Source organism: Tenacibaculum sp. SDUM215027, from assembly GCF_050566205.1.
GTDB lineage: Bacteria > Bacteroidota > Bacteroidia > Flavobacteriales > Flavobacteriaceae > Polaribacter.
The window spans coordinates 1-461373 of sequence record NZ_JBNXUE010000001.1 but is presented as its reverse complement, the minus strand read 5'-3'; the positions used below and the strand labels follow the sequence as shown (position 1 = coordinate 461373).

418 protein-coding genes, 9 tRNA genes and 5 pseudogenes (1 of these 432 only partly in view) are annotated in these 461373 nt (G+C 31.9%); 231 read left to right on the top strand and 201 right to left on the bottom strand.

All coding sequences use genetic code 11. The features are described from left to right. Positions 1 to 86, bottom strand: partial view of a 1-deoxy-D-xylulose-5-phosphate synthase gene (locus tag ACQYZ7_RS02160; protein ID WP_430728157.1) — the 5' portion only. It extends 1684 nt beyond the left edge of the window; the window shows 86 of its 1770 coding nt (coding positions 1-86); the start codon lies at positions 84 to 86; its stop codon lies off the left edge, out of view. 66 nt (positions 87 to 152) lie between these two features. On the opposite strand from ACQYZ7_RS02160, the gene rsmI reads away from it, so the two are divergent. Then, on the top strand, positions 153 to 824 hold the full coding sequence (gene rsmI, locus ACQYZ7_RS02155; RefSeq protein ID WP_430728156.1) for a 16S rRNA (cytidine(1402)-2'-O)-methyltransferase: 672 nt from the start codon (positions 153 to 155) through the stop codon (positions 822 to 824). Between the two features lie 42 nt (positions 825 to 866). Here the strand turns inward: rsmI and ACQYZ7_RS02150 are convergent, their stop codons facing one another. From ACQYZ7_RS02150 to ACQYZ7_RS02135, 4 genes are read right to left on the bottom strand one after another with little or no spacing between them, the layout of a single operon-like run. After that, entirely contained in the window at positions 867 to 1565 is a 699-nt protein-coding gene (locus ACQYZ7_RS02150) for a hypothetical protein (protein WP_430728155.1), read from the bottom strand. Between the two features lie 5 nt (positions 1566 to 1570). Continuing rightward, a complete protein-coding gene (locus tag ACQYZ7_RS02145; RefSeq protein WP_430728154.1) occupies positions 1571 to 2233 on the bottom strand; it encodes a hypothetical protein in 663 nt (220 codons plus the stop codon). A gap of 3 nt (positions 2234 to 2236) precedes the next feature. After that, a complete protein-coding gene (locus ACQYZ7_RS02140) occupies positions 2237 to 2932 on the bottom strand; it encodes a hypothetical protein (RefSeq protein WP_430728153.1) in 696 nt (231 codons plus the stop codon). 12 nt (positions 2933 to 2944) lie between these two features. Then, the gene (locus ACQYZ7_RS02135; protein WP_430728152.1) at positions 2945 to 3283 is read right to left on the bottom strand and encodes a PadR family transcriptional regulator; all 339 of its coding nucleotides are present in this window, start codon (positions 3281 to 3283) and stop codon (positions 2945 to 2947) included. A 149-nt stretch (positions 3284 to 3432) separates the two neighbouring features. On the opposite strand from ACQYZ7_RS02135, the gene ACQYZ7_RS02130 reads away from it, so the two are divergent. Further along, positions 3433 to 4482: a 2Fe-2S iron-sulfur cluster-binding protein gene (locus ACQYZ7_RS02130; RefSeq protein ID WP_430728151.1), complete on the top strand. Its 1050-nt coding sequence runs from the start codon at positions 3433 to 3435 to the stop codon at positions 4480 to 4482. Positions 4483 to 4503: 21 nt separating this feature from the next. After that, entirely contained in the window at positions 4504 to 5181 is a 678-nt protein-coding gene (locus ACQYZ7_RS02125; RefSeq protein WP_430728150.1) for a LysE family translocator, read from the top strand. Here ACQYZ7_RS02125 and mgtE read toward each other — a convergent pair. From mgtE to ACQYZ7_RS02100, 5 genes are all read right to left on the bottom strand, one after another. Next, complete coding sequence (gene mgtE / locus ACQYZ7_RS02120; RefSeq protein ID WP_430728149.1) at positions 5178 to 6527, bottom strand: magnesium transporter; 1350 nt, start codon at positions 6525 to 6527, stop codon at positions 5178 to 5180. The genes ACQYZ7_RS02125 and mgtE overlap by 4 nt on opposite strands. Before the next feature lie 85 nt (positions 6528 to 6612). After that, on the bottom strand, positions 6613 to 7416 hold the full coding sequence (gene rsmA, locus ACQYZ7_RS02115; protein ID WP_430728148.1) for a 16S rRNA (adenine(1518)-N(6)/adenine(1519)-N(6))-dimethyltransferase RsmA: 804 nt from the start codon (positions 7414 to 7416) through the stop codon (positions 6613 to 6615). Between the two features lie 5 nt (positions 7417 to 7421). Continuing rightward, entirely contained in the window at positions 7422 to 8147 is a 726-nt protein-coding gene (gene bla / locus ACQYZ7_RS02110; protein ID WP_430728147.1) for a subclass B1 metallo-beta-lactamase, read from the bottom strand. Positions 8148 to 8149: 2 nt separating this feature from the next. Continuing rightward, the gene (locus tag ACQYZ7_RS02105) at positions 8150 to 8479 is read right to left on the bottom strand and encodes a DUF4286 family protein (protein WP_430728146.1); all 330 of its coding nucleotides are present in this window, start codon (positions 8477 to 8479) and stop codon (positions 8150 to 8152) included. A 76-nt stretch (positions 8480 to 8555) separates the two neighbouring features. Next, positions 8556 to 10334: a tetratricopeptide repeat protein gene (locus ACQYZ7_RS02100; protein WP_430728145.1), complete on the bottom strand. Its 1779-nt coding sequence runs from the start codon at positions 10332 to 10334 to the stop codon at positions 8556 to 8558. Positions 10335 to 10511: 177 nt separating this feature from the next. Here ACQYZ7_RS02100 and ACQYZ7_RS02095 point away from each other — a divergent pair, with 177 nt between their 5' ends. Continuing rightward, positions 10512 to 10655: a hypothetical protein gene (locus tag ACQYZ7_RS02095; RefSeq protein ID WP_164506679.1), complete on the top strand. Its 144-nt coding sequence runs from the start codon at positions 10512 to 10514 to the stop codon at positions 10653 to 10655. A 91-nt stretch (positions 10656 to 10746) separates the two neighbouring features. On the opposite strand, the gene serS is transcribed toward ACQYZ7_RS02095, so the two are convergent. The 3 genes from serS to ACQYZ7_RS02080 form a co-directional block, all read right to left on the bottom strand. Next, positions 10747 to 12021: a serine--tRNA ligase gene (serS, locus tag ACQYZ7_RS02090; RefSeq protein ID WP_430728144.1), complete on the bottom strand. Its 1275-nt coding sequence runs from the start codon at positions 12019 to 12021 to the stop codon at positions 10747 to 10749. Between the two features lie 66 nt (positions 12022 to 12087). Beyond that, on the bottom strand, positions 12088 to 12315 hold the full coding sequence (locus tag ACQYZ7_RS02085; RefSeq protein ID WP_430728143.1) for a helix-turn-helix domain-containing protein: 228 nt from the start codon (positions 12313 to 12315) through the stop codon (positions 12088 to 12090). A 160-nt stretch (positions 12316 to 12475) separates the two neighbouring features. After that, positions 12476 to 13414 carry a bifunctional riboflavin kinase/FAD synthetase gene (locus tag ACQYZ7_RS02080; protein ID WP_430728142.1) on the bottom strand — a complete coding sequence of 313 codons (939 nt, stop codon included), beginning with the start codon at positions 13412 to 13414 and terminating at the stop codon, positions 12476 to 12478. A 193-nt stretch (positions 13415 to 13607) separates the two neighbouring features. On the opposite strand from ACQYZ7_RS02080, the gene ACQYZ7_RS02075 reads away from it, so the two are divergent. Together ACQYZ7_RS02075 and ACQYZ7_RS02070 are read left to right on the top strand one after the other, a co-directional pair. Then, positions 13608 to 16328 (top strand): TonB-dependent receptor, encoded by a 2721-nt coding sequence (locus ACQYZ7_RS02075; RefSeq protein ID WP_430728141.1) that lies wholly within the window; start codon positions 13608 to 13610, stop codon positions 16326 to 16328. Between the two features lie 11 nt (positions 16329 to 16339). Then, positions 16340 to 17971 carry an SGNH/GDSL hydrolase family protein gene (locus tag ACQYZ7_RS02070; RefSeq protein WP_430728140.1) on the top strand — a complete coding sequence of 544 codons (1632 nt, stop codon included), beginning with the start codon at positions 16340 to 16342 and terminating at the stop codon, positions 17969 to 17971. Positions 17972 to 17998: 27 nt separating this feature from the next. Here the strand turns inward: ACQYZ7_RS02070 and ACQYZ7_RS02065 are convergent, their stop codons facing one another. The 5 genes from ACQYZ7_RS02065 to ACQYZ7_RS02045 form a co-directional block, all read right to left on the bottom strand. Beyond that, entirely contained in the window at positions 17999 to 18226 is a 228-nt protein-coding gene (locus ACQYZ7_RS02065; protein WP_430728139.1) for a hypothetical protein, read from the bottom strand. Positions 18227 to 18376: 150 nt separating this feature from the next. Then, complete coding sequence (locus ACQYZ7_RS02060; protein WP_430728138.1) at positions 18377 to 19924, bottom strand: glycine--tRNA ligase; 1548 nt, start codon at positions 19922 to 19924, stop codon at positions 18377 to 18379. A gap of 109 nt (positions 19925 to 20033) precedes the next feature. Next, positions 20034 to 20912, bottom strand: coding sequence for a hypothetical protein (locus ACQYZ7_RS02055; RefSeq protein ID WP_430728137.1), 879 nt, complete (start codon positions 20910 to 20912; stop codon positions 20034 to 20036). Between the two features lie 44 nt (positions 20913 to 20956). Then, on the bottom strand, positions 20957 to 21856 hold the full coding sequence (locus ACQYZ7_RS02050) for a hypothetical protein (RefSeq protein ID WP_430728136.1): 900 nt from the start codon (positions 21854 to 21856) through the stop codon (positions 20957 to 20959). 48 nt (positions 21857 to 21904) lie between these two features. Then, the gene (locus tag ACQYZ7_RS02045; RefSeq protein WP_430728135.1) at positions 21905 to 22465 is read right to left on the bottom strand and encodes a class I SAM-dependent methyltransferase; all 561 of its coding nucleotides are present in this window, start codon (positions 22463 to 22465) and stop codon (positions 21905 to 21907) included. Between the two features lie 53 nt (positions 22466 to 22518). Here ACQYZ7_RS02045 and ACQYZ7_RS02040 point away from each other — a divergent pair, with 53 nt between their 5' ends. Beyond that, complete coding sequence (locus tag ACQYZ7_RS02040; RefSeq protein WP_430728134.1) at positions 22519 to 23211, top strand: ComF family protein; 693 nt, start codon at positions 22519 to 22521, stop codon at positions 23209 to 23211. Positions 23212 to 23265: 54 nt separating this feature from the next. Then, complete coding sequence (locus ACQYZ7_RS02035) at positions 23266 to 24861, top strand: Ig-like domain-containing protein (protein WP_430728133.1); 1596 nt, start codon at positions 23266 to 23268, stop codon at positions 24859 to 24861. 88 nt (positions 24862 to 24949) lie between these two features. Here the strand turns inward: ACQYZ7_RS02035 and ACQYZ7_RS02030 are convergent, their stop codons facing one another. Together ACQYZ7_RS02030 and ACQYZ7_RS02025 are read right to left on the bottom strand one after the other, a co-directional pair. After that, the gene (locus ACQYZ7_RS02030) at positions 24950 to 25168 is read right to left on the bottom strand and encodes a hypothetical protein (RefSeq protein ID WP_430728132.1); all 219 of its coding nucleotides are present in this window, start codon (positions 25166 to 25168) and stop codon (positions 24950 to 24952) included. A gap of 16 nt (positions 25169 to 25184) precedes the next feature. Further along, positions 25185 to 25676 (bottom strand): DinB family protein, encoded by a 492-nt coding sequence (locus tag ACQYZ7_RS02025; RefSeq protein ID WP_430728131.1) that lies wholly within the window; start codon positions 25674 to 25676, stop codon positions 25185 to 25187. A gap of 219 nt (positions 25677 to 25895) precedes the next feature. Here ACQYZ7_RS02025 and ACQYZ7_RS02020 point away from each other — a divergent pair, with 219 nt between their 5' ends. Beyond that, positions 25896 to 26852 carry a helix-turn-helix transcriptional regulator gene (locus tag ACQYZ7_RS02020; protein WP_430728130.1) on the top strand — a complete coding sequence of 319 codons (957 nt, stop codon included), beginning with the start codon at positions 25896 to 25898 and terminating at the stop codon, positions 26850 to 26852. Here ACQYZ7_RS02020 and polA read toward each other — a convergent pair. Next, positions 26849 to 29671 (bottom strand): DNA polymerase I, encoded by a 2823-nt coding sequence (gene polA / locus ACQYZ7_RS02015; RefSeq protein WP_430728129.1) that lies wholly within the window; start codon positions 29669 to 29671, stop codon positions 26849 to 26851. The two genes, ACQYZ7_RS02020 and polA, sit on opposite strands and share 4 nt — an antisense overlap. 172 nt (positions 29672 to 29843) lie before the next feature. Between polA and ACQYZ7_RS02010 the strand changes: the two genes are divergently transcribed. Together ACQYZ7_RS02010 and ACQYZ7_RS02005 are read left to right on the top strand one after the other, a co-directional pair. Continuing rightward, a complete protein-coding gene (locus ACQYZ7_RS02010; protein ID WP_430728128.1) occupies positions 29844 to 31067 on the top strand; it encodes a metallophosphoesterase in 1224 nt (407 codons plus the stop codon). Positions 31068 to 31154: 87 nt separating this feature from the next. Next, entirely contained in the window at positions 31155 to 31448 is a 294-nt protein-coding gene (locus ACQYZ7_RS02005) for a thioredoxin family protein (RefSeq protein WP_099215056.1), read from the top strand. Here the strand turns inward: ACQYZ7_RS02005 and ACQYZ7_RS02000 are convergent. Then, a complete protein-coding gene (locus ACQYZ7_RS02000; protein WP_430728127.1) occupies positions 31445 to 32074 on the bottom strand; it encodes a polysaccharide deacetylase family protein in 630 nt (209 codons plus the stop codon). The genes ACQYZ7_RS02005 and ACQYZ7_RS02000 overlap by 4 nt on opposite strands. 3 nt (positions 32075 to 32077) lie before the next feature. Further along, a complete protein-coding gene (locus tag ACQYZ7_RS01995; protein WP_430728126.1) occupies positions 32078 to 35188 on the bottom strand; it encodes a DUF2723 domain-containing protein in 3111 nt (1036 codons plus the stop codon). A gap of 216 nt (positions 35189 to 35404) precedes the next feature. On the opposite strand from ACQYZ7_RS01995, the gene ACQYZ7_RS01990 reads away from it, so the two are divergent. The 3 genes from ACQYZ7_RS01990 (at position 35405) to ACQYZ7_RS01980 (ending at position 36381) form a co-directional block, all read left to right on the top strand. Further along, positions 35405 to 35475, top strand: a tRNA-Gln gene (locus ACQYZ7_RS01990). A 95-nt stretch (positions 35476 to 35570) separates the two neighbouring features. Beyond that, a tRNA-Gln gene (locus ACQYZ7_RS01985) sits at positions 35571 to 35641 on the top strand. A gap of 257 nt (positions 35642 to 35898) precedes the next feature. After that, positions 35899 to 36381 (top strand): DUF4252 domain-containing protein, encoded by a 483-nt coding sequence (locus ACQYZ7_RS01980; protein WP_430728125.1) that lies wholly within the window; start codon positions 35899 to 35901, stop codon positions 36379 to 36381. A gap of 96 nt (positions 36382 to 36477) precedes the next feature. Here the strand turns inward: ACQYZ7_RS01980 and ACQYZ7_RS01975 are convergent, their stop codons facing one another. Beyond that, positions 36478 to 36825: an arsenate reductase family protein gene (locus tag ACQYZ7_RS01975; RefSeq protein WP_430728124.1), complete on the bottom strand. Its 348-nt coding sequence runs from the start codon at positions 36823 to 36825 to the stop codon at positions 36478 to 36480. A gap of 116 nt (positions 36826 to 36941) precedes the next feature. On the opposite strand from ACQYZ7_RS01975, the gene ACQYZ7_RS01970 reads away from it, so the two are divergent. From ACQYZ7_RS01970 to ACQYZ7_RS01955, 4 genes are all read left to right on the top strand, one after another. After that, entirely contained in the window at positions 36942 to 37397 is a 456-nt protein-coding gene (locus ACQYZ7_RS01970; protein ID WP_430728123.1) for a DinB family protein, read from the top strand. A gap of 56 nt (positions 37398 to 37453) precedes the next feature. Next, complete coding sequence (locus ACQYZ7_RS01965) at positions 37454 to 38602, top strand: cystathionine gamma-synthase (RefSeq protein WP_430728122.1); 1149 nt, start codon at positions 37454 to 37456, stop codon at positions 38600 to 38602. A 125-nt stretch (positions 38603 to 38727) separates the two neighbouring features. Next, positions 38728 to 39321, top strand: coding sequence for a TetR/AcrR family transcriptional regulator (locus tag ACQYZ7_RS01960; RefSeq protein ID WP_430728121.1), 594 nt, complete (start codon positions 38728 to 38730; stop codon positions 39319 to 39321). 51 nt (positions 39322 to 39372) lie between these two features. Further along, a complete protein-coding gene (locus tag ACQYZ7_RS01955; RefSeq protein ID WP_430728120.1) occupies positions 39373 to 39858 on the top strand; it encodes an acyl-CoA thioesterase in 486 nt (161 codons plus the stop codon). A 52-nt stretch (positions 39859 to 39910) separates the two neighbouring features. Here ACQYZ7_RS01955 and ACQYZ7_RS01950 read toward each other — a convergent pair whose 3' ends face one another. Further along, the gene (locus ACQYZ7_RS01950) at positions 39911 to 40519 is read right to left on the bottom strand and encodes a superoxide dismutase (protein WP_430728119.1); all 609 of its coding nucleotides are present in this window, start codon (positions 40517 to 40519) and stop codon (positions 39911 to 39913) included. 124 nt (positions 40520 to 40643) lie between these two features. Then, entirely contained in the window at positions 40644 to 41678 is a 1035-nt protein-coding gene (fbp, locus tag ACQYZ7_RS01945; RefSeq protein ID WP_430728118.1) for a class 1 fructose-bisphosphatase, read from the bottom strand. A 146-nt stretch (positions 41679 to 41824) separates the two neighbouring features. Here fbp and ACQYZ7_RS01940 point away from each other — a divergent pair, with 146 nt between their 5' ends. The 3 genes from ACQYZ7_RS01940 to ACQYZ7_RS01930 are packed head-to-tail and all read left to right on the top strand — an operon-like array spanning position 41825 to position 45407. After that, positions 41825 to 42307 carry an N-acetyltransferase family protein gene (locus ACQYZ7_RS01940; RefSeq protein WP_430728117.1) on the top strand — a complete coding sequence of 161 codons (483 nt, stop codon included), beginning with the start codon at positions 41825 to 41827 and terminating at the stop codon, positions 42305 to 42307. After that, a complete protein-coding gene (locus ACQYZ7_RS01935) occupies positions 42294 to 43547 on the top strand; it encodes an aspartate kinase (RefSeq protein WP_430728116.1) in 1254 nt (417 codons plus the stop codon). Before ACQYZ7_RS01940 ends, ACQYZ7_RS01935 begins: the two co-directional genes overlap by 14 nt. Before the next feature lie 51 nt (positions 43548 to 43598). Then, the gene (locus ACQYZ7_RS01930) at positions 43599 to 45407 is read left to right on the top strand and encodes a GNAT family N-acyltransferase (protein WP_430728115.1); all 1809 of its coding nucleotides are present in this window, start codon (positions 43599 to 43601) and stop codon (positions 45405 to 45407) included. Positions 45408 to 45483: 76 nt separating this feature from the next. On the opposite strand, the gene rseP is transcribed toward ACQYZ7_RS01930, so the two are convergent. After that, on the bottom strand, positions 45484 to 46830 hold the full coding sequence (gene rseP / locus ACQYZ7_RS01925; protein ID WP_430728114.1) for an RIP metalloprotease RseP: 1347 nt from the start codon (positions 46828 to 46830) through the stop codon (positions 45484 to 45486). A gap of 159 nt (positions 46831 to 46989) precedes the next feature. On the opposite strand from rseP, the gene ACQYZ7_RS01920 reads away from it, so the two are divergent. After that, the gene (locus ACQYZ7_RS01920; protein ID WP_430728113.1) at positions 46990 to 47667 is read left to right on the top strand and encodes an SCO family protein; all 678 of its coding nucleotides are present in this window, start codon (positions 46990 to 46992) and stop codon (positions 47665 to 47667) included. On the opposite strand, the gene ACQYZ7_RS01915 is transcribed toward ACQYZ7_RS01920, so the two are convergent. Both ACQYZ7_RS01915 and ACQYZ7_RS01910 read right to left on the bottom strand, forming a co-directional pair. Continuing rightward, a complete protein-coding gene (locus ACQYZ7_RS01915; protein ID WP_430728112.1) occupies positions 47668 to 48012 on the bottom strand; it encodes an SdpI family protein in 345 nt (114 codons plus the stop codon). Positions 48013 to 48015: 3 nt separating this feature from the next. Continuing rightward, on the bottom strand, positions 48016 to 49341 hold the full coding sequence (locus tag ACQYZ7_RS01910; RefSeq protein ID WP_430728111.1) for a serine hydrolase domain-containing protein: 1326 nt from the start codon (positions 49339 to 49341) through the stop codon (positions 48016 to 48018). 92 nt (positions 49342 to 49433) lie between these two features. Here ACQYZ7_RS01910 and ACQYZ7_RS01905 point away from each other — a divergent pair, with 92 nt between their 5' ends. The 6 genes from ACQYZ7_RS01905 to ACQYZ7_RS01880 are packed head-to-tail and all read left to right on the top strand — an operon-like array spanning position 49434 to position 54655. Next, on the top strand, positions 49434 to 50645 hold the full coding sequence (locus tag ACQYZ7_RS01905; RefSeq protein ID WP_430728110.1) for an aminotransferase class V-fold PLP-dependent enzyme: 1212 nt from the start codon (positions 49434 to 49436) through the stop codon (positions 50643 to 50645). A 55-nt stretch (positions 50646 to 50700) separates the two neighbouring features. After that, the gene (gene speD, locus ACQYZ7_RS01900) at positions 50701 to 51063 is read left to right on the top strand and encodes an adenosylmethionine decarboxylase (protein WP_115899479.1); all 363 of its coding nucleotides are present in this window, start codon (positions 50701 to 50703) and stop codon (positions 51061 to 51063) included. Continuing rightward, positions 51063 to 51863, top strand: coding sequence for an ion transporter (locus ACQYZ7_RS01895; protein ID WP_430728109.1), 801 nt, complete (start codon positions 51063 to 51065; stop codon positions 51861 to 51863). Before speD ends, ACQYZ7_RS01895 begins: the two co-directional genes overlap by 1 nt. Next, positions 51844 to 52350, top strand: a complete 507-nt coding sequence (locus ACQYZ7_RS01890) for a DUF4178 domain-containing protein (protein ID WP_430728108.1) — start codon at positions 51844 to 51846, stop codon at positions 52348 to 52350. Before ACQYZ7_RS01895 ends, ACQYZ7_RS01890 begins: the two co-directional genes overlap by 20 nt. Before the next feature lie 2 nt (positions 52351 to 52352). After that, positions 52353 to 53111, top strand: a complete 759-nt coding sequence (locus ACQYZ7_RS01885) for a hypothetical protein (RefSeq protein ID WP_430728107.1) — start codon at positions 52353 to 52355, stop codon at positions 53109 to 53111. A gap of 5 nt (positions 53112 to 53116) precedes the next feature. Then, positions 53117 to 54655 (top strand): polyamine aminopropyltransferase, encoded by a 1539-nt coding sequence (locus ACQYZ7_RS01880; protein WP_430728106.1) that lies wholly within the window; start codon positions 53117 to 53119, stop codon positions 54653 to 54655. A gap of 51 nt (positions 54656 to 54706) precedes the next feature. On the opposite strand, the gene ACQYZ7_RS01875 is transcribed toward ACQYZ7_RS01880, so the two are convergent. Further along, the gene (locus ACQYZ7_RS01875; RefSeq protein ID WP_430728105.1) at positions 54707 to 55408 is read right to left on the bottom strand and encodes a Bax inhibitor-1/YccA family protein; all 702 of its coding nucleotides are present in this window, start codon (positions 55406 to 55408) and stop codon (positions 54707 to 54709) included. Between the two features lie 408 nt (positions 55409 to 55816). On the opposite strand from ACQYZ7_RS01875, the gene ACQYZ7_RS01870 reads away from it, so the two are divergent. From ACQYZ7_RS01870 to glpQ, 4 genes are all read left to right on the top strand, one after another. Continuing rightward, on the top strand, positions 55817 to 56848 hold the full coding sequence (locus tag ACQYZ7_RS01870; protein ID WP_430728104.1) for a zinc metalloprotease: 1032 nt from the start codon (positions 55817 to 55819) through the stop codon (positions 56846 to 56848). Positions 56849 to 57135: 287 nt separating this feature from the next. Beyond that, positions 57136 to 58194: a zinc metalloprotease gene (locus ACQYZ7_RS01865; protein ID WP_430728103.1), complete on the top strand. Its 1059-nt coding sequence runs from the start codon at positions 57136 to 57138 to the stop codon at positions 58192 to 58194. Between the two features lie 105 nt (positions 58195 to 58299). Continuing rightward, on the top strand, positions 58300 to 59793 hold the full coding sequence (locus ACQYZ7_RS01860) for a YfcC family protein (RefSeq protein WP_430728102.1): 1494 nt from the start codon (positions 58300 to 58302) through the stop codon (positions 59791 to 59793). A gap of 3 nt (positions 59794 to 59796) precedes the next feature. Further along, entirely contained in the window at positions 59797 to 60774 is a 978-nt protein-coding gene (gene glpQ / locus ACQYZ7_RS01855) for a glycerophosphodiester phosphodiesterase (RefSeq protein WP_430728101.1), read from the top strand. On the opposite strand, the gene ACQYZ7_RS01850 is transcribed toward glpQ, so the two are convergent. The 3 genes from ACQYZ7_RS01850 to aspS form a co-directional block, all read right to left on the bottom strand. Then, a complete protein-coding gene (locus tag ACQYZ7_RS01850) occupies positions 60764 to 62536 on the bottom strand; it encodes a chloride channel protein (RefSeq protein WP_430728100.1) in 1773 nt (590 codons plus the stop codon). The genes glpQ and ACQYZ7_RS01850 overlap by 11 nt on opposite strands. A gap of 97 nt (positions 62537 to 62633) precedes the next feature. Next, on the bottom strand, positions 62634 to 64397 hold the full coding sequence (locus ACQYZ7_RS01845; RefSeq protein WP_430728099.1) for an APC family permease: 1764 nt from the start codon (positions 64395 to 64397) through the stop codon (positions 62634 to 62636). A 98-nt stretch (positions 64398 to 64495) separates the two neighbouring features. Next, positions 64496 to 66250 carry an aspartate--tRNA ligase gene (gene aspS / locus ACQYZ7_RS01840; protein WP_430728098.1) on the bottom strand — a complete coding sequence of 585 codons (1755 nt, stop codon included), beginning with the start codon at positions 66248 to 66250 and terminating at the stop codon, positions 64496 to 64498. Between the two features lie 115 nt (positions 66251 to 66365). Here aspS and ACQYZ7_RS01835 point away from each other — a divergent pair, with 115 nt between their 5' ends. The 3 genes from ACQYZ7_RS01835 to ACQYZ7_RS01825 all read left to right on the top strand — a co-directional run bounded on the left by ACQYZ7_RS01835 (position 66366) and on the right by ACQYZ7_RS01825 (position 68949). Further along, positions 66366 to 66710 carry a HopJ type III effector protein gene (locus ACQYZ7_RS01835; protein WP_430728097.1) on the top strand — a complete coding sequence of 115 codons (345 nt, stop codon included), beginning with the start codon at positions 66366 to 66368 and terminating at the stop codon, positions 66708 to 66710. 144 nt (positions 66711 to 66854) lie between these two features. Continuing rightward, positions 66855 to 67076: a hypothetical protein gene (locus ACQYZ7_RS01830; protein ID WP_430728096.1), complete on the top strand. Its 222-nt coding sequence runs from the start codon at positions 66855 to 66857 to the stop codon at positions 67074 to 67076. Between the two features lie 112 nt (positions 67077 to 67188). Further along, on the top strand, positions 67189 to 68949 hold the full coding sequence (locus ACQYZ7_RS01825; RefSeq protein WP_430728095.1) for a M28 family peptidase: 1761 nt from the start codon (positions 67189 to 67191) through the stop codon (positions 68947 to 68949). Here ACQYZ7_RS01825 and ACQYZ7_RS01820 read toward each other — a convergent pair. The 3 genes from ACQYZ7_RS01820 to pheS form a co-directional block, all read right to left on the bottom strand. After that, positions 68909 to 70273, bottom strand: a complete 1365-nt coding sequence (locus tag ACQYZ7_RS01820) for an alanine/glycine:cation symporter family protein (RefSeq protein ID WP_430728094.1) — start codon at positions 70271 to 70273, stop codon at positions 68909 to 68911. The genes ACQYZ7_RS01825 and ACQYZ7_RS01820 overlap by 41 nt on opposite strands. A gap of 104 nt (positions 70274 to 70377) precedes the next feature. After that, positions 70378 to 70773, bottom strand: coding sequence for a hypothetical protein (locus ACQYZ7_RS01815; RefSeq protein WP_425656626.1), 396 nt, complete (start codon positions 70771 to 70773; stop codon positions 70378 to 70380). A 169-nt stretch (positions 70774 to 70942) separates the two neighbouring features. Further along, the gene (gene pheS, locus ACQYZ7_RS01810; protein ID WP_099215093.1) at positions 70943 to 71962 is read right to left on the bottom strand and encodes a phenylalanine--tRNA ligase subunit alpha; all 1020 of its coding nucleotides are present in this window, start codon (positions 71960 to 71962) and stop codon (positions 70943 to 70945) included. Between the two features lie 191 nt (positions 71963 to 72153). On the opposite strand from pheS, the gene gdhA reads away from it, so the two are divergent. Then, positions 72154 to 73497 carry an NADP-specific glutamate dehydrogenase gene (gene gdhA / locus ACQYZ7_RS01805; protein ID WP_430728093.1) on the top strand — a complete coding sequence of 448 codons (1344 nt, stop codon included), beginning with the start codon at positions 72154 to 72156 and terminating at the stop codon, positions 73495 to 73497. A gap of 75 nt (positions 73498 to 73572) precedes the next feature. Here the strand turns inward: gdhA and ACQYZ7_RS01800 are convergent, their stop codons facing one another. After that, positions 73573 to 73905, bottom strand: a complete 333-nt coding sequence (locus tag ACQYZ7_RS01800; RefSeq protein WP_430728092.1) for a hypothetical protein — start codon at positions 73903 to 73905, stop codon at positions 73573 to 73575. Between the two features lie 334 nt (positions 73906 to 74239). On the opposite strand from ACQYZ7_RS01800, the gene ACQYZ7_RS01795 reads away from it, so the two are divergent. Further along, positions 74240 to 75199: an endonuclease/exonuclease/phosphatase family protein gene (locus ACQYZ7_RS01795; protein WP_430728091.1), complete on the top strand. Its 960-nt coding sequence runs from the start codon at positions 74240 to 74242 to the stop codon at positions 75197 to 75199. Positions 75200 to 75248: 49 nt separating this feature from the next. On the opposite strand, the gene glmS is transcribed toward ACQYZ7_RS01795, so the two are convergent. The 3 genes from glmS to ACQYZ7_RS01780 are packed head-to-tail and all read right to left on the bottom strand — an operon-like array spanning position 75249 to position 79594. After that, entirely contained in the window at positions 75249 to 77105 is a 1857-nt protein-coding gene (gene glmS, locus ACQYZ7_RS01790) for a glutamine--fructose-6-phosphate transaminase (isomerizing) (RefSeq protein ID WP_430728090.1), read from the bottom strand. Between the two features lie 6 nt (positions 77106 to 77111). Next, positions 77112 to 78779 carry a DUF4270 family protein gene (locus ACQYZ7_RS01785; RefSeq protein ID WP_430728089.1) on the bottom strand — a complete coding sequence of 556 codons (1668 nt, stop codon included), beginning with the start codon at positions 78777 to 78779 and terminating at the stop codon, positions 77112 to 77114. Then, entirely contained in the window at positions 78779 to 79594 is an 816-nt protein-coding gene (locus ACQYZ7_RS01780; RefSeq protein WP_430728088.1) for a glycogen/starch synthase, read from the bottom strand. The genes ACQYZ7_RS01785 and ACQYZ7_RS01780 overlap by 1 nt, the downstream gene beginning before the upstream one ends. 96 nt (positions 79595 to 79690) lie before the next feature. On the opposite strand from ACQYZ7_RS01780, the gene panC reads away from it, so the two are divergent. From panC to radA, 4 genes are all read left to right on the top strand, one after another. Next, complete coding sequence (panC, locus tag ACQYZ7_RS01775; protein WP_430728087.1) at positions 79691 to 80542, top strand: pantoate--beta-alanine ligase; 852 nt, start codon at positions 79691 to 79693, stop codon at positions 80540 to 80542. 96 nt (positions 80543 to 80638) lie between these two features. Beyond that, entirely contained in the window at positions 80639 to 80989 is a 351-nt protein-coding gene (panD, locus tag ACQYZ7_RS01770; RefSeq protein WP_028891458.1) for an aspartate 1-decarboxylase, read from the top strand. Between the two features lies 1 nt (position 80990). Then, complete coding sequence (locus ACQYZ7_RS01765) at positions 80991 to 81941, top strand: lysylphosphatidylglycerol synthase transmembrane domain-containing protein (protein WP_430728086.1); 951 nt, start codon at positions 80991 to 80993, stop codon at positions 81939 to 81941. A 35-nt stretch (positions 81942 to 81976) separates the two neighbouring features. Beyond that, positions 81977 to 83338, top strand: a complete 1362-nt coding sequence (gene radA / locus ACQYZ7_RS01760; RefSeq protein ID WP_430728085.1) for a DNA repair protein RadA — start codon at positions 81977 to 81979, stop codon at positions 83336 to 83338. 146 nt (positions 83339 to 83484) lie between these two features. On the opposite strand, the gene ACQYZ7_RS01755 is transcribed toward radA, so the two are convergent. The 12 genes from ACQYZ7_RS01755 to ACQYZ7_RS01700 form a co-directional block, all read right to left on the bottom strand. Continuing rightward, entirely contained in the window at positions 83485 to 85671 is a 2187-nt protein-coding gene (locus ACQYZ7_RS01755; protein ID WP_430728084.1) for a transglycosylase domain-containing protein, read from the bottom strand. Positions 85672 to 85753: 82 nt separating this feature from the next. Beyond that, positions 85754 to 86527, bottom strand: coding sequence for a hypothetical protein (locus tag ACQYZ7_RS01750; RefSeq protein WP_430728083.1), 774 nt, complete (start codon positions 86525 to 86527; stop codon positions 85754 to 85756). A 156-nt stretch (positions 86528 to 86683) separates the two neighbouring features. After that, complete coding sequence (gene arsM / locus ACQYZ7_RS01745; RefSeq protein WP_430728082.1) at positions 86684 to 87652, bottom strand: arsenosugar biosynthesis arsenite methyltransferase ArsM; 969 nt, start codon at positions 87650 to 87652, stop codon at positions 86684 to 86686. A gap of 213 nt (positions 87653 to 87865) precedes the next feature. Further along, positions 87866 to 88684: a purine-nucleoside phosphorylase gene (locus tag ACQYZ7_RS01740; protein ID WP_430728081.1), complete on the bottom strand. Its 819-nt coding sequence runs from the start codon at positions 88682 to 88684 to the stop codon at positions 87866 to 87868. Between the two features lie 86 nt (positions 88685 to 88770). Beyond that, positions 88771 to 89406: a TIGR04282 family arsenosugar biosynthesis glycosyltransferase gene (locus ACQYZ7_RS01735; protein ID WP_430728080.1), complete on the bottom strand. Its 636-nt coding sequence runs from the start codon at positions 89404 to 89406 to the stop codon at positions 88771 to 88773. Continuing rightward, a complete protein-coding gene (locus ACQYZ7_RS01730; RefSeq protein WP_430728079.1) occupies positions 89399 to 89914 on the bottom strand; it encodes a rhodanese-like domain-containing protein in 516 nt (171 codons plus the stop codon). Before ACQYZ7_RS01730 ends, ACQYZ7_RS01735 begins: the two co-directional genes overlap by 8 nt. Before the next feature lie 144 nt (positions 89915 to 90058). Continuing rightward, entirely contained in the window at positions 90059 to 91114 is a 1056-nt protein-coding gene (arsS, locus tag ACQYZ7_RS01725; RefSeq protein ID WP_430728078.1) for an arsenosugar biosynthesis radical SAM (seleno)protein ArsS, read from the bottom strand. 120 nt (positions 91115 to 91234) lie between these two features. Further along, the gene (locus tag ACQYZ7_RS01720) at positions 91235 to 91570 is read right to left on the bottom strand and encodes an arsenosugar biosynthesis-associated peroxidase-like protein (RefSeq protein WP_099215110.1); all 336 of its coding nucleotides are present in this window, start codon (positions 91568 to 91570) and stop codon (positions 91235 to 91237) included. 142 nt (positions 91571 to 91712) lie between these two features. Next, the gene (locus tag ACQYZ7_RS01715) at positions 91713 to 92420 is read right to left on the bottom strand and encodes a DUF547 domain-containing protein (protein ID WP_430728077.1); all 708 of its coding nucleotides are present in this window, start codon (positions 92418 to 92420) and stop codon (positions 91713 to 91715) included. Between the two features lie 108 nt (positions 92421 to 92528). After that, positions 92529 to 92614 (bottom strand) — tRNA-Leu (locus tag ACQYZ7_RS01710). A 60-nt stretch (positions 92615 to 92674) separates the two neighbouring features. Beyond that, a tRNA-Leu gene (locus tag ACQYZ7_RS01705) sits at positions 92675 to 92763 on the bottom strand. Between the two features lie 22 nt (positions 92764 to 92785). After that, a tRNA-Gly gene (locus ACQYZ7_RS01700) sits at positions 92786 to 92857 on the bottom strand. 172 nt (positions 92858 to 93029) lie between these two features. Between ACQYZ7_RS01700 and cyoE the strand changes: the two genes are divergently transcribed. The 10 genes from cyoE to tsaB all read left to right on the top strand — a co-directional run bounded on the left by cyoE (position 93030) and on the right by tsaB (position 100323). Then, the gene (gene cyoE, locus ACQYZ7_RS01695) at positions 93030 to 93932 is read left to right on the top strand and encodes a heme o synthase (RefSeq protein ID WP_430728863.1); all 903 of its coding nucleotides are present in this window, start codon (positions 93030 to 93032) and stop codon (positions 93930 to 93932) included. Further along, complete coding sequence (locus tag ACQYZ7_RS01690; protein ID WP_430728076.1) at positions 93932 to 94516, top strand: cytochrome c oxidase subunit 3; 585 nt, start codon at positions 93932 to 93934, stop codon at positions 94514 to 94516. The genes cyoE and ACQYZ7_RS01690 overlap by 1 nt, the downstream gene beginning before the upstream one ends. Positions 94517 to 94572: 56 nt before the next feature. Then, entirely contained in the window at positions 94573 to 95556 is a 984-nt protein-coding gene (locus ACQYZ7_RS01685) for a cytochrome c oxidase subunit 3 (RefSeq protein ID WP_430728075.1), read from the top strand. 18 nt (positions 95557 to 95574) lie between these two features. After that, positions 95575 to 95913 carry a cytochrome C oxidase subunit IV family protein gene (locus ACQYZ7_RS01680; RefSeq protein ID WP_115899439.1) on the top strand — a complete coding sequence of 113 codons (339 nt, stop codon included), beginning with the start codon at positions 95575 to 95577 and terminating at the stop codon, positions 95911 to 95913. 64 nt (positions 95914 to 95977) lie between these two features. Beyond that, entirely contained in the window at positions 95978 to 96625 is a 648-nt protein-coding gene (locus tag ACQYZ7_RS01675; RefSeq protein WP_430728074.1) for a hypothetical protein, read from the top strand. Positions 96626 to 96636: 11 nt separating this feature from the next. Further along, the gene (locus ACQYZ7_RS01670; protein WP_430728073.1) at positions 96637 to 97284 is read left to right on the top strand and encodes an SCO family protein; all 648 of its coding nucleotides are present in this window, start codon (positions 96637 to 96639) and stop codon (positions 97282 to 97284) included. Between the two features lies 1 nt (position 97285). Then, positions 97286 to 97810, top strand: a complete 525-nt coding sequence (locus tag ACQYZ7_RS01665; RefSeq protein WP_430728072.1) for a DUF420 domain-containing protein — start codon at positions 97286 to 97288, stop codon at positions 97808 to 97810. 16 nt (positions 97811 to 97826) lie between these two features. Then, entirely contained in the window at positions 97827 to 98015 is a 189-nt protein-coding gene (locus ACQYZ7_RS01660; RefSeq protein ID WP_303505767.1) for a hypothetical protein, read from the top strand. Positions 98016 to 98211: 196 nt separating this feature from the next. Further along, the gene (locus ACQYZ7_RS01655) at positions 98212 to 99543 is read left to right on the top strand and encodes a TolC family protein (RefSeq protein ID WP_430728071.1); all 1332 of its coding nucleotides are present in this window, start codon (positions 98212 to 98214) and stop codon (positions 99541 to 99543) included. Between the two features lie 102 nt (positions 99544 to 99645). Further along, the gene (gene tsaB / locus ACQYZ7_RS01650; RefSeq protein WP_430728070.1) at positions 99646 to 100323 is read left to right on the top strand and encodes a tRNA (adenosine(37)-N6)-threonylcarbamoyltransferase complex dimerization subunit type 1 TsaB; all 678 of its coding nucleotides are present in this window, start codon (positions 99646 to 99648) and stop codon (positions 100321 to 100323) included. On the opposite strand, the gene ACQYZ7_RS01645 is transcribed toward tsaB, so the two are convergent. Beyond that, positions 100318 to 101001, bottom strand: coding sequence for a hypothetical protein (locus tag ACQYZ7_RS01645; protein ID WP_430728069.1), 684 nt, complete (start codon positions 100999 to 101001; stop codon positions 100318 to 100320). The two genes, tsaB and ACQYZ7_RS01645, sit on opposite strands and share 6 nt — an antisense overlap. Positions 101002 to 101412: 411 nt before the next feature. On the opposite strand from ACQYZ7_RS01645, the gene ACQYZ7_RS01640 reads away from it, so the two are divergent. Next, on the top strand, positions 101413 to 101589 hold the full coding sequence (locus tag ACQYZ7_RS01640) for a hypothetical protein (protein WP_430728068.1): 177 nt from the start codon (positions 101413 to 101415) through the stop codon (positions 101587 to 101589). 50 nt (positions 101590 to 101639) lie between these two features. Here ACQYZ7_RS01640 and ACQYZ7_RS01635 read toward each other — a convergent pair whose 3' ends face one another. The 3 genes from ACQYZ7_RS01635 to ACQYZ7_RS01625 form a co-directional block, all read right to left on the bottom strand. Further along, on the bottom strand, positions 101640 to 102446 hold the full coding sequence (locus tag ACQYZ7_RS01635; protein WP_430728067.1) for a mechanosensitive ion channel family protein: 807 nt from the start codon (positions 102444 to 102446) through the stop codon (positions 101640 to 101642). A gap of 57 nt (positions 102447 to 102503) precedes the next feature. Beyond that, complete coding sequence (locus ACQYZ7_RS01630; RefSeq protein WP_430728066.1) at positions 102504 to 102857, bottom strand: DUF1304 domain-containing protein; 354 nt, start codon at positions 102855 to 102857, stop codon at positions 102504 to 102506. Between the two features lie 72 nt (positions 102858 to 102929). Further along, entirely contained in the window at positions 102930 to 103130 is a 201-nt protein-coding gene (locus tag ACQYZ7_RS01625) for a dodecin family protein (protein ID WP_430728065.1), read from the bottom strand. A gap of 173 nt (positions 103131 to 103303) precedes the next feature. Between ACQYZ7_RS01625 and ACQYZ7_RS01620 the strand changes: the two genes are divergently transcribed. Next, positions 103304 to 103651 carry a toxin-antitoxin system YwqK family antitoxin gene (locus ACQYZ7_RS01620; RefSeq protein ID WP_430728064.1) on the top strand — a complete coding sequence of 116 codons (348 nt, stop codon included), beginning with the start codon at positions 103304 to 103306 and terminating at the stop codon, positions 103649 to 103651. A gap of 55 nt (positions 103652 to 103706) precedes the next feature. Here the strand turns inward: ACQYZ7_RS01620 and ACQYZ7_RS01615 are convergent, their stop codons facing one another. Both ACQYZ7_RS01615 and ACQYZ7_RS01610 read right to left on the bottom strand, forming a co-directional pair. Beyond that, positions 103707 to 104345, bottom strand: a complete 639-nt coding sequence (locus ACQYZ7_RS01615; RefSeq protein ID WP_430728063.1) for a viroplasmin family protein — start codon at positions 104343 to 104345, stop codon at positions 103707 to 103709. Continuing rightward, on the bottom strand, positions 104338 to 104907 hold the full coding sequence (locus tag ACQYZ7_RS01610; protein WP_430728062.1) for a phosphoribosylglycinamide formyltransferase: 570 nt from the start codon (positions 104905 to 104907) through the stop codon (positions 104338 to 104340). Before ACQYZ7_RS01610 ends, ACQYZ7_RS01615 begins: the two co-directional genes overlap by 8 nt. A gap of 180 nt (positions 104908 to 105087) precedes the next feature. On the opposite strand from ACQYZ7_RS01610, the gene ACQYZ7_RS01605 reads away from it, so the two are divergent. From ACQYZ7_RS01605 to pyk, 5 genes are all read left to right on the top strand, one after another. Beyond that, positions 105088 to 105324 carry an acyl carrier protein gene (locus ACQYZ7_RS01605; protein ID WP_093871978.1) on the top strand — a complete coding sequence of 79 codons (237 nt, stop codon included), beginning with the start codon at positions 105088 to 105090 and terminating at the stop codon, positions 105322 to 105324. A 6-nt stretch (positions 105325 to 105330) separates the two neighbouring features. Then, complete coding sequence (fabF, locus tag ACQYZ7_RS01600; protein WP_430728061.1) at positions 105331 to 106581, top strand: beta-ketoacyl-ACP synthase II; 1251 nt, start codon at positions 105331 to 105333, stop codon at positions 106579 to 106581. Between the two features lie 6 nt (positions 106582 to 106587). After that, entirely contained in the window at positions 106588 to 107325 is a 738-nt protein-coding gene (rnc, locus tag ACQYZ7_RS01595) for a ribonuclease III (RefSeq protein ID WP_115899425.1), read from the top strand. 84 nt (positions 107326 to 107409) lie between these two features. Continuing rightward, complete coding sequence (locus ACQYZ7_RS01590) at positions 107410 to 107880, top strand: IPExxxVDY family protein (RefSeq protein WP_115899424.1); 471 nt, start codon at positions 107410 to 107412, stop codon at positions 107878 to 107880. Positions 107881 to 107884: 4 nt separating this feature from the next. Continuing rightward, entirely contained in the window at positions 107885 to 109312 is a 1428-nt protein-coding gene (gene pyk / locus ACQYZ7_RS01585; RefSeq protein WP_430728060.1) for a pyruvate kinase, read from the top strand. A gap of 55 nt (positions 109313 to 109367) precedes the next feature. Here pyk and ACQYZ7_RS01580 read toward each other — a convergent pair whose 3' ends face one another. Continuing rightward, positions 109368 to 111668 carry a M20/M25/M40 family metallo-hydrolase gene (locus tag ACQYZ7_RS01580; RefSeq protein WP_430728059.1) on the bottom strand — a complete coding sequence of 767 codons (2301 nt, stop codon included), beginning with the start codon at positions 111666 to 111668 and terminating at the stop codon, positions 109368 to 109370. Positions 111669 to 111768: 100 nt separating this feature from the next. Between ACQYZ7_RS01580 and ACQYZ7_RS01575 the strand changes: the two genes are divergently transcribed. Then, positions 111769 to 112236, top strand: coding sequence for a CBS domain-containing protein (locus ACQYZ7_RS01575; protein WP_430728058.1), 468 nt, complete (start codon positions 111769 to 111771; stop codon positions 112234 to 112236). Here the strand turns inward: ACQYZ7_RS01575 and ACQYZ7_RS01570 are convergent, their stop codons facing one another. Beyond that, positions 112237 to 112587 carry a hypothetical protein gene (locus ACQYZ7_RS01570; protein ID WP_430728057.1) on the bottom strand — a complete coding sequence of 117 codons (351 nt, stop codon included), beginning with the start codon at positions 112585 to 112587 and terminating at the stop codon, positions 112237 to 112239. Further along, positions 112577 to 113119, bottom strand: coding sequence for a GNAT family N-acetyltransferase (locus tag ACQYZ7_RS01565; RefSeq protein WP_430728056.1), 543 nt, complete (start codon positions 113117 to 113119; stop codon positions 112577 to 112579). The genes ACQYZ7_RS01570 and ACQYZ7_RS01565 overlap by 11 nt, the downstream gene beginning before the upstream one ends. Positions 113120 to 113289: 170 nt before the next feature. Here ACQYZ7_RS01565 and ACQYZ7_RS01560 point away from each other — a divergent pair, with 170 nt between their 5' ends. The 3 genes from ACQYZ7_RS01560 to ACQYZ7_RS01550 all read left to right on the top strand — a co-directional run bounded on the left by ACQYZ7_RS01560 (position 113290) and on the right by ACQYZ7_RS01550 (position 117499). Beyond that, a complete protein-coding gene (locus ACQYZ7_RS01560; RefSeq protein WP_430728055.1) occupies positions 113290 to 113625 on the top strand; it encodes a single-stranded DNA-binding protein in 336 nt (111 codons plus the stop codon). Between the two features lie 175 nt (positions 113626 to 113800). Continuing rightward, the gene (locus tag ACQYZ7_RS01555) at positions 113801 to 114544 is read left to right on the top strand and encodes an energy transducer TonB (protein ID WP_430728054.1); all 744 of its coding nucleotides are present in this window, start codon (positions 113801 to 113803) and stop codon (positions 114542 to 114544) included. An 18-nt stretch (positions 114545 to 114562) separates the two neighbouring features. After that, on the top strand, positions 114563 to 117499 hold the full coding sequence (locus ACQYZ7_RS01550; protein ID WP_430728053.1) for a TonB-dependent receptor plug domain-containing protein: 2937 nt from the start codon (positions 114563 to 114565) through the stop codon (positions 117497 to 117499). 59 nt (positions 117500 to 117558) lie between these two features. On the opposite strand, the gene ACQYZ7_RS01545 is transcribed toward ACQYZ7_RS01550, so the two are convergent. The 3 genes from ACQYZ7_RS01545 to metG all read right to left on the bottom strand — a co-directional run bounded on the left by ACQYZ7_RS01545 (position 117559) and on the right by metG (position 123420). Further along, positions 117559 to 119682 (bottom strand): Tex family protein, encoded by a 2124-nt coding sequence (locus ACQYZ7_RS01545; RefSeq protein WP_430728052.1) that lies wholly within the window; start codon positions 119680 to 119682, stop codon positions 117559 to 117561. 16 nt (positions 119683 to 119698) lie between these two features. Further along, the gene (locus ACQYZ7_RS01540) at positions 119699 to 121297 is read right to left on the bottom strand and encodes a hypothetical protein (RefSeq protein WP_430728051.1); all 1599 of its coding nucleotides are present in this window, start codon (positions 121295 to 121297) and stop codon (positions 119699 to 119701) included. 68 nt (positions 121298 to 121365) lie between these two features. Then, positions 121366 to 123420, bottom strand: a complete 2055-nt coding sequence (metG, locus tag ACQYZ7_RS01535; RefSeq protein WP_430728050.1) for a methionine--tRNA ligase — start codon at positions 123418 to 123420, stop codon at positions 121366 to 121368. 184 nt (positions 123421 to 123604) lie between these two features. On the opposite strand from metG, the gene ACQYZ7_RS01530 reads away from it, so the two are divergent. Continuing rightward, entirely contained in the window at positions 123605 to 124522 is a 918-nt protein-coding gene (locus ACQYZ7_RS01530) for a S66 peptidase family protein (protein ID WP_430728049.1), read from the top strand. Here ACQYZ7_RS01530 and ACQYZ7_RS01525 read toward each other — a convergent pair. After that, positions 124519 to 124725, bottom strand: a complete 207-nt coding sequence (locus ACQYZ7_RS01525) for a YgaP family membrane protein (RefSeq protein WP_430728048.1) — start codon at positions 124723 to 124725, stop codon at positions 124519 to 124521. The genes ACQYZ7_RS01530 and ACQYZ7_RS01525 overlap by 4 nt on opposite strands. 39 nt (positions 124726 to 124764) lie before the next feature. Here ACQYZ7_RS01525 and ACQYZ7_RS01520 point away from each other — a divergent pair, with 39 nt between their 5' ends. Then, a complete protein-coding gene (locus ACQYZ7_RS01520; RefSeq protein WP_430728047.1) occupies positions 124765 to 125124 on the top strand; it encodes a YraN family protein in 360 nt (119 codons plus the stop codon). Positions 125125 to 125179: 55 nt separating this feature from the next. Here ACQYZ7_RS01520 and ACQYZ7_RS01515 read toward each other — a convergent pair whose 3' ends face one another. Then, a complete protein-coding gene (locus tag ACQYZ7_RS01515) occupies positions 125180 to 126556 on the bottom strand; it encodes a TlpA family protein disulfide reductase (protein ID WP_430728046.1) in 1377 nt (458 codons plus the stop codon). A 126-nt stretch (positions 126557 to 126682) separates the two neighbouring features. Between ACQYZ7_RS01515 and ACQYZ7_RS01510 the strand changes: the two genes are divergently transcribed. Continuing rightward, positions 126683 to 127477: an SDR family oxidoreductase gene (locus ACQYZ7_RS01510; RefSeq protein WP_430728045.1), complete on the top strand. Its 795-nt coding sequence runs from the start codon at positions 126683 to 126685 to the stop codon at positions 127475 to 127477. Here ACQYZ7_RS01510 and ACQYZ7_RS01505 read toward each other — a convergent pair. Continuing rightward, on the bottom strand, positions 127474 to 127830 hold the full coding sequence (locus tag ACQYZ7_RS01505) for a hypothetical protein (RefSeq protein ID WP_115900100.1): 357 nt from the start codon (positions 127828 to 127830) through the stop codon (positions 127474 to 127476). The two genes, ACQYZ7_RS01510 and ACQYZ7_RS01505, sit on opposite strands and share 4 nt — an antisense overlap. A gap of 126 nt (positions 127831 to 127956) precedes the next feature. Between ACQYZ7_RS01505 and ACQYZ7_RS01500 the strand changes: the two genes are divergently transcribed. Then, the gene (locus ACQYZ7_RS01500) at positions 127957 to 128484 is read left to right on the top strand and encodes a CvpA family protein (RefSeq protein ID WP_115899409.1); all 528 of its coding nucleotides are present in this window, start codon (positions 127957 to 127959) and stop codon (positions 128482 to 128484) included. A gap of 33 nt (positions 128485 to 128517) precedes the next feature. Here ACQYZ7_RS01500 and ACQYZ7_RS01495 read toward each other — a convergent pair whose 3' ends face one another. The 12 genes from ACQYZ7_RS01495 to ACQYZ7_RS01440 form a co-directional block, all read right to left on the bottom strand. Continuing rightward, positions 128518 to 129144 (bottom strand): carbonic anhydrase, encoded by a 627-nt coding sequence (locus ACQYZ7_RS01495; RefSeq protein ID WP_430728044.1) that lies wholly within the window; start codon positions 129142 to 129144, stop codon positions 128518 to 128520. Between the two features lie 139 nt (positions 129145 to 129283). Next, complete coding sequence (locus tag ACQYZ7_RS01490) at positions 129284 to 129913, bottom strand: carbonic anhydrase family protein (protein ID WP_430728043.1); 630 nt, start codon at positions 129911 to 129913, stop codon at positions 129284 to 129286. A gap of 98 nt (positions 129914 to 130011) precedes the next feature. Next, entirely contained in the window at positions 130012 to 131592 is a 1581-nt protein-coding gene (locus ACQYZ7_RS01485; protein ID WP_430728042.1) for a SulP family inorganic anion transporter, read from the bottom strand. 178 nt (positions 131593 to 131770) lie between these two features. Further along, positions 131771 to 132070 carry a hypothetical protein gene (locus ACQYZ7_RS01480; RefSeq protein WP_430728041.1) on the bottom strand — a complete coding sequence of 100 codons (300 nt, stop codon included), beginning with the start codon at positions 132068 to 132070 and terminating at the stop codon, positions 131771 to 131773. A 55-nt stretch (positions 132071 to 132125) separates the two neighbouring features. Continuing rightward, positions 132126 to 132878, bottom strand: a complete 753-nt coding sequence (locus ACQYZ7_RS01475; protein WP_430728040.1) for an SH3 domain-containing protein — start codon at positions 132876 to 132878, stop codon at positions 132126 to 132128. After that, positions 132878 to 134641: a BatD family protein gene (locus ACQYZ7_RS01470; protein WP_430728039.1), complete on the bottom strand. Its 1764-nt coding sequence runs from the start codon at positions 134639 to 134641 to the stop codon at positions 132878 to 132880. The genes ACQYZ7_RS01475 and ACQYZ7_RS01470 overlap by 1 nt, the downstream gene beginning before the upstream one ends. A 51-nt stretch (positions 134642 to 134692) precedes the next feature. Then, positions 134693 to 135517: a tetratricopeptide repeat protein gene (locus tag ACQYZ7_RS01465; RefSeq protein WP_430728038.1), complete on the bottom strand. Its 825-nt coding sequence runs from the start codon at positions 135515 to 135517 to the stop codon at positions 134693 to 134695. 8 nt (positions 135518 to 135525) lie between these two features. Further along, a complete protein-coding gene (locus ACQYZ7_RS01460) occupies positions 135526 to 136563 on the bottom strand; it encodes a VWA domain-containing protein (RefSeq protein WP_430728037.1) in 1038 nt (345 codons plus the stop codon). Positions 136564 to 136568: 5 nt separating this feature from the next. Further along, positions 136569 to 137576, bottom strand: coding sequence for a vWA domain-containing protein (locus tag ACQYZ7_RS01455; protein WP_430728036.1), 1008 nt, complete (start codon positions 137574 to 137576; stop codon positions 136569 to 136571). Then, positions 137563 to 138480: a hypothetical protein gene (locus ACQYZ7_RS01450; RefSeq protein WP_430728035.1), complete on the bottom strand. Its 918-nt coding sequence runs from the start codon at positions 138478 to 138480 to the stop codon at positions 137563 to 137565. The genes ACQYZ7_RS01455 and ACQYZ7_RS01450 overlap by 14 nt, the downstream gene beginning before the upstream one ends. Before the next feature lie 9 nt (positions 138481 to 138489). Then, complete coding sequence (locus tag ACQYZ7_RS01445) at positions 138490 to 139356, bottom strand: DUF58 domain-containing protein (RefSeq protein ID WP_430728034.1); 867 nt, start codon at positions 139354 to 139356, stop codon at positions 138490 to 138492. A gap of 76 nt (positions 139357 to 139432) precedes the next feature. Further along, on the bottom strand, positions 139433 to 140422 hold the full coding sequence (locus ACQYZ7_RS01440; protein WP_430728033.1) for an AAA family ATPase: 990 nt from the start codon (positions 140420 to 140422) through the stop codon (positions 139433 to 139435). A gap of 228 nt (positions 140423 to 140650) precedes the next feature. On the opposite strand from ACQYZ7_RS01440, the gene ACQYZ7_RS01435 reads away from it, so the two are divergent. Further along, on the top strand, positions 140651 to 143614 hold the full coding sequence (locus tag ACQYZ7_RS01435; RefSeq protein WP_430728032.1) for a TonB-dependent receptor plug domain-containing protein: 2964 nt from the start codon (positions 140651 to 140653) through the stop codon (positions 143612 to 143614). Positions 143615 to 143634: 20 nt separating this feature from the next. Then, the gene (locus ACQYZ7_RS01430; RefSeq protein WP_430728031.1) at positions 143635 to 144963 is read left to right on the top strand and encodes a RagB/SusD family nutrient uptake outer membrane protein; all 1329 of its coding nucleotides are present in this window, start codon (positions 143635 to 143637) and stop codon (positions 144961 to 144963) included. Between the two features lie 68 nt (positions 144964 to 145031). On the opposite strand, the gene ACQYZ7_RS01425 is transcribed toward ACQYZ7_RS01430, so the two are convergent. After that, positions 145032 to 145799 (bottom strand): UDP-2,3-diacylglucosamine diphosphatase, encoded by a 768-nt coding sequence (locus ACQYZ7_RS01425; RefSeq protein WP_430728030.1) that lies wholly within the window; start codon positions 145797 to 145799, stop codon positions 145032 to 145034. 94 nt (positions 145800 to 145893) lie between these two features. Between ACQYZ7_RS01425 and ACQYZ7_RS01420 the strand changes: the two genes are divergently transcribed. Beyond that, a complete protein-coding gene (locus ACQYZ7_RS01420) occupies positions 145894 to 146340 on the top strand; it encodes a nucleoside deaminase (RefSeq protein WP_430728029.1) in 447 nt (148 codons plus the stop codon). A 30-nt stretch (positions 146341 to 146370) separates the two neighbouring features. On the opposite strand, the gene ACQYZ7_RS01415 is transcribed toward ACQYZ7_RS01420, so the two are convergent. Continuing rightward, positions 146371 to 146844 carry a methylated-DNA--[protein]-cysteine S-methyltransferase gene (locus tag ACQYZ7_RS01415; RefSeq protein ID WP_430728862.1) on the bottom strand — a complete coding sequence of 158 codons (474 nt, stop codon included), beginning with the start codon at positions 146842 to 146844 and terminating at the stop codon, positions 146371 to 146373. 1 nt (position 146845) lies between these two features. Further along, positions 146846 to 147610, bottom strand: a complete 765-nt coding sequence (locus ACQYZ7_RS01410; RefSeq protein WP_430728028.1) for a TatD family hydrolase — start codon at positions 147608 to 147610, stop codon at positions 146846 to 146848. Positions 147611 to 147646: 36 nt separating this feature from the next. Between ACQYZ7_RS01410 and ACQYZ7_RS01405 the strand changes: the two genes are divergently transcribed. Next, complete coding sequence (locus ACQYZ7_RS01405; RefSeq protein ID WP_430728027.1) at positions 147647 to 148126, top strand: retropepsin-like aspartic protease; 480 nt, start codon at positions 147647 to 147649, stop codon at positions 148124 to 148126. Positions 148127 to 148241: 115 nt separating this feature from the next. On the opposite strand, the gene ACQYZ7_RS01400 is transcribed toward ACQYZ7_RS01405, so the two are convergent. The 4 genes from ACQYZ7_RS01400 to ACQYZ7_RS01385 all read right to left on the bottom strand — a co-directional run bounded on the left by ACQYZ7_RS01400 (position 148242) and on the right by ACQYZ7_RS01385 (position 152511). Continuing rightward, the gene (locus ACQYZ7_RS01400; RefSeq protein WP_430728026.1) at positions 148242 to 149300 is read right to left on the bottom strand and encodes a bifunctional transcriptional activator/DNA repair enzyme AdaA; all 1059 of its coding nucleotides are present in this window, start codon (positions 149298 to 149300) and stop codon (positions 148242 to 148244) included. Continuing rightward, positions 149300 to 150055: an isocitrate lyase/PEP mutase family protein gene (locus tag ACQYZ7_RS01395; RefSeq protein WP_430728025.1), complete on the bottom strand. Its 756-nt coding sequence runs from the start codon at positions 150053 to 150055 to the stop codon at positions 149300 to 149302. The genes ACQYZ7_RS01400 and ACQYZ7_RS01395 overlap by 1 nt, the downstream gene beginning before the upstream one ends. Before the next feature lie 152 nt (positions 150056 to 150207). After that, positions 150208 to 151395: a pyridoxal phosphate-dependent aminotransferase gene (locus ACQYZ7_RS01390; RefSeq protein WP_430728024.1), complete on the bottom strand. Its 1188-nt coding sequence runs from the start codon at positions 151393 to 151395 to the stop codon at positions 150208 to 150210. Positions 151396 to 151419: 24 nt separating this feature from the next. Next, a complete protein-coding gene (locus ACQYZ7_RS01385; RefSeq protein ID WP_430728023.1) occupies positions 151420 to 152511 on the bottom strand; it encodes a fatty acid desaturase family protein in 1092 nt (363 codons plus the stop codon). A gap of 145 nt (positions 152512 to 152656) precedes the next feature. On the opposite strand from ACQYZ7_RS01385, the gene rsmG reads away from it, so the two are divergent. Beyond that, entirely contained in the window at positions 152657 to 153286 is a 630-nt protein-coding gene (gene rsmG, locus ACQYZ7_RS01380; protein ID WP_430728022.1) for a 16S rRNA (guanine(527)-N(7))-methyltransferase RsmG, read from the top strand. Here rsmG and ACQYZ7_RS01375 read toward each other — a convergent pair. From ACQYZ7_RS01375 to chrA, 5 genes are all read right to left on the bottom strand, one after another. Continuing rightward, positions 153283 to 153909 (bottom strand): low molecular weight phosphatase family protein, encoded by a 627-nt coding sequence (locus ACQYZ7_RS01375; RefSeq protein WP_430728861.1) that lies wholly within the window; start codon positions 153907 to 153909, stop codon positions 153283 to 153285. The genes rsmG and ACQYZ7_RS01375 overlap by 4 nt on opposite strands. 1 nt (position 153910) lies before the next feature. Beyond that, positions 153911 to 154378, bottom strand: a complete 468-nt coding sequence (locus tag ACQYZ7_RS01370; protein WP_430728021.1) for a DUF6428 family protein — start codon at positions 154376 to 154378, stop codon at positions 153911 to 153913. 48 nt (positions 154379 to 154426) lie between these two features. After that, entirely contained in the window at positions 154427 to 154756 is a 330-nt protein-coding gene (locus tag ACQYZ7_RS01365; RefSeq protein WP_430728020.1) for an ArsR/SmtB family transcription factor, read from the bottom strand. An 80-nt stretch (positions 154757 to 154836) separates the two neighbouring features. Then, positions 154837 to 156069, bottom strand: a complete 1233-nt coding sequence (locus ACQYZ7_RS01360) for a DEAD/DEAH box helicase (protein ID WP_430728019.1) — start codon at positions 156067 to 156069, stop codon at positions 154837 to 154839. A gap of 48 nt (positions 156070 to 156117) precedes the next feature. Beyond that, the gene (chrA, locus tag ACQYZ7_RS01355; RefSeq protein WP_430728018.1) at positions 156118 to 157239 is read right to left on the bottom strand and encodes a chromate efflux transporter; all 1122 of its coding nucleotides are present in this window, start codon (positions 157237 to 157239) and stop codon (positions 156118 to 156120) included. Between the two features lie 155 nt (positions 157240 to 157394). On the opposite strand from chrA, the gene ACQYZ7_RS01350 reads away from it, so the two are divergent. Next, the gene (locus tag ACQYZ7_RS01350) at positions 157395 to 158030 is read left to right on the top strand and encodes a YceI family protein (protein ID WP_430728017.1); all 636 of its coding nucleotides are present in this window, start codon (positions 157395 to 157397) and stop codon (positions 158028 to 158030) included. 60 nt (positions 158031 to 158090) lie between these two features. Here ACQYZ7_RS01350 and ACQYZ7_RS01345 read toward each other — a convergent pair whose 3' ends face one another. The 4 genes from ACQYZ7_RS01345 to pruA all read right to left on the bottom strand — a co-directional run bounded on the left by ACQYZ7_RS01345 (position 158091) and on the right by pruA (position 161787). Beyond that, positions 158091 to 158453: a hypothetical protein gene (locus ACQYZ7_RS01345; protein WP_430728016.1), complete on the bottom strand. Its 363-nt coding sequence runs from the start codon at positions 158451 to 158453 to the stop codon at positions 158091 to 158093. Positions 158454 to 158499: 46 nt separating this feature from the next. Beyond that, the gene (locus tag ACQYZ7_RS01340) at positions 158500 to 159411 is read right to left on the bottom strand and encodes a glutaminase (RefSeq protein WP_430728015.1); all 912 of its coding nucleotides are present in this window, start codon (positions 159409 to 159411) and stop codon (positions 158500 to 158502) included. 106 nt (positions 159412 to 159517) lie between these two features. After that, complete coding sequence (locus tag ACQYZ7_RS01335; protein ID WP_430728014.1) at positions 159518 to 160036, bottom strand: hypothetical protein; 519 nt, start codon at positions 160034 to 160036, stop codon at positions 159518 to 159520. A gap of 125 nt (positions 160037 to 160161) precedes the next feature. Next, positions 160162 to 161787, bottom strand: coding sequence for an L-glutamate gamma-semialdehyde dehydrogenase (pruA, locus tag ACQYZ7_RS01330; protein ID WP_430728013.1), 1626 nt, complete (start codon positions 161785 to 161787; stop codon positions 160162 to 160164). Between the two features lie 140 nt (positions 161788 to 161927). Between pruA and ACQYZ7_RS01325 the strand changes: the two genes are divergently transcribed. From ACQYZ7_RS01325 to ACQYZ7_RS01310, 4 genes are read left to right on the top strand one after another with little or no spacing between them, the layout of a single operon-like run. Beyond that, complete coding sequence (locus ACQYZ7_RS01325; RefSeq protein WP_430728012.1) at positions 161928 to 162644, top strand: NRDE family protein; 717 nt, start codon at positions 161928 to 161930, stop codon at positions 162642 to 162644. Positions 162645 to 162679: 35 nt separating this feature from the next. Continuing rightward, positions 162680 to 163351, top strand: a complete 672-nt coding sequence (locus ACQYZ7_RS01320) for a hypothetical protein (RefSeq protein WP_430728011.1) — start codon at positions 162680 to 162682, stop codon at positions 163349 to 163351. A 7-nt stretch (positions 163352 to 163358) separates the two neighbouring features. Next, positions 163359 to 165146, top strand: a complete 1788-nt coding sequence (locus tag ACQYZ7_RS01315; RefSeq protein ID WP_430728010.1) for a hypothetical protein — start codon at positions 163359 to 163361, stop codon at positions 165144 to 165146. A gap of 5 nt (positions 165147 to 165151) precedes the next feature. After that, positions 165152 to 166480, top strand: coding sequence for a hypothetical protein (locus ACQYZ7_RS01310; protein WP_430728009.1), 1329 nt, complete (start codon positions 165152 to 165154; stop codon positions 166478 to 166480). On the opposite strand, the gene ACQYZ7_RS01305 is transcribed toward ACQYZ7_RS01310, so the two are convergent. Genes ACQYZ7_RS01305 through ACQYZ7_RS01295 form a run of 3 tightly spaced genes read right to left on the bottom strand, consistent with a single transcriptional unit; the run spans position 166477 to position 169247 of the window. Further along, positions 166477 to 167577, bottom strand: coding sequence for a DUF3667 domain-containing protein (locus ACQYZ7_RS01305; RefSeq protein WP_430728008.1), 1101 nt, complete (start codon positions 167575 to 167577; stop codon positions 166477 to 166479). The genes ACQYZ7_RS01310 and ACQYZ7_RS01305 overlap by 4 nt on opposite strands. Then, positions 167577 to 167963, bottom strand: coding sequence for a Co2+/Mg2+ efflux protein ApaG (gene apaG / locus ACQYZ7_RS01300; RefSeq protein ID WP_430728007.1), 387 nt, complete (start codon positions 167961 to 167963; stop codon positions 167577 to 167579). The genes ACQYZ7_RS01305 and apaG overlap by 1 nt, the downstream gene beginning before the upstream one ends. A gap of 51 nt (positions 167964 to 168014) precedes the next feature. Further along, a complete protein-coding gene (locus tag ACQYZ7_RS01295; protein WP_430728006.1) occupies positions 168015 to 169247 on the bottom strand; it encodes a DUF5103 domain-containing protein in 1233 nt (410 codons plus the stop codon). 161 nt (positions 169248 to 169408) lie between these two features. On the opposite strand from ACQYZ7_RS01295, the gene ACQYZ7_RS01290 reads away from it, so the two are divergent. From ACQYZ7_RS01290 to nqrF, 6 genes are read left to right on the top strand one after another with little or no spacing between them, the layout of a single operon-like run. After that, entirely contained in the window at positions 169409 to 170761 is a 1353-nt protein-coding gene (locus tag ACQYZ7_RS01290; protein ID WP_430728005.1) for a Na(+)-translocating NADH-quinone reductase subunit A, read from the top strand. 3 nt (positions 170762 to 170764) lie between these two features. After that, on the top strand, positions 170765 to 171970 hold the full coding sequence (locus ACQYZ7_RS01285) for an NADH:ubiquinone reductase (Na(+)-transporting) subunit B (protein ID WP_430728004.1): 1206 nt from the start codon (positions 170765 to 170767) through the stop codon (positions 171968 to 171970). A gap of 2 nt (positions 171971 to 171972) precedes the next feature. After that, entirely contained in the window at positions 171973 to 172713 is a 741-nt protein-coding gene (locus ACQYZ7_RS01280) for a Na(+)-translocating NADH-quinone reductase subunit C (RefSeq protein WP_430728003.1), read from the top strand. Between the two features lie 2 nt (positions 172714 to 172715). Next, positions 172716 to 173360, top strand: coding sequence for an NADH:ubiquinone reductase (Na(+)-transporting) subunit D (locus ACQYZ7_RS01275; protein WP_430728002.1), 645 nt, complete (start codon positions 172716 to 172718; stop codon positions 173358 to 173360). A gap of 30 nt (positions 173361 to 173390) precedes the next feature. Beyond that, positions 173391 to 174140, top strand: coding sequence for an NADH:ubiquinone reductase (Na(+)-transporting) subunit E (nqrE, locus tag ACQYZ7_RS01270; protein ID WP_430728001.1), 750 nt, complete (start codon positions 173391 to 173393; stop codon positions 174138 to 174140). Beyond that, positions 174140 to 175450: an NADH:ubiquinone reductase (Na(+)-transporting) subunit F gene (gene nqrF / locus ACQYZ7_RS01265; RefSeq protein WP_430728000.1), complete on the top strand. Its 1311-nt coding sequence runs from the start codon at positions 174140 to 174142 to the stop codon at positions 175448 to 175450. The genes nqrE and nqrF overlap by 1 nt, the downstream gene beginning before the upstream one ends. A gap of 302 nt (positions 175451 to 175752) precedes the next feature. On the opposite strand, the gene ACQYZ7_RS01260 is transcribed toward nqrF, so the two are convergent. Beyond that, on the bottom strand, positions 175753 to 176214 hold the full coding sequence (locus ACQYZ7_RS01260) for a Na(+)-translocating NADH-quinone reductase subunit F (RefSeq protein WP_430727999.1): 462 nt from the start codon (positions 176212 to 176214) through the stop codon (positions 175753 to 175755). A 68-nt stretch (positions 176215 to 176282) separates the two neighbouring features. Here ACQYZ7_RS01260 and ACQYZ7_RS01255 point away from each other — a divergent pair, with 68 nt between their 5' ends. The 7 genes from ACQYZ7_RS01255 to ACQYZ7_RS01225 all read left to right on the top strand — a co-directional run bounded on the left by ACQYZ7_RS01255 (position 176283) and on the right by ACQYZ7_RS01225 (position 184919). Further along, a complete protein-coding gene (locus ACQYZ7_RS01255; RefSeq protein ID WP_430727998.1) occupies positions 176283 to 177638 on the top strand; it encodes a DEAD/DEAH box helicase in 1356 nt (451 codons plus the stop codon). After that, on the top strand, positions 177638 to 177997 hold the full coding sequence (locus ACQYZ7_RS01250) for a Na(+)-translocating NADH-quinone reductase subunit F (protein ID WP_430727997.1): 360 nt from the start codon (positions 177638 to 177640) through the stop codon (positions 177995 to 177997). The genes ACQYZ7_RS01255 and ACQYZ7_RS01250 overlap by 1 nt, the downstream gene beginning before the upstream one ends. Positions 177998 to 178423: 426 nt before the next feature. Further along, complete coding sequence (locus ACQYZ7_RS01245) at positions 178424 to 178987, top strand: uracil-DNA glycosylase family protein (protein ID WP_430727996.1); 564 nt, start codon at positions 178424 to 178426, stop codon at positions 178985 to 178987. Positions 178988 to 179049: 62 nt separating this feature from the next. Further along, positions 179050 to 180249 (top strand): GTPase HflX, encoded by a 1200-nt coding sequence (gene hflX / locus ACQYZ7_RS01240; RefSeq protein WP_430727995.1) that lies wholly within the window; start codon positions 179050 to 179052, stop codon positions 180247 to 180249. 367 nt (positions 180250 to 180616) lie between these two features. Continuing rightward, on the top strand, positions 180617 to 181321 hold the full coding sequence (locus ACQYZ7_RS01235) for an energy transducer TonB (RefSeq protein ID WP_430727994.1): 705 nt from the start codon (positions 180617 to 180619) through the stop codon (positions 181319 to 181321). A 110-nt stretch (positions 181322 to 181431) separates the two neighbouring features. Beyond that, a complete protein-coding gene (locus ACQYZ7_RS01230) occupies positions 181432 to 182166 on the top strand; it encodes an energy transducer TonB (RefSeq protein WP_430727993.1) in 735 nt (244 codons plus the stop codon). A gap of 44 nt (positions 182167 to 182210) precedes the next feature. Beyond that, a complete protein-coding gene (locus ACQYZ7_RS01225) occupies positions 182211 to 184919 on the top strand; it encodes a TonB-dependent receptor (protein WP_430727992.1) in 2709 nt (902 codons plus the stop codon). Positions 184920 to 185000: 81 nt separating this feature from the next. Here the strand turns inward: ACQYZ7_RS01225 and ACQYZ7_RS01220 are convergent, their stop codons facing one another. The 7 genes from ACQYZ7_RS01220 to ACQYZ7_RS01190 form a co-directional block, all read right to left on the bottom strand. Next, positions 185001 to 186074, bottom strand: a complete 1074-nt coding sequence (locus tag ACQYZ7_RS01220) for a CNNM domain-containing protein (RefSeq protein ID WP_430727991.1) — start codon at positions 186072 to 186074, stop codon at positions 185001 to 185003. An 83-nt stretch (positions 186075 to 186157) separates the two neighbouring features. Beyond that, positions 186158 to 186997: a DUF3078 domain-containing protein gene (locus tag ACQYZ7_RS01215; RefSeq protein ID WP_430727990.1), complete on the bottom strand. Its 840-nt coding sequence runs from the start codon at positions 186995 to 186997 to the stop codon at positions 186158 to 186160. Between the two features lie 80 nt (positions 186998 to 187077). Further along, positions 187078 to 188028 (bottom strand): DUF3078 domain-containing protein, encoded by a 951-nt coding sequence (locus ACQYZ7_RS01210; protein ID WP_430727989.1) that lies wholly within the window; start codon positions 188026 to 188028, stop codon positions 187078 to 187080. Positions 188029 to 188058: 30 nt separating this feature from the next. Continuing rightward, positions 188059 to 188571, bottom strand: coding sequence for a DUF2480 family protein (locus ACQYZ7_RS01205; RefSeq protein ID WP_430728860.1), 513 nt, complete (start codon positions 188569 to 188571; stop codon positions 188059 to 188061). Positions 188572 to 188660: 89 nt separating this feature from the next. Beyond that, a complete protein-coding gene (locus tag ACQYZ7_RS01200) occupies positions 188661 to 189443 on the bottom strand; it encodes a hypothetical protein (protein ID WP_430727988.1) in 783 nt (260 codons plus the stop codon). 53 nt (positions 189444 to 189496) lie between these two features. Further along, positions 189497 to 189817, bottom strand: coding sequence for a DUF59 domain-containing protein (locus ACQYZ7_RS01195; RefSeq protein ID WP_115899355.1), 321 nt, complete (start codon positions 189815 to 189817; stop codon positions 189497 to 189499). A 13-nt stretch (positions 189818 to 189830) separates the two neighbouring features. Further along, entirely contained in the window at positions 189831 to 190256 is a 426-nt protein-coding gene (locus tag ACQYZ7_RS01190) for a SufE family protein (RefSeq protein WP_430727987.1), read from the bottom strand. A gap of 192 nt (positions 190257 to 190448) precedes the next feature. On the opposite strand from ACQYZ7_RS01190, the gene ACQYZ7_RS01185 reads away from it, so the two are divergent. Both ACQYZ7_RS01185 and ACQYZ7_RS01180 read left to right on the top strand, forming a co-directional pair. Then, entirely contained in the window at positions 190449 to 191375 is a 927-nt protein-coding gene (locus ACQYZ7_RS01185; protein ID WP_430727986.1) for a PfkB family carbohydrate kinase, read from the top strand. 79 nt (positions 191376 to 191454) lie between these two features. Continuing rightward, a complete protein-coding gene (locus ACQYZ7_RS01180; protein ID WP_430727985.1) occupies positions 191455 to 193353 on the top strand; it encodes an amidophosphoribosyltransferase in 1899 nt (632 codons plus the stop codon). A gap of 77 nt (positions 193354 to 193430) precedes the next feature. On the opposite strand, the gene ACQYZ7_RS01175 is transcribed toward ACQYZ7_RS01180, so the two are convergent. After that, positions 193431 to 193793: an SPOR domain-containing protein gene (locus tag ACQYZ7_RS01175; protein ID WP_430727984.1), complete on the bottom strand. Its 363-nt coding sequence runs from the start codon at positions 193791 to 193793 to the stop codon at positions 193431 to 193433. Between the two features lie 216 nt (positions 193794 to 194009). Here ACQYZ7_RS01175 and ACQYZ7_RS01170 point away from each other — a divergent pair, with 216 nt between their 5' ends. The 8 genes from ACQYZ7_RS01170 to ACQYZ7_RS01135 are packed head-to-tail and all read left to right on the top strand — an operon-like array spanning position 194010 to position 205492. Next, positions 194010 to 195302, top strand: a complete 1293-nt coding sequence (locus tag ACQYZ7_RS01170) for a c-type cytochrome (protein ID WP_430727983.1) — start codon at positions 194010 to 194012, stop codon at positions 195300 to 195302. 32 nt (positions 195303 to 195334) lie between these two features. Beyond that, positions 195335 to 198499, top strand: a complete 3165-nt coding sequence (locus ACQYZ7_RS01165; protein ID WP_430727982.1) for a TAT-variant-translocated molybdopterin oxidoreductase — start codon at positions 195335 to 195337, stop codon at positions 198497 to 198499. A gap of 27 nt (positions 198500 to 198526) precedes the next feature. Then, positions 198527 to 199927 carry an NrfD/PsrC family molybdoenzyme membrane anchor subunit gene (nrfD, locus tag ACQYZ7_RS01160; protein ID WP_303505579.1) on the top strand — a complete coding sequence of 467 codons (1401 nt, stop codon included), beginning with the start codon at positions 198527 to 198529 and terminating at the stop codon, positions 199925 to 199927. Continuing rightward, positions 199917 to 200444 (top strand): DUF3341 domain-containing protein, encoded by a 528-nt coding sequence (locus ACQYZ7_RS01155; protein WP_115899347.1) that lies wholly within the window; start codon positions 199917 to 199919, stop codon positions 200442 to 200444. The genes nrfD and ACQYZ7_RS01155 overlap by 11 nt, the downstream gene beginning before the upstream one ends. 9 nt (positions 200445 to 200453) lie before the next feature. Further along, a complete protein-coding gene (locus ACQYZ7_RS01150; protein ID WP_430727981.1) occupies positions 200454 to 201002 on the top strand; it encodes a c-type cytochrome in 549 nt (182 codons plus the stop codon). Positions 201003 to 201024: 22 nt separating this feature from the next. Beyond that, positions 201025 to 202653 (top strand): quinol:cytochrome C oxidoreductase, encoded by a 1629-nt coding sequence (locus ACQYZ7_RS01145; protein ID WP_430727980.1) that lies wholly within the window; start codon positions 201025 to 201027, stop codon positions 202651 to 202653. 34 nt (positions 202654 to 202687) lie between these two features. Continuing rightward, positions 202688 to 203695: a cytochrome c oxidase subunit II gene (locus ACQYZ7_RS01140; RefSeq protein ID WP_430727979.1), complete on the top strand. Its 1008-nt coding sequence runs from the start codon at positions 202688 to 202690 to the stop codon at positions 203693 to 203695. A gap of 27 nt (positions 203696 to 203722) precedes the next feature. Then, complete coding sequence (locus ACQYZ7_RS01135) at positions 203723 to 205492, top strand: cytochrome c oxidase subunit I (protein WP_430727978.1); 1770 nt, start codon at positions 203723 to 203725, stop codon at positions 205490 to 205492. A 70-nt stretch (positions 205493 to 205562) separates the two neighbouring features. Here ACQYZ7_RS01135 and ACQYZ7_RS01130 read toward each other — a convergent pair whose 3' ends face one another. Next, a complete protein-coding gene (locus ACQYZ7_RS01130) occupies positions 205563 to 205760 on the bottom strand; it encodes a hypothetical protein (RefSeq protein ID WP_430727977.1) in 198 nt (65 codons plus the stop codon). A gap of 247 nt (positions 205761 to 206007) precedes the next feature. Between ACQYZ7_RS01130 and ruvB the strand changes: the two genes are divergently transcribed. The 4 genes from ruvB to ACQYZ7_RS01110 are packed head-to-tail and all read left to right on the top strand — an operon-like array spanning position 206008 to position 210572. Beyond that, positions 206008 to 207030: a Holliday junction branch migration DNA helicase RuvB gene (gene ruvB, locus ACQYZ7_RS01125; protein WP_115899343.1), complete on the top strand. Its 1023-nt coding sequence runs from the start codon at positions 206008 to 206010 to the stop codon at positions 207028 to 207030. Positions 207031 to 207035: 5 nt separating this feature from the next. Then, a complete protein-coding gene (locus ACQYZ7_RS01120) occupies positions 207036 to 208766 on the top strand; it encodes a SulP family inorganic anion transporter (protein ID WP_430727976.1) in 1731 nt (576 codons plus the stop codon). Positions 208767 to 208776: 10 nt separating this feature from the next. Then, on the top strand, positions 208777 to 210186 hold the full coding sequence (locus ACQYZ7_RS01115) for an MBL fold metallo-hydrolase (protein WP_430727975.1): 1410 nt from the start codon (positions 208777 to 208779) through the stop codon (positions 210184 to 210186). 5 nt (positions 210187 to 210191) lie between these two features. Then, entirely contained in the window at positions 210192 to 210572 is a 381-nt protein-coding gene (locus ACQYZ7_RS01110) for a rhodanese-like domain-containing protein (protein ID WP_430727974.1), read from the top strand. A gap of 44 nt (positions 210573 to 210616) precedes the next feature. Here the strand turns inward: ACQYZ7_RS01110 and ACQYZ7_RS01105 are convergent, their stop codons facing one another. Both ACQYZ7_RS01105 and ACQYZ7_RS01100 read right to left on the bottom strand, forming a co-directional pair. Next, complete coding sequence (locus ACQYZ7_RS01105) at positions 210617 to 211123, bottom strand: hypothetical protein (protein ID WP_430727973.1); 507 nt, start codon at positions 211121 to 211123, stop codon at positions 210617 to 210619. A 106-nt stretch (positions 211124 to 211229) separates the two neighbouring features. Further along, positions 211230 to 213611: a TonB-dependent receptor gene (locus ACQYZ7_RS01100; RefSeq protein ID WP_430727972.1), complete on the bottom strand. Its 2382-nt coding sequence runs from the start codon at positions 213609 to 213611 to the stop codon at positions 211230 to 211232. Between the two features lie 466 nt (positions 213612 to 214077). Between ACQYZ7_RS01100 and ACQYZ7_RS01095 the strand changes: the two genes are divergently transcribed. The 8 genes from ACQYZ7_RS01095 to ACQYZ7_RS01060 all read left to right on the top strand — a co-directional run bounded on the left by ACQYZ7_RS01095 (position 214078) and on the right by ACQYZ7_RS01060 (position 223054). After that, entirely contained in the window at positions 214078 to 214563 is a 486-nt protein-coding gene (locus ACQYZ7_RS01095; protein WP_430727971.1) for a biotin/lipoyl-containing protein, read from the top strand. A 1-nt stretch (position 214564) separates the two neighbouring features. After that, complete coding sequence (gene accC, locus ACQYZ7_RS01090) at positions 214565 to 216001, top strand: acetyl-CoA carboxylase biotin carboxylase subunit (RefSeq protein ID WP_430727970.1); 1437 nt, start codon at positions 214565 to 214567, stop codon at positions 215999 to 216001. 132 nt (positions 216002 to 216133) lie between these two features. Next, complete coding sequence (locus ACQYZ7_RS01085; protein ID WP_430727969.1) at positions 216134 to 217675, top strand: acyl-CoA carboxylase subunit beta; 1542 nt, start codon at positions 216134 to 216136, stop codon at positions 217673 to 217675. Positions 217676 to 218094: 419 nt separating this feature from the next. Further along, positions 218095 to 218508, top strand: coding sequence for an amino acid-binding ACT domain-containing protein (locus ACQYZ7_RS01080; RefSeq protein ID WP_430727968.1), 414 nt, complete (start codon positions 218095 to 218097; stop codon positions 218506 to 218508). Next, the gene (locus ACQYZ7_RS01075; RefSeq protein WP_430727967.1) at positions 218505 to 218972 is read left to right on the top strand and encodes an OsmC family protein; all 468 of its coding nucleotides are present in this window, start codon (positions 218505 to 218507) and stop codon (positions 218970 to 218972) included. Before ACQYZ7_RS01080 ends, ACQYZ7_RS01075 begins: the two co-directional genes overlap by 4 nt. A gap of 161 nt (positions 218973 to 219133) precedes the next feature. Beyond that, a complete protein-coding gene (locus tag ACQYZ7_RS01070; protein ID WP_430727966.1) occupies positions 219134 to 219562 on the top strand; it encodes a VOC family protein in 429 nt (142 codons plus the stop codon). Between the two features lie 866 nt (positions 219563 to 220428). Further along, positions 220429 to 222099 carry an AAA family ATPase gene (locus tag ACQYZ7_RS01065; protein WP_430727965.1) on the top strand — a complete coding sequence of 557 codons (1671 nt, stop codon included), beginning with the start codon at positions 220429 to 220431 and terminating at the stop codon, positions 222097 to 222099. Beyond that, positions 222080 to 223054: an HNH endonuclease gene (locus ACQYZ7_RS01060; protein WP_430727964.1), complete on the top strand. Its 975-nt coding sequence runs from the start codon at positions 222080 to 222082 to the stop codon at positions 223052 to 223054. The genes ACQYZ7_RS01065 and ACQYZ7_RS01060 overlap by 20 nt, the downstream gene beginning before the upstream one ends. Positions 223055 to 223229: 175 nt before the next feature. On the opposite strand, the gene arfB is transcribed toward ACQYZ7_RS01060, so the two are convergent. From arfB to ACQYZ7_RS01035, 5 genes are all read right to left on the bottom strand, one after another. After that, complete coding sequence (gene arfB / locus ACQYZ7_RS01055) at positions 223230 to 223631, bottom strand: alternative ribosome rescue aminoacyl-tRNA hydrolase ArfB (protein WP_430727963.1); 402 nt, start codon at positions 223629 to 223631, stop codon at positions 223230 to 223232. Between the two features lie 1018 nt (positions 223632 to 224649). Continuing rightward, positions 224650 to 225303 (bottom strand): AAA family ATPase, encoded by a 654-nt coding sequence (locus ACQYZ7_RS01050; RefSeq protein WP_430727962.1) that lies wholly within the window; start codon positions 225301 to 225303, stop codon positions 224650 to 224652. Continuing rightward, positions 225264 to 225896, bottom strand: coding sequence for a nicotinamide riboside transporter PnuC (gene pnuC, locus ACQYZ7_RS01045; RefSeq protein ID WP_124590375.1), 633 nt, complete (start codon positions 225894 to 225896; stop codon positions 225264 to 225266). The genes ACQYZ7_RS01050 and pnuC overlap by 40 nt, the downstream gene beginning before the upstream one ends. Then, the gene (locus ACQYZ7_RS01040; protein WP_430727961.1) at positions 225880 to 226140 is read right to left on the bottom strand and encodes a hypothetical protein; all 261 of its coding nucleotides are present in this window, start codon (positions 226138 to 226140) and stop codon (positions 225880 to 225882) included. The genes pnuC and ACQYZ7_RS01040 overlap by 17 nt, the downstream gene beginning before the upstream one ends. Positions 226141 to 226281: 141 nt before the next feature. Continuing rightward, positions 226282 to 226908, bottom strand: a complete 627-nt coding sequence (locus ACQYZ7_RS01035) for a 4'-phosphopantetheinyl transferase family protein (protein ID WP_430727960.1) — start codon at positions 226906 to 226908, stop codon at positions 226282 to 226284. Positions 226909 to 226970: 62 nt separating this feature from the next. On the opposite strand from ACQYZ7_RS01035, the gene ahcY reads away from it, so the two are divergent. Then, positions 226971 to 228287 (top strand): adenosylhomocysteinase, encoded by a 1317-nt coding sequence (ahcY, locus tag ACQYZ7_RS01030; RefSeq protein ID WP_430727959.1) that lies wholly within the window; start codon positions 226971 to 226973, stop codon positions 228285 to 228287. A gap of 97 nt (positions 228288 to 228384) precedes the next feature. On the opposite strand, the gene ACQYZ7_RS01025 is transcribed toward ahcY, so the two are convergent. The 4 genes and pseudogenes from ACQYZ7_RS01025 to ACQYZ7_RS01010 form a co-directional block, all read right to left on the bottom strand. Continuing rightward, a complete protein-coding gene (locus ACQYZ7_RS01025) occupies positions 228385 to 228891 on the bottom strand; it encodes a ferritin (RefSeq protein WP_430727958.1) in 507 nt (168 codons plus the stop codon). A gap of 97 nt (positions 228892 to 228988) precedes the next feature. Further along, positions 228989 to 229267: a hypothetical protein gene (locus ACQYZ7_RS01020; RefSeq protein ID WP_303507803.1), complete on the bottom strand. Its 279-nt coding sequence runs from the start codon at positions 229265 to 229267 to the stop codon at positions 228989 to 228991. Between the two features lie 103 nt (positions 229268 to 229370). Then, positions 229371 to 230378, bottom strand: coding sequence for a TlpA family protein disulfide reductase (locus ACQYZ7_RS01015; protein WP_430727957.1), 1008 nt, complete (start codon positions 230376 to 230378; stop codon positions 229371 to 229373). Positions 230379 to 230529: 151 nt separating this feature from the next. Then, positions 230530 to 230646: pseudogene (locus ACQYZ7_RS01010) on the bottom strand (ATP-binding protein); the annotation flags it as partial. Positions 230647 to 230701: 55 nt separating this feature from the next. On the opposite strand from ACQYZ7_RS01010, the gene ACQYZ7_RS01005 reads away from it, so the two are divergent. From ACQYZ7_RS01005 to ACQYZ7_RS00995, 3 genes are all read left to right on the top strand, one after another. Next, the gene (locus tag ACQYZ7_RS01005; RefSeq protein ID WP_430727956.1) at positions 230702 to 232198 is read left to right on the top strand and encodes a recombinase family protein; all 1497 of its coding nucleotides are present in this window, start codon (positions 230702 to 230704) and stop codon (positions 232196 to 232198) included. Between the two features lie 317 nt (positions 232199 to 232515). After that, positions 232516 to 233031 (top strand): hypothetical protein, encoded by a 516-nt coding sequence (locus ACQYZ7_RS01000; RefSeq protein WP_430727955.1) that lies wholly within the window; start codon positions 232516 to 232518, stop codon positions 233029 to 233031. A 295-nt stretch (positions 233032 to 233326) separates the two neighbouring features. Further along, positions 233327 to 234688, top strand: a complete 1362-nt coding sequence (locus ACQYZ7_RS00995; protein WP_430727954.1) for a hypothetical protein — start codon at positions 233327 to 233329, stop codon at positions 234686 to 234688. 117 nt (positions 234689 to 234805) lie between these two features. On the opposite strand, the gene ACQYZ7_RS00990 is transcribed toward ACQYZ7_RS00995, so the two are convergent. Continuing rightward, positions 234806 to 235435, bottom strand: coding sequence for a recombinase family protein (locus tag ACQYZ7_RS00990; RefSeq protein ID WP_430727953.1), 630 nt, complete (start codon positions 235433 to 235435; stop codon positions 234806 to 234808). Positions 235436 to 235575: 140 nt separating this feature from the next. After that, positions 235576 to 236148 (bottom strand): annotated as a pseudogene (locus ACQYZ7_RS00985) (ATP-binding protein); the annotation flags it as partial. A 120-nt stretch (positions 236149 to 236268) separates the two neighbouring features. Between ACQYZ7_RS00985 and ACQYZ7_RS00980 the strand changes: the two are divergent. The 3 genes from ACQYZ7_RS00980 to ACQYZ7_RS00970 are packed head-to-tail and all read left to right on the top strand — an operon-like array spanning position 236269 to position 239631. Next, entirely contained in the window at positions 236269 to 236922 is a 654-nt protein-coding gene (locus ACQYZ7_RS00980) for a TnsA endonuclease N-terminal domain-containing protein (RefSeq protein WP_430727952.1), read from the top strand. Beyond that, positions 236910 to 238763 carry a Mu transposase C-terminal domain-containing protein gene (locus ACQYZ7_RS00975; protein WP_430727951.1) on the top strand — a complete coding sequence of 618 codons (1854 nt, stop codon included), beginning with the start codon at positions 236910 to 236912 and terminating at the stop codon, positions 238761 to 238763. The genes ACQYZ7_RS00980 and ACQYZ7_RS00975 overlap by 13 nt, the downstream gene beginning before the upstream one ends. Beyond that, the gene (locus ACQYZ7_RS00970) at positions 238744 to 239631 is read left to right on the top strand and encodes a TniB family NTP-binding protein (RefSeq protein ID WP_430727950.1); all 888 of its coding nucleotides are present in this window, start codon (positions 238744 to 238746) and stop codon (positions 239629 to 239631) included. The genes ACQYZ7_RS00975 and ACQYZ7_RS00970 overlap by 20 nt, the downstream gene beginning before the upstream one ends. Here the strand turns inward: ACQYZ7_RS00970 and qatD are convergent. Genes qatD through ACQYZ7_RS00950 form a run of 4 tightly spaced genes read right to left on the bottom strand, consistent with a single transcriptional unit; the run spans position 239619 to position 244380 of the window. After that, positions 239619 to 240359 carry a Qat anti-phage system TatD family nuclease QatD gene (gene qatD, locus ACQYZ7_RS00965; RefSeq protein ID WP_430727949.1) on the bottom strand — a complete coding sequence of 247 codons (741 nt, stop codon included), beginning with the start codon at positions 240357 to 240359 and terminating at the stop codon, positions 239619 to 239621. The genes ACQYZ7_RS00970 and qatD overlap by 13 nt on opposite strands. After that, complete coding sequence (qatC, locus tag ACQYZ7_RS00960; protein ID WP_430727948.1) at positions 240356 to 241690, bottom strand: Qat anti-phage system QueC-like protein QatC; 1335 nt, start codon at positions 241688 to 241690, stop codon at positions 240356 to 240358. The genes qatD and qatC overlap by 4 nt, the downstream gene beginning before the upstream one ends. After that, complete coding sequence (gene qatB / locus ACQYZ7_RS00955) at positions 241687 to 242505, bottom strand: Qat anti-phage system associated protein QatB (RefSeq protein ID WP_430727947.1); 819 nt, start codon at positions 242503 to 242505, stop codon at positions 241687 to 241689. The genes qatC and qatB overlap by 4 nt, the downstream gene beginning before the upstream one ends. Positions 242506 to 242508: 3 nt before the next feature. Further along, positions 242509 to 244380: a KAP family P-loop NTPase fold protein gene (locus ACQYZ7_RS00950; RefSeq protein ID WP_430727946.1), complete on the bottom strand. Its 1872-nt coding sequence runs from the start codon at positions 244378 to 244380 to the stop codon at positions 242509 to 242511. A 220-nt stretch (positions 244381 to 244600) separates the two neighbouring features. On the opposite strand from ACQYZ7_RS00950, the gene ACQYZ7_RS00945 reads away from it, so the two are divergent. Then, on the top strand, positions 244601 to 245593 hold the full coding sequence (locus tag ACQYZ7_RS00945) for a TniQ family protein (protein WP_430727945.1): 993 nt from the start codon (positions 244601 to 244603) through the stop codon (positions 245591 to 245593). Here the strand turns inward: ACQYZ7_RS00945 and ACQYZ7_RS00940 are convergent. The 13 genes and pseudogenes from ACQYZ7_RS00940 to ACQYZ7_RS00880 form a co-directional block, all read right to left on the bottom strand. Further along, positions 245577 to 247310, bottom strand: a complete 1734-nt coding sequence (locus ACQYZ7_RS00940) for a hypothetical protein (RefSeq protein WP_430727944.1) — start codon at positions 247308 to 247310, stop codon at positions 245577 to 245579. The two genes, ACQYZ7_RS00945 and ACQYZ7_RS00940, sit on opposite strands and share 17 nt — an antisense overlap. A gap of 88 nt (positions 247311 to 247398) precedes the next feature. Next, positions 247399 to 248178, bottom strand: a pseudogene (locus ACQYZ7_RS00935) (YifB family Mg chelatase-like AAA ATPase); the annotation flags it as partial. Positions 248179 to 248218: 40 nt separating this feature from the next. Then, positions 248219 to 248581 carry a hypothetical protein gene (locus tag ACQYZ7_RS00930; RefSeq protein ID WP_430727943.1) on the bottom strand — a complete coding sequence of 121 codons (363 nt, stop codon included), beginning with the start codon at positions 248579 to 248581 and terminating at the stop codon, positions 248219 to 248221. A 33-nt stretch (positions 248582 to 248614) separates the two neighbouring features. Next, positions 248615 to 249187 (bottom strand): DUF4126 domain-containing protein, encoded by a 573-nt coding sequence (locus ACQYZ7_RS00925; RefSeq protein ID WP_430727942.1) that lies wholly within the window; start codon positions 249185 to 249187, stop codon positions 248615 to 248617. 79 nt (positions 249188 to 249266) lie between these two features. Beyond that, positions 249267 to 251228, bottom strand: a complete 1962-nt coding sequence (locus ACQYZ7_RS00920) for a cytochrome c biogenesis protein CcdA (RefSeq protein ID WP_430727941.1) — start codon at positions 251226 to 251228, stop codon at positions 249267 to 249269. A gap of 24 nt (positions 251229 to 251252) precedes the next feature. Beyond that, complete coding sequence (tilS, locus tag ACQYZ7_RS00915; protein WP_430727940.1) at positions 251253 to 252566, bottom strand: tRNA lysidine(34) synthetase TilS; 1314 nt, start codon at positions 252564 to 252566, stop codon at positions 251253 to 251255. A gap of 12 nt (positions 252567 to 252578) precedes the next feature. Continuing rightward, a complete protein-coding gene (locus ACQYZ7_RS00910; protein WP_430727939.1) occupies positions 252579 to 253403 on the bottom strand; it encodes a lysophospholipase in 825 nt (274 codons plus the stop codon). Further along, positions 253404 to 253916 carry a hypothetical protein gene (locus ACQYZ7_RS00905; RefSeq protein ID WP_430727938.1) on the bottom strand — a complete coding sequence of 171 codons (513 nt, stop codon included), beginning with the start codon at positions 253914 to 253916 and terminating at the stop codon, positions 253404 to 253406. 68 nt (positions 253917 to 253984) lie between these two features. Next, on the bottom strand, positions 253985 to 255301 hold the full coding sequence (gene pabB, locus ACQYZ7_RS00900) for an aminodeoxychorismate synthase component I (protein ID WP_430727937.1): 1317 nt from the start codon (positions 255299 to 255301) through the stop codon (positions 253985 to 253987). 67 nt (positions 255302 to 255368) lie between these two features. Continuing rightward, positions 255369 to 257807, bottom strand: coding sequence for a sodium-translocating pyrophosphatase (locus ACQYZ7_RS00895; RefSeq protein WP_430727936.1), 2439 nt, complete (start codon positions 257805 to 257807; stop codon positions 255369 to 255371). A gap of 120 nt (positions 257808 to 257927) precedes the next feature. Then, positions 257928 to 258455, bottom strand: coding sequence for an inorganic diphosphatase (locus tag ACQYZ7_RS00890; RefSeq protein WP_430727935.1), 528 nt, complete (start codon positions 258453 to 258455; stop codon positions 257928 to 257930). Positions 258456 to 258558: 103 nt separating this feature from the next. After that, complete coding sequence (locus tag ACQYZ7_RS00885) at positions 258559 to 261087, bottom strand: DUF5686 family protein (protein WP_430727934.1); 2529 nt, start codon at positions 261085 to 261087, stop codon at positions 258559 to 258561. A gap of 76 nt (positions 261088 to 261163) precedes the next feature. Further along, on the bottom strand, positions 261164 to 262144 hold the full coding sequence (locus ACQYZ7_RS00880) for a pyruvate dehydrogenase complex E1 component subunit beta (RefSeq protein WP_430727933.1): 981 nt from the start codon (positions 262142 to 262144) through the stop codon (positions 261164 to 261166). 213 nt (positions 262145 to 262357) lie between these two features. Here ACQYZ7_RS00880 and ACQYZ7_RS00875 point away from each other — a divergent pair, with 213 nt between their 5' ends. From ACQYZ7_RS00875 to ACQYZ7_RS00740, 28 genes are all read left to right on the top strand, one after another. After that, the gene (locus ACQYZ7_RS00875) at positions 262358 to 263098 is read left to right on the top strand and encodes an electron transfer flavoprotein subunit beta/FixA family protein (protein WP_430727932.1); all 741 of its coding nucleotides are present in this window, start codon (positions 262358 to 262360) and stop codon (positions 263096 to 263098) included. 102 nt (positions 263099 to 263200) lie between these two features. Beyond that, a complete protein-coding gene (locus tag ACQYZ7_RS00870; RefSeq protein WP_430727931.1) occupies positions 263201 to 264154 on the top strand; it encodes an electron transfer flavoprotein subunit alpha/FixB family protein in 954 nt (317 codons plus the stop codon). Between the two features lie 148 nt (positions 264155 to 264302). Beyond that, complete coding sequence (locus tag ACQYZ7_RS00865) at positions 264303 to 264920, top strand: bifunctional nuclease domain-containing protein (RefSeq protein ID WP_430727930.1); 618 nt, start codon at positions 264303 to 264305, stop codon at positions 264918 to 264920. A gap of 15 nt (positions 264921 to 264935) precedes the next feature. Continuing rightward, positions 264936 to 266681, top strand: a complete 1746-nt coding sequence (locus ACQYZ7_RS00860; protein ID WP_430727929.1) for a NupC/NupG family nucleoside CNT transporter — start codon at positions 264936 to 264938, stop codon at positions 266679 to 266681. Between the two features lie 116 nt (positions 266682 to 266797). Next, positions 266798 to 266980 carry a hypothetical protein gene (locus ACQYZ7_RS00855; protein WP_115901835.1) on the top strand — a complete coding sequence of 61 codons (183 nt, stop codon included), beginning with the start codon at positions 266798 to 266800 and terminating at the stop codon, positions 266978 to 266980. A 114-nt stretch (positions 266981 to 267094) separates the two neighbouring features. Next, a complete protein-coding gene (locus tag ACQYZ7_RS00850; protein WP_430727928.1) occupies positions 267095 to 267919 on the top strand; it encodes a thymidylate synthase in 825 nt (274 codons plus the stop codon). A 63-nt stretch (positions 267920 to 267982) separates the two neighbouring features. Then, complete coding sequence (locus ACQYZ7_RS00845) at positions 267983 to 268168, top strand: hypothetical protein (RefSeq protein WP_115901840.1); 186 nt, start codon at positions 267983 to 267985, stop codon at positions 268166 to 268168. Positions 268169 to 268186: 18 nt separating this feature from the next. Further along, positions 268187 to 268672, top strand: coding sequence for a dihydrofolate reductase (locus ACQYZ7_RS00840; protein ID WP_430727927.1), 486 nt, complete (start codon positions 268187 to 268189; stop codon positions 268670 to 268672). A gap of 57 nt (positions 268673 to 268729) precedes the next feature. Further along, on the top strand, positions 268730 to 269623 hold the full coding sequence (gene gldA, locus ACQYZ7_RS00835) for a gliding motility-associated ABC transporter ATP-binding subunit GldA (RefSeq protein WP_430727926.1): 894 nt from the start codon (positions 268730 to 268732) through the stop codon (positions 269621 to 269623). A gap of 317 nt (positions 269624 to 269940) precedes the next feature. Continuing rightward, a complete protein-coding gene (locus ACQYZ7_RS00830) occupies positions 269941 to 270516 on the top strand; it encodes a DUF4255 domain-containing protein (protein ID WP_430727925.1) in 576 nt (191 codons plus the stop codon). Between the two features lie 6 nt (positions 270517 to 270522). Beyond that, positions 270523 to 271593 carry a hypothetical protein gene (locus tag ACQYZ7_RS00825; protein WP_430727924.1) on the top strand — a complete coding sequence of 357 codons (1071 nt, stop codon included), beginning with the start codon at positions 270523 to 270525 and terminating at the stop codon, positions 271591 to 271593. Positions 271594 to 271622: 29 nt separating this feature from the next. Next, positions 271623 to 273587 (top strand): phage tail sheath family protein, encoded by a 1965-nt coding sequence (locus ACQYZ7_RS00820; RefSeq protein ID WP_430727923.1) that lies wholly within the window; start codon positions 271623 to 271625, stop codon positions 273585 to 273587. A gap of 44 nt (positions 273588 to 273631) precedes the next feature. Further along, positions 273632 to 274078, top strand: a complete 447-nt coding sequence (locus tag ACQYZ7_RS00815) for a phage tail protein (RefSeq protein ID WP_115901846.1) — start codon at positions 273632 to 273634, stop codon at positions 274076 to 274078. Next, the gene (locus ACQYZ7_RS00810; protein WP_430727922.1) at positions 274078 to 274515 is read left to right on the top strand and encodes a phage tail protein; all 438 of its coding nucleotides are present in this window, start codon (positions 274078 to 274080) and stop codon (positions 274513 to 274515) included. The genes ACQYZ7_RS00815 and ACQYZ7_RS00810 overlap by 1 nt, the downstream gene beginning before the upstream one ends. A gap of 1 nt (position 274516) precedes the next feature. Further along, positions 274517 to 274678 (top strand): DUF5908 family protein, encoded by a 162-nt coding sequence (locus ACQYZ7_RS00805; RefSeq protein WP_430727921.1) that lies wholly within the window; start codon positions 274517 to 274519, stop codon positions 274676 to 274678. Beyond that, positions 274678 to 275364 carry a CIS tube protein gene (locus tag ACQYZ7_RS00800; RefSeq protein ID WP_430727920.1) on the top strand — a complete coding sequence of 229 codons (687 nt, stop codon included), beginning with the start codon at positions 274678 to 274680 and terminating at the stop codon, positions 275362 to 275364. The genes ACQYZ7_RS00805 and ACQYZ7_RS00800 overlap by 1 nt, the downstream gene beginning before the upstream one ends. Further along, the gene (vgrG, locus tag ACQYZ7_RS00795; protein ID WP_430727919.1) at positions 275365 to 277110 is read left to right on the top strand and encodes a type VI secretion system tip protein VgrG; all 1746 of its coding nucleotides are present in this window, start codon (positions 275365 to 275367) and stop codon (positions 277108 to 277110) included. Between the two features lie 115 nt (positions 277111 to 277225). After that, complete coding sequence (locus ACQYZ7_RS00790; RefSeq protein WP_430727918.1) at positions 277226 to 277516, top strand: PAAR domain-containing protein; 291 nt, start codon at positions 277226 to 277228, stop codon at positions 277514 to 277516. Positions 277517 to 277518: 2 nt separating this feature from the next. Then, positions 277519 to 277932, top strand: a complete 414-nt coding sequence (locus tag ACQYZ7_RS00785; RefSeq protein WP_430727917.1) for a GPW/gp25 family protein — start codon at positions 277519 to 277521, stop codon at positions 277930 to 277932. An 8-nt stretch (positions 277933 to 277940) separates the two neighbouring features. After that, positions 277941 to 281117 carry a baseplate J/gp47 family protein gene (locus ACQYZ7_RS00780; protein WP_430727916.1) on the top strand — a complete coding sequence of 1059 codons (3177 nt, stop codon included), beginning with the start codon at positions 277941 to 277943 and terminating at the stop codon, positions 281115 to 281117. Continuing rightward, positions 281105 to 283837 carry a hypothetical protein gene (locus tag ACQYZ7_RS00775; RefSeq protein ID WP_430727915.1) on the top strand — a complete coding sequence of 911 codons (2733 nt, stop codon included), beginning with the start codon at positions 281105 to 281107 and terminating at the stop codon, positions 283835 to 283837. The genes ACQYZ7_RS00780 and ACQYZ7_RS00775 overlap by 13 nt, the downstream gene beginning before the upstream one ends. A 45-nt stretch (positions 283838 to 283882) precedes the next feature. Then, positions 283883 to 288988: a PKD domain-containing protein gene (locus tag ACQYZ7_RS00770; RefSeq protein ID WP_430727914.1), complete on the top strand. Its 5106-nt coding sequence runs from the start codon at positions 283883 to 283885 to the stop codon at positions 288986 to 288988. Further along, positions 288988 to 290763 (top strand): contractile injection system tape measure protein, encoded by a 1776-nt coding sequence (locus tag ACQYZ7_RS00765; protein WP_430727913.1) that lies wholly within the window; start codon positions 288988 to 288990, stop codon positions 290761 to 290763. Before ACQYZ7_RS00770 ends, ACQYZ7_RS00765 begins: the two co-directional genes overlap by 1 nt. 24 nt (positions 290764 to 290787) lie before the next feature. Then, positions 290788 to 291900, top strand: coding sequence for a DUF4157 domain-containing protein (locus ACQYZ7_RS00760; RefSeq protein WP_430727912.1), 1113 nt, complete (start codon positions 290788 to 290790; stop codon positions 291898 to 291900). Positions 291901 to 291917: 17 nt separating this feature from the next. Next, positions 291918 to 296339, top strand: coding sequence for a DUF4157 domain-containing protein (locus tag ACQYZ7_RS00755; RefSeq protein ID WP_430727911.1), 4422 nt, complete (start codon positions 291918 to 291920; stop codon positions 296337 to 296339). A gap of 57 nt (positions 296340 to 296396) precedes the next feature. Then, entirely contained in the window at positions 296397 to 297623 is a 1227-nt protein-coding gene (locus tag ACQYZ7_RS00750) for a hypothetical protein (RefSeq protein ID WP_430727910.1), read from the top strand. A gap of 26 nt (positions 297624 to 297649) precedes the next feature. Then, on the top strand, positions 297650 to 299002 hold the full coding sequence (locus ACQYZ7_RS00745) for an ATP-binding protein (protein ID WP_430727909.1): 1353 nt from the start codon (positions 297650 to 297652) through the stop codon (positions 299000 to 299002). Between the two features lie 11 nt (positions 299003 to 299013). Next, positions 299014 to 299835: a hypothetical protein gene (locus tag ACQYZ7_RS00740; RefSeq protein ID WP_430727908.1), complete on the top strand. Its 822-nt coding sequence runs from the start codon at positions 299014 to 299016 to the stop codon at positions 299833 to 299835. 6 nt (positions 299836 to 299841) lie between these two features. On the opposite strand, the gene ACQYZ7_RS00735 is transcribed toward ACQYZ7_RS00740, so the two are convergent. Together ACQYZ7_RS00735 and dnaE are read right to left on the bottom strand one after the other, a co-directional pair. Beyond that, on the bottom strand, positions 299842 to 300198 hold the full coding sequence (locus tag ACQYZ7_RS00735) for a hypothetical protein (RefSeq protein ID WP_430727907.1): 357 nt from the start codon (positions 300196 to 300198) through the stop codon (positions 299842 to 299844). Between the two features lie 9 nt (positions 300199 to 300207). Further along, positions 300208 to 304581: a DNA polymerase III subunit alpha gene (gene dnaE, locus ACQYZ7_RS00730; RefSeq protein ID WP_430727906.1), complete on the bottom strand. Its 4374-nt coding sequence runs from the start codon at positions 304579 to 304581 to the stop codon at positions 300208 to 300210. A gap of 238 nt (positions 304582 to 304819) precedes the next feature. On the opposite strand from dnaE, the gene ACQYZ7_RS00725 reads away from it, so the two are divergent. The 3 genes from ACQYZ7_RS00725 to rimM all read left to right on the top strand — a co-directional run bounded on the left by ACQYZ7_RS00725 (position 304820) and on the right by rimM (position 306231). Then, positions 304820 to 305011 carry a cold-shock protein gene (locus ACQYZ7_RS00725; protein WP_028891302.1) on the top strand — a complete coding sequence of 64 codons (192 nt, stop codon included), beginning with the start codon at positions 304820 to 304822 and terminating at the stop codon, positions 305009 to 305011. Positions 305012 to 305182: 171 nt separating this feature from the next. After that, positions 305183 to 305686 (top strand): 30S ribosomal protein S16, encoded by a 504-nt coding sequence (locus tag ACQYZ7_RS00720; RefSeq protein ID WP_115901862.1) that lies wholly within the window; start codon positions 305183 to 305185, stop codon positions 305684 to 305686. Positions 305687 to 305703: 17 nt separating this feature from the next. Continuing rightward, entirely contained in the window at positions 305704 to 306231 is a 528-nt protein-coding gene (rimM, locus tag ACQYZ7_RS00715) for a ribosome maturation factor RimM (protein WP_430728859.1), read from the top strand. Here the strand turns inward: rimM and ACQYZ7_RS00710 are convergent. Continuing rightward, entirely contained in the window at positions 306228 to 306731 is a 504-nt protein-coding gene (locus tag ACQYZ7_RS00710) for a GNAT family N-acetyltransferase (RefSeq protein WP_430727905.1), read from the bottom strand. The genes rimM and ACQYZ7_RS00710 overlap by 4 nt on opposite strands. A 51-nt stretch (positions 306732 to 306782) precedes the next feature. On the opposite strand from ACQYZ7_RS00710, the gene ACQYZ7_RS00705 reads away from it, so the two are divergent. Beyond that, a complete protein-coding gene (locus ACQYZ7_RS00705) occupies positions 306783 to 307373 on the top strand; it encodes a PhnA domain-containing protein (RefSeq protein WP_430727904.1) in 591 nt (196 codons plus the stop codon). A gap of 72 nt (positions 307374 to 307445) precedes the next feature. On the opposite strand, the gene ACQYZ7_RS00700 is transcribed toward ACQYZ7_RS00705, so the two are convergent. Both ACQYZ7_RS00700 and ACQYZ7_RS00695 read right to left on the bottom strand, forming a co-directional pair. Continuing rightward, positions 307446 to 308501: a nucleoid-associated protein gene (locus tag ACQYZ7_RS00700; protein ID WP_430727903.1), complete on the bottom strand. Its 1056-nt coding sequence runs from the start codon at positions 308499 to 308501 to the stop codon at positions 307446 to 307448. 33 nt (positions 308502 to 308534) lie between these two features. Then, positions 308535 to 309134 (bottom strand): ribonuclease HII, encoded by a 600-nt coding sequence (locus ACQYZ7_RS00695; protein WP_430727902.1) that lies wholly within the window; start codon positions 309132 to 309134, stop codon positions 308535 to 308537. 70 nt (positions 309135 to 309204) lie between these two features. Between ACQYZ7_RS00695 and ACQYZ7_RS00690 the strand changes: the two genes are divergently transcribed. Beyond that, the gene (locus ACQYZ7_RS00690; RefSeq protein ID WP_430727901.1) at positions 309205 to 311163 is read left to right on the top strand and encodes a putative porin; all 1959 of its coding nucleotides are present in this window, start codon (positions 309205 to 309207) and stop codon (positions 311161 to 311163) included. Position 311164: 1 nt separating this feature from the next. Then, positions 311165 to 311401, top strand: coding sequence for a hypothetical protein (locus ACQYZ7_RS00685; RefSeq protein ID WP_430727900.1), 237 nt, complete (start codon positions 311165 to 311167; stop codon positions 311399 to 311401). Here the strand turns inward: ACQYZ7_RS00685 and ACQYZ7_RS00680 are convergent. The 3 genes from ACQYZ7_RS00680 to ACQYZ7_RS00670 form a co-directional block, all read right to left on the bottom strand. Beyond that, a complete protein-coding gene (locus ACQYZ7_RS00680; protein ID WP_430727899.1) occupies positions 311378 to 311836 on the bottom strand; it encodes a GNAT family N-acetyltransferase in 459 nt (152 codons plus the stop codon). The two genes, ACQYZ7_RS00685 and ACQYZ7_RS00680, sit on opposite strands and share 24 nt — an antisense overlap. A 41-nt stretch (positions 311837 to 311877) precedes the next feature. Continuing rightward, positions 311878 to 313362, bottom strand: coding sequence for a Na+/H+ antiporter NhaC (nhaC, locus tag ACQYZ7_RS00675; RefSeq protein ID WP_430727898.1), 1485 nt, complete (start codon positions 313360 to 313362; stop codon positions 311878 to 311880). A gap of 183 nt (positions 313363 to 313545) precedes the next feature. Further along, positions 313546 to 314745, bottom strand: a complete 1200-nt coding sequence (locus tag ACQYZ7_RS00670; protein WP_430727897.1) for an aminotransferase class I/II-fold pyridoxal phosphate-dependent enzyme — start codon at positions 314743 to 314745, stop codon at positions 313546 to 313548. Positions 314746 to 314910: 165 nt separating this feature from the next. On the opposite strand from ACQYZ7_RS00670, the gene ACQYZ7_RS00665 reads away from it, so the two are divergent. Then, positions 314911 to 315369 (top strand): Lrp/AsnC family transcriptional regulator, encoded by a 459-nt coding sequence (locus ACQYZ7_RS00665; RefSeq protein WP_430727896.1) that lies wholly within the window; start codon positions 314911 to 314913, stop codon positions 315367 to 315369. A 61-nt stretch (positions 315370 to 315430) separates the two neighbouring features. Here ACQYZ7_RS00665 and ACQYZ7_RS00660 read toward each other — a convergent pair whose 3' ends face one another. The 6 genes from ACQYZ7_RS00660 to ACQYZ7_RS00635 form a co-directional block, all read right to left on the bottom strand. Further along, on the bottom strand, positions 315431 to 317443 hold the full coding sequence (locus ACQYZ7_RS00660; RefSeq protein WP_430727895.1) for a DUF3857 domain-containing protein: 2013 nt from the start codon (positions 317441 to 317443) through the stop codon (positions 315431 to 315433). Positions 317444 to 317448: 5 nt separating this feature from the next. After that, positions 317449 to 319365 (bottom strand): DUF3857 domain-containing protein, encoded by a 1917-nt coding sequence (locus ACQYZ7_RS00655; RefSeq protein ID WP_430727894.1) that lies wholly within the window; start codon positions 319363 to 319365, stop codon positions 317449 to 317451. A 65-nt stretch (positions 319366 to 319430) separates the two neighbouring features. Further along, a complete protein-coding gene (locus tag ACQYZ7_RS00650) occupies positions 319431 to 320531 on the bottom strand; it encodes a DUF4407 domain-containing protein (protein WP_430727893.1) in 1101 nt (366 codons plus the stop codon). Positions 320532 to 320611: 80 nt separating this feature from the next. Beyond that, a complete protein-coding gene (locus ACQYZ7_RS00645) occupies positions 320612 to 321979 on the bottom strand; it encodes a M56 family metallopeptidase (protein WP_430727892.1) in 1368 nt (455 codons plus the stop codon). Beyond that, the gene (locus ACQYZ7_RS00640; protein WP_430727891.1) at positions 321979 to 322347 is read right to left on the bottom strand and encodes a BlaI/MecI/CopY family transcriptional regulator; all 369 of its coding nucleotides are present in this window, start codon (positions 322345 to 322347) and stop codon (positions 321979 to 321981) included. Before ACQYZ7_RS00640 ends, ACQYZ7_RS00645 begins: the two co-directional genes overlap by 1 nt. Before the next feature lie 134 nt (positions 322348 to 322481). Beyond that, positions 322482 to 323870 carry a dipeptidase gene (locus ACQYZ7_RS00635; protein WP_430727890.1) on the bottom strand — a complete coding sequence of 463 codons (1389 nt, stop codon included), beginning with the start codon at positions 323868 to 323870 and terminating at the stop codon, positions 322482 to 322484. Between the two features lie 101 nt (positions 323871 to 323971). Between ACQYZ7_RS00635 and ACQYZ7_RS00630 the strand changes: the two genes are divergently transcribed. Both ACQYZ7_RS00630 and cls read left to right on the top strand, forming a co-directional pair. Then, positions 323972 to 324053, top strand: a tRNA-Leu gene (locus tag ACQYZ7_RS00630). A 147-nt stretch (positions 324054 to 324200) separates the two neighbouring features. Next, positions 324201 to 325643: a cardiolipin synthase gene (cls, locus tag ACQYZ7_RS00625; protein ID WP_430727889.1), complete on the top strand. Its 1443-nt coding sequence runs from the start codon at positions 324201 to 324203 to the stop codon at positions 325641 to 325643. Positions 325644 to 325732: 89 nt separating this feature from the next. Here the strand turns inward: cls and ACQYZ7_RS00620 are convergent, their stop codons facing one another. From ACQYZ7_RS00620 to ACQYZ7_RS00610, 3 genes are read right to left on the bottom strand one after another with little or no spacing between them, the layout of a single operon-like run. Then, the gene (locus ACQYZ7_RS00620) at positions 325733 to 327682 is read right to left on the bottom strand and encodes an OmpA family protein (protein WP_430727888.1); all 1950 of its coding nucleotides are present in this window, start codon (positions 327680 to 327682) and stop codon (positions 325733 to 325735) included. Positions 327683 to 327694: 12 nt separating this feature from the next. Then, positions 327695 to 328630 (bottom strand): PorP/SprF family type IX secretion system membrane protein, encoded by a 936-nt coding sequence (locus tag ACQYZ7_RS00615; protein WP_430727887.1) that lies wholly within the window; start codon positions 328628 to 328630, stop codon positions 327695 to 327697. A gap of 15 nt (positions 328631 to 328645) precedes the next feature. Continuing rightward, entirely contained in the window at positions 328646 to 335596 is a 6951-nt protein-coding gene (locus ACQYZ7_RS00610) for a DUF7507 domain-containing protein (RefSeq protein WP_430727886.1), read from the bottom strand. 802 nt (positions 335597 to 336398) lie between these two features. Here ACQYZ7_RS00610 and ACQYZ7_RS00605 point away from each other — a divergent pair. The 8 genes from ACQYZ7_RS00605 (at position 336399) to ACQYZ7_RS00570 (ending at position 353158) form a co-directional block, all read left to right on the top strand. Continuing rightward, complete coding sequence (locus ACQYZ7_RS00605) at positions 336399 to 336893, top strand: GbsR/MarR family transcriptional regulator (RefSeq protein ID WP_430727885.1); 495 nt, start codon at positions 336399 to 336401, stop codon at positions 336891 to 336893. A gap of 16 nt (positions 336894 to 336909) precedes the next feature. Further along, positions 336910 to 338034: an efflux RND transporter periplasmic adaptor subunit gene (locus tag ACQYZ7_RS00600; RefSeq protein ID WP_430727884.1), complete on the top strand. Its 1125-nt coding sequence runs from the start codon at positions 336910 to 336912 to the stop codon at positions 338032 to 338034. Between the two features lie 14 nt (positions 338035 to 338048). Next, on the top strand, positions 338049 to 341186 hold the full coding sequence (locus ACQYZ7_RS00595) for an efflux RND transporter permease subunit (RefSeq protein ID WP_430727883.1): 3138 nt from the start codon (positions 338049 to 338051) through the stop codon (positions 341184 to 341186). 2 nt (positions 341187 to 341188) lie between these two features. Beyond that, the gene (locus tag ACQYZ7_RS00590) at positions 341189 to 342589 is read left to right on the top strand and encodes an efflux transporter outer membrane subunit (RefSeq protein WP_430727882.1); all 1401 of its coding nucleotides are present in this window, start codon (positions 341189 to 341191) and stop codon (positions 342587 to 342589) included. Positions 342590 to 342599: 10 nt separating this feature from the next. Then, the gene (locus tag ACQYZ7_RS00585; RefSeq protein WP_430727881.1) at positions 342600 to 343169 is read left to right on the top strand and encodes a TetR/AcrR family transcriptional regulator; all 570 of its coding nucleotides are present in this window, start codon (positions 342600 to 342602) and stop codon (positions 343167 to 343169) included. Between the two features lie 145 nt (positions 343170 to 343314). Continuing rightward, positions 343315 to 344865, top strand: a complete 1551-nt coding sequence (locus ACQYZ7_RS00580; protein ID WP_430727880.1) for a tetratricopeptide repeat protein — start codon at positions 343315 to 343317, stop codon at positions 344863 to 344865. Positions 344866 to 345135: 270 nt separating this feature from the next. Further along, the gene (locus ACQYZ7_RS00575) at positions 345136 to 352239 is read left to right on the top strand and encodes a BspA family leucine-rich repeat surface protein (RefSeq protein ID WP_430727879.1); all 7104 of its coding nucleotides are present in this window, start codon (positions 345136 to 345138) and stop codon (positions 352237 to 352239) included. Between the two features lies 1 nt (position 352240). Next, positions 352241 to 353158, top strand: a complete 918-nt coding sequence (locus ACQYZ7_RS00570) for a PorP/SprF family type IX secretion system membrane protein (protein ID WP_430727878.1) — start codon at positions 352241 to 352243, stop codon at positions 353156 to 353158. Positions 353159 to 353171: 13 nt separating this feature from the next. On the opposite strand, the gene ACQYZ7_RS00565 is transcribed toward ACQYZ7_RS00570, so the two are convergent. Genes ACQYZ7_RS00565 through ACQYZ7_RS00545 form a run of 5 tightly spaced genes read right to left on the bottom strand, consistent with a single transcriptional unit; the run spans position 353172 to position 357486 of the window. Then, complete coding sequence (locus ACQYZ7_RS00565) at positions 353172 to 353981, bottom strand: DNA/RNA non-specific endonuclease (RefSeq protein ID WP_430727877.1); 810 nt, start codon at positions 353979 to 353981, stop codon at positions 353172 to 353174. Continuing rightward, positions 353982 to 354425: an acyl-CoA thioesterase gene (locus ACQYZ7_RS00560; protein WP_430727876.1), complete on the bottom strand. Its 444-nt coding sequence runs from the start codon at positions 354423 to 354425 to the stop codon at positions 353982 to 353984. A gap of 33 nt (positions 354426 to 354458) precedes the next feature. After that, positions 354459 to 355526 carry an ABC transporter permease gene (locus tag ACQYZ7_RS00555; RefSeq protein WP_430727875.1) on the bottom strand — a complete coding sequence of 356 codons (1068 nt, stop codon included), beginning with the start codon at positions 355524 to 355526 and terminating at the stop codon, positions 354459 to 354461. After that, a complete protein-coding gene (locus ACQYZ7_RS00550) occupies positions 355516 to 356784 on the bottom strand; it encodes a mechanosensitive ion channel family protein (RefSeq protein WP_430727874.1) in 1269 nt (422 codons plus the stop codon). Before ACQYZ7_RS00550 ends, ACQYZ7_RS00555 begins: the two co-directional genes overlap by 11 nt. Before the next feature lie 12 nt (positions 356785 to 356796). Further along, positions 356797 to 357486: a queuosine precursor transporter gene (locus ACQYZ7_RS00545; RefSeq protein WP_430727873.1), complete on the bottom strand. Its 690-nt coding sequence runs from the start codon at positions 357484 to 357486 to the stop codon at positions 356797 to 356799. Between the two features lie 65 nt (positions 357487 to 357551). On the opposite strand from ACQYZ7_RS00545, the gene fabD reads away from it, so the two are divergent. Next, on the top strand, positions 357552 to 358436 hold the full coding sequence (fabD, locus tag ACQYZ7_RS00540) for an ACP S-malonyltransferase (protein ID WP_430727872.1): 885 nt from the start codon (positions 357552 to 357554) through the stop codon (positions 358434 to 358436). Positions 358437 to 358515: 79 nt separating this feature from the next. On the opposite strand, the gene ACQYZ7_RS00535 is transcribed toward fabD, so the two are convergent. From ACQYZ7_RS00535 to ACQYZ7_RS00515, 5 genes are all read right to left on the bottom strand, one after another. Further along, on the bottom strand, positions 358516 to 358710 hold the full coding sequence (locus ACQYZ7_RS00535) for a hypothetical protein (protein ID WP_430727871.1): 195 nt from the start codon (positions 358708 to 358710) through the stop codon (positions 358516 to 358518). 272 nt (positions 358711 to 358982) lie between these two features. Continuing rightward, positions 358983 to 359384: an MFS transporter gene (locus ACQYZ7_RS00530; protein ID WP_430727870.1), complete on the bottom strand. Its 402-nt coding sequence runs from the start codon at positions 359382 to 359384 to the stop codon at positions 358983 to 358985. A gap of 8 nt (positions 359385 to 359392) precedes the next feature. Continuing rightward, entirely contained in the window at positions 359393 to 359611 is a 219-nt protein-coding gene (locus ACQYZ7_RS00525) for a hypothetical protein (protein ID WP_147300540.1), read from the bottom strand. 74 nt (positions 359612 to 359685) lie between these two features. Continuing rightward, positions 359686 to 360333, bottom strand: coding sequence for a hypothetical protein (locus tag ACQYZ7_RS00520; protein ID WP_430727869.1), 648 nt, complete (start codon positions 360331 to 360333; stop codon positions 359686 to 359688). 16 nt (positions 360334 to 360349) lie between these two features. Further along, positions 360350 to 361474, bottom strand: a complete 1125-nt coding sequence (locus ACQYZ7_RS00515) for a DegT/DnrJ/EryC1/StrS family aminotransferase (RefSeq protein WP_430727868.1) — start codon at positions 361472 to 361474, stop codon at positions 360350 to 360352. A gap of 194 nt (positions 361475 to 361668) precedes the next feature. Here ACQYZ7_RS00515 and ACQYZ7_RS00510 point away from each other — a divergent pair, with 194 nt between their 5' ends. Continuing rightward, entirely contained in the window at positions 361669 to 364092 is a 2424-nt protein-coding gene (locus tag ACQYZ7_RS00510) for an ATP-binding protein (protein WP_430727867.1), read from the top strand. Here the strand turns inward: ACQYZ7_RS00510 and ACQYZ7_RS00505 are convergent. The 3 genes from ACQYZ7_RS00505 to ACQYZ7_RS00495 all read right to left on the bottom strand — a co-directional run bounded on the left by ACQYZ7_RS00505 (position 364085) and on the right by ACQYZ7_RS00495 (position 366228). Then, complete coding sequence (locus ACQYZ7_RS00505) at positions 364085 to 365422, bottom strand: sigma-54-dependent transcriptional regulator (protein WP_430727866.1); 1338 nt, start codon at positions 365420 to 365422, stop codon at positions 364085 to 364087. The two genes, ACQYZ7_RS00510 and ACQYZ7_RS00505, sit on opposite strands and share 8 nt — an antisense overlap. A 113-nt stretch (positions 365423 to 365535) precedes the next feature. Beyond that, positions 365536 to 365856 carry a hypothetical protein gene (locus tag ACQYZ7_RS00500; RefSeq protein ID WP_430727865.1) on the bottom strand — a complete coding sequence of 107 codons (321 nt, stop codon included), beginning with the start codon at positions 365854 to 365856 and terminating at the stop codon, positions 365536 to 365538. 63 nt (positions 365857 to 365919) lie between these two features. Beyond that, positions 365920 to 366228 (bottom strand): hypothetical protein, encoded by a 309-nt coding sequence (locus tag ACQYZ7_RS00495; RefSeq protein ID WP_430727864.1) that lies wholly within the window; start codon positions 366226 to 366228, stop codon positions 365920 to 365922. A gap of 260 nt (positions 366229 to 366488) precedes the next feature. Between ACQYZ7_RS00495 and ACQYZ7_RS00490 the strand changes: the two genes are divergently transcribed. After that, positions 366489 to 368876 carry a penicillin acylase family protein gene (locus ACQYZ7_RS00490; RefSeq protein WP_430727863.1) on the top strand — a complete coding sequence of 796 codons (2388 nt, stop codon included), beginning with the start codon at positions 366489 to 366491 and terminating at the stop codon, positions 368874 to 368876. A 168-nt stretch (positions 368877 to 369044) separates the two neighbouring features. Here the strand turns inward: ACQYZ7_RS00490 and ACQYZ7_RS00485 are convergent, their stop codons facing one another. The 7 genes from ACQYZ7_RS00485 to ACQYZ7_RS00455 are packed head-to-tail and all read right to left on the bottom strand — an operon-like array spanning position 369045 to position 374719. Next, positions 369045 to 369374, bottom strand: coding sequence for a hypothetical protein (locus tag ACQYZ7_RS00485; protein ID WP_430727862.1), 330 nt, complete (start codon positions 369372 to 369374; stop codon positions 369045 to 369047). A 3-nt stretch (positions 369375 to 369377) separates the two neighbouring features. Further along, positions 369378 to 370112 (bottom strand): nitroreductase family protein, encoded by a 735-nt coding sequence (locus ACQYZ7_RS00480; protein WP_430727861.1) that lies wholly within the window; start codon positions 370110 to 370112, stop codon positions 369378 to 369380. A 51-nt stretch (positions 370113 to 370163) separates the two neighbouring features. Continuing rightward, entirely contained in the window at positions 370164 to 371537 is a 1374-nt protein-coding gene (locus ACQYZ7_RS00475) for an aldehyde dehydrogenase (protein ID WP_430727860.1), read from the bottom strand. Positions 371538 to 371540: 3 nt separating this feature from the next. Continuing rightward, a complete protein-coding gene (locus ACQYZ7_RS00470; protein ID WP_430727859.1) occupies positions 371541 to 372572 on the bottom strand; it encodes an alkane 1-monooxygenase in 1032 nt (343 codons plus the stop codon). Positions 372573 to 372601: 29 nt separating this feature from the next. Next, a complete protein-coding gene (locus tag ACQYZ7_RS00465) occupies positions 372602 to 373288 on the bottom strand; it encodes an RluA family pseudouridine synthase (RefSeq protein WP_430727858.1) in 687 nt (228 codons plus the stop codon). Between the two features lie 32 nt (positions 373289 to 373320). Then, positions 373321 to 373932, bottom strand: coding sequence for a ribosome biogenesis GTP-binding protein YihA/YsxC (gene yihA / locus ACQYZ7_RS00460; protein ID WP_430727857.1), 612 nt, complete (start codon positions 373930 to 373932; stop codon positions 373321 to 373323). 22 nt (positions 373933 to 373954) lie between these two features. Next, a complete protein-coding gene (locus ACQYZ7_RS00455) occupies positions 373955 to 374719 on the bottom strand; it encodes an alpha/beta fold hydrolase (RefSeq protein ID WP_430727856.1) in 765 nt (254 codons plus the stop codon). 203 nt (positions 374720 to 374922) lie between these two features. Here ACQYZ7_RS00455 and mraZ point away from each other — a divergent pair, with 203 nt between their 5' ends. The 15 genes from mraZ (at position 374923) to ACQYZ7_RS00380 (ending at position 390897) form a co-directional block, all read left to right on the top strand. After that, positions 374923 to 375390, top strand: coding sequence for a division/cell wall cluster transcriptional repressor MraZ (mraZ, locus tag ACQYZ7_RS00450; RefSeq protein WP_430727855.1), 468 nt, complete (start codon positions 374923 to 374925; stop codon positions 375388 to 375390). Continuing rightward, positions 375377 to 376273 (top strand): 16S rRNA (cytosine(1402)-N(4))-methyltransferase RsmH, encoded by an 897-nt coding sequence (rsmH, locus tag ACQYZ7_RS00445; protein ID WP_430727854.1) that lies wholly within the window; start codon positions 375377 to 375379, stop codon positions 376271 to 376273. The genes mraZ and rsmH overlap by 14 nt, the downstream gene beginning before the upstream one ends. Next, positions 376273 to 376602 (top strand): FtsL-like putative cell division protein, encoded by a 330-nt coding sequence (locus tag ACQYZ7_RS00440; protein WP_430727853.1) that lies wholly within the window; start codon positions 376273 to 376275, stop codon positions 376600 to 376602. Before rsmH ends, ACQYZ7_RS00440 begins: the two co-directional genes overlap by 1 nt. Positions 376603 to 376608: 6 nt before the next feature. Next, positions 376609 to 378621 (top strand): penicillin-binding protein, encoded by a 2013-nt coding sequence (locus ACQYZ7_RS00435; protein WP_430727852.1) that lies wholly within the window; start codon positions 376609 to 376611, stop codon positions 378619 to 378621. After that, positions 378622 to 380088, top strand: a complete 1467-nt coding sequence (locus ACQYZ7_RS00430) for a UDP-N-acetylmuramoyl-L-alanyl-D-glutamate--2,6-diaminopimelate ligase (protein WP_430727851.1) — start codon at positions 378622 to 378624, stop codon at positions 380086 to 380088. A 3-nt stretch (positions 380089 to 380091) separates the two neighbouring features. Further along, positions 380092 to 381318, top strand: coding sequence for a phospho-N-acetylmuramoyl-pentapeptide-transferase (mraY, locus tag ACQYZ7_RS00425; RefSeq protein WP_430727850.1), 1227 nt, complete (start codon positions 380092 to 380094; stop codon positions 381316 to 381318). After that, positions 381319 to 382653 carry a UDP-N-acetylmuramoyl-L-alanine--D-glutamate ligase gene (murD, locus tag ACQYZ7_RS00420; RefSeq protein WP_430727849.1) on the top strand — a complete coding sequence of 445 codons (1335 nt, stop codon included), beginning with the start codon at positions 381319 to 381321 and terminating at the stop codon, positions 382651 to 382653. Positions 382654 to 382669: 16 nt separating this feature from the next. Beyond that, positions 382670 to 383860 carry an FtsW/RodA/SpoVE family cell cycle protein gene (locus ACQYZ7_RS00415; protein ID WP_430727848.1) on the top strand — a complete coding sequence of 397 codons (1191 nt, stop codon included), beginning with the start codon at positions 382670 to 382672 and terminating at the stop codon, positions 383858 to 383860. Beyond that, the gene (murG, locus tag ACQYZ7_RS00410) at positions 383844 to 384935 is read left to right on the top strand and encodes an undecaprenyldiphospho-muramoylpentapeptide beta-N-acetylglucosaminyltransferase (RefSeq protein WP_430727847.1); all 1092 of its coding nucleotides are present in this window, start codon (positions 383844 to 383846) and stop codon (positions 384933 to 384935) included. Before ACQYZ7_RS00415 ends, murG begins: the two co-directional genes overlap by 17 nt. Further along, a complete protein-coding gene (gene murC / locus ACQYZ7_RS00405) occupies positions 384935 to 386281 on the top strand; it encodes a UDP-N-acetylmuramate--L-alanine ligase (protein ID WP_430727846.1) in 1347 nt (448 codons plus the stop codon). The genes murG and murC overlap by 1 nt, the downstream gene beginning before the upstream one ends. A 1-nt stretch (position 386282) precedes the next feature. Continuing rightward, positions 386283 to 387023, top strand: a complete 741-nt coding sequence (locus ACQYZ7_RS00400) for a cell division protein FtsQ/DivIB (protein ID WP_430727845.1) — start codon at positions 386283 to 386285, stop codon at positions 387021 to 387023. Beyond that, the gene (gene ftsA, locus ACQYZ7_RS00395) at positions 387010 to 388350 is read left to right on the top strand and encodes a cell division protein FtsA (protein ID WP_430727844.1); all 1341 of its coding nucleotides are present in this window, start codon (positions 387010 to 387012) and stop codon (positions 388348 to 388350) included. Before ACQYZ7_RS00400 ends, ftsA begins: the two co-directional genes overlap by 14 nt. 84 nt (positions 388351 to 388434) lie before the next feature. After that, on the top strand, positions 388435 to 390297 hold the full coding sequence (ftsZ, locus tag ACQYZ7_RS00390) for a cell division protein FtsZ (protein ID WP_430727843.1): 1863 nt from the start codon (positions 388435 to 388437) through the stop codon (positions 390295 to 390297). Positions 390298 to 390365: 68 nt separating this feature from the next. Next, positions 390366 to 390812, top strand: coding sequence for a GatB/YqeY domain-containing protein (locus tag ACQYZ7_RS00385; protein ID WP_430727842.1), 447 nt, complete (start codon positions 390366 to 390368; stop codon positions 390810 to 390812). A gap of 11 nt (positions 390813 to 390823) precedes the next feature. Continuing rightward, positions 390824 to 390897: transfer RNA gene (locus ACQYZ7_RS00380), tRNA-Arg, on the top strand. Positions 390898 to 391196: 299 nt separating this feature from the next. Here the strand turns inward: ACQYZ7_RS00380 and ACQYZ7_RS00375 are convergent. Continuing rightward, positions 391197 to 392318: a LytTR family transcriptional regulator DNA-binding domain-containing protein gene (locus tag ACQYZ7_RS00375; protein ID WP_430727841.1), complete on the bottom strand. Its 1122-nt coding sequence runs from the start codon at positions 392316 to 392318 to the stop codon at positions 391197 to 391199. 224 nt (positions 392319 to 392542) lie between these two features. Here ACQYZ7_RS00375 and ACQYZ7_RS00370 point away from each other — a divergent pair, with 224 nt between their 5' ends. The 6 genes from ACQYZ7_RS00370 (at position 392543) to ACQYZ7_RS00345 (ending at position 396737) form a co-directional block, all read left to right on the top strand. Continuing rightward, on the top strand, positions 392543 to 393406 hold the full coding sequence (locus ACQYZ7_RS00370) for a COG4315 family predicted lipoprotein (protein ID WP_430727840.1): 864 nt from the start codon (positions 392543 to 392545) through the stop codon (positions 393404 to 393406). A 75-nt stretch (positions 393407 to 393481) separates the two neighbouring features. Further along, positions 393482 to 393826, top strand: a complete 345-nt coding sequence (locus ACQYZ7_RS00365; protein WP_430727839.1) for a c-type cytochrome — start codon at positions 393482 to 393484, stop codon at positions 393824 to 393826. 15 nt (positions 393827 to 393841) lie between these two features. After that, complete coding sequence (locus ACQYZ7_RS00360; protein WP_430727838.1) at positions 393842 to 394267, top strand: OB-fold protein; 426 nt, start codon at positions 393842 to 393844, stop codon at positions 394265 to 394267. A 2-nt stretch (positions 394268 to 394269) separates the two neighbouring features. Further along, positions 394270 to 394821 carry a YceI family protein gene (locus ACQYZ7_RS00355; RefSeq protein ID WP_430727837.1) on the top strand — a complete coding sequence of 184 codons (552 nt, stop codon included), beginning with the start codon at positions 394270 to 394272 and terminating at the stop codon, positions 394819 to 394821. Between the two features lie 52 nt (positions 394822 to 394873). Then, positions 394874 to 395776 (top strand): DUF5777 family beta-barrel protein, encoded by a 903-nt coding sequence (locus ACQYZ7_RS00350; protein WP_430727836.1) that lies wholly within the window; start codon positions 394874 to 394876, stop codon positions 395774 to 395776. 157 nt (positions 395777 to 395933) lie between these two features. Then, positions 395934 to 396737, top strand: coding sequence for a zinc-dependent peptidase (locus ACQYZ7_RS00345; protein ID WP_430727835.1), 804 nt, complete (start codon positions 395934 to 395936; stop codon positions 396735 to 396737). Between the two features lie 4 nt (positions 396738 to 396741). On the opposite strand, the gene ACQYZ7_RS00340 is transcribed toward ACQYZ7_RS00345, so the two are convergent. The 8 genes and pseudogenes from ACQYZ7_RS00340 to ACQYZ7_RS00305 all read right to left on the bottom strand — a co-directional run bounded on the left by ACQYZ7_RS00340 (position 396742) and on the right by ACQYZ7_RS00305 (position 406222). Beyond that, positions 396742 to 396930, bottom strand: a complete 189-nt coding sequence (locus tag ACQYZ7_RS00340; protein WP_028891241.1) for a YgaP family membrane protein — start codon at positions 396928 to 396930, stop codon at positions 396742 to 396744. Position 396931: 1 nt separating this feature from the next. Beyond that, entirely contained in the window at positions 396932 to 400138 is a 3207-nt protein-coding gene (locus ACQYZ7_RS00335) for an efflux RND transporter permease subunit (RefSeq protein WP_430727834.1), read from the bottom strand. An 80-nt stretch (positions 400139 to 400218) separates the two neighbouring features. Further along, positions 400219 to 401292 carry an efflux RND transporter periplasmic adaptor subunit gene (locus tag ACQYZ7_RS00330; protein ID WP_430727833.1) on the bottom strand — a complete coding sequence of 358 codons (1074 nt, stop codon included), beginning with the start codon at positions 401290 to 401292 and terminating at the stop codon, positions 400219 to 400221. A 20-nt stretch (positions 401293 to 401312) separates the two neighbouring features. Continuing rightward, a complete protein-coding gene (locus tag ACQYZ7_RS00325) occupies positions 401313 to 402626 on the bottom strand; it encodes a TolC family protein (RefSeq protein WP_430727832.1) in 1314 nt (437 codons plus the stop codon). 116 nt (positions 402627 to 402742) lie between these two features. Then, positions 402743 to 403819 carry a cytochrome d ubiquinol oxidase subunit II gene (gene cydB / locus ACQYZ7_RS00320; protein ID WP_430727831.1) on the bottom strand — a complete coding sequence of 359 codons (1077 nt, stop codon included), beginning with the start codon at positions 403817 to 403819 and terminating at the stop codon, positions 402743 to 402745. 2 nt (positions 403820 to 403821) lie between these two features. Beyond that, positions 403822 to 405150, bottom strand: a complete 1329-nt coding sequence (locus tag ACQYZ7_RS00315) for a cytochrome ubiquinol oxidase subunit I (protein ID WP_430727830.1) — start codon at positions 405148 to 405150, stop codon at positions 403822 to 403824. Positions 405151 to 405225: 75 nt separating this feature from the next. Then, positions 405226 to 405542 (bottom strand): annotated as a pseudogene (trxA, locus tag ACQYZ7_RS00310) (thioredoxin). Positions 405543 to 405589: 47 nt separating this feature from the next. Further along, positions 405590 to 406222 (bottom strand): Crp/Fnr family transcriptional regulator, encoded by a 633-nt coding sequence (locus ACQYZ7_RS00305; protein ID WP_430727829.1) that lies wholly within the window; start codon positions 406220 to 406222, stop codon positions 405590 to 405592. Positions 406223 to 406364: 142 nt separating this feature from the next. Between ACQYZ7_RS00305 and ACQYZ7_RS00300 the strand changes: the two genes are divergently transcribed. Both ACQYZ7_RS00300 and ACQYZ7_RS00295 read left to right on the top strand, forming a co-directional pair. Next, a complete protein-coding gene (locus ACQYZ7_RS00300) occupies positions 406365 to 406784 on the top strand; it encodes a CBS domain-containing protein (protein ID WP_430727828.1) in 420 nt (139 codons plus the stop codon). A gap of 125 nt (positions 406785 to 406909) precedes the next feature. Next, a complete protein-coding gene (locus ACQYZ7_RS00295) occupies positions 406910 to 407062 on the top strand; it encodes a hypothetical protein (RefSeq protein WP_430727827.1) in 153 nt (50 codons plus the stop codon). 120 nt (positions 407063 to 407182) lie between these two features. Here the strand turns inward: ACQYZ7_RS00295 and rpe are convergent, their stop codons facing one another. Then, positions 407183 to 407839 carry a ribulose-phosphate 3-epimerase gene (gene rpe / locus ACQYZ7_RS00290; RefSeq protein WP_430727826.1) on the bottom strand — a complete coding sequence of 219 codons (657 nt, stop codon included), beginning with the start codon at positions 407837 to 407839 and terminating at the stop codon, positions 407183 to 407185. A 150-nt stretch (positions 407840 to 407989) separates the two neighbouring features. Continuing rightward, a complete protein-coding gene (locus tag ACQYZ7_RS00285) occupies positions 407990 to 408853 on the bottom strand; it encodes a sigma-70 family RNA polymerase sigma factor (protein ID WP_028891227.1) in 864 nt (287 codons plus the stop codon). A gap of 217 nt (positions 408854 to 409070) precedes the next feature. Here ACQYZ7_RS00285 and ACQYZ7_RS00280 point away from each other — a divergent pair, with 217 nt between their 5' ends. The 3 genes from ACQYZ7_RS00280 to ACQYZ7_RS00270 are packed head-to-tail and all read left to right on the top strand — an operon-like array spanning position 409071 to position 410694. Further along, complete coding sequence (locus ACQYZ7_RS00280) at positions 409071 to 409640, top strand: RNA polymerase sigma factor (RefSeq protein WP_430727825.1); 570 nt, start codon at positions 409071 to 409073, stop codon at positions 409638 to 409640. Between the two features lie 6 nt (positions 409641 to 409646). Further along, positions 409647 to 409832, top strand: a complete 186-nt coding sequence (locus tag ACQYZ7_RS00275) for a hypothetical protein (protein ID WP_430727824.1) — start codon at positions 409647 to 409649, stop codon at positions 409830 to 409832. 43 nt (positions 409833 to 409875) lie between these two features. Continuing rightward, positions 409876 to 410694, top strand: coding sequence for a mechanosensitive ion channel family protein (locus ACQYZ7_RS00270; RefSeq protein ID WP_430727823.1), 819 nt, complete (start codon positions 409876 to 409878; stop codon positions 410692 to 410694). Between the two features lie 285 nt (positions 410695 to 410979). Here ACQYZ7_RS00270 and ACQYZ7_RS00265 read toward each other — a convergent pair whose 3' ends face one another. The 5 genes from ACQYZ7_RS00265 to ACQYZ7_RS00245 form a co-directional block, all read right to left on the bottom strand. After that, on the bottom strand, positions 410980 to 411675 hold the full coding sequence (locus ACQYZ7_RS00265; protein ID WP_430727822.1) for a porin family protein: 696 nt from the start codon (positions 411673 to 411675) through the stop codon (positions 410980 to 410982). Position 411676: 1 nt separating this feature from the next. Then, positions 411677 to 412405 carry a bifunctional demethylmenaquinone methyltransferase/2-methoxy-6-polyprenyl-1,4-benzoquinol methylase UbiE gene (gene ubiE, locus ACQYZ7_RS00260; RefSeq protein WP_430727821.1) on the bottom strand — a complete coding sequence of 243 codons (729 nt, stop codon included), beginning with the start codon at positions 412403 to 412405 and terminating at the stop codon, positions 411677 to 411679. A 24-nt stretch (positions 412406 to 412429) separates the two neighbouring features. Beyond that, positions 412430 to 413323, bottom strand: coding sequence for a NifU family protein (locus ACQYZ7_RS00255; RefSeq protein WP_430727820.1), 894 nt, complete (start codon positions 413321 to 413323; stop codon positions 412430 to 412432). Between the two features lie 100 nt (positions 413324 to 413423). Next, positions 413424 to 414776 (bottom strand): OmpP1/FadL family transporter, encoded by a 1353-nt coding sequence (locus ACQYZ7_RS00250; protein WP_430727819.1) that lies wholly within the window; start codon positions 414774 to 414776, stop codon positions 413424 to 413426. Between the two features lie 46 nt (positions 414777 to 414822). Next, positions 414823 to 416127, bottom strand: coding sequence for a hypothetical protein (locus tag ACQYZ7_RS00245; RefSeq protein WP_430727818.1), 1305 nt, complete (start codon positions 416125 to 416127; stop codon positions 414823 to 414825). Positions 416128 to 416273: 146 nt separating this feature from the next. On the opposite strand from ACQYZ7_RS00245, the gene proS reads away from it, so the two are divergent. The 4 genes from proS to rpsT all read left to right on the top strand — a co-directional run bounded on the left by proS (position 416274) and on the right by rpsT (position 418370). Beyond that, positions 416274 to 417752, top strand: coding sequence for a proline--tRNA ligase (proS, locus tag ACQYZ7_RS00240; protein ID WP_430727817.1), 1479 nt, complete (start codon positions 416274 to 416276; stop codon positions 417750 to 417752). 75 nt (positions 417753 to 417827) lie between these two features. Next, positions 417828 to 417899, top strand: a tRNA-Glu gene (locus tag ACQYZ7_RS00235). A 113-nt stretch (positions 417900 to 418012) separates the two neighbouring features. Next, positions 418013 to 418084: transfer RNA gene (locus ACQYZ7_RS00230), tRNA-Glu, on the top strand. Positions 418085 to 418118: 34 nt separating this feature from the next. Beyond that, positions 418119 to 418370 (top strand): 30S ribosomal protein S20, encoded by a 252-nt coding sequence (gene rpsT, locus ACQYZ7_RS00225; RefSeq protein ID WP_028891217.1) that lies wholly within the window; start codon positions 418119 to 418121, stop codon positions 418368 to 418370. Positions 418371 to 418740: 370 nt separating this feature from the next. Here the strand turns inward: rpsT and rodA are convergent, their stop codons facing one another. The 10 genes from rodA to ACQYZ7_RS00175 all read right to left on the bottom strand — a co-directional run bounded on the left by rodA (position 418741) and on the right by ACQYZ7_RS00175 (position 428792). Continuing rightward, on the bottom strand, positions 418741 to 420018 hold the full coding sequence (gene rodA, locus ACQYZ7_RS00220; protein ID WP_430727816.1) for a rod shape-determining protein RodA: 1278 nt from the start codon (positions 420016 to 420018) through the stop codon (positions 418741 to 418743). Next, on the bottom strand, positions 419999 to 421885 hold the full coding sequence (gene mrdA, locus ACQYZ7_RS00215) for a penicillin-binding protein 2 (RefSeq protein ID WP_430727815.1): 1887 nt from the start codon (positions 421883 to 421885) through the stop codon (positions 419999 to 420001). The genes rodA and mrdA overlap by 20 nt, the downstream gene beginning before the upstream one ends. Next, positions 421882 to 422388, bottom strand: coding sequence for a rod shape-determining protein MreD (gene mreD / locus ACQYZ7_RS00210; RefSeq protein WP_430727814.1), 507 nt, complete (start codon positions 422386 to 422388; stop codon positions 421882 to 421884). The genes mrdA and mreD overlap by 4 nt, the downstream gene beginning before the upstream one ends. Continuing rightward, a complete protein-coding gene (mreC, locus tag ACQYZ7_RS00205; protein ID WP_430727813.1) occupies positions 422381 to 423208 on the bottom strand; it encodes a rod shape-determining protein MreC in 828 nt (275 codons plus the stop codon). The genes mreD and mreC overlap by 8 nt, the downstream gene beginning before the upstream one ends. Before the next feature lie 16 nt (positions 423209 to 423224). Continuing rightward, complete coding sequence (locus ACQYZ7_RS00200) at positions 423225 to 424253, bottom strand: rod shape-determining protein (protein ID WP_099215508.1); 1029 nt, start codon at positions 424251 to 424253, stop codon at positions 423225 to 423227. A gap of 82 nt (positions 424254 to 424335) precedes the next feature. After that, positions 424336 to 425862 carry a bifunctional phosphoribosylaminoimidazolecarboxamide formyltransferase/IMP cyclohydrolase gene (purH, locus tag ACQYZ7_RS00195; RefSeq protein WP_430727812.1) on the bottom strand — a complete coding sequence of 509 codons (1527 nt, stop codon included), beginning with the start codon at positions 425860 to 425862 and terminating at the stop codon, positions 424336 to 424338. Between the two features lie 142 nt (positions 425863 to 426004). Then, positions 426005 to 426130 carry a hypothetical protein gene (locus tag ACQYZ7_RS00190; protein WP_430727811.1) on the bottom strand — a complete coding sequence of 42 codons (126 nt, stop codon included), beginning with the start codon at positions 426128 to 426130 and terminating at the stop codon, positions 426005 to 426007. Positions 426131 to 426212: 82 nt separating this feature from the next. After that, a complete protein-coding gene (locus ACQYZ7_RS00185) occupies positions 426213 to 426665 on the bottom strand; it encodes a GAF domain-containing protein (RefSeq protein ID WP_430727810.1) in 453 nt (150 codons plus the stop codon). A 284-nt stretch (positions 426666 to 426949) separates the two neighbouring features. Beyond that, positions 426950 to 428314: a DUF5458 family protein gene (locus ACQYZ7_RS00180; RefSeq protein ID WP_430727809.1), complete on the bottom strand. Its 1365-nt coding sequence runs from the start codon at positions 428312 to 428314 to the stop codon at positions 426950 to 426952. Between the two features lie 22 nt (positions 428315 to 428336). Next, complete coding sequence (locus ACQYZ7_RS00175; protein ID WP_430727808.1) at positions 428337 to 428792, bottom strand: hypothetical protein; 456 nt, start codon at positions 428790 to 428792, stop codon at positions 428337 to 428339. Between the two features lie 81 nt (positions 428793 to 428873). On the opposite strand from ACQYZ7_RS00175, the gene ACQYZ7_RS00170 reads away from it, so the two are divergent. From ACQYZ7_RS00170 to ACQYZ7_RS00005, 34 genes and pseudogenes are all read left to right on the top strand, one after another. Beyond that, entirely contained in the window at positions 428874 to 429308 is a 435-nt protein-coding gene (locus tag ACQYZ7_RS00170) for a GPW/gp25 family protein (protein WP_430727807.1), read from the top strand. Between the two features lie 19 nt (positions 429309 to 429327). Further along, a complete protein-coding gene (locus ACQYZ7_RS00165) occupies positions 429328 to 431109 on the top strand; it encodes a hypothetical protein (protein ID WP_430727806.1) in 1782 nt (593 codons plus the stop codon). A 5-nt stretch (positions 431110 to 431114) separates the two neighbouring features. Beyond that, a complete protein-coding gene (locus tag ACQYZ7_RS00160; protein WP_430727805.1) occupies positions 431115 to 433553 on the top strand; it encodes an AAA family ATPase in 2439 nt (812 codons plus the stop codon). Further along, the gene (locus ACQYZ7_RS00155; RefSeq protein WP_430727804.1) at positions 433538 to 434482 is read left to right on the top strand and encodes a hypothetical protein; all 945 of its coding nucleotides are present in this window, start codon (positions 433538 to 433540) and stop codon (positions 434480 to 434482) included. The genes ACQYZ7_RS00160 and ACQYZ7_RS00155 overlap by 16 nt, the downstream gene beginning before the upstream one ends. 14 nt (positions 434483 to 434496) lie before the next feature. Continuing rightward, on the top strand, positions 434497 to 435375 hold the full coding sequence (locus tag ACQYZ7_RS00150) for a TssN family type VI secretion system protein (protein ID WP_430727803.1): 879 nt from the start codon (positions 434497 to 434499) through the stop codon (positions 435373 to 435375). Continuing rightward, a complete protein-coding gene (locus ACQYZ7_RS00145; RefSeq protein ID WP_430727802.1) occupies positions 435365 to 436534 on the top strand; it encodes a hypothetical protein in 1170 nt (389 codons plus the stop codon). Before ACQYZ7_RS00150 ends, ACQYZ7_RS00145 begins: the two co-directional genes overlap by 11 nt. 12 nt (positions 436535 to 436546) lie before the next feature. Beyond that, on the top strand, positions 436547 to 437038 hold the full coding sequence (tssO, locus tag ACQYZ7_RS00140; RefSeq protein WP_430727801.1) for a type VI secretion system TssO: 492 nt from the start codon (positions 436547 to 436549) through the stop codon (positions 437036 to 437038). Positions 437039 to 437041: 3 nt separating this feature from the next. Further along, positions 437042 to 437488: a type VI secretion system TssO gene (gene tssO / locus ACQYZ7_RS00135; RefSeq protein ID WP_430727800.1), complete on the top strand. Its 447-nt coding sequence runs from the start codon at positions 437042 to 437044 to the stop codon at positions 437486 to 437488. A gap of 10 nt (positions 437489 to 437498) precedes the next feature. Then, the gene (locus tag ACQYZ7_RS00130) at positions 437499 to 438431 is read left to right on the top strand and encodes a PKD domain-containing protein (protein WP_430727799.1); all 933 of its coding nucleotides are present in this window, start codon (positions 437499 to 437501) and stop codon (positions 438429 to 438431) included. A 2-nt stretch (positions 438432 to 438433) separates the two neighbouring features. Next, positions 438434 to 440758, top strand: coding sequence for a type VI secretion system protein TssR domain-containing protein (tssR, locus tag ACQYZ7_RS00125; protein WP_430727798.1), 2325 nt, complete (start codon positions 438434 to 438436; stop codon positions 440756 to 440758). A 39-nt stretch (positions 440759 to 440797) separates the two neighbouring features. Beyond that, positions 440798 to 442432, top strand: a complete 1635-nt coding sequence (gene tssD, locus ACQYZ7_RS00120; RefSeq protein ID WP_430727797.1) for a type VI secretion system tube protein TssD — start codon at positions 440798 to 440800, stop codon at positions 442430 to 442432. 6 nt (positions 442433 to 442438) lie between these two features. After that, positions 442439 to 442915, top strand: coding sequence for a hypothetical protein (locus ACQYZ7_RS00115; protein ID WP_430727796.1), 477 nt, complete (start codon positions 442439 to 442441; stop codon positions 442913 to 442915). A gap of 495 nt (positions 442916 to 443410) precedes the next feature. Continuing rightward, entirely contained in the window at positions 443411 to 443602 is a 192-nt protein-coding gene (locus tag ACQYZ7_RS00110) for a hypothetical protein (protein WP_430727795.1), read from the top strand. A 391-nt stretch (positions 443603 to 443993) separates the two neighbouring features. After that, positions 443994 to 445001 carry a hypothetical protein gene (locus ACQYZ7_RS00105; RefSeq protein ID WP_430727794.1) on the top strand — a complete coding sequence of 336 codons (1008 nt, stop codon included), beginning with the start codon at positions 443994 to 443996 and terminating at the stop codon, positions 444999 to 445001. 3 nt (positions 445002 to 445004) lie between these two features. Beyond that, a complete protein-coding gene (locus tag ACQYZ7_RS00100) occupies positions 445005 to 445649 on the top strand; it encodes a hypothetical protein (RefSeq protein WP_430727793.1) in 645 nt (214 codons plus the stop codon). Between the two features lie 85 nt (positions 445650 to 445734). Then, positions 445735 to 445935: a hypothetical protein gene (locus tag ACQYZ7_RS00095; RefSeq protein ID WP_430727792.1), complete on the top strand. Its 201-nt coding sequence runs from the start codon at positions 445735 to 445737 to the stop codon at positions 445933 to 445935. Next, positions 445922 to 446509 carry a hypothetical protein gene (locus tag ACQYZ7_RS00090; RefSeq protein ID WP_430727791.1) on the top strand — a complete coding sequence of 196 codons (588 nt, stop codon included), beginning with the start codon at positions 445922 to 445924 and terminating at the stop codon, positions 446507 to 446509. Before ACQYZ7_RS00095 ends, ACQYZ7_RS00090 begins: the two co-directional genes overlap by 14 nt. An 81-nt stretch (positions 446510 to 446590) precedes the next feature. Next, the gene (locus ACQYZ7_RS00085) at positions 446591 to 447124 is read left to right on the top strand and encodes a hypothetical protein (protein ID WP_430727790.1); all 534 of its coding nucleotides are present in this window, start codon (positions 446591 to 446593) and stop codon (positions 447122 to 447124) included. 12 nt (positions 447125 to 447136) lie between these two features. Next, positions 447137 to 447709 (top strand): hypothetical protein, encoded by a 573-nt coding sequence (locus ACQYZ7_RS00080; protein ID WP_430727789.1) that lies wholly within the window; start codon positions 447137 to 447139, stop codon positions 447707 to 447709. Between the two features lie 362 nt (positions 447710 to 448071). Continuing rightward, complete coding sequence (locus ACQYZ7_RS00075) at positions 448072 to 448314, top strand: hypothetical protein (protein WP_430727788.1); 243 nt, start codon at positions 448072 to 448074, stop codon at positions 448312 to 448314. 257 nt (positions 448315 to 448571) lie between these two features. Then, entirely contained in the window at positions 448572 to 449570 is a 999-nt protein-coding gene (locus ACQYZ7_RS00070; protein ID WP_430727787.1) for a glycoside hydrolase family 19 protein, read from the top strand. Next, positions 449560 to 450261, top strand: coding sequence for a tetratricopeptide repeat protein (locus ACQYZ7_RS00065; protein WP_430727786.1), 702 nt, complete (start codon positions 449560 to 449562; stop codon positions 450259 to 450261). Before ACQYZ7_RS00070 ends, ACQYZ7_RS00065 begins: the two co-directional genes overlap by 11 nt. A gap of 77 nt (positions 450262 to 450338) precedes the next feature. Beyond that, positions 450339 to 450968: a hypothetical protein gene (locus ACQYZ7_RS00060; protein WP_430727785.1), complete on the top strand. Its 630-nt coding sequence runs from the start codon at positions 450339 to 450341 to the stop codon at positions 450966 to 450968. A gap of 39 nt (positions 450969 to 451007) precedes the next feature. Next, positions 451008 to 451835, top strand: a complete 828-nt coding sequence (locus ACQYZ7_RS00055; protein ID WP_430727784.1) for a hypothetical protein — start codon at positions 451008 to 451010, stop codon at positions 451833 to 451835. Between the two features lie 138 nt (positions 451836 to 451973). Continuing rightward, positions 451974 to 452159, top strand: coding sequence for a hypothetical protein (locus ACQYZ7_RS00050; RefSeq protein WP_430727783.1), 186 nt, complete (start codon positions 451974 to 451976; stop codon positions 452157 to 452159). 30 nt (positions 452160 to 452189) lie between these two features. Continuing rightward, positions 452190 to 452642, top strand: a pseudogene (locus ACQYZ7_RS00045) (DUF5675 family protein); the annotation flags it as partial. After that, a complete protein-coding gene (locus ACQYZ7_RS00040; protein WP_430727782.1) occupies positions 452629 to 453561 on the top strand; it encodes an SH3 domain-containing protein in 933 nt (310 codons plus the stop codon). The pseudogene ACQYZ7_RS00045 and the gene ACQYZ7_RS00040, both read left to right, overlap by 14 nt. Positions 453562 to 453806: 245 nt before the next feature. Next, positions 453807 to 454730, top strand: coding sequence for a tetratricopeptide repeat protein (locus ACQYZ7_RS00035; protein WP_430727781.1), 924 nt, complete (start codon positions 453807 to 453809; stop codon positions 454728 to 454730). Next, positions 454730 to 455338, top strand: coding sequence for a hypothetical protein (locus ACQYZ7_RS00030; protein ID WP_430727780.1), 609 nt, complete (start codon positions 454730 to 454732; stop codon positions 455336 to 455338). Before ACQYZ7_RS00035 ends, ACQYZ7_RS00030 begins: the two co-directional genes overlap by 1 nt. Further along, the gene (locus tag ACQYZ7_RS00025; RefSeq protein WP_430727779.1) at positions 455325 to 455972 is read left to right on the top strand and encodes a hypothetical protein; all 648 of its coding nucleotides are present in this window, start codon (positions 455325 to 455327) and stop codon (positions 455970 to 455972) included. The genes ACQYZ7_RS00030 and ACQYZ7_RS00025 overlap by 14 nt, the downstream gene beginning before the upstream one ends. A 615-nt stretch (positions 455973 to 456587) precedes the next feature. Beyond that, on the top strand, positions 456588 to 457082 hold the full coding sequence (locus ACQYZ7_RS00020; protein ID WP_430727778.1) for a hypothetical protein: 495 nt from the start codon (positions 456588 to 456590) through the stop codon (positions 457080 to 457082). A gap of 419 nt (positions 457083 to 457501) precedes the next feature. After that, positions 457502 to 458386 (top strand): hypothetical protein, encoded by an 885-nt coding sequence (locus tag ACQYZ7_RS00015; RefSeq protein WP_430727777.1) that lies wholly within the window; start codon positions 457502 to 457504, stop codon positions 458384 to 458386. Between the two features lie 392 nt (positions 458387 to 458778). Next, complete coding sequence (locus tag ACQYZ7_RS00010; RefSeq protein ID WP_430727776.1) at positions 458779 to 459177, top strand: hypothetical protein; 399 nt, start codon at positions 458779 to 458781, stop codon at positions 459175 to 459177. Positions 459178 to 459255: 78 nt separating this feature from the next. Beyond that, positions 459256 to 460125 (top strand): hypothetical protein, encoded by an 870-nt coding sequence (locus ACQYZ7_RS00005; protein WP_430727775.1) that lies wholly within the window; start codon positions 459256 to 459258, stop codon positions 460123 to 460125. The last annotated feature ends 1248 nt before the right edge of the window (positions 460126 to 461373 follow it).

Genomic DNA, 461373 nt, shown 5'->3' with positions numbered 1-461373 from the left:
TCTTGGGCGAGCTGTGGTAATTCTTCTGATGTTAGCTTGCGCAAATCAGCAGGAATTTGAATGTTTTTCAAAAGGTCGTTCGACATATAGCAAAAGTACAAAAAGGTAGAGATTCCTAACTTTTTAGACCAAAAACTTTGTAGTTTTGTTGTATGAGCAAATTGTACTTGGTACCCACACCAATTGGGAATTTAGAAGACATTACGTTAAGAGCGCTTAAAGTCTTACAGGAAGTAGATTATATTTTGGCAGAAGACACGCGTACAAGCGGAAAACTACTGAAGCATTTTGATATTGCTACACCTATGCAATCGCATCATATGCACAACGAACACAAAACAGTGGATACTATTGTAAAACGTATACAAAGCGGTGAAACGTTTGCATTAATTTCCGATGCTGGAACTCCTGCAATTTCCGATCCTGGGTTTTTATTAACAAGAGCGTGCGTACAGCATGGTGTTGATGTAGAGTGTTTACCAGGAGCTACAGCTTTTGTGCCAGCTTTGGTGAATTCTGGGTTGCCGAATGACAAATTTGTTTTTGAAGGTTTTTTACCTGTAAAAAAGGGACGTCAAACACGATTAAAATTCTTGGCAGAAGAAACTCGTACGATGATTTTTTATGAGAGTCCACACAAGTTATTGAAAACACTCGCAAATTTTGCAGAGTATTTTGGAGAGGATAGACAAATATCGGTTTCTAGAGAACTGACAAAATTGTTTGAAGAAACCAAACGAGGAAGTGTAAAAGAAGTGCTAGCATATTATACTGAAAAACCAGCTAAAGGTGAAATCGTGGTTGTAGTTGATGGGAAAAAGTAGTTTTATGCACGTTGATTTGTTGAAGGGTTTAAATGTTTGTTTTTAAGAGTTAACCAGTTTGTATTCTGAATAGTGTTTTTCTAATAGTTTTTCTGCCTTTTTAGGAACGACTACTAAACTTACATATCCAATAATAAAAGCCAATGTTGTTGCTACTGCAATAATTATACTGGTTAATGTACTTAAGTTTTCATATGAGTTTGGGATTAAAAACTGAAACACATAGAATAATACAAGCACAATATTCCCATGGCCTTGTGTTTCAATGATATCCTCTAGCATCCATTTTTTTCCTGTTTTTTTAAATTTAGCGTTTAGCATTTTTCTTTTTTTAAATATTACAATAAATTCAATTATTAAAATGGTAAAGAAAAATCCAGGGAATAAATATTGTGCAAAAGGAAATTGTAAAAGAAGATAAAAACAATAAAGCATTGTTATTGTTAATACTATTTTAGGAACAGAAAACCATTCTTTTACGAAACCTAAAATGATTTTAAAGTACTTTTTATTCATTTGACCTTGCTTTTGTTTTACAACATCCATGAAACCAAATACGCCAAATTTTTTAAACGATTTATCACGTGCTTGCTCAAAAGTAAGTGTTGGGTTTTCTTTCCAAATTTGTTCTATATAGTTAGCCAGATGGTCTACTAATTCGGTTTGTACATCGTAATGCTCTACATAATGTTGACGCGTAAACTTGTATAATTTTTTTATATGTTGGTCGGTTAATTTCATAGTGTTTAAGCTAAATTTTTAAAGCGTTTTTCAATCTTTGCTTTTTCATTCAGATAACACATAAAGACTAAAAAATTAATAATTAGAGCTGTAAAGCATTTATATAGAAGAAAAGGTGAATAATTACCTTCACTAAAAATAGGAGTAATTCCAGGAAAGTGAAAAGAGATAATGTAGTTAAACATTAAAATAGATGTATAAGAATGAATAATCTTAACGTCTCCAAACTTCTTTTTAAACTGATTAAATTTTATTGTAAAGTAAAAGAAAGTAAGAAAAAATGAAATAAAAACAACTTCACTTGTATATTTTAGACTGAACTTTTCTAGGAGGTTAATAGCAAATAAAAAGAGTAAAATAGATATAAAGTTAATAGGTTTTATAGACTCTTTGAAAACAGTAACTAGTGTTTTTTTGATATTCACCCAAAGAGACCTTCTTTTTTGCTTTTTATAGCTTTCGAAGTATTCCTTTTTTCTGCTAAACATATATTTTATGAAAGGAGTTTGAAAGCCATTATACTCAAAAAAAGTAGTAGTATCGTCAATGTTATTTTCAATTTCAGTAGCAATATGATCTACCATTTCAAAACGAATATCTATATATTCAATTCCTATTCCTTCTAAAAAAAGGTCTATTTTTTTAATTTGTTCTTTTGTTAATTCCATAGCTTATATTAAAACGTTTGGATATTGTCTTTTAACAGTTTGTTTATTTTGATAAAACACATATTCACTTGACCAGTAAAAAAGTAGTAATAAAACAAATACTCCTAAATGAATTAAATTATAATTATTATTAGTAAAACTTTGTTCGTTTCTGAAAGTAACACTACTATTAAAAAAGATAAAAATTAGGTTAATAAACTGTAAAAAAATATCAGATTTATTGAGTACTAAAAAATGTTCCTTTCGATTAAAGAGTTCCCTTTGATTACCAAATTCAATAGAAATACGAATTAACAACTGTGTAATAATTAAAAGACCAATACCAGAAAGTAAATCAAAGAAGTGCTCTTTGTTTTCAAAAAGACTCATTAGTTCTTTGAATATAAAAAAAAGAGCTATTGTAATTAATATTTTAGGTAGTTTTAAGAATGATTGAAGATGTAAAAAGGTAAGTTTATAAAAGCGCTTATGAACAGCCTTTGTTTTTGTTTTTAATAATTTTTTAAAACCTTGATCACCAAATTTTTTATGTTCTTCTATAATCGTTTTTTTAATGTCTAAATTTGGTTCATCAATTAGACGCTTTTCTAAAATTGAGGCAAAATGATCAATTAATTCTGTTTTTACATCATAAAACTTAATACCACATAAAGAAATGTAGTTATCAATCTCCTGTATTTGTTCTTTTGTTAATTCCATAGCGATATATTTTTATTCCAAATTTAACTTAGGGTTTACCAATTGTTGCATGGTGTTTAAAAATTCTTGCATTTCTGAGAGTCGGTTTACAGTTTCTTTGGAGCCATTTTCAGTAAGCTTATAATATTTACGTAAGCGATTTCCAACCTTAGCAACTTCAACATCTAACAGTCCTTCCGCTTCTAGTTTATGTAGAGCAGGATACAAAGCACCTTCTGTGATTTTTAACTCTCCTTTGGTAAGTTCTTTTACTTTTTGAGTAATTTCATATCCGTACATTTTATCATTTTGAGCTAATAGTTTCAAAATAATAGTTTGTAGTGACCCTTTGTATAGTTTTTGGTTTCCCATGATTATGAGTTTTCTTATGCCTAAGAATTTTAGGTATACAAATATACATAATTTCCTTATGTATAAAACTCTTATGTATATTTTTTATAAAAACCCTAACTTTTCTTCTTCTTGAGTTTCTTATTTTTGTAGCTCTTTAAAAAGAATAGATGTCTACATTTCATAAACTACGCATAGAAAAAATAATAAAAGAAACTGCTGATGCTGTTTCTATTTTATTTGCTATTCCAGCAGAATTAAAAGAAGCCTATACTTTTATTGCTGGACAATATATTACCATAAAAGCTACTCTAGATGATAGGGAAATAAGAAGAGCATATTCTATATGTGCTTCACCTAATAGTAATCAGATTAAGGTTGCGGTAAAAGCCGTTGATCATGGAACATTTTCAACCTATGCAACAACGAAACTAAAAGAAGATACTTTTTTAGAGGTTTCTGAACCAGAAGGAAAGTTTATTTTAGAGCCACAGGCAGATAAAAATTATATTGCATTTGCTGCAGGAAGCGGGATTACACCTGTTTTATCAATGGTAAAAACGGTACTAGAAAACGAATCGACTTCAACAATAACACTAGTTTTTGGAAATAAAAAAGCTGAGAGCACGATTTTTTATGAAGAATTAAATGAGCTAGTAGAACAATATCCTACTCGATTTAACTTGCACTATGTGTTCAGTCAAGAGGTTAGAACAAACAGTAAATTAGGTAGAATTGATAAAGGACATGTAAATTATTTTGTAAAGAATATTCATAAAGATGTTTCTTTTAACTCAGCATACTTGTGTGGACCTGAAGGAATGATTCAAACGATTTCTGACACACTTCAAGAGAATGGATTTGACGAAGAAAAGATTTATTTTGAATTATTTACTGCAAGTATTTCAGAAGAAGAGGCGCAATTACATATTCCAGATGGAAAATCGGAAGTAAAAGTATTGTTAGATGATGAAGAGCATACTTTTATGATGGAAAAAACCGATACTATTTTGGCAGCTTCTTTACGTAATAAACTCGACGCTCCATACTCATGTCAAGGAGGAGTTTGCAGCAGTTGTATAGGAAAAGTGACGGAAGGAAAAGCGGTGATGACTAAAAATTCTATTTTAACGGATGATGAATTAGAAGAAGGTTTGGTGCTTACTTGTCAAGCACATCCAACAACACAGAAAATAGTGATAGACTTTGATGATGTTTAGGTAAAAGTGTAACTTTATAGGATGGATTTTTACGACTTTAAAAACGCATTTTTTGTAGGTGTTTTCATGGCCTTTATGATTGGGCCTGTATTTTTTATGCTAATTAAAACCAGTATTTTAAAAGGTGCTCGAGCAGCTATTGCTTTTGATATAGGGGTGATTTTAGGAGATATTTCTTTTATGTTAATAGCCTATTTTGGGAGTAGAAGTCTACTAGAAAAAATAAAAGATGATCCGCGTTTGTTTCTTATTGGCGGGCTGGTACTTATTGTTTATGGGTTAATTACTTACTTAGATAAAAACAATAAAAAAGAAGCAAAAGCCCCTGATGTGACGTTGCCAGAAAGTAATAATTATTTAAAACTACTATTTAAAGGTTTTTTCTTAAACTTTATAAATATAGGAGTATTAGCTTTTTGGTTAGGTTTAATTGTGGTTATAGGACCTACGTATGATATGAACCCGAAGTATTTAGTTTGGTATTTTGGAACTGTAATAGCTGGTTATGCTATTACTGATTTAGGGAAAATATTACTTGCTAAACAGCTAAAAAGTAAGTTGACACCATTAGTTATTTACCGAATAAAACGAGGAATGGGGGTGTTATTAATCGTTTTTGGAGCTGTGTTAATGCTAAAAGGATTTATTCCTGAAAGTAAGATTGATAATCTGATTGAGAAAGTAGAATCAATCGATTAGAATCCAATGATCATTTTTGCTATCCAAAAGTAGATTAAAATTCCAAAAATATCGTTACTCGTTGTAATGAAAGGACCAGTTGCAATTGCAGGATCAATACCTCTCTTATCTAAAAACAAAGGAATAAAAGTACCTACCAAACCAGCTACTATAATAACAGCAAATAAAGAGATTGAGATAGCAGAAGCTATAATCATATCTGACTTCCAAGCCCAAATAAAGAAGAACAAAATAATAGCTAAAACAAGCCCGTTAACAGCCGCTAGAGACATTTCTTTAAGTAAGCGATTGGAAACACTCCCTTTTACATCATCATTCGCTAACCCTTGTACAATAATTGCTGATGATTGTACTCCAACGTTACCTGCCATAGCGGCAATAAGAGGAGTAAACATAAAAAGAATAGCATTTTCTTCTAAAGCACCTTCAAAAAAGCCCATAATTCTTGCTGCCCCAATACCTCCAATTAAACCTAAGAACAACCATGGTAACCGTGCTCTAGTTAATTGTAAGATGCTATCTTCAGAGTCAACGTCTTGGGTAATACCCGCTGCTAATTGGTAATCTTTCTCAGCCTCTTCTTTAATTACATCAACAATATCATCAATGGTAATTCTACCTACCAAAACGCCTAATTCATCTACCACAGGAATGGCTTCTAAATCGTATTTGCGCATGATATTAGCTACATCTTCTGCTTCATCATTTACATGTACAAAATCTACTTGTGGAATATAAACGTCTGAAATTTTAGCACGGGTAGACGCCATTAATAAATCTTTTAAAGACAAACGTCCTTTTAATTTACCTTCATCATCTACTACATAAATAGAATGAACTCTAGTAACTTCTTCTGCCTGCTGACGCATTTTTTTTACACAGGTAAGTACATTCCAGTTTTCATTTACTTTCACAAGCTCTTTTGCCATTAAACCACCAGCAGAATCTTCATCATAACGTAGTAATTCTACAATTTCTTTGGCATGTTCACGGTCTTCAATTTTCCGAATAACGTCTTGTTTTCGTTCTTCAGGAAGTTCTGCAATAACATCGGCAGCATCATCGGTATCAAGCTCATTAACTTCTTCGGCAATTTCTTTGGCAGACAGCTGTTCAAAAACTTTTTCACGAACTTCTTCATCAACTTCCATTAATACATCCGAAGTTGTTTCACTATCTAATAAGCGGATAATATATACAGCTTCTTCAAAAGCCAGTTCATCTAAAACTTCAGCAATATCGGCGTAGTGAATGTCTGAAAAAACCTCAGAAAGAGCTGTGTCTTTTTGATTTTTAATCAGTTCTTGTACGTTTTCTAATAAGTCTTTAGTGATTTCTAATGCCATCGTTTGCAATTTTGCTCGATAATCGAGATTTGAATATTCCGAAATCTAATTCAAAAAGAAGACTTATTTTAAATAAAATAAGCTCTTAACTATTGATTTGAGCTATTTTTTGTGTCAACTCAATGAATTTTTGTACCGATAATTGTTCGGGACGCATCGCAAATATAGGGTCTTCTTTTAAGGTATCCGAAAGATTAAAAGATTTTAAACTTGAACGCAACATTTTTCTTCGTTGATTGAAAGCAGTCTTTACCACTCTAAAGAATAATTTTTCATCAACAGGAAGGGTGTAGTTTTCTTTTCTGATAAGTCTAATAACCCCAGAATCAACTTTTGGCGGTGGATTGAAGACCGAAGGAGGTACAGTAAATAAGTATTCAGCATCGTAAAAAGCTTGTGTTAATACTGATAAAATTCCGTAGGTTTTACTCCCTTCTTTTTCGGCAATTCGTTGGGCAACTTCCTTTTGAAACATTCCTGAAAATTCAGGAACAAATTCACGATTTTCAATTGCTTTAAAAACAATTTGAGAAGAGATATTGTATGGGAAATTCCCAATGATAGCAACTTGTTGTTTGTCAAATATTTCAGTAAAGTTCTTTTTTAAAAAATCACCTTCAATAATGGTAAACTTCTCTTTTGAAGTATTTAATTTAAAATGTTCAACAGGAAAGGTTTCTTGTAAATAGGTTACTGACTCAGAATCTAACTCCATCACCGTAACTTTTGGTTTTTTCTCTAACAAATACTTTGTTAAAACTCCCATACCAGGACCAATTTCCAATACGTTATCATATCCGTTTTCGGTTAACGAATCAGCTATTTTTTTCGCGATGTTTTCATCGTTTAAAAAATGTTGTCCTAAGTGTTTTTTTGCTCTTACGGTCATGTTATTTAATTTTCAAATAAATTAATGGTGTAATCTAAAAGTTTTACGTCGCCACTATTTCCATGCCCAGGGATAACAGTTTTTATATTAGGGTAACTTTGTTTAATTTTTCTTACAGTTGATGACCAATCGTTGGTGTTAGCATCATTTAAATTTCCTTTTGAAGCATTTAGGGTTTTGATTAAACACCCCCCAAAAAGAACATTGTCATTAGGAAAGTAAGCAACAATATTGTCTTTAGTATGTCCCTCACCAAAAAAACGAGCAATCACCTTTTTATCACCTACAAAAAAATCTTTTTCTTTATCAAAGGAGTTTTGTGGTAAACTATAATTAGTCTTATCGATTAACTCTGTCGTTAGTAAATTAGCATATGAGGAAATATCTTTTTTGTGAAACTCAGGTAAACCACCAATACAATCTACATGAAAATGAGTAGGAACAATTGCTTTGATATTGCATTTTAAGGAATCTTTCACCCATTTAATAAGTTCTTCAGATGCTTTCGTCGTCGTTGGTGTATCAAAAATGATAGCTTCACCTTTATCAACCACAATCATTCCGTTACAAGGAACATTCCCAAACTCTTCTGTTTTTAAAAATGAAGTATGTCTGTATGAGTTAGGTGACACTTTTACAATTTCAATAGCTATCGAATTCTCTTTCTTTGTTCCATTCTTGCAATTGAAAAGGATTAAAGATAAAAATGAGAAAATAAGTATTTTTTTCATCGTTAATTGCTGTTTACTACAGGAAAAAATTCATTTACAACTTTTAACTCAGTACGGAAGGCTAACATTTTATCAGCAAATTTTTTCATACCGTCATTACGTAGTTTTTCTGCACTATACTTATAGTAATTATCTAAATCTTCACGTGTTTTTGCAGTATATTGAATAGAGTAGGTAATTCCACCCATTTCTTCTTCAACCAATACCTGTGTCATTTTAGCACTTAAAAAATGTCCTGTTGCTAACACTTCTGGTATATGGCTTTCTATCCAAGTTAGCCACTCGGCCTGTATACTCTCGTCTATATTTATTGTTACGTTGTATATGTACATAGTTTTAATGATTTAATGAGTCTATGAAAATGTAGCTATGTATCAATTATTTCATTACTACAGTAGTTTAGGAAAATCAATTAATATCGTCTCCTCTGAGTATTCTAAACTTTTTTCGAGCTTCTACTAAATAGATACTCGATGGGTGGTCAAAAATAATCTTTTGATAGTATTCTTTAGCCTTTTCTGGGGTATTTAATTTATTGTTGTATAATTCAGCCATATGATAATATACATCATCAACATAAATACCTTTTTTATCTAAGGCTATTATCTTAGTGTAATTTAAAATAGCTTCGTCATATTGTTTCTTTTTAACAAATAATTGAGCTTGTTTAAATAAAGCTTCATCTTCAATAGATTGACCTTTGTAATTAGCAATTACATTGTTTAAAATGGCAATTGCTTCGTCGTTTTTATTTTGATAAGCTAACAAATCAGCTTTAGCATATTCTCTTAAACCTGTATCAATACTGTCTTTAGGTTCGTTACCTGAAATTGTTAAAAACAAATCGGCAGCATCGTTAGCAATGAGTTGTGTTGCGGATCCTTTTAAAATTTTTAACTGAGCCTTTGCCCAAGTAAAATCATTTTTAAAATAAGATGCTTGTGCTACTTTAAAACGGGCTTCTTGACCTATGTAATGATTTTTGAATAGCGTTTGAACTTGAGAAAAGTAAATTAACCCTTTGTTAAACTTCCCCATATAAACAAAAACGTCACCGAGTTTAAGCTTTATAGTGGCTTTTATAAATTTAGAGTTGGTAAAGTTTAAAGCATTTTTTAAAATAACAGATGCTTCTTCTGGGTTGCTCTTTGTAAAGGTTAAGTAATTAGCATATTCTACCTGTGTGAAAAGAGTTTTAGAATTTATTCCATACTCTTTGAAGATGGAATTAAAACGCTCATCTACATCAGGTTGTTTTGTGTCGATAGCTATTTTTAAGTTGTTGTTTATTGCTTTAAACTTGTCTCTAGGGTAATTAGTTTTTTCAATAATAAGATTAAAACACTCTTTAGCAGTTTCATAGTCTTTATTTTCTAGAGCTATTTTACCTAAGTCATTAATTTTACCCAAATTATCTGAGTCTCTTGTAAGTAATGCCTTGTTTTGAATAAGAGCTTTGCTGTATTGTTTTTGCCTAATGAATAACCAAGAAAGTAAATCGTTCCAGATATCTTTGGGGTTACTTATTGACTTTCGTAATAGTGCTTTTTTAAATAAAATGTTGTTTTCATCTTCGCTATCATCCGTTAAATATTTACCTGCATAACGTTTAACATTGTTGAGGTAGCCTTCGTTTTTATCAACCAAATCAATATATGATTTGAACATTTGTTCAAAATCTCCTTTTTCACCATAAATCTGTGCTAATTGAAATCCATAGTTAGCTTTTGGATTAACTACCATTATTTTATTAAAAGCTTCAATGGCCAAATCTAATTTGCTATAGTTTTTAAACAGTCCAGCTATTAAAGAACCATAATTAGTTTTTTTATTAATGGATTCAATTGCTTTTTGGTAGTAGTTATTAGCCTCTTCAATTTTTTCTTGGCGCTCAAAATTATGACCAAGAATAACATATAGATAAGATAAGTTAGGTTTTTCTTTTAATTTTTGGGTGAGTAAATTTTCAGCAGCTGTAAATTGTTCTGTTTCTTGATAACAAGTAATTAATTTTTTTAAGTAGGTTGTATTATACGGGCTTTGATCGTATAATTTTTTATACAACTGAATTGCTTTTTCATATTCATTATTTCTAAAATAATTTTCAGCAATAATAAATTCGTTTTGTTGTGCGTGACAAAACAAGCTTAAAATCAGTAAATTAAATAGGATAATGATTTTCTTCATTTTGGAAAAGTTTAAGCGTTGTGCTTTATGCCTAATTCCGCTAAGAGCGGTTTCATCTATCAAAAGTACAGAACAAAATTGTTAAAATACTATTAAAAGAGGTGCTTTTTTAAATAGTAGTGTAACATTTTGGCACGAACTTTGTCTTATTAGTAAAACAACTAAACAATGTAAACTATGAGAAATTTTACAACACAATATGAAATAGCAAAGCAGAATGCAAATGAGTTTATGAGAAAGGGTCAAATACCTCAATATTTTGAAGCTTTGTTAGAAATGAATAAATATAAGAGATTAATGGTAGCAGTAGTTGCCAACTAAACATATTTTTTTCAATGGGGATTGATTAATTAAAAATCCCAAGCATCGTAATTGAGGCTTGGGATTTTTTCATTTTTATATGGAAGGTTGATTAATCAATCATATCAAAACCACAGTAAGGAACTAATACTTCAGGAATTTTAATTCCGTTTTCAGTTTGGTAGTTTTCTAAAATACCTGCTAATACACGAGGTAAGGCTAATGAACTTCCGTTTAGTGTATGTACTAATTGACTTTTACCTTCTTTATTCTTAAAACGTAACTTTAAGCGGTTTGCCTGAAACGTTTCAAAATTTGAAGCAGAACTAATTTCTAGCCAACGCTCTTGAGCTGTAGAATACAACTCAAAATCAAATGTTAAGGCAGAAGTAAAACCAGTGTCTCCACCACATAAACGTAAAATACGATACGGTAACTTTAATTCACGTAAAATTTCTTTAATGTGTTCTACCATTCCGTTCAATGCATTGTAAGAATTATCAGGATGCTCAACACGAACAATCTCAACCTTATCAAATTGGTGTAAACGATTTAATCCACGAACATGGGCTCCGTAACTACCCGCTTCACGACGAAAGCAAGGTGTATACCCCGTTACAGTAATTGGTAAATCAGCTTCTTTTACTAAATCACCTCTGAACATATTAGTTATAGGAACTTCAGCTGTTGGAATTAAATACAAATCATCACCAGTTACATGGTACATCTGTCCTTCTTTGTCTGGTAACTGCCCCGTACCAAAACCAGAAGCTTCATTTACTAGATGAGGAACCTGAACTTCATTATAACCAGCAGCAGTGTTTTTATCTAAGAAATAATTGATTAAAGCACGTTGTAAACGAGCTCCTTTTCCTTTGTATACAGGAAAACCGGCCCCCGTAATTTTTGCGCCTAAATCAAAATCGATGATATCATACTTCTTTGCTAATTCCCAATGAGGTAAAGCTTTTTCTCCTAACTCTGGAATAATTCCTTCTTTAAAAACTTCTTCATTGTCTTCTTCGTTTTTCCCTTTTTTTACTGAAGGATGAGGAACATTAGGTATTTGATATAACAATTCGTTTAGCCTATCAGCAGCAGTGTTTAACTCTTCTGTTAATTGCTTAGATTGTTCTTTTAATTCACCTGTTTTTGCTTTTAACTGATTAGCTTCTTCAATTTTACCAGATTTAAAAAGACCTCCAATTTCTTTGGATATTTTGTTAGATTCAGCTAAAACATTATCTAAAGAAACTTGTGTAGTTCTACGCGTTTCATCAGCAGTTAATACTTCTTCAATAATTGTTTCGGCATTAGCAAAATTACGTTTTGCCAACCCGTCTAAAACAGTTTGTTTGTTTTCTCTAATAAACTGAACCTGTAACATCTTTTTAATTTTTTAAGAAAAGCAAAGATAAAAGAAGCTATAGACTTAAGCAATGTGTTTTGTGTACTAAATTTCTTCAAGCATCATAAAGAAGTCTGATAAAGTAATATTGAAATAATCACATATTTTTTGAAGAGTAGTAATAGTGACATTTGTTTTTCCTTGTTCTATTCTTGCTAAATGTATTCCAGTATCAATATAAAACTCACTAGAAGTAATATGATACTCCTCCCTTAATATTTTTACACAAAGGGCTACCTTTTTTAAGGTTATCTCCTTTTTTGACAGCATCATTCTTTTTTTGAGACAAATTCTTAAAAACATATGAATTACATAATGACATACTTGTCATTATATAGGTTTTAAAAAAACAACAACTTTGTGTGCAGTTACGTCAATAATACTAATTCTAAAGATATTTGAAACCGTGGGGGCTTTAAGTACGATTTTAAGGTTAGGGTTTGGCGTAACTTTTTAAAAAGAGTATTGAATTTTGCTGGTCTTTTTTTAATTGAGAAATTAAGTCAGAAACAGAATCAAACTTTTGCTCGTCTCTTAAGTAGTAAAGCAGCTCAATAGTTAACTCTTTACCATACAAGTTTTGGTTAAAATTGAAATAATGTACTTCAATTGTTTGGTGTTCACCATCAACCGTTGGTCGGTTACCAATATTCATCATTCCATAAACAGTCGTATTGTCTATATCAGATTTCACTACATAAACACCTGTTTTAGGAATTAATTTGTAATTTTCATGTACATCAATGTTTGCCGTAGGAAACCCTATTTTTCCACCTAATTGTTTTCCATTTACAACTTTTCCGGTAAGTGAAAAATTATATCCTAAATAATTATTAGCAGTTTTTAAATGTCCGTTGGCAAGAGCTTTCCTAATTTTGGTAGAACTAACTGATACTTCATCAATATCTTGAGCAGGAATTTCTTCAACTATAAAATCATACAAGTGAGAGTATTCAGTTAATTGCTCAATATTACCTTCTCTATTTTTCCCAAAATGATGATCGTAACCAATAATAAGTTTAGAAATATTTAATTGGTTTACTAAAATATCACGAACAAAATCTAAAGCGGTGAGTCTTGAAAACTCTCTACTAAAAGGATGAATGATTAAATAATCTAATCCTAATTTTTCAAGGTGTTGCGCTCTTTCATTTATAGTGTTTATTAGTTTTATGGAAACATCCTTTTGTAGCACCATTCTTGGGTGAGGGAAAAATGTTAGCAAGACGGATTTTTTATTGCCAGCCTTTGCTTCACTAACCAGTTTCTCAATAATTTTTTGATGCCCAATATGTACTCCATCAAACGTACCAATGGTTACCATTGTTTTTTGAGAAGGAGTAAGGTCAAAAATAGAATGTATAATTTCCAAGGCTACTAATAAATTTAGGCAAAAATACAATTTGTATAAGATGATAAATAATAAATTAATAAATAAAACCTAAAATTAGTTTTTGGTAAGTTTTTCTCTTTATAATTAGTATAATTATAAAAAAATGGGGTAAATATTTCGCAAATGAAAAAAAATTGTATTTTGCACTACAGTTAACAAATTATTTTACATTATGATGAAAAAACTATTACTTGTTGCATTTGTGCTATTTGGTACAGCAATGATGGTTGCTCAAACTACCTTTACAGGTACGGTTAATGATGCTTCCCTTGGAGGGCCATTACCAGGAGCAAACATTAAAGTTTCGAGAAAAGCAGTAGGAACATCTACTGATTTTGATGGTAAGTTTACAATGACGGTAACAGATATCCCTCCGTTCACCATTGAAATATCTTCTTTAGGGTATCAAACAAAAAAAGTTGAGATAACAAAAAACAACCAAGTTGTTGAGGTTAGCTTAATTGAAAATGCAACATCTTTAGATGAAGTAGTTGTATCAGCTTCGAGAACTCCAGAACGTGTTATGGAATCACCTGTAACAATTGAGCGTTTTGACTCTAGAGCGATTAAGAATACAGCTTCTGCTTCATATTACGATGGATTAGAAAATTTAAAAGGAGTTGATATCAACTCAGGAGGATTAACATTTAAAACGGTAAACACACGTGGTTTTGCTACGTTTGGTAATGAACGTTTTGTACAGTTAGTTGATGGGATGGATAACGCTTCTCCGGCTTTAAACTTTGCTATTGGAAATTTATTAGGAATTTCTGAAGTAGATGTAAAAAGTGTTGAAATTTTACCAGGAGCAGCTTCGGCTTTATATGGAGCTAATGCATTTAATGGTATTATGTTAATGCGTAGTGAGAACCCATTTAATGAGCAAGGTATTAGCGTTGGTTTAAAAACAGGCTTAACAAGTCAAGAAGCAGCAGGTGATAATGGTTATTATGATGCTACGATTAAAATGGCACATGCTTTTGATGATTACTTTGCTGTTAAAGCTAGTTTCTCTTACTTAAAAGGTGAAGAGTGGCATGCAACTGATTATAGAAATACAACAGGTATTGGAGGTACATATATTCCAGGAATGAGTCATTCAGATGATCCAAACTATGATGGAGCTAATACTTATGGAGATGAGGTTTCTGTTGATTTAGGTGGAGCAGTAGGAAAAGTAAGTAGAACAGGGTATAGAGAAGTAGACTTAATGTCTAATGAAGCTAAAAGTGTAAAATTCAATGGAGCTATTCATTACCGTCCTTTAGGTAATGACCGTGTTGAAATTATTTGGAATTCTAAATACGGTAGAGGTAATACTATTTATCAAGGACAAAACCGTTACAATTTAGCTAACTTCTTTATGGAGCAACATAAATTAGAAGTAAGAGGTAAAAACTTCTTTGTTAGAGGATATTACGCAGGTGAAGATGCAGGAGACTCTTATGATACTCGTTTTGCTGCAATAAATATGAATGGTAAATGGAAATCTAACAGTGTTTGGTTTCAAGAATATGCAGGAGCTTACTTAATGCATGGTTCTCATGCAATCGCTAGACAAGTAGCTGATATAGGAAGACCAGAACCAGGTTCAGCAGAGTTTACAAGATTATTTAATGAAGTAACAGCTGATCCAGATTTATTAACAGGATCAAAGTTTAGAGATAATACAAGCTACTATCATGCAGATGCAAACTTAAACTTACGCGATTATATTGATTGGGCCGAAGTACAAGTAGGGGGGTCTTACAGACAGTATAGATTAAATTCTTATGGAACTATTTATACTGATAATGATGGCCCTATTAAATACGGAGAATATGGTGTGTACACACAAATTCAAAAGAAAATGATGGATGATCGTTTAAAGTTTACAGGGTCTTTACGTTATGACAAGTCAGATAATTTTGATGGTAATGTTACGCCTAGGGTTTCATTAGCTTATGCAGCGGGAGGAAACAAAAACCATAACTTTAGAGCATCATTCCAAACAGGTTTCCGTAACCCAACAACACAAGATCAATATATTGGTTTAGCGACAGGAGCAGGATTTATTTTAGGAACGGCTCCAGATAATATTGGGCGTTTTTCTGCACCAGCAATAACAACAACAGGAACATTTACACTAACAGGTCAAGATGTAATTAATAGAGGGTATTCAGCTGCATCTATTAATAAAAAAGCAGAGGCACTAAATGATCCAAGTGTTCCAGAACCTACACTAGTTAAAACAGCTTTAGTAGAGCCAGAAAAAGTAAAATCTTTTGAAGTTGGTTATCGTGCAGCAGTTCCTTTAGGAGAAAATAAGTTGTCTATTGATTTTAGTACATATTATAATATGTATTCTGACTTTATTTCTAATAAAGATGTAGTTGTATTAGTAGATCCAAACACACCAGTTACCGTGAATAACTTAACTAATAGAGATTTAGTAAGAACATTTAGTGTAAAAACGAACTCAACAGTTGATGTAGATTCTTATGGAGTAGGTTTAGGGTTAAATACTAAGGTATTTAATGGATTTGATGTTGGATTAAATTATACATGGTCTAAGTTTGATTTTGATCAAGCAGCTGATCCAGATTTTGAAGCAGGGTTTAATACTCCAGAACATAAAGTGAAAATGCAATTTGGTCATCCAAACTTATTTGAAAACTTTGGATTTAATGTGAGTGCTCGTTGGCAAAATGAGTTCTATTGGCAGTCTACTTTCTTAGAAGGAAATGTAGAGGAAAGAACAGTTCTTGATGCTCAAGTTAATTATTCTGTTCCTTCAATTAAGTCAGTGTTTAAAGTAGGAGGGTCTAACTTAACAGGTGAAGAATACATAAGTGCACCTGGAGTAGGAGCAGTAGGTTCTCAATACTACATTTCTTGGACTATCAATAACTAAAAAAAGAAACAATGAAAAATACAATTAAATATACTTTTCTGTCTGCGTTATTTTTAGGTTTTGCCGCCTGTGATGTAGACAATACATTACCAGAAATTAAAGGAGAAGCGGAGAATACAATTTCATTACAAGCAGGGAGTGCAGATTTTTCTAAATATGTGTCAGTAGGAGCTTCTTTTACAGCAGGGTTCTCAGATGGAGCATTGTTTAATGTTGGACAGCAATATTCTTTTCCAAACACTTTAGCCAGTAAGTTTGCTATGGTTGGAGGTGGAGAATTTAATCAACCCTTAATGGAAGATAACATTGGAGGAATGATTAATCCTATATCTGGTGAAGTTACTTTAGATCCAAGGCTTTATTTTAATGCTTTAACAGGAAAACCTACAGGATTGGATGAAATACCCTCAACTAAGATCGGTGTTCCAGCTACTAACGCCACAAGTTTTAATAACTATGGAATTCCTGGGGCAAAAAGCTTTCATTTCTTAGCGCCTGGTTATGGTAATCCAGCTGGTTTGCAGGTTGAACCGGCCACAGCAAATCCGTATTTTGTTAGAATGAGTCCTACTCAATCTACCTTGTTAGCAGAAATAGCATCTAAACAACCAACTTTTTTTACATTGTCTGAAATTGGAGGGAATGATGTGTTAGACTACGCTATTGCTGGAGGAGCAGCGGGAGAAATTACTGAGCAAGCTGTTTTTGAACAAGTGTTTGGAGCTATTATTAATACTCTAGCGCCAACTTCAGATGCTAAAGGAGTAGTAGCAAACTTACCTTATATCACAAGTTTACCACATTTTACTACTGTGCCTTATGCACCATTAGATCCTAGTAACCCTGACTTTGGAGCTCAAATACCTACATTAAACAATGTTTTTGGAGCTATTAATGGTGTTTTTGAAGCTATTGGTGTTCCAGAAAGATCAATAGTTTTTGCCACAGACGCTGCAAGTGCTGTTGTAATTAAAGATGAATCTTTAGAAGATAAAACTGCTCAAATTGTTGGTGCTTTATTAGCAAGTCCTACGTTTCCTCCTTTTGTGGCAAGCTTTGGGTTACCTACTGATGCCACTACATTACAAAAAGTAGCAGGTTTATTAGGTACTTATTACGGTCAAGCTAGACAAGCAACAGAGGACGATTTATTAGTGTTGCCAAGTAGTACTATAATAGGAGAAGTTAACACTGATTCAGTAGCATTTTTAATGTTGCAAGGTTTACCACAACAGTTAGCAGGAATGTTTTCTGTAGAAGGTGTTTCATTACCTCTTGAAGATAAATGGGTATTAACTCCAGAAGAACAAGCTGAAATAAAAACGGCTACTGATGGATATAATGCTACAATAAAAGCAGCTGCTGAAGCAAAAGGATTAGCCTTTGTTGATTTTAAAGCTCTTTTAGAAAAAGCTTCTACAACAGGTTTAGAGTTTGGAGACTATAATATGAATGCTAGTTTGGTAACTGGCGGTTTAGTTAGTTTAGATGGAATTCATTTAACAGCAAGAGGATATGCATTAATGGCTAATAAAATGTTAGAAGCTATTGATAAAACTTATGGTTCTAATTTTACAGAAGGTAAAGACGGTTTAGCAAAACCAGATAATTATCCAACAAATTACTCGCCTACTTTACAATAGTGAGCAAAATAAAGTAAAAGCTGAAGATTAATCTTCAGCTTTTTTTTTGTCTTTATCAGAATTTATAACATATTTTTTATACTTACCATCTTTATATCTGTAGTAGATAAATAAGGGCATTAATATGAAAGACATAAATAAAACGCCTAACCCCATTACTATTTGGGCTTTAGGATGTTCTGTGTTTAAAAGGTAAGCTCCTGCTATCATCCAAAGTAAAAAGGTGATAAATAATATTTTAAGTGCAGTTTTCATCCATTTTTATTTTATAGGTAAGTTGTAATAAGTCAGTAAGAATTAAAAAAATGTAATGACTTATTTCGTACAAAGTTATTAACTATTGCAAAAATAAAAATCCTAAACAGTTACGTTTAGGATTCTTGCTTTATTTTGTTATTTTAAGATTTATGCTTCCATTTTTTGTAACCAAGAACGTACATCTACCTCTTGTTTAATAATGTTGCTTAATTCTTCTATTTTAACACGTTTTTGTTCCATGGTGTCTCTATGACGAATGGTAACAGTATTGTCTTCTAAAGTGTCATGATCTACAGTGATACAGAAAGGTGTACCAACAGCATCTTGACGACGATATCTTCTACCAACAGCATCTTTTTCGTCATACACCACATTAAAGTCCCACTTTAAATCATCAACTATTTTACGAGCTATTTCTGGTAAACCATCTTTTTTAACTAATGGTAAAATAGCTGCTTTAGTTGGTGCTAAAACTGCAGGTAGTTTTAAAACTGTTCTTGTTGAACCATTTTCAAGCTTTTCTTCTTTAAGAGAGTTAGAGAAAACGGCTAAGAACATTCTGTCTAAACCAATTGAAGTTTCAACTACATAAGGTACATAACTAGTGTTATCTTCGTGATCGAAGTATTGTAGTTTTTTGCCAGAAAACTTTTCATGCTGACTTAAATCGAAATCAGTACGAGAATGAATTCCTTCTAATTCTTTAAATCCAAAAGGAAACTTAAATTCAATATCAGCAGCTGCATCAGCATAGTGGGCTAATTTATCATGATCGTGGAAACGGTAGTTTTCTTCTCCCATTTCTAAAGACATATGCCATTTTAAACGAGTTTCTTTCCATTTTTCGTACCATTCCATTTGAGTCCCTGGTTTTACAAAAAATTGCATTTCCATTTGCTCAAATTCACGCATTCTAAAAATAAACTGACGTGCTACAATTTCGTTACGAAAAGCTTTACCTGTTTGCGCAATTCCGAAAGGAATTTTCATGCGTCCAGTTTTTTGCACGTTAAGGAAGTTTACAAAAATTCCTTGTGCTGTTTCTGGGCGTAAATATACTTGTGTTGAACTGTCGGCTGAAGCTCCTAGTTGCGTTCCAAACATTAAGTTAAATTGCTTAACCTCTGTCCAGTTTTTTGAGCCAGATGCAGGGCATGTAATGCCTAAGTCTATAATTAAATTTCTAAACCCTTCTAAATCGTTTTCTTCTTGAACTCTTGTTAACTCAACTGTTATTTCGTCAATTTGTTTTTGACGTCTTAAAACGTTTGGATTTGTGCTTCTAAACTCATTTTCATCAAAAGCTTCACCAAAACGCTTTTTAGCTTTAGTTATGTCCTTTTGAATTTTTTCGTTGATTTTTTCTCTATAATCTTCAACTAAAACATCAGCTCTGTAACGTTTTTTTGAATCTTTGTTGTCAATTAAAGGGTCGTTGAAAGCATCAACGTGGCCTGAGGCTTTCCAAGTAGTTGGGTGCATTAGTATTGACGCATCAATACCTACAATGTTTTCATGCATTTGCACCATTGCTTTCCACCAATAATCACGAATATTTTTCTTTAATTCTGCTCCATTTTGAGCATAATCATACACCGCACTTAAACCATCATAAATTTCAGATGATTGGAACACATAACCGTATTCTTTTGCGTGTGATAATACTTTTTTAAATTGATCTTCTTGTTTTGCCATGTTGCAAAAATAAAATAAGGATTTAAACTATGGGTATGGAAAAAGAAAAAAGTGAAGAATTAATTAAACTCTTCACTTTTTTTTTACATTTAATATCTATTAGTGCTGCTTATCTTAGTTTTATTGTTGTGTTTCCTGAGTAAACACCATCAACAAAAGCACTGATAACATAGTTTCCTTTTTTAATATCATCTCTATTAACTAAGACTAAAGATACAAGACTTAAGCGGTTGTTACTATAGTTAACCTCAAGTGAGTCTGTATATTGAACTTTTTGTCCATTTTTTAGGTCGGTTTTTCCTTTAGGAGCGACTACGTTTTTGCTTTCATCAGTAATTTGAATATATACGCGTTTTTCACCTGCTGTAGTTATTGGGTTTTCTAACAAGTCGAAATTAATTCTAAAAGCATCAGTTCTGCTAGATCTACTTGTAGATGTTAGTTTTCCGCTACTACGCTCTTTCATCGCAACTACTTTTACAGGACTTGTTTTGATAACTCCTCCAATAGCCACTTTAGCTTCTAATTCTTTGTTTTTTTCCGTTAAAGTCTCATTAACACTATCTTTTTGCTGTAAAATTTCATTCGCTATAACATTTTCTTGTGTTAAAGCATCATTAGCGCTATTTAAAGAGTCTATTTGAATGAAAAGCTTTTTGTTTTCACGCTCTAAGCTTGCAATTCTACTTCGATACTTTCTTATAAGCCCAAAGTTATCAGATTTTAAGTCTTTTATTGAGTCTCTCAAGCTTTTCATTTTTATTAACTCTACTTCTAATCTGTCAGCTAAACGTTTTTTACCAACAACAACATCTGTATAGTCTTTAATCATTTCGTCGAGATCTTGCTGTAATTCAGCTTTTTCTTCTAAGAAAATGTTTTGAAGGTTTTCGTTTTCACTTGATTTTTGAAAAGAGTAATAAAAAAGTATAAGGGATAAAATAATTAGTACTAAAATTAAAACATTCTTTGTTTTTTGTTGATTCATGGTTTAGGGGGATTGATTAGTTTTTATTAATTTAAGATTGATTTTTATTTTAATGCAAGGGATTTGTTGCCAGCATAAATACCATTTATAAATGTGTTAATATGATATGTGCCTGCTCTTATTTTACTATTTACATTCACAAAAGAAATCATAGATAGCTGCTTGTTATTATACTCAGCAATTAAAACATCACTACACCATATTTTTTTATTGTTTTGCAAACTTACTTCTTTAACTGGAGTAATAACATTTTTGTTTGTATCGATTACTTGAATATAAACCTCTTTAGGGCCAGAGGATGTAACTTTGTTTTCTAGTAAATCAAATTCTATTTTAAAGGCATTTACTTTATTAGACCTTGTTGTTGAGGTAAATTTTCCATTTCTTTTCTTTTTCATAGCCTCTGCCTTTATAGTAGATATTTCAATTACTTCAGCAGTAGCTATCTTTTTCCTTAAGTCGTGTTTTTCCTTGCTTAAGAAACGGTTTATGTTAGCAAGTTTAGTGTTTTGTTTTTCTTTTACTAATAAAGCTTCTTTAACACTATCATTTTTTGAAATTAGCTCATTGTTAATTGTGTTAAGGCGATTTATTTGAGTGAAAAGTTTTTCATTTTCTTCAATAAGTATTCCTGTTCTTTTTCTATAGTATCTAATAAACTTATAGTCTACTTCTTTTAAGTTTTTAACAGAATCTCTAAGTTGAATTACTTTATGAATCTCATCTTTTAATTTTAAAGAATATTTACTTTTCGTATAATTTACCTCTTCATAATCTTCAATTATGTTTGTTAATTCACTTTCTAGCTCCTTTTTTTCAAGCTCAAAAACAGCCTTAAGTTCAGAGTAGTCCTTAGCGTTTTCATAGGATAAAAATCCAATAACAAGTATTAGTAAAATTAAAAAGGCAATGAAGCCGTTGTTTTTTATTTTTGAGGCAGGCATCATTTTTGGGGTTATAATGAACGATTGTGCTCCGTGCTAATATACTATTTATTTTTTAACACATTTATAAATGAAAGCAGGAGGGAAGTTTAAAGGTTCGAAGCTTAAATTGATGGCATTACCAAATACTTCTTTTAGTTTTTTGTAGTAAGTTAAGCTATACTGATATTGGATAAATAGTCCAGTAGCTGTTAAAAAACTATGACTTTTTGTTAAGATAGAATGTGATATTTCTTTTGGAATAATAGTTAAAGGCAAACTAGAAACTATATAGTCTGCTTTTGAATACCCTAATTTTTCTATTTCAAATTTAATATCTTCGGCAGAAGCTTTTAAAATAATTAATTGTGGATGTTTTATTTTTTTTAATTCATTATAAAAAGCCTCATTTATTTCAAAACATATTAAGACAGTATTGGGCTGAAGCTTTTTTAAAATATGATGTGTTATAGCTCCATTTCCAGGGCCTAGTTCAACAATAACTTCTGCTGTTTTAAAATCAATTTCTTTTAGCATCTTATTTGCCAAGTATTTAGAACTTGGCACAACTGTACCTGATGTTTTATAGTTTTTTACAGCTTCTTTAAAAAAATTAAACTTTTTACTCAAAATATGACTTCTGTTGTTTTTTGTATCTTTCTGTTAAAAACAGGCTCGTAAAGATGCGATTTTTAAAAGATATATTCTATTTATTTTACCCCAATTTATGTGTAAACTGTGAAATAACGTTGCTACAAAATGAAAAATTCTTGTGTACTACTTGTAAAAACGACTTACCAATTATAGACGATAATAAGCATACAAATGTTACATTAATGTCAAATTTTTATGGAAAAGTACCCATAGAAGGCGTACGTTCTTTTCTGTTTTATAAAAAGGAGGGAGTTACCCAAAAACTTATTCATCAATTAAAATATAAGAATCAACCAGAAATAGGAATATTTATAGCTGATTGGTTTGGAGAGCAGTTAAGATTATCAACTACTTTTGTTGATGTGGATTATATAATTCCAGTTCCGCTACATTCAAAAAAATTTAAAAAGAGAGGTTATAATCAAGTAACAGAGTTTGGTGAAAGACTAAGTTATATTTTAGATGTTGAGTATAAACCGAATATTCTCATCAGAACTTCTATAGCTAAAACACAAACGTTAAAACAACGATTTGAAAGGTTCTCTAATAGTAAAACAAAATTTAAAATTCTTGATACTACATTTTTTGAACATAAGCATGTTTTACTTATTGATGATGTCATTACCACAGGGGCAACATTAGAAGCTTGTGCAAATGAACTTTTAAAAACAAAAAACATAACAATAAGTGTTGCTACAATGGCGTATACACAAAAAGACTAATATCATTCCATCTTAATTTACTACTTTTGAAAATGGATTTAAAACCATCAATTTGTGAAAAATAAACACCTTATTTTAGTAACTCTTTTCGCTTTTATAATAAGTAGTTGTGCGCGTAAAGGACGACCAGAAGGAGGACCAAAGGATGAAACTGCACCGATAATGGTTACTGCAACTCCTCCTTATGAAACTATTCATTTTGATGATGATAACATTCGTATTTATTTTGATGAATATATTGTTTTAAAAGACTTACAAAAACAGTTGGTAGTTTCTCCACCAATGAAAAACCCACCATTAATTACACCGCAAGGAACACCAAGTAAGTATATTAATATTAAGATATTAGATACACTACAACCAAACACAACTTATACTTTCAATTTTGGAAATGCAGTACAAGACAATAATGAAAACAACAAGTTAGAGAGTTTTAAATATGTGTTTTCAACAGGAGATTATATCGATTCTTTAAAAATTAAAGGAGCTGTAGCTGATGCTTTTGATAAAAAAGAGGTGAAAGAAGTAAGTGTTTTACTATATAAACTTGATAGTACATACAACGACACTATTATTTTTAAACAAAAACCAAATTATGTAACAAGTACGTTAGATTCCACAAATTTTGAGTTTAGTAATTTGCGTGAAGGGAAATATTTAATGCTAGCTTTAAAAGAACCTTCGAACGATTATATTTTTAACAGTAGAACAGATAAAATAGGTTTTGTAGTAGATACAATTACGTTGCCTCAAGATACTATAATTAACAAACCTATTCGCTTTTTTAAAGAAGTTCAACCGTATGAATTTAAGAGAGGAAAAGAGGTAACAAAAGGAAGAATCCAATTTGGATTTGAAGGGAGGCAGGAAGATATGAATATTGAACTGTTATCTGAAGTTCCGGAAGACTTCAAATCATTTACTCAGTTTGAAAAAGATAAAGACACACTTAATTATTGGCATACACCTATAGAAAGAGATTCATTGAATTTTATAGTAAATAATCAAAACTTTAAAGACACTATAACGGTACGCTTGCGAAAAAAGCAGATTGACTCTTTATCCGTATCATCGAGTGTAAGTGGAGATTTAAATTTAAAAGACACAATGTTTATTCAAACAAACAACCCAATCGTTTCCTTTGATAAATCTAAATTCTCATTAATTGATAAAGATACAGTTGATGTACCTTTTGAATTGAAAAAACAATCTATTAATAAACTAGCAGTATTATTTGAAAAGAAACCCAAATACGGTTATATTTTTAAAGGGTTACCAGAAGGGATAACTGATATTTATGAAACTACAAACGATACATTAGATTATAAGTTTTCAACACGAACAATAGAAGACTATGGAAGTATAGTATTAGATGTTAAAAACGAAACAGAATCTCCGGTTATTATTGAGTTGTTAAGTCAAGATAAAGTTGTAGAAAAACGATATATCACTTCTTCTAAGAGGATAGAATTTAACCTGTTAGAACCCAAAGAGTACAGCGTTAGAGCTATAGTTGATGAAAATAAGAACCGTATGTGGGATACAGGTGATTTCTTATTAAGAAAACAACCAGAGCAAATCGTCTATTTTGGAACAGTATTTAAATTAAGGGCTAACTGGGTGCAAAATGAAACATTTGTGATAAAGTAGATAATGTCTCTTGAAAGAATAAAGAAACCGAATACAGAAACTAATTGCTTCTCTATTCGGTTTCTTGTTACATTATACTTTATTGTTTTTACAACAATTCTTCACAATAAAAGCCATGATATTGTAACGCTTTTAAAACAGCATCAGCTTTAATCATTTGAGTTTCTACTCGAAGGATATTATCACAATCTTCTAAGTCAAAATTCCAGCGGTCATTTTTGGTAATTAAACGATTTAATGTTGGTTGAACAATTTTAATCTCCTTGTTTTTTGTAATTGATGTTTTAAATACTAAAACTGTTTTCATTTTAAATGAATTTTGATTAACGCTCATAAAAAAATGGGGGTTCAATACCTAAAGCGCGTAAATAAACATACCCTTGTCCTCGGTGGTGGATTTCATTATCAATAAAATAGAATATTGAAGACCAAACTGTGCCCTCATATTGACCAAATATTTTAACCTTCTGCTGAAATTGCTCTGGTTTAATTTGTGCCCAATAGGTATTTATTTCATCGGTAGCTTTATCCCAAAGTTCAAGAATTTTTGCTTTTTTGTTACCGTGGTCTACTTCTTCAATCAACTCTTGGATTTTCCCAGTAGCAATTTCTTTGATGCCAGGGCCAGCTATACCTAAAAGTTCCATAACCATATCAGCAAAAGTACGCATGCCTCCTATAGAATAGTTAAAAAAGGCTTCTTCAGGAAAAGCTTCAATAGTTCTACGAGTCAAACCTCGGTGTCCTTGCCAATGTGTTAATAATTCAGAAGGTGTAATTACTTGTTGTAACGCGATGTTTGTTGTGGTTTCCATAATTGTAATTTTTATTATTTGAAACCAAAATTAATATGGGGTAGTGACAGCTTTATGTCAGCAGGAAAAAATAAATTTTAAAAATGTCTATTGACAAGCGGTTGTCACTTACTGTATGTTTATTTGTATATCATAAGAAGTAGAGTCATTATGTTGAAGCTAAAATTTAAAAAATACTTCAGCCTGAAATCCTATCTTTGGGAAATATGTTATAGCATTATGAGTTTAGATACGGTAAAACGTTTTGATAGAATTGTAGCCATCCTTATTCAGTTACAATCCAAACGTATTGTAAAAGCACAAGAATTAGCTGATAGATTTCAAGTAAGTTTACGTACTATTTATCGTGATATACGAACGCTTGAAGCATCGGGTGTACCCATTATAAGTGAGGCAGGTGTTGGTTATTCTATTATGGAAGGGTACCGATTGCCGCCCGTTATGTTTACGAGAGAAGAAGTAGGGAGTTTTGTGGCTGCCGAAAAATTGATGCAGAAGTTTGTAGATAGGTCGTTAGGGAATTACTACGAATCTGCAATGATGAAACTAAAATCAGTTTTACGTGGCCGTGAAAAAGATTGGATTTCTGCTTTAGAATCACAAATATTGGTTGACCCTACAAATAAACTATTTAGCGATAGTTTACCAAATGCACTTGAAACGTTGTTTGAAAGTATTGGTGAAAAAAGACAGGTGTTTTTAAAATATCAAGCGTTAAATAGAGAAACTCCTTCAGAACGTTTTGTTGAACCCGTTGGTATTTATCACGAATCAGGATTTTGGTATGTGTTAGCTTTTTGTCATTTAAGAAGTGATTATAGACAGTTTAGAACCGATAGAATGCTGGCTATTAAATCAACTCAAAATAATTTTACTAGAGAACATATTACGTTAGATGAATATCGCAGTCAATATGAAAATACACCAAAAACAAAAGTTGTTATTTCTGTTGATAAAAGTGTAGTACGATATATAAACAACAGCAAAATGCACCATGGTTTTGTCTCTGAAAAAATAAAAGGAAACCAAGTAGAAATGACATTCATGACATCGTATCTTGAACATGGTTTCTCAAGATGGTACATTGTATTTTCAGATTATGCCAAAATAATTGAACCCGAAAGCTTAAAACTTCAGGTAAAAGAGATTTTAGAAAAGGCAATTACTAAACTTTAATGTGCCTCTAACCAGTTTGCTCCTGTATCAATTTCAACATCTAACGGAACGCTCATTTTAAAAGCATTTTCCATTTCTTGTTTAATGATAGGTTTTATAATGTCAAGTTCATCTTTATGTGCATCAAATACCAATTCATCATGTACTTGCAATAACATTTTTGATTTGAAGTTTTCTTGCTCAAATCGGTTGTAAATGTTAATCATGGCAAGTTTGATAATATCCGCAGCAGAACCTTGAATAGGAGCGTTTACGGCATTTCTTTCGGCAGCACCACGAACAATAGCATTACGAGAATTAATGTCTTTTAAATAACGGCGACGACTTAAAACAGTTTCTACATAACCATGATCACGAGCAAAATCAACTTGCTTAGACATATAATTCCTGAGCTTAGGATAGGTTTCATAATAGGTGTCAATTAACTCTTTGGCCTCTTTACGAGATAAATCGGTTTGATTGCTTAATCCGAAAGCAGAAACCCCATAAATAATTCCGAAATTTACTGTTTTAGCGTTGCTACGCTGCTCACGAGTTACTTCGTTAATAGGAACATTAAATACTTTTGCAGCGGTAGAAGCATGAATATCTTCACCATCTTGAAAAGCTTTAATCATGGTTTCTTCTTCGCTTAAAGCAGCAATAATCCGTAATTCAATCTGACTGTAATCCGCAGCCAATAACACATAGTTTTCGTCTCTTGGAATAAATGCTTTACGTACTTCTTGTCCACGTTTAGTACGAATAGGAATGTTTTGTAAGTTCGGGTTGTTAGAACTCAAACGCCCTGTAGCAGCAACTGCTTGTGCATAAACGGTATGCACTCTTCCTGTTTTTGGATTGATTTCATTCGGAAGCGCATCAACGTAGGTGCTTTGAAGCTTTTTATACTGACGATATTCTAAAATATCGGCAATGATTTGATGATCTTTCGCTAAATAAGAAAGTACATCTTCTGCTGTAGAGTATTGACCTGTTTTAGTTTTTTTAGGTTTATCAACTAATTTTAATTTATCAAATAAGATAGGACCTAATTGCTTTGGTGATGCAATATTAAATTCTTCACCAGCTTGTTCGTATATGTTTTGCTCAAGTTGAGAAATGTCTTTAGACAATGCTCCTGAAAGAATCTTTAAGAAGTCAACATCTAAATTAATACCTTCAATTTCCATAGCGGTTAATACCGATACTAGTGGAGTTTCTACTTCATTGAATAATTTAGTAACATTACCGCTTTCAAGCTCCTTAGAAAAGTGCTTTTTTAGCTGATAAGTAATATCGGCATCCTCAACTGCATATTCGGTTTGTTTTGGTAACTCAACTTGTCGCATAGAAAGTTGATTTTTACCTTTTTTACCAATGAGTTCTGTAATAGAAACAGGTTGGTAGTTTAAATAGGTTTCAGAAAGAATATCCATGTTATGACGCATATCTGGATTGATAAGATAATGCGCAATCATGGTGTCAAACAATATCCCTTTTACAGGCATATCATAGTTTGAAAGTACTTTAATATCATATTTTAAATTATGACCAATTTTTTCGATATGTTCAGCTTCAAAAAACGTACGAAATTCTTCTAAAATAGCTTTAGTTTCTTCTTGGTCTTCAGGAAATGGTACATAATAACCTTTTCCAGTTCCCCAAGAAAAAGCAACTCCAATCAATTCAATCTCTAAAGCTTTTAACCCAGTAGTTTCGGTATCAAAACATACGGAACTTTGTTGCATTAGTTTATCTAATAACAATTTTCTTGAAAGAGGTGTATTTACTAATTGATAGAAATGAGTAGTGTTTTCAATGGTTTTATACCCGTTAATATTATTTTCTTCCGAAGTATTTCCACCACCAGGAGCTGCAAATAAATCAAACTGACCAGCTGTACTAGCTTTCGTAGCTTTTGGTTTTTCAACAGGAGTAGTATTTTCTTCAGAAGGAGCGAATGTTTTTAAGAAGTTTTCTGTTAAACGACGGAACTCTAACTCAGTAAAAATCTCCTTGGTAGCATCAATGTTAGGTTGCTCAAAAATTAATTTATCCAGCTCTAATTTAACAGGAACATCTAGCATAATAGTTGCTAGTTTTTTAGAAAGCAACCCTAATTCTTGGTTAGCTTCTACCTTTTCTTTCATTTTTCCTTTTAACTCATGAATATTTTCAAACAAGCCTTCCATACTTCCGTATGCAGCAAGGAATTTTTTAGCTGTTTTTTCACCAACACCAGGTAACCCAGGGATATTATCAACAGCATCTCCCATCATTCCTAAAAAGTCAATTACTTGTAAAGGATCTTTTACACCAAACTTAGCTTTTACTTCTTCAACACCCCATTTTTCATATCCATTTCCCATGCGAGGTGGGCGATACATAAAAATATGATCAGAAACTAGTTGGGCAAAATCTTTATCGGGCGTTACCATGTAGGTGTGTAATCCTTCTTTCTCGGCTTTTTTAGCCAGCGTACCAATAATATCATCGGCTTCATACCCTTCTTTTACAATAGCAGGAATGTTCATGGCTCCTAATATTTTTTCAATATAAGGCACTGCTAAACGAATGGCTTCAGGAGTTTCTTGTCGGTTTGCTTTGTAATCTTCAAAAGCTTCAACACGATCAACACTTCCGCCTTTATCAAAGCACACAGCTAAATAATCTGGCTTTTCTCGCTTTATTACATCTAGTAAAGAGTTAGTAAACCCCATAATTGCTGAGGTATCTAATCCTTTGGAGTTGATACGTGGGTTTTTAATAAAGGCATAATAACCTCTAAAAATTAAAGCGTATGCATCGAGTAAAAAAAGTCGTTTTTGATTTGCCATGTTGTCTCTTAAGCCTATTGAAATAAAATGTTGATACCGATTTGTTTACAGAAAAAAGTAGAAAACAAATGTTTCTATCAACTCTGGAGGTAAAGCTACAAAACTTTAACAAGATGTTAAAAATCAATTTTAAGAATCGCAGTATCTTTGTTTCTCCTTAAAAATGAAATAGATGTCTCGTTGGTTAGTAACAGTTATTATAATATCAGCAATAATTATTGTGTTTGAAGCATATGCTTTTCAGGCAATAAAAACACTTACTAAAATTAAAATCATCCGTTATGGATGGTTGTTAATAGGGTTGCTAGCATATGTAAACTTTTTTTATGTGATATTTACTTATGATAGAAGTTCTGGTCAAACAAGAGAATTTCAGTGGGCAATGGGAATGCTTTTACTCGTTTTAGTTCCTAAAGTGGTAATTTTTATAATGATGTTTGGAGAAGATGTAGTAAGATGGATTCAAAAAGGAATCTCATTTTTATCTAAAGAAGGAACCAAAGATTTAGTCGGTAGAAGAGCTTTTGTTTCAAAGCTCGCTTTAGGGTTGGCAGCATTACCGTTTGCAAGTTTACTATATGGTATTTTTAAAGGGAAGTACAATTACAAAGTACTGAAGTATCAATTAAGTTTTAAAGACTTACCTGAGGCTTTTGATGGTTTTACAATATCTCATATTACCGATATTCATTCAGGGAGTTTTGATAATAAAGAAAAAATCAAGTATGGAGTAGATTTAATTAATGAACAAGAGTCTGATATGATACTATTTACAGGAGATATCGTTAATAATTTTGCTCATGAAATGAATGACTGGGTATCAATGTTTTCGGAATTAAAAGCTCCTATGGGAAAATATTCGATACTAGGAAACCATGATTATGGAGATTATTCTGATTGGAAAACACCAGAAGATAAAACAGCAAATTTTCAGGCAGTAAAAGATATTCATCCAAAAATAGGATTTGAGTTATTGTTGAATGAAAATCGCTATATAGAAAAAGGTGGAGAAAGAATTGCTTTAGTAGGTGTAGAAAATTGGGGTAAAGGATTTAATAAAGCAGGAGATTTACAATTAGCCTCTAAAGGAGTGCTACAAGATGATTTTAAAATTTTATTATCTCACGACCCAAGTCACTGGGAATATAAAGTAAAGCAAGATGATTTTAATTATCAACTTACCTTAAGTGGGCATACACATGGTTTACAGTTTGGAATTGAAATTCCTGGTTGGATTAAATGGAGTCCTTCAAAGTATGTATATAAACAATGGGCAGGATTGTATAAAGAGTTTGATAGATACATTAACGTAAATAGAGGTTTTGGGTATCATGCTTTCCCCGGTAGAGTAGGAATTTGGCCAGAAATTACTGTAATTGAGTTAAAAAAAGCTTGATTTTCAGTATTTTTAAGATTTTCATAATAATTACCTAACAAAAAATTAGTAATTTTAGGCTCTTTAGTGATTAAACGTATGCAAAAGATGACAAAGTTTGGTGAAATTATAAGCATTAACAAACCTGTGTTAATCGATTTTTATGCAGATTGGAGTGAACTTGAACCTAGTTTAGATACATTACGTGATGTAGCTGCTGCATTAGGTGACAAAGCCAAAGTAATTAAAATAGATATTAAAAAGAATGAGATTCTTGCTGATGCTCTACGAGTTAAGGGAAATCCGACTTTTATGATTTATAAAAACGGTGAGATGAAGTGGCGTCAAACAGGTGAGCAAGATGCTAATACGTTAATAGGGTTAGTTCAGCAGTTTGTTTAAGAAATTGCTTTAAACTCATAACCTTGTTGCGAAAATTCTTTTAAAACTTTTGGAAGCGCATAATACAATTTGTCGCTAGCTTTTATACTATCGTGAAAAACGATAATACTTCCGTTTTCTACATTTCTAAGTACGTTTTGCAAACATTTTTCTTTAGTAATAGTCGAGTCAAAATCGGCTGATAATACATCCCACATAATAATTTTATAGCCGATCGCAAGAAGTTGTTTGGCTTGTTTTCTTTTTATCTTTCCGTACGGAGGACGAAATAATTTTGTTTTTTGATGGGTTAATAAGCTTTCACATTTACTTACATTTTCAATATAAGCCGTATTGCTGTTTTTACAGCCGTTTAAGTGATTAAAAGTGTGGTTTCCTACCGAATGTCCTTCGTTAATAATTCTTGAAAAAACAGCAGGGTGTTTTCGAATATTATCACCAATACAAAAAAAGGTAGCTTTTGCGTTAAACCTTTTCAATTGATTAAGTACAAATTCAGTAACCTCTGGAATAGGGCCATCATCAAAAGTGAGATAGATTTCTTTTCTGTCAGAAAAAAAAGACCACGTATACTTAGCGAATAAACTTTTAAATATACGTGGTGTCTTTGTAAAATATAACCTCATGTATTAAGGCTTAATAGTGTCTAGTTGAGGTGATTCAGGTTCGTCTTCAGGCATTAAACGCTCAAATAAACGTGCATGAGTTAGGTAGTCTTCAAAAAACTTTTTACCGAAGTCTTCATCTTTGTCGTATCGAGTGATTTGCTGAACCAAATTTTGATACATGTATAAAGCCGTTTCTAAATTATCAATAATTAAACCAATATCCTCAGTTTTAAAGGTATCGTAATAGACGAGTTTTTGTTGAAAAATATCAGCCAAAGTTTCAGCCGTTTCACGAGCTTTTTCAATATCACCTATACGATAATACAATTCTGGATACCCTAAAGAGAAGTTGTAATGGTCAAAATCTTTAATAGGCATTTTGTGTAACGATAAATCTAATACATCTTTCGCTTTTACAGAATCTCCTTTCTGTAAAAACTCTTCTGATAAACGAATTAAATTATTACGTAATGAAATAGCGTTACGCTTACTTTGTTCATCCAAGTAAATTTCACCACTGTTAATCGTTTTCCAATCCCATTTTTTAACATTAGCATACATTTTTCCTGGGTCGATACGTCCCATGTCAAAAATTGTTCGTCCTTTATTAGATGTTTTAATAGGTACTAGTTTATAAGCCATTCCATCTAACTGTAGGTAATCTTTTAACCAAATGTATTCTTCATCTGCATTTGCACCGCCAGTAAAGTAAATAGGTCGCTTCCAATCAAAATTATTTAAGATATCTAGCATTAAAAGTCTTGCTTTTGATAAACCACGATTATCCACTGTAATATCAATATGGTCTACTATTTTATCAGCATCTTTTTGTGCCACTAAACCAGATTTTAAAGCATTTTCTTTGTTAACAGGAATACGAATTTTGTTAGTTGGATAAAATTTTTCCTTAGCTCCATCACCAGCGTCTAAATAAGTAGCATCGTTATCACTGTCAATCCAACGCATAAAATCTTTTATAGTAAGTAGAGAATCTTTTAACTGAGGAAGAGCATAGTAATACGCCATGTCCAAGGTTCCATACTTATATTGATCGTGTGTCAACTGTGACGGAATAGGATCGGCATCATACGTTTTCTTTTTCATTTGGTCGATGTACCAATCTGTTTGAAAAAGACTTGTATTTACTATTTTAATATCTCTACGTACACCTTCTACTTGTTGCATATACCAAAGAGGAAAAGTATCGTTATCTCCAATAGTAAATATAATAGCGTTGGGGTCACAACTTTCTAAATATGTTTGTGCATTCAATTGCGCTAAATAACGGTCAGCTCTATCGTGATCATCCCAGTTTTGGAAGCCCATTAAAGTAGGAACAGCTAGTAATGAAACTACTGAAACAGCAATGGCAACTACTTTTTCACTGGCATATTTTTTAAAGTAATCGTATAAAGCAAATACTCCAAAACCAATCCAAATAGCAAAGACGTAAAACGAACCAACTACAGCGTAATCACGTTCACGAGGTTCAAATGGTTTAGGGTTAGTGTAAAATATAATCGCTAACCCTGTAAATAAAAAGAACAGTGTTAATACAAAAAAGCTCTTTTTATCTCTATTTAATTGATATAACAAACCTATAAGACCTAAAATGAAAGGTAAAAAGAAATAGGTGTTACGACCTTTGTTGTTTTTAACATCGTCAGGTAACTTTTGTTGAGAGCCTAAGCGAGCTTCATCAATAAAATCAATACCACTTAACCAGTTTCCGTTTTCAACATCTAGGTGTCCTTGGATATCGTTTTGACGTCCCACAAAGTTCCACATAAAATAACGTCCGTACATATATCCAAATTGAAAGTCAACCATGAATTTTATGTTCTCTAAAAATGTTGGGCGTCTTTTGCTTCGAGCAGGAATACCAGCAATACTTTTGTATTGTTGTTCGGAAGCAGGATTTACCATACGAGGAATAAATCCTTTATGTTTACTAGAAAAATTAGGAAGTACATTTTTGTATTTGTTTACAATAACGTATTTACCGTCTTTCTTTTCGTATTTAGGTTTGTCGTCCTTATAAGGTTTTTCTACATCTTGTTCTCTATCGTGTGCAAAAGAATAGTAGTTGTCATAAAAAACATTGGAATCACCATATTGTTCACGATTATAGTAAGCCAATAATTCACGAGCACTTGATGGGTTGTTCTCATTGATAATTGTATCGGCATTCGCACGAATTGGCAACATTAACCAAGAAGAGAATCCAACCATGATGAATAACACAGAAAGGACTAAGGTATTAGCTGTAACCAAGTTCTTTTTACGCGTGTATTTTAAACCGTAAAAGAACAAACCGATTAAAACTATCCCTGCAATAATAGTCCCTGAGTTATAAGGTAATCCTACTTGGTTGATAAAGAATAACTCAGCAGCACTAAAGAATTTTAAAGTAAAAGGGAATAAAAATTTAAAGACAAAAGCTAAAACTAGTATAGCAACTAGGGTAGCAATTGCAGTTGTTTTTATGTTGATGTCTTTATATGTTTTGAAAAAGTATACTAAAACAATTGATGGAATTACTAATAAAGAAAGTATATGAACCCCAAAAGATAGTCCAACTACAAAACTGATTAATACCAACCATTTATTTCCTCTAGGAGTATTTAACTCACTTTCCCAACGTAATCCTAACCAAAATAGTAGCGCCATTAAGAAAGATGACATGGCATATACTTCTCCTTCTACAGCACTAAACCAAAAACTATCAGAAAAAGTATAAGCTAAAGCACCTACTAATCCGCTTCCTAACACAGCAATAGCTTCATTGTTACCTAACTTTCCGTTTTTTATAGCCATTTTTCTGGCTAAATTGGTAATCGTCCAAAACATGAAAAGGATGGTAAAAGCACTTGCAAGTCCTGACATAAAGTTGACCATTTTTGCCAACTGACTAGGGTCGCTAGTAAACATAGCGAAAAAAGCACCTAACATTTGAAATAAAGGAGCACCAGGAGGGTGTCCAACTTCTAAATTTACAGCAGTTGCAATGTATTCTCCACAATCCCACGAACTCACAGTAGGTTCAAGAGTTAAGGTATAAGTGATTAACGCTACTGCAAACGAAACCCACCCTAAAATGATGTTCCACTTTTTATAGTTAAACTCAGTCATAGTTTTTTATCTAGATATAAAGTACGAATGTATTAATTACTAATGATTTTTTCGTTGAAAACAAAAATATAATTTTGATAGTTTTTCTAATATAACCCTTCATTTAAAGTTCTGTTAAATGAGTTTTTAAAGGTTTAAAAAGTAGTAAACGAAAAAAAGCATAAAAAATTTGCTGAAATAAAACTTTGTTTTATATTTGCACCCGCAATAAGCAATTGGCCTATGGTGTAATGGTAACACACCGGTTTTTGGTACCGATATTCAAGGTTCGAGTCCTTGTAGGCCAACAAAATCCTTACGAACTTCGTAAGGATTTTTTTATAAAAGTTGTTTAATGATTTCTAAATATAAAACTTTGTTTTTATATTTGCATTGTAAACATTGGCCCATGGTGTAATGGTAACACACTGGTTTTTGGTACCAATATTCAAGGTTCGAGTCCTTGTGGGCCAACTAAAAAGTCTTAACTGAAGAAGTTAAGGCTTTTTTTTGTTTGTAGTAAACTATTACAGTGAGCAATTAACAGTTTTATAATTAAAGTATTTGAAAGAATTACCTTACAGTAATAATAATAAACGTCATAGCGAGGAGTGATAACGACGTGGCTATCTGTTGATAGAGAATAAATTGCTTTACTACGTTCGCAGTAACGATAGTTTTATTTGTAACAAACGCCTAAGAAGATCGTCTTCAATTAAAACACTATTATTATGAAACGAATTGCAACTATCTTTTTCTGTTTTTTTGTACTAAGTTCTTTTGCGCAAAAAGAAAATTTTAAAGCCTTTTATCAATCTAATAAAGACAAAGCTGAAGTATCTTTAAACATACCAAGTTTTTTTGCTAACATGTTTATCTCTGATGAAGATACTGATGAGTTTGGGGTCTTCTTAAAGAAATCTAAAAACTATAAAATCATGGTGTTCAATAACAACATGGCTTCAGTACAAAAAGATTTTCAAAAGTTTGCTCGAAGAAATAATTTAAAAACTTTAGTAAGAGTAAAGGATGGTAAGGAAAGAGTTACAGTGTATTTTAGAAAGACAAAAGACCGTATCAAAGAAATTATTGTAAACGTTCACGATAAAAGTGATGAAATGGTATTATTAGGAATTAAAACCAACCTTACCATGGATGAATTATCCGCTATGGTAGAAGCATCTACAAAAAACAAAAGTATAGCTTCAAATTAAAAGACTTCTATGTTCCCTGAGCGTAGTCGAAGGGAAGTATATAAATTTAGCATTATAGAAAACTCCGACATTTTACAGTCGGAGTTTTGTAGTTATTTAACCCACAAGTTCTTTTAAGCTCTCTACTACCTTTTTACTGTTTCCAATAAAAATTTGGTTGTCAACAATAAAAACAGGACGTTTTAAAAACGTGTACTCATCTAAAATATATTGTTTGTAATCAGTTTCTGTTAAATTCTGATTTTTCAAATCCATTTCACGGTACAGTTTTGCGCGCTTGTTAAATAAGCTTTCGTAGCTATCTGTCAATTTGCGCATTTCTTCTAATTGAGCAACAGTAACCGGATTTGCCTTTATTTCTTGTTTTTCAAATCCGTCAAGATTTACTTCTTTTAAAATTCGTCGGCAAGTATCACAGGTTTGTAAAAAATAAACTTTCTTCATTATATAAGTTTTTATCGTATTAGTTATAGATTAGTTTTAACCATTAAATAACAAATACTCATTATAGGTTTTCATGGCTAAATAGTATCTTTGATGTAGCTAAAATAAGTAGAAAAATGAACAAACAGTTTGAAGTTTTAAAAAGATCAAGAGACTTAGTTTTAAAAAGAATAGAAGGGTTATCATTAGAACAATTGCACATAATCCCTGAAGGATTTAACAATAACATTGCATGGAATGTAGCACATTTAGTAGTTACACAACAATTATTACATTACAAGTTATCAGGATTAAATTGTTTAGCACCGGATGAGTTAATTGAAGGTTATAGAAAAGGAACTTTTCCAACGAAAGATTTTACCGAAGAAGAATTTGAAGAGGTAAAAGAACTATTAATCGGTTTACCAGAAACCTTAGAAGAAGATTTTGAAGCAGGGATTTTTACAGAATATCAAGAATATGAAACCAGTACAGGTTTTGTGATTGATTCTTTTGAAAGTGCTGTAGCTTTTAATAATTTACATGAAGGAATGCATTTGGGGATTATTATGAACTTGAGTAAATTGGTTTAAATCTCTAAGAGCTTGATCTTGATGTTTATTCTGAAAAAAATAATAAATGTTAGCAGATGAAATTCAATACAAAAACAATACACGGAGGTCAACAACCTGAAGAAGCTACAGGAGCAGTAATACCTCCAATTTTTCAAACGTCAACCTATGCACAGTCAAGTCCGGGTGTGAATAAGGGATATGCGTATTCACGTTCAGCAAATCCCACACGTACTGCCTTAGAAAACGCGTTCGCGTCTCTTGAAAACGGAACACACGGATTTGCTTTTTCTTCTGGTTTATCAGCGATTGATTGTGTGTTACGTACATTAAATCCGGGTGATGAGGTCATTGCAGGGGATGATATTTATGGCGGTACCTATCGTATGTTTACCAATATGTTTGAAAAATTTGGATTGAAATTTCAGTATGTTGACATGGATGAGGTTACGAATGTAGTCAATGCAATTTCAAAAAAAACAAAACTAATTTGGATTGAAACACCTACCAATCCGTTAATGAAAATTGCGGATATAGAGGGAATTACCAAGGCTGTAAAAACAAAAAGGGCAGACATTGTAATAGCGGTTGACAATACCTTTGCAACACCGTATTTACAACGTCCGTTAGATTTAGGCGTTGATATCGTAATGCATTCAGCAACTAAATATTTAGGAGGGCATTCCGATTTGGTCATGGGGGCTTTAATGACTAAAAACGCTGAGTTAGCAGAACAATTACACTTTATTCAGTTTGCTGCGGGGGCTATCGCAGGACCAATGGATTCGTTTTTAGCGCTTCGAGGAGTAAAAACCTTGCATTTACGTATGCAACGTCATTGTGAAAATGGAAAAGCAGTAGCTAAATACTTATCAGCACATCCAAAAGTAGGAGAAGTGTTTTATCCAGGATTAGAAAATCATCCAAATCATGAAATCGCCAAAAAACAAATGAATGATTTTGGAGGAATGGTTTCTTTTAGATTGAAAGATGAAAGTAAACAAGCGGCTTTAACTTTTTTAGAAAACACTAAAATATTTACGTTAGCAGAATCACTAGGAGGTGTAGAAAGCTTGGTAAGTCATCCAGTAACAATGACACATGCTTCCATTCCTGAAGCTGATCGTTTAAAAATAGGAATTACAGATTCTTTAATTCGTTTGAGTGTTGGGGTAGAAGATATAGACGATTTATTGTTTGATTTAGAACAAGCGCTTTCAAAGTAGAAAGACTATTAAAAATAAAAATGAAAAAATCCGAAGTATGTAAGCTTCGGATTTTTATTATATAAAAACAAAATATACCGTTCAGTATATTTTTTATATATTTGTATCTCTAATATTTTTGAAAAGTGTCTAAATCAGAAAGAACAAAGGCTTTTATAATTGAAACTGTAGCTCCTATTTTTAATAAGAATGGGTATGCTGCCATGAGCTTATCAAAAATAACAGAAGCTACTGGTTTAACCAAAGGGGCTATTTATGGACATTTTGAAAACAAAGAAGAGCTAGCTATAGAATCCTTTAAGTTTTCAGTAAGAAAAGTGTTAAAAGACTTAAATAAAACTGTAAACAAAGGAGAAACACCTTTAGCAATGTTGAAAAAAATAGCTGTTTTTTATGAAGACTATTATGAGTACAATAAACAATTTGGTGGATGCCCAATTTTAAATATCGGAGTAGACTCTAACAATCAAAATAAGGTGATTGCGCAATTAGTGCAATCGTATAATCATAGAATCTTAGATCAATTTTCTAAACTGATTGAGATGGCAAAAGAAGCTAATGAAGTTAAGGAGTCTATCGACAGTATGTTGTACGCCAAACGTTTTTTTTACATGATTGAAGGAGCTGTGTATATGACTCATATTATGAAAGATGATAGTTATCTAACAGATGTGTCCGTACTATTACAGCAAATTATAAAACAAGAATTACAGAAATAACTATTTTTTTAATCATAAATATACCGATTGGTATATTTTAAATTTAATACCATGGAAATACCAAAAATTTTAGAAAGTAAAACAAAAATCAGATTTCAAGATTGCGACCCTTTCAATCATTTAAACAATGCTTCTTATTTTAATTACCTTATCAACGCTAGAGAAGACCAGTTGATTGCTAATTACAATTTAGATATTTACCAACATGGAAAAGAGCGAGGAAAGAGTTGGGTAGTAGGTTCGCATCAAATAGCCTATTTAAAACCAGCAACCTTAATGGAAACGGTAACGATAGATTCGCAGTTAATTCATTATGGAGATAGAAATTTGTTAGTAGAAATACGTATGTGGAATGAAGAGAAGACAGCCTTAAAAGCGATACTTTGGAGTTCTTTCGTGTATTTTGATTTATTAAAATTATCGTCAGCAAAACATACTGAGGATTTACTAGAGCTATTCGAAAACGCTGTTTTACCAGTAGAACAAACTAGTTTTGAAGAAAGAGCACAAAGCTTTCGATATCAAAAAGTATCATAAAAAAAAGACCTGCACTTCTGCAGGTCTTTTTTTTTATTACAAAAGCTATTAATTATTTAGCTGCAGCATATCTTCTTTCTACTTCGTTCCAGTTGATTACTTTGAAGAAAGCTTCAATATAATCTGGACGACGGTTTTGGTAGTTTAAGTAATAAGCGTGTTCCCAAACGTCTAATCCTAAAATAGGAGTTCCGTCACAAGTAACACCTGGCATTAATGGATTGTCTTGGTTAGGGGTAGAGCAAACTTCTACTTTTCCTCCTTTGTGTACACATAACCAAGCCCATCCTGAACCAAACTGAGTAGCAGCTGCTTTAGAAAAAGCATCGATAAAAGCTTCTTTTGAACCAAATTCAGCTTCAATAGCATCTTTTAATTCTCCAGATAAATAACCTCTATCCTCTGGGTTCATTACTGTCCAAAATAAAGAGTGATTGTAAAAACCACCACCGTTATTACGAACACCAGCATTGTTCATATCTAAGTTAGTTAAAATGTCTTCGATAGATTTTCCTTCTAAATCAGTACCTTCAATAGCAGCATTTAATTTAGTAGTATATCCGTTGTGGTGCTTGCTATGGTGAATTTCCATAGTTCTAGCATCTATATTTGGTTCTAAAGCGTCGTAAGCATATCCTAATTCTGGTAAGTTAAAAGCCATAATTATTTGTTTTTTAATAGATTAATTTTTTCGTTTTTCCGAATGTAAATTTAATTCAAAAAAATAAGGCAAACAACTGTTTGCCTTATGGATAATTTATTTGAGTATAAATAATAACTATTCTTTAATAGACTGGCTTTTCATCAGCAGAAAATTTAGTCATAAATTCTTCGGCTTTTTCAACGAGTTGATTACTTCCACAGTAAAAAGGTACACGTTGGTGTAGTTCTGTTGGTTTAATATCTAAAATACGAGTAAACCCATCAGAAGCTGTACCACCTGCTTGCTCACAAATAAACGCCATAGGGTTACATTCGTATAATAAACGTAATTTTCCTTTAGGAGTTATGGCAGTAGCAGGATAAATATAAACTCCTCCTTTTATCATGTTTCTATGGAAGTCTGAAACTAACGATCCAATATAACGAGCTGTGTAAGGGCGATTGTCTGCTTCGTTTAACTCTTTACAATGTATCAAGAAACGCTTCATTCCTTCTTGGAAATGCGTAAAATATCCTTCACTTACTGAGTAAATTCTACCAATCTCAGGGTATTGCATATTTGGATGCGATAAGTAAAAAGTACCAATAGCTGGATTTAAAGTAAATCCGTTAACACCATTTCCCGTAGTAAATACTAGCATGGTTGAGGTACCGTATGCAACATAACCTGCAGCTACTTGTTCGCTGCCTTTTTGTAAAAAATCTTCTTTGGTAACAGGAGTTCCTACAGGAGAAATTCTTCTGTAAATAGAAAAAATAGTTCCTACAGAAACGTTTACATCAATGTTAGACGATCCATCTAAAGGATCCATCAACAATACATATTTGTTTTCGTTGGCTTTGTTTTGACCTTCAACAACTACAAAATCGTCTTCCTCTTCACTAGCAATACCGCAAACAATTTCACGATTAATTAATGTTTGTTTAAATAAATCGTTCGCTAAAACATCTAATTTTTGTTGTGCTTCACCTTGTACATTAATATCACCAGCAGCTCCGGTAATATCAACCAATCCTGCTTTTCTAATTTCGTGATTTACTACTTTGGCAGCTAAACGAATAGAATTTATTAGACGAGATAATTCACCAGAAGAATATTTAAAGTCTTTTTGTTTGCTGATGATGAACTCACCCAGCGTCATATGCTTGTTACTCATGTCAAATTTTTGTGTTGTGCGTACAAAGATGCCAACTTTTATTTAGTATTTTAAATTTTCAACAAAAAAATATGATGTGTTTTAATTTTTTATTTGTTTTATCAGAAAGTTTTAAGAGAGGTATCTTTACCAAAAAAAATTAAGAAATGAGTTTTATTATCAGATCAGGAGAGCAAAAAGATGCTCAAGCTATATTAGATTTAATCGTTGAATTAGCTGTTTTTGAAAAGGAACCCGATGCGGTTAAAATTACGGTTGAAGACATCGTTAAAGATGGTTTTTCTGAAAATCCAAAATTTAAAACCTTTGTGGCTGAAGAAGATAATAAGATTATAGGAATGGCGTTGTTTTATGAACGTTACTCCACATGGAAAGGGAAAGCAATTCATTTAGAAGACTTGATGGTAACCCAATCAAAAAGAGGTATTGGTGCAGGAAAAGCATTGTACAGTGCTGTAATGGACCACGCACATAAAAATAATTGTAAAAGAGTCGCTTGGGAAGTATTAGATTGGAATACAGGAGCTGTCGATTTTTACAAAAGTACTGGAGCCACTGTATACGATGAGTGGAGAGTTTGCCATATGAATGAACAAAGCTTACAACAATTTTGTAATGAGAATATTTAAGTTTGGAGGGGCATCGGTAAAAGATGCGAGTGGAGTAAAAAATGTAGCAAAAGTATTGCAGCATGAAGGAACAGAAAATACGCTAGTAGTAATTTCTGCCATGGGAAAAATGACCAATGCTTTTGAGCAAGTGGTAAACGATTATTTCTACAAAAAAGAAAACCTTAAAGATTCCTTGAGATTTGTAGATGACTTCCATCAAAATATGTTGAACGATTTATTTAGTCCAAACCATGAGATATATAATAAAGTAAATCATTTATTTGGTGAATTGAGCGGTTTCATGGCTCGAAATACATCCAAAGATTATAACTATGTGTACGATCAAATGGTTGGTTTTGGAGAATTACTTTCTACTACTATTGTAAGCACCTATCTATCTGAAATAGGAGTAGGCAATCAATGGTTAGATGTAAGAGAATACATTAAAACCGATGGTGATTATCGTGATGCAAAAATTGATTGGGAGTTAACCCAACAGCAAATTCAAGAAAAAGTAGATGTATCTAAGCTAAATATTACGCAAGGTTTTTTAGGAGGGTTTGGAACAGAAACAACAACCTTAGGAAGAGAAGGTTCTGATTATACGGCAGGTATTTTTGCGTATTGTTTGGATGCCGATAGTGTTACTATTTGGAAAGATGTGCAAGGAGTATTAAACGCTGACCCTAGAGTATTTTCTGAAACAGCTTTGCTACAGGAAATTTCGTATACAGAGGCTATTGAGATGGCATTTTATGGAGCATCTGTAATTCACCCAAAAACAATTCAACCGTTAGAACAAAAAAATATTCCGTTGTATGTACGTTCGTTTGAAGATGTTACAAAATCTGGAACGTGTGTGGGTAGAGGAAAGAAAATAACGCCAGAGGTTCCATGTTTTATCGTAAAGAAGAATCAAATTTTAGTAGCTATTTCAGCAAAAGACTTTTCTTTTATGGTTGAAAATAATATTAGCGATGTTTTTAAGAAATTACACGATTATAACTTAAAAGTGAATCTAATTCAGAATTCAGCGATTAGTTTTTCTGTTTGTATAGAAGATAAGTACCATAATTTTGAAGATTTTTATAACGATTTGAAAGGAGCTTATAAAATAAGAGCATACAAAGGAGCTACTTTATACACAATTCGTCACTTTAATGATGAAGCAATAAAAACGATAAGAAAACGAGGGAAATCTATTATTCGTCAAATAAATACTGAAACTGCACAGTTAGTGATTCAAGAAAACATGTAAAGCTTGCAAAAAATCGATTATATTTGCAGTTATGTCAATTGATAACTATGTATGGGATTAGTAACACCTAAAGAAGTTGCAAAAGCAATAGGAGCCGATAAGTTCGGCGTTTTCGGGACGTTTTCAGGTTGGTTGCTGATGAAAGTTTTGCGAATTTCTACCGCCAATGAAGTTTATAATAAGCATAAGCACAAAAAAGATTTACCTTTTTTAAATGGTTTGCTTGATGAGTTTCAGATTGAATTTGAAATTCCAGAAGAAGATTTAAAGCGTATTCCTAAAGAAGGACCGTTTATAACAATTTCTAACCATCCGTTAGGAGGGATAGATGGTATTTTATTATTAAAACTCTTATTAGAGCACAGAGCCGATTATAAGATTATAGCAAACTTCTTATTACATAGAATAGAGCCTTTGAAGCCCTATGTAATGCCAGTGAATCCTTTTGAAAATCATAAGGATGCACAGTCGAGTGTTGCTGGAGTAAAAAATGCATTATTACACTTACAAGAAGGAAGGCCTTTAGGACTTTTTCCTGCAGGAGAAGTATCTACGTATCGTGATGGGAAGTTAATGGTAGATAAAGAATGGGAGCAAGGAGCAGTACGTTTGATTAAAAAAGCAAAAGTACCTGTAATCCCTATTTATTTTCACGCAAAAAATAGTCAACTGTTTTACACACTATCTAAAATTAGTGATACCCTTAGAACAGCAAAACTTCCGTCTGAGTTATTATCTCAAAAAAATAGAATTATCAAAGTAAGAATAGGTAAGCCAATTTCAGTAAAAGACCAAGATGCGTTTACTAAAATACCAGATTTCTACCAGTTCTTACGTAGAAAAACATACATGTTGGCTAATCCGTATGAGAAAGCATCTCCAAAGATATTGTCAACACACAATTTAAAAATCCCTAAGAAAGCTAAAAAAATCACCTCTCAAAAGTCGCCAGATTTATTTGTAAAAGAAGTTGATGCTTTACGAGACAAGGGAAGTAGATTATTACAAAGTAAGAACTATGAGGTGTTTTTTGCAAGTGCAAAAGAAATACCAAATATTTTACATGAAATAGGGAGATTACGTGAAATCACGTTTAGAGAAGTAGGAGAAGGAACGAATAAAACTATTGATTTAGACAGATTTGATAAATATTATCACCATTTATTTTTATGGGATGACCAACAAAACAGATTGGTAGGTGCCTATAGAATGGGGTTAGGAAAAGATATTTATAAAAAGCACGGAGTAAATGGCTTTTATATTCAAACCTTATTTAGAATAGAACCAGAGTTGTACCCAATGATGGAGCAAACCATTGAAATGGGACGTGCTTTTATTATTAAAGAGTATCAACAAAAACCAATGCCTCTTTTCTTATTATGGAAAGGAATTGTGCATGTTACATTGCGTCACCCAGAATATAAGTACTTAATGGGTGGAGTAAGTATTAGTAATCAGTTTTCTGAATTCTCAAAATCGTTGATGATTGAGTTTATGAAGTCACATTATTACGATCCGTATGTGGCACAATACATTCGTCCGAAGAAAGAATTCAAGGTAAAATTAAAAGATGCTGATAAAGACTTTGTATTTGATGCTACAGAGGCAGATATGCAAAAGTTTGATAAGATTATCGACGAGCTTGAACCAGGAGAATTACGTATTCCAGTATTAATTAAAAAGTATGTGAAGCAAAATGCACGTTTGGTTGCGTTTAATGTAGATCCTAAGTTTAATAACGCAATTGATGGGTTAATGTATATCAAGGTGGCAGATATACCTGAAAGTACTGTAAAACCTGTTATGGAAGAATTTCAAGCAGAATTAGAGCGTCGTGCAGCAGAAAACTTGAATAAGTAAAAGGTAATTAAAATAGAATACAAAATAAAAAAGCATCGTACTCAGTACGATGCTTTTTTGTTTATGTCTTAAAAGGTTATTTAAACAACCTAAATATATCGTTTCCGTTTGCAAATAGTAGCAAAGCTATCAATAAGATAAACCCTGTAACTTGAGCGTATTCTAAGAACTTATCACCAGGTTTTTTACCTGTAATCATTTCCCATAAGGTAAACACAACGTGACCACCATCTAAAGCAGGAATTGGTAATAAATTCATAAACCCTAACATTATTGATAAGAATGCTGTAATATTCCAGAATGTTTCCCAGCTAAACTCTGAAGGGAATATACTTCCGATAGAAATAAATCCACCTAAACCTTTATAAGCACCTGTACTAGGATTTAAAATCTTTTTCATTTGCTTAATATAGTTGGTTAATGTTGTCCATGCTTTGTTGGTTCCAGCAGGAATAGCTTCTCCAAAAGTATATGTTTTTTCCGCTAAGTTATAGTAACCTAGTTTTTCTAAATCTGTTAAAGGTAAGTTTGTAGCATAAATTCCTAATTTTCCTTCATCAGAAACCTTAGCAGGAATAGTTATGTTTTGGTTACCTCGTTTAACAGTAACATTTATTTCTTGACCTTTTTTACTTTCTAAAACTACTTGAACCTGATCAAAATAAGGAGTAGAAACACCATTAATAGCAGTTATAATATCTTTCTTTTGTAATTCACTTTTTCTATTTGGAGAATCTTCAGAGATTTGTCCAATAACAAAAGGTTGCCTGTACATTATAAAAGCTCCAGCATCTTTGCCTCTATCAACTAATTTTGAAATAAAATCGGTTGGTATTTCTTTTTTAAGAACAGTTCCGTTTCTTTCAACAGTGTAATTAGTACCATTGATAAACTCAAGAGGAAGCTCTCCGAACTTCTCAACTTTTTCTCCATCAATTGTTAAGATTTTATCTCCAGTTTCTAAACCTAAATCTTTTCCTAGTTGATCTTGAACCCAAACACCATCTTTTAAACTTTCATTAGGTAGGTATTTTTCTCCATATGCCCACATTAAGCAGATGTAAATTAAAATACCTAATACAAAATTAACAATAACTCCACCTAACATAATAATTAAACGTTGCCATGCTGGTTTAGAACGGAATTCCCATGGTTGAGCAGGTTTTTGCATTTGTTCGGTATCCATGCTCTCATCAATCATTCCTGCAATCTTTACATAACCACCTAACGGAATCCAACCAATACCGTAAACCGTTTCCCCAACTTTCTTTTTAAATAAAGAGAATTTATAATCGAAAAACAGGTAGAATTTTTCTACTCGGGTTTTGAATAATTTGGCGGGAATAAAGTGTCCTAATTCGTGCAAAACGATTAAGAGCGATAAGCTTAAAATAAACTGTGATGCTTTTATTAAAATCTCCATAAATGGTGTTCGTCTAAATTTAAAATCTGACAAATGTACGTTTTTCAGTACAGTTCTAAAAGTTTGTGTTACAGTTGGGCATTTGTTTTAACAAAGTTTTTAGTATAGTGGTTTATAAACGCTGTTTTTAGTCGTATTTTTGTAGAAAATTTTAGTACTGTGGATTTTAAATTCTTTAAAAAATCAAAAAGCACCTTAATTTTTATTTTAGTTTTTTGTGCTATTGGTGTGCCTGTTTTCTATCACTTAGTAAAGGTTGATAAAAAGTTACCTATTTATAACCCTGCTGATATTAATCCTAAACTTGTGGATGCTTCTGTAAGAAATAGGACAAAGAATCATAGAGTAGGAGATTTTACCTTAATTAACCAGAATGGAGATACGATTACGAATGCTGATTATAAAGGAAAGATTTATATAGCCGATTTCTTTTTTACGCGTTGTCAAACTATTTGTATTGCCATGGCGTATAATATGAGTGAGTTGCAAGAGCATTACAAAAATGATGATGATATCATGTTTTTATCACACTCCGTAACCCCAGTAATGGATAGTGTACCACAATTACGAAAATATGCTGATGAAAAGGGTGTGATTGATGGGAAATGGAATGTGGCCACAGGAGAAAAGAAACATATTTACAACTTAGCACGTAAGCATTATTTTGCTGTATTAGATGAAGGAGATGGTGGCGAAAGCGATTGGGTTCACACCGAAAATTTTGTATTAATAGACAAAGAAGGACGTATTCGAGGTTCGTATGATGGAACCAAAAAAGAAAATATGCAAAAAATTATTGACGACATTACAGTATTAAAAGAAGAATACGCAAACTAATTATTTGCGTTTCTTTCCTTCTTCATCAAAATTCTTATTTATTTCTTGTTCAGTTTTAATAACCGATACAGCAAGCGACAATAACATGATTGCCATGGGTTGCCATGTTAATTCTTTTGAAATATACGCCAATATCAAAGCAGCTACTAGTGAAACTGCTGAATATTTGATAAACTGCTTGGTAAAAAAAGTGTTAGCAAACTGCCATATGGTATCATTTTTCATGGTTTTGTTAGTACGATAACCATATATAGAATTGATTTTCTTTGGTGGGAAGAAATGAAAAATAAGGCTAAATAAAAAAAGTAATCCGTTTACTGAAAGTACATAATAAAATGGGTTCATGGTTTAGTTTTTAATAGAATTGATAATTCCTTTTAACAAGGTATTTACGTCTACGTTTTTAGTAAGCCCTGTACGAACCACTACCAAATCTTGACTAGGCAAAATAAATACATTTTGACCTTTATATCCATTAAAAGAAAACATATTTTTTGGAGCATCAGGATATCTACCACCAGCATTTAACCAAATTTGAGCACCATACCAACCATTAGAAGTCGGGGTGGGTGTTGTAGCGTAGTTTACCCAATCTTTATCAAACAAATGTTCTCCGTTCCACTCACCATTATGAAGGTACAGTAACCCCAATTTAGCCCAGTCTCTTGCAGTAGCCCATGCATATGACGACCCAACAAAGTGATTACTCATATCAGTTTCAACAATCATAGAGTTCATTCCAATTTTGTCAATCAAAGAGCTATACCAAAAATCAAGATATTCTAGGTGTGTGTCGAATTTTGTTCGTAAAATACCAGATAACAAATTAGAAGTTCCCGAAGAATAATTCCACGTTTCGTTAGGTTTTCCTACCTGAGGTTTGTTCACTTGTACCTTGGTCATGTCTTTTTCTAAAAACAACATTTTAGTAACGTCAGAAATAGTGTTGTAATCTTCATTCCATTCCAAACCAGAATTCATTTGTAGCAAATTATGAATTGTAATATTTTTACGGTCGTCATTTTCCCATTCAGAAAATAAGTTGTCTTCTTGAACATTAATTTTTCCTTGACATTTTAAAATCCCGAACAACGTTCCTGTAATACTTTTGGTCATTGACCAACCCAACTGTTTTGATTCTTTGGTAAAACCAGTATCATATTTTTCAAAAACAATCTTGTTTTTATATACGACTACTACTGAACGTGTTTGGTTTTTATCATTAAAAATAGTATCAATGGTTTCATTTAGTTTTGTATAATCAATGTTAGCAAAAACAGTGTCTTTATGATCTGCATTTCCGTATGGAAATGGAGTGACGTTATCAGGTTTTGAACGTTTTGGAGTGAGTTGAGGTTTGGTGATGTCAAAATCATCGGTAACTAAAACAGCACCCAATCCTACTCTGTATACAGCCTTTCTTTTTAGCAATCCGTATACTGAACCTGTAGCTGATTTTTCTTCCATATTAATTTCATCAGAAGTAATATTTATAGGAGAAAAATTATTGTCATTTGTATCGGTAAAAGCTAAACTTCTTTCCGCAAGAAACACAGATGAAGCGGTGTTTTTAGCAGAGTATCCAGCAAGAATATTTAACTTCGGATAGTTGTAAAAAATAGTAATTGCGAGGGCAATTAAAATGAGAAGAAGGATTCTTTTTAAAATTTTCATGTGACAGGTTTATAGCAAATGTAAGAATTTAATTGTTTGATGTTTGTATTTGAAACGCAAGCCCTACCTTTGTGCTAAATTTGATATTTTACATGTTTAGTATAGATAAAATTCGAGCTGATTTTCCTATTTTAAATAGAGAAGTACATGGGAAAAAATTAGTGTATTTAGATAACGGAGCAACTTCGCAAACACCACAAGTAGTAATTGATGCAATTGTTGATTATTATTCTAACTATAACGCTAATATTCACAGAGGAGTACATACATTAAGCCAAGAGGCTACTGATAAATACGAAGAAGCACGCATAAAAATTCAACAGCATTTTAATGCAAAACATTCCTATGAAATTATTTTAACTTCAGGAACTACTCATGGTGTTAATATTGTAGCTTCTGGTTTTGCATCAATTTTACAAGAAGGAGATGAAATTATTGTTTCTGCCTTAGAGCACCATTCTAATATAGTGCCTTGGCAAATGTTATGTGAAAAAACAGGAGCTATTTTAAAGGTAATTCCGATGAATGAAGATGGTTCTTTACGAATGGATATCTATCATGAATTGTTAAACTCAAAAACGAAGTTGGTTTTTTGTAATCATGTGTCTAATGCATTAGGAACAATTAACCCTATAAAAGAAATTATTCACGCTGCTCATAAATTCGGAGCTTATGTGTTAATTGATGGAGCACAAGCAGTACCTCATGTAAAACCTGATGTACAAGCCCTAGATGTTGATTTTTATGTAGCTTCAGCACATAAAATGTGTGGGCCAACAGGTGTTGGAATGTTATATGGTAAAGAAGAATTACTGAAATTGTTGCCGCCATATCAAGGAGGAGGAGAGATGATTGAAACCGTAACTTTTGAAAAAACAACCTACGCAGGGTTACCTCATAAGTTTGAAGCTGGGACACCTAATATTTGTGGAGGAATAGCTTTTGGAGTTGCTATTGATTATATGAATTCAGTTGGTTTTGATACTATTGAAAAACAAGAAAACGAATTGTTATCGTATGCAACGCAAGAGTTAGAAAAAATAGAGGGATTAAAAATCTACGGAACAACAAATAAAACATCAGTAATATCTTTTAATTTAGAAGGAATCCATCCGTACGATGTTGGAGCAATTTTAGATAAGTTAGGTGTTGCTGTTCGTACAGGACACCATTGTGCGCAACCTATTATGGATTTTTATTGTATTCCAGGAACAGTAAGAGCTTCCTTCTCTTTTTACAATACCAAAGAAGAAGCTGATGTACTGGTAAGCGCGGTTAAGAAAGCACAGATGATGTTATCATAAAAGCGGGTTTTTAAATTTGTTTTTTACATAAGTATACAAAATGTATATTTGAGGAATGAAAAAGAGCTTAGGGTATCAAACTACTGTAGATTTTTATGATTGTGATGCTACAATTATAGATTCAGTAACCTCCATAAAACATATTTTAGAAAAAGCAGCAACGATTATGGACTTGTCAGTAGTCAATACTACAATCCATGAGTTTTCGCCTATTGGTATAAGCGGGGTAATTGTAATAAAGGAAAGTCATATTGCAATTCACACTTGGCCAGAACACAATTATGTTGCATTAGATTTTTTTACCTGTAATAAATCGTTTGATCTTAATGAAGGAATTCTTTGGATTCAAAAACAGTTTAGAGCTAAGAAAATAGATAAAAACTCTAGTCAAAGAGGCTTTTTAGATAAAATAAGATAATGATGATTAAACAAAAAGTAACATTATTATTTGACGATGAAAAAGGTAATTTAAAAGGAGATAAACTTGTAGAGTATTTTATTTCATGGTTAATCATTATAAATATGGTTGCCATTGTGTTAGAGTCATATCCTGAAATTAATACAGCTTATGCATATTACTTCAACATTCTTGAGGTCTTTTCAATTATAATTTTTACACTAGAATACTTTATAAGAGTTTGGATTGCAGATATAATTCACCCCAATTTAAAACCTGCAAAAGCAAGACTCAAATATATTACGTCGTTTATGGGGCTGGTAGACTTGATTTCTATCCTTCCATTTTTCTTACCATACATTGTAAAAATTGATTTAAGAATTCTTAGAACTCTTCGTTTGTTTAGGCTATTACGCTTATTAAAATTAAAAAGATACTTTAAATCCTTGAGTATTATTAAGAGTGTATTAGTAAAGACTAAAAATGAAATATTAGTTACTATATTTTTAGTTTTTATACTATTAGTTTTGGCATCTACACTAATGTATAATATCGAAAAAACAGCACAACCAGAAGCTTTTCAAAATATAGGTCAAGCCATGTGGTGGGCAGTTGCTACATTAACGACAGTAGGGTATGGTGATATTTATCCTATAACAGGAATAGGGAAAATTTTAAGTGCTTTCATTGCTCTTTTAGGTATAGGAATAGTAGCCTTACCTACAGGAATCATAAGTTCAGCTTATATTGAAGAAGTGAGAAAATTAAGAGTTAAAACTGAACAATGTAATTGCCCACATTGTGGAAAAGAAATCAAGTAATATGTTTTGGAAACCTTCGAAAAAATACCATTTAGATAAGTTAAAAGTAGGATATACTTTTACTCTTCATGGAACAAACTGGAAAATAACTGAAGTAGCTCAGTACGATTGGCGTATGGATAACTCTAGTATTGAGTATACTATTGTTTCTTCAAGTAAAGAAGCTTTTTTAGAGGTTGAACTCTATAAAGGAGACTATGAACTAACTTATAGTGAAGCTATTTCTATAGAAGAAGCTTATTTAATTGATGCAATTCATACTAAAGAAATAATTTTTCAAAATAAAATGTATGTACTCGATGAAGTGTATACAGGAGATTATAAGAATCTAACAACGTATTCTTCTAGAGAAAACCTTGAATGTTCCCTTTTTTATGCAGAAGATGAAGAGCAGTTAACAATTGAAAAATGGGAAGATGGAAGCTATGAGGTGTTCTTAGGAAATGAATTAAAAGCTAAAAAAATTAAAAATATAAAAGAAAATTAAGCATGAATAAATTACTATGTTATTTCCTAATAGGGAGTTTTTTCCTAATAGGGTGCTCTAAAAGTTATAAGCAAGCAAAAACGGTTTTAATAGAACCTACAGAAGCGATTATCAAAAAAAATAAAGACAAAGATTTTTCTGTAGTTTTAGATGATATGAAAATAGAGGAAGAACCCGACTATATGGTGTATCAGCAGAAATATAACATATTAACATTAGTAAAAGATTCGTTACATACTAAAAAAACCCCATGGCAAACTGTAAGTAAGAAATACTTTAAAAAGCATGAAAATGATTTAGGTATGGAAATAGTATCTAGTCATAATGGAAGGTTATCACGAGTAGCACAACCTGTAGGGTTTGGTTGGGCAATTGGAGATAAAAAGCATGGGAAATGGGAAGGAACTTCTAAAGATTCTACAAAAACAAATAACAGTCAAAGAAGATGGAGAACACATGGTACCAGTCCTTTTTTTTGGTATTGGTTAGGAACCAGAAGAAATACTTACAGAAGTGATTATAATGGGTATAGAACTTATAATAATAATGGAAACCCGTATTATGGTAATCAATCCTCAAGAGGAAATTATACCTACGGAACGAGAAGTACTTATGAAAGAACCAATAGAAGTTCTTTTTTCTCAAGAAAAGCACAAAATGTAAAGAAATGGAGTAGCTTAAATAGAAGATCATCAAGAAGTTCTTCAAGGTATTCAAACGGTTCTTCAACTAGGTCTCGTTCTGGTGGCTACGGAAAATAATAGATTTGGCATATACAAAAAAACAAAAATCCCTAGCGCTTAAAATAGCACTATTTGCCACTGGAATTAGTGGTATTGTAGCGGAATATATTTTATCTACCCTAGCTTCTTACTTTATTGGAAATGCTATTTTACAATTTACTTTAATAGTATCAATAATGTTGTTTGCTATGGGGTTGGGAAGTAGGTTTAGTAAGTTTTTTACTAAGCAAGTAATTGTTTATTTCATTTTAACAGAATTGATTTTGTCAATTCTAGTATCATTTTCAGCCTTGGTATCCTATGTTGTTTATGGTGTAACTGACGTTTCATGGTTGGTAATTTACTTCCTGTCTATTTTAATAGGTTTATTAATAGGGTTAGAAATTCCTTTTGCTACAAGAATTAATGATGAGTTTGAAGAATTACGTCTAAACATTTCGAATATTTTAGAAAAAGATTATTTCGGAAGTTTAATTGGAGGTTTATTTTTTGCTTTTGTAGGATTACCTTATTTGGGGCTAACGTATACTCCTTTTTTATTAGGCTTCTTAAACCTAGGAGTTTCTTATTATTTATTTAGAGTATTAAAAGAGCATGTGTCTTTAAAAGCAAGGAAAAGACTTGAAATAACGTATGTTTTGGTAACTATTCTTATTCTCTTAGGTTTGTATTTTTCAAAACCAATAGTTCAATACGGTGAACAAGTAAAGTATAAAGACAAAATAGTATACTCTAAACAAACAAAATACCAAAAAATAGTAGTTACCAAATGGAAAAATTGGTATTCGTTATACATAAACGGAAATCAACAACTCTCTTCTTTTGATGAGTTTATGTATCATGAACCTATGGTACATCTTCCAATGAACTTAACAAAGTCACATGCAAATATATTAGTATTAGGAGGAGGTGATGGTTGCTTGGTTAGAGAGGTTTTTAAATATGAAGATGTACAAAAGGTAACACTGGTAGATTTAGACCCTAATATGGTTGATTTAGGTAAGAATTATTCAGTTTTTAAAACATTAAATGATAATTCGATGAATGATCCTAGATTAGAAACAATAACACAGGACGCATTCAATTTTTTAGAAGAAACTAAAGAAAAATATGATGTAATTTATGTTGATTTACCAGACCCTAATAATGTCGATTTAAACAAATTATACACAAAAGAGTTTTATAAATTATGTAAATTAAAATTAAAAAAAGATGGTGTTTTTATAACACAAGCTGGTAGTCCTTATTATGCAACCAAAGCTTTTTACTGTATTGATAAAACTTTAAGAGCAGCAGGATTGAAAACTATACCGATGCATAATCAAATTTTAACTTTAGGAGAATGGGGATGGGTTATGGCAAAACATAATAGTGTTTCTAAGAAAGAAATTATAGAAGTAAACGTATCTGAGTTAAATTTAAAATGGCTAAATAATAATGTTATACCTCAACTAATAGCATTTGGAAAACCATTAACAGACACTACAGGAATAAAAGTTAACACAATTTTTTCACCTAAATTATATACCTATTATAGAGAAGGAAATTGGGATTTATACTAAAAAAAAGCCTCCAAAAGGAGGCTTTTTTTAGTATAGTTTATAAACTTAGTCTTAATCTCTCGACATAAATATTTGTAATACATACCAGAATAATAACATTAAAGAAGCAAACAAACCTAATGCTGCAGGAATGTAATCATCTGTAGAGAATTTGTTAACTAAGTTAGATGTTTGATATAAAATAGAACCAGCGGCTAATACACACATTCCAACTGAGAACCATAACCCTAAATTAAATCCAAATAAAGCACCAGCAATAATCAGTCCAATAGCGATAAAGAATCCAACAGATAATCCCGCTCTAATAAAAGAAAAATCCTTTTTTGTGATAAAAACGATTGATGAAATTCCAACAAATAATGCTAGTGTAACAATACCTGCTTGTTTTATAACATCCAAATTATTAGCGTAGGATATGGCAATGTAAATTAAAGGGATAAAAATAAATGCTTCCGCAAAAATATACCCTGAATATGCTAAATATTGTAAGTTTTTATCAGAGGTTTTTAAAGCAGTACTTTCTGCATAGTTTGTAATTAACATAAAACCACCTAGTAACAATAGCCATTTATAACCTTGCGTCATTGATAAGGCAAATTCAACAATAGTAGCGCTTTGTAAAAATAAATATTCAAACAAAACAAACAGTAATACACCACCAGCAACGTGCGCATAGGTTTTTTTGTAAAAAGCAATTCTATCAGTTTCTGATACTTGTGCCACAAGCACTTTTGGCTCAAATGAGTTTTCCATAATTAATTTTTTAATAGGATGTAAAGATATGTTTTTTAGGTGATTTTAACTTCGTCGACTTGTATTGCAAAAAACGTAGTTTAAATGATTGAAAAATATCGTATTGACAACTTGTTTTGTTTAAAATTGACGTTTTTTACATCATTCTTGTTAAATTTTAACATTTTGATTTTGTTAATAAAATAGGGGTCCCAAGTGATGAACTCTAATAAATTAACTTTTTTTTAACTTTTTTTTAGCATTAAAAAAAAATTATATATTGCACATCGTTAAAAAACCCTTCAAATAATTACCAAAGTGTTAGTTATTTAACATATTAATTAATGAAACTTCCGCTTTTGAGTTTTTTAACAAATTTATTGCCCTATGGGCAGTTTTTCAATAACTAATTTTTTAATTATTCACAACATGAAAAGAATTTTTTTAACACTAGCTGTAGCAGCCTCAGTTTTAGTAGGGTGTCAGGAAAACGCTAAAGATGAAGCGTTACCAACTCAAGAAGCAATTGACATGAGCGATTTTTATGTAGAAACTGAAGAAGTTTCTCATAAAGGAGGATCGGAGCAATGTCACTCGATGAGAGTTTTAAACAGACAAGTAAAAGAAAACCCAGGATTATACAAGAAAATGTATAATATTGAGTATGCTACAAGAAAGTTAACAACAGCGAAAGGTAAACCAGGAGGAGGAGACACTGGTGGTGGAGATGTAGATGTAGCTCCAATCGAAGATGGTTTAGGAACTATTAATATTCCTGTATATGTACACGTTGTTTTACCTAACTCTAACAGTGTTACAAATTCTCAAATTCAAGCACAAATGAATGTGTTGAATGATGATTTTAGCAATCCAAATACAAATCAACTTCCTTCAGGAGCATCTGATTTTATCAATGATGCAACTGATACAGGAATCCAATTTACATTAGCAGGTACTTTTAGACATGATGATTCTAGGTCTTCTTGGGGAACTAACGATGCTGTAAAGGCCGCTTACCCTCCAGTAACACCAGAAACTCACTTAAATGTTTGGGTATGTGAAATAGGAGGAGGTATTTTAGGATATGCTCAATTCCCAGGAGGTTCTTTATCTACAGATGGTGTTGTGTTATTAGCAGGAAGCTTACCAGGGGGTTCATCTGCTCCATATAACATGGGTAGAACTGCAACTCACGAAGTAGGTCACTACTTAAACTTACGTCACATTTGGGGTGATGGAAGATGTCGTCAAGACGATTTCGTAGCTGATACTCCATCTTCTGATGCTTCAAACTATGGATGCCCAACTTTCCCAGATGTTAGCTGTAAGTCAGCTGATATGACTATGAATTACATGGATTATACAAATGATGCTTGTATGTATATGTTTACTGATGGTCAACGTAACAGAATGAGAGCTTTATTTGCTTCTGGAGGAGCAAGAGACTCTATGTTAAACTAAGAAACCAAAGTCTTTTTTAAAAGACGTTCTCAATAATTATTTATAATTATTATAAAGCCAAGAGATTTAAATCTCTTGGCTTTTTTCTTTTGAAAAGAATTGAATTTCAGGAACAATGTCTTGTGCTCTAAGGATAAGATTGTTTTAAGGTTTTACTATAATTTCTATATAAAAGGCGTTTAATGTGTTGTTTATCAGGTGTTTTTCCTGTTTTTGTTTGTTTTTGTTCTTTGTAAATTGGATAGCTATAAAATGAAAACTTTAACTAACTTTTAAAACTTTAACAAATGAGAAAAATTTTTCTAGGATTTGTAGTAGTAACAAGTCTGTTAATTGGCTGTCAGGATGAAACAAATAATAAAGAAGAAATAGCCCAAGAAGTAGCTGTTGATATGAGTGATTTTTATATTGAAACAGATGAGGTTGCCTCAAAAGGAACAATACCTAACAAATGTTATTCCATGAAGGTTTTAAATCGGCAAGTAAAAGAAGTCCCAGGGTTATACAAGAAAATGTACGACATCGAATATGCTACAAGGAAGTTTCTAAATAGTAAAAAACCAGATGGAACACCAGGAGGTGGAAATGGAAATGGAGGAAATAATGGAGGTGGAGATGTTGATGTTGAACCGATAGATGATGGTTTAAGCATTGATATTCCTGTGTATTTTCATATAGTATTACCAAATGCAAACGCGGTTACAAATTTACAAGTTCAATCACAAATGAATGTGATCAATAGTGATTTTACAAGCCCCAATAAAAATCAGTTACCTTCGGGCGCTACCGATTTTATTAATGATGCTACTAATACCGAAATAACGTTTACACTAGCAGGTACTTTTAGATATGATGACTCTAAGTCTTCATGGGGAACTAATAATGCAGTAAAGCAAGCTTATCCACCAATTACACCCGAAACTCATTTAAATATTTGGGTGTGTAATATTGGAGGAGGAATTTTAGGGTATGCTCAATTTCCTGGAGGAAACTCAGCTACCGATGGAGTAGTTCTATTATATTCTAGTTTACCAGGAGGTTCTGCAGCACCTTATAATGAAGGTAGAACTTTAACTCATGAAATAGGACATTATTTAAACCTTCGCCATATTTGGGGAGATGGGAGATGTCGTCAAGACGATTTTGTAGAAGACACACCTGCTTCTGATGGGCCTAATTATGGGTGTCCTTCATATCCAACAGTTAACTGTAAGTCACCAGATATGACAATGAACTATATGGATTATGTTGATGATGCTTGCATGTATATGTTTACAGATGGTCAACGTAATAGAATGAGAGCAATCTTTCAGCCAGGAGGTGCTAGAGCGTCTATATTAAATTAGAAAACTTAAGTCTTTTCTCAATAATCATTGTAATTATTACCTAACCAAGAGATGTACATCTCTTGGTTTTTTTTACTTTTATGCGGATAAATAATAACTTTTGTCTTGAAGAACATTAAATTCCCAACTCCGCATACGATCTTATTGCTTATAGCAGGATTGGTAGCTGTTTTAACATGGTTTGTACCAGCAGGTAAGTTTGATACGTTACAGTATCAGAAAAATAATAATTCATTTACGTATTTACACCTAGAAGAAGAGAAAACAATACAAGCAAGTCAAGAAACATTAGAAAACTTGGGAATTAAAATCCCATTAGAAAAGTTTACCAATGGAGATATCGCAAAACCAATCAGTGTACCAGGAACCTACTCGCAGTTAGCTCCAAAACCACAAGGGTTTTTAGATTTTTTCAAATCTCCTATAAAAGGAATCATTCAATCGTCTGATATAATTTTATTTGTCCTAATTTTAGGTGGAATTATAGGAATAATGAACTTCACAGGAGCTTTTGACGCAGGAATAGCTTGGTTAGCAAAAGCATTAAAAGGAAAAGAATATTGGCTCATATTTGTTGTAACTACCTTAATAGCTGTAGGAGGAACAACCTTTGGATTGGCAGAAGAAACTATTGCTTTTTATCCGATTCTTATTCCGATATTTTTAGCAGCAAAATACGATGCCATAGTAGCTTTAGCTTGTGTGTATATTGGGTCATCTATTGGTACAATGTGCTCAACAGTAAATCCGTTTAGTGTTATTATTGCTTCAGATGCCGCAGGAATTAATTGGACAACTGGTTTTACAGGAAGATTGTTAATGTTAATTGGTGGGATTATTATTTGTGTGATTTACATTTTACGTTATGCCAATAAAGTTCAAAAGAACCCAACGAAATCGATTATTTATGATCAAAAAGAAATGATAGAAGGGCTGTTTGGTAGCACAACTTCAAATACGCATACTTTAACAGGTAGACTACGAATTATATTAACCATTTTTGCTATGTGTTTTGTAATTATGATTTATGGAGTTTCTCGTTTAGGGTGGTGGTTTGAAGAAATGACTGTAGTATTTTTAATAGGTGCTATTTTAATTGGTTTTTTAGCCAGAATGAAAGAAGAAAACTTTGTAAACACTTTTATTAAAGGAGCAGGAGATTTATTAGGAGTTGCTTTTATTATTGGTATCGCACGAGGAGTTTCAGTATTAATGGAACAAGGATTGATAAGTGATACTATTTTACAACATGCAAGTGAGTTTACTACAGGAATGTCTAAAGGTATTTTTACCAACGTAATGCTTTTTATTTATTCAGGATTATCATTTTTCATTCCTAGTTCATCAGGAATGGCAGTATTAACTATGCCAATTATGTCTCCATTAGCAGATACAGTAGGAGTAGGTAGAGAAGTAATTGTAAATACTTATCAATATGGAATGGGACTATTTGCTTTTATCAACCCAACAGGTTTAATTTTAGCTTCATTAGCTATTGTGAAAGTAGGGTATGATAAATGGTTAAAGTTTGTAATTCCGTTAGTAATTATCTTAACGGTTTTTACAATGATTATTTTAACCGCTCAAGTATATTTGTAAAGAATGAAACAAATTTATGCATTGTTTTTCTTGTTTCTTTTCTTCGGATGTAAGCCAGAAACTAAATTGACCAATATGAAAAATAAAATTGTAATTGCTCATCGGGGTGCCTCAGGATATTTACCAGAACATACTATGGAAGCTAAAGTCATGGCACATGCTATGAATCCTGATTATATAGAACAAGATTTAGTATTGAGTAAAGACGATGTCCCCGTAGTAATTCATGATATTTATTTGGATGATGTTACAGATGTAACTGAAAAATTCCCAGAAAGACAACGAGAAGACAAACGTTTTTATGTGATTGATTTTACGTTTGATGAATTGCAGCGGCTGAATGTTACCGAAAGATTTGATCCAAAAACTGGAAAACAAATATATCCGAATCGATTTCCGAAGGGAAAAGGAAGTTTTAAGTTACACTCATTTCAACAAGAAATAGAATTGATTCAAGGTCTGAATGCTTCCACAGGAAAAAATATCGGAATTTATCCAGAAATTAAAAACCCTGAGTTTCATCATCAAAATGAAAAAGACATTGCTAAAATTACATTGAACATTCTTTCTGAATACGGTTATAAAACTAAGAATGATAAATGCATGTTTCAATGCTTCGATGCGAAAGAGCTGGAGAGAGCCCGAAAAGAACTAAAATCAAACTTGTTTTTGGTACAATTGATTGAGTTTCCAGAAGAAACGAAGCAGCTTAAACATTTTGCGACTTATGCAGATGGGTTAGGTCCGTGGTACAAACAAATTTTAGATAAGAAAGAAGGAACTAGATGGCAGTTTACAACATTGGTTGAAGAAGCTCATAAACTAGGTTTAAAAGTACATCCATATACCTTTAGATCAGATCAACTAGATGAGTTTTATTCTTTTGAAGAAATGATGCAAGTATTACTTTTTGAAGCAGATGTTGATGGCGGTTTTACTGATTTTCCAGATAAAATGGTACAGTATTTAACTAAACAGTAACTTCTATTAACTTATTTCGATACACTGATAGTAGTTTTGATTTAGATATAAAACCAACATAAACACCGTTTTTAACTACAGGTAAGTTCCATGCACCACTTTCTTTAAATTTTAGCATTACCTTTTCTGTATTATCATCATAAAAAATAATGGCGGGCGGTATCTTCATAATATCTCTAACGGTAGTCGTTTCATAAAGTTCTTGATTAAACATCATAGGGCGGATATCATCCAACAAAACAATTCCTCTAAATTTATTATCACTATCAACTACAGGAAAAATATTTCGTTTCGATTTAGAAACGGCTTGCTTTAGCATTTCTCCAAGAGTCATGTCTGGATGAATTTTAATAAAATTCTTTTCAATAACTTTACTAATCTTCATCATCATCATTACATTTTTGTCTTTGTTGTGAGTAATGAGTTCACCGCGTTTTGCTAGTTCTATAGTGTAAATGGAATTAGACACAAAGTATTTAGTGATGGCATAAGAAACTGCAGAAACAAGCATCAGTGGAACAAACAGATCATATCCTCCAGTAATTTCGGCAATTAAGAAAATTGCGGTTAGCGGAGCGTGTAAAACACCAGCCATTAGCCCTGTCATACCAATCAACGTAAAATTAGTTTCTGAGACATCAAACCCGAATTGGTTGATAATTTTAGCCGTAACATTTCCTAAGGAACTTCCCATAACGAGTGTAGGAATAAAAATACCACCAACTCCACCAGCAGCAAAAGTAGTAGTCATGGCAATTACTTTAAAAACTCCAATGATTAACAGAAAAATAATAACCATCCAAACATTATCAAAATCAATGTTATAATGAATGCTTTTAAGAGCAGCACTAGCATTCTCAGATAATAAGTTATTGATAATTCCGTATCCTTCACCAAATAGCGGCGGAATTAGAAAGAGCATTATACCAATGGCAATTCCACCAAAAATTAGTCGCTTAAAAGGATTATATTTTTTGAAGAAATTAATGATTCTAAAATATATTTTAGAAAAATATACAGAAGAGAACCCTGTAAAAATGGCTAAAGCAATGTAAAAAATAAGGTCGTTAATTTCAAAAGCATCTTGTAGTTGCACACTAAACAGTACATCTTTTCCTAAAAAGAAATATGAAGTAATTACCGCAGAAACAGATGCTAATAATAACGGAACTAACGATGCAAAGGCAAGGTCTAAGCTGAAAATTTCCACTGCAAAAATAATAGCGGCAATGGGGGCTTTGAACATTGACGACATCGCGCCGGCGGTAGCACAACCAATTAATAACATACGAGTTCTCATATTCATATGAAATAACTGTGCTACTCCTGATCCTAAGGCGGCACCTGTACTAACAGCAGGACCTTGTAACCCTACCGAACCACCAAAACCAACAGTTATTGGTGCAGTAATTAAAGAAGCATAGATTTTATAGCGTTCTATAATTCCGTTTTTTTTAGAAATGGATTGTAGGGTGGTAGAAATACCATGACCAATATCTTTTTTGATGAGGTATTTTTTAATGTAATAAACTAAAAATAATCCTAAAATAGGGAAGATGAAGTATAAAGAATGATGGTAGTCCTTGATAAGACCATCTTCTAAAATCCGGTGAAAGTAGAAAGTAAGATTTTTAAGGATTAAGGTACCAATACCCGCTAAAAATCCGACTAAAACGCTTAAAACATATACAAACTGTCGTTCAGAGATATGTTTGTATCTCCAGATTAATATTTTTTTATAAGCTTCTTTAGATGATGGCATTGTTTTCTAGACTCTTAGTTAATTTTTGAAAAGCTAGTTAAGAATATTTAAAGATACTATCCTCTTTTTAATTTATTAAATAAGATGAAAAATTTTATTATACAATTAATCGAACTCCACCTAACTCTTCAACCTTGTAGGGAAACTTATCGCTTGGAGCACCTATAAACATAAAATTAATAGGAATTCTCCACTTTTTAGATAACTCTTTAATTAGCTCGGGGCTAAACTTCCCCTGAACAACTTGAAAGTTGACTTTAATTTTTGGGTATTCTCTATCTAAAAAGGTAATTTCGTTAGGTAGGTTCTCAGGAATTGTATCTCCTTCATCAAGAGCCAATACAATTTTTATTTTTTTAGTATGCTCATTTTTAATAATGTATAACATAACCTTATTGAGAGTAGCAATGTTATCACCTTTTGTAAAAAAGACAAATTCTTGGTCGTTTATTTTATTAATGGTTTGTGTAATTTTTTTATCCGTACTTGAAACTAGTCGTCTTAGAGGGTTAAAAATGGCATAAATTACTTGTAGTACTAGTTTTAATAAAACAGTACGGTTTAGCATTATTATAATGAAAATTATGGTTGGAATAAAGTAGTTTAAAAATACTGAAGTATTACTAGGTAAACCATCTTTTGGTTCCATTAAAATATTACCTACTAAAGCACATGATACAGCAATTATAGCTAATAAAACGGAAGCCCAGGTTGCTTTTTCAGGTCTAGGTAATTGATTCCTTCTTATTTTTAATAAGATGTTTCCTATAGCAAACAACGCCATTACCGATAAAAAAGAAATGGTATACACACCAGCCAATAAGGCAACGTTTCCATTAGTTATTAGTAATACAGAAACAGCTAGGATAAAGAATAAAATAATGATTCGGTAAGAGCTACCTCTTTTATTCTTTTTTAAAAAGAATTGTGGCATTATTCGGTCTAAAGTCATACGCTCTAACAAACCTGTAACACCTACAAAGCTTGTTAAAACAGCTCCGCTTAATACTAAAAAAGCATCTATAGCAATAACTGCAGCAACCCATTCGCCACCAACAAAATCTCCCATCTGAACTAACAAGGTGTTTTGATAGTCTGAGCTCTGTAAAACAGGGATAGCGAAAAGAGATAAAGCAAATACAGCCATCAAAGGATTAATAATACTTACAATTACCCACATGTTCTTTAATGTTTTAGGAAACACTCCTTTTTGTTGTTCTTCAACAAAATTTGCAGAACTTTCGAAACCAGAAACTCCTAACATCGAAGCGGCAAAACCAAAAAAGATAGCATACCAAATACTGTTTTCGGATTGATGATTCCAGTTGTTAAAAAGTATATCAATTCCGTTTTGAGACAAATAAAAGAGAATAAAAAAAGCAAGTACAAGTAACGATAGTAGGTGAAATAAAAAAATTCCGACAGCCACTTTAGCCGATTCTGTTATGCCTCCAATAGTTAATAAAGCAAAAAAAAATAAAAGCCCAACAGTTGTTATAATTATAGGCATTGAAGGAATTAGATGATGTAAGTAGTGAATTGCTTCATTTGCAGAAATTACTGCAGTTGCCATATAAGAAAGTATGGTAAGTGTAGCAGCAAAGGAGGCCATTAACTTACTAGTAGTGTTTAATAAAGCATTATAAGCACCACCGTTTAAGGGCATTGCGCCAACTACTTCACCATAAATTTTCCGAAATAAAAACAGAACAACCGATACGATTAAAAGGGTTATCCATGCATATTGACCTGCAAAGGCAATAGCTAATGCTGATACATACAAAACAGAAGAGCTAATGTCGTTACCACAAATAGCAGTTGACTCTAATTCATTTAGCTTTTTAGAAACAGATTGTTTCATGATATGTTATTGATTTGTTTTCGTGAAGTTTAACCTTTCTCATGACGTACATTAAAGGTAATAAAAAACCCTGCAAATTTTGCAGGGTTTTTATTTTTTTAAGATTTAACATCTAGTTTGATGCTTAGTTCTTGTAGTTGATCATCGTCTATGGTTGCAGGTGCATCGATCATTACATCGCGTCCTGAATTGTTTTTTGGGAAGGCAATAAAATCTCGAATAGTTTCTTGTCCTCCTAAAATAGCTACCAATCTATCCAACCCGAAAGCTAAACCTCCGTGTGGTGGTGCTCCGTATTCGAAAGCATCCATTAAGAACCCGAATTGAGCTTTCGCTTCTTCTTCGGTAAATCCTAAATGCTTAAACATGATAGTTTGTGTTTCTTTATCGTGAATTCTAATAGAACCTCCACCAATTTCGTTTCCATTTAACACTAAATCGTAGGCATTCGCTTTCACGGCTCCTGGGTCGGTGTCTAATAAGGCTAACTGACCTGGTTTTGGAGAGGTAAATGGATGGTGCATTGCGTGGTAATGACCTGTTTCTTCATCTAATTCTAATAATGGAAAATCAATTACCCATAATGGAGCAAACTCGTTTGATTTACGTAAACCTAAACGTTCTGCCATTTCCATACGTAAAGCGCTTAATTGTGCGCGAACTTTGTTAGTATTTCCTGAAAGCACACAAATTAAATCTCCTGCCTTCGCTCCTGTAGCTTCAGCCCATTTAGCTAAATCTTCTTGATCGTAGAATTTATCTACTGAAGATTTAAAGCTTCCGTCTTCGTTACACTTTACATATACCATTCCTAAAGCTCCTACTTGCGGACGCTTTACCCAATCAATTAACTTGTCAATTTCTTTACGAGTATATGAAGCTCCTCCTGGTACAGCAATACCTACCACTAATTCTGCTGAATTGAATACTTTGAAATCTTTATGTTGTGCAACTTCGTTTAATTCACCAAACTCCATTCCGAAACGAATGTCAGGTTTATCGTTACCGTACTTACGCATTGCTTCATCAAACGTAATTCTTGGGAATTTCTCTACGTCAATGTTGTTGATTTCTTTTAATAAATGACGTGTCATTCCTTCAAAAATCTCTAAAATATCTTCTTGTTCAACAAACGCCATTTCACAGTCTATCTGTGTAAATTCTGGTTGACGGTCGGCACGTAAATCTTCGTCTCTAAAACACTTTACAATCTGGAAGTATTTATCCATTCCACCTACCATTAATAACTGTTTAAAGGTTTGTGGTGATTGCGGTAAGGCGTAAAACTGTCCCGCGTTCATACGTGATGGAACTAAGAAATCACGTGCTCCTTCTGGAGTAGATTTAATTAAATATGGAGTTTCAACATCTATAAATCCTTTGTCAGATAAATATTTGCGAACTTCCATCGATACTTTATGACGGAAAACCAAGCTGTTTTTTACTGGGTTACGACGAATATCTAAATAACGATATTTCATACGAATATCTTCACCACCGTCGGTTTCATCTTCAATGGTAAAAGGAGGTAATTTAGCTTCGTTTAAAATTTCCAAGTTTGATACTAAAACTTCTACATCACCTGTTGGGATATTGGCATTTTTAGATTGACGCTCAATAACTTTACCAGTTACTTGTACTACAAACTCACGTCCTAAGGTCTTCGCTTTTTCCATTAAATCTTTAGAAGTGCGCTCTTCGTCAAAAATTAATTGTGTAATTCCGTAACGATCACGTAAATCTACCCAAATCATAAAACCTTTATCACGTGATTTTTGTACCCATCCAGAAAGGGTAACTTCAGTATTGATGTGCGATGCTCTTAATTCACCACAAGTATGCGTTCTGTACATTTCTTGAAATTTTTGCTGTGCAAATTTAACTATAAATGTTAGTTTGTAAAAAATTACTACTAGTTAGTTTTTATGAGTTTTAATCTTTTGTTTTGTAGCGTAAAACCTTTTTAAAATGACACTAGATAGATTTAAAGAAACGATACAAAATACACCAGAAAAAGTTGAGTTTTCTGATACTATGTCAGTGATTGAAAATTTATATAATTTTACACCCACTGCCTTTAAAAATGGAGATTTATACAATGAAGCTGAAAAAAATCAAGGTTCATGTAAAGTGTTTTCGTTTGCTATACAACAGGGGTTTAGTAAAGAAGAAACCTTGGCTTGTTTTGGACAGCATTATTTTGAGGATGTTTTAAAAAATCCTGAAGGAACAGATCACCAAAACATTAGAAATTTTATAAAAACTGGTTTTGAAGGCCTATTTTTTGAAGGAGAGGCGCTAAAAAAACGTTAAGGATTTTTTAGAGAATTAGTCTACTTCTTCTATCTTAAATAAATACTCCACAGTAATATTAAAAACCTAAGGTTACTTTTTATAAAGTAATAAGGGCTTTATTATTTATTGATTTTTTTGTAAATTATAGGGTAATGTGTGATTATGAAGAATTCGGCGATGTTTTGGGTGTTGTTTGTCACTATTTTTTTATTAGTGCTTACTGCTTTGGTCTATACTGATATAGGCTTTAGCTGGGTGTTTATACTTACAGTTATTGGTCAATTACTAGTAGTGTTAATGGTTTACAAAGTATTACGAGATCAATATACGACGGATAAAACCTTTGAAGATTTTTATGAAGATTATCCGATAGGGAGAGAGTAAAACAGTTTACAGTTTTTGTAACACATTAAATGAATTATCGTCATTAAGAAAGTAAAATTGACAAGCACAAGAAGACATAAAAAGTGTACATTTAAAGCCATAAAATCCCGTTATGCAAAAAAAACTTTATCTATTACCTTTCCTTTTATTATTTATAAGTTGTAAGAATGAAAAAGCAGTTCCCGTTTTAAATACCTCTAATTATTTTGATGTTTTAAATGAAGAATTTACGGGTGACTTGGCCTATGAAACAACTTCTTTTGTAGAAAAATATTGGCGTGTTGTTGGTAATCTTGGCTTTAATAAAAGTGTATATAAAATTGCTAAAGAATTAGAAAAGTCAGGATTTGTTAAAGAAGATAGTGCTACGAGTAATGATATTTTAACCTACAGGATAGAAAAAAGACCCTTAAAAAATCCTACTTGGGAATCTGTAAATGCTTCTGTAAATATAATTGGGGAAGATGTTCTCCTTTTACAGCACAGTACAAATAGAAATATGATTGCTTTAAATTCTTACAGTACTCCTAAAGAAGGAATTAGTGCAGAGGTCGTTTACATTAAAGACTTAAAAAAGTTAAAAGATATAGATGTTAAAGGAAAGATTGTTTTTGCAGAAACAAGTCCTCATAGAATCTTTAACCAAGCTATTGTAAAAGGAGGAGCTCTGGGACTTATTACGTATAGCAATCCAAAATATTTACAACCTCAAAAGAACACTACTTCTATTCAATTTAGATCTATCCCGTTAAATGAAGAAGTAAAGTCTTGGGCAATTGCGATGTCTTATAAGGCTAAAGAGAAATTAAAAGCAGAATTCTCAAAAGGAAAAGTATCCTTAAAAGTAACTATTGAAACAAATATTTATCCATCAGAAGAATTGACAATTGTTGCTGATATAAAAGGGAATAAGGAACCTAAAGAACGTTTGGTTTTTAGTGCTCATATACAAGAACCTGGTGCAAATGACAATGCTACAGGTGTTGGTGTTGCTTTAGAAATGGCTACACTTACAGCTGAGCTTATCAAAAACAACATATTTGTACCCAATAGAACCTTAACTTTTTTATGGGGTGATGAAATTGTTTCAACAAATAGATATGTGAAAGAAGATAGTATAAGGGCAAAAGATATTAAATGGGGGATCTCATTAGATATGGTTGGAGAAGATACTGAAAAAACTGGCGGTACTTTTTTAATTGAAAAAATGCCTGATCCTAGTGCTATTTGGACAAGAGGTAATGATAAACATACCGAATGGGGTGGAAGCAAAATGAAGTTAGAAGAAATGAAACCTCATTATTTAAATGATTTTTTAATTGATAAATTCAAGGAGCAAGGAAAGAGAACAAATTGGGTAGTTAATACAAATCCGTTTGAAGGAGGTAGTGATCATGTACCTTTTTTAAAGAGAAATATTCCTAGCGTTCTATTCTGGCATTTTACCGACCAATTTTATCATACAGATAACGATCGAATCGATAAAGTGTCTCAAAAAACGCTTAAAAATGTAGGAGTATCTTCGTTAGCTTCTGCCTATACTTTGTTAAATGCAAATAATACTACAGCTAAATCAATATTATTAAATATTGAGAAATCAGCTATGTCAAGGCTTCAAGAAGAACAAAGACAAAGTGAAATAGCATTAAAAAAAGGAGATTCTTTATCAACTCAATTATCAATTATTTCAGCATGGAAAGACTGGTATATCAATTCGACTAAAACAACTTTAGATATTGTAAAGGATTCAACAAAGCATCAAGAATATATAAAAGAGACATCAAAAAAAATAGATTCTTTATCCTCTAAGATAATTGAAAAGCTTAAACGTGTTAAAAAGCATTCGCTTTTAACTTCTGAAAATACTTTTTAGCTTCTTTTTTAACTTTAGGAGCTAAGATTAATGTTGAAATTACTGTAGGAATTGCCATCAAAGCATAGGCGCTATCAATTAAGTTAATTACAAAGTCTAATTTGATGATAGAGGCAACTGCAATTGTAAAAATATAAATGTAGTTATAATTCTTTCCAATTTTAGTATTGGTTAAAAAGCTTAAACAGCTCAATCCGTAAAAAGAGTAGGTAAACAACGTTGAAAAAGCGAAAATTAATACACAAATAGTTAAAATAACGCTTCCGATATTGTGAGGAAGTACAGCATCAAATGCAGCTAATGTCATTGAAATTCCATTACCTTCAAACCCTTTCCAAACACCTGAAGCTAAAATAGCTAATGCGGTTAGGGAACAAACTAACAAAGTGTCAATAGCAGGCCCTAACATGGCAACCAATCCTTCACGAATAGGCTCTTTTGTTTTCGCTGTTCCGTGCATCATTGGTGCAGTACCCAAACCTGCTTCGTTAGAAAAAGCAGCTCGCTTCACTCCTGTAATTATCAAAGCACCTAAGGCACCACCTAAAACAGATTTTCCTGAAAAAGCATCTTCAAAAATTAAAGAAAAAATCGCAGGAACTTGTTCTAACCTTAAAAACAAAATGGTTAAGACTGTAAGAAGGTACACCACAACCATTACAGGAACTAATTTTCCAGCGACACTACCAATTCGTTTAATTCCCCCAAAAATTACCATCGATACAATAATTGCAGTGGTGATACCTAATAATAATTTAGCTGTAAAATGGTTGGTTTCGTGTACTTGAAAAACATCTACTAAGGTTTGCGTTAGCTGGTTTGCTTGAAATGCAGGTAGCGTTCCTATTAATCCTGCCGCAGAGAAGAATAGTGCCAAAGGTTTCCATTTTTTTCCTAATCCTTCTGTAATCACATACATCGGACCACCTTTTACATTTCCGTTTTCATCTGTTCCGCGGTACATTACTGATAAACTACAGGTAAAAAACTTGGTGGCCATACCTACAAAAGCACTCACCCACATCCAAAAAATAGCACCAGGACCTCCTGTTGCAATAGCAATGGCAACTCCACTAATGTTTCCCATTCCTACTGTAGCTGCAATAGCAGATGATAAAGCTTCATAGTGAGATAAATCTCCTGGAGAATCAGCTTTGTCATATTTTCCTCTTAAAATAGCAATAGCATGACCAATATATCTAAATGGAATTAATCCTGAGTAAATAAAGAGGTATAAACCACCAACAATAAGTAATATTAATAAAGGAATTCCCCATACCCAAGAAGAAAATTGAGATACTAAGTCTTGAATGCTTGCAAACATAAAGTGATATTTTAAGCGAAAGTACTAAAAGTGAATACAAAAGAAAGAACGATAGCTGTGAATTAACAACTATCGTTCTTTTGTGAATTTTATATGTATCATATTTATTTACAAACAATACCTTTTTTTCCTAAAAATTCGATGTCTCTTAAAAAGCCTTCTTGGATTGTTTCTGCTTGAAAAATAAAAGTTTTATCGTGTAGTCTGTTATTTTCAAAAAAAGTAACCTGAAAACGATTGTCTAAATCAAATAACTCAGGTTGCATTAGTTCAAACTTTTGATAACTATTTGCAGGAAGTTTGTCTATTTTTCTTCTGAAAACAGAAGTGGTTTTAGTGTCGGAGAAGCCTTGAGAAACAATGACTACCATTTCCAAATCGACATCTTTTTTGTTTAGAATATATACATTCCAATCTTCTTTATTGTCAATTTCATTGGTTTCTAAAACTACTGCGATTTCAACGCCAGTTACCTTAGGAATTTCAATATCTTTTTTCATCGAGTACTTCTTTAAAAGGAAAGACGAAAGTTTAGTGCTTTCGTCTTTTATTTTGTTTGAATTTATTTAAAAATCAACTACATTGGGGCAAGCCTACGAGGTATTCAAATGATACTAGTTTTAGCATTTAAGTCAAACCTCGATTAAACCCTTGGCTATCGCCCTGCGATTAAATTACAGATTTAAACTGCTCTAAGAAACGTTTGTCATTTTCATAGAACATACGAATATCTGGAATTTGGTATAATAACATAGCAATACGTTCTATACCCATTCCGAAAGCGTACCCGCTATATTTTGTAGGATCAATGTTACAGTTCTTTAAAACATTCGGGTCTACCATACCACACCCCATAATTTCTAACCAACCTGTTCCTTTAGTAATTCTGTAATCCGTTTCGGTTTCTAATCCCCAGTAAATATCTACTTCAGCACTTGGCTCAGTAAATGGGAAATAAGATGGACGTAAACGTATTTTAGATTTACCAAACATTTCTTTGGTAAAGTATAATAAGGTTTGTTTTAAATCAGCAAAAGACACATCGGTATCAATGTATAATCCTTCTACTTGATGGAAAATACAGTGTGCACGAGCAGATATATCTTCATTTCTAAACACACGCCCAGGAGATATTGTACGAATTGGAGGTTCGTTATTTTCCATATAGCGTACTTGTACCGATGAGGTATGTGTTCTTAACAACGTATCAGGATTCTTTTCAATAAAGAAAGTATCCTGCATATCACGTGCTGGGTGATATTCTGGTAAGTTTAAAGCGGTAAAGTTATGCCAATCATCTTCAATTTCTGGTCCTTCAGAAACGGTAAAACCAATACGGTTAAAAACTTCGATGATTTGGTTTTTTACTAAAGAAATTGGGTGACGAGAACCTAAATTAATAGGCTCAGAAGGACGTGTTAAGTCTCCATAAACACCTTTTTCTTCAACAGCATTTTCAATAGCTTCTTTTAAAGTGTTTACTTTTTCTTCAGCAGAATTTTTAAGTAAATTGATGGTTTGTCCAAACTCTTTCTTTTGGTCGTTAGGTACATTTTTAAACTCAGCAAATAAATCTTTTAAAATCCCCTTGCTTCCTAAGTACTTAATTCTGAATGTTTCAATTTCTTCTTTTGAAGTGGTATTAAAAGCATTTACCTCTCCAATCAATTCTTTTACCTTGTCTAACATAATCTTTCCAAAAGTTAAGGTGCAAATTTACATTTTTTTGTGTAAAAAAAAGGACTTTTGATTGTGTTTGCAAAAACACCAATAAAATAAGGGAAATAAACAGAAAAATAGAAATTAAGGAATAGTAAAATAATTATATTTGCATAGTAAAATTGTTAATATTATAAAATAACAGAACAACAACTAAGTTTATGGAATCTAAGATACAAGCATTTATGGATTACGTAAAAGTACGTAATACATATGAACCAGAGTTTTTGCAAGCTGTACATGAAGTAGCAGAAACAGTAATTCCGTTTATAGAAAATAATCCAAAATATCAAGGTAAGAAATTACTAGAGCGCATGGTTGAACCTGAACGTACTATTATGTTTAGAGTGCCTTGGGTTGACGATAGCGGAGAAACTCAAGTAAACAGAGGGTATAGAGTTGAGTTTAATTCAGCAATTGGTCCTTACAAAGGAGGGTTACGTTTTCACCCTTCAGTAAACTTATCAATCTTAAAATTTTTAGGATTTGAGCAAGTTTTCAAAAATTCATTAACAACTTTACCAATGGGTGGAGGTAAAGGAGGGTCTGACTTCAACCCTAAAGGAAAATCTGACCGTGAGGTAATGGCATTTTGTCAATCATTTATGACTGAGTTAGCTCGTCATATTGGTCCTGATACTGATGTACCTGCAGGAGATATTGGTGTAGGAGGTCGTGAAATAGGTTATATGTTTGGTCAGTACAAACGTTTACGTAACGAGTTTACAGGAGTATTAACTGGTAAAGGAGCTTCTTGGGGAGGTTCATTAATTCGTCCAGAAGCTACTGGTTATGGAGATGTTTACTTTGCTGAGAATATGTTAAAAACCAAAGGAGATTCTTTTGAAGGAAAAACTGTAGTTGTTTCTGGTTCTGGTAACGTAGCGCAATATGCTACTGAGAAAGCGACTCAATTAGGAGGTAAGGTTGTAACATTATCTGATTCTTCAGGATACATTTATGATGAAGCTGGTATAGATGCCGAAAAATTAGCTTTTATACAAGAGTTAAAGAACGTAAAACGTGGAAGAATTCACGAGTATGTTGAGCAGTATCCATCAGCAAAATTCTTTAAAGGAGAAAGACCTTGGGGAATTAAGTGTGATGTAGCTTTACCATGTGCAACTCAAAATGAGTTAAACGGAGAAGAAGCAAAAATATTAGTTGATAATGGATGTATTTGTGTTGCTGAAGGAGCAAACATGCCATCTACTCCAGAAGCTATTGAAGTATTCCACAACGCAAAGATTTTATTTGCACCAGGAAAAGCTTCAAATGCAGGAGGTGTAGCAACATCTGGTTTAGAAATGTCTCAAAACTCTTTACGTTTGTCTTGGACTCGTGAAGAAGTAGATACTAAATTACATTCTATCATGAATAATATTCACGAAGCTTGTGTAAAATATGGTACAGAAGAAGATGGATATGTTGATTATGTAAAAGGAGCAAACGTTGCTGGTTTTGTTAAGGTTGCTGATGCAATGCTTGATCAAGGAGCGGTGTAATATATACAGAATAACAACATTAAAGCCTCATAGAAATTCTATGAGGCTTTTTTATTAGGGGATGATTGATAATAATTACTTACTACTACTTTTTTGTATGGTTAAAGGCATTTTATAAATATGGTTCTTTAACTTTAATTCATTATTTATAAACTTATAATTTAATCTACTTTTTACGTAGTGACAAATTTGTTCAGTCTCACAGTTAACGTTCAAAATAACGATTTCTCCGTTTTTGTTTATTAAAAACTCTACGGTAGTTTTTACTTCTTTATCAAGAACAAAATTAGGGTTACCTAATAATTCAACGATTTTTGTTCTGATATGTTCCTTAGTAGGATTTTCGTTTGTTGAAAATACTGAAGTGCTCATTAAGGTTACGAATACTAGTACAAATAACTTTTTCATTTTTTAGAGGTTTAGGGTTTGTTTTAAGTTTTTTGTTAAAATTTAACGATGTAAAAATATTGTAAATGAGTTTTTTAAATGGTTTTTATTGATTAATAAAGTATTGTTTTAAAGTAAACTAAGTTTTAGTTTTATATTCTTTTACACCTTGTTAATATTGATAATATTTCTCTTTTTCACCTTTCTTTTTTGATGAGTTTTAAATAATTCAATAATTTTTATTAATATCAATAAACTTGTTTTTAGTTTTTATGTAATTCGTTAATTATTAAGGTTAGCTTTATGTTATTAGCTTCTTGCATTTTTGTATTTTCGGTACGCAAACAATTTTTAAATGACATCAAATAGGAGAAGAAATAGGTACACAGTTGCTTTTTATAATGTTGAAAATTTATTTGACACTGTTGATAATCCCAATACTTATGATAATGATTTTACACCAAATGGTAAATTAAAATGGGGAAAGAAAAAGTATCACCATAAATTGAGAAAAATAACATCTGTTATTAGTCAATTAGGTAATAATCAATCTGCATATCCACCAGTTATTATTGGATTGGTTGAGGTTGAAAATGCTATGGTCGTAAACGATTTAGTGAAGCATAAAAACCTGTCAAAATTTAATTATGATTACGTTCATTATGATTCACCAGATGAAAGAGGTATTGATGTTGCTTTGATGTATAATCAAGATTTTTTTGAGGTAATATCTTCCGAAACATATCCGCTTTTGTTAACCGATGATAGAGGAGAAGTAGATTATACTCGCGATTTATTAGTGGTTAAAGGTATGTTTAATGATGAGTTAGTACACGTTTTAGTTAACCATTGGCCTTCACGTAGAGAAGGGGAGACTGAAAGTGAAAAAAATAGAATAAAAGCCGCGCAATTAACTCGAAGTATCATAGATAAGATTAAAAAGGAAGAAAAAGCTCCGAAATTTATTGTTATGGGAGATTTTAATGATGATCCAACTAATAAAAGCATTAAAGAGTATTTAATATCAGATGATTTGTACAATCCTATGAAGCCGTTATATGAAAGAGGGCTAGGAACTACAACTCATTATAAAAAATGGCACTTGTTTGATCAAATAATGTTTTCAAAAGCTTTTTTTAATGTTAATGAGAGCAAACATAGTTTTTTAAACGCGAAAATTTATAATAAAGATTGGCTTAAAATATACAAAGGAAAGTATAAAGGAAGTCCGTTTAGAACTTTCATAGGGCCCTTTTATAAAGGAGGTTTTTCAGATCATTTTCCTATATATGTAACTTTTGAAAAAGAGATATAAAAAATCCTGAGAAGACTCTCAGGATTTGTATTTTGAATAAAATCGATTGTTACTCTACAGTAACTGATTTTGCTAAGTTTCTTGGTTGATCAACATTTTTACCTAACATTACTGCTATGTGGTATGATAATAATTGAAACGGTATTGTTGTTAGTAAAGGAGAAAAAGCTTCTTCTGTATCTGGAATTTCAATGACATGATCAGCTATTTCTTTAACTGTTTCATCACCTTCTGTAACGATTGCTACTATTTTTCCACTACGAGACTTAATCTCTTGAATGTTACTTACCACCTTCTCATAATGCCCTCTGCTTGTTGCAATAACAAAAACAGGCATGTTTTCATCAATCAAGGCAATAGGTCCGTGTTTCATTTCTGCAGCAGGATAACCCTCAGCGTGGATATAAGAGATTTCTTTTAATTTTAAAGCACCTTCTAAAGCCACAGGAAAATTAAACCCTCTACCTAAATATAAGCAGTTTTTAGCGTCTTTATAAACGGCCGCTATTTCTTTAACTTGGGCATCAATTTTTAATAAACTTTCTACCTGAGCAGGAATTTGTTGCATCGTTTGTAAATAAGTATTCACAGCAGATGTAGATAAAGTTCCTTTAGCTTGAGCTAGTTTTAAAGCAATTAATGAAAGTACTGTTATTTGTGTTGTAAATGCCTTAGTTGATGCTACACCAATTTCAGGTCCAGCATGTGTATAAGCACCAGCATGTGTTTCTCTAGCGATAGAAGAACCTACTACATTACATATACCAAAAACAAAAGCCCCTTTAGATTTAGCAAGTTTAATAGCAGCTAAAGTATCAGCAGTTTCTCCAGACTGAGAAATAGCAATAACTACATCTTTTGGAGTAATAATAGGGTTACGATATCTAAACTCAGAGGCATATTCAACTTCAACAGGAATACGAGCCATATCTTCAAAAAGATATTCTCCAACCAAGCCTGCATGCCATGAAGTACCACAAGCTACAACAATAACTCTGTCTGCATTTAAGAATTTAGACATATTATCATCAACACCTGCCATTTTTATAATGCCTTCGTTGGCTAGCATCCTACCTCTATAGGTATCTATAATAGCTTTAGGTTGTTCGTATATTTCTTTTAACATAAAGTGGTCGTAACCACCTTTTTCTATCTGTTCAAGGCTTAACTGTAGTTTTTGAATGTTCGCATCAATTTCTTTGTCGTTATCTATTTTACGAACTTTAATCCCTTTGTCTTTTTTTATAATGGCTAACTCACCATCTTCAAGGTAAATTGCATCTTTTGTATATTCAATAAAAGGAGAGGCATCAGAAGCAACAAAAAATTCTTCATTGTTTTTTCCAACCCCGATAGCAATAGGGCTTCCTAATCTAGCAACAACTAATTCATTGGGTTTTGTTTTGTCAAAAACAGCAATTGCATAAGCACCAATTACGTTAGTTAAGGCTAATTGAACAGCTTTACCTAATTTACAACCTTCACTTTTCTTTATTTCTTCAATAAGGTTTACTAAAACCTCAGTATCGGTGTCACTTTTAAATTCGTAACCTCTAGAAAGTAATTCTTTTTTAATGGTGTCATAGTTTTCTATAATGCCATTATGAACGATTACAAGGTTTCCAGATTGAGAAAAATGAGGGTGAGAATTTACATCATTAGGAACGCCATGGGTTGCCCAACGAGTATGTCCAATACCTATTTTACCTTTTTTTCTTTCCTCTTCTTTGTTTGTAATCAGTTCTAAGTCGGAAACCTTTCCTTTGGTTTTTGATAAGTGCATTGTCTCACCATCATACATCATGATTCCAGCACTATCATAACCTCTATACTCTAAACGCTTTAATCCATTAATTACAATTGGATAAGCTTCTCTATGTCCAATGTATCCAGTAATTCCACACATAACAGCTTACTTTTCTTTTGAATATGATATTTTTAAAACAGCTCTTTTAGTTCCGTTAGCAGACTCATTCCCGTTGAATAATGTCACTGATCTAGGATTCCAATTATAAGATTTAACAGAAGTTGTTAAAACATTATTGTTTACAGGAGAATCTGTAGGATTGTAGACTTTTAAAATTAAAGGATCAGTAGTTGTGTTTTCTTCTCCAGATAATAGTTTAGAAATGTAATCTGTAATTCTAAAAGTATATTTTTCAGGGTTATCATCAGTTTTCTTTAAAGTTCCACCAAATGAAGTCGGATCAACGTAAGCATCTGTTAACTGTGTTGGTGAAATACCTCCTGTTTCATTTTCTTTATTTTGATATAAAAATAACTGCTGAGGAATAATGTTAGAATCGTTGTTGATTGCTTGATTTATATAAAAAGTAAGAGATGCATCATTCATTAATAAATAAGAATTACTTTTTAAAATATTCTTTCTGTAGTTAAATAGTTTTTGAAGCTCATCTAAGCTCAAGAAACCATTGTCATCAATATCGTAATCGTTTAAATTATCATTAAAGTCGCCTTTAAATTGCTGAGTTAGTTCTGACTTACTTAGGTCTAAACCTAAAATTTTTACTTTAGCCATTTTACCAGCAGTTCCTTGAACAACAAAGTTATTGGCAGGAGCTGAATTTGTAGCCGGAGTCATTTTATAATGACTATTCCTTACACCAGCCAGAGGAAAAGAGTACTTTTTTTGAAGAGTATCTTTTACTGTAGTACCATCCACTTCAGATATAGTGTAGTGAAAATCTACAGATGGAGCAGGTGAAGAAGCTAGGTTTAATGGAATTAATAATCCATCACTTCCTGTTGCAACTATTTTAATTCCTCTAAAATAATCATCAAAAGCTTCTTTAGATAAAAATTCTCCACTATGAAACTTATCCCAAAATAAAGTTTTCATTTTTGTGATATCCAAAGGAATTGCTAAAAAAGGAACTTTAAGTTTCTGAGAGTTTATAGCTCTAATAGTATCTTTATATGTAGTTGTGCCTGTTAATGAAGAAGACCTGTCAACTCTATCAAAAATAAATGTCGTATCTGTAGCTTTAGGTTTTAACTGGTAGATGCCACCTTCGCTTAATACATTATCCCCTAAATATTCATCATCAGAAAAGAATGTATTTCTTTTTGAAGGATCACTAGGGTTTAGTGTGTTTAAATAAGTCTCATTTTCCAGTACCTGAATAGAGGTAGCAACATCAGGGTTTCCTAAAATTGAATCTAATTTAAATCTTGTCACGCCATCAGTGGTGCCTGTAGAGGTTGCCTGATATGGAATTTTTAAGATAACCTTGTCAAGGTTAAATACAGTAGTGTCTGTATCTTTATTGTTTAAGTTTGAAATATATCCAAGTTGAGAAATTATTGAAGCCTCAATTTTTTCTGCGTTTGGATTATTATATACTCCAAGCCAATAATCACTAATACTAGCGTTAATATTGTCAGCTTGTACACTCTCAATATTTTTAGGAGTTATTTCAACATCCAATAAGATTTCTCCTGTTTCAAACTTATCGTTGTTAACAACGTTTGTGCCAACTTCACTAAAGTCTTTTTCACACGATGTAATAGCTGCTAAACATAGCAAGCTAATACTAAGTACACCAATTTTTCTAATCATTATTCGCTTAATTCTAAAACGTTTCCTTTATAAAATTCTAAATATGCTTCAGTTAAAGTTTCCTCTGATTGAAAGTCTAATACTTTTACATTGCTTTCATCAATGAAAGTTTCAATTTCTTCAGGCAAAACCTCGCTACCTTTTATAATAGCATCTGAATTTTCAATAGCGCTTTTTAAAATATTAATATGACTTGGTGTTTCAATTGTAGCTACTTTAGAGTTTTCAATTTTGTCAAAGCGAACTTTGTTAGCTAATTCTTTGCTCAAATCTTCAATATTACTATTGTAAAGCGAAGTTACAATCTTGCTTTCAGCAAACAATGGTTCTTCTTTATAAAATTCTCTTAAATATAGAGGTAGTAATGAAGCCATCCATCCGTGAACATGAATAATATCTGGAGCCCAGTTTAGCTTCTTAACCGTTTCAACAACACCTTTGGCGAAGAAAATCATACGCTCATCGTTGTCGTCAAATAGCTTATCATCTTCATCAGAGTACACAGCTTTACGCTTAAAGTATTCATCATTGTCAATAAAATATACTTGCATTCTTTCTTTAGGTATAGAAGCAACTTTAATTATTAAAGGCATATCCATGTCGTTAATAATTAAGTTCATACCCGATAAACGAATAACTTCATGTAATTGATGCCTTCGTTCATTGATTACCCCAAATCGAGGCATGAATATACGGGTTTGAATTCCTTTAGAATGTGCATTTTTAGCAACGTTAAATGCGGTAGACGATAATTCTGTTTCTGGTAAATATGGTGTTACCTCTGATGAAACATATAAAACTCTCTTATCCTTCATTAAATCGGTCTCTTTTATTGAATGTGCAAAAATACGAAATTTAATGCAAAAATCGTGTTAAATTGCTAATTTTGCATGCATTTCAATAAAATAACAATGAAAATTTTCAAAAGAAAATCCGAAATAAAAGAGTTTTTATCTACTCTAAAAAAGAATAAGAAATCTATCGGATTTGTCCCAACTATGGGAGCTCTACATCAGGGGCATTTATCGCTCATTAAAAAGGCGAAAAAAAAGAATGATATTGCTGTAGTTAGCATTTTTGTAAATCCTACACAGTTTGATAATAAAGAAGATTTAGATAAATACCCTAAGACTTACGAGAGTGATGTAGCGTTGTTAGAGTCTGTTGATTGTGATGTGTTGTTTTTTCCTACAGTAGAAGAAATCTATGCTGAAAATATAGCTTCAGAGAACTTTGATTTTGACGGATTAGAACACCAAATGGAAGGGAAGTTTAGGGATGGTCATTTTGATGGAGTTGGAACGATTGTAAAAGCTTTTTTTGAAATTATTGAGCCAAATACCGCTTATTTTGGAAAAAAGGACTTTCAGCAGTTGCAAATCATTAAGAAGTTAGTTGAGAAATACAAACTCCAAGTAAAAATTAAAGGAAGACCTATTTTTAGAGAAGAAGATGGGCTTGCAATGAGTTCTCGAAATACTCGTTTAAGCAAAAAATATAGAGAAGCAGCTCCTTTTATTTATAAAACGTTAAAAAAAGCAAAAAATAAATTTGGTGTAAAAAATCCAGAAGAATTAACTAAATGGGTTGAAAAACAGTTCAAAAAACACCCGTTATTGGAGTTGGAGTATTTCACCATTGCAGAAGAAAAAACATTACAAACAGTAACAGAGGTTAAAGGAAATAAAAAATATCGTGCCTTTATAGCTGTTTTTGCAGGAGACATTCGTCTAATTGATAATATTCGTTTAAAGAACAATTAATTAGTTGCTATTTAGGCTTAAATGTAGGGTCTGTAGTTATGTTAAAATCATCTAAAAACAATTTAGTATTCATTAAAAAACAACTATTTTTGCAGCATGTTAGTACAAGTAGTAAAATCTAAAATACACCGTGTTAAAGTAACTAATGCGGATTTAAATTATATAGGAAGCATTACCATTGACGAAGATTTAATGGATGCTGCTGGAATTATTGAAGGAGAACGTGTTCAAATTGTGAATAACAATAACGGAGAACGTTTAGAAACGTATGCTATTCCAGGTCCAAGGAAAAGTGGGGAAATCACATTAAATGGAGCTGCAGCGCGTAGAGTTCAAAAAGGAGATGTACTTATTTTAATTGTGTATGCTTTTATGGAATTAGAAGAGGCTAAAAAGTTTAAACCACAATTAGTATTTCCTAACGAAGAAAATAACTTGCTAGAATAGTTTGAGTTTATCAGTCAAAAAAATCACAAAAATACTATTACCTCTCATTTTGGGAGGTTTTTTAGTTTGGTATTCATTGTCAAAAATTTCAATTGAAACATTAGTTCAATACTTTAGAGATGCTAATTATGGATGGATAGCTTTAGGACTGTTCTTTGGGGTTTTAAGTCATCTATCTCGTGCCTATCGCTGGAAGTTTTTGTTAGAACCAATGGGGTACAAGCCAAATTTTGGTAATAGCACCATGGCGGTTTTGGTAGCGTATTTAGTGAATTATGCAGTGCCAAGAGCAGGAGAAGTGTCTCGTGCAGCGGTGATGACAAATTATGAAAACATCCCATTTGAAAAAGGATTTGGAACCATCGTTGCCGAACGAATGGCAGATCTGATTATGATGCTTAGTATTATTGTAATTACACTCTTTGTACAATTTGATTTTATTTATGAGTTACTAATCAAAAACTTCGATCCGATTAAAATTGGAATCCTTTTAGGAGGCTTAGCATTGGTGTTTGTGGTTTTTACACGTTTTGTAAAGAAAGCACAATCAGGAATCGGACTAAAAATCAAAAACTTTGTAGTTGGATTGGTTGAAGGGGTTACCAGTATTTTTAAAATGAAACACAAATGGGCGTTTATCTTCCATACTGTGTTTATCTGGTTGATGTATGTATTGATGTTTTGGGCAACCATTCCAGCAATTGATGGGTTACACGTTCCGTTAGGAGGTGTTTTAATCGGATTTATTGCAGGGGGATTTAGTATTGCGGCTACTAATGGAGGTGTCGGTTTATACCCAATTGCAGTAGCTGGAGCCTTAGCATTATTCGGAATAGCAGAAGAACCAGCAACCGCTTTTGGATGGATTATGTGGACCGCTCAAACAGCTATGATTATTGTGTTTGGAGGATTGGCGTTTTTGTTCTTACCTATCTACAATAAAAACAAATAGTTTTCTTTTCTTTGTAAGTAAATCTTACAAATCGAATGGCAAAAACCAAAACAACTTTTTTCTGTCAAAACTGTGGAGCGCAACATGCGCAATGGGTAGGGCAATGTGGCTCTTGTAAACAATGGAACACTATTGTTGAGGAAGTGATTCAAAAAGAAGAAAAAAGAAATTGGAAATCGCCTGAAAATAAACAAAAAAGAGTTGCAAAACCTTTACGAGTTGAAGATATTCAACTGAATCCAGAAGAGCGTTTTGGAACGAAGAATCAAGAGCTAGACACTGTTTTGGGTGGCGGATTGGTAAAAGGAGCTGTGGTGCTACTGGGAGGAGAGCCAGGAATTGGTAAGTCTACTTTACTACTACAAATTGCCTTACAAATTCCGCAAAAAGTACTCTATGTTTCTGGAGAAGAAAGTCAGTCGCAAATTAAAATGCGAGCAGAACGTGTAGAAGGAAAAAATCCTAACTGTTTAATTCTTACAGAAACCAATACCCAACAGATTTTTAAAAACATAGAAGAAGTTCAGCCCGATGTATTGGTAATCGATTCTATTCAAACTTTGCATACCAATTCTATTGAAGCTTCACCAGGAAGCATTTCACAAATACGAGAAACTTCAGCAGAACTTATCAAATTCGCTAAGGAAACAGCAACTCCGGTATTGTTAATTGGACATATTAACAAAGAAGGACATATTGCAGGGCCAAAGATTTTAGAACATATGGTAGATGTGGTTTTACAGTTTGAAGGAGATAGAAATCACACCTACCGAATTTTACGCTCGCAAAAAAACCGTTTTGGTTCTACTGCTGAATTAGGAATTTACGAAATGTTATCAGATGGATTACGTGAAGTATCCAATCCTTCAGAAATTTTAATTTCAAAAAAAGATGACGATTTAAGCGGAACAGCTATTGCATCAACATTAGAAGGAATTCGTCCGTTAATGATAGAAATTCAAGCTCTGGTTTCAACAGCAGTTTACGGAACTCCACAACGAACCACGACAGGCTATAATTTGAAACGTTTGCACATGATTTTAGCGGTGTTAGAAAAACGTGCGGGTTTCAAATTAGGAGCAAAAGATGTTTTTTTAAATGTTACGGGTGGAATTCATGTAGATGATCCTGCGATAGATTTGGCGGTGGTTGCTGCGATTTTATCGTCTAACCAAGATTTGGCAATTAACCCAGACGTATGTTTTGCAGCCGAAGTTGGTTTAGCAGGTGAAATTCGCCCTGTTTCCAAGATAGATCAGCGTATTACCGAAGCTGAAAAATTAGGGTATAAAACCTTTGTAACCTCAAAATACAACAAGATTACCAGTAAAAATCATTCGATAAAACTGATTTTAGTGAGTAAGATTGAAGAAGCTTTTGCAACCTTGTTTGCATAAATTAATTTAAATGTGAGTTAGATTGTTAAAATGTCACGTCGAGTGATTCCGATATTGTATCGGAATTGTATCGAGACGTCATTAGTTGGTTCTAGATACATCTTCCTTTGGTCGATACTCGAACTGATAGCATTTCTTACATTAAATTACTCTTTTTCTTTCTTCCCAAATAGCCTATTGAAAAAACCTTTAATTCCTTTTTCTCTAAATGGAGGACATTCGATTGAGGAAGAAACTTCTTTTGGTATGTCAAATGAAGTTAAATATTTTTCTCTTAATTCAGAATTATTTTCTATTTCCTTCAAAATATTGGCAACGATGGGTAATGCTAATGAAGAACCTGAACCATTTCCGCTAGTAAAATGTATGTCGTTTTTAGAAGTTCCTACCCAAGTTCCGAGAACAATATTCGGTGTATATGCCATAAACCAAGCGTTGGTATAGTTTTGAGCGGTACCTGTTTTACTGGCTAACGGACTTTTAATTTTATACCTGTTTCTTATGCTAGCTCCCGTTCCTTGTTCTACTGCTTGTTGCAAAATAGTGGTTAAGGTTTGCGTGCTTTCTTCTGTGAATACTCTTTCGGTTTTTTGTGCTGCGTTTTCGTAAATGATATTTCCTTCCTTATCGGTAATTTTATGAATCATGTACAAATCATTCATTTCACCATTATTGGCAAAAGCACCATAAGCTCTTGTAGCTTCAAATAGGGATAAATCTAGCGTTCCTAAAGCAATAGAAGGAGCGTCGTCAGTAATTTCGGGGAATAGTAACTTTTCACAAGTGTCAATCAACCATTCTTTTTTTAGTTTAAAATAAAGGTTAACACTAGGGATGTTCATCGATTTAATTAAGGCATACCACATGGCAACTTTTTTATCAGGAGTAGTGCTATGGTCAGCATTTTGTGGTTTCCAGTTATCGTATTCTGGATAGGTTTTTTCTTCGTTTTCAAAATAATCACACGGAGAAATTCCATTTTCTAACGCTGTAGCATACAAAAATGGTTTAAAAGCTGAAGCTATTTGACGATGTGATAACACCATATCAAAAGGAAGTGTGTTAAAGTTATTTCCGCCAACCCAACTGATTACTGCGCCATTCTTCGGATTCGTAACTAATACAGATGCATTCAACATTTTATCATAATACCAAAGACTGTCAATTTTGTTACCAGTAATTGTTTTTGTACTGTCCCAATCAAAAAGTTGAATAGTTCTCTTTTGTTTATCTTTTTCTATGAATTGTTGCTTTTGTAGCCATCTATTTTTTAACCTGTTTGAAGCTAATTCTTTGTCTAATTGTTGTTGTTTGACAATGAGTTGCTCCTTAGCAGATTTTTCTGCAATCTTTTGAATATCGTAATTCAACGTTGTATGAATTTTTAACCCGTCGGTTTCTAAGTTATAGTTGCTGTTAGAAGCTTCGTTACTCTTTTTTATGAGTTCAGCAGCTTTTTTCTTTACTTGATAAGTAAAATAACCCGCTGTTGTATTTATATCAAGGTTATGATAGTTGAGTGTAATAGGTAGCTTTTGTAAGCTATCGGTAACTTCATTGCTTAAATACGCTTCGTTGTTCATTAATTGAAGTACCGTATTACGACGTTTTTTAGCATTTTCTGGATTTAATCTCGGATTGTAATAAGTGTTGGCTTTTAACATACCCACAAGTACAGCTGATTCTTCAATGTTTAATTCGTTAACAGATTTATTAAAAAATCGATTAGCAGCCGATTCTACTCCGAAATTATTTTCTCCAAAAGGAACCGAGTTTAAATACAACAACAATATTTCATCTTTGCTATATAAATTTTCCATTCGACTAGCGATGATAAGCTCCTTTATTTTATTGATTGGCATGCTTAAAAAACCATGATATTGTCTTCCGTAGAGGTTTTTAATTAATTGTTGTGTAATAGTACTACCACCACCACCTGAGGCATCTTGTAGTAAAATACTTCTAAAGAAAACGCGGGCATAACTTTGACCATCGTATCCGTTGTGTGAATAGAATCGTTTATCTTCTGTAGCTATTAAAGCTTCTTTTAAATGATTAGGAATTTGCTCTAGTTGAACATTAGTTCTGTTCTCAGCAAATATTTTCCCGATAATAACATCGTCTGATGAATAGATTAAAGAAGCTTCTTCGTTTATGACAGATGTTAACTCTTTTTTGTTGGGTAATTTACCAAACACCTCAAAATACACTAAGGAGAATAATAGTACTACTAAAAGAATTCCAAACAGTATGAATCCTGTAGCATATTTTAACAAAAGAGTTAATTTCTTGTTTTCTCTAAGTTGAAATTGTATTTCTTTCAATGTTTTCATTGTACTAAAAACGAAGATTCGTTGGTGAAATTGTGAAGGTTTAAAAGAGAATGTTAAACATTTTAAACTTTTTAAAATAAAATTATTGTTTAATTAACTCCATAGAATCATGGTTAAAATCAGTTACTTTATAAGTTCCATTTATTTCAGGTAAGTCAGTTTGAAAATATAATAATTGATTGTCTTGTTTCCATTTTCCTTGTGAGTAAACAGTGTCGTATTTTGTTTTTTCACTTGTGATAGAATCACCATAAACCAATACTCGTTGAATTTTTAAAATCGTATCTGTTAAATCTAATTCAATATACCTTTCAAAAACATTTTTAGGAAGATTATTTATTCCTAAATAATAGTATCCTTTGGAATAAGTATCATAATTTCTTGAAATAAAATCTATTTTCATTTCATCATATTCTAAATTTTTTTTGGTCATAAAAACAGTATCTAATTTCTTAGTCATGCTCGCTAGCCAATAATCATTTAAATCTATTTTTGAAAAATTGTTGATTTTTTTTCTTAAAAAAATAGTATCCATATTCCAAATGCTTCCTTTTCTGACACTACCATAACGATTTCTGGCAATTAAATCCTTAGGTTCGTAGCCTTCTTTTCTAATTTGTTCTGAGATAAAAACAGAGGAAGTCCCAAAAATGCTAAAAAACTCTCTAGTTGTTATTTCTGATAACTCAAACTTTCCATTTTTGTCAGTATATGTTTCTCCAACTATACAGCTATCTATGGGTTTCCCTTGTTCATTGACTATTACTCCTATCAGTTTAGGTCTCACAACTTTGGAAACGCAAGAAGTAGTTATTATAAAAATAATAAGTAGTGAAATTAATGATTGTATTTTCAATTTTCGCATTTGAGAGAAGAAAAAAATTAGAAGCAAAGATATCCATCATTATTAATAATGAATATTATACGGTAGTAATTTATCAAAAAGAGAATCAGAATCAAATAAAAAAGCAATCTCATTTGAGATTGCTTCTACTAATTTTAATTTTTGTTTCTAACAACATCCACCACCATCATAATGATAGGTAGATTCTGAGAAAAATATATCGTCTCTTCCCAACGCTTTTAAAGCGGCTGCTGTTTTATCGCAAATAGCCAACGGTTGGTTTTTCAATAAGGTATGTCCTGCGCCATCATCAAAATAGTCTTCATCACCAAAGTAAATCGCTGCTTTTCCTGTAAAAATACAAGGTCCGTCAGCAGGCATTGGGTCTTTAATCGCTGCTACTTCAATCGATTCAATATAAATCAATTCATCGGTAGGGTAATTTTTAGGATCTAGAATTCGATACGGTTTACGAGCTCTTATTTCAATGGTTCCAAAACCAGCGTCGGTTAACATCTTTACATATTCCACAATCGGTAAACTTCCACTTAAACATAAAGCACGCAAACGCTCGTCGTTACGTAACGTTTCATTCATAGGTTGCTCACAGGTAGGGTCGCTCATTACCAAACGTCCGTGAGGTTTTAATACGCGGTACATTTCAGCAATGGCTTTCTTTAATTCTTCTGCTTTAAAAATGTTGAACAAACAGTTTTGAGCAGCCACATCAATCGAATTATCTTCTACAGGTAAGTGTAAAGCATCACCTTTGTGTAAATCTACAAACTCACTTTTAAACCAAGGGTTTTGAGCTTCTGCTTCCACAAAATTATTTTGAGAAGCTTCTAACATTTCATCTACCACATCAATTCCAATTACACCACTTTTTTGACGTGAGAAATATGCAAATTGTAATAATTCCATTCCGCCACCAACACCTACGTATAATATTTTAGGATTGTTGGTTAAATCGCGAGCATGCACTGTAGAACCACATCCGTAGTTCATTTCTTGCATAATTTTCGGAATTTTTAATCCCGGTAATTCCCAAATAGGGTTTGTTGTACAGCATAAACCAACATCTGGAGTTAAGGCTGCTTCTTTATATACATCTTTGGTGGTTTCTAAGTAACTCATATTTTTTAAGATTAAAGACCGCTACGCTGTTAGATAAAAGAATAAAGACTTGTATTGTTTGTCTTAGTTCTTGAGTCTAATAGTCTTGTTTTATAATTTGTTTGTTGTCATTGCGAGCCTTTCGACTGCCGCTCAAGACAGGCTAAAGCGAGAAATCTCAAGGTTGGATGTTTTTCCCATTCATAAGATTCCTTCACTACGTTCGGAATGACGTTATAAATTTTTAATCAGTTCTTTAAACAGCGTAATCATTTTAGGTTCAGCTTTTCCAGCAACTTCAATAATTTCGGTAATATCTACAGGTTGTAAATTTTTAGGATCACATTCATCGGTTAATACCGAAACGGCTGCACACGGAATGTTGAGTTGTTTTGCTACGATTACTTCAGGAACGGTACTCATTCCTACCGCATCTATTTCTAAAATTTGTAACATTCTATATTCAGCTCTGGTTTCCAATTGCGGACCTACAACACTTGCATATACTCCTTCTTTCAGGTCTATGTCGTTAGTTTTAGCAATAGCTTTCATTTGAGTGTTCAATTTTTTTGAATACGGTTCTAACATATCGGCAAAAATATTCCCAAACTCGTTTGCTCCTTTAAAGGCTAAGGGAGAACCTCCTTGTAAATTCAAGTGATCTTCCAATAGCATTAGATCCCCTTTTTTATAAGAAAGGTTGATAGCACCTGCAGCATTAGAAACTAACAAAGTTCTAATACCTAATGCGTGCATGGTTCTAATACCGTAGGTTACTTCCCATAAATTATATCCTTCATACATATGAAAACGACCCGACATTACCACCACTTTTTTACCCGATAGGGTTCCGTAAATTAACTTTCCGGAGTGAAATTCTACAGTTGCTTGTGGAAAGTGTGGAATATCAGCATACGGTACTTCGTGTTCAATGGTTATCTCATCTACTAATTTACCTAAACCTGTTCCTAAAACAATTCCTATTTCTGGGTTGGTAATTCCTTTATGTTTAAGAAATTCTTGTGTTTCTTGAAGTTGTTGTTTTTTAAGCATTTTTTGTATTGTGTTTGTCATTGCTAAGAATGAAGTGAGGTGGTAATCTTATTGAGGAGATTCCTTCACTTTGTTCAGAATGACGGTTAGTTTAAAAATTGATTGAATATTGGGTTGTTTTTGATGTCGTCAAAAACATCTACATCATTTAAGGTTTCCAACAAATGTACAGTAACTTTTTTTAAATCGTTTAGCGTGTCTTGCCTTACTGAAGCTGTTCCCCAGTCTTTATTTTTAAAGATGTTTGGATGTGGTTTTTTCATTCCAAGTAAGTAATAGCCTCCGTCTTCTGCAGGACCGATAACTACATCGTTTGAATTGAGTTTTTCAAAAGCTTCATTGATGTGTTCGGAAGTTAAATCGGGTAAATCACTACCAATAATGATCACTTTTTCATATCCTTCAGAAAAAGAATCTTGAAATGCATTGTGCATTCTTTCGCCTAAATCATCTCCTTTTTGAGGGTGTTTTTGATAGAATTCTTCACTCCAAATATCATTTTCACGAACTTTTACGGAATAATAAACGGCTTTGTCACAAGATAAATTTTGGGTGACTTGTTTTGTGTGTTCTAATAAGAATTTATAAATATCTAACGCAGCTTCGTCTCCGATTGTTTTAGCTAAACGTGTTTTTACTTTACCTAATTCAGGGTTTCGAGTAAATATTAGGAGAAGATTTCTCGACTGCGCTCGAAATGACACTTCATTTTGATTATTCATATATTTTTTCTCCTTTATGTAACCATTTGCTCCACTCTTTGTTGAAAGCATGGATTTTTTCGGTGGGTTTGTTTTGTTTGTTTACTACGGTATTATTTTGGTTTTTCCATTCAAAAATACCACCATATAGGTTAAAAATATTGGTAAAACCTTCTTTTTGTAGCTTTTCGGCAATGTCTTCTGAACGAATTCCTAATGAACAATATACTACAATTTTAGTGTTTTTGTCTTTAGGAAGTTTTGATAAGGTGTTTTCTAAATTGAAAAAATCATAACCAACACACATCGCGTTTTTAAGATGACTGATTTCAAATTCTTTAGGTTCACGAGCGTCTAGTATAATTATGCCGTCACCTTGAGCGAAGTCGAAAGGCTTTTCTTTTTGTAGTTCACTAATAGAAATATACGGAATACTTTCGGTATTGTGTTTTTTCAATAACTGTTGTAGGTTCTTTTGAGAAAAAGAATTTACAGACACTAAAAATATGAGAAAGATGAGGTTTTTCATGTTTAAAGATATTCAATGGTGTTTGATAAAATCTATAGAGGATTAAAGTGATTACATCTCGATACAATTTTTCTTCCAAAATATCAGAAAAACCACTCGATGTGACATTACTACATTACTACATTGTTTCATTAATTCATTGAACTATGCTACTGTTCCTTGACAGCTACTTCCTGCACCAGCAGTACAACCATAACAGTGTTGATTGATAATTATATTCCTGTTTTGTAACAATGCTTCGTTATATTCAGAAATATGTTGCGACTTACTGGCTACTTTTAGGTTCAGCATTTGATTGAAATCACAATCGTATAAATATCCGTCCCAACTTACCGATAGTGTATTGGTGCACATTACATTTTCTACTGCCATCGGATTGTAGGCTTCAACTAAAGCATACATATAGTCTTCATAATTTTCAGAAGCAATTAAATAATCTAAAAATCGGCTGATGGGTAAATTGGTAATGGCAAAAAGATTATTGAATGTAATATCGAAATCTTCTTGTAGTGCTTTCTTAAAATCTCTTTCGAGCCCTGTTTGATCTCCTGGTAAAAATGCTCCTGACGGGTTATAGACTAAATCTAATTGTAAGCTTGTCCCTTCAATTCCATAACCCACAGCATTTAACATTTTTAAAGCTTCTATTGATTTATCGAAAACTCCATCACCACGTTGTTTATCGGTTTTTCCACGTGTCCAATGTGGCATTGACGACACCACATGTACATTGTGTTTTTTGAAAAATTTTGGTAAATCGTGGTACTTTTTATTGGCTAAAATGATGGTTAAGTTCGAACGGACAATAAAATCTTTAATCCCTGCTTTGGATGCTTCTTCAACAAACCATCGAAAATTCGGATTCATTTCTGGTGCTCCACCAGTTAAATCTAACGTGTGTGCTCCCGTTTTTTTAATAACTTCCAAGCACTGCACCATAGTTTCTTTGGTCATGATTTCCTTTCGATCGGGACCTGCATCTACATGACAATGTGCACAAACTTGATTGCACATGTATCCTAAATTAATTTGAAGAATTTCTAATTTTTTAGGGCGTAATGGAAACTGATTGGTTTCTTTTATTTTTTTTGCAAACGTAGGCAATTCACCGTCAGCAAAAATTCCGTTTGATAAAATTTCAAGCTGGCGTTGCGTGTTTGCTAAATCGTTGTTTCTAGATTTTAAAGATTTTTTCATCATCCTTCCTAATAAAGCTGAAATAAGTTCAGCTTCTCATCATTTTTAGTATTTGATATCCTTCGACTTCGCTCAGGATAAGCGACCTCTAAAATTTTGCTAGAAGCAAAATTAAGAGTCTGCTTACATTTCTAATTTATTGACTTTGTTCATCATTTGAACTCCGTGTACTAAGGTTGCTCCGCTTTTAATAGCAGCACCCACATGGATTGCTTCCATCATTTCGTCTTTGGTAATTCCGCGTTGTAATCCGTCTTTAGTATACGCATCAATACAATAAGGGCATTGTTCAGTATGTGCAACAGCTAAGGCGATTAAACTTTTTTCACGTGCAGTTAAAGCTCCTTCTTCAAAGACTTTTCCGTAATAATCAAAAAACTTGTTTCCAAGTTCTTCACTCCATTCTGTTATTTTACCAAACTTACGTAAGTCGGCAGGGTCGTAATATGTTTTAGACATGTTTTTTTATTTTTAGTAAACTACCTCGGAGCAAGCACACGAGGCATTTATTGATACTGACTTTAATTTCGATATAAGCCTCTGGTGTGTTTTACCCTTTAGCGGTGCCAATAAAAAGTAAAAATACCAAATTGTAGAGATACTACCTTCCATTTAAAGACCAGTTATATTCTAAATAGCCAATGGTAGCTTTTTTATTGATTTTTACATCTGAATATTGATTCAGGAAGTCGATTAAATCTCCTTTTTTCGTAAAATCTCCTTGAAACCATTCGAATATTTTAGATAGTTGTAATCTGTTTTCTGAAATTTTATTTCTTGAGGCATCATTAATAAAGTTCTTCATCAATATTTTAGTTTTTGCTTCATAATTTCCTTCTGTAAAAGCATAGTTAGCTAATTTTGGGCAAGAGCCTGAAGCACAATTTACTGCTACATGAATTTTAGGGTCATTGTATTTTTTACGTAGTATTTCGTGTTCTATTTGATTTAAGGTATAGGTTTTTCCGCCAACCTTAGCAAAAGGAATGCTCCATGCATCTTTACCTTTCTTTTTAATGTTCATAATGCTTTTTAAAGGGTAGTTATCTAAAATTAATTTAATAGTATAGGCATTGTATGTATTTGTCCAAAAAGCTTTGATTTTAGCAGTTGACCAAGATTTTTGAGGTTTTGTTACTGCTAAATAATTTAAATAGGTTTGAAGTTGTGCTTCGTCTGCTTTAAAATCTTTATAATTTACATTTCCATTGGAGTCTACATGTTTTTTTAAAAGTGTATCAAAAACACTAGTTTGTGCAGAGGTATGTAAGAAAAAAGTAAGACTAAAAAGTAAAAATATCTTTCGCATGATTTCGATTTTGAAGTTTAGACGTGCGTTTGAAAGATACATTACAAAGAATGTTTCGAAAAATTTAGATACAAAAAAAGCCTTAACAAATAAATGTTAAGGCTTTTGTACTGAAGGCGGGACTTGAACCCGCACGGGCATTACGGCCCATTGGATTTTAAGTCCAACGTGTCTACCAATTCCACCACTTCAGCGTATACGCTTTTTTTTGACTACTGTTAAAATGAAACCTCACTCATACAAGTGAGGTTTCTTGGTACTGAAGGCGGGACTTGAACCCGCACGAGCATTACGGCTCATTGGATTTTAAGTCCAACGTGTCTACCAATTCCACCACTTCAGCATATTCTCTTTAAAAAGGATTGAGCGAAAGACGGGATTTGAACCCGCGACCCTCACCTTGGCAAGGTGATGCTCTACCCCTGAGCTACTTTCGCGTAGTCAAAAATTATTTTAATGAACGTGCATTACTGCGAATGCGGGTGCAAATATAACACCATTTTTTTAATTACAAAACAGTTTTCATTTTTTTTCAATTTTAATTCCAAAAAAAATATATGGTGGTTCAATAAGAATGGAATATCTTTGCAGAAATTTTTAAAATTAGAAGTGGATTCTGTTTCATCTGTACATACTAAAACTTCCGTAAAATCAATAGTTAAAGACTTTAAACAGTTAACGAAAGTTGGGTTGTCAATTAGTGTGGTCTTTACATCTATCACTGGATATTTATTAGGAGCAGAATCGATTAACTACACTACAATAGTTTTATTAGCTTTAGGAGGGTATTTAATGGTTGGGGCATCTAATGCTTTTAATCAAGTAATAGAAAAGGATATTGATGCCGTAATGCAGCGCACTAAAAACCGTCCGTTACCTTCAGGAAGAATGTCTACAACTACAGCATTAATCATTGCAACTATTTTTACGATTGCTGGTATAGCCATTTTGTATGCTATAAATCCTAAATGTGCCTTGTTTGGTGCAATTTCTATCTTTTTATATACGAGTGCTTACACACCTTTAAAGGCTGTTACCCCTTTAGCGGTATTTGTAGGAGCCATTCCAGGAGCCATTCCTTTTATGTTAGGTTGGGTTGCTGCAACAGGTAAATTTGGTATAGAAGCAGGATTTTTGTTTATGATTCAGTTTTTTTGGCAGTTTCCACATTTTTGGGCAATAGGATGGTTGCAGTTTGAAGAGTATAATAAGGCAGGTTTACACATGCTTCCAATGGATAAAAAAGACAAGGGAGCGGTAGTACAAATTATATTTTATACCTGTATTATGATTTTAATGTCGATAGCACCGGTGTTAAAAGTAACAGGTAATTTCTATATATATCCAATAACAGCTGTAATTATACTCCTGTTAGGAGTGTTGATGTTGTACTACGGCATACAACTGTATAAAACACAAAAAAATACTGATGCACGTAAATTAATGCTTGCCAGTGTTTTTTATATTACAATAGTACCCATAATATATGTGGTAGATAAATTTTTACACTAATGAGTGAACAAACGTTACAAGAAGAATTAAAAGTAGCCAAGCGTAAATCAGCAAAACCAATGTTGTGGATTTCCATGATTAGTATGGTGATGTTTTTTGCAGGATTAACAAGTGCTTATGTAGTTAGTATGAATCGTGAAGACTGGGTAACGTTCGACTTACCACAAGCGTTTTATATTAGTACAGTACTAATAGTGTTAAGTAGTATTACGTTGTTTTTTTCTCAAAAGCTATTAAAAAAGGAAAACATACAAGCTTCATTTACTTTGTTGTTAGTTACATTAGTACTTGGTTTAGGTTTTGTATGGTATCAATATGTAGGGTTTAATGAATTAAAGGCTGTAGGGCTTTATTTTACAGGGCCTGAGAGTACGGTGTCTACATCGTTTATTATAGGAATAACATTTATGCATGTTTTACACTTGTTAGCAGGTGTAATAGTGCTTTTAGTTGTTATTTATAATCATTTTAAAAAGAAGTATTCTTCAACCGATATGCTTGGGTTTGAACTCGGTGCAATCTTTTGGCATTTCGTTGATGTACTGTGGATTTATCTATTTTTCTTTTTCTATTTTATTAGATGATGAAAAATGCGTAATTTTGGCGCACTGATTTAACAAAAATTAACAATAAGAGATTTATGGGAGCAAATATTGCTGTAAATTCTGACAACAAAGAAACCTGGGGCGGAGGTGGTGTAAAACCATTTGGAGCTAGTTATGGTAAAATGATGATGTGGTTTTTCATCGTATCAGATGCATTAACTTTTTCGGGCTTTTTAGCAGCGTATGGTTTAACACGTTTTAAGTTTATTGATTCTTGGCCTATTGCTGATGAAGTATTTACACACTTTCCAGGATTACATGGTGTACACGCACCAATGTACTACGTAGCATTAATGACGTTTATTCTGATTGTGTCATCGGTAACTATGGTGTTAGCGGTAGATGCGGGTCATAAAATGCAAAAGAAAAAAGTAGCTTGGTATATGTTTGCTACTATCGTTTTTGGTATTATTTTCGTTGGGTCACAAGCTTGGGAATGGAAAAACTTTATTAACGGTTCTTACGGAGCTGTTAAGACTACAGATAATCATATTTTACAATTTGTAAAAGACGGTCATCAAATTGCGTTAGCAGACTTTGTTCATGCCGATAGAAAAGATGAAAGAGTTCAACATCAAAGAGAAAATGGATTGTGGTTTGAAAAAGAAGCAACAATTTCTCAGTATTCAGTAGCTCAGGTACAGGAAGCTTTTAAAGCAGATCCATCTTTATTAATTAGAATTGAAAAAGTTAATCCTGAAACCAAACAAAAAATAATCTTATCTAGAGAAGAGAGTTTAGCTCATTTAGGAAAAGCTCAAATGGTAGTAGAAGGAGCCAACTTACATGTAAATGAGTATGGTAACCCAATTTTTGCCGATTTCTTTTTCTTTATTACAGGTTTCCACGGTTTCCACGTATTTTCAGGTATAGTTCTTAATATCATTATCTTTTTTAATGTAGTGTTAGGTACGTATGAACGTAGAGGGCATTATGAGATGGTTGAAAAAGTAGGTTTATATTGGCACTTTGTAGATTTAGTTTGGGTATTTGTATTTACCTTCTTCTACTTAGTATAATCAAAAAGTAATAGTAAAATGGGTCACGCACACGAATCAAATACAAAAAGAATTTGGATTGTTTTAGCAATCTTAACAATAGTAACAACAGTAGAGGTAGCTTTAGGTATTGTAAAACCAGCAGGGTTACACTTACATGGATGGGGTACTAGTTGGTTAAACTGGATATTCATTATCTTAACAATTGTAAAGGCATATTACATTGCTTGGGCTTTTATGCACTTAGAAGGTGAAAAACCATGGCTTAGAAGAGCAATTGTTTGGACAGCTGTTTTCTTAATATGCTATTTAGTAACGTTAGTATTAATAGAAGGTGGTTACTTATACGATACACTAGCACCATTAGTAAAATGGTAATCATATAAAACAAAATAAAAGGTGGTGTTAACCACCTTTTTTTATACTTAAAATTTATAATAAAATGGATAAAACAAAAAGAAACATAGTATTGTTTACGCTATTTATTGTGCCGTTATTGTTTTATATATTTTTATCATTAGGAATCAATAACTTTGCTAAGTTACCTGTGCTTACAGAAAATGTAATTGATATTTCTTCAATTAGTAAAAAGCATCAGTTTGATAAAAGAATATCAATAGTTACCTTTTTAGGAAGTAATATAGAAGAAGCTAAAGGAGAATTGTTCAATCTGAATGAAAAGATATACAAACCATTTTATGGTTTTAAAGACTTCCAGTTAATTGTTATTGCTTCAGAAAAATCTAAAGAAGATGTAGAAAAACTTCAAAAAGAAATAGGGGCTTTCACAAACATGATAAAATGGAACTTTATTTTTGCTAATGATGCAGAAATTGAAGTATTGTATGATAGTTTTAAAACAAATCAATCGTTGGATAGAGAATTACACTCATCAAAAGCTTTTATAATTGATAAAGATGGAGGTTTAAGAGGAAGAACAGATGATGAGGATAGTGCAGAAGGTAAGTTGTTTGGTTACAATATGAAATCTGTAGCAGAACTTAACAACAAGATGAAAGATGATGTTAAGGTGGTGTTAGCAGAATATCGTTTAGCATTAAAAAAGAATAACGCAGATAGAGAAATTTAAGAAGGACTCACATGAAAAAACAAAACTATTCATACATAGGTATTTCATTAATAGTATTACTTTTTGGTATTTATGCAATTCCTAAAATTGTAGCACACTTCCAAACAGCCAATTTACATAAGTTTAATAAAGTACCGGATTTTGAGTTTATCAATCAAGACGGTGAAACAATTACTAATGAGGACTATGAAGGAAAAGTATATGTGGTTGAGTTCTTTTTTGCTACTTGTCCAACTATCTGTCCTTTAATGAATGCACAAATGGTAGAAATTCAAAATGAATTTATGGGGAATCCTAACTTCGGTATAGCATCATTTTCAATCACTCCAGAAATTGATACCCCACACCAATTAAAAGAATATGCTAAGAATAATGGAATAAATCATAAAAACTGGCATTTACTAACAGGAAAGCCAGAGGATGTTGTATATGATTTATCAAATGAAGGTTTCAAGTTGTATGCTGGAAAAGGAGAAGCAAGCCATGGAGGATTTGAACATTCTGGGTTATTTGCATTAGTAGATAAAGACGGGTATATTCGTTCACGTTATGATGAACACGGGAATCCAGTTATGTATTACCGTGCTTTAGATGAGCATAATTTTGGAAACCAAATTAGTGAGTTAAAAGAAGATATTAAGTTATTACTTAAAGAATAACATGAGTACAGCAGAAGAAAAAAAATATAAAAAGTTTATTACTATAGTTTCTATTGTAATACCTATTGCAGTGGCCGCTTTATTTGGTGTAAAAATACCTAACGTAGAACCGTTATCTTTTTTACCACCTATTTATGCGAGTATAAATGGTTTTACAGCAGTATTACTGGTGGCGTCGGTAGTAGCTATTAAAAAGGGAGAAAGAAAGCTGCATGAGCAGCTAAATACGACGGCTATAATTTGCTCTGCATTATTCTTAGTGATGTATGTAGCATATCATATGACTTCGGACTCTACTAAGTTTGGAGGAGAGGGAATGATTAAATATGTGTATTTTTTCATTTTAATAACTCATATATTGTTATCAATAGTAATTATACCGTTTGTGCTAATTACATTTATGAGAGCTCGTTTAGGTAATTTTCCTGAACATAAAAAAATTGCAAAAATTACATTTCCGTTATGGTTATATGTAGCGGTTACAGGAGTAGTTGTTTATTTAATGATATCACCTTATTATGTTTAAAAAGATTATACTTTTAATGTTTGTTGCATTTTCGATTGATGCTTCTGCACAATGTGCAATGTGTAAGGCAGTGATTGAAGGTGGTAATGAAACTATTGCTGAAGGAGTAAATAATGGAATTACTTATTTAATGGTGTTTCCGTACATATTAGTAGGGCTATTATTTTACTTTATTTATCGCCATAAAAAGAAAGCAAAAAACTAGTATTCTTAAATCAGGAATATTTTTTGTAACATTTCTCAGTTTTAATCGTCATATAGACGCAGTAAAAATAATTTATCGTTTTTATACGTTAGAGTGTAAAATTGTTTGCTAGTTTTTCTATAATTAACAGAAAAGCAATATATTTCTACTTTTAGAAATATAAACTAACTGAGTTTAAATAAAAAATATTGATCTTTTGAAAACTAAAATTGCATTATTTGCAGCTATTTTTACTTCTATAGCTGTTTTTTCACAAAAACAATGGACACTTAAAGAGTGTGTAGATTACGCCTTAAAAAATAATATAACAGTTAAGCAAAATCGCTTAAACGTTCAATTGGCTGAAAAAGATGTTGAAATATCTAAAGGAAACTTTTTGCCTGATTTAAACGCTTCATCTAGCGCTGGTTTTAGTTCTGGTTTATCACCAGACCAAACTGGGGTTTTAAAGAATACTCAGAATTTCAATTCTTCATTTGGACTATCAAGTAGAGGGACTATTTTTAATGGATTTAGAAACTTAAATCAAAAAAAGCAGGCACAATTAAGTGTAAAAGGAAGTGAGCTGGACTTAGCTAAAATCGAAAATGATATTTCTTTAAATGTAGTGAATGAATACTTAAATGTGTTGTTTGCAAAAGAAAACTTATCGGTTGCAACAGTTCAAGCAGAGATTAGTAAAAAACAAATAGAAAGAGCAAGAGCTCAGTTTGAAGGTGGAGTAATTCCAAAAGGAGATTTATTAAATGTTGAGTCAACAGCTGCAAGTGATGTTCAAAATGTTGTAGTGCAAGAAAATACATTAAGCATAGCATTATTAAGATTAAGCCAACTATTACAGATTTCATCAGAAGACTTTGATGTAGCTGATATTGAAGTGGGAACTCCTTCGGCAGCATTGCTATATGAAAATTCTAACGTAGTATATGAAAAAGCTTTATCTGCTTGGCCAGATATAGAAAGAGCAAAATTGGATGTAAGTAATGCTGATTTAAATATAAAATTAGAAAAAGGAGCTTATCTCCCTAACTTATCTTATTCAATAGGAGCTAGTAGTTCTTACTTTCATCAGTTCAATAACTTGTTCCCGGGTCAAACAAATGACTATTTTTTTAAACAAACAAAAGATAGAATTAGATATAACTTGGGTTTGTCACTTAACATTCCAATCTTTAACCGTTTTCAAACAAAAAACAGAGTTAAAAAATCTGTTATAAATAAAGAAGTTTCTCAACTTGCTCTTGAAAATCAAAAATTACAACTACAACAAGAAATAGAAAGCGCTTTTTTAGATGCAAAAGCTGCAGCTAAAACTTATGAAGCAGCACAAGTATCATTAGAAGCCCAAAAGGAAGCCTTTAAAAATGCTCAAGTTAGCTATGACTATGGATCAATGACTCAATTTGATTTCGATCAAGTACGTAATCGATTGGTAAATGCAGAAGGAGCAATGATTAGAGCTAAATACGATTATGTATTTAAAACGAAAGTATTGAAATTTTACTATGGAGAGTCAATCGTTGACTAACTAAAACTAAGAAAGATATATTTATTGTTGGAAGAGCCTTGTTAGAATTTTACTAATGAGGTTTTTCTTTATAATGTATCTTTGCCAAAAATAATTTCAGATTTGGCAACAATCTTACATATAGAAACAGCAACTAAAAACTGTTCGGTTAGCGTAGCAAAAAAAGGAGAACTCTTAGCAATGCAAGAATTAAATGATGGCAACTATTCACATGCCGAAAAGTTACATCCATTTATTCAGCAGGTAATGCAAGAAACAAAACTTTCCTTTAGTGATATTGATGCTGTTGCAGTAAGTAAAGGTCCAGGTTCTTACACAGGATTACGTATTGGAGTTTCGGCTGCAAAAGGATTGTGTTTTGCATTTGATAAACCTTTAATATCTATAGAAACATTACAATCTTTGGCTTATAAAGTTTCTATAGAGGAGGGAGTAATTATTCCGATGTTAGATGCTCGCCGTATGGAAGTATATGCAGCTGTATATAATTCTAAACGCGAACAAATAAGAGATATAAAAGCTGAAATTATAGATAAAAATTCTTTTCAAGAGTATTTGTCAATAGGAAAAGTATATTTTTTAGGTGATGGAGCAGAAAAATGTAAAGAAGTTATTACGCACGAAAATGCAACTTTTATTGACGGAGAGTTTCCTTCAGCAAAAGAAATGGTAAAGTTAAGTTTTGATAAATACAAAAAAAACGACATCGAAGATGTCGCTTATTTTGAACCTTTTTATCTAAAAGATTTTGTAGTTACACTCGAAAAAAGAAAACTATAAGTTGCTATAAAAGATAAGAACCTTCTTTATGTTTTCTTTTTTACGAATATTTATCTTTTTAGATTTTATGAACTTTTTAATATTTTGAGAGTTCTTACCAAATAGATTTATAAACTTTTTCTTATTGGTAGGCAGTTTAATTGCTAAATTATTAGAGTTTTTAAAATGAATGTAAAAAACATCTTTTTCTTTGTGAAAAGCTGCTGGTTTATATTTATCATAGCCAGTTGTAGGTTTTTGAGCTTTTTTAAAAGAAATTTGTTCCTTTGTTAATAATGTTGCTTTTTTACTGTTAAAAGTAATAACGAAGAAACCAATATTATTGTCATCATAATAAAAGGCTCTGTATACTTTATTACTCTTTAAAAAGACATCCTTACCTAAAGAATATTTGTCAGGTATAAATGATTTTATTTCGTTGTTTAATTTTATTTCAAAATAATCTTGATGAGCATTATATTTACCTACTAGTAAATCATTTTTGAAACTAGATATTTTAAGTGGGGTATGTTGATCTTGAATAAAAGGAGATCCTTTTATACTTTTGCTTGTTTTAGAAAAAGTAGAGAGTGTGTACGAGCCATCATTGTATTGAGCAAAATCATTCTCTTGAGCTTTTAATACGGCAACTGTAATTAGGTAAGAAAAAAGAAATAATATTTTTTTTTTGAAATTCATAATAATTTATTTATTGGAAATATACAACTTTTTTTTCTAATTGAACTTCGGATATAAAACTTGACTTAGTAGAAGTTTTGAATTGATTAGTTAATATTCTCTTAACTTTTTTATATCTCAACTTAGGGTTAAAACCTCTTATAGTTTAATAGCAGTGTTCTTAGTTATTTTAAAAATTACTATCTTTTGGTATGGAAGAATGTACATGTAAAGGTTCTGATACAGTTAGTAGGTTAACCCACAATTTAGTTAGAGTTACAAAATATCGCTACCAGATATTAAAAGGAGTAGTTAGTTCTGATCATATGCATATAGAATATGCTTACAAGTATAAGCTATTTAGTAAAATAACTCAAGGGGAGAAGCCCTAATAAGTTTCAATAAAAATTTCCAAAGTTAAGTGATTTTAACTTGAGAAAACATTTTTGGGGAGTTGATCATGGAGTTAGGAGTACAGGTAATATAACAGATGAAATGGTTAACGAATATTTAGAGAGCCATAGGAGTGCAAATTCAGACAATTCTAATTTTATATTAGAACACAAAAAGGGGCTTTTAGCCCCGTATAATAAACTTATGCGTTTTTAGTGCAGAGTGATTTATCTAAAAGATTTTGTAGTTACGCCTGAAAAAAAACGTTAAGCCTCTTTGTGAATTTCAACAGAGTGTGGGTAAGGAATTTCAATTCCAGCGTTGTCTAAGGCAATTTTAGTGCTTTCAGTTATGTCGAAGTAAACAGACCAGTAATCTTCTGTTTTAGACCAAGGTCTAACAGCAAAATTCACAGAACTATCTGCCAATTCAGATACATTTACAGTAGGAGCAGGATCTTTCAATACTTTAGGGTGTGAAGTAATAACACCCATTAATAGTTCTTTAGTTTGTTTAATATCTGCATCGTAAGAAACACCAAAAGTTAAATCTACTCTACGAGTACCTTCTGTAGAGTAATTAACAATATTCCCGTTAGATAAAGAACCATTAGGTATAATTATTTCTTTATTAGATAAGCCTGTAAGTTTAGTAGTGAAAATTTCTATTTCTTTTACAATACCTATTTCTCCTTGAGCCTCTATCAAATCACCAATTTTAAAAGGTTTAAAAAGCATAATTAAAACACCTCCAGCAAAATTACCCAAAGAACCTTGTAAAGCTAAACCAACAGCTAAACCAGCTGAGGCTAAGATAGCAGCAAATGAGGTAGTTTCAACCCCTAGTTTTGCTATTACTGTGATTATTAAAAGAATTTTTAATGTCCAATGTAGTAAATTAACTAGGAATTTTTGTAGTGTAACATCTACTTCTCTTTTAACCATTATTTTTTTGGTAGCTCTAAGTAGAAGGCTAATAATATAAGAACCTACGATGTAAATAATAATAGCCATAATCGCTTTTGGAGCGTAGGTGATTATTAAATCTTGAAATTTTTCTAAATACTTTTCCATTTCTTATGGTAAATTTTAGTTGTTAATAAATGATTTTAGTAAGTAGTAGTTGGCTTTTTATAGCATAAGACTGGCTAGCCCTAATAAAGCAGGTATAGATTGAATGGCAAAAATACGAGGTTTTTTTGTAGAAAAAGAACCATAAGCACCAGCAATAAAAACACAAATCATAAAAAAAATAGCGACATCAATTTTTTGTGATAAAATAGACCAAATTAAGCCAGCAGCAAGGAAACCATTATATAGACCTTGGTTGGCGGCTAATACTTTTGTTTCTTCTGCAAAAACCTTGGATTTTAAACCAAAAGTTTTTATTCCTTTTGGGGTGGTCCATAATAGCATTTCTAATATTAGAATGTATAAGTGGATGAAAGCAACTATTGATAAAAGAATATATTGTGTAATGTTCATAATAAGATAAAGATAAAATATGCGGTTTAGATAGTTATCAAAACCGCATGTAGTAGTTAGTATGTATTAAGGTTATTTTACTTCAAAAGTTACTTTTAGGTTTACTCTAAATTCGGTTACTTCATCATCATTTACAACTACACTTTGTGATTGTACAAAAGCGGATTTAATTCCTTTTACTGATTTAGAAGCTTGTTTAATGGCTTTTCTAGTGGCATCTTCCCAGTTTTTCTCAGAATTTGCTAAAATTTCAATAACTTTCATTACTGCCATAATAATTTTTTTAAAGATTAATACATGTAAATATAAGCTTTTAAAAACTTTTTTTAAGAGATGAGTAATTATTAAAAACCTTCAATGTTAATTTAACGTTACGTAAATGTTTCAAATATGTAAATTTTTTGTATATTTGTGTTAACAGGTATTAACTTTAAAAGATTTAGATTATGAAAAAATTAATAATAGTAGCTTGTATGTTATCTGTAGCATTTTTACAAGCTCAGGACATAGAACCAAAATATGAAGTTGAGGGTAATTTAGTAAAAGCCACTTATTTTTATGAGGATGGAGCTATTAAAGAGCAAGGTTTTTTCAAAGATAAAAAGTTAACAGGTACTTGGACTTCTTTTGATAAGAAAGGAAATAAAGTGGCTATTGGTCATTATGAAGCAGGAAAAAAAGTAGGTAAATGGTTTATGTGGAAAGAAGATGGATTGAAAGAAATCGATTTTAAAGATAATGCCATAGCAAGCGTACAAACTTGGAAGGAAGAGACCAAAATGGCAGTGAAATAAGTCAATATTTTGCAGAATAAGAGAATTAGACCGAGTATTTTATATACTCGGTTTTTTATTTTCTACCAAAATCAGCAGGAATTTCGCCCCAAGCTTTAGTTTCCCACTTTAACAATGGGTTTTTAAATGAGTTTTGTTGTAACCAGGTTTCAGCACGTTTAATTAAGTCTAAAATTTCTTTATTAGAACTATCAAATGTAATATTGGTTCTACATTGTTTCTTTCTAACCCAACTCATAGCTATTTTAGAGTCCGAATAAATTGGGAGAGAATCCATGTTTTTACTTTTTAACAAAGCAATTCCATGCACAAGAGCTAAGAACTCACCAATATTATTAGTGCCGTTCTTAAATGGTCCCATTTTAAATATTTCTTTCTTATTATGAGTTAAAACACCTCTGTATTCCATCAAACCAGGGTTTCCTGCACAAGCAGCATCAACAGATATACTTTCTAAAATAGGAGAACCATATTTGGCTTTTTCCTCCAGAGAAAGCGTTGTTTTTTTAGTGTCTTTTCCTTTATACTCGTTATAGCTTTTCTTTAACGCTAATTCGGCTTCTTTTTTATCAGCAAAAGCTTTGTATTGTGCACCAGTAAATCCGTCAATTTGCTTTTTACAAGCATCCCAAGACGAAAAAACACCTGTTTTTTTGCCTTTCCAGACTACATAGTACTTTTTTTTCTTACCCATTCTGTAAAATTATCTCTTCAATAACCTTTGGGAAATGTTCATATTCTAACTCGTGAACTTTTTGAGCTATGGTCTCAGGAGTATCTTCAGAAGAAATAGAGGTTTTAACTTGAGAAATAATAGCTCCCTCATCATAATTTTCATTTACATAATGAATGGTGACACCTGTTTCAGTTTCATTATTTTCTTTTACAGCATTATGTACGTTCATTCCGTACATTCCTTTCCCTCCATATTTAGGTAATAATGCAGGGTGTATATTGATTATTTTATTAGGAAAAGCTTCTACGATTTTAGAAGGAATACGCCATAAAAACCCCGCTAATACTATAATATCTGCTTCTGCTTGTAAAAAATTTAATACGGTATCATCTTTTGTAAAGCTTTCTTTGTCAAATAAAGAAGCGTCAATATTTAACCTTTCACAACGGTCAAAAACTTTGGCACGCTGGTTGTTAGAAAGCACATGAGTAACAATCGCAGTTTTAGTTGAATTAAAGTATTTAATGATGTTTTCGGCATTAGAACCAGAACCAGAAGCAAAAATAACGATGCGTTTCATGTTAAAATTTAGTTGTTTTGTTACTACAAAAAAAAGAATAATTATTAACAATGGTGGTGTTTGTAGCAAAATATTCAGGTATTTTTTTTATTTTAGACATCACATTTTTGAGCAAAAGTTAGAATTAATAACTAAGATTTGTATTTTTGCCTCGATTTTAAATTTTAAAACAAACAAATTATGTCAGACATTGCATCAAGAGTAAAAGCAATTATCGTAGACAAATTAGGAGTAGACGATAACGAAGTAACTAACGAAGCAAGCTTCACAAACGATTTAGGAGCAGATTCTTTAGATACGGTTGAGTTAATCATGGAATTCGAAAAAGAATTTGATATTCAAATTCCAGATGATCAAGCAGAAAATATTGGTACTGTTGGTCAAGCGGTTAGCTATATTGAAGACGCAAAAAAATAAGATTATATGCAATTAAAACGAGTTGTAGTAACTGGACTTGGCGCATTAACGCCAATAGGAAACAATAAAGAAGAGTATTGGAATAGCTTGGTTAACGGAGTTAGCGGAGCAGCACCTATAACGTATTTTGATGCTGCCAAGTTCAAAACTCGTTTCGCATGTGAGCTTAAGGATTTCAACGCGACCGATTTTATTAATAGAAAAGAGGCGCGTAAAATGGATAGATTTACACAGTATGCTATGGTTGCTTCTGATGAAGCAATTGCTGATGCTAATTTAAATCTAGACGAAGTCAACAAATTAAGAGTTGGCGTTATTTGGGGAGCAGGTATTGGAGGGTTAGAAACATTTCAAAATGAGATGTTAAATTATGCTGAAGGAGATGGTTCTCCTCGTTTCAATCCGTTCTTTATCCCAAAAATGATTGCAGATATTGCGCCTGGAAATATTTCTATTAAGAATGGATTTATGGGGCCAAATTATACAACGGTATCTGCTTGTGCATCATCGGCTAATGCTATGATTGATGCTTTAAATTATATTCGACTAGGTCATTGTGATGTAGTTGTAACTGGTGGTAGTGAAGCTGCTGTTACGATTGCAGGTATGGGTGGTTTTAATGCTATGCATGCCTTATCTACTAGAAATGAAAGTCCAGAAACAGCCTCAAGACCTTTTGATGCTGAGCGTGATGGGTTTGTTTTAGGAGAAGGAGCAGGTGCAATAGTCTTAGAAGAGTACGAACATGCCAAAGCTCGTGGAGCTAAAATTTATGCAGAAGTTATAGGTGGAGGAATGTCTTCTGATGCTTACCATATGACAGCACCACATCCTGAAGGAATAGGTGTTATTGCAGTAATGAAAAACTGTCTTGAAAATGCTGGAATAAAACCAGAAGACGTAGACCATATCAACACTCACGGTACTTCAACCCCCCTAGGAGATGTTGCAGAATTAAAAGCAATCTCTGAGGTCTTTGGAGATCATGCTAAGAACATTAATATCAACTCAACAAAGTCTATGACAGGACATTTGTTAGGTGCTGCTGGTGCTATTGAAGCAATTGCTTCGTTATTAGCAATGGAGCACGGTGTTGTTCCCCCAACAATTAATCATACTAACGTTGATGAAAACATCAACCCAGAGTTAAACTTAACGTTAAACAAAGCTCAAAAAAGAGAGATTAAAGTTGCAATGAGTAATACATTTGGTTTTGGTGGTCATAATGCTTGTGTAGCCTTTAGAAAACTAGATTAATCTTTTATGAACTTCCTTCGTAGAATTGTTAAACCCCAAAATAAAGAGGACGAAAACTTCTACTACGAATTAAAAGAACTGCTTAATTTTAAACCAATTAAGTTATCGTATTATAAAAAAGCATTTACGCACAGATCTTTAAAATTAGTAGATAGTAAAGGACACCCTGTTAACTACGAACGTTTAGAGTTTTTAGGAGATGCCATTTTAGGTACAGTTATAGCTTCTTACCTGTTTAAAAAAGTACCTGAAGGAGATGAAGGGTATTTAACGCAAATGCGTTCTAAGATTGTAAGTAGAGAGCACTTAAATAGTTTAGGTAAAGACCTTGAGCTAATTAGGTTTATAAAAAGTAACATTTCCAAAGAACATGTTAGTAATAACATTCATGGAAATATTTTTGAAGCTCTAGTAGGTGCAATATATTTAGATAGAGGATACAATTATTGTCATCAGTTTATTTATGAACAAGTAATAATGCCTTACGTAGATATTGAACGATTGGAAGGAAAAATATCTAGTTATAAAGGTTTTGTTATAGAGTGGTGTCAAAAGCAAAAGAAAAAGTATAAATTTGAATCATACGAAGATTCAGGTAACCAAAGTAAGAAACACTTCAGTGTTCGGGTTAGTATAGATGGTAACATCATAGCTAAGGGTAGAGCAACGTCTAAGAAAAAAGCAGAGGAAATTGCAGCAAAAAGAGTATATTTTGCTATGCAAAAGCAAATGCTAAATTCTTAACACGTAAACAAAAAACGTTTTCGTAAATTTTACATAGTATTTTCTATACATTCATTAATTTAGCAAAAACAAATAATTGTTTTTATGCCAATTTATGAGGTGAATATAAATGAATTTTCTAACGATGATTATACATTGATAGGTATTCATACTACTTTAGGTGAGTATAAATTAGCATATTTATTGAACCAATATTTACAAATTAAGTTTAATAGGGCAAATTATGACTTAGACTTTATTAAAAAAGGTAGTCAATCATCTTATACAGTATATGAATATACCAATGCAAAACTATGTCAAGATTGGTTTTTAATTGCAAATGTATATAAGTCAATTCTTGAATCAGAATCAATAAGTCTTTTTAATCAAAGTGATTCAATTACGCGTTTGATACCAGAAAAGAAAAAGGTTGATTTTTTTTTAAAACTAGAAGGAGATTTTGATTATGACTCAATTCTAAAAATTATAGAAGTAATTAAACAAATTCCTCAAATTATAACCTCTTATCAAATAGAGGTAAACTCATTAAAATCGAAAGATTTTTTAATTTTTTAATTATATGCCACACAACAAGAAAACAAAAATTGTAGCAACATTAGGTCCAGCAACAAACACAAAAGAAATTTTGGCTAATATGGCAGCAGCTGGTGTAAATGTTTTTAGAATTAATTTTTCACATGCCGATTATGAAGTAGTAAAAGAACGTGTACGTCAAATACGAGAGATAAATGATGAAAGAGGCTATAACGTAGCAATATTAGCAGATTTACAGGGACCAAAGCTTAGAGTTGGTGTAATGCAAAATGGAGTAGAATTAAAAGCAGGAGACACCTTTATTTTTACTACAGAAAAATGTGAAGGAACACAAGAGAAAGCTTTTATGACCTATCAGCGTTTTCCTAAAGATGTAAAGGTAGGAGAGAAGATTTTAGTTGATGATGGTAAGTTGATGTTTGAAGTAACAGCAACAGATAAAGAAAGTGAAGTTGTTACTAAAGTAATAGTTGGAGGAGCGTTAAAATCGAAAAAAGGAGTTAACCTTCCAAATACTAAAATTTCATTACCAGCTTTAACAGAAAAAGATAAAAAAGATGTAGTTTTTGCATTAGAGCAAGAAGTAGACTGGATTGCACTTTCGTTTGTAAGAACGCCAGAAGACTTACGTATTTTACGTGATATAATTAAACAGAAATCACGTTATAGAGTTCCTGTAATAGCAAAAATAGAAAAACCAGAAGCTGTTGAAAACATAGATGCCTTAATTCCATATTGTGACGGATTAATGGTAGCTCGTGGTGACTTAGGGGTTGAAGTACCAATGCAAGATGTACCTTTGATACAAAAAATGTTAGTTCGTAGAGCTAAGCAAGCAAGGATTCCGGTAATTATAGCTACTCAGATGATGGAAACCATGATTGAAAACTCTGTGCCAACAAGAGCAGAGGTAAATGATGTAGCAAATTCTATTATGGATGGAGCAGATGCTGTAATGCTTTCAGGAGAAACTTCAGTAGGAAAACACCCAATAAGAGTTATTCAAAAAATGACTGAAATTATTGGAAGCGTAGAATTTTCAGATTTAATAGAAGTTCCGCAAGAGCCACCTCACATTCGTACTAAAAGATTTATAACTAAATCAGTATGTCATCATGCAGCATTGATGGCTGATGATATTGATGCAGCAGCAATATCAACTTTAACTAATAGTGGATATACAGCTTTTCAAATTTCTGCTTGGAGACCAAAATCACACGTATTAGCATTTTCATCAGAAAAGAGAATCTTAGGAAAGTTAAATCTTTTATGGGGTGTTAGGGCTTATTTTTACGATAGAGAATTAAGTACCGATGATACGATTGAAGATATTAACGAAATAGCTAAAGAAAAAGGCTATGTAAAAACAGGAGATTTTATGATAAACTTATCATCAATGCCTGTAAAAGCAAAAGGTATGGTAAACACGTTACGTGTTTCTCATATTGACTAAATAAAGACAATAAAATATAGAAAAAGCTCAACTTTAAAAGTTGAGCTTTTTGGTTTTATAATTCAAGCTTTCGTGTACAAATAATAGCATCATTAACCACAAAAGGCATCGGCATCATTATTTCACTTCTAGGTCGTATAGTAAACTTAGGGTGAGATAATAAATCGTTTGATATCTCATTAATTACAATATCAGGCTTGGTATTTTTATCAATAGTAAAAGAAATAGTCAAGTCTTTATCAGTATTTGCCATTTGATAAATTAACAAGGTTCCTTTATCAGCAACAAAAGCCTTTCCTTTATCGTACAAAGTTCCGTTAACAGTAAAATTAGTTAATTCTATTTGAGTGTTGGTGTATAACTCGTATTTGTCAATGTTACGAGTAGGAGTGATTGTTAACGAAATACTTCGCTGGTTATTAATAATTGTATCTTGATTAATTTTGATGTTAGAAATACGGATATCTTTATTTTCTGTTTTTTGGTAATAGTTAAAAGAAGTGTTGTATTTACTTTTTCCTGAAATTAAATCAGCACCACCTTGTTTAGATTCATCGTTAAAATATTGTTTGGTATATCCATCTAAGGTTTTATTATGACTTGCCCAATATGAAGTGTTAGTGTCAGAGTTTTGAATAAAAACTAAGCTGTTAGGCTTTTTCTTTTCAATTGAAAAACCGCTATTAAATGTAGCATACCCAAAGAATAATAACGCCAGAAAACCAGTTAATGTTTGCCATCCATTTTTAGTTTTTTCCTGATAAAAAACAGGAAGCATCAACCCGAAAAGAAACACTAAAAGTATGGCTGAAATAAATAATGTTTTTAAACCTAGCGCTACAGGAAATAACTGAATCATAGGAGCAATCATATAAATTGTAGGAATAGATATAATTGCAAAAAGTGTAGCTCTAGATGCCTTATTTATATTCATAAACAGTAAGATTGCTAAAAGCAATAAAGAAGCAAAAACGGGAATAATAAAGAAGCCAGCTCCTGGTAAATTCATGTAAATTATAACATTTATAACCAATCCAAAAATTATAGGAGCGACTAGTAAATCTATGGTTTTAGCTTCTTTTAATTTATTGTATACTTTGAAAATAATCCAAAGATTTAAAAGAACAAAAGCAATAATATATTGATATCCATTGTATGTAAAACCATGAAGCATGTCGGTATATTGTGGATGGATAATCAATAATAATTGCCATAATCCGTAGGAAATACCTATGCATAACACTAAAGACAGTATGTAAGGAATAAAACCTTTTAATACACCCATTACTGTCATCTTCTTCTTATATATGCCTACTGCAACCAGCACTATAAATAACAAAAAGGCAATGATAAGCATTGGTAACACCCAAGAAAACGGATAGGTTAAAAGCTTTATAAAAGGGAAATTTACATATATATAGTCAGTATCGCTATTCAGGTTGGTTAAATCAGCATTTGCAAAATAGTTTAATGAAGTTGTAAAGTAATCGGCCTGATGTAACAGTGTTTCTCTATTTAACCTTTCGTATGAATCTTGTTCAGTGTGATAATCAAAATGATCATCAATAAAGGCAAAATTAAATCCGTTAATATTTCCTTTTTCTCTAAAAACAGTTAAATCGGTATCATTAGGAAGCTTTTTATATACACCGTACATTAAAGAGTTGGCAGCAGGGTAATTTGGGTTTGCATTTAAAAATTCAGTTAACAATGTTTTGTTTTTACCATTTGTTTCCATTAACATATAACTAGAACCACCGCTACCACGAGCTTCAAAATTTAGCACCAACCCAACATCTTGTGCCCATGGATGATTTTCAACAAAAGCTTGTGCTCCTAAAAGCCCTAACTCTTCAGCGTCAGAAAAGAGAATGATAATATCGTTTTTAGGAGTTTTATTTGCTGATAAGTAAGCTCTTATACCTTCTAAAATAGTTACAACACCAGAGCCAGCATCACTTGCACCTAATGATGAATGCGGATTAGAGTCGTAGTGTGTTAAAAGCAATAAAGCTTTTCCTTTTTCGGTTCCTTTAATTCTAGCAATGATATTTTCTGTAGTAGTTGCTGCTCTCCATTTTTTATTAACAGCAGTTTGATATTGAATTTCAGGTTCTAAATTCAATTTTTTCAACTCTTGTACTAGATAATCTTGTACTTTTTTGTGTTCTTCTGATCCAGTATGATGTGCCTTTTTAGAAATATTTTTCAGATGGTATAGTGCATTATCAATCGAAAATTCTGTAGGGCTAATTTCTTTTTTAGCAGATGTAGCGCTTGGTATTATGTCATTAAAGCTCCAATAAACAGTTAAAATAATGATGATAACTGCAAGGTAATTTCTTGATGATTTCATAGTTGGATTTTAGTACTTATAAAAGTAAGTAATTTATTTTTTAACAAGGAAAATTATAATCGATTAAAAATCAGTATATTTAATAGCAAATTTTATTATTATGGCTATTAAAAGTTTTCAAGGAAAGAGGTCTAATCCACCTCAAGAAGAGAAGGTGCCAATCTTGGTATCAGATTATATGACCAAAAAACTAATTACATTTAAAGAAGAACAACCTATTGAAGATGCAATAGATATACTTATCAAGCAAAAAATATCAGGAGGACCTGTTGTTAATGAAAAAAATGAATTGGTAGGAATTATTTCAGAAGGTGATTGTATAAAACAAATATCGGAGAGCAGGTATTATAACTCCCAAATTGGTAAGAGTAATACGGTTGGGAAAGCCATGGTGAAAGAAGTTGAAACGATTGATGGCAATATGAATATTTTAGATGCTGCTAATAAATTTTTAGAATCACGTAGAAGACGCTTTCCTATTGTTGAAAATGGAAAATTAGTAGGGCAAATTAGTCAAAAAGATGTACTAATAGCTGCCATGAAGTTAAAAGGAAATACGTGGAAATAATTAATCTTGCTTAACTAATAAGTACAGCTCATTTTCCAATACTAAATATCCTTGGTCATATACATAAAAATAGGTGTTGCCTGTTTTTGTGATATAAAGAGATGTGATAAATTTAAAATCAAATCCTCTATCAAATAATTTACGTCGCGTTACTTTTGTTTTACCAGAAGTGTTTAGTTCAGAAAGAATTTTATAGTTTTTTCGCAAGCGGTTGTTGGTGTTTCTAATTAGGTTTTTACTTTCTTTATTAATTTTATTGTTATAGGCATTTCGACAGTAATCGGAACAAAACTTCTTGTCAACCCTACCAATTACTTTTTCTCCACACTCCAAACATTTCTTACTGTTCATAATCCGATTTTTTCAATTCGTACCAGTTCACATCAATTCCTTTATAATCAAATTCATTTACAAATTGCAAGCCTATTTTTTGTAGAATTTTGTTTGAGCCAATATTCCCTGTTTCTGCAGCTCCGTATATTATATCGTAATTCATTTGTTTAAAACCATAATCTAAAGAAGCAAAAGCAGATTCTGAAGCATAACCTTTTCCCCAAAAACGTGGAATTAAACGATAGCCGATATCAATAAAATTAGTAAAACCGTTTAAGGTTTCTTTTTCTCCCTGATTAAGCTTTAATCCAGACCATCCAATAAAGTCACCAGAAGACTTTTCTATACAAGCAAACCTACCAATGCCTCTTTCTTTGTGTTGTTCTTGTATAAAGGTTATATTATCTTCAGCTTGTTTGTAACTAGTAATAGGTTTGTTGCCAAGATATTTATGCACTTCAGGGTTAGAGTCTAACTCAAAAATCCCTTCGATATCGTTTTTTTGAAATTCTCGTAAAATTAAACGTTCGGTTTCTAAATAAAAATTCATGCTTTAGGTGCTAGGAAACAAAGGTATTAAAAATAATTAAACGATTACATTCATTTACAAACGAAAACAAATGATTACTAACCGGTTTTAATTTGTTTGCTGTTTCATCTTTGCAGTGTCAATTCGTTTGAATGGCAAATTCTTAACTGTTTAACATTAAAACAAATATTATGAACGCACTAAAAAACAGAGTACAGTTAATTGGGAATTTAGGAAACACTCCAGAAATCATTACTCTTGAAAGTGGAAAGAAACTAGCAAAATTTACTATTGCCACTAATGAAATTTATAAAAACGGGCAAGGGGAAAAGATAACCGACACACAATGGCATAATGTCGTAGCTTGGAATAAAACAGCAGAGATTATAGAGAAATATTTAGAAAAAGGAAAAGAAGTTATGATAGAAGGGAGACTTACCTCTCGTTCTTTTGAAGATAAAGAAGGTAATAAACGTTATATAACAGAAGTAGTTTGTAATGAATTGTTGATGTTAGGAAATAAATAAGTGGGTAAGTTGTTGAAAAAGAGATAAAAAAGAGAGCCTTGAAAATAGGTTCTCTTTTTTTGTAAAAAAAAATGAAATGGTATATAAAAAACACTTAATTTTGCCGGCCATTCCCCCAACCATATCTAATTCGTAAGAATACTCTATACCTTTTATTAATTATATAATTATTTATATGAGAAAGTATTTTTTAGTAGTTTTTTTATTGTCGTTTTTCAATTTTTACGCTCAACAAGAAGTGTGTGAATCTCCTGATGAATCTTTACTAGATGTTAATAGTATAACAAAATGTACTATTGAACCTGTAAAAAACTCAAAGAAAAAAGCAGATAGACAAATTAAAGTTAAAATATCTGCAAGTAAAAGGTATTTAAAAAAAAGAGATGTTAAGAAAAAAAGGGCTCAAGCTATAAGTTCTGTTAATACCTTAAATGTTAATGATGTTTCAGCTTCTGAAGGTGTGAAGATAAAAAATGAAGAGATTGCTAAGAAAACATCGGGTTATAAAAATAATCTAACAAGGATAACAGAAATGTTATCAAAAGAAGAGTTGTCTGAAGCAAAAAAGCTTTATCATACAGAAAAAATACCATCTTTTGGTAAATGTAAAAAAGCAAAGAAAAATGACAGAATTGATTGTTTTAACTTAGAGATGGTTAATCACATTAATAAACACTTTCGCTATCCAGGAGAAGCAGTAAGAAACCAAATTCAAGGAGAAGTTTGGATTCGATTTGTTATAGATAGAGATGGTTATGTAACAAATATTAAAACTTTAGGCCCTGATGGAGGAGAAATCCTTAATGAAGAAGCAAAACGAGTTGTATCTATGCTACCTCGCTTCGAACCAGGAAAAAACAGAGGAAAACGAGTGCCTGTAAAATATGGTTTTCCAATAAACTTTTCATTAGAAGAATAAAAATCAATTAAATTTAAAATGTTAAAAAAACAATTAGTAATGATTGTTTTTACCTTAGCTGCTATAACAAGTTATGCTCAGGTAAAAATATCAGGTTCGGTGTATGATGAATATTTAGAGCCGTTTTACAATGCGAAAATTTCAAGTGGTGAAACTTTTGCAGTTTCAGATGAAGAAGGGAACTTTTCAATCGTTTTATCAAGTAATACGTTACCTCAAACATTAACAATTTCTGCTTTTGGATTTAAAACAGAAGAGGTTTCAATAATTTCTTTTGAGAAAAAGGTAAACGTAGTTTTAAAAGAAAACCTCTTATTAGATCAAGTAATTATATCAGCATCTAGAACTCCAGAAAAGATTATTGAATCTCCAGTTACCATAGAAAGGTTAGGGTTAACTGATATTAAAAAGAATAGCTCAAATTCTTTTTATGACGGATTAGCTAATTTAAAAGGAGTTGAAGCTAGAGAAGTTAGTTATGGTTACAAATCTATAAACACTAGAGGGTTTGCTGATTTTAATAACTCAAGATTTGTTCAGTTGGTAGATGGTATGGATACAGCAGCACCAGCTTTAAATACAAGTGTTGGTAACTTATCAGGTGTATCTGAGTTAGATATTTTAAGTGTTGAGATATTACCAGGAGCATCTTCGGCTTTATATGGAGCTAATGCTTATAATGGTATTATGATAATGGATACTAAAAACCCATTTAATCATACAGGAATAAGTGTTTTAGTAAAAGGAGGAATGACTAGTCAAGAAGCGGCAGGAAATAATCCTTTTTATGATGTTAGTACTCGAATGGCATATAAGTTTAGTGATGCTTTTGCAGCAAAAGTAAATTTCTCTTATTTTGAGGCAGAAGAGTGGCATGCTACCGATAATAGAAACAAAAGAATTGACACTAATGAGATTATTGACGGAAGTTTCGATGCTTCTCAAAGTTTAGATTATGATGGTGTAAACATGTATGGAGATGAAGATTTTGCAGATTTAACTAGCTCAACTCCTGTACTTGTATATTTAAGGTATTTAGAGGCATCATCACTAGATGAAGATTCTAAATTAAAATTCCCGATAGGAACGCATATTAGTAGAAAAGGATATACAGAAAGAGAATTGGTTAGAGATTATAAATCTAAAAACTTAAAGTTCTCTACCTCATTACATTACCGACCTTTTAAAGATGAATCGTTAGAAATTCAGTTAGCTACAAGAATAGCAATGGGTGATAACATGTTTCAAGGAGCTGCATCAAGATTTGCACAACGTAACTATTATATAGGGCAGTCTAAGTTAGAGGTAAAAGGAGATAACTTCTTTGTAAGAGGATATTATACACGTAATGATGCAGGAGATAGTTACGATTTAACAAGCACAGCTCAAAGATTAAACTCATTAGCAGATGCTAAAATTCCTGTTTTATCTGGTATAACTTATAGACCAACTTGGGGAGATTATTATGCAATACAATACATGGATCTTATAAATAATGATCCGTCTCTTATAGGGGCTTCTGGAAATGCTTTTAACGTTAACGATGTTGATCCAAGAGTTATAGCAATGTCTAGAGAATTTGCAGACCAATACAGGTTAAATCCAGGTACTACTGAATTTACTAACGGATTTAACTCAATTACATCAACATTAATAACTGAAGGAGGTAGTAAAATTTACGATAAAAGTGCTTATGCACATGTAGATGCAAACTATAACTTTAGAAGCTTACTTAATGATTGGGCAGATATTCAAGTTGGAGGTTCTTATAGAAACTATAATCCAGAATCAAAAGGAACAATATTTAATGATGCTAACGAAGAAATAAATATTGAAGAGTACGGTTTCTATACACAACTTCAAAAGAAATTTTTAAATGAAAGATTAAAGTTTACAGGCTCTATTCGTTACGATAAATCTGAAAACTTTTCAGCAAACTATTCACCAAGGTTAGCGCTTAACTATGCTTTAGGAGAAGAAAAATTGCATATAATTAGAGCATCGTATCAAACAGGATTTAGAAATCCAACAATTCAAGAGCAGTATATGTTCGCTTTTTCAGCCAGGAAAATTACCGTAGGTTCTACAGATGATAACCTAAGAAGAATAGGAATACCTACTGTTAGTAGATATGAAGATCCTACAACAGGTGATACTGTAACAGAAAATTCTATTACAACAGGAGATGATATAATTAATAATGCTTTATTAACAAGGTCTGTATATGATTTAGGTTTTATTGATGAGAGAGGACAAAATATTAAATCTGAATATAAAGAAATACAAGCAGAAGAAGTTAGAACGTTTGAGTTAGGGTATAGAAGTCTTTTAAATATAAATAATACTAACTTAGATATAGACTTTAACGCATTTTATAGTGTACACAACGATTTTGTATTTTTCCAAGATGTGGTGGTGCCAAATATTGGGAAAGTTGTAGCAACAGGTCAATTAGACCCTTTAGCTGCTGAAGCAATTAGAACAGCAAGTGTAACAGAGTTTAATTTAATTACCAATGCTAAATCTAAGATTAACTCTTACGGTATTGGTATTGGTTTCAATACAAAGTTATTTAGGAATTTCAATATAGGTGCAAACTATAATTTCACAGATTTTGAAATGAAAGAAGATTTAGATTTTGGATCTTTTGAACCTAACTTTAATACACCAAAACATAGTGCTAAAATTCAGTTTGGTAATGAAAAGCTTTTCAAAAATTTTGGATTTAATATAAATGCAAGATGGACAGACAAGTATAGATGGGTTTCAACTTTTGTAAAAGGTAATGTTGATGCAAGAACGGTTATAGATGCACAATTAAATTACCGTATTCCTAGTTTAAAATCTAAGTTTAAAGTTGGAGGTACGAATTTATTTGGTAAAGAATACCAACATGCTCCAGGTTTAGGAAACATAGGTAGACTATATTACCTTTCTTGGATAATTAATAACTAAGAAGTTATTCATTCATATAATAAAAAAACGAGCTAATTTAATTAGCTCGTTTTTTTATATTAAAAATTCATGCTTAATTGAATACGTTTTCTTGCAATGTCCACTTCCAACACCTTAACTTGAACGTGTTGATGTAAGCTTACATGCTCATTTACATCCTTCACAAAAGTATCAGAAAGGTTAGAAACATGTACTAAGCCACTTTCTTTAATACCGATATCTACAAAACAACCAAAGTTGGTAATGTTATTTACAATTCCAGGAAGTATCATGCCTGTTTGCACATCATCAATAGTTTTAATGTGTTCATTAAAGCTGAAAGCTTTTGCCTTTTCACGAGGATCTAACCCTGGTTTTTCCAACTCTTTTACTATATCCTGTAATGTTGGTAATCCGTAAGAATCTGTTACATATTGTTGTAATTTAATTTGCTTTAAGACAGAAGAATTATCTATCAAGTCATCTACTTTTTTGCCCAAATCTTTTGCGATTTGTTTTACCAAAGAATAACGTTCAGGATGTACTGCAGAATCATCCAGTGGATTATCACCATTTTTAATACGTAAAAAACCAGCCGATTGCTCAAATGCTTTTCCACCTAAACGAGAGACTTTTTTAATAGCAGCTCTATTGATGAAAGCTCCATTTTCATTTCTGTAATTCACAATGTTTTCAGCCAATTTAGGTCCAATTCCAGAAACATAACTTAGTAGTGAAGCACTAGCAGTATTAATATTAACACCTACTTTGTTTACGCAATGTTCTACAACGGTGTCTAACGATTTTTTTAACTGTGTTTGATCTACATCGTGTTGATATTGTCCCACACCAATCGATTTTGCTTCAATTTTTACTAATTCAGCTAATGGGTCTGCTAATCTTCGTCCAATAGAAATTGCCCCACGAACGGTAACGTCGTAATTCGGAAACTCATCACGCGCAATCTTTGATGCGGAATAAATAGAAGCTCCAGCCTCACTTACTACAAATACCTCTACATCATTTTTAAAGTGGATACGTTTTACTAATTGTTCGGTTTCTCTCGAGGCAGTTCCGTTACCTATAGCAATGGCTTCAATTTTATATGCATCGGCTAAAGAACTAATTTTATTCATTGCTTCCTTCGATTGATGTTGTGGCGCATGAGGAAAGATAGTTTCGTTATGCAGTAAATCACCTTGGGTACCTAAACAAACAAGTTTACAACCTGTTCTAAAACCGGGGTCTATCGCTAATATGCGCTTTTCACCCAATGGAGAACCTAATAATAATTGTTGTAGGTTTTTAGCAAATACCTTTATAGCGTTTTCGTCTGCCTTTTCTTTGGCAATCGATAAAGCTTCGTTTGACAATGCAGGAAACAATAAACGTTTGTAGGCATCGGCAATGGCTAATTCTATTTGTTCTGCACATTCGTTATGCGAACGAATAATCCTTTCTTCCGTTTTTTGAAGCGCTCGTTCGTCATCAATACTAATTTTTATGCGGATAAAACCTTCTTTTTCGGCACGTAGAATAGCTAACAATCGGTGAGAAGGAATTCGACTTAAATTTTCTTCCCAATCAAAGTAATCTTTAAACTTTTGAGCGGCATCCTCATCTTTTTTAGTCTTGACAACTTTGGCAGCAATCATAGCAAAACGTTCCAATTGGTAGCGGATATTATTACGAATATCAGCTCGTTCGTTAATCCATTCAGCAATAATATGGCGAGCACCTTCTAAAGCTTTTTCAGGAGTTTCTACTTCGTCAGAAGTATATTTAGAAGCGGTAAATTTTAAATCGTTTACCCGCTGACTCATAATCATTTTAGCCAAGGGTTCCAACCCGTTTTTACGAGCCGTTTCAGCTTTGGTCTTTCGTTTCTTTTTATATGGAAGATAGATGTCTTCTAAAGTGATTAAATCTTCTGTTTTCTCAATTTTGGCTTTCAGTTCATCAGTTAAAGAATTTTGTTCTTCAATAGCTTTTAAAATGGCTAATTTTCGTTTCTCTAAAGCTTCAAATTGTTCTTTAAGTTGTACAATTTGTCCAATTTCAACTTCATCTAAATTCCCTGTTTTTTCTTTACGGTAACGCGCTATAAAAGGAATGGTGCAATCTTCATTTAATAGTTCAATAGTACTTTGAATTGATTTTTGTGAGATTTGCGTACGAGAGGTTATATAGGAGATAAGTTGCATTTTCGAATATTATAAGTTAGTCAAATTTATAAAAAGTATACTTTTTAGCTTTGGGTAAATATGCTCCTAAAATAGTTCTGTTTTCTATTTTAAATATGTTAATTACCTTAGGATTTTTAAAATCGATGTCATGGTTATGGTAAATTCCATCGGTATTTTTATCTTTTGTTGATTTTATAAAATCAGCTATTTGATCATAAACGTTTCTTTTAACTGATCCTTTTTTATGATTGAAATTTTCATCAAACAAACAGTGTATTTTTATCGATTTGGTTGCTAGATAATTAAAAAAAAAGGAATTAGAGTTTGGTGAGATAAAACTCTCAGTGTTTATCATATTTGAAGAAAAGCCCATGAATCCCATTTGAAGGAATATCAAAGCAGTTGAAGTTCCTTTCATAGCTTGTTTTTCCGCTCCGATGACGATTTCATAAGTATTATTATATTTTGTTACCCCAATACCTATGTTGCTTTCAGAAATTTTTCGTAGAAATTTATTTGTTTCTTCAAAGTTTCTATGCTTATTAAAAGCGCCTCCTTCTTGAACTATTGAAGAATTTTTAAAACTGATAGGTTCATTTTTGTTTGCTTCGATTTGTTTAATTTTTTGTTTGTCTTTTAAATTATAAATAGTGCAAACTAGTTTGTTTTTTGAAGTAGCAATGAGAAATATATTGTTGTCATAGATAAAAGAATTTGATCTTTTATACATGTTTTGCTCTTCGAATAAAGGTTTTTTAATTTTTTCAAAAGTATGGGAACCGTTGGTTAGGTTTAACGTTAAAATCTGAGTGTAAAATTGATTTTTATCAAGGGTAATAATAACATCGTTGTTGTTAATATATAGCTTATTATATCTTGATGTTAGCTCTACTGAGGTAGGAGATAATTGAGCTCTTTTAGTAGAATACACAGCTCCTTCAAAAAATGTGTTTTCAATGATGTTGGTTTTGTAAGGGGTCTCTTTAATTTTTGTAAGCTCATATTCTATATTTTTAATTTCTCTGTGATTGGCTTTTTTATAATCGGGTAATAATTTTTTTAGAGATATTTCTCTATCATTATTAATTAAGAATTGCTCGTTTTTAAGAAGAAAGGTTGTAGTTGTTATTTTGTCATTAATTGTAAAGTTTTTGGAGATAATATTAGATTCTTTTTCATCTAAAAAAAGTAGATGAGAAGTCGCTCCTTTATTAACACTCTGAAGAAATATCATTTTTTTTACCTTTAGAGCATCTTCTATAAATTCAACTTTATTTGAATCAAAGTTAAATTTAATCAAGGCAAACTTATCTTTTTCTTTGTTAGAAAGTATTAAAGTGTAGGTGTTTTGGTTACTGTACAATTTACCAACAATAACATTGTATTTTTTCTTTAAATCTTTTAAAACTAACCTTTTTTGAATGCTGAGGTTTTTGTTTAAGACATAGCCATGAATTGTCTTTTTTTCTAATAAAAAAGAGGCAATACTATTATTGTAGTTGTTAAAAATTGAAAATGACTTTTTAATAGCATATTTTGATCTGCTTTTTTCAAGATAAAACTCTCCAATTTTTTCTTGAGAATTGGCGTATGTAAACCAAGATAAAACGAAGATTATTACAAATTTGTTCATAGGAATTTAATTAAAAAAACCTCGCAAAATTTGCGAGGTTGCGAATATAATAAATGCTATTATTTTGTTTAAGCAATAAACTCACCGTTATTAACCTTTTCAGAAGGCTGTACAAAAGCTAATTTACCATCAGGAGTATCTGTCATTAAAATCATTCCTTGGCTTTCTACACCACGTAATTTTCTTGGTGCTAAATTGCATAGTACAGATACTTGCTGACCAACAATGTCTTCTGGTTTAAAACTTTCAGCAATTCCAGAAACAATCGTACGTGTGTCGATACCAACATCTACGGTAAGCTTCAGTAGCTTTTTTGTTTTAGCTACTTTTTCAGCCGCAACAATAGTTCCTATTCGGATGTCCATTTTTGTAAAATCGTCAAATTCAATAGTGTCCTTTTGAGGCTCTACTACTTTGTTAGCCGCTTCATTTGCTTTTTTAGTAGCTTCTAATTTGTCTAACTGCGTTTGAATTGTAGCATCTTCAATTTTAGAAAACAATAATTCCGCTTTGTTAATTTGATGGTTTTCGGATAAGAGAATGTCTTTTTCAGCAACATCATTCCAAGAAAGATTATTATCAATATTTAAAATTGACTTTAATTTTGTTGAAGTGAATGGTAAAAACGGTTCAGACAACACCGCTAAACCAGCTGCAATTTGCAAGGCAACATTCATAATGGTTTTAGTGCGTTCCTCATCAACTTTAATCACCTTCCAAGGCTCTTCATCAGCTAAGTATTTATTACCTAAACGAGCTAAATTCATCAATTCTTGAGAAGCTTCTCTGAAACGATAACGCTCAATAGATTTTGCAATAATGTTTGGGAATTCTTTTAATTGCTCCAAGGTGTCTTTATCAACTTCTGATAAATCACCAGCAGCAGGAATCACCCCATTGTAGTATTTGTTTGTTAATACTACCACACGGTTGATGAAATTTCCAAAAATAGCAACCAACTCATTGTTGTTTTTAGCTTGAAAATCTTTCCAAGTAAAGTCATTGTCTTTATTTTCAGGTGCGTTGGCTGTTAAAGTATAACGTAACACATCTTGCTGATTTGGAAAATCTTCCAAATACTCGTGTAACCAAACCGCCCAGTTTTTAGAGGTTGATAATTTATTGCCTTCTAAATTTAAAAACTCATTAGCAGGTACATTTTCAGGTAAAATAAAATCTCCGTGTGCTTTTAACATTGCAGGAAAAATAATACAGTGAAACACAATATTATCTTTACCAATAAAGTGTACTAGTTTAGTATCGTCTTTTTTCCAATAGTCTTCCCAGTTTTTTCCTTCGCGTTCCGCCCATTCTTTAGTAGATGAGATGTACCCGATAGGTGCGTCAAACCAAACATATAACACTTTTCCGTCAGCACCTTCTACAGGAACAGGAATTCCCCAATCTAAATCACGTGTTACAGCACGAGGGCGTAATCCGTCATCAATCCAAGATTTACATTGCCCTAATACATTTGGTTTCCAATCATTTTTATGTCCTTCTAAAATCCACTCACGTAAAAATGCTTCGTGTTTATCTAAGGGTAAAAACCAGTGCTTTGTTTCTTTTAAGGTAGGAACATTACCAGTAATAGCTGATTTAGGATTGATTAAATCGGTTGCATTATGGCTAGTACCACATTTTTCACACTGATCGCCGTAACTTTCTTCATTGCCACACTTAGGACAGGTACCTATTACGAAGCGATCAGCTAAAAATTGATTGGCTTCTTTATCGTATAATTGTTGCGTAACTTCTTCAATAAATTCACCATCGTTATACAATTTCGTAAAGAAATCAGAAGCAGTTTTATGATGTATTTCTGCTGAAGTACGTGAATAATTATCAAATGAAATTCCGAAGTCTTCAAACGATTTTTTGATAATTCCGTTGTACTTATCAATAATATCCTGTGGAGTAACACCTTCTTTTTTAGCACGCATTGGTATTGCAACTCCATGTTCATCAGAACCACAAATATAGGCTACATCTTTTCCTTTTTGACGCAGATAACGCGCATAAATATCTCCAGGAACATAAACCCCTGCTAAATGTCCAATATGGATTGGGCCATTTGTATAAGGTAATGCTGCTGTAATTGTATATCTTTTTGGTGTACTCATGTTTTTCTGCTAAAATTAAAGCGCAAAAGTACGAAAAAGCAATTTTTTATACTGTTATAAATTAGGTACATTTGATGGATTTTAAACTTTTAGGATCAAGAAAAGAGACTTGTTTATGGAAAAAAGAATTTTCACTTTATTTTTTTTACTGATAATTACATCAGTCTATGCGCAAAATAACACTATGAAGTTAACTACACCTCCATATTTACAAAAAGGAGATACAATTGCAATTGTAGCTCCTGCAGGAATTTTAAAGAACCGTAAGCATACAATTGATAAAGCTAAAAGATTGGTAGAAAGTTGGGGGTTAAAAGTAGTGTATGGAAAACATATGTTTAATCAGAATGATCATTTTGCAGGTACTGATGAAGAGCGTTGTCAAGACTTTCAAGATGCATTAGATAATCCGAGTATTAAAGCGATTTGGAGTGCACGTGGAGGGTATGGTTCTGTGAGGGTTTTAGATAAATTAGATTTTACTGAGTTTAAAAAACATCCAAAGTGGATTGTTGGATATTCTGATATTACAGCGTTTCATAATCACATTCATAATTTAGGTGTTGAAACTTTACATGCCATGATGGGTACGAGTATAGAAGAAAAACCAGAAGAAATAATACAAACAATTGCTACTTTTAAGAAAGCATTATTTGGAGAGAAATTACGCTATGAGGTTCCTGCTTCAAAGAAGAATAGAGTAGGAGAGGTTTCAGGCGAGTTAGTGGGAGGTAATATTGCTATTTTAGCTTCTATGTTAGGGTCAGATAGTCAACTTTCCACAGAAGGAAAAATTTTGTTTATTGAAGAGATAGGTGAATATAAATACTCAATTGATAGAATGTTGCAAAGCTTAAAACGTGCAGGGTATTTTACAAAAGTTAAAGCTATTGTTGTTGGTGATATGACTAAGATAAAAAGAAATACAACGCCATGGGGAAGCTCGATAGAACAATTAATTTTAGAGGTTATTCCTAAAGAGACCCCAGTGTTATTTAACTTCCCTGCAGGTCACGAACCAGATAATAGAGCGTTGATAATGGGTAGAGAAGTTAAGTTATCGATAAGTAAAAGTAAGGAGTGTTTGGTAGAATTTAATTAGTTTTTTGTTTTACAAGTATTTATTCCTAACAACTTATATAGCGGACAAAAATTAATTAAGCTTGTAATTAAAAGTATAATTGCTAATACGAGTAAAACATTACCAAGAATTCCTGTAATAAACTCAAAGTAAGATAGAGCTGCTATTATTAGAGCGATTAAAGTTCTAATAGCCTTGTCGGTATTTCCCATGTTTTTTTTCATGATAAAAAGATTTAAGGTTACTCAAATATAAGTTTTTAAATGGCACAACACAATGAACTTGGTAAGAAAGGAGAACAATTAGCGATAGATTTTCTTGTTAAAAAAGGATATACTATTGTTGAAAAAAACTACCGATTTCAAAAAGCCGAGGTTGATATTATTGCTCAAAAAGAACAGTTACTTTCTGTTGTAGAGGTTAAAACAAGGTCGACAGCTTACTTTGGAAACCCGCAAGGTTTTGTAAACCCAAAGAAAATAAAACTATTAGTTACAGCTATAGATAATTATGTAACAGAAAATGACTTAGATGTAGAAATACGGTTTGATATTATTGCTGTTGTTAAACAGCGAAATGAATTTACAATTGAGCATATTGAAGATGCTTTCTTATACTTTTAAAAAGAAAAAGCTCAACAAATTTGTTGAGCTTTTTTTATATTATTTATACTAGTAGTTAGTTGTCACTATTAAAGTATTTTTCTACATCTTCTTCGTGATCAGGCATTGCAATAATATTCTTGTCTTTATCTAATACAAAATAAGAAGGTGTACCAAGTAGGTTATACTTTTTTACCGTTTCGTTATCAAATTTATATTCAGGATGAGTTCCTATTGCATTATGCCACCCAGGTAAGTTTTTAACAAAATCATCCCATTCGTTTTCTTCATTTTCAATACCAAAAGAAACCACAGATACTTCTTTATGATTTTGCATAAACTTATAAAGTTCTGGGATTTCCTTTACACAGTGAGGACAACCAGTACTCCAAAATACTAATAAATACTTATTACCATCATTTAATGTAGATAACTTATATTCTTTATCTTTTTCTTTCCAAGAAAAGTCAGGAGCTACTCTACCTACAGTTGCAAGTAATATGTCCAATTTTTCCTTTTTAAAATTAGCGTCTTGATCTTTAGCAGGGAGCTTATCATAATATTCAGCAAACATCCAATCTACAATTGGTCCGTTACGCTTATCAGTAAGTGCACTAATTAAATAATCAGTAACTGCCTTTTCTAATTTGCCAGAAGAAATTTTCTTCATAACTTTAGTAATAGACTCTTTAATTAGTTTTTGTTGAACACTTTTGTCTTCAGAATAGTTTAAATAGAAAACGTAGTCGTTAATTCTATCAATTAAAAAAGAAGAATTATATAACTTATCACTTTTAAAATCGATATGTTCAAAAAAGTTTTCACTAGTAGCAGATAAATAATCTTGTACATTATCGTGAGGATTGGATGAGTTGTAACGATGAGAAGCTGTTATAAAGCTATTTACCAACATTCCTTCAGACTTATTTTCATAAGTTTCTTGTACGTCTTCTAGTTTCTTAAGCTCTTTTTTATAAGCCTTTTTTGTGTCTTTTGATTTAGTTTCGATATAAGAAGCTTGTAATGAATCTATCTTTTTTTGCACAGCATTGTATGCTTGTAAGTATTCACTGTATAGCTTATTTTCTCTAGAGCTAGTGAAAAGAACTGATTGATCAGGATACCTTGGATTGAAAACAAATTCAACATTTTCTTTATTGAAGAAAAAATCAACAAAACCAGCACCGGTATTTCTATAAGTAGCTCTGTAAGCACCAGATGTAGCTGTGTTAGGTAGTTCAAAACTGAACTTTCCTAAAACTTGTTGTTCACCACTTATCGCAACAGTATCAAACTTAATTGTAGTATTTGCAAGAAACTTTTGTTTTGCTCCTTCAATTTTATATAAAATAACCCAGTCTCCTTTGTCGGGAGGGGTCATAGTACCTTTGACGGTGTACTGTGCATTTACAAGTGATGTGGTGAATATTAATAGAGCCAGTAATTTTTTCATCATAATATTTTAAAGGGTTATTAATAAGGTTTTAAAACTAGTCATTTGCGAACTTCTATCCAAGAAGTGTACCATTTTTATTTTTTCTTATGTATTTTAGAAACGTTTTTTTAATTATTTGAAAACATGAACTTTAAAGAACAAATATTTTGGGTAACTGGAGCTTCTTCAGGAATTGGTAAATCTCTAGTGGTTGAGTTATCTAATTATGGAGCAAAGTTAATTATATCTTCAAGAAATGAAAGCTTTTTAAGAGAAGTGAAAAAACTTTGTAAATATCCAGAAAAAGTTATGGTTTTACCTTTGGATTTAGAAGATTATGAAAACCTTATGGATAAGGTAACCAAAGCGGTTTCGTTTTTTGGTAGCATTGATGTTTTAGTAAATAATGGAGGAATAAGTCAACGATCGTTGGTGAAAGATACTTCGATAAAAGTTGATAAACGTTTGATGGATATTAATTATTTAGGAACTGTAGCTTTAACAAAAGCTTTATTGCCTCATTTTATTGAAAATAAATCGGGACATTTTGTTGTAACTACAAGTATTGTTGGAAAAATAGGAACTCCACTGCGTTCTACCTATGCAGCAACTAAACATGCTTTGCATGGTTTTTTTGACAGTCTGCGAGCAGAACATTATAATGATAATGTTGCTGTTACTTTGGTTTGCCCCGGGTTTGTAACTACTAATGTGTCAAGAAATGCATTAACAGGAAATGGAACTCCTCAAAATAAAATGGACTCAGCTACGGCAAATGGTATACATCCAGATAGGTTTGCCGAATTGATGCTAAAAGCGATAAGAAATAAAAAAGAAGAAGTTTATATAGCTGGAGCAAAGGAAAAATTAGGTGTATATACCAAACGCTTTTTTCCTAAGCTGTTGTCAAAAATGATTCGGAAGTTAAGCGTTACTTAATCAAAAAAGTTAATTATCTCAAAATAATTAATGATGGCTTCTTTCATTAAAACTGACTGTTCACCTGGCTTTAGGTTAGGTAATTCAGTTAGAGTTTTATAATGTGGCCATCCTTCATCATCAAAAAAATCAAATTCATAGTATCCGTAAGGCTCCAATAACTTACAAATAGCAATATGCATAAGATTGACTTTCTCATCTTTCTTAAACTTACGGTGTCCTTGTCCTAATTCTTGAACACCAATTAAGTAGATAACTCCGTCGATATTAAGATCGTCACCATCTGCGAATTGTTCTGATAACTGAGTTATTAGAAAATCCCATTTTTCTTTTAAGTTGGTTTCTTTTGTCATTTGTGCTTTTTGAAAAAAGCAAAGATAGGAATGAGTTATGTATATTTGTATAGTATCTGCACACATAATTAATTTTGCTGTGTTTTTCTATAAAGTCTCGTTAATTTAGAATTTCAGAAAACAACAATGAATACATTTGATATAATAATAGCTGCGTTATTACTTTTTGGTTTTGTTCGTGGTTTAATGAAAGGTTTGTTTGTAGAAATAGCCTCTTTGGTAGCACTTGTAGCTGGGGTTTATGGTGCTATACACTTTTCTTATTTTATAGGAGATTGGTTAAAAGACAGTGTTACTTGGGATGAAAAGTATATTTCTTTAGCAGCTTTTGCAGGAACTTTTGTAGTGATAATTGTAGTAATAGCTTTATTAGGAAAAATTTTAACCAAAATAGCGGATTTTGCAGCTCTAGGGATTTTAAATAAAATTTTAGGAGGTGTTTTTGGAGCTTTAAAAATCGGATTAATTTTAAGCGTAATTTTTATTTTTTTCGGGAAAATGAATGATACTATTCCGTTTGTGAAAGAAGAGAGCTTAGAAGAATCTATCTTATTTAAGCCTGTGAAAAAAATTGCTCCAACAATTTTTCCTTCAATTATAAAAGAAGAAGAGGAGGAAAGCGATAATAGTGAGGAGATAAAAATAACAATATAAAAAAACGGATAACTTTTATCCGTTTTTACTAATTTAATCTAAGTGGTAAATTTCCATGATGTCTTCCAAGATATGTTCAAAATCAATGTTTAAATCGATGAGATTTCCTGTTTTAATATCAAAAACCCAACCATGTACTTTTAACCCTCTATCTCTATAAGCTTTTTGTACAGCAGCAGTTTTAATTAGGTTAACACATTGTTCTTGCACATTTAAATCAACCAAGCGATCGTAACGAGCATTCTCATCTTTAATTTTATTCAATTCATCTTTGTGTAAGCGATATACATCTCTGATATAACGTAACCAAGGATTTAACAATCCTAAATCGGCAGATTGCATAGCCGCTTTTACTCCTCCGCAAGAGTAGTGACCACAAACGACAATATGATTTACTTTTAAATGTTCAACAGCATATTCAATTACTGAAGCGGAATTTAAGTCAATTGCGGGTACCATATTAGCAATGTTTCTGTGTACAAAAACTTCACCAGGACTTGAACCCATCAAATCTTCTGCTGAAACTCTACTATCAGAACAACCTATATACAACAATTCAGGACTTTGTCCTTCATTTAATTTTTTAAAGTAATCTTTATTGGTAGATAGTTTGTTTTTTACCCACTCTTTATTGTTTTTAAAAATTTTAGATAGATTCATTAGTATAAAAATTGTTTGTTGGAAGAATCTTTTATACTTGCTTTTGAGTTAAGCAATATAATTACCGAAGTTAATAAAAAAAGAGAACCTAAAACTAAGTTTAGATTCTCTTTATAATAATAATTATAGGAGATATTTTTTATTCATAAAAAGTAACAGAACCATCTTTAATATTATACATAGCTCCAACAATCATAATTTCACCATTTTTATGCATTTCAGCTAGTACATCACTTTCGTTTAAAATTCTATCGATAGTTAATTGTACATTCTTTTCTGCAACGTTGTTTACAAATTCTAAATTAGAAGAGTTCCTCAAACTTTCATCCTTAGGTTCAGTCACAGCTTCTACAGCAGGTTTAATTTTACCTAACATGTTGGTTAAGTTACCTAGCTCAGCATTATCACAAGCTCCTTTAATTGCTCCACAACTTGTATGTCCTAATACTACAACCAATTTAGTACCAGCTAGTTTACAAGCAAACTCCATGCTGCCTAAAATATCTTCGTTTACAAAGTTACCAGCAATTCTTGCGCTAAAGATATCTCCTAGTCCTTGATCGAAAACTAATTCAGCAGAAACTCTAGAATCTATACAACTTAAAATAGTAGCAAAAGGAAATTGCCCTTCTCTAGTATCGTTAACTTGCTCTAATAAGTTACGATTAGCTTTTAAGTTGTTTTGAAATCTTTGATTTCCTTCTTTTAAGTATTGTAATGACTTTTCAGGTGTCATTGTAGCTTGTGTTTCTTTAGTGTGTGCTTTCATGATATATATTTTTATAAAATTATTTATGTCGTTTTTATGAATACTAACAATACTTAATTAAGTATTGTTAGTAAAGTATTTTGGTGTGCAACTTATGGTTAAGCTGCTTTTGGTCTAAGCTTAAAGAACTTAATAAAGCTTTCAGGGTTTTCTACAACACCACGTTCTGAAATAAGTTTAATGTTGATGTTTCTTTCTTTAGCTTTAAATGCAAAATCCTCTAAAATTTCAACAATGTCATTATCTAAGTATCTAGTTTTTCTTACGTCTAGCTCTAAATGAGTGTCTTGAGGTAAGCTGTCTAACTCTTTTAAGATTGCTCCTTTGTTAAAGAAAGTCACTTCTTCAGCAAGTGTCATTTTTATTTTGTGTACTCCATTACTTTTATCTTCAATGTGTAAGAAGTGAGAATTTTGGTAACTTTTTATTAAGATAACGAAAACTCCTACTGCTAATCCTAATGAAATTCCTGTAAGTAAATCGGTGAAAACAATACCTAAAACTGTTACAATAAAAGGCACAAATTGTTTCCATCCTAATGCAAACATTTGTTTAAATAAGCTAGGTTTTGCTAGTTTATAACCAACAACTAATAAAATTGCCGCTAATACAGATAAAGGTATTTTATTTAATAAGGTTGGAATTAAAATAACTGATAGTAACAATAATAATCCGTGAATAATTGCAGACATTTTAGATCTACCTCCTGATTGGATGTTGGCAGAACTTCTTACAATTACCTGAGTAATAGGTAAACCTCCAATTAAACCAGATAAAATATTACCTGTTCCTTGCGCTAATAATTCTCTGTTGGTTGGAGTTACATTTTTTTCTGGGTCTAATTTATCTGTAGCCTCAACACAAAGTAAAGTTTCTAAACTTGCTACTAACGCAATAGTAAATGCAGTTACCCAAACTTCGTAGTTTGTAATAGCATTAAAGTTAGGGAATGTGAATTGTGTTAAGAAAGAATCAAAGCTTTCAGGAATTGGCACACTTACTAAATGTGAAGCTTGTATTGCTAATGTTTCATTTCCTTGCATTAAGGTGAAAAATATAATTCCTGTTACAACAGCTACTAATGGCCCTTGAATTAAATGAAAGATTCTTCCTTTTTTACTTAAAACTTTATCCCAAAGAATTAAAATTGCTAATCCAATAAAACCAATAACCATTGATCCCATGGTAATATTATCAGTAATACTTAATATAGCTGAAAAAGTGTTTTCTCCTGAAGCTTCTATAAAGCTATCAGCACCTTCAGGTTCAGTATCATATCCGAAGAAATGAGGGATTTGTTTTAAAATAATAATAATACCAATACCAGTAAGCATTCCTTTAATAACTGATGAAGGGAAGTAATAACCGATAACACCAGCTTTAAGAACACCAAAAAGTATTTGAATAACACCTCCTAATACAACAGCTACTAAAAAGTTTTCATAACCACCTAAAGATCCTATGGCGGTTAAAACAATAGCAGCTAAACCAGCTGCGGGACCACTAACTCCAATTTTTGAGCCACTTAAGGCTCCAACAACAGTACCTCCTATAATTCCTGCAATTACACCTGAAAAAAGAGGGGCTCCACTTGCTAAAGCAATACCTAAACATAAAGGTAAAGCAACAAAGAATACGACAATACTTGCGGGCAAGTCACTTTTAATAGTTTTAAACATAATATATGCGTATATTTTATACTCTAAACAAAAATTTAGAGTGTATTTTTTATTTAAATAATTGATTTTTTACTCACTAAGAGAAACTTAAAACACTTCAATGATAATTGTTTAATTCACCGAAATATTTCCCCATACTTAGCTTAACATCTTATATAAGAAGTAGCTTACTCAGGTACTATGTAGTAAAAAGTTCGGGAGGTGGAGTGAGAATTTTAGGATACTGTGAAACGTAGTTTTTAGATTGAAAACGTACGTTTTTCTTTTTTTGAATTTTTCTATATAAAAAAGAAGTGTAATCTTCATTAGGGTGAGCCTTTAATTCAGCTACCTTAACATGTTTAGTGTTTTCTTCCTCTTCACTTAGACTTAAGAAAATAGTAATATCTTGATCTTCATCTACCAACGTAATTATCGAAGGCGTAACAACAATGCCTGCGAACAAAACGATAAAAAAGATGGCGATTTTAGATTTCAAAATAATTTTCTATTTATTTAGAGGCAAAAGTAATTAATTTTTTACATCTAAAATGTTATAGTTCTTTTAAAATTTCAGTTTTCACCCATCCAATTTTTCCGTCAGCAAGCTTTATTTTTTTCCAATTATCTACAGAATCTAACACATTAACTTTTGTCCCTTCGTGTAATGTGAAAATATCATTTGAGTTATCAGTAGGCTCATTGTTAACAGGAACTTCTTCGATAAAAATAATAGCTTCAATGTTTTTTTTAGCTTGATTGTATTGTGTATATGTAATAATCAAAGAGGTTGTTAAAAGTAAAAAAGAAATAATACTAGTTGTAAAATAAGTTCTTTTTTTATTTGGAGTATAGGCAAAATAAAACAGCAAAAATAAAATAGAAGCAATAAAAGAAAGCACAATGGTAATTATAGCCCAAGTGTTATAAGTAAATTTTTGCAAATAGTTTTTATTAAATTTTTGCAAAACTGATTTTGGTAATGCTTCAATTCTATCAAGAGTTAAGCGTCTTGCTATAATTAGGTTGTTTTTAGCATCTTCATTTAAAGGATCTAACTGTAATGCTTTTTCATAATTATAAATAGTTGGAGCTATTTTATTAAGTTTATAGTAAGAGTTAGCCAAATTATAATACACTTCTGATGATATTAGGTTTTCATCTTCTATTTGTTCATATAGTTTAATTGCTTCTTCATACTTTCCTTCTTTATATAAAGAATTAGCGCTTAAAAATAACTCATTGGCATTTTGTGCTAACGTAACTGTTGACACAAATAAGAATAAATATATAACTAACTTTCTCATTATAACTGTCTGTCTAATTGCGTTATTACTTGTTTTGCTTTTTCGTACTCCTCTTTCATTTGTACATTGGTAATTGGAGTATATCTAGCAAAATCACAATTGTTAAATACTTTAATAAAACTATTAATAGTTTCTTTATTAACGTTTTTATTAGCTAATAAATCAGTGATTTTTTCACGACTTATATCAGAAGTTTCTACACCTAGTTTTGCTTTTAAATAATTATGTAGGGCTCTTTCTAAGGCTTCATAAAAAGCTTCTTTATTACCTAATTGTTTTTGTGCTCTTGATAAATATTTCTTAGCAAGTTTGTCTGCTTTTCGTAGTTTATTTCCTAATACATCACTATCTCGTTCGTCTTTCTTTTTTTGAATAAAGATTCCAACAGGAATTGCTAAAATAGGAAGCAATAAAAGAACATAAAACAAGGTAGATTTAAAGAAATCATCTATTTTTATAGGTTGTAAATCGGTAGATGTTTGAATGTATCTAAAATCGCTGCCTGTAACTTTTACATCTTGTTTTGCTACTGTATTAGCATCTGAATTTGTAGGAACATTTTTTCCTTCTAAAACATCAACATATAAATCATCAGTAGTAATGGTTTGGTATACTTTTTCTTTTGGGTTAAAGTAAGAAAAGCTAGTTTTAGGAATTCTATATTTTCCTTTAAATTCAGGAACAACTGTATAGCTATCGGTAACTGAACCTGATAATCCAGTTCCTGTAATACGAACATTTTCTTTTCTTTCTGGTTGATAAACTTCTAATTCTTTAGGAGTTTCAATCTTTGGAAGTTCAAAAAGCTTTAAATTTCCTTTACCGTTAACAGTTACCTTAATCTGTGAAGACTCATTTGCTTTTAAAGTATTTTTGCTTAAAGAAACATCGAATGAAAATTCACCTACAGCACCGGTAAAGCCTTCTGGTTTGTTTTGAAGAGGTAATGCTTTGGTATTAATCACTTTCTTGGCAGAAGAAAATTCTTTGCGAACTTGACGCGTGATAACATTTCCAAAAAAATCGGCTCTTCCAGTAGGTACTGCCACAACGATATCCATTTTCATGGGATCTATCGTTAGCTTACCGGAAGTGGTTGGTATTAATAATGCCTTGTGTAAAACTGCATAACGATAATTTTCTCCGTTATATGTACCAGTTTTAACTCCCATTCCGTTACGCTTAATTTCCTGATTCCAAAATCCATTGTATTGTGGAGCTTCTGTAATTGCATTGTCGTAAATACCAACATTGTCGCTAAAATATAAACGATATTCCACATAAATTCCTTCACCAACATAAGGTTGAGATTTAGAAATTTCAGCAACTAAGTGAATATTTTGTTCTGCAATATAACTAGGGTCATTTGGGTTTTTAGGAATGTCTACAGCATCTAAAACAATAATTTTTACAGGACTCGACTTTATTGTTTTTCCCTCAATTTCAATACTTGCTGAAGGAATGTTAAATTCTCCTTTTCTTTTGGGTTGCAGTATATAAGTGTATGATTGATTAAAAGATACTTTACCATTAATCCAAGATTGACTTACAGACTGACTAGGGCCACCAACGATTTTAAAATTGATGAAATTAGGAGCTTTAAAATTATCAGCTCCTTGTTTATTGATTGAAAACTCAATACGTAATCGTTGATTTTTGCCCAATTTATTCTTACTAACTTTAGCCGTTAACGCAGCGTCTTGTGCATTAATGGTAAATGTTATAAAACTAACTAATAACGATATGTATACTTTCAACTTCATGTTAATTTTCAAAAATGTATAAAAATAATTAAGATTTTAAAAACTGTAAAATTACCAGTCTTTTTCTTGTTTTACTTTTCTTCCTTTTGATTTTTTCGCATTCATTTTTTTCTGCGTTTTGTTTTCCTCATTATTTAAACTCTCTAACAATTGTTTCATTTGTTCAGGAGTCATTTTACCTTGTTGAGGTTTAGGCTTTTGATTCTGTTTGTCTTTTTGGTCTTGATTAGGTTTTTGTTGATTTTTTTGATCGTCATTTTTCTGATCTTGCTTATCATCTTTTTTGTCCTTATCGTCGCCTTTTTGATCTTTATTCTTGTCGTTCTTTTTGTCTTTGTCGTTTTGCTTTTGTGGATCTTTCTGATCCTTGTTCTTTTGGTCTTTATTTTTATCCTTGTTATCCTTCTGGTTTTGTTGTTGCTTTTTAACTTCTTTTTGGGCAACGGCTAAATTATAACGTGTTTCATCATCATTCGGATTTCTGCGTAGAGAGTTTTTAAAGGCTTCTACAGCTTGCTCATATTGTTTTTGTTCCATCATAGCATTACCAATGTTATGATAAGCTTCAGCCTGAGCCATTTTATCTTTTGAAGTCTCAGTAGTTACTTTAAACTGTTCTACAGCTTCTTTGTATTTCTTTTCTTGGTATAAAGTATTACCAAAGTTATAGCTTGCTTTTTCATACTTACTATTTTTACCCAAAGCTTTTCGGTAGGCAATAGCAGCATCACCAAACTTTTGTTTATTGTATAGTTTGTTTCCTTCTCGTAACAAAGCACGTGCTTCACGTTGTAGTTTAAGTGTGTCTTGTTGCGCATTTGCCATTGCAGAAATTGCAAAAACTAGAATAAACATTAAATTTTGTAAACTTTTCATACTACACTTTAAGATTCTTCGTTAAACAAATCTACTTTCTTCAACCATTTGGTTTTCTTATCAAATAAAAACATATCTAAAATTAAAAACAACAGTCCAATTCCTACAAACCATTGAAATTGGTCTTTATAATCAGAAAATTGTTTTGTTTCAAATTCATTTTTTTGTGCATTTCCAATAATCTTCTCAATGGCTTCTACTGGATTTTCAGTTTTATTACCATCAAAATATTGTCCGTCAGAAGCATCAGCAACTCCTTGTAAAACATCAGGTTTTCTTTGGGTAATTACCGTTTCTCCCATTCTATCTTTTTTATAACCAATAAGTGCGCCATTTAATTTAATAGGAATTGGGCCTCCTTTTTCAGTTCCTACACCTACGGTATATACTTTAACGCCTTCGTTGGCGATGTTTTGAGCAACTTGTTTAGTTTCTTCTTGATGATCTTCACCATCTGAAATAATGATTAAAAAACGATTAGTTTGCTCATCGTTATCATAATAAGTGTTTGCTAGATTTAAAGCTTCATTGATAGCTGTACCTTGACTTGAAACCATATCTGGATTTGCGTTTTGCAAAAACATTTTTGCAGCAGCATGATCTGTGGTAATAGGAAGTAGAGGATAAGCATTACCTGCATAAATAATAATACCAACTCTATCACTTCCTAATTTATCGATAGTTTTAGATATAATTTGTTTCGCTTTTTCTAGTCTGTTAGGAGCGATATCTTCTGCCAACATACTTTTAGAAACATCTAAAGCAAATACTACATCAACACCTTCTCTTTTTACAGTTTTTAGCTTAGTTCCCATTTTAGGGTTTACTAATGATAGAATTAGAAAAGATAATCCAATTAAAAAGAAAACAAGTTTTAATACTGATTTAAAGGTTGATGTGTTTGGTGCTATTTTAGATAAAAGCGCTGGATTCGCAAACTTTTTTTGAGTTCGTTTTTTCCACCATAAAACGAATAGGAAAACCACAATTATTACAGGAATAATTGCAAAAAGATAAAAATATATTGGTTCTTCTAGTTTGTACATCTTGCTTAAATAAAACTTTTAAATACTGTGTTTTTTAGGGTGAATTCTAAGAGTAAAAAGATTCCTGCTAGGAGTACTAAAAAACGATATTTTTCTGAGTAATTATAATATTTAAACTCCTCTATTTTAGTTTTTTCTAGCTTGTCGATTTCGTCGTAAATTTCTTTTAATTTGGTGTTGTTAGTTGCTCTAAAATATTTACCACCAGTTTCGTTGGCAATATGCTTTAGCAAATCTTCGTCAATTTCAACTGGTTTGTTTTTAAAAGAAATTTTACCAGTTCTTGGATCTTTAGCCCATGGGAAAGGAGCCATTCCGTTTGTTCCTATTCCAATAGTATAAACCTTAATTTCATTCCCTTTAGCTAATTCAGTAGCTGTCTTAGGATCAACAAAACCAGCGTTATTTACACCATCTGTCAACAAGATAATAACTTTACTTTTGGCTTTGCTATCTTTTAGTCTGTTAACAGCAGAACCTAAGCCCATTCCGATTGCTGTTCCTCCTTCTAGTTGTCCCCATTTAATTTCTGAAATAGTTCTTTTCACAATAGATTTATCACTAGTAATTGGAGTTTGTGTAAAGCTTTCTCCTGCATATACTACAATACCAATACGATCATTTGGACGTCGATTTATAAAATCGATTGCGACTCTTTTTAGAGCTTCCAATCGGTTTGGTTTAAGGTCTTTTGCTAACATACTAGCTGACACATCAACAGCCATAACAATATCAATTCCTCTATTTGTTTTTGTTTTTTTACTAACAGCTACATTTCTAGGACGTGCTAAAGCAACTATTAGGCAAGCTAAAGCTAGTAATCTCAATAGGTGTAGTAGAGGTTTTAATTTAGGTAAAATAGAACCTTGTACTTTAAAACCTTTAGTACTTGGCATTCTAAGCTGTGCACTATCTTTCTTTCTGCTATAAAAACTCCAAAAAGCTAATAAAGGGATTAATAGTAGCAACCATAAAAACTCAGGACTATGAAATTCGAAATTATTCCACTTCATCTTCTTCTACTTGTTTTTTAGGTTTTAAATTATCTATAATAAGTTTTGCATCTTTTCTGTCCTTTTCTATTTCATGAGATAAAGGCTTTGATTTTGCAAACTTAACTAAATCAGATTCTTGTAACAGCCCCTTTAATTTGCTAATAATTTCCTTGGAAGTTTCTATTGATTTAGTGTCGTTAAAATCTTTTAAAACATCAACTAACTCATCAGTAGTACTTTCTAAGGCAGGAACATGTAACTCTCGTTCAATATAAGCTCTAATAATGTCCGTTAATTCACTGTAATATTTTTTAACTTGATTGTTTTGCCATAATAGTTTTTTATCCAGCTCTTCCAACTTTTGCATTGCTTCTTCATAAGGAGCTAATAAAGGAACAACAACAACTTCTTTTTGTTCTTTTTTCTTTTTGAAAACAAAGAAATAGAGTAGTGTCAAAATAACAACTAAAGCTATTATAACCCACCAAATATATTGTTTGAAATCATCAAGTTGATATGGTTCTCCTTTAATTCCTTTAATTGGAAATTTTTTAATTTTAGTAGTGTCGATAGGAACCGTAACTATGTTAACTAATAAACTATCGGTCAGATAAGCTTGATTTCTAATAAAAATTTGTTGCTGTGGAATGTAAAAAGCACCGCTATCAAAACCTGTTAAAATATATTTTTGAATTAGTTTGTTTTCAATGGTATCAATTTTTAATGTATCAATAACCTCTAATCCTTTTAAATTTTCTAACTTAGGAATGATAACATTTTTGGTTTCGTCAACAGATATTTTATATTGAAACTGTTCACCAATTCTGATGTTTGTTGTGTCGACTTCTACTTTTACCTGAGGTTGTTGAGCAAAGGCAAAAGAAGTTAAAAACAAGCATATGTAAAGTAGTTTGTGTTTCATTGTTTGTTCTTATCCTTTTCGTTTAAAATAACCTAACAGTTTTCGTACATAACTCTCATCAACTCTGCTACTAATTGTTCCTGCACCACTTTTTGTAAAAGTAGTTTCAAAATAATCAGACAAACGTAAAGCATTTGCTTTATAATGAGTTCTAACTAATTTTGAACTAGTGTTAACTAGCTGTGTTTTTCCCGTTTCTGCATCCATTATAGGAACCATCCCTAGGTTTGGAATTTCTTCGTCGTGTTTATCATATATACGTATACCAGTTACGTCATGTTTGTTACCAACAATCTTCAGTGTACGCTCATAATCATCATCCATAAAATCAGAAAGTATAAAAACAATAGCTTTCTTTTTCATAATGTTGGATAAAAATTTTAGAGCTTCACTAATACTAGTTTGCCTACTTTTTGGTTGAAACTCTATAAGTTCTCGAATAATTCTCAGCACATGACTTTTTCCTTTTTTAGGAGGAATGTAGAGTTCAATTTGATCTGAGAATAAAATTAAACCAACTTTATCGTTGTTTTGAATAGCAGAAAATGCCAATGTTGCTGCAATTTCTGTAACGGTATCTTTTTTAAATTGTTCAGAAGTACCAAAAAATTCTGAGCCTGAAACATCAACAACCAACATCATAGTTAGTTCACGTTCTTCTTCAAAAACTTTTACATAGGGTTCGTTATAACGAGCAGTAACGTTCCAGTCAATTGCTCTAATGTCGTCTCCGAATTGATATTGACGAACTTCAGAAAAAGTCATACCTCTACCTTTAAAGGTTGAATGATACTCTCCTCCAAAAATATGATTAGACAACCTACGTGTCTTTATCTCTATCTTTCGAACTTTTTTTAGTAACTCTTTTGTATCCATATTTTCAATTGTCAGTTAACAGTTATCAATTAATCAGTAAAATATTTTAAGCTGATAATTGCTTATTGATAATTGATTAAGGTACTTGCACTTCGTTAATAATAGAATTGATAATATCTATAGATGTAATATTCTCAGCTTCGGCTTCGTAAGTAATACCAATTCTATGACGTAAAACATCGTTTACTATTGCTCGAACATCTTCAGGAATTACATACCCTCTTCGTTTAATAAAAGCATAGCATTTTGCAGCTTTTGCTAATGCAATACTACCACGAGGAGAAGAACCAAAACTGATAAGTGGTTGTAGTTTTTCTAGATTGTATTTTTCAGGATAACGAGTAGCAAAAACAATATCTAAGATATATTTTTCGATTTTTTCATCCATATAAACCTCATTAACTACGTTACGAGCTTTAATTATTTGTTCTATTGAAATTACAGGATTTATTTTTTGAAAACTTCCATTTAAGTTTTGACGCATAATGAGTTGCTCGTCTTGTAATTTTGGATAGTCAATTACTGTTTTTAACATAAAACGATCTACTTGTGCCTCAGGCAGAGGGTAAGTTCCCTCCTGTTCAACTGGGTTTTGAGTAGCCATTACTAAGAAAGGCTCATCTAACTTAAAAGTTTCGTCACCAATAGTAATTTGACGCTCTTGCATGGCTTCTAATAAAGCAGATTGAACTTTAGCAGGAGCACGGTTAATCTCATCGGCTAATACAAAGTTGGCGAAAATAGGTCCCTTCTTAATAGAGAAGTCATTTTCTTTTACATTGTATATCATTGTCCCCACCACATCAGCAGGTAATAAATCCGGAGTAAACTGAATACGACTAAAGCTTCCGTCAACAGCTTTTGAAAGTGTGTTAATCGCTAAGGTTTTTGCAAGCCCAGGTACACCTTCTAATAAGATATGTCCATTTCCTAAAAGTCCAATTAGTAATCGTTCAATCATGTGTTTTTGACCTACAATTACTTTATTCATTTCTGTAGTTAATAAGTCTACAAAAGAACTTTCTCTTTCTATTTTTTCATTGATGGCTCTTACATCTATATCCATAGTAATTGAAATAAATTAGAATTGTTTATGAAACAAAGCTACAATAATAGTGTTTTTTTAGTTGTTAAAAGTTGGTTAAACCTTGTATTTACAAGCTGAAAGGTGTTGCTTTTTAAAGTTAAGTTTCTGGTTGATTGATTTATTTAGTTGAAAATAAGTTATTTATAATTTGCTTTTGTGGATAAAAAAAATGAAATTTAGCTTCTACTAACTTTAAACTTAAATTTTATGAAGAAAATGTCTTTTAGCAAAACGCTGCTAATTAACGCACTTATTTTTCTGTTTTCTAGTTTTATTTACGGGCAAACAATAAAAGGAAAAATAGTGGGTGTAAATGGAGAAAGTATTCCTTTTGCAAACATTATAGAGAAAGGAACGACAAATGGTACCACTTCTAATGAGAATGGTGAATTTAGTTTAAATGTAAAAAAGCTTCCGGCGGTAGTTACAATATCTTCTTTAGGGTTTGTTACAGTAGAAAAGAACGTAGCGAATACGGATACTTTTTTGCAAGTAACATTACGAGAAGATTCTGATGTTTTAGAAGAAGTAGTGATTTCGGGACTAGCAACGACAACAAAAAGGTCTAATTTAGCTAACACAGTTTCGACCATTTCAGCTGCTGAATTAACACAGGTTACATCACAATCAGGGTTTGATAGTGCATTGTCAGGAAAGTTTACAGGAGCAGAGATTAAAGCAAATTCTGGAGCTCCAGGAGGAGGGATTTCAATGAGGTTAAGAGGAGTTACTTCCATTTTTGGAGATCAGCAACCATTATTTGTGGTTGATGGTGTATATGTAGATAATTCATCAATTTCTTCTGGAAATAATATTGTAAGTGAAGCAGCAGGAGGAGGTAATCCATCATCAAATCAGGATGATGCTTCTAACAGAATTGCAGATATTGATCCTGAAGATATAGAAACTGTAGAAATACTGAAAGGAGCCTCGGCGGCAGCTCTTTATGGATCAAGAGCAGCTGGAGGAGTTGTAATTATTACAACAAAAAGGGGTAAAGAAGGGAAACCAAGAGTGTCTTTTTCACAAACAGTTGGTTTAAGAAGCCCAACCAGATTATTGGGATTAAGAGATTGGGATGATTCAGAAGTTATTGCTTTAGGAGGTCCTGCTAATGCTAAATTAAGGGATTACGAAGCTGAATTATTTGATCATACTAGGATTTCTACAACTACTCGATTTACAACTTCTGGTGGATCTGAGAGGAGTGATTATTTTTTTGGTGTTACTTATAAAGATGAGCCTGGGTTAGTTGAAAACACAGGCTATGAAAAAGCAGCAGTTCGTTTAAATATAGGTCAAAAATTTACAGATTGGTTAGATTTGTATGTAACTTCAAATTATATAAGCTCTCAAGCAGATAGAGGTTTTTTTAATAATGGTAATGCTAATAGAACTATAGGGTACGCCCTGGCTTTTACTTATCCATGGGAAAACCTATCACCTGTTGATGGAGTCTATCCTTTTGGAGGGGCAGGTTCAAATGTGTTAGAGACAATAGCGCTTACTACTAATAGAGAAAATGTAAATAGGTTTATAGGAAGTGCTAAATCTAATATCAAAATTCTTAACGGAGATAAAAACAGACTTAAATTAGTGCTTGAAGCAGGTTTTGATCAGTATACACTTCGTACAACAAGTATTTTCCCTAGAGAGTTAACTTATTTCAGAGATCGATCTACTTTAAAGGGAGCTTCAATATCTGGAACGACGAGGAATACTAACTACAACTTGTCTGCTTTCTTAGTTCACAACTTAAGTTTAAACAATGGATTACAGTTCACAACTCAAACAGGAACTTTTTTTCAAGACTTTAATCGTAATACTGTTATAACTGTAGGTACGGGTTTCAATACTTCTTTAACAAGTTTATCATTAGCAGAGAATTTATCATCACAGCAAGTTTTTAGACTTCAAAGAGATACAGGTTTTTTTGTGCAAGAGGAAATAAATTACGATGATAAAATAATAGGTACTATTGGGGTTAGAGGTGACAAGTCAACCAATAATGGAGTTTCGGATAAAATGTATTATTATCCTAAGGCAAATTTAGCAATTAATTTACATAAGTTTGATTTTTGGAATATAAAAGAAATTACTAGTTTAAAGCCTAGGATTGCGTATGGAGAAGCCGGAAGGTTTCCAAACTTTAATGATCAGTTTACCTTGGCTGCACCGCAATTTATTGGTGGGGTTTCTGGTTTTGCCCCTGGAACCTTTAAAGGAGATCCTACCATAGGTCCAGAACGTCAAAAAGAATTAGAGTATGGGTTAGATTTAGGGTTGTTTGATGGCAGGTTTACATTAGAGGCTACGGTATATAACAAAAAAATAAGCGATTTACTTATTCAGGAAAATTTTCCAACATCATCTGGTTTTACTAGAAAAATTAAAAATGGAGGAGAGCTTGAAAATACAGGTATAGAATTAGGTTTAAATGCAAACTTTATTGAAAAAGAAGATTTTTCTTGGAATGCAAATTTTAAATGGTGGAAAAACAAATCTAAAATTAATAAATTAGATGTTCCAGCATTCACAGAAGGAGGTTTTGCAGCTTTTTTAGGAACCTTTTTAATACAAGAAGGTAAGAGTGCTACACAAATTGTAGGAACTTATCCTAGCGGACTTACTCCAGAAGAAATAGCTGTAATTGATCCTGATGGAGATGGATTTGCTGTTTATGGTAATGCAGAGCCAGACTTTCAAATGTCATGGCAAAACAACATACGTTATAAAAACTTCGATTTATCATTTTTATGGCACTGGAAAAAAGGAGGAGATGGTATTAACTTAACAACTTTTTTATATGATAATGCTGGAACTACATGGGATTTTGATGATACAGGTTTAGACCCAACAGGCACGCTTACTAATGGGCCTTATAGGTTGGCGCAAGCAAATATTAGAAATACTAAGCCTCTAATAGAGGACGCAGGATATCTTCGATTAAGGGAAGTAGGCCTTTTTTATACATTTAATGACGAGGTTTTTAAAGGGGCAGAAAAAGTAAAAGTGGGGATATCAGGTAGAAACTTAATCAACATTTTTGATTATAATAGTTATGATCCAGAAGCATCGAATTTTGGAAATAATGTATTAGCTAATAATGTAGAAGTAACTCCTTACCCTGCATCTAAGTTTGTTAATTTTCATTTAAAAGTTAATTTTTAATCTTCTAAAGTAAATAAATTATGAAAAATATATTTTACAAATTAATACTAATTGTTTTTGTCTTTTTTATACAGGGTTGTGAGTTAGATGAATTACCTAATCAAAATGCACCGACATTGGATTCATATACGGATGGTGCCTCCGCAGCTGATGTCGAAGCTTTAGCAGTTGGTTTAGAGGCTGTAATGAGAAATGATTTAGATTTTCATTATGAAACGGTAAGCTATTTAGCAAGAGAGTATTATGATTTATCAACAGCAGATCCAAGATATACAGGAGAAATTTTAAAAGGTCCTTTAGATAATAATGGATTTTTAACAACTCGTTCTTTTGCGGCCTGGTATAGAATAGTTAAAGCAGCTAATGTTTTAATTACAGCTGTAGAGAATTCAAATGCTGGTTTTTCTGAAGCAGAAAAAAAATCTTACTACGGATACGCTAAGACAATAAAGGCATATGCTCTTTTAATGGTAGCAAATAGGCAATATACGAACGGAATAAGATTAGATGTAGAAGATCCAGATAACTTAGGTCCTTTTGTAGGTTATGATGAAGCTTTAGTCGCAATCAAAAATTTATTAAATGAAGCTAAAAGTGATTTAGAAGTATCCTCGAGTAATTTTCTATTTCTTTTTAGTCCTGGATATAATGATTTAAAGCCGACAGATCAGCCTCTCTTATCAAGCGGTTTTTTAAAGTTTAATAGAGCAATTGCTGCACGGGTTGCATTATATCAAAACAACATGACAGAAGTGTTAACTTTTTTAAATGAGTCTTTCTTTGACTTAAATAAATCTATGTCGTTCGGTGTATCACATGTTTTTGGATTAACAGGTAATGATATTAAAAACGATTTGTTTTATGTAAAACAAAAAGGAAATGAATTTGTTGTTCATAATTCATGGATAGCTGATGGAGAGGCAGGTGATCTTCGTGTGTCTAGTAAATCTTCATTGTTAGATAGCTCAGGCTCTCATGACGGTCTTGCAGGTACTCATCAAATCTCCGTGTATAAAAGTAATACATCCCCTGTTTATCTTATTAGGAATGAGGAGCTAATTTTAATGTATGCAGAAGCGAATATTGGAACGGATAATACAGAGGCTGTAATTGCAATTAATGTTGTAAGGAATGAAGCGAGTTTACCTGATTACTCTGGAGGAACTTCTGATAATGAGTTGGTAGAAGAAGTTTTAAAACAAAGAAGATACTCTTTACTAGGGGAAGGACATCGATGGATTGATTTAAGGCGTTTAAATAGATTGAATCCGACCTATATTCCACTAGATAGATCAGGGGATAATATTATTGATGCTTTTCCAACACCATTTAGTGAAAATGCTAATTAATAACATAATGGTTTGTTTTTAATTGTGATATTTGATAACGAAAAAGCACCTTATTTAAGGTGCTTTTTTTATGAATTATATTCTTTTAAGGATAATTTATCGTTTTCAAAAACCGCATAGGTGTAATACTGAATCCAATCACCAGTATTGAGGTAAACACTATTTTCTTTAAGTTGAATCTCTAAAGGAAGATGGCGATGCCCAAAAATGAAATAATCGTAGTGTTTGGTTTCCAATTTACGTTTGCAATATTGCACTAACCACTCATTATCTTCTCCTAAAAACTTAGCATCTTCATCACCAGAAATCAATTTGTTTTTAACAGACATATATTGTCCTAATCGAACTCCTAAATCTGGGTGTAGCCAACGAAACATCCATTTAAATAAAGGGAAGGTAAATACTTTTTTCATGCGTTTATAGCCTTTGTCTCCAGGGCCTAACCCGTCACCATGACCAATTAAAAACAATTTATCGTCGATTTTAAACTCTTGAGGGGAGTGATACACGGGAATATTAAGTTCCTTTTCAAAATAATCACGCATCCATAAGTCATGATTACCAACAAAAAAGTAAATCGGAATGCCACTGTCTTTTAGTTCGGCAAGTTTCCCTAGAACACGTACAAAGCCTTTAGGAACAACGGTTTTATACTCAAACCAAAAATCGAATAAATCACCTAGAATAAAAATAGCTTCAGCGTCTTTTTTAATTTCATTTAACCACTGAACAAACTTTTGCTCACGAGGAAAACTAGCTTCAGAAGTTGGAGCTCCTAAATGTTGGTCAGAAGCAAAATAGATTTTTTTATTCTCAGAAGTATTGATTGAAATCAAATCGTAATTTTTGGTAAAAATAAGTATTTTAAGCAGAGTTTACACAAACAAAATTTGGCTACATTTGTTTTTTTACTGATAAAAACTCACATGTATGAATCCGTTTGATGACACTTACTTCATGAAAAAAGCTTTACAAGAAGCAGAGATAGCTTTTGATAAAGGCGAAGTTCCTGTGGGGGCGGTCATTGTTTTTAACAATCAGATTATAGCGAGAGCACACAACTTAACGGAATTGCTAAATGATGTTACCGCCCATGCAGAAATGCAGGCATTTACAGCGGCAGCTGATTTTTTAGGAGGAAAATATTTGAAAGATTGCACATTGTACGTTACGTTAGAGCCTTGCCAAATGTGTGCAGGAGCAAGTTATTGGGCACAAATAGGTAAAATTGTATATGGAGCAAGTGAACCTAAATTGGGATTTTCTGTTCTACAAACAAAACTACATCCAAAAACCAAGGTAGTATCAGGTGTTTTAGAAGAAGAATGTGGCCTTTTACTGAAGAAATTTTTTATTGAAAAACGTAATTTGAATTAAGCGTTACCTCATTATTTACTCTTCTAAAAATTAGAATAATGTTTGCTGTTTAATGCCGCTTTCGTGTTCTAACAACCACTTTTTACGCCAAATACCGCCGGCATATCCTGTTAGTGAGCCATTAGAGCCAATAACTCTATGACATGGGATGATAATCCAAATAGGATTTTTACTATTGGCAGAAGCTACCGCACGAATTGCCTTTACATCTCCCAATTGTTTGGTTTGCTCTAAATAAGATCTAGTTCTTCCGAAAGGAATGTTTAACAGCTCATCCCAAACGGATTGTTGAAAAACTGTTCCTTGTGGATTCATTTTTAGATCAAACTCTTTTCTTGTTCCAGCAAAATATTCATCTAGTTGGGTAACGCATTCTTGCAAACAAGTTGGAACTTCTGTTAGAGTTTCAATGTCATCATCTATTACAGAAATTGATTGAATTCCGTTTTGATCACCTTTAATCTTTGCAATTCCTATTGGAGTTTTATAATATGTGGTTTGTATGTTAGACACCAAAAACGTCTTTAGAGTTCTGCGTTGTAATTTCTGAAATTTTTTCGAAAGACAATCCGTAAATATCTACTAACTTATCCACAACTTGGGTAATGTAACTGCTCTCATTACGTTTTCCGCGATATGGAGTAGGGGCTAAGTAGGGAGAATCAGTTTCTAACACAATGTGTTTAATGTCTATTTGATTTAGAAACTTGTCAATTTTTCCATTTTTAAACGTTGCAACACCACCAATTCCTAATTTCATATTGTAAGAAATTGCTTTTTCAGCTTGTTCAAACGTTCCTGTAAAACAATGAAAAATTCCGAATAAACCATCTCCTTTTTCAGTTTCTAAGACTTCAAAAATTTCATCAAAGGCATCACGACAATGAATTACAATCGGTAACTTTTTTTCTTTTGCCCACTGAATTTGTGTGCGAAAAGCTTCTTGTTGTTGAGGTAAAAAAGTTTTATCCCAATATAAATCGATACCAATTTCACCAATTGCATAAAAATTACGTTTGTCTAACCACTCTTTTACATGCGCTAATTCTTCTTGGTAATTTTCTTTCACAGAAGTTGGGTGTAAGCCCATCATTAAAAACACATCGTTCGGGTAGTTTTTCTCTAAATCAAGCATACGTTGCGTATACGAACTATCAATTGCAGGAATAAAAAAACGAGATATACCTGCGTCTTTAGCACGTTGTATCATTTCGTCTCTATCTTCATCAAACTGACTAGAATATAAGTGGGTGTGTGTATCTGTAATCATTTATTGCTGTATCTTTACGGGACAAAAGTACGAGAAATGGCAAGTTTGAAAAAAGTATTACGAAAAAAGAAATACATCAAGATAAAACTTAAAAAAATGGTGACTAATCATTTAGAGTTGGACGCAGAGATAAATGGTATTAAAGGAAGGTTTATTTTAGATACAGGTGCTTCTAATTCGTGTGTTGGATTAGATTTAATAGAACGTTTTAAACTTGTTTCTGAAGAAAGTGAAGTAAAAGCTGCAGGAGCAGGAGCGACGGATATGGAAACACATAAGTCAGGAAATAATTCTCTTAAAATAGGAAAGTGGAAAGCGAATGAGTGTGATTTAGTATTGTTTGATTTAATGCATGTAAATACGGCTTTAAAACAGCATGATGCTGATGAGGTAGATGGGATTATAGGCGCAGATATTTTAGAGTTGGGAAAAGCCTTTATTGATTATAACAAGAAAGCATTGTATCTAAAGAAGCTTAAAAAGAAAAAAGTTAGAAAATTAAAAGTTCCATTTTAATCGCAGGGCGATAGCCAAGGGGTTAATTCCCCCGAGGCTTGCCTCGAAATTCTTAAATATTTTTTTGAATACTTAGTATGTTTGTATTGGAGTGGTTTATTACAGTCTTCAACAATTATTCATCAATATTTTTCAGTTCGTGTTCTAAGAGCCATCTTTTACGTTCCAAACCTCCTCCGTAACCAGTCAGTTTTCCATCTTTTCCAATGACTCTATGGCAAGGAATAATAATTGATATTCGATTAAATCCATTTGCTGAAGCAACGGCTCTTACAGCTTTTGGATTATTGATGTTTTTAGCCTGTTGTTGGTATGTTGATGTTGTACCATACTCTATTTTTTGTAAATAGCTCCAAACTAAATTTTGAAAGTCCGTTCCAGGAGTTTCAAGTTTTACGTTAAATATTTTTCTAGTTCCATCAAAATATTCGGTAATTTCTCTTTTCGCTTGTTTTGTGTGCTCATTTTCTCCAACAATAATGGTAGACTTCAATTTTTTTTGCAAATCTTTAAATTCTGTTTCAAGCATTTTTCGATCAACAAATTCCAATAAGCAGACTCCATTTTCGGTGGTGCAAACAAACATTGGTCCTAAAGGAGTTGTTAGTCGACTTATTAAAATAACATTTTCGGTAGTACTCTTTGTGGGTGGATTACCCATTAGTTTTTTAAAAGTATAGCCAAAGCCACTCAAAGATTCGTAGCCAGCATCGAATGCAGTTGCTGTAGTTCTTTTTCCATTTTTTAGTTCTTGAAATGCCACATTTATTCGATACATTCTTTGATAGGCTTGAAAAGTGATGCCATAATTTTTATTAAACCATCTTCTTATAACTTCGGGACTAATATTCATTTGTCTTAGTTGCGAATCTGTAACCTTTGATTTTGGGTTTTCCTTAATCAATTGAATAGCTGTTTGTACTTGTTCGGGTGCTTCGTTGGCATTTTCGGTAGGTTTACAAACCTTGCAAGGTCGGTAACCATTATCTAAAGCATCTTTAAAAGTTGTAAAGAATTCAACATTCTCTTTTTTTGGTTTTCTAGCTCTACAAGTAGCAATACAAAAAACAGAGGTTGTTTTTACACCAACAAAAAAGATGCCTACGAAATTTTGTTTTCTTTCCAACAAAGCTTCGTAGTATTTATCTATGGTTTTATGTTCGGTAATTCGCATTAAAAGATAGGGTTAAAGGATTTTTGATTTAGAATTTCTTTGATTTTGGATTTGAATTGACTGTACATAGTGTCAAAGATAAAATTCCCCATACTTATTCGTTTTATACCTAAGTTGTTTAATGTGTCAAAATCAGGTAAATTGGGCATGCACATTACATTGATTGGCAATGTAGTACAATTTACAATTTCCTTAATGTCTGAAACTCGTTCCATACAAGGAACAAAAATTCCGTCTGCTCCAGCATTTTCATAAAGTTTGACTCTTTTCTTGGTTTCTTCAATCGTATTTGGAATGCCTAATAAAAAAGTGTCGGTTCGAACGTTTATGAAAATGTTTATATTCTTTTTTTGAAGGTTTTCAATAACTACAGAAAGTGTTTGAGCAAATTTTGTCGCATCTAATAGTGTTCTGTTTTTATCTATGATACTGTCTTCGATGTTGATTCCAATAACGCCTAAACTTGCTAGCTTTTTAATGTGATTCGTAATCTCTTTTGGGTTTCTGCTATAACCTGCTTCCAAATCAACAGATAAAGGCAAGTTAGAATTTGTAGTAATTCGTTTTACCATATATTCTAATTCTGAAAAGGCCATTTCTTCTCCATCTTGGTATCCAAGAAGCGAAGCAATTGCTGAACTGGATGTTCCAACAGTTTTAAAGTTTAATTCTTTAGCAATTTTGGCACTTGGGACGTCCCAAACATTTGCGATTAATAAAGGTTTGTCTTGACTGTGTAAGTTTTTAAATTCCATCTTTAAATAATTTGATACAAATTACTGATGGTATAATTTATTGAGCAACCGAAAAATGGACAAGTATTTTTTCTTTTACATTATGAGGTATAAAAACAAAAATCCGTAAGACATTTCTCACGGATTTTTTATGAAATAATATTCTAAGTTAATTAACTTAAAACCTCTTTAATTCTTTTAATTGCTTCGCGTAATTGTAATTCAGAAGCAGCGTATGATAAACGAATACAGTTTGGCGCACCAAAAGCTTCACCCGTTACAGTAGCTACATTTGCATCTTCTAACAATAACATAGAAAAGTCGTTTGCATTTTTAATTTCTTTTCCTTGGATGGTTTTGCCGAAGAAATCAGAAATATCAGGAAATACATAAAAAGCTCCTTCAGGTACATTTAATTTGAATCCTTCAATTTCTCCTAATAAATCAAGAACTAAATCTCTACGCTTTTTAAATTCATCCACCATATATTGTACTTTTTCTGGAGATGCTTTTACAGCTGTAATTGCAGCACGTTGAGCAATACAGTTAGTTCCTGAAGTAATTTGACCTTGCATTTTAGTACATGCTTTAGCAATCCATTGAGGAGCGCCAATATAACCTATTCTCCATCCAGTCATCGCAAAAGCTTTCGCTAATCCGTTAACGGTAATAGTACGGTCATACATGCTTTCAATAGCTGCAAAACTAAATGGCTTAGCTCCGTAGTTAATATGCTCATATATTTCGTCTGATAATATGTATATATGAGGATGCTTTTCTAATACTTTAGCCAAAGCTCTGTATTCTTCCTCGCTATAAATTGTTCCACTTGGGTTGTTTGGCGAGTTAAAGAAGATCATCTTTGTTTTTGGCGAAATAGCAGCTTCTAATTGTTCTGGAGTGATTTTGAAATCATTTTCAATAGAAGAAGGGATTTCTGTAAATTTAGCTTCACACAAAATTGCAATCGCAGAATAACTTACCCAATATGGTGCTGGTAATAACACTTCATCACCAGGGTTTAATAATACCTGAGCTACATTAGCAATTGATTGTTTTGCTCCTGTAGAAACTACTACTTGATTTGGAGCGTATGTTAGGTTATTATCACGCTTAAACTTTTCGCAAATAGCTTCTTTTAACTCTACATACCCATCAACTGGAGTGTATGAGTTATAATCTTGGTTGATGGCTTCAATAGCAGCATCTTTAATAAAATCAGGTGTGTTGAAGTCAGGTTCCCCTAAGCTTAAACTAATGATGTCTTTACCTTCAGCTTTTAATTCTCTTGCTTTAGCAGCCATAGCTAAAGTTTGCGATACTGGTAAACTGTTAATTCTGTTTGATAATGCGTTTGACATTGTGTTGTTATGTTGTATGTTGATTTATGCTAATTGAGGTTTTCTTCCTAACTCAGCTAAATGTCTAAAGTGCTCAATAATTGCTTTACGAGTAGTTTTATATTCGTTGTAAGGAAGATTGAATTCTTTTGCAGTTTCTTTCACTATTTTAGCTAGTTTATCGTAGTGAATGTGCGATATGTGTGGAAAAATATGGTGTTCAACTTGATGGTTTAAACCACCAGTATAAAAATTAACTAACCAGTTTTTAGGAGCAAAATTTGATGTAGTGTATAATTGGTGTATAGCCCATGTGTTTTTCATGTTACCATCTTCATCAGGCAAAGGCATTTCTGTTTTAGGAACAACATGTGCTAATTGAAATACAACACTTAAAATAATACCTGCAGTATAGTGCATTACAAAAAACCCAATTAACACCTTCCACCAAGTTACATCCATCACTGCGATAGGTAATATTACCCAAAGTGAATAATAGATTACTTTAGAAACTACTAATTTAGTCCATTCTTTAGCTGGGTTAGGAAATTCACCGTATGATAGTTTACGTTTTAAATAATTGCGCATTTGTTTAAAATCGGTAGTAATTGCCCAGTTTATAGTTAGCAACCCGTATAAGAATACAGAATAGTATTTTTGAAATTTGTGAATCCATAACCACTGTGCGTGTTTAGAAAAACGAATTATTCTACCAGCATCAATGTCTTCATCATGATCTTGTATATTGGTATAAGTGTGGTGTAATACATTATGTTGTACTTTCCAATTGTATACATTCCCCGCTAAAATGTATATACTACTTCCAAAAAGTTTGTTTACCCATTTTTTACTTGAAAAAGATTCGTGGTTGGCATCGTGCATTACATTCATTCCAACTCCTGCCATTCCAAAGCCCATTAAAACGGTAAGGGCTAATTTTATCCATTGAGACATATCAATAGTTAAAATCAGTATAAACGGAACAATAAACATAGCTAGCATAATAATAGCTTTTGAATATAGTTTCCAGTTACCTGTACGCTTAATGTTATTTTCTTTAAAGTAAGTGTTAACTCTTTTATTTAGAGTTCTAAAAAACTTAGCGTTATCTATTCTTGAGAAGTTTACTGTCTTCATTTGTTGTTTATTTGTACCGCAAAAATAAACGTTTTTGGTTCACAGTTATTGCTAAAGGCTAACTTTTTAACTAGATTAATATCTTTTATATAAAAATTAACAATACCAATTAGTTTTTTATTTTTGCAACGGAAAAAATGACTTCATGGAACTTATAAAAAAATACTTTGACAATTTATCAGAAACGCAGTTAGAACAATTTTCTAAGTTGCAAGAATTGTATCAAGATTGGAACTTAAAAATTAATGTTGTTTCTCGTAAAGATATTGATGAATTGTACTTACGTCATGTATTACATTCGTTAGGAATAGCAAAAGTGATGGAGTTTAAGTCTCGCGCTAAAGTAATGGATGTAGGAACAGGTGGTGGATTTCCAGGAATTCCGTTAGCAATTTTGTTTCCTGAAACACAATTTCATTTGGTAGATTCTATTGGGAAAAAGATAAAAGTGGTAAATGAGGTTGTAGAAGGTTTAGGGTTGAAAAACGTGAAAACTACTCATGGCCGTGTTGAAGAGGTAAATGATACGTACGACTTTATTGTAAGTAGGGCGGTGGCACAAATGGAAACGTTTCAGCGTTGGGTGAAAAACAAAGTGCATAAAAAACAAAATCACGCACTTAAAAATGGGATTTTATACCTAAAAGGAGGTGACCTTACCGAAGAACTTGCGAACTTCCCTAAAGCCACCATTTATGATTTACCAGACTTTTTTGAAGAAGATTTCTTCGAAACCAAAAAAGTGGTGCATTTACCTATGAAATATAAAGGTTAAGCTTTTACAGTAGAAAAAACATAGTGCATTTCAGCTGCAATTTGTAAACTGCGCTCTAAGTATTTTTCTTTTTCTAAAGATGTTTCGTCATATAATTTAGGGTCTTCATAAGTAACAGGTACTCTTTTATCTGCACCAGCAATAAAAGGACATCCTTCATCAGCTTGTGAACAAGTCATTATGGCACCAAAAGCTGAGGTTGGATTAAAGTCATCGTCATACTTTTTAGAAAAACCTATGACAGAAGGCGTGTTTTTAGCGTATTTTATCGCGTAAATAGGATTTGTTTCATCAGATAATTGTTGAATTTTAAATCCGTTATCAACTAATGTTTTTACCACTGTTGAATTCATAGCGGTAGCTTCTGTACCACCAGAATAAGTGTTTACATTTGGTATTTGATAGTGATACGCCATGGTTTGTGCCCATACTTGCGACAAATGACTTCTTCTGGAGTTGTGTGTGCAAATAAAATTTAGGCTTATCATCTCCTTATTCTCCAGTTTTTCCTGAATGTAATTTACAAGCGGTTGTAAAACTTCTTTTCGTTCTTCCGAAACAGTTGGTATACTAGAGATAGTTTTCTGTAGTTCAGAAAACAGAGTTGAGGTTCTTGCTTTCATATTAACAACATCCTGAGTTAGGTTCACATGCAGTTTGTTTTTGTAAATCAGATAATTTTACTCTTGGTTTTTCTTGTGGAATCCCACAGTTATCTTTTGCTAAACAGTCGGTTTGTTTGGTCGTTAATAAAAAGTTTGTTCCGTCAAAGTCTAATCCATATTTACCAATAGTACTTCCTTGGTACTCTACTTCAATTTCTAAATCAGGAATGTTTAATACCTTTTCTGATAATTCTATAATGTGAACTAGTTTCTCAGGGTGCAATCTGTGGTCATAGTCATTGGCATTCCATAATTGAAAATTTACGACTTCCTCATTTCTAATGGTTCCACCACAGTCAATAAAGTTTTTAGTAATTTTACCTACTTCTGTTACGTGAAAATGATTAGGAACTAAGCTTCCATCAGGTAATTCAAAAGCGATCGTTTTTAACGAAGCTAAATGTTGTTTAATTTCTGATAATTTCATGTTGTTTAATTTTTATTGTAATATTACGATTAATAAAGTCAAATTTTTTTAACAGCACTTAGGGTTATCTACATCAAGGTTTAGAAAAGAAGAAAGTAATATTTTAATTTCTTTCCATGCTGAAGGGTTAATGCAATAACAAACGCTTGTTCCTTCAATAGTACCTTTGATAATACCAAGGTTTTTAAGCTCTTTTAGGTGTTGTGAAATGGTGGGTTGTGCCAAGCCAATTTCATTTACCAAATCACCACAAACACAAGAGTTTATTTTGAAGAGGTGTTGCAGGATTGCAATACGAGCAGGGTGTCCTAAGACCTTTGCTGTATTAGCAAGCTGATTTTGCTCTTCTGTAAAAATTTCTGATTTTGTAATCCCCATACCTTTATCTTTATATTGCAATATTACGATTAATAAGTAAAAGAGACAAAATTTTTAGTGTTATTTTTTTTATAAAAGATTTAATACCAGCGTTTTTTCTTCTTTTTAGAAGCTTCTGATTTTCTTCCTTTTTTGTGTTTGCTAACGGTGTTTGGTTGTTTTTTATGCTTAGGTTTAGCAAGTGGAAACGGATGATCTTCCACAATTTTGATAGATCGATCCATGAATTCTTGAATGGCTTTGACGTACGAAGTTTCATCAGCACTACATAAAGAAAAAGCAATTCCAGATTTTCCAGCTCTACCCGTTCTACCAATTCTGTGTACGTAAGTTTCAGGTATATTAGGTAAGTCTACATTAATCACAGCATCTACTTTGCTAATGTCAATACCACGAGCAGCAACATCAGTAGCAATTAAAATATTGACTTTGTTGTTTTTAAAATCTTCAATAGCTTGATTTCGTAAAACTTGCGATTTATCGCCATGTACGCTGGTTGCTTTGTATCCGTTCTTTTGAAGTGTTTGTTCTAATTTATCAACTCCAAACTTGGTACGACGGAATATAATAATGCGCCCTTTTATGGTGTTGCGTAGTAGGTGTAAACACAAATCTACTTTGTTTTTTTTAGGCGTATAATACAGTAATTGACCTATGTTTGAAGAGGTCGTTTCTGCGGGAGTAATATCTATCTTTTCAGGGTTATGCAACATAGATTTAGCTAAATCACTCAAATTATCAGGTATCGTTGCTGAAAAAAGTAAAGTCTGTTTTTTGCGCGGACATAGTTCTTCAATTTTTCGAACATCATCAATAAAGCCCATATCTAACATTAAATCGGCCTCATCTAAAACAAAAGTTGTTAACTGACGTACATCAATACTTCCCTGTTTATGTAAATCGATAAAACGCCCAGGGGTAGCAATTAAAATGTCTACACCTTTTGCTAAAATATCTTTTTGAGGTTGGGTAGCAACACCCCCGTAAATAACGGTAGTCCTTAAATTGGTGTATTTGCTATAGGTTTCACAGTTTTCTTGAATTTGAATAGCCAATTCACGAGTAGGACTTATAATAAGCGCTTTTATTTTTTTAGCTCTTTTTTCTACATCTGCTTCCTTAGAAAGTTCATGAATAATAGGCAATGCAAAAGCAGCAGTTTTACCTGTTCCTGTTTGAGCAGCAACAATTACATCTTTCTTAGCTAATACTAACGGAATTACTTCTTGTTGTACCAAGGTTGGTTTGTGGTGTCTTTCTTCGGTAAGTGCTTTTAAGATAGACTTGCTAAGGTGTAGGTCTGAAAACTGCATCAAATATTTTTTTGCAAAGGTAGGTTAAAACGAATGATATTACAGGGTTTAGCAATAAGTTAAGATATAACCTAAAAATGCACCTCCTAAAACGATAAATGCGCTGTTTACTTTTTTTAAATAAAAAACAGCAAGTAGACTTATGATGGCAATAACAATAGTGCGCCAATCTGTAATAGTATCTTTAGCCATTGTTATACAAACAGCAATAATTAACGCAACGGCAGCTACATTTACAGCATCTAAAATACTACCAATAAGCTTCGATTTTCTCATTTTAGGAATCAACGGATTTAAAACTAAAACAAAAAAGAAAGAAGGTAAAAAGATTCCAACAGTTGCTACAAGTGCACCAGTTATTCCATTCATTTGCCAACCAATAAAAGTAGCGGTAGATAAAACAGGACCTGGGGTTATTTGTCCTACAGCCACTGCGTCTATTAGTACCTGTCTAGAAAGCCATCCGTTAGCGACCAACTCTGCATCTAAAAAAGCAAATAATACATAACCACTTCCGTATAAAATTGCACCAACTTTTAAAAAGGTCAATAAAATTTTCAGGTTGTTGGCTTGAAGCGTTTCGCTTGCTTGAAATAGAAAAAATGGAAGTATGCTGGTTAAATTATTACGGTTTTGGTTGAAAAAATAGAGTAAGGCACCTAATAAGCCACAGCCAAATAAAGCTGCTATTTCATTAACGCCTAAAAGGCAAGCAACTAAAGTTATTAACCCTAAAATAGCTAATGATGCATTTTTTACAGCTTTTTTACCTAATCGATAAGCTGCCATAAGAATAATAGCAATCACTGCAGGTTTTATTCCGTAAATGAAGGGTTCAGCTTTAGGAAGCTGACCATATTCTTGGTATAACCACGCTACTATTGATGTAATTACTACGGCAGGAAAAATAAAACAAAAACCAGCTACAATTAACCCTTTCCAACCCGCTCTTTCATGTCCGCAGTGCATGGTCATTTCAGTAGAGTTGGGGCCTGGTATTAAATTAGTAGCTCCCATTAAATCTAGAAAATGTTGTTGAGTCATCCATTTTCTTTTTTTAACAACTTCGTCTTCCATCATGGCAATATGTGCGGCAGGTCCACCAAAAGAGATACAACCTAGTTTAAAAAATAATTTGGCGACTTCTTTAAGTTGGGTTTTTTGTGACATTTTAAAGCGTTAGAAAAATAGATTTTAGTGGTTTTTGGAGGTAAATTTAAATAAAAGTACACTGGTTAAAGCTTTTTTACACTTTTTTGACAATTGATTTACACTTTTAACGGAAGGTTGCGATAGTTTTGATGAAAACTTTAAATACGAATATTATGAAAACCATTAAAAATAGAATTTTGTTAGTTGGGGCATTGTTAGCCATAGTGCTTGTAAGCGGATTTGCTAAAAGTACTTCAACAGTTACACCAAAAGAAATAAAAGAGGTAACCGAAGTTGTAAAAAACAAGACGATTAATATGTTTGTAACACACGGTCATTGTAGTACACCCTTTGGAGGTATTGTAGATGATTTAAAGGTAGATATTCCTGTACGAATGGATGCTGGAAATCCGTTAGAAAACATGCGTATTTCGTTTGAGGTTGATCCAAACTCATTTAGAGTATGTAGAGGTGATGAGGCTGATTTAACTGCGAGAATTAAAACAAAAGGGGTTTTTATTAATGATAAGAACGACAACATAACCTTTAGAACTACGAATGTTTTTGTGATGGGAGTAGATTGGTATCAAATTAACGGAATGATGTCTATTAAAGGAGTTGAAAGAGAGGTGAAGTTTTTTGCAACAGGAATTAGAGATTCATACAAAAGCATGTCTAGCGAACTGGTATTACAAGGGCAAGTAAATTTATTGGATTGGGGTATTGATTATGATAAATTAGTAAACGGACAATCGTCAAACGTTCCAACAAAATGGTTGTACTTGAATATGAAAATTGAGTTGAGTTAAAGATTTAAAACTTAAAAGCGTGCAATGTTTCTATTAAATATTGTACGCTTGTGTTAACTTTTAATTTCTCTCGATAAATATTTCTATTGAATTTGTTTCAATATTTTTTCCAAACAAATAACCAATCATAAGACTTTGTTTTCTTAAGATTAATGAATTTTGTCCTTTAAATTCTATTTTATAATTACCTCCTCTGTTAACGGAAAAAGAAAATATTTTTTTAGCTCTTTTTCTTTTATAGTAAGATTGAGATTTCAATGTTGCTTCTTCAGGTTTAATTACCTCTTCGCCATTGATCTTAGATAACAAAAAATTAAAACTTAATAAATCAATATACCACCCACCTATAAGGTAAACATCATAAACCCCCATAGGTAAATTTATAATTTTTTCTTTTTCATAAATATTAATTGGTCCAATCAACTTTCTTCTTTTTAGTGAAATTAATTCAAAAGGGATAAATATAAACCTAAAAAATAGATTGCTCAGAAAGCGTGGTAAACTCCTCTAAAAAGCGCATACCTCTATACGAGTTTCCTTTTTTATTCAATTTAGGGCTCCATACTGCAATCGCATACTGGTTAGGGTGTATGGCAATAATACCACCACCAACGCCACTTTTACCTGCGAGTCCAACTTTAAAAGCAAACTCCCCAGATTCGTCATAAAAACCACAGGTTTGCATCAACGCATTAATTCTTTTCGATTGACTTTTGGTCAATATTTGTTCTCCTTGTCGTGTTTGTCCGTTATTGGCTAAGAAGAAAAACAATTCAGAAAGTTGTTCGCAAGTCAGTTCCAACGAACATAAATCGAAATAAAAACCTAATACCACTTCAGGGTCGTTGTATATGTTTCCGTAGGATTTAATAAAATTACATAAGGCTACATTTCTATATCCTACCGATTTTTCAGAAGCCGCAATTTTTGCAGAGTAGTTAATATCTTGATTTACCGAAAGACTTTTAATGAAATTCAATAAATCTTCCTTAGGATTTACCAAGCTACTAATTAAAATATCAGCAATTACGATGGCACCTGCGTTGATAAACGGATTTCTAGGAATACCATTATCCGTTTCCAGTTGTATCAATGAATTAAAACTATTTCCAGAAGGTTCTACACCTAATCTGTCCCAAATAGATTCACCAAGATGCTTATACGCCAAACAAAGTGATAATACTTTGGCAATACTTTGAATGGAGAACTTTTCTTGAAAGTTTCCTAAACCAAAATTGGTGTTAGCAACGGTTGAAATATGTACACCAAATTTATCAGCATCAATCGTAGCTAATTCGGGAATATAGGTAGCTAACTCTCCAATATTTTCAATAGGAGCTATTTTTTGATACACGTTCTCAAGTATTTCTTTGTAATTCATTGCTTGTTAAAATAAAACGAATTGATGCTAAACGAAATTAGTTGAATTCTGTTTGATAACAAATAAAAACCTCATAGAAAGTAATGAGTTTAAGATTAAGCCGGTTTTATATAGCTTTAATTGATTTGACTAATTTCTTAAAGTGCTTTTGTGTTTTAAGAGATGTGTCAAAAGTATATTTCATTTCAATTAAATAGTTGTAACCATTTAAATTAATTAATCGATAATGATATAGATATCTGTTTTTATTTTCAACAACAAACCCAAATAAATACCCATAATCATCTTTGTCTGTTCTCATGTAATTGAGTATTTCAAAGTGTTGATTTAAATACGTGTGAAGTACGTTAGCTAGTTGTTCGTGATCAGGATTTTTTTCTTTAAGAAATTTATTATAAATCTTAAATTCAGGTTGAAAATCAATGTCTTCAACTCGACAATAAGTTTTGGGTAATTTAAATAATAAAAAATCTGAGTTTAGAGTTTTGTTATTTCTAATCTTTGAATCAAAGATAATTTTAGAGTTTGATAAATCGATTTTTGTATTCCATTCTTTATTGATGTATACTCTTTTGCTACAACTTAAAAAAAATAAAGTAAGGATGAAAAAAGAAAGTGATTTCATTTTTAAAAGCAATTTTATTGGCGAAAGATATTTAAAAGTGGAAAAAGATTCAAAAAAAATAAAAAAGCAACCTCATTGAGGTTGCTTTTAATGTATATAAGATTCCTTGTTTGGAATTTCTTTTCTTATCCTAAGAAAGGGTAACGATAATCAGTTGGAGAAACAAATGTTTCTTTAATTAAACGAGGAGACACCCAACGTAATAAGTTTTGAGCAGATCCTGCTTTATCGTTGGTTCCTGAAGCTCTTGCTCCACCAAATGGTTGTTGTCCTACAACAGCACCCGTTGGCTTATCGTTTACGTAGAAGTTACCAGCACAGTTTTCTAAAGCTTTGGTAGCTTCAACAACAGCATAACGATCAGTAGAGAATACAGCACCTGTTAAAGCGTATTCAGAAGTTTCGTCAACTAACTTTAAGGTATCAGCCCAATCAGCATCTTCGTACACGTAAATAGTCATTACAGGACCGAATAATTCAGTTTCCATCGTAGTGTATTTAGGATTGGTAGTTAAGATAACTGTTGGTTCAATAAAGTATCCTTTTGATTTATCGTAGTTACCACCAGCGATAATTTCAGCATCAGTATCAGCTTTTGCTTGGTCAATATACTTCGCTAATTTATCAAAAGAACCTTCGTGAATTACTGCTGTAATAAAGTTGCTCATGTCTTCTGGAGAACCCATTTTAAAAGAAGCGATATCTTCTTTTACATAGTTTAGGGTTTCTTCAGCTAATGATTTTGGTAAATATGCTCTTGAAGCCGCAGAACATTTTTGTCCTTGGAATTCAAATGCACCACGAGAAATACCAGTAGCTACTTGTTTAGCATTTGCTGATGGATGTGCGATGATAAAATCTTTACCACCAGTTTCTCCTACAATTTTTGGGTATGTTTTATAGGTGTGAATGTTTTCTCCAATCTTTTTCCATAATTCTTTAAATACGTACGTAGAACCTGTAAAGTGGATTCCAGCAAAATCAGGAGATGCTAACACTACCTCAGTAATTTCAACAGGGTCACCGTAAATTACGTTGATAACACCGTCTGGTACACCTGCTTCTTTAAATACATCAACAATTACTTTTGCTGAGAAAATTTGGCTATCAGATGGTTTCCACACTACAACGTTCCCCATCATTGCTGCTGATGCCGGTAAGTTTGCAGCAATTGCAGTAAAGTTAAATGGAGTAATAGCATATACGAATCCTTCTAACGGACGATATTCAACACGGTTCCAAATTCCGTCATCAGAGTTTGGTTGCTCGTTGTAAATTTCCGTCATATACTCTACGTTAAAACGTAAAAAGTCGATTAACTCACAAGCAGCATCAATCTCAGCTTGGTGAACAGTTTTTGACTGTGCAATCATAGTTGCAGCGTTAATCTTTGCACGGTAAGGACCAGCGATTAATTCCGCAGCACGTAAAAAGATAGCGGCTCTTTGTTCCCAAGGCATTTGCGCCCATTCAGTACGAGCTTCTAAAGCATTAGCAATAGCTTTTGCTGCATGTGTTTTGTCTCCAATATGGTATTGTCCCACAACGTGTTGATGATCGTGTGGAGGAGTCATATTACGAGTGTTTCCTGTTCTAACTTCTTCGTTACCGATGTACATTGGTACATCTACAGATCCGTTAAAATATTCTTTGTATTGTTTCGCAACCGCTTCGCGTTCAGAAGATCCTGGAGCGTAGCTTTTTACGGTTTCGTTAATGGCAGTTGGTACGTGAAAAAATCCTTTTCCCATTTTGTATGTTGTTTGTTGAATTAAATTTCTTTCTTTGTTTCTGAAAAAATCTAAGGAGATTTTTAAGACGTACAAAGTTACGGTTATTTTAGGAATATTTAAAAGGCCAAAAGGCTTGAATTTATTAAAAGAAAAACAATATGTGTACGGTAACCTATTTACCTTTAGGGAATAATAATTTTATATTAACCTCAAATAGAGATGAGGATCCGAAACGAAAAACAATTCCACCTAAAACTTATAATGAAGAAGGAGTGGAGCTAACCTATCCTAAAGATGAACTCGCAGGAGGAACATGGATTGGTTTGAGTAAAAAAAACAGGTTGATTTGTTTATTAAACGGAGGATTTACAAAACATCAAAGAGCGGAGTCGTATCGGATGAGCAGAGGTGTTATTGTAAAACAGTTGTTAACTATTGATAATCCTGTTGAAATAATTAATCATTTCGATTTTGAAGGAATTGAGCCTTTTACTATTGTTTTGGTTGATTGGAGTAATAATTTAAGAGCTTATGAATTGGTTTGGGATGGAACTAAAAAGTATTTTAAAGAGCTAGATAATGCTCCTAAAATTTGGTCGTCATCTACATTGTATAATGATGAAATGAAGCAGTTGAGAAAAGAATGGTTTGCCGATTGGTTAGGTAATAACAAAGATTTTAATCAAGAAGACATTATTGCTTTTCATCAAGATGAAAGGAAAGGTAACAAAGAGGTCTCTATAAAAATGAAACGTCAAAATGTAGAAACAGTGAGTGTAACGTCGGTTATAAAAAATGAAAAGGAGCTTACTATGAGTTACTATGATTTACATTCAAATATTAACAAAATAGGAGTAGAAATCATTCGCCTGTAATAAAACCTATTTAATATCTTTGCAAAAAAGATTTTATGAATAAAAGATTACTACTACTATTCTCTGTAATTTCTGTTTTCTTATTTACGAGTTGCTTCGAGTTTGTTGAAGAGGTTACTTTTAATAAAGATGGTTCAGGGAGTGCTGTGTTAACCATAAATTTAAGTAAAAGTAAAACGAAGCTAGCTTCTATAATGCTACTTGATAGTATAAATGGTTATAAAGTACCTTCAAAAGTAACAATAAGAAAAAAAGTACAAGAAATAGTTTCTAAGATTAAAGGAACCAAAGGAGTTCATAATGTAGAAAATACGTTAGACTTTAATGAGTTCATCGTAACAGTTTCATGTGATTTTGATAATGTGGAAGCTTTGAATGAAGTAATAGCTAATTTTAGCTCTAAAAAACATATAGAAGCTATCAAAAAGAACAGACATTTTACCTTTAATGAAAAGAGTAAAACATTTACACGTAGCCATCATTTTGATTTAGGGAAGGAGTTCAGAAAAACAAAAAATCAAGATCGTAAGGTATTTGAAACTGCTACTTACACAAGTGTTTATAGGTTTGAAACGCCTATAAAGTCAACGGAGAATAACCAAGCAAGAATATCACAAAGTAAAAAAGCTATTATGTTGCATTTACAAGCACAAGACATTATAGCAAACAAACAATCAATCAAGAATAAAATACAATTAGAGAATTAAAATTAGGATGAAAAAAATTATTGCTACACTACTGTTTTTAAACACATTTACAGCTATACAAGCTCAAAGGTTAGAATCTAAGATACCTAACAATGTAGACGTGTTGATTTCTGCAAACGCAGAAAATTTATTTAAGTTGATAAAAGTATCAGATATTGACGAAAATGCTATTGGAAAAGAAATTTTAAAAGATTTAAATAGAAACAAGAAAACTCCATTAGTTGATTCTGTGGTAGAGGATGTTGAGTCGAGTGAAAAAAAAGAGAGCCAAAAAGAAGAAGTTGAGGAGAGAATAAATATATCTTCTGTAGCTAATGCAGGTGTGAATATAAAGTCGAATGCGTACTACTTTTTTAGTAAAGGTGATAGTATTTCGTATCATAACTTTTATGTAGAGTTAAATGACAGAGAAGTGTTCGAATCACTATTATACAAAAGAGAAAAGGAAAAAATTAAAAGAGCAGATGGGTATAGCTATATTGTAGGGCGTAATTCTATTAAGGTTTGGAATGATAATTCTCTTTTAATGATAAACGGAAGTGTATCTAGAGGATATTTTTCTGAGCATAGAAAACGATTAGAAAAATTAAAAAAAGAAGGAGAGTATAATTATTCGTTCAAAAAAAGACTTGCTAGTGAGTGGACAAAAGAACACGCTTTAAACATTTTTAACAAAAGCTTCTCAAACTCTATCGCTTCTAACACGAAGTTTCAAAAAAGTAAAAAGAAAAATGCATCAGCAACACTTTGGGTTCGTAACTATGGAATGTTAATGACCGATTTATTCAAATCTTTTGGTAACTCGCTTTATCCTTTATATGCTGAAGTTGGAGATCAAAATATTTATGGAATTGAAGAAGTAACTGCTAGTTTATTTTTCGGTGAAAACGACGCTAGAGTTTTATTAGATATGTCGGTTAGTTCAGATATGAAAAAATCTTTCAAAAAGATTTATAATAAAAGAATGAATCGTAACCTAGTAAATAGTTTTGATCATGACAAAGCATTGGCTTTTTGGAGTATTTCTTTAAGTACAGAAGAAATGTTAAAACAATACCCTGAGTTAGTGAACAAAATGTATGGAGGTATTTTACCTAAATTTCAAGAAGAAATGGAAATTGTAGGTGACTTATTTTCATTAGTTATTGATGAAAAAGCTGTAGGAGAATTAATTACAGGTGATGCTCTTTTAGTGTTAAATGATTTTTCTAAAGAAGAAGTAGAATATACTACTTATAAGTATGATAAAGATTATAAGCGTAAAGAAGTAACGAAAACTAAAGAAGAGTTTGTCCCTGATTTTACGTTAATGATTGGTTCAAAAGAGGAAGACTTATTGAACAAGTTTTTTAAGATAGGAGAAAAACACAAAGCGTTAGAGATTGAAAATAACGTGGTAGAGTTTAAAACTAAAAAGTCTGATATACCATTTAACTTATATTCAGTAGTTAAAAATGACATATTGTACTTAACTACATCAAAAACTAGTGCGTTAAGTATTGCTAGAGGAAATAATAGTTTTAATACTAAAAAACATAGCAAGTTGGTTAGAAATAACTCAACAGTATTTTTTGTTGACGCAAAGGCTATTTTAAATAAGATACCTAATAAATGGATGAGTAAGTCTGAAAAAGAAGCAATGCGTTTTTCAACAGAGAATTTAAATGACGGTGTGTTTAGAGTTTCTAGAATGAAAGGAAATACAATTTCTTCTGAATTAAAAATTTCTACACAAGGAACAGAAGAGAATACCTTAAAATTATTGTTAGAATTTATCAATACAGTAGCGAAGTAAGCTAAATGATAAAAAGAATAGTATATATACTTGTAATAGTATGCTGTATTATTGTTACGGTTGGGTTTTTTAGATATAATCCAACCGTAACTTATACAGAAAAAGTACCCACTTCAGCAGAAACTGTGATTTATGTTAATCTTCGAGAAATAGAATATAACATACTTCTTAGCTTTTTAAAGCATCCACTTTCACAGTTTGATTCAAAAAAAAACTCAACGACAAAAGAGGAAGAAAAAATAACGCTATTAGATCAAGTTGAAGTACCTAACAGTGTGTTCTTTTATACCAATCAACAAGAATTTAAAGACTTTTTTATAAGTAATCAAATACCTGTAAAAGCTAAATTTACAGAAGCATTAAAAGAAGAAGGATTTACAGGGCAAAAGGTTAAAAATACTATAGTTTATACAAAAGGAAGAGTGAGCTGTGTAGTGCAAAATAATTCACTACAAGTTCTGTTTAAAAAGTATAAAAAAGCTATTGTATCTTCTGAATTATTATCTGCTTTAAATCATGATGATTATTTTTCTGAAGAAGATTTAATTTTCGAACAAATAAAAAACAGTGAAACATCTATAGCTATAAATACTTTACAGGGAGATTTTTTTAAGCTTATTATTGATGAAGGAGTTTTAAGAATCCAAGGTGAGTTAAGTGAAGAAAATAATCTGTTTCAGTCTTTTCAGGCAAGATCAGTAATTGGTTCAATAGTAAATATATCTGGTAAGCTAAATACTGAAATATTAGCGGACAAATTAGATAGAAGTTTTAAGGAAAAGTTTAGAAAACTTACAACATTATCGTTAGATTCTGTTACTAATAAATGGAATGGGGTAATAGACTGTAACCTTACTTCTTTTATAGAAAAATCAGATACGATTGTAACTTATGAATATGATGATGATTTTAATAAGGTTGAAAAGAAGGAAATTCAAAAAACAATAACACCTAAGGTTACTTTTGAGTTGCAAGGAAACGATCTTTGTGATTACTTGAAAGAAAAAGAAGTGATTAAGAGAGTTGAGAATGAGGATCTATTAACATTGATGCCTTTGTTTACTACTTACAGTTTTTGTAAAGGAAATGGCTTAAAATTTACATCTGAAAAAAATCAAAAGCTAACTAAAGATATCGAGGGAAACAATAAGTTTTATTTCTTGTTTAATGTCGCCAATTATCAAGAAAAAGACAGAGGTATTTACTCTTTAAAAAATAAATACCTAGATAAGGTAAAAACAATACAGTTGTTAGTAACTAATAACAATCAGTTAGAAGCAACTGTAGAATTAAAAAACACTTCAAAAAACTTTTTTTTACAAGTATTAAATTAATACAAAGCAAACGCAGCAAACGATATAGCAACAGATCCAAGCATGGCTAGGATAAAAAACATTGTATTGGCTAGCATGTACTTTACAAACGTCTTAAAATACCCTTGATTGTAAAACCTTTTCATGGCTATAAATAAGTAAATCATAAAGAGTAGTAAGAAAATAGGTAAAAAACTGTTAGAATGCTTAAAAAAGTCTATGATATAGAAAATAGAAAAGAGAAGAAAGAGTACGGTTTGTACATGGAAGACAAAGACTAGGTGTTCTACGTAAGTATACTTCTTTCTAATGTAAATAAATTTTAAAAATAAGGTGAACAGCGGAAGTAGTATGAAAAGTGCAATAGAAGAGTACGATAAGACTTGACGGAAAAACTTTTTCGCTTCATCTCTGTCTAAAAAAATTGAATTAAAAACTTTAGCACGGGAATACCAAAAACGATTGCTAAAGTTTCTAGTTACTTGTAAGCTGTCTAAAGCGGCATCAATAGAGACTTTAGGATGCTCTTTTTGAAACTTCATAAACTTTACGATATCAAAAGAACTACCGAGGTCAGATTTAACTGTTTCTAGTTCTGTGTCATATGAGACTTTGGTAGAGTCAGTTTTAGTTTGTGTTTGCTCTGCCTTAACAGAGTCTTGTTCTTCAAGTTGCTTAAAAACAACATCTTGAATAGAGTCTAAGTCTACTTGAATAGCTTCAGCGTCGTTGTTGTTTAGTTTGATTTTTGATGATCTACCAATCCTTAACTCTTCGAACTTTTTATAACTATCGGTTAAGCTGATAATTAAGAAAAAAATAATAGAAGTAGCTAAATAGAATCGAAAAGGGTTTGTGTATTTAATTCTTTTTCCTTCAATATAATCCTTTGAAACTTTACCTGGACTTATTAGTAGAGGGATAAGTGTTCGCCAAAATTTAGTATCTAAAGAGAAAAAACCAGCAAAAAGTTCACGAAGAAAAATACTCAAGGTAATTTTTTTTCCCCTGTTTTTTTGTCCACATTCAGGGCAAAATTTTTCGCTATTAGTAAAAGGGCATCCGCAATTTAAACAGTTGGCATCTCTAACAACTGGAACTTTATTTTTTTTAATCATTAGTTTAAAATAGAAGTAGTGGTTAATTGAAAGGTTGGAATAATTACAAGGAATTCTTCAAGTGTTTCTGTGTTAATCATTTTGTAATTGCCTCCCATAGCACCAGTAGTAGAAAGTAAAAAACAATTAGATCTGTAATTATAAATATCGTTAGGTTTTAAGGTTGGGGTTTCGCCAACAACACCTTCTCCTTCTACATATTCGGTGCTGTTAAGAGCGTCAAAAATAACCCAAAAACGCTCTAGTAATTTTACGGTTTCCTTCGACTTGTTTTCTATAGAAACATAATAACTAAAAGCATAGTATTGCCGATGACCTCTGTAAACAGAGCCTCTAAAAGATGTTTTTACAGAGATCTTAATGCCTTTTGTAACTTGCTGAAACATATGATAAAGATAGTTCTTTTTCAGTTTTTAGTCAACGTTTCTGTAGATACCTTACCTGTTTTGATTAAAAAAACCATAACCAACACCAATTACTCTGTCATAAATTTCACCAAAAGGTTTGTAGTAAACAATCACGGTGTACTCATTTTCGGTTTGGTAAAAAGAACCATCAATCTCGTGTAAGTCAATGTTTTTGTTGCTGTCTAAGGTTACATATGTATAGTTGTAAAACCCTTGCTTAAAAGGTAGTGTAGCCTTGTAAACTTTCTCAGAGGTATTATAAGACATTTTGTTTTCTTCAGACAATTCGTAATTATTAAAAGCACCATAAATAAAAACCTCTTTGTTTTTGTAAGGCTCAAAAGCATCCAAAGAAAAATGAACTAAAGAATAATCAGCCTCAGTGTTGTCTTTATTGTCAATAACATCACGTTCAGTGGTTCTTACAACAAACTGTCCGTTAATATCGGGGTTGTAAGTGTATATTTTATCAGCCCTTGGTTCATCTGTGTAAAGATAGCTGTGGTATAGGTTTTTACGTTCTACTCTGGCAACATTTAAACTAGAGTTTCGTATAAATTTAGTATCAAAGTTTAAAAACTCGTTTCCTCCCCAAAAATTAGTTTTGACAGTATGGTTGTATAAGAGTTGTTGAGGTTTGATAAAAATAGGTTGAAGATTGGTGAGAGCAGTGTTCCAATTATGATTCTGAAATAATGTAACATTAATTTCTTGAGATGGAGTGTTTATTTGTAAGCTAGGGTGATTTACAGTAAATTGAACTGTTTGCTGTTGGTTAGTTGTTGTAGCGTTCCTACTTCTAAATGCGGCGATGCCTACTGTGGTGATATCCTCGTAAAATACACAACGCCTTGTGAAAACAACTTCGTAGTCTTCATCAATAATAGAAATTAAATAATTACCACTTTTGGTGATAATTGTATTTTGATTTGGAATTTCTACTGAATAATGAGTGTAGGGTTGTAGAGTGTTAAAAGAATTGGTGAAATTTATGATTTCATTTTGCTCAAAACCTTCAATGTATTGGTTGCTTGTCATTGAACTAGGTTTCCAGTCATGAGTCATATGTTCAATCTTGTATTGGTACTGTTTACTGTCGGCATCTAAATCATCAAAAGATAATTTTAGAACATCCCCTAAGCGAACAATTGGAGCGTAAAAGTTAGGGTTGTTTTTAGGGCGTAATTGTACAGTTTTTACATTTTGAGCAAAGACTGAAACAACTAGTAAAAAGGCAATTATAGATAGTTCTTTTTTTATCATGATGTAACAAAAGTATCAAAATATAAGCCAAAGACAAGATTTTTATTTAGAATAAATATAAATAATGTTGTTTTTTAAAGATAAGAATGGTTTTGTTCTACAAAGGGGGGCAAAATTTTTAAATTTGCGTGTTTTTAAGAAAATCAAATTAATCAGTTCCTATGTCAAAAGACATCCGTATTAAGAAAGGCTTGGACATCAAGCTAGTTGGCGAGGCAGAACAGAAAACTACCGAACTTCAATTAGGTAGTGTGTTTGCAGTAAAGCCAGATGATTTTCACGGCGTTATTCCTAAAATTTTAGCAAAAGAAGGTACAGAAGTAAAAGCAGGTGAAGCACTTTTTTATTCAAAAAGTGATGAGCGTATTTTATTTCCAAGTCCTGTTAGTGGTAAAGTTACAGAAATCGTTCGTGGAGCACGAAGAAAAGTTTTAGCAATTAAAATCACTGCTGATGCACAGCAGGAATACAAAGATTTTGGTAAAAAAGATGTAGACGCAATGTCTGGAGAAGAGGTTAAAAACCACTTGTTTGCTTCAGGTTGTTGGCCGTTTGTAAAACAACGTCCGTACGACGTGGTTGCAAACCCTAATCAAGCACCAAAAGCAATTTTTGTATCAGCCTACGCAAGTGCACCTTTAGCAGCAGATTATGATTATGCGTTAAAAGGCAAAGAAGCAGAGCTACAAGCTGCTTTAACAGCGTTAACCAAATTAACAGCAGGTAAAGTACATGTTTCTGTAGCTAAAAACTCAACACTATCACCATTTAAAGATGTGAAGGGAGTTGAATTACATAAGGTTTCAGGACCACACCCTGTAGGGAATGTGAGTACTCAAATAGCACAAATTAACCCTATTAACAAAGGAGAAGTTGTATGGGTGGTTACACCTCAAGACTTAGTTGTTATGGGGGAGTTGTTATTAACAGGTAAGTTTAATATTACTCGTACGGTTGCTTTAGCAGGATCTAAATTTAACAAACCACAGTATGTAACTGCAAAAGCAGGAGCTCACATTGCTGATGTTGTTAAAGGGAATTTAGATGCTAAAAACGCTCGTGTAATTAGCGGAAACGTGTTAAGCGGTTCAGAAGTTGGTGAAGATGGTTTCTTAGGATACTATGATAACTTGATTACTGCCATTCCTGAAGGAGATGATTATGAATTATTTGGATGGAACAAACCAGTTTTTAATAAGATATCTACTTCTAGAGCATTAACATTTTCTTGGTTAAATCCAAAAAAATCATACGATTTAAATACCAATACTAACGGAGAGCATAGAGCATTTGTAGTAACTGGTTCGTATGAAGAGATTTTTCCATTAGATATCTATCCGATGCAATTATTAAAAGCTTGTATGTATAAAGATCTTGACGAAATGGAAGGATTAGGAGCTTACGAAATTGCACCAGAAGATTTTGCGTTAACAGAATTTATTTGTGTATCGAAACAACCTCACCAAAAAATAATTCGTGAAGGATTAGATTTAATGAGAGAAGAATTAGGATAAGATATGGGCTTAAAACAAAACTTACATAATTTAAAAAAGAAATATGAAGGAACTAAAATGGCTCCGCTATTTAATGGTTTTCATACGTTCTTATATATGCCGAATGAGACCACTCACGGAGGGACTCACATTAAGTCGGCAGATGATCTTAAACGTACAATGAATACAGTAATCATGGCATTAGTGCCATGTTTAATATTCGGTATGTTTAATGCAGGATATCAGCATAACCTTCAAATAGAAGCTGTTTCAAACGCAACAGGCTTCTTTTCTGGAGAATTTTGGAATATGAGTAACTTCCTAATAGGTTTAGTTAAAATATTACCATTAGTAATTGTTTCATATGCCGTTGGTTTAGCAATAGAATTTGTTTTTTGTATAATCAAAGGACATGAGATAGAAGAAGGGTACTTAGTAACAGGAATGTTAGTTCCGTTAATTGTACCTGTAGACTTACCTTTATGGATGTTAGCAGTAGCAGTAGCTTTTGGTGTTGTAATAGGTAAGGAAGTATTTGGAGGAACTGGGATGAATATCTTAAACCCAGCCTTAACAATTCGTGCATTCTTATTCTTCGCATATCCAACTTGGATGTCTGGAGATAAAGTATGGGTACAAGGAGCTGTAGATGCTGCTGGAACAGCAGATGCAATTTCAGGAGAAACTATTTTAGGTAGTTTGGCACAATCACAACCGTTAAATCATTCAGTTTCTGATATGTTCTTCGGATTCATTCCAGGTTCAGTAGGAGAAACATCAACATTATTAATTTTATTAGGAGCTTTATTCTTAATCTTTACAAAGATTGGAAGCTGGAGAATTATGTTATCTGCAGTTATTGGGGCTTTAGTAATGGGATTCATCTTTAATCAAGTAGTTGATATGGGATGGATTGGTGAAACAAGTAAGTTTTACGGATTAATGAGTTTAGATTTCTGGAAGCATTTATTAATTGGAGGTTTTGCATTTGGAGCTGTATACATGGCTACTGATCCAGTAACAGCATCACAAACCAATAAAGGGAAATGGATTTACGGATTCTTAATTGGATTTATTTCAATTATGATTCGTGTATTTAACCCAGCATATCCAGAAGGAGTAATGTTAGCAATCTTATTAATGAACGTTTTTGCTCCAACAATTGATCACTATGTGGTTCAAGGAAATGTAAAGAGAAGATTAAAACGTGTAAAAGTTAAAACTGCCTAATTATGAGTAAGAAGACAGATACTAATGTATATACAGTACTTTTCGCCATAGGAATGGTGTTAGTAGTAGGTGCGTTGTTAGCTTTTACAGCGTCATCACTTCGCCCAACAATCGATGCTAATAAACGTATCGAGAAGCAACAAAACATTTTGTATGCTATGGGGGTAAACAGTAATGATGAAACAAGTATTGAATTTGTTTCTAAAGATAAAGTAGCAGAAGAGTTTGGTAAATACATCAAAAAACAATTAGTAATTGAAGGAGATAATGTTTCTGAAGATGCTAAAGCGTATTTAATTGATGTAAAGAAACAACAAACAGCAGCCAAAGAAGGTAAAACAAGAAAATTACCATTATTTGTGGGAGAGAAAGAAGGTAAAACTTTCTATATCGCACCAATTAGAGGTAAAGGTCTTTGGGATGCTATTTGGGGATACGTTGCAATGGATAAAAATATGGTAGTTCAAGGAGTTTTCTTTGATCATAAAGGGGAAACACCAGGTTTAGGAGCTAACATTAAGCAACGTTACTTTATGGACGATTTTATTGGAGAAGATTTAATGAGTAACGGTTCTTTTAAAGGAATTGCAGTTTCTAAATCTAACAATGATCCAAAGAATGAAGATAAAAATGATAATGAGGTAGATGCAATTGCAGGAGCAACAATTACTGGTGACGGAGTAGCTGCAATGATTAAATCTGAATTAGGTTTATACGTACCTTACTTTAAAACATTAAAATAAATATGGGACTTTTATCAAAAAAAGACGCAGCATTAATTACTGATCCATTAGCAGATAATAACCCAATTACAATTCAGGTATTAGGTATTTGTTCTGCATTAGCAATTACAGCAGAGTTAAAAGCTTCTATTGTAATGTCTATATCGGTATTATTTGTATTAGGAGTAGGGAATGTAGTAATCTCGTTAATGAGAAATATTATTCCATCAAAAATTAGAATTATTGTACAGTTAATCGTAGTAGCTACATTAGTAATTATTGTAGACCAAGTGTTAAAAGCATTTGCATACGATTTAAGTAAAACCTTATCAGTATTTATTGGTTTAATTATTACGAACTGTATTATTATGGGACGTTTTGAAGCTTTTGCTTTAGGTAATGGACCATGGAAATCGTTTTTAGACGGAATAGGAAATGCTTTAGGATACGCAGTAATCTTAATTATTGTAGGATTCTTTAGAGAATTATTCGGTTCAGGTACTTTATTAGGGTTTAAAGTATTAGGAGATCCTATTGAAAAAACAGGATTGTATGCTTTAGGATACGAAAACAACGGGTTTATGTTATTATCACCAATGGCATTAATAGTTGTGGGTATTATTATTTGGGTACAACGTACAAGAAATAAAGCATTAGTAGAAGACTAACCTAGTTAGTGTTCATTAAAAATATAGAAAATGGAACATATAGAATTATTTTTCAAATCGATATTTATAGATAACATGGTATTTGCTACCTTCTTAGGAATGTGTTCATACCTTGCTGTATCTAAAAAAGTATCAACAGCCGTAGGTTTAGGAGCTGCAGTAATCTTTGTATTAGCAGTTACAGTACCTATAAACTGGTTGTTAGATCAATATTTATTACAACCTGGAGCTTTAAAGTGGTTAGGAGAAGAGTATGTAGATTATGACTTAAGTTTCTTATCATTCATCATGTTTATTGCAACTATTGCAACCATGGTACAATTGGTAGAAATTATTGTTGAAAAATTTGCACCAGCATTATATAACTCTTTAGGTATTTTCTTACCGTTAATTGCTGTAAACTGTGCAATTTTAGGAGGGTCTTTATTCATGCAATCTCGTGAAATCCCAACACTAGGTTTATCGTTAACTTATGGAGTTGGTTCTGGTATCGGATGGTTTTTAGCAATTTTAGCAATCGCAGCTATTCGTGAAAAAATCAGATACTCATCTGTACCACCAGCATTAAGAGGATTAGGAATTACATTCATTATTACAGGTTTAATGGCTATCGGATTTATGAGTTTCGGTGGAATGTTAACAGGAGGTGATGATGCAGGTAAAAAAGAAGAAACTGCTGAAGTTAAGGTTGAAAAGAAAGAGGTAGAAGAGAAGGCAATTGATAAGACTGAAGAGAAAGCAGAAGAATTAGCTAATAACACTAAAGAAATTACAGAATAATGGTATTTTTAGAAGTAAGCACAGGAGGAACAGTTGCTATTACAGTATTAGCGTTTTTAGCGGTAATCTTAGTTTTAGTAGCCTTATTATTATTTGTAAAACAAAAGTTAGCACCATCTGGACCTGTAAAAATTACAATCAATGGTGAAAAAATAATAGAAGTAGCATCAGGAGGAACTTTGTTATCTACATTAGGTGATGAAAAAATCTTTTTACCATCAGCTTGTGGTGGTGGAGGTTCTTGTGTTCAATGTGAGTGTCATGTAAACTCTGGTGGAGGTGAAGCTTTACCAACAGAAACACCACATTTTACACGTAAAGAATTACAACACGGAGTTCGTTTAGCTTGTCAGGTTAAAGTAAAACAAGACATGGATATTTCTATTCCTGAAGAAATTTTCGGAATTAAGAAATGGGAGGCTACCGTGGTACGTAACTATAACGTAGCATCATTTATTAAAGAATTCGTAGTAGAGATTCCAGAAGACATGAACTACAAAGCAGGAGGGTATATTCAAATTGAAATTCCACCATGTGAGGTAAAGTTCTCAGATATGGATATTACAGCGCATCCTGAAGAGCATGATACACCAGACAAGTTCCAAGAAGAATGGGATAAGTTTAAGTTATGGCCTTTAGTAATGAAGAACCCAGAAACAGTAGAGAGAGCTTATTCAATGGCTTCTTATCCAGCAGAAGGGCGTGAAATCATGTTAAACGTTCGTATTGCTACTCCACCGTTCGATAGAGCTAAAGGAGGATGGATGGATGTAAATCCAGGGATTGCATCATCGTATGTATTTTCAAGAAAAGTAGGAGATAAAGTAACTATTTCTGGACCTTATGGAGAATTCTTCATTAACGAGTCTGATGCAGAGATGTTATATGTAGGTGGTGGAGCAGGTATGGCACCAATGCGTTCTCACTTATATCACTTATTCAAAACTTTAAAGACAGGAAGAAAAGTATCTTACTGGTACGGTGGTCGTTCTAAGCGTGAATTATTCTACTTAGATCACTTCTATGACTTAGAGAAAAACTTCCCGAACTTTAAGTTCCATATTGCATTATCTGAACCTTTACCAGAAGATAACTGGAAAGTAAAGAATAGTATGGAAGATGAAGGTGATGGTTTCGTTGGGTTTGTTCATAACTGTGTAATCGATAATTACTTAAGTAAGCACGATGCACCAGAAGATATTGAATTATACTTCTGTGGACCACCATTAATGAACAAGGCAGTGCAAAAAATGGGTGAAGATTTTGGTATTCCAGATGAGAACATTCGTTTTGACGATTTTGGAGGATAATCACTTAGTGACTCTAGATATAAAACCGATACAGTACTGTATCGGTTTTTTTATACAATAAAAACAACCACTTATAATTAATAATCAACCAATTATAGTTTTTTTAACTTTTAGTTAAACTGAATGGTTTTCTTTTGTAGCTACCTACTAAATATTTAAACCAAACTAACCTATGAACTGTCCAAATTGTAAATCTACATTTGTAAGAAGAAGGAGAAGAAGTCTATTTCAAAAGATAATATTTTTTAATAAGAGAAGGTTTAAGTGTCATGAATGTAAAACAATGTTTTTAGCTAAATAGCTTACTTATAAATTACATCAAACTTATAAATAGGACTATCTTTTTCATATTCAAAAACTTTAGCATAGTCCATAACGTTAGGTATATCTTCAAGTTTACATAAATGTGCAACAACAGCACATAAGCTATTAAAAAGCCTCTCCTTGTTAGTAGGATTCTTAGGTTTTGGATTGTAGTGACATAGTGGAACAGTGAATCCACATGTTTCTAAAAATACTTTTTCAATGTGTAGTAATTCAAGCGGAGTATAACCATTAAACTTTCTACCCAAATTTTGATGTACCCTACCCACGTAACTTAACCTCAATGAACCATGATCATTTGTTAAATGTTTCCAGCTATCTTGGTTATCTAAAATATTACCAACTGCACAAGCCGAACAACATTCAGGATTCAATTCATCGTTATGAAAAGCATTATAAAGCTTAATAAGCGCCTGTTCTAGTCGTTTAGGTATTTCCATAATCAAAAAGAATTAACTCCTTTAAATATACAAAATATTGGTTGTACCTTTGCATCAAATTATTGTTAATGACAACTTTTCAAGATTTAGACTTATCAAATCCACTACGAAATTCAATTGAAGAATTAGGTTTTGTACATCCAACACCTATTCAAGAACAAGCATTTCCTGTAATCCGATCAGGAAAAGATGTGGTTGGAATTGCGCAAACAGGTACTGGTAAAACTTTCGGATACTTATTGCCAATATTACGTGATTTAAAGTTTTCTAAACAACAACACCCAAGAGTGTTAATTTTAGTACCTACCCGTGAGTTGGTAGTGCAAGTTGTTGAAGAAATTGAAAAGCTATCAAAATATATAACATTACGTGCTATTGGAGTTTATGGAGGTGTGAATTTAAACCGTCATAAAGAAGCAGTAATGCAAGGTTCAGATATTATTGTTGCTACCCCAGGACGTTTATATGACTTAGCATTAAGCAAAGTGTTGAAACTAAAATCTATTCAGAAGCTAGTAATTGATGAAGTAGATGTAATGCTCGATTTAGGATTTCGTTTTCAGTTATTAAACATTTTCGATTTATTGCCTCAACGACGTCAAAACATTATGTTTTCTGCAACTATGACAGAGGATGTTGAAGTGTTAATTGATGATTTTTTTATTGCGCCACATAAAATAGCTATTGCAGTTAGCGGAACACCATTAGATAACATTCAGCAAACAAGTTATGATGTTCCAAATTTTTATACAAAAGTTAACCTATTAAACTATTTATTATTTGATAAATCAGAGTTTAGTAAGGTATTGGTATTTGCGCCAAATAAACGGAATGCAGATAGGTTGTTTGATTGCGTTGCAGAAGAATATCCGTCTCAATCTTGTGTGATTCACTCAAACAAAACGCAGAACTATCGTTTACGCTCTATTGAACAATTCAATAAAGGAGAAAAACGAATTTTAATTGCTACTGATGTTATAGCACGTGGATTGGATTTGGAAGAAGTTACACATGTAATAAATTTTAATGCACCACATTTTCCTGAGAATTATATGCATAGAATAGGTCGTACTGGTCGTGCAGAACGCGAAGGAAAAACTATTTTATTTGCTACAGAAAAAGAACAGGAAGCTAAACAAAGAATTGAGGAGTTGATGGATTATGAGATTCCTAAATTAGAGATTCCAGAGCAGGTTGAAATTTCAAAAGAATTAACAGAAGAAGAGCGTCCAAAAGAAGATGGAGAGGTTAATAAGAACAGAACGTCTCAAGAATTTATTCCAGGACCCGCTTTTCACGAGAAAAAGGAAAAGAATAAAAAAACAAATCAAGGAGGTTCGTACAGAAGAGAGATTGCAAAGAAGTATAAAAAGCCTAAAACAAGAGGTGATAAAAACTATAACAAACGCAATAAGAAAAAATAATGCAAGCACTTACAGAACAAGAACTTCATAATTTAGGGATGAATATTGTAGGTACAAAACTACAAGAAATGGGGTATGAGTTTATTGCTGTTAATAGTGAGTTGAAAAAGCATCCACAGTTCGTATTGTATAAAAAAGAAGAACCTACCATTTTTGTATTGGTAAAAACAACTAATAATATACAATCACCACAAGAGTACGATGTATTGTGGATGGAAACGTTTAAAAAACACGCCGAAAAACAAAACGCAAATGTTTGGTATGCTGGTATAGGAATAGCAAATGCAGAAAGCGTAGATTTACCTGTCTTTAAAGATAAGCCTTATTATGTCGCTTTTGAAGACTTTATAAAGTTTTAAAAAACACATTCTATATTCCTGATTTAGGAATAAACTTACTTAGATTTTCTTCGAAATTAAAACACCTTTTATAGTAGTAGTAAGGTGGTTTTTATATAATTCCTGAATTTTGACTACCCTTTTCACTGATTGAAAAATAGTGGTTTAAATAGACTGAAAAGGGTAAAAACCCTTTTAGCTATCAGGTAGTTGTGTATTAATTTTACCACACGGAAATTAATAAAATAACTAGAAGAATGAAAAAACAACTACTAATCAAAAAGGAAAAAAAATTAATGAAATCTTTTTTAATGTTTTTATCAGATTTGGGCAATGCCGCAAGCTATGCAATCAATAATTAAGATTTACAATAATTAAAGTTAAAAAAAACACTCGTTTTACAATGTAATCGAGTGTTTTTTTATACATAAATAGTAACTTTACGGTGTGGAGAATCTTTTACGAAAAATAAAGGAATGTAAAATTTGTGAGGAACACATAGAGCCCAACCCTGTAGTTTTTGCTAGTAAAAAGTCAAAAATTATTATTGTAGGTCAAGCACCAGGAACCAAAGTGCATCAATCAGGAATCCCTTGGGATGATGCCAGCGGTAAGCAGCTTAGAAAATGGTTAAATGTTACTGATGAGGAGTTCTATAATACAAATAATTTTGGAATAATTCCAATGGGTTTTTGTTACCCAGGAAAAGGGAAAACAGGAGACTTACCGCCAAGAAAAGAGTGTGCACCACAATGGCATCAGCCTCTATTAAAAGAAATATCAGAAGTTAAATTGATTATTTTAATAGGAATGTATGCACAAAACTATTACTTAAAAGAAAAAACAAAAAGAACACTCACAGAAACAGTGAACACTTTTGAAGAATACTTGCCTAACTATTTTGTATTACCGCATCCATCACCAAGAAACCGATTTTGGTTAACCAAAAACCCATGGTTTGAAAAAGATGTTTTACCAGTATTGAAAAGCACAGTAAAAAAGCTATTATAGCGATTTTAATACGATAAGAAAGTTAAACAACATACGTTGATAAATTTGTACTTTTGCAAGGTATGATAGAAACACGAGAAGCCATATCAGAAAAAACGGTTTTAATAGGTATTATAACCCAACATCAAGATGAAAAACAATCAGAAGAATATCTGGATGAACTAGAGTTTTTGACACTTACAGCTGGAGGAGTAGCTGTGAAACGATTTGTTCAAAAACTAGATAAACCACATCCAAAAACTTTTATAGGAACAGGTAAGTTAGAAGATGTAAAAGCGTATATAGAGTCCAATGATATTGGAACAGCTATTTTTGATGACGAACTATCACCAGCACAACTTAGAAATATTGAACGTTTTTTAGACTGTAAAATTTTAGATAGAACGAATTTAATCCTTGATATTTTTGCTAGCAGAGCACAAACGAGTTCGGCAAAAGCACAGGTTGAGTTAGCACAATATCAATATTTATTACCTAGATTAACACGAATGTGGACACACCTTGATAAGCAAAAAGGAGGTATAGGTATGCGTGGTCCTGGGGAAACAGAAATAGAAACCGACCGTCGTATTATTCGTGATAAAATCTCTTTATTAAAAAAGAAACTAGCAACTATTGACAAGCAAATGTCAATACAACGTAAAAACCGTGGAAAAATGGTACGCGTTGCCTTGGTAGGCTATACTAATGTTGGTAAATCTACATTAATGAATGTAATAAGCAAAAGTGAAGTGTTTGCTGAGAATAAGTTGTTTGCAACGCTTGATACTACAGTTAGAAAAGTAGTTATAAAGAATATCCCTTTTTTAATGACGGACACTGTTGGATTTATTAGAAAGTTACCTACTCAACTAGTGGAATCATTTAAATCTACCTTAGATGAAGTACGTGAAGCCGATTTATTATTACATGTAGTAGATATATCTCATCCAAATTTTGAAGATCATATAGCTTCTGTAAATAAAATTTTAGATGAAATTGATAGTAAAGATAAACCTACGGTTATGGTATTTAATAAAATAGATGCTTATACCCATGAAACTATTGATGAAGATGATTTAATTACAGAAAAAACAAAAGAACATTATACGTTAGAAGATTGGAAAAGAACATGGATGAATGACTTAGAAACAGAGAGTATTTTTATTTCAGCCTTGAATAAAGATAACCTAGAAAATTTTAAAGAAAAAGTGTATGAAGAAGTAAAGAAAATACATATTCAACGTTTTCCTTACAACGATTTCTTATACCAAGAGTATTAGTTTTTTACAGTATAAAAACACAACAATAACTTAAAAAGAACTTAAAGAATTGTAATTTTAAGTTCTTTTTTGTTATATTTATAATCCCTAACATAGTTTTTTCTATGTTTTATAAAGCATTGTAAATTAATATTTTTAACCATTTTATCCCCCTGAAAATGAAAAATAATAAAACTTCACAAACAAAATCTAGACGATTTTATTTAGATCAATCAGCTAATAAGAAAGCATAACTTTTACTCTAGTAATTCAATCTTATTTAACCAGCTAACTTACCAAGTATTCATAAAGTTTTAAGTGCAAAAATTTAAAGCTAGATGAAATGACCACTCTTTTTTGAGTTACCATGTGTTAATCTGAATAGATCATGATGAAAAATATAATTATACTCTTGTTAATATGTTGTGGTTTTCAATTTGCTACAGCACAAGAGAAGTGTACATCTGAAAATCCTCATTCAGTAGATGTAAACGTAGTTGATAAATGTTTAATAGAAAAAAAAGTAGATAAGAATGGTGAGGGAACTCCTGTTGTAACTACAATCTCTAGTAGAAGACATCTAAGAAAACGTGTTTACTTTGAAAAAGTTATTAGCTTGGCTAATGATATAAAAGCAAATGAAGTTAAGTTGATGAAAACAACTAATGATTTAGCTACGTGTCGTTTGTATAATGTTACTCCGATTACAAAAACGATAAAGAAAAAAGCTGTTTCTTTTGATATAGTAGATGAAATCCCTGCGTTTTTGACGTGTACAGATCCTTTAATAGATAAGGTGAACTGTTTTAATTATGAAATGCAAAATCATATAATCAATACATTAGTGTATCCAAACGAAGCCTTGGATAAGGGGATAGAAGGAGAGGTGCTAATAAGCTTTGTAATTGACGAAACTGGTAAGGTAAGAGATATTAAGACTGAAGGAGTAAATGCACATGAACTCTTGAAAGATGAGGCTAAAAGAATTGTGTTATTACTGCCTAATTTTACTCCAGGAAAACAGCAAGGTAAAAATACAAGAGTAGCGTATAGCTTTCCTATGAATTTTAGCTTAAATAGCTCTGAAAATTAGAGTGTTAAAATAATTTAATTTCTATAAAAAAAAGAATACCTTTGCACGCCACATTTTTCACAAATAATAACTATAATTAGTTGATTGAAAAAATGTTAAACCCCTTAGGTATGAGAAAAATTATTTTACTAATAACATTAGTTTGTTTTTATACTACTAGTGTTGTGTCACAACGTGAAGTATGTGAAACCCCAGAAGAAGAGTCTTTAGACCTAAATAGTATAACAAAATGTACTATAGCTCCAAAAAGTAAAAAGGACAAAGGAACAAGACAAATTTCTGTAAAAGTATCTGCTAATAGAAGGTATTTAAAAAAGAGAGAAATCTCAAAAAAGAAAGAAGTTTCAAGCGCTACTGAATTATCAGGAGTTGGAACAGCAGCAGTAGAGGGTACAACTAGTCAAACAGAATTAAATCAATCTTTAACTTTAAAGAACAATCTAGAAGATATAACAAGTAAACTATCAGCAGAAGAAGTAAGAAAAGCTGAAAAATTTACTACAGTTGATAGAATACCTTTGTTTTCTGCATGCAAAAAAGCAAAGAAAAATGAAAGGTTAGATTGTTTTAATGTTGAAATGGTAAAGCATATTCAAAAACATTTCAGATATCCTAGTCAAGCGGTAAAAGAATCTATTCAAGGAGAAGTTTGGGTACGCTTTATTATTGACAAAAATGGTCGGGTTAAGAATATTAAAACCTTAGGACCTAAAAATGGAGGATTACTAAACAACGAAGCTGTTCGAGTAGTATCTCAACTACCTCAGTTTATACCTGCTAAAAAGTCAGGAGATCAAACCTCAGTAAAATACGGATTCCCTATTATGTTTGCTCTTGATGAGTAAATAAATCACAAATAACTTAATACAAATCAATTAAAATAAGCATTATGTTTAAAAAACTACTATCCTTAGTTTTGGTAGTGTGTAGTATGTCTATTTATGCACAAACTACAGTAAATGGAAAAGTTTACGACGAATACTTGGAGCCTTTTCCAAATGCAGTAATTCTTTCTGGAGAAGCTAGAGCAACCTCAGATTTTGAAGGAAATTTTACTTTACAAGTTAAGTCAACTTACCCTATAACTATACAAGTTTCTGCTTTTGGATATAAAACAGAAATAATTGAGGTTACTTCATTAGATCAAGAAATGAATGTAATTTTAAAAGAAAGTGTAGCGCTAGATGAAGTTGTAATTTCAGCATCTAGATCTCCTGAACGAGTTATTGAATCTCCAGTAACTATTGAGAGAATTGGAGTTATTGATGTTAAAAGAAATACATCAATTTCATTTTATGACGGATTAGCAAACTTAAAAGGAATTGAATCACGTGAAGCAAATTACGGATTTAAATCTGTAAACTCTCGTGGTTTTTCTACTTTCGATAATACTCGGTTTGTACAATTAGTTGATGGAGTAGAAACATCAATACCAGCGTTGAATTTCTCGGCAGGAAATATTATGGGGCTTTCAGATTTAGATGTTAAAAATGTTGAAATTCTTCCAGGGGCTTCTTCTGCTTTATATGGAGCAAATGCGTTTAACGGTATTTTACTAATGAGTAGTAAAAATCCTTTTGATAATACAGGTATAAGTACTTATATCAAAACTGGTAATATGTCGCAAGAAGCAGCTGGAAACAATCCGTTTTATGATGCAGGAATTCGTATGGCATATAAGTTCAATGATTATGTTGCAGCAAAAGCTAATTTAACTTATTTTTCTGCTGAAGAATGGCATGCTGTCGATACTAGAAACACCACAGGAATTGGTGGAACAGCTATTGATGGAGATAGAGATGCAAACACTGATTATGATGGTGTAAATGTATATGGTGATGATTTTTCAATTCCAGTGTCTGGTATAGGTAATGTAACTAGAACAGGGTACGAAGAAAAAGATTTAACTAATTATAATGGTTATAACTTAAAATTTGATGGATCTATTCATATCAGACCGTGGGCAAATGATGCATTAGAAATTATAGTAAACTCTCGTTTTTCTCGTGGAGATAATACATATCAAGGAACAAATAGATTCTCTCAAAAAGGATATTTTATCGAGCAGTATAAATTAGAGCTTAAAGGAAGAAACTTTTTTGTAAGAGGATATTATACAGGAAATGACTCAGGAAAAAGTCACGATTTACGATTCGCAGCTATTGCGTTAAATGAAAAATACAATCCAACTCAAAATTGGTATCAAGAATACGCTGGTATATATAGTGGAGCATTAACAGTTCCTGGATATACACCTCTTAACGATGCTGATGCAAGAAGATTTGCAAATAGAAATAGATTTGTACCAGGATCATCTGAATTTAAAACAGCTTTAGAAGAGGTAATTAATACTCCAATAAACAAAGGAGGAGCAGGATTAAAAGATGAGACTTCTTTTTACCATTTTGACGCTAATTATAACTTTAAAGATATTATCCGTTGGGGAGAGATTCAAATAGGAGGTTCTTACCGTAAATTTGATATTAATTCAAATGGAACTTTATTTACTGATGAAAATAGTAGTATAGAGTTTGATATGATAGGGGTTTATTCTCAAATTCAAAAGAAATTCTTAGATGATAGATTAAAGTTTACAGGATCTGTTCGTTATGATAAATCTAAAAACTTTGAAGGAAACTTCTCGCCAAGGGTAGCATTAAATTATTCTTTAGGAGAATCAAAAAACCATATTTTAAGAGCTTCTTATCAAACAGGATTTAGAAATCCAAGTACTTTAGAGCAATACTTTGGATTACGTTCAGGACCAAGTAAGTATATTTTAGGTACTTCAGAAGAAAACCTAGATCGTTTTTCTACTATTGTAGTTAATCAAGATGGTACTACTAGTGAAATTACTGGTAGACAAGCTTTTGGAAATGCATTAGTTGGAAGAGATAATAGAGTTAAACTTGATGTGAATCCAATTAAACCAGAAAAGGTTACTTCATATGAAGTTGGATATAGAAGTATTATCGATTTAAATAGTAGAAATATATTAGAATTAGATATTAATGGTTATTACAACCAGTATAACGATTTTGTGGCATTTAAAGATGTTATTGTGGCTAATTACGGAGGTTTAGAGGCTGATGGAACACCAGATGCACAAGCTGATGCAGCAATAGATAATGAAGATTATACTTCGTTTGTTCTTAATACAAATACATCAGCTAATGTAGATTCGTATGGTGTAGGTGTTGGGTTAAATACAAAAGTATTTAAGACATTTAACTTAGGAGCTAACTATACATATTCAAAATTAGTTTTTGATCAAAGCGATGATCCTACTTTTAAAGCAGGATTTAATACTCCAGAGCATCAAGTAAAAGTAATGTTTGGAAACCCAAACTTGTTTAAAAACTTTGGGTTTAATGTGAATTTAAGATGGCAAGATGAGTTCTATTGGCAGTCAAGCTTCTTAGATGATACAGTTGATGCAAGAACGGTATTAGATGCGCAAATAAACTATAGAGTACCTGCTATTAAATCAAGATTTAAACTGGGAGGAACTAACCTAACAGGTAATGAGTACATGGTTGCACCAGGATCTGGATTAATTGGTTCTATGTACTATGTTTCTTGGACAATTAATGATTAGAGATAGTTAAGATATATAATAAAAAAAGAGGCATAAATAAGTTTATGCCTCTTTTTTGTTTTACAAACTTTTTAAAATTTGCTATTCGTTTTCAGAATCGTTAATAATTCCTAGTCGTTTAGCACGCTGTTCCCAGCTTTTTCTTGCTAGACTTTGTAGGTTAGCTACATTATCACTTTCATCCATTATTTCATAGCCTAAAAGAGTTTCTATAACGTCTTCTTGAGTCACTAAACCGCTAACAGCTCCGTATTCATCTACAACTAAAGCCAAATGTTCTCTCTGTTCAATTAGTTTTTCAAATAGATTAGGAATAGATAATTCTCTACTAGCTATAATAATTTCTCTTTTAATTGTTTTTAAAGGCTCATTTCCTTTGTTATCAACTAAAGAAAGTAATAGTTGATCCTTTAAAACATACCCGGTTATATTATCTGGGTTTTCAGCATATACAGGTATTCTGGAGAAACGTAAAGGTCTATTTTCATTAAAAAAAGATTCAATGCTTTGGTTTTCATTAGCAGTATTAAGCACTGTACGAGGTGTCATGATGTGTTTAGCTTGAACTTCTTTAAAGTTTAGCATATTTCTAATTACTTTACCTTCACTTTCATGAAAAACACCTTCTTGTTCGGCAATATCGGTCATGGCAGAGAAGTCTTCTCTACTTAAAACACTTTCACCATGTGCTCCTTTTCCAAACATCTTAGTGAACAACTGTAATAACCAAATAATACCGGTGTATTTACAAAAGAAAATCAATATGTTTAAGGCTTTGGTTGTAAAACCAGCTAAAGATTTCCAGTAAGTAGCACCAATAGTTTTAGGAATGATTTCAGAAGCAACTAAAATCAAAATAGTCATTATAGCAGAAATAATAAAAACACCATTTCCTTCATCACTGAATATTTTCTTCGCTTGGGCACCAACTAAAATAGCTCCTACGGTGTGTGCAACAGTATTTACAGTTAAGATAGCAATAAGAGGTTTGTCTACATCTTTTTTTAATGTTTCAAGGTCTTTTGCGTAAGCCTTCTCTTCTTTCTTTTTAAGGTTAACAAAAGTAGGAGTAACACTTAGCAGAACAGCTTCTAGTATAGAACATAAAAAGGAGAAAAATATAGATAATGTGGCGTAAACAATTAATAATGTCATTCGTTAAATTTTTAAGCTAAAATACATAAAAAAGAAAACCTCAAGAATATGTTCTTGAGGTTTTACTATTGTATTTTGTTTTTTTAGAAACCGTAATTCACTCCTAAACCAAATACTTCTCTAGTTTGGAACCCTTCAAAGGAATTGTCGTCGTAAATTGCTTGCATTGATAGGTTTGCAGATAAATATTTGTTAACCTTCATTACTACATTAAGGGTGTAATCTATATCAACATTTTGAAAATCTTCCAGATAATTACTATAAAGGTTTAATATATTTTCTACAGATACGTTTTTCATTACATCTAATTTGTAATATGCGTTAACTGCAGCACCTATTTCATAACGAGTAGTTTCGTTTTGTTTTACCCCAAAAGCAGGGCCAAAATCGGTTAAATGTTTATGTACATAAATTAACTTAGAGGTAGCAGGGGCGATGTTTACTTTTAAATTATCATGTTTTTTCCATAACATACCTGGTCCAAGTTGAAAATATGCAGGAGAAAAGAAATGAGATGTTTGTTCACCAGAAACGTAGGTAGAAGACATTTGAGTTTTAAAATTTAAAAAAGCAGAGTAATACCAGTACCCTCCAGCTTTTTTACCTGCTAATGAGTTTAATTCTAAACGGTCATCTGTTTTTTGTATTGATTCTTTTTTTAGTTTTGTTAAACCGTAAGAAGCAATCAATTTATTGTCCCAAGTCCAATCACCTTTGGTATAGTTAAAATCATAGTTTAAGCCAATAGTACCAGAAATATTGTTAGTACCACCAGCTAACCAATTGTTGAAGGCAGATTGATTGAATAGAAAAGAAATATTACCACTTCTTTTCCACCCTTCTTTAGGTTCTTCTTTTTTTTCTTCTTGAGCGTTAGCTGTTAATGCTCCAAACAAAACAGCAATAGCTAATAATTTTTTCATTTTAATAGTTTTAAATTAATTTTTTGAGGGCGAGAATGTACGCTTAACTTAAGGTTTAGACAATGTTGTTATGATAAAAGTCACGTTTTATGAAAAATATAATTTAAGCCAAGACCAAAAACTTCTTTAAATTGTACTCTACTTGAAGCATCATCGTCAACAATGGTGTGTAAGCTTAGGTTTGTAGATAGGTTTTTATTAATTTGAACAATGATGTTTAGCTGATAATCAATATCAATATTTTGTGGCTTGTTTAAATAATCAGAATATACTGCTACAATACTTTCCATAGTTACATCTTTCATTATTTCACTTTTAAAGTAAGCAGAAAGATTGAAACCTAAACTGAAATTTATATTCTTACCTTCATCTACACCATATTTTCCTGAAAACTCATCAGAAACAAATGTGTAACGAGCTGAAGCAGGAGCAACGTTTATTCTTGCATCATCATTTTTTTTCCATAACATACCAGGACCAAAACTCCAATATGCAGGAGAAAAGAAATCTGAAACAGCTAATTTAGGTTCTTGTTTATAATCATAACCTCTAGTGTACTGCGTTTTAAAATTACTAAAAAAAGAGAAAAACCATAGTTTTGAAGTTCTTAAACCAAGTAAAGAGTTATATTCAAACTGATCTTCTGTTTTTCTAACCCCTTGACCATCTACATAACTTAAACCATAAGCAGAAATAACTTTATTATCCCAGTTCCATTTTTTTTTCTTGTAATTAAAATCGTAACCAAGTGTCATATTTCCAGCAACGGTGTTATTTCCACCAGCTGCCCAATTGGAAAAAGATGATTGATTAAAAAGGAAAGTATATTTCCCCGTCACAGTCCATTTTTTTGGTGGATTTTTTTTAACTAAAGGCTCTGCAAATACTCGTTTGTTAAAGATATAAGACGCAAAAGTAGTATCTAAAGGGGAGTTTACTAAATCTAGAGTAGATATACTGTCTTTTGGAGTTTCTTGGGAAACTATAGAAAAAGTACAGCATGAAAACAAGATTAAAAACAGCTTTTTCATTGGTAATAAAAGTTGAGGAGTTTTATAAATCTAATTATTTTTTCTCTTATAAAGTGGTACGGTTGAACAAGCCTCACCAAACATAATGGTTTTAGCTACGGGTTTAATTTTTTCAATTAAAAGTGTGTATGCAGAAGGTGGTATTGGCTTATTCGAACACCCTTTAATTATTATAGGTCTGTCTTTGTAGTCAGAGACATCTAACTGTTGAATTATCTCTTGATATATTACAGTTTCTAATACTGTTAAGTCACCAACAACAACCTTTTTGGCAAAGGGAATAAGTTCTGTAGTTAATAAAAGATAGGCCCAAGAAGGAATAATGGCGTCAGTAGAACATGTTAAAGAAACATAACTGTTTTGATATTGAGACCAATCATGATTTTTTACAGATTCCCTAAAGTCTTTTTCACGAAGAATCAATTCTTCAAATAACCAATCCTTAATATCAAACACTATACGCCTACCTACAGGGTAAAAATCTTCAAGATCTACCGTTGTAAGCTTACTATTTGCAACTCTATTTATAATTTTGTCTGCCATGTTTGTTTTATTGTAAAAATAAAAAATCTTCATCTATAATGTTGTTTTAAAGATGAAGATTTTGTTGTTTTGAAAAAATTACTAATAATCTACTTATTGTATTCGTAAGTTACGATATATGAGTAATCATTACTTGAATCATCTTTTCGTATAATGAAATTATCAGAATCGTATTTGTAAATTGTTTTGTAAGAACCTAATTCATTATTGTCTTTATCAAATTCTTGAACTAATGTTATGTTATGTATCCCACCACCTTCAAAATCTGACTGTAAGATAGCTTTAATACCAACAATATTTATAAGAGGAGAATTTTTATTATCTAATGTGTAAATTGTATATGAATCTCCTTCAATTTCCTTAACCTTATTATCAGATATGTATTCATATTTTGTTACATAAACATTATTGCTACTGTCAAAAAACACTTGTTTTGTGGTTTTAAGTATTTTAGAGTCAGAATTGTATTCATAATTAGCAATACTGTTTATTTCACCATTAGAACTATAATTAGTTTGTTTAGTAAGCAAGTTACCGGTGTACTCATATTCATTATAACGGTCTGTTTCACCATTACTATTTATATCTTCTACTTTAGTAATTTTCCCGTCAGTATAAGTAAATAAGGTTTCTTCTTTCTCTTCTGACGATTCATGAGCTATTTTAACTAATTCGTGTTTGTCATTGTAATGATAAGTACTAGTTCTAGAGGTTTCTACAAATGGAGTATCAGGGTTTTCATCATCATCGTAGCTTTCTGTAGCTATTTGCTTGTTTAATAATTTAGGTGTTTCTTTTTCAATTATCTCTTTGTCAGATGTACAAGAAGTAATAGTTATTAAAGTAACAAATAAAAGTGTGATTTTTTTCATGATTATTTTTAATTAATTTTTTGCGAAAGTAGTTGTTTTAGTTATATATCACACTATAACATTCCTAATTCCAATTTAGCTTCTTCACTCATCATGTCTTGTGTCCAAGTAGGATCAAAAGTAATTTCAACTTCGCAATTGTTAATTTCTTTTAGGGTTTTTACTTTTTCCTCTACTTCAACAGGTAGTGTTTCAGCAACAGGACAATTTGGAGAAGTTAATGTCATTAATATTTTGGCATCATTCTCTTCTGATATAAAAACATCATAAATTAATCCAAGTTCATATATGTCAACAGGTATTTCAGGGTCGAAAATTGTTTTTAACACACGAACGATTTTATCTCCTAATTCTTCTAATTTATCTTCAGTCATAATTTTTACTTCTTTAATTTGCTAACTTACTTTGTTGCGCAATCGCATACATTTTTATTTGCTTTACCATAGATACTAATCCGTTAGCACGAGTAGGGCTTAAGTGTTCTTTTAAACCAATTTCATCAATAAAGTTAGTGTCGGCTTCTAAAATTGCTTTAGGTGTTTGGTCAGAAAAAACCCTCAATAATAACGCCACAATTCCTTTGGTTAATATAGCATCACTGTCGGCAGTAAATTCTATGATGTCACCTTTTAATTCAGAATGTAACCATACTTTCGATTGACAACCTTTAATCAGGTTTTCATCTAATTTGTAAGTTTCATCTATTAAAGGCAGCGATTTACCTAGCTCAATAATGTACTCATAACGCTCCATCCAGTCTTCAAACATTGAAAACTCGTCAATAATTTCTTCTTGTATTTCTTTGATAGTCATTTTTTAAAACTATTTTTGCAGAGTCAAAAAGACCGTTTTTAATTAAAGACGCAAAATTACGACAAAAAAGGCAGTTGACATGAGAGTTTAAGTCTTAATGAGTAGAATTAGTAAAATTTTAAGTCTTAGTGATTTATAGGGGCTTAATGAAACAAATACATTTCCTTAGGTAAAGGGATATTAAGTAGAGTTATGAGTAAATTATTAGCAGTAGGAACCGTAGCATTTGACGCTATAGAAACACCATTTGGAAAAACTGATAAAATCTTAGGAGGATCAGGAACTTTTGTAGGATTAGCAGCTTCGCAATTTGGAGTGCAAACAGGAGTGGTTTCTGTAGTCGGAGGAGATTTTCCACAATCATACTTAGATATGATGAACGAAAAAGGAATCAATACGAATGGCATAGAAATCGTAAAAGAAGGAAAGACATTCTTTTGGAGTGGGAAATATCATAACGATATGAACTCTCGTGATACTTTAGTAACTGAATTAAATGTATTAGAACATTTTCAACCAGTAGTTCCAGAAGCATTTAAAGATGCACCGATTGTAATGTTAGGAAACTTACACCCATTAACACAAGCATCGGTATTAGATCAAATGAATGAAAGACCTAAGTTAGTAGTGTTGGATACTATGAACTTTTGGATGGATATAGCATTAAACGATTTGCACGAAGTGTTAAAGCGTGTAGATGTTATTACGATAAACGATGAAGAAGCACGTCAGTTAAGTGGAGAATATTCATTAGTAAATGCTGCTAAGAAAATCCATGAGATGGGGCCGAAATATGTAGTAATTAAAAAAGGAGAACACGGAGCTTTATTATTTAATGAAGGAAACATGTTCTTTGCACCAGCTTTACCATTAGCAGAGGTGTTTGACCCAACAGGGGCAGGAGATACTTTTGCAGGAGGTTTCTGCGGGTATTTAGCTAAAACAGAAGATATTTCATTCGAAAACATGAAGAATGCAATTATCTACGGATCCAACTTAGCATCGTTCTGTGTTGAAAAGTTCGGAACACAACGTATGGAAGAGCTAACGAGCGAAGAAGTACAAGCGCGTTTACAAGCTTTTAAAGAATTAACACAATTTGATATAGCACTATCATAAAATACAAATCCGCGCTTTTTGCTGCGGATTTTTTTATATAACACACAAAACCACAACACAACTAAATACTTGAAATTAAATGAGTGACGCTATTAAACACGAATGCGGAATTGCAATGGTTCGATTAAAGAAACCATTACAGTACTATAAAGATAAATATGGTACCGCGTTTTATGGTGTAAATAAAATGTACCTGTTAATGGAGAAACAGCACAATAGAGGACAAGATGGTGCTGGATTAGCAAGTATAAAATTTAATGTAGAGCCTGGGACAAGATATATTAGTAGAGTTCGTTCCAATCAATCACAACCTATTCAAGATATCTTTGGGAAAGTTAATCATAGAATTAACGGGGTTTTTGAAGAAAATCCAGATAAGGTTGATGATGTAAAATGGCAAGAAGAAAACGTACCATATCTTGGAAACTTGTTTTTAGGACACGTTCGTTATGGTACATTCGGTAAAAACTCTATAGAGAGTGTACATCCTTTTTTACGTCAAAGTAATTGGAAACATCAAAGTTTAATTGTTGCAGGGAATTTTAATATGACAAATTCTAAACAATTATTAAATGATTTAATTGATTTAGGACAACACCCAAAAGAGTTTACCGATACAGTAACTGTGATGGAGAAAATAGGTCATTTTCTGGAGTCAGAAGTTTCTGATTTATACTTAAAAGCAAAAGAAGCTGGTTTTAGTAAAAAAGATGCATCTCCTTTTATTGAAGAACATTTAGATATTCAACGTATTTTACAACGTTCTGCAAAAAATTGGGATGGCGGTTATGCGATGGCAGGATTATTAGGTCATGGTGATGCGTTTGTATTACGTGACCCTTCGGCAATTCGTCCAGCATTCTTTTATGAAGATGATGAAGTGGTAGTAGTAGCTTCTGAGCGACCGGTAATTCAAACGGTATTTAATGTTCCGATAGATACAATTAAGGAGATAGATAGAGGTCATGCGTTGATTATTAAGAAAAATGGTCAAACAACAATGGCTCCTGTTTTAGATGAGAAACCTAAAAAAGCATGTTCTTTTGAGCGTATTTATTTTTCAAGAGGAAGTGATGCTTCAATTTATGAAGAACGTAAAAACTTAGGTAAGTACGTCTTTCCTGAGGTTTTAAAGTCTATTGATAGTGATATTGAAAACTCGGTATTTTCTTACATACCTAACACTGCAGAAACATCATTTTTTGGAATGATGGAAGCTGCTGAAGATGTGTTAAATCAACAAAAAACAGATGCAATTTTAGCAGGTGAAGGAAAGCTTTCAAAAGAAAGAGTTATTGAAATTCTTTCAAAAAGACCACGTTTCGAAAAGATAGCTATAAAAGACGCAAAATTACGTACGTTTATTACTGATGATAGTAGTCGTGATGATTTAGTAGCACATGTTTATGATGTAACTTATGGTGTGGTAAAGCCAACAGATAACTTGGTTATTATTGATGATAGTATTGTAAGAGGTACTACCTTAAAGAAAAGTATCATTAAGATTTTAGATCGATTAAACCCTAAGAAAATAGTAGTGGTTTCTTCGGCGCCTCAAATTCGTTACCCAGATTGTTATGGTATTGATATGGCTAGGATAAACGACTTTATTGCGTTTAAAGCAGCTTTAGAATTGCTGAAAGAAACAGATCAATATCACATTGTTGATGAAGTGTATCAAAAATGTAAACAACAAGAAAACAACGAAGATAAAGATGTGGTAAATTATGTAAAAGAAATCTATGCATCTTTTACTGATAAACAAGTTTCTGCAAAGATTGCACAAATGCTAAAAACATCAGAAATTAAAGCTGAAGTAGAAGTGATTTTCCAACCAGTAAGTGGTTTGCATAAAGCATGTCCAGATAATTTAGGAGATTGGTATTTTACAGGAGATTATCCTACAGATGGAGGGCATAGAGTGGTGAATCAAGCATTCATCAATTTTTATGAAGGAAGTGATAAAAGAGCTTATTAATTACTAGTAAGCCCTATTAAATAAAAAAAGAGTAATCGTTTTTCGATTACTCTTTTTTTATTTACAAATGTGCTTTCTTACATAGGAACTACAATTGCTCCTGTGAATTTTTCACGAATTTCATTTAGGGCTCTATCGGCATGCAAGCGTGTTTTGTAATTTCCTACTTGTATTTTCCATTCAGGTGCTTTGTAGGTTAGCTTAGTGTAAACATCAGGATATTCAACTCGAAACCTATTGCGTAAGATTCTTGCGCGTCTTTCTAATCCATTGTATAATTGGATTCTATACCCACTTCCATTGTGCTTGTTATAAGTTCGTTTTTTTTCTAATAACGAAATAATATCCTTATTTTCAGTGTGTTTGTCCTGGGCTTTTACATTAAAAACGCTGCCAGAAATAATGAGTAAAAAAGTAATTAATATGCTGTGTTTTTTCATTTTTTTGAATCTTTTTACAAAAGTAATGACTTGTCAGTTAATACATTGTTAACGCGGTTTATTTAGAATTAGTATAAATTACAGATTAGGATTCTCTTAACATTTCACAATTTAGACAGAAGTAGTACTTTTGTGCAACTTTCTGTGTACTTATTTTTAAAATGATGTAACAGAAAAAATTGTACCAAAATAGATACAAAACTTATATTTTATAGTATGAAAAGTGTGAATCATCACAGTAGATTAACCAAAACTCTAGTAAGGAGTTTAGCTTTCTTTTTAGTTTTCTTAGTAAGTTTCTCGGCGTTTTCACAAGATATTGACGAAGCGCGTCAAAAAGAAGGGAAGAAATTATTTAAGTCTCTTTGTGCTTCGTGTCACAAGTTAGATAAAAAACTTGTGGGTCCTGCTTTAGCTGGAGTTGAAGAAAAAAGAACTAACGAATGGTTGAAAGCTTGGATTAAAAACAATGCTGAACTTAGAGCTTCTGGAGATAAAGATGCAATTGCAATCTTTGAAGAGTACAAAGGTTCTAATATGACTGCTTTTCCGCAGTTAACAGACCAAAACGTTGATGATATTCTTTATTATACAACTGTAGGGGAAATAAATAAGCCTGCTGTTGCAGGAGCTGAGGTTGCAGGTGATTCTCAAGGCGATCAGGCACCAAAGTGGTTGTTGTATATTTTAGCTGCGGCAATCGTTGTAGCGTTTTTAATTATTGGTGGTTTATTGAAAACTATTAGTGAATTAAAAGGAGCTCCTAAAACTCCAGGTTTAATGGGTCAAACTGCTGAGTTGTGGGAAGGTATTAAACAAAACACATTTTTAAAAGTATTAACAGTAATTTTCGGAGCTTTAATAGCAGCTTACTTTTTATTTGGTACGTTGTTTAAAATAGGTGTTGATGAAGGTTATCAGCCAATTCAGCCAATTGCGTTTTCACACAAAATTCACGCAGGAGATAATAAGATAGACTGTCAATACTGTCACTCGTCTGCTAAGCATAGTAAAACATCTGGAATTCCTTCAGTAAATGTTTGTATGAACTGTCATAAGAATATTTCAGAAGTTGCTGATGATACTAAAGTGGTAATGGATGATCATACATTAGTGAAGGCAGATTTAGATAAAGAAATCGCTAAAATTTATGATGCAGCAGGTTGGGATGCAGATAAATTAGAGTATACAGGTAATACTAAGCCAGTTAAATGGGTTAGAGTTCATAACTTACCAGATTTTGCATATTTTAACCATTCACAACACGTAACAGTAGGAGGTGTAGCTTGTCAAAAATGTCACGGACCTGTAGAAGAAATGGAGGAAGTGTATCAACACTCGCCATTAACAATGGGTTGGTGTATTGATTGTCATAAGGCGACTAAGGTTGACTTAAAAGGTAATGAGTACTATGCTAAAATTCATAAAGAATTAGCTGAAAAGTACGGTGTTGAGCAAGTAACTATTGCGCAATTAGGAGGAAAAGAGTGTGGTAAGTGCCACTATTAATCAAATTAGAAAGTAGAAAAACACATATATAAATGGCTTCAAACAAAAAATACTGGCAAAGTGTTGAAGAACTAAAAGGTAGTTCTGTTGTTGAAACGCTACGTAATAATGAGTTTGTACAAGATATTCCTACAGATGAATTTTTAGGCGACAAAGAAACCTTAGAAACATCATCAACATCACGTAGAGATTTCTTGAAATATGTTGGATTTACCACTGCAGCGGCTTCATTGGCAGCTTGTGAAGGTCCAGTAAGAAAATCAATTCCTTATGTAGTGCAACCAAATGATATCGTAGCAGGTGTTGCTGATTGGTACGCAACTACAATTGCAGATGGTTTTGATTTTGCAAACGTATTAGTAAAAACACGTGAAGGACGTCCAATTCAAATCATGCCAAACAAAGAGGCAGGAGGAGTAACTAGCGCACGTACCCAAGCATCAGTTTTATCATTATACGATGAGAAATTACGTTTAAAAGAACCTAGAAAAGGGGAAACTCAAATTTCTTGGGCAGATGCAGATAAAGAAATCGTTGCTAAACTTAATGAGTTAAAAGATGCTAACGAACCAGTAGTGTTTTTAACAGGTACTTTAGCAAGTCCTTCTACTGAAAAAGTAATTGCTGATTTTATCACTGCTTATCCAAACGTTAAGCATGTAGTTTACGATGCGATTTCAGAAAGCGCAGCTGCTGATGCTTTTGAAGCTATGTATGGTAAAAGAGCTTTACCAAATTACGATTTTACTAAAGCAGAGGTTATTGCATCTATTGGAGCAGATTTCTTAGGAGATTGGCAAGGTGGATATGAGAAATCGTATGCAGAAGGTCGTAGAGTAGAGACAGGTAAAATGTCTTACCATGTTCAAATAGAAGGTAACATGTCTTTAGCAGGAGCAAATGCTGATAAAAGAATCGTTGCTAAACCATCTGAACAAGTTTACGCTTTAATAAATTTATATAACCAAGTAACAGGAAATAGTCTTTCTTCTAAAACAACAGCTTTCGATGCTGAGGTTAAGCAATTAGCTAAAGACCTTAAGAAAGCAGGTTCAAAAGGAGTTGTTGTTACTGGGTTAAATGATAAAAATGCACAATTAATAGCACTAGCAATTAATAAAGCATTAAACAGTGAGGTAATCGATACAGAGACTTTGAACTTAAGACGTCAAGGTAACGATACTCAAGTAGCTCAATTAGTAGCAGATGTTAAAGGAGGTAAAGTAAAAGGTTTAATTACGTACAACGTAAACCCTTTATATGCGTTAGCAAATGCAGCTGATTTAGCAGAAGGAATTAAGAACTTAAAATTATCTGTTGCATTATCTACTCAAGATGACGCTACAGCTAATGCTACACAATATACATTGCCAGCACCTCATAACTTAGAAAGTTGGGGAGATGTTATGGCAAAACAAGGTGTTTATAGTTTAATGCAACCTACCATTCAACCATTATTTAATACACGCCAAGTACAAGATGTGTTGTTAAAATGGTCAGGAAGTTCAGTAAACTATTACGATACTTTAAAAGAATTTTGGAGTACAAATGTATTAGGAGGAGCTTCATGGAATCAAGCATTACATGATGGATTCTTTAAAGCTGAAAACATTACTACAGAAGAAGAAATAGCTTTTGAATCAACAGTAGATGTAAACGCAGCAGCAGTTCAATTAGTAAGAAATGCTAATAATGTTTCAGGATTCGAATTAAATCTATATTCATCAACAGCGTTAGGAGACGGTAAACAAGCTAATAACCCTTGGTTACAAGAATTACCAGATCCAATTACACGTGCTTCTTGGGATAACTACTTAACCGTTTCTATGGCAGATGCCAAAGAATTAGGTTTTGAAAACCCAGTAAAAGATAACGGCGCTATTGATGGTAACTATGCTAACGTAACAGTTAATGGAGTTACAATAAACAAAATTCCAGTTATTATCCAACCAGGTCAAGCAAAAGGATCAGTTGGTTTAGCGTTAGGTTACGGTAGAACTCAAGGATTAAAGTCAGAAATGCAAGTAGGTATTAATGCATATCCTTTCTACCAAAACGGAAACAATGTTCAATACAATGTTTCTATTGAAAAAGCTTCAGGATGGCACAAGTTTGCTTGTATGCAAGTACAAAGCACTTTAGCTGGTCGTCACGATATCTTAAGAGAAGCTTCATTAAAAGAAGTAAATAATAAAAAATTAGATCCTAAGCATACTTGGAATAAACCATTTATGGTTTCTTATGATCATCAAGAAGTTGAAGGAAGTAAGATCGACTTATGGGATGAACATGATAGAACTTTAGGACATCACTTTAATTTATCAATCGATTTAACATCTTGTACAGGTTGTGGAGCATGTGTTATTGCATGTCACGCTGAAAACAACGTTCCTGTTGTTGGTAAAGATGAAGTACGAGTTGGTAGAGATATGGCTTGGTTACGCATTGATCGTTATTATTCTTCTACGGTTGAAGATAAACAATACGAGAACAATGAAAATGGTGAACCTCGCATAACTTTAGAGCAGTTCAAAAAAGAAAATCCAAACTTAGCGAATCAAGAAGTTGAAAGACGTTATACTGAAAAAGTATTAAAATTAAGTAAAGGAGATTTATTTGATGCTTTAGAAAATCCAGCAGAAAACCCACAGGTTGCTTTCCAACCTATGATGTGTCAGCACTGTAACCACGCACCATGTGAAACAGTATGTCCGGTAGCAGCAACGTCACATGGTCGTCAAGGTCAAAACCAAATGGCATATAACCGTTGTGTAGGTACACGTTACTGTGCAAACAACTGTCCATATAGAGTTCGTCGTTTCAATTGGTTTAACTATGCTGAGAACAACGAGTTTGACTTTAACATGAATAACGAGTACGGAAAAATGGTGTTAAACCCAGACGTAGTAGTTCGTTCTCGTGGAGTTATGGAAAAATGTTCTATGTGTATCCAAATGACGCAAGCTACTATCTTAAAGGCTAAGAAAGAAGGTAGAGCTGTTAATAAGGATGAGTTTGAAACAGCATGTTCATCAGCATGTTCTACAGGAGCAATGGTGTTTGGAGATGTAAATAACTCTGAAGATGAAGTTGCAGCATTAAAAGAAGATAGAAGAGCTTTCCACGTGTTAGATTATATTGGTACTAAACCAAACGTAGTGTATCAAGTGAAAGTAAGAAATACAAACGAAGCTTAATAGTAAAATTAATAAGTATATAGATTTATGTCGTCTCATTACGAATCATCTTATAGAGAACCTTTAATACTTGGTAACAAGAGTTACCATGATATTACTGAAGATATTGCTAGACCTATTGAAGGGAAAGCAAACAAAAATTGGTATATAGCATTCTATATTTCTTTAGCAGCAATGTTATGGGGATTTGGATGTATCTTTTACACCGTAGGAACAGGAATCGGTGTTTGGGGATTAAATAAAAACATCGGTTGGGCTTGGGATATTACCAACTTCGTATGGTGGGTAGGTATTGGTCACGCAGGAACACTTATTTCTGCAGTACTTTTATTATTCCGTCAAAAATGGAGAATGGCAATTAACCGTTCTGCAGAAGCGATGACAATTTTTGCAGTATTTCAAGCAGGATTATTCCCAATTATTCACATGGGGCGTCCATGGAACGGATACTGGGTATTACCAATTCCTAACCAATTCGGATCCCTATGGGTAAACTTTAACTCTCCATTATTATGGGATGTATTCGCAATTTCTACGTATTTATCGGTATCATTAGTGTTCTGGTGGACTGGTTTGTTACCTGATTTTGCAACGATTCGTGATAGAGCTGTAAAACCTTTTCAAAAGAAAATTTATGCTTTATTATCTTTTGGATGGTCAGGTAGAGCAAAAGATTGGCAACGTTTTGAAGAAGTATCATTAGTATTAGCAGGTTTAGCAACACCATTAGTACTTTCTGTACATACAATTGTATCGATGGACTTTGCTACTTCTATCAACCCAGGATGGCACTCAACAATCTTCCCTCCTTATTTCGTAGCAGGAGCGATTTTCTCAGGATTCGCAATGGTACAAACCTTATTAGGTATTATGCGTAAGGTTACGAATATGGAAGCATATATTACACGTTTACACGTAGAGTATATGAACATCGTAATTATCTTAACAGGAGGTATTGTAGCAGTAGCTTATGCAACAGAATTCTTTATTGCGTGGTATACAGGGTCTCCTTATGAAAATTATACATACTTATCATTTGGAGCAGAAGCAGGAGCTTATGGATGGGCATTCTGGTCATTATTAATCTGTAATATTTTCACTCCACAATTATTATGGTTCAAAAAAATCAGAAGAAGTTTTATCTGGTCTTTTATCATCTCTATTGTAATTAATATAGGTATGTGGTTTGAGCGTTTTGATATCATTGCAATTGTATTAAGTAAAGGACAATTACCATCTACATGGTGGCGTTTTGAGCCAACGTTTGTAGACGTAGGTATCTTTGTAGGAACTATAGGATTCTTCTTTGTATTATTCTTATTATATGCAAGAACATTTCCAGTAATTCCTACGGCGGAGATTAAGACTATTTTGAAATCATCAGGTGAGAATTTTAAAAAATCAAGAGAAGAGAACAATGAGCACTAATAAAGTAATTCACGCATTATATAATGATGATGATATCTTAATGGATGCCGTTAAGAAAGTTAAAGCAGAGAATCATCACATTGAAGAAGTATTTTGTCCATTTCCAGTCCACGGATTAGACAAAGCAATGGGCTTAGCACCAACACGTTTGGCTATTACTGCTTTTTTATATGGTATTACAGGTTTATCAGTAGCAGTTTGGTTAACATGGTATACTATGATTGCTGATTGGCCTCAAGATATTGGTGGAAAACCAAACTTTTCTTGGGCAGCGAACATGCCAGCTTTCGTACCAATATTATTCGAATTAACAGTGTTTTTTGCAGCACACTTAATGGTAATTACTTTTTACTTGAGAAGTAAGATTTGGCCATTCAAAGAAGCTGAAAATCCTGATCCAAGAACTACAGATGATCACTTTTTAATGGAGATTCCTGTTAAAGGAAGTGAAGAAGAATTAGTGTCATTGTTAGAAACAACGGGAGCTGTAGAAATTAACGTAGTAGAAACGCACTAATAAAGAGATATGAAGAGTTTAAAAATAATTATCGCTTTAGCTGTAGTAGTAACAAGCTTGAGTTCTTGTAACGATAAACGCAAACCACAATTACAGTTTATGCCAGATATGTATGTATCTGTACCTTATGATGTAAATGGAGCTGAAGGGTTAAATAAAGAAATGGTAAATAAATTACCAGTAGCAGGTACTGTAAGTAGAAACGGAGTTGTAGCTTATGATATTCCAGATACTAATGAAGGATATGAAAAAGCAAAAGCTGAATTAAAAAACCCATTACCTACAACTGAGGCTAACTTAGAAAAAGGTAAAGAGTTATACGGTATATACTGTGCGTCTTGTCATGGTACAAAAGGAGATGGAAACGGAGTATTATCTCAAAGAGATAAATTCAATGGTATTCCAAATTACGCAGATAGAGAATTAACTCCAGGTAACATTTATCATGTAATTATGTATGGTAAAAACTTAATGGGGTCTCATGCGTCACAGTTAAGATACGATGAGCGTTGGCAAGTTGTACAATACGTAGAAAAATTAAGAAGCGAATTAAAATAAGTCTATAATAGATAGTTAAGATATGTACCAGTTTTCAGGAAAATTAAAAATGCTTGCTATTGCTCTTATGATTTTAGGAGCTTTAGGTACTGCCTACAATTTTATGTCAGCACCTAAAACATTAGAAGAAGCAAAAGAAATTTTAGCAAAACAAGATGCACACCATGGAAGTCATGATGCGAAAGCAGATCATGCAGAAGAGGGGCATAAAGAGGAAGCTAAAGTTGAAAAGCATGTTGAAGTTGAAAAGCATGAAGAAGAGGTAACAACAGAAGAGCATGTTGCAGATAGTACTTCGACACATACTGAAGAAGCAGCACACAATGGTGAGCAAGAGCACTCAGATGAAGTTACAGAAAATACACAAGCACAAGACAGTTCAGCTGTACACGTAGCCGAAGATACTCATGAAGAAGCTGCAGCTGATGAAGCAAATGAAACAACAACTGAAGCACATACTGAAGTAGCAGAAGCTCATGGTGAAGATCACGGAGATGCTCATGCAGAACATGCTTTACACCAAATGCAAAACAGACCTTGGTCTGCTTTGTATGTTGCTTTATTATTCTCTTTAGGAATAACATTATTGGTGTTAGCTTTCTATGGTTCACAAATTGCAGCACAAGCAGGATGGTCTGTAGTATTACATAGAGTAATGGAAGCTATCACTTCAAACTTACACTATGTTAGTATACTAATGTTAGTATTCTTAATTGCAACGGCAATGCATATGAATCATTTATTTACGTGGATGGGAGAAGGAGTAACTGACCCAGCAAGTCCAAACTACGATGCTCTTGTAGACGGTAAAAAATGGTATTTAAATACACCAGGTTGGTTAATTAGAAGTATTGTATACTTAGCAGGGTGGAATGTGTATCGTTTCCTTATCAGAAAGTGGTCTTTAGCACAAGATAATGGAGATTTAAAACAACACAAGAAAAACTATAATGCAACAGTTATCTTTTTAGTATTCTTTATGATTACTGAAAGTATGGCATCTTGGGATTGGATTATGACAATAGATCCACACTGGTTCTCAACATTATTTGGATGGTATGTATTAGCTACTTTCTTAGTATCTGCTTTAACAGTAATAGCAATGGTAACTATTTACTTACGTTCAAAAGGAGTATTACCATTAGTAAATGATAGTCATATTCATGATTTAGCTAAGTTTATGTTTGGTTTCTCTGTATTCTGGACATACTTATGGTTTGCTCAATTTATGTTAATATGGTATGCAGATATGCCAGAAGAAACTACATATTTCTTATTACGCTTTAATGAATATAAAGTACCATTTTTAGCAATGGTAGTTATGAACTTTGTTTTTCCAATACTATTATTAATTAATAGTGACTTTAAGAGTATGCCTTGGTTTGTTATACTAGGAGGTGTTGTAATTTTAGCAGGTCACTATATCGATTTGTTTGTAATGGTTATGCCTGGAACAGTTGGAGGTCAATGGGGATTCGGAATAGGTGAAATTAGTGGATTGTTATTCTTTATAGGATTATTCATTTTCGCTACTTTTAGTGCATTTGCTAAAGCAAATCCAGTACCAAAAGGTAACCCATATTTACACGAGAGTGAAACATATCATTACTATAATATCGAACACAGAGGAGAAGATAGTAATCATCATTAATAAAAAGAATTAATAAACAAATAGTTTAGATAATATGCTCGCTTTATTTTATATTTTCATAGCAGTTGCAATTGGAGTAAGTTTTTGGCAAATTACTCGTATAATGAATTTCCGTTCTGTAATTGCTACAGATAAAGACAACGAAAAACAAGGTAAATACGCTTTAGGTTTCTTAGCATTCCTTTATGCAATGATGATTTACTGCTTAATTGCCATGAACGTAATCATGTTACCAGAAGCTGCTTCTTTCGAAGGAGAGCATGATGATAACCTTTTCAACATTACTTTTTGGTTAATTGGAATAGTTCAGTTTGGAATGCAGTTTTTAATCTTCTTCTTTACATATAAGTATAGAGGAAACAAAAACAACAAGGCATTATTTTATGCAGATAGTCACAAGTTAGAATTAATTTGGACAACCATTCCAGCAGTAACAATTGTATTATTAATTGGATATGGTTTATGGGCATGGAACAACATTATGTATGTTGGAGATGATGAAAACCCTATCGTAATTGAAGTATACTCTCAACAATTCCGTTGGGATGCACGTTATGCAGGTGAAGATAACCAATTAGGTTTAGGTAATGTAAACTTTATCAAAGGTATTAACACAATGGGTGTTGATATGTCTGATCCAAGTGCACAGGATGATAAACAAGTAACAGAATTATACTTACCAAAAGGTAAAAAAGTATTATTCAAGTTCCGTTCACAAGATGTATTACACTCTGCTTATATGCCTCACTTTAGAGCGCAGATGAACTGTGTTCCGGGTATGGTTACTCAATTCGCATTTACACCAAAGTATACTACTACAGAAATGCGTCAGAATTCTGAAGTAATTGCAAAAACAGAAGGAATTAACAAAATTAGAAGAGCTAATGGAGAAGACCCATATGAATTTGATTACCTATTATTATGTAATAAAATATGTGGAGCATCTCACTACAATATGCAAATGAAAATCACAGTTGTTGAAGAAGAAGAATACAACAAGTGGTTGTCAGAACAAAAAACATTAGCACAAGTTATTAAATAAGATATTTTTTTAAAGTATATATAGATTATGTCAGATCATCATCACAAAGAAACATTTGTAACTAAATACATATTTAGTCAAGATCATAAAATGATCTCGAAACAGTTCCTTGTTACAGGTATATTCATGGGTATCATAGGAGGTTTCATGTCTATGTTATTTCGTTTACAAATTGCATGGCCAGATACATCGTTTTCAATTGTTGAAGCATTCTTAGGAAACCATCAAACAGATGGAATTATGAACCCAGATATGTACTTGGCGTTAGTTACAATTCATGGTACAATCATGGTATTCTTTGTATTAACGGCAGGTTTAAGTGGTACATTCTCTAACCTATTAATTCCATTACAAATTGGAGCTCGTGATATGGCTTCTGGATTCTTAAACATGGTGTCTTACTGGTTATTCTTCTTATCTTCAGTAATAATGATTATTTCATTATTCGTAGAAGCAGGACCAGCATCAGCAGGATGGACAATTTATCCTCCATTATCTGCTTTACCACAAGCAATTCCAGGTTCTGGTACAGGAATGACATTATGGTTAGTGTCTATGGCAATTTTTATTGCTTCTTCATTAATCGGGTCGTTAAACTATATCGTAACAGTTTTAAACTTACGTACAAAAGGATTGAAGATGACAAGATTGCCATTAACAATGTGGGCATTCTTTATTACAGCAATTATTGGTGTAATTTCATTCCCTGTATTATTATCAGCAGCATTATTATTAATCTTTGATAGAAGCTTTGGTACTTCTTTCTACTTATCAGATATCTTTATCTCTGGTGAAGTATTACATTATCAAGGAGGGTCGCCAGTATTATTCGAACACTTATTTTGGTTCTTAGGTCACCCAGAGGTATATATTATTTTATTACCAGCATTAGGTATTAGTTCAGAAGTAATTTCAACAAACGCACGTAAACCAATTTTTGGTTACCGCGCAATGGTTGGTTCTATTATGGCAATTGCATTCTTATCTACGATTGTATGGGGTCACCACATGTTCGTATCTGGAATGAACCCATTCTTAGGATCTGTATTTACTTTTACAACTGTATTAATTGCAATTCCATCTGCGGTAAAAGCGTTTAACTACGTAACTACGTTATGGAAAGGTAACTTACAGTTAAATCCAGCAATGTTATTCTCTATCGGATTAGTTTCTACATTCGTAACAGGAGGTTTAACAGGATTAGTATTAGGAGATTCTGCTTTAGATATTAACGTTCATGATACATATTTCGTAGTGGCACACTTCCACTTAGTAATGGGTGTATCTGCTTTATTAGGAATGTTTGCTGGTGTTTACCACTGGTTCCCTAAAATGTATGGTAAAATGATGAACAAAACATTAGGATACTGGCACTTTTGGTTAACAATTATCAGTGCTTACGGAGTATTTTTTCCAATGCACTTTATCGGGTTAGCTGGTTTACCACGTCGTTATTATACAAATACAAACTTTCCAATGTTTGATGATTTAGCAGACATTAACGTGTTCATGACTATCATGGCAATTCTTGGAGGTTTCGCACAGTTAATTTTTATTGCCAACTTTTTTATCTCTATGTACAGAGGTCAAAAGGCAACGCAAAACCCATGGAATGCGAATACACTTGAGTGGACTACTCCAGTTGAACACATTCACGGAAACTGGCCAGGAGCAATTCCTGAAGTTCACAGATGGGCTTATGATTACAGTAAAACAGATGAAAATGGTGAGTATGTACACGGAAAAGATTTCGTACCGCAAAATGTACCATTATTAGATGGTGAAGAACCGTCTTAAGATAAAAATATAAATATTAAAAAGCCTTCCAATTTGGAAGGCTTTTTGACTTTTAATAGTATTTGATTAATTATAGGGAATAACAAAAAGTTCCTTCTTTAGGACCACTAGAAAAAATACAATGATCTTTAGAGCTTGCACAATGGCAATAACTAGGGCAAATAATTCCTTCACATGATAAAGGACGAGGACCACCACCTTCAATTTTTATTTGTTCAGATTTTTTTAGTTTTTTTACCTCTTTTAAATTTAAAATAAGTTTTAACATAATCATTTTTTTATTTGTTATAGTAGCAATATAATACTTTTAAATGAGTAATTATTTGTTTTTTAGGTGGTTAAAGTTTATGTAAAAATAAAAACACAATTTAATATTGTCTGAAATATGAAATAGTAATCTTTAAATAAAAAGATAATAACTTACAAACTTCTTACATTTACATAATGATTGGATTAATGTTTAAGTAACAAATATTACAAAGTGAACATTTTATTTCAAGTATATTTGCAACAATATGAATGAAAACCTAAACCCTGAAAATACTCATTTTTCAAGTGAAGAGTTAGATGTAGAAAAGAAACTACGTCCTCTCTCATTTGAAGACTTCACTGGTCAAGAGCAGGCAATTGATAATTTAAAAATTTTCGTTGAGGCAGCTAATCAGCGAGATGAAGCGCTTGATCATACCTTGTTTCATGGACCTCCTGGTTTAGGAAAAACCACCTTAGCACATATTTTAGCGAGTGAATTAGGAGTGGGAATTAAAGTTACTTCAGGCCCTGTATTAGACAAGCCTGGAGATTTAGCTGGTTTACTAACCAATTTAGATGAACGAGATGTTCTGTTTATAGATGAAATACATCGATTAAGTCCTATTGTAGAAGAATACTTGTATTCAGCAATGGAAGATTATAAAATCGATATTATGATCGAATCAGGGCCCAATGCACGTACAGTTCAAATTAATTTAGAACCATTTACATTAATTGGAGCTACTACGCGTTCAGGATTGCTTACAGCTCCTATGCGAGCACGTTTTGGTATTAGCAGTCGTTTACATTACTATTCAACAGAATTACTAACAACCATCGTACAACGAAGTGCATTTATTTTAAAAATGCCTATTTCTATGGAAGCAGCGATCGAAATTGCTGGTAGAAGTAGAGGAACACCTCGTATAGCTAATGCATTACTACGTAGAGTACGTGATTTTGCGCAGATTAAAGGTGATGGTACTATTACCATAGAAATAGCGAGATATGCCCTAAAAGCATTAAATGTAGACGCACATGGTTTAGATGAAATGGACAACAAAATTCTATCCACTATTATTGATAAGTTTAAAGGAGGTCCAGTTGGGATAACAACCTTAGCTACAGCAGTAGCCGAAAATGCTGAAACAATTGAAGAAGTATATGAACCTTTTTTAATCCAACAAGGGTTTATTATGCGTACGCCAAGAGGAAGAGAAGTAACTGATTTGGCATATAAACATTTGGGAAAAATTAAAGGAACTAGTCAAGGAGAGCTCTTTTAAATAAAATGGAACTACTAAAAAAACTCATACCGATACTAGAATGGTTACCCAACTATAAAAAATCGCAGTTAAGAGGTGATGTAGTTGCAGGTATTACCGTCGCTATTGTATTAATTCCACAAGGTATTGCCTACGCACTTATAGCAGGATTACCTCCTATTTATGGATTGTATGCAGCTTTAATGCCTCAATTGATGTATGCTATATTTGGAACATCACGTCAGGTAGCAATCGGACCAGTAGCTATGGATTCATTAATCGTAGCAACAGGAGTTTCTACCTTAGCGTTAACAGGTTCTGAAAGTTATATTGCTATAGCAATACTCCTCGCATTAGTGGTAGGAACCATTCAGTTTTTAATGGGGATTTTTCGATTAGGGTTTATAGTTAACTTTTTATCAAGACCTGTAATAACCGGATTTACATCTGCAGTAGCTTTAATTATTGGGTTAAATCAATTTAGAAACTTATTTGGAGTAGAGTTTGTACAGAGCGATCAAATCCATGTACTGCTAGAAGATATTCTTTTCAGGCTTAAATACTTTAAAACAAATACCACAATTATTGGTTTAATAGCATGTGCTATTATTATAATTTTTAGAAGGATTAATAAAAAAATACCAAATGCATTAATTGTTGTTATATTAGGAATAGTAACCATACGTTTTTTTGGAACACAACTTTCCGATGTAGCTATTGTAAAGGATATTCCCTCAGGGTTACCAAAATTTTCAATGCCAGTAATTGATGTAGCTCTAATACGTGAATTAATGCCAATAGCCGCAACACTAGTTATGGTAGGGTATTTAGAAACGATTTCAATCGGAAAAACGCTGGAAGCCAAACAAGATGAATATAGAGTAAGACCAAACCAAGAACTGGTTGCTTTGGGCTTAAGTAATATGGTAGGATCATTATTTCAATCGTATCCATCAGCGTCAAGTTTTTCTCGTTCTGCTATCAATGGTGAATCAGGAGGTACGACAGGAGTTTCTGCTATTGTTTCTGCAATCTTAGTAGTGTTTACATTACTTTTTTTAACCCCCGTTTTTTATCACTTACCAAAAACTATTTTATCAGCAATAATTATCGTCGCAGTCTTTAACTTGATAAATGTAAGAGAAGCTAGAAGATTGTGGAGAGCTAATAATTTAGATTTTTGGCTACTCTTAGCTACTTTTTTGGCTACCATTTTCTTCGGAATTGAATACGGAATTTTAATTGGAGTAGTGCTATCATTAATCGTTTTAATTTTTAGAACCTCAAGACCCTATGTAGCTGAGTTAGGAAAAGTACCAAATTCGGATTTTTATCGTAATAAAAATAGGTTTAAGGAAGTTATTTTAGACGATGAAATCTTAGTATTTCGTTTTGATGCGCAATTATTTTATGCAAACTCAAACTATTTCCGAGATAAATTGGACGAAATGGCAGAAGAAAAAGGGAAGGCATTAAAATTGATTGTATTAGATGCAGAGAGTATTAATAGAGTAGATAGTACGGGAATAGAGATGTTAAAAGAACGTATTATTTACTTTAATAAACACAATATTCAATTTTATTTTGCAGGAGTAAAGGGGCCTGTAAGAGATGCCTTTTTTAGAGGAGGTTTATTAGACGTTGTAAGTCTAGATCACTTTTTTATGCGTGCCAACGGTGCCGTAAATTTTTATAAAACAGGAGATAATCAAAATCAGAAAAAATACGCACAGTATATACATCAAGCGTATAAATAATTATAATATTATGAAAATAGAGCAAATTTATACAGGTTGTTTAGCACAAGGAGCCTATTATATAGAAAGTAACGGAGAAATAGCTATTATTGACCCATTACGTGAAGTAGCTCCTTATATAAATAAAGCTGAAAAAGATGGCGCTAAGATCAAATATATTTTTGAGACTCACTTTCATGCAGATTTTGTAAGTGGTCATGTTACCCTAGCAGAAAAAACAGGAGCAACAATTGTATATGGACCAACAGCAAAGACAAATTATGAAGCACATATTGCCACGGATGAAGAGGTGTTTACACTAGGAGATATTACCATAACAGTGCTACATACACCAGGGCATACTATGGAAAGCACTTCATATTTATTGAAAGATGCAAATGGTAAGAACCATGCAGTTTTTAGTGGAGACACTTTATTTTTAGGAGATGTGGGACGCCCAGATTTAGCACAGAAAGCAGCAAACTTAACACAAGAGGAGTTAGCAGGAATGTTATACGGTAGTTTACGTACAAAAATTATGATTCTTGAAGATGATGTAATTGTATATCCAGCACACGGAGCAGGATCAGCTTGTGGTAAGAACTTAAGCAAAGAAACGGTAGGTACTATTGGCGATCAAAAGAAAACCAATTATGCATTACGCGCAGATATGACCAAAGAGGAGTTCGTTAAAGAAGTAACTGACGGATTATTACCTCCACCAGAGTATTTTCCTTTAAATGTAAAAATGAATAAGGAAGGATATCAATCTATTGATGAAGTTATCAAAAGTGGAGCAAGAGCATTATCGGTGGCAGACTTTGAAAAAATAGCAAACGAAACAGATGCGTTAGTATTAGACGTACGCCATCAATCAGAGTTTATTAAAGGATTCATTCCGCAATCAATATTTATTGGTTTAGGAGGAACATTTGCTCCATGGGTAGGTGCATTGATTAAAGATGTTACCCAACCAATTTTACTAGTTACTTCAGAAGGAGAAGAAGAAACAACTATAACACGCTTATCTCGCGTTGGGTTTGATAACGTGTTAGGATATTTAGATGGAAGCTTTGATGCATGGAAAACAGCAGGAAAAGAAGTAGATATGTTACGTTCTGTTTCTGCAGATGCTTTAGCAGAAGCAATAACAAAAGAGGCTCCTGTTTTTGATGTTCGTAAACCAGGAGAATATGCAAATGAGCATATTGTAGATGCACCAAGTACACCGTTAGATTTCTTAAACGAACATGTAGAAGAGTTTCCAACAAAAGAAGATTTTTATGTACACTGTGCTGGTGGATACCGTTCAGTAATTGCAGCTTCTATTTTAAAAGCAAGAGGATTCCATAATGTAATTGATGTTGCTGGAGGATATAAGGCTATTAAAGAAACTGATATTCCAAGAACAACAACGGTATGCCCATCAACTTTAAAATAAGAATAATGAAAAGAGGTATATTTTTAGTAGGTTTATTTTTAACGATGGTAGTATCGTGTAAACCTCAAACCAAAGAGGCAAAAGATATCACGGTAGAAAACCTACAAGTAGTTTTAGAAAATGAAGATAACGTACAGTTATTAGACGTTAGAACTCCAAAAGAATGGTCAGAAGGAGTTATTAAAACTCCAATTAAAATAGATATTACTGGAGATGATTTTGAAGGAAAAGTTTTAGAAAAGTTAGATAAAACTCGACCTGTATATATTTACTGTAGATCTGGAGGTAGAAGTAAAAAAGCGACAGAACTTCTAGCTGAAAAAGGTTATGAAGCCTACAATGTTTTAGGAGGCTATTTAGAATGGACAGAGAAAAATAAAGAATAAAAGAAAATCCCGAGTAATACACTCGGGATTTTTTATTCATCTAATTACTCTTCAAATATTGTTTTGATTAATAATTCAGTTTCATTGCTATTATTAATTATTATGATTTTTTCAAACTTACCGTCAAAATCACTATCAATAAATTTTAATTCTTTTTTTGAATCATAAATTAAAACGAATTCTTCTGGCACTCCATCTTCATCATTATCGAGAGAATAACCAACTTTATCTCCAGCTGAATTATAACAATCAGTTTTTTCATAAACGCCATTTTCATTCCTGTCAAAACAAGTTTGATATACTTTTCCATAAGTAGTATAAACTCTAGCAATTTCATAATTGTAATCAAAGTTTACATCAAAAAACTGATTAGATATTTTATTGTTCTCTTTCCAGTAGCTAGTTAAGATTTCGTGATTATTTATCCATTTAAAAGTAAAATTTTTAGAATCCATTAAGAGAGAAATTTCTTTGTTTAATTTAAAAGAATAAATCCCAAGTCCTATACATGTTAATGAAAGTAATATTATTAAAATCTCTTTCAGTTTCATAGTAATTTGATTGTTTTTTAATTGAGTAGTCAAAGGTAAAAAGAAGCTTCATAAAAAAAACCGAGACAATTGTCTCGGTTTTTTTGTTTTTCTAGCATTTTCCCACTTAAAATTTTAACGTTGCACCTACTAAAAAGTTTCTAGTAGCTTGCGGATAGTACCCAGCACCATCACCTGTTGCAGTTCCTGTAACATTCCCTAAATTATCTTTAACATCATAATCATATGTGTAATAGTATCCTCTATCAACATATTCTTTGTTAAAAATGTTGTTTACTAACCCAGTAAGTACAATAGATTTAAAAATTTTGTTGGTTTTAATCTCGTACACAATATTTAAATCACTCGTAAAGAATCCTTTTAAAACATCTAAATCAGATACTCTACTATCTAGGTTACTCATAAATTGTTTTCCAACATATTTAGATAAGAATGCGATTTGTACATTGTTAATTGGTTGATATATCAAGGCATTTCCAAAAACGATGTCAGGAGAAAAAGTAATAGGAGTATCTCCTAAATTTTGTAATTCCCCATTAATTTCAGCATTGTAATCCTTATTAACATTTTTACTAAAAGCAATGTTAGGACGCATAGATACTTGTTCAGATAAAGTAATATCTGCATCAATCTCTAATCCTAAGCGATAACTACTACCACTAGAAGCACGTAAAGGTTCTCCAGTATTTGGGTCAATAGCACCGGTAAGAATTAACTGATTCTGATAATTCATATAGTATACGTTTGTATTTAATCGAACTGTTTTATTAGCCAAACGCCAACCTAATTCATAATCATCTAAGCTTTCATGTTGAGAATTGCCACCTTCAAAATCATTTCTATTAGGTTCTCTGTTCGCTTTAGCGTACGAAGCATATAAACTATGTTCGTCGTTTATGGTATAGGTAAGTCCAAACTTAGGATTAAAGAAGTTATAATCTTTATCAACATCAATAGGAGCTCTGTCTGATGTCAATCCTTTCGTTTGATAATTTACAAACCTTCCTTGTAAATCAAGAAACGCTTTAAATTGCTCTGAAAGACTAAACGTAGCTTTAGAGAAAACACTCAAGTCTGTTTTTTCAGAAGTACTATCGTAGTAATGGTCATTAATATTGGTATTTGGAGCTAAATCGCTTCCCCATATTACTTCTCCATAATGGTCGTTATTAAAGGTGCTATAAGAAGCTCCAGAAATAATTTCTAGTTTACCATTTTTGTAAGTAGCATTCGCATTAGCAACATAAAAATGGTTGTCTAACCATCTTCTAACAATCACATCACTACCATCTACAATTAAACCATCATAGTCTGCAGCATCACTTCCTCCTTTAAACTGCTCGTAATATCCTTTACCACGCGTATAGTTTAAACCTATGTTGGTAGACCAATTCTCAGATAATTTTTCATTCCAGTGTAATTGGTAGTGATCTTGCCAATAATTATCGGTTTCATTATCGTACGTATACGGGTTTTGACGACGATTTTCTTTTAGTTCTTCAGGAGTTAAACCATACCAAGCTTGGTAGGTTCTTTCTTTACCTCCAAAAACCAAAGCTTTAATTAACGTATTATCATCGGTATAGCTACCTTGTAAGAAATACGATTTTAAATCGGTGAAAGCACGGTCAACATATCCGTCAGAATAAATGTTAGACAAACGTCCTGCGAACTCAAACCCATTATTTAATTTTCCAGTAGTAAATTTTACGGTGTGCTTTCTTGTTCCGTACGAACCAAAAGCGTTTGAAATTTCTCCACCAGCTTCTTCCGAAACAGCATCAGTTAAGATGTTTAAACTAGCTCCAAAAGCTCCAGAACCGTTTGTAGAAGTACCTACACCACGCTGTAATTGTAAACTTTGTGTAGACGAAGCAAAATCTCCCATATTAACCCAAAAAGTTCCCTGACTCTCGGCATCGTTATACGGAATTCCGTTAATAGTAACGTTAACACGAGAAGCATCCGAACCACGTACACGAATATAAGTGTATCCAATACCAGCACCTGCATCAGATGAAGATGTTACTGACGGTAAATAGTTTAATAGCACAGGAATATCTTGCCCTAAATTACGTTTTTCAATTTCTTGTTTGCTAAGGTTAGAGTGTGTTACAGGTGCATCTGCTTTTACACGAACAGCAGAAACCAACACTTCGTCTAAAATAGCTTCATCAGAAGTTAACTGAAATGTAAATTGTTGATTCTTGTTAATAACAACCTCCTGTAAAAGTGGCTCAAAACCAACGTGAGAAACTTTAAAAACATAAGTTCCTTTTAATAGATTTAATGTAAAATCACCATTAAAATCGGTAGCAGTTCCTTTGTTAAGAGAGGCAACAGTAACAGTAGCACCTACCAAAGGTTTTTGGTTACCATCAATTACTTTTCCTGAGAAAGTAACCGTTTGTGCGTTTGCTGTTAAGGTTGCAAATAATACGAGTAAAAAAGCTATCAATTTTACTTGTGGTTGTTGTTTGAAAGACATCGGTCTCATTTTATAAAAAACAAAATCGAATAAAAAGAGGTAATTATTCTTTAGTTAAACATTGAATAATTGTGAGCGTAAAGCATAGCTTTACTTTTGCACTTGCTAAAAAGGTCTACCAGACCTTTTATTTACGCTCGCTTCCCTAAACAGCATTACCTGTTCCAGGTTCGTTGGGTATGATCTCAGCCTACTTTTAATTATAAGCTATTAATGTTGAATTTTAAGTTGACTAACAACTATTCACTAAACACTAATAACTCAAAAGGCACCCCTTTATGAGAACAGTGCAAAGGTAAATATGAAATATGAATTAAGAGTGATAAATAGCGGGTTTTTCTGGGGTTGTTAGTAAATGAACAGTAAGTTCTTAAGTAAGTAAAAAAACATTCTAATCAATTTATAGATTTAGCTCATGCATTCCATTGTAATTTTAATATTTTAGTGGTGAAAATATCAGATATTTATGAGTAAATCTTTTAAAACTAGCGTTAATAAAACGCATGATTTTGATTTTACTGAAGCGCAAATTGAAGCGCTGGATATAGTAGAAAAATCAAAAAACAACTACCACGTACTTGAGGGGAATGAATCGTATCAGGTCACCATACTTCAAACAAACTTCAACAAAAAAACATACACCATTCAAATCAACGGAAACCTCTATGAGGTGAATATTTCTGATGAATTAGATATGTTAATTGATGAATTAGGATTAGAAGTAGCAGCAGAGAAAAAAGAAAACGATATCAAGGCACCAATGCCAGGGTTAATTGTTTCTGTTGATGTTGAAATTGGTCAAGAAGTAAAAGAAGGTGACGGAATTTTGGTGTTAGAAGCCATGAAAATGGAGAACACCTTACAAGCACCAAGAGACGGAGTCGTAAAATCGGTAGCTATTCAGGCAGGTGATAAAGTAGAAAAGAATACGGTTTTAATAGAAATGGAATAATATGAAAAAGATATTAGTAGCAAATAGAGGAGAAATTGCCTTGCGTGTAATGCGTACAGCAAAAAAGATGGGAATTAAAACGGTAGCTGTTTATTCGGAAGCAGACAGAAACTCACCACATGTAACTTTTGCAGACGAAGCAGTATGTATTGGTCCTGCACCTTCCAATCAATCGTATTTATTAGGAGATAAAATGATTGAAGTAGCGAAAGAATTAGGAGTAGACGGAATTCACCCGGGATACGGATTTTTAAGTGAAAACGCAGCCTTTGGAGAAGCGGTAGCAAAATCAGGAATCGTATTTATAGGGCCGAAAACACATGCTATTGAGGTGATGGGAAGCAAATTGGCGGCAAAAGAAGCGGTAAAAGCCTATGATATTCCGATGGTTCCGGGGATTGACGAAGCGGTAACCGATGTGGAATATGCATCGAAAGTAGCGAATGAAATTGGCTATCCAATCTTAATCAAAGCCTCAGCAGGTGGAGGAGGAAAAGGAATGCGTGTTGTTGAAAAAGAAGCTGATATAAAAGAACAAATGCAACGAGCAATTTCAGAAGCAGAATCAGCTTTTGGAGACGGTTCGGTGTTTATAGAAAAATATGTGGGTTCGCCGCGCCATATTGAAATTCAAGTATTGGCAGATGCCCATGGTAATGTAGTACACTTATTTGAACGTGAATGTTCGGTACAACGTCGCCATCAAAAAGTAGTTGAAGAAGCACCATCAAGTGTATTAACTCCAGAAATTAGAGAAGCCATGGGAGCCGCAGCGGTAAGAGTTGCAAAAGCCTGTGATTATTTAGGAGCAGGAACCGTTGAGTTTTTATTAGATGAAAACAAAAACTTCTATTTCCTAGAAATGAATACACGCTTACAAGTAGAGCATCCAGTTACCGAACTTATTACAGGAGTAGACTTAGTAGAACAGCAAATAAAAATAGCAAGAGGAGAGGAGCTATCATTTACTCAAGACGATTTACAAATTAACGGACATGCACTAGAATTACGTGTGTATGCCGAAGATCCGTTAGACAATTTTGCACCGAGTATTGGAGTATTGGAAATTTACCAACATCCGAAAGGAGAAAATATTCGTGTAGATGATGGTTTTGAAGAGGGAATGGAAATTCCTATTTATTACGATCCGATGATTTCTAAATTGATTACGTATGGAAATACACGTGAAGAAGCCATTGAGCTAATGAAGCAAGCCATTAGTAATTACAAAGTTAAAGGAATAGAAACTACGTTGCCGTTTGGAAAGTTCGTATGTGAACACGAAGCTTTTACTTCAGGAAATTTCGATACCCATTTTGTAAAGAAATATTACACACCTGAGTTGTTAGAAGCAGGATATGAAAAGGAAGCAAAGATTGCTGCACAAGTAGCCTTACAGCAGTATTTAAAAGAGCAACGTATTTTAAAAACTTGTTAATATATAATGTGCGTTAGGGATTAAAGCGGCATCCTTTTGTTGTCCGTTTGAGTTTGCGAAGCAAGTATCGAGAACCAACAAAAGATATAGCGGAAAGCCCGACCCTTGGGGAACGCCCAAAAAAGAATATAGATGAAATCTAAAATAGAAGAATTACAACATAAAGTAACCGAAGCAAAATTAGGAGGCGGACAACAACGTATCGATCGTCATCATCAAAAAGGAAAATTAACCGCACGTGAGCGTATTAATTATTTCTTAGATGAAGGTTCTTTTGAAGAAGTAGGCATTTTGGTAACCCATAGAACGACCGATTTTGGAATGGAAAATCAAAAGTTTTATGGTGATGGGGTAATAACGGGATACGGAACCGTAAACGGACGCTTAGTGTACGTGTTTGCACAAGACTTTACGGTGTTTGGAGGATCCTTATCGGAAACACATGCCGAAAAAATCTGTAAGATTATGGATTTAGCCGTAAAAGTAGGCGCGCCATTAATTGGATTGAACGATTCGGGTGGAGCGCGTATTCAAGAAGGAGTACGTTCGTTAGGAGGTTATGCCGATATTTTTTACAGAAATGTACAAGCTTCGGGTGTAATTCCGCAAATATCTGCGATTATGGGACCTTGTGCAGGTGGAGCAGTATATTCACCAGCCATGACCGATTTTACCGTTATGGTAGAAAATTCAAGTTATATGTTTGTTACGGGACCTAACGTAGTAAAAACAGTAACCAATGAAGAAGTAACTTCAGAAGAGTTAGGAGGAGCGAGTACACATGCAACCAAATCGGGAGTTACACATTTAACAGCAGCGAACGATGTACAATGTTTGGAAGATATCAAAACATTGTTGAGTTATATGCCTCAGAACAATCAAGAAACTACAGCAAAGCTACCGTTTGAATTAGGCGATGAAATTAGAGAAGAACTAGCCAATATTGTTCCAGATAATGCCAACAAGCCGTACGATATGCGTGCGGTGATTGATGGTATTGCCGATGCTGATTCTTTTTTTGAAATCCATAAAGATTATGCCGATAATATTGTGGTTGGGTTTGCGCGTTTAGGAGGAAGAAGTGTTGGGATTGTAGCCAATCAACCGATGAGCTTAGCAGGATGTTTGGATGTAAACAGTTCTAAAAAGGCAGCACGATTCACCCGTTTTTGCGATTGCTTTAATATTCCGTTATTGGTGTTGGTAGATGTACCAGGATTCTTACCAGGAACCGACCAAGAGTGGAATGCCATTATTACCAACGGAGCAAAATTACTGTATGCATTAAGTGAGGCTACCGTGCCAAGAGTAAGTGTAATTACGCGTAAAGCTTATGGTGGAGCTTATGACGTAATGAACTCAAAACACATTGGAGCCGATATGAACTTTGCATGGCCTAGTGCAGAAATTGCGGTAATGGGAGCCAAAGGAGCGAGTGAAATTATCTTTAAAAAGGAAATTGCCGAAGCTGACGATCACGAAGCGAAACTTGCTGAAAAGGAAGCGGAGTATGCCGATAAATTTGCGAATCCGTACCGTGCAGCAGAACGCGGATTTGTAGATGAGGTTATTTTACCACAAGACACCCGTAGGAAACTAATCAAAGCTTTTGCGATGTTAGAAGGAAAAAAAGTAGAAAGACCGAATAGAAAACACGGGAATATTCCGTTGTAAAAAATAAAGAAATATCAATATTTTTTTTAAGGCGCTTCTTTTTAGAAGCGTCTTTTTTTTGGAGATATGTAAGGAGAAAGAAAATCAATCTAACTAAATAGAGATAGCAATAATCCCAATAATTAAGAGTCAAACACTACTGCCAAAATCGTTTAAAATTCATAATTTATTCTTCTCCACTTCTAAGAACCCTCGCAGATTTTCTATTTGGGTTAGCATCTACTAAAATTTGATATTTAATTAAGTAACAGTTGGTAGTCAATACAAAGCAACACTTAACAAATCAAACAGTGATTGTTTATCTCTTGAAAATTTAACTTTTTTTGGTCTATTATTTTCTTTTCCTCCATTGTTCATTTTCAAATGAAATGTTAGCGTAATAAATCCATTTACTTTGCTAAGTATTAAAATTTATAAAAATGAAAGACATAGAAATTTTATTTGAAAACAAGCCAGGACAATTAGCTCTTATGGGAAAAACACTCGGTGAAAGTGATATAAGTTTAGAAGGAGGAGGAGTTTTCCAAACCGGAAATTCTTCTATAGCTCATTTTTTAGTAGAGGAAGCAGATAGAGCAAAAGTTGAATTAGCAAAAGCTGGAATAAAAGTAACAAAAATAAGTAATGTAATAATTCAGAAACTTAGACAAGATATACCTGGTCAATTAGGTGTGTTTTGTAAAGAATTAGCAGATGCTAATGTGAATATTTTAACGCAATATAGTGACCATTCAAATCAATTAATTGTAGTTGTTGATAATTATGAGAAGGGAAAACAAGTTTCGGAGAAGTGGATGAAAAAATGGTGGAATAATGAAGATTATATAATATGAAAGGCCAACATAATTATATAGCAAACATAGAATGGACTGGAAATAAAGGTAAAGGAACATCTAATTACAAGGACTTTGAAAGAAGTCATATTATAAGTATTGATAATAAACCAAATATTTTATGTTCTTCTGACCCAGAATTCCGAGGTGATAAAACTAAATATAATCCCGAAGAACTTTTACTAGCTTCTTTATCCTCATGCCATATGCTTTGGTATCTACATTTATGTTCTGAATCTAACATAATTGTAACTAAATACATAGATAGAGCAACAGGTATTATGATCACTAAACCAAATGGTAGTGGGCATTTCTCTGAGGTTAGTTTAAGCCCAACCGTTGTAGTTTCAGAAGACTCAATGATAGAAAAAGCAATTGAACTACATAAAAAAGCTAATGAATGTTGTTTTATAGCAAACTCTGTAAATTTTAAAGTGTTACATAATCCCATTTGTTCAACTTAGTAAAATTAAAGAAAAGGAACACCAAACCACCAATACTGTGTTCTATGAAAGGTACTCACACTACTAAAATCATCGCGGATATTCTATTCGGTTTGTATTTATTAAATTGTAGGTGCTTAAATCATACATAAAATATTTCGTTTTAACTAAACTTCAAAAAGATGAAAACAACAACATTTCTAACATTTGTGGGTAATCAATGCGGAAAGGCAGAAGAAGCGATAAATTTCTACACTTCAATATTTCCAAATTCGGAAATTAAAAGGATAATAAAATATTTAGAAGGAGAGGAAGGAGGAGCACCCGACCTTATAAAACATGGAGTATTTAATTTAAACGGAGTGGACTACATGGTTTCCGAAAGTAACTACAATCACGCTTGGTCATTTACACCGGGAGTGTCGTTGTTTGTTTCTTGTAATACTGAAGATGAGATACAAACATTATTCGAAAAACTATCCTCAAATGAGGGACAGGTAATGGTTCCTCTTGATAACTATGCAGGCTCAGGGGATTACGGGTTTGGTAAAAAATTCGGATGGTGTCAAGACAAATATGGGATTTCATGGCAGCTGAATCTTTCAGAATAAATGAGATAGCAAGGTAAGCAAAAGACTATTGCTATCATTCCTATGGAAGTAGGAATCTAAATATAGATGATGTGTTTTTTTACCAGAGGCTCCTGCCTCCGCAGGAGTGACATAAAAAAATATCATTACGAATGAAATGAAGTAATCTTTACGTTTCTAGTTCAAGATATACAGATTACTTCATCCCAAAGTATCGGGATTGGTAATGACGTTAGTTACTTTTTAGACAGTTTCTTTTATATAAAAATATTCTTACACATTCGACTCAACCAATAACTTCCCGTTGTGGTGATTGGTACATCTTGATATCAGCGACCCATGCCGTGGTGTTAACGGAGCATGCCGTAGTATCAGCGACCCATGCCGTGGTGTTAACGGAGCGTGCCGTGATATCAGCGACCCATGCCGTGATGTTAACGGAGCATGCCGTGATATCAGCGACCCATGCCGTGATGTTAACGGAGCATGCCGTGATATCAGCAACCCATGCCGTGGTGTTAACGGAGCATGCCGTAATATCAGCGACCCAAAACCGTGATATAAAGAACCGTTGCTACTCTAAAAAACAACTTTTATGACTTAAATAGCTGAGGTTATGGGATTCCGTAAGAATGTATACATACTTAGTGTTAGGTTCGCGAGAATTGTAACAGCAATTAGCTTTTATAATTAATTAACAAATAACAGTAACTCGTTAATAACTTTACTTTGGATAAGATATTGATTTTAATATATTTGATAGCGTATAAAAATTGCTAAACTTTATGATGCACCATGCTTTTATCGGGATAAAAGAACTAAAGTTTGGTATATAATGAGTTAGCATTAATTGAAAACAAAACCTGTACTCTACAAGAAATAAGAAAATGGAACTAGCATATTTATGGGTTAATGGATACCGAAACTTTAACAACATAGGATTCAATCTTTCGGATAGTTTGGAAATAGAATTTAGACATCAAGAAAGCCAACTAATACATAAATCAATTGAAAAAAAGCACAATGTTTTTGGTAATGGAATTGTGAATGTTACAGCTATTATTGGAAAAAATTCAACAGGGAAAAGTAACCTTTTAGAACTAATTTCTACAATTATAAAGAGCCGCAAAAGCACTCTTACTTTTGAATTTTTGGCTGCTTTTAAATCTGATTATAAAGATGGACTTAATATATATACAAATATTAATTCTGAAGTTAAGTGCACCATTCCAACAAAAAAGATACAGGATTCTGATGAATTAAAGAACCTAAATCTTGCGTACTTTTCAAATATTCAAGATGATAGAGAATTAAACATTCCCGGTACTGTAATCAATTTGACTCCAAGCAAATCTTTAACTAGAAGGAAAAGTGATATATTAAATCAATTTAAATTTCTATTAACGGAGGATTATAATGGATTAGACTTAGAAAGTCCAAAATCTTTAATTATATCTACAATTACTAAATCATCTTATTCGAGATATAATCGAGACATAACCAATATTGACAATAAGATTTTGGAAGAAGTAAGTATTAGGTTTAAAAGCATTTTAAAAACCTCAAATCCTATAAAGCACTTTACCTATTCATATATCTATTCTTTATACTCATTTGTTCTATTTGAAGCTATTAATGAAACCCAAAAAAGAAATCGTGAACTATTTGAGGTAAATCCTGATATAAGCAACTTACAAAATTTGTTTTTACGTTCTTTTGAACAAATTTCAATGCAAAACACAAAAGAGCTGATTGAATCTACAAAAAAATTTATCGAAAAGGTTTTTTATGAATTTACTCAAATTGGCAGTTTAAATAAAAAGGAGGCAATGTCCTTAATGGACTTCGAAAGGGCTATTGAATATTTAAATCCACAATTAATAAAAGAAGGGAAGTATACTCAATCAAGGTCATATTATTTAATCGATTTAAATGCTAAGAATAAAAAAATACTAAAAGATTATCTAACTATTTTTAATCATAATAGAATAATTGAGCTTTCCTGGGGAGGTATTAGCTCAGGCCATAAGGCTTTTCTAAATGTATTTTCGCAATTCTATTCTGTTCGAAAAAAAATTAATAATAAACCAAGTATTATTATTTGTATCGATGAAGGTGATTTATACTTACATCCAATGTGGCAGCAAGAATTCTTAAATAGGTTACTTCATTACCTACGCTCAATTGTGAAAGTAGATATTCAAATAATATTAACATCGCATTCTCCATTTTTAGTCTCAGATTTACCCAGAAGAAATATAATCTATCTAGATAGGAATGAAGAAGAAATGTGTATGGTAAAACCTTACGAAGAGTCAAATGCGGAAACTTTTGGAGCAAACCTTCTTGATTTGTATGCGAATTCATTCTTCCTAAACAGTGGAACAATCAGCAAGTTTGCGTTTTCAAAAATAAAAGAAGTCGTTGAGTTGTTAAAAGAACCAGTAATAGAGAAGAAAAATTTGAATAAGATTACTCACATTATTTCAATCGTTGGGGATGATGTTATTAAATTGAAACTTTCAAAAATGTTAGAAGATGCTAAAATTAGTAATTAATAATAATCACCAATTAGAGGTTGACTTCTTCAAGCATTTTAACCCTGTAAAAAAAGTTGGGGGGTTGATGAAACGTGCACTAATAACAAAGCTTAAAGAGGAGTATGAAAGTGCGCAAAGTGAAATTGAATCTAGAGTTTACCGATTCCTTAGAATTAGACTAAAGAATATCATTACTGGAAGCCCCATAGTACTAAATGAGATAGTAAATCATTTTGACACCACTTTTCCAGAAGACATATTTTACGACTTTGATGAAAAAGGGAAAAAAGTAGATTCAAAAATAGCAAAGAGAATAAAAGAGATTTTCAACTATAAAACATTTAGAAGTTCCGATTTTTGCATAAACCATTTAAGGGAACTAGGTTTTCAAGATAGGACTCCTTGCCCATATTGCAACTTTGACGAGTTAAGTATCGTTACTAGAAATATTGGAAATAATGATTTAGCTTTACTAGATTTAGACCACTTTATTCCTCAGAGCAAATATCCATTTTTATCATTATCGTTATATAATTTAATACCCTCTTGTCATAATTGCAATTCAAGATTTAAAGGAGAAACTTTATTTCTAATTGATACACACATTAACCCTTTTGACAAGTCTTTTGATGAGCACTTTAGATTTAAACTTGATACTCCCTTTATTTATGGTATGGATATAAATGACTTTAGTTTTTCATATAGTATAGAAAATGGTTTCCCAGATAACTCAATAATAGATTTGAATATTATCCAGCGATATGACACCGCTAAAAAAGAGTTATTGCAGAAACTAAATATCATCTATAAGGTGACTGAAAATAAAAAGGATGAGTTTGTGAGTCTTTTTGGAGATGATGGTACAAAAGAGCTAATGCAATTGGCCGATTTTCCAGTTGATAGCAACGAGATTACTTCTCATAAAATGGGCAAAATTAAAAGAGATATATACTTGGAAAATTGGAACAACTAATGCTAACATTTTGTATAAGTAATGGCAGGGAAAGTGTTAATTATCAAGGTTTGCAGCCCGCTCAAACTGCGTAGCGGTTTGACAGGGAAGTGCCACCCAATCTGCCACTACTCATACAATTTACCGTTGAAAAACATTAAATCTACTTTATTTTAAAGTAAAGTATTTTATAAAATCAAAACCGAAACTTTTTTCGGTTTTCTTTTTTTTCAGCCTGTTGTTTTTTAGCATCCAATCGCTTGGCAATCGCTGCTTTTTTAGGTTTGGTAGCTTTGCGTACTTTAGGTATTACCAAGGCTTGTGCTAAAAGGTTAAAAAAGCGTTCGGTAACCAATTCTTTGTTGCGGTGTTGTGAGCGGCTTTCTTGAGAGCTTAGTATGAGTGTGTTTTCTTTAGAGAGTCTGTTAGCTAAATTTTTAAGGAGTAGTGCTTTTTCTTTGTCTGAGAGTCCTAACGAGTCTTCAATCGTAAAACTTAATTCTACTTTAGAGGATACTTTGTTTACATGCTGTCCGCCCGAACCAGAGCTTCGTACGGCTTTAAAGTTGAGTTCTTTTAAAAGTTGTTCTTTGTTCATAGTGTTTGTGAATGCATTAACGGAATTAACTTCCAATGTCAGTTCGAGTGGTTTTTATCAAGTGCTAACGAGATAAAAATTTTATCGAGAACTATTCCAGCGTCTAAGGCCTAAATTCTCGATACAAATTATGCTCTTTTTCAATCGCAAAATTCACTCGAATTGACAGCTTTAAAATTTTAGTCAACCTACTTTAATAGGTATTACTGTATTCCTGTAAAAATAGGAGTTTCAAATATAAATAATCTATTGTTGTTTGTAAAGGGGGCTTAATAATAGAAGTTACTCCTATTGGTGAGAGTTGGGAACTTTAAAGGGTATTCGTAACTAGAATTAAGCAGATTTCTCGCTATCGCTCGAAATGACAAAACGTAGGTCATTTCGAACTGTAGTGGAACGGAAGTGAGAAATCTTTTAGTTGAGTACTGGAACTTTAAAGGGTAGTTGTTACTTCTATTAGTGAGATTCCTCCTCCTTCGTCGTTCGGAATGACGTTCAGGTTGTTTATATCATATTATAATAATTAAAAGCTGTCATTTCGAAGGAGTGTGCGACTGAGAAATCTCAAGGTTCAGCAGCCCTATCGAGAACTATTCCAGCGTCAAAGTCCTAAATTCTCGATACAAATTATGCTCTTTTCAATCGCAAAATTCACTCGAATTGACAGCTTTAAAATTTTAGTCAACCTACTTTAATAGGTGTTACTGTGTTCCTGTAAAAACAGGAGTTTCAAATATAAATAATCTATTGTTGTTTGTAAAGGGGGCTTAATAATAGAAGTTACTCCTATTGGTGAGATTTAGCTTCGCTGAACCTTGCGGTTTCTCCCTCTGGTCGAAATGACAAAACGTAGGTCATTTCGAACTGTAGTGGAACGGAAGTGAGAAATCTTTTAGTTGAGTGTTAGGAGTTTTCAAGAGTGTTTGTAACTAGAATTAAGCAGATTTCTCCCGCTGGTCGAAATGACGTTTATCTATTATATTCATGACATGAAATACGGAATGACATTTAGCGATGCTTACATATCGTAATTAGGCGTGTCGGGTGATTGGTGCATAAAGTGCATGTCTAAATCGGTAAGGGTGTCGGAAAAAGAGTATAAGTTTTCTTTTTTTGTCAGTAATTCATCAATAATTTCGACAGCTTTTTTCAATCGGGTTTCTTTGTCGCCCTTTAACAACACATACGGACGGTTGTATTTTTTCAACGCATTTTCAAAGGCTTTAAACATTTCCAAACGTTGCTCGGGTTTGTCGCGTAAATCGTCGGCCTCCCAAGGCGTATCGATGTAGGTTAAAAAATAAATATCGTAAGTGTTTTCAATTGCAGCCTCGTCTAATTTCGGATCTACGAATCCACCATAATACGCTTCAGAATATACTTTGGTTTCCAATAAATCGGTATCACAGATCAGTACTTTATCCGCTTTTTTAGCCAATTCATTTTCCAAGTCCATTTGTCCTTCAGCAATCGGAATTAAGTCTTGCTGCTCACAAGTTTTACGTTCGTTGTTCCACTTGTCTTGCAAGTATTCACGGGCAAATTCGGGAGCCCAAACAGTATTGTAATGACGCGCTAGTTGACCAGAAAGTGTTGTTTTTCCTGTGCTTTCAGGTCCAAATAATACCACCTTTACAAGGTTGATGGGTTGTTGTGTAAGTGCTTTTTCCATGCTAAATATCCTGCAATTGCAATAAAGGTAAATAATAAATATTGAAAACTAGTAAAGGTAAATCCTTTGTAAAAGTACAGTGGAACGGAGATAATATCGCCAATAATCCAATAAATCCAGTTTTCTATTTTTCGTTTTGCCATCAGCCACATTCCTACAAAGAAAATGGCAGTGGTAACGGTGTCTACATAAGCTGTCCAGCTTGTCCATTTATCAAAAACGGTATACACAGCATAGACGAAAACTAAGGTGGCTACAAATATGGCTACGCTTTGTTTTTTTTCTTTAGATGTTGTTCTAGAAATAGGAGTTACATGGGTGGCGTCTACTTTTCGTGTCCAGATATACCAACCGTATACACTCATAATAAAGTAGTACCCGTTAATCATCATATCGCCTAATAATTCCCATTTTAATAGGAGGTATACAAAAATAGCGGTGCTTATCATCCCCGTAGGGAATACCCAAATTTTATTTTGTTTTGAATACCAAACGGATAAAAACCCAAAGATTACCGCAATAATTTCTAGCCAAACATGGATAGGGTTGTAATCAGCATACTGCCCAAAAAGGAAATCAAAAAGTTGGCTCATAATTGCTACGATCGGTTTTTACGATTTTCATGAATAGCAATCCGTTGTCAATTAATTCAAAAGCATTTTTTAATTCAGAAGTAACTAAGCTCATCACGGTATCATAATCTCCATATACTTGCGTACTTAACGGATTTTCTAACACGGTTAAACCTGAGGCTCTTAATTTTTTGATGAAATTGATAATTGGTTCTTCAAATTCGTTTTGAAGTGGACTTAAAGTCAATTCTACGGATATTTTCATTGTTGTTCCTAATTAGAAAGATGCAAAGTTACTAAAGTTAAGTTGTTGTTGTGTGGGAAAGCTTTTGGGAGTTTTTTTAGTTTCAAAGATGCAGGGTTTTTGGGTTGCAGAGTTTTGGGGTAGGAGGGTATGGTGGGCTTTTTAACACGCACACACGCAAGTAAAACCTTCTATTTCTAAGAACTGAATACCATATTCAAAAGTTTCTCCTTCGTATAGAATTTTTCCAGTTGTCACGTTCGTTTCAAAAGAGAAATCTTCAATATAAATATTCTCTAAAAAGTTAAGTTTTTTCTTTCCGTAAATTTTATACAAGCTTTCTTTTGCTCCCCAAACAATAGTTAGTTTGCTAACCAAAGCATCGTGGTTGGCAATAGATTTGTATTCTTCTATTGGAGTAAACTTATGTGCGATTTTTACAATTTTGTCGCGTTGCATTTCAATATCAATCCCCACAGGTTGTGTATCAGAAATAATAATTGCCGAAAAGGTAAACGAATGAGTTATGGAAATGAATTTACCGTCTTTTAAGTGTGGTTTTCCGTAGCCATCATACATCAAATCATCATCGGTATAGCCAATTTCTTTTAATAGGTGACGTACGCTCATAAAGCCTCTTTGGTGTAAATCGGACTTCATGCCATCTACTCTTTGTTGATTTCCGCTTGTTAAAGAAATACCTTTAGAAAGTTGTTCAAAAGATTCTTCAATCTTCCAAATCAGTGCTTTAGCATGGTTGTTTACCGTTAATGTTTTGTAAAGAGGCATATTTTAGAAAGTTATTTCGTAATTTTGCGACTCAAATTTAAGATATATAAATATACAAAAATATGAGCACAAAAACTGCAACATATGTTCCTTACAAAGTTAAAGATATTTCTTTAGCTGATTGGGGAAGAAAAGAGATTGAATTGGCAGAAGCTGAAATGCCAGGGTTAATGAGTTTACGCGAAGAGTATAAAGATGAGCAACCTTTAAAGGGTGCAAGAATTGCAGGATGTTTACACATGACGATTCAAACTGCGGTTTTAATTGAAACGTTACAAGCTTTAGGTGCTGAGGTTACTTGGAGTTCTTGTAATATCTTCTCAACGCAAGATCAAGCTGCTGCTGCTATTGCTGCTGCTGGAACTCCAGTATATGCTTGGAAGGGACTTACAGATGAGGAGTTTGATTGGTGTATAGAACAAACATTATTTTTTGGAGAAGATAAGAAGCCATTAAATATGATTTTAGATGATGGTGGAGATTTAACCAATATGGTATTAGATAAATACCCTGAGTTAGCACCAGGAATTAAAGGTTTATCTGAAGAAACAACTACAGGGGTACACCGTTTATACGAGCGTGTGAAAAACGGAACGTTACCAATGCCTGCTATTAACGTAAATGACTCGGTTACTAAATCGAAGTTTGACAATAAGTATGGATGTAAAGAATCTGCTGTAGATGCGATTCGTCGTGCTACTGATGTAATGTTAGCTGGTAAGCGTGTAACTGTTTGTGGTTATGGAGATGTTGGTAAAGGTACTGCTGCTTCTTTTAAAGGAGCTGGTTCTATCGTTACTGTTACAGAAATAGATCCTATTTGTGCATTACAAGCGGCTATGGATGGTTTTGAAGTGAAGAAATTAGAAACCGTTGTTGGTAATTCTGATATTGTAATCACTACAACAGGAAATAAAGATATCGTAAGAGCTGAGCATTTTGAAGCAATGAAAGACAAAACAATTGTTTGTAACATTGGTCACTTCGATAACGAAATCCAAATGGGTTGGTTAAACGAAACATATGGTGATACTAAGGTTGAAATTAAACCTCAAGTAGATAAGTATACTGTTAAAGGAAACGATATTATCGTATTAGCTGAAGGACGTTTAGTAAACTTAGGTTGTGCTACTGGTCATCCAAGTTTTGTAATGTCTAACTCATTTACAAACCAAACGTTAGCACAAATCGAATTATGGAAAAACTCTGATGCGTATAAAAATGAGGTGTATATGTTACCAAAACATTTAGATGAAAAGGTAGCAAAATTACACTTAGCTAAGATTGGTGTTGAGTTAACTGAGTTACGTGAAGACCAAGCGAAATATATTGGTGTAACTGTTGAAGGTCCATACAAGCCAGAACACTATAGATACTAGATTCTTAGAATCAAGAGTCAAGACACTAGATATAAAAAATCCCGCAACAATAAATGTTGCGGGATTTTTTGTGTTTTTATTGTGATGATAAGATGTTTTATTCTTTAGGAATACGCTCATCAATCATTTTTAGAGGCATGTCTTCCATTAAACCAATTAGGTCTAAGATATCTCTTACTTTTTCTTCTTCTTCAGCTTGTTCAGTTACAAACCATTGTAGAAAAATTTCAGAAGTAAAATCACCTACTTTTCTTGCTGTTTTAAATACGTTATGAATAGATTTGGTTACTTCTATTTCTGCATCTAAAGAAGCTTCAAAAATAGCGCGTAAGCTTTCAAATTCGTGAGCAACTTCGGTGGCTACAGGTGACATTGCACTACCACCATTATCGTTAACGAATTTAAAAATCTTCATCATGTGTTCTCTTTCTTCTTCTGCTTGCTTATAGAAGTATGAAGCGCTATTTCTAAGTTCTCTTTGATCACACCATGATGCCATGGCTAAATATTTAGAAGATGCTTGTTGCTCCATTGTTATTTGGTGGTTTAGCAAATCAACTACTTCCACATCTAAAATCATGTCTCTTCTTATTGCTGTTTCCATAATATTTTGTTTAGTTTTAATACTATAAAGATACAGATTATAAGGCTCTAAAAAGAATAGAGAACCTAATTTAAAGCTAGTCTTAGTAAAGACTTTTCTACTTAAATACTGATAAAAGAAGCTCTCTTAGTTCTATAAGTTGAGGTACATCTAAGAATAACAGATGCTTGTTGTCTGCTGCAAAAAGAAGTATGAAGTTATCACCGTCAATAATAGTTTCTAACGATTCGTAAGATGAGTGTTGTAGTACTTTTTTTCTGAAGGCTAATAGTTGACAAAAAGTAAAGTCTATTACTTTATAGCCTAAATCTAATTGATAACAGTTTCTGCTACCACAAGATATTTTAAACGATAATTCTTCTACAAAAAAATTCATTCGGCAAATATAATTATTTTTAATGAATCTAAAGAAGAATAATTTAAGGCAATAAAAAAGCCCGCAAACTTGCGAGCTTTAATGTTATAAACGTCTTTTAAGACTAAATATTCAATGATTTGAATAACTCAACTAACTTAGGGTTAGAAGGTCTTGGAGCATTAGAGTCTACAATGTTTCCTTCTGGATCTAATAAAATAAATCTTGGAATTCCTGATACTCTATAGGCATCCATAAAAGTTTTATCTTCTTTAGCGTATAGTTGTACACCAGATAATTCTTTATCAACAATCATTTTCTTCCAAATTTCGTAATCTTTTTGTCTGTCAACAGAGATACTTACAAACTCGATATTTTTGTTGTGGTATTTTTCTTCAACTTGTTTTAAGAAAGGGATTTCGTTTTTACATGGTTGACACCAAGTAGCCCATAAATCGATATAAACATACTTACCTTTTAAATCATCTAAAGAAGTAGTACCACCAGCATTGTTTTCATAATCAACAAACTTAGGAGATTCAGCACCTTTAGCTAAGTTTTTAGCAATGTATTGCTTGTCGTTATACACTTTAGTTAAGTATTTCTCTAAACCAGCAATACTTTGCTTTTGGTTAGCTACAAAAGTAGAATCTAAAGAAGCTCCTTCAAACCTTTTGTTAAAACCATCAACAAAAGATGAAACCTTAGATCTGAAATCTAACTCAGGTAAGTCCATTAACTCTTTATCTCCAAATACTTTTTCTTGCTCTAAAGAAGATTTTGCTAAGAAAGCACTTTCTTCAAAACCAGTACCTGTGTAAGTTATAGTTTCGTCAAATTCTTTAGCGTCAAGGGTCATATTAATATCCGCTCCATTTTTTAAATATAGAGTAGCATATTCTTTACCATCAAAAAGTCTGTAGAAACCATCTTTTACATTCATAGTGTCTTTGAAGGCTCCGTTTTCATCAACTTTAATTACTCTATTAAACTTAAACTGAGGGTTAGAAATAACCACAGAATCAGAGTTCTTGTTAGTGATTTTTCCTGAAAAAGTGACATAATCTTTTGGCTCTTTTTTACATGAAACTAAGGCAATAGAAAATGCCAATAAGTAAACTAGTTTTTTCATTAGGGTGTATGTTTAATTTTGCTATCCAGCGTTTTAATAAACGCCTAAATTAGTGATTTTAAATGAAAGCGCAATTTTTTAACATTTCCCTAACTGTTTTTGTAGCTGGTTATTTGAAGGCCCTATGATTCAATAATTGAGTTTTTTTATTTTAGCCCAACCAGCCTTCACGATCTAAACTTCTATATTGAATTGCTTCGGTAATATGTTCAGATAGTATATTTTCTGACGAAGATAAATCGGCAATAGTACGAGATACTTTATTAATTATTTTTTACATATAGTTCATATATATTTTTTATTTTTAGAGTTAAAAATATTTTATGAAAGCTGTAGCATATATTAGAGTTAGTACACAGGATCAATCTCTAGAACGACAATATGAAGATATAAGGAAATTTTCTTTTGAAAAAGGTATTAAGTTAGTAGAGATTTTTGAAGATAAAATCAGTGGCTTTAAAACTAAAACAGATGATAGAGAAGGCTTTAAGAAAATGGAAAAATTCATAGAGGATAATAAAGATATTCAACATATTTTAGTTTTAGAGATATCAAGGCTTGGAAGAAAGAATAATGATATTCAAAATGTTGTAGAAAAATATATTGAAAAAGGAATCAATATACATATTAAAGATTTGAATATATCTACATTAGAAGATAGTGGAGAGCGTTCTATTGCTTCAGAAATGATGATATCTTTATTAGGAGTTATAGCTTCAAATGAATCTCGTTTACTTTCCTCAAGAATAAGTTCTGGTAAAATGTCTAGAGCTAGAAGAAATCTAGCTTTTGGAGGTAAAATAATAGGCTATAAGAAGGGAGAGGATGGTAAACCAATAATTGATGAAAAAGAAGCACCATTAATAGAAAGAATATTTGAACTTGCTTCAAAAGATTTAGGAATGAGAAATATATCCACAATTATAGAATCTGAATTTGGAAAAAAAATAGCTGGAGGTACGTTAAGTGGTATAATAAGAAATACTTTTCATAAAGGAGAAAGAAGATATAATGACTTGATATTAGAAGTTCCTGCAATTGTGTCAAAGGAATTATGGGAAAAAGCAAATGAATCCATAAATAGTAGAAAGAAGTTTAAAAGTAGAACTAACATACATACAAATATTGTTCAAGGTAAAATAAAATGTATTTGTGGTAATACTATGCACCAAAAAGTGATACCCAAAGCTAGAATTGATATTTTTATTTGTAAGGATACAAATTGTAAAAACTCTATTAATAGACCTTGGTTATTTAGAATGGTTAAAAAAGTAGTAGAAAGACATGCAAAAAAAACAAAAGAGAAAGAGGTTCGAGAAAAATTTAAATTATTAATTTCATCAAATAAAGCGAAAATTAATCTTTCCTTAAAAGAACTTAAAAAGTTAGAGAAAAAAAGAAAGAGAGCAAGAGATCTTTATCTAGAGTCAGAGTTTACTAAAGTAGAATACCTAGAAATTAAAGCTGAAATAGAAGCTGAATTTTCTAAAAGACAAAAAGGTATTAGAACTTTAGAAAATAGCGTTAAATCTTCGGAAATGGCGCTAAAAAATAATATAAATCACTTTAGCGATAATTTAGAATTGTTTAAATCTGAGATTAAAGATATTCTTAAGCATGTTATAATTGATAGAGATTGGGTTTTAATTAATATTTTTGGATGGAGAGTATATGAGTTAAAAAAACCTAATAGTATAAAGTTAGGTTGGGAAGCGAGAAAACCTGAGTCTGAAAGATATAAAAATGAAGAACTACCATTAAAAAAAGGAATAAGTGATGAGGACTTAGAGTTAATGATTAATGACTATCTAAGATCGTAGTTTTGTTTACTTAAAAAATGTAATTTATCTTTACCCGTTTAAAGTAAAGATTTAATTTATGAAATAATAATTATAGATACATATGTAAAAAGATTGCGTTGCTAATTATTTCTCTGTACGAAAATCTGGAAAATTTTATTAGAAGAAGGAATAGTTGAGACAATGCGCCTTATAGGCGTGTTATTTTCTGCTGTTGATTGTCTTCTTAGGTATTTCCAGATACCTCGTATAGTTTTTAATGTTAGTCAGAGGTACACGCCTTCTCTTTTTTAACAAGTCTCTTAAAGTACCTTATAGAGAAAATTAATATTGATTGAATGAAAAAAATTAAGCTAATTATTACAGGAGTTACTTTATTATTAACCTTTAGTATTAAAGCTCAAGAAGCTCCAAAAGGAAAAAAATCTCTTGAAGTTAAAGAAAGTTTTAAAGGAGAGTATATGCAAGAAGTAAATCAAGGTGATTTATCTAGTGTTGTTTTAGGAGCTATGAAAAAAAGATTGCCTAAGAAATTAAGAAAATATGGTTTTGAAGATATAACAATAACAGAAGTAGGTAAAGTTTTTGTTCCAAAAAGTATATCAACAAAGCTTGGTGAATTAGTTGGAGGAAACAAAGCTCTTGGAAGAGCTCAATTAGAGGTAGCAAATACTAGTGGAGAGATAAATAATGCAGTAAACAGGATGTATACTAAAGATGTAGATGGAGATTGGAAATTCCAAGTTAATATAATTGATAATAGAACAAATTCTATTTATAAAATAAGGTTAAGCTTAACTTATAATCCAAAATATATAATTAAAGAGAGTAAGGAAGTTATTAATTATAGATAGAATTTAATTTAATAAGAAAAGTTAAGGTAGTATTAAAGCTACCTTTCTTTATATGTGTTTGTTAAAAAGCACAAGTAAATTATTGAAAATAAGACCTTTTTTGTTAGAATACATTTATCTAATTTACTTTTTTAAAAACTAACTGTTTTGTAGTTAACCTTTAGAGTATACCTTAAAACTATATGAAATTTAACAAAGAATTTAATGTGAAATACTTACTTTTATTAAGGTTTCATACTTAAATGTTAAGTTACCCTAAAACTTAATAGATTTATAGTATGTTTATTTTATTATTATGAATGATTTTAATAGCTATGATTATCTAGTTTTGTCTCCTCAAAACTTAAACTATGAATTGTTACTTAATGAAGAGGCTGTTCATGAGAATATTCCTAAATCTATAATTGGTACAGTTATTAAGCTTTTGGCTTTGAATATGCAATTTCCCAAAAATCATAAATTAAGTACGTTCGATTATAAAGTTTCTTTATGTGCAAAAAAACTTCACTACCTATATGGAAATGACTATACTAGAGCAATAGATTTATTAATGAGCAAGTTTCTTTTCAGGTATCCTTATAGTGAGAATAATTGTTTTAATTATGCTTTGAATGATGTCACAAGGGCTTTTAAATTAGAAGTTCATAAGCTTGAAACAAAATCGGCTAAAGGTAGAGGGATAGTTCAGAGGTTAAGAGAAACTAATAAGATATTACCAAAAGTAATTGAAAGAAAGTTTCAATTTATGATTAAGTTTTTTGATAGTAAATTATTGAATATTGATTTATACTCTTCTTTAAAATTGATAGAGAAAGAATATGATTTTAGTATTGATTATTCTAACTACCTATCACAATTTCAAAAAATAATTAATATACATAATGGAAGTTATTCTTTTCATTATAATCCTGAGACCGATGGTCGATTTCACAATTCTTTCACTTTTCTTAATAAAAAATTCAGGAAATTTTTAACTTATGATGATAAAAAATTAGTTGAAGTTGATATTGTAAACTCTATTCCAACTATTTTTTCTTTATTACTTTCAAAATCTATAAACTTAAATATAAAAGAAGTATTAAATAATAATATATATAATTATCTATTAATGTTTAATAAAATCTCTAGAAACGTTGATATCAAAGAGATTGAGCTGTTTAAAAACATGTCTGTTAATGGAGAGCTTTATGAGAAAGTAAGTAGTAAATTTATAAAAAAAAATATTGGCTACTTAATAGATCAATATGATGGTTATTATGATGGAGAGAATTTGATTTTTACAGAAGAATTTGATGTTAGAAAAATAACCAAGCAGAACTTATTATCTATGTTATTCTCAAAGAATGAAACATATGTTGATATGGAATTAGCATTTGAAAATATATTCCCTACCATTTTTAGATTTATTAAAGAGTTAAAAGAAGTTCAAGATTATAAAATGTTTTCTCATTTGTTATTTCAAATTGAGTCAGAGATTATACTAGAGCAAGTTGCTAGACCTTTTAATAGATTAAATGGTGGACGAGTACCAATCTTCACGATACATGATTGTATCTTTACAGTTGAAGGAAAGGAAAATATATTAAAAGATTTTATGGAGGATAGATTCGTTAAGCTATTTGGAACTAAGATTGGCTTAAAAGTTAAGAAATTCTAGAGAAAGTAAATTATTATAGATAGGTTTTCTAATATGAATATCTAATTATATTATGCTTTATAAAGTACTCATGGAGTAGTTGATAAAAATCATTACTTTAACTTAAGTAATTGTTTTTTAATTGTTTATATTATTGTTGGTTTGTGTGAATTCTAATTTTAGCTTCACAGCTTTTACTGTTACAAAAGCTTTTCCTGTTAGTTTAGAAATTTTGTTTAGACTTAAACCATCTTTTAAAAGATTAACAACATCTTTATGCCTTTTTAGATAGTCTTTATCAGACATTGTAGCACCTTGTTTTCTGCCTTTATATATACCTTTAGCTTTAGCAATTTTTATTCCTTGCATTTGTCTTTCTTTTAAAGCTTCAATTTCCAAAGTAGCAACAGAACCTAATAAATCAATAATCATTTTAGCTATACTATTCATTGTGCCGTCTTCATTAAGTAGTTCCATTCTGATGTTTTCTGCAAAGACTTGTACTTTATTTTCAATAAACCAATTTAACTGTTTTTGCATTTCAACAACATTACGCCCTAATCTATCTACTGAATGAATGATGACATAATTAATTTTTTTATTTTCAATATCTTTCATTAGCCTTTTTCCTGCTGGTCTTTCTTTAAAGGGGATTAAACCTGAAATTTTATCTTCATAAAGTTTTATATTGTCCTCTACTTCAATTTGTCTTTCACTTTTTTGTTCTAATGACGATACTCTTATATACTTAGCCTTTTTTATTTTCATGATTATTAATATTTAAAGTCTTAGAGTCTAAATATAAATAATTTTTATTTGTTAACAAACTTTGTTTCAGTGTTTTATGTGTGGAGTTTAATTTGTTTTTTATAGATATAAATGAACTATATATAAAAAATATTTTAATTTAAAATCCTATCATAGGCTCTAGCGGATAGGTTTAATTTTTCCATGGCAATTTTTAACAAGCTTTTACTTTCTTCTGATAGTTTACAAAATTCACGAATTTGTTTTACATTCATTTGAGCATTGTAATGAATGCTTTCAAGATCTTTAAATCGATTTGTTTGAATTTCTCGGGCAAGCGTAACTCTTTTTCTAATATCTACACTGCTTTCTCCTTTTCGTTCATCAGACAGCTTGTCAAAAGGAACAGGAGTTACTTCAATATGAATGTCAATTCTATCTAACAAAGGACCAGAAATTTTACTTAAGTAACGTTGCATTTCGGCAGGAGAGGAGGTAACAGGTGCATCGGGATTATTAAAATATCCTGAAGGGCTAGGGTTCATACTTGCAACTAACATAAAACTACTAGGGTAATTTACTGTAAAACGAGCTCGCGATATGGTAACTTCTCTATCTTCTAGAGGTTGACGCATTACTTCTAAAACAGTACGTTTAAATTCGGGGAGCTCATCTAAAAAGAGAACACCGTTATGTGCTAAAGAAATTTCGCCAGGTTGCGGATATTGTCCACCTGTTAAACACAAGAGTAGTTGATAATAATTAGATATTTTTTTGTAAATTTTACAATATTTTTTGCAAATACACCTATCTAAATGGATTCAACTACTCGTAAAATACAGGAATATCTGCAAATGAATAAAAAACGAGTAAGAGAAATAAATTTAAAATATTTCTCATTATCAGGACACATAACGAGTTTGAAAAATAATTCGATAGTAAAATTTGAATCTTCTCTTGAACGAGATTATTCAATCATTTTAGAATTTAATTACAAGGTAAGGAATTATTTAGAGCAACCAATTGTTATAGAGTACTTGTACAAAGGAAAGAAAAGACGATATACTCCAGATTTTTTAGTAAAAGAAATTGATTCAATATATGCAGGAAAGCTAATAGAGGTTAAATACAAGAAAGAACTGGAAGAAAAGAAAGAAACTCTTGAACCAAAATTTAATGCAGCAAAAGAATTTTGTAAGAAAAACAATCTTGTTTTTGAAGTTGTTACTGAAAATGAAATAAGAACAGACTATCTAGAGAATTGTAAGTTTTTATGGAGGTACAGATTTAATAATGATAATATTAACTGGGTAGATGTTGATTATATTTTAAGTAATGTACCAAAATCAAAAAAGGTTTCAGTAAATCATACTCTTGATAGATTAACAAAAGATCAAAATAAGAAAGCAGAACTACTGTACTTAATTTGGTATTTAGTAACAGCAGGGTTAATTAACTGTGATTTAAAGAAGAAAATTAATATGGATACCAAAATATGGATAGATTAAAAATTGAAATAGGAGAGAAAGTACTATTTAAAGGTAAAGACTCTATTATTATAAAAATAATTGATTTAAATAAAGTGTCTATTAAGATTTTAAAAGAGAATACTATTTATACGGTAGATGTAAATCAATTAGAAAGGTATGAGTCTACAAAAAACAAAGAAATTAGTACCGATATACTTTCTGAAGATGAATGGAATCAAGCTAAAAAGCGATATGAGATTATAATGCCTCTATTGGGAGTGAAAAGGAATTTAAAAATGGTTAGTGAAATAGCAAAAAAAAACAAACTTCATTACTCTACTATATATAGATGGATAAAAATTTATGAAAAAACAGAGATGATATCATCCTTAGCTAGAAAAAGAAATTTAAATGGTAAATTCAAAGGAAGGTTATGTAAACAAACAAACTCTATTATTAATGAAAAAATAAATGAAGTTTATTTAAATGCTTCAAAAAAATCTGTAAAAAGATTAGTGAGAGAAATTACAACTGAATGTAATACCAAAGGGGTAAAAGTTCCTCATGAAAATACAATAAGAAATAGACTTAAGAATATTTCTGAGGAAGAAAAAATGAGAAAAAGATATGGATATTCTAAAGCAAGGGATAAGTTTCATCCTATTAAAGGTCATTTCCCTGGAGCAAATTATCCATTATCAATTGTACAAATAGATCATACGTTAGTTGATATTATTTTAGTAGATGAGCATTATAGAAACCCCTTTAAAAGACCATATTTGACATTAGCATTGGATGTTTTTAGTAGGATGATTATAGGGTTTTATTTGTCTTTTGACCCTCCAGGAGAAATAGGAACTGGTCTTTGTATATCACATTCAATCTTACCAAAAGAATTATGGATGGAAAAAATAGGGGTTGATGAAAAATGGCCTTGTTGGGGAATAATGAAAACAATACATTTAGATAATGCAAAAGAGTTTAGAGGGAAAACGTTAAGAAGAGCATGTCAAAACTATGGTATATCTATTGAGTTTAGACCCCCTGGTACTCCTCATTGGGGAGGACATGTAGAGAGAGTTTTGGGGACTATTTCCAAAGAAATACATGATTTACCTGGTACGACTTTTTCCAAAATTTCAGACAGAGATAATTATAATTCTAAGGAAAAATCTTCTTTAACCCTAAACGAATTAGAAAAGTGGTTGACTATTTATATTACTAAAGTTTATCATCAAAAGGTTCATTCATCTTTAGGTACCTCACCTATAAATAAATATAAGGAGGGAATAATGGGAAACTCTTCTGAACCAGGGGCTGGACTTCCTTCCAGATTATATGATGAGAGAAGAGTAAGATTAGATTTTATGCCAGCAATAGAGAGAACGATTCAGGAATATGGTGTAATCATAGATCATATTACGTATTATGATGAAGTTCTGAGAAAATATATTCATTCTAAAGATTTAGATTCTTCAAAGAGTTCTAAGAGAAAATTCGTTTTTAAAAGAGACCCTAGAGATATTAGCATAATTTTCTTTTATGAACCAGAACTAAATGAGTACTTTGAGATTTCGTATAGAGATACATCTCAACCACCTATTTCAATTTGGGAATATAGAATGGTGGTTAAGAAGTTAAAGGAAAATCAAGTAAGTATTAATGAAGAAGCAATATTTAATGGATACAAACAAATGGAAGAAATTGAGTTAAAAGCTGTTGGTAGAACGAAAAGTTTAAAATCTAATACTTACAGAATGTTAAAGAAAAAAGTAAAAAAAGGGAAGAATAAGGATGAAAATATTTCAAAAGTAGAAAATCGAATAATCCCTAAAATTGAACCATTTGATGATATAGAAGATGAAACATTTACATACTAAAACTAGAGACTTCTTAGTTAATGCTAATAATGATGAAAGGATAGACCTTTTACGAAAGAATAAGTGGATAGGTTATTCTAAAGCGCTAGAAATACTTGGAAAATTTGATGAATTAAAAGAATACCCAAGGTCTCATAGAATGCCTAACTTACTATTAGTAGGGGAGTCGAATAATGGGAAAACAGCCTTGTTACAGAGATATATGGCAAAGAATCAAGCTAGTATTGATGAAAATACAAGTGAAGCAATTGTTCCTGTGCTATATGTTCAAGCACCACCTGAGCCAGATCAGAAGAGGTTTTATAATACCATTCTTGAAGCTCTTTTAGCTCCTTATAAATCTTCAGAGAAAATTGAAATAAGAGAAAGGAGAACTTTTCATTTAATGAGAAAGTTAAACGTTAGATTGTTAATTATAGATGAAATACATCATATTTTAGCAGGGACAATAAGCAAACAAAGAGTGTTTCTTAACACTCTCAAATATATTTCTAATGAACTGCAAATTTCATTAATATGCTCCGGTACAAGGGATGCTTTTAATGCTATTCAGACTAATCCTCAATTAGCAAATAGATTTGAACCAAAAATACTTTCAAAATGGAATAATAATGAAGAATATCTAAGGTTATTAGCTAGTTTTGAAAGGCTATTACCTCTTAAAGAAGAATCTTTTCTTTATGAACCGTCAATGGCAAAAAAAATATTATCAAAAAGCGAAGGGTTGATAGGTGAAATATCTAAGATTTTAGAATTAAGTGGAATTTTTGCTATTCAAAATGGTTATGAGAAAATAACAAAAAGTATTATTGATAATATAGATTATACATCTCCATCTGATAGGAAAAAAGCTATCTATAAGTTATAATTAGTCTTCAAAATTTCTTTAAAATTAATATAAATTTGGTTTTCTATCTTGATATTGTGAGAAGTTAACTTGTTTATTTGAGTGTATAGTTCTTTTACTTCTAAAGAATTATCTGCTTGATTAGGGTGGGTTGTAAAAGGAGAGTCGGTTTCAGTTAATATTCTATCTAGAGGGACAAAATTTAATAACTCTTTTCCTTTATTACTTTTTAACATTGCTTTATTAAAAGAAAAATAAAATCCACAATCTAAAGCTTTTCTAGCTTGATTCAATGTTCCTGTAAACCAATGTAAGATTTTAGTTCCTTTAAAATCAACTCCTACCATTTCTATAACTTTTGAAGCACTATTCCTTGAGTGTATAGTTAGAATTTTGTCTCTATTATAGCAAATTTCTAGTATTTTTTCAAAAACTATTATTTGTTTTATTTGGTTATCTTTATTGTACTTTTTTGAGAAATCTAACCCAACCTCCCCTATGAATCTAGTTTTGTTAATAGATTTCTTAAAAATATCAATTTTATTGTAATAGGTTCCAGATAATTCGGGATGGTATCCTAAAGCGGCTCTTACATATTTTTTATCTTTTGTTAACAAATAACTGTTTTCAAAAACGTCGGGTAAGTTTGTTACAGCAATTGAGTATATTTTGTTTCTTTCAAGGTATTCAATAACTTTTGTGGGCTGATTGAATAAGTCAAGATGAAAATGAGTATCTATAAGGTTCATTCAGTTTTATTAAAGAACGAATTTACTTCTTCATTTCCTCTTAACAAAACATCTGTGTATTTTAATATGTTATTATTTTCACTGGGAATATACCCTGATTTCAGTAATCTAAACTGTAAAAGGTCTTTACTTTTAATTGTTTTTGCAACACTTATTTTAAAGGCACGTGCGTCACGACCACTTTTTAAGTGATTTGGGAAAGGGTTTTTAATAATATCAAAAGCATAATCAGAAGGCTTATCAAGCCCAATACTATTTAATGAAGCTCTTCTTATAATACAAGGCGTACAGTGACCACAATGAGCTTTATTAATATTTTTATATCTGCGATAATAAAATGGCTTAGAGCAAGAAACAGATTTTTTATATAACTTTTTTAAGAGCTCTGGATTTGAGCAATCAGCAAGTAGCTCACCTTTCGTATGAAATTTAAATGGGTTTATAATTGGGATTTCAATTTTAAGATGGTCTAATATTTTTTGTAAAAGGGATAAAAAATAAGGGTGAGTCGTTCTTGTACTGTAGGTACTTAGCCTAGCATTGGTAAGAGGTACATTCAGAGAAATTAAACCATTTTCAGGAATATATAAAGGCAAATCACCAAGGCAATTGGATATTAATATACCTAATCCAAGAAAAAGAATTGATCTAGCTCTTTGAGTATCTTCACCACCTAATACATTATGCTTTTGCATGGGTTGAACATTAAAGAAATAACTACTTAATTTTTGACTTTTGTAATGTTTTTCAAGTTCATTAAATAAACCACGTTGAGTATCTAGTTCTTGAGTACCGCCACCTTTATGATGACCTACCACAGCTAAGTTTTGATTTGTTTCAAGTATATCTATTACTCCAGTTAAAGAATCTAAGCCACCAGAAAATAGGCTTACAATATCTATATCTTTAGATTTAGGGTTTTTCTCTTTTTCAAGATTTAAGGTACCTTTTTTTCTAAACTTAATATCCCAATGATCCCCGCTTAAAAATGATAAAAGCTTAATAAGGCTTTCCTTCTCAGCTTCCCATTTTTCAGGTGTTTTGACGGCAATATGAATGATAAAGTTTCTACTCCAGCTAAAGTAGCCAAATTTTGATCTAGATACTAATTGATCAGCTCCATATACTGAGTAGAATAAGTTAAATAATTCCATAACATCGTCAGTAGGAGTTAAATTACAACTATTTAAGATACGCAGGATATTGTTTCTTAATTTATTATTATCTGCACTCATCTCAAAAGATGGTATAACAACTGTTTTAGAATTAGAGTTTTCTCGTAATTCAAAAACATCATTATCGCCTGATTTTAAAACAACATTTATTTTCATATCGATTCAATTATTAAATAAGCTTGTTGAAAAACACTATCAATTAACTGTTTACCTTTGCTTGTTTTGAAATCTACACTTTTTAAATTATAACGTTTCCACTTTTCTTCTAATGAGCTATTAATAAAGGCTTTCATTTCATTTTCTATATTTATAAGTTCATTGGCGCTTATGTCTTTTCTTTCTAATGTTTCACCTAGTTCATGAACCCATCTAAAAAATATATAATTAGAGAGATACTTTATAACATACTCGTTTTCCTTGTCTTTCATAATTGTGTCTAAGGAACCAAAATCAGCATTACCTTCTTCTTCTATTTCTTTATAAATATCACATAATGTTTCAGTAATAGCAGCTCTGGCAACTGCAGCTTCTGGTGTGTCTCCATCAGGAGCTAATTCATTAGATAGTATAGCAAAAACACTTTTAACATCTAATCCATCAAATGAGATTATTCCATAATTCTCAGCAGTTGAATTAAAACCATTATTTGATAAGCTATTAACAAAGCCAATGAACTTTGATGCAGTAGCTTTACCAACAATAGCAGTTGAAGAAGCTTTTTTTGCACCACCGTAATTATTTATGTAACTCCTAGCAGATTGACGAAGTTTTGAGGCAGATCTGTTTTTTATGTAACTTGTTAAGTTAGTTTTTGCGGATCTCCAACTTTCTATTCTATTATCATCAGCATTATTGTTCTCTGAATTTTCATCATTTTCATTGTTATTGTCAGGCGTGGCTCCGTCAGGTTCAAACCAATCAGGTAATAAAGGTGTTTTTCCTGGACCAGAGCTTGAAGTAGATGTTCCCATGAGTTATAAATATTCTTTTATTGCAGAAATTAACATTTTATTTTCTCCTTTAGACCACTTAGAAAGTAGATTTTGAAATTGTTGGCTTTGATTTTGATTTGAATTAATTAATCCTTTTAGAGCAGGGACTAACTGGATAGGTATTTTTCCTTCAGGAAGACGCTGAAGAAATTCGAAATACTCACTAATTAACTCTGTTTTTACCTCACATATTTTGCATTGAGTTGTAAGTAAATTATTAATTATAGATTTAGTGTCTGAAGACCTTATTTTATCTGATATTGCAGATAAAATATTTGCAGAGTCACCTTGTCCTAACTTAATCATTTCTTGGATTCCTTTTGATAATTTGGCTTTACTTCCTGAAACAAGTAACATGAAAATTTCTTGAGCTTGAGGAGATAATCTTTGAGCTTGAATAGGTTGAGCTCTTAGGTTGTCTCTTGAAAAGAAAAAGTATGGAATTAAGTCTTCCGAGTTTAAACTAGGCTCTATTTTTAACCAATTTTCAAGCCAAGGATCATTACTCCAAGATTCAAATTCATTGCTTGTAGACTCTTTTATACTTTCTGAGTTTTTAATAAATTCTTTTTCGAATGAATCAAACTTAGTTTTCTTTTCTTTATCTCCAGTGTTAATTTCGGATAGACTTGTAAAATGTTCAGGTCTAAAATATTCCAAAAGCATAACCTTGGCTAGAAGTCTTATTTTTAGATCAATGTTTTTGTTTTTAGCCATTTCTTTCCTCATTAATAGCATATTTAAAAAACGTTTACATTGCCTAGGGTTTCCATTTAATCCATTTGTAAGTATGGGGGTGATTTGAGAAGAGAGAATTAGTGCATTATTTAATTCTGAAGGAACTGTTTCAAGGTAATTTGAAATGTTTTTATGGGTCAAACTACTAGAGTTAATAGTTCCTTGTTCATTTTTCTTTAAATTATCCAAGAGTGTGAAAAAATGTCCATCATCTTCTAGATAAAGTTTTGTAAATAATAAGTTAATATAGGTTTCAATTTCTAAAGTATTCATTTGTGGGATTCTAATCGGAAATTGGATTAACTTTTCTAAATAATCTCGACCAACTTCTTTAGCCTCACCAGGGATTTCAGGAAACCTTTTTCTTACAGCATAATTAATAAGTTTTTCATAAGCAGATATTACAAAAATTGAATTTTCAGCATACAAAAATAATTTTATAGCTTCTAAAGTTGATATAATTGTATCCGAAGTACACCTATCAAGATCATCTATGAATACTACTATTTTTTCATATTTAGATTCTTTAATTAGCTTACCTAAATCTTGATGAAAGTCTCTAATCCCTCTAGTTAAAAGTTTTTTGCCTTGCTTGGTAGTATCCTCTATTGACTCGACAACTGCATCATAATTATCAAAATTGATGTCTTTGATAGTTTCTCCTAATTCAGTACCAGAAAAATCAATTCCCTCTTTGGCTAATAACATAGCATTACCTATACCTCCTGTTGCTAAATATGCTAATCCATGAGCAGAAGCTTTTTTGGCTAATTTCATCCAATCTATTTGATGAAATAATTTTTTAGCTAAATTTTTAGCTTTTGAATTGAGCTTTTGATTAGATATTATCTTTTCTACTATTGTCGTAAGTAAAACAGATTTCGCATCATCATATCCTTCAAATAACCAACCATTAAATTTGATAGATAGAATACCTTTATCTTCTTTGATATCGGCTTCAATCATTCTCATTAAACTTGATTTACCACCTCCCCAGTCTCCATAAATTCCTATTGTGCAAGGAAGCAACTCGTCGTTATATATAATGTTTTTCGTACCTTGAATCAGGTAAGAAAAATCTAAAAAATCAATTTCTGTATCATTATCACTCCACATAGCTTATTAGTTAGTTTTTTTAGTAAGTAACACTTTAAGTATTTGTACGAAAGGAATAATACAGGTAAGATTTTTGTTAAAAAATCGTTCTTCTCTCATAGCAATATAGAGGTGTTTAATAGTTTGGTAACTAGAGTATTAAAAGTTAGCCTAACAAATATAGTAAAATCGAGGTATAAACCAAGATTTAATTTCATTAGATAATTGCGTGTAAATAAAGATGGTATACATTAAAGAAATAGGGAAAAATATTTGGCCAGGTTACAAAAAGCCATTTAAAGAAGAGTTGTTTTCTAGCTGGCTTTTTAGAGTTTCAAGAGAACATCAAATAAAAATGTACTCTTTTTGTAAAGAAAGTTTAGGAGGAATTCCAGTTATGAATAGAGACATTGATTTGGTTGTAAATAGGGAATTAAAAAATATTATAATAAACCATACCCCTTTAAAAACTAGTGAAGTAGATAATTTATTTCTTAATAGTTATGAAGGATATCTATTCGAAAAAATAAATCCTAATGGTAGAACATATGGAATTTTACCGTTAGGTATATATCATAGGAAAAGAACAAGAAGAGGGCTGTTATATTGCTCTGAATGTTTTAAAGAAGGGAAACACTATTTTAAAAAGCAATGGAGGTTACTTACCTCAATATTATGTTTAGAATGTAATTGTTATTTGCAAGATTTTTGCCCTAGATGTAAATCCCCTATTATTTTTCATCGACTAGATATAGGAGAAAAAAATACTTTATCTAATTTAGAAATATTCATTTGTTTTAATTGTAATTATGATTTAAGAAAATCTAATAACATACATGTTTGTAGTAAGTTTGATATAGAGTATCAACAAAATATAGATGATATTTTGAATAATGGTTTCAATGAAATAACCCATTATTCATTTACTTACTTCAAAATACTTTTTCACTTATGTAACTTATTTAGCTCTACAAGCAAAAAGTATAATAAATTTAAAAATTTTTATGATAGAAGAAATTCTAGTATCTCAAGGAAAGGAATAAGTGAATTTACATACCTAGACCTTATATCAAGAAGAAAGTTACTTGTAGAGTCTTTCAATACAATGAAGTGTTGGCCTCAAAATTTTATAAAACTATGTACCGAAGAAAAAGTTAATTATTCTGACTTTTGGAGAGAGCATAAAAATGAGTTACCATATTGGGTTTTTAAAGTACTTAAATTAGATGTTTAAACTTTATTTCTATCTTGGTTTTAATTTTTGAAGCAAAATGCTCATGAGTATTTGTGTTCATTTTAACACGATGATTAAAATTATGGAGTTCAGTGTTAATTTTTTTCAACAATTTTTTGCTTTTTATTTTTCTCATGTCAAAATTAGAATTAGCAAATTTAATTAGAATTAACCTTAAATCATTTAACTCTATTTTTCTTAAGTTGGATTCGTTCAAAAGAGGGATATAGCTTGTAAGACTAGGGTCGAGTCTAATGAGGTAGAAATACTTTTCTTTATACTCTATTTCAAAGATTAGATACCAAAAGTTTTTATTACAGAAGGTTATACGGTTGTAAAAAGAGTTTCTGTTATTTATTTTTAAGTATTTTCCTGAAATTCCTTCTTTTGCAAGAGTCGAGGCAACTTTATTAAAGAAATTGAAAGATCTATCAATTACTTTAGGGGCTATATTTTGTCTAGCATAGTTGCGGCCAGAAGAAGTAGAGTCTTGACAGATATCACTATCTCCTGTAATGGAATCTGTATCATGAATGATTAATTTCTGATCTTGCATTTCCCATTTTTTATCCTGCTCAGTTCTTTTTCTAATAAAGATAGGAAGGTCTACTCCAAAACTACTGAATGTATTATCTTTTATGATTTCTGATTCTCTAGACGATTTAACTCTGCTATTATTTTTTATACTCTGATTTTTTGACTTATTTCTGTTTCTTTGTAACAGAGAAGTATACTTTTCTCTTGGGGCTTTGTCTGCTGAATCAGTAGTGTTTGTCTCAATATCTTTTGTTATATCGTATCTATCAACAGTAAAAATAGAGCGATCTTCGATATCAAGTGAATTAATTCCAAAAGCCATAAAAATATTTAATACTCCTTCCTTATTTGAACTTTTCTTACCTAAATACCTCCCATATAATGAAATATTCATGTTTGAATTAAAAGGAAGTCTTTTAGCTATTTGATTATTTACATATAAAGAGCTGTTTAATTCTTTGATAGCCTTAATGCCCTGATCTGATTTTAAAAAAAGAAGATTTACAAGTTTTCTTATACTTTGTTCAGGTAGAACATTGTTATCATATCTAATATAACCAGTACGGATTCCATCTTTTTTTATTATATATCTTTTCTTTATAATGTCTTCCGTAAAATGACCATTTACCATAGCATTTATACCGTCTACTGAGTTTTTTTCAAAAAAGAAGAACTTAGTTAATACAATCTCAGGAATTAGAACTATGTAAAATTTTTCTTTTATAAACTTATTATAAGTTTTTAGATAAGGAATCTTTAAAGCATAGTATCTGAAATTATCTTTAGAAGATATGTTGGGGAGAGGGTAATAGAAATCCTTTAAGAGAGTCAGTATAGGGAAGATATTATCCTTAATTGAAAAATTAGAAGTTGTTTTTTTATACCTCCAGTTAAAAGAATCATAATTTGAAATACTCTGTGGTATTAATTTCCCTTTAGAGTTAAAGACACTTCCTATGGAAATATCCATTAAATAATGAATTGGAATTGTTAGATTAACTCTTAATTCCTTATTAAAATGATTAACCCTAAAATAAGAAGTAGAAGAGTTTACTAACTCAATATTAGTATAAACATTTCCATTTCTATAAAAAAAATCATCAATCCAAGTAACTATCCAATAACTTTTAGGTCTGCATGGAGGAAGTAGTTTTTCTAAAACTATTTGATAATCTATCATATCACTACTTTTTCTTATTCTATTCGCAAAATAGAGTGTAAATTATTAAAATATATTGTTTATTCTTTTTTTTAGATAAAATTGACATCTTTACTTTTCCTACTACAGAATGTATTTTAGTAGTTTCTAAGGCTTCGTGCAAAGTCATAGGAGGGAGAATAGAAGGCAAGCGTTTTGCTAACATTGTTTTACCCGCTCCAGGAGGTCCTATAAGAATGATATTATGTCCGCCAGCTGCTGCGATTTCCATACAGCGTTTTATAGATTCTTGTCCTTTTACATCAGCAAAATCAAACTCAGGGAAGTCAATGTGTTTATAAAACTCAGCTCGCGTATCAACTGTTGTAGGCTCAATTAGTCTGTTTCCATCAAAATGATTGATAACTTCCATAATATTGTCTACTCCTAAAACATTTAAGTCGTTTACAATAGCTGCTTCCTTAGCATTTCCCTTCGGAAGAATAAAGTGCTTGAAACCTTCTTCACGTGCTTTGATAGCTATAGGTAAAGCTCCTTTTATAGGTTGTAAACTACCATCTAAAGAAAGTTCCCCCATAACGATATAATCGTCAATATTTTTAGATTTAATTTGGTTGGAAGCAGCTAAAATTCCAACGGCTAAGGTTAAGTCATATGCAGCACCTTCTTTACGAATATCTGCAGGTGCCATGTTAATAATGATTTTCTTTCCAGGTAGTTTGTAACTGTTGTTCGCTAAGGCAGCAGAAATTCTGTAAGAACTTTCACTCACAGCTTTATCGGGTAAACCAACTAAGTGATAGCCGATACCTTTATCAATATTTACTTCAACAGTGATTGTGGTTGCTTCAATACCAAAAACGGCACTTCCATAGACTTTTACTAGCATATTTTTCTCTTTTCGTTAAAGATAGAGAAAAAAATAAAATCTACTGTAATTGCATTTGTTTTGGATTCCAACGAGTTGGGTCATTCTTTTTTAAGAAACCTTTTAAAAGGTTGTTATTCTGATAATCTGTATAATCATCATAAATTAACGTAGTTGGCTTTTTACTTAACTTATTAAATGGAATGGAAAAAGAATTGTTATCAATGTCTTGTTGACTTACAATAAAAAATGATAATCCAGCTAAATCTAGATTTTTATTAACTGTTGATGAGTCATAAAAAGTAGAAGATGTATTAGAAAAGGTATAAATACTTTTAGGTGCTATCTCCTTTTTATCAACTTCTTGGGCAGTAGTAGAAAACACGAATGCTATTAAAAAAACGGTAGTAATAATATTTTTCATAAAGTTAGACTTATATAAAAGTAGTACCAAGAATTATGCCTTTTTAGATTTAGGAAAAATATACTTATACATTTTACGAATACCAATAAATATTAAAACAACTAAAATAATAGCTACTACAGGTAAAAAAATAGAAAGGGCAGACATAACTACTGAGGTGCCTGTTTCAACAGTTGAAATAATAGGATTTGCAACTCCTGCAGTTGTTGCTGTAGAAGTAAGTCGAGTAGAAGCAGCAGTACCTTTTATAGCTGATGCTGTCCCTCCACCAGCAATAATTGCTAAAGCCCAAGTAATAACTGGCGATAAATCTGCTACGGTTGAAACCATAACGGCGGTACCAGCAATAGCTGCTAATGGAATTGCTATTGTATCGAGTAAATTATCAAACCAAGGAATATAATATGCAAATACTTCTAAAATGGTGGCTACTCCCAAGGTTATGATAGCTGTTGAGCTTGCTACCCAAGCCCAGTTTTCATTTAAAGGGATAATATTATAATATCCAGCAAGGCTTAAAGCAAACAATGGTAGAAAAACTCTAAAACCTACGGAAGCAGCTAAGCCAATTCCTAAAAATATGCTGATAATTGTTTCTGGTGTCATGTGTTTTTTATTGAAAGATATAAAAAAAAGCCTCTTTTTTAAAAAAGAGGCTTTTAAATATATAGTATTAATACTAAAATTAGTTAGAGTTAAATCTGTCTAAACCAGTTTTTAACCAATTGTAGTATGTTGTATGATCTGTATATTGTTGAGGTGAGTTTAATACCTCTAATTCTGGACTCATTAATACATAAAAAGGCTGAGAAGCTGTTTTAAAGTTAGCTGCCTGTAATGTAGCCCATTTATCACCATAAGTTCTAATTCTCTTTACTTTTCCGTTAGACTTAATAAAGTCGAATTGTTGTTCTTCTGGTAAGGTTCTTTGGTGGTCATCTACATATAATGAAATTAATACATAATCATCATTAATTAAAGAATATATGTTTGGTTGACTCCAAATATTTTCTTCCATTTTACGACAGTTTACACATGCCCAACCAGTAAAGTCTAATAATACAGGTTTGTTAACTGATTTTGCGTAAGCAACACCTTCGTCAAAATCCTTAAAACAGTTTAAGTTAAGAGGACAGTGGTTGTCTTTTTGGTAAATACTGTGGAATTTAGGAGGTGCAAAACCACTTAATAATTCATTTTGACTCCAAGCAGGTTTTTCCATAACTCCAGGAGCTAAATACACTGCTAAACCTAAAGAACCTAATCCTAATAACACTCTAAAAAGAGTTATTTTACCGTATTTTTTACCAATAAATCCAAATAAGTAAAGTGCGAGTAAAAATGCAATAAAAGCCCAAATACCAATGAAAATTTCTCTTTTTAATAATCCCCAGTGACCTACTAAGTCAGCGTTTGATAAGAATTTAAAAGCAAAAGCTAATTCTATAAATCCTAAAACAACTTTAACAGTGTTTAACCATCCACCAGACTTTGGTAATGTGTTTAACCAGTTAGGGAACATAGCAAATAATGCAAATGGTAATGCTAAAGCTAAACCAAATCCAACCATACCTACTGATAATTGTGTCGCTCCTCCACTTAAAGATCCTGCTAATAAAGATCCTAAAATAGGACCTGTACAAGAGAATGATACGATAGCTAAAGTTAATGCCATGAAGAAAATTCCGATTAGTCCTCCAACATTAGAGGCGCTATCAGCTTTATTACTCCAAGAACTGGGTAATGTTAATTCATAAAAACCGAAGAATGAACCTGCGAAGAATATTAGAATAACAAAGAAAAATAAGTTTAACCAAATATTTGTTGAAATACTATTTAAAATTTCAGGATCTAATGTATCTAAGAAATGGAAAGGAAGACTTATTAATCCATAGATTAACACGATAAAGAAACCGTATAAAACAGCACTACCAACACCTTTTCCTTTTTTCTCTGTACGTTTTGTAAAGAAAGATACAGTTAAAGGAACCATTGGAAATACACATGGAGTTAAAAAAGCTAACAAACCACCTACAAAACCTAATAAGAAAATGTTTAATAAACTATTATCTTCATCTTCTCCTGAATTTGAATCAGTTGAACTTTTTAATAAAACAGTGTTCTTTAAATCTAAGTTTAAAGATTGAGACAATTCTTTACTCTTATCATCTACTTCAGCAACAGTTTGTGCTACTTTTTCACCCGTTAAAGAAAATGTAAAATCTTCATCAAAAGGTAAACAGTATTCTTTACAAACTTGTGCATCAAGATTTAATGTAATTTTTGTTAATGTAGAGTCAGAAACAGTAATTCTTTGTATTATTTTACCTTCTTCAACAAAAAATATTTCGTCTTTTCCCCAGATTTCACTAAACTGAGTTTCTGTTTCGCTTTCTTTGGCCTTACCATTTAAGGTATATCCAGATTGCCCTTCTGCTGGAGCAATTGTCATAGGTAGTGAAGCGTCTTCTGGGTTATACTGAGAGTATAAATGCCAGTCTTCAGCAATTAACACGTCAAAAATTAAGTCGTACTCAGTATCAGAGATTTTCTCTACTTTAGGAGTAACAACTACGGGGTTATCGTCAGATTGAGAATATACCGCTAAACCTATGAATAATAAAAATAGAGTAAAGAATTTTTTCATTCTATTGTAGTTTGATGGGGTTAATTAAATACTAATTTTTAATAGTTTGGTTGTTTTTTCTGTTGGTAAAAAGCGTCTATCTTGTCGTTTTCCAATAATCCAAATAATCTCATTTTTACTGGAACAGAGCAACCAAATTTTATTTTTGTTTACTATTGATATTTTTTCGTCTTTAAAATACTTACTTACTTTTTTACGTCCTAACATTCCTTTGGGATAAAAAAAGTCGCCGGAGTTCCACCGCCTAAGTTTTAGGGGAAAGTTAAGTAGTTCACCATCAACGTAAATACTATTACTATTAGTATTAGTTTTTTTTTGAACCCTTTTTAGTAGCAGCCTGATTGGTGCTGTAATTTCTTTGTTTTCCTCCCTTATAATGAAATATTCGTCCTCAAAAGAACTTTTTTCATTAGTGCGTAAAAGTAATAAAAAATCTCTGTCTTTCAACAAAGTATAAAATTTTGTTAAAATCTGCTTACCAGACTGAGCGTAAACTAAGTTATAAACATCGTTCCATTCCTTGAATTTATAAGGCTTTAACAGCTGGTATAGGTATGCTTTTGGGTTGGATAACTTTAACAGTTTCTCGATATTTATTTTTAATAAATCATCTTCTTTTGAAACGATTTCATTGGTGATTTCTTCTATTTTATCAGTAACAATTTGCTGAGATTCTTTTAAATAACCAATTGTTTTATTAAAGTTATCTAAAAAACTGGGGTTCAGTTCTTTTAGTGTAGGTGTTATTTGATGACGAATCTTGTTTCTTAAATATTTTGTTTCAGCATTACTTTTATCTTCACGCCATTCAATATTGTTCTGTTTTGCAAAATTTAGAATTTCTTCACGTGAAAAAATAAGTAAAGGTCTAACAACATTTTTATTAACTGAAGGGATGCCTGTCAAGCCTTCTAAACCTGTACCGCGACTAAGATTAATTAAAAAGGTTTCTAAATTATCGTCAGCATGATGCGCTGTTAAGGTATAATCAAAAGTATTTTCTTGATTTAGTTTATCAAACCAATTGTAACGCAGTTCTCTTGCTGCTAACTGTATTGATAGTTTGTTTTCTGTAGCATATGCATTCGTATTAAAGTGTGTTATAAACGTTTGGATATTCAAGTTTTTTCCTAACTCTTTAACAAATACTTCATCTAAAACACTTTCTTCTCCTCTTAGTTGAAAATTACAGTGTGCTAATGAAATATTAAATTGTAGTTGATGGAACAAATGGGTTAGCACCACACTGTCAACGCCTCCAGAAATAGCAATAAGCAACTTTTTTTCTTTTAAAAAAGAAAATTGTTCGTCAATATGTGTTGCTAACCTTTGAAGCATATAGATAAGTGACTATTGTAATTGAGTGTTTAACCAGTTAACAACATCTTGTAGCATCTCTTCTTTGCATAAGTCATTTTGTAACTCATGATATCCGCCTTCATATAATTTAATACTGGCCTTAGGTGTGTTGCTAGCAAATGCTTCTGTTCCTTTATAATCAATGATTTTATCCCCTGTACCATGAAGTAATAACATTGGGGTTTTTAAAGAGGAAGCATTTTTAATAGCCCATTCACCAGCATCAATAAAAGATAAAGAGAAGTTAGGACTTACTTTATCGTGAACCAATGGGTCATTACTATATTTTTTAACTTCAATAGGATCACGTGATACATCATTAACGTCTAATTCATTCCCTAAAGTAATTGAAGGAGCTATTTTTTGTATTACTTTTCCTAACGAAAGTTTCCACGCGGGTGGTTGAAAAGCCAAACGTAAAAACGGACTTGTAGCTATAACTCCTTTTAGGTTGTGTTCTTTTCTAAGTGTGTAATTAACGACAGTATTCCCTCCCATAGAATGCCCGTATAAAAAGACAGGCTTGTCGCCAAAAATCTCCTTAGCTTTTTCAATCAGTTTAGTAATGCTTTTTAATACATAATTGTAACCTGGATTGTGTCCTCTTTTTCCTGTTGTCTTACCATGACCGAAGTGATCAAAAGCAATTACACCAAAATTATTATCAGTTAGTTTTTTGGCAACGTGTTCATATCTGCCAGAATGTTCTCCCATTCCGTGAATTAGTACTATGATAGCTTTTACGCTTTCAGGGCTCCAATATTGACCAAAAAACTCAGTTTTTTGAAAGTTAAATGTAAATGTGTTATGTGTCATCTAGTCTCTAGTAATGTTTCCGTCTTCTAAAATATTGAAAATAATAGTAGAAGGAGAGTCAGAAATATATTCTACTAATTCAATACTGTTTGTATTAAGAGTAGAGGTAGTTTTTAACATGCCTTCTGCTATTTCATCATAAGCTAATACTTGACTATTGATAATATTAAACTTGTCATCATAGTTTACTAGCATAGAGATTAGTTCAGTGTTATTAGGGTAAAAATAATATACTACTGATTGAAATTTTTCTGAAATTTTTGGAAGATAAGAAACACCAACTTTAGCTTTTTCATTGTTTAATTGCTCTTCAAAAATAGAAGGAAGTTTTAAAAGTTTTTGTTGAGGCTTGGTTAACAGTTTACCTTCTACATGATTACTAAAGTTTGTACTGTCAATTAAAGGAACAGTTTTAGTTGGGTAGTCATTTAAAAAGGAATATTTGTTTACTTTACAAGAAGTAACTGTTGCAATGATAGCAACGAAAAGTATAATTTTAAGTGTGTTTTTCATCTCTTTTTATTTTTTGTAATAGTTTGTTGATTATTAATACTAATTATGAGTATTTGCTATAAATATAGTTAACTTTTGTTAGTGTGTGTTAAAACATACTTCATGGCCTTGGCTTTTAACAAACATTCTTCGTATTCTTTTTCTGGAGTAGATTTTGCTGTAATAGCACCACCAACTGAGTATGAAACGTATTTGTTTTCTGCATTGTATAAAATACTTCGGATAACTACGTTAAAGTCAAAATCACCATTTGGAGTAAAGTAGCCTACAGTACCAGAGTATAAACCACGTTTGGTTTCTTCTAATTCTTCAATAATTTTCATAGCTGAAATTTTAGGAGCTCCAGTCATACTTCCCATCGGAAAAGTGTCTTTAATTACATCAACTGGATGTGCGGTGTTTTCAATTTCTGAAACTACAGTAGAAATCATTTGGTGTACTTGTTTAAACGAGTATACTTTACATAGTTCTTCTACTTGAACACTTCCTTTTTTAGCTGTTCTTGATAAGTCGTTACGTACCAAATCTACAATCATAATATTTTCTGATCGTTCTTTTTCATCACGAGCTAAATCAAAAGCAATTTTATTATCTTCAATAGGATCAATCAAACGTTTTGCTGTTCCTTTTATAGGTTGCGAAATAATTTTTGATTCCTCTTTTCTAATATATCGCTCGGGAGTAGCAGACAGTAAGTAATGATTGTCATTTCTAAAAAAAGTAGCGAAAGGAGGTTCTGATATTCCGTTTAGCTGTGTATATACTTTGTATGGATTTATAACTGTGTTTTCTGCATAGAATTCTTGACAGAAGTTAGCCTCGTAAATATCTCCTCTATGAATATGCTCTAAGACTTTTTCTACTTTTTCATGGTATTCATCTTTGTGAATGCGTAGTTTTATTTTTACTTCATTTGTTTCATCTTGTTGATGATTTTGAATAGTAGGATTAGTTTCAATGATATCTTCAAAATCTTCTTCCAATTCATCATCAATCATTTGTAAGTAATGAAATTCAACTGTATCTCCTTTGATGAAAATTAACTTTTGAGGTTGAAAAAAATACAGGTCAGGAAAATGAAGTCCATCAAAATTGTTTGAACTTAGTCTTTCAGTATCATTTTTAACATCATAACTAATATAACCAAATATGTAGTCTTTGGTAAAAGACTGATATTCTTTAAGTTTTTCGAAAGCATTGTAGTAATCTGTTTTAATAGAAGTAAACTCTTCTACAGCTAAAGCACAATCGAAAGAACTGTACTGTTGTTCATAGTTGTTAGAATCTAACCAAACAGCAGTTTCAAATTGTTTAGCCCAAACAAATAGTTTTTGCTTGAAAAGTTTAGGGGTGTCTATGGAAAAAATACGGACAGTTCTTGACATCGCTACAAAAATAAGAAACCCGATAGAAATACTACTATCGGGTTTAGGTTTTATATGATTTGGGGTCTTATTCTTTTTTTGAACTTTCGTAGGCTTTTATTTTATTTTCAACCTCTTCTAAGGTACCTTCAAAAGTTTTTTCTTCAGTTTTTTCTTCACCGTTTTTAATAATTGTAGTAGTAATAGTAGCTTTAGCAGTACCATCATCATTCTTTTCAATATTTACTTTAACGATGTTTTCCATTTTATTTTCTGTAGTGAATTCAGCATCAGTAGAAAGTTTTACCTCATGCTTTTCTCCATCTTTATCAATCCAAACTTTACTATTTTCTGTTTCTTCATGTATTTCAGAAGAAGTATGACCACCTAGTATTGGAGCAATAACTAAACCTACTAAACAGGTAAGCTTAATTAAAATATTCATTGATGGTCCAGAAGTATCTTTAAAAGGGTCACCAACAGTATCTCCCGTTACAGCTGCTTTATGCGCATCAGAACCTTTATAAGTCATTTCTCCATTGATTTCAACACCAGCTTCAAACGATTTTTTAGCGTTATCCCATGCGCCACCAGCATTATTTTGGAAAATAGCCCACATAACACCCGATACACAAACACCAGCCATATAACCTCCTAAAGGTTCAGCACCAAACAATAACCCGATAAGAATAGGGGTGATTATGGTGATTAATCCTGGTAAAATCATTTCTTTTAAAGCAGCTTTGGTTGAAATATCCACACATTTTGCATATTCAGGTGTACCTGTCCCTTCCATAATTCCTGGAATTTCTTTAAATTGACGACGTACTTCGTGCACCATTTCCATAGCAGCTTTTCCTACAGATTGCATTGCTAATGCTGAAAATATTACTGGAATCATTCCTCCAACAAAAAGCATAGCCAAAACATTTGCTTTAAAAATGTTAATTCCGTCAATTCCTGTGAAAGTAACATAGGCAGCAAACAAGGCTAAAGCTGTTAAGGCAGCGGAAGCAATGGCAAACCCCTTACCGACAGCAGCAGTGGTATTTCCTACTGAATCTAAAATATCGGTACGCTCACGAACGTGATCTTCTAGCTCACTCATTTCAGCAACTCCTCCTGCATTATCGGCTATAGGTCCGAAAGCATCAATAGCTAATTGCATAGCGGTTGTAGCCATCATTGCAGAAGCCGCTAAAGCTACTCCGTAAAATCCTGCGAAATAATAAGAACCATAAATAGCAGCGGCAAATAATAAAACAGATAAGAAAGTAGATTTCATACCTACTGCTAAACCAGCAATAATATTGGTTCCTGCACCAGTAGCACTGTTTTGAACAATACTTAATACAGGTTTTTTACCTAAACTTGTATAGTAAGAAGTTACCACAGAAATTAATGCTCCAACTGCTAAACCAATACAGGCTGACCAAAACACATTGATAGATACTACTTCTTTAAAACCTTCTCCAAAGAACTTCATGTGCATCGTTTCAGGAAGCATCCACTTAATTAAGAAAAAACTAGCTATTAATGTTAAAATAATGGCAGCCCAGTTTCCAGTATCTAATGCTTTTTGTACTTGAGCTTCTTTAGCCGTATTGTCTTTGATTCCTACTAAAAAAGTTCCGATGATTGATGCTACGATACCGACTCCTGCAATTAGTAAAGGAAGTAATATTGGCCCCATTCCGTTAAAGGCGTCAGAAAAAGGAGAAGTTATCGACATGTCTCTAATAACATAGTTTCCTAGTACCATGGCTGCTAATACAGTCGCTACGTATGAACCAAATAAATCGGCTCCCATACCTGCAACATCACCAACATTATCACCAACGTTATCAGCAATGGTTGCTGGGTTACGAGGATCATCTTCAGGAATTCCTGCTTCTACTTTTCCTACTAAATCGGCACCTACATCGGCAGCCTTGGTGTAAATACCTCCACCAACACGAGCAAATAAAGCAATTGATTCAGCTCCTAAAGAAAAACCAGCTAAGGCTTCTAAAACAACGGTCATTTCATTGTAGAAGTTTCCGCCATCTGTAATAAATTGACCAACGAATAATAAAAAGAATAAACTTAGTCCTAAAACGGCTAAGCCTGCTACTCCTAACCCCATTACTGTTCCACCGCCAAAAGACACTTTTAGTGCTTGAGGTAAGCTAGTTTTGGCAGCTTCTGCTGTTCTTGCGTTAGCATCGGTTGCTATACGCATTCCTATATTTCCTGCTAAAGCAGAAAAAATTGCTCCTATAATAAAAGCAGGAACAATCATGATACTTGTAGTTTCTACTAGTTGAGAGATTCCAAATAAAGCTAATGAAGCAATAACTACAAAGATTAATAGTAGTCGATACTCGGCAGCTAAAAAAGCGAGAGCTCCTTCCTTAATACTTTTTGAAATGGATTGCATTTTTTCATTTCCAGGATCTTGCTTTTTTACCCAGGCCATTTTTATGTACATAAAAATGAGTCCTAAAATAGCCAATAGTATTGGCACATATATTATGTTTTGTTTCATGTTATTGTTATTTGATTAGTTATAAGTGTTCGTAAATATAACAAAATCAATAACTAAACAAAAAACCTCTCAGTTGTTACTGAGAGGTTTTTTGTTTTTATATAAGATGAATTTTACATATTAAATGATAAAATCTCCATTTGCTTTATGCTCGCTATTTTCATAACGCTCTAAACATTTATCTAAAATTTCGTATGCTTCATCTGCATCACCCCAGTCTCCAATATCAACTTTTTTCTTTTCTAAGTCTTTGTATACTTGGAAAAAATGTGTGATTTCTTTTTGACGGTGTGGGTTTAAGTCAGTGATGTTGTTATATCTGTTCCAAATTGGATCAGATACTGGTACACAAACAATTTTTTCGTCTGGTCCTTTTTCGTCTGCCATATGGAAAACACCAATTGGTTTTACTTCCATAACACACATCGGGAAAGTTGGTTCAGCACCTAAAACTAAAACATCTAAAGGATCTCCATCTAATGCTAAAGTTTGAGGAATAAATCCATAGTCTCCAGGGTACATCATTGATGAGAATAACATTCTATCAAAACGAATTTTTCCTAAATCAAAATCGTATTCGTACTTGTTTCTACTTCCTTTTGGTATTTCAATTAAAACATCAACTGTCTTTCTTTCTTTTGCGGTCATATATTCTAAACTTTTCTTCGTTTTCTAAAATCGGTTTGCAAAAGTAGTGATTTATTAGTTTTTTTAAAGAAAAAATAAAGGTAATTTATGGTTAAATGTATGATTATAAGCCGGGTTTAATACCTATACGGATTGCGAACTTAGGTGTTGGAGCAACAATTGAGCCTGTTGGAGGTGTATAGTTGCTTCTCCAAATAGCGTCAATTCTTAGAAAACGCAAGTTACCATATCCAATATTTTCTAATCCAACACTGTATTCATAGTATAGTTTGTTTGGAGCATTGTAGTTAACGTTAGGTGCTCCACTACTATTAACTAATCCATCGTTTATAGCTCTATTTTGTTGTGAAATGTTTCCGTAAGCAGCTCTAAAAGAAACTAAACTTCTTAGTTTTAATTTTTTTAATAGCGGTATTCTATTCAAAATATAACCATTAAAATGATGTTCAAAATGTCCTGCTAAATATTCATCGGTAACAAAATCGTAGTAATTAAGTAAAGCAAAAGTGTCTTTAACTAATGAGAATGTTTGGTTGGCAGGAACTGGGCTTAATAAAGCGACAGGAACAGTACCAAATGTTTTTCCTGCTTCAAAACTAGCGTCTAATGTTCCAAACTTACTTAGTAAAATTGGTTGACTATATTTGAATTGGATTTTATCATAACTATGGGTTCCATTAAAAGGACCTTTATAGCCTCTTCGGTAGTTTAATACGAAAGTAGGGAACACGTTTTTTCCAAAACGTCTTTCTACACCTAATCCGTATACAAATCTTCCTGGAGTGAATGAAACATAAATATCGGAAGCAACATCGGTTACTTGTGATTGAACGTTTCCGTTTTCATCTCTATAATTCATAGAGAAATCTTTCTCAGAAGCTGAAGTTATTTTTGAATGAGAAAAATTAAATCCTAAATGTAGGTTTTGTTGAATTTGATAATCGAAGTTCGTAGCTATTTTTTCAATATCTGATAAAAAGAAATTGTCTCCTCTTGAAAATAATGCAGTTGTTCCAAAGCTTCTTCCTAAAAGTTGCGTTGTATTTAGTAGAGTACTACCTAACTGTTCAATATCATTTTGGTAAGCAACACCAACGGCAATTCTTGGTTTGTAAGATAAAAGATAGCGAGCCTCTGCACCATACTTTACTCTTTTGTCTTTAAAACCGTAAGCAATATGACCTCCTAGACGAAAACGATCATCTTTAGTTACAAAGGTTCGAAACCCCATTTTAGTTCTAAATCCTTCTACTTGATTGTTAGCAAAAGCAGTCCATAGAGGGCCTATTTGCACACCAATGTTTGTGTTAATGTAGCCGCTAGCTACTGTGTTTATTAAGCCAGTTAGGTTTTTTATTTGTTTCTTTTCTTTAACACTTTCAATTAACTTATGTGTACTTTTACTTTCATCAGTTTGAACAGTCTCCCAGTACGACTCTTCCTTTTTATATTGATCAGGTCTAATCTTTTCAATAGTTTGTTCGTAGAAATTTTTAGGAAAAGCTTTATTTAAGACGTAATTCTTAAAAGTAATATTCTTTTTAATTGTTAACCCTTTGTTGCTTTCATTTTTATCTATGAACGTAAAATCACCCTCATAAGCATTTTTAATAGGAATGTAAATACTGTCGTTTCGTACCTCAAATTCTTTTTCAAAACTAAGTCCTCTTACAAAGTTTAAGTTAATGCTTTTATGGACTTTCATTTTTAGTTTCTTGATAGAGAAGTTTTTATCAGCTACCCAAAAATTCCCTTGAAAAGCTAAATCTCCATCTCTTCTTGGGAAGAAGTATATATTGTATAGTTTTTTATTATTGTTGACAATACTATCGTATAAGACGTAGTCGTACGTAGAAAACCCATCAGTAGATAAAGGACTAATAAAAGGTTTTTGAAGTAGTGTTATATTATTTTTAAAAACATCAATATTTTGAAAAGTGTTAGCCATTCGGTCAAAAATAAAACCTTGAGCGCTTAATCCTTCAGATTTTTCTGCTTCTATATCTTCTCTAATATTGTTGTTTTTATTATCGCCATAAACTTTGGCAACTTGTTCATTTAAATAAATAGGAATGTAGTAGTTTATCCCATCACTATCATACTTTATTTCTTGAAGTGCTTGTTTATATTCTTTCTTGAATATTTTTTTCAAAAACAAAGTGTCTAAATTGTTTAGACCAATTTCTATAGAGGTATTTTTTTTATATTGATAATGGTTAACTAAATCAAGTCCATTTTTTCGTTTACGTTTCCATATTTCTTTTAAAATTCTGTAAGCAGGATTTTCTTTTTTCTTTAAGCGTTTTTTAGGTTTAGTAACAATAACAACTTCTTCTAACTCATTGCTTTCCTCTTTTAAAACAACGCTTAAAAACTTTGTCTTTTGACTAACTTTTATGGTTTGAGTTTGGAATCCTACAAAAGATATTTCGAGTACGCCTCTATATTTATTTGTTTTTAAATAAAACTTACCGTTATCGTCTGTTGTGGTTCCATGTGTGGTGTTTTTTAGAATTACATTAACGAAAGGCATTGGAGTGTTAAACTCATCAACTACTTTACCTTGTATGGTTAATTGTGCGCTTAAAGCACTGGCAGTTAGTAGTAATAGTAAGTTAAGAAAATGTTTCATTATTTTTTTTACTATAAAATCCTTTTGACGTGAGTCAAAAGGATTTTAATTTATTTTCAATTTCTTTTTTCTTCAATTATTTGCGGTACATTACCTCTTTTACAGCTGATATAACATCGCTTGCGTTTGGTAACCATTCTTCTAATAATACAGGAGAATATGGAGCAGGAGTGTCAGCGGTAGTAATTCTTTTTATAGGAGCATCTAAGTAATCAAACGCTTCGTCTTGTACTCTAAATGTAATTTCCGATGAAACACTTCCAAAAGGCCATGCTTCTTCTAATATAACTAAACGATTTGTTTTTTTAACAGACTCTAAAATAGCATAATGATCCATTGGACGAACCGTACGTAAATCAATAATTTCAATTGAAATTCCTTCTTTAGCTAATTCGTCAGCAGCTTTGTAAGCTTCTTTAATAATTTTACCAAAAGACACTACAGTTACGTCAGTACCTTCTCTTTTGATGTCAGCAACCCCAATAGGAATAATATATTCTCCCTCTGGAATTTCCATTTTATCACCATACATTTGTTCAGATTCCATAAAAATTACTGGATCATCATCACGAATGGCAGCTTTTAATAAACCTTTCGCGTCGTATGGGTTAGAAGGAACAATTACTTTTAAACCAGGGCAGTTTGCAAACCAGCTTTCAAAAGCTTGCGAGTGTGTTGCTGCTAATTGACCAGCAGATGCCGTTGGTCCACGGAAAACAATAGGGCAGTTAAACTGTCCACCACTCATTTGACGGATTTTCGCAGCATTGTTAATAATTTGGTCAATTCCCACTAATGAGAAATTGAAAGTCATATATTCAACAATAGGACGATTACCGTTCATTGCCGATCCTACAGCAATACCACCAAAACCTAATTCGGCAATAGGAGCGTCAATAACACGTTTTGCACCGAACTCGTCTAGCATGCCTTTGCTGGCTTTATATGCTCCGTTGTACTCAGCAACTTCTTCACCAATCAAATAAATGCTTTCATCTCTGCGCATTTCTTCGGTCATTGCTTCGCAAACGGCTTCTCTAAATTGTACTGTTTTCATACGTTTTATAAGTAGTTGTTTATCAAGAGTGCAAAAATAATAAAAATAGGGGTAATATAGTAGCTTTAAAATCAACAAATGATTAAGTGATAATAATACCTTAAATTTGAGGCAGGTTAAAGTTAGGGAAAAAATTTACTATGCGTGCATAGTAAATTAAAAAAAATCCTTAACTTCGTCGCACAAAATTAAGTTTCTTTAAAACAACGATATATGAAAATATTAGTTTGTATCAGTCACGTACCTGATACTACTTCAAAAATCAACTTTACTGATAACGATACAAAGTTTGATACTAACGGGGTTCAATATGTTATAAACCCATATGATGAGTTTAGTTTAACTCGTGCAATGTGGTTTAAAGAAAAGCAAGGAGCAAGTGTAACTGTAGTGAATGTTGGAGGAGCTTCTACTGAGCCTACTTTACGTAAAGCTTTAGCGATTGGTGCAGATGATGCAATTCGTGTAAACGCTGAGCCAACTGACGGATTTATGGTTGCTAAAGAATTAGCTGAAGTTGTTAAAAATGGAGGATATGATTTAGTGCTAGCAGGAAAAGAATCTGCTGATTATAATGGACAAATGGTTCCTGGAATGTTAGCTTCTTTGTTGGGTTTTAACTTCGTTAATGGATGTGTTGGTGTTGAAATAGACGGAACAAATGCTACTTTAAATAGAGAGATTGATGGAGGTGAAGAAAAAGTATCTTCAACGTTACCAATGGTAGTTGCAGGTCAAAAAGGGATCGTAGAAGAAAAAGATTTACGTATTCCTAATATGAGAGGTATTATGATGGCACGTAAAAAGCCATTAAATGTAGTTGAACCTACAGGAGCACCAGCAGCAACAGCAACTCAAAATTTTGAAAAACCAGCGCCAAAAGGAGCGGTTAAGTTAGTTGATAATGTTGATGATTTAGTTGATTTATTACATAACGAAGCTAAGGTGATTTAATCGGTTAAATTGTTTTAATAGAGTTCAAAAAATAAAATAAAAATATTTGTTAGTGTTTAAGCTTAATAAACTAACCGCTAACGGCTAAAAAAATAAATAAATATGTCTGTATTAGTTTTTGCCGATTCATCGGAAGGAAAATTCAAAAAAACAGCTTTTGAAGTTGTTTCATACGGAAAAAAAGTAGCAGAGCAATTAGGGAATGATTTAATAGTATTAACTATTAATGGAGGAGATGCATCTGAATTATATACTTACGGAGCAGAAAAAGTAGTAGAAGTAAAAAACGATTTAACTTCTTTTAATGCTAAAGGGTATGCTTCAATTATTAAACAAGTAGCAGAAGCAAAAGGGTCAACTACAGTAATTATTGATTCTAGTGTTGATGGATTAACATTAGCGCCATTAGTAGCAGTTGCTTTAGAGGCAGGATATGCTTCAAATGCAGTGGCATTACCAAGTAGTACAAGTCCTTTTGTTGTTAAGAGAAAAGCATTCTCAAATAAAGGATTTAACAACACTGAAATTTCAACAGATAAAAAAGTAATAGGAGTTGCTAAAAACTCTTACGGAGCGCATGAGAATGCAGTAAGTGGTTCTGCTGAAGGTTTTGAAGCTACATTACCTGAATTAGGAGTGAAATCTGAAAATATTAATAGAGCAACAGGAAAAGTTACGATTGCTGATGCTGATATTGTTGTTTCTGCAGGAAGAGGTTTAAAAGGACCAGAAAACTGGGGAATGATTGAAGAATTGGCTGATGTTTTAGGAGCAGCAACTGCATGTTCTAAGCCAGTATCTGATTTAGGATGGCGTCCTCACAGTGAGCACGTTGGTCAAACAGGTAAACCAGTAGCTTCTAACTTATACATTGCTATAGGTATTTCTGGAGCAATTCAGCATTTAGCAGGAATTAATGCTTCAAAAGTAAAAGTAGTAATTAATACAGACCCTGAAGCACCTTTCTTTAAGGCTGCTGATTACGGTATTGTTGGTGATGCTTTTGAAGTTGTACCTCAGTTAGTAGAAAAATTAAAAGCTTTTAAAGAAGCATAAAATAGTGGTAATTTATTCTTTTTCTAGAAATTAGAGCTCAACTCATAATTTTTAGTAAATTGTGCCCACCTTAGAAGGCTGTCTAAAATTTTAAGCAAAAGGCCTAAATTTAGACAGTTTTTTTGTATTTTATGATGATTGATTGTACATGAGTTTAATTAAACTAACTATAAAAGGAATTTCGTATAGCCAAACGCAAAGTGGGGCATATGCTTTAGTGCTGAGTGAAATGGAAGGAACCAGAACACTTCCTATAATCATAGGAGCATTTGAGGCACAATCAATAGCAATAGCATTGGAAAAAGAAATTCGTCCGCCAAGACCACTTACTCACGATTTATTTAAAACGTTTTCTGATAGGTTTTCTATCACTGTTAAGCAAGTAATTATACACAAATTAGTTGATGGTGTATTTTATTCAAGCTTAATTTGCGAGCGAGAGGGAGTAGAAGAGGTTATTGATACAAGAACGTCAGATGCAATAGCATTGGCAGTTCGATTTGAAGCTCCAATTTTTACCTATGAAAACATTTTAGATAAGGCAGGTATTTATCTAAAATTGGATGAAGAATTAACAATTGAAGAAGACTTGGAGTCGGATGAAGACGAAATCGAGTTTTCAATAGAGGGGGAAGAAGAAGGAGAAGAAGGAAGCTACTCACACTTATCACTTAAAGAATTACACGAACAACTTAACGATGCTGTAGCTAATGAAAACTATGAGTTGGCAGCTAGAATTCGTGATGAAATCAGCAAACGTTCTTAATTTAAAATATTAAAAATGAAGAAACTATTTACTTTCATAATGCTTTGCGTTACGATGATAACTTTTAGCCAAAGCATTGAAAAAAAGTGGAATTTCTCATCAATAACAACAACGCAAGGAGACTCTATTATTTCTATAGACCCTATAGATGTTTTTACCTTATCAGAAGGAAACTTTACATACTCATTAGTAGAAAAAGATAGTTTACAAGCTTCAGGAAACTATATTCATCAAAACAACTTATTAATTTTTAATTACAAGCAACCTAACGATACGGTTCGCTATTATAATGTAGTTGAATTAACAGATGAAGTATTAACACTTTCAGAAAAAAACATACTTTATAACTTTACAACAGAACCAAAAGTAGCTTTAGCAAAAGACTCTGAGAAAGTAGCAGAAAGTAAAAGTGAGATAATTCCAAGTCAAGGTTTCTCAATACAAAGTTTATGGAGAGGAACTTTAGGAATGATAACGTTGCTAATTATTGCTTTTTTATTTAGTGCAAACCGAAGAGGTATTGATTGGAAAACGGTAGGGTTAGGATTAGCTTTTCAATTACTAATAGCTATTGGAGTTTTAAAAGTCCCTTTTGTACAAAAAACGTTTGAGCTAGTAGGGGGTTTGTTTGTAAGTGTATTAGATTTTACAAGAGCAGGAAGTGAATTTTTATTCAGTGGTTTAGTAGCAGATATGGACTCATTTGGATTCATTTTTGCATTTCAAGTATTACCTACAATTATATTCTTCTCAGCATTAACATCAGTATTGTTTTACTTAGGGTTAATCCAAAAAGTAGTAAAAGGCTTAGCTTGGTTGTTATCTAAATTCTTGAAAATTTCTGGAGCTGAGAGTTTATCAGTAGCAGGAAATATTTTCTTAGGTCAAACAGAAGCACCTTTGTTAATTAAGGCTTATTTAGAAAAAATGAACCGTTCTGAAATCTTATTGGTAATGATAGGAGGAATGGCTACTGTAGCAGGAGCAGTTTTAGCAGCTTATATTGGCTTTTTAGGAGGAGATGATGAAATGTTACGGTTACTATATGCAAAACACTTGTTAGCAGCGTCAGTAATGGCAGCGCCAGGAGCAATTATCATTTCAAAAATATTATATCCACAAACCGAAAAAGTAAATACAGATGTACAAGTTTCATCAGAAAAAATTGGTTCAAATATTTTAGATGCTATAGCCAATGGAACAACAGAAGGTTTACAGTTAGCAATGAATGTAGCAGCAATGTTATTAGTATTTATTGCATTCATAGCCATGATAAATGGTATTTTAGGAAGCTTAGGAGGTTTTGATGGAATTGAATACTTCAGTTGGAAGTTTACTTCTTTAAATGAATTAATTGCAGAGGCAACACCTTATGAGGCTTTATCATTAGAATTTATTTTAGGATATGCTTTTGCACCTCTAATGTGGTTAATTGGAGTTGCTAAAGAAGATATGGCGTTGATGGGGCAGTTATTAGGTATTAAATTAGCTGCAAGTGAATTTGTAGGATATATCCAGTTAGCAGAATTAAAGAATGTAGCAAGTGCTACACATTTAACCTATAGTAAGTCAGTAATTATGGCTACTTATATGTTATGTGGTTTTGCGAATTTTGCTTCTATCGGGATTCAAATTGGAGGAATTGGTTCACTAGCACCAGGACAACGTAAAAACTTATCTGAATTTGGTATGAAGGCTTTAATTGGAGGTACAATTGCTTCGTTAATGTCGGCAACCATTGCAGGAATGATCATAGGTTAGAATGCTTTACAAAAACAAGTATTTTGTTAAATGCTTGTTTTTTAGATTGATAGTTTTGTTTGTCCACTTTTTTTGATATATTTATACCAATATTAACCCCCCAAATTAAATCTATCATGAAAAAACTGAAAAGTTTAAAAGGAATTAAAACGTTATCAAGAAACGAGCAAAACGAAATTAATGGAGGTCGTTATACCTACTGTAAAGGACCTCGTATGTGTTGTACTAGGTTTGCAAACGGTCAAGAGTTTTGTGACTACGGTTACTGTCAAAGTAATGGAACTTGTGTTTGGGCATAAGTATAGTTGATAACTTATTAATATAATTTTAAAAGCATTTACATTTTTTGTAGATGCTTTTTTATTTTTACGTTGTTAAACAATTCAATAATTTTAACGGTTAAACGCAGAAGGATGAAGCAGTATCACGATTTAGTAAAGCATGTTTTAGATAACGGAAACGAAAAAGGAGATAGAACAGGAACAGGAACAAAAAGTGTTTTTGGGTATCAAATGCGATTTGATTTAAGTGAAGGGTTTCCTATGGTAACAACTAAGAAGTTACACCTAAAATCGATTATTTATGAATTATTATGGTTTATAAAAGGTGATACAAATATTAAGTATTTGCAAGAAAACGGTGTACGTATATGGAATGAGTGGGCTGATGACAATGGAGATTTAGGCCCGGTGTATGGACATCAATGGCGTAACTGGAATAGCGACGAGATAGATCAGTTGAAAGAAGTAATTGAAACCTTAAAAAGCAACCCAAATAGCCGTAGAATGTTAGTGTCTGCATGGAACCCTTCAGTTTTACCAGATACTTCAAAATCATTTGCAGAAAATGTAGCGAATGGAAAAGCAGCGCTTCCTCCATGTCACGCATTTTTTCAGTTTTATGTAGCAGAAGGAAAACTTTCATGCCAATTGTATCAACGTAGTGCAGATATATTTTTAGGAGTTCCTTTTAATATTGCATCATATGCGTTATTTACTATGATGATTGCACAAGTTTGCGGTTACGAAGCAGGAGAGTTTGTTCATACATTTGGAGATGCACATATTTATAATAATCACATGGATCAGTTAGAGTTGCAATTATCACGCGAACCTAGACCTCTTCCGAAGATGAAAATTAATTCAGCAATAAAAAATATTGAAGATTTTACTTTTGAAGATTTCGAATTAGTTGGGTACGACCCTCATCCGCACATAAAAGGAGTTGTAGCAGTATAATTTAACTTTATTTTATATATATTGTTTAGTAGCTTTGTAAGAAACCACCTAAAAAGTTATAAAATGAATACAGACGTTGATGTTTTAAAAGAAGATCTCTACGATAAAATAGCTGAAATTAACGATGAAAATGTATTAAGAGCAATTCATACGTTGGTTGACAATATGAGAAATGAAACTTTTGAAGAAGCTACTACAGAAAAAAGAGACCTTACAGGATATATTAAAGAATGGGTGAAAAATATGTAATCCACACAAACTAAATTTATGATTACACTCATAGCTGCAATTGCAAAAAATAATGCTTTAGGGAAAGATAATGACTTAATTTGGCACTTACCAGCCGACTTAAAACGCTTTAAAAAAGTTACTACAGGACACGCTATTTTGATGGGACGTAATACTTTTGAAAGTATAGGAAAACCTTTACCTAACCGTACATCAATAATTATTACCCGAAATAATAACTACTTTATAGATGGGTGCTTAATAGCAAATAGTATTGAGCAAGCTATAGAGTTAGTAGAAGGAAAAGATGCGTTTATAATCGGTGGAGCGCAAGTTTACAAGGAAGCTTTAGAGCAAAATTTAGTTGATAGATTAGATATCACTGTTTTACATCACGAGTTCGAAGCAGATGTTTTTTTTCCTAAAATAGATAAGAACATATGGAAAGAAGTAGCTCGAGAAGATTTTAAAGCTGACGAAAAAAATAAATACGACTATAGTTTCGTTTCTTACGAGAAACATTAATTATTGTCATTCTGAATTTATTTCAGAATCTCATCATTAATATTTAGAAAGACCGAAATGTCAATAGAACTTACTTCAATAACAAAAACATACGGAGCACAAAAAGCAGTTAATAATATCTCCTTCTCAGCTGAGAAAGGAGAAATAGTAGGTTTTTTAGGTCCAAATGGAGCAGGTAAATCTACAACAATGAAAATCTTAACAGGGTTTATTCAACCTTCAGAAGGAACGGTATTGGTAAGTGGAGTAGATGTAATAACCAACCCTATTGAAGCACAAAAAAACATAGGCTATTTACCAGAGCATAATCCGTTGTATTTAGATATGTATGTGCGAGAATATTTACAGTTTCAAGGATCTTTACACAAGGCAGAAAAGTCTAAGATAAATGAGATTATTGAAAAAGTAGGACTAACGATAGAAGCACATAAAAAAATCAATCAACTATCAAAAGGATACCGTCAGCGAGTAGGATTAGCTGCTGCTATATTGCATGATCCAGAAGTGTTGATTCTAGATGAACCAACAACAGGATTAGACCCAAATCAATTAGTTGAAATACGTCAATTAATAAAAGAACTAGGAAAAGATAAAACAGTGTTGTTGTCAACACACATTATGCAAGAAGTAGAAGCAATGTGTGATCGAGTTATAATTATAAGCAAAGGTGAAATAGTAATTAATAAACCTATTTCGGAGCTTAAGACGGATAATGAGCAGGTAATCAAAGTTACGTTTGATTATAAATTAGAAGAACAATTTATAAAGCGCCTACCTAATATTACAGCGTATAAAAACACCTTAGAAAATAACTGGATATTAACCTTTAACACTTCGGAAGATATGCGCCCAGTAATTTTCGACTTCGCACAAGAAAACGGTTTGAAAATACTTGGATTAAATGCAGAAAACAAAAACTTAGAAAGCCTATTTAGGGAGTTAACTCAATAAAAATTGATAGAAAAAGAAAAACTAAATAAACAAGTATAAGCTCTTTAATAATAATTATAGAATAAAAACCTCTTTACATACTGTGCGTAAAGAGGTTTTTGTTTGGTTTTCGTTAAATTTAAAACTTCCTATTTAAAAAAGTAAGGGTGATTTCCCCCTTTTTAGCACCTGTAATTCTATTTAAAAATTTTTAGGAGAAACTACTTTTATAAAAGAGTTTTTCATTGCGGTTACTCTTCGTAAGAGAGGTTAATTTTACAATGTCTGATTGCTAACCCTTCAATCTACAAGCAAAAACTAACCAAACTTACTATCAAATGATTTTTGAAGTATTACAAATCATTACCGAGGAATTAAACACCTATTTCGACGAAAAATCCGTAGACTTATCAAATATAGCTATGGCTGAAGGAGATGGGAATTCTCCAGGAAATAACCCAGATATTTCATTAACATTAATTAATACACAAGAAGAGTTTGCACTAAAAAACACTTCTAACAATCGTGTAGAAGGAACTTCAGTTAGTTATAGAAACCCCAAAGTATATTTAAACCTTTATGTTTTATTCAGTGTAGATAAATCTAGTTATACTGAGTCTTTAAAGAGCCTAACAAAAATATTAGCCTTCTTTCAAGGAAAAAAAGTATTTACTCATCAAAACACCAATTTTGAAGGTATAGATGGATTGGGAGACTTGAAGACTTTTAAGTTTATTACACAACTATATACTCCTTCGTTTGAGGAGTTAAACTATATATGGGGAACCTTAGGAGGAAAACAATATCCTTCTGTACTTTATAAAATAACTTTACTAGAAATAGAAAGAGATATTGTAACTAAAGAAGGTACTGTAGTCTCTGGTATTGAACAACAATCAATAATTAAAAATTAAAAGATTATGTACAAAACACTGTTCAATATCAATATATACCACTCTTACTTCCTAGACGAAGGAGAACGAACTTTCTTTGAATTAAATGGAGGAAATAATGGAATAACACCTCTTACAGATGAAGAAAAAAAACGTTTAGAAGAACAATATGATATTAGCAAGTTTTTATCAATTCAGCCTACAAAAGAGACCAAAAAAAGTTTAAAAAACTATAGACTATTACTTAGAAACCATAAAAAAGGAATTCGAGTAGTATCAGAAACTTTAGAAGTAATTGCAGAAGAAGGAAACCAAGAAGTAAATAGATATAGTCCAATAATTACATTATCTGATTCACTAACGTTAACTTTTTACTTAAAAGTAGATCACCCTTATTTTGAAAACTTTTCTAACATAATTGAAAAAAAAGAACAGCAACTATATTACTTATCAAACAAAAGCTCTTCAACAATCAATTTATTTGAAACAATTTCAGAAATAAAAAAATGGAGTTTATTTTTGATTTCAGATAATGAAACAAGAAAACTATTACACCAACTTGAAAGTGAAAAGGAGTTTGATACAATTACACCAAACTTAGTAACTATAGCAAACATCGAAGCTTCAGAATTAGATGTTATAGAGTCTAAAATAATCAATGCTATTCCTTTAAATGAAGAAGAACAAAAGGTGATAGATACTATCAATTCTTTTGTGAAAAGAATTAAAAATAGCGGGGTAATAGGTATTGTTCAAATCCAGATATCAGGAGATAACAACACAAACCTAACAGAAGAAGTACTAGTTAAGAATGAGCAAACACAATTGTTTGATGTACCAAAACAATGTCTGTTAGAGGAATTTCCTCAGTTTGCTATTTGTATTGAAAATAGATCCACTTTTTGGCGTTACACAAAAAAAAGTGAAAACCTCGTAATGACTACATCGGAAGAAAAACCTTTGACACTTAATGGACGTGTAGAGATAGACAAACAAGATGTCTCACCACAACCACAAGATGATTATTATTTCCCTAATCCCACTCCAGAAAGTATTAAGAAAGAGTCGCAAGATTATTATTCGGAAGTATTTATATAAACAAAAATTAAAATTTAAAACAAGTAATTATGTCAGCGTACAAAACACCAGGAGTCTACGTAGAGGAAATTGTAAAGTTTCCGCCTTCGGTAGCTCAAGTAGAAACAGCAATTCCAGCTTTTATTGGTTATACCGAGAAAGCTAAAAAGAAAGAGGATAATGATTTATTGTTAGAACCTAAGAGAATTACTTCAATGTTGGAATATGAAACATATTTTGGCTTTTCTGAAAAAGAAACAACGATTGGAATTAATGTAACAAATGCCAATCAAGCAAACGAAGAAGTTTTAGTAACACAACCAAGCAATCCATCTCCTTTTAAAATGTACTATAATATGCAAATGTACTTCGCAAATGGAGGGGGACCATGTTATGTAACTTCAGTAGGAACTTATACTTCAGCAAGAACCAATAATAATACAAATCCCGTACTTCTTGAAGAGGTAGGAAATAATGGATTTAAAGGGTTAAAAGAAGGTTTAGAAGCAATAGAATATATAGACGAAGTAACCCTGCTTGTGTTTTCTGATGCAATTTCATTAACATCAGATGCAGATTTTTATAGTTTATATTCATTAGCGCTTACTCAGTGTAATAAATTACAAGATCGTTTTACAATTATTGACACGTATTCAGATAAAGAATATGATGACGGAGGAGGAGATGTAGATCCAGTAGAAGCCCTTAGGAGTAAACTATCTTTAGGAAAAGACTATTTAAAATATGGAGCAGCATATTTTCCGTATTTAAATACAATTTTAGATTTTTCTTATGATGAGGATAGTATTGATATTCAGGGGTTAGAAGAAAGCTTGTCAGTACAAGCAGATAATGTAATCGATGGAATAGATTTAACAGAATTAGGTGATTTATTAACTGTATTGGTTGATACAAAAAATGCTATCGATGGAGCAGCTGATAATGCAGAAGCACTGTCATTTAAAAATAATGCTATTTCCAATGTTAAGAATATTATTGGCTATTTAGAGGATGTTACTTCATCAATAAATGAATTGATTTCTGCAGCAGAAGATTCAGGAGAAGCTTCTTTAACACCGCCAAGTACAAATATGACAACTTGGATGGATGCTAATTTAGAAGCTACTCTAGCCGACTTACACGGTAAAGTATTTAAACTTCAACAAGACGATACCAAAGCTAAATTAACAGGTAGTTTAACTTCTAATGCGACAAATGTTTTTGGATTATTAGGTATTATTGATGAAGTAGATATGACTAATAACGGGATTTATACAAGTTTGGAAGATCAAACTACTACAGACGACTTATTTGCCTTAAAAGAAGCAATAGATCTTTTAGGAGGTGTAACAACATTACCTTCATTAGCTGATTTAAAAGTTGATAACAACGCGTTGTATAACAAAATAAAATCAGAAATAGGTTTGTTACCTGTTAAACTAGCTCCAAGTGCAACAATGGCAGGAATTTATGCTAAAGTAGACTCAGATAGAGGAGTATGGAAAGCACCGGCGAATGTTGGGTTAAATTATGTGTATGCTCCATCTGTTAATATATCGCATGATGCACAAAAAGACTTAAATGTAGATACCAAAGCAGGGAAATCAATAAATGCTATTCGATCTTTTGTAGGAAAAGGAAATCTTGTATGGGGAGCTAGAACCCTTGCAGGAAATGATAACGAGTGGAGATATATATCTGTGAGACGTTTCTTCAACATGGCAGAAGAATCAATTAAAAAGGCCTCTGAACAATTTGTTTTCGAACCTAATGATAAAAATACTTGGGTACGTGTAAAAGCAATGATTGATAATTTCTTAACACAACAGTGGAGAGCAGGGGCACTTGCAGGGCCTACACCAGAAAAAGCATTTTATGTAAGCGTTGGTTTAGGAGAAACTATGACAGCTCAAGATGTTTTAGAAGGAAATATGATAATAGAAATTGGTATGGCAGTAGTACGTCCAGCTGAATTTATCATCCTTAAATTCTCTCACAAAATGCAAGAAGCATAAGTAGATTAACTAACCAAAAATTATAAATAAAAAAATAAAGAATCATGGCAGAGTCATATCCAATGCCAAAGTTTTCCTTTGAGGTAACCTTTGGAGACACGAAATTTAATTGTACAGAAGTATCAGGGTTAAGTTTCGATAATAAAGTAATAGAATATCGTGGAGGAGCAGATAAAGAATACCACAAATCAAAACAACCTGGGTTGTTCGAGTATAGTAATATTACTATGAAGCGAGGAACCTTTGTAGATGAAAGCAAGCAATTTTATAAGCAATGGGCTAAAACTGTTTATTTCCAAGAAGGAGGAGAGCAGTTTAGAGGAGATTTAACCATTAAATTATTAGATGAAAATGGAGACCCAGCAGTAGTATGGGAAGCTCAGAATGCATACATCACTAAAGTACAGCCTACAGATTTAAAAGCTGATGGTAATGAAATAGCTATCGAAACTGCTGAGTGGGCTATTGAGAAATTAAAAATGTCATCGTAATGAACTATCATCCGCCAGTAGGTTTTAGTTTTAAAGTAGAGTTTGAAGATATTTCAACTTCACAAGGAGACAATTCATTTCAATCAGTTTCAGGTCTTTCAGTAGACCTTGAAACTGAAGAAATAACCGAAGGAGGAGAAAATAGGTTCAAGCATACAATACCTGTACGTTCTAAATATCCAAATTTAGTATTAAAAAGAGGAATGCTTGTCGATTCGGAAGTGATTAAGTGGTGTAAAGACGCTCTAGGAAACTTCGAAATACAACCTGTAAATATCAATGTAATGTTATTGGGGGAAGATGAGCAAACCATACAAACTTGGAATGTAAAACATGCGTACCCTGTAAAATGGAATGTAGGTGACTTTAATGCTGAAGAAAGCAAACTAGTTATTGAAACACTTGAATTAACCTATAATTATTTTAAAATAGTATAAGATGCCTATTACTATCAAAGAGTTACATATCAAGATAAATGTAGATGAAAAATCAGCATCACAAGGGAAAACAAGTGGAGCAAAAAACGGAAATACAGCAGCTATTGTTGCAGCATGTGTTGAAGAAGTAATGGATATTTTGGAAAGACAAAAAGAACGATAATGAGTCAAGGAGAGTTAAAAAAACTAGTTATAAAAGCGTATAAAGATATTGCTTTTTCCGAAGCAGTTGGCGATGGAGAATTTACAACATTGGTAAATCCAGAGAAGTATATGATTGCCTATAAACCTGAGTATGAAGAAGAGCAAGGGCAAGGTACGAGTGCAACACAACCAAGTTTTACGAGAATCGCTCCGCAAGAACTAGACTTAGATTTATTATTTGACAGTAGTGGAGTTATAGATGGTAATCCAGATTTAAAAGATGGGATTATTGATAAAATAGAGGCATTTAAAAAAATCGTATTCGATTATAGCGGAGAAGAGCACAAACCTTATTATTTAATGATAAAATGGGGAGCGTTACTTTTTAAAGGCTCGCTAGTTGATCTCTCTATAGAATATAGATTGTTTGCACCAGATGGAACCCCTTTACGTGCCAATGCAAAATTAAAGATAAAAGGAACTGTTGATGATGATTTACGAGTAGCAAGAGAAAACAACCAATCACCAGACTTAACACACTATCGTAAAGTAAAATCAGGAGACACCTTACCGTTAATGTGTTATCGTATTTATGGAGATTCAAAGTATTATTTAGAAGTAGCTCGTGTTAATAAAATAATGCAGTTTAGAAAACTACAACCAGGACAAGAAATCTTTTTTCCACCCTTACAAAAATTTGCCTAAATGAATAATACAGGAACCATACAAACTTCAAAAAGTGCTGATTTAGTCACTTTTAAAATCTTAATTGAAGGAGAAGAACTCTCAAAACAATATGAGGTAAAAAATATTACTGTAGCAAAAGAAGTAAACAAAATACCTACAGCTCAAATTGTTTTACTAGATGGAGATGCTTCTCAAAGAGATTTTAAGTTAAGTAACGAAGAGTTATTAATTCCTGGAAAAGAAATTGAAATTACGGCAGGATACCATTCAGATGAAGAAACTATTTTCAAAGGAATTGTTATTAAGCATAACCTAAGAATTAGAGCAAACTCAGCACAGTTAATAGTTGAGTGTAAAGATGAAGCAGTAAAAATGACGGTAGGTAGAAAAAGTAAGTATTTCTATGAAAGTACCGATAGCGACATTTTTGAAGAAATTATAGGGAATTATAGCTTATCTAAAGATGTAGAAGCTACCAATTATAATCACGCAGAATTAGTACAATACAATGCGTCAGATTGGGATTTTGTGGTTTCAAGGGCTCAAGCAAACGGGAAATTGTGTTTTGTTGATGATGGAACCATTACCATAGCCAAACCCAATGTGAGTCAGTCAGAAATTGAAACCGTAACCTTTGGAAGTTCGTTACTAGATTTTGATGCAGAAATAGACGCACGTCATCAAGTAAAAAAAGTAGCAGCTTATAGTTGGAATCATGCCGACCAAGAAGTGGTAGAAATTGAAGGAAAAGACCCAAATGTAAGTTTAAACGGAAACTTATCTGTTTCAGATTTAAACAAAACGATAGGTTTAGAAAGTATGGAGTTACGACACGGAGGTGTTGTTACCGATACCGAATTGCAAGATTGGGCAGATGCTAAATGGTTATTTCAACAATTAGCAAAAGTAAGAGGACGTGTAAAATTTCAAGGAATTCCGTCGGTAAAGCCAAACACCATTTTAAAACTAGAAGGTGTAGGAGACCGATTCAACGGAAATATATATGTAACAGGAGTTCAGCATGTAATTTCAGAAGGAAATTGGGTGGTCAATGCACAGTTTGGATTATCAACAGAATGGTTTTCAGAAACTTTTGAAATATCAGCAAAACCAGCATCAGGATTATTACCAGCCATTCAAGGCCTACAAGTAGGGAAAGTTTCTCAATTAGAAGAAGACCCTGATGGAGAAGACAGGATTCTAGTACAAATTCCAATTGTAAATAATGAAGAAGAAGGTATTTGGTGTAGAGTAGCTTCACCAGACGCAGGAGATAGCAGAGGTATTTTCTTTCGTCCAGAAATAGGAGACGAAGTTATTGTAGGATTTATCAACGAAGATCCTAACGATGCAATTGTTTTAGGCATGCTGCACAGTAGTGCAAAGCCTTCACCAATTACTGCAACTGATGATAATCACGAAAAAGGAATCATTACAAGAAGTGAGATGAAAGTGTTGTTTGATGATGATAAAAAAATAATCACCATTGAAACGCCCGCAGGAAAAATTATTTCACTTGATGAAGATGAAGGAGCCATAACGATTGAAGATGATAATTCTAATGTAATAACTATAAACAGCGATGGAATATCAATGGAAAGTGCCGGAGATATTTCATTGAAAGCATCAGGAGATGTAAATATTGAAGGAACAAATGTGAGTATAGCAGCCAATGCAGAATTTAAAGCAGAAGGTAGTGCTGGAGCGGAAGTTTCAACAAGTGCTATAGCTGTTTTAAAAGGTTCATTAGTTCAAATAAATTAATATTTAGGAGACAGGAGACAAAAAGAAAACGTCATTCCGAGAAGGTACGACGAAGGAATCTTTTAAAAGGAGGTTACTTTATGCTATTCTTAATGACAATCAAAAAAACAAAAAAATGGGAAATCCAGCAGCAAGAATAACAGATATGCATGTATGCCCGATGGTTACAGGAGTTGTACCTCACGTTGGAGGGCCAATTTTACCCGCAGGAGAACCTACGGTATTAATTGGAGGTTTACCCGCAGCGAGAGTGGGTGATATGGCAACTTGTACAGGACCACCAGATAGTATAGTAGCTGGTTCAGGAACAGTTTTAATCGGCGGAATGCCAGCAGCAAGAATGGGAGATAGTACCTCACATGGAGGAACTATTGTACTAGGAGAAGCAACAGTTTTAATAGGGTAACAATGGAAAATAAAAAAGCATTTTTAGGAATAGGTTGGGATTTTCCACCAGAGTTTTCAAAAGACCTAAGTGAAGTGGTTATGATTTCTGAAGAAGAAGACATTAAAAGTAGCTTGGAAATATTGTTAACAACCAGATTAGGAGAACGTGTAATGCTACCTAATTACGGTTGCAACTTACAAGAACTTCTTTTTGAAAAGTTAGATAGAACGCTGATAACCTATGCCAAAGATTTAATTGAAACAGCAATTTTATATCACGAACCAAGAATTGATGTGATTCATATTGATGTTTCAGAAACAGATCCTTTAGAAGGAATGTTAATAATAAAAATTGAATACAGAGTTAGAGCTACCAATAGTAGAACGAATGTTGTTTTCCCTTTCTATAAAGGAGAAGGAACCGATATAAATTAAGACACACCATGAGTAAAATCATTTCTAGCATATTACAACGAAACGGAACAGGGCAAGAGCTGCGTTATATTGACGCATTAGATCCTGACAATTTCGAACTTCACGATTTTACTATAGAAGATTGGATTTTGTTTGCCTATAATTTTGCAGAAAAATTAAATTACTTTCCTACAGAAAATCATAAAGTAGCATCTGGAGATTGGCAAGATTTTTTTAAAAAATTAACTACAGCAAATATTCCTTTTAGGGGAACCAGAGAATATCAAAAATTAAAAGAAAATATTAGCTCAACTCTTAATGGATATACGGAGGAAGGAAAGTTGAGTCCACATTTAACCTTGTTTGTTTGCTTCTTAGAGTTATTAGAGTTTTCAAAAGAACGATTTAATAATTTAACCAAACGTCATTTAGATTTCTATTATAAAGAAATATTACAAGTTCAAAAGCGAGAACCTGTTTCAGATCAAGCACATATAATTTTTGAATTAGCAAAAAAGATCACTGACGAACGAATTGAAGAAGGTACTTTATTAGATGCGAAAAAAGATAGCTTAGGAAATCCGTTGGTTTACGAAACAACAGAAGAACTAATAGCAAACAAAGCCTCAATAGGAGCTATAAAAACCATTTACAATAACAATTCAGAAAGTTTAAAAAAGATAAAAGCAAGTGCAGTAGCTAACACAAAAGATGGTTTTGAAGAACCACTTCCAGAAGATGCGCCGTATTGGTATCCTTTCGGATATCCTGCAAGTGGGAAAAATGCTGCTGAATTGCCAGATGCAGTAGTAGGTTTTTCAATCGCCTCACCAATGTTATTGTTACAAGAAGGAGATAGAACAGTAACGATAACCATTAATTTTAAAAACAACTTTGAAGAAAACTCTTTTGATGTAAGCGAACTACTTCAAACTGTTCAAATTTTTGGAAGTGGAAAAGAAAGGTGGATTGAACCAACACTGGTTGCTATTAACAATGTAAATGATGGAGCGTTAGTTACTACGAATCAAATAAGTTTCAAATTTACATTAGGGCTTGATTCAGGTGGATTATTAGGATATAACGAAGAGTTTTTACTAACAAAATATAACACCTCACATCCGTTAGTGCGTTTTGAATTTGATGTTTCAACTACTGTAGGATATGATTTTTACAGGTTTTTAGCTGGAAATACACTTGAAAGAGTAACTATAAAAACAGATGTCAAAGGAGTAAAATCAGCAACCGTTGAAAATGATAATGGAGCAGTAAGAACTAAAAAACCATTTCACCCTTTTACTACACGTCCTATTGAAGGATCTAATTTTAGTGTAAATTATAATGAAGCGTTCTCGAAAAAATGGAAAAATTTCACGGTAAACCTTCGTTGGAAAAATACGCCAGATGATTTTAAAGAGTGGTATGAAGCATATGTAACATCACCAAACTATTCATCAATCAATAAATATATTGAGGTACTTAAAAAAGATATAGATGAAAGAGCCTTATTGGTGAATAATGAAACGCATTTTAAAGTAGAAAAACGATTATTACACGCCGCAGGAGAAGCCAATGAAACTGTAGGGGAAATAAAAAATCTCTTTATAAAAGAGATAGATGAAGAGACTGATGAGGTAAGCTATATGTCAGAGTTTGAAGTAGAAAATACTGCAAATGCTTATGAAATAGGAAAAGCAGAAGCCTTACAACTTAGTTTAGAGCAATCTTTTTTACATGAATTATATCCTAAATTGTATGCATTAGCAGTAAGTGCAGATGATAAAGATATTATTTTTCCTAATGAGCCTTACACTCCATTAGTAGAATCAATTTCTGTAGATTATACAGCAGAAGAAACCATGCTTCTGGAAGAAATGGATTTGGAAGGAAATCGCATTCAGCTTTTTCATGAACATCCTTTTGGTCAGCATGAAGAAAATTACGCAGAGAAGAAATACTTACAAGAAGAAAAAGGAATTGTAGATGTTTTTGATAAAGATATTATTCAAATCACACTAGTACCAAAATACTGTATAGGAGGTCATTTATTTTTAGGAATAGAAAACTTAGAACCTCAACAAAACCTTTCACTGTTAATCCAAGTATTAGAAGGAGGTGAAAATCCACTAGTAGAAAGCTTCGGAGAAAATGAAAAGATAAACTGGTCGATATTATGTAATAATAAGTGGAAAACGTTAGAAAACAATATCATTTCTAATAACACAGATAACTTCTTAAAATCAGGAATAGTTAAATTTTCAATACCTAAAGAAGCTACTTCAAATAATACATTATTACCATCAGGATATACTTGGATAAAAGCACAAATGAGTAAATCATTTGAAGCAGTATGCAAGGCCATTGGTATTCACGCCCAAGCAGTAGAAACTACGTTTGTAAACAACAATAATGAGGTAAGTCATTTAAAAAACGGACTACCTAGCGGAACCATTAAAAAAATGGTTACACGTATACCACAAATTAAATCAGTATCACAACCTTACAGCTCTTTTGGAGGAAGTCCAGAAGAATCAGACGATAATTTTTACAGAAGAATCAGCGAGCGTTTGCGTCACAAAAACAGAGCAATAACCTTGTGGGATTACGAGCATTTAATTCTTCAAGAATTCCCAGAAATTTATAAAGTAAAATGCTTAAATCATACTTCACAAACAAGTTTCACAGCAGCAGGTCATGTTACTTTAGTAGTTGTGCCAGATACTGTTAATAAGAACGTGTTTGATATTTATCAACCACGAGTAAGTAAAGCTACTTTAAATAGTGTAACAGAGTATATCAATACATTAAATACACTACATGTAAATGCAGAAGTTATCAATCCTAATTACGAAGAAGTAAGTGTTGGGTTGGAGGTGAGTTTTTATGAAGGATATGATGAAAATTTCTATACCGAGCAATTAAAAACAGACATCACAAAGTTTTTATCTCCTTGGGCTTTTGATGAAACCAAAGAAGTAACCTTTGGTATCATGTTACACAAAAGTGTTTTGATTGATTACTTAGAAAAATTACCCTACGTAGATTATTTACAAAATGTAACGATGAACGGGGATGCTAATGTGTATAAGATAGAACCAAGTGATCCAAAATCAATATTAGTATCAGCAAAGAAGCATAATGTAAGTACGGTGTTAACCACCTGTAAAGGAACCAAAAAAATCATAGAACAAACATGTCAGCTATAAACGAACATATAAGTATTCCTAAGAATATATCTACCAAAGACGATTTAGATTTTTCTTTTTTAAGAAAAGAAGGAATCTCTTATTTAGAAACATTTGGAGGTAAATTATGGACTGACTTCAATTCGCATGATCCTGGAGTAACCATTTTAGAAATGTTGTGTTATGCTATTACCGATTTAGGGATGCGTATTAATACGCCACTAGAAGATTTATTAGCATCCAAAGATCCAAATTTATCACTACAAGCACAGTTTTATAAAGCATCAGAAATTTTTCCAACGAAACCAGTCAATGAATTAGATTATAGAAAACTATTTATTGATTTAGAAGGTGTAAAAAACTGTTGGCTAAGAATTTATGATAAGAAAGTGTTTGTTGATTGTAAGAATAACAAATTAGGGTATCAAAAGTTTGAAGAGATTCTACCAGAGTTTCAAAAAGATTTTAAGTTAAAAGGATTGTATTCTTTATTGATAGATTTAGAGGAAGACTATACAAAAGAGCAAGTGCTTCCACATATTAAAAAAGCATATCATAAGAACAGAAATTTATGTGAAGATTTAATAGAAGTAAAAGAAGTAGATACGCAGCCTATTGCCATTTGTGCAAATATTGATGTAGTGCCAGAAGCTGATGAAGAGTGGGTGTATGCTAATATTTTATTTCAGATAGAGAGTTACTTATCACCGTCATTACAGTTTTATTCAGTGCAACAAATGCTTGATAAAGGATATACTACCGATGAGGTGTTTGATGGTCCGGTATTAACAAACGGGTTTATAGATACAGAAGAACTTAAAAAAGCAGAATTAAGAAAAGAAGTACGCCTTTCTGATGTGATGAAAATTATCATGAATGTTGAAGGAGTTAAGTTGATTAATGATATATCGGTTGGATTTTGCGATGAAAATATTATTCAAGAAAATAAATGGGTAGTATGTATTGACCCAGATAAAAAACCTGTTTTATGTGAAAAAAGCACCTTCAATTTTAGTAAAGGATTTCTTCCTCTGAATTTGAATTATGACAGGGTTGATACCTATTTGAAGCAAATTAAAGAAGACAAAGAAGAAGCACAAAAAATATCAGCAGAAGGCAAAGAAATAACACTGCCCAAGGGAACCGTAATAAGTTCTCATGAATACACAACGATTCAAAATGATTTTCCTGATACCTATGGAATTGGTCAAGAAGGATTAGGAATACATGTAACTAATGAAAGAAAAGCAAAGGGAAAACAACTAAAGGCGTATTTAACATTTTTCGATCAAATTTTAGCAACCTATTTCAAACACTTATCAGAAGTAAGAACATTATTGTCTGTTAATGGACAAGAAACACGTACATTTTTTACGCAGGCAGTAAAAGATATTAAAGATTTTGATGAGCTCGTAAGTGAATATCCACAGTCAAACGATGATGAATTAACAAAGCTTTTATTCAATCAGTTTGATAATAATGTAGCACGTAGAAATTCCATTTTAGATCATTTATTAGCACGTTTTGCAGAACGATTTGGAGAATACACGTTTATTATGAAAGCGTTGTATGGAACGGCAACTGATGAAATTGTACTATCGAACAAAGAAGCCTTTTTAAAAGACTATAAAGTAATTAGTAGCGAAAGAGGACTTGCTTTTAACTATTACAAACAAACCAAAGAAAATCTATGGGATACGAATAATGTATCTGGATTTCAAAAACGGATAGCACGTTTAATGGGAATTGCCAATGATAAAAGAAGACATTTAACTGAAACAAATGTTGAAATATATGAAGTAACAGAAGGTAGCAATACGTATAGATGGAGACTGAAAGATAATGATGGAAATATATTGTTGTCAGCAACTGAAAACTATGCTAAAAAAGCCTTTGCTATTGAAGAATTATACTTTGCAGTTTTACAAATCGTACAAACCAAAGAAAAAGACATCGAAAAAGCTTTTGAAGAAGGTGTTACGAGTGATATGCGAATAGGATTTATAAGAATTCATGAATCTACACCATCAAAACCTTCTATTCCAGTAAAGTATTCTTTTGATGTCATCAATCCAGAAAAACCTGAGAGCAGTACCGATTACATCATTGCAAAACAATACAAATACTATACTGATATCAATGATTTAAAAAAAGCATTGTTAAACACAATTTCTTTTCTTAAAAAAGATTTTACAGAAGAAGGAATGTTTTTAGTAGAACATATGCTATTACGTCCAGATGTTACCAATAATGAAGCAACAAATTTTTTGCCTATTTGTGCAAAAGACTGTGAAGACTGCGGAACGATTGATCCTTATTCTTACAGAGTAAGTATCGTTTTACCAGGATATACTTATCGTTTTTCAAATCCAGATTTTAGACGCTATATGGAAGACGTGATTAGACAAGAACTTCCATCACACATTTTACCTAGAATTTGTTGGGTAGGAGAACGAAAAGGAACTATCGCAGATGAAGAAAACGATTTGTTACAGTTCGAAAATGCATACAAAACATACTTGTTTGCAAAAACAAACCTAGAACAAGAACAACCTACAGAGAATAACGAGTTGCCAAACCTAATACAAGCTATGCAGCAATTAAACACGATTTACCCTGTAGGAAGATTAACTGATTGTAATGCAGAAGACGAAGCATTAGATGGAAGAATTATACTAAACCAATCTAGTATAGGAAACATACAATCAGAAAAGGAAAATACGAACGAAGAAAACTCATAAAAATAGTACGTGTTTATTCATTAACACAGCCAAAACATAATACGTATGGAAACGACTAACTTGAAACTAAAAGAAATTACAACCGAATATAGCAAGTTCAACGCTAATCAGGTATTAACAGAAACACAACTCAATACATTTATCGACTACTTTGATGATCAAAACCGTTTGTCAAGGCTAGGTTTAAGTGGTGTTGGAATAGCCTGTGGGTTTGGGGTAACTCCAAAATTCACTATAGATAAAACTGCGGTGTCGAGTATTGAAATTACTCAAGGAACAGCAGTAACTACCGATGGAGATTTAGTTCAGTTTTTTGATTTAATAGAAGAAAATTTACAATCAAAAACGTTTTCATTTTACAAAAAGTTTGAAGATACCGATGGTAATTACGAGCGTTTTAAAAATGCTCAAGACAAGCAGTATAATTTGTGGGAGTTACACAGTGAAGAAGATGAGTCGTATACAAGTTTGGTTGAGTTTCCTGAGATACAAAAAATGGCTGTTTTGTTGTACCTCGAACAGTATCCAAATGAAGATGTATTGTGTAATAAACTAACCTGTGACAATCAAGGTATTGAGCAGATTAATAATTTACGCGTATTACTTGTAAGTATTGAAGATTTAGAAGCTATTGCAGCTAAGGATGCTATCTTTTTAAAACACAATTGGTATAAAATAAACAATGAATTACCTGTTGTAGAAGCAAAAAGAGTGGTGTTAAATACAAATAACACAAAAACATTTTCAGCATTAAAAGCTCAGTTCGATACTGTGGTTAAAGATGCAAGTATTAGTGTAGATTTAATAGAAGGTTATGAAGCCATATTCTCGAAATTTCAAAAACCATCAATAGCTGCTAAAATAAAAGCGCTATTTAGCTTTAGTTCGTTAGCTGTTCCGTTAGACTTTCAATACAGATATGATGTCATAAAAGATTTAGTGGATACATACAATGAAATTAAAGAATTATTACTTCATGTTAATGTAAACTGTTGTCCAGATATAGGGGCTTTTCCGAAGCATATCATGTTAGGAAAGTTAAAGAAAGAAACAGAATACCCTGAATTACGCCATCGATTTTATAAATCAACTATTGTAGGTCATGAAAATGAAAACCTTCAAAAGTTACAGTTGTTAATAGACAGAGCCATTACTCTTGCAAGCAATTACATAGGAAAAGCAAAGTCAGGAGATGTGGTAATAACCCCATCGCAAGCACATACATCATTAAGTGAAAAAGCAGTTCCGTTTTATTACAATGTTTCTTCACAACTATTAAATAGGTGGGATTTTAATAAAACAAAAAATTATAGAGCTAATCAAAATTTAAGTTACCATAAAGAAAACTTAGCAAACTCAGGAGCAATTCAAAAACCATTATCATATAATATTGATAAAAATAATTTCTATAGAATTGAAGGACATCAAGGGAAGATGTATAGAGAAGCCTTAGCAAAAATTCTAAAGCTAAAGGAAGATAACGGATTGAGTTTTGATGTCAAAACACTTTCAATTAATGCAGCTGAACAAACGATTAATATAAACAACTATGAGTGCGAGTTTGAAGACTTAAAAATGTTGTTGAGTGCATGGAGAGCAGAGCAAAATTGCATTTTATCAGAAGTGAGTAAAACATTTTCGGCATTCAAATTAACCGACCCAAAAGTCAATACAGTAGTAGATAACGTAGTCAACTATAAAGACAAAATAAGTGTTTTAGAAAAAGAACCTATAAAAGAAGAAATTCCATTAGTAAAAGAGTACATCAGTAGAATGGATTTACTTTCTAAAGAGGTAAGTGTTAAGGAAGATGTAACGAATAAGTATAATGTTATAAATCAAGAGTATATCAAGTATTTTGAAGAAGAGAACATAGTTAAAGAGAGTTTAACAAAAGAAGAAGACTCTTTAGGTTTTTTAATAGAAAAGGTGTTTGATGAAAACAAAGGAGGATCTTCTAGTGATATTATTATTGAACTTAATAAAGAAACGGAAATTTTAAAAGAAAAAGAAGTATGGAAAGAAGAACCAACGCTTAGTGATTTTATATTAACAGACCTTACTGAAACTTTAGTACACGCGTATGTTTTAGATACAAAGATTCCATTAAACATAAGAGATATAGATAGCCTTGTGCTAACAAGCTACAAATTAACAATAGCAGAGCTGTGTAAAAAAGTAAAAAACCTGCAAGCAAAGTACAACAGTACCACTTTAGAACTATCAACGAAACAAATTTTAGGATTATTAATTAATCAATTATCAATTGTTTGTTGTTCAGGAAAAAAGTTAGAAACACTACTTGCTGAAATAGATAAGAGAAAGAAAAAGATTTTAGAAAGGATTCAGCTTTCAGAGTTTGTAAAGCAACACCCTGGTCTTGAACATAAAGCAGGAGTTATTCCAGGAGGAACTTTTGTTATGGTGTATGTTACAGAAAATGCAGCAGATAAAAATACGTTTGAAGATGTGGTATTCGATGTTGTGTTTAAAAATCAACCAATAACTTCAGATAAAGAATTAGGTGTTAAAAGTGAGTTTATAAACTCGAAAGATTTAGTATTTAGTAAAGATGAGATTATTAATAGAAATGGAGGAATAATAAAACTATGGGATAAAAGCTCGACAATAGAATTTTCATTTGTAGACGGAAGTTACTTCAATATAAAAGACAGGTTGTTTTTTGATCAAGATGTAGTTTTAGTAGGCAAAACATTGGCAGAAACAGTAAGTAATTTTTCGGCTTTTTTAAATAGAACTTGGTCTAGAGCAGGAATGTCTAAAGTATTGAACGCAGAAGAAACAGTGATGTACAAAGATGGTTCTGTAGGAATGCGTATTACCATTCAAGACCGTTTAGTGCCTAAAGGAGAATATTTTTTTCAGGTATACAATCCAGTTGTTTTAGAAACTAATAAACGATTGTATTTTGACGAAAATGAAGTAATTAGTGAAAATGAAACATTAAAAAATACGGTAGTAGCCGATTTTTCGCTGCCATATATGTGTTGTTCAGACTGTGCACCAGTGAACTTTATTATACCAAAAGAGCCACCATTTTTAAGCTTGCCAGTGAGTACTATTTGTTTGAAAAAAGATATTGAAATGGATCCTTTAATTTTTACAGTTAGACCTATAGATGGAGAAGTAAAAGCAAATGTACCTGAAGGAGTGGAGTCTGGGGTTTATTTAGATCCAGAAGACGAAAAATGGAAAATTGATGTTATTAAAATTGACAAAAGTCTATTAGGTAAATCAATCAAGTTTATGGTTAATGATGAACCTACAGATTGTGAGCTTATTGTGTACCCAGCATTGGAATTACTGGTTGAAGTAGAACAACCTATTGAATATAATGAAGATAAGTCTAAAGCTAGGGTAACTTATGTATTATATTGGAAAGATGCTGATTTTGTCGGAGCCGATTTCTTTAACAATATCAAATATTTTTGGGATTTTAAGGGAGATGGGACCAAAGTAGAACGTACACCCATAAACAATAAAGTTTTTGAAAACTATACACTACTAATTGATGATATAAAAAATGAAATACAACCAGGGTTAGAAATTTCATTAGGTCCATGTAAGAAAACGATTGCTATAAAACCAATAGTTTTTGATACACTAACACCATCAGAGTTAGCTATTCAACCATCATATTGTCTTGATTTAGGTAAAGAAGAAGTAGCAAGAATTCCGTTTACAAACATTAACGGAATGATTACTATTGCAGGTGGTGCTATAGAGGGAGTTACGATTGAAAACAATGAACTAGTTGTTGATGTAGCAGTTTTTGAAAATTATGGTCAAATAATTGAGTTTTTAGAAGACGGACAAACAACCAATGCGAGAATAATCATTCATGAAGTTAAGCAAATAAGTATTTCAGAACGAAGCGAATCAAGATTTATATGGAAAGACGGACAGTTATTTTACGAAGCAGCTTTCGAAGCAATACTTCCAGAAGGAGTAAAACCGGAAGGATTAAAGTTCAATTGGAGTGTAAATAGCATTGAGTCGGAGATAGAGTTGTTTAATCCTCAGTTATTAGTAAAAGAAGGTGTAGAAAACTCATATACAGTAAAGTTAATGATTACTGACGGTAATGGATGTTCTTCTAGTGCTGACTTTACGAAGATTATATCTTTTCCAGATTTTACAATAAACGTACCAACGACATTCTGTTTAAGCGATAAAGAACCTTACCCAGTTACTGTTAGACCTCAATTTGAAGGAGTACAACTCACAGGTGGAAATGTAAAGTTTAATGAAGAAACAAAATTATGGGGGTTTGTACCTGCCAATTCAGGATTAACAGATTCAGGTACTGTAAGTATAAGTCTTGTAGGAACTTTTGTTACGCAGACTATTAATTTAACAGCAACACCACAAGCAAGCTTTACTCATAGTTTTAATCCAGAAACTCGAATATTATCATTAACAAATACTTCAGAAAAAGGAGACAAGTATGTTTGGGTAATTAATGGAGTTGAAAGAGAACCTCAAATAAATAGAACAACAATAACAGAAGACCTGAGCAATTTTGATGGAGATTTAGTAAAAGTCTCTTTAACGGTAGCAAGTAAGTGTGGAGAGAACACATCAACAGAAGTTATAGAAATAGGAAAAATACAAGATGAAACCTGTGAGGAAATAACAAAAACAGAAGTTGACAACTATTATAAGTTAAACAAGTTTAGTATAAATGATGGGGGAAGTGGTACTAATGTTAACATGACTGTAATAGTTCCTACAAATGATGTATATGCAAAAATAATAGACGATGAAAGTAACTCTTATTTAACAGGAGAAAACAACAATCAATTAACTGAATTGTTTTTAGGTTTATTAAATAATACGTGGATGCTTTCTTTACATGATACTGATAACAGAACTTTACTTGTAAAATATTATAAAGCACAGGTAAGATTATTCTTTAATATTCTTCATTGTCAAAAACAAACAGTTTTAGAGTCTGATGAAATCAAACAAGACATTCAAGATTTATTAATTGAAATTAATACAGGGTTTACGGAAGGACAAATAAAAAAAGAAGAAGCTTTATTAGAGTTTCTAAGAAAATGTTCAGTAGAAATTCAAGCCGAATACATTTCTAAGTTTATAAAAGAAAACTTAATACAAACTGTATAATGGTTGCTAAAGAACATACCATTCAAAAAGTATTTGTTGAGGTAAATATGAAAAGTAAAAAGATAGCTGAAGAGTATAAAAACTCTATAGAGAGCTTTTTACAGGAAGAGGTATTTCCTGAAATAGAAAAATACTTCAACTCTCAAGAAATCGAGTATGAAACATACATTCAGCAAATAGAAAACTTGAATATTGAAGTAGATATATCAACTAACAATAAGTCTATAAATGATAACAGTACAAAGAGAGAAATAAAAGAACAACTTATAACAAAGTTAAAAGTAATTTTAAAAACCCCAGAATTACACGATATAGTTATAAAAAAGGTTACTGCTTCAGAGTCTAAACTAGATACTTTTTTTCACTTTTTGCAACGCGGAACAACAGCTTGGTGGAATCAAAAGGAAGAGAAAAATTTTACAAAAAAGATGTTGTTTGAAATAACAGAAAGTCAATTTTTTGAAGAACGTTTTTTTAAATCATTAAGAGATCAAGTTCAACAGAATAGATTAATTCAACAATTTAAGAATGAAGAGTTACAAATATTATTCCTAGGAATTTTTAATAAACCAATGGGATATGAGGCTTTTCTATCAACTATTAAAAAATTTGATTTCAAGAGTTACGTCACAAGGAATAAAGTGTGGGAGTTTTTTATCAAAGCAACAATTAACAATGATTTTTCAAGAATAGTAAATGAAGTTCAAGAAGAAATAGAGATATGCAAAAGAACAAAGGCTTTTAATTCTTCAAAAAATCTAACTCAATTTTTACAAGAGCTAACTTCTCAAGAAAGAATATTTAGAAGTCAGTTTAATAGTAAAGAACAAAAGGAGTTTAAAAAGAAGAAAGAAGGGAGTAGCATTGAGGTTGTCAATACAGAATTTGTAAGTAAAAAAGAAGAAAAAAAATCAAATGTAAGTATTGATAAACTAGATAAAATAGGAGTTAAAAAAAGTCAAAACAAAGCAAAAGATTTAAATCTTTCAAAAAATGAATCAAGTAACTCTAACTCACAAAAAACTCCTGAAAAAATAGATAATCAAAACAAAAAAGAAGTCTTAAAGAAGAAGACGTCATCAAAAGAAATAAAGGAAGAAGTAAAAGAAGAATTTAACACAAAAATGCAACAGAAAAGTAAGAACACCCATGAAGATAAAAGCGTAAACTTAAAAACGGAAAAAGAGCTCAAAGATCAAAAAAGAGCCGAATATAAAAGAAGACATCAAGAAGCATTAAAAAATACATTTTCAAGTGAACAAGAAGTTGTAAGTGAGTCTAAATCTCATATTGTAAAGAATGCAGGATTAATTTTATTATATCCTTTTTTAAAACAGTTTTTCAATTCATGTGGTTTTTTAGATAAAGAGAATAAAATAATTAAACCCAATGAGGCTGTTCACTTATTACATTATGTAGCCACTAAGAAAGAGCAGCAATTTGAAAACAATTTAATTTTTGAAAAATTCTTATGCAACTTACCAATACAGAGTCCTATTGAGAGAAACATTGTACTTGCTGATGAATTAAAAGAGAAATCAGAGGAATTATTAAAAGCAGTACTTAAAAATTGGGAGATTTTAAAAAATTCTTCTTCTAATCTTCTTCGTAATGAATATATACAAAGAGAAGGAAAACTAGATTTAACAAAAGACAATCCTACTCTAATAGTTGAAAGAAAAACACAAGATATCTTATTAGATACCAAACTTTCTTGGAATATAAGTATGTGTAAACTTCCATGGAAAAAGGAATTAATCTTTACGAATTGGTAGAATATAACTAAAATTTTAGAAGTCATGTTTAAAAGAGATAAAAAACCAGAAGCTAATAATATTCAGGCAAGAGATAAAAAAAAGGATTTGTTTATTCAACCAAAGCTAGCATTTGGAAGAAAAGGAGATCAATATGAAGTTGAAGCAGATAAAATGGCAGATAAAGTTGTAGGAAATAATAATGAAGCTAAATCAATACAAAAAAAAGAAAATGAAGAAGAAATTCAACAAAAATCACTGGCTTCTGAAGTAACACCTTTAGTACAAAAAATGGGAGCTACAGAAGAAGAACCTGTTCAAAAGGTTGAGGAAGAAGAAGCGGTACAGACTAAAGATGAAGAGGAGCCAATTCAAAAACAGGAAGAGGAAGAAACAGTACAATCTAAATGTGATGATTGTGAAAAAGAAGAAAAAGTACAAAAAGAAGAAGAGGAGGAAGCGGTGCAGTCAAAATCAGAAAAATCCGCTTCAACATCTAACCAACCTTCTTTTGAAAGTAAATTAAAAGGAGGAAGTGGAGGTCAAAAGATGGATGCACAGACACAAGGTGAAATGGAATCAGGTTTTGGAGCCGATTTTAGCCGTGTAAATATCCACAACGATTCAGAAGCGGCTCAAATGAGTCAAGAAATAGGGGCACAGGCATTTACGCATGGAAACGATATTTATTTTAATGAAGGAAAATACAATCCAAACTCCAAAGAAGGAAAGCATTTATTGGCTCATGAACTAACACATACCATTCAGCAAAAAGGAATGGTTCAGAAGAAAGTACAAGCAAAAAAACAAAACTGTGCAGCTTCTAGTACTAGGCAATATTATTTGCAAAATGGTATTAATTATGATTTCACCGTACCTGAAGGTTGTCGTTCATCAATAACTTTTGAAGCGAAATGGATATACTACGATCAAGTTAGTTGTTGTACTGGAGAAACACCGTATCATGTATCAATCAATGGGGGAAGTCCCAGAAACATGCCTGCTGGAGACGCTCATTGTGGAGATGCTGCTCCAGACCCTTACTTATCAAGAACTTTAAATACAGGTTCAGGATTACAAAGAATAGCTATTAATGTAAACAGGTTGAATTGTTCTGGCATTCGATTGCATGTTAGAATATCAACTCGTATTAGATAATTTACAAAAGAAACTTTATGTTTTCACCAAAAAACCAACATACCATAAAACCAACTTCTCCAAAACCAACAGGAGGAGAAAGCTTTATTCAGCCTAAATTAAATGTAGGGAAACCAGGTGATAAATATGAAGTAGAGGCTGACAAGACTGCTGACCAAATAGTTGCTAAAGGAAAAGAAACTTCAAATACGTTCTTTGCACCAACAGTTCAAAAGAAAAATGAAGAAGAGGTTCAAAAACAAGAATCAAATGAGCAAGAAATTCAGCAAAAACCGTTAGTTGATTCCATAAGTCCAGTAGTTCAATTAAAGTTAGAAAATAATCTTCAAAAACAAGAAGAAGAGGAAGTACAAAAAGTAGCAGAGGAAGAGATTCAACAAGTTGCAGAAGATGACGTACAAGCAAAAGAAGAGAATAATACTTTTTTTAATGGTAACGAGTTAATTCAGCAACAATCCGAAGAAAATATTCAAGAGAAAGAAGAGGAAGAGATTCAAGAAAAAGAGGAAGAAGAAGTTCAGCAATTACAAATGTCGGGAGGTGATGACAGTTCTTCGCTAGAAAGTGATTTAAGTAGTTCAAAAGGAGGAGGAAGTTCACTACCTAGTGGTACTAAAAATGAAATGGAGTCAGGTTTTGGGGCTGATTTTAGTGGGGTACGTGTTCATAACGATAGTAATGCAGTTCAAATGAATAAAGAACTAGGCTCTCAAGCTTTTACCAATGGAAATGATATCTATTTTAATGAAGGAAAATACAACCCTTCATCAGAGTCAGGAAAACATTTATTAGCACATGAGTTAACCCACACTGTACAACAAGGAGCGTCACCAGCTTCCAATAACGTTCAAAAATCGGAAGGAGAAACTGATACAGTAACTTTAGTGGCTCCCACTCAAGCGGTAGACATCACTAATGGACTACAACTATCTGATGATTGGTTGGCTTATATCGAGCAAGAATCAAGGACACGTAACTTTGATGTAAATGTTAAGATTGGTACACAATTCGAAGGAACTATTAAAATTCGAAAACTAGGAAGACCTGCAGAAGGACAACCTCAAAAGTTTGAGCTTTCAAGTAGTAGAAGAAATAATCATTTAGATGTCCGTGGAATGTCGTTTTTAAATCCGCTCAGAGATGCTGGCGTATTCCCTATACTTGTGTTAAGCAGATTTGGAGAAGAACAAAGTACTACAGGTTTTTTAAGTGTTAGAGCGGGAGAAGAAGTAGTTCCAAATGTTTTAGGAATTATTCAAAAAATTAATGAAAACCTTGAAGCAATGAGCTTCTTAGGGTTAAGCCCTATAGAAGTTGCAGAGGGATTAGAGAACAGGTTTGAAAATGGAGGATTAAACTTTAGAGCGAATAATTTATCAGCCAATATTGATGGATATATAGAAGCAACTGGTAGTTTAGGAATTACAGACTCTAATTTAAGTTTTGAACTCAATTCCACCGTAGATATTGCTGGTTTAGCATCTGGGGAATTTAATGTAGCAAGAGGCGCCGACGGAAAATTAAGTGGACAAGCAAGTATTGGTGCAGATATAGCAAATGTAAGCGCATCTTTAAATGTTGAGTATGATGATGGAGCAGTAACCATTCAAGGTACGGGTAGGGTGAATTCAGATAAATTTTCTGGGGAAATTACGCTACTGGTTACGGATGCTACACGTTCTCGTCAAATGATGCATGCAGCTTTAGGAGTAGAATCTATGGATCAGGAAGCAGAAGCACCTGCTGATCAAGAGCAGGCTGCTGTACCAAAAACGAAAGACAATCAAGTGTTAGCAGGTTGGGGAGAAGTACAAGCAACTATAACACCTTGGTTGGAAGGAACTGCTAAAGTAGGAATCGATAGCGAAGGACATGTTACTATTGTAGGAGAAATTATGGTTCCAGATGAGATTGAGCTGATGGAACAACGTGGAAAAAAAGTAGACATTTTCCAAGTAGAAATACGAGCAGGATATGGAATTCCATTAGTGGGTCAAGTATTTTTATTTGCCAGTATAGGAATGTTTGCCAACGCAGGCTTTGGACCTTTAGTTTTAAAAGATGTTGGTTTTACAGGAACCTATTCTACCGATCCATCAGTATTACAAGAATTTAATATCACAGGAACCTTAGGTATTAATGCCTTTGCTGTACTTGGACTAGAAGCCGAAGCAGGAGTAGGAGTTACTTTAATAGGACATGATGTAAAAGCAGGAGTCAATGTTACTGCAGCGGCAGGTTTACGAGCTTATGCAGAAGCCACACCAACTTTTGAATATAAAGAAGAAGCTTCTCCAGAAGGAGGAAAAGTAGGAGAATCAAGATTAAAAGGGCATTTTGAAGCAGCTGCTCAATTATTTTTACAACTATCAGGAGCGTTATTTTATGAATTAGACAGTCCGTGGTGGTCACCAGCACCAGACGGAAGAGAAGAGTTTCCATTAGGAGAAGTACAATACCCAATTGGAGATAGTTTAGGAATTGGTGCAGATGTAGACTGGTTAGTTGGAGGAGAAGAACCACCAGAATTAACCATGTCTCCTGTCGAGTTTGACCCAGATAAGTTTACAGCCGATGTGATGGCAGATCCACCTCCACGAACGATGGGAGATAGTGAGTCGAGCCCTGATGGAGAGTGGCAAGGAGAAAATCTAAATAGCAGTCAAAACGAGAATCCGGAAATTACAGGAGAGGGGGAAGGATTACCACCAGGAAGAAGAGAGGAAGATTTAAGTACGCTTTCAGAAGAACAAAAATACATGCGTGCTTTAGATGAATTATCTCAAATGGAAAATGCCAACCCGAAACCTACTATTGGAGTAGTAGAAGATAAAATCAATATGGTAAAACGTAGATATGGTATTCGTAGAATTCAAACCAGAAACGAAGAAGCCGAAAGTGTATCCATTTATGTAGAACATGGAGAAGAAAATAACAGCAGACATTTATTGCAAATACCATTAATGAGTGAGGCGGAAAGACAACGTTTAATTGATGCTGCAAAAGAAGAATTACAAAGGAATTCTAGAAGAGCAGCAGATGAAGAAGGAAAGATATCTAGAGCCGAGGCAGAAGAGGTTTTAAATACTATTAAAAATAGTCATGATGTAATTTCAGAAGCTCAAGTTGTAGATGGACAAAATACATGGGATTATTTAATTGATACGGGAGGTCGTGACCAAACTGAAGGAGGAAATCTTAAGAAAGAAACTGAGGTTGAAGAAGCAACAGATGAGAATAATCTTGAAAATTTATCACAGATAGCGGTTCCATTTACTGAAACTGATGGAGATAACCATACTCTTAGGTTTGCTGTAGAAGGAGGGGCTGCAGATTTAATGGTACATAGTACTCCAAAGGATATTTTTAAGTATTTAAATTCTGACGAAGTTGATCAGTCCGATAGATTGGTGCAAGATGCTAGAAGACTTGCTACAGAAATTAAGGCAATGGCAAATAATGCAGCGGATACTGAAGGGCTTGTTACTAATTTAAATAGTAAAATGAGAGAGCTAAGTGAGATGATGTCTGAAATTAGATCAGACTTTAGAAGATTCTTACCCAGAAATCCAGTTTATAACTATACTCCTCAAAATAATATGGCATATATAGCCGAAGCTGATATGTTGTCTGCTAATAGGTCTGGAGGTACTCCTCCAGGAGGTTCTTACGTTGCAGGTTGGCAAGCTATTCAACAAGGTTTAACTACAGGAGGAGGTCATTGGAAGCGTTTACATCTTATTAATCAAGGTTTTGGAGGTTTTGGTGTTCCAGAAAATTTAACACCTGGTACACAAAGTGATAATAGTGAATATGAAAAATTTGATGGACCAGTAAAAGAACGAGTTGGTAGCAGACCAAACGATGGCTCAGCTCAAGGAGTTGTAAAAATAAAAGCAACAGTAACCTACTATTCAGGAGAGTTTCCAACCAATCAAGAAGCACCAAAAGAAGGAAGAGGAGTTGATCAATTCGCTGATGATGGTAGAGTTAAGAAAGATAATTATGCAGATAATATAAAATTTGAAGCATGGGAATACAGCTATAACAAGGGAGCTAATAGCTGGACACTAGGAGATAAATTTGTTGATGATAATTTAGGGATAGATCTTCCTGATTGGAATTTGGTAAGTCCACCAACAATTGGAGCAGCAACAAAGAGTGAATATACAAGGGCTTATAATAATTTATCTGTAAGAGATAAGTTTAGAGTAGATTCGGTAACATCAGTAAGTTTTGACAACTTATTATCTCCAACTATATTAGAATTTATTAGAGGGAAATCTTTTGGGAATTCTGTAAATTTTAGAGGGCAAATGGATTTAGAAATAGACCCTTCTACATCATCAAAAAGAAGACGACAACAAACTATTGATAAATTAGAATCATTCAGAGACATTATCCCAGTAATGGTAAATGCAAATGCTTTGAAATTTTAAACCAATGAAATAAAGCGTTGTAAACCTTTATAAATAACATTTTTTTAAAACTAATAGATGATAAATTTAATTGATAAAATAAAAACACTAGAAAAAACATTTATAAAAAATGCAATTACATTTAATATAAAGAATAGAGAGTCATTAGGAGAGAAAAAAGTAATTACATTATCTAAAGAATATAATTTACCTGATGAACTTATTCAGTTTTATCTAGCATATAATGGGTTACTTATAACATGGTTTTCGGATCGAGATATATTGTGTACAGGAAGAATGTTTATTCCAGATTTAGAGTCATTAAAAAGGTATTTTGTAAATACTTCTAAAACAGATTTAAAATCATTTTCAATATTTATTAAAAAAGGATACATCCCACTTGATGTAGATGCTATCAATGGTTATGTTACTTTTATCAAAGTAGAAGAAAATGCATATACTCTTATCAGAGTAGATATATATCACAGAGAAATTGAGTTAGGAATCTCTATTATAAAATATATTGAAATTGGTATCATGTCAGGAGGTCTATATCACTGGCAAAATTATATTTCGGAAAACACGTATAGTCATTTTAAGAAATATAGTTATGACGGTTTTGTGGAAATAATAGCAGATAAATTGGAGGTTAAATCTTTAGATCACTTCTATACTAAATTTATTAATAAGGATTTTACTTTTTCTAAAAGAAAATCAATAAAATTAAATCTACCAGAAAATTCTCAAATTAAAAATAGAAAAGAAAATTTTGGATGTTCAAATGTAGAGGTTAGGAAAGCTGAAATGAGCATTCAAAATAAACTTCCTTACTCATTAGTAAATTGGGCATATAATATTAATGGTCTAGAGATAAACTGGAATTTCGGTAACTCTTTTGCAAATTTTAAAGTCATTGGAATTGAGAAAATTTTTGGAGGTGTAAATCATGGAGAATTAAAAAGATGGAAAAATAGTTATGCAATTTATCTAGGACTAGATGATTCACACGAAAAAAAATACGGCTCTTTTTATCCTTTCATTTTCGAAGAATCTGGACACACTGTATTTAAAATAGAAAATGATGAGATCCTACTTTATTTTATTGAAGATTTAGAACCTGTAAAAATCAATCTTACTTTTAATCAATTCATAAGTAAGTTATATGAATGTGGAGGAATATCAGGATGGCAAAACCTCTTTATTAATCAATACTCTAAAGAAAATCCTGAGATAAAAAGTTTGTTAAAAGATATAAAAACTTGTTTTCCAGATATAGATATGAAAAAATTTATCGGAAGCATGTAAGTTTTGTAACATAAACTATTGCAAGTATGGACACATTAATAAAAAATATAAATACAAAAACAGATATAAAAGAAGCTATTTCTTTTTTAAGAGAAATAATTTACGCTAGGTTCTCATCAGAGTTTCATGGTAATGATTTTTTAAAACTAGATATGAGTTTTGAAAAAAATGATTCTTTCATAGCCTCTTTCATTCGAGATAATGAACTAAATTATTTAGATAAAATATTATTATTCTTAAGTATAATTCCACATATTTCACCAAATTTTTTCAGTACCATTATTTCTGATTTCTTACCGAATGGAGGTGAACTTCCTGAGTTTGGTGGAGTAAAAGGGAAAAATCACAGAGGAATTATTCCAACAGTTGAGACGGCTTTATATATTTTGGCGGGTAATGATGTTGAAGAACGAAAGCAGGTATCAAACTTTATATTGTCTAATAGTAAACTTATTAAAAATGCTATAATTGAGATAGAAAAAGTACCTTATGGAGAACCACAAATGAGTGGAAAAATAATTCTTACTCAAGAGTACGTGCATTTATTTTTAACAGGTAAAGAATTAAAACCACAATTAAGTCAAGGTTTTCCAGCAAGCTTAATAACCACAGATTTAGAGTGGGACGATTTGGTATTGCAAGAAAAAACATTGAATGATGTTAAAGAAATAGAAAACTGGTTAGCCTATAAAGAAGTGTTGATGAATGATTGGGGCATGTCTTCAAAAATAAAACCAGGATATCGCGTGTTGTTTTGTGGACTCCCAGGAACTGGAAAAACATTAACAGCAGGTCTACTAGGAAAACATACAGGAAAAGATGTATACAGAGTAGATTTATCGATGGTTGTATCAAAATATATAGGAGAAACAGAAAAAAACTTATCTAAACTATTTGATAAATCCATTAATAAAGATTGGATTTTATTTTTTGACGAAGCCGATTCTATCTTCGGTAAACGAACCAACGTAAGAGATGCTCATGATAAGTATGCAAATCAAGAAGTTTCTTATTTATTACAAAGAATTGAAACACATCCAGGACTTATAATTTTAGCATCCAACTTTAAAAATAATATCGATACAGCATTTACACGTCGCTTTAATAATATTATAGAGTTTGAAACACCAAACTATGATGAAAGGTTGATGTTGTGGAAAAATAATTTACCTAATAAGATAGAACTTGAAGAGTCAATTACAATAGAAGAATTAGCCAAAAAATTCAATATTACAGGAGCTAATATTGTAAACGCAGTTCAATATGCATGCTTAAGAACGATAGCAAATAAAGAAAGTAAAATACTAAAACAATATATTTTAGAAGGGGTAAAAAGAGAATATACAAAAGAAGGAAAAACAATCAATATCAAACTTTAAAAAGAGAAACTATGAAAACAATAAATCAAGTACATGGAATTCCATTACATTATGCACGTTTAACAAATCACCCATACGGAACAAGAGGAGAACAACGTAATTTTGCAATAGAAGAGCGTTTTTTAGATACTTTAAAAGAAGCGCTTCAAGAGGTTTTCGAACACTGTCCTTTAGGAATTCCAGAAGTAATTACCACAGCAGGAATTTTTGTTGACAAACCAGGACAACACGGTCATGGGAAAGCATTTGACTTAGATGCTATTTTTTGGAGTGATGAAACCTTAGTAACAGCGAATTTTATACACAAAAAAGAACTGTACTTGGGTATAGAATCTTTTTTAAGAAAACACTTTGGTATTGTATTAAACTATTACTATCCAAATCATAAAGATCATTGGCATGTAGACACAAGTGTTCCTGTTGATTATAATGAAAAATCAAAATCAGAAACACTGTATTTACAATTAGTTTTAAAACATATTTATAAAGAAGAAATTTTAGTGGATGGTGTTTGGGGACGCCAAACTTCTGGAGTGGTTAAAGAAGTTTTTGAAAGGTTAGAAATTGATACACCTATAACGACCAAAGCAAACTATGTAAAGTTTCTAGACATAACGGGTAAAATTGCGTTTAAGCTTTATGAAGAAAATATTTCTCCTAAACACCTATTAAGTAATTTAACAGAAGTAGTAGAAAATTTACCACAACAAAGTAGAGCAACTGTACGAGAAGCATTAAATAGTTTTTTAGACCATGAAGAAACAGCAACTTGGTTAAACAATTTTGAAGAAGCTCATAACTTAGATGCTATTATAGAAGATGCAATAGTGTAAAATTTTCTATTTAGAAAACCGATGCCTAAACCAGACCTTTTTCCATATTCTTTTTAAAATTAAAAAAGTAACATTTTTGGAATATACATCAATATCAGCTGATTCAACATTTTGTATGTCTTTTTCAGAAACATCAATACGATATAAGAGATTGGTGTATGAACTAAAATCATGCAATATCAATTCTTGTATTGATTTTTGAAGAGCCTCTTTTAATTGTATAGGAGTGTTGTTTTCAGAAAAAGACAAATCAATTCCTACTAAACTCAAGTCTTTATTAAGTTGAACTATAAGGTGCTTGTATAAATCGCTATTAGCTACACTGGTTAATAAATCTACACTATTTTGATAACTAGGCAGCATTTTTTTAGTTTAATTCAATTTGTAATTAATAAATTGCTCATCTAAGGCTTTTAAAAACTCACTAGATACTTTAATTTTAGTGGTTCTACTTGGTAAACTCAGTTCAATTTTTTCTTCAGCATCCCAAATAGTAAAATATAAACTATGTGAACCTTTATTAATAGCAAATAAGTGTTGTAATTCTTTGATGGTGTTTTCTTTTACTTCTTTTAAAGGGATTTTGATAGTAAGTTTTTTACACATTTTATCCATAATGTCATGTAATAGCAAAAACTCATTAAATCCAACTCTAGGATCACCTTTAACGCCTTCTTTATTAGTCCACCCAGGTTTGATAGTAGTTTTGATAAATAAGAATGAGTTCGGAACTAAAAAATGTTTAAACTTTAAGTAATCTTCTCCAAAAATTCTAAATTCAAAACTTTCGTTGTAATCTTCTATGATAAATGAAGCCCAACCTTTTCCTGCTTTTGAAACACGGTGTTGTACATCGGTAACAATTCCTGCAAAAGAAAGACCTAAACCTTCATACTGCGCAATGTTTTTAAAATGAGCTAAGGAAGCGTTACAGAACTTTAGTTCGTTTTTAAAATCATCTAAAGGATGCGCAGAAATGTACATCCCAACAACTTCTTTTTCACGAGCCAATAATTCCATAGTTCCCCAAGTTTCACATTCAGGAATTAAAGGTTCAGGTAAGTCAACTTCCGAAGCTTCTCCAAACAAAGAAACCTGAGATGAATTCTGATTCTCTTGAAACTTATTCCCAAAACGAATAGCCTTTTCTAAAAAAGTTTGTCCTTTTTCATCTTTAACATAATACTGGGCTCTATGGGTTTCAGTAAAGGAATCAAATCCACCAGCCAAGACCAATCCTTCAAAAGCTTTTTTGTTAGCTACACGTAAATCAACACGTTTGGCAACATCAAAAATAGAAGAGTAATGTCCATTTTCTTTACGTTCATCAATAATTGCTTTTACAGCAGAACCACCAACACCTTTAATCGCCGCCATACCAAAACGAACAGCTCCGTCTTTGTTTACCGAGAACTTGGCATACGATTCGTTTACATCTGGCCCTAATACTTCTAGCCCCATACGCTTACATTCTTCCATAAAAAACGAAACTGTTTTAATGTCGTTCATGTTATTTGAAAGCACCGCAGCCATGTATTCAGCAGGGTAGTGGGCTTTTAAATAAGCAGTTTGATAAGCAATCCAAGCATAACAAGTAGAATGCGATTTGTTAAAGGCATACGAAGCAAATGCTTCCCAGTCTTTCCAAATTTTTTCTAGGGCTTTTTCATCATGACCGTTTTCTTTGGCCTGATCAACAAACTTTGGTTTCATTTTAGCTAATACCGCAGCTTGCTTTTTACCCATTGCTTTACGGAGTACATCTGCCTCACCTTTGGTGAAATCGGCTAATTTCTGCGAAAGCAACATAACTTGCTCCTGATATACGGTAATCCCATAGGTTTCCGCTAGATATTCTTCCATAGCAGGAAGATCGTACTGAATTTCTTCGTCTCCGTGCTTTCTTCGGATAAAAGAAGGAATATATTCCAAAGGACCTGGACGATACAAGGCGTTCATTGCAATTAAATCTGCAAAAACCGTAGGTTTTAACTCACGCATGTATTTTTGCATTCCAGGAGATTCATATTGGAATATTCCTACAGTTTCTCCACGTTGGAACAGCGCATAAGTTTCTTCATCATCAATAGGGAAATTCTCGGGGTCTAGCTCTACACCGTGACGTGCTTTTACAATTTTTACGGTGTCTTTAATTAGGGTTAAGGTCTTTAATCCTAAAAAATCCATTTTTAGTAATCCTGCACTTTCTACTACCGAGTTGTCAAACTGAGTAACATACATATCAGAATCTTTCGCTAGAGATACAGGTACGAACTTGGTAATATCATCAGGAGTAATAATTACTCCACAGGCGTGAATTCCCGTATTACGAACCGAACCTTCTAAAATTCTGGCTTTGTTAATGGTTTCAGCTTCCAATCCATTACCATTGGCAATGGCTTTTAACTCGTTTACCATTTCAATTTCTTCAGAGCGAAGTTTTTCTTTTAACCCTTTCTCATCTAAAGAAAAGATTTTTTTCAACTTCATTCCTGGAATTAGCTTGGCAATTCTATCGGCTTCAAATAGCGGTAAATCTAGTACACGAGCAGTATCACGTACAGATGATTTAGCAGCCATAGTACCGTAGGTAATAATTTGTGCTACTTGGTTGGCTCCGTATTTTTCAATTACATAATCCATTACACGGCTACGACCTTCATCATCAAAATCAATATCGATATCGGGCATCGATACACGTTCAGGATTTAAGAAACGCTCAAAAAGTAAATCGTACTGAATAGGGTCTATATTGGTAATCCATAAACAAAAGGCAACTACTGAACCAGCAGCAGATCCACGTCCGGGGCCTACCGATACATCCATGTTACGAGCTTCTCGAATAAAGTCTTCTACAATTAAGAAATATCCAGGATATCCTGTTTTAGCAATTACATCTAGCTCAAAATCTAAACGTTCCCGAATACTATCGGTAATTTCTCCGTAACGTTTTTTGGCTCCTTCATATGTTAGGTGACGTAAAAAATTGTTTTCACCGCGCTTTCCTCCGTCTTCAAGATCTTTTTCATCTTTAAACTCTTCAGGAATATCGAAGGCAGGTAATAATACATCACGGGCTAAACCAAAAGGCTCAACTTTATCTACAATTTCTTGAATGTTAATGATAGCCTCTGGTAAATCTGCAAAGAGTTTTTTCATCTCTTCGGTAGATTTAAAGTAGTATTCCTCGTTAGGTAATCCATAACGATAACCTCTTCCTCTACCTTTAGGAGTTGCTTGTTTTTCACCGTCTTTTACACATAATAAAATATCATGTGCATTTGCATCTTCTTTACCTAAATAAAAAGTATTGTTTGTAGCAACAATTTTTACATCATGTTTTTTAGAGAAAGCAATAAGAGTTTCGTTTACGACTCTTTCATCTTCTTGTCCGTGACGCATTAATTCAATGTATAAATCATCACCGAATTGTTCTTTCCACCAAAGTAATGCTTCTTCGGCTTGGGTTTCACCGACATTTAATATTTTACTAGGAACTTCACCGTATAAGTTTCCTGTTAATACAATTACGTCTTCTTTATATTGTTCAATAACTTTTTTGTCAATTCTCGGAACGTAATAAAATCCATCAACAAAGGCTATAGAAGACATTTTAGCTAAGTTGTGGTATCCTTTTTTATTTTTTGCTAGTAAAACAACTTGATATCCGTTGTCTTTCTGACTTTTATTAGTATGGTCTTCACAAATATTAAATTCACAACCTACTATAGGTTTTAAAATACTTTGTGTTGGTTCTTCTCCTTTTTCTACAGCTTCTTTGTTAGCTGCCTCTACAGCTTTATTATGACCTATAACAGCTTGTACAAAGTGGAAAGCAGCCATCATATTACCAGTATCGGTCATGGCAACTGCAGACATATTATCTTTAGCAGCAGCATTTATAATAGTACCAATTTGAATGGTAGATTGTAAAACGGAGTATTGTGTATGATTATGTAAATGAGCAAATTGAACGCCTTCAAGTTCTGCTAGTCCTTCAGCGGTAGAAATTGTATTCGCTTCTTCAGTTTCTGAAGATTTTCTTTTACGGATTTTTTCACTTTCCTTTTTGAGGTTTAAGTGTTTAAGTCCGACTACCTGTATTGAGTTTGGATTAGTTTCTGTGTAACGTTGAAAATAATCTGAAGTAACGTTTAATTGCTCTTCTGTATATTGACGTAAACGAATTAATTCTAAGAAACATCGAGTAGTTGCCTCTACATCGGCAGTTGCATTATGTGCTTCGCCAAAACCAGTTCCGAATAAATGTTGGTGTAATTCAGTAAGTGTGGGTAGTTTAAATTTTCCTCCACGACCACCGGGGATTTGACATAATTGTGCTGTATGCTCGGTACAGGTATCTAAAACAGGTAACTCTGTCAAGTTATTTTCAACACCTAAGCGGTAAAACTCACAGCCCATAATATTAACATCAAAGCCGACGTTTTGCCCAACAATAAAAGTTGTTTTTTGTAGAGCATTATTGAATAACTCCAATCCTTCACTTAATTGAATACCTTGTTCAATCGCCAAATCAGTAGAAATTCCATGTATACGTTCAGCATCATACGGAATATTAAATCCGTCAGGTTGAATCAGAAAATCGTTATGTTCAATTAAATTCCCTAATTCGTCATGTAATTGCCATGCAATTTGTATGGCTCTAGGCCAGTTATCGGTATCGGTTATTGGAGCGTTCCAGCTTTTAGGTAATCCAGTAGTTTCGGTATCGAAAATTAAATACATGGGCAAAAATTACTTATTGAAGTGTTTTGGGTAAAACAAAATGTAAAAATACGAAGAATTTAGATTGTTAAGTTGAGAAGTTATTAACTAGTTTTTTTGTTGAGTTAAAGGATTGAATAGCTGATTGTAATCAAAATTCGATGTTAAGCGTAGGTTAACATTAAAAGAATTTTAAAAAAAGTAGTTGATAATCAATTAATAAGATTTATATTTGCACTTTAATATAATATTTTTTACAATGAAAGAAGGAACAGTAAAGTTCTTCAATGAATCTAAAGGTTTTGGATTTATTACAGAGTCAGGATCAAACACAGAACATTTTGTACACGTATCAGGTTTAATCGATGAGATTAGAGAAGGTGATACTGTTGAGTTTGAACTTAAAGAAGGAAAAAAAGGATTAAACGCAGTTAGCGTTAGAGTATTATAATATATCTCAGAATTTATTTTTCTTAAGAGCCTGTTAAACAGGCTCTTTTTTATTTTAATAAAATTAGTTTTTTGCTTTTAAGTAAAAAAGATTTTATAAATTTGCGCCCACTTATCACGAGATGGTAAGATTTATTAATAACCAAGGTCGCGTACCTTAAAAATTAAAATTATGCCTGTAAAAATTAGATTACAAAGACACGGTAAAAAAGGAAAACCATTTTACTGGGTAGTAGCTGCTGATTCTAGAGCTAAAAGAGACGGTCGTTTCTTAGAAAAAATAGGAACGTACAATCCAAACACTAACCCTGCAACTATTGACTTAGATGTTGATGGAGCTGTAAAGTGGTTACAAAATGGTGCTCAACCAACTGATACTGCTAAAGCTATTTTATCTTATAAAGGAGCTTTATTAAAGAATCACTTAGCTGGTGGAGTAAAAAAAGGAGCTTTAACTGAAGAGCAAGCAGAAGCTAAATTCAATGCTTGGGTAGAAGAAAAAACAAATAAAGTAGCTGGTAAAGTTGACGGTTTAGCAAAAGCAGAAGCAGATGCAAAAGCAAAAGCTTTAGAAGCTGAGAAAGCTGTAAACGAAGCACGTGTAGCTGCTGCAACTCCTGTTGCAGAAGATAGCGAGGAAGTTGCTGTTGAATCAGGTGCTGATAGCGAAGAATAAAAAACTGTACTACGATGATGCAAAAAGAAGATTGCTTTTATCTTGGCAAAATCGTTAAAAAACATAGTTTTAGGGGCGAGGTAATTATTAAGTTAGATACTGATGAACCCGATCTTTACGAAAATTTGGAATCAGTTTTTGTCGATTTAGGCAATAATCTGATTCCTTTTTTTATTGAGAAATCTAGCTTAAGTAAGGCAACAATGTTTCGAGTAAAGTTTGAAGATGTAAATACAGAGGCTGATGCTGAGGCTATTTTGCGTTCAGAAGTTTATTTGCCTTTAGATTTACTTCCTAAACTTTCAGGAGATAAGTTTTATTATCATGAAGTAATAGGTTTTACAGTTGTTGATACTTCTTTTGGAGAAGTAGGTGAAATTGTAAGTATTAATGATTCTTCTGCCCAACCTTTATTTGAAATTGATAGAGAAGGAAAAGAAATTTTCATTCCTATGATTGATGACTTCATCAAAAAAGTAGATAAAGAGAATAAAACTATAGAAGTTGAAACTCCAGAAGGATTAATTGATTTGTATTTGAGTTAAAATACATACTCAAATACACAATCTTCTCCACTTTCAAAAACTTGTTGCATTCCAATAAACTCAAAACCTAGATTTTTTAATAGTTTTTGAGATTTTTCATTTTTAGGCATAGTCAAGGCCAGTACTTTTTCTTGTTTAAACTTAGTGCGAACGTATTCTATAATTAATTTTGTAGCCTCTGTAGCATAACCTTTACCTCTTCCCTCGGGTAAAAAAGCATAGCCAATATCAATAAAATTTAATTTATCTCTTTGTAGCGCAGTTGAAGCTCCAACAGGTCTATTAGTTTCTTTTAAGATTACGGTAAAGAAACCTAATCCGCCTAATTGCATGTTCTTAAATAAAATATCTTTTAAGTAAACGCGAGTTTCTTCAATAGACTTTAAATTTTTATCACCTATAAACTGAATCCAATCAGGATCATTAAATAGTTGAAAGTAAAAAGGAGCATCGCTCACTAGAGCCTCCTTAATAATTAATCGTTCGCTTTCTAATAACATAGCCTAAATATAAATTAAAAATGTACTTTTGCGAAGCAAAAAAAGAATAAAATGAGTTTATTACAAGAATTACAAGATAGAAGCGGGAATCAATGTGAGTTATGTACATCAAAAAATGATTTGTCAATTTATGAAGTACAACCAATTTCAACAGGAGGTGTTGATGGTAGTTTGTTGGCTTGTGCGACTTGTATTGAGCAGATTGAAGATACTGATAAAACAGATGCAAACCACTGGCGTTGTTTGAATGATAGTATGTGGAGTGAGTTTAGAGCGGTAAAAGTAGTAGCTTGGAGAATGTTACACCGTGTTAAAAAAGACGGATGGTCGCAAGATTTGTTAGACATGATGTATTTAGAAGATGAAGAATTACGTTTTGCAGAAGCTACAGGAGAACATTTAGATGAAAGTGAAAAAGTAATTCATAGAGATGTAAACGGCGCTATTTTACAGGCAGGTGATAGCGTGGTATTAATTAAAGATTTAAAAGTAAAAGGTTCTAGTATGGTGGCAAAACAAGGAACTGCTGTACGTAGAATTTCATTAGACCCTGAAAATGCTAAGTATATTGAAGGTAAGGTAGGAGCTACTCAAATCGTAATTATTACCGATTATGTAAAGAAAATGGCTGAAAAGGAATAGTTTTTAGTTGTAAAGAAATTGGTTAACAAAGTTTCAAAGTTAAATAATATTACTTTGAAACTTTGTTGTTAACTATTTCTCAGCATTATAATATACTTTATAAAACTTCATTTTTTTGTTTTCGTCGTAGCCTTGCTCCAAATATTCAGCTGAGGCATCAGGAGCATCAACATCAATTTTAATTTGGATATTAGTGTCCAATTTAATTTCTGTTTTAAACTTACTTTTTTCCTTTTTCAAAACTACATCAGAGACTTCGAAGTTATTACGTATTAATACGTCATTTAATTTTTCAAAGTGTTGTTTGTAGTCTTCAAACATGTCTTTATGTTTATCTTCTTCAAAAATTTCATCTTTAAATCCGTGGTAGTCTACACTTTCGTGTTCCTTGAAGTAATCAACTGTATTGGCTAAAAATGTACTTTGTTCTTGTTTACCTAATTCAGGTTTTAGAATTTCTTCAGAAAACTCCTTACACATTTCAAGGTAGTTTTGGGTGTGCAAATTACGATCATCAGCATACTTTACACTTAAAAAGTTTTTTATCCAATATTGCGCATCGTATTGATTATTGTCTACCGATAAAACAACAGTTCCTTCTGCATCAGTAGAGTTTAAAATTAAACAACCTTTATCTAATTTTTTAGTAGAAATTCCTTTTTGAACTACTACATCAAAACTATCATCGTCTAAATAGGTTTGAAAGAAGTCTACCTTACTTTCAATTTTAAAAACACCTACAGCTTCTGTCAATACATCTTTGTATTCGATGCCTTCAAAATAAGCGACAATTACATCACCAGTTTTAATGTTGGCTGAATTTGATTGCTCGTATAGGTGGTTTACAATGTTTTTAGAGTGTTCAATAAAAACCTCATTACTGTCATCTTCAAAAATATCAGCAGAGTATTTATTTATTTCGTTTAGTCGAACATCTGCATGATGACTAAAACGATAACTTTGTGTAACAGAGCCGAAAGGTTTTAATAAAAAAGGAAGTAATAATTCGTAGCTTTCTTCATCAAAACGAACTAAACTTTCAGAAAAAGCATTTTGTCCACTATTGTACTTATTACCTACTTTGTGAATAATACACTTATTAATTTCGGTACGAGTTCTTTTAATCATCTTCTAAAAAATTGGAAGACAAAAATAGAAAAATTAAAGTTCGAATTTTAATTGTTCAGGCAACAATTTAAATGATTTTCGATGATAAGGAGTTGCTCCAAATTGACGAATAGCTTCGCGGTGTTCTTTAGTTGGATATCCTTTGTTTTTTTTCCAGTTATATTGAGGGAATTCTTGATGAATTTTCTCCATATATTCATCACGATACGTTTTTGCAAGTACAGACGCAGCTGCTATACTCATAAATTTTGCATCACCTTTTACAATAGTTTGATGAGGTATTTCTTTAAAAGGCCTAAACTTATTTCCATCAACAATAATAAACTCAGGTTGAATAGCTAATTGTTCTATTGAACGGTGCATTCCTGTAATTGAAGCTTGTAATACATTTAGTTCGTCAACCTCTTCTTGATGGATAAATGAAACTCCAAAAGCAAGCGCATGCTCTTCAATGTAAGGTCGAAGTTTTTGTCGTTTTTTTTCTGAAATCTGTTTGGAATCATTTAATAACCCATGTTGAAAATCGTCAGGTAAGATAACCGCCGCCGCTACAACAGGGCCTGATAAACAGCCTCTACCAGCTTCATCAGTTCCTACTTCTAATTTACAACCGCTATAATTTAATTGCAACATGCTACAAATTAACAGATTTCAAAGAAATTAATCGTGATTTTTGTCGTTAAATTATTTTACTTTTGTTGCTATGAAGAAAAATTTCTTAGTATTTTTTTGTTTGATAAGTGTTCAGGTAATTTTTGCCCAAAAGAGAACAGTTGATGGTGGTTTTGGAGGAGGTAGAGGAGGACTTAATCAAAATATGGATTCACTACCAGATAATGAAATAAATGTAAAGCTTAGTGGAAAAACTAAGTACACCGATTATAAAATTATATCACACAAGAATGATACTACTATAGTAGATACCACATTAACAATTCAAAAAGAATATAAGTTTAACTTCTTAAGAAAGGATAATTTTGAATTGCTATCTTTTCATAATCAAGGACAAACGTTTAATAACTTAGGATACAATTTTACTAATATTTCACGATTTCCAGATATAGGTTTTAGAGCAAAAATGTTCAATTATTTTGATATTGAGGATGTGAATTATTATCATGTACCCACGCCTACAACAGAAATCATGTACCGTACAGGTTTAGAGCAAGGACAAGTACTAGATGCGCTTTTTACAACAAATTTTTCCAAACGTTTTAACCTAGCAATAGCATATAAAGGGCTCCGATCATTAGGGACTTATAGGCGCTCTTTGGTAAGTACAGGTAATTTTAGAGTAAGTTTTAGTTATGAGACTCCTAAAGGACAATATGCAATTAGAGGACATGCTGTAAATCAAGACTTTTTTAATGAGGAAAGCGGAGGGTTGACTGAGACTTCCTTAGAAGCATTTTTAGCAGATGATCCTAATTTCAGTGGAAATAGAGGTAGGATGGATGTGAACCTGAATACTGCTGAAAGTACTTTAGATGCTAAAAGGTTGTATTTTGAACATACTTTTAAACTATTATCTTCAAAAGATAGTGTAAGTCAAAAAGATTTTTCTAATTTAAAATTGGGGCATTCATTTACGAGAGATTCTAAGTTTTATCGTTTTAATCAAGGTACAGCTTCAGATATGTTTGGTGATGCAAATATTTCAAGTAACATAAATAATAAAACTATTTACTTGCTGTACAACAACCAGTTTTTTGTAGATTTTAACTCAAAATATGTATTAGGAAGATTCCGTGTAAAAACAGAATTATCGAACTACACCTACGGATATGAAAACTTACAGAATAATACGGTTGGAATAACAAAAAATAAGTTAAAGGGAGATGCTATTTCTTTTGGAGCTGATTGGAATGGGAGAATAGGAAACTTTCATGTGAATGCTTCAGGTAGTCTTACACCAGGAAGTGGACGATTATCAGGGAATAACTTTTCAGGAGAAGCTTTTTATAAGAAAGATAGTGTGCTGACTGTAAAAGGAAGAGTAGGGATTAGTAATAAATCACCTAACTTTAACTTCTTGTTGCATCAAAGTAGTTATGATGATTACAATTGGGAAAGTAATTTTTCTCAAATAGGAACACGTTCTTTAGGAGGAGTTATAGACTCTAAATGGGGAAATGCTTCGTTAGATATTACCAACATTAGTAATTATACATATTTTGATAAAGATGGACAACCGCAACAGTTTTTAGGAGATGTAAACTACTTAAAAGGGAAAGTGTCTAAAGAATTTACTTTTGGAAAATTTGCTTTAGATAACACTTTAATGTACCAAAAAGTAGCAAGTGGAAATAGTGTTTTTAGAGTTCCAGAATTTGTTACTCGTAATACACTTTATTATACTGATGAATGGTTTAAAGGAAAACCATTGTTAGTGCAAATAGGAGCGACGTTTAAGTATTTTTCAGAGTATAAAGCGAACGCATATAATCCGTTGTTAGCTGAATTCACCATACAGAATGATACAGAAATAGGATATCCAACGGTAGATTTGTTTTTTAACGCAAGGGTTCGTAGAACTCGAATTTACTTTAAAGCAGATAACATTAGTTCTTTTGTGCTTAAAAAGAATTATTTTTCAGCACCGAATTATCCGTATAGAGATTTTGTAATTCGTTTTGGGGTGGTGTGGAACTGGTTTATATAAGATGAAAGAGAAGTTACGACAAAACTGGAAGTTGTTTTTAATAGCAAGTTTAACCTTAGGTTTAGCACCTTTTAGACCTCCGCATATTATAGGGAAATTAAAATGGATAGCAGGAGGGAATGCTTTTTCAGGGGAATACGCTATGCAATTTATGGATTGGTTTGATGTATTCTTACATGGAGCTCCTTGGGTACTTTTAATAGTATCTGTTGTTTTACATATTTTCAGGAAAATATAACTCCATTTCAGGTAAAAAACGTCCTTTAATACTGCTTTCACGTTTATGAATTACCTTAAAACCATGTTTTAAATAAAATGATTCTGAGTTAGGATCTGATAAAACATTCAATACGGTACAAGACCCTCTTCTGCAGTAGTCTTTAGCGTGTTCTAAAAGTTTAGAACCAATACCTTGATTTATAAAATTAGGAGAAACAAATAAAAATTCTAAAAAGCTAGTTCTGATATTAGCTCTATTCAAAATATAAAATCCAGCTATTTTATTATCTATAACATATTTATAGACATTCCAATCATTAAACATTTTAGAGGTAACAGTTAACTCATTCTTCCACTTTTTTATTTGGTCTTTAGAGTATCCCCAGTGTGCTTTAGAACTTAAAGCAATTTCAGTTAATAAATTAGCATCTTGTGTTTGAGCTTTTACAATCATAAAAAAAGAGCCTCACAAAAAGGGAGGTTTTAAAAATATTGTTATTTTGAAGCTAGTTGCTTTATTTTAATTCTAAAAGCAGCAAATAGTAATGTTGTAAATGGGCTTAGCCAATTAAACACTGCATAAAAAGCATAATCTATCACTGGAACTCCTAATACTCCTGAGTGGTAAGCTCCACAAGTATTCCATGGAATTAAAACAGATGTAACTGTACCAGAATCTTCTAAAGTCCTACTTAAGTTTTCAGGAGCTAATCCTTTGTCTTTATACGCTTGCGCATACATTTTTCCTGGTACAACTATAGCCAAATATTGATCAGAAGCTGTAAAGTTTAAACCAATACAGGTAGCGACAGTACTGGCAAACAATCCAAATACTGAATCAAATAAACTTAACATAAAACTACTAATTTTAGCTAAGGCTCCGATAGCATCCATAACCCCACCAAAAACCATTGCTAATAAAATTAACCATACGGTTCCTAGCATCTTTTTCATTCCACCAGCGGTAAATAAATCCTTTAATACTTCATTATCAGTAGCTACAGAAGTTTCTACGGTTATTGCTTGCATTATTCCTTTGTAAGCAGATTCAAAATCTAATTTTTCAACTCCAGAAATTTGAGCAATTACATGAGGTTGAAAAATCAAAGCGAAAGCACCGCCAAATATGGTTCCAGCTAAAAGAGCTATTAAAGGAGGTGTTTTTTTTATGATAAGGACGATTACAAGTATAGGAACTATAAATAGCCATGGAGTAATGTTAAATGCTTTGTCAATATCGTTTAGCATTAACTGTGTGTTAGCTTCACCAGTAGTTGTTTGTGTAAATCCAAGGATGATAAAAAAGATGATAGTTACAGTAAATGTAGGCACTGTAGTATAAGCCATGTACCTTATGTGTGTAAATAAATCTGTACCAGCCATAGCGGGAGCTAGGTTTGTAGTGTCGGACATAGGTGACATTTTATCTCCAAAGTATGCGCCAGATAAAACAGCACCAGCTGTCATTCCTAAGGAAATACCTAATGCTTCACCAATTCCTATTAAGGCGATACCAACAGTTGCAGACGTAGTCCAAGAACTACCAGTAGCAATAGAGATTACAGCACAAATAATTAAACATGCTACTAAAAATATGGTAGGGTTTAAAATTTGTAAACCATAATAAATCATTGAAGGTATAATTCCACTTATTAGCCAAGTTCCAGCTAAAGAACCTACCATTAAAAGTATTAAAATAGCACCTGCGGTAGATTTTATGTTTTCAGCAACCTCTTCAATCATTCTTTCGTAGGAAACTTTATTTCTAAAACCTATAATAGCTGCGACAGCTCCACCTAATAATAAAATAAACTGATTACTACCACTTAAAGCATCGTCTCCAAATACGTATACATTGTAGGCTAGCATTGCTATCAGAGCAAAGACAGGAATCAAAGCTTCCCAAATACTCAACTCTTTATTTTGAATTATTTTTTGATTTTCTATTTCAATTTCAGATAGGTTTTTGTCGTCTTGCATGTGTGGTATTTTTTCGGCTTGTAATGTTACGACTTTGTAAAGAATTACACAAATCGAATTAGTTTACAATGTTCTTTAGAAAAAATTGAATGGAAGTGTTTGATAAACTAAAATACCATTTCAAACGAAGTGGAAAGTAGATTGAAGCTTCTCACTTTGTTTGAAATTTAAAGAAGTTGTGTTCTAAAGTATACCTACTTCTTTCATGCAAGCATTCATCATTTGATAAGTGCGTTCTATATCGTTGTCTAATCCAATAGAAAAACGAATCAATCCATCAGTAAGCCCCATTGCTTTTTGTTCATCTAAAGGGATTTCTGACGAAGTAGAAGTACCAGGAGCAGAAAATAGGGTTTTATAAAAACCTAAGCTCACTGCTAAGTATCCTAAATTACGTTCTTGCATTAATTCCATTAAAGTATTTGCTTTATCTAAAGAACCAACATCAATGGTTAACATTCCACCAAAACCATATTCTTTATTTATCATTGACTTGAAAACCTTATAAGAAGGATGTGATTTTAACCCAGGATATACTGTTTTTAACCCGTCAGCTTCAAATTTTTCAGCTAAATAACTAGCATTTTTACTGTGCTGCTTAATTCGAATATGTAGGGTTCTCATGTTTTTTAAGATAGATGATGCACGCAAGGAATCCATAGAAGCTCCTAATAACATACTAGCTCCATCAATCACACTTTTTTGAGAATTGATAAAATCTGTAGTCCCACAAATAACTCCTCCCATAGTGTCTGATGAACCGTTAATAAACTTTGTTAAGCTGTGAATAACAATATCAGCTCCCAACTGAGCAGGTGAAATTGATAGTGGAGAAAATGTGTTATCAACAACTAATTGTAAATTGTGTTTTTTAGCTAAGGTTGATAGCGCTTTTATATCGGCAACCTCTAATAATGGGTTGCTTACTGTTTCGCAGTAAATCATTTTAGTTTTTTTAGTAATAGCTGCTTTAACCACATCTAATTTTGTAATATCAACAAAGGAAGTTTGGATACCCATTCGAGGTGTAAAGTTTTTCAAAAAAGCATAAGTTCCCCCATAAATAGTTCTGCTTGAAACAATATGGTCTCCAGTTTCACAGATTTGTAAGATGGTAGGAGTAATGGCTCCCATACCTGTCGCAGAAACATTAGCTGTCTCAGTTCCTTCCATAGCTGCTAAAGCTTCGGATAGGTATAAGTTTGAAGGAGATGAGTGACGAGAGTATAAATAACAACCATCCGTATTTCCTTCAAAAGTATCAAACATAGTTTTTGCTGATAAAAAAGTATAGGTTGAAGAGTCAGATATAGATGGGTTAACACCACCAAATTCTCCAAAATATTGTAGGTCTTGTATGTTGTTTGCAGGTTTAAATTTCATAATTGATTAAGGTTAATTATTAGTAGACTACTAAATTCAGTTTTAATTGTTTAAAAATCAATAATAAATGTATTTTATAGATTATTATGCTAATTTTGCGCCTATAATTGGTTTTTTATTTGGTAATAGTAGGAAAAGGTGTAATAAACGTAGATTTTTTTTCAGATGAAATTAGATAATATAGATAAGAAGTTATTAGGATTACTTCAAACAGATAGTAAACAGACTACAAAACAACTGTCTTTACAGTTAGGGTTGTCTGTAACTGCTGTTTATGAGCGCATAAAGAAGTTAGAAAAAGAAAAGGTTATTAAGCAATATGTTGCTTTGGTTAATAAGAACAAAATTGAAAAGTCGTTTTTAGTCTTTTGTCATGTTCAGCTAGAGAAACATAATAAAGATCATATAACAGTTTTTGAAAAGGAAGTTAATAGGTTAGAAGAGGTAACAGAATGCTTCCACGTAAGTGGAGATTATGATTATATTTTAAAAGTTTATGTGAAGGATATGGATGCTTATCGAGATTTTATAGTAAATAAGCTTACTGCGTTAAAGCATGTTGGTAACACTCGAAGTGTTTTTACAATTGGTGAAGTAAAGAATTCAATAGCAATAGTATTATAAATATAAAAACCGAGTAATTAATTACTCGATTTTTCTATTAATATAAATACGTCTTGAGGTTTTATTGCTTCTTAACCAAGATAATTTTTTCAGCATGTTTTTTTACCAATTGCTTATAGAATTCCTTGATAGTTGGATAAAAAATTGGAGATATAATACTTGAATTAAATTGAATCATTGTTGATAAGCTTATTTTATTACCTTTTGTAATAATTTTATATTTAAAGATTCCTAGATTTTCAGGAAGACTGATAGCTAATTCTTTAGGGTAAGATTCAATAAAGTATCCATCAGGTATAGAGATAGAAACCGAAAAATTATCCTGCCAAGGCATACCAAAATTAATAGGGAAGTTTCTTTCTTTAGATTTAAAAGGATTTTCTTTAGTAGCTAAGAAAAGTAATGGAGAGAAATACACTTTGTCATTAATATTCTCTATAAAACCTTCTGCCGTAAATTTAATATTTTGTGTTATGGGTTTTGTAATGTTTTTGTCATTGAGAACTTTAAAGTCATTAATTTCAATGTTGTGTTTTTCTTCTATAGACGTAATAATATCCTCTTCTTTTTTTGCATTATTTTTTTGACGGTAAAACATTGCAGAATGATTAGAAAGTGATCTTCTTAACATCCCAGTTATATCACCGAACTCATCAATTTTCACAAATAAGGTATTAGTTTCGTTCGCTAAAGAAGAAGGAGTGAGATTAACCTGTTTCGATTCTCCATTCTTTAAAATTTCTCTACCATACCAGTTCAAAGTTCTAAGAGGTAGTATGTTGGGGGTGGAATATTTGTCTGTGGCGTCTAATAAAATATACTTTCCATCAGGGAAATTTACTTTTGAAACGACATAATTAAACCCATCTAGTGTAGGAAATAGTGGAATTCCGTTGTTTTTAGTACTAACTAAAACTGGATTAGAGTCTAAGCCAGCACTTCTAAGCATAGAAGTGAGTATTAGGTTTATTTCAGCAGAATTACCTATACCGTCTTTGTAAGCTTTTCTAACCCCACTGTTAGTGTACTTTTGATATTTACCATTCCAATTTACTTTGGTTTTTATAAATTGAAATATAAGTGCAATTTTATCATAATTGTTGTTTGCAGAACTTAAAATAGTAGCTAAATCACCTTTATAATAATTGTTTTTTTCTAATTCATTACCAAAGTTTGCAGACTTGTATATTGTTTTGCTAACACTTTCCCAAGTATTAGAATAGTTTTTATACATAGCATTTGGGAACTTAGTACCAGAAAGTTCAAATTCTAGACTGGCTCTATAATTACCTATATTACCACAGTAGGGTTCTGTTTCTTTTAAAGCAGGAATATTTTTGCTATCGATTTCAATAACTTTTTCAAATAAACTTATACTTTCGTTATAGCTACTTGTTTTAGCGCATCCAAAGCAATCTTTTAACCTGTTAGTGTAATTTATAGTTATATTATTACTTGATTTCTTAAGATGTATGGGGTAGTGACCTTTTTGGTAGTTTTTAAAGATAAAATATTCTGGGATTTTAATTTTGATATCAATCTTCTTGATAGGAATATTTTCTTGAGCTATAACTTTATCAATATAATAATAATAGGGAGAATTTATTTGATACGTTAGGTCTACAATAACTCCTTCTTTAATACCAGGCATAGTTATCTTTTTTAGGTTCCAGTATTCAGTTTTTTCCTCATCAAAAATATCTTTTTTAGAAAGCTTTAATTTATCTATTTTACCCTTTTCGTTTATAAAAAAAGTATAGGCTTTTAAATTTATTATTTTCTCGTCTTTACCGCCTCTATTAAATAATTTAATGATTTTGTTGGCATAATCAAATCCTTTTTTATTGTAAATTTTAATTCTTTCATGCACTTTTGTTATTAAATACCAACCTTGGCTACCAGTATATTCATATGAAACATCTTTACTTTTATACAAGTAAGTAGCATCTGCTGTTGAGTCTAAAGGATAAAATTTTTCTTCTAATTCTTCTTTTGAAACTTTTCCAAATTTAATTTCTTGGGCATTTAAGTGAATCGTTATAATTAACGTAAAAATAGATAGTATTTTTTTCATAGCTTTTATTGTTTGATTAGTTCTGTTCTTAAATTATCGTATTTGACAACTATTTTTCTAAATTTTCTATAGGCTTTATAATCTTCTTTAGGGTGTATTCCTTTTTTTAAAGAAAATTCCCTGTTGTATTTGAAGGTAGTATCATCTATTTTTTCAAAAGATACTTTGTACGTTCCAAATTTGTTGTCGATGTTTATTTCTTTAGGAAGGTAAGTTATTACATATCCTTTAGGGGTGGTAAAAATAAACTCATCTTTATCTGTAAAACCTCTTTCAATCTCTAAAGGACGTTGTCTGTTTCTATATCTTTTAGGTATTCCTGTAATTCGGTTAAAAATATTAAGTTTAAATAAATAACTACTATCTCTTAGGGTTGCAAACTTTTCTATTTTAATGTCAATGTTCTCAGTGAACTCAACTTTTTTCTTATTATTTATGTGTTGAATATTTTCAATCTCTAAATTGTTATTGTAATCCCAAACATTGGATTTGTAATATTTATTAAGCTCTTTTTGAGTATAATTTTCAATATGATACTTGTCGTTGTATTGAGTTCCATATGATTTTCTCTCAAAATGTGCAGAAATATTTCCGTCAGAAAGCAACTTAACATCAGCTTTAGTTAGTTGTAAGTTATCCTTATTAATGTAGGCCGGGGTTCTTTTAATTATTCCACCTTCAGGAGTAATCACCAATACATTTCTATCATCTGTAAAATCTCCTAAAAAACCAAAAGGGATAGTTTGGCTAGTACATTCTAACCAAATATCATTTCCATTATTTGGAATATTTAGAATAACATGATTACCTTGCATAGAGGAAAAATCTTTAGAAACATTTTTTTTAGCATTACCAGCCCAAACAATTGAGTAGTGTGATTTCACATCAGCAGCATCTAAAAGGGCTTTAGTGTAATTGGTTAATCCTTTACAATCTCCATAACCTACCTCATCTACTTTGTTTGCAGCAATAGGCTCCCAACCACCGATGTCTACTTGTACACTTATGTATCTAGTTTTGTTTTGAACATAATTATAAATAATCTTTGCTTTTTCTATAGGATCATTCACATTTTTAACTAAATCTTTTACTTTGGCTATTGTAGTGGGTGATAACTCATTTTTATCTTTAATAAGTTCATTATACACCCATTTTCCAAACTCTTTCCAGTTTTTAGCATTACCCTTAATTCCTTTTAGACTAAATAAATCAAGTGAGATAGACATATTAGGAACAAGCTCTTCAAAATTTAAGGTATAGTATTCTGGTCTAATAGCTAATCGATTCGTTAATGAATAGTTTAAATTATTACCAGTAGAAGAGTTTTTAATAGAAAAACCGTCGAAGTTTTTCTCTCTTTTTCTAAATGGAATATTTTGAGGATTATTTAATATATAAATACTTTTTTCAATAGCTAAATTGTAGTTTTCAACTGGAAACCACTTAGGAATAAACCCTGTTGACGAGTTTTTATATTCAGATTCAAAAACAACAGTGTAAGGATATGAAGTTGGTGTGTGTTCTAAAAATTTAACTCTAGAGTCAGAATAAAGTGTTCCACCATCAATTGCACTAACATCTTGAAAATCATTTTTAGAATATTTTTTTATCTTATTACCTAATGCATCATAAATAATAGCTGATAACTTAGTTATCTTGGTATCGTTGTTATAGTGTTTGTACGCGCCAATGTGTTTTTTACCTAACTTATTAAGAATTGTAATTGTTCTTTGTTGTTTAACAACAAGGTGGTCTATAGATTCTACATCTATTATTGTTTTGCTTAGCCTAATTATAGCATTTGCGCTTTCTTTTAGTTCCTTTGGAATAGAAATAGAGGAAAGATTTTGCTTCTTTTGAGAAAAGATATTGCTACATAGCATAAACACTATTGAAAAAATAGTGAGTGTATTGATTTTCATGCAATTATTTTTTGTTTTTGGTAACAAAAATATAAAAAAATAATAAAGTGAAAATTACAAGTATGCTACAAGGTTTCTTGTTGATTCTTATAAAAAGAATCTGCTTGTAGCTTCATAAGGTTACGAGCCATTTTTTGTTTGTAGTTGTACAACTCTTCTTCCGTTTTTAAATCGGAATATATTTTATTGTTAAGGTCTTTGTCGGTTTGTAAAATAGCTTCTCGTTGATGTACTTGTTGTTGAATCCAAGTTTTAACTAAAGACTCTTGGTTTTCTAATTTGAAATCGTACTCGCTTTTTGAACTGATAAGTTTGGCAAAAATTGGAGCAGTTTCAATAGCTAAAAATAATAGGAAGATAAAGAAAGAAGGTAGCCATGGCAATTTGTTTAAAGCGTTTACTCGAGCCATTAATCCATCAAAATTAGAAATGATGGGTTGTGTTTGTGTTTCTTTTAATTTCTGATTTTCTATCAAGCTAGCAATAGCCTCTTCTTTTGCTTTTATCTTTTCGGAATTATTAGCTTTTAATTGAGTTAATTCTTGAAGAGCAGCATCATGTTTTTCTCTTTTTTCTTTATAAACAGGACCTTTACCAAGAAGTTTTGTTCCTTTTCTGCCTTCAGCTTCTGCAATATAAGTCTCATAAAGTGTATTTACTTCTTGTTCTTTGGTAGCAATTTCATTTTTTAAAGAAGTAATGTCAGTGTTTATTTTTTCGATTTCAGGAGTAAACTGTTGTGCTATTTGTGTTTTGTTATCTAATGTCATCTGATTTTTCTCTGTCAATAACACTTGGTTGATTTCCTTTTCAAAAATTTTTAACTCCAAAGGTTTAGAAATTACCACAGCGATAATCATGGCAAGTAATAATCTAGGAAGTACTTGTATAATTTCTTTTCGTTTTGACTCTCTTTTTTTTATGGTTGAAACAATAAATCGATCTAAATTAAAAATGAGTAGTCCCCAAATGACTCCGAAGAAAACAGAAGTATACATATTGTCAAAAACAGTGTACAAAGCGTAAGCAGAGGCAATAGTTGCCATTAAAGCGGTAAAGAAAACAGTAGCGCCGATACCTGCATATTTATTTTGCTCTCCATTAGCACATTTTTCTAGCAAATCTAAATCAGCTCCAGAACAAAGAAGGAAAAATCGTTTTAACATAAAATAAGCTTATAGTTTAATAACGAGTGATTTAGGGTTTTGTTACAAAAAAAGCCTCATTTAAGAGGCTTTTAACAAAATTAGTTTTTTATAGTTATCGGTTTGTCTGAAAGTTTAAAAACAGCTCTACCATTTTTATTCCAATTATGTAAATTTATAGAGTTGTCAGGTTCTAAAAGTTTTATAGCTTTTTGGTAACTTATTTTCTTGCCGTTGTAGTAATATTCAGAGTTGTTGTCTTTATGTTTTTTGATATATTCCAAAGGAGAGATTGGCTCTGGAGGTGTTCTCATCCCTTTTTTAACTCTAATATGAGGAGGTGGAGGAGGAATACGTGAAACATCACCTTTTCTTACTCTAGTAGGAGGCGGTGGTATGTCTGATGCTTCTCCCTTTTTAACTATTCTATAGTTATGTGGAGGAGGTGGTGGAAGTTGCTGCTTTTCTTCTAAGGTAAGATCATCGTGTTTTTTTTGTATTATACTTCCATCTTCATAAGTATAAACCACTAATGTTTCTTTAGAAGAGTCTCCTTTTAACTTTTGTCCACTATTTTTTACTTGTATAGATACAGGTGTTTTACTAGCGTCTTTTTTCTGAGCTTCAACTCTTTCAGCAAAGAGAAGTGTAAATCCTACAAGTACTGGTATTACCGCCAGTTTTTTAAGCAATATTTTGGTACGAGAACTTTGTTTTGTCATCATTAATAATCTTTTTTTAGTTAATAAATAATTCAAATTACTGGCCAAGTAATATTCGTTGTTCCAAGTAGCTCTATTTAATAGTAAATATTGATACTCAGTAGTGTTTTTATGTGTAGTAATCACTTTATTGTCTGCTAAAAACTCATGATTTAACTTTATTGCTTTTTTAAGAAATATAAATGTTGGATTGATCCAAAAAATAATTTGTAAAAGTTCAATCAATAAGATATCAAACGTGTGCTTTTGCAAAGCATGTGTTAATTCGTGGGTATAGAGTTCAATTTTTATTTTGTTTGAATTGTATTCTTCTTTATTAATAAAAATATAATTCCAAAAAGTGTGTGGACTGATAGTATCATCTACTAAAACAAGCGTAGTTTTTCCCTTTTTAATTTTTTGATGTCGTTTTATTTTTAAAAAGATGTCAAGCAAGTTTTTTGTAAAACGGATTAATAAAATGATTGCTACAATTGCATATCCAACAAATAAATATTGTGTGTAGTTAATTTCTTCAACGGTATTTACATTCATAGTTGAAGCTGTAATTAAGGAAGCTGTTGTTCCTACAGTATTTGAAATTGTTACTATATATATTTTATAAAGAGGTACCAAAAATGAAAACACAACACTTCCCAACAGATAAAATCGATTGAATTGATGCATTTTTTCTCGCTCCAATATCAAATGATAAAAAGTAAGAAGCAATGCTAAACAAAGTCCTGATTTTATTAAATAAGTTATCATTATTGTTGCTTTTTAATTTGATTATCAATTACCTTTTTTAACTCTTCTAATTCTGAAACTGATAAATCTGTTTTTTCAGTGAAAAATGAAGCAAATTGACTCGCAGAATTGTTAAAAAAGTTTTTAATCAATCCGTTTACGTGCTTTGAGAAATAATCTGATTTCTTCACTATAGGAAAATACTCTCTCGATTTTCCGTATAGTTTATAATTTACAAAACCTTTGTCTTTCATTCTTTTTAATAACGTAGCCACAGTAGTAGTTGCCGGCTTAGGTTCAGGAAATTCAGCTAATATATCTTTCATAAAAGCTTTTTTCAATTTCCATAAATACTGCATTACTTGTTCTTCGGTTTTAGATAATTGCATCTCTACATAATTAGAATTAGCTCTACAAATGTAGAAATAATTTTCAATTCTACAAGTGTAGAGTTAAAAAATAACGCAAAAAAAATAGCCTTGTGCAGAAAACAAGGCTGTTTTAGTACTGTTATAATGAAGAATTATTTAGATAATTCTGTGAAATATTGATAAAAATACGGAATAGTTTCTATTCCTTTTAAGTAATTCCACACGCCAAAATGCTCGTTTGGTGAGTGAATTGCATCAGAATTTAAGCCGAATCCCATTAAAATAGTTTTACTTTTTAATTCTTGTTCAAATAAAGCAACGATAGGAATACTTCCTCCACTACGTTGTGGAATTGGAGTAACTCCAAAGGTTTCTTGGTAGGCTTTACTTGCAGCTTGGTATCCAATATTATCAATCGGAGTTACATATCCTTGCCCTCCATGATGTGGTTTTACTTCTACCTTAACTGATTTTGGAGCAATGCTTTCAAAATGCTTTTTGAACAATTCAGTAATTTCTTTCCATTCTTGCCCTGGTACCAAACGCATTGATATTTTTGCATACGCTTTAGAAGCAATAACTGTTTTAGCCCCCTCTCCAGTATATCCTCCCCAAATTCCGTTTACATCTAAAGTAGGACGGATAGAGTTACGTTCGTTAGTAGTATAACCAGCTTCTCCGTGAACATCATTAATATCTAAAGCAGCTTTATAGTCTTCTAATGAGAATGGAGCTTTTGCCATTTCATCACGCTCTTCACGAGATAACTCTTCTACTTTATCATAAAATCCAGGGATGGTAATATGATTGTTTTCATCATGTAAAGAAGCAATCATTTGTGTTAAAATATTGATTGGATTTGCAACAGCACCACCATATAAACCTGAGTGTAAATCTCTGTTCGGTCCCTTTACTTCAACTTCCACATAACTTAATCCACGTAAACCAGTAGTGATAGAAGGTATGTCGTTAGCAATCATTCCTGTATCAGAAATTAAAATTACATCGTTCGCTAGTTTTTCTTTGTTTCTAGGAACAAACCACGCTAAGCTTTCAGAACCAACTTCTTCTTCACCTTCAATCATAAACTTCACGTTACAAGGTAAGTTTCCTGTATGTGTCATGTACTCTAATGCTTTTACATGCATATACATTTGACCTTTGTCATCACAAGCACCACGAGCAAAAATAGCTCCTTCAGGGTGTATATCTGTTTTTTTAATAACTGGTTCGAAAGGAGGAGAAGTCCATAAATCGATAGGGTCAGCAGGTTGTACATCGTAATGACCATAAACTAATACGGTAGGTAAGTTTGGGTCTATTATTTTTTCTCCATATACGATAGGATATCCAGGAGTTTCACAAATCTCTACTTTATCACATCCAGCTTTTTCTAAACTTTCTTTAACAGTATCAGCAGTATTTAATACATCTTGATTGTATGCTGGATCAGCACTTACTGACGGAATTTTTAATAAATCGATAAGCTCATTAATAAAACGATCTTTATGTTGAGCTATGTAATCTTTTACGTTTTGCATGTGTTGTATATTAATTAGCATCAAAAATAAGAAAAATAGTATACTTCTTCTTTGTAGTTTGCAAGTATTGTTTATATTTGCATCCACAATTTCAAAAGTACGCGGGCGTGGTGGAATTGGTAGACACGCTAGACTTAGGATCTAGTGCCGTGAGGTGTGAGAGTTCGAGTCTCTCCGCCCGTACTAAAAAAACAAAACCTTAATTCGTAAAGAGTTAAGGTTTTTTTGATTTTTATGGTTGAGGTTTTTAAGAGTATTATCTAGTTTTTACTGATTTAGTATAAGGTGCTAATATTTTAAATATCTTTAGCAGAAAATGATATTTATATTGTGATAACAACACTACTTATAATTCTATACATAGTCATAATTGCTACGATTGCTGTTATTATTGTTAACACCTCAACGCCACCTAAGGCAATAGCTTATTTATTTTTACTTATTCTGTTTCCTGTAGGAGGCATTATTATTTATTTAACGGTTGGGATAAATCATAGAACTTATAAGTTATACAATAAAAAGCTAGAAGTAGATAAAAATATTTTCTTTGAACTTAAAGAACAACTAAAGAACTACACCGAAAAAACACTGTCAACTTCTAAAAATAATTTAGGTCACTTTTACAACTTAACTAAGTTTATACATAAAGAAAATGTATTAACAAATAGCAATAAGGTTAGTTTACTCTTGAATGGAGAACGTAAATTTCCAGAGGTTATCGAAGCTTTAAAAGCGGCTAAAAACCATATACATATTGAGTATTATATTTATCAAAACGATACTATTGGGCAAGAAATAGGAGAGGTTTTAAAAGAAAAAGCTAAACAAGGGGTTAAAGTGCGTTTTATTTACGATGATTTTGGAAGTAAGGATATTCGCAAGTCGTTTGTAAAATCTTTAATTGATAGTGGAGTAGAGGCATATCCTTTTTACAAGATTAAATGGTTATTGTTAGCCAATAGAATTAATTATCGAAACCATAGAAAGATTATTGTAATTGATGGAGAAGTTGGTTTTGTGGGAGGAGTTAATGTTTCTGAAAGGTATATCAACCCAAATAAATTTAATTGCTATTGGAGAGATACACATATTAAAATTGAAGGACTTGCTGTTTTAAACTTACAGCGTGTTTTTTTAGCAGATTGGAATTTTTGTGCGGATCAAAATGTTATTGTTGAAGAAGAGCTTTTTCCTGTAGGGAACCAAGAAAAAACTAGTGAGCATAAGCAATTAGTGCAGGTAATTTCTAGCGGACCTGATTCTGATCATCCAGATATTATGTATGCCCTTATTCAAGCAATACTGTTGTCAAAAAAAGAAATATTAATTACTACTCCATATTTTGTACCTAGAGCTTCTTTTTTAGATGCTCTTAAAATAGCTAGTTTAAGTGGAGTTACTATAAAACTACTAGTACCAAGTATCTCAGATTCAAAACTAGTTAATGGAGTGTCAAATTCTTTTTATAAAGAGGTTTTAGAGATAGGAGTGGAGGTATACAGGTATAAAAAAGGATTTGTACATGCAAAAACAATGGTGTTTGACGAGTTAGTTTGTTCGGTTGGAACAGCAAATTTAGATGAACGTAGTTTTGAATTAAATTTTGAAATTAATGCGTTGATTTATGATAAAGAGTTTGCTGTTGAGTTGAAAAAAGCCTTTTTAGAAGATTTAAAACACAGCAAAAAAATAGAGTTAAGTCAGTGGAATAGTCGACCTGTTTTAATACGTTTTACAGAAAGAGTGGCTCGATTGTTAGCGCCTATTTTATAGTTAAGTTGAATGAAAAAATAACGATAAAACTTCTCAATTTTAGAGAAGCCTTATCGTTATACATATTCTACAAAAAGAGCTTTCTTAGGTTATTCTTTAATTATAAACATAGACCTACGATTAAGTTGATGTTCGTCTTCAGTACACGTAGTTTTGTTGGTGCATTTGTTAATGAGTTCTGACTCCCCGTATCCTTTGGCTGTTAGCCTTGTTATATCGATTCCTTTTTTAAGAAACCAGTCTAATGTAGCCTGTGCTCTATTTTCAGATAATTTTGAATTGTATAAATCATTACCTCTAGAGTCAGTATGCGATTCAATATGAATTTTTAAAGTAGGGTATTCTTTTAATGCGGCTAGAATTTTAGCTAATTCAATTTCTGCATCTGGACGAATGTTAGACTTATCATAGTCAAAGTAAATAGGTTGTAACGTTAATCTACATCCTAAATCGTTTGGAGGACAAGGGTCAGACAGTTCTAAAGCTAAAGGCATGTTTAGCTTAATTGGCATTTTTATAGTTTTAGGATTGTTAGGAGTTTCTATAACTTTTTCTTTTGGATGGTATTTTTCTTTTTTTGCTCTTAGAGTATATTGTTCTTGGCAATCTAATAAGAAAGAGAAAGTAGCATCATTACCTACAGTAACTGTTTTCACTTCATTATTGTTACTGTCTATTAAAGTAACTTCTGCATTTGGAATTAATTCGCCAGTATTTTTATCCATTACTGGTCCTTGAATTGTAATTTCACAACGCTCCCATATTTGATAAATATCGTCGCTTTTACTTCCTTCTTTACCATCACGATTAGATGTGAAATAACCTATTCTATCTTCTTTTATAATGAAACCAAAATCGTCTTTTGGGCTGTTTATAGGTTTTCCAAAAGTAGAAACTTCACCATGTGAGTTTTTTTCTAATTTTGTTACAAAAATATCTAAGCCTCCCATACCAGTATGTCCATCACTTGAAAAATAGAGGTTGTTCTCGTCACTCACAAACGGAAAAGTTTCTCTTTCAGCAGTATTAATCTTGTCACCAAGATTAACAGGTCTTGTATAAATGTCTTCTCCTAAGATTTTTACATACCAAATATCAGACATTCCTAAACTACCAGGCATGTCAGAAGAAAAGTAGAGTTTGTCTTCTTCAGGACTAAGAGTTGGATGTCCAACAGAGTAATTGTCATTATTAAAAGGAAGTTCTTGTATGTTTTCCCAAGTATTTCCATTTCTGGTAGCTTTGTATATTTTGAGTCTAACTACATGATCTCTGTCTCTTTTCTTTTTACCGTTTAAATAATTATTTCTGGTAAAATACATGGTGTTTCCGTCTTTTGTAAAAACAGCAGTAGATTCATGATAGGGTGAATTAACGTTTCCGTTAAAAGATTTTACTTGTCCAAAATTCATATTCTTATCTATAGGAACTTGATATAAATTTAAGAAAGGTTGATTGTCCCATCCAGCAAGATCAGTAGATTGTTCTTTTGATAAAGTTGGATTTTTTCTACTTGAGGCAAAAACAATATTATCACCATAAAAAGCTGGACCAAAATCTGAATATTCTGTATTAACAGGAATTTTTTCTATTTCAAAAAGTTTGTCTTGTATTCCTTTTTTGAATAAAGTATCAGCAACATTTTTGCAGGAATCTAAAGAGATAATTTTCCCTCCTTTAAACCTGTAAATCTCCATGAGTTTTTCAGCTTCTTCAGGTTGATTGATGCTTTTTAAGCATTGAGCAGCTCTAAAATAATCGATTGTGAGCGCCTCATTTGGAAACCTATCTATTAAGTTATAATACCATTTTGCGGCGCTTGAATAATTGCTGTTAAAATAGTATGTATTTCCCAGCTTTCTATAAATTTCAGCTGATCCATAATTCTTTTCAACGACTTTTAAATAGATTTTTCGAGCGTCTATAAAATCATACGTGCTGTACTTGGTGTTTGCCTTTTCAACTTGTGCGATTTGTGCAAAAACAGAAGTATTTATTAAGACAAATAAAAAATAGAATATTAAATAATGCTTTTTCATGATATTAAGAGTTTAAAAGAATCTTGGTGTTAGTATACGTTCAGGATAATTAAAGATGTCAAACCTTAGAAAGAACTCATAAGAACCATTGCTGTGGTCTTCGATATCTGTAGTTTGAAAATCATATCCCATTCCTAAGAATAACTGATTAGTTATTTGAAATCCTGCCATGGCGCTAATTGCAGCGTCCCATCGATAAGAGGCCCCGAGAGTAAATTTATTATTGAACAGGAAGTTTGCAGATAAATCAGCCTGTAAAGGAGATCCGTTAACCCACTTAAACATAGTTGCAGGCTTGAATTTTAGATGTTCGCTAATATCAAAAACATAACCAGCTATTAAGAAGTAATGCAAACGTTCTATAGCTATAGCATCTTCATCACTATTATTGGTACTATCTGAATTATAATGTTTAGAGTTGAAGAAATTAGGTACGGATAGTCCAAGATAGAGCCTGTCGTTGTTATAGTAAATACCTGCACCTATTTGAGGTTGTACTTTTTTATCAATATTTTCTGCAAACTGCCAATCATTATCATCATATATATTTAGTTTAGAGTAGTCTACATCAAGTATGCTTAAACCACCTTTAATTCCAAAGGATATTCTCGAGTTTCCTGATAACAATAAAGAGTATGCATAATCTATCGTAATGCCTGTTTCGTTTGAAGGACCTATTTTATCATTAATAATAGAGAGTCCTATTGCATTTCGTTTGAGTGTACCTAAAGGAGTATTAAAGGTGAAAGTACCAGTGTTTGGGGCTCCTTCAAATCCAGCCCATTGTGTTCTATATAGCAATCCTAAACCAAGAGTATTTTTTGAGCCAATATAGCCAGGGTTTACAACTTGAGTATTATACATGTATTGTGTATACTGTGGGTCTTGTTGAGAAAAACACACATTTGCACTAATAATTATTAGTATTAATAAAGAATAATGTTTCATTAGGTTTTGTGGTTTTTAATTTCTTTTTAGATATAAATATCCTTTGTTAGTCATAGCTTCTTGATCAGAGTTCCATCGTGTTAGTATATAGAAATAAGTACCTGTAGGTAGTTTTTGTTCTTTACTAACTGTTGCACGTCCTTCAGAAATTCCTCTAAACAGGTTTCCATTAGCTCCATAGGCGTCAGTTTGATAAACTAAAACTCCCCATCTATTAAAAACTTTAAGATTATTGTTAGGATAGTTCTCTATACCATTAATACGGAAGAAATCATTAGCCCCATCTCCATCAGGAGAAACAGCATTAAAAATTTCAAAAGCAATTTCTTCTACAGGTAAATCCGTGATTGTCGGATCATCTGGATCACCATCATTATCAATGTCAATATCATCTAAGTTATTAGGATCGTCAGAAGTGTCAGTTATTGGGTCCCCAGAGGAGTCTTCTGCAGTAACTAAGGCTTGATTAGTGACGGACTCGTTAGTTAAATCTTGTTCAGTTATAGTATAAGTAGCAGTAAAGGTTGTGTTATCCATCTCACCTGGTAATAGTTGAGGAATAGTGTTGCCGTTTATAGTAATGCCAGGTAGGTTGTCTTGTAAAGTAATATTATATAGTGTTGATGCACCAGTATTGTAAATGATAAAACTATATGTTATTGTTTCTCCGATATTTGCATATCCATCTCCATTAGTATCATTAAAAGTGCTTATTTTTTCAAGAGAAATACTATCAGGTTGACAAAGTGTAGTTTGAGTTTGATCATCTTCAAGAACACTATCATTGTCTGATAAGTCATTTACGTCATTTCCACTAAGGCTAGTTCCTGTAACAGTTGCTTGGTTACTTACAGAACCATTATCAATATTGGCTTGTGTGATAGCGTAATTAGCGGTATAATTCCAAGTTTCATTAGCATCGAGTTGATTGTCGTTATCAGTATCACCTGAAGCTAGTGTAATTGTACCTCCTAACATAGGGTCGGTAAGAACTACATTAGTAATACTGGTACTTCCTGTGTTTGTAAGAGTAAAATTATATGTAATAGTTTCTCCTACATCACTACACCCATCTGTATCTTCATCATTGAAAGTAGCCGTTTTAATAAGTGCTATACCATCAGATTGACAAAGTGTGGTTTGAGTTTGATCATCTTCAAGGATACTATCATTGTCCGATAAGTCATTTACATCATTTCCGCTAACACTAGTACCTGTAACAGTTGCTTGATTGCTTACAGAACCGTTATCAATATTGGCTTGTGTGATAGTGTAGTTAGAGGTATAACTCCAAGTTTCATTAATATCAAGTTGATTATCGTTGTCAGTATCACCTGAAGCTAATACAATTGTACCACCTAACATAGTGTCTGTAAGAACTATATTGGTAATACTAGTATTTCCAGTATTTGTAAGAGTAAAGCTGTAGGTTATCGTTTCTCCTATATCGCTACATCCATCAGTATTTTCATCATTGAAAGTTGCGGTTTTAATAAGTGCAATTCCATCGGATTGACACAATGTAGTTTGCGTTTGATCATCTTCAAGAATATTATCGTTATCAGATAGGTCACTTACATTATTACCACTAATACTTGTACCTGTAACAGTTGCTTGATTGTTAACCGAACCATTATCAATATTGGTTTGAGTAATAGTGTAGTTGGTGGTATACACCCAAGTTTCATTAACGTCAAGCAGATTATCACTATCGGTATCACCTGAAGCTAGTGCGATTGTACCACCTAGCATTGGGTCTGTAAGGATTACATTAGTAATGGTAGTGTTTCCTGTGTTTGTAAGAGTAAAGTTGTAGGTTATTGTTTCTCCTACATCGCTACATCCGTCAGTGTTTTCATCATTAAAAGTAGCTGTTTTAATAAGTGCTATTCCATCAGATTGACACAATGTGGTTTGAGTCTGGTCATTTTCAAGAAAGCTATCATTGTCTGATAAATCATTTACATTGTTACCACCAATACTAGTACCTGTAACAGTTGCTTGATTTGTTACAGAACCATTATCAATATTGGTTTGAGTGATAGTGTGGTTGGCGGTATAGTTCCAAGTTTCATTAACATCAAGTTGATTATCACTATCGGTATCACCTGAAGCTAGTAGGATTGTACCACCTAACATTGGATCGGTAAGAACTACATTGGTAATGGTAGTATTTCCTGTATTTGTAAGAGTGAAGTTATAGGTTAATGTTTCTCCTACATTACTACATCCGTCTGTATTTTCATCATTGAAAGTAGCCGTTTTAATAAGTGCAATACTATCAGATTGACATAATGTAGTTTGAGTTTGATCGTCTTCAAGAATACTATTATCATCAGATAAGTCTGTAACAATGACTCCTAGTGATGATTCACCACTTGCTGTAGCTTGATTTGTAACTGATCCAGTATCAATACTGTCTTGAGTTAAAGTGTAATCAGCATTATATATCCATATCTCGCCTACATCAAGAGTATTGTTGGTGTTTGTATCTCCTGAATTTAGTGTAACCACTCCACCTAGTAAAGGGTCGTTTACAGTAACGTTTGTTAAACCAGTATTTCCTTGGTTGGTAACAGTCATTGTATACGTTAGTGTTTCTCCAGTATTACTACAACCGTCAGAGTCTTCGTCATTAAATATTGTTGTTTTAACAATGGCAATGTCTGGCGCTTGACATAAATCAATAGATGTTATGTCATCCTCTAAAACACTATTATCGTCTGATACATCAGTTACTGTACCTCCAGAAACGGTACTTGCTTGTACAGTTGCTTGATTCTCGACAGATGTATTTGCGATATCAGGCGGAGTAATAATGTAAGATCCTGTGTATATCCATACTTCGTCAACATCTAATTGATTATCTGAGTCAGTATCTCCTGAGCTGTAAGAAACTGATATTAAGGGATCGATTACGACTACTGAATTTAGTGTTGTGTTTCCTGTGTTTATTACGGAAAGGAAAAAAGTTATAGTTTCTGCGTCATCACTACAACCATCTCCATTTTCATCATTAATGGTTCCTTGTTTAATAAGAGCAATATCTTCAGTTTGGCATAAATTAACTATAGTTGAATCGTCTTCTAATATGCTATTGTCGTCAGATAAATCATTTACATTGGTTCCTCCTGTGCTCACTCCAGTTACAGTAGCTTGACCAGTAACTGAGCCATTGTCAATGTCATCTTGAGTGATAATATAGTCTAATGAATATATCCATGTTTCGTCAACATCTAGTTCATTATCACCATCAGTATCACCAGAATCTAATGTTAAAGGAGATGGAGAAATAGGATCGGTTAACTCAACATTTGTAATACTAACATTACCTGTGTTAGTCACGGTATATGTATAAGTAATTGTTTCACCAGGGTTGCTACATCCATCATTGTCTACATCGTTAAAAACACCTTGTTTTAATAAAGCAATATCTGCTTGCTGACAAAAAGATGTGCTAGTAGCATCAATATATCCACCGTAAACTTCAATTGAATTTACCGCGGCAACTAATGAGGTTATAGTTAATTGAATTTCGTCAAAACTAGTACTAGTGTCGAAAGCTACCACGTAAAAGCTATCTGTACTTGTTGGAGTAATATTAACTAACCCAAGTGCTTCAAGAGCTAACAAATTATTTGCTGTTTGCTGTTCTTGTTGAACGCCATCAAGATAAGTTGTAATCGTGAGTGTATTCAATAAATCTGCTTGAAGTAAGTCGTTTGTGTCTCTGATAACAAACCCAGCTTGTGTACCAGCTGGATAGTCAACAAGTACATCTTGAACTGAAATAAAGGCACTCCCTGCTATTCCTGCTACAATATTTATAAGTGCATAATCAGAATTGTCTTCAGATATAACATTCACAGCATCATCAACCTCACAGGCTATACAAGCAACACCATCAGTTCCTGTATTATCATTGTTAATAATCACTGAGTTACTTGGGTTTGATATTACATAAGGTTCGTCACAATTGATTATTCCTGGACAGAAAGATTGAACTACCATTCCGTAAACTCTGGTACTACCCAGATTTAATGAAAGGGTTTGTGCCATAGAAAGTTGTACTTCGTCAAAAGGAGCGGTAGTAATAAACCCTAATCGTACAGATTCACTTCCTGTTAATAATAATCCAGAATACACAGGGAGTAATTCTGTTGCTCCTGTTTTAGATTCAACAAGAACTCCATCTAAATATGTTGAAATGGTTATAGCGTCAAATAATTGAGTGTTTAAAAGGGTAGTATTTTCAATATCAAATCCAGCAAAAGTATTAGCGGTGTAATCTGTAATTTCATTTTTATAGGCTATAGATGCTGTACCAGCTACCCCAGCTAATAAATTTATAGAAGCGTAGTTGGAGGTGTCAGAGTCTATAGCATTATTAATATTGTTAACGGTACCTAGTGTTAAAAGACCACCATTACCAGTATGCTCCTCTACTGCCCTAACTGGAAAGTTTGGCTTAGTAAGTTGTGTGGCGGTGTTACATGCTAATTCAGGTCCTTCACAAAACCTATTTGTTACAGCAGCGTAAACGTTTGTTGTTGATGCAATTCCAGCTAAACTAGAAATAGAAATTTCAACAGCATCATAATTCATTGAAGTATAAAAACCAACATAGAATTGATCAGCACCTAAAATAGGACTGTCCAAAGCAAGTAAAGAAGTACCAGTGTTAGTTTCTTGTTGTGCTCCGTCAAGATAAGTTGTTATGGTAATAGCATTTAAAAGGTCAGCTTGAAGCACAGAAGTATTTTCTATTAAGAAGCCGGCATAACCACCTGACTCAATAAATTCACTAGCGGTATTATCTGTTACAGTTAGCGTATGTGTTACTCCAAGACCAATAAGTGTTGATACGGAAGCAAAACTAGAAGGATCAGTATCTATGATGTTACTAGCATCTGAAATACCACAACCTGCCACACAGAGCCCAGAAGTATTTTCATCCACTGTTAAATCTGTGAAATTATCATTTGTTATTGCTATAGGGTTTTCTGTGTTACATGGAATAGGATATTGTACACCATCAGTAAAAATAATATATTCTGCTGTAGATTGACATCCATTAGAATCTGTTACAGTTACAGTATAGTTTCCTTGGGTTAACCCTGAAATAGAAGATGAGGTTTCACCTCCTGGGCTCCATAAATAAGTGTAGGGAGGTGTTCCTCCTGATACAGATAAAGATATGCTTCCGTCTGAAGCTCCAATAGCAGTTTCTTTTATAGAACTTCCTGATATTTGTATAGAGTAATCTACATAACTGCCATATACCTCAATACTATTAATAACAGCAGCAAGTGAGCTAACCGTAAGCTGAATTTCATCATATTCAAGTGTGGTAGGGAATCCTACTAAATAAAAACCATTAGTTGTAGATGGAGTTATATTTATTAACCCTAATGCTTCAAGAGCTAATAAGTTACTCCCAGATTGTGTTTCTTGTACCGAACCATCTAAGTAGGTCGTTATAGTTAGAGAGTTTAAAAGGTCTAGTTCTAGTAGGTCATTTGTGTCTCTAATAACAAATCCAGCAGTACTTCCAGATGGAAAATTATTTAAAACGTTTTCAACAGAAATAGAAGCTGTGCTAGCAACACCAGCTGTTACATTTATCATAGCAAAGTCAGATTCACTTTCACTAATAACATTTGTTGCATTATCTACTTCACAGGCTACACAAGCCACCCCATTCACACCAGTATTTGTGTTGTTAATTATAACAGGTTGAGAAGGGTTGTTTAGTAACGTAGCAGTATCACAGTTTAAATCACCCTCACTAAAAGCTTCTAATATGAGGCCATAAACTCGAGTGCTTCCTAAGTCTAGAGAAAGAGTCTGTTGAATGGATAATTGAACCTCATCAAAAGGTAATGAAGTTACAAAACCTACTTGTGATCGTTCAGTCCCCGTAAACAATAAACCACTGTCTATAGATAATAATTCAGAACTACCTGTTTTAACTTCTTGTTGTACTCCATCTAAATATGTAGTTATTGTAACCCCGTCAAGTAATTCAAGATTCAGAACAGAAGCATTTTCAATATCAAAACCTACATAAGTTTGTGCTGGATAATTTGTTAATTCGTCTTTTATAGAAATGCTTCCAGTAGCTATAACTCCTAAAGTAAAATCAATACTAGCATACGTATTACTGTTTGAGTCTACTGCAGCATTGGTGTTTGTGACAGTACCAACATTTAAAAGGCCTCCCATTCCTGTGTGTTCATCAACAATACGAGCAGGAAAATCAGGTTTATTTATTAAAGTAGGGGTATTAGGCTCTAAATTAGGACCAACGCAAAAACTATTAGTAACAGGATAATAAATATTGGTGCTAGAAGCAATACCAGCTAAACTAGCTGCCGAAATTTCAATACTATCATAGTCTAATGTAGTATAAAACCCCACATAAAATTGGTCGTTATTTAGCAGAGAGCTATCTAGTGTTATTAATGAATTTCCCGAACTTGTTTCTTGTTGAACGCCATTTAGGTAGGTTCTTATGGTGATTGACCCAAGTAGATCTATTTGAGCAATAGAGCCATTTTCTACTAAAAAGCCTGCATAACTTCCAGCTTCAAAATATTCATCTGTAGTGTTATCGGTTACTGTTACTGTGTGGGTTACGCCTAGCCCTAGTAGTGTAGAAACTGTAGTATAGTTCGTAAGGTCAGTATCTGTTAAGTTGTTGAGGTTTGAAATACCACAACCTAATAAACAAAGTCCACTAGTATCTTCAGTTACAGTCAAGTCAGTAAAACTAGCTGAAGTGATAGCGACGGGAGAATCAGTGTTACAGGGAACAGTTATAGGTGGAGAATAATTAATATTGTCATTTAAGTTTCTGTTTTCAGAAAATGAAGAAAGAATCAAAAACAAGAAAAATATAGAAGTGAATTTGAATTGTATGCAAATTTTTTGCAACGTTAAGTACGTATGAGTAATTCTTTTCATAATAGTTGATTGGTTAGACATTGTAAAGTATTGTCAAGTCCTAATAGTGGTTTATGGACAGAGACATACAATACATTAATTTAATAATGTTGGAAAAAAGCTTTTAAATATTAAGATGTAATAGCTAATTTTTTAACAAAGCAATAAATTAGAATTCATTTTACGGGGGTATAATTTGTTGTGAGTATATGTATAGTTATAAAACTCCCAAATAATGGCAGTTAAAAAAAACAACAGCATATTGTTGAAATAGCAGTAGGTCAACCCTTAAAGTTTTGCTTAAAAATAATAGTGTTTAATTATAGCTAACCTTTACGATGAGGTAAGAGATAAATAATCATGGTGCGAGAGACTTAAATTAAAAAAACTTAAATGTGTTCCAGTAAAACCTAAAAAAGGAATTACCTAGTTTCCAACAGTCAGTAGTTAACTAATGACAGTAAATAGTATTTTAACTTTAAGGGGTGTGTGTATGAGATAAAATCATGATCTTTAATATTATTTTATTATGATTTAAATTCTCAATTCTTTGTGAATATAGTAAAAAAATAATTAAAATAAAACAAGAAATTTAAATTTAATACATTTTTATTAGGTAGTGTTTGTTTCTGTAAGTTTTGCTGCTAGCTGTATAGAGTACTCGTAATTTTTTAATAATCATTAAAACTTTAAAAGTAGGTAAGGTAAAAAAGATCATATATGTGTATGTATAAAAAGTTTTTTAAGAATGTATTAACATTTTTTTAACTTCGTTTGGTTCGGTTTGTTCCGAACTAAACTTATTTTTGCATGGTAAATTTTAATGAAGATGAATCAAGTAGAAAAGAAAAAATGTGAATTGGTTGAGAAGCTAGGAGTTTTTTTAGAAAAAAAAGAACAGTTAGCTCCAGTGGCGGCAAGAATATTTTCACATATTATTTTAACAGGAAGACAAGGAACAACCTTTGAAGATTTAGTGTCTAGTCTTTGTGCTAGTAAAAGTACAATTTCAACACACCTTAATCATCTACAAGGGTTGAAGAAAGTAAGTTACTTTACAAAAACAGGTGATAGAAAAAAATACTTCATTCTTAATAGTGATACCATGTTACAAGGAATAAGCAGTATGGTAGAAGAATGGGAAGGGGAAAAAGAGCTACACATAGAAGTAAAAGAATACAAAGAAGATATTAATAAAACATTGAAAGAAGAAGATAAATTTGATCTCGGTTTTCATGACAGTTTTATTGAGTTTTTAGATAGAGCAGTCTTATCTATAACTAAACTAAAAGAAAAAATCATAAACCACAAATACTAATTATTATATACATAAAATGAAATATCAACACATATACGGTATTGCTATTCTTAGCATTGTTGCATTATTTTTTACAAGCTGTGAAAAAAAACAACAACAAAATCAACAGCAGATGCCCGCGCTACCTTTTCCGGTAGTTAAGGTTGCTAAAAAAACAATAACGAATTATCAAAGCTACCCTGTAACTATAGAAGGAGAAGTAAATAGTGAAATAAGACCAAAGGTTTCTGGGTATGTGAAAAACGTTTTAGTAAAAGAAGGACAAAAGGTTAAGCAAGGACAATTGTTGTTTAAGTTAGAAACACAATCATTAAGTCAAGATGCTGAAGCAGCAAAAGCAGTAGTAAACACGGCGAAGGTAGAAGTTAATAAACTAAAACCATTAGTAGAAAAGAATATTATTAGTCCGGTACAATTAGAAACAGCCAAAGCTAATTTGGCACAAGCTAAAAGTACATATAATAGTGTTATAGCTAATATTAACTACGCAAATATAAAAAGTCCTGTAAACGGATTTGTAGGTTCAATCAACTACAGAAAAGGAGCATTAGTAAGTGCACAGAGTGCTATGCCACTTACAAAAATTGCTTCTATAAAAAATGTGTATGCTTATTTTTCAATGAATGAAAAAGAATTTTTAAATTTTATAGCTTCAGCAGAAGGAGCTACTATGGATGAGAAAATTAAAAAGCTACCACCAGTAAAATTATTACTAGCAAACGGAAAAGAGTACGAGCAAACAGGAGTTATTGAAACTATAGCAGGAGATATTAACCAACAAACAGGAACTATTAGTTTTAGAGCAAAATTTGATAATAAAGCAGGTTTGTTACGTAATGGAAGCAGTGGTACAATCTTAATACCTAAAGTACATAACGATGCATTAGTAATACCTTCAGAATCTACATTTGAACGTCAAGGTAAAGTATATGTATATACAGTAAATAATGATTCTTTGGCTGAGAAAACTATTGAAGTTGAAGCACAAATAGGAAAGCTTTATGTAGTTAAATCAGGATTGACAAAAGAGCAAACCATTTTAGGTAAAGGATTAAATAAAGTACGTTCTGGATCAAAAATTAAACCTGTTCCAACACCTTTAGACAGTATAGTTAACTCATTCGATACGGTATTTAAATAATTAATAAAACCATTATGTTACAAAAATTTATAGAGCGTCCGGTACTCTCTACAGTAATCTCTATTATCATAGTAATATTAGGGGTACTGTCATTAACGCAATTACCGGTAACGCAATATCCTGATATAGCACCACCAACGGTGCAGGTTACCGCTTCTTATCCGGGAGCGAGTGCCGAAACAATTTTAGAAAGTGTTATTGTTCCTATAGAAGAACAAATAAACGGGGTAGAAGGAATGACTTATATGACTTCTACAGCAAGTAATACAGGTACAGCAAGTATTCAAGTATTCTTTGAACAAGGTTACGATCCAGATATTGCTGCGGTAAACGTACAGAACAGAGTTGCTAGAGCTAATGCTTTATTACCTTCTGAAGTTACAAGAGCAGGAGTTATTACTGCAAAGCAGCAAAACTCAGCACTTTTATATGCAGCCATTTTTTCAACAAATCCAGAATATGATGATGTTTTTATTCAAAATTATCTAAATATAAATGTGAAACCAGAACTACAACGTGTTTCTGGGGTGGGAGCTGTAAATGTATTTGGAGCAAAAGACTATTCGATGCGCGTATGGTTAGATCCAGCAAAAATGGCATCTTATAAGTTAGAACCTAGAGAAGTAATCGCAGCAATTAATGAACAAAGTTTAGAAGCAGCAGCTGGGTCTTTAGGACAAAATTCAGGAGAGTCTTTTGAATATGTAATTAAATATAAAGGACGATACAAAACAGCAAAAGAATACGAAAATGTTGTTGTTAAAGCTTTAGGAAATGGACAGTTTTTACGTGTTAAAGATGTAGCAAAAGTAGAATTAGACGCATTTTCTTATTCATCATTATCACGTACAAATGGAAGCCCTGCACTTAACTTCGGAGTTTTTCAAACACCAGGTTCAAATGCACAAGAAATTATTGAAAATATTTATGTAAAATTAGAAGACTTAAAGAAAGATTTTCCAGAAGGACTAGATTACATTATTAATTACGATACCAATAAATTCTTAACAGCATCAGTAAACAAAGTAAAAAGTACCTTAATAGAAGCCTTTTTATTAGTATTTATTGTAGTGTTTATTTTCTTACAAGATTTTAAATCTACTTTAATACCAGCGATAGCAGTTCCAGTGTCAATTATTGGTACGTTCTTTTTCTTAAATCTATTTGGATACTCTATCAACCTATTAACCTTATTCGCTTTAATTTTAGCAATTGGAATTGTGGTAGATGATGCCATTGTGGTGGTAGAAGCAGTACACGCTAAACTGGAAGATGGAGCGGAAAGTGCTAAAAAAGCATCTGTTTCTGCTATGAGTGAAATTAGTGGAGCTATTGTTTCAATTACGTTGGTAATGATGGCGGTATTTGTGCCAATTACTTTTATACAAGGACCATCAGGGGTGTTTTATGAGCAATTTGGGGTAACGTTAATGGTTGCTATTTTAATTTCAGCAGTAAACGCCTTAACATTAACACCTGCTTTAAGTGCATTGTTATTAAAACCACATAATGAAAACCACAAGAAAAAAGGATTGTTACAACGTTTTTACGATGCTTTTAATGCCGGATTTAACGCAGTAACCAATAAATATACCCAATCGTTAGGCTTTTTAGTAAAACATAAGTGGGTAACTGCAGGTATTTTAGGATTAAGTGTTTTAGCAATTGTCTGGGCAAGTAATACAATACCTACAGGTTTTGTACCGTCAGAAGATAGAGGGGTAGTTTTTATGAATGCTGAATTACCAGCAGGTTCTTCATTAGATAGATCATATGAAGTAACAGAAAAGCTATATGAGAGTATAAAAGGAATTGAAGGAATAAAAGGAGCATCATTTATTAGTGGAAGAAACTTTTTCTCAGGAGAAGGTAGTTCATACGCAATGGGCTTTATTATTTTGGAAGACTGGAGCGAAAGAGAGAGTGATGCAGAGTCAGTGAAAAGTATAGTTGGTCAATTATTTGGTAAAGCAGCAACGATACCAGACGCGAATATCATTTTCTTTACACCACCAAGTGTGCCTGGTTTTGGTAGTGCTGATGGTTTTGAAATGCGATTATTAGATCGTGCTGCAAAACCGCTAACAGAAATGGATGCAACAGCAAAACAATTTGTAGGATTATTAAATCAACAGCCAGAAATAGCATTTGCTTCTAACTCTTTTGATACTGGGTTTCCTCAGTTAGAATTAGATATTAATGTAGAAAGAGCTAAAGAGGCAGGAGTATCTACAAGTGCTATACTTTCAGCTTTACAAGGATATATAGGAGGTAATTACGCAGCAGATTTTAGTAGATTCGGAAAGCAATTTAGAGTTTTTGTACAGTCGTTACCTGAAGATAGAATAAATGAAGAAAGTTTAAATAGCATGTTTATAAAAACACCAAGTGGAGAAATGACACCAATTTCTCAATTTGTAAGCTTAGAACGTGTATATGGTCCGCAAACGGTAAATAGATTTAACTTATTTAACTCAGTTACTGTAAACGGAGGGGTAACTCCAGGGTTTAGTACAGGTGATGCAATTACTAAAATAAACACCTTGGCAGAAAATAATTTACCAGAAGGGTATAGTGTTGCTTACTCAGGAATTACTAGGGAAGAAATAGCATCATCAGGACAATCTACCATTATTTTTATGATTAGTATTTTGTTCGTTTATTTCTTATTAGCAGCACAGTATGAGAGTTACCTATTACCATTATCAGTAATTTTCTCGTTACCAATTGGTGTAGCAGGAGCATATTATACCACTTATTTAGCAGGGTTAGAGAACAACATCTATTTCCAAATTGCATTAATTATGTTATTAGGACTGCTGGCTAAGAATGCGATTCTTATTGTAGAGTTCGCAATACAACGTCGTAAACAAGGAAAAAGCTTATACGACTCAGCTATTGAGGGAGCAAAAGTACGTTTAAGACCTATTTTAATGACCTCATTTGCATTTATTCTTGGATTAATGCCATTAGTGTTAGCAAAAGGAGTAGGTGCTGAAGGAAACAATTCTATTGGAACTGGTGCTGCAGGAGGATTATTAATTGGTACTTTAATAGGGGTATTTGTTATTCCTGTACTATTTGTTGTATTCCAATGGTTACAAGAAAAAGTATCAAGCAAGCCAGTTGTTATTGAAACTAAAGAAGATTAATTATGAAATTTATTTTAAATAAAACGTTGGTTGTAGTCGTAATGGCTACAACCTTACAAAGTTGTTTTGTTGCTAAGGATTATGCACGTCCTGAGTTAAAAGAAACAGAACACTTGTATAGAACAGATAATTTACCAAAAGATAGTATCTCAATGGCAGATGTGTCATGGAAAGATATGTTTACTGATGCTCATTTAAAACAATATATTGATGAAGGGCTTCAAAATAACTTAGATATCCGTGTCGCACTACAACAAATGGCAGCTGCTGAGGCTTATATGAAACAAGGTAAAGCAGGATATTTTCCTACTTTAAGTGTAGGAGCAAAAGCTACACACCAAGAATTGGCAAAAAACAGTCAGTTCGGGTCTTTTTTTAATGGTAGTATAGATCAGTATGAAGTTACAGGAAACCTTTCTTGGGAAGCTGATATTTGGGGTAAAATACGTAGTAACAAACGAGCAGGAAAAGCAGGTTATTTGCAAAGTGTAGCGGCGCATCAAGCTGTAAAAACACAATTAGTTTCTGTGATAACTTCAACATATTACCAGTTATTGGCTTTAGATGCTCAATTAGAAGTAACTGAACAAACCATTGAGACAAGAGAAAGTAGTGTAAACACTATTAAAGCTCTTAAAGATGCTGGACAAGTTAATCAGGTTGCAGTAGATCAGAATATTGCACAGTATAATAATGCAAAAGCACTAAAAGTAGATTTAGAAGCAGCTATTTTTAAAACTGAGAATGCACTAAATTTATTATTAGGAAGAACATCAGTAGTTGTTGAAAGAAGCAAGCTTTCACAACAACAGTTGGATGAGGTAGTTAAAATAGGTGTTCCAGCAAAATTACTAAGAAACAGACCAGATGTTATGGCTGCTGAATATGGTTTGATTAATGCTTTTGAGATGACAAATGTTGCTAAAAGTAATTTTTATCCATCTTTAACAGTAACAGCAAGTGGAGGATTTCAAAGTTTAGAACTTGATGAATTATTAAGTGCAAATTCTTTGTTTGCAAACATAATTGGAGGCTTAACACAACCTATTTTCAATCAAAGAAAAATCAAAACACAACACGAGGTAGCTAAAGCACAGCAAGAACAAGCATTATTAAGTTTTAAAAAGACCTTGTTAACCGCTGGAAATGAAGTTTCAAATGCACTTTTTGATTATAATGCGGAAACCGAAAAATTTGAATACAGACAAAATGAGGTTGAGGCTTTACGAAGAGCAGAAGTGAACTCAGAAGAGTTGTTAAAAAATGGGTATGCTAACTACTTAGACTTATTAACAGCAAGAGAAAGAGCTTTAAATGCTGAGTTAAATGTTATAAATAACAAGTTAAATCAGCTGTTAAGTGTTGTAAACTTATATGAAGCATTAGGAGGCGGTTGGAAATAAGAAGGTCATTATGAGTAATAGGGCAAAACTTATTAAAGTAGCCAAAGAAAAGTTTATAGCATTTGGCAGTAAGCATACTACAATGGATGAAATAGCAGAGTTACTCGGAATTTCAAAAAAAACCATTTATGCTTGCTTCTCTTCAAAAGAGGAATTAATAATTGAAAGTATTAGAGAGCTAATAAATGAATTTAAGATTGATATAGACCCTATTCTCAAATCTGAGAAACCAGCATTAAACAAAGTGATAGAAATATATGAAGTAGTTTTTAAGTATGTGGTAAAATTTAAACCCTCATTTATTTTTGGATTAAAAAAGTACTACCCGAATGCTTATAATGCTTACAAGGAAATTACAAAAGATGTTGTTTCTACAGATGTAATGAACCTATTAAAAGAAGCTAAAGAACAAGGAGAGATAAGACCTGATATAGATCTTGAATTATTTAGTAAATTATATTTAAGTGGATTAGAGAGCCGTTTGTTTGACTCTGATAATTTGTTTGGCAATTATTCAAAAGAAGTGTTGTTAGAATATATGATTGTTAATAATTTAAATTCTCTAAAACCGACTAAGTAAATACACAAGTTTTTGTGGTTTTTGATAAGAAGTGTCATGTAGTATGTTATCATATCTACAAGACACTTTTTGTTTTGAAAAAACGATTTATAGTTGGAAAAAGAAAAAATATTTTTGACGTACTTTTGTGAAAAATAAACAGAGATTGTTTAAAAATATAACTACATATTTATTACTTAGTATTGTAACCCAGTTTTATAGTCAAGATAAAACAGGTTCACAGCTTTTAAATACCCAAAAAAAAGCAGAAAGTTATTTAGAAAAATTACAAGAAAACTATACGGAAGGAAATTACAAGCTCCATAAAATTTACAGTGATTCTTTATACAATATTTCTAAAAAGAACAACCTAAAAGCTTTACAAGTAAAAGCAATGGTTAATCAAGCAATAAGCTTAAATATGCAAACAAAATATGTAGAAGGTATAGCATTGTATAAAGAAGCTTTAACTATTGCTAAAACAATACTAGAAAGCAAGCAAGCTGAAACTGTAGTTCTGGTAAACTTAGGGAACATATATAATAATGTAGAGCTTTATGAAAAGAGTATAGAAACCATGAAGAAGATATTAAAGCAAGCAGCTTATACAAAGAAGCCAAACTTAATAAAAATGGCTGCGTTGAATGGTTTATCGATAAGTTATTCTGCTTTAAATAAGGAAAAAGAATCATTGCTTTATGCTGAACAAGTAAAAAAAATTGGAGAAAAAACAGGTAATGAAAGTATTGTTTTAACATCATTAAATCATATTAGCAGTTCATATTATAAGTTAGGAGAATATGAAAAATCAGTTGAAACAGCTAACAAAGCTACAAAGTACAAAGCTTTTGAAAAGAATACAAGGGTAAAAGCGTGGATTTTTGTCAATTTAGGAGTCGCAAATTTAAAGTTAGAACATTATAATAAAGCAGAAGAGTATTTAAAACAGGCGCTAAACATAGCTTCTGAAAAAAACATAGAAGAAATAGAAATGATATGTTATGAGAACCTCACCATAATATATCAAAAGCAAAACAAAACTACAGCTTACTTAAGCGCAGAAAAGAAATATAACGAGAGCCGAATAAGTTTTCTTAAGAATCAAAAAAAAGCAATAACAGAGGAGTTAAAGGCAGAAATTGAAGCAAAAGAGAAAACTATTTCAGCGCAAGAGGATACAGAGGCTTTACTCTCAGAGCAGCAAAAAACAACCTTGTGGTTTAGTGTATTTTGTATGATCGGTTTAGGAGGGTTATTTTGGATTTACATAAAAAAGAACGATGAAAAAAATGCTGTTAAAGAAACGAAAGAGCAAATAGAAGAAGTAAAAGTCACATCAGAAAAGTATAAAAATTCATCCTTGTCAAAAGAAGATAGAAGCTCTTACAAGCAAGAAATATTAAAGGAAATTGAAGAAGAAAAAATATATTTAAACCATAACTTAACACAAGCAAATTTTGCTAAAAAGCTATCACTAAGTAGTCATCATTTATCTGAAGTATTTTCGTTTGAATTTGATAAGAATTTTTATCAACTCATCAACTCATATCGAATTAAAGAAGCCAAGGAAATATTACAATTATCTACAAGCAAAGATTACAAAATACTTGCTGTTGCTTACGATTCTGGTTTCAAAAGCAAAACTACTTTTAACCGTGTGTTTAAAGAACAAACGGGTTATACTCCATCAGAGTACCGAAAAAAACTAATAAATTAGGTTCCACTCTTTAGAATGATACTTCTATAACATCAAACGGTTATATCTTGCGCCCTATTACTTAATATAAACGATATTATTAAGTAGTACTTAGCTATTATTTTTTATACATGAAGCTTCAGTTTGAGTTGGTAATATTATCAAACAAACAAAAACATATTAAACCATTATGTAATGGTTGGGTAGTTTTTACTTCATCTGATATATAAAAAAAGATGCTTGATTAAAATAGAAGGGTTAAAAATTATATTAAAAAGAATGAAGGAATTTATGTGTAAACTTTTAAGAAGTAGTTTAGTAGTACTTTTTTTTATTTTAAGCAGTCAATTGTTTTCGCAGTCGTTCACATCTTTGTGGAACACAGCAAATATTAGTACAGGATCTTCTGGAGCTAATGAGATAAGAATACCAACCAATCCAGTATATACTTATTCATACACTGTTGATTGGGGTGATGGAAATATCGATTCAAATATAACAGGAGACATTACCCATACCTATGCCACACAAGGAACTTATACTGTTAAAATAGACGGTACGTTTCCAGCAATTTATTTTAACAACACAGGAGACGTTGACAAAATTATCGAGATCTTGTCTTGGGGTACTATTCAATGGCAAAGTATGGAAAATGCTTTCTACGGATGTGAAAACCTAAATTTTGATGCCATTACTCCACCAGATTTAAGTCAAGTTACTAGTTTACAAAATGCTTTTAGAGATTGTTCATTATTTAATGGTATTATGAATAATTGGAATATGGGCACCATAACTAACATATCAGGATTATTTATGGATTGCGAAATTTTTAATAGACCTTTAGATCAGTGGGATACATCTAATGTAACAGATATGTCTTACACTTTTTACGATGCAAGCAATTTTAATGAACCACTAGATAACTGGAATACATCAGCGGTAACTACTTTAGAAAACTTTTTATACAGGGCTCGTAAATTCAATCAAAATATTAATAACTGGAATGTAGCTAATGTTGTTAATATGGAAGGAGCTTTTTACGATACAAGTGCATATAATCAACCAATGAATAATTGGAATGTTGGTAATGTTACCAATACGAATAACACATTTAAAGGTTCTAGCTTTAATAGTTCAATAGATAACTGGGATGTAAGTAGCGTTACAACAATGGCGGGAATGTTTAGTCAATCTAAATTCAATCAACCCTTAAATAGTTGGAATGTTAGTAATGTTACAGATATGTCTAGGCTATTTTTTAGAAACAGAACCTTTAATCAACCTCTAGATAACTGGGATGTAAGTAATGTTACAAGTATGTCAGGTATGTTTGATGGATGGGCTTGGGGAGCAGTTTTTAATCAACCTATAGGTAATTGGAATGTGAGCAATGTTACTGATATGAGTTATATGTTTCGAGATAACTCTGGTTTTAATCAGCTTATAGGTAACTGGGATGTGAGTAATGTAGTTACTATGAGAGGAATGTTTGAAGGTGCTATTGTTTTTAATCAAGATATTAGCTTGTGGAACATTAGTAAGGTTACCAATATGGAAAGTATGTTTGAAAGAACAGAAGCTTTCAATCAAACCTTGAACACTTGGGACGTAAGTAATGTTACTAATATGCGTAGTATATTCCAGCGAGCAGAAGCTTTTAATCAACCTTTGAATAGCTGGGATGTAAGCAATATTACTGGTTTTCAATATATGTTTGATAGAGCTACGTCTTTTAATCAAGATATAAGTGGTTGGGAAACGGTAAGTGTTAGAAACATGTCTTATATGTTTAATCAAGCGAGTGCTTTTAACCAAAATATCGGAGCTTGGGACATATCTAGTGTTACAAACATGACAAGTATGTTGTCAAATAGTGGTATTTCTCAAGAAAACTATGACAACATCCTTATAGCTTGGAGCACTCAAACAGTTCAAAATAATGTTAATTTAGGAGCAACGAATCTTAATTATTGTGATGCTTTAAGTCAAAGACAAAGTTTAATTGATAATAATGGATGGAATATTACAGGAGATATTGTAAACTGTTCTTATGTATTGTGTACCCAAATAACGATGCCGCAAGCAGGCGATACGCAAGTGCCTGCAAACAGTGATATTCGTTGGAATCCAGCTCCTAATGCTACAGGGTATAGAATTAGTGTAAGAAGAGAAAATGGAGCTACTTCTCAAATTATATATAACAATGAAGATGTAGGAAATGTAGTAGGAGTAGACTTTACAAACGAATTTAGTTCTGGAGATACTATATATGTAACGGTTGTTCCTTATAACGATGAAGGACCAGCTACAGGTTGCCAAGAAATTAGTTTTACGGTAATAGAAAGTTGGGTAAATAGTCCTGAAGCATTCAAACTTACCTATGATACAAGTATACAATCGTTATTTACTACACCAACTAATCAATTAAAAATAGAAACAAATTTAGGTTATCCAAATTACCTTACTTACAATTATTCTATTGACTGGGGTGACGGACAGTATGATAACAATGTTACAGGAGATATTACCCATACATACCTTACACCAGGTATTTATACAGTAAGCATTATTGGTGTTTTTCCTTCCCCAAAGCATGAAACTATTGGAGATTCTGACAAATTATTATCTATAGATCAATGGGGTACTCAAGTTTGGGAAAGTATGCACGAAGCTTTTGAAAGTTGTGCAAATATGGAGTACAATGCTACAGATATCCCTATTCTTAGTAATGTGACGGATATGGAGAGAATGTTTAGTTCATGTAGGAAATTTAATGGAAACATAAATAATTGGGATGTAAGTAATGTAACCAATATGCGTGGAATGTTCAGCGGAACTTCAGTTTATGATCAACCACTTAATAACTGGGATGTAAGTAATGTTACTAATATGAATTATATGTTTGGTAGTGCATCAGAATTTAATCAAGACATTGGAAATTGGAATACAGGAAATGTTACCAATATGGGAGGTATGTTTCAGAATGCAGAAGTATTTAATCAGAATCTTAATAATTGGAATGTTAGTAGTGTAACCATTATGAGTAGTATGTTTGAAAGGGCAGAAGCGTTTAACCAACCACTTAATAATTGGGATGTAAGTAGTGTTATAGATATGTCTGAAATGTTTAATGGTTTTATTTCAAACATGGCTTTTAATCAAAATATTGATAATTGGGATGTAAGCAATGTTACCGATATGTCTGAAATGTTTCAGAGATGTGTTGACTTTGATCAGCCTTTAAACTCTTGGGATGTAGGTTCTGTTACAAATATGACTTCGATGTTTGAAAGTGCAAATGTCTTTAATCAACCACTAGATAATTGGAATGTATCTAAGGTTACTAGCATGGAGAGTATGTTTCAGAGCGCTAGCGATTTTAACCAAAATATAAACTCTTGGAATGTAACCAATGTAACGAATATGAGTTTAATGTTTTACAATGCTCAAATGTTTAACCAACCGTTAAACTCTTGGGATGTAAACTCAGTAGTTAACATGTCAGGGATGTTCCGAAGAGCAGAGGAATTTAATCAACCATTAAATAATTGGGATGTAAGTGCTGTTGCTAATATGAGTCAAATGTTTGAGAGCGCTACGGCATTTAATCAACCATTAGATAGTTGGAATGTAAGTTCAGTTACTTTAATGCCTTCTATGTTTGAGAGTGCTACTGCTTTTAACCAAACTTTAGATAATTGGAATGCTTCTGTGGTTACGAACTTTGAAGCAATGTTTAAAAATGCAGAAATATTTAACCAACCTTTAGGGAATTGGAATACAGGCGAAGCACAAACAATGGCTGAAATGTTTTACGGAGCATCAGCATTTAATCAAGATATCAATAATTGGAATGTTTCTTTTGTTACCACGATGCAAGAAATGTTTAGAGAAGCAACATCTTTTAATAAGTCGTTAGATTCATGGAATGTAGCATCAGTAACAAATATGCAAGGTATGTTTCAAAATGCAAATGCTTTTGACGGAGCTATAGCAAGCTGGAATATAAGGAAAGTAACCACAACACAAGACATGTTTAACGGAGCAGTAAATTTCAATAAGCCTATTAATAACTGGAGGCCAACTGGAGTAACTAGTATGGATAGAATGTTTCAAGGAGCAAGTTCTTTTAATCAAGTTTTAGACCAATGGTTGTTAAATACTGTATCAATGAATGCCATGTTTAATAATGCTATAGCTTTTAATCAAGATTTAGGTGATTGGAATATTAGCGGAGTAACAAATATGCAAAACATGCTAGATAATACTGCCCTTACTAGAGCAAATTATGATAATACGCTTATTGCATGGTCTGAACAAACGTTAACATCTGGAATAAATTTAGGAGCAAATACACTCCCATATTGTGATGCTGTAGAAGAAAGGCAGTCTATGATAGATAATTTTGGATGGATTTTTATTGGAGATGTATTAGATTGTCCTATTCCAGAGTGTACAGAATTAACAGCTCCTTTAAATGCAGAAACGGATGTTCCAGTAAACACCAATCTTACCTGGGGATCTGTTTTGTATGCACGTGAATATGCTTTAACAATTAGAATTGAACCATCTGGAACTATAATAAATGAAACTGTTGTAAATGCCACCACTTATGAATTTGCTACAGATTTTTCAGGAGGAGAAACAGTTCATGTTACTATTGTACCTTCAAACGAAAATGGAGATGCGGTAGGTCCTTGTGCAGAAGAAAGCTTTACGGTGTCTACAACTCCATCAACAGTACCAGATTGTACCAACTTAACCTTACCACTTGCTGGTGTTACAGATATATCTGTAAGTACAAATTTAGAATGGAATGTTATAAGTAATGCAGATGGATACAGACTTACAGTAGGAACCACTTCTGGAGGGTCAGATATTCTTAATAGTATTAATGTAGGTAACAGTACAACATACGATTTACCTGTAGATTTACCAGAAGACACCGATATTTTTGTAACTATAACTCCTTATAACGATGAAGGTGATGCAATAAGTTGTGGAGAAGAGTCTTTTAAAACAGAGTTTATTCCAGTAGCACCTAGTTGTACAAGTTTAATGAACCCTATAAATGGTTCAACTGATGTTCCGTTGAATACTGATATTTCTTGGAATGAAATTGCAGAAGCAACAGGGTATTTAGTGAGTGTAGGAACTACTCAAGGAGGAATAGAGGTTGTGAATAGTATTGATGTAGGAAATACTACTTCCTATAGTTTTACTCAAGACCTACAAGCAAATAGAATACATTATGTTCGTATAATCCCATATAATGATGTAGGAGACGCTACAGGTTGTGTAGAAGAAAGTTTTACTACAGGAGATGCAGTTGTAAATGCCCCAAATTGTACAACAATAAATGTTCCAACCAATGGAGGAACAAATGTAAGTGTTAGTACAGAAATTAGTTGGGACACAGTAGCTGATGCTGATGGGTATTACTTATCAATCGGAACTACTTCAGGCGGAACTGATATTGTAAATAATGAAGTAGTAACAGGAACGAGTTACACTCTAGCTAGTGATTTACCAGAAACAACAACAATTTACGTGTCGGTCACTCCATACAATTCGGTAGGAAGTGCTACAGGTTGTTCAGAAACTAGTTTCACTACGGAAATAGTATCAACAGTACCAAATTGTACAACAATCACAGTTCCAAGCAACGGAGCAACGAATGTTAGTGTTAGTACAGGAATAAATTGGGACGCAGTAACTGATGCCGATGGATATTATATATCAATCGGCACAACTTCAGGCGGAACCGACATTGTAAACAATGAATCAGTAACAGGAACAACATACAATCCTGTGAGCGATTTTCCAGAGAACACGACAATTTACGTGTCAGTAACATCGTATAATTCAGTAGGAAATGCTGCAGGTTGTTCAGAGATTAGTTTTACAACAGAAAGGTTACTGACAGCACCAAATTGTACTACGATTTCTGTTCCAGCTAGTGGGGCAACGAATGTAAGTGTCAGTACAGGAATTACTTGGAATGCAGTAGTTGATGCCGATGGATATTACATTTCAATAGGAACTACTTCAGGTGGAACTGATATTGTAAACAATGAATTAGTAGCAGGAACAACATACAACACTACGAGCGATTTTCCAGAGAACACGATAATTTATGTATCAGTAATCCCGTACAATTCAGTGGGGAATGCTATGGGATGTTCAGAAATTAGCTTCACTACAGAAACGTTACTAATAGCACCAAATTGTACTACGATTACTGTTCCAACTAGTGGGGCAACAGATGTAAGTGTTAGTACAGGAATTAGTTGGAATGCTGTTTCTGATGCAGATGGATATTATATTTCAATCGGAACAACTTCAGGCGGAACTGATATTGTAAATAATGAATCAGTAACAGGAACGAGTTACACTCCAACCAATGATTTACCAGAGGCTACTACGATTTATATTTCGGTAATTCCATATAATTCGGTAGGAAGTGCTACAGGTTGTTCAGAGATTAGTTTCACTACAGAAATAGTACCAACAGCACCAAATTGTACAACAATAACAGTTCCAAGTAACGGAGCAACGAATGTTAGTGTTAGTACAGGAATTAGTTGGGATGCAGTAGCAGATGCTGATGGATATTACCTGTCAATCGGAACAACTTCAGGCGGAACTGATATTGTAAATAATGAAGTAGTAACAGGAACGAGTTATACTTTAGCTAGTGATTTACCAGAAACAACAACAATTTATGTGTCGGTAACTCCATATAATTCTGTTGGAAGTGCTACAGGATGTTCAGAAATTAGTTTTACTACAGAAACATTACTAACAACCCCAAGTTGTACAACAATTACAGTTCCAAGTAACGGAGCAACGGATGTTAGTGTTGGTACAGGAATTAGTTGGGAAGCAGTAGCAGATGCAGACGGATATTACTTATCAATCGGAACAACTTCAGGCGGAACTGATATTATAAATAATGAATTAGTAACAGGAACGAGTTACACTCCGATCAATGATCTACCAGAGGCTACTACGATTTATGTTTCGGTAATTTCGTACAATTCGGTAGGAAGTACAGCTGGGTGTTCAGAAATTAGTTTTAGAACTGAAGCAGGTTTAGTAGGAGAGACCAAATATGGCTTTTCTCCAAATGATGATGGGGTAAATGATTTTTGGGAAATAAAAGGAATTGAAGAATATCCTAATAATATGGTAACTGTTTTTAATAGATGGGGAGATATGGTATTTCAGACAAAAGAATATGATAATCAATTTAATGTTTTTAGAGGAGTTGCCAATAAGTTAACAAGTATGGGAGGTGATAAGTTACCATCTGGAACATATTTTTTCAGTATAAAAATTTCAACAGAAGGGAAATCAAAAGAAACAAAAGGGTTTTTAGTTTTAAAAAGATAGAATGAAAGAGATAAGGAACTATATTTTACCATTTATTTTTATGATGGTATTTCAAAATAATTGGGGACAACAAACTGCTTTATACCCAGAATATAATTATAATCCGTTTATTATAAACTCAGCGTATGCAGGAATGTCTGAAGGGGCAGAAATTACACTGAGTAATTATGGCTATATAAATAGTATTGAAGGAAGCCCCAGAACATTATCATTAAGTTTTCACTCTCCTATAGCTAGGAAGAAAATGGGGATAGGTGGGGCTATTGTACGAGATAAAATAGGAGTAAGTACTTATACAAATGCATATGCTGCATACTCATATAAAATATTTTTTGATACTGAGATTGATAGACCTTATTGGCAACATTATAACGAACATGTAATATCGTTTGGTTTAACAGCAGGAGTTCAGCAGTTTCAAGAAAATTTACTAGAGTTAGGTATTACAGATGACATAAAATTTTCAGAAAATATGAATGTAACAGTACCAACAGTAGGTATTGGGTTTTTATATAACCATGCAGATTTTTATGCAGGAGTTTCGTTGCCAAATCTTTTAGGAGATAAACTAGCGTCAAGAGATGATTTAGATATATCAAACCCTGTTTATGGTTATTTCGGATATCGTTTTTTTACCAACCGATTTGAAGAAGTTATGATTAAGCCTAGTGTTTTCTTAAAATATGAAGGTGGAGCACCAATGCAAGCTGATGTAAATGTAGCTGTTAACTATAAAAATAAGTTCGAAATAGGTACTGGTTACCGAAGTAGTTCATCAATTAATTTTTTAGCGGGTATTTATGCTCTAAAAAACTTAAAATTTGTGTACTTCTATAATGCAGGATTTAGTGACTCTGTGTTAGGAAATAGCCATGGTATTGTTCTTTCGTATGTCTTTGGAAAAAAACGCAGGTACTAAAGTTAATATAGAGTTATCTAAAACTCCAATTTTTATAATTAGCAGAAGCTTCTAATTGATTTTCAATGTTATCAGGTAATTCAGGAAAAAAATCGATACCCGTTTTTTGTTCTAAATTATCAATAGAAACAACAAAATTAGATAGCGGCTTATTGCTTTCTTTATGTGGAAGTAAAAAAGCAATGGCTTTAATTTCTGGCTGAGTGTAATCTAATAAAACCTTATAAAAATAGTTAGGGACACTTACCTTTTCTTTTCCAATGGTTTTTAAGTTAGACTCTAAAACACCACCGGTAACAACATACAAACGATTATATTTCTTAGCCCAATAACGAGTTTTTTGTTCTAGTTTATTCCAAATACCAGCGTTAAATTTATGGTTTTGCGGAGAAATATTTGAAGTATAAAAAGTTTCATCATGAGCACTTTTAGAGGCGCGTCTATCACCAGCAGGACATAAGTGTCCTTTGTCGTAACCAGATCTTTTATAATTTCTCCAATCAGCAGATTTTGTCTTCACCTTAGGGTCTACAATAAAAAACGGACGTTTACGGTTAGTATAAACAATATCACTTTTATCTAAAGGGTAAGCAACCCATTCGGCTTGCTCATGTTTTTCACTGTATGATAACTGGTAGCCATTATGCTTTATAATGACTCCAGTTGTTGAGGTAGGAAAGTAATTAAAGCTATTAGGTTTATTGTTCGTTGTTTCCGTTGTAGGTTGAGAAGAATTTTCTATATCTTCCTTTTGTTGTAACCAATAACCTACAAGTAAAGCAACAATGGTAATAACTACTTTTATTTTCCTTGAAGTGCTCATCTAATTACTTAAAACAATCTCTTTAAAATTCTCAGTTTTTTCAACTTCGTTAAAAATCTCTTGAAACTTTATTGGAGGGACAGTTAGTTTACGTTTAACTAAATCTAACCAAGCACCATAAACAGTTATAACTGCAGAGAGTTTACCTGCTTGATTAAAAACTTCATGTTGAATTTTCCAACGTTCACCTTTTCCAGATAAGCCGGTAACTTTTAGGTTTACAGTTATATCTTCACCCATGTGTATTTCACGTAAAAACTTGGTGTTTTCTTCAAATAAAATAGGGCCTACACTTTCCTTTGTAAAATCTTTAACTGTTATATTATGCTCTTTAAAAAAACGTAAACGTAATTCAGCAGCGTAATCATTATATGCGGTATGACGCATGTGTATGTTGGCATCAAAATCTGCCCATCGTGTTTTAAACTCAACACTAAAACTCATATCTAAAAATTTAAGAAAGCGAATTTACAAATTTTATGCTTTCACATCCAAAGCATCACGAAGTGTATTTCCAATTAACATAAACGCCATTACCAAACTCATAATAGCAATTCCAGGAATAAGTGCTAAATATGGCTTTCCGAGAATAATATAGTTGTAATGATTTTTAATCATAGCACCCCAAGAAGGAGTGGGAGGTTGTGCTCCAATACCTAAAAAACTCAGTCCACTTTCAATTAAAATTGCCGCTGCAAAATTTGCGGCGGAAATTACAATGATAGGAGCTAAAATATTAGGTAAAATATGTTTGAAAATAATTCTAAAATCTGAAAAACCTAAAGCTTTAGCAGCTTCAACATACTGTTGTTGTTTGGTTGTGATAACTTGACCTCTAACTACACGTGCAACTTCTACCCACATGGTTAATCCAACAGCAATAAACACTTGCCAAAAACCTTTTCCTAAAGCTAACGTGATAGCGATTACTAGTAAAAGTGTTGGAATAGACCAAGTGATATTGATAACCCACATAATGAAATCATCAATTTTTCCACCAAAATAACCAGCAATGGCTCCAATAGGGATGCCTATTAAAAGCGAAATAAAAACAGCAATAAATCCAATGAAAAAAGAAATTCTAGCACCAATTAATAATCTACTTAATAAATCACGACCATATTTATCGGTTCCTAAATAAAATGTTTTTTGTTGAATGTACTTTTCATAGGAAGTAGGAAATTCTTTGGGTAAACCATCGGAATATTTAATAATTTCTAACTGATTGTTTTTAACAGAAAATGATTTTATAGGTATTTCTGTTGCAGAATGTTGTTTTCCTTTCATGAAAATAGAAAACCACGATTGTTGATTTTTTATTCCTGAAGGAACACTTAATAGTTGTACAGAAAATCCAGGAGATTTAGAATGAATCTCTAAATGCATTTGATTTGCAGAATTACTATTGTCAGGAGCTAAAACATAGCAAAAAACAGCAATGAATCCGCATAAAACAATATACCAAAAACTAAACATACCTGTTTTACTACGTTTAAATTTTTGGATGGCTATTTGCCACAAAGATGTACCTGCGTTATTGTTCACTCTTTTTTGTTTCTTTCAAGTTAGTGATATCAATACTTGATGGATTTTGGAAAACTTCTAGGTCAAAATATTTCACAGAAGCTAAAATATGATCAAAAATGTTAGCCATAACTCGCTCATAGCTTACCCAGTTTTTTTCTCTACTAAACGCATAAATTTCTAGCGGAATTCCGTTAGGAGTAGGCTCTAACTGACGAGACATTAATAACATATCTTGATTAATTTTTGGATGATTTTGAATGTATTCATCTAAATAAATTCTAAAAGTCCCAAAATTAGTGAGGTTTCTACCATTTAGTATAACTGATTTATCAACATTATTCTCGTCATTATATTTTTTAACCTCTTTGCTGCTTTCTTCTATATAGTCAGAAATTAATTCAATTTTCTTAAAACGTTCAATATCTTCATCAGTAAGAAAATGAATGCTATTTATTTTAATTAAGATAGATCGTTTAATACGTCTACCGCCCGAGGTATTCATTGTTCTCCAGTTCTTAAAAGAATCGGAGGTTAAATAATAAGTAGGGATACTAGATATTGTATTGTCAAAGTTTCTAATGATTACTGATGTAAGGTTGATTTCAACAACATCACCATCGGCACCATATTTTTCCATTGTAATCCAATCTCCAATTCTAACAGTATCATTTACAGCTACCTGAATACTTGATACAAAGCCAAGAATGGTATCTTTAAAAATTAATAATAATACTGCTGAAAAAGCTCCTAATGCTGTTAAAAACCGAATTAAAGGCTTTCCTGTTAAAACAGAAAAAGATAAAATAATACCTATAATCCAAAAGACTACCATGAAAATTTGCACGTAACTTTCTAATGGTTTGTCTTTAAAAGCGTCAATAGTTCGTAAAAAATCTTTAATACTCAGTAAAATACTTTTTAAAAACCAAATAATAGAGAATATGATACCAATATTAATAATACGCTCTGCATATAAAAGAAGGTGAGGAAAATCTACTAGAATACCTTTTAGTGAATTAAAAACTATAATAAGAATAACAATTCTTGATAGACTTAAAAAAGCTTTGTTTTTAATAAGCATATCATCAAAACTAGTTGATGTTTTTGCTGCCATTTTATGAATAGTTTTTTTACCAACATATCTGAATATTTTAAATAATATGTAACCTAAAATTCCAAAAATAATCAGATTAGCAAATAAATTTAGATAAATTGCAAGTGTTTCTGAAAGAGAAAAATGCTCTTTAAAAATTCTATAAAAAAACTTGTTTAACATAGTAGTATTAGTTTAAAATCCTGTGATTTCTTCTCCCATTTTTAAGTCGAATTTTTTTCTAAACCAATATACAACAGCATACAAAACAGGAGTGTCGAGAGCTGCTATAATGATTTTGAATAAAAAACCGCTAAGTAAAAGGCTGCCAAAAATACTCCAAGGAAGTATTTTAAAAGAACTCAATAAAAATAATACGGTAAAAGTATCTATAAATTGTGATAAAAATGTAGAAAAATTATTACGAAGCCATAAATGTTTTCCTTTAGTTAGTTTTTTCCAAAAATGAAAAATACGAATGTCTATAAATTGAGCAGCCAAATAAGCTAACATAGAAGCTAATACTGCCAAAGGAGAAAGACCAAAAACTTTTGCAAAGGTTTCGTTACCAATAGGAGAACTGTCAATTGAAGGAGCGTAATCAGCAACTAAAATAATTAACATAGAAAAAAAGGAAGCAAAAATACCCGCTACAACAACTTGATTCGCTTTTTTCTTACCGTAAATTTCAGAAAGAATATCTGTAATTAAAAAAGTAATAGGGTAAGGAAGTATTCCAACAGATACTTCAAAACGAAATAAATTAAAAGGTTCCCAGTAAAAAAATTTCTGAAAAATTAGGTTTGAAGTTACAAGAGAAGCTATAAATAACGAAGCTAAAACTAAGTAAATAAGTTGCGCTTGAGATTTTTGTTGTACAGTCATAAAACGAAGATAGTAATTTTAAAAGTTGTATGTTTGCAGGGTTAAATAAACAACAAAACAAACAAATGAAAGCGTATATTTTTCCAGGTCAAGGAGCACAATTTACAGGAATGGGTTTAGACTTATATGAAAACTCTCCATTAGCTCAAGAACTTTTTGAAAAAGCAAATAATATATTAGGGTTTAGTATTACTGACGTAATGTTTGAAGGTACTGCTGAAGAATTAAAACAAACAAAAGTAACACAGCCTGCTATTTTTTTACATTCGGTAATTTTAGCAAAGGTTTTAGGAGATGATTTTAAACCAGAAATGGTTGCAGGTCATTCTTTAGGAGAATTATCAGCATTAGTAGCGAATGGTGTATTGTCTTTTGAAGACGGATTAAAATTAGTTTCAAAACGTGCTTTAGCAATGCAAAAAGCATGTGAAATTCAACCATCTACCATGGCAGCTGTATTAGGATTAGAAGATGCCGTAGTTGAAGAAGTTTGTGCTTCAATTGATGGAGTAGTAGTGGCAGCAAATTATAACTGTCCAGGGCAGTTAGTAATTTCAGGTGAAGTTGAAGCAGTTGAACAAGCGTGTGAAGTATTAAAAGAAAAAGGCGCAAAAAGAGCGTTGCTTTTACCTGTAGGAGGGGCATTTCATTCACCTATGATGGAGCCAGCTCGCGAAGAGTTAGCAGCGGCTATTGAAGAAACCACATTCAGCGAGCCTACTTGTCCAGTATATCAAAATGTAGTAGCAAAAGCAGTAACTAATCCTACTGAAATTAAAGAAAACTTAATAGCGCAATTAACAGCTCCAGTAAGATGGACTCAATGTGTACAAGCAATGATTACTGATGGAGGTACTGAGTTTGTTGAAGTTGGTCCAGGAAAAGTATTACAAGGGTTAATGCGTAAGATTGATAGAAGTGTGACTGCTAGTGGTGCTTCTTTAGCATAAATAGTAGATACAAAAAATATAATATAGAAAATCCCGCTCCATAAAGAGCGGGATTTTTGTTTCGTGAAAAAGAGAACTATTATCTAGCTAAGACACAATCCTTGCAGTCTTTAACTTCACCATAATAGGTTTCTCTGTATTTGTGTACCGTTTCTAACGGTATAATGTTTAAAAACATTTTTTTTATGTAAGTAACATTAGTATGTAGCTTACCCATTTTTTTTGAAAATCGTTTTTCTAAACGTGTTTCTCTTTTAATTTTAATCAATTTCATTATTCTATTATCATTAAATTAGGGTACAAAGCTAAAAAGCTTAAAGCGTGATGTCAATTAATAAACGTTAAAACCTTAAAAATCAACTAATAAATATATCTCCTTAAATAAGGTGTGTGTTATTTTAAGAATATGATAATATGTAGTGGGAATAAATCACAAATTAGAAGTGTAAAAAAACTGTTTTTTACTAAAATGAATAAAAAACCACTCAAAATTGATTTAAAATAATCAAAAGTGAGTGGATTTTTATGTTTTTTTATAAGAAATAATTAGTTTCTGATGCCTAAAGTTTCAACTATTTGTGTTTTCTTCGGAGTTAAAAGAATTAAATAAATCAATAAGATTACTCCTAATAGTAAAAAATCTGGTTTTAAAATTAAAATTAAAAAACAAGCACCTTCAATAATAGCCCATCTTACTATTGAAGCAGTTTGATAAATCGCAAACTTTTCTTCATTACTAGCATCTTTTTGTACCTTTCTTAACATGTTCTTAAACATGAAGTTGCTCGCTACATAAGCTATTGCGGGAATAAAAGCATACATTAAAGATGAGTTATCAATAACCATGTCGAACATAATTTTGAAATCACCCAAAATTGTAAAAGCAAGAGTTACTCCAGCAACTAAGGCAAGGTGAATAATTTTTAACGTTTTAATTTTTTGATTCATTACTAAACTTATTTAATGGTGATTGTAATGTTATCTTCATTTTTCCATGTACCATTTTCTAAAGTAATCAAGCCAAATTCAGGGTGAATATATTTATTGCCTAATTCAAAATTGTGATTTAAACCATTAATGTATTCAGGAACACATATTTCATGACCATTGGCATCATAAGGTTCGTAACCATCATCACACCTATCTTTATCACAACTAATAGAAATTAAGCTCAAGATTAATAAAGGAAATAAAAATTTGTTTTTCATAGTTGTTATTTAAATTTTGAAGTAGAGTAAAGTTTTTATAGTTATTGTTTAAACCTTATTGAATTGAGAGTTTTCTCTAATTCTTTTTTTTGATCATGTGTTGTGTATGAAAGAATTAAGCTTATAGAAAAACCATTTTTAATTATTGAATAATAACTTTGTTTAATGTTAAGGTTACCTTTATTTAAGTCTAAATTCATTCTGTAAAAATCCTGATTGTTAATCATTACTTTTTCAAATTCGGAATCAATATTGTTGTATTCGATTTGAGATTTTTTAAGGAAATTTCGTGAATGAAATAAATAATCAGCTCCATTTTTTATACTAGGAGAAGATTTTAAGTTTTCTGCAATGACCATAAAGCCTGGGTTGTAATCTACAGGAGCTCCTGGTTCATGTTTAAATAATGTTAGTAAATATGCTGAATTAATTTCAGACGCTTTAATCGTTGCTTTTAGATTTTTATTATCGCCGGAAACTAAATCTTTACTTTTTTCAATTAAGTTTTCTGTAGTTTTTTTATCAAGAACAAACCACTTATTTGGAATTGATATTTCTAAATTAAAAAAAGAATTACTGTATATGTCATTCTCTATTTTACCATAATCAAAACTATCATAAGTTTGATTAATATTACAGTTTGTTAATGTTGTAATAATAAAAAGAAGAAGAATAAATTTATTTTTCATAGCTATATTTTTTGTGTTAGATGAAGTCATTCACAGTTTTAGTAATAAACGCTAATTGCTCTTCATCTAACTCTGTATGCATTGGTAATGAAATAACTTCGTCAATTAATTGATTAGTTACAGTAAAGTTTTCTTCATTATACCTACTATCTTGATATGCTTTTTGCGCATGTAACGGAACAGGATAATAAATTGCATTAGGAATTCCGTTATCTAACAAATGCTGATGTAATTCATTGCGATTTCCGTTGGTAATTCTCAATGTATATTGATGGAAAACATGCGTAGTAAAATCACTAATAGTTGGTGTGATAATATTTGGGTTGTTAGCAAATGCAGCAGAATAATATTCCGCAGCTTTTCTACGAGCATCACAATAGCTGTCTAATAAAGGTAACTTAGCTTTTAATACAGCAGCTTGAATAGAATCTAAACGAGAGTTTACTCCAACTACGTCATGGTAGTAACGGTTGTACATTCCATGGTTAACCATTCCGCGAAGCGTATGAGCTAATTCATCATCGTTAGTAAAAATAGCACCACCATCACCATAACATCCTAAGTTTTTAGAAGGGAAGAAAGAAGTTGTTCCTACATCTCCAATAGTTCCAGCTTTTTTCTTAGTTCCATTAGCAAAAGTATAGTCTGCTCCAATAGCTTGGGCGTTATCTTCAATAACAAATAAGTTATGTGCTGCTGCAACCTCTAAAATAGCTTCCATATTAGCACATTGCCCGAATAAATGTACAGGAACAATCGCTTTCGTTTTAGATGTAATCGCCTTTTTCAAAGCTTCAATGTCAATATTAAAAGTATCAGGTTCAACATCAACTAAAACAGGTGTTAATTTTAATAAACCAATCACTTCAACAGTTGCAGCAAATGTGAAATCAGCAGTAATGACTTCGTCTCCTGGCTCTAATCCTAAGCCCATCATGGCTATTTGTAAAGCATCGGTACCATTAGCACATGGAATTACGTGCTTAACTCCTAAATACTTCTCTAAATCAGCTTGAAAATCACGAACATATGGCCCGTTTATATATGCTGAAGTGTTTAAAACTTCTTGAATTGAAGTATCAACTGTATCTTTTATTTTTTGATATTGACTTTGTAAGTCAACCATTTGAATTTTTCTCATTTTGACATGATTTTATAAACATCAAAAATACAAACTATCTTTTATTGTTTCGAGTCTTTAAAGAAAATAATAAGAGTTATAATTGTATGTTTTGTATAGGTGTTATACAATACGTTTAATAAATAAGGTATAAAGCAACAAAGGTTGAATATTATCGTTTTGTACAGAAGAGAAACTAAGGTTAAGAGTACTTAATGAAGACATCTAAACGTAAAATAGCTTTTAAGGTTTTAATAGGATATGCAACTCTAGCGGTTTTAGCAGTCATTTCAGGAATTTTGTTGTTTTCTGAAATAAAAACATATATAGAAATACAAAAGCAAGGTGTTTCTGATAGGAATAATATTATCCAAACTGGAGGGTTAATTGCTGATATATATGAGAATGAAAATTTAGGAAGAGCTGCTATTCAGTTGAATTCTTATAAGCGATATAATGAGTATGTAACAGAGAATAAGTTGTTGTTAAAAAAGATTGACTCACTTAATTTCATAGCAAAAGATGTATCAAAAACATCTATTTTAGATAGTATTAAGTTAGTTTTAAATAAAAAACGAAAAAACATAACCAGTTTAAGAAGATTAAACCAAAGAAATGCTTCAGAAAAATCGATAAACGAAGCCATAGATAAGTTAGGGTCTATAGATTCACTCCTTGGGAAAGGCTCAGTAAAAGATCTTGTCGATAATCCCGAGGTTTTTAATAAAAAAACAGGATTAAGTTTAGAAAGATATCTAAAATTATTTGATAGAGAAGATGAAGAAAAGCCAGTTAATGCTGAAGAACAGAAGCAAATAGATTCTTTAGTTTCTGCTTCTAAAGAAATACTTCAAAAAGCACAAAGAGAAACAAATACTAAGCGAAGGTTTTTACGAATAAAAGAAAGGGAACTGATTGAAAATGATATCACAATTTCAAGAAAGTTACGGGAGGTTTTAAGTGTACTAGAAAGAGACGTTATTTTTAATGCGAATCTGGCTCATAAAAAGCATGAAGAAACGCTTGGACGTAGTAAAAATATAATTCTATTAGCTACAGGAGTAGGCTTTATTATAATTGTACTTTTCTCAATAATAATCTTAAATGACTTTTGGAGAAGTCAACATTATAGGCAAGAATTAGAAAGTGCGAATGCAGTTACTTCTTCGCTTTTAAAAAGTAGGGAGCAACTAATATCTATGGTGAGTCATGATTTAAGAACTCCTTTAAGTACAATTACTGGTTTTAGTGAATTATTACAAAAATCAATTGCTAATACAAAAGAGAAAAATTATGTGGTGCATATACAAAATGCATCAGTATATATGGGGCAGCTTGTCGGCGATCTTTTAGAGTTTTCTAAATTAGAAAATAGTAAAATAACTATTGAAGCTATCCCTTTTGATTTAAAGAGAAATATAGAAGAAGTAGCTAATAGTGCTAAAAACCTTGTTCAGAACAAGCCAGTTTTAGTAAATGTAAATCATGACGAAAAACTAAATTCACTAATTATTAGTGATCCTTTTAGAATAAAACAGATACTATATAATTTAGTAACTAATGCATGTAAGTTTACAAAAGAAGGCTCAATAACAATAAAGAGTAGATTAAGAAGCGTAAAAGAAAAAAAATATATAGAAATCACAGTAATTGATACAGGGGTTGGAATAGGAAAAGATGAACAAGAAAAAGTTTTTAAAGAATTTACGCAAGCACATGAAAAAGAGAACGGACAAAATGGGTTTGGATTAGGTTTGACCATTTCTAGAAGACTAGCAGAGCTTTTAGGTGGATCTTTAACTTTACAAAGTAGTTTAGGAAAAGGTAGTACATTTTCATTGTTTGTACCTATCACTTTTGCTGAAGAAAAATCAAATAAAAAAGGGATAAGCCCACAAAATGAAAGCCTTAATATTCATGCTGTAGTGGTAGAAGATGATACTTCTTTGAGAGCGCTTTTAAAAAATGTTTTAGAAGGGTTAGGTGTGAAGGTAACCTCTTTTAGTAACGCACAAGAAGCGCTAAATAAAATCAATAATATTACGTATGATTTAGTTTTAACTGATATACAGCTTCCAAAAATGAACGGTATCCATTTTATGGAAACCTTAAAAAAACATAACTCTTATAAAGGTCAGCCTATTATAGCAATGACTGGAAGAGCAAATTTATCGGAAAGTGAATATGTTAAAAATGGTTTTTCAGACGCTTTAATTAAACCGTTTCATCCTAAAAGATTGAAAGAAATTTTACAGCGATTTTTTGATTTTAAAATTCAAGATAAAGATGTAGTTATTACTCAGATTGATAATAAAAGAACAAGTAGCTTTGATATTACTTCTTTGAAAACATTCTTGAATAATGACGAGGCAGAGATAAAAAACACATTAGAATCCTTTTTGAAGGATACTGAGGAGAATTTATTGTTGTTAAAGAGGTTTGTAAATAAAGATGATTTACAAGGGTTTAATGATGTTAGTCATAAAATGTTGGGAATGTTCAAGCAGTTAAAAGCTACTGAATTAATCACCTTTTTAGAGAAGTTTGAGGTGGATAAAGAAATAAATAAAGCCTTATGGAAAGATTTTGAAAAAGAGTTAGATGTCTTTTTAATTGAAGTGAAAAAGTACCTTAATTAATCTTATGTTCTTTTAATTTATTATACAGGGTTTTTCTAGTGATGCTTAAAAGTTTTGCCGCCTTGGTTTTGTTATTTCCCGCCTCATGTAAAGCTCTAATAATAAGTTTTTTTTCATTTTCTTTAGTAGAAAATTCATTAGGTAGATTGTATTGGTCTTCAGTATTTTTTAGTTCTTCAGGTAAAACTTCTTTTTCTATAATTTCGGTCTGAGATAAAAGTGTAGCTCTTTTTATAACATTAGATAATTCTCGTAAGTTTCCAGGCCAATTATATTGTTGAAATAAAGCTACTACCTCTTGAGAAAATCCAGCGATTGATTTTTTAAGTTGTTTGTTAGCCTTTTCTAAAAAGAAGTCTGCATAGAGGATTAAATCATCTTTTCTGTCTTTTAAACTAGGAACCTTAATAGAAAATTCATTTAATCGATGATATAAATCTTCTCTAAAATTACCTTTTTCAACAGCCAATAATAAATCTTCATTGGTAGCCGTAATCAAACGAATATCCACCATAATCTCCTTGCTGCTTCCAACAGGTTTAATCTTTCTTTCTTGTAAAGCTCGTAAAAGTTGTACCTGACTTTCGTAGTTTAAGTTTCCTACTTCATCTAAAAAAAGAGTACCTCCATTCGCTGCTTCAAAATGTCCTATTTTATCATTTATAGCACCAGTAAAAGATCCTTTTTGATGCCCAAAAAACTCGCTTGAAGCAATTTCTTTAGGTATGGCACCACAATCTACAGCAATAAAAGGTTTGTCTTTACGTAAACTTTGGGTGTGAATTGTACTAGCAACAACTTCTTTACCTGTACCACTTTCGCCTGTAATGAGAACAGACATATCAGTTGGAGCTACTAAATGGATATGTTCATATAGGCTTTTAGAAGCTGCGCTTATACCAGAAACAATGTTAGAGTTGGAGTTTGAAACTTTTTTGTCTTCTTTTTTAGTCTCGGTAATCTGTTCAGTTTTAACTTCAAGAGCGTTACTAATTACTTCTAAAACTTCATCAGGATTAAAAGGTTTAGAAATATAATCAAAAGCTCCTTGTTTCATTGCTTGCACAGCTGTTGAAACTTCAGCATAACTCGTCATTAAAACAACAGGAATATTACTATTGGTGTTTTTACTTTGCTTTAATAAATCAATACCGTTACCATCGGGAAGGCGTAAATCAGTAAAAATTAAATTATAAGAATGTTTTTTTAAGAGAGTGGAAGCATTTTTAATAGTATAGCTAACCTCTACAGTATACTGATGTCGCTCTAAGAAATGTTTTAACATATTAGAAAAAGTAACATCGTCTTCTACTAGTAAAATCTTTTTCATAAAAAATGTTTATTCTAAATTGTTTGTATGATATAAACTCTCTGTAAAAATAAAAAGAGCGTTTTACATGAAAACGCTCTTTTGTCAATAAAATTGAGGGGGAAATAAAAAAATTACTTTTTTGTGTTGCTAACTTCTTTTTCGTCTAACAAGTTACCTTCTTTGTCAGTATAAATAGTCTTGCTTGCTTGCTCTACGCTAATTTCTAATTTGTACTGCTCTTTTTCGTTTACAAAAGCTTTGCTTAATGTAGCCTTAGGGAAGCTTTCTTTAATAGAATTAACCAATGCCGCTGGCAATTTATCTAAAGAAATTTCTTGGAACCCATCTGCTACAACTGTATGAATTGGAGTGATAGGAGAAATAGTATTGTTTACTGTTGCGTAAGTTGAAACACCTGCTAAGATTGCTACTGCTAAGATTAATTTTTTCATGATATTAAGTTTTTAAGTTATAATTATTTATTGTTGTAATACTACAAGGGAAATATGTATGGATTATTTTACTTCTTTAGCATCTAACCAATTTCCTTCTTTGTCAGCAAAAAGAGTTTTGCTTTCGTTTTCTAAAGCAATTTCTAATTTGTATTGCTCTTTTTCGTTTACAAAAGCCTTACTTAATTTACCTTTAGGAAAACTTTCTTTAACAGATTTTGCTACCGCTGCAGGTAACTTATCTAAAGAAATTTCTTGAAAACCGTTCTCTACAACTGTGTGAACTGGAGTGATAGGAGAAATAGTAGTGTTTGCTGTTGCATAACTTGAAGCTCCTGCTAAAATTGCTGCTGCTAAAATTAAATTTTTCATGATTTTAAATTTTTTAACTAACGATTATTTATTGTTTGTTTGATGTATTGAAATAAATATGCCATCAATTTTTGTTAAACTGTTATTTAGTGTTAAGTGTTTGATATGTAATGTGTTGTTGTTTTTATGGGGTTGAAAGATTAATAATTTTATGTGTAAAAAGTGTGTAAGTAAATAATAAAACCGTGTAAAAATTACACTATTTACCCAAAAAAGAAACCATAAATAAATCTGTTATCTTTGAAAAAAAATCATCCCTAATGAAGTTATTTAAAAAGTCTCTAAAAATAGTTCTCTTACTTTTAGTTTTATTGAGTGTTGGAGTTTGGTTATTTACGAAAACTTTGCATCCAACATATAAGGGAGAGTTAGAACTAGCAAATATTTCTGATAAAGTAACAGTATATTATGATGAGGTAGGTGTACCACACATCAATGCTCAAAATCAGTTAGATGCTTATACTGCATTAGGATATGTACACGCCCAAGACCGATTGTGGCAAATGGAATTGATGCGAAGAATTGCTGCGGGTAGGTTGGCTGAAATTTTCGGAAAAGACTTGGTAAAGGTAGATAAGTTTTTCTCTGGATTAGGAATTGAAGAAGCTGCCGAAAAAACCATTCAAGAGTTAGATAAAAATTCAGAATCTTCTAAGCTAACTGAGGCCTACTTAAAAGGAGTTAATCAATTTATTGAAGAAGGAGCGACTCCACTAGAGTTTTATTTGGTAGGGTTAGATAAAGAAAATTACACGGTTAATGATGTATACAATGTTTTTGGATACATGGCTTTTAGTTTTGCAATTGCACATAAAACTGATCCGCTGTTAACCGAAGTAAAAGAAAAGTTAGGCGAGCCCTATGTAAATGAATTATTAAACGCTTTCGACAAGAATTTAACACTTAATAAAACAACAAATAAGGCAACTATAAAAGCAGATTTCTCTATAGCAGTGAGCGCCATTATGGATAAGTTACCAGTCGCTCCTTTTATAGGAAGTAACTCTTGGGTAATTGCACCGCCTAAAACAAAAAACGGGAAGGTGATTTTTGCGAACGATCCACATATTAATTTTTCACAACCTTCGGTTTGGTATCAGAATCACATTAAAACTCCTGATTTTGAAATCTACGGATTCAATTTAGCGTTGATGCCATTTCCTTTGTTAGGGCATAATAAAGATTACGCATATGGATTAACCATGTTAGCAAATGATGATTTGAATTTTTATGTTGAAGAAAATAATCCTGACAATTCAATGGAATACAAAACTCCAGAAGGATATCAGAAATACCAATTATGGAATAAACATATTAAAGTTAAAGGAGAAAAAGACACCACTTATCAAGTAAAAGTAAGTAAGCACGGACCAATTATGAATGGGCTGATAGAGCATATTACTGATGATAGACCTGTGGCAATGAACTGGATTTATACGCAGTTACCAAATAAACTGTTAGAAGCTTCTTATAAAATGTCACACGCTAATTCTATGCAAGATTTTAAAACAGGAACAGCTAAAATTCACGCTCCTGGATTAAACGTGATGTACGGTGATGCTAAAGGTAATGTAGGTTGGTTTGCATCGGCTAAATTGTACCAGTTAAGAGATAGTTTATCTTCTAAAATGTATTTAAACGGAGCTTCAGGAAAAGATGAAATTGTTGAGTATTTAGATTTTGAAGAAAATCCGCAAGCTGAAAATCCTAGTTGGAATTATGTGTATTCAGCAAATAATCAACCAGACTCTGTAAGAGGGAAATTGTATCCTGGATATTATCAACCAGAAGACAGAGCCAAAAGAATTGTAGAATTATTGGAGCCTAAAAATGATTTTACTAGGCAAGATGTAGCTGAAATGATTTATGATGTGACGTCACCTGTTGCTCCAGAAATAGGAAGAGAATTGTTAAATAGTGTTGATAAATCTTCGTTATCACCTTCGGCTAAAAAAGCGTATTCGGTGTTAGAAAAATGGGATGGTGAATATGCGAAAACCAAGATAGCACCAACAATATATAATCGATTTTTATATGAGTTTTTAGCAGGAACTTATAAAGATGAATTAGGAGCTAGTTTTCAATTATTTATTGGTACTCAATTACAAGATCAAGTGCTAGCAGAGCAGGCTAAAAGGGAACAATCAGTTTGGTGGGATAATATCTTAACTAAAGATAAAATTGAAACTAGAAATGAAATAATTACCAGAGCTTTTCAAAAAGCCATCACGTTTTTACAAAACCAATTAGGAGAAAATGTAGATAATTGGACGTGGAATCGCGTGATTTCAGTGGAGTATGAACACGCTATTGGTAAAGCGGGAGGTTTGTTGCGTAAATTCTTTAATGTAGGTCCGTTTGAAACCATTGGAGGAAATGAAGTGATAAACAATCAGATTTTTAAGTTGGATAGTACAGGAATGTATAAGATTCACGGAGGGCCTTCAACACGTAGAGTAATTGATTTTTCTGATGTTGAAAATAGCATTGCGATTTTACCAACGGGGCAGTCGGGAAATGTGTTTAGTCCGTATTACAAAGACCAAGCACAAAAATATGTAGATGGTGAGTTTGTAAAAATGATCCTTAATGAGGCAGCTATAAAGAAGAGTAAAAATAAATTGGTGTTTTTACCGAAGAATAATTAATAGAATGTCATTTCGACCAGAGGGAGAAATCTTATTAAAGTAACAGGATACTTCAGTCGTGTCTTCTTCGTGATGACGGTTTGTCAAGATATATCCTACATCATTGAGAGGGGCGAAGCAATTTTTCCGTTAAAGTGTCCTAATTTTTTTTAAAAGATTTTAAGTAATTTATAGCTTAGGTTTTGAATAAATAATATTTCTTAAAACTCTAGGAGTGTCTTCTGAATCAATTTTCTCAAACATTTCATTGATTCCGTACTCTGAGTTAAAATCAGAAATAATTTCAGTACCTGCGATTCTGCCAAATTCAATATCATCTTCTGTAGCCGTTTGGTTAAAAACACAAAGCCATTGGATTTCTTTTTTTGTTTTTTTATCAAAGACTTGAAACCATTTCTTTTTAAGTGTTTTTAGTTCGACAGAAGCAGAGATTAAAGATTTTGGGATATGATTGTCTAAAGCGTGCTTAGCACTTTCTATTAAGAATTTATCTGTCATATGTTATACCTCTTTATAAACCTCCTCAAAAGGAACTCTAAAACGTTCTCCATACACTCCTTCGGGTTTGCGAATACCACATGACACAACCATGTTAATTTCTGAACCAAAAGGTAGCCCTAACAAGCGTTTTACACGCCAAGTATCAGAGCCTTCCATGGGGCAAGTGTCGTAACCTTTAGCAGCCATTGAGAGCATGAATGTTTGTGCTGCTAATCCACAGGTTTTATGAGCCACTACACGCATATCGCTATTGCGAACTTCACGATAAATAGGGCGGAAGATTCCTGTAATGAGAATTATTAAATATTTGAGATAACCAAAAATTCCGAAGACATCGAAATAGGTAAACGGAATCAGTTTTCCGTAGTAGTTACGTGCTACTTTTTCTCGACTTCGTTGCTCCGATTTCGGATTGTTTTTTCCAAACACTTTATCCATAAAAGCTAAGTTGGCTTTGGCTCGCTTGCGCCATAAATCTTTACGAACAACAAAAATTACCATTTGTTGAGCTGTTTTTGCAGCATTTTGATTAAAGCATAATGGAGCCATTTTTTTTATAATTTCCTTATCAGTGATATGATAAAACTCCCATAGTTGCATATTGCTACTTGTAGGAGCTAAACTCGCCTGTTCTAAACATTTTTTTACAATGGAAGTGTCTATCGGTTTTTTAGGGTCGTACACTCTTACCGAACGACGATAGTTAACAGCTTCTGATACGGTTTTTTCACTCATTTATTTGGGGTGTCTTGATTCTTATGTCTACTAATCTTTTGTCTAATAAAACTATCCTAATTTCATTAAGGTTTTTAATTGCTGAAGTTTTCCTTTGTAGGGTGCATATCTAGTAGGTACATCTAGCCAAGTCCCGCGAGAAACCACTCCTTTATGATGAGAAAAAGCATCAAAAGTTTGTTTTCCATGATAGCCACCAATACCACTTTCGCCCACACCACCAAAAGGCAAACGGTGATTTGCAAAATGTACAGTAGTGTCGTTTATCGTTCCTCCTCCAAACGAATAACGCTGAATCATTTTTTTAGCAAATGAATTTCGATTGGTAAATACATATAACGCCAAAGGTTTGTCGTATTTAGTAGTGATTTTTTCAATATCAGCTTCGTTTTCGTAAGAAATCAATGGAAAAATAGGTCCGAAAATCTCCCCTTTCATAACTTCACTATCCAAACTAGGTTCGTCGATTACAGTAGGAGCGATGTAACGATCATCTCTATCGGTTTGTCCGCCAATTACACAATTTTCATTTTCTAGCATCAAAGCTAAACGGTCAAAATTTCGAGTATTCACAATACGAGGGAAATCGGGAGAATTTTGCGGGTTTTCTCCATAGGCTCTAAAAATTTCTTCTTTAAACTGTTTTATAAATAGTTCCTTAACTGATTTGTGAATTAATAAATAATCAGGAGCAATACAGGTTTGTCCACCATTAATGAATTTTCCCCAGACTAAACGTTTTGCAGCTAATTTAATGTTTGCAGTTTTGTCAACAATACACGGACTTTTTCCGCCCAACTCCAAAGTAACAGGTGTTAAATAATTGGCAGCGGCTTTGGCTACAATTTTACCCACCGGAACACTCCCAGTAAAGAAAATATAATCCCAACGCTGTGCTAATAACTCAGTGGAAATATCTACGCCTCCTTCTATTACTGTAACGTGATTTTTATCAAAAACAGCTTCGATAATTTCCTTGGTAATTTTGCTTGTATTCGGTGTCAATTCCGAAGGTTTTAATACTACGGTGTTTCCAGCAGCAATAGCTCCTAATAAAGGTGCAAATGCTAGTTGATACGGATAATTCCAAGGAGCAATAATTAAAACTGTACCATAAGGTTCTTTATAGATTTTTGCTGATGATGGAAAGTTTAATAGAGATGGTAACACACGTTGAGGTTTGTTCCAAGCGTGAATGTTTTTTATAGCCATTTTTAATTCAGCTAACACGATAGAAGTTTCAGTCATCACAGCTTCGTATTCTGATTTTTTAAAATCATCATGCAACGCTTTGATAATATCTTGTTCTCTTGCAATAAGTTCTTTTTGTAGTTTTTTTAAAGCATTTTTTCTAAAGGAAATATCTTTGGTTTGTTGCGTAGCAAAATAGTCTTTTTGCGACTGAACCAATTCGGGAATATTCATAAGCTATAGGTCTTGTAGTTTTTTATTCATTATTGAAAACCATAATGGCGGAACCAGTGCAACTAGCATCATGCCAGGATATCCTGTTGGCATTTGAGGACTTTCAGGTAATGATTTTAGTAATTGATAATGTTTGCTTCCATTATAATGATGGTCGGAGTGACGTGATAAATTAAACAGCATTAACATGCCAATTCTATGATCTGAATTCCACGAGTGAGTTCTTTTTACACGCTCGTATCGTCCTTTTTCATTTTGTTTACGTAGTAGTCCGTAATGTTCTATATAGTTTACAGTCTCGAGTAATAAAATTCCAAAAACAGCAGCAATTATAAAAATGAGGAGTACTTTTAATCCGAGAAAAAAGAAAATTCCTCCTAATAAAGCAAAGTTACAAATCGTATATATGAGCATTCTGTTTTGAATGTGAAACCAGCTTCTGTCAGAACTCTTTAAGCGCTTACTTTCGGCTTCCCAAGCTTGGTGATAACTTTGAAAATGAGAGCGAACCCAGAAAAGATATATTACCTCATTTTTTCTTGCGGTGGCAGCATCTTTTGGTGTGGCTACATTAAGATGATGTCCAGCATTATGATAGGGTAAAAAATGTGTATCTAAAGAAGTTAATAATAAAATCTCGCCTAAAAATTGATCAAAACGATTGTTCCGATGACCTAATTCATGTCCTACGTTAATACCGATTACACCACATAGTAAGCCCATTGCTGAAATTCTTCCTACATATTCTATGGTAGTTAATTGTGTGTCTTTCATCATTGATAAAAACCACCCTAAGAAAAATAACTGAATAGGTACTGTTGCGTATAATATGTAAGTGTATAGGTTGTTTTCTTTTTCTTGCTCTTCTTGTTCTTTACTAAGGTTTTCTTTGTCTGGGCTGAAAAGTAGTTCAAGTAAGGGTACAAATCCAAAAAAAACTAGTAGAGGTAATAATGTTACCCATCCTTTACTAATAAACGAAATGTAGACAGTTACAGGAAGTATTAAAATTGCTAAAAATTTAAGAGCTTTCATCTTACGCGAAATTTGTCTAAATATACAAATTACAAGCAAGCATCCCAAACAGGATCAGAAGGAGTTGGGGCAGTGATTTTTATAAGTTCTTTACTTACTGGATGTGTGAATTCAATTTTTCGAGCGTGTAAATGAATACTTCCGTCTTTATTACTTCTTTTGGATCCGTATTTTAAGTCACCTTTAATAATAGCGCCAATGTTAGAAAGTTGTACGCGAATTTGATGATGACGACCTGTTTCTAAGTCTATCTCTAACAATGAATAATTATCTAGCTTTTTAAGTGTTTTATAATGAAGAATGGCTTTTTTGCTCCCTTCAGCTTCTTTAGTATAAGCAGTGGATTTATTATTCTTTGGATTCTTTTTTAAGTAGTTGATTAACGTGTCTTCCGCTTTTTGGGGTTGTTGTTGAACTACTGCCCAATAGGTTTTTTTAATCGTTTTGTCACGTAACATTTTGTTTAAACGTTCCAAAGCTTTTGAAGTTCGGGCATAGATAACAATACCCGAGGTAGGTCTGTCCAAACGATGAACAGTTCCCAAAAAAACATTTCCTGGTTTGTTATGTTTTTCTTTGATATATTCTTTAACTATGTCAGAAAGAGGTTTGTCGCCAGTTTTATCACCTTGTACAATATCACCGGCACGTTTGTTAACAACTATAATATGGTTGTCTTCATGTAAAACCTGCAAATTTTCTTTAGTAGAGTGCATAATAGGAGTTACCTTAAACTTAGTAGGAAGGTTTATTTGAAATTTGCTGCTACGTCCTCGTTTACTTGATCGATAAAGTTTAAAAACTCATCACGTCCCATTCCTGTAGAGGAAGAAGTAACAAAAGACATTGGTAATTCCTCCCAATAATTTAATAACTTTTTTTTGTAAGTAGTAATTTGTTTATTTAGTTTAGAGCTTCCAAGCTTATCGGCTTTGGTAAAAACGATACAAAACGGAATGCGGTTTTCACCCAAAAACTGCATGAACTCTAAATCTATTTTCTGTGGATCGTGGCGAGAATCAATTAAAACAAAAGTACAAACGAGTTGTTCACGTTCCTTAAAATAGTTTTCAATAAAATATTGAAAAATTGTTCGTTTCTTTTTTGAAACTTGTGCGTAACCATATCCGGGTAGATCTACTAAAAACCACTCATCGTTAATTTTAAAGTGATTGATAAGTTGTGTCTTTCCTGGTTTTCCAGAGATTTTAGCTAAATCTTTACGTTCCATTAACATATTAATTAATGAGGATTTACCAACATTAGAACGACCAATAAAAGCGTATTCAGGAATGCGTTCTTTTGGTGCGTTTATAACATTGCTGTTACTCATTACAAATTCAGCAGATTTTATTTTCATACTAATTAAGTTAGTTTAGCTGTTATATTTCTCGTTTAGAAAGCCAGTTTTCTAAAACTTCGTTAAACTCTTCTGGAGTTTCCATCATAGCTGCATGTCCACATTTGTCAATCCAGAATAAATCAGCATCAGGTAAGAGTTTTTTGAAATCTTCAGCTACTTCTGGTGGAGTAACGCTGTCTTGTTTTCCCCAAATTAAACAGGTAGGTTGTCCCATATTGGGTAAGTCTTTAGCCATGTTATGACGAATTGCACTTTTAGCAATAGCTAAAGTTCTAATTAGGGTATTTCTATCGTTAATAACATCATATACTTGATCAACAAGTTCGTCTGTAGCGATAGCCTTATCATAAAAAACATCTTGAGCTTTTTTTCTAACAAACTCTTTATCTCCTCTTTTAGGATAGCTGTCTCCCATAGAGTTTTCGTACAATCCTGAACTACCAGTTAAAACTAACGCTTTAACATCTTCAGAATAATGTTTTGTGTAATATAAAGCTATGTGTCCGCCTAAAGAATTTCCTAGTAAAGTAACATTTTTAAGTCCTTTGTATTCTATGAAATCATGTAAAAATTTGGCTAAATTCTTTACGTTAGTTTTAAGGAGAGGTAAGGTGTATAAGGGTAATTCTGGTATAAAAACTTGATATCCTTTTTTTGAAAGATGATTAAAAGTGGAGTCAAAATTACTTAAAGCTCCCATTAATCCGTGAAGGATGATAATTGGGCTTCCTTCACCTGCTTCAGCGTATGTAAATTTGTCTTCTTTCTTTAAAAATTCAGTCATATATGTTTCTGGTTTGACTTAACCACAAATGTAGTTCTTTTTTATCACTTTTTCATTTTTATTATTTCGTGTGTGGTGCTAGTGTAGAAGTCTTTTAGTATCAGTTTTTTAGCTAAAAAACCAAAACTTATTAACAAAGTGGTAAAAAGTGGTAAAAAGTGGTAAATATTTTTTATTTTTGATGCAAACTATAGTTTCTTTACGTGGTAAATTTAATTGGGACATATGAATGTAAGGTAGATGCTAAAGGAAGGTTGATGATGTCATCAGCGTTCAAGAAGCAGTTGTCTTCTGTGTTGCAAGAAGGTTTTGTGGTTAAACGCTCTGTGTTTCAGTCTTGTTTGGAGTTGTATCCGATGCAAGAGTGGAATTTGATGATGGCAAAAATCAACAAACTAAATCGATTTGTAAAGAAAAATAATGATTTTATCAGGAGGTTTACAGCTGGTGTAAAAGTAGTGGATGTGGATGCTTCTGGAAGGATATTGGTTCCGAAAGATTTATGTCAGTTCGCAGGAATTGAGAAGCAAGTAGTGCTTTCTTCTGCGGTGAATATTATTGAGATTTGGGATAAGGATAAGTACGAAAAAGTAATTGATGATGCTGTTGTTGATTTTGCTGATTTGGCAGAGGAGGTAATGGGTAATACGGAAGCAGATGAGTTATCATAATCCAGTTTTGTTAAAAGAAAGCGTAGATGCACTTAATATAAAAGAAGGTGGTGTGTATGTGGATGTGACCTTTGGAGGAGGAGGGCACTCTCGAGAAATATTAAGTCGTTTAGGAGAGAAAGGTAAGTTGTTCGCTTTTGATCAAGATCCGGATGCGCAGCAAAACAAAATTGATGATCCGCGTTTTGTGTTGATTGGTGAGAATTTTCGATTTATATCTAGGTTTTTACGCTTTTATGGTGTGAAGAAGGTTGATGGTGTATTGGCTGATTTAGGAGTGTCATCACATCAGTTTGATGAAGCGGAAAGAGGGTTTTCAACTCGTTTTGATGCGGATTTAGATATGCGAATGGATCAGAAATCTAATCTTTCAGGAAAAAAAATCATCAATACATATAGTGAGGAGAATTTAGCTGATGTCTTGTTTTTGTATGGGGAATTGCGAAACGCACGAACTTTAGCAAAAACTATTGTTGAAGCAAGAGTTGATAGAGAGGTTAAAACGAGCTTTGAGTTAAAAGAGGTGTTACAGAAGTTTCTTCCGAAAGCAAAAGAGCATAAAATATTAGCGCAAATTTTTCAGGCTATACGTATTGAAGTAAACCAAGAATTGGAAGTGTTGAAAGAGTTTTTACAGCAAATTCCAGATTTATTAAATGAAGAAGGAAGATTGAGTGTTATTTCATATCACTCGTTAGAAGATAGATTGGTGAAGAGGTTTATAAGGACGGGGTTGTTTACTGGGGAGCCAGAAAAAGATTTCTATGGTAACACTAGTGAGCCGCTTAAAAAAGTTGGTAAAATGATTATACCAACAAAAGAAGAAATAAAAGAAAATAACAGAGCACGAAGTGCGAAACTAAGAATAGCAACATTAAAGTAATGTCTAAAGTAAGAAAGAATATATACGATCTTTTAAGAGGTAGTTTCCTTACGGACGAAAGCTCGTTTAAAAACTGGCGAATTTTGATTTTTGTCGTGTTACTGTTGTTAATAATGATTTATAGTTCGCATAGTGCAGACGCAAAAGTAGTGCAAATAGCAGCGTTGAATAAGAAAAAAAGGGAGTTGCGGGCTGAAGATGTAGATACGAGTACTCAGCTAATGCGAATGAAGTTAGAAAGTAGTATTCGAGACAAAGTGAAAAATAAAGGGTTGTATCCTGCAAAAAAACCGCCCCAAAAAATTAAAGTAACATATAATAAAGAGTAATATAAAATGATAGTAAAAAAAGGCATATTAAACAAACTCTACGTGATTGTTGTTTTAATGACGCTTTTCTTTGTAGTTATCATTTTTAGACTTTTTAAACTCCAATATGTAGAAGGAGATAGGTATAGAAAGCTTTCCGAAGAAAAAAATATTAAAAACGATACTATTTTTGCGAATAGAGGTAATGTGTATGCGGCAGATGGGAATTTGTTAGCAACTTCTATGTCGAAATTTACCATTCGTATGGATGTGGTATCTGTAGATTCTGAGGTTTTTGAAAAAAATATCCGAGCGCTTTCTGAATCACTTTCTGGGTTATTAAGGAAACCAGCAAGTTATTATCAAAAGAAATTACGTAATGCAAAAAAACGTAGAAATCGTTATTTGTTAATAGCTCGTAATGTTGGTTATAATGATTATGTGAGAATGAAAAGCTTCCCGATTTTTAATCGAGGAGTATATCGAGGAGGTTTTATAGCGGAACAAAAAACAGTTCGTGTACATCCTATTGGTAAAATAGCAGAACGTACTATTGGTTACGACGATTACAGGGGAGGAGCAGGAATTGAAGGAGCTTTTGCTGATTATATGCAAGGGGAAAACGGTTGGCGTTTAAAGCAAAAGATAGCCAAAGGGCAATGGAAGCCTATAAATGATGTAAATGAGAAGGAGCCTATAGATGGTAGTGATGTAATTACTACAATAGATGTGAATATTCAAGATATTACACATCATGCTTTGTTGAGACAAATGGAGTATTTTGAAGCAGATCATGGTTGTGCTGTAGTGATGGAAGTAGAGACAGGAGAGATTAAAGCGATCTCTAATTTAGGAAAAACTTCTAAAGGGAAATATTACGAGAAAAGAAATTACGCTGTTTGGGAGAGCCATGAGCCTGGGTCAACTTTTAAGTTAGCTAGTTTAATGGTAGCGCTCGAAGATAAAGTTGCTGATACATCAACTGTTGTAGATTGTGAAAGAGGAAGAATTTATATTAATAATCGTAAAGTAGAAGATAGTAAAAGAGGAGGTTACGGAAAAATATCATTAGGAAGAGTGTTTGAGGTTTCTTCAAATGTTGGGATAGTAAAAATAATCCAGAAACATTACGATAAGAACCCGAAAAAATTTACCGAAAAAATTAAGTCGTTTGGTTTAGATCAATTAACAGGAGTTAAAATTAAAGGAGAAGGAAAGCCTTACATACCTGAACCTTCAGAAAAAAGTTGGAGTCCAATTTCATTAGAATGGATGGCTTGGGGGTATGGAGTTTCACTTACACCATTACAAACATTAGCATTTTACAACGCGGTTGCAAATGACGGGAAATTAGTGAAACCATACTTTGTTAAGGAATTGAGAGTTGGAGGTAAGGTAGAAGAAAGCTTTGGAACAGAAGTAGTAAAAGAAAAGATAGCATCACAAGAAACTATAGATAAAGTTAGAAAAGTGATGGAGAATACTATAAAATACGGAACAGGTAAAGGAATATATTCACCAAATTTTTCTATGGCAGGAAAAACAGGAACTGCGAAAAAATACATTCCAAGAACTAAGAATGCTAAAGGAGAATATGAAGGAGGATATTATTCAAATCAAAAATATGTAGCTTCTTTTGCAGGGTTTTTTCCAGCTGATGAACCTAAATATTCTTGTATTGTAATAGTTCATAGTCCCAAAAAAGAGAAAGGCTATTATGGGGCAACAGTAGCGGCTCCTATATTTAAGGAGATAGCTCAGAAAATTTATACTTCAACAGCTATTAATAATCAGTTTGTATCTGATGAAATTTCAGAAGAAGTTCTAGGAAAAGAGTATCAAGAATACTATCAAAAATTAAGAAAATATAAAACAATCATGCCGAAAGTAATAGGTATGAGTGGAATGGATGCAGTTGCGTTATTAGAGAATATGGGGTTGAAGGTTAAGTTTTCAGGAGTAGGAAAGGTAACGGAACAATCTGTAGATAGAGGAGTGAAAATCTCAAAAGGTGCAACGATATATTTAAAATTATCATAGTTGAAAAGATTAAAAGACATATTATATAAGGTAGCTGTAAAAGAAGTTTACGGAAATACAGATATTGCTATAGGGGCAATTCATTTTGATAGTAGACTGGTGGAGAGCGGAGATGTTTTTGTAGCTCAAAAAGGTGTAACAGTAGATGGACATCAGTTTATAGCGAAGGTAGTATCGTTAGGGGCTAAAGCTGTTGTTTGTGAGGTGATGCCGGATGGTAGAAATGAAGAAGTAACTTATATTAAAGTAGAAGATTCAAATGCTGCATTAGCAATAATAGCAGCAAATTATTATAACAACCCGTCAAAAAGCTTGCAATTAGTTGGAGTAACAGGAACAAATGGTAAAACTACAATTGCAAGCTTATTGTATCAACTATTCAAAAAAGCAGGATATAAAGTAGGGTTGTTGTCAACTGTGAGAGTAATGGTTGATGAAGAAGAATATAAAGCAACACATACAACACCAAATTCAGTAGTGATAAATGAATATTTATCAAAAATGGTTGAAGCAGGAGTTGACTATTGTTTTATGGAAGTAAGTTCTCACGGAATTCATCAAAAACGTACTGAAGGATTAGAATTTTCAGGGGGTGTGTTTACGAACTTATCTCACGATCATTTAGACTATCACGAAACATTTGCAGAATACCGTGATATAAAAAAAGCGTTTTTTGATTCATTACCAAAATCGGCATTTGCTTTAGTAAATATTGATGATAAGAATGGGCAAATAATGTTGCAAAACACAAAGGCAAATAAACAAACCTATGCGCTTAAAACAATCGGAGACTTTAAGGCAAAAGTGTTAGAAAAACGCCTTTCAGGAACCTTGTTAACAATCAATGGAGTAGAAGTTTGGACGAAGTTAATAGGGGAGTTTAATGCGTATAATTTGTTGGCTATTTATGGAGTAGCAGAGTTGTTAGGGCTTGAAAAAATAGAAATTTTACGAATTGTAAGTGAGTTAGAAAGTGTAAGTGGACGATTTCAGTATATAGTTTCTGATGAGGAAGTTACAGCTATAGTAGACTATGCACACACGCCAGATGCATTAAAAAATGTATTGCAAACAATTAATGATATCCGGACAGGAAATGAAACAGTGATTACAGTTGTAGGTTGTGGAGGAGATAGAGATGCAACGAAGCGTCCAAAAATGGCACTAATTGCTTCTCAGTTAAGTGATCAAGTTGTTTTTACTTCAGATAATCCTAGAACAGAAGATCCTCAGTCGATAATTGATGAAATGGAAACAGGTGTTACTGCAGAAAATTATAAAAAAACACTATCAATTGTAGATAGAAGACAAGCTATAAAAACAGCTTGTAAACTGGCAAAGTCAGGTGATATTGTACTTATTGCAGGAAAAGGACATGAAACCTATCAAGAAATAAATGGTGTTAGGCATCATTTTGATGATTTAGAAGAAGTAACCAACTATTTTAATCAACTAAAAAAACACTAACGAATGCTATATTATTTATTTCAATATTTAGAAAGTGAATTTAGCTTAACAGGGGCAAGTGTGTTTCAGTTTATCACATTTCGATCTGCGATGGCATTCATATTGTCTTTATTGATTTCAACTATTTTCGGTAAAAAAATCATCAACTATTTAAGAAGACAACAAGTTGGTGAAACAGTAAGAGATTTAGGTTTAGATGGACAAGTGCAAAAAGCAGGAACACCTACAATGGGAGGTGTAATTATAATCCTTGCAACATTAATTCCTGTACTATTCTTAGCTAAATTAGAGAATATATACATCATAATTCTATTGATAACAACTGTTTGGATGGGGCTTATTGGTTTTACTGATGATTATATAAAGGTCTTTAAAAAGGATAAAGCTGGCTTAAAAGGGAAGTTTAAGGTTTTAGGGCAAGTAGGACTTGGTGTAATCGTAGGTTCTATGTTATATTTTCATCCAGATGTAACTATAAAAGAACAACTACCAGTTTCAGAACAAGTTGTACAAGTAGACGGTAAAAAGAAAGTATTTGGAGAAGCTCATAAGTCAACAAAAACAACAGTTCCTTTTTTAAAGAATAATGAACTAGACTATGCAAAAGCATTAAGTTTTTTAGGAGATGGATACCAGAAATATGGATGGATAATCTTCATTTTTGTTACTGTTTTTATTGTTACAGGAGTTTCAAATGGGGCGAACTTAACAGATGGAATTGATGGTTTAGCAGCGGGTTCATCTGCAATTATGGTAATAACTCTGGCAATTTTCGCATGGGTGTCCGGTAATATCATTTTTGCAGATTATTTAGATGTGATGTATATCCCAAAGTCAGGAGAAATGACGGTGTTCATCTTTGCTTTTGCTGGAGCGTTAATAGGGTTTTTATGGTATAACACCTATCCAGCACAAGTATTTATGGGAGATACTGGGAGTTTAACCATTGGAGGGATTATAGCGGTAATAGCAATTGCCATAAGAAAAGAATTATTACTACCAGTTTTAGCAGGAATATTTGTGGTTGAAAACCTATCAGTAATACTACAGGTTTCGTGGTTTAAATACACAAAAAAGAAGTTTGGAGAAGGAAGACGAATTTTTAGAATGTCTCCTTTACACCATCATTACCAAAAACTAAATTATCATGAAAGTAAAATTGTAGTTCGTTTTTGGATTGTAGGAATCTTGTTAGCTGTATTTACCATAGTAACATTGAAGTTAAGATAAATGAAAAGATTAGTTGTGCTTGGAGGAGGAGAAAGTGGTGTAGGAACAGCACTTTTAGGAAAACAAAAAGGATATGACGTTTTTGTTTCTGATAAAGGAAGTATAGCAGGGCGATATAAAAAAGTTCTTTTACATAATTCAATCGATTTTGAAGAGAATCAGCATTCTGAAGATAAAATTTTAAATGCTGATGTGGTGATGAAAAGTCCAGGGATTCCAGAAAAAGTAGCTCTTGTGCAAAAGTTGGTTTTAAAAGGAATTAAAGTAATTTCTGAAATAGAATTTGCGTCAGAGTTTACGAATGCAACAATCGTAGGAGTTACGGGTTCAAACGGAAAAACAACCACAACTATGTTAATACATTATGTATTAAAAAAAGCAGGTTTAAATGTAGGAGTTGGAGGAAATATAGGAGATAGTTTCGCTGAACAAGTGGTTGATGATAAGTACGACGAATACGTGTTGGAGTTAAGTAGTTTTCAGCTGGATGGTATTGAAAATTTTAAACCACATATTGCTGTAATTACTAATATAACACCAGATCATTTAGATCGATATGAATATGAATTTGATAACTATATAAACTCAAAATTCAGAATTACAAAAAATCAAACAAAAGATGATTTTTTAATATACGATGCCGATGATGAAGCAATTCAAACTTGGTTAAGAAATAACAAAACAGAAGCAACGCTAGTACCATTTTCAATAGAGAAAGAATTGGAATACGGAGCTTTTTTAAGACAAGACACGATCATAATGAAATTTAATACAGAAGAAAAATTAATGAAGGTTTCTGAACTAACATTACAAGGAAAGCACAACACAAAAAACGCAATGGCTACATCAATGGCTGCAAGGTTGTTAAAAGTAAGAAAAGAAACAATTGCAGAAAGCCTATCTGATTTTGAAGGTGTAGAACACCGTTTAGAAAAAGTGCAAAAAGTAAATGGAATTGAATTCATTAACGATAGTAAAGCTACTAATGTAAATGCGGCTTTTTATGCGTTAGAGTGTATGGATAACCCAACAGTTTGGATTGTAGGAGGTGTAGATAAAGGGAATGATTATACTGACTTATTACCTCTAGTAAGAGAAAAAGTAAAAGCAATAGTTTGTTTAGGGTTAGATAATCAAAAAATTATAGACACTTTTGCTAATGTAGTAGATGTTATGGTGGAAACTGCTGGTGCAGAAGAAGCAGTAAAAGTAGCTTATAAAGTTGCACAAAGAGGAGATACGGTATTGTTGTCACCAGCGTGTGCTAGTTTCGATTTGTTTGAAAACTATGAAGATAGAGGAAGAAAGTTTAAAGAAGCTGTAAGAAATATATAATGTATAATAAAGATTGATGAAAAACATCTTTCGACATATAAAAGGTGACCGAGCCATTTGGGCTATAGTTGCAGTATTGGCAATATTTTCATTTATGCCAATATATAGTGCAAGTACCAATTTGGTGTACGTGGTTGGTAATGGATCTACTTTAGGGCATTTGGTAAAACACATTGTGTTACTAATTACAGGGTTTGCAGTAATTTATGGAGTACATAAAATTCCATATAGGTACTTCAGTGGAGGTTCCGTTTTAATGCTACCTGTAGTTGTCCTGTTATTGGTCTTTACTTTAGCGCAAGGAACCACAATTGGAGGGGCTAATGCGAGTAGGTGGATTCGCATTCCGTTTGTAGGAATCGGATTTCAAACCTCGACTTTAGCGGGCTTAGTATTAATGGTGTATGTTGCACGATACTTAGCAAAAAATAAAGAAAAAATAATTTCTTTTAAAGAGAGTTTATTACAGTTGTGGCTTCCGGTAGGCTTAGTGTTAGTGTTAATATTGCCAGCAAATTTTTCAACCACAGCTATGGTGTTCTTTATGATTTTAATGGTTTCGTTCATAGGAGGATATCCATTAAAATATATAGGTTATATATTAGGAATTGGACTTTTTGCCTTTTTGTTTTTTATATTAGTAGCTAAAGCATTTCCAGATGCAATGCCTAACCGTGTAAATACATGGAAAAGTAGAATTGAAAGTTTCTCCCAATCAGACGGAGAAGAAGATTATCAAGTAGAAAAAGCTAAAATAGCCATTGCAACAGGAGGTGTAATTGGAAAAGGACCAGGAAAAAGTGTACAGAAAAACTTTTTACCACAATCCTCATCTGATTTTATTTATGCAATTATTGTTGAAGAATACGGCTTTGCAGGTGCAATTGTGGTGATTTTTATTTACTTTTTACTACTCTTTAGAATTTTAATAACAGCTAAAAAGGCTACTACCATATTTGCTACTTTGTTGGTTGTAGGTGTGGGAATTCCCATTGTTTTTCAAGCAATGATTAACATGGCGGTAGCAGTGAATATTTTACCAGTAACAGGACAAACCCTTCCGTTAATCAGTAGTGGAGGTACCTCTATTTGGATGACATGTTTCGCATTAGGAATGATTTTAAGTGTGAGCGCTTCTAAAAACGAAACTGAAGAAACAATTTTAGATGATAACCCTTTAGATATTTTACATGAAACAATCGATTAATATCATAATAAGCGGTGGAGGTACAGGAGGTCATATTTATCCTGCAATAGCAATTGCTAACGAAATAAAAGTTCGTTACCCGGAAGCTAACATTTTGTTCGTAGGAGCAAAAGATAAAATGGAAATGGAAAAAGTTCCGCAAGCAGGATACGAAATTAAAGGATTGTGGATTTCAGGAATTCAAAGAAAGCTAACTCTAAAGAATTTAATGTTTCCATTTAAACTGTTAAGTAGTTTATGGAAAGCATATCGAATTATACGAAAATTTAAACCAAATGTAGCTGTTGGTACAGGAGGTTTTGCAAGCGGACCAACGCTAATGGTAGCTAATAGAAAAGGAATACCAACCTTAATACAAGAGCAAAATTCATATCCTGGAATAACCAATAGACTATTGGGGAAAAAAGCGCAGAAAATATGTGTTGCATACGATAATTTAGAACGTTTTTTCTCTGAAGATAAAATAGTAAAAACAGGAAACCCTGTTCGTCAAGACTTATTGTTTATCCATACAAAAATAGAAGAAGGTAAAGAGTTTTTTGAGTTAGATACATTTAAAAAAACAATTTTAATATTAGGAGGAAGTCTTGGAGCTCGTAAGATAAATCAGTTAGTTGAAGCAAATTTAGACTTCTTTAAAAAGCAAGGAGTTCAATTAATATGGCAATGCGGTAAGTTATATTTTGAAGAATATAAAAAGTATGATGAATTAGAGAATGTTCAAGTACATCAGTTTTTAAATAGAATGGATTTAGCTTATGCTGCTTCAGATTTTATTGTATCAAGAGCAGGAGCAAGTTCAGTATCAGAATTATGTATAGTAGGTAAACCAACTATTTTTATTCCTTCACCAAACGTAGCAGAAGATCATCAAACAAAAAATGCAAAATCTATTGCAGATAAACACGGAGCATTAGTAGTTAAAGAGAATGAACTAGATACCTTTCCTGTTGTGTTAGAAACCTTGTTGAAAGACAAAGGAAAACAAGAAAGTTTAAGTGAGAATATTAATGAGTTAGCGTTGCCAAATGCAACAAATCATATCGTTAACGAAATAGAAAAATTAATCAATTAGTGAATTTAAAAACGATACATAACGTTTATTTTATAGGTATTGGCGGAATAGGAATGAGCGCCATAGCACGATATTTTTCTGTCAATGGAAAAGTAGTTGCAGGGTATGATAAAACACCAACACCTATCACTAAAAGTTTAGAAGAAATAGGAGTAGAAGTCCATTTTGAAGACGCTGTAAAAAATATTCCTATTTCATTTTTAAATAAAGAAAAAACATTGGTGGTATATACACCAGCAGTTCCTAAAAATCATCAAGAATTAAATTATTTTATAGATAACGGATACACAGTTTTAAAAAGAGCAGAAGTGCTGGGAGAAATAACCAAGAGTACTTTTTGTTTAGCAGTGGCAGGAACTCACGGAAAAACAACAACATCTTCTATTTTAGGGCACATTATGCAGCCTGAAAAAGCTACGTCATTTTTAGGAGGAATTGCAGAAAATTACAATTCTAATTTAATTTTAGGAGAAGATAAAGTTTCGGTAGTTGAAGCAGACGAGTTTGATCGTTCGTTTTTAAAATTATCACCCAATATAGCTTGTGTAACCTCTATGGATGCTGATCACTTGGATATCTATGGAGAAAATGAATTATTACAACAGTCATTTAGAGATTTTGCAGGTAAAGTTTCTGATACTTTGATAGTAGCAAAAGGATTACCATTAAAAGGCTTAACATATGCTGTTGATGAGGAAGCTGACTATAAAGCCTATAACGTAAAAATAGAAGCAGGTAAATATGTTTTTGATGTAAAAACACCAACATCAGAAATTAAAAATATAACATTTCATTTACCAGGAAATCATAACATGATGAATGCTTTAGCAGCCCTAGCTATAGCAGATGTTTATGGAGTGTTGTTAGAGAAAATAAAAGTACAATTAGGGACTTTTAAAGGAGTACAGCGAAGATTTTCTTACAAAATAAAAACAGAAGATGTTGTGCTAATTGATGACTATGCACATCATCCAACCGAAATAAAAGCGGTAGCACAATCTGTTAGAGAAATGTATTCAAAAGAAAAAGTGTTGGCTGTATTTCAACCGCACTTGTTTAGTAGAACTAGAGACTTTGCAGATGATTTTGCAGAAGCATTATCGTTGTTTGATGAAGTACTTTTATTAGATATTTATCCAGCCAGAGAATTACCAATAAAAGGAGTTACCTCTAGTTGGTTGTTGGAAAAACTTACCATTGATACTAAAAAGCTAATATCAAAGGAAAAATTAAGTGACGAAATCATAAAATCTGAGTCAAAAATTGTAGCAATGTTAGGTGCAGGAGATATTGGCTTATTGGTTGATGAAGTAAAAGATAAATTAAAAGAGAAACACAAAAAATAGAATGAAAAAATTAGCAACATATCTGTCTTTTTTCTTGCTGCTGATGTTTTTGGTGTTTTTGTATGGTTTTACAACCAATAGAAATGGATCAAAAAAGGTAAAAAACACGGTGGTAGAGTTTGCCGCTGGAGATAATAACTTTTTGACACACAGTATGGTTGATAAATTGTTAATACAAAATAATGAATTTGTTAAAAACCAACCAAAAAGATTGGTAGATTTACACTTTCTAGAGGCTAATGTTTCGGCGAACCCGTATGTTGAGAAAACAGCTGTGTTTTTAACCGTAGATGGGGTGTTAAAAACTACCATAAAACAACGAACACCGATAGCTCGAATTGTTGATAAAGATAAGTCTTTTTATGTTGATAAGTATGGAGTAGAAATTCCATTATCAACAAATTTTTCAGCAAGAGTACCATTAGTTTTAGGAATAAGGGAGCCAGAAGAAATCAAAGAATTAACAACGTTAATAAAGAATATAAATAGTAATAGTTTTTTCGCTAAAGAAATTATTGCTATTAAAAAAGACCCCAAAAACGAATATACGTTTACAGTTCGTAGTGGTGATTATAAGATATTTTTTGGAGAGTTAACAGATGCTTCAATAAAGTTTAAAAAGCTAACAGCATTTTATAACAAAGCATTTACTGACAAAACCATTAATAATTATAAAGCGATAAATGTAAAATACCACAACCAAGTTGTGTGCACAAAACAAAATCAAGATGGAAAACAATAAAATTGCAGTTGGTTTAGATATTGGTACAACCAAGATTGTTGCCATGATTGGTCGTAGAAACGAATACGGAAAGCTTGAAGTTTTAGGTATTGGTAAAGCGAAAAGTTTAGGTGTAAAGCGTGGGGTGGTTAATAACATTACGCAAACAATACAATCTATTCAGCAAGCAGCAGAAGAAGCAGAAAGTATTTCAGGGTATAAAATAGAAAATGTTGTAGTAGGTATTGCAGGTCAGCATATACGTAGTCTACACCATAGTGACTACATAACAAGAGAAAAATCAGAAGAGGTAATTGATGCTAACGACATAGAAAACTTAGTTAGCCAAGTGCATAAACTTGTAATGTTACCAGGAGAAGAAATTATTCATGTATTACCACAAGAGTTTAAAGTAGACAGTCAGCCAGATATAAAAGAACCTATAGGGATGTACGGAGGAAGGCTGGAAGCAAATTTTCATGTAGTGGTGGGACAAGTTTCTTCTATTCGAAATGTAGGTAGATGTATTAAAAGTGCAGGATTGAATCTATCAGATATTACACTTGAACCTTTAGCATCAGCATCAGCAGTATTAAGTCAAGAGGAAAAAGAAGCAGGTGTAGCATTGATTGATATAGGTGGTGGAACTACAGATTTAGCAATATTCAAAGACGGAATTATTCGTCATACAGCAGTAATTCCTTTTGGAGGAAATGTAATAACTGAAGATATTAAAGAAGGTTGTTCGATAATTGAAAAACAAGCTGAATTATTAAAAATTAAGTTCGGTTCTGCATGGCCTGGAGAAAATAAAGAAACAGAAATAGTTTCAATTCCAGGGTTAAGAGGAAGAGAACCAAAAGAAATTACACTTAAAAATTTATCAAAAATAATTCATGCAAGAGTTCAAGAAATTATAGAGCATGTATATTTAGAAATTAAGAACTACGGACACGAAACTCAAAAAGGAAAATTAATTGCAGGTATTGTACTAACAGGAGGTGGAGCTCAATTAAAACATTTACGCCAGTTAGTAGAATATATTACCGGAATGGACGTTCGTATTGGATATCCAAATGAACACCTAGCAGGAGATTCAGATGAAGCATTATCGAGCCCAGCATTTGCAACTGCTGTAGGGTTGTTAATGGAAGGTTTGCAAAAGGAAACTGAAGAAAAAGTAGTTGTAGAAGAAGCACCAGAGGCGTTAGTAGAAGAAGCTATTGAGGAAGAAAACGAGATTATAGAAGAAGTCCAAGAAGAGAAGGAACACAAAGCGAAAAAATCTAAATCATTTTTTGACAAGTTTACTGAACGATTCAAAGAATTTTTAGATAACGCAGAGTAATTAGTATATATAAGAATACTCCTGATTAATCCCCTAAAAAGGAGTGTAAAATTGAATAAGAATTAATAAAAAAGAAAAGTTATTATGAGCGCAGAATTTGATAACATTTCATTCGACATGCCAAAAACACAATCGAATGCCATTAAAGTAATTGGTGTTGGTGGGGGAGGAAGCAACGCAGTAAACCACATGTATAGTAAGCAAATTCACGGAGTAGATTTCGTAATTTGTAACACTGACGCACAAGCATTAGAAAACAGTCCTATTCCTAATAAAGTTCAATTAGGAGCACATTTAACTTCAGGGTTAGGTGCAGGTGCGAATCCAGAAGTTGGAGCACAAGCAGCGGCTGAAAGTATACAAGAAATTCAACAAATGTTGAGCACACATACCAAAATGGTTTTTATTACCGCAGGTATGGGGGGAGGTACTGGTACAGGTGCGGCTCCAATCATTGCTAAAATAGCTAAAGACATGGATATTTTAACGGTAGGTATCGTTACAATGCCATTCCAGTTTGAAGGAAGAATGCGCTCAAAACAAGCTCAAAAGGGAATTGATGAGCTACGTAATAATGTAGATTCATTAATTGTTATCAACAATAATAAACTGCGCGAAGTTTATGGTAACTTAGGGTTTAAAGCAGGATTCTCTAAAGCAGACGAAGTATTAGCAACGGCAGCAAAAGGTATAGCAGAGGTAATTACACATCACTACAAACAAAATATCGATTTACACGATGCAAAAACGGTATTGTCAAATAGTGGTACAGCAATTATGGGGTCTGCAAAAGAAACTGGAGCAAACAGAGCTAAAAATGCCATTGTAAAAGCATTAGATTCACCATTATTAAACGATAATAAAATTACAGGAGCTAAAAATGTATTATTATTAATCGTTTCTGGAGGAAATGAAGTTACATTAGATGAAATAGGTGAAATCAATGATTATATCCAAGATGAAGCAGGTTACGACGCCAATATTATTATGGGTATTGGAGAAGATGAGTCATTAGAAGATGGAATAGCAGTAACAATTGTAGCTACGGGTTTCGCCGCTGATCAGCAAGGAAATATTACCAATACGGAAGTAAAAAAAATAGTTCATACTTTAGAAGATGAACAAAAGGCAACTTATAATTTTAGTGATCAGAAAGTACAAACGTCTCCAGCAATAAATGAGCCGATAAAAAACAAGCCATCAAATAAAGTTGTTCATGTTTTAGAGGAAGAAAAACCTGAGCCAAAATCAGAAATTATCCCTACAACTGAAGCTATAAAAAATATTAATGTAGTATATGATGAAATTGAAATAGAAACTGTTTCTGAAGATGATTTTATTATTACAAATATAGCTGAACCTAAAGTTGAAGAAAGAGAAGTAAAACAGCAACCAACACAACAAGATTTGTTGTTTGATTTGCCGTTAAACTCTTACGAAGAAATAAAACCAGCCTCTCATTTAGTTGAAACCACTAATGAGATTGAAAATATAGAAGTTAAAGCTGAAGAAGTAAAGTACCATAAAGTTGAGAAACGATATGTGTTAGATGATTTTAGTGCACAGCCAACAATTGGAAAAAGCTCTACTCCAATAATTAAAGATGAGATAGAAGAAGAATTACAGTTTGAGGTAAAGTCGAAAACACAAGAAGAAATCAATAATATTGAAGCATCGAGTGAAGAAGTATCTCCTTTAAGTTTAACAATTTCTGAGTTGCAACAAAGAGCACAAGAAAGACGTGATAAAATGAAAGGATTTAACTACAAATTTAACGATCAAGTAAGTAAAAATATTGATGATATAGAACGTCAACCAGCTTACAAAAGATTAGGAGTTGATATTGATGCCGGATCAGATATTAGTAAGTCAGATACAGCATTAAATACAGACAATAACGATTTATTACGCTCTAATAACTCGTTTTTACACGATAATGTAGATTAATAAAAGAATAACACTTATTTTTAAAATCCCGATTTATCGGGATTTTTTAATACTTTAAAATATAAATTATGAGTTTGCAAAAACAGGTAATGGATAAAATGAAAGAAGCTATGAAGTCTAAAGACACTGTAGCTTTAACCGCTTTAAGAGCATTGAAATCAGCTTTTATGTTAGTAAATACTGAAGCTGGAGCAGGAGAATTATCCGAAGCAGAAGAGTTAAAGATCATTCAAAAACAAGTAAAACAACGTAAAGACAGTGCTATGGTGTTTGCAGAACAAGGTCGTAACGATTTAGCAGAACCAGAATTAGCTGAAGCAGCTATTTTAGAGCAGTTTTTACCAGAAGCTTTAAGTGAAGAGGAAATAGGGAAAATTGTAGAAAAAACAATAGCAGACGTGGGTGCTGAAGGAATGAAAGACATGGGAAAAGTCATGGGAATTGTTTCTAAGCAATTGGCAGGAAAGGCTGACGGAAAAACTATTTCAGCAATTGTAAAAGCTAAATTAGCTTAATAAGATTTACAGACTCAGTAGTTCAACTGGATAGAACATCAGATTTCGGCTCTGAGGGTTAGGGGTTCGAATCCTCTCTGGGTCGCTAAAACATTGATTACAAGTTAAAGGTAATCTAGAGTATTCTCGAAAAAGTACTCTAGATTACCAAACTTAATTAACTTAAAAAAAATTCTCGGTTTATTTTTACCCACATCTTTAACGGATGTCATCTTTACAGGTAGTTTTCCAAAATCTATTTCATATTCGGATTAAAGAACATTGCTAATTGCTCAAACGTTGGGTGAATTTGGTTTAGAGAACTTATATAAAAAACATAACAGCTCATATTTGACTGTTACTAGTAGCAAATATGAAAAAATACAAACCATCATAAAAAATAAGCTATTCTCCTCTTAGCCATTTTTTAAATTCTGAAGATTTATTTTTACTTATAATTATATCTAAAGGAGATCGAGGTTTTGTTTCTATTTTAAGTTGATTACTTCCGTATTTATATATTTTGTCTATTGCTTTTACAGATATAATAAATTGTCGGTTAGCTCTAAAAAACTCAGTAGTATCTAAATCAGAAAAAATATCTTCTAGACTATTATTGCTGTGAAATATTGTACCATCTAGACAACAGATATAGGTAATAGTATTTTGAGTATAAATGAATCCTATATTATCAGGTTCAATTGATACTATTTCATCTTTCACATAAGTCAGAATTCTTTTTTTTATAGCTGAGTTTGTGAGTGTTTTTTCAGCAGGTGTATCTACAGTGTTTATTTTTTCTCTATACAACATTAAATCACTGTTTAACTGAGATAATGTAAGAACTTTTTTTGATAAGCCTTCGTTTTGTTCTTCAAGGTTTTTCTCATATTTCCCACTAATAAATCGAACCATAAATAAAGACATAATAATTATTAAAGTACCAGAAGCGCCATAAACAAGGATAAAATTGGTTTTAAGTTTTTGCATCCTGTTTTTAATATGTTTTATGTTGGCGTGTGCAGCAACAATCCAATCAGTATTTTTTACTGGGTATAAATAGATGATTTCAGAGCTTCTTTTCTTATCTGAAAACTCTCTAACCCCTCCCATTTCAGTTTTACTGTTTAATAGGTTGTAAAAATCGTGAGAATCTAATTCTTTATTAATAACAGGTTGAACAAATGATTCATCAGGTAAAATTAACTGTCCAATTTTTTCCGGATCAGGATGGCAAATTTCAACTCCAGACCAGTCAAACATGCAAATAAAGCCAGATTCAATACTAGTGTTTTCTATACTTCTTTGTAAATTATCAATTACTATATTTTCGGGAAGTCCGTTTTCTATTTGTCTTTGTACAAGAGAAGATATTTCATTAGCTTCTCGCTTGCTAGCTTCAATTTGAGTTTGTAAAAAATGATTAGTAGAAACTTCTAATAAATAGTTCATACTAAAATAGCTTACAACAAATGTAACAATAGCCAACCCTAAGAAAGTTAAGAAATATACGCGGTCTTTTTTCATAAATAGTAATTGGTTTTAATCTTTCTATAGAATTGACTTATAAAATTCACAGAATTGAAATTAATAGGTGTAATCTTAAGGGAAAGATTAAAAAATGAACAAATTTTCAAGTGCTTTTTTTCCTTTTTAGTAGCTTTTTTTTCCTTTTCACCTACTTTTCACTACTACCTAAAGCATAAGATATATTTATTTGCGGGGAACAAATCTAATATAAATTTTTAATTATGAAAAAAACATTTTTATTGCTAGCAGTTACAATAAGCCTAATTTATAGTTGTAGTAGTGATGACTCTAATCCAGAAGTTGATATTCCGGATGATAACCCTACAACGGAAAAAAATGTATTACTATCTGAAGATACTATCCATGGAAAATATTTGACCGATGCTAGTGGAATGACATTGTATTTTTTCTCTAACGATTCTAAAATGACTTCTGAATGTATTGAGGGGTGTTTAGATGCTTGGCCTGTTTTTTATGAGTCAAACTTAGAATTAGATAATGGTCTAGAATCAAATGATTTTGGAACTATAACACGTAAGGATGGAGCTAAACAAACTACATATAAAGGGTGGCCATTATATTATTATGTTGGTGATAATAGTAAGGGAGATGTTAATGGTGATGGAGTAAATCAGGTATGGTATGTAGCTAAACCAGATTATTCAGTTATGTATGTAAATGCTCAATTAGTAGGTAACAATGGAGTTAATTATATTATTGATAGCCAAGGAGATGTTGCTGAGGGTGAAGGAATGACTTTATATCTTACCGATTCAGAAGGAAATACACTGTATGCGTATGCACCAGATAAAAATGATACGAATACTTATACTTCTGAAGACTTTTCTAATGATGGAGCATGGCCAATATTTTCTAATGATTTAAATGCAATTCCAAGTGTTCTAAAAAGTAGTGATTTTAATGTGATAAAGGTGCATGGTAAGAAAGATCAAATAACTTTTAAAGGATGGCCTTTATATTATTTTGGTTCTGATAACTCTAAAGGAGATAATAAAGGAGTTAGTGTTCCTAACCCAGGTGTTTGGCCAGTTATAAATAATGCTACTGGAGTGGCACCAGAATAATCAAGTAAATTTCATAAGCATAATTATAAAATAGAAGAAGAATTTCTTCTTCTATTTTAATCACTTTAAAAAACAATGAAAGCTAAAAACAACAACATTATTAATTGGATAATTGCATGCTTATTATTTAGTTTTATTTCTTGCGAATACAATGTAGAGGAAGAAGTTACAAGTTTTATATGTAGCCCAGACCTTTCTTTTTCAGCGACTATTAAACCTATTATAGATAATAATTGTATTCAATGTCATGATGGCTCTTACCATCCATATGATTTTAGAGTGTTTTCGGTAGTAGAAAACAATGCTTCTATGATAAAACAGCTTACTCAGAGCCGTATAATGCCTAAAGAAGGATCGTTAACACAAGAAGAAATCGAACAAATTGCCTGCTGGGTAGATAATGGAGTACCTAATAACTAAAATACAAGAATACAAATGAATAGAACTATAAAAATAGTGGGTATTATTATACTTATAGGTTTCTTCATAGGATTATTCTTATTAATAAAACTATATAATAAGCCACACTCCGATGTGAATACGATAAAACCTACTTACAAACTAACATCGGAGTATATTATAAATGAGTTTAAAAATAATGAGGAAAAGGCTAATTCTATATATCTCGATAGAATAATACAAATTGAAGGAACCATAAAAGATATTAAAACAGCAAACGGTAACAGTGTAATTATCCTAGGACAAGGTAACGCTATAGAGACTGTTAGTTGTAATATGGACCCTGCCGAAAATAGAATGGTTTTAGGGTTAAAAAAAGGGCAAGAAATTACTATTAAAGGAATCTGTACGGGGTTTTTGATGGATGTGATTCTCGTTAGATCTGTTATTATTAAAAAATAAAAATGAAAATACGTTTAATATTTACTTTAACATTAGTATTTACACTATACAACTCGCTTTTAGCACAAGAAAGATATTTGACCAAACAAGGAAGTATATCGTTTTTCTCACATACTCAAGTGGAGGATATAAAAGCAGAAAATAACCAAGTTTTGAGTATTGTAGATATTTCAAGTGGAGATATAGCGATTACAATATTAATGAAATCTTTTGCTTTTGAAAAAGCTCTTATGCAAGAACACTTTAATGAAAACTATGTAGAGTCAGATCAATTTCCAAAAGCCTATTTTACAGGTAAAGTAAAGAACTTAGAAGAAATTTTAAGAGGAGACAACTCTATTGCTCAAATAGAAGGGAAATTAACTATTCATGGTGTTACAAAACAAGTAACAATACGAAGCAAATTGTACATAAATAAAACTAAAATAGAGTTACAAGGAAAATTTATAATTCTTGTTGCTGATTATAATATTAAGATTCCTGCCATTGTACGTAATAATATAGCACGTGAGGTAGAAGTAAGTTTTCGCCTTGAACACTCACCATATAATTAAAAAGACTATTAAGCTAATCTAATTAGTCTTGATGTAATAAAATTTAATTCAAATGAAAAATATAATAAAGTTATTGTTTTTTTTGATTTTCTGTGAGCAAGCTAGCGCTCAGGAATTAATGGATATTTTAAATAAAGAAACTCCACAAACAAAAGAATTTGTATCAGCCACATTTAAAGGAACCCGAATCATAAATGGGCAATCGATAGAAAACAGGAAAAAAGGAGTTTTAGAGTTTCTAATTTCCCACAGGTTTGGTAGAATTAACGAAGGAATTGATAATTTTTTTGGTTTAGATGATTCAAATATTCGATTTGGTTTAGAGTATGCTTTTACTGATAACTTAACATTAGGGCTAGGGCGTAGTTCTTATGAAAAAACATACGATGGTTTCATTAAATACAAGCTTTTAAAACAATCAACAGGGGTACAAAAGTTTCCTTTTAGTATGTCATTATTTGGTAGTGTTGCTAAAAAAACTATAAAGAATTACGAACCAGAAAATGAACCAGATTTTAATGATCGTTTGTTTTATACTACTCAAGTACTTATTGCTAGAAAGTTCAGTAAAGAATTTTCTTTACAACTTACTCCTACATACATACACAGAAATACTGTTGCAATAAATTCTGACCCCCATGATATTTTTGTTATAGGGGCTGGTGGTCGCTACAAAGTAAGTAAAAGGGTATCTATAAATGCGGAGTATTTTCATACTATCACCCCCCTAAAATCAATAGACACCCATAATTCATTAGCCTTTAGTGTTGATATAGAAACAGGAGGACATGTATTTCAATTAATATTGTCTAATGCTATAACTATGATTGAAAATAGTTTTATTACCGAAACTACAGGAAACTTTTTTAAAGGAGATATTCATTTTGGATTTAATATTTCTAGAGATTTTCAGATAGGTAAAAGGCATAAAAAACCTAAGGAAGAAAAAAAATAAAAAAGAAAACAGCAGGAGATAAACTCTTTGCTGTTTTTTATATTCAAGGAAAATATTGGGGAAAAGGTTGCTTAACTGATGCAAAATAATAAAAAGGAAATCTTAAGAATGTAACTTAAGTTACATAGACTTATATTAGAGCTTTTTTTTAATTAGTATGAAACCTATTTTTCTTATAAAATATACCACTTTTTTTCTAGCCTTTATAGGGATTGGAGTTAATGTTGTAGAGTCTATTTATGTGTACATATTTAACAAACCTATTTTCGTGCATTTTTACCCAATAAAGAAGAAGCTACCTAAAAAGAAGAAAGAATTTTTAGTTGAAAATATAAGGTTCTATAAAAAACTAAATGAAAAACAAAAAGTATATTTTGAACATCGATTGACCAAGTTTATCAGAACCTATGATTTTGTTGAAAGAGATGATTTTGAGTTAACTCCAGAAGCAAAAGTTTTAATAGCAGCATCGTATATTAAATTAACTTTTGGAATGCGTAAATATCTTACAACAACTTTCGATAAAATTATAATATATCCCACTAGTTTTTATTCAACAATAACTAAACAATATCATAAAGGAGAGTTTAACCCAAGACTAAAATCTATTGTGTTTTCTTGGGAAGATTTTTTGTTAGGAGATATTGTATTGAATGATAATTTAAACTTAGGAATTCATGAGTTTTCTCATGCCTTAACCTTTCATGGAAGAAAATCGAAAGATGTAAGTGCTCGAATTTATTACCGTTTATTTGAAGAAATAACCAGTTTTATGGATGATAAAGCGAATGCTGAAAAAATTAAATCATCAGGTTATTTTAGAGAATACGCATTGACAAATAAATTGGAATTTGTTGCTGTAATTATGGAGCATTTTTTTGAAACTCCAGAAGACTTACAGCAACAATTTCCACAATTGTATAAAAAGATTCAACTCATGTTAAACTATTCTGTAGTATAAATAGTTACTCTTTTACTTTAAAAACCTTGGTTAAAATATCATCCATCAAACACCATTTAGTTAATGATGATTGTAATAAGTTGGCACCTACAAAAGCAGTAAACCATAACCAATTAATATTTACTTTAATTGCTAAGATTAAACTAATAAGTATAAAACTACCAGCAATACCACGTACAATTCTATTTTTCATCTTATTTATAGTTTTTACGTTCAATTAAATAGTATACTAATGGTACTACCAATAAGGTTAGTACAGTTGCAGTAATAGTTCCTCCCATTAAAGAGATAGCTAATCCTTGGAAAATAGGATCGAATAAGATTACAAATGCCCCAATAACTACCGTACCTGCAGTTAGTAGAATAGGAGTGGTACGTACTGCACCAGCTTCTATAACAGCTTGTTTTAACGGAATTCCTTCTGCTAAACGTAAATTAACAAAGTCAATAAGTAAGACGGAGTTTCGTACCATAATTCCTGCCAGAGCAATCATTCCAATAAATGAAGTAGCTGTAAAATAAGCGCCCATCATCCAATGTCCTAAAATAATTCCTACCATTGATAATGGAATTGCAACCATCATTACAATTGGAGCTTTAAAGTTTTGAAACCATCCTACAATTAATATATAGATGATAATGATGACTCCTAAAAAGGCAATTCCTAAATCTCTAAACACTTCTAAAGTAATTTGCCATTCACCATCCCATTTTACGGTGTAATCATCTTCAAAATCGGGTTGTTTAATGTATAATTCGTTCAATTCATATCCCTTCGAAAGTGGGATTTCTTTCAACTTTTCTTCCATTCCTAAAATAGCATAGGCAGGACTCTCTAATTCCCCAGCCATATCAGCCATTACATACACTACACGTTTTTGATTCTTTCTGTAAATACTTTTTGCACTGTTCTTTTCTTCAACAGTAACCAAATCACTTATCGAAACCATGTTACCATGTTGCGATTTAATCTGCAATTGAGCAATATCTTGAACAGAAGACTTCTCTTTCTCATCCAAAGCAAACACAATTCCTACTTGATTAGAAGCGTCTTCATCATATAAGGTTGAAACCGCTCTGTTAGACAATGCCATATTCAATGTGTAAGCAATTTGCTGAGGTGCCACACCATAAAGCATTGCTTTTTCCTTGTCGATCACAAACTCATATTCAGTTTGATTGTCTTCTACCATCCAATCAATATCTACGACATCGTTGGTATTGTGTAAGATGTTTTGAACTTCGTTGGCAATTTCAATTTGCTTGTCATAATCTGGTCCGTATACTTCCGCAACAATAGTTGATAATACAGGTGGTCCTGGTGGAACTTCTACTAATTTTACATTAGCTTTAAACTTTTTAGCGATGTTTTGAATATCAGCACGCATCGATTTGGCAATATCATGACTTTGTGCACTTCTATCTTTTTTGTCAACCAAGTTTACCTGAATATCTGCCATATTACTACCACCACGTAAATCGTAATGACGAACCAATCCGTTAAAGGTAATAGGGGCAGAAGTACCCACATAACTTTGGTAGTTTACTACTTCTGGTCGTGTAGCTAAGTACTGCGCAATTTCTTTGGTTACAGCATCGGTACGCTCCAATGTGGTACCTTCAGGCATGTCAATTACTACCTGGAATTCGTTCTTGTTATCAAAAGGCAACATTTTTACAGCTACCGATTTGGTAAAGAATAACGACATAGAACCTAGCAATAAAAGAATAGTGATTCCTAAGAATGTCCAGCGTTTGGTTTTGTTTTCAATAAGTGGGCGCTCGAATTTATCATACAACTTATAAATCAATGTACTTTGCATTGCTTTAGCTTCATCTTCTTCTACCTTTTCCTCTGTACCGTGCTTGTCTTTTTCGCGTAAGAAAATATATCCTAAATACGGAGTAATCGTTAATGCAACAAACAGTGATAAAATCATAGCGATTGAGGCTCCAATTGGCATCGGACTCATATAAGGTCCCATTAACCCAGATACAAACGCCATTGGCAACACCGAAGCAATTACTGTAAAGGTGGCTAATATAGTTGGATTACCTACTTCGTTAATAGCATATAAGGCAGCTTGCTTAAACGGTAGTCGTTTCATTTTAAAATGCCTGTGCATGTTTTCGGCAATAATAATGGAATCATCTACGACAATACCTGTTACAAATACCAAAGCAAATAAGGTAATTCTGTTTAAGGTATAATCTAACATGTAGTAACTTAACAAGGTAAGCGCAAAAGTGATGGGAACTGATAAGAATACCACTAAACCACCTCGCCATCCCATGGCTAACATTACGACTAAAGTTACGGCGATAATTGCACCGATTAAGTGTAATAATAATTCTGATACTTTTTGTGAGGCTGTTTCACCATAGTTACGTGTAACTTCAACATGTACATCATCAGGAATTAAGTTGGTGCGTAAATGATCAACCTTAGCTAAAATAACATCGGCAATTTGCATTGCATCTGCACCTTTTCGTTTAGCTACCGATATGGTTACCGCTGGATATTCTGATTGATATGTCGAAGCATTACTACTCGCTTGTCCGTACCCAAAACTTACATAGTTTTTAGGAATTTCTGGACCGTCTAGTACGTTCGCAACTTGTTTTAAATAAATTGGTTGATTTTGTTGTACACCAACGACTAAGTTTTTAACATCTTCAGCAGATTGTAAAAACTTCCCTGTAGTTACTAAAAACTCGGTATCATTTTTATCATAACTTCCAGCACTCAGTTGCTGATTGCTGGCTTTTAGCATTTCAGTAACCGATAAAAAGTCTAGCCCACTAGCGGCTAATTTATCTTTATCTACGACCACACGTACTTCACGATTTCTACCTCCAATTTTTTGAGTAATCGCTACATCGTTTACCTTTTCGATTTCGTTGGTGAGTTCTTGTGCCATTTGTTTTAGTTGATAGTCATCATAGTTTTCACTCCATAATGTCAACCCTAACATAGGTACATCATCAATTGCACGTGTTTTTACCAAAGGCATCGTAACACCTTTCGGCATTTGATCCATATGTTTGTTAATCTCATTGTATAGTTTTACAAACGAGCGTTCGATGTCTTCTCCCACATAAAACTGAACAATGACCATTCCTTGTTCTTTCATCGAAGTAGAGTATACGTACTCTATTCCTTTGATGTTCGAAATTATTTTTTCTAAGGGTTTGATAACTCTCGATTCTACCTCTGTAGGGCTCGCTCCTGGATACCCTACAAAAATGTCAGCCATTGGCACATCAATCTGTGGTTCTTCTTCTCTCGGAATTAAAAAAGAACTGTACACACCAATTACCATAAACACTACCATTAATAATATGGTAAGTTTAGAGCCTATAAACCCTTTGGCTATTTTTCCTGCTAAACCTTCTTTCATTTTATATAATTTGAAAATTTGTTGATTTGTTGATTTGAAAATGGGGGTGATTGGTTCATTTTCAAATTTTCAAATTGATTTTATTGAATTGTAATGTTCGCTCCGTTGTAAAGTTTACCTTCAGAAGAAACGATATAATTTTCATTGGCAGATAAACCTGATAAAACTTCTACTTGATCTCCAAAAGTTCTTCCTAAGCGTAACCAACGCAACACAGCAGTATTACTTTGACTTACCGTATAAATTCCTGATAGTTGTCCTTTGTGTACTAAAGCTTCTGACGGAATTAAAACCATGTCAGTACTTTTTTGTGTTTTTTCAACAGGAAACTGAACCGTAGCAAACATTCCTGATAACAATTTCACATCGGTTTTATCTAGGTTAATTTTAACTAAGTATTGTCCTCCTGTGTTTTTTGCTGAGGTACTTACTTCTGATACGTTACCTGTAACTGTTTTGTTGATTGATTTGATAGTTACATCAACCTTAGTATCCTTTTTAATTTGAGAAATATCACTTTCTGGTACTAACGCAGTAACTTCAAATCCGCCTTTTCCTTCTACAGAAATTAAAGGCATTCCAGGATTCGCCATTGTACCTTTATCAATAAATTTGTTAGTTACCACTCCTGAAAATGGGGCTCTGATATTCGTGTAAGCAAACTGAGAATTGATTTCATTTCTCATCTGTTTTGCAGCTTCTAAATTAGCTTTGGCAACATTGTAATGAACAGTGATATCGTCAAACTCCTTTTGAGAAGCGCTATTTTGTTCAAATAAGTTTTTAAAGCGATTGTAATCTTTTTCAGCACTTGAAAATCCTGCTTTCGCTTTAATAATGTTAGCCTCTACTTGAGCTTTCTTAGCTTGTAAATCGCTGTTATTGATAGATAATAATAATTGACCTTTATTTACTTTATCACCAACTTTTACGTGTATGTTAGTTACATAACCCATCATACGAGTACTTAATTCAGCACTGTTGGTAGCTTCCACTTTTCCGCTTGCTGTTATAAACGGATTGTTATCATTAGCGGTTACTTTAGTAACTTTTACAGTTACTGTTGGTTTGTTGTTATTGTTTATTGTTTCTTTTTTACCACAGCTTAATGTTAAAAGTGATGCGGCAAGGGCGATTGTATATATAGTTTTCATTTGTTCGTTTTTACTGTTGATTATTCTTTAGTTAAAAAATCTAAATAAGCTTTGGTATAGTTGTATTGATATATGGTTTGGTAATATTCTAGTTGTTTTTGAGCGTATTGTGTTTCAGCCATTAATAAATCGGCCGTTTTCTCTAGTCCTTCTTTGAATCTGTTTTTTCTGATTCGTAAGGCTTCTTCTGATTGTTGTAAGGCCAATTCGGTTAACTTTAATTGTTCCTCAGCATCGTTTAACAATCGTTTAGTATTGTTTAATTCTAATTGACTTTTAGATTTGTACTGTTCGTATTCTAATTTAGACTTTTCATACTGCGCTTTACTTTTTTGCGCTTTTCCGTAGCGTTTAGAGGCTTTGAAAATATCCCAAGTTAATTGCGCTCCTATTACGTAACCACTTGCATTTGCATTGAAAATTTTATCATCATATAATTCGTAACTACCAAAAGCATTTAAGCGAGGAAGAAAATCCATTTTATCTGCTTTGTGCATTTTTTGATAAGCCTCAGAAGCTAATTCCATTGCTTTAATATCTGAACGGTTTTCAGAAATAGTAACGTCAGCCAGCTGATTCGTTAAGTGTACTTGCAAACTATCTGAAGGTTCATAAATGTTGTTTTGTGTTTCATTCATTAAAAAAGACAAGTAGTTAGAAGTATTTAGTACATTGCTTTTTGCTGTTTGTAACTGATTTTTTACTTCGGTAACTCGAACTTCAACGGCTAGTACATCTGCACGTTGTAAATATCCCTGCTTAAAGCTGTTTTCTGCCATTTGTTGGTTTGCTTCTGCAGCTTTTAAGGCTTTTTCTAATACTGAAACTCCCTTGTGAGATAATTGCAATTGTATGTATGCTTTTTCTACTTCAAGTAACAAATATTCTTGAGTACGTTGCGTTTGCAAGTTGGTTGCTTCCATTTTAGTTTTAGCAGCTTTACGTTGGTAAATACCGTCTAAATTCACTAAAGGTTGTTGTACTTCAATTTTAGTAGCGAAGTTTTGTGTTCGTTTCGGATTGTTTAATAAATCAGGATTGAAATCTGCCTGTGTTAAAATTTCCTGATTCAACTTACTACCAAATGCCATTAATGGATTGGTTGTTACAATTCCTGTATGAGAGGCAGTAATATTTGGTAAGAATACAGCATTGGTTTGCTTATAATTGGCACGTGCTTGCTGATAGTTTTGCTCAGATATTTTTAATGAGGTGTTATTTTCCTGAACTTTTTTTAAAACTTCACTTTTTGAAATGGAAGTTTTAGTTTGAGCTAGGGTAGCAGCAGATATAAAAAGTGCCACCGTAAATAAACTTATATATGATGTTTTCATTTTTACTGTTTTATAACAGCAAATTTAGTGGCAACATAGATGGTAGTCAGTAACTTTAGTTACATAGTTGTATGGTTTTAATAGGTATGTCTTAAGCAAGTTTATGTTATGGTAGGCTAGTGTTCACCGTAGTCTATGTCATCCATTTTTCCTTTAAAAACTTTATACTGAATAACAAAATAAACGATGACCAATATTGCAGCTATAAAAAACCAATTCATACCAACTGACAATCCGTATTCATCAGCAGCTACATTGTAAATAGTTAAATCTGGGTTTATATTATTAGTTGAAGGTAAAACTTTAGGGAAAATAGATGCTACCGTAGTTGCCAAACCTCCTAATAAAAATAAAGAAGAATATAAAAATCCAGTTATGTGTTTTGTGTACTTTTTTACTTTGAATAAGCCAAATAATCCTATAAAAGTCATCAATGGGAATACCCAAAGAAAAGGATGTTTTATAAAGTTATGAAATGGTTTAGGCTCAATAATATGCCAAGTAATTATTGAAATAATCACCAAGCCTAATAAAACAAAAGAAAGGGAAAAAACAACTTTTTTTAGTTGGTTATTAATATTAGCATTAGTTTTGAAAATAATCCAGTTGGCACCATGAATTGTTAGTGATACTACAGCAATAATTCCTAGAAGTAAAGTAAACCAATCAATAACACCTAGTATTTCAGAATGAGGAGAGAATTCCGAATTCCACAAAGGAAGGAAGAAATAATGTGATTCATGAGTTGAAACCCCATCTACAACATTTCCTAGATTAACACCACGTACAACATTTCCTAATGCTACTCCAAAAAATAAGGCAAGAAGTAAGCTAGAAACTCCAAAAGCTTTATCCCAAATGCTTTCCCATATTTTATTATGTATTTGTCCGCGAAGTTCTAAACCAATAGCTCTAAAAATAAGCAACCATAAAATCATTATTAAAGGAAGGTAAAAACCACTAAATGAAGAGGCGTATAAAGTAGGAAAAGCAAAAAAAAGAATACCTCCAGCAGCAATTAACCATACTTCGTTTGCATCCCAAAAAGGTCCTATTGCTTTTACGACCTTCTTCTTATCTTCTTCTTTTTTTGCAAAGAATAAATGAATAATTCCTGCGCCAAAATCATAACCATCTAAAATAACATAAATAGCTAGCATTGTAACTAATACTATATACCAAAATAGCTCCATAATTAATGTGTTGTTTGGGGTCCTTTGTTAATGATTTTTCCTGCTAAAATTAGAAATAACATTCCTAATAATAAATACAAACCGATAAATCCTAAAAGAGTGAATAAAGTATTTCCTGAGGATACCGTAGGCGATGCACCAGCAGATGTTCGTAGTAAATTATAAACTAACCAAGGTTGACGTCCTAGTTCAGCTGTATACCAACCAGTAGTATTGGCAATATATGGGAATGGAATTATAAATAGTAAAGACCATAAAATCCATTTTGTTTGGTATAATTTTTTTCTGAATAATTGAACAATACTGGCAAGCATCAAAGCAATAAAAATAGTTCCTAAACCTACCATTATATGATATGCATAATATAAACCAGGTATGTTTGTTGGGTAGTTTTTTTTATCAAATTCATTTAGTCCTTTAATTTCTGCATTCCATTCTTGATAGGTTAAAAAGCTTAAGATGTTAGGAACTGCTATTTTGTTGTCTAATTTTTTCTCCAGCATGTTTGGTTGTCCAATTAGAACTATTTCAGAGCCTCCTTTTTCTGTTTCAAATATTCCTTCCATAGCTGCAAAAGTTACAGGTTGATGTTTTACTACATTTTTAGCCGCTAAATCGCCTGTAGGAAAAGCAACTAAAATAGAAGCTACAACTCCGAAAACAACTCCAGTTTTTAAAAATAATTTACCAAACTCTAAGTGCTTTTTGTTTAAAAGATAAAGAGCTCCAATACCAGCAACTACAAAAGAACTGGTAACTAAAGAGGCTGCCTGATTGTGTAAATAAGAAGGCCATAACCACGGGTTTGAGAATAAGGCTGAAAAGTTATTTAGTACAAACTTACCGTTGGCTAGTATTTCATAGCCTACAGGATTTTGCATCCAAGAATGTGTAGCAATGATTAAAAAACCACTTGCCCAAGAACCTAAAAAGACAAGGAATCCAGTTAAAAAATGAAGTTTATGTCCAAGCTTTTTTTCACCAAATAAAAACAATCCTAAAAAGGAAGATTCTAGGAAGAAAGAAAACATTCCTTCCATAGCTAATGTTTGACCTATAATACCACCAGTAAGCTCGGAGAACTTAGCCCAGTTAGTTCCGAATTGAAATTCCATAGGAATCCCAGTAACCACTCCCATGGCAAAGTTTAAAGCAAAGATTTTCATCCAAAACTTAGCAGCATCGTTGTATTTTTCAAGTTTAGTTCTTAAAAATTTCCATTTAAAGAAGACTATCATTAGCGATAGTCCCATAGTTAATTGTGGAAATAAGTAGTGAAAAGTAATAGTGAAAGCAAACTGCATTCTATCATAAAAGAGCATGTCTTCCATACCGAAGATTGTTTATGAGGTTATTAAATAAGAACGTTTTTTTAGAAGTAATAAAGAGGAATAAAAATAATGATATTATTTCACATGGCTATTAATAATACTAATCAAATCGTTCTTATATAACATTCCTGATTGTCTCCATAATAGTTTGCCTCCTTTAAAGAGCATAAAGGTAGGGACACCCCTAATTTGGTAGGTATTTGCTATTTGTGGATTTTTATCAATATCTATTTTAAGATAATAACATTTTCTCCTAAATCTTCTTTTATCTCTTTTAAAATAGGAGCCATCATTTTACATGGATCACACCATTCAGCAAAGAAATCAACCAAAACAGGTTTATCTTCTTTAATAATTTCAGAAAATTTACTCATCGTTCTAATTTTTACCATAAAGGTAGAACGATTCTCTTGTAAAAAATGTAACTTAAGTTACAAGGTTAAAGTTCTAACACTTTAATCTGATTTCTATGTAGTTCTATTTTATCTTGTTTTTCTAAGGCTTTTAAAAGTCTTGAAATAACCACTCTAGAAGTGTGTAAATCGTTAGCTATTTGTTGATGTGTTACGCTAATTGTTTCGTTTTGATTTACTAAAGCTTTGTCTTTTAGATACTTTAATAATCGTTGATCCATGTTTAAAAAGGCAATAGTATCGATAGCATCAATAAACTCCTGTAATCTGCTATGGTAGCTATGTAAAATAAACTCTTGCCAGCTTTTATATTTACTAAGCCACTCGCTCATTTTTTGCTTAGGAATCATTAATAGTTTTACATCTGTTTCAGCGACTGCTTTAATTTTGCTTTTTGTTTGTTCCATACAGCACGAAAGTGTCATGGCACAAGTGTCTCCTTTTTCGATATAATATAAGACCAAGTCGTCACCTTCTTTATCCTCACGTAAAATTTTTATAGCACCACTTAATAACAGAGGGATAGAGGTAATGTAACTACCAATATCAATAATAACTTCATTAGCTTTTACTTCTTTGGCTATAGCAACATCTGCTATTTCTTTTAATAGTGCTTCCTCAAATAAATAACTGTAGTATTTATGTAAATCTTCTATCAAGATAAAATGTTTTTGTAAAAATAGTTAATTAATTACATTTTAGATAGAAATAAAATAGATGATAATCTATGATTTTAATCAGGTTTATACTTGTTTTTATTACTGAAATTTGAAGTAAATAATAACACAAAACTTTATAAGAATGAAAAAAAGAACACCAGTTTCAGTTATAATGACTAAAGATGTAATTACATTAAGTAGTACTGATGATTTAATGACTGCGGAGAAAATATTTAAAAAAGAGAATATAAGACATATTCCGGTAGTTAGTGGAAATGAAATAAAAGGAATGTTAAGTTATACAGATTTATTACGAATAAGTTTTGCAGATGCAGTTGATGAAAATGAAACCGACGTTGATACTGTAGTATATAATATGTTTACAATAGACCAAGTGATGGCTAAAAACTTAGAAACTGTGAACTCTAGTGCTACAATTAAAGAAATTGCAGAAATTCTAGCAAAAAAGGAGTTTCATGCTTTGCCTGTGGTTGATAATAATGAACTGGTTGGAATTGTAACTACCACCGATTTAATTTATTACCTATTAGAACAGTTTTAGCTTTTCTTCTAAATAAGGAAATATGAAAAGTTGAAATTTATGGTAAAACCATACTTTTATTATGGTTTATTTTGAGTTTAATTGTTTTGTAGAATTTATTTTTGAGAAACTCAAAATACTTTATCATGTTAAAAAACATTTCAAATTTAGGTTCGGTTTTGAATAAATCAGAACAAAAAACTATTCAAGGAGGATGGACGTATGTTATGTGTACTAAGTGTGAACCTCTTCCTCCAGGTTATATTTGTATGAATGAAGTATATTGTGGAGGAGTATAAAACCATTCTAAACAAGATTACATTAATATTTACTATTCATATTTAGTAACCCCTTTAAGGGATTATAGGGCTGTTAAACCAGAAGCGTATTTAGAAATATTTCTAAATACGCTTTGACTTTTAATTTATAATAGCTTTCAAATTTTCAATTGTTTCGGTAGGATTATCACTTTTGAAAACAAAACTACCAGCAACTAACACATCAGCACCAACTTCTACAAGTTTATTAGCGTTTTGGTCAGTTACACCACCGTCAATTTCAATTAGAGTAGAAGATTCACTAAATTGAATCAAGTTTTTTAACTGTTGAATTTTTTTGTAAGTATTTTCAATGAATGATTGTCCTCCAAATCCTGGATTTACACTCATAATACAAACTAAATCTAAATCTTTAATAATATCTTCTAAAACTGCGATAGGTGTATGTGGGTTTAAAGCAACCCCAGCTTTCATACCAGTTGCTTTTATTGCCTGAACAGTTCTGTGTAAGTGTGTACAAGTTTCATAGTGTACCGTTAAAATGTCGGCACCCAAATCTGCAAAAGTTTGAATGTAGCGATCAGGATCTACAATCATTAAGTGTACATCAATTGTTTTATTAGCGTGTTTTGTAATTGACTTTAAAACTGGCATTCCAAAAGAAATATTTGGAACAAAAACACCGTCCATAATGTCAATATGAAACCAATCTGCTTTACTATCATTAACCATTTCAACATCACGTTGTAGGTTTCCAAAATCAGCCGCTAAAATTGATGGGGCTACAAGTTTTTCCATTAATATATAAGTTGTTGCGTTGTTATTTAGTGCAAATATAGTTAAAACTAAGAGCATTAAAACCAAAAAGAAAGCTCTCAAATTTGAGAGCTTTCATTCATTAATCAAAAAACGAATAGTTACGATAACTATTTGTTGTTGTTTATATTATTAACCTAAGTAAGTCATTAAAATTTTACTACGAGATGTATGTTTTAATCTTCTGATAGCTTTTTCTTTAATTTGACGTACACGTTCACGAGTTAAATCAAATGTTTCACCGATTTCTTCTAAAGTCATTGGTTGGTGCTCACCTAAACCAAAGTATAATTTTACTACATCAGCCTCACGAGGTGTTAACGTTTCTAATGCACGATTAATCTCAATACGTAAAGATTCGTGTAGTAAAGTTTTATCAGGGTTTGGTGATTCACCCGAGTTTAATACGTCATATAAGTTAGAATCTTCACCTTCTATTAAAGGAGCATCCATTGATACGTGACGACCAGAGTTTTTCATTGACTCTTTAACATCATTAACAGTCATGTCTAATTTCTTGGCAATTTCCTCAGCACTTGGTGGGCGCTCGTTTTCTTGCTCTAAGAAAGCATACATCTTATTAATTTTATTAATAGAACCAATTTTGTTTAATGGTAAACGTACAATACGAGATTGTTCAGCTAAAGCTTGTAAAATAGATTGACGAATCCACCATACAGCATACGATATAAATTTAAAACCACGAGTTTCATCAAAACGTTTCGCAGCTTTAATTAACCCTAAGTTACCTTCGTTAATTAAATCAGGTAATGTTAAACCTTGATTTTGGTATTGTTTAGCAACCGATACCACAAAACGTAAGTTGGCCTTGGTTAGTTTTTCAAGAGCTCTTTGGTCACCAGCTTTAATCCTTTGTGCTAATTCAACTTCTTCATCAGCAGTAATTAAATCTACCTTTCCTATTTCTTGCAAATATTTATCTAAAGACGCGGTTTCTCTATTAGTAACCTGTTTTGTAATTTTAAGCTGTCTCATCTACTTCAATTGTATTTTAATTTATCAATCAGTCTACATTATCTTATACGTATGCAATTAGAATAATGTTACAAAGTTTTTTGTATTTCTTTAAAAATTCCGTCTCTTTGTTAAATAAATGTTAAAATTTGTTATTTAAGCAATAATTAGGTGACCACGTAGTAGAGTAGGTGTCTAATTAATGTATAACTAAGAAGGAAACTAACTATACTGCCCATTGGAGAGTATTGATGTAAAAAAAATAAGCGACGAAGATTTAGTTCGTAAAATAGTAGAGAAAAATGATACTCATTTGTTTGCTGTTTTATACGATCGTTACGCTGGCGTGGTGTATAATAAGTGCTATGGATTTTCCAAAAGTAAAGAGGAGGCCCAAGACTTAACGCATGATGTGTTTATTCGTTTATTTGTTAAATTGAGAACCTTTAAAGGAAAATCGAAGTTTTCTACTTGGTTGTATTCTTTTACTTACAATTTTTGTGTTAATTATGTACAGAGAAATAAAGAGAAGAAAAAAGAAAAGGTAACAGTAGTAACAGATGAGATAAGAGAGGAAAGTAATATTGATGATATTGACGACGCTACACTATTTGAGTTAAAATCAGATAAATTAGCTAAAGCACTAGAAATGATTTCTCCTTCAGAAAAAATGATCTTATTAATGAAGTATCAAGATGAAATGAGCATTAAAGATATTTCAATAGGATTAGATTTGGGTGAAAGCGCAGTAAAGATGCGATTAAAAAGAGCTAAAGAAAAAGTGGTGAAAGCGTATAACGAATTGTAATAAATTATGGATAATCCATTTAAAAAAATATTACATAATGAAGAATTGCCAGAAGTACTAAAAGATAAGGTGCTTAATGATGTGGCAATGATAAAGCTATCAATAGATATGGCTGATTTATTCGTGGTTAAATACCCTAATGCGATAGTCGATTTAATAGGAGGTACAGAACCAAATGGAAAAAAGAAGTGAAAGTAATTTAAACTAACCAAATATATCACTATACATAAAGATTATGAGTTTTTTAAAGATAGATTTTTTAACGCCTTTTAAGGATATTTTTCAAGATATAGTAGATTCATTGCCAACAGTAGCAGGCTTTTTAGCTTTTGTGTTTATTTCTTGGCTTGTTATAAAGGTCTTTTTATACCTTGTAAGAAAAGCATTAGCAAAAACTAAAATAGATGAATGGTCAAAGAAGCTTAGACAGACAGAAATTTTTGGGAGCAGTACAATAAACATTGTACTTACCAATGTTATTTTGGCTGTGCTAAAGTGGTTTTTGATTTTTGTTTTTGTTATGGTTGGTGCTGAAATGTTTGGGTTAACTGTAGTGTCTGAGGGAATTAGAAGCTTTTTTGCTTATTTACCAAACTTATTAACAGCGGTAGGTATTTTTGTTGGAGGAGCTTACTTAGGAACTATGGTTAAAAAAGCTATTCAATCCATGTTTAAATCTATTGAAGTTTCTGGAGGGAACCTTGTAGGGAATGTTGCTTTTTATCTAATTGTTGTGTTTTTATCTATAACAGCATTAGATCAAGCAGGAGTAGATACGTCAGTAATAAAAAGTAATTTAACTCTTTTAATAGGATCTGTATTACTAGCTTTTACTTTAGCTTTTGGATTTGGTGCTAGAGATGCTGTTTCAAGATTACTTTTTGGTTATTATTCGAGAAAAAATATTTCAATAGGAGAAAGAGTTACAATAAATGATGTAGAAGGGGTTGTGGTAGCTATAGATAATATATGTATTACAATTAATACGGAAAAAGGAAAGGTTATTCTACCAATTAAAGATGTGGTTGATAATAAAATAGTTATAAAAAAATAATTAAAATTAACATTTTTTTATATCTTTGAAAACGCTAAAAACAATGTTTTTAACAGTACGATAGATTTCGGGGGACTTCTATCCAACTAATAAAGAGCAATCTTTATGAAACAAGACCGCAAATTGCGGTCTTTTTTTTGCGAAAAATGTGACCTTAAAAAATAAAGTGTGTCTAACAAGTATAGAGTAATAAGAATTCGGGGGACTTCATATTATTTTTAAATGTAAAAAGGCTTTCTAAATTTAGAAAGCCTTTTTTTATTGTATGTATATTAAATAAAAACCTTATTCAAAAGCTAAATGTAAAAATACTCCTCTAGTTCCTAAAAAATTAATAGGATCTGTCCATTGAGAAGCCTTGTTATCATATTTAACTTCATTATTAATAGCAAAAACACCTCTTATTGAGGGAGAAAACTTAAAATAACTTAAGTAAAGATCAACACCAATACCAACTTCATACATGAAATTGTTCGTCGTGGTTCTAAACTCACCAGCAAAGTTGTCATCACTATTTCTTTCGTTACTTGAAAAATTATGGTCGTACGAAAGCCCCCCTATTACATAAGGTCTCATATTATTAAGCCTATTTGTACTTAGTTTTAAAAGGAGAGGTAAGTGTAGGTAAGTGGCACCTACTTCACGAGTATTTACATTTTCTGCACCTGGAATATGTTTAAAACGTAATGTTTTTGTGTTAGACATTAGCCCTGGTTCAAAACGTAAGTTAATGTTATTGTGTAACCTTAAGTCTGCAATTAAACCTACATTGAAACCAATAGATGATTCTACTTCAATTTCAGCATCGTCAAAATCACTAGGGGCATAAGAAAGTTTGTAACCATTGTTATTAGCACCTAAGTAAAACCCATAGTGAAAAAGAGGTTTGTCAAAACTAGGAAGTTTTAATATTTTTTCTCTTTGTGCTTGCGTAGATAAGGACGCTACTAAAATTCCGAAAAGTAAAAGCTTTTTTAACATACTATTTTAAAGCGGTATAAATTGATGCAACACCAAATGTTACAGGTATATTCTTTGCATTCTTAAACCCGTTTTTTTGTAAAATATTGTTGAAAGCCTTTCCAAAAGGAAAAGAATTTGCTGTTTCTGATAAATAAGAGTAAGCAACTTTGTCTTTTGAAAAGAGTTTACCAATAATAGGTAAAATAAAATTAGTATACAATTTATACCCTTGTTTAAAAGGAAATTTAGTTGGGTTTGAGGTTTCTAATACCACAAACTTACCTTCAGGTTTTAATACACGTAATATTTCGGTTAAACCTTTATCTAAATTTTCAAAGTTTCTAACTCCAAAAGAAACAGTAACTGCATCAAAAGTATTATCAGGAAACGGAATGTTTTCACTATCTCCAACTATCATTTTAATTTTATTTGATAAGTTAGCTTTAGCTATTTTTTGTCTTCCTACTTGCAGCATTCCTTCAGAAATATCTAAGCCTACAATCTTCACAGGATTTAATTCAGACATCATCAAAGCTAAATCACCTGTACCAGTTGCTATATCTAAAATTTGTTGCGGATTATTTTCTCCTACTAATTTTACTACTTTTTTACGCCAACTAACATCAATTCCTAAAGAAATAACACGATTTAATCCGTCGTAATCCTCAGAAATATTGTCAAACATTTGAGCAACTTGCTCTTTCTTTCCTAATTCAGAATTTTTATATGGTTTGATCTTTTCAGACATATGTTTTATTTGGTTTACGGTGAATTACCCGTTAATGGCAACTACTTCATTAATTTGGTTAGGTAACATTTCTTTAAGCATAGTTTCAATACCATTTTTTAATGTTACTGTTGATGATGGACAACCACTACAAGCTCCTTGTAAAACAACACTCACTCTTTTGTTCTCGGCATCGTATGATTGAAATGCGATATTACCACCATCAGAAGCTACTGCAGGCTTTATATACTCATCTAAAATATCAACAATTTTAGCTTCAGTATCTGTTAAACTTTCTTTAGGAACTTCAACGTTTTGTGTAGTTTGTTGTTTAGGTAGTTCAGTAATTATTTTCTTACCTTCCTGTATATAACTACGAATAAAGGTACGTACTTCTTGGTACACCTCGTTCCAGTCAATCATATCATACTTTGTGATTGATATGTAGTTTTCAGAAATAAAAATCTCTTTTACAAAAGGAAAGCTAAATAATGCTTGCGCTAAAGGAGAAGATTTACTAGCTTCTTCAATGTTTTTGAACTCAACATCAGTCTGTGTTAAAGCTTTGTTGGTTCCAAATTTCATTACTGCTGGGTTTGGAGTAACTTCCGCATATACCTCAACAGCGTCTTTCTTAGTAGTTTCTTCTTTTACTATAGGACTATCACTTTGTATATAAGCTTCTATTTGCTCGCGAACCTCTTCTTCAACATCGCTCCACTCAACAATATCATATCGTTGAATAGCAATAAAGTTAGCTGTAACTAATACTTTTTTTACAAATGGAAGATAAAAAAGTTGTTGTGCTAAAGGAGAGTTTTTAGCTTCGTCTATGTTGTTATATTCATAACTACCACCGTTGACTAAAATTTTGCTACTAACAAACTTTAGAATGGTTTCGTTATTAGTTTCTTGTATGTTTATTTTTATTGAACTCATAAGTTGTAAATAAGAAGCAAAATTACGGTAAAAAACTGAGATATGTATATAATAAAAGTCCTGCTTTAAGCAGGACTTTTATTATATATTTTTCTACGAATTATAAACTGAAAGTAATTGTTCCAGAGATTCGTGATGTATTGTTTTCTATATTTAAGTCGCTATTTTGGTAAATTGTATAATATTGATTGTTATCTGATTTACTATAGCTTAAGTCTACTTTCATGTTGCCGAAATTATAACCTAAACCAGCGGAAAAACCATGTATATTATCATCGTTTGTGTTACCTCCTAAAAGTAAATTGGGGTCTTTTTCGTAGTGATAACCACCTCGAACACTCATTTTGTCAAAACGCCATTCCGTACCTATGTTTACAGCGTGTGTGTTACGATAATTGTTTGAGAAATTAGCGTTGAATTCAGAAAAATTACCATCACTATACTTTATACTTTTGAAATTTTTATATGTATAGTCCAAACTGATTAGCCCTTTTTTACCAATAACATACGCCCCACTTGCAGTTAGTCTACTAGGAGATTTAAACTTGTATACAAATGATTCGGGACCGATAATATCTAGGTCTTGTGGAATACTTAGGTTTTCAACTTCTTTCATTAGAAGTTCATCGTAATAATCTTCAAAGACTTCTTGATACCAAGTAGGAGTCTCATAAGCTAAACCTAACCTAATGTTTTGGTTGAACTTATAAATAAATCCTAATCCGATAGAAAAACCTGTTCCTTGTATATAGCTTTCAGTATAATTCTCTACATCTAATATGTTTCCGTCTACATCATCATTTATTTCGTTAAATAAATACTCTCTATAAAATTCTAAATCATGAAAATTTAAAGACATACCAACATGTAATTTATTTTGATGAACAGAGGAGAACCCCAAACTAAATACACTAGATTCACCATCTATAAAACTTGAGTTGTATTGATTGATACTTCTGTCAAACTGAGTCTTTACAGGTTTAGAGTCAGCAATATGTTCATTATATGTTAGATATTGACTATTACCTTCTGCAGCATGGAATCCACTAAAGTCTTTTTTAATTCTATAATTAAAAGTTAAAGCAAAACGATTCCAATCAGAGTTATGAGCAGAGTCAAAAGATAAAATACCACCAGCTTGAGTAATATTAAAAAAATCATCTTCCGTTTCTACCGTATTTCCGTAATAATTAGCTGTATAAGTAGTGTTTCTATTACCTAAAGTTACTCCAAAAGTACTTTTAATAGCAACGGCACTACCAGCTGGGTTAATTCCAAAAGCTGAAATGTCGCCACCTAAAGCTCCAAAGGCTCCACTCATTGCTTCAAAACGAGCAGTTCCATAATTATCGTCTTTTGAAAATAAAATTCCTAAATCATTGTAGCCTAAAGATTGCGAGTAGGCAGTATACGTACTAGCGATAATTATCGCGAAGGTTAAAATTCTTTTCATTTTTTCATTAATTCGTTAAAAACTTATCTTGAAATCGGTCTTAAGGTTATCTTCTAGAACTTCTTGATGAGCTTCTGCTACTTCCTCTTGAGCTACTTCTTGCAGAAGAATTACTTCTAGTGCTTCTTGATGGAGCTGAATAACTACGAGTGCTTTTAGAAGGTTTTGAGTAACTTCTAGATTTTCTTGTGTTACTGCTTTTGCGCGAAGCATAATTTTTTCTGCTATTTTTGGTTGACTTTGAGTAACTTCTTGAGCTTCTCGGAGAAGTCGATTTTCTAACAGATCTATTAGAACTTTGCTCTCTTTTAGTATAGCTTCTAGGGTTTCTAACAGGTGTTGATCGACGAATATTATTATTGTTAGAAGCTCTAGAATTTCCTCTTGAGCTTCTTGTAGAACGAGGTGTACTTCTGTAGCTACGAGTAGATCTGTTACCATTAGAGTTGTAACTTCTTGTTCTAGTTGATCGTTTAATACTTCTATTGTTAGAACTATTTCCTCTTCTTGTGTTATAACCTCGCGTATTTCTTGTAGAACGGGTATTGTTATTATTACGATAGGTTCTACTATTGCTTCTTCTGTAAACATTAGAAGAGCGTCTTGAAGTTGTAGTTCCTCTACGACCAGAAGTGTAACCTCTTCTAGAAGTTGTTGCAGTTCTGTGACCTCTATAATAGTTAGCACCTCTATAAGGACGTCTATAATAATGATTATTATAGTATCTATATGGTCTGTAATGATTGTATCTGTAATAAGGAGAGTTCCAGTAAGAGTTATAATAAACTCCACCTAAACCAACATAAAATCCAGAATTCCAGTGGTAAGGGTGCCATTGAGAGTTGTATCCCCAACCGCCATAGTAACGAGATCTCCACCAAGGTCTATGATAATTGTATCCGTAGCCATAATCCCAATACCAGTCGTTATAATAACCCCATCTTGGATAAGTATTGATGTTGATAACTACATCATTATTATCAGAATAACCCCAAGGTTCATTTTCGTTGTATGTAATTCTTGTTTCAGGTTCCTCTTCATAAATAATATCTTCGTCATCATAAGAGTCCGCATTTTCAGATTTATAACTTTCTATATCAGTGAAAATGTCAGTACCATTTAAAACATCTAAACGTTCTACTTCTTTGGTGAAATAATTTTCTTGATATTCATCATATGCACGATCATCGGTAACAATCACTCTACGTTGAGGTTGTTCTATATCATCAGCATAAATACCATCATCACTACCAGTAACCGTTTGTGCAGAACCACAAGATATAAATGTAGCTGCCATCAAAAATGATAGGATATAAAAAGGGAGTTTGGTTTTGGTGTAATGTAGCTTCATGACTTTTTTATTTTAGATTAAAGCAAATTGTTTTTTTATGAGCTGCAAAAAATTAGTTCTTTGTTGGGCTTGTTACCTTTTTAATGTAGTTTTGCAGACACAATTTACGCATAAAAAATAACAATATTTATGCCAAACTTTTGATTATGAGCAAACATTTAACAAAAAGAGCCGAAGATTACTCGAAATGGTATAACGAATTGATTGTAAAAGCCGATTTAGCTGAAAACTCAGCGGTAAGAGGTTGTATGGTAATAAAGCCCTACGGATTTGCAATTTGGGAAAACATGCAGAAAGAATTAGATAGAATGTTTAAAGAAACAGGACATCAAAATGCTTATTTTCCCCTTTTTGTACCTAAAAGTTTGTTTGAAGCAGAAGAAAAAAATGCAGAAGGTTTTGCAAAGGAATGTGCGGTAGTTACGCATTATCGTTTACAAAATGATCCAGATAATGAAGGTAAATTACGTGTAGACCCTGAAGCTAAATTAGAAGAAGAGTTGATTGTTCGTCCTACTTCTGAAGCAATTATTTGGAATACTTATAAAGGTTGGATTCAATCGCATAGAGATTTACCGTTGTTAGTTAATCAATGGGCAAATGTTGTACGATGGGAAATGCGTACGCGTTTATTTTTACGTACTGCAGAATTTTTATGGCAAGAAGGTCATACGGCGCATGCAACAAAGGCAGAAGCAATAGCTGAAGCAAAGCAAATGCAAGAGGTTTATGCAACTTTTGCTGAAGAGTTTATGGCAATGCCTGTTGTTAAAGGGGCAAAAAGTGAAAGTGAACGTTTTGCAGGGGCAGACGATACTTTAACAATAGAAGCATTAATGCAGGATGGAAAAGCTTTACAAGCTGGAACTTCACACTTTTTAGGTCAGAATTTCGCAAAAGCGTTTGATGTAAAATACACATCTAAAGAAGGAAAACAAGAATATGTATGGGCTACTTCTTGGGGGGTGTCAACGCGTTTAATAGGTGGACTGATAATGACACACTCTGATGATGCTGGTTTAGTATTACCTCCAAAATTAGCACCAATTCAAGTTGTAATTGTACCTATATATAAAGGGGAAGAGCAATTAAATGCTATTTCTGAGAAAGTTGATGTAATTGTAAAAGAGTTACGAGCTAAAGGAATCTCTGTAAAGTTTGATGATAGAGATACTTACAGACCAGGAGCAAAATTTGCTGAATACGAATTGAAAGGAGTTCCTGTGCGAATTGCAATGGGAAAACGTGATTTAGAAAACGGTACTGTAGAAGTAGCACGTCGTGATACTTTTGAAAAGCAAACTGTTTCTAGAGATGAGGTTGTAGATATTGTAGCAAACTTATTAGAAGAGATACAAGAAAATATTTTTAATAAAGCACTAACATTCAGAGATGAACATATTACTGAAGTGAACTCTTTTGAGGAGTTTATAAAAGTGATTGAAAACAAAGGAGGATTTGTTTCTGCTCATTGGGATGGTACTATTGAAACTGAAGACAAGATTAAAGAGTTAACAAAAGCTACTATAAGGTGTATTCCTAATGATGCAAAAGAAGAGGAGGGAGTATGTGTTTTAACAGGTAAACCTTCAACAAAAAGAGTACTTTTTGCAAAAGCATATTAAAAAAATAAAAAAAAGCTTTGTGCAATAAAAAACAGTTTTTATATTTGCACCCGCAATCGCAAAAAAGATTGTTTTGGTCCGTTCGTCTAGGGGTTAGGACGCCAGGTTTTCATCCTGGTAACACGGGTTCGATTCCCGTACGGACTACAAGTTCTTTTGTTTCTTTTTAGAGTGAAAAGAAAAGAAATAAAAAAAATAAATTTAATTGCAAATAACAAAAAGAATTGTATATTTGCACCCGCAATCAGAATGATTGTTTTGGTCCGTTCGTCTAGGGGTTAGGACGCCAGGTTTTCATCCTGGTAACACGGGTTCGATTCCCGTACGGACTACAAGTTTTTTATAAACAATTAACGCATTAGTATAATGGCAAATCATAAGTCAGCATTAAAGAGAATTAGAAGTAACGAAGCAAAGCGCTTAAGAAATAAATATCAGCACAAGACAACTCGTAATGCTGTTAGGAAATTAAGAGCTACAGAAGATAAGAAGGAAGCAGAAGGAATGTTTTCGACTGTTGTATCTATGCTAGATAAATTAGCAAAGAACAACATTATTCATAAGAATAAAGCAGCAAATTTAAAGTCTAAATTGGCTAAACACGTTGCAGCTTTATAAGAGTTTTAAGGTTAGTTAATAGTTAAAACGCTTCGATTTTATCGAAGCGTTTTTTTTTGGGTTAAAAGTGTTTTGAAACTATAGCATAGAAATGATAATATCATTAGATGATACTACACGTTTTAAGCATAGTTAATTATATTATACATCCTTATAAGATAAAGGATGAAAAGTAAGGAGTATTTCACTACAAGGATTGAGTTGATTTCCAGTTGTATTTTTATGAGTATCTAAACGGATGAAAATAAATAAAAGTAGTGTAAAACCGATAAAGAAGAGCTACCATAGCTAAAAAAACGGAAGAGGAGTTCCTACTGTAGGTAATAAACTTATTACCATAAACACAATTCACTACAAGGATTGGAGTTGATTACCAGTCGTATTTTTTATGAGCATCTAAACGGATGAAAATAAATAAAAGTAGTGTAAAACCCCATAAAGAAGAGCCTCCATAGCTAAAGAAAGGAAGAGGGATTCCTACTGTAGGTAATAAACCTATTACCATACCAATATTAACAATAATATGGAAAAAGAAAATGGAAGCTACACTATAGCCATATATTCTTGCGAACTTATTGGTTTGTGTCTCTGATAAATAAATAACTCTGTAAAGAAGTAGCATAAATAAAATAATAACAAAAGAGCTGCCTAAAAAGCCCCATTCTTCACCTACAGTACTGTATATATAATCCGTGTGTTGTTCAGGTACAAAATTTCCTTGTGTTCTATCTCCTTGTAAAAAACCTTTTCCAGAAAACCCGCCAGAACTAATAGTCTTTTCAGACTGATAAGAATTATAGCCAATACCTTTGTTGTCTTGTATTTTTCCTAATAAAATATCGAATCTGTCTTTTTGATGTTGTTCTAATATGTTATTATAGGTGTAGCTGATTCCTAAAATAAAGAAAATAGCAAAAAGATACGAGCCAATTATTTTTAAAACGTTGAAGCGAAAAAATCGCTTGTCTTTATAAACTCCATAAAAAACAACTAATGTGATTATAAGTAAGCATGAGATAAGAACCCATTTTGCTCCAAAATAAACTGTTAATATGAATAAAATAATAGAGATTGTCCCAAATAAAATATAAGCTAACGTAAGACCTTCTCTGTTTAAAACAAAAAAGAATGCGAAGTATATTAATACTGAGCCCATATCTGGTTGTAATGCAATAAAAAAGGCAGGCAGAAAAATAACAATAAAGGCTTTAGCCTGATTTTTTATAAGTTTAAGGTTGTATTGCCGGTCACTCATTAGCTTAGCCAAAGCTAGGGCAGTGAAAGCTTTTGCAAATTCAGAAGGTTGTAGCCCTATTCCACCAAAGTTGTACCAAGAGGTAGCACCATTAATTTTTTTACCAAATACAAGTACACCAGCTAATAGAACTAGAGAAAAAATATACATTATACTTGAAAACTGCTCGTAAAACTTGGAGTTAAAAAAAAGAATAAAGATGATAACAGGAATACTAAGCCCTATAAAAATTAATTGTTTTCCATATTTTGTTGTGAAATCGAAAATTTCTCTAGATTCCTCTGTAGAGGATGCAGCATAAATATTTACCCATCCAAAGCCAACTAATATTACGTACAGTAAAACAAGTAGCCAGTCGATTCCAGCAAAAATATTATTTCGTTCTTGTCGCAAGAGTATCGCTTTTTTGAATTAGTAATTGATCGTCATATCGGTCTTGAAGACTTAAGTTAATCATATGGTCTTCAAGATATTTTCTTGAGATAGATCTGTTTAAATATTTCTCAATAAGTAAACTGGTAATAGGAGCAGCAATTGTAGCCCCATATCCTCCATTTTCTACAAAAATAGCGATGGCTATTTTTGGGTCATCTTTTGGCGCAAAGGCAATGAAGATTGAATGGTCAATCAGCTGAACTTTTTTTCGGTTAACTCTAATAAAATTTTCTACGGTACCTGTTTTTCCACATATTTCTATACCTTCAATTCTACTACGTTTTGCTGTACCTCTTGTGAAAGTTTCGTGCATTGCTTCAATAGCAATAGGGAAATGTTCTGGTGAAACAGTCGTGTTTCTACGAGTTACATAAATAGAATCTAGAATAGACTTGTCTTCAATTTTCTTAACAATATGAGGAGTATAAAAATAGCCTTTATTAGCAATAGCAGCGGTCATATTCGCTAACTGAATAGGAGTAGTCTCTACTTCCCCTTGCCCAATAGCATTCGAGATTGTAGTTGTAGCTCCCCATCTAAAATCATAACTTTTGTCGTAAAAATTACCATTAGGAATTCTTCCTTTTTGACCAGAAGGAAGGTCGTAACCTAAATAATTACCTAATCCAAAACTTTTTGCATGTTCACTCCAAGCATCAGTTCCTATTGTTGGGTTTTCATAATTATCTATAATTCTCCTGTAAGTGTTAGCGAAATAAGTATTACAAGATTTAGCAATAGCTGTTTTTAAGCGTACAGGCCGTCCAACAATTCTACAATGGCATCCCATAAAAGCGTTAGGACGTTTACCGTAACGGTACCCATGTTGACAGTAAAAGCCAGTATTTTTATCAATAACTCCTTCTTGTAAACCAATTAAACCAGTAAGGATTTTAAAGGGAGAACCAGGTGCATACATTGCTTGTAAGCCTCTGTCGAAAGTAGGCATGTTAATGCTGTCGTTAAAAAGTCTTACTGAGTTAGGAGAGCGCTGTCTTCCAACTAGTAAGTTTGGGTCGTAAGATGGGGCAGTGATTAATGCTAAAATTTCACCTGTTTGAGGTTCTATAGCAACAATTCCACCTCTCTTACCAGACATCAATAGCTCTCCATATTGTTGTAATTCACTATCAATGGTTAATGTTAAGTCCTTACCTGGTACTGCAAGAGTGTCGTGCTTTCCATTTTTATAAGAACCAGTAATTTTATTTAGGTTATTTCTTTTAAAGTGCTTTTTTCCTTTAATACCTCTTAATTCTTTTTCGTATTGTTTTTCAACACCAAGTTTACCTATTAATTCCCCTTGTTCGTAGTAATCACTATTTTTAGCGATGTATTCGTTAACCTCGCTAATAAAACCTAATACATTAGCTGCTGATTTTACGGGGTAATTTCTAATAATACGTTTTTGGATATAAAAACCTTTATATTTAGGTAACTTTTCTTGTAAAAAAGCATAGTCTTCTTTAGCCAATTGCTTTAAAAATACAGAAGGAAGCCAACGGGCATAATTTTTCGCTTTTGTAAAACGTTTTATAAAATCTTCTTTATCAATTTTTAATAGAGAGCAGAATTCTAGAGTGTCTAAAGCCTCAACTTCTTTTGGAATAATCATTACATCGTAGGATAATTGGTTTGCAACCAATAATTTTCCATTACGATCATAAATATAACCACGTTCAGGGTAATCATATTCAATCTTAATTGTGGCACTGTGAGTTAAACTCTGTTCACCTCCGTGCATTACTTGTAATTGAAATAATCTAGAGATATAAACAATTCCAATAAGAGTAATTAAAACTATAAGTAAGAAACTTCGTTTCATGTTAGCTTTTTCCTAAATATAAAACTTCCTAAAAAATACAACAGTAACGTAAAAACACTAGAAAATAGTGTGTTGATAAGTACATTTGAAATGTTATAAAAACTAAAGTTAGTTAAACTAAATAAAATGAAGTGATGAATTAATGTTAAAATTGCTGTATAATTAAATACTTTATCAAAAGATTCATGTCTTAGATTAAAAAGTAGGTAATCTGACGATGTTTTTTTGAATATAGCTTTAAAAGTAAATAAACGTATATAAGCTATGAATACAGTAGAAAAAGCATGAATTCCGCCAGAGTTAGAGAATGCATCAACACATGCACCTAACAAAAAAGCAATTAATAAAAGAGAAAATCTATTTTCTTTAATAGGATACAAAAAAATAAAAACGATATAAATGTAGGGGTTTACATACCCTAAAAATAAAATATTATTTAGAACCAACACTTGTAGTAACAAGAGGAAAACGAATAGAAATATTAAGTATAGCGTTTTATTCATTATTGTTTTCTACAGTTTTTATTTCTTCTTTATTTAGGTTGGTTATAATATAAACATGACCTAAGTTAGACATGTCATTAAAAAGTTTAATGTTGATGCTATTTACGGCTGATAGTTCTTCAGGTACTTTTATAACAGTTCCTATAGGTATTCCGTTAGGGAAAATTGTAGATCTCCCTCCAGTAACAATAGTATCACCTTCTTTAAAAATAGCTTGACGTGGAATATCGGTTAATTGTACAATGTTATAATCTTTACCATCCCAAATTAATGTTCCGTAGTGATTATTGTTTTTGAACTTAGCATTAATGTTACTCTTTGAATTTAAAATAGATTGTACTCTAGCAAATTTATTGGAAACATTATCAGTGATACCAATAATACCTTTACTATTTATTACCCCCATTTCTTTTGAAATATTATAACCTTTACCTCTGTTTATCGTTATAAAGTTCTCTGGTTTATGAAAAGAGTTTTTGATTATTCTTCCAGAAATATAGCTGTAGTTTTGGCTGAGCTTTAGAGTGTCAATTATTTGGCTTGCAGAAACACTATCAAGGTACGTAGTGATTTTTTCTAGTTTATTTTTTAGTGCTAAATTTTCCTCAACTAGTATAGAGTTACTTTCTTTTAAATTTAGATACTCTGATATGTTTGATGATTTTTGATATAATCCACCTGTAATAAAATTGGTAGAACTAATAAACTTGCTTTTATGAAAAGAGTGATTGTTAATGATTAATGCAACAGCAATAATTTCTAAAAATAGAAAAAATAAGAAATACTTATACTTCTGGAAGAAATAAATAAGCTGTTGCATAAATAATCATTCAAGTTTATTTGATTAATACAGTTTTGTATTTTTCTAAATTTTTAAGAGCAATACCTGTTCCACGAACTACAGCACGTAACGGATCTTCAGCAACATATACTGGTAAATCTGTTTTTCTAGATAAACGCTTATCTAAACCTCTTAACATTGAACCTCCACCAGCTAAATAAATACCAGTGTTATAAATATCAGCGGCTAATTCAGGAGGGGTTTTAGATAAAGTTTCCATTACAGCATCTTCAATACGTAAAATAGATTTATCTAATGCTTTTGCAATTTCACGGTAAGAAACTTGTATTTGTTTAGGTTTACCACTTAGTAAATCACGCCCTTGTACCATCATGTCTTCAGGTGGATTATCTAAATCTTCTGTAGCAGAACCTATTTGTAGCTTTATTCTTTCAGCAGTGGTTTCTCCAACATGTAAATTGTGTTGAGTACGCATGTAATACATAATGTCACTGGTAAATAAATCTCCAGCAACTTTTACTGATTGATCGCATACAATGCCTGCTAGTGCAATAACAGCAATTTCAGTAGTACCACCACCTATATCAATAATCATATTTCCTTTAGGTTCCATAATATCAACACCTACACCAATAGCAGCAGCCATTGGTTCGTAAATCAAATAGATTTCTTTAGCGTTCATATGTCGACCAGAATCAATAACTGCTCGTTTTTCAACCTCAGTAATTCCCGAAGGAATACAAATCACCATACGTAAAGATGGCGGAAAAAGCCTCTTTTTTATGGCAGGAATTTGTTTGACAAATTCCTTAATCATTTCTTCTGAAGCTTGGAAATCAGCAATTACACCGTCTTTTAAAGGACGTATGGTCTTGATGTTTTCATGGGTTTTACCTTGCATCCTACTAGCCTCATGTCCTGTGGCAATAATTTTACCTGTGAGCCTGTTTCTAGCAACAATAGAGGGGTTGTCAATAACTACCTTACCATTGTGGATTATAAGTGTATTTGCAGTACCTAAATCTACTGCAATATCTTCTGTCATGAAATCGAAAAAACCCATATAGATTTCGTTATTTATATTTAATTTTAATGTATTCTCACAAATCTAATAAAAATCTGTGGGTATTTTACACTCAGTATAATTAATGTTTAAAATGTCTTGTTCCTGTAAAAACCATAGCTACATTGTTATCGTTACAATAATCAATACTTAATTGGTCTTTAATAGAACCCCCTGGTTGAATTACACTTTTTATACCTGCTTTATCTGCTATTTCTACACAATCAGGGAAAGGGAAAAAAGCATCACTAGCCATAACTGCCCCATTTAAGTCAAAGTTGAAACTGCTAGCCTTTTCAATTGCTTGCCTTAGCGCATCAACTCTACTTGTTTGACCTGTTCCACCAGCTAATAACTGCTTATCTTTTACTAAGATAATTGTGTTAGACTTGGTGTTTTTACATAGTTTAGATGCGAATAACAAGTCCTCTAACTCACTTTCTGATGGTTTATTGTCGGTAGGATATGATAAATCATCTAATTTATCAGTAATATAGTCTTTATCTTGAATTAATACTCCGTTTAAAGCTGTTCTTACTGTTTGTTTAGGTAATTCAACTTCTTTTTGAATTAAAATAACTCTGTTCTTTTTCCCTTTTAAAATATCTAAGGCATCATCATCATAAGTAGGAGCAATTACAACTTCACAAAATAATTTATGAATTTCTTCAGCAGTAGCTTTATCAATTTTTGTATTTGAGATTAAAATACCTCCAAATGCAGAGACAGGGTCACCAGCTAAAGCATCAACATAGGCTTGATGAATTGTTTTACGTTGAGCAAAACCACAAGCGTTATTGTGTTTTAAAATGGCAAATGTTGGATCTTCACCTTTAAACTCTTCAATTAAGTTTACTGCGGCATCAACATCTAATAAGTTGTTGTAGCTTAACTCTTTTCCGTGTAACTTATCAAATATAGCTTCTAAATCACCAAAGAAAAACCCTTTCTGGTGTGGGTTTTCTCCGTAGCGTAATACTTTAGAAGTAGTTTCACTAGCTTTATACACAACTTCATCTTCATTAAAATAGTTGAAAATAGCAGTGTCGTAATGAGAAGAAATATTAAAAGCTTTGGCAGCAAACTTTTTTCTATCGTTTAACGAAGTATCTCCGTTATTTTCAGAAATAATATTTAAAAGCTCTTCATACTGTTCCATTGAAGAAACAATTACAGTGTCTTTAAAGTTTTTAGCTGCAGCACGGATTAGTGAAATACCGCCAATATCAATTTTTTCAATTATGTCTTGTTCAGAAGCGCCAGAAGCAACTGTTTTTTCAAAAGGATATAAATCTACAATTACTAAATCTAATTGCGGAATATTGTATTCTTCCATCTCAGCAACATCACCTTCGTGATCTTGTCTATTTAAAATACCTCCAAAAACTTTAGGGTGTAAAGTTTTTACTCTTCCTCCTAAAATAGAAGGGTATGAAGTAACATCTTCTACAGGTACTACATCAATCCCTAAGTCTTTTATGAACTTTTCAGTGCCTCCTGTAGAGTAAATAGTAACACCTAGTTCGTTAAGTTTTTTAACAATAGGCTCTAACCCGTCTTTGTGAAAAACGGATATTAATGCTGATTTAATAGTTTTTGTATTGTTCATTATTGTTGTGTTGTTAAGCTTGCAAAGCTAGTAAAACAGTAGGCGTTACACAATGATTTTTTAAGTTTTTAACATTGAAAACACCACCAAAAAGAAAATAATTTTGGTGGTGTTTTTTTACAACAAAATCTTAAAAGAAAAATTACTCTGCAGTTTCTAAAAAGTTACGAAACCAGATAGTGAATTTTTCTACTAAAGATTGTTGAGATTTTGCACGAGCATTAGCATTACCTAATGCCGCATAAGAAGGATGTTCTCTACTGCTCATATTTAAGGGGATTAATGGGGTTGTTAAAAATCAGATCAAATAAAATAAAAAAAAACTTAATAATCAAGTGATTATGCGAAAATTATATAAAATTAGCCACTTTTTTGCAAATATACTCTAATAAAGCTTCGTCATCTTGGGTAAATGGGTTAGCTGTATGAGAATCAATATCAATTTGACCAACGTTTTCTTCATTAACAAAAATAGGAATTACTATTTCAGATTTTACTTTCCATCCACATGATATGTAGTTGTCTTGTTCGCTTACATCTTGCACCACAAAATTTTGATTACTGATGGCTACTTGACCACAAATTCCTTTTCCAAAAGGTATAATTGTATGATCTGTAGGTTCTCCGTTAAACTGCGCGAGCTTTAATTCTTCCTTGTCTCCATTCTTAAAGTAGAAACCAACCCAGTCGTAATAAGAAATTTCTGAAGCCAAATAATCACAAATTTGCTGTAGCTTTTCTTCTTTTGGAGAGTTGCTCTTAACGATTGTGTTTACATTGTTTTTTAGTTCTTGTGAATTCATAAAAGTGTTTTTTATTTTACTCGTAAATAGTACTTAAAGCTTACAAAAATAGTTGTATGAATTGTGATAAAAAACTGAATTCCATTTTTTGTAGTTTAAATAAGGTGTTTTAAGAGTTTTTTATGAAAAAAGAAGGATAATGTATTAGTGGATACGTAAAAAGTAGTTATAGTTCTGTAAAATGGTTTAAAAAGGAAAAGCGAAAGCTTTAAATTAAATTTAAAACTTCCGCTTTTATTTTTGTCATTTTCTATATAAGAAAACGAATATAATTTAGGATTAAATTACTGTTGAACGTATTCACTGTGCCATACAGCATCTTCAGGTCCGTCTCCTTTGTGTCCGTCTAATTGGATAACAAAACTTTTAGCAGGAAAATAAGGAGTGATGTGGATATCTAATAAAACACGATCTTTTTGATTTTGATCTTGCTCTATTTTTATAACCTTGAAACGCTCAATTAGCTTAGTAGGTCCTTGAATGTCATCTAAAAACTTAACTATTTGGCGACGTAAATCAGCCTCAGTTCTAGAACTCCAGTTTTCAAATGCACGTCTGTTTAAGAAATCAAATAACACTTTTGTTATGTGGTCGAATACTCTTACAACAGAGTAGGTTTGTAAACCTAAGTTGTCTCCATTAAATAAAGTTTTAGCAGAAAAAGCCATTACTTTACTGTATTCATTTACCATAGGAACAAGTCCCATTTTTTCAATTTCTGAAATTTCACTCTTTTTAAGGTCGAATCGTACGCTTTCTACTTCGTTTATACCACCAAACTTTTTACCTGCTACTACTTGAGACATTAAAGTATGGTATATTTTACCAGCTAAAGCAGATGATGCAGGAACGTATAAGTTATCTTCTTCACCTACAGCGTCTTCTTTCTTTCTTCCTAAAAGCCAGTTACAAGTCATTAAAGTGTTTGATTTGTGAACCTCTCCTCCTGAATGATTTGCATTGGAGAACATGTCAACAATATCGTCGGCTGTCTCTAAATCTTGAAAATCGGTTAATAAAACAGCTTTGTTGTCATAGGCTATTTTAGACCATTTATCTAACACTACGTTAGAACCTAAATATCCAGGAACTACTAAAATAGAATAGTTGTCTTTTAAGTCTAATCTATCAAAGTTTTGTTTAAACTCATTTGATACATAATCTATAAAAAGAGGGTTCTCTAAATCTTTTAGTTGACTTAAATCGGCATTTAAGATGGTGATGTTTTTTACTTTATCTTTTTCAGTATTTTTGTAGAATAAAGCTACAGATCTATACGAAGTTTCTAATTCCTTAGTTCTTTCTAAGGTTTTCTTAAGATTGTAATTTAAAACTCCTTCTATACTGGTAGATTTTTCTTTTGCAGTATCACACATCGACTCGATGTTTTCACTACTTTTAAGAATTTCTAACCAAACAGAAAGTCTGTTTTTTAAGTTTTTTCTTTCTCCTTTCCACTGCTCGTCATTTAAAAATAGACTTTTTCTAGCTTTTCTTTTAGGGTTTAAGTTAGAGTATCCATCAACGATGTTTTCAATAAAAGAGAAACCTCCGTACTCTTTTATACCATCAATAGCGCTCGCTACTTCTTGACTAGGGGATTGTTGTTTAACTACTTCCGATTGTTGGGTTTTTACTTTTGTAGACATAGCTAATTATGTTTTTTTGTTTTTATTGTTCAGCTTGCTCGATTTCCTTAATAGACTCTTCTAAAATTTTGATAAAAGTATCTTTTGTTTCAGGGTTGCTAAGTGCTTTCATTAGAGCTCTGTTAGAAGATAATTGTCTTGAAATTCTTAGGTACTGGTCTTTTTCTATATCTAGCTTATTTAAAAAAGAGCTATTTGCCTTAATGTTCTCAACATTAAAATCACCTAAATTATTAAAATTTAAAGATTCTTTAACGTCAGCGCCATTTTCATCGGTGTGTTCAAGTTTCACAGAAGGTGAAAATTTCTCGAAAACTGCTTCGATTGTGTCTAAACCATAAGTTGCTTCAGGGGTTGCTGGAGCTTCGTCGGTAAGTTTTTGGATTAATAAAGTTTTGTTGGAAGAAATGTTTGCGATTGATTCATTAGCATCAACCTTAACTTCATTGCCTCCAATTCCGTAATTGTACATTGCCATAATAATTTTTTTTTATTCTGCTACGAATCTATTAAATTATTGATAAAAAAAATTATTTTTACAAAAAAATGTTAAAGAAAAATGAATTATTTAAAAATCCCGCTAGACTTTTCGAGCATAACAAAAACAAATAAAGAGAATAATAGACCTGGCTGTACTCTTGAAGAATCTATAGCTCAGCACCTCATGATAATTGCTACTTCAAAACAAGGAGAGGTTTTTGGAAGACCGAATTATGGTTCCGATATTTGGGATTTAGAATTTAATCAGTTGGTTAAAATTAATAAATGGGAAGAAAAAGTTAAAGATTCTTTATATTACGCCTTTATTGAGTATGAACCAAGACTTAAGGATATTAGAGTTAGTGTAAGATTGTCTGAAATAGATGATGATGCAGAGACTACAGATATTCATGTAAGAAGAAAAGCAGAAATAAAAGTATTCGGAATAATTATTGAAACCGAAGCTCCATTTAATTTCGCTACACTTTTTTACATCAGTCCTTTATCTCAGTAGAAAAACAAAAAAAAACGCAATGAGAGACGAATATTTTATGAAAATTAAAAATCGAATGCTGCTGCGTTCGATGGAACTATGGGGTATTAAAGACAAAAGAAGTGTTGACCCTATTTTAGATTTGTTACTACATACTTTTGCTTATGAAATATCAAAATTACATCAACAGGTAGACGTATCAGATAAAGAGCTATTAGATAGACTGTCTAGGATACTGGTGAGTAACAAATGGTCTTTACCATCACCTTCACATGCTTTATTAAAAGCACAACCAGAAGATGATACGACGCAACTTTATGTTTCTGATCATTTTTATTGTTCAAAAAGACGATTTGGAGAAGAAAAGTTAGATGTTTTCTTTACACCTATTATAGCAAAAGAACTTATAAATGCTTCTGTTAAATATTTAGGTTATGACGATAAATTGTTAATAAGTGAAAATCAATTTGGTAATATAGAAGACGCTCTTTATTTGCCTCAAGAGAATAAAATTAAAGATTATGAACTTTGGTTTGGAGTGGAAATTTCAAATGAGTTACTAGAGGATACAAATAACTTATCACTATGTTTTATCTTAAATGATAGTTCTCTTTTACCTTTTTTAAAAACAATGAAGGTTTATGATGCTGCAGGAAATGAAATGTTTTTGGATAAAGAAAGCTTAGTGAATAAGAATAATGAAGTTCATTATTTTGAAGACGTTGTTTCGTTTTATGAAGATTGTTTTTACACATTAAACCTAAATGAACCTTGTAAGGTTAAAAAGACAATTAATGAGTTATTTGGTGAACAAGATGACTTTTTTATTGAGCCAGAAGATTTAAATCAAAAACTGTTGTGGTTTAAAGTTAAACTCCCTGAGGTTTTTTCTAAAGATAAGCTGCAAGGGATTGATGTGAGCTTAAACACCTTTCCTGTAGTTAATAGAAAGTTAGAATATAAGCAGCATAATTTTAGAAAAAATGGAAGAATTTTATCTGTACTTAGTGAAGGAGTAGATTATTTTTTAAACATTGAAAGTTTAAATGATGATAAAGGAAATAGTTATGCTAACGTTATAGGGAATTCTACCGAAAGCCTTGAAGGAGGTTACTCATTATATTTTGGAGATATAGGAAGGTTTGATACGAGAAGTGCTAAAATGATGTTGAGTAAAACTTCTCAAACAGTAAGAGAAGAAGGAAGTGCTTTTTCTTCCATAGGTTATGATATCATACAAGCATATTTAGACGACCTGCATGAGAAATTAGACGAAATTGATAAGAAGATTCATTTAGAGTTTGGTGAGGTAAATGCAAATAATGATAAAACTTTCTTATTAACCTACCCACATAAAGAAGCTTTTAATTATGAGTTTCAGTATTGGTTGACTAATGCTAGTCAAGCAAATGGAATTACTACTAGTTACACTTTTAATCAATATAGAACAGGTAAGTTTATTGATAGTAAGATTAAACTAAAAACGGAAACGATAGGAGGCTATATTAGAAAAGAAGAGCATGACAAAATAAATGGTCTACGCTATGGATTACTTACAAGGGAAAGAATTGTAACAAAAGAAGATGTAAAAAGCTTTGTAAATAGTAAAATAGGACGTTTTGTTGAAGATGTTTCTATAAAAGATGGTGTTGCCATATCAAAAGAAAAGAAAAAAGGGTTGATAAGAACCACTGATATACATATAAAAACTAAAAAAGAGTTAATTTCTGTAGAGAAACAAAACCTTTTCAGTTATTATCTAGAAAAGGAGTTAGAAAAAAAATCTATATCAAATATAACTTATAAAGTATTTTTTATTTAAAAATGATGGAAAAAGATTACAGTTCAAGCGCTTTATCAAGCATAAAAAGAGCTAAAAGTATTGCTTACAAAGAAAAACAAAGTACCTACGGTGTTTGCCATTTAATAACATCATTAATTAATGAACCTACTGGTTTAGAGGAGATTATTGATGGTATGGGGAAGGATGCTAACTACATTCTCGAATGGTTTGAGGTAATGAAAGAAATGTACAAGTCAACTCCGCTACAGGCTTCTGGAGATATACATCCAGATAGTGAGGTTGCTAAGGTTTTTGAAGAATCTGAACGTTCAAAAATCAAATTAGGAACAGAAAATATTGATGCGTTATGCATTTTTACAGCGGTAGTAAGAGAAGGTGTTGTATATTCTGGTCAACAAATAGAAACACTTGGAATAACAGAGCAAGAAATACTAAAGCAGTATAACGCAAATACTCCTACTTTTTTAGAGTCAAATGTCAAGGAAAACATTTCTACTATAAGTTCATATATTGAAGATCTTCAAACACAAGAAGTAATTCAAAAAGGAAATTTAATTTTAGGAAGAGAAAAGGAAGTACGATTAATTTTAGAGAATTTTGAAAGATCTGAAAGCAAAGGTGTTATTCTAGTAGGAGAATCTGGAATTGGTAAAACAGCGACAGTAAATTATTTTGTAAGAGAATTAAGTAATAGTACTGATGAGTATTTAAAAAGTCATTTGGTGTTTAAGCTTAATGTTCCAAAACTATTGGCTGCAGCAAGTTCAGAAAATGATGTAAATAAGAAGATATCAGAGTTATTTGAGAAATTAGAATCTATTGATACTCCATCTATACTTGTGATAGATGACCTTCATGTATTACTTGAAAACTCTTCTGGTAAAACAAATGCCATTGTTAACATTTTAAATGCTCAACTAAGTGGAGGACGAATTAATATGATTTTTACAATTAATTCAGATTCTTACCGAAAAAGTCTTGAAAGACACCCTGTAAGTGGCAAGCTAGAAATCTTGAAATTAGAGGAGTTAGGAGACTTAGAAATGTTAAAATGCTTGCACAGACATAAAAAAAGACTTGAAGTACATTTTGATATTAAAATTTCAGATAGAGCAATTGAGGAATCTATACATCTTTCAAAAAGGTATTTTAAAGAAAAGAAATTACCTTATGGAGCAATAGACTTGATAGATAAAACTGTTGCAGCTGTAAAAATGAGCAATGCTACTGTTTCAGAAGAAGTTGAAAAGATAGAAAAAGAATTTAATGAAGTTAAAGACTCGGACAAATTTGATTTTTCTGATTTACAATTAATCTACAATACCATTTACAGAAAAGTTAGTGTTATTCAAACTTCAAAAGTAACCAAGTCATTTAATTTAGTATCTGATAATCCAGATTTACAAGAAGAAATATCTAAGGTTGAAGAATTCTTATCTATGTTAAAAGAATTAGCTAAGACACCTATAGAAATTGTAAGTGAAATGGATATTGAAGCTGTTGTCTCAGAAATTACAGGTATTCCTTTGGGGAAAATTCAAACAGAAGAAAAAGAGCGTCTTTTAAATATAGATAAAAAGTTAAAAGAGAGAGTTAAAGGTCAGTCAAATGCAATTCAAACATTATCAGATGCTATTATTGAATCACGAAGTGGACTTAGTAATCCTAAACAACCAATTGGTTCTTTTTTCTTTTTAGGCCCTACTGGAACAGGAAAAACTGAATTAACTAAATCATTAGCAGAGTTGCTTTTTGATGATGAAACTGCAATGATTCGTTTTGATATGTCTGAATTTAAAGAAGAGCACTCAGCAGCATTACTTTATGGAGCGCCTCCTGGTTATGTAGGTTATGAAGAAGGAGGGATGTTAGTAACTAAAATTAGACAACGCCCATATTCAGTAGTTTTATTTGATGAAATTGAAAAAGCACACACTTCTGTTTACGATGTTTTTCTTCAGTTAATGGATGAAGGTGTGATTCATGATAAATTAGGAAGAGAAGGAGATTTCTCTAATGCTATTGTCATTTTTACATCTAACATAGGTAGTCAATGGATTGCTGAACAAATAACAGAAGGAAAAACTCCAACTTCAAATGAGTTAATAGAGGTGATGGCACAACACTTCAGACCCGAATTTTTAGGAAGATTAACAGAAGTAGTTCCATTCGCTCCAATTAACCAAAAAGTAGCACAAGATATTTTAGTAATACACTTTAATAAGCTTAGAAAGCAATTAGAGCAACAAAAACAAATAGTGTTAGATATTTCTGACGAAGCTTTAGAGTTCTTATCAAAAAAAGGATTTTCTCAAAAGTATGGAGCTAGACCTATTGCTGGAGTTGTAAGAACATATGTGAAAAAGATAATATCTAAAATGATAGTTTCTGAACAAGTGAATAAAGGAGATCATGTATTATTAGATTATAAAAACAATAATCTTGTATGGGAGCTAGTGTAAAAGAAAGCGATGTCATTGTTGGTGAGCTTGTTCGCAATATGGCATCTAATTTTATTGGAGAAGTTTTTGTAGAAGAGCTAGAATTTTTACTAGATAAAGATGTTTCTGAAAGGCTAATTGTAAGAAACCATGGAATGAATAGTAGAGCTCAATCTAAAGATATTTTATCTGTTGACTCAAATTTTATAGCTAAAGACACAGGTTTCGAGGAAAATTTAGTTGTTAACCTAAGTAGGAACAGTATATATCATCAACTACCAGAAATTTTGTTTTATCCTCTTTCTTTAGGAGTTAATTCAGATAACAAAAAAGAAGTGATTGATACTATTCGTAAGAATAGAGAAAAAGAAAAAGGAGATATCAACTTTTTTACTCTTTTTGATACTGAAATATTTAAAGAAAGAGTTAGGATTAATAACAGAAGTTTAAACTTTTTTTCAGACAAAAAATCAAAACAAAATCTATTAAATATCTTCAAGCAAATTATAGGTTCTGATTTGCTGATTTCTGACGAATCCTTATATAAGCTATTTCTTAATTTATGTAAATCTGAATTTTTTAAAGAAAATTTAGTGGAGTTAGAAAAGCTAATACAGGTAGTTCTAGGCTTAAAAGTAAAGCTTAATTATGTTCCTTGTGTTATAAAAGAGTCACCTTTTTTAAGTTTAGGTAATGCAGTTTTAGGAGTTGATTTAGGTTTGAGCGGTGAGATTTATAGTGAGATAGATGATGTTAAAGTAGTTGTAGTGTTAGAAAAAGAAGTAGAGAACTTTAAAGTTTTAGAGAAAAGTGTTTTACAAATAAAGGAAGTATTGAGCTTCTTTCTAATTTCCTCAAGAAAAATTCATATTACTTACCAAACTAATTCTGATCAATGTTTTGTTTTATCAGAGAGGTTTTTAGGATATGACTCGTATTTAACTAATTAAGAAAAGAAAAAGTTATGAACATAATAATAGTATATTTTTTAAAATTCCTTTTAGCACCTTTAATAGCCATAATTTCTTTAATGGTGTTAAACAATGTAGTAAAAGCTAAAAAGTCTTTTAATATAAAAAAGGCAATTGTTTTAGTATTGTTACTTACCCTTATTTTAATAGCCCCTGTTTTTATAAGTCTGTTAAAATATGAATTTGTTTGGGTAGGATTAATACTTACAGTTTTGTGTTATCTTTTTATAGGCGTGTTTTTTATATTTTTTCAGAACACAAAGTTTTACAAGTCTATAGGTTTAGATAATAAATTCCACACACTGTTTTTTGTCTTTATAGTAATGGTTCTTTCAGGGTGGTTGTATTACCTAATTTTTGAAAAAATAAGCAATCTACCTTATGCACTTTGGGCAATGTTATCAATAATTTGGTTTGTGTTACCGTTGTTGTACACTATGTCTTTAGGTTATTTTTTAAATATCTCAAAATCATTTTATAAAGCTTGGAATGTTTCAGATAATGGAGTTAATGATATGTATTGGGATAATGTAGATGTTTTCAAGTTAATACAAGTTACCGTAAAGATTAAAAGAAACCCTGATGATAAAAATTACAGCTCTTTTTCAGTGAAATTACCTATGGAGGTATCAGTAGGTATGTGGTTTAATCGTTTTATTGAAGATCAAAACTTTAGATTTCCTGATAGAATGATTGATACATACTTAGATGGAGAGCCTATTGGTTGGATATTCTATACTAATAGATGGTTTAATTTTCCTCTTTTTACAAAAGTTTTAGATGTTGAAAAAGACGGTAAATTTAACAGAATAAGAAATAAACAAACTATATACATAAGAAGAACTGCATTAAATACTATTGATGATGAATAAGAAAAATAATAAAATGAATTATTTACCAATAAATTGGACTGACGGAGTAAAAATATCTGCTGAACACTTTTTCAAAAATTATAACAATACAATTGAAACAGTAAAAGATTATAATTCTGTTTCTCTTAAAAACTATGAGTATGGTTTAATAGAAGGAAGTGCTGATTTTGAAAACTTACAACTTGATGTTTTAAGTGATGGAGATAATTCTTTAGTAATAAAACTTAAATCTTGTAATGCTATAACAGAAAAGGGATACAGAATAATGTATCATCGTGATTTGTATGGAGCAAGTTCACCATCAGTAACTCTAAAAACATCAGATTTTGATAAAACAGAAAGTGAAGAGTTTTATATAATGTTGTCTTTATCTCCATTTGAATATTTACCAGTAGGTGTACCAGATCCTGAGGTAATACCTTTGCATCATCCCAATGTATTACCGAAATTAGAGCTGCATACGCTTCCTGTTTCAAAAATTAATACCAGTTTTTTAAAAGAACACTTTTTAGTTATAGGAAAGGTTTTATGGACTAATGGATTATTTTCAATTGATGAAGGTTATGTTCCGCCCGTAGTTAACTTATCGTCTAATGAAAGGTTAGAAAGCTTTGGTAAGGGGTTGCTACAAGTACTCATTAAGTCTAAAAATTATTCTATTAAAATTTTCAAAAAGAACAACGGACAAAGAAGTAGTAATAAATTAGTTTCTAATACTTTTTCAATCTGTGGGAAGCTGCAAGAGTATTACAGTGATAATATCTTTAATTTAGAAAATATTTCTGTTAATAGCTCTCCTATGTATTTGGTAGATAGGTTAGTTGTGCTAGCAAATAAACTTTCTATTTGTTTAAGTATAATGGATGATAAAGAAAAAGAACAGTTACTACAGTATTATTATCAATGGACAGATATAAAACCTTCTGACTTTCTAGACTCTATAGTAGACGCTGTTAATGTTAAATACAATCATATGGAAATATCTGAAACGTTTGACGTATTAAATAGGTTTGTAGCTATGTTAGAGCGTGTATTTAAAAAGATGAGTGAACTAGAGTATATAGGACAAAGAAAAGATAATATCGTAATTAACGAAGAGTCTAAATCACAGTTCAATAGAAATAGAGGAGGAAACAGTTCTTGGAGTATAATTGATTAATACAAATTTCTTATGAAGGCTTTAAATCACAAAGAAAGGAAAAAACAAATTCTTAAGTTTTTTGCGTCATTCTCATTAACAGCAGTAGTTGTGTTTTTCTGTTTATACGTCACTTTAATTATAGCAGAAAAAGGAGTTGTTTTAATAGAGAGTAAGCAATCTCACTATAATGAAATTTTTAAAAAACAAGCAATGTTAAATTTTAAAATGGAAGAGCTTTTTAAAAATTTATATAGCTTAAAAAATAAAAGAAGAAATATAGGAGAGTATAGGCAAATGCAAAAAATTATTACCAATACTAGGGTTGAAATAAGACAAAGTATTGATAGTACAAAAAAAGAAAATAACTACTATAAAATTTACGGTGAGTTTTTATCGGAAATAAGAAACATACAGTCTCTCCTTGAAAACTATAATAAAGAAGTTAATACAAGAGAGGCCAATAAAGAGCAGCTAGAAAAATGTAGAGAAAAGTATAAAGATATAAATAAAGAAAAAGAATAAGCTATGGATAATCATGAAGTTTTTTGGGAAAAAATAAGGTTCTCTCTCTTGTTTATAATAATTTCTACAGTAGTATTTATAATACTAACCAAATTTGTTTTTAAAGTCCCTGTGATAGAAAGCAAAGAGTTGTTAAATAGTATTGATGCTTCAGAAGAAATTTTTGATATTCAAGAAGAGTACACGAAAAAAATAAAAAACACACACGAAAAAATTCAAGAAATACCTTTTGATGTTATTCAAATTCAGGTATTAGATGAATTAGATAAAGAAATACAACAGTACAAAAAAATCTACAGAGATAACGATATGAATAACCGATATATTTTTGGAGTTCAATCATCAAAAACGCTTAAAATGTTTTTCGATTTGAGTGAAGAATACAATGCTTTAAAAAGAAATAATAAAGTTTTGAAAGAGAATTTAGAAGAGTGTAAAGCTAACATTTAAATATAAGAGTATGTCTAATAAATTTAAATTGTCAGTTTTAATTTTCATAGCCTTATTAGTATTAATCCTAGCAATATTTGCACCTTATAAATCAAGGCTTAGTAACTTAGACTTTTATGTGTCTGAGTCTAATAGTAATTATCAATTTGAAGTTGGCGAAAAGTTGTTTTTCCTTCTAAACGATACTAGTTTAGTTGAGGGAAGAAAAGTAGTTTGGCACATGGGAAATGGAGATTCTATTGTAAAGCCAGGTAATATTGATTATAAATATCGTAAAGAAGGTAAGTACTTAGTGTCAATTAAGATAAATAATAAGTTTACTGTGTCAAAAAAAATAGGTGTAGTTTCTTTGCCAAGACTATCACCTAGAGACTCTTTGGTAACGTTACATGGAGTAGATGAAGGTTATGTGGGTGAAGAATTAGTGTTTTTTACCGAAGGGAAAGGAATAAATACTTGGTATTGGGAGTTTGGAGAAACAGGTACGGTTGATGCCTATGAAGAACAAGTTATTTATAGGTATAGTAAACCAGGTGATTATAGAGTGAAACTTCAAACAAACACATTAAAATACCCCATATTTCATAATATAAGAATCTTACCACGATTTGAAAAAGTTGACGAATTAGAAAAAGTTGACTCTTTAGGGGTCGTTCAAAATGACATTAGAAAAAGACTTCAAGCAATAGCAGACAGTAAGGTTACAGACAGAGGAACTTTTTATAAAAATTTAAATTATATAAAAAATAACTATACATGTAATCAAGCAGAAGATATACTTGTAATTGTTAATGGAGGAAGATATAATGACTTTTTTAGTTATTGTCAAGGTTTACACTACTTAGAAAATAAGAAGAGAAGCAAAATAATTATTAATAAAGTTGAAATAGATACGATTAAATGTTTCAAAAGATTAAATGTAACACAAAGCTTACTAAGATAATAATGCAAAAAAAAATAACACTTTTTATTTTTTTTCTGTCACTATGTTCCTTTCCTACTGTATCGCAAACTATAGGGAAATATGAAAAAGTAAAAGAAGTAAAAGCAGATAGGTTTAACTACCTGAAGAAAGTAAAAACAAAGCATGATGCCTCGTTAAAAATGGTTTTTTCAGATAGAGAAAACAACTCTTTTTTTAAAGGGCCATATATTCAAGAAAAGTTTAAGAAAAAAGGACTACTAACTCCACTATATGTAATTGATGAGAAAGAAAACTCCTATGAGGTAGTAGTAGCCAACCCAGATCAGATAGGGAAGCCCAAAGGGTTGTTTTCTATGTTTTATGGTGATAAATTTAACTTTAAAGATACGGAGCAAGTAGAGTATTTAGGATGGATTCCTGCAAGTAACGTAATAGGGTATAATCATTCTTTTATAGAAACTTGCAATAACAAACCCATAAAATATAAAGTAGGTACTGATAAAACGTTAAGGCTTTTTGATTTAAAATCCTATATGGAAGTAGATTCTGTAAATGTGTTTAAAGACCCTTTTTTTAGAGCAAAGTCAAGTAAAAAATTAGTATCTAATCAAATAGTATATGCTTATAAGTACGATGAAAAAGGAAAAGCAGTATTTGTTTCAGATAAACCTGTTTTAAAAGATTCTATTTCTCAAACAGTAGGATGGATACCATCAAACTTAATTACACGTATTGGACAAAATCAAGTGTATGTTGTAAAGGATACTGATAGTTTGTTGGCAGTTAGTAATAAAGATACAATTCAACTTACAGGTGAAGATGTGTTGTCAAAATACTTATATACAGGGTATAAAAACTTAAAAACGGATGTTACTAAAAATCTAATAGCTCCAGTACATGTTTGGAATCATGATAAAAATAAGCTTATTAATGTAAAAGGAAACAGTTTCTATACAAAAGAAATAAAGTTTATGAAAAAGGAGTCGAAGGTAGTAAACCTTCACTTTATTTCTAAAAACGAAGAAAGTGAACACTTAAAAAAAATATTGAATTCTTTACAAAGCTTATACATATCCTTATTTAAGGAACCCACTGAAGCTCAATACAATTTTTCAGCAATTTTAGTCGATAAAAAAGGAACAGCAATATTAGAAAAAACAAGTTCCTTTTCAGAGTGGATTAGTTTTGTTGAATCTTTTATAGAAAGTAATCAAAACAACTTAGCTGTAGAATACACTGAGAAAACAATGTCTATTCCCAAAGCATTTAATTATGCAATAGATAATTTTTCAGATGAAAATAAGCGTTTTGAAAATAACTTCTTCATCATTGCTTCAAGCAAAGAGAATACGAATGATATTAAAAGACAAAAAGACGCTTTTTTTGAAAAAATAGCTAAAAAATCACCTAAAATTATTTTTGCTCAATTAGACAATAACAAAAGTGTAAGGTCTCAAAATTATATATTAGGGAGCAAAGAGTTTTTGTATAAAACAGGGAAGTTTTATAATGAGTTTATCAAGAATTTTATTGTAGATAATGAAATTATAGTAGAAAATAATATTCTGAAAAAAATACCTGCAGACGAAGATAATATCTATGTGTACGATGCACCAGATAATAGTTTGTTTAATGGAGGTGTTATTTTTCCAAGAATAGAAAGTTCTTTAACTCCCTTGTCTTTAGAAAAAGCGATAGATACTGTTTTAAAAAGGTCTACTTTAACCAATAATAAACTTATATCTTCTTTAAATTACTTTAACAAAAAACTAGGAGTTTTAAGAAGTGAACCAAGCGCTACGATAAAAACAAGGTATAAAGAGCTAAATACAGATAGTTTACGTCTTTTCCAATTAAGCAGAAACAATTTACACGAAGTATTATACCAAAAAGTATCATTGCTTAACGATAGTATTATAAAAAAAGGGTATGTTTTTGATAAGGATGAAATTATAGCGTTGATAGAAAATTATCGCAATACTTTTCCTCAAATGGCAAAACCCATTACAAGAAAAAAACGAAGAGTAATAAAACGTTTGTACCAAAAACAAATAAAAATACTAAACAAAGCAGCATATAGATATGTTTTAAGTAGAAAAGCAACAATTGCAGACTTATTTTACTTTAAGTCAGGGATTCCTTTGAATCATGAAGGTTATTACTGTTTACGAATACATAAACTGCCGAGAAAAAGAGTAGGAAAAAATGGTTTTGAGAAATTTTATTTTCAACAGTATGAAAAAATAGATAAATTAGAGGAATTATTTTTGAAAAATAAGTTACAAAAAGTAGAAGAAGGTTATAAAAGTGAAGTGTACTTTATACCTTTAGAGATATTGCCCTAATTTAATAGTTAGGAAGAACTCCCGAAAATTGCAAAAAAAATGAATGTAAAAGCAAAACTATTTGTATGTGGAGAAGAACGAGAATTATTCAATACAAATTTAAATTACGATCGATTTATTGATTGGAACGGAAAGCCTACCTCTGCCTTAATGGGAGGAACCATCTCAGTTACATTTGAATCGCAAATGTATGACGATAGTTTTTTAGAGTGGATTATTGCCGACAGAACCGAAAACAAAAAAATACCATATCCTTTTGACTTATATCAGTTAAGAGAAGGAAAAGTTGTTTTTTATCAAGATGATTTTGACGGATTAGAAATTTTTGAATACAGTTTTAAAGATGCTACACTCATAAATTATCACGAAAAATTTTGCAACCAAGCAGGTATGCAGGTTACTTTAACCATATCTCCAGCCATGCAAGACTACCGATTTTTTAACAACTCTAGCTGGAGTAAAAAAAGTACCACACGTTATATAAAACACTGGCAAGAAAGTTTTATACCAATAAAAGAAGTTGCACCATACAAAGCTAAAGAAGATAAAGAGCCTAAAAGAGAAAAATATTTTGTTGAAAAAATTGAAATAGAAAATTTAGATGAAGGTTCAGATAATGGAGGATCAAATAAAAAAGAAGGACTGATTCATGGTAAGGAATATACCTTAAAAGTTACTAAATATAAAAACGATAAAACTCCCAAAAATAGTAATAGTATAAAATGGTCTTACGGTTATACTAATGTAAATGGAGAAATTGTTATAGGGAGTATAAAACAAAAAGGTGATAAAATTACTTTTAAAACGAATAATTTAGACTATTGTGGTTATAAAATTACGTTTTATGCTTACATCGAAAATAAAGAGAATGAAGCTGAATTAGAAGTATTTCACCATTACCGTTTTAGATGGTTTGATAGGAAAACTGTAGAAAAGCAAATCTCTCAAAGGAAACATTCTCCCTGGAGAATAGACCAAGGAGCTTCATCATTATGTGGAATTGCTCTAGCTGGATTTTATTTAGCTAGAGATAATTTTGATTTATATGAAAGTTATATAAAAGAGATCCATCAAAAAGGAAGTTATTTATTTAAGGATACTAATTATCAAATCGAAATTGACTCTGATAAACATTTAATAAAATATAAAACGACAGATGCTAAATATCCAGAACAGTCATATTCGACTGCTCCAATGGAAGAAATAGATTATATTTTTTTATTAACTATAAAAGACAATCTTAATTTAGTTTGGGATTATGATCCTGATAATAAGAATGTTGGAGGATTTGCAGAAGGAGGTACAGGTTTAACATTACCTAATGAAATAGAAACAATTTTTAAAAAAATAAACAATTTTAGTGACGTTATTGACGAAACTAACCTTATTACTTCAAAATGGAGTAATTCGACTGATAGTGTTTCCCAATTAAAAAAACTAATCCAAGATAATTATAAAGTAGCAATTCTTATTGAAGGGAGTGCGTTTCAAAATAATAAAAAAGCTTCTTTTTCTGTTCCTACCCATTGGGTTGGTGTTCTTGATGTAATTGATAATTCCAAAAATGAAGAAATTGAAATATTAGTTTATACATGGGGGAAAAAAAATAAAAAATGGAAATTATCATATGATGTATTTGAAGACTCTTATTATGGATATGTTGCAGGAAAATAAACAAATATGAAAAACGAAATATTGGTTACGTATAGCACAAAATTAATGAAGATGGAAATATTTTTATTTTTATTTTTTATATTAATTACTATTTTATTTAACATCGATACTAACGCTCATAAATATTTTAATGAATCAGGTATAGTATATAATTTTCATAGAATTTTTGCCCTATTAATGACTTTTTGTTACGGTGTATTTTTTTGGATTTGTATTTGTTTTCCCTTTTTATGGTTGGTTCAATTAATAATTTTGATTAGTAAAAAATACTTTAAAAAGTATTGGAAGCTTTTTTTATTAGTTACAGTATTCTATTTAGGGAGCTTAGTTGCTTGGTTTTCTTTGTATTCAATAAATCAGCATCAAAATTTTAAAGGAAGAAGAAATCAAATAACAAAAATAAATCAAGGAGGAGCTTCTCTTCGCGGTATGACTTGTCTGTTTTATGTTTTTGCTAAAAATGATAAGCAATCAAGGTTATAAAAAAACTTGCAGAAATACTTCTTCCCATACAATACATATTAAAAAAACAAAAAGCAAAGTTAAATATAGACACCATCATCATTTACATTTAACAGGGTTTGACTTTTCAAAAATTAAAGAAATATGAGATATTCATTGATATTATTTTTAGAGGCACTATCCTTTTTGGGGTGTGGAGAAGAAATAAAAAAAAGACTGGGGTGTAACATGATACAAATTTAAATGTGCTTATACCTATAAAAGAGCTTATTCCTTACTTAACAGAAGGCTTTAATTTTTTTTTAGGTTAAAATAGTTTTAATAACAGTTCTAATTAGTATAAATTAGAGTACCACACGCTATATAAAACACTGGCAAGAAAGTTTTATATCAATAAAATAAACTGCACCATACAAAGCTAAAGAAGATACAACACCTCGATTTACCTGTTATTATACCGACCTTGAAGGTAATAAACAAGCAGAACCACATACAGGAGAAGAAGTGTACTTAGTATTGAAAACAGAAAATGCTATAGGGCAAACAATAGATATTGATTTAAGTAACCATACCAAAGATTTTATATATAACGATAAGGTTATAGAAAACGATATTATAAAAGACTTTAAGGTAACTAGTAGTGAACATAAATTGAAGTTACGCGTAGTTGTTCAACAAGAAGAAGAAAGAGAAATAATAGAAAATTAATTAGCTATGGCAACATTAACAGTAAAACCAAGTAATACTCTAAGAATAAAAACTCAACGAGTAAAAAAAGCCTATTTAGCAAAAAAAAGAAATTAAGGGTTCAGAAAAAACAGGAGAAACTGAAAGTTACACTTTTAAGGGAACCAATAACACAAGTACAAAAGCCCGCAAGGAAAAAATAGCGACAATTATTTATAAAAACATTAAGGGTGATCTACAAAAAAAGAAACAGCAGACTACTGTTGCTCATATAGTAGAGACTCTTGAAAAAGATTCATATACAAAAGGAGATTGTATTGATATTCCTTTAATTCTACCAAAAATAGAGTTTACAAAACTAGCTAATGCTAATTTCGGCGATGAAGTGTATGTAGTGGTTGAAACCGAAAATATGGCTAATAAACGTATAAAGTTAAGTTTAAAACAAGCCGAAAAAGATTGTTTAGTAGCAAAAGATAGCCCTATTGTTTTACAACAAGATGGTAAAAAAACTAGTATTGTAGAAACATATGTAAGCAGATTTACAGAGCAAAATAAAAAGAACATATCAAATGCCGAAGATTTTAGAAACTTTGCAATAGACGCAGTTACACTATTACCTAAAGATGAGAAAGATCAGAAAAAATACAGAGAAGCTTTAAATAAAACAACCGATAAAAAAACGAAGCTGTTTATGGTTGTAGAAGCAGAGCCAGTAGGAGCTTCTTGGAAAGAAGTTTTTTATGATGAGGTATTTGACTTAACACCAAACCAATGGTATTATGGAGAAGACAAGTGGTTTGAGTTACAAGTTTCAGAGAATGCAAATATTTATGAAATTCACTTAGGTAAGAACAAATATGAAAAAATTAAAAGTTTACCAGAAAACAAAAAAATTATTTATAAAATATATAATTCAGGTAAATTATTGAAAACACATGAGCTAGAGGCCAATAAGCATAACTTATTAGATTTTCCAAAAGAAGGAGATAATTGGGGAAGGTATGGATCTAGAGATAAAGGAGGTGATAATTGGATAAATGAAGAAGCTGCAGCTGGTTTTTTTGGGTTTTTATATACACTTAAGAATAAAGGGATTAAAGAGAAAGTTTATTATAATGATATTTCTGCAAATGATAAAAGAAATATAGGGCATAAGACTCATAGAACTGGACATGATATTGATATAAGATATCCAGGAGCAGATAATTCTCCAGGCGGAAAATTATGGACAGTTTCTAAAAAATATTATAAGACTGAAGAAAAATTTGTAGAAGCTTTGGAAGAAATATTATCCATTTCCATTGACTGGGGCTTTATGAAAAAGTATAATTATGCATACAAGAAAGATATAAAACATACAAAAGGGAAAGCAATTTCCGTGCATCAAGATCATTATCATATAGGATTTAAACGATAAATTATGAAATACATAAAAATAATATTAATCATTATATTTTCTTGTAAAAGAAATGTAAAGGAAAAAATATCAAGAGATAACATTAAAACTAAAGAAGTTGTAGAAGAGAAACAAGTTTTAACTTCTGAAAATGGAAATTATGAATTACCAGAATATTATAATCCAACTTCAAAACTAGGTATAGGATTAGTTAAGACTAAGAAAGATACTTTGTTTTTTAAAAGTAGTATTAATAGTTCTTTTCAAAAAGAAAGTATTTATAACCCTAAATCGATTATTCCAATCTTTTTTAAACCTGATTATAATATTTTTTATACGGTATGTGTCGAAAAAATTAATAAAACGTATAAGGTTTTATCAGCGAATTCGAAATATTTTTTTGTTCAAGAAAGAGATTTTGAATTTATTTCTTGGGAAAACTTTTTAATAGAAACAACAGGGATAGAAAATATGGATTGGGGTAAAAACCCTTTAAGAGAAAAACCTAATTCTAGCTCAATTAAATTACCAGTTAAATCAGAAAATGATTTTGTTATAAATGAAATTCAGGGAGATTGGATTGAAGTAGAAAACGAAGACAAAGATAGAGGATGGATAAAATGGAGAGAAAATGAAAAACTTCTAATTGAAATATATCTATTAATGTAATCATTAGAATAACGGAATCTTTGATTGATAGCTTTAATCTTCCGCTCATGATGAAATTAATTGCTGTGATAAAGTAAGAAAAATAATGAAAGATAAGTCAGGAGCTCAATTACGTTGGAGTGGAAAAAATAAATTTTCACTAGAGCCTAGTACTAAAGATAGAATAGGTAGAGAATTTATTGCAACTACATGGGTGCATTTTGATGTTCGTAATTTTGAGTTAAAATATCTGAAGGATAAGTTTTTTATAAAATCAAAAAAAGATATAACGAATGAAATTATTTAAGGTTTTAATTATTAGTTTACTGTCTGTTGTACTGTTAAATTGTAGGAATTCAGAAACAAAGGAAGGAAGTATTGACAAAGAAGATGTTGAGTTAAATAAACAAAGTGATGTAAAAGTAGAAGATACGTCTATTCAACAACAAGGTACGTCAGAACAATTGCCATATTTTCAAATTAACAATGATGATGCAATTCCATTAGATGAGGATAAAATAAAAATAGAATTGGAGGATTACCATTCTGATAATGATTTTAAGATCATTGTTAAAAACAATGAATTTTCTGTACTTGTTTTATTTTCATATTATGATTTTGGAAATTATGATGAATATATAGTAACGTTAGATAATCAAGATAAGCAACTTTCTAAGTTATTAGTGTATTATAATACTGCTCCTGATGGCAATGTAGAGAAGTATGAGTATTCTGATTATTATTTGTTTAAAAAATCTCTAGATTTAAATGTATTTAAAGTTTCAGTAGTAGAAAATTTAGAAACTCAGCAAGTTTTGAAAAAAGATACTATAAAAACTTCTTATAGAATAAATAAAAAAGGAGTAATAGAAAAAAAATAGATATTTAATTATTTATAAAAATTAAAAATGCAACGTTTTTTATTTCTCTTGATATTATTGGTCATGTCTTGTGAAAATAATATGTCTACTTCAAAACAAATAGTTAAGCCAAAATTAGAAGAGAGTGACTTAATAAAAAACGAAAAAAAGTATGAAAGTAATTGTTTTGAAATTACAAATAGGTTCTTACCACTTCCTATTAAGGGAGGTGATGAGCTAATGACCTTATTAATTGAAAACGATATTGAGTCAGTTGAATATAATTGTGATTTTGATGAAGTTCTAATAAAAAAACTATGTAATACAGATAGTAAGTCATTGTATTTTCTACCTAAAAATGAAAAATTCACTCTTGCTATCTTATCAGATGAGTGCGGGGATAATAATCATTATTTACTATTGTCGTTTAAAAATACTGAATTAGTAGACTACATATCGGTTTACCAGTATTATGAAGAAATGGAAGAGGAGTCTAAGAGAATTATTACTGATTTTAAAGTTACTGAAGACTTTAAAATATCAGTTTATAAAAAGAAGTTTAAGGGAAGAGGTCTTAAATCTGAAATAAAAAAAATGTATGAAATTAACTCTTCAGGAAAGTTTATAGAAATATAGAGTATAAAATTGTTGTTTAAATATAAATACATATCATTTTATATAATAACACTACATTTTTTTATTCAATGTAAATTAGGAGGAGGAACAAACTTAAAGTCACCTGATAATATAAATGTCATTATTGAAAATGATTCTATAATAAATATAGATAGAAAGAAAGTTTCAGAAGAATGTATAAAAAAAGCAGAGAGAATAAGGATGTCTGAAAACCTTGAGCCTAATGGAGGAGGGGATTTAGAGAAAGGACATCAAACTATTTTTGTCGAAGTTTTAGAAGAAATGGAAACAGGAGATAAAAATATTGAGTATACAATTAGTTCTGATAATAAAGATATAAGAGAGTCGAATTCTTATTCTTTTTATCTAGATACTCTAGATAATGCTTTTTTAATAATTAATACTATTACTAATTATAATATCGAAGATGAGTCTGAGGTAACTTTAGTTAAAGACACTGTTTTTTTAAAAGAAAATAAAATTCTTTTTATAAAAGATAGACATTTGTCTAAAGACGAGTTGTTGGTCAAGCAAGAAGAAATTGATGTAATCAAGAGAGAAATAAATAAGATACTGAAAAATTAACAATGTACTTTAAACAAACATTAATTGTTTTATTTGTTTTTTCTATTGTTTTAATTCAATGTAAGGTAGAAGGGAATAAAAATTTAGATACAATTTCTATAAAAAAGTTACCTTATAAGTATTCATATGATTATAATAATGATTTTTTATTTGCTCTTATAGATAGCCTAAAACAGAAAAAAGAAATCTGAGTTGAATTTTTTGTTTTCTGACAAAACTGAGTTTAAACTAAAAGAGGATTTATACGCTAAAGAGGAAGATACTTACCCTTATAAAGGAAAAGGATATTTTTATAAGAGGTTTCCAGATAAAAATAAGTATAAAGTACTTTTATTTATTCAAATAAAGAACAAGATTATTTTTTGCCATATTTTGAATTACAGACTATAGATAATAATAACAAAACTCTTGATAAGCTTATAGTTGTGGGAGGAAGGAATTATGAATGTGCATGGGATAGAAGCTTTGAAATTGATAAAGATTATACAATTACAACTATTGATGAACAATCTTGTTACGATATAGAAGAAGAAAAAGAAGTTGAAAAAGTAAAGTATACAAACAGATATCAAATAGACACTCATGGTCATTTTAAAAAAATATAAAAAATGATAAAGCATACTTAGAAGAAGTTAATAATAATTCTGTAAAAGTATATTTTGATGGAGCAAAAATTACTTCTGGTTATCTAAAAAAATCTGAGGTAATAATATTACAAGATTAGCTACTGCTGAAGTGAACTATTATAATTAATTATTAAACAGGCTTTAAAGATTGGGTAATTTTTAAAATTACGTTAGGAGGTAAAGATACCAAAGAAGAAAAAGAAGAGTTAGATAAGCTTAAGGATAAAAAGGCATTTATGTATTTATTAGTTGATGCCCACACTCCTAATGATATAAAGGTAGTGTATAACGGAAGAAACCCAGATAAAGATGGAGAACCAGATAAAAGAACTACTCCTAATCAATGGTTAGATATAGATAGTAAATGGTTTGAGTTGAAGGGTAATGATTGTTGTGAGTCAGATTTAACTAAAGAGCAAATAAAAAATATAGCGACTAGTGCGACTGATGCAAACATAAGAGAGCATATAAAAGGAATTAATGAGTCTTTTGAAGATAATGAAATTAATACTTGTCTTCGTAAAATTCATTACTTAGCTCAGTTGATTCATGAATCAGGTAGTTTTAGGTATACTGAAGAAATAGGTGCAAGTGAAACAGATTATGGAGGGTTCAAAGGTAGAGGTTTGATTCAGTTGACTTTCAAGTCAAACTATGAGGCTTATGGAGAGTTTGTTGATGAAGATTTTACGTCATCTCAAAAAAATAAAGAAAAGTTAGAAGATGATCCACATGCAGCTAAATCAGCAGGGTGGTTTTGGGGGCAAAAAGCAAAGTTAAATGATGAAGCTGATAATAATGATTTTATATTTATAACAAGACTTATTAATGGAGGTTTTAACGGGTATAATGATAGATTAAAATATGTAAAAAAAGGTTTTAAGGAGTTATATAATTCTTGTTCAAATAAAAAAAGCGATACTACAGATTATAAATTTAACGAGAGTGAAGCTTATAATGACAAAAGAGCTTCATTTGCTTGGGGGCTCTGGCATGATCCAGATTTATCAAAATCAGGATGTACTAAAGATAAAACGAAATCACTCGAAGGTTATGAAAGGTTTATTGAGTTGACTGACTCCAGTTATTCTAAAAAAAATTGGTATGGTATAAAATCAATTTCTAATTTTTCTTCAATTAAAAAAAGTACGGGAGAAGGAAAAAATAAAAAATATTATGTAAAGGTAAGAGAGGCAGCAGAGTTACGTATAAAAGCTTTAAAAAATGAAAAATAAACAAATATTAATCGTTTTATTCGTTTTTTCCATCGTTTTAATTCAATGTAAAAAAGAAAGGAATAAAGAAAGTAAAACATTGAAAAAAGAGTTTGCTTCTAAAAATAAAAAAGGAGTAATCAAGGACTACTTGTTAGAGGGGATATACTTTCCAGATGAGTTTAGTGAAGATTGTGACTTTTGGTTAAAAATAGATAAAGAGGAAGAAAAATATTTATATATTTTTTTTAAAGGTTCGAAAGTAGAAAAAAAAGGAGAATTATTTTTAAAAGATAAAGAGAAGGAAATGAGTTTTTCAAATGAGTTTAATGGCTCTTGTCATAGAGACACTATTTTAATTCAAAACTATGGAAACAGTATGAACTACTATGAGCGAATCCCTTACTGTAGTTTTAAATACATTAGCCTTATAAAACAACTCAAAGTAGATGAAGATAATTTAGTTTTTTTTAATGACAAAGCTTATTTTCTTGAGCAATCGGGTCTATATGAAGAAGCCGTTTATATTCTTGAAGTAATTATAAAAGAGTTTCCAAACAGGACAGTTGCATATATTAATTTAGGAGATGCATATTGGGGCTTAGGTAAAAAAGAGGAAGCTAAACAAGCATATAAAGTTTATATTGAACAAATGAAAGCTAAAAACAAAGAAAGTAAAATACCAAGTCAAGTCTTAGAAAGAATAAGTTAGTTATATCTTTTCAGAATATCCATTTTAGAAAAAAAAGAATTTTAAACACAACGACTTCAAAACTAAAATTTACAAATATGAAGAAGGTGATTTCAAATGAAATGAGTAAACGGATATTGAGATCCCTATCATTAATTTTCATTATAGTTTTTACGTTTTCTTGTTACCAGAAAAGAAGTGAAGCGCCTTTTTCTAAAGAAAAAAAAGAGAATGAATCAATAATTGTAGAGGAAGACAAGTATAACAATATTGAAAAAGATACTACAGACAATACAAAAACACTAGAGTTTGATGTTAAAGAGGTCTTGGAAGAAGATATGATAGGACTATCTTTTAATGAAGAAGAGAAAGAGGTGTTGAAAAGATATACGTATGATGTTTCTGGAGCATGTTATTCATGTAATATAGCTAATGTTAAATTTAATCATAAGGAAGTAATCTTAACTAATGTTTGTGAAGATTCGGAGAAAAGAGTTTTTAAGATAGAGAGTATAGTTAAAAAAGAAAAAACTTATGAAATACTCTTTATTCAAGAAAACCAAAAAGTAAAATTATTTATAGCTAAAGTAGAAGAAGTCCCGATTTATAGTGTTCAGTTAGATGCAAGTTTCCAAGAAGTAGATAACTTTCAAATCAATAAATTTTATATGATTAAAAGGGACTTAAAAAAGTTAGAGATTCATGATTGTGGAGACTTTGAAGGGTAAGTTGGGAATTAATTGATACTAATTGTTTCTTATAAAAAAATGACAAAAAACAAAATCTACAATCTATTTATATTAATTTTATTCCTAGTAAGTTGTAAAAATCAAAAGCCTTCTTTCAAAGAAAAAAAAGAAGAACAAAAAATAGTAGAAAAAACTGCAGATGTAGTAGCTGCTGTTAAAGATAATAGCACTCTAATTATTAGTCAAATTCAAGGTGTTTGGCAAGGTGAAAAAGATTTAAATCAAAGTGAATCTTATAGAATTATAAAAGATAATAATGTTTTAGATTTAACTTGTATCGAAGGTGTTTGTGATGAGGAGAATTTATTCTATCAAACTGGTAAAATAGGTTTTACAAATGATTCTAAATCAAATCAAGTAGAAGCTCAAGATCAAGGTGATTTTTTAATTTATGAAACTTATGATGAAGACTTAAAAAATAATAAAGTTAAATTTGATGATAAATTTGAATTTGATGAAGATTTAAGTCTCTTCAAGACTTCTTTAGTGTCTTCATACATGGTTAACGAGGACGATGAAAGTCAACAGTTTTCGTTTGTAAAGAAACACTCTTTACCTTTTAATTTGTTCAAAGTAATTAAATCAATTTCTAAATCTAAAGAAGAATTTAATCTTATTAAAGAGTTTGATATTGCTGAGCTTTCTTCAAAGGTGGTTGTTAATGTTCCTAAGAGTTATTTTTATGTAGATGAAAACTTAGAAGTAAAAAAAAGAGCTTTTTTAATTCAAAATGATAAAGCATACTTAGAAGAAATTAATAATAATTCTGTAAAAGTGTATTTTGATGGAATAAAAATCACTTCTGGTTATCTAAAAAAATCTGAGGTAATAATATTACAAGATTAGCTACTGCTGAAGTGAACTATTATAATTAATTATTAAACAGGCTTTAAAGATTGGGTAATTTTTAAAATTACGTTAGGAGGTAAAGATACCAAAGAAGAAAAAGAAGAGTTAGATAAGCTTAAGGATAAAAAGGCATTTATGTATTTATTAGTTGATGCCCACACTCCTAATGATATAGAGGTAGTGTATAACGGAAGAAACCCAGATAAAGATGGAGAAGCTGATCAAAGAACTACTCCTAATCAATGGTTAGATATAGATAGTAAATGGTTTGAATTGAATAATAATAAAGATCCAAATATTATTTATATAACTAGAAAATGAGAGAAGTGGGTTACTCAAAATTCTAAAAGTGCAACTTTTGGAGAATTTACATTTGATGACCTCTCAGGTTTTATTTGCGAACCTTATGGAGAGGAAACTGTTAAAAGTGGATTAGACAAAAGAATCCCTATAGGTAAGTATAATATCAAATGGCATGTCACCACGAAGTACAATAAAGAACTATATACTAAAAATGGGAAATATGGGAAAAAACTTAATTTAAATTTTTCAGAATTAAGTAAAGGTTTTATATGTTTATATAATGATAAGGTTTCTAAGTCGAGAGGGATTTTAATGCATGCAGGTACAGATGGTAGGTGGTCTGTGGGGTGTTTGTTACCAGGTACGTCGTTAGACCGTAGTAAGAGCACTAAGAACATCAGCATGGAAGATTCTGTAGACACACTGTATAAGATTCTTAATAAAATCGAAGAAAAAGGAATAGATAATGTTAAAATAGTTATTACCGATGAAGTTAATTAAGGTATTGATATTGCTTTTTTTGTTTTCTTGCTGCTCAAATGCTCAAAATCATTGTAAATTGAATGATGTTATTGATGATTTTTTGAATACAGAGGTGTCTTATTCTGAAGATGAAACAAGTGTTGATTTAACAGATGTGTTTACAAATAATACAGTACCATATATAGGTTTTATTGGAGAAAGTAAGAGAAAAATAGATTTTTTTATTACTTCAATTAAGCGTGATACAATCAACAAAAATCGTTATTTAATAAAAGGACAAACAAAGATTTATTCTGAAAGTACAAGGGATTTTAAAGGAGAACTCTTATTAGAAAAACAATACAAATTTTCTGAAAAACTAGACGAGGAAGTATCTTATTCTGATTTAATTTTAAAACAAGGTTTTTCAATATTAACTTATGAATTGAAAGAAGATATTAATTTAGATAATAGAGGTGTTTTTAAGGGGGAGCTAATAGTTTCATGGTATCAAGACACTGATAATAATATAAATTATGATGATACTTTAGATTATATACCAAGTTATGCTAACTGTTATTTTTTTGGAAGCTGGATAAATAATGACAAAAGTGAAAAACTATTAACAGCATGGAGCCATTATAGAATACCATGTTCAGGAGATTTGGACATTGGAGCTTCTGAGTTTTCACCTAATCCAAAATATTATAATCAAGGATGGAAACCAGATTCCTCTGAAGAGGAAACTACAAATTTAAGTGATGTGTTTGCTGAAATTGTAGATAAAGATGGCTATGTGAATATGCGTGAAGAAAATAATACTACTTCTAAAATATTTTTTCAAATACAATCTGGGAGATTAGTTGAAGTTTTAGATCAAAAAGATGAATGGTGGCTTGTTTTTTATGATAACAAAAAAGGTTATATTCATAAAAGCAGGTTACGTTTGATTAAGTAAGAAGCGAAAAATATTTTACACATTATTAGCTGTTCATTGCTCAAATGAAATGCCATATATTCTCAATATAATTCTCAGTAAGAAGAAAGATAAAAAAAGCATAAAATTAAAATTTCAAGAAACCCTAACGATTGGGGTAGTAATCATAATGCTTATGAAAATGAAATAATTAAAGATTATGGTACGACACGAGGAGGAACAGATATGAAGGCTAGATACAGCAAAATCAAAAAGAAAGCAGGGAAATGATAAACAAGAATTTTTTAATTATTTTATTCTTTAGTTTATGCTTAATTTTTTCATGTAAAAAATCTAATAATGGAAAGAGCATTGAACCATTAAAGACCAAAAATTTACAACAACAACAATTATCACGATTATTTAAGCTTAATTTTAAATCGGGTAATGACAATGTTCTTGAGATTAAACTAAAAGATAAAATAATCAATGACACTATAAAAAACCCATCAATTACTGATGTTAGTTCAACTTTATTAAATGATAGTATTTACAAGATTAAATTTCAATATGGAGCAGGAAAAACAATTGAGATTTTTAATTATTTATTAAACTTAAATTCTAAAATAATTATAAGGAGAACTGAATATTCCGCTGATCCTTATGAGATTAATGTGTCTAGTGGAGAGTTGAATTATCCTATAAATAAAAAATTTTCGAGTGATTTTTTATATGATTTAAATTATGTTAATGAGAAGTCAGTTTATTTTACATTTAAATTAAATTCAAATAAAGAAAATGGTTATGCAGATTTAAGACCATACTTTAATCTCATAAAAAAACTTTCTATAGCTAAAGACATTGATAAATTAAAATTAGCTTGCGACACAGAAGTAGTAGACATAGTTAATCAATATTGTCCTGTTCATTACAAAAATTACTTAATTATGTTTAATGATATAGGTTATTATCTTGAGCAATCACGCTTGTATGAGGAGGCTATTTATATTCTTGAAAAAATTATAGAAGCCTACCCTGAAAGGACTGTTGCGTATATAAACTTAGGAGATGCATATTGGGGCTTAGGTAAAAAAGAACAAACAGACAACATTATGGATTATTCACATAACGTAGGTGTTAACAGAATAAGCACATGGTTATGGCAGTGGCAACAACTGTATACTCATAGTTTAGTAAATAAAGAAAAGTAATGAAAACATTTGTAATACTTTTTGCAAGTATATTGCTAACAGCTTGTAATGCTCAAGAAAAAAACAAAAACAGAAATACAACTGAAAAAACTAGAGAAATGACTACTGAAAAATTTGATATAGTATCTTTTAACAAACATCAAGTAAACGGAGAATATAACTTTGTATTGAAAGATGGTAGTAAAGTAAGACAATTATCTAGTGATAATTATTATGAGGAAATAATTACACTTCCTAAGCCAAGTTATTTTGAAACCTATAAGAAATATTATAAAACTAGTGAATTATATTTATCTATTACTTCTTTTCCAAATGATTTCTTAGTTTTGAAAAAAGAGTATGATAAAACAGGAAAACTAATAGAAGAAATAAATTTTGATCTCCCCTACGAATTTACTTTTGAACAATTATTAGAACTTATGAAAAAAGAAAAAGATACTATTGACTTATTTGATAAAAATACTTCAATAGGTCGTTCTTCAGATACAACAGGAACTTTCTGGTATATAACCTATAAAAAAACACCTATGCGTAGAGAAAGGATTAAGATAAATGGTATAACAGGCGAAATTTTAGAAAGAAGCCATTACCCACATGAAGATAATTAGATTTGTTATTATACTAGCTTTTAGTGTTACTATACACAACTGTAAACTAAAAGCTCAAAAAGATATTGAAACAACTACTAGAATCTTCGATATAGAAACCTTTAATAGGAATAAAACAGGCAACGAATATTTTTTCGTAACCAATGACAGTACAAATGTAAAACAGTATGAGAGTAATGATGAATATTGGGAAACCTTAAAATATAAGGATTCTCTTTTGGAAGATTTTTACGAGTACTTTAAAAATGGTAAAATAAAGCGTTATGTAAAAAGGTTTCCAAATGCCTTTGCTTTAGGAAAGCTAAAAGAATATGACGAGCAAGGTAACTTAATAAAAGAAGAAAACTTAGATAAACCTTTTATCTATTCTTGGGGAGATGTAAAAAGTTACTTGAAGGAACATGGAGTTGAAGATATACAGAAACATGTTATTAGTATTTCTAGATGGAGTGATAAACAAGAAACAACTTGGACTCTTGAATTTAATGGTAAATATAATACCATAAAAGGTAGTTTTGTTATCACATTAAATGGTAAAACAGGCGAAGAATTAGAAGTTAAATTATTCAAAGGTAAAGATGCCTTAGGAGAAACAGGTACAATAGCTGTTTACGATACTATTTATAAAAAGTAATGAATGTTTCCAGTGCTATAAAGATAATAATAGTTTTATTAGTAATCTTCTGAAAACAATATAGAAGCTTTTAATATTGCTGAGCTTTCTTCAAAGGTGGTTGTTAATGTTCCTAAGAGTTATTTTTATGTAGATGAAAACTTAGAAGTAAAAAAAGAGCTTTTTTAATTCAAAATGATAAAGCATACTTAGAAGAAATTAATAATAATTCTGTAAAAGTGTATTTTGATGGAGCAAAAATTACTTCTGGTTATCTAAAAAAATCTGAGGTAATAATTCTACAAGAATAACTACTCTTGAATAGAGGAAAGTGTAATAAAAATTTTAAAGCTTCTTAATTAAATACAAATGTTATTTGATTAATTTTCTTAGCTCTATTAGCGAGACTACAAGTATATTATTAGTAAATACTACTAGTCAATATAAAAAACTTACTATTTTTGCGCAGCTGCTAAAAAGAAGAATTAATCAAATCTAACATTCTTTTATTTTGGAAAAGAAGAAGTAAAATAGCTATTACAAATCTAAAATATAATAACTATTAATTTAGTATTCTTACTTCCACTTTAATTATAAATATGTTAGTTGCAGTTTTTCAATTAAATTTATATATATATGATTTTTAAACTGATATTTAGAAAAAAAATAAAAGAGCTAAAAAAGAAAGAACAAGGAATAGAACTTGAAAGAAGCCGTTTTAAAAAAATAAAGTATTTACTAGACGAACGTGTAAATGAAGGAACGAAATGTGTAATAGATACTACGAATAAAGGTGTTGCTGTGTTAGTAACAATAAATTCTAAAGAAAAAGAAATAGAAATTTTTGATATCGATACGATGAACAGACCTTCAGTAAAAGAATCAGGATTGTGGGTGAAGATGTGGGATAAAATGAGAAGTAAAGAAGTGTTTTTACAAGATCGAAACGGAAAAGATAAAGGCTTCGAAGAAGTTGCAATGGTACATTTATTTAGCCTTATAGATGAAAATACAAAAGAAAAAGTTAGTTGGAAAGTAAAAGATATTAAAGACTACAAAAATAAAAATGAACTCATTACTTTATATGAAAAAATGGGTTTTAAAATAAAACAATTTTCGAAAACGGAATAGTTATCAAAAGATGTCTGATATTGTCAAGTTGTTAGTAATCTTTATTTTAAGGAGGTTCTTTAGGTTCTATTGAAAAAAAGACTTTAAAAAGGTGAAAAAATATTCACATAAAAATTTGGTAGTAAGAAAAGGTAGTGTAGTAAAATAACGCTTATTAAAAACAAGTTTTTATTTTGATAGAAAATCAAGAAGTTAAATAAGTATACCGTTCTTTTTAGAACGGTGTCTTTTACTATTTGAAATAGTAAAAAGTCATTAGAAACTATTAAATCTAGGCTTTTTTCTGCTTCATGTAGTAAATTAGCACCTAAAAAAAGCTAAACAAATTAGATACTTCTAGTAAATATGGGAATTACCTCTAGGTATTAATTACACAGTAAGCCGAGTAAAAAAAAATGAACAAAAAAATGAACAAAAAAATGAACAAAAAAATTATTATAATAAATGCATTAGCTATGTTTTTCTGCTCTTGTAATTTAGATCAAGAGAAAAATGAAAAACTTGAAAAAGAATTGATTAGTTATAAAAAGCAATACGCTTTGTTAAAGGATCAATACAAAAATATAGTCAAACAAAATGATAGTATTAATAATATTGTTACTCAAAAATTTATTGATAGAGAGTATTTAGACTTTTTTGTAAATAATACATATAAGTATAGTTTGAATAAAAGAAACCTGGTTACGTTTGTGTTTAATAAGATAGGTCTGAATAAAAATGATGTTTTAGGTGAACTATGGAATAATGGATTGTTTTCTTTTTATAATTTTGAGAATAACGCTGAAATTACAAGTAAATCAGATTTTTTTACTTATTTATGGTTTAAGATCGATAGAAGCCCAGAGTTTATCACATCTTTCTTGTCTAATGAAGATAAAAAATATATTTACACTCTATTTGAAAACAATAGTTTTTATAAAGACTCTGGATTAGAAGCAATGGTTAAAGGACTCTTAATTTCTTATGAACAAGTTGAAAATAATCCAGAATTACTTCAAAAAATATATAAGCTAGCAAAAGATGAAAAGGAATATGTAGGCGATACTGTAGATTTTATTGAAGGTGAATTAGATATTTTTGATGTTTCTTCAGTCCTTGATGACATTAATTACTCTACTTACCCTAATGAATCGAAGCGAATAAATAGAATAGGGTATGTATATAAATTTTGGGCTAGACGATATGAAGAAGATAATAAAGAGGCAGTATATAATCTTTTAAAAGAATTGCATAGTAATCTTTCAAAAGAAAATATAAAAGCAGAAGACTCTGATATCAGTTTGCTTCCGGAAAGGAATGGTTAATTAAAAAAAATTAGCTAGTACTGGTTTCTGTTGGGTACTATATCAGTTGAGAGAATAAAGAACAAATCTAAAGGCGGTAGTGTAGTAAAATAGCACTTATTAAAAACAATTTTTTATTTTGTTTGAAAATCAAGAAGTTAAATAAGTATACCGTTCTTTTTAGAACGGTGTCTTTTACTATTTGAAATAGTAAAAAGTCATTAGAAACTATTAAATCTAGTTTTTTTTCTGCTTCATGTAGTAAATTAGCACCTAAAAAAGCTATGAATTGTACAAAGTGTAATGCTTCCAATTCTATTAGAAAAGGATTACAAAATAATAAGTAGCGGTTTTATTGTAAAAAGTGCAAAAAATATTTTCAATCAGATTATAAATATCAAGTCAAAGAACTAATGTTTTGGAAAGAAGCCAGTAAAAGAAATGTAGCTGTAACTTTAGAAGAAAAAATGGAAAAAGATAATTCAGGTGCGTTAAAACCAAAAGGTATAGAAAGTCTTGATGAATCAATAGAAGCCAGTAAAACACAAAATACAGATCAAAAAAGTACTACGGTAAGTACAGAAGAAAAAACAAGAGATAAGAATGGGATGTTAGAAGTAATGAAGCTAGGGGCAGAATTACAAAAAGAAGAAAAAAGTAAAGAGGAACCAAAAAAAGAAGAAGAAAACCCAAAGCCTCAACGTACATTTCCAAATACCGAAAATGTATATCATTTTCATCCAATTGCTTTTGTTAATCATATGAAAAGGATTTTTGGAGAAGGTAGTGAAGATTGTCCAGAACTTGTTTAGGGTAATAAAGTAAGTTGTGAGTTTAGAAAACGTGTTGTACAAATTTCTAAACGACTAGAATGTGATCCTAATCACCTTATGACTGCAATGGCTCTGGAAACAGGAGGTACTTTTAATCCTAAAATAGATAATGGCTTAAGTAAGGATAAAGATGGTATAGGTTATATAGGCTTAATTCAAATGGGAAATGATGCAATTAAAGATTTAAATCGAGATTATTTTTTACACAAAGTTAAGATCAATAAAAAAGATTTAAAAGCAATGTCTGCTGAAGAACAGCTATGTTATGTAGAATATTATTTAACAAGGTATAAAGGAAAACTTAAAACGTTGGCAGATTTTTATTTAACTATTTTATGGCCAAGAGCTGTTGGTCAAGGAAATAATAAAGATTATGTAGTTTTTGATGACGATGCTATTGGAGATAAAAAAAGTGCGTATCACTCAAATCCTACATTCCACAGAGAGATAGATGAATACAAGAAAAATAGTAAAGGAATAGTATATGAACGCCATGGTAAAATAGGAGGAAAAACTTATGTTTGGGAAATAGCCGAAGCAATACAAGAATGGTATGATAAAGGAGTCCCTGAAATCAATACTTCGAGTAATTGTACTTGTAACAACAATTGTTCCTGTGACAAGAGTTGTATAGATCTTACAGATAAAGTTACTTGGATATCACAGTTCAATAAAAGTGAACGTAAAAATGGTGTTATGAATACGGCAGGCTGTTGGAGAACTTCACAAAAGCTATTAATGGGGGCAGGACTTAGTAAAACTTCAGGTTATAAAACTGGGATGATTACCACTGCGAAAGAAAATGATGAGCATACTTCTATTGCTTTGACAACTGATGCAAAAGCAGGCGTTGATTATATCGATGCTCAACTAGAAAAAGGAAATCCCGTGTTAATAGGTGTAGATCATACTCGTAATTTAAAATAAAAATTAGTTAAATGGTATCTTTATAATGGTATATCTTATGAAGCGAAACCCTACAGCGATTTATGTAATAATGTAGTTAAAACTCCTTCGGTTAAGTCAGGTAAAGAGAATAGTTTTACTAAAAAAATGGGAAGGATTTTATCAATTTTCAAACGTAGAAGAAGATGAAGATTGGAGAGAAAGCAAGAATTATGACTTGTATGTTTCTTTAGATTCGGTTAACTTAAAAAGTTATGGGTATCAACATATAAGAAATAGGGAAAGTTATGCCTTGTAAAAAGGAGATAGTTTGTTTATTTACGGACAGGATGAAGGTGAGGGTTTATTATTAAAGCTTTTTGTGAAAGATAATGAATATGTGGTTTCGTTTCTTGTAGATAGAAAAGGAGAATTTAAAATCTTGAAAAGGAAGTAATAATTTATAGTTATAAAGGCAACGAAATAGAGAAATATTTCCTATTGAAAATTATACTATGCAATTTTATGCAGATAATAAGATAGTTGCTTTATGGCAAAAAAATAATAATCCTATGCTCTATATTAAAGCGAATTATAAGTATAGTAATGGTGAAGAGGCATACACAGAAGGAGGGGCCCCATTTTTTATATATGTCAAAAGGAAGTAAAGAGCTTAAAATATGGTAAATTTATTAAATACAGGTATTATTCTTTTATCTACCTACACAAACCAAAAGGAAGTAACAAATTAGAAATTATAAGATAATGCACAAAGCATCTTTATATAGTGTTTATTTGTTTTGTATGTTGTTGGCATTTACTGCTTGTGGGCAAACAAAAGAAGAACAAATGGTAAGCATGTATATATGCTTACCTACGAAAAAGGAGAAGGGTTTCTCCCCTAGAAGATGAAAAATATGAAGTAGCGTTACTTACTTTAAAAGATACATGGTTTTAAGCTGAAAGTATTGATAAGAAAGGTTGTTTAGGTTCTCTTGAAAAAAAGACTTTAAAAAAGTAAAAAAATATTTACATAAAGATTTGCATGTAATATAACTATAACATATTTTCGTACCACATAAGGCAATATTTGTTATCTTCTTTCTTCTTTATAGAATGGCGCCAAAAAATAAAAAAGAGAAGGTTTTATGTTGTTTAAAGCTTTCTCTTTTTTTATTGAGAAAGCTATAAAAAAGTATTTTTAATTAATTGTTTAACCCAAAAAAAAGAAACTATGGGATCATTTAGAGCAAGTTTCGAATTCGGAGGAAAAGAATTCGACGTATTACA

Excerpts from the sequence above, each read along its gene's own strand:
- rnc (WP_115899425.1), top strand. The coding sequence starts at position 106,588 with ATGAACTTCCTTCGTAGAATTGTTAAACCCCAAAATAAAGAGGACGAA.
- ACQYZ7_RS00810 (WP_430727922.1), top strand. The coding sequence starts at position 274,078 with ATGAACTATCATCCGCCAGTAGGTTTTAGTTTTAAAGTAGAGTTTGAA.
- ACQYZ7_RS00740 (WP_430727908.1), top strand. The coding sequence starts at position 299,014 with ATGAAAACAATAAATCAAGTACATGGAATTCCATTACATTATGCACGT.
- ACQYZ7_RS00635 (WP_430727890.1), bottom strand. The coding sequence starts at position 323,870 with ATGCAAAACGTAAAAGATTACATAGCTCAACATAAAGATCGTTTTATT.
- ACQYZ7_RS01590 (WP_115899424.1), top strand. The coding sequence starts at position 107,410 with ATGCCAATTTATGAGGTGAATATAAATGAATTTTCTAACGATGATTAT.
- ACQYZ7_RS01715 (WP_430728077.1), bottom strand. The coding sequence starts at position 92,420 with ATGCGAAAGATATTTTTACTTTTTAGTCTTACTTTTTTCTTACATACC.
- ACQYZ7_RS00535 (WP_430727871.1), bottom strand. The coding sequence starts at position 358,710 with ATGAAATTGATTAAAATTAAAAGAGAAACACGTTTAGAAAAACGATTT.
- ACQYZ7_RS01065 (WP_430727965.1), top strand. The coding sequence starts at position 220,429 with ATGGAACTAGCATATTTATGGGTTAATGGATACCGAAACTTTAACAAC.
- ACQYZ7_RS01660 (WP_303505767.1), top strand. The coding sequence starts at position 97,827 with ATGTTTGTTGCATTTTCGATTGATGCTTCTGCACAATGTGCAATGTGT.
- ACQYZ7_RS01555 (WP_430728054.1), top strand. The coding sequence starts at position 113,801 with ATGAGAAAGTATTTTTTAGTAGTTTTTTTATTGTCGTTTTTCAATTTT.
- ACQYZ7_RS00705 (WP_430727904.1), top strand. The coding sequence starts at position 306,783 with ATGAGTTTATTACAAGAATTACAAGATAGAAGCGGGAATCAATGTGAG.
- ACQYZ7_RS01570 (WP_430728057.1), bottom strand. The coding sequence starts at position 112,587 with ATGAACAGTAAGAAATGTTTGGAGTGTGGAGAAAAAGTAATTGGTAGG.
- ACQYZ7_RS01865 (WP_430728103.1), top strand. The coding sequence starts at position 57,136 with ATGAGAAAAATTTTTCTAGGATTTGTAGTAGTAACAAGTCTGTTAATT.
- nhaC (WP_430727898.1), bottom strand. The coding sequence starts at position 313,362 with ATGCAAGACGACAAAAACCTATCTGAAATTGAAATAGAAAATCAAAAA.
- mreC (WP_430727813.1), bottom strand. The coding sequence starts at position 423,208 with ATGCAACAGCTTATTTATTTCTTCCAGAAGTATAAGTATTTCTTATTT.
- pabB (WP_430727937.1), bottom strand. The coding sequence starts at position 255,301 with ATGTCAAGAACTGTCCGTATTTTTTCCATAGACACCCCTAAACTTTTC.
- ACQYZ7_RS00830 (WP_430727925.1), top strand. The coding sequence starts at position 269,941 with ATGATTTTTGAAGTATTACAAATCATTACCGAGGAATTAAACACCTAT.
- ACQYZ7_RS01565 (WP_430728056.1), bottom strand. The coding sequence starts at position 113,119 with ATGAATTTTTATTTAGAAACCGAACGTTTAATTTTACGAGAATTTCAA.
- ACQYZ7_RS00775 (WP_430727915.1), top strand. The coding sequence starts at position 281,105 with ATGTCAGCTATAAACGAACATATAAGTATTCCTAAGAATATATCTACC.
- ACQYZ7_RS00270 (WP_430727823.1), top strand. The coding sequence starts at position 409,876 with ATGAGTTTTTTAAAGATAGATTTTTTAACGCCTTTTAAGGATATTTTT.
- ACQYZ7_RS00180 (WP_430727809.1), bottom strand. The coding sequence starts at position 428,314 with ATGTCTACAAAAGTAAAAACCCAACAATCGGAAGTAGTTAAACAACAA.
- ACQYZ7_RS00065 (WP_430727786.1), top strand. The coding sequence starts at position 449,560 with ATGAAAAATAAACAAATATTAATCGTTTTATTCGTTTTTTCCATCGTT.
- ACQYZ7_RS00275 (WP_430727824.1), top strand. The coding sequence starts at position 409,647 with ATGGATAATCCATTTAAAAAAATATTACATAATGAAGAATTGCCAGAA.
- ACQYZ7_RS01085 (WP_430727969.1), top strand. The coding sequence starts at position 216,134 with ATGAAATCTAAAATAGAAGAATTACAACATAAAGTAACCGAAGCAAAA.
- ACQYZ7_RS01685 (WP_430728075.1), top strand. The coding sequence starts at position 94,573 with ATGGGAGCAAATATTGCTGTAAATTCTGACAACAAAGAAACCTGGGGC.
- ACQYZ7_RS00850 (WP_430727928.1), top strand. The coding sequence starts at position 267,095 with ATGAAGCAGTATCACGATTTAGTAAAGCATGTTTTAGATAACGGAAAC.
- ACQYZ7_RS00085 (WP_430727790.1), top strand. The coding sequence starts at position 446,591 with ATGTCTACTTCAAAACAAATAGTTAAGCCAAAATTAGAAGAGAGTGAC.
- ACQYZ7_RS01825 (WP_430728095.1), top strand. The coding sequence starts at position 67,189 with ATGCAAAAAAAACTTTATCTATTACCTTTCCTTTTATTATTTATAAGT.
- ACQYZ7_RS00285 (WP_028891227.1), bottom strand. The coding sequence starts at position 408,853 with ATGAGACAGCTTAAAATTACAAAACAGGTTACTAATAGAGAAACCGCG.
- ACQYZ7_RS00150 (WP_430727803.1), top strand. The coding sequence starts at position 434,497 with ATGAACATAATAATAGTATATTTTTTAAAATTCCTTTTAGCACCTTTA.
- ACQYZ7_RS00590 (WP_430727882.1), top strand. The coding sequence starts at position 341,189 with ATGAAATTTATTTTAAATAAAACGTTGGTTGTAGTCGTAATGGCTACA.
- pruA (WP_430728013.1), bottom strand. The coding sequence starts at position 161,787 with ATGGGAAAAGGATTTTTTCACGTACCAACTGCCATTAACGAAACCGTA.
- gldA (WP_430727926.1), top strand. The coding sequence starts at position 268,730 with ATGTCAATAGAACTTACTTCAATAACAAAAACATACGGAGCACAAAAA.
- ACQYZ7_RS00095 (WP_430727792.1), top strand. The coding sequence starts at position 445,735 with ATGAAAGATAAGTCAGGAGCTCAATTACGTTGGAGTGGAAAAAATAAA.
- ACQYZ7_RS00720 (WP_115901862.1), top strand. The coding sequence starts at position 305,183 with ATGCCTGTAAAAATTAGATTACAAAGACACGGTAAAAAAGGAAAACCA.
- ACQYZ7_RS01000 (WP_430727955.1), top strand. The coding sequence starts at position 232,516 with ATGAAAAAAATTAAGCTAATTATTACAGGAGTTACTTTATTATTAACC.
- ACQYZ7_RS00605 (WP_430727885.1), top strand. The coding sequence starts at position 336,399 with ATGAAGATGAATCAAGTAGAAAAGAAAAAATGTGAATTGGTTGAGAAG.
- ACQYZ7_RS01385 (WP_430728023.1), bottom strand. The coding sequence starts at position 152,511 with ATGAAGACAGTAAACTTCTCAAGAATAGATAACGCTAAGTTTTTTAGA.
- ACQYZ7_RS00870 (WP_430727931.1), top strand. The coding sequence starts at position 263,201 with ATGTCTGTATTAGTTTTTGCCGATTCATCGGAAGGAAAATTCAAAAAA.
- ACQYZ7_RS01820 (WP_430728094.1), bottom strand. The coding sequence starts at position 70,273 with ATGTTTGCAAGCATTCAAGACTTAGTATCTCAATTTTCTTCTTGGGTA.
- ACQYZ7_RS00155 (WP_430727804.1), top strand. The coding sequence starts at position 433,538 with ATGGGAGCTAGTGTAAAAGAAAGCGATGTCATTGTTGGTGAGCTTGTT.
- ACQYZ7_RS00485 (WP_430727862.1), bottom strand. The coding sequence starts at position 369,374 with ATGACAGATAAATTCTTAATAGAAAGTGCTAAGCACGCTTTAGACAAT.
- ACQYZ7_RS01170 (WP_430727983.1), top strand. The coding sequence starts at position 194,010 with ATGAAAAGTGTGAATCATCACAGTAGATTAACCAAAACTCTAGTAAGG.
- ACQYZ7_RS01410 (WP_430728028.1), bottom strand. The coding sequence starts at position 147,610 with ATGATTACAGATACACACACCCACTTATATTCTAGTCAGTTTGATGAA.
- purH (WP_430727812.1), bottom strand. The coding sequence starts at position 425,862 with ATGAACAATACAAAAACTATTAAATCAGCATTAATATCCGTTTTTCAC.
- ACQYZ7_RS01970 (WP_430728123.1), top strand. The coding sequence starts at position 36,942 with ATGAACAAACAGTTTGAAGTTTTAAAAAGATCAAGAGACTTAGTTTTA.
- ACQYZ7_RS00440 (WP_430727853.1), top strand. The coding sequence starts at position 376,273 with ATGTCTAAAGTAAGAAAGAATATATACGATCTTTTAAGAGGTAGTTTC.
- ACQYZ7_RS01435 (WP_430728032.1), top strand. The coding sequence starts at position 140,651 with ATGAAGAAAATGTCTTTTAGCAAAACGCTGCTAATTAACGCACTTATT.
- mreD (WP_430727814.1), bottom strand. The coding sequence starts at position 422,388 with ATGAATAAAACGCTATACTTAATATTTCTATTCGTTTTCCTCTTGTTA.
- ACQYZ7_RS01315 (WP_430728010.1), top strand. The coding sequence starts at position 163,359 with ATGAAAAAAATTATTGCTACACTACTGTTTTTAAACACATTTACAGCT.
- ACQYZ7_RS01120 (WP_430727976.1), top strand. The coding sequence starts at position 207,036 with ATGGAACTACTAAAAAAACTCATACCGATACTAGAATGGTTACCCAAC.
- ACQYZ7_RS00885 (WP_430727934.1), bottom strand. The coding sequence starts at position 261,087 with ATGAAACATTTTCTTAACTTACTATTACTACTAACTGCCAGTGCTTTA.
- pheS (WP_099215093.1), bottom strand. The coding sequence starts at position 71,962 with ATGTTAGACAAGGTAAAAGAATTGATTGGAGAGGTAAATGCTTTTAAT.
- ACQYZ7_RS01015 (WP_430727957.1), bottom strand. The coding sequence starts at position 230,378 with ATGAAAAAACTAGTTTACTTATTGGCATTTTCTATTGCCTTAGTTTCA.
- ACQYZ7_RS00645 (WP_430727892.1), bottom strand. The coding sequence starts at position 321,979 with ATGATAACTTATTTAATAAAATCAGGACTTTGTTTAGCATTGCTTCTT.
- ACQYZ7_RS00575 (WP_430727879.1), top strand. The coding sequence starts at position 345,136 with ATGTGTAAACTTTTAAGAAGTAGTTTAGTAGTACTTTTTTTTATTTTA.
- ACQYZ7_RS00690 (WP_430727901.1), top strand. The coding sequence starts at position 309,205 with ATGAAGAAAAATTTCTTAGTATTTTTTTGTTTGATAAGTGTTCAGGTA.
- ACQYZ7_RS01185 (WP_430727986.1), top strand. The coding sequence starts at position 190,449 with ATGAGTAAATTATTAGCAGTAGGAACCGTAGCATTTGACGCTATAGAA.
- ACQYZ7_RS01470 (WP_430728039.1), bottom strand. The coding sequence starts at position 134,641 with ATGAAGTTGAAAGTATACATATCGTTATTAGTTAGTTTTATAACATTT.
- ACQYZ7_RS00005 (WP_430727775.1), top strand. The coding sequence starts at position 459,256 with ATGACTGCAATGGCTCTGGAAACAGGAGGTACTTTTAATCCTAAAATA.
- ACQYZ7_RS01105 (WP_430727973.1), bottom strand. The coding sequence starts at position 211,123 with ATGAAACTGAAAGAGATTTTAATAATATTACTTTCATTAACATGTATA.
- ACQYZ7_RS01550 (WP_430728053.1), top strand. The coding sequence starts at position 114,563 with ATGTTAAAAAAACAATTAGTAATGATTGTTTTTACCTTAGCTGCTATA.
- ACQYZ7_RS00680 (WP_430727899.1), bottom strand. The coding sequence starts at position 311,836 with ATGATTGTAAAAGCTCAAACACAAGATGCTAATTTATTAACTGAAATT.
- aspS (WP_430728098.1), bottom strand. The coding sequence starts at position 66,250 with ATGTACAGAACGCATACTTGTGGTGAATTAAGAGCATCGCACATCAAT.
- ACQYZ7_RS00265 (WP_430727822.1), bottom strand. The coding sequence starts at position 411,675 with ATGTTAAAAAAGCTTTTACTTTTCGGAATTTTAGTAGCGTCCTTATCT.
- ACQYZ7_RS01905 (WP_430728110.1), top strand. The coding sequence starts at position 49,434 with ATGTTTAGTATAGATAAAATTCGAGCTGATTTTCCTATTTTAAATAGA.
- dnaE (WP_430727906.1), bottom strand. The coding sequence starts at position 304,581 with ATGTATTTAATTTTCGATACCGAAACTACTGGATTACCTAAAAGCTGG.
- ACQYZ7_RS01615 (WP_430728063.1), bottom strand. The coding sequence starts at position 104,345 with ATGGGTAAGAAAAAAAAGTACTATGTAGTCTGGAAAGGCAAAAAAACA.
- fbp (WP_430728118.1), bottom strand. The coding sequence starts at position 41,678 with ATGAGTAACAAGCATATGACGCTGGGTGAGTTCATCATCAGCAAACAA.
- ACQYZ7_RS02145 (WP_430728154.1), bottom strand. The coding sequence starts at position 2,233 with ATGGAATTAACAAAAGAACAAATTAAAAAAATAGACCTTTTTTTAGAA.
- ACQYZ7_RS01740 (WP_430728081.1), bottom strand. The coding sequence starts at position 88,684 with ATGCTTAAAAAACAACAACTTCAAGAAACACAAGAATTTCTTAAACAT.
- ACQYZ7_RS01980 (WP_430728125.1), top strand. The coding sequence starts at position 35,899 with ATGAAACGAATTGCAACTATCTTTTTCTGTTTTTTTGTACTAAGTTCT.
- ACQYZ7_RS00995 (WP_430727954.1), top strand. The coding sequence starts at position 233,327 with ATGAATGATTTTAATAGCTATGATTATCTAGTTTTGTCTCCTCAAAAC.
- ACQYZ7_RS00570 (WP_430727878.1), top strand. The coding sequence starts at position 352,241 with ATGAAAGAGATAAGGAACTATATTTTACCATTTATTTTTATGATGGTA.
- ACQYZ7_RS00335 (WP_430727834.1), bottom strand. The coding sequence starts at position 400,138 with ATGAAAGAAGGTTTAGCAGGAAAAATAGCCAAAGGGTTTATAGGCTCT.
- ACQYZ7_RS01515 (WP_430728046.1), bottom strand. The coding sequence starts at position 126,556 with ATGAAAAAATTACTGGCTCTATTAATATTCACCACATCACTTGTAAAT.
- ACQYZ7_RS02150 (WP_430728155.1), bottom strand. The coding sequence starts at position 1,565 with ATGAAATTAACCGACCAACATATAAAAAAATTATACAAGTTTACGCGT.
- ACQYZ7_RS01485 (WP_430728042.1), bottom strand. The coding sequence starts at position 131,592 with ATGTTTAAAACTATTAAAAGTGACTTGCCCGCAAGTATTGTCGTATTC.
- ACQYZ7_RS00200 (WP_099215508.1), bottom strand. The coding sequence starts at position 424,253 with ATGGGTTTTTTCGATTTCATGACAGAAGATATTGCAGTAGATTTAGGT.
- ACQYZ7_RS01275 (WP_430728002.1), top strand. The coding sequence starts at position 172,716 with ATGGGACTTTTATCAAAAAAAGACGCAGCATTAATTACTGATCCATTA.
- ACQYZ7_RS00400 (WP_430727845.1), top strand. The coding sequence starts at position 386,283 with ATGAAAAAATTAGCAACATATCTGTCTTTTTTCTTGCTGCTGATGTTT.
- ACQYZ7_RS00780 (WP_430727916.1), top strand. The coding sequence starts at position 277,941 with ATGAGTAAAATCATTTCTAGCATATTACAACGAAACGGAACAGGGCAA.
- ACQYZ7_RS01430 (WP_430728031.1), top strand. The coding sequence starts at position 143,635 with ATGAAAAATATATTTTACAAATTAATACTAATTGTTTTTGTCTTTTTT.
- ACQYZ7_RS01210 (WP_430727989.1), bottom strand. The coding sequence starts at position 188,028 with ATGAAAAAGCTGTTTTTAATCTTGTTTTCATGCTGTACTTTTTCTATA.
- ACQYZ7_RS01305 (WP_430728008.1), bottom strand. The coding sequence starts at position 167,577 with ATGATTAAAAAAAATAAAGTTCCAGTTGTTAGAGATGCCAACTGTTTA.
- ACQYZ7_RS01400 (WP_430728026.1), bottom strand. The coding sequence starts at position 149,300 with ATGCGAATTACCGAACATAAAACCATAGATAAATACTACGAAGCTTTG.
- ACQYZ7_RS01460 (WP_430728037.1), bottom strand. The coding sequence starts at position 136,563 with ATGTACAAACTAGAAGAACCAATATATTTTTATCTTTTTGCAATTATT.
- ACQYZ7_RS01175 (WP_430727984.1), bottom strand. The coding sequence starts at position 193,793 with ATGAAAAAACACAGCATATTAATTACTTTTTTACTCATTATTTCTGGC.
- nrfD (WP_303505579.1), top strand. The coding sequence starts at position 198,527 with ATGTCGTCTCATTACGAATCATCTTATAGAGAACCTTTAATACTTGGT.
- ACQYZ7_RS01360 (WP_430728019.1), bottom strand. The coding sequence starts at position 156,069 with ATGCAGTTTTCAGACCTACACCTTAGCAAGTCTATCTTAAAAGCACTT.
- ruvB (WP_115899343.1), top strand. The coding sequence starts at position 206,008 with ATGAATGAAAACCTAAACCCTGAAAATACTCATTTTTCAAGTGAAGAG.
- ACQYZ7_RS00375 (WP_430727841.1), bottom strand. The coding sequence starts at position 392,318 with ATGAAAAAAGACCGCGTATATTTCTTAACTTTCTTAGGGTTGGCTATT.
- ACQYZ7_RS01375 (WP_430728861.1), bottom strand. The coding sequence starts at position 153,909 with ATGAAAGCAAGAACCTCAACTCTGTTTTCTGAACTACAGAAAACTATC.
- ACQYZ7_RS00600 (WP_430727884.1), top strand. The coding sequence starts at position 336,910 with ATGAAATATCAACACATATACGGTATTGCTATTCTTAGCATTGTTGCA.
- ACQYZ7_RS00470 (WP_430727859.1), bottom strand. The coding sequence starts at position 372,572 with ATGAAAGCTCTTAAATTTTTAGCAATTTTAATACTTCCTGTAACTGTC.
- ACQYZ7_RS00990 (WP_430727953.1), bottom strand. The coding sequence starts at position 235,435 with ATGAAAATAAAAAAGGCTAAGTATATAAGAGTATCGTCATTAGAACAA.
- ACQYZ7_RS00475 (WP_430727860.1), bottom strand. The coding sequence starts at position 371,537 with ATGAATATTCCCGAATTGGTTCAGTCGCAAAAAGACTATTTTGCTACG.
- ACQYZ7_RS00030 (WP_430727780.1), top strand. The coding sequence starts at position 454,730 with ATGAAAACATTTGTAATACTTTTTGCAAGTATATTGCTAACAGCTTGT.
- ACQYZ7_RS01035 (WP_430727960.1), bottom strand. The coding sequence starts at position 226,908 with ATGCCTCTTTACAAAACATTAACGGTAAACAACCATGCTAAAGCACTG.
- ACQYZ7_RS00355 (WP_430727837.1), top strand. The coding sequence starts at position 394,270 with ATGAAAATACGTTTAATATTTACTTTAACATTAGTATTTACACTATAC.
- ACQYZ7_RS00185 (WP_430727810.1), bottom strand. The coding sequence starts at position 426,665 with ATGAATTCACAAGAACTAAAAAACAATGTAAACACAATCGTTAAGAGC.
- tssO (WP_430727800.1), top strand. The coding sequence starts at position 437,042 with ATGGATAATCATGAAGTTTTTTGGGAAAAAATAAGGTTCTCTCTCTTG.
- ACQYZ7_RS00745 (WP_430727909.1), top strand. The coding sequence starts at position 297,650 with ATGGACACATTAATAAAAAATATAAATACAAAAACAGATATAAAAGAA.
- ACQYZ7_RS02105 (WP_430728146.1), bottom strand. The coding sequence starts at position 8,479 with ATGTACATATACAACGTAACAATAAATATAGACGAGAGTATACAGGCC.
- apaG (WP_430728007.1), bottom strand. The coding sequence starts at position 167,963 with ATGTTTCAGCAAGTTACAAAAGGCATTAAGATCTCTGTAAAAACATCT.
- ACQYZ7_RS01520 (WP_430728047.1), top strand. The coding sequence starts at position 124,765 with ATGGCACAACACAATGAACTTGGTAAGAAAGGAGAACAATTAGCGATA.
- ACQYZ7_RS00315 (WP_430727830.1), bottom strand. The coding sequence starts at position 405,150 with ATGGAAGACATGCTCTTTTATGATAGAATGCAGTTTGCTTTCACTATT.
- ACQYZ7_RS00070 (WP_430727787.1), top strand. The coding sequence starts at position 448,572 with ATGTATTTATTAGTTGATGCCCACACTCCTAATGATATAAAGGTAGTG.
- arsM (WP_430728082.1), bottom strand. The coding sequence starts at position 87,652 with ATGAGTTACTTAGAAACCACCAAAGATGTATATAAAGAAGCAGCCTTA.
- ACQYZ7_RS01830 (WP_430728096.1), top strand. The coding sequence starts at position 66,855 with ATGAAGAATTCGGCGATGTTTTGGGTGTTGTTTGTCACTATTTTTTTA.
- pnuC (WP_124590375.1), bottom strand. The coding sequence starts at position 225,896 with ATGAGCCAACTTTTTGATTTCCTTTTTGGGCAGTATGCTGATTACAAC.
- ACQYZ7_RS01530 (WP_430728049.1), top strand. The coding sequence starts at position 123,605 with ATGAAGTTAACTACACCTCCATATTTACAAAAAGGAGATACAATTGCA.
- ACQYZ7_RS01155 (WP_115899347.1), top strand. The coding sequence starts at position 199,917 with ATGAGCACTAATAAAGTAATTCACGCATTATATAATGATGATGATATC.
- ACQYZ7_RS01260 (WP_430727999.1), bottom strand. The coding sequence starts at position 176,214 with ATGGAAATACCTAAACGACTAGAACAGGCGCTTATTAAGCTTTATAAT.
- ACQYZ7_RS01060 (WP_430727964.1), top strand. The coding sequence starts at position 222,080 with ATGCTAAAATTAGTAATTAATAATAATCACCAATTAGAGGTTGACTTC.
- ACQYZ7_RS01955 (WP_430728120.1), top strand. The coding sequence starts at position 39,373 with ATGGAAATACCAAAAATTTTAGAAAGTAAAACAAAAATCAGATTTCAA.
- ACQYZ7_RS00945 (WP_430727945.1), top strand. The coding sequence starts at position 244,601 with ATGGTATACATTAAAGAAATAGGGAAAAATATTTGGCCAGGTTACAAA.
- ACQYZ7_RS02135 (WP_430728152.1), bottom strand. The coding sequence starts at position 3,283 with ATGGGAAACCAAAAACTATACAAAGGGTCACTACAAACTATTATTTTG.
- ACQYZ7_RS01940 (WP_430728117.1), top strand. The coding sequence starts at position 41,825 with ATGAGTTTTATTATCAGATCAGGAGAGCAAAAAGATGCTCAAGCTATA.
- ACQYZ7_RS01295 (WP_430728006.1), bottom strand. The coding sequence starts at position 169,247 with ATGATAAAAAAAGAACTATCTATAATTGCCTTTTTACTAGTTGTTTCA.
- ACQYZ7_RS00330 (WP_430727833.1), bottom strand. The coding sequence starts at position 401,292 with ATGAAAACTATATATACAATCGCCCTTGCCGCATCACTTTTAACATTA.
- ACQYZ7_RS01135 (WP_430727978.1), top strand. The coding sequence starts at position 203,723 with ATGTCAGATCATCATCACAAAGAAACATTTGTAACTAAATACATATTT.
- ACQYZ7_RS00865 (WP_430727930.1), top strand. The coding sequence starts at position 264,303 with ATGAGTTTAATTAAACTAACTATAAAAGGAATTTCGTATAGCCAAACG.
- ACQYZ7_RS01605 (WP_093871978.1), top strand. The coding sequence starts at position 105,088 with ATGTCAGACATTGCATCAAGAGTAAAAGCAATTATCGTAGACAAATTA.
- ACQYZ7_RS00685 (WP_430727900.1), top strand. The coding sequence starts at position 311,165 with ATGAAAGAGAAGTTACGACAAAACTGGAAGTTGTTTTTAATAGCAAGT.
- ACQYZ7_RS01735 (WP_430728080.1), bottom strand. The coding sequence starts at position 89,406 with ATGAATAATCAAAATGAAGTGTCATTTCGAGCGCAGTCGAGAAATCTT.
- ACQYZ7_RS01225 (WP_430727992.1), top strand. The coding sequence starts at position 182,211 with ATGTTTAAAAAACTACTATCCTTAGTTTTGGTAGTGTGTAGTATGTCT.
- ACQYZ7_RS00370 (WP_430727840.1), top strand. The coding sequence starts at position 392,543 with ATGAAAAAAACATTTTTATTGCTAGCAGTTACAATAAGCCTAATTTAT.
- ACQYZ7_RS01975 (WP_430728124.1), bottom strand. The coding sequence starts at position 36,825 with ATGAAGAAAGTTTATTTTTTACAAACCTGTGATACTTGCCGACGAATT.
- ACQYZ7_RS02040 (WP_430728134.1), top strand. The coding sequence starts at position 22,519 with ATGCGATTTTTAAAAGATATATTCTATTTATTTTACCCCAATTTATGT.
- ACQYZ7_RS00115 (WP_430727796.1), top strand. The coding sequence starts at position 442,439 with ATGAAAAACGAAATATTGGTTACGTATAGCACAAAATTAATGAAGATG.
- ACQYZ7_RS01635 (WP_430728067.1), bottom strand. The coding sequence starts at position 102,446 with ATGGAAAAGTATTTAGAAAAATTTCAAGATTTAATAATCACCTACGCT.
- nqrE (WP_430728001.1), top strand. The coding sequence starts at position 173,391 with ATGGAACATATAGAATTATTTTTCAAATCGATATTTATAGATAACATG.
- mrdA (WP_430727815.1), bottom strand. The coding sequence starts at position 421,885 with ATGAAACGAAGTTTCTTACTTATAGTTTTAATTACTCTTATTGGAATT.
- ACQYZ7_RS00660 (WP_430727895.1), bottom strand. The coding sequence starts at position 317,443 with ATGAAAAAAATACTATCTATTTTTACGTTAATTATAACGATTCACTTA.
- ACQYZ7_RS00415 (WP_430727848.1), top strand. The coding sequence starts at position 382,670 with ATGAAAAACATCTTTCGACATATAAAAGGTGACCGAGCCATTTGGGCT.
- ACQYZ7_RS01350 (WP_430728017.1), top strand. The coding sequence starts at position 157,395 with ATGAAAACCATTAAAAATAGAATTTTGTTAGTTGGGGCATTGTTAGCC.
- ACQYZ7_RS00920 (WP_430727941.1), bottom strand. The coding sequence starts at position 251,228 with ATGAAAAAATTCTTTACTCTATTTTTATTATTCATAGGTTTAGCGGTA.
- glpQ (WP_430728101.1), top strand. The coding sequence starts at position 59,797 with ATGAAACAAATTTATGCATTGTTTTTCTTGTTTCTTTTCTTCGGATGT.
- vgrG (WP_430727919.1), top strand. The coding sequence starts at position 275,365 with ATGAATAATACAGGAACCATACAAACTTCAAAAAGTGCTGATTTAGTC.
- ACQYZ7_RS00895 (WP_430727936.1), bottom strand. The coding sequence starts at position 257,807 with ATGAAACAAAACATAATATATGTGCCAATACTATTGGCTATTTTAGGA.
- ACQYZ7_RS00805 (WP_430727921.1), top strand. The coding sequence starts at position 274,517 with ATGCCTATTACTATCAAAGAGTTACATATCAAGATAAATGTAGATGAA.
- ACQYZ7_RS01630 (WP_430728066.1), bottom strand. The coding sequence starts at position 102,857 with ATGAACATTACACAATATATTCTTTTATCAATAGTTGCTTTCATCCAC.
- ACQYZ7_RS01475 (WP_430728040.1), bottom strand. The coding sequence starts at position 132,878 with ATGAGAAAGTTAGTTATATATTTATTCTTATTTGTGTCAACAGTTACG.
- ACQYZ7_RS01140 (WP_430727979.1), top strand. The coding sequence starts at position 202,688 with ATGCTCGCTTTATTTTATATTTTCATAGCAGTTGCAATTGGAGTAAGT.
- ACQYZ7_RS01205 (WP_430728860.1), bottom strand. The coding sequence starts at position 188,571 with ATGGCAGACAAAATTATAAATAGAGTTGCAAATAGTAAGCTTACAACG.
- fabF (WP_430728061.1), top strand. The coding sequence starts at position 105,331 with ATGCAATTAAAACGAGTTGTAGTAACTGGACTTGGCGCATTAACGCCA.
- ACQYZ7_RS00515 (WP_430727868.1), bottom strand. The coding sequence starts at position 361,474 with ATGAGAAAAATTCAAATGGTTGACTTACAAAGTCAATATCAAAAAATA.
- ACQYZ7_RS00840 (WP_430727927.1), top strand. The coding sequence starts at position 268,187 with ATGATTACACTCATAGCTGCAATTGCAAAAAATAATGCTTTAGGGAAA.
- ACQYZ7_RS02070 (WP_430728140.1), top strand. The coding sequence starts at position 16,340 with ATGAAAAATACAATTAAATATACTTTTCTGTCTGCGTTATTTTTAGGT.
- ACQYZ7_RS01145 (WP_430727980.1), top strand. The coding sequence starts at position 201,025 with ATGTACCAGTTTTCAGGAAAATTAAAAATGCTTGCTATTGCTCTTATG.
- tssR (WP_430727798.1), top strand. The coding sequence starts at position 438,434 with ATGCAAAAAAAAATAACACTTTTTATTTTTTTTCTGTCACTATGTTCC.
- ACQYZ7_RS01095 (WP_430727971.1), top strand. The coding sequence starts at position 214,078 with ATGAGTAAATCTTTTAAAACTAGCGTTAATAAAACGCATGATTTTGAT.
- ACQYZ7_RS00360 (WP_430727838.1), top strand. The coding sequence starts at position 393,842 with ATGAATAGAACTATAAAAATAGTGGGTATTATTATACTTATAGGTTTC.
- ACQYZ7_RS00165 (WP_430727806.1), top strand. The coding sequence starts at position 429,328 with ATGAGAGACGAATATTTTATGAAAATTAAAAATCGAATGCTGCTGCGT.
- ACQYZ7_RS01200 (WP_430727988.1), bottom strand. The coding sequence starts at position 189,443 with ATGAAAAAAATCACACTTTTATTTGTTACTTTAATAACTATTACTTCT.
- ACQYZ7_RS00550 (WP_430727874.1), bottom strand. The coding sequence starts at position 356,784 with ATGTTAAACAAGTTTTTTTATAGAATTTTTAAAGAGCATTTTTCTCTT.
- ACQYZ7_RS00340 (WP_028891241.1), bottom strand. The coding sequence starts at position 396,930 with ATGAAAAATAGAATTGTACGTGGTATTGCTGGTAGTTTTATACTTATT.
- ACQYZ7_RS01545 (WP_430728052.1), bottom strand. The coding sequence starts at position 119,682 with ATGCAACTTATCTCCTATATAACCTCTCGTACGCAAATCTCACAAAAA.
- ACQYZ7_RS01540 (WP_430728051.1), bottom strand. The coding sequence starts at position 121,297 with ATGAACAAATTTGTAATAATCTTCGTTTTATCTTGGTTTACATACGCC.
- ACQYZ7_RS02085 (WP_430728143.1), bottom strand. The coding sequence starts at position 12,315 with ATGATGCTGTCAAAAAAGGAGATAACCTTAAAAAAGGTAGCCCTTTGT.
- ACQYZ7_RS00295 (WP_430727827.1), top strand. The coding sequence starts at position 406,910 with ATGTTAAAAAACATTTCAAATTTAGGTTCGGTTTTGAATAAATCAGAA.
- qatD (WP_430727949.1), bottom strand. The coding sequence starts at position 240,359 with ATGAACCTTATAGATACTCATTTTCATCTTGACTTATTCAATCAGCCC.
- rsmA (WP_430728148.1), bottom strand. The coding sequence starts at position 7,416 with ATGACCGTAAGAGCAAAAAAACACTTAGGACAACATTTTTTAAACGAT.
- rimM (WP_430728859.1), top strand. The coding sequence starts at position 305,704 with ATGCAAAAAGAAGATTGCTTTTATCTTGGCAAAATCGTTAAAAAACAT.
- ACQYZ7_RS01165 (WP_430727982.1), top strand. The coding sequence starts at position 195,335 with ATGGCTTCAAACAAAAAATACTGGCAAAGTGTTGAAGAACTAAAAGGT.
- ACQYZ7_RS01445 (WP_430728034.1), bottom strand. The coding sequence starts at position 139,356 with ATGGATACAAAAGAGTTACTAAAAAAAGTTCGAAAGATAGAGATAAAG.
- ACQYZ7_RS00785 (WP_430727917.1), top strand. The coding sequence starts at position 277,519 with ATGGAAAATAAAAAAGCATTTTTAGGAATAGGTTGGGATTTTCCACCA.
- rpe (WP_430727826.1), bottom strand. The coding sequence starts at position 407,839 with ATGGAAAAACTTGTAGCCCCATCAATTTTAGCGGCTGATTTTGGAAAC.
- ACQYZ7_RS01465 (WP_430728038.1), bottom strand. The coding sequence starts at position 135,517 with ATGAAAAGTTTACAAAATTTAATGTTTATTCTAGTTTTTGCAATTTCT.
- ACQYZ7_RS00105 (WP_430727794.1), top strand. The coding sequence starts at position 443,994 with ATGGCTAATAAACGTATAAAGTTAAGTTTAAAACAAGCCGAAAAAGAT.
- hflX (WP_430727995.1), top strand. The coding sequence starts at position 179,050 with ATGATAGAAACACGAGAAGCCATATCAGAAAAAACGGTTTTAATAGGT.
- ACQYZ7_RS00520 (WP_430727869.1), bottom strand. The coding sequence starts at position 360,333 with ATGAAAAATAAATTTATTCTTCTTCTTTTTATTATTACAACATTAACA.
- ACQYZ7_RS01395 (WP_430728025.1), bottom strand. The coding sequence starts at position 150,055 with ATGGAATTTAAAAACTTACACAGTCAAGACAAACCTTTATTAATCGCA.
- ACQYZ7_RS02065 (WP_430728139.1), bottom strand. The coding sequence starts at position 18,226 with ATGAAAACTGCACTTAAAATATTATTTATCACCTTTTTACTTTGGATG.
- ACQYZ7_RS02005 (WP_099215056.1), top strand. The coding sequence starts at position 31,155 with ATGACAAAGTTTGGTGAAATTATAAGCATTAACAAACCTGTGTTAATC.
- ACQYZ7_RS01405 (WP_430728027.1), top strand. The coding sequence starts at position 147,647 with ATGGCAAGTTTGAAAAAAGTATTACGAAAAAAGAAATACATCAAGATA.
- ACQYZ7_RS01220 (WP_430727991.1), bottom strand. The coding sequence starts at position 186,074 with ATGACATTATTAATTGTTTACGCCACATTATCTATATTTTTCTCCTTT.
- ACQYZ7_RS01070 (WP_430727966.1), top strand. The coding sequence starts at position 219,134 with ATGAAAACAACAACATTTCTAACATTTGTGGGTAATCAATGCGGAAAG.
- ACQYZ7_RS01895 (WP_430728109.1), top strand. The coding sequence starts at position 51,063 with ATGATGATTAAACAAAAAGTAACATTATTATTTGACGATGAAAAAGGT.
- ACQYZ7_RS00480 (WP_430727861.1), bottom strand. The coding sequence starts at position 370,112 with ATGAGTGAAAAAACCGTATCAGAAGCTGTTAACTATCGTCGTTCGGTA.
- ACQYZ7_RS02140 (WP_430728153.1), bottom strand. The coding sequence starts at position 2,932 with ATGGAATTAACAAAAGAACAAATACAGGAGATTGATAACTACATTTCT.
- ACQYZ7_RS01290 (WP_430728005.1), top strand. The coding sequence starts at position 169,409 with ATGTCAAAAGACATCCGTATTAAGAAAGGCTTGGACATCAAGCTAGTT.
- ACQYZ7_RS01930 (WP_430728115.1), top strand. The coding sequence starts at position 43,599 with ATGGGATTAGTAACACCTAAAGAAGTTGCAAAAGCAATAGGAGCCGAT.
- ACQYZ7_RS00700 (WP_430727903.1), bottom strand. The coding sequence starts at position 308,501 with ATGATTAAAAGAACTCGTACCGAAATTAATAAGTGTATTATTCACAAA.
- ACQYZ7_RS00620 (WP_430727888.1), bottom strand. The coding sequence starts at position 327,682 with ATGAAAAAGCATTATTTAATATTCTATTTTTTATTTGTCTTAATAAAT.
- ACQYZ7_RS00980 (WP_430727952.1), top strand. The coding sequence starts at position 236,269 with ATGAATAAAAAACGAGTAAGAGAAATAAATTTAAAATATTTCTCATTA.
- pyk (WP_430728060.1), top strand. The coding sequence starts at position 107,885 with ATGCCACACAACAAGAAAACAAAAATTGTAGCAACATTAGGTCCAGCA.
- ACQYZ7_RS00255 (WP_430727820.1), bottom strand. The coding sequence starts at position 413,323 with ATGAGTTCAATAAAAATAAACATACAAGAAACTAATAACGAAACCATT.
- ACQYZ7_RS01815 (WP_425656626.1), bottom strand. The coding sequence starts at position 70,773 with ATGAAAAAAGATATTGAAATTCCTAAGGTAACTGGCGTTGAAATCGCA.
- ACQYZ7_RS01795 (WP_430728091.1), top strand. The coding sequence starts at position 74,240 with ATGACATCAAATAGGAGAAGAAATAGGTACACAGTTGCTTTTTATAAT.
- ACQYZ7_RS00585 (WP_430727881.1), top strand. The coding sequence starts at position 342,600 with ATGAGTAATAGGGCAAAACTTATTAAAGTAGCCAAAGAAAAGTTTATA.
- bla (WP_430728147.1), bottom strand. The coding sequence starts at position 8,147 with ATGAAAAAAATACTTATTTTCTCATTTTTATCTTTAATCCTTTTCAAT.
- ACQYZ7_RS00245 (WP_430727818.1), bottom strand. The coding sequence starts at position 416,127 with ATGAAGCTACATTACACCAAAACCAAACTCCCTTTTTATATCCTATCA.
- ACQYZ7_RS00350 (WP_430727836.1), top strand. The coding sequence starts at position 394,874 with ATGAAAAATATAATAAAGTTATTGTTTTTTTTGATTTTCTGTGAGCAA.
- mraY (WP_430727850.1), top strand. The coding sequence starts at position 380,092 with ATGCTATATTATTTATTTCAATATTTAGAAAGTGAATTTAGCTTAACA.
- ACQYZ7_RS01130 (WP_430727977.1), bottom strand. The coding sequence starts at position 205,760 with ATGTTAAAACTTATTTTAAATTTAAAAGAGGTAAAAAAACTAAAAAAA.
- ACQYZ7_RS00765 (WP_430727913.1), top strand. The coding sequence starts at position 288,988 with ATGGTTGCTAAAGAACATACCATTCAAAAAGTATTTGTTGAGGTAAAT.
- ACQYZ7_RS00505 (WP_430727866.1), bottom strand. The coding sequence starts at position 365,422 with ATGAAAAAGATTTTACTAGTAGAAGACGATGTTACTTTTTCTAATATG.
- ahcY (WP_430727959.1), top strand. The coding sequence starts at position 226,971 with ATGAGCACAAAAACTGCAACATATGTTCCTTACAAAGTTAAAGATATT.
- ACQYZ7_RS00760 (WP_430727912.1), top strand. The coding sequence starts at position 290,788 with ATGTTTAAAAGAGATAAAAAACCAGAAGCTAATAATATTCAGGCAAGA.
- accC (WP_430727970.1), top strand. The coding sequence starts at position 214,565 with ATGAAAAAGATATTAGTAGCAAATAGAGGAGAAATTGCCTTGCGTGTA.
- ACQYZ7_RS00815 (WP_115901846.1), top strand. The coding sequence starts at position 273,632 with ATGGCAGAGTCATATCCAATGCCAAAGTTTTCCTTTGAGGTAACCTTT.
- rsmH (WP_430727854.1), top strand. The coding sequence starts at position 375,377 with ATGAGTTATCATAATCCAGTTTTGTTAAAAGAAAGCGTAGATGCACTT.
- ACQYZ7_RS00145 (WP_430727802.1), top strand. The coding sequence starts at position 435,365 with ATGATGAATAAGAAAAATAATAAAATGAATTATTTACCAATAAATTGG.
- ACQYZ7_RS00160 (WP_430727805.1), top strand. The coding sequence starts at position 431,115 with ATGGAAAAAGATTACAGTTCAAGCGCTTTATCAAGCATAAAAAGAGCT.
- ACQYZ7_RS00435 (WP_430727852.1), top strand. The coding sequence starts at position 376,609 with ATGATAGTAAAAAAAGGCATATTAAACAAACTCTACGTGATTGTTGTT.
- ACQYZ7_RS01850 (WP_430728100.1), bottom strand. The coding sequence starts at position 62,536 with ATGCCATCATCTAAAGAAGCTTATAAAAAAATATTAATCTGGAGATAC.
- ACQYZ7_RS01005 (WP_430727956.1), top strand. The coding sequence starts at position 230,702 with ATGAAAGCTGTAGCATATATTAGAGTTAGTACACAGGATCAATCTCTA.
- ACQYZ7_RS01935 (WP_430728116.1), top strand. The coding sequence starts at position 42,294 with ATGAGAATATTTAAGTTTGGAGGGGCATCGGTAAAAGATGCGAGTGGA.
- ACQYZ7_RS00130 (WP_430727799.1), top strand. The coding sequence starts at position 437,499 with ATGTCTAATAAATTTAAATTGTCAGTTTTAATTTTCATAGCCTTATTA.
- ACQYZ7_RS00385 (WP_430727842.1), top strand. The coding sequence starts at position 390,366 with ATGAGTTTGCAAAAACAGGTAATGGATAAAATGAAAGAAGCTATGAAG.
- ACQYZ7_RS00940 (WP_430727944.1), bottom strand. The coding sequence starts at position 247,310 with ATGATAGATTATCAAATAGTTTTAGAAAAACTACTTCCTCCATGCAGA.
- ACQYZ7_RS02055 (WP_430728137.1), bottom strand. The coding sequence starts at position 20,912 with ATGAATCAACAAAAAACAAAGAATGTTTTAATTTTAGTACTAATTATT.
- glmS (WP_430728090.1), bottom strand. The coding sequence starts at position 77,105 with ATGTGTGGAATTACTGGATACATTGGACATAGAGAAGCTTATCCAATT.
- murD (WP_430727849.1), top strand. The coding sequence starts at position 381,319 with ATGAAAAGATTAGTTGTGCTTGGAGGAGGAGAAAGTGGTGTAGGAACA.
- ACQYZ7_RS00325 (WP_430727832.1), bottom strand. The coding sequence starts at position 402,626 with ATGAAAACATCATATATAAGTTTATTTACGGTGGCACTTTTTATATCT.
- ACQYZ7_RS00750 (WP_430727910.1), top strand. The coding sequence starts at position 296,397 with ATGATAAATTTAATTGATAAAATAAAAACACTAGAAAAAACATTTATA.
- ACQYZ7_RS00655 (WP_430727894.1), bottom strand. The coding sequence starts at position 319,365 with ATGAAAATCAATACACTCACTATTTTTTCAATAGTGTTTATGCTATGT.
- ACQYZ7_RS01885 (WP_430728107.1), top strand. The coding sequence starts at position 52,353 with ATGAATAAATTACTATGTTATTTCCTAATAGGGAGTTTTTTCCTAATA.
- serS (WP_430728144.1), bottom strand. The coding sequence starts at position 12,021 with ATGTTACAGGTTCAGTTTATTAGAGAAAACAAACAAACTGTTTTAGAC.
- ACQYZ7_RS00845 (WP_115901840.1), top strand. The coding sequence starts at position 267,983 with ATGAATACAGACGTTGATGTTTTAAAAGAAGATCTCTACGATAAAATA.
- yihA (WP_430727857.1), bottom strand. The coding sequence starts at position 373,932 with ATGAAAATAAAATCTGCTGAATTTGTAATGAGTAACAGCAATGTTATA.
- ACQYZ7_RS01235 (WP_430727994.1), top strand. The coding sequence starts at position 180,617 with ATGATGAAAAATATAATTATACTCTTGTTAATATGTTGTGGTTTTCAA.
- ACQYZ7_RS00860 (WP_430727929.1), top strand. The coding sequence starts at position 264,936 with ATGAAGAAACTATTTACTTTCATAATGCTTTGCGTTACGATGATAACT.
- ACQYZ7_RS00735 (WP_430727907.1), bottom strand. The coding sequence starts at position 300,198 with ATGCTGCCTAGTTATCAAAATAGTGTAGATTTATTAACCAGTGTAGCT.
- ACQYZ7_RS01580 (WP_430728059.1), bottom strand. The coding sequence starts at position 111,668 with ATGAAATCATCAAGAAATTACCTTGCAGTTATCATCATTATTTTAACT.
- ACQYZ7_RS00500 (WP_430727865.1), bottom strand. The coding sequence starts at position 365,856 with ATGAAAAAATTAATCTTAGCAGTAGCAATCTTAGCAGGTGTTTCAACT.
- ACQYZ7_RS01025 (WP_430727958.1), bottom strand. The coding sequence starts at position 228,891 with ATGGAAACAGCAATAAGAAGAGACATGATTTTAGATGTGGAAGTAGTT.
- ACQYZ7_RS00890 (WP_430727935.1), bottom strand. The coding sequence starts at position 258,455 with ATGACCGCAAAAGAAAGAAAGACAGTTGATGTTTTAATTGAAATACCA.
- ACQYZ7_RS01995 (WP_430728126.1), bottom strand. The coding sequence starts at position 35,188 with ATGACTGAGTTTAACTATAAAAAGTGGAACATCATTTTAGGGTGGGTT.
- ACQYZ7_RS00905 (WP_430727938.1), bottom strand. The coding sequence starts at position 253,916 with ATGAAAAACACACTTAAAATTATACTTTTCGTTGCTATCATTGCAACA.
- ACQYZ7_RS00695 (WP_430727902.1), bottom strand. The coding sequence starts at position 309,134 with ATGTTGCAATTAAATTATAGCGGTTGTAAATTAGAAGTAGGAACTGAT.
- tssO (WP_430727801.1), top strand. The coding sequence starts at position 436,547 with ATGAAGGCTTTAAATCACAAAGAAAGGAAAAAACAAATTCTTAAGTTT.
- ACQYZ7_RS00545 (WP_430727873.1), bottom strand. The coding sequence starts at position 357,486 with ATGACTGTACAACAAAAATCTCAAGCGCAACTTATTTACTTAGTTTTA.
- chrA (WP_430728018.1), bottom strand. The coding sequence starts at position 157,239 with ATGTCACAAAAAACCCAACTTAAAGAAGTCGCCAAATTATTTTTTAAA.
- tilS (WP_430727940.1), bottom strand. The coding sequence starts at position 252,566 with ATGCTTCAAAGGTTAGCAACACATATTGACGAACAATTTTCTTTTTTA.
- gdhA (WP_430728093.1), top strand. The coding sequence starts at position 72,154 with ATGGAATCTAAGATACAAGCATTTATGGATTACGTAAAAGTACGTAAT.
- ACQYZ7_RS01230 (WP_430727993.1), top strand. The coding sequence starts at position 181,432 with ATGAGAAAAATTATTTTACTAATAACATTAGTTTGTTTTTATACTACT.
- ACQYZ7_RS01080 (WP_430727968.1), top strand. The coding sequence starts at position 218,095 with ATGAAAGACATAGAAATTTTATTTGAAAACAAGCCAGGACAATTAGCT.
- ACQYZ7_RS01020 (WP_303507803.1), bottom strand. The coding sequence starts at position 229,267 with ATGAATTTTTTTGTAGAAGAATTATCGTTTAAAATATCTTGTGGTAGC.
- ACQYZ7_RS02020 (WP_430728130.1), top strand. The coding sequence starts at position 25,896 with ATGAGTTTAGATACGGTAAAACGTTTTGATAGAATTGTAGCCATCCTT.
- ACQYZ7_RS00055 (WP_430727784.1), top strand. The coding sequence starts at position 451,008 with ATGACAAAAAACAAAATCTACAATCTATTTATATTAATTTTATTCCTA.
- ACQYZ7_RS01420 (WP_430728029.1), top strand. The coding sequence starts at position 145,894 with ATGAATCCGTTTGATGACACTTACTTCATGAAAAAAGCTTTACAAGAA.
- radA (WP_430728085.1), top strand. The coding sequence starts at position 81,977 with ATGGCAAAAACCAAAACAACTTTTTTCTGTCAAAACTGTGGAGCGCAA.
- ACQYZ7_RS00910 (WP_430727939.1), bottom strand. The coding sequence starts at position 253,403 with ATGACACATAACACATTTACATTTAACTTTCAAAAAACTGAGTTTTTT.
- ACQYZ7_RS00020 (WP_430727778.1), top strand. The coding sequence starts at position 456,588 with ATGATTTTTAAACTGATATTTAGAAAAAAAATAAAAGAGCTAAAAAAG.
- ACQYZ7_RS00490 (WP_430727863.1), top strand. The coding sequence starts at position 366,489 with ATGAAGTTATTTAAAAAGTCTCTAAAAATAGTTCTCTTACTTTTAGTT.
- ACQYZ7_RS01150 (WP_430727981.1), top strand. The coding sequence starts at position 200,454 with ATGAAGAGTTTAAAAATAATTATCGCTTTAGCTGTAGTAGTAACAAGC.
- ACQYZ7_RS01620 (WP_430728064.1), top strand. The coding sequence starts at position 103,304 with ATGAAAAAATTAATAATAGTAGCTTGTATGTTATCTGTAGCATTTTTA.
- ACQYZ7_RS02010 (WP_430728128.1), top strand. The coding sequence starts at position 29,844 with ATGTCTCGTTGGTTAGTAACAGTTATTATAATATCAGCAATAATTATT.
- ACQYZ7_RS00820 (WP_430727923.1), top strand. The coding sequence starts at position 271,623 with ATGTCAGCGTACAAAACACCAGGAGTCTACGTAGAGGAAATTGTAAAG.
- ACQYZ7_RS00855 (WP_115901835.1), top strand. The coding sequence starts at position 266,798 with ATGAAAAAACTGAAAAGTTTAAAAGGAATTAAAACGTTATCAAGAAAC.
- ACQYZ7_RS01780 (WP_430728088.1), bottom strand. The coding sequence starts at position 79,594 with ATGAAGGATAAGAGAGTTTTATATGTTTCATCAGAGGTAACACCATAT.
- ACQYZ7_RS01195 (WP_115899355.1), bottom strand. The coding sequence starts at position 189,817 with ATGACTGAAGATAAATTAGAAGAATTAGGAGATAAAATCGTTCGTGTG.
- ACQYZ7_RS01455 (WP_430728036.1), bottom strand. The coding sequence starts at position 137,576 with ATGAAGTGGAATAATTTCGAATTTCATAGTCCTGAGTTTTTATGGTTG.
- ACQYZ7_RS01560 (WP_430728055.1), top strand. The coding sequence starts at position 113,290 with ATGAACGCACTAAAAAACAGAGTACAGTTAATTGGGAATTTAGGAAAC.
- murG (WP_430727847.1), top strand. The coding sequence starts at position 383,844 with ATGAAACAATCGATTAATATCATAATAAGCGGTGGAGGTACAGGAGGT.
- ACQYZ7_RS00250 (WP_430727819.1), bottom strand. The coding sequence starts at position 414,776 with ATGAAAAGAATTTTAACCTTCGCGATAATTATCGCTAGTACGTATACT.
- ACQYZ7_RS01680 (WP_115899439.1), top strand. The coding sequence starts at position 95,575 with ATGGGTCACGCACACGAATCAAATACAAAAAGAATTTGGATTGTTTTA.
- ACQYZ7_RS00825 (WP_430727924.1), top strand. The coding sequence starts at position 270,523 with ATGTACAAAACACTGTTCAATATCAATATATACCACTCTTACTTCCTA.
- panD (WP_028891458.1), top strand. The coding sequence starts at position 80,639 with ATGTTAGTACAAGTAGTAAAATCTAAAATACACCGTGTTAAAGTAACT.
- arsS (WP_430728078.1), bottom strand. The coding sequence starts at position 91,114 with ATGATGAAAAAATCTTTAAAATCTAGAAACAACGATTTAGCAAACACG.
- ACQYZ7_RS00025 (WP_430727779.1), top strand. The coding sequence starts at position 455,325 with ATGAAGATAATTAGATTTGTTATTATACTAGCTTTTAGTGTTACTATA.
- qatB (WP_430727947.1), bottom strand. The coding sequence starts at position 242,505 with ATGGGAACATCTACTTCAAGCTCTGGTCCAGGAAAAACACCTTTATTA.
- ACQYZ7_RS01180 (WP_430727985.1), top strand. The coding sequence starts at position 191,455 with ATGAGTGACGCTATTAAACACGAATGCGGAATTGCAATGGTTCGATTA.
- ACQYZ7_RS00565 (WP_430727877.1), bottom strand. The coding sequence starts at position 353,981 with ATGAGCACTTCAAGGAAAATAAAAGTAGTTATTACCATTGTTGCTTTA.
- ACQYZ7_RS01670 (WP_430728073.1), top strand. The coding sequence starts at position 96,637 with ATGAAAAAACAAAACTATTCATACATAGGTATTTCATTAATAGTATTA.
- ACQYZ7_RS00455 (WP_430727856.1), bottom strand. The coding sequence starts at position 374,719 with ATGACTGAATTTTTAAAGAAAGAAGACAAATTTACATACGCTGAAGCA.
- ACQYZ7_RS00770 (WP_430727914.1), top strand. The coding sequence starts at position 283,883 with ATGGAAACGACTAACTTGAAACTAAAAGAAATTACAACCGAATATAGC.
- ACQYZ7_RS01495 (WP_430728044.1), bottom strand. The coding sequence starts at position 129,144 with ATGAATCTATCTAAAATTTTTAAAAACAATAAAGAGTGGGTAAAAAAC.
- ACQYZ7_RS01870 (WP_430728104.1), top strand. The coding sequence starts at position 55,817 with ATGAAAAGAATTTTTTTAACACTAGCTGTAGCAGCCTCAGTTTTAGTA.
- rpsT (WP_028891217.1), top strand. The coding sequence starts at position 418,119 with ATGGCAAATCATAAGTCAGCATTAAAGAGAATTAGAAGTAACGAAGCA.
- ACQYZ7_RS01110 (WP_430727974.1), top strand. The coding sequence starts at position 210,192 with ATGAAAAGAGGTATATTTTTAGTAGGTTTATTTTTAACGATGGTAGTA.
- ACQYZ7_RS00010 (WP_430727776.1), top strand. The coding sequence starts at position 458,779 with ATGTTTTGGAAAGAAGCCAGTAAAAGAAATGTAGCTGTAACTTTAGAA.
- ACQYZ7_RS02100 (WP_430728145.1), bottom strand. The coding sequence starts at position 10,334 with ATGAAGAAAATCATTATCCTATTTAATTTACTGATTTTAAGCTTGTTT.
- ACQYZ7_RS00875 (WP_430727932.1), top strand. The coding sequence starts at position 262,358 with ATGAAAATATTAGTTTGTATCAGTCACGTACCTGATACTACTTCAAAA.
- ACQYZ7_RS01500 (WP_115899409.1), top strand. The coding sequence starts at position 127,957 with ATGAATACATTTGATATAATAATAGCTGCGTTATTACTTTTTGGTTTT.
- ACQYZ7_RS01365 (WP_430728020.1), bottom strand. The coding sequence starts at position 154,756 with ATGGGGATTACAAAATCAGAAATTTTTACAGAAGAGCAAAATCAGCTT.
- ACQYZ7_RS00610 (WP_430727886.1), bottom strand. The coding sequence starts at position 335,596 with ATGAAAAGAATTACTCATACGTACTTAACGTTGCAAAAAATTTGCATA.
- ACQYZ7_RS00050 (WP_430727783.1), top strand. The coding sequence starts at position 451,974 with ATGTATTTATTAGTTGATGCCCACACTCCTAATGATATAGAGGTAGTG.
- tssD (WP_430727797.1), top strand. The coding sequence starts at position 440,798 with ATGAATGTAAAAGCAAAACTATTTGTATGTGGAGAAGAACGAGAATTA.
- ACQYZ7_RS00100 (WP_430727793.1), top strand. The coding sequence starts at position 445,005 with ATGAAATACATAAAAATAATATTAATCATTATATTTTCTTGTAAAAGA.
- ACQYZ7_RS01215 (WP_430727990.1), bottom strand. The coding sequence starts at position 186,997 with ATGAAAAAATTATTAGCTATTGCTGTTTTGTTTGGAGCATTAACAGCT.
- ACQYZ7_RS01440 (WP_430728033.1), bottom strand. The coding sequence starts at position 140,422 with ATGGATATAGATGTAAGAGCCATCAATGAAAAAATAGAAAGAGAAAGT.
- ACQYZ7_RS01510 (WP_430728045.1), top strand. The coding sequence starts at position 126,683 with ATGAACTTTAAAGAACAAATATTTTGGGTAACTGGAGCTTCTTCAGGA.
- panC (WP_430728087.1), top strand. The coding sequence starts at position 79,691 with ATGAAAATTTTCAAAAGAAAATCCGAAATAAAAGAGTTTTTATCTACT.
- ACQYZ7_RS02130 (WP_430728151.1), top strand. The coding sequence starts at position 3,433 with ATGTCTACATTTCATAAACTACGCATAGAAAAAATAATAAAAGAAACT.
- ACQYZ7_RS01645 (WP_430728069.1), bottom strand. The coding sequence starts at position 101,001 with ATGAATTTCAAAAAAAAAATATTATTTCTTTTTTCTTACCTAATTACA.
- ACQYZ7_RS00670 (WP_430727897.1), bottom strand. The coding sequence starts at position 314,745 with ATGAAATTTAAACCTGCAAACAACATACAAGACCTACAATATTTTGGA.
- ACQYZ7_RS01075 (WP_430727967.1), top strand. The coding sequence starts at position 218,505 with ATGAAAGGCCAACATAATTATATAGCAAACATAGAATGGACTGGAAAT.
- ACQYZ7_RS00665 (WP_430727896.1), top strand. The coding sequence starts at position 314,911 with ATGAAATTAGATAATATAGATAAGAAGTTATTAGGATTACTTCAAACA.
- ACQYZ7_RS01785 (WP_430728089.1), bottom strand. The coding sequence starts at position 78,779 with ATGATTAGAAAAATTGGTGTACTTAGTATTAGCTTGCTATGTTTAGCA.
- ACQYZ7_RS00365 (WP_430727839.1), top strand. The coding sequence starts at position 393,482 with ATGAAAGCTAAAAACAACAACATTATTAATTGGATAATTGCATGCTTA.
- ACQYZ7_RS02075 (WP_430728141.1), top strand. The coding sequence starts at position 13,608 with ATGATGAAAAAACTATTACTTGTTGCATTTGTGCTATTTGGTACAGCA.
- ACQYZ7_RS00650 (WP_430727893.1), bottom strand. The coding sequence starts at position 320,531 with ATGTTAAAACGATTTTTCCTTCTTTGTTCTGGAGCTGATTTAGATTTG.
- ACQYZ7_RS00495 (WP_430727864.1), bottom strand. The coding sequence starts at position 366,228 with ATGAAAAATTTAATTTTAGCAGCAGCAATTTTAGCAGGAGCTTCAAGT.
- ACQYZ7_RS00190 (WP_430727811.1), bottom strand. The coding sequence starts at position 426,130 with ATGAGCAGTAGAGAACATCCTTCTTATGCGGCATTAGGTAATGCTAAT.
- ACQYZ7_RS00345 (WP_430727835.1), top strand. The coding sequence starts at position 395,934 with ATGAAACCTATTTTTCTTATAAAATATACCACTTTTTTTCTAGCCTTT.
- ACQYZ7_RS00970 (WP_430727950.1), top strand. The coding sequence starts at position 238,744 with ATGAAACATTTACATACTAAAACTAGAGACTTCTTAGTTAATGCTAAT.
- mgtE (WP_430728149.1), bottom strand. The coding sequence starts at position 6,527 with ATGGCATTAGAAATCACTAAAGACTTATTAGAAAACGTACAAGAACTG.
- ACQYZ7_RS00560 (WP_430727876.1), bottom strand. The coding sequence starts at position 354,425 with ATGAGTTTTAGTGTTGAGTTTAAAACACGATGGGCAGATTTTGATGCC.
- ACQYZ7_RS01575 (WP_430728058.1), top strand. The coding sequence starts at position 111,769 with ATGGCTATTAAAAGTTTTCAAGGAAAGAGGTCTAATCCACCTCAAGAA.
- ACQYZ7_RS01965 (WP_430728122.1), top strand. The coding sequence starts at position 37,454 with ATGAAATTCAATACAAAAACAATACACGGAGGTCAACAACCTGAAGAA.
- speD (WP_115899479.1), top strand. The coding sequence starts at position 50,701 with ATGAAAAAGAGCTTAGGGTATCAAACTACTGTAGATTTTTATGATTGT.
- ACQYZ7_RS00175 (WP_430727808.1), bottom strand. The coding sequence starts at position 428,792 with ATGGCAATGTACAATTACGGAATTGGAGGCAATGAAGTTAAGGTTGAT.
- ACQYZ7_RS01720 (WP_099215110.1), bottom strand. The coding sequence starts at position 91,570 with ATGTCTAAAACATATTACGACCCTGCCGACTTACGTAAGTTTGGTAAA.
- ACQYZ7_RS01490 (WP_430728043.1), bottom strand. The coding sequence starts at position 129,913 with ATGAAAGCACACACTAAAGAAACACAAGCTACAATGACACCTGAAAAG.
- ACQYZ7_RS00930 (WP_430727943.1), bottom strand. The coding sequence starts at position 248,581 with ATGAAAAATATTATTACTACCGTTTTTTTAATAGCATTCGTGTTTTCT.
- ACQYZ7_RS02125 (WP_430728150.1), top strand. The coding sequence starts at position 4,504 with ATGGATTTTTACGACTTTAAAAACGCATTTTTTGTAGGTGTTTTCATG.
- ftsZ (WP_430727843.1), top strand. The coding sequence starts at position 388,435 with ATGAGCGCAGAATTTGATAACATTTCATTCGACATGCCAAAAACACAA.
- ACQYZ7_RS01390 (WP_430728024.1), bottom strand. The coding sequence starts at position 151,395 with ATGTCAAACGCATTATCAAACAGAATTAACAGTTTACCAGTATCGCAA.
- ACQYZ7_RS01875 (WP_430728105.1), bottom strand. The coding sequence starts at position 55,408 with ATGGAAAACTCATTTGAGCCAAAAGTGCTTGTGGCACAAGTATCAGAA.
- ACQYZ7_RS00755 (WP_430727911.1), top strand. The coding sequence starts at position 291,918 with ATGTTTTCACCAAAAAACCAACATACCATAAAACCAACTTCTCCAAAA.
- ACQYZ7_RS01755 (WP_430728084.1), bottom strand. The coding sequence starts at position 85,671 with ATGAAAACATTGAAAGAAATACAATTTCAACTTAGAGAAAACAAGAAA.
- ACQYZ7_RS00925 (WP_430727942.1), bottom strand. The coding sequence starts at position 249,187 with ATGACACCAGAAACAATTATCAGCATATTTTTAGGAATTGGCTTAGCT.
- ACQYZ7_RS01675 (WP_430728074.1), top strand. The coding sequence starts at position 95,978 with ATGGATAAAACAAAAAGAAACATAGTATTGTTTACGCTATTTATTGTG.
- ACQYZ7_RS01610 (WP_430728062.1), bottom strand. The coding sequence starts at position 104,907 with ATGAAACGCATCGTTATTTTTGCTTCTGGTTCTGGTTCTAATGCCGAA.
- ACQYZ7_RS01190 (WP_430727987.1), bottom strand. The coding sequence starts at position 190,256 with ATGACTATCAAAGAAATACAAGAAGAAATTATTGACGAGTTTTCAATG.
- ACQYZ7_RS01310 (WP_430728009.1), top strand. The coding sequence starts at position 165,152 with ATGATAAAAAGAATAGTATATATACTTGTAATAGTATGCTGTATTATT.
- ACQYZ7_RS01285 (WP_430728004.1), top strand. The coding sequence starts at position 170,765 with ATGGGCTTAAAACAAAACTTACATAATTTAAAAAAGAAATATGAAGGA.
- ACQYZ7_RS01665 (WP_430728072.1), top strand. The coding sequence starts at position 97,286 with ATGAGTACAGCAGAAGAAAAAAAATATAAAAAGTTTATTACTATAGTT.
- ACQYZ7_RS00725 (WP_028891302.1), top strand. The coding sequence starts at position 304,820 with ATGAAAGAAGGAACAGTAAAGTTCTTCAATGAATCTAAAGGTTTTGGA.
- ACQYZ7_RS01325 (WP_430728012.1), top strand. The coding sequence starts at position 161,928 with ATGTGTACGGTAACCTATTTACCTTTAGGGAATAATAATTTTATATTA.
- ACQYZ7_RS00530 (WP_430727870.1), bottom strand. The coding sequence starts at position 359,384 with ATGAATCAAAAAATTAAAACGTTAAAAATTATTCACCTTGCCTTAGTT.
- ACQYZ7_RS01690 (WP_430728076.1), top strand. The coding sequence starts at position 93,932 with ATGAGTGAACAAACGTTACAAGAAGAATTAAAAGTAGCCAAGCGTAAA.
- ACQYZ7_RS01340 (WP_430728015.1), bottom strand. The coding sequence starts at position 159,411 with ATGAATTACAAAGAAATACTTGAGAACGTGTATCAAAAAATAGCTCCT.
- ACQYZ7_RS02030 (WP_430728132.1), bottom strand. The coding sequence starts at position 25,168 with ATGAAAACAGTTTTAGTATTTAAAACATCAATTACAAAAAACAAGGAG.
- ACQYZ7_RS01915 (WP_430728112.1), bottom strand. The coding sequence starts at position 48,012 with ATGAACCCATTTTATTATGTACTTTCAGTAAACGGATTACTTTTTTTA.
- arfB (WP_430727963.1), bottom strand. The coding sequence starts at position 223,631 with ATGAACAAAGAACAACTTTTAAAAGAACTCAACTTTAAAGCCGTACGA.
- polA (WP_430728129.1), bottom strand. The coding sequence starts at position 29,671 with ATGGCAAATCAAAAACGACTTTTTTTACTCGATGCATACGCTTTAATT.
- ACQYZ7_RS00170 (WP_430727807.1), top strand. The coding sequence starts at position 428,874 with ATGAATTATTTAAAAATCCCGCTAGACTTTTCGAGCATAACAAAAACA.
- ubiE (WP_430727821.1), bottom strand. The coding sequence starts at position 412,405 with ATGTCTGAAAAGATCAAACCATATAAAAATTCTGAATTAGGAAAGAAA.
- metG (WP_430728050.1), bottom strand. The coding sequence starts at position 123,420 with ATGAGTACACCAAAAAGATATACAATTACAGCAGCATTACCTTATACA.
- ACQYZ7_RS02050 (WP_430728136.1), bottom strand. The coding sequence starts at position 21,856 with ATGCCTGCCTCAAAAATAAAAAACAACGGCTTCATTGCCTTTTTAATT.
- ACQYZ7_RS01280 (WP_430728003.1), top strand. The coding sequence starts at position 171,973 with ATGAGTAAGAAGACAGATACTAATGTATATACAGTACTTTTCGCCATA.
- ACQYZ7_RS01335 (WP_430728014.1), bottom strand. The coding sequence starts at position 160,036 with ATGAAATCACTTTCTTTTTTCATCCTTACTTTATTTTTTTTAAGTTGT.
- cydB (WP_430727831.1), bottom strand. The coding sequence starts at position 403,819 with ATGGAGCTATTTTGGTATATAGTATTAGTTACAATGCTAGCTATTTAT.
- ACQYZ7_RS01505 (WP_115900100.1), bottom strand. The coding sequence starts at position 127,830 with ATGACAAAAGAAACCAACTTAAAAGAAAAATGGGATTTTCTAATAACT.
- qatC (WP_430727948.1), bottom strand. The coding sequence starts at position 241,690 with ATGAAAATAAATGTTGTTTTAAAATCAGGCGATAATGATGTTTTTGAA.
- ACQYZ7_RS01730 (WP_430728079.1), bottom strand. The coding sequence starts at position 89,914 with ATGAAAAACCTCATCTTTCTCATATTTTTAGTGTCTGTAAATTCTTTT.
- ACQYZ7_RS00300 (WP_430727828.1), top strand. The coding sequence starts at position 406,365 with ATGAAAAAAAGAACACCAGTTTCAGTTATAATGACTAAAGATGTAATT.
- ACQYZ7_RS00950 (WP_430727946.1), bottom strand. The coding sequence starts at position 244,380 with ATGTGGAGTGATAATGATACAGAAATTGATTTTTTAGATTTTTCTTAC.
- ACQYZ7_RS01370 (WP_430728021.1), bottom strand. The coding sequence starts at position 154,378 with ATGAAATTATCAGAAATTAAACAACATTTAGCTTCGTTAAAAACGATC.
- ACQYZ7_RS00015 (WP_430727777.1), top strand. The coding sequence starts at position 457,502 with ATGAACAAAAAAATTATTATAATAAATGCATTAGCTATGTTTTTCTGC.
- ACQYZ7_RS02025 (WP_430728131.1), bottom strand. The coding sequence starts at position 25,676 with ATGGAAACCACAACAAACATCGCGTTACAACAAGTAATTACACCTTCT.
- ACQYZ7_RS01625 (WP_430728065.1), bottom strand. The coding sequence starts at position 103,130 with ATGGCAGTAATGAAAGTTATTGAAATTTTAGCAAATTCTGAGAAAAAC.
- ACQYZ7_RS00035 (WP_430727781.1), top strand. The coding sequence starts at position 453,807 with ATGATAAACAAGAATTTTTTAATTATTTTATTCTTTAGTTTATGCTTA.
- ACQYZ7_RS01450 (WP_430728035.1), bottom strand. The coding sequence starts at position 138,480 with ATGAAACACAAACTACTTTACATATGCTTGTTTTTAACTTCTTTTGCC.
- ACQYZ7_RS02000 (WP_430728127.1), bottom strand. The coding sequence starts at position 32,074 with ATGAGGTTATATTTTACAAAGACACCACGTATATTTAAAAGTTTATTC.
- ACQYZ7_RS01115 (WP_430727975.1), top strand. The coding sequence starts at position 208,777 with ATGAAAATAGAGCAAATTTATACAGGTTGTTTAGCACAAGGAGCCTAT.
- ACQYZ7_RS01800 (WP_430728092.1), bottom strand. The coding sequence starts at position 73,905 with ATGAAAAAGTTATTTGTACTAGTATTCGTAACCTTAATGAGCACTTCA.
- ACQYZ7_RS00880 (WP_430727933.1), bottom strand. The coding sequence starts at position 262,144 with ATGAAAACAGTACAATTTAGAGAAGCCGTTTGCGAAGCAATGACCGAA.
- ACQYZ7_RS00790 (WP_430727918.1), top strand. The coding sequence starts at position 277,226 with ATGGGAAATCCAGCAGCAAGAATAACAGATATGCATGTATGCCCGATG.
- ACQYZ7_RS00090 (WP_430727791.1), top strand. The coding sequence starts at position 445,922 with ATGAAATTATTTAAGGTTTTAATTATTAGTTTACTGTCTGTTGTACTG.
- rsmG (WP_430728022.1), top strand. The coding sequence starts at position 152,657 with ATGGAACTTATAAAAAAATACTTTGACAATTTATCAGAAACGCAGTTA.
- nqrF (WP_430728000.1), top strand. The coding sequence starts at position 174,140 with ATGGTATTTTTAGAAGTAAGCACAGGAGGAACAGTTGCTATTACAGTA.
- ACQYZ7_RS01835 (WP_430728097.1), top strand. The coding sequence starts at position 66,366 with ATGACACTAGATAGATTTAAAGAAACGATACAAAATACACCAGAAAAA.
- ACQYZ7_RS01255 (WP_430727998.1), top strand. The coding sequence starts at position 176,283 with ATGACAACTTTTCAAGATTTAGACTTATCAAATCCACTACGAAATTCA.
- ACQYZ7_RS02060 (WP_430728138.1), bottom strand. The coding sequence starts at position 19,924 with ATGGCAAAACAAGAAGATCAATTTAAAAAAGTATTATCACACGCAAAA.
- ACQYZ7_RS02095 (WP_164506679.1), top strand. The coding sequence starts at position 10,512 with ATGAGAAATTTTACAACACAATATGAAATAGCAAAGCAGAATGCAAAT.
- ACQYZ7_RS01845 (WP_430728099.1), bottom strand. The coding sequence starts at position 64,397 with ATGAAACAATCTGTTTCTAAAAAGCTAAATGAATTAGAGTCAACTGCT.
- ACQYZ7_RS00510 (WP_430727867.1), top strand. The coding sequence starts at position 361,669 with ATGAAGACATCTAAACGTAAAATAGCTTTTAAGGTTTTAATAGGATAT.
- ACQYZ7_RS01050 (WP_430727962.1), bottom strand. The coding sequence starts at position 225,303 with ATGGAAAAAGCACTTACACAACAACCCATCAACCTTGTAAAGGTGGTA.
- ACQYZ7_RS00595 (WP_430727883.1), top strand. The coding sequence starts at position 338,049 with ATGTTACAAAAATTTATAGAGCGTCCGGTACTCTCTACAGTAATCTCT.
- ACQYZ7_RS01040 (WP_430727961.1), bottom strand. The coding sequence starts at position 226,140 with ATGAAAATATCCGTAGAATTGACTTTAAGTCCACTTCAAAACGAATTT.
- ACQYZ7_RS01100 (WP_430727972.1), bottom strand. The coding sequence starts at position 213,611 with ATGTCTTTCAAACAACAACCACAAGTAAAATTGATAGCTTTTTTACTC.
- ACQYZ7_RS01950 (WP_430728119.1), bottom strand. The coding sequence starts at position 40,519 with ATGGCTTTTAACTTACCAGAATTAGGATATGCTTACGACGCTTTAGAA.
- ACQYZ7_RS00040 (WP_430727782.1), top strand. The coding sequence starts at position 452,629 with ATGAAGTTAATTAAGGTATTGATATTGCTTTTTTTGTTTTCTTGCTGC.
- ACQYZ7_RS00465 (WP_430727858.1), bottom strand. The coding sequence starts at position 373,288 with ATGCACTCTACTAAAGAAAATTTGCAGGTTTTACATGAAGACAACCAT.
- rseP (WP_430728114.1), bottom strand. The coding sequence starts at position 46,830 with ATGGAGATTTTAATAAAAGCATCACAGTTTATTTTAAGCTTATCGCTC.
- ftsA (WP_430727844.1), top strand. The coding sequence starts at position 387,010 with ATGGAAAACAATAAAATTGCAGTTGGTTTAGATATTGGTACAACCAAG.
- ACQYZ7_RS00710 (WP_430727905.1), bottom strand. The coding sequence starts at position 306,731 with ATGTTATTAGAAAGCGAACGATTAATTATTAAGGAGGCTCTAGTGAGC.
- proS (WP_430727817.1), top strand. The coding sequence starts at position 416,274 with ATGAGCAAACATTTAACAAAAAGAGCCGAAGATTACTCGAAATGGTAT.
- ACQYZ7_RS01320 (WP_430728011.1), top strand. The coding sequence starts at position 162,680 with ATGAATAAAAGATTACTACTACTATTCTCTGTAATTTCTGTTTTCTTA.
- ACQYZ7_RS01525 (WP_430728048.1), bottom strand. The coding sequence starts at position 124,725 with ATGAAAAAAAACATGGGAAATACCGACAAGGCTATTAGAACTTTAATC.
- fabD (WP_430727872.1), top strand. The coding sequence starts at position 357,552 with ATGAAAGCGTATATTTTTCCAGGTCAAGGAGCACAATTTACAGGAATG.
- ACQYZ7_RS00975 (WP_430727951.1), top strand. The coding sequence starts at position 236,910 with ATGGATAGATTAAAAATTGAAATAGGAGAGAAAGTACTATTTAAAGGT.
- ACQYZ7_RS00615 (WP_430727887.1), bottom strand. The coding sequence starts at position 328,630 with ATGAAACATTATTCTTTATTAATACTAATAATTATTAGTGCAAATGTG.
- ACQYZ7_RS00640 (WP_430727891.1), bottom strand. The coding sequence starts at position 322,347 with ATGCAATTATCTAAAACCGAAGAACAAGTAATGCAGTATTTATGGAAA.
- ACQYZ7_RS00060 (WP_430727785.1), top strand. The coding sequence starts at position 450,339 with ATGAAGAAGGTGATTTCAAATGAAATGAGTAAACGGATATTGAGATCC.
- ACQYZ7_RS00800 (WP_430727920.1), top strand. The coding sequence starts at position 274,678 with ATGAGTCAAGGAGAGTTAAAAAAACTAGTTATAAAAGCGTATAAAGAT.
- rsmI (WP_430728156.1), top strand. The coding sequence starts at position 153 with ATGAGCAAATTGTACTTGGTACCCACACCAATTGGGAATTTAGAAGAC.
- ACQYZ7_RS01910 (WP_430728111.1), bottom strand. The coding sequence starts at position 49,341 with ATGAAAATTTTAAAAAGAATCCTTCTTCTCATTTTAATTGCCCTCGCA.
- ACQYZ7_RS01250 (WP_430727997.1), top strand. The coding sequence starts at position 177,638 with ATGCAAGCACTTACAGAACAAGAACTTCATAATTTAGGGATGAATATT.